The sequence below is a fragment of the Verrucosispora sp. WMMD573 genome, assembly GCF_027497175.1.
Lineage (GTDB): Bacteria > Actinomycetota > Actinomycetes > Mycobacteriales > Micromonosporaceae > Micromonospora.
The window spans coordinates 1,315,235-1,776,607 of the sequence record NZ_CP114901.1 but is presented as its reverse complement, the minus strand read 5'-3'; the positions used below and the strand labels follow the sequence as shown (position 1 = coordinate 1,776,607).

The 461,373-nt window shown below is 70.6% G+C and carries 419 protein-coding genes, 11 tRNA genes, 8 pseudogenes and 1 riboswitch (2 of these 439 only partly in view); of the genes and pseudogenes, 195 read left to right on the top strand and 243 right to left on the bottom strand.

Features of this window, described 5'->3' with window-relative positions; all coding sequences use genetic code 11:
- Window positions 1-1,249, bottom strand: the 5' portion of a protein-coding gene (locus O7601_RS08230) for an MFS transporter (RefSeq protein WP_281565599.1). It extends 125 nt beyond the left edge of the window; 1,249 of the gene's 1,374 nt are visible here — the first part of the coding sequence; the start codon lies at window positions 1,247-1,249; its stop codon lies beyond the left edge, outside the window.
- A 50-nt stretch (window positions 1,250-1,299) separates the two neighbouring features.
- On the opposite strand from O7601_RS08230, the gene O7601_RS08225 reads away from it, so the two are divergent.
- The 4 genes from O7601_RS08225 (at window position 1,300) to O7601_RS08210 (ending at window position 3,387) form a co-directional block, all read left to right on the top strand.
- Window positions 1,300-1,983, top strand: coding sequence for an FCD domain-containing protein (locus O7601_RS08225; RefSeq protein ID WP_281565598.1), 684 nt, complete (start codon window positions 1,300-1,302; stop codon window positions 1,981-1,983).
- A gap of 39 nt (window positions 1,984-2,022) precedes the next feature.
- The gene (mscL, locus tag O7601_RS08220) at window positions 2,023-2,484 is read left to right on the top strand and encodes a large conductance mechanosensitive channel protein MscL (RefSeq protein ID WP_281565597.1); all 462 of its coding nucleotides are present in this window, start codon (window positions 2,023-2,025) and stop codon (window positions 2,482-2,484) included.
- Between the two features lie 81 nt (window positions 2,485-2,565).
- Window positions 2,566-2,811: a hypothetical protein gene (locus tag O7601_RS08215; RefSeq protein WP_281565596.1), complete on the top strand. Its 246-nt coding sequence runs from the start codon at window positions 2,566-2,568 to the stop codon at window positions 2,809-2,811.
- Window positions 2,812-3,027: 216 nt separating this feature from the next.
- Window positions 3,028-3,387 (top strand): hypothetical protein, encoded by a 360-nt coding sequence (locus tag O7601_RS08210; protein WP_216592757.1) that lies wholly within the window; start codon window positions 3,028-3,030, stop codon window positions 3,385-3,387.
- A 47-nt stretch (window positions 3,388-3,434) separates the two neighbouring features.
- Here the strand turns inward: O7601_RS08210 and O7601_RS08205 are convergent, their stop codons facing one another.
- Window positions 3,435-4,613 carry a LuxR family transcriptional regulator gene (locus tag O7601_RS08205; RefSeq protein ID WP_281565595.1) on the bottom strand — a complete coding sequence of 393 codons (1,179 nt, stop codon included), beginning with the start codon at window positions 4,611-4,613 and terminating at the stop codon, window positions 3,435-3,437.
- Between the two features lie 62 nt (window positions 4,614-4,675).
- On the opposite strand from O7601_RS08205, the gene O7601_RS08200 reads away from it, so the two are divergent.
- From O7601_RS08200 to O7601_RS08180, 5 genes are all read left to right on the top strand, one after another.
- Complete coding sequence (locus O7601_RS08200; RefSeq protein WP_281565594.1) at window positions 4,676-5,395, top strand: PP2C family serine/threonine-protein phosphatase; 720 nt, start codon at window positions 4,676-4,678, stop codon at window positions 5,393-5,395.
- Between the two features lie 82 nt (window positions 5,396-5,477).
- A complete protein-coding gene (locus tag O7601_RS08195) occupies window positions 5,478-5,816 on the top strand; it encodes a PadR family transcriptional regulator (protein ID WP_093403911.1) in 339 nt (112 codons plus the stop codon).
- Entirely contained in the window at window positions 5,813-6,631 is an 819-nt protein-coding gene (locus O7601_RS08190) for an ATP-binding cassette domain-containing protein (RefSeq protein WP_281565593.1), read from the top strand. The genes O7601_RS08195 and O7601_RS08190 overlap by 4 nt, the downstream gene beginning before the upstream one ends.
- Complete coding sequence (locus O7601_RS08185; protein WP_281565592.1) at window positions 6,628-7,320, top strand: ABC transporter permease; 693 nt, start codon at window positions 6,628-6,630, stop codon at window positions 7,318-7,320. The genes O7601_RS08190 and O7601_RS08185 overlap by 4 nt, the downstream gene beginning before the upstream one ends.
- Before the next feature lie 54 nt (window positions 7,321-7,374).
- The gene (locus O7601_RS08180) at window positions 7,375-8,592 is read left to right on the top strand and encodes a hypothetical protein (RefSeq protein WP_281565591.1); all 1,218 of its coding nucleotides are present in this window, start codon (window positions 7,375-7,377) and stop codon (window positions 8,590-8,592) included.
- Window positions 8,593-8,688: 96 nt separating this feature from the next.
- On the opposite strand, the gene O7601_RS08175 is transcribed toward O7601_RS08180, so the two are convergent.
- The 11 genes from O7601_RS08175 to O7601_RS08125 form a co-directional block, all read right to left on the bottom strand.
- A complete protein-coding gene (locus tag O7601_RS08175) occupies window positions 8,689-9,738 on the bottom strand; it encodes an NAD-dependent epimerase/dehydratase family protein (RefSeq protein WP_281565590.1) in 1,050 nt (349 codons plus the stop codon).
- Between the two features lie 80 nt (window positions 9,739-9,818).
- A complete protein-coding gene (locus tag O7601_RS08170; protein ID WP_281565589.1) occupies window positions 9,819-10,304 on the bottom strand; it encodes an anthrone oxygenase family protein in 486 nt (161 codons plus the stop codon).
- 723 nt (window positions 10,305-11,027) lie between these two features.
- The gene (locus O7601_RS08165) at window positions 11,028-12,104 is read right to left on the bottom strand and encodes a caspase family protein (RefSeq protein WP_281565588.1); all 1,077 of its coding nucleotides are present in this window, start codon (window positions 12,102-12,104) and stop codon (window positions 11,028-11,030) included.
- A gap of 48 nt (window positions 12,105-12,152) precedes the next feature.
- On the bottom strand, window positions 12,153-14,639 hold the full coding sequence (locus O7601_RS08160) for an effector-associated domain EAD1-containing protein (protein ID WP_281565587.1): 2,487 nt from the start codon (window positions 14,637-14,639) through the stop codon (window positions 12,153-12,155).
- A gap of 22 nt (window positions 14,640-14,661) precedes the next feature.
- Window positions 14,662-15,489 carry a hypothetical protein gene (locus O7601_RS08155; RefSeq protein WP_281565586.1) on the bottom strand — a complete coding sequence of 276 codons (828 nt, stop codon included), beginning with the start codon at window positions 15,487-15,489 and terminating at the stop codon, window positions 14,662-14,664.
- A gap of 2 nt (window positions 15,490-15,491) precedes the next feature.
- Window positions 15,492-16,454 carry a hypothetical protein gene (locus tag O7601_RS08150; protein ID WP_281565585.1) on the bottom strand — a complete coding sequence of 321 codons (963 nt, stop codon included), beginning with the start codon at window positions 16,452-16,454 and terminating at the stop codon, window positions 15,492-15,494.
- Window positions 16,455-16,459: 5 nt separating this feature from the next.
- Window positions 16,460-17,800, bottom strand: coding sequence for a GTPase-associated system all-helical protein GASH (locus O7601_RS08145; RefSeq protein ID WP_281565584.1), 1,341 nt, complete (start codon window positions 17,798-17,800; stop codon window positions 16,460-16,462).
- Between the two features lie 528 nt (window positions 17,801-18,328).
- Window positions 18,329-19,720: a hypothetical protein gene (locus tag O7601_RS08140; protein WP_281565583.1), complete on the bottom strand. Its 1,392-nt coding sequence runs from the start codon at window positions 19,718-19,720 to the stop codon at window positions 18,329-18,331.
- Window positions 19,717-20,280 carry a hypothetical protein gene (locus tag O7601_RS08135; protein ID WP_281565582.1) on the bottom strand — a complete coding sequence of 188 codons (564 nt, stop codon included), beginning with the start codon at window positions 20,278-20,280 and terminating at the stop codon, window positions 19,717-19,719. The genes O7601_RS08140 and O7601_RS08135 overlap by 4 nt, the downstream gene beginning before the upstream one ends.
- Window positions 20,277-20,768 carry a hypothetical protein gene (locus O7601_RS08130; protein ID WP_281565581.1) on the bottom strand — a complete coding sequence of 164 codons (492 nt, stop codon included), beginning with the start codon at window positions 20,766-20,768 and terminating at the stop codon, window positions 20,277-20,279. Before O7601_RS08130 ends, O7601_RS08135 begins: the two co-directional genes overlap by 4 nt.
- Window positions 20,765-21,223 carry a hypothetical protein gene (locus tag O7601_RS08125; RefSeq protein ID WP_281565580.1) on the bottom strand — a complete coding sequence of 153 codons (459 nt, stop codon included), beginning with the start codon at window positions 21,221-21,223 and terminating at the stop codon, window positions 20,765-20,767. The genes O7601_RS08130 and O7601_RS08125 overlap by 4 nt, the downstream gene beginning before the upstream one ends.
- Window positions 21,224-21,500: 277 nt before the next feature.
- On the opposite strand from O7601_RS08125, the gene O7601_RS08120 reads away from it, so the two are divergent.
- Window positions 21,501-22,274, top strand: a complete 774-nt coding sequence (locus O7601_RS08120) for a hypothetical protein (RefSeq protein WP_281565579.1) — start codon at window positions 21,501-21,503, stop codon at window positions 22,272-22,274.
- Window positions 22,275-22,302: 28 nt separating this feature from the next.
- The gene (locus O7601_RS08115; RefSeq protein ID WP_281565578.1) at window positions 22,303-22,857 is read left to right on the top strand and encodes a hypothetical protein; all 555 of its coding nucleotides are present in this window, start codon (window positions 22,303-22,305) and stop codon (window positions 22,855-22,857) included.
- Window positions 22,858-23,180: 323 nt separating this feature from the next.
- On the opposite strand, the pseudogene O7601_RS08110 reads toward O7601_RS08115, so the two are convergent.
- Window positions 23,181-23,424 (bottom strand): annotated as a pseudogene (locus tag O7601_RS08110) (IS701 family transposase); the annotation flags it as partial.
- 374 nt (window positions 23,425-23,798) lie between these two features.
- Here O7601_RS08110 and O7601_RS08105 point away from each other — a divergent pair.
- The 4 genes from O7601_RS08105 (at window position 23,799) to O7601_RS08090 (ending at window position 27,821) form a co-directional block, all read left to right on the top strand.
- Entirely contained in the window at window positions 23,799-25,637 is a 1,839-nt protein-coding gene (locus O7601_RS08105; protein WP_281565577.1) for a site-specific integrase, read from the top strand.
- A 59-nt stretch (window positions 25,638-25,696) separates the two neighbouring features.
- A tRNA-Lys gene (locus O7601_RS08100) sits at window positions 25,697-25,771 on the top strand.
- A 275-nt stretch (window positions 25,772-26,046) separates the two neighbouring features.
- A complete protein-coding gene (locus O7601_RS08095) occupies window positions 26,047-27,360 on the top strand; it encodes a site-specific integrase (RefSeq protein ID WP_281565576.1) in 1,314 nt (437 codons plus the stop codon).
- 236 nt (window positions 27,361-27,596) lie between these two features.
- Entirely contained in the window at window positions 27,597-27,821 is a 225-nt protein-coding gene (locus O7601_RS08090; RefSeq protein ID WP_281565575.1) for a hypothetical protein, read from the top strand.
- A gap of 482 nt (window positions 27,822-28,303) precedes the next feature.
- Here the strand turns inward: O7601_RS08090 and O7601_RS08085 are convergent, their stop codons facing one another.
- On the bottom strand, window positions 28,304-28,741 hold the full coding sequence (locus tag O7601_RS08085) for a VOC family protein (RefSeq protein WP_348650258.1): 438 nt from the start codon (window positions 28,739-28,741) through the stop codon (window positions 28,304-28,306).
- Window positions 28,742-29,034: 293 nt separating this feature from the next.
- On the opposite strand from O7601_RS08085, the gene O7601_RS08080 reads away from it, so the two are divergent.
- Entirely contained in the window at window positions 29,035-29,916 is an 882-nt protein-coding gene (locus O7601_RS08080; RefSeq protein ID WP_281565573.1) for a LysR family transcriptional regulator, read from the top strand.
- A 10-nt stretch (window positions 29,917-29,926) separates the two neighbouring features.
- On the opposite strand, the gene O7601_RS08075 is transcribed toward O7601_RS08080, so the two are convergent.
- The 11 genes from O7601_RS08075 to O7601_RS08025 form a co-directional block, all read right to left on the bottom strand.
- On the bottom strand, window positions 29,927-31,495 hold the full coding sequence (locus O7601_RS08075) for an AMP-binding protein (RefSeq protein ID WP_281565572.1): 1,569 nt from the start codon (window positions 31,493-31,495) through the stop codon (window positions 29,927-29,929).
- A gap of 41 nt (window positions 31,496-31,536) precedes the next feature.
- Window positions 31,537-32,061 (bottom strand): flavin reductase family protein, encoded by a 525-nt coding sequence (locus O7601_RS08070; protein ID WP_281565571.1) that lies wholly within the window; start codon window positions 32,059-32,061, stop codon window positions 31,537-31,539.
- Window positions 32,058-32,933: a hypothetical protein gene (locus O7601_RS08065; RefSeq protein ID WP_281565570.1), complete on the bottom strand. Its 876-nt coding sequence runs from the start codon at window positions 32,931-32,933 to the stop codon at window positions 32,058-32,060. Before O7601_RS08065 ends, O7601_RS08070 begins: the two co-directional genes overlap by 4 nt.
- Entirely contained in the window at window positions 32,912-33,421 is a 510-nt protein-coding gene (locus tag O7601_RS08060; RefSeq protein ID WP_281565569.1) for a 4'-phosphopantetheinyl transferase superfamily protein, read from the bottom strand. Before O7601_RS08060 ends, O7601_RS08065 begins: the two co-directional genes overlap by 22 nt.
- 92 nt (window positions 33,422-33,513) lie before the next feature.
- Window positions 33,514-34,629, bottom strand: a complete 1,116-nt coding sequence (locus tag O7601_RS08055) for an acyl-CoA dehydrogenase (RefSeq protein ID WP_281565568.1) — start codon at window positions 34,627-34,629, stop codon at window positions 33,514-33,516.
- The gene (locus tag O7601_RS08050; protein ID WP_278178627.1) at window positions 34,629-34,886 is read right to left on the bottom strand and encodes a phosphopantetheine-binding protein; all 258 of its coding nucleotides are present in this window, start codon (window positions 34,884-34,886) and stop codon (window positions 34,629-34,631) included. Before O7601_RS08050 ends, O7601_RS08055 begins: the two co-directional genes overlap by 1 nt.
- On the bottom strand, window positions 34,883-35,743 hold the full coding sequence (locus O7601_RS08045; protein ID WP_281565567.1) for a hypothetical protein: 861 nt from the start codon (window positions 35,741-35,743) through the stop codon (window positions 34,883-34,885). The genes O7601_RS08050 and O7601_RS08045 overlap by 4 nt, the downstream gene beginning before the upstream one ends.
- Window positions 35,740-37,056, bottom strand: coding sequence for a TrpB-like pyridoxal phosphate-dependent enzyme (locus O7601_RS08040; RefSeq protein ID WP_281565566.1), 1,317 nt, complete (start codon window positions 37,054-37,056; stop codon window positions 35,740-35,742). The genes O7601_RS08045 and O7601_RS08040 overlap by 4 nt, the downstream gene beginning before the upstream one ends.
- Window positions 37,053-37,334, bottom strand: a complete 282-nt coding sequence (locus O7601_RS08035; RefSeq protein ID WP_278178624.1) for an acyl carrier protein — start codon at window positions 37,332-37,334, stop codon at window positions 37,053-37,055. Before O7601_RS08035 ends, O7601_RS08040 begins: the two co-directional genes overlap by 4 nt.
- A 37-nt stretch (window positions 37,335-37,371) precedes the next feature.
- Window positions 37,372-38,622, bottom strand: coding sequence for a glutamate-5-semialdehyde dehydrogenase (locus O7601_RS08030; RefSeq protein WP_281565565.1), 1,251 nt, complete (start codon window positions 38,620-38,622; stop codon window positions 37,372-37,374).
- Window positions 38,615-39,334 (bottom strand): alpha/beta fold hydrolase, encoded by a 720-nt coding sequence (locus O7601_RS08025; RefSeq protein WP_281565564.1) that lies wholly within the window; start codon window positions 39,332-39,334, stop codon window positions 38,615-38,617. Before O7601_RS08025 ends, O7601_RS08030 begins: the two co-directional genes overlap by 8 nt.
- 345 nt (window positions 39,335-39,679) lie before the next feature.
- On the opposite strand from O7601_RS08025, the gene O7601_RS08020 reads away from it, so the two are divergent.
- From O7601_RS08020 to O7601_RS07980, 9 genes are all read left to right on the top strand, one after another.
- The gene (locus tag O7601_RS08020) at window positions 39,680-40,996 is read left to right on the top strand and encodes a lysine 2,3-aminomutase (RefSeq protein ID WP_281565563.1); all 1,317 of its coding nucleotides are present in this window, start codon (window positions 39,680-39,682) and stop codon (window positions 40,994-40,996) included.
- Entirely contained in the window at window positions 40,993-42,243 is a 1,251-nt protein-coding gene (locus O7601_RS08015) for a pyridoxal phosphate-dependent aminotransferase (protein ID WP_281565562.1), read from the top strand. The genes O7601_RS08020 and O7601_RS08015 overlap by 4 nt, the downstream gene beginning before the upstream one ends.
- A gap of 23 nt (window positions 42,244-42,266) precedes the next feature.
- The gene (locus tag O7601_RS08010) at window positions 42,267-42,533 is read left to right on the top strand and encodes a phosphopantetheine-binding protein (RefSeq protein ID WP_281565561.1); all 267 of its coding nucleotides are present in this window, start codon (window positions 42,267-42,269) and stop codon (window positions 42,531-42,533) included.
- Window positions 42,530-43,705 (top strand): acyl-CoA dehydrogenase family protein, encoded by a 1,176-nt coding sequence (locus O7601_RS08005; protein WP_281565560.1) that lies wholly within the window; start codon window positions 42,530-42,532, stop codon window positions 43,703-43,705. Before O7601_RS08010 ends, O7601_RS08005 begins: the two co-directional genes overlap by 4 nt.
- Window positions 43,698-45,218 (top strand): amino acid adenylation domain-containing protein, encoded by a 1,521-nt coding sequence (locus tag O7601_RS08000; RefSeq protein WP_281565559.1) that lies wholly within the window; start codon window positions 43,698-43,700, stop codon window positions 45,216-45,218. The genes O7601_RS08005 and O7601_RS08000 overlap by 8 nt, the downstream gene beginning before the upstream one ends.
- On the top strand, window positions 45,212-46,492 hold the full coding sequence (locus tag O7601_RS07995) for an aminotransferase class III-fold pyridoxal phosphate-dependent enzyme (protein ID WP_281565558.1): 1,281 nt from the start codon (window positions 45,212-45,214) through the stop codon (window positions 46,490-46,492). Before O7601_RS08000 ends, O7601_RS07995 begins: the two co-directional genes overlap by 7 nt.
- The gene (locus tag O7601_RS07990; protein WP_281565557.1) at window positions 46,489-47,847 is read left to right on the top strand and encodes an ATP-grasp domain-containing protein; all 1,359 of its coding nucleotides are present in this window, start codon (window positions 46,489-46,491) and stop codon (window positions 47,845-47,847) included. Before O7601_RS07995 ends, O7601_RS07990 begins: the two co-directional genes overlap by 4 nt.
- A complete protein-coding gene (locus tag O7601_RS07985) occupies window positions 47,840-49,093 on the top strand; it encodes an ATP-grasp domain-containing protein (protein WP_281565556.1) in 1,254 nt (417 codons plus the stop codon). Before O7601_RS07990 ends, O7601_RS07985 begins: the two co-directional genes overlap by 8 nt.
- 71 nt (window positions 49,094-49,164) lie before the next feature.
- Window positions 49,165-50,418 (top strand): MFS transporter, encoded by a 1,254-nt coding sequence (locus tag O7601_RS07980; RefSeq protein ID WP_281565555.1) that lies wholly within the window; start codon window positions 49,165-49,167, stop codon window positions 50,416-50,418.
- A gap of 49 nt (window positions 50,419-50,467) precedes the next feature.
- Here O7601_RS07980 and O7601_RS07975 read toward each other — a convergent pair whose 3' ends face one another.
- Together O7601_RS07975 and O7601_RS07970 are read right to left on the bottom strand one after the other, a co-directional pair.
- Entirely contained in the window at window positions 50,468-51,703 is a 1,236-nt protein-coding gene (locus O7601_RS07975; RefSeq protein ID WP_281565554.1) for an ATP-grasp domain-containing protein, read from the bottom strand.
- Between the two features lie 350 nt (window positions 51,704-52,053).
- Window positions 52,054-53,157 (bottom strand): aldo/keto reductase, encoded by a 1,104-nt coding sequence (locus tag O7601_RS07970; RefSeq protein ID WP_281565553.1) that lies wholly within the window; start codon window positions 53,155-53,157, stop codon window positions 52,054-52,056.
- A gap of 132 nt (window positions 53,158-53,289) precedes the next feature.
- Between O7601_RS07970 and O7601_RS07965 the strand changes: the two genes are divergently transcribed.
- Window positions 53,290-53,910, top strand: coding sequence for a TetR/AcrR family transcriptional regulator (locus O7601_RS07965; RefSeq protein ID WP_281565552.1), 621 nt, complete (start codon window positions 53,290-53,292; stop codon window positions 53,908-53,910).
- Window positions 53,911-53,963: 53 nt separating this feature from the next.
- Here the strand turns inward: O7601_RS07965 and O7601_RS07960 are convergent, their stop codons facing one another.
- The 4 genes from O7601_RS07960 to O7601_RS07945 all read right to left on the bottom strand — a co-directional run bounded on the left by O7601_RS07960 (window position 53,964) and on the right by O7601_RS07945 (window position 55,577).
- A complete protein-coding gene (locus O7601_RS07960; protein ID WP_281565551.1) occupies window positions 53,964-54,338 on the bottom strand; it encodes a type II toxin-antitoxin system VapC family toxin in 375 nt (124 codons plus the stop codon).
- Window positions 54,335-54,586, bottom strand: coding sequence for a type II toxin-antitoxin system prevent-host-death family antitoxin (locus O7601_RS07955; protein ID WP_281565550.1), 252 nt, complete (start codon window positions 54,584-54,586; stop codon window positions 54,335-54,337). Before O7601_RS07955 ends, O7601_RS07960 begins: the two co-directional genes overlap by 4 nt.
- A gap of 305 nt (window positions 54,587-54,891) precedes the next feature.
- Complete coding sequence (locus O7601_RS07950) at window positions 54,892-55,302, bottom strand: type II toxin-antitoxin system VapC family toxin (protein WP_281565549.1); 411 nt, start codon at window positions 55,300-55,302, stop codon at window positions 54,892-54,894.
- Window positions 55,299-55,577 carry a type II toxin-antitoxin system prevent-host-death family antitoxin gene (locus O7601_RS07945; protein WP_210838669.1) on the bottom strand — a complete coding sequence of 93 codons (279 nt, stop codon included), beginning with the start codon at window positions 55,575-55,577 and terminating at the stop codon, window positions 55,299-55,301. Before O7601_RS07945 ends, O7601_RS07950 begins: the two co-directional genes overlap by 4 nt.
- A gap of 125 nt (window positions 55,578-55,702) precedes the next feature.
- Here O7601_RS07945 and O7601_RS07940 point away from each other — a divergent pair, with 125 nt between their 5' ends.
- The gene (locus O7601_RS07940) at window positions 55,703-55,906 is read left to right on the top strand and encodes a type II toxin-antitoxin system YoeB family toxin (RefSeq protein ID WP_281565548.1); all 204 of its coding nucleotides are present in this window, start codon (window positions 55,703-55,705) and stop codon (window positions 55,904-55,906) included.
- Between the two features lie 285 nt (window positions 55,907-56,191).
- Here the strand turns inward: O7601_RS07940 and O7601_RS07935 are convergent, their stop codons facing one another.
- The 3 genes from O7601_RS07935 to O7601_RS07925 all read right to left on the bottom strand — a co-directional run bounded on the left by O7601_RS07935 (window position 56,192) and on the right by O7601_RS07925 (window position 59,240).
- A complete protein-coding gene (locus O7601_RS07935) occupies window positions 56,192-57,217 on the bottom strand; it encodes a sodium:calcium symporter (RefSeq protein ID WP_281565547.1) in 1,026 nt (341 codons plus the stop codon).
- Between the two features lie 191 nt (window positions 57,218-57,408).
- Entirely contained in the window at window positions 57,409-58,467 is a 1,059-nt protein-coding gene (locus tag O7601_RS07930; RefSeq protein ID WP_281565546.1) for a DUF2332 domain-containing protein, read from the bottom strand.
- Between the two features lie 44 nt (window positions 58,468-58,511).
- On the bottom strand, window positions 58,512-59,240 hold the full coding sequence (locus O7601_RS07925) for a TetR/AcrR family transcriptional regulator C-terminal domain-containing protein (protein ID WP_281565545.1): 729 nt from the start codon (window positions 59,238-59,240) through the stop codon (window positions 58,512-58,514).
- 94 nt (window positions 59,241-59,334) lie between these two features.
- On the opposite strand from O7601_RS07925, the gene O7601_RS07920 reads away from it, so the two are divergent.
- Together O7601_RS07920 and O7601_RS07915 are read left to right on the top strand one after the other, a co-directional pair.
- Window positions 59,335-60,048 carry a DUF4386 domain-containing protein gene (locus O7601_RS07920; protein WP_281565544.1) on the top strand — a complete coding sequence of 238 codons (714 nt, stop codon included), beginning with the start codon at window positions 59,335-59,337 and terminating at the stop codon, window positions 60,046-60,048.
- A 144-nt stretch (window positions 60,049-60,192) separates the two neighbouring features.
- A complete protein-coding gene (locus O7601_RS07915) occupies window positions 60,193-60,678 on the top strand; it encodes a hypothetical protein (RefSeq protein ID WP_281565543.1) in 486 nt (161 codons plus the stop codon).
- 11 nt (window positions 60,679-60,689) lie between these two features.
- Here O7601_RS07915 and O7601_RS07910 read toward each other — a convergent pair whose 3' ends face one another.
- Both O7601_RS07910 and O7601_RS07905 read right to left on the bottom strand, forming a co-directional pair.
- Complete coding sequence (locus O7601_RS07910) at window positions 60,690-63,068, bottom strand: glycosyl hydrolase family 65 protein (protein WP_281565542.1); 2,379 nt, start codon at window positions 63,066-63,068, stop codon at window positions 60,690-60,692.
- A 57-nt stretch (window positions 63,069-63,125) separates the two neighbouring features.
- Complete coding sequence (locus O7601_RS07905) at window positions 63,126-63,827, bottom strand: A24 family peptidase (protein ID WP_281566843.1); 702 nt, start codon at window positions 63,825-63,827, stop codon at window positions 63,126-63,128.
- 679 nt (window positions 63,828-64,506) lie between these two features.
- On the opposite strand from O7601_RS07905, the gene O7601_RS07900 reads away from it, so the two are divergent.
- From O7601_RS07900 to O7601_RS07845, 12 genes are all read left to right on the top strand, one after another.
- Window positions 64,507-65,076, top strand: a complete 570-nt coding sequence (locus O7601_RS07900) for a hypothetical protein (protein WP_281565541.1) — start codon at window positions 64,507-64,509, stop codon at window positions 65,074-65,076.
- Between the two features lie 104 nt (window positions 65,077-65,180).
- Window positions 65,181-66,050 (top strand): hypothetical protein, encoded by an 870-nt coding sequence (locus tag O7601_RS07895; protein ID WP_281566842.1) that lies wholly within the window; start codon window positions 65,181-65,183, stop codon window positions 66,048-66,050.
- A gap of 58 nt (window positions 66,051-66,108) precedes the next feature.
- Window positions 66,109-66,771, top strand: a complete 663-nt coding sequence (locus tag O7601_RS07890; protein WP_281565540.1) for an SAF domain-containing protein — start codon at window positions 66,109-66,111, stop codon at window positions 66,769-66,771.
- A 2-nt stretch (window positions 66,772-66,773) separates the two neighbouring features.
- Complete coding sequence (locus O7601_RS07885; protein ID WP_281565539.1) at window positions 66,774-67,574, top strand: ParA family protein; 801 nt, start codon at window positions 66,774-66,776, stop codon at window positions 67,572-67,574.
- The gene (locus tag O7601_RS07880) at window positions 67,564-69,096 is read left to right on the top strand and encodes a CpaF/VirB11 family protein (protein ID WP_281565538.1); all 1,533 of its coding nucleotides are present in this window, start codon (window positions 67,564-67,566) and stop codon (window positions 69,094-69,096) included. The genes O7601_RS07885 and O7601_RS07880 overlap by 11 nt, the downstream gene beginning before the upstream one ends.
- A 31-nt stretch (window positions 69,097-69,127) precedes the next feature.
- Window positions 69,128-70,003 carry a type II secretion system F family protein gene (locus O7601_RS07875; protein ID WP_281566841.1) on the top strand — a complete coding sequence of 292 codons (876 nt, stop codon included), beginning with the start codon at window positions 69,128-69,130 and terminating at the stop codon, window positions 70,001-70,003.
- The gene (locus tag O7601_RS07870) at window positions 70,000-70,863 is read left to right on the top strand and encodes a type II secretion system F family protein (RefSeq protein ID WP_281565537.1); all 864 of its coding nucleotides are present in this window, start codon (window positions 70,000-70,002) and stop codon (window positions 70,861-70,863) included. The genes O7601_RS07875 and O7601_RS07870 overlap by 4 nt, the downstream gene beginning before the upstream one ends.
- Window positions 70,864-70,889: 26 nt before the next feature.
- Window positions 70,890-71,093, top strand: a complete 204-nt coding sequence (locus O7601_RS07865; protein ID WP_281565536.1) for a hypothetical protein — start codon at window positions 70,890-70,892, stop codon at window positions 71,091-71,093.
- A gap of 3 nt (window positions 71,094-71,096) precedes the next feature.
- Complete coding sequence (locus O7601_RS07860) at window positions 71,097-71,540, top strand: TadE family protein (RefSeq protein ID WP_281565535.1); 444 nt, start codon at window positions 71,097-71,099, stop codon at window positions 71,538-71,540.
- Window positions 71,525-71,989 carry a pilus assembly protein gene (locus O7601_RS07855; protein ID WP_281565534.1) on the top strand — a complete coding sequence of 155 codons (465 nt, stop codon included), beginning with the start codon at window positions 71,525-71,527 and terminating at the stop codon, window positions 71,987-71,989. Before O7601_RS07860 ends, O7601_RS07855 begins: the two co-directional genes overlap by 16 nt.
- Window positions 71,986-72,411: a pilus assembly protein TadG-related protein gene (locus tag O7601_RS07850; RefSeq protein ID WP_281565533.1), complete on the top strand. Its 426-nt coding sequence runs from the start codon at window positions 71,986-71,988 to the stop codon at window positions 72,409-72,411. The genes O7601_RS07855 and O7601_RS07850 overlap by 4 nt, the downstream gene beginning before the upstream one ends.
- Before the next feature lie 14 nt (window positions 72,412-72,425).
- Window positions 72,426-73,628 (top strand): LysM peptidoglycan-binding domain-containing protein, encoded by a 1,203-nt coding sequence (locus O7601_RS07845; protein ID WP_281565532.1) that lies wholly within the window; start codon window positions 72,426-72,428, stop codon window positions 73,626-73,628.
- 103 nt (window positions 73,629-73,731) lie between these two features.
- Here O7601_RS07845 and O7601_RS07840 read toward each other — a convergent pair whose 3' ends face one another.
- Window positions 73,732-74,583 (bottom strand): Rieske (2Fe-2S) protein, encoded by an 852-nt coding sequence (locus O7601_RS07840; RefSeq protein WP_281565531.1) that lies wholly within the window; start codon window positions 74,581-74,583, stop codon window positions 73,732-73,734.
- An 86-nt stretch (window positions 74,584-74,669) separates the two neighbouring features.
- On the opposite strand from O7601_RS07840, the gene O7601_RS07835 reads away from it, so the two are divergent.
- Window positions 74,670-75,434, top strand: coding sequence for a crotonase/enoyl-CoA hydratase family protein (locus O7601_RS07835; protein WP_281565530.1), 765 nt, complete (start codon window positions 74,670-74,672; stop codon window positions 75,432-75,434).
- A 156-nt stretch (window positions 75,435-75,590) separates the two neighbouring features.
- Here the strand turns inward: O7601_RS07835 and O7601_RS07830 are convergent, their stop codons facing one another.
- The 8 genes from O7601_RS07830 to O7601_RS07795 form a co-directional block, all read right to left on the bottom strand.
- Window positions 75,591-79,181 (bottom strand): discoidin domain-containing protein, encoded by a 3,591-nt coding sequence (locus O7601_RS07830; protein WP_281565529.1) that lies wholly within the window; start codon window positions 79,179-79,181, stop codon window positions 75,591-75,593.
- Between the two features lie 102 nt (window positions 79,182-79,283).
- Window positions 79,284-82,121 (bottom strand): discoidin domain-containing protein, encoded by a 2,838-nt coding sequence (locus O7601_RS07825; protein ID WP_281565528.1) that lies wholly within the window; start codon window positions 82,119-82,121, stop codon window positions 79,284-79,286.
- Window positions 82,122-82,268: 147 nt separating this feature from the next.
- The gene (locus O7601_RS07820; protein ID WP_281565527.1) at window positions 82,269-83,903 is read right to left on the bottom strand and encodes a glycoside hydrolase family 13 protein; all 1,635 of its coding nucleotides are present in this window, start codon (window positions 83,901-83,903) and stop codon (window positions 82,269-82,271) included.
- Window positions 83,904-83,929: 26 nt separating this feature from the next.
- Window positions 83,930-84,817, bottom strand: a complete 888-nt coding sequence (locus O7601_RS07815) for a carbohydrate ABC transporter permease (protein ID WP_281565526.1) — start codon at window positions 84,815-84,817, stop codon at window positions 83,930-83,932.
- 12 nt (window positions 84,818-84,829) lie between these two features.
- Complete coding sequence (locus tag O7601_RS07810; protein ID WP_281566840.1) at window positions 84,830-85,702, bottom strand: sugar ABC transporter permease; 873 nt, start codon at window positions 85,700-85,702, stop codon at window positions 84,830-84,832.
- 157 nt (window positions 85,703-85,859) lie between these two features.
- Window positions 85,860-87,239: an extracellular solute-binding protein gene (locus tag O7601_RS07805; RefSeq protein WP_281565525.1), complete on the bottom strand. Its 1,380-nt coding sequence runs from the start codon at window positions 87,237-87,239 to the stop codon at window positions 85,860-85,862.
- 373 nt (window positions 87,240-87,612) lie between these two features.
- Window positions 87,613-88,614, bottom strand: coding sequence for a LacI family DNA-binding transcriptional regulator (locus tag O7601_RS07800; protein WP_281565524.1), 1,002 nt, complete (start codon window positions 88,612-88,614; stop codon window positions 87,613-87,615).
- A 72-nt stretch (window positions 88,615-88,686) separates the two neighbouring features.
- Window positions 88,687-90,165 (bottom strand): FAD-dependent oxidoreductase, encoded by a 1,479-nt coding sequence (locus O7601_RS07795; RefSeq protein ID WP_281565523.1) that lies wholly within the window; start codon window positions 90,163-90,165, stop codon window positions 88,687-88,689.
- A gap of 154 nt (window positions 90,166-90,319) precedes the next feature.
- On the opposite strand from O7601_RS07795, the gene O7601_RS07790 reads away from it, so the two are divergent.
- Window positions 90,320-91,684, top strand: coding sequence for an Nramp family divalent metal transporter (locus O7601_RS07790; protein ID WP_281565522.1), 1,365 nt, complete (start codon window positions 90,320-90,322; stop codon window positions 91,682-91,684).
- On the opposite strand, the gene O7601_RS07785 is transcribed toward O7601_RS07790, so the two are convergent.
- Both O7601_RS07785 and O7601_RS07780 read right to left on the bottom strand, forming a co-directional pair.
- On the bottom strand, window positions 91,681-93,003 hold the full coding sequence (locus O7601_RS07785; RefSeq protein WP_281565521.1) for a deoxyribodipyrimidine photo-lyase: 1,323 nt from the start codon (window positions 93,001-93,003) through the stop codon (window positions 91,681-91,683). The two genes, O7601_RS07790 and O7601_RS07785, sit on opposite strands and share 4 nt — an antisense overlap.
- Window positions 93,000-93,911, bottom strand: coding sequence for a phytoene/squalene synthase family protein (locus O7601_RS07780; RefSeq protein WP_281565520.1), 912 nt, complete (start codon window positions 93,909-93,911; stop codon window positions 93,000-93,002). Before O7601_RS07780 ends, O7601_RS07785 begins: the two co-directional genes overlap by 4 nt.
- A 65-nt stretch (window positions 93,912-93,976) precedes the next feature.
- Between O7601_RS07780 and O7601_RS07775 the strand changes: the two genes are divergently transcribed.
- From O7601_RS07775 to O7601_RS07725, 11 genes are all read left to right on the top strand, one after another.
- Complete coding sequence (locus O7601_RS07775) at window positions 93,977-95,131, top strand: polyprenyl synthetase family protein (RefSeq protein WP_281565519.1); 1,155 nt, start codon at window positions 93,977-93,979, stop codon at window positions 95,129-95,131.
- Window positions 95,132-95,161: 30 nt separating this feature from the next.
- Window positions 95,162-96,643 (top strand): phytoene desaturase family protein, encoded by a 1,482-nt coding sequence (crtI, locus tag O7601_RS07770; protein ID WP_281565518.1) that lies wholly within the window; start codon window positions 95,162-95,164, stop codon window positions 96,641-96,643.
- A 52-nt stretch (window positions 96,644-96,695) separates the two neighbouring features.
- Window positions 96,696-97,274 (top strand): isopentenyl-diphosphate Delta-isomerase, encoded by a 579-nt coding sequence (gene idi, locus O7601_RS07765; RefSeq protein ID WP_281565517.1) that lies wholly within the window; start codon window positions 96,696-96,698, stop codon window positions 97,272-97,274.
- Window positions 97,264-98,205: a MerR family transcriptional regulator gene (locus O7601_RS07760; RefSeq protein ID WP_281565516.1), complete on the top strand. Its 942-nt coding sequence runs from the start codon at window positions 97,264-97,266 to the stop codon at window positions 98,203-98,205. The genes idi and O7601_RS07760 overlap by 11 nt, the downstream gene beginning before the upstream one ends.
- A gap of 79 nt (window positions 98,206-98,284) precedes the next feature.
- On the top strand, window positions 98,285-99,073 hold the full coding sequence (locus O7601_RS07755) for a polysaccharide deacetylase family protein (RefSeq protein WP_281565515.1): 789 nt from the start codon (window positions 98,285-98,287) through the stop codon (window positions 99,071-99,073).
- 154 nt (window positions 99,074-99,227) lie between these two features.
- A tRNA-Glu gene (locus O7601_RS07750) sits at window positions 99,228-99,300 on the top strand.
- A gap of 33 nt (window positions 99,301-99,333) precedes the next feature.
- Window positions 99,334-99,407: transfer RNA gene (locus O7601_RS07745), tRNA-Asp, on the top strand.
- A gap of 103 nt (window positions 99,408-99,510) precedes the next feature.
- A tRNA-Phe gene (locus O7601_RS07740) sits at window positions 99,511-99,584 on the top strand.
- A gap of 286 nt (window positions 99,585-99,870) precedes the next feature.
- Entirely contained in the window at window positions 99,871-100,227 is a 357-nt protein-coding gene (locus tag O7601_RS07735; protein WP_281565514.1) for a hypothetical protein, read from the top strand.
- Complete coding sequence (locus tag O7601_RS07730; RefSeq protein ID WP_281565513.1) at window positions 100,224-100,715, top strand: MerR family transcriptional regulator; 492 nt, start codon at window positions 100,224-100,226, stop codon at window positions 100,713-100,715. The genes O7601_RS07735 and O7601_RS07730 overlap by 4 nt, the downstream gene beginning before the upstream one ends.
- A complete protein-coding gene (locus O7601_RS07725) occupies window positions 100,712-101,407 on the top strand; it encodes a cation transporter (protein ID WP_281565512.1) in 696 nt (231 codons plus the stop codon). Before O7601_RS07730 ends, O7601_RS07725 begins: the two co-directional genes overlap by 4 nt.
- Before the next feature lie 40 nt (window positions 101,408-101,447).
- Here O7601_RS07725 and O7601_RS07720 read toward each other — a convergent pair whose 3' ends face one another.
- A complete protein-coding gene (locus O7601_RS07720; RefSeq protein WP_281565511.1) occupies window positions 101,448-102,380 on the bottom strand; it encodes a hypothetical protein in 933 nt (310 codons plus the stop codon).
- 196 nt (window positions 102,381-102,576) lie between these two features.
- On the opposite strand from O7601_RS07720, the gene O7601_RS07715 reads away from it, so the two are divergent.
- A complete protein-coding gene (locus O7601_RS07715) occupies window positions 102,577-103,089 on the top strand; it encodes an SRPBCC family protein (RefSeq protein ID WP_281565510.1) in 513 nt (170 codons plus the stop codon).
- A 34-nt stretch (window positions 103,090-103,123) separates the two neighbouring features.
- Here the strand turns inward: O7601_RS07715 and O7601_RS07710 are convergent, their stop codons facing one another.
- Window positions 103,124-103,513 (bottom strand): hypothetical protein, encoded by a 390-nt coding sequence (locus tag O7601_RS07710; RefSeq protein WP_281565509.1) that lies wholly within the window; start codon window positions 103,511-103,513, stop codon window positions 103,124-103,126.
- Between the two features lie 154 nt (window positions 103,514-103,667).
- Here O7601_RS07710 and O7601_RS07705 point away from each other — a divergent pair, with 154 nt between their 5' ends.
- Complete coding sequence (locus O7601_RS07705) at window positions 103,668-105,026, top strand: ABC transporter substrate-binding protein (RefSeq protein ID WP_281565508.1); 1,359 nt, start codon at window positions 103,668-103,670, stop codon at window positions 105,024-105,026.
- Between the two features lie 60 nt (window positions 105,027-105,086).
- On the opposite strand, the gene O7601_RS07700 is transcribed toward O7601_RS07705, so the two are convergent.
- Both O7601_RS07700 and O7601_RS07695 read right to left on the bottom strand, forming a co-directional pair.
- Entirely contained in the window at window positions 105,087-105,830 is a 744-nt protein-coding gene (locus O7601_RS07700) for an enoyl-CoA hydratase/isomerase family protein (RefSeq protein ID WP_281565507.1), read from the bottom strand.
- Window positions 105,827-106,768 (bottom strand): 3-hydroxyacyl-CoA dehydrogenase family protein, encoded by a 942-nt coding sequence (locus tag O7601_RS07695; protein ID WP_281565506.1) that lies wholly within the window; start codon window positions 106,766-106,768, stop codon window positions 105,827-105,829. The genes O7601_RS07700 and O7601_RS07695 overlap by 4 nt, the downstream gene beginning before the upstream one ends.
- A gap of 194 nt (window positions 106,769-106,962) precedes the next feature.
- On the opposite strand from O7601_RS07695, the gene O7601_RS07690 reads away from it, so the two are divergent.
- Window positions 106,963-107,259 (top strand): hypothetical protein, encoded by a 297-nt coding sequence (locus O7601_RS07690; protein WP_281565505.1) that lies wholly within the window; start codon window positions 106,963-106,965, stop codon window positions 107,257-107,259.
- A gap of 83 nt (window positions 107,260-107,342) precedes the next feature.
- On the opposite strand, the gene O7601_RS07685 is transcribed toward O7601_RS07690, so the two are convergent.
- Window positions 107,343-108,122, bottom strand: coding sequence for a methyltransferase domain-containing protein (locus O7601_RS07685; protein WP_281565504.1), 780 nt, complete (start codon window positions 108,120-108,122; stop codon window positions 107,343-107,345).
- A 54-nt stretch (window positions 108,123-108,176) separates the two neighbouring features.
- Here O7601_RS07685 and O7601_RS07680 point away from each other — a divergent pair, with 54 nt between their 5' ends.
- Window positions 108,177-108,557, top strand: coding sequence for a PPOX class F420-dependent oxidoreductase (locus O7601_RS07680; protein WP_203999126.1), 381 nt, complete (start codon window positions 108,177-108,179; stop codon window positions 108,555-108,557).
- A gap of 101 nt (window positions 108,558-108,658) precedes the next feature.
- On the opposite strand, the gene O7601_RS07675 is transcribed toward O7601_RS07680, so the two are convergent.
- Together O7601_RS07675 and O7601_RS07670 are read right to left on the bottom strand one after the other, a co-directional pair.
- Window positions 108,659-108,868 carry a BldC family transcriptional regulator gene (locus tag O7601_RS07675; protein ID WP_007073996.1) on the bottom strand — a complete coding sequence of 70 codons (210 nt, stop codon included), beginning with the start codon at window positions 108,866-108,868 and terminating at the stop codon, window positions 108,659-108,661.
- A 252-nt stretch (window positions 108,869-109,120) separates the two neighbouring features.
- Window positions 109,121-109,960, bottom strand: coding sequence for a hypothetical protein (locus O7601_RS07670; RefSeq protein ID WP_281565503.1), 840 nt, complete (start codon window positions 109,958-109,960; stop codon window positions 109,121-109,123).
- A 268-nt stretch (window positions 109,961-110,228) separates the two neighbouring features.
- Between O7601_RS07670 and O7601_RS07665 the strand changes: the two genes are divergently transcribed.
- Window positions 110,229-111,311: a Glu/Leu/Phe/Val dehydrogenase gene (locus tag O7601_RS07665; protein WP_281565502.1), complete on the top strand. Its 1,083-nt coding sequence runs from the start codon at window positions 110,229-110,231 to the stop codon at window positions 111,309-111,311.
- A 369-nt stretch (window positions 111,312-111,680) separates the two neighbouring features.
- Window positions 111,681-111,893 (top strand): DUF3073 domain-containing protein, encoded by a 213-nt coding sequence (locus O7601_RS07660; protein WP_093403828.1) that lies wholly within the window; start codon window positions 111,681-111,683, stop codon window positions 111,891-111,893.
- Window positions 111,894-112,039: 146 nt separating this feature from the next.
- Here O7601_RS07660 and amcA read toward each other — a convergent pair whose 3' ends face one another.
- The 5 genes from amcA to O7601_RS07635 form a co-directional block, all read right to left on the bottom strand.
- A complete protein-coding gene (gene amcA / locus O7601_RS07655; RefSeq protein ID WP_281565501.1) occupies window positions 112,040-112,276 on the bottom strand; it encodes a multiple cyclophane-containing RiPP AmcA in 237 nt (78 codons plus the stop codon).
- On the bottom strand, window positions 112,245-113,348 hold the full coding sequence (gene amcB, locus O7601_RS07650; protein WP_348650257.1) for a cyclophane-forming radical SAM peptide maturase AmcB: 1,104 nt from the start codon (window positions 113,346-113,348) through the stop codon (window positions 112,245-112,247). Before amcB ends, amcA begins: the two co-directional genes overlap by 32 nt.
- Before the next feature lie 176 nt (window positions 113,349-113,524).
- Complete coding sequence (gene purM / locus O7601_RS07645; RefSeq protein ID WP_210939082.1) at window positions 113,525-114,679, bottom strand: phosphoribosylformylglycinamidine cyclo-ligase; 1,155 nt, start codon at window positions 114,677-114,679, stop codon at window positions 113,525-113,527.
- A 64-nt stretch (window positions 114,680-114,743) separates the two neighbouring features.
- The gene (gene purF / locus O7601_RS07640; protein WP_281565499.1) at window positions 114,744-116,306 is read right to left on the bottom strand and encodes an amidophosphoribosyltransferase; all 1,563 of its coding nucleotides are present in this window, start codon (window positions 116,304-116,306) and stop codon (window positions 114,744-114,746) included.
- Between the two features lie 161 nt (window positions 116,307-116,467).
- Window positions 116,468-116,830, bottom strand: coding sequence for a sterol carrier family protein (locus O7601_RS07635; protein ID WP_281565498.1), 363 nt, complete (start codon window positions 116,828-116,830; stop codon window positions 116,468-116,470).
- A gap of 159 nt (window positions 116,831-116,989) precedes the next feature.
- Here O7601_RS07635 and O7601_RS07630 point away from each other — a divergent pair, with 159 nt between their 5' ends.
- Complete coding sequence (locus O7601_RS07630; protein WP_348650236.1) at window positions 116,990-119,191, top strand: carboxypeptidase regulatory-like domain-containing protein; 2,202 nt, start codon at window positions 116,990-116,992, stop codon at window positions 119,189-119,191.
- 66 nt (window positions 119,192-119,257) lie between these two features.
- Here O7601_RS07630 and O7601_RS07625 read toward each other — a convergent pair whose 3' ends face one another.
- The 4 genes from O7601_RS07625 to purS all read right to left on the bottom strand — a co-directional run bounded on the left by O7601_RS07625 (window position 119,258) and on the right by purS (window position 123,893).
- Window positions 119,258-120,013, bottom strand: a complete 756-nt coding sequence (locus O7601_RS07625) for a 2-phosphosulfolactate phosphatase (RefSeq protein ID WP_281566838.1) — start codon at window positions 120,011-120,013, stop codon at window positions 119,258-119,260.
- 4 nt (window positions 120,014-120,017) lie between these two features.
- The gene (gene purL / locus O7601_RS07620) at window positions 120,018-122,882 is read right to left on the bottom strand and encodes a phosphoribosylformylglycinamidine synthase subunit PurL (RefSeq protein ID WP_281565497.1); all 2,865 of its coding nucleotides are present in this window, start codon (window positions 122,880-122,882) and stop codon (window positions 120,018-120,020) included.
- 67 nt (window positions 122,883-122,949) lie between these two features.
- Window positions 122,950-123,633: a phosphoribosylformylglycinamidine synthase subunit PurQ gene (purQ, locus tag O7601_RS07615; RefSeq protein WP_281565496.1), complete on the bottom strand. Its 684-nt coding sequence runs from the start codon at window positions 123,631-123,633 to the stop codon at window positions 122,950-122,952.
- Window positions 123,630-123,893, bottom strand: coding sequence for a phosphoribosylformylglycinamidine synthase subunit PurS (gene purS / locus O7601_RS07610; RefSeq protein ID WP_210830351.1), 264 nt, complete (start codon window positions 123,891-123,893; stop codon window positions 123,630-123,632). The genes purQ and purS overlap by 4 nt, the downstream gene beginning before the upstream one ends.
- Before the next feature lie 450 nt (window positions 123,894-124,343).
- Between purS and O7601_RS07605 the strand changes: the two genes are divergently transcribed.
- Together O7601_RS07605 and O7601_RS07600 are read left to right on the top strand one after the other, a co-directional pair.
- Window positions 124,344-125,024, top strand: a complete 681-nt coding sequence (locus tag O7601_RS07605; RefSeq protein ID WP_281565495.1) for a DUF1986 domain-containing protein — start codon at window positions 124,344-124,346, stop codon at window positions 125,022-125,024.
- Window positions 125,025-125,048: 24 nt separating this feature from the next.
- The gene (locus O7601_RS07600; RefSeq protein ID WP_281565494.1) at window positions 125,049-125,612 is read left to right on the top strand and encodes a YbjQ family protein; all 564 of its coding nucleotides are present in this window, start codon (window positions 125,049-125,051) and stop codon (window positions 125,610-125,612) included.
- Between the two features lie 105 nt (window positions 125,613-125,717).
- On the opposite strand, the gene purB is transcribed toward O7601_RS07600, so the two are convergent.
- Together purB and O7601_RS07590 are read right to left on the bottom strand one after the other, a co-directional pair.
- Entirely contained in the window at window positions 125,718-127,142 is a 1,425-nt protein-coding gene (gene purB / locus O7601_RS07595; RefSeq protein WP_281565493.1) for an adenylosuccinate lyase, read from the bottom strand.
- A 162-nt stretch (window positions 127,143-127,304) separates the two neighbouring features.
- The gene (locus O7601_RS07590; protein WP_281565492.1) at window positions 127,305-128,597 is read right to left on the bottom strand and encodes an acetyl-CoA C-acetyltransferase; all 1,293 of its coding nucleotides are present in this window, start codon (window positions 128,595-128,597) and stop codon (window positions 127,305-127,307) included.
- A gap of 54 nt (window positions 128,598-128,651) precedes the next feature.
- Here O7601_RS07590 and O7601_RS07585 point away from each other — a divergent pair, with 54 nt between their 5' ends.
- From O7601_RS07585 to O7601_RS07555, 7 genes are all read left to right on the top strand, one after another.
- Complete coding sequence (locus O7601_RS07585) at window positions 128,652-130,025, top strand: 3-oxoacyl-ACP reductase (protein WP_281565491.1); 1,374 nt, start codon at window positions 128,652-128,654, stop codon at window positions 130,023-130,025.
- A gap of 302 nt (window positions 130,026-130,327) precedes the next feature.
- The gene (locus O7601_RS07580; protein ID WP_281566837.1) at window positions 130,328-131,173 is read left to right on the top strand and encodes a MaoC/PaaZ C-terminal domain-containing protein; all 846 of its coding nucleotides are present in this window, start codon (window positions 130,328-130,330) and stop codon (window positions 131,171-131,173) included.
- A gap of 84 nt (window positions 131,174-131,257) precedes the next feature.
- Window positions 131,258-132,010, top strand: a complete 753-nt coding sequence (locus tag O7601_RS07575) for an NUDIX domain-containing protein (protein ID WP_281565490.1) — start codon at window positions 131,258-131,260, stop codon at window positions 132,008-132,010.
- Window positions 132,007-132,981 carry a serine/threonine protein kinase gene (locus tag O7601_RS07570; RefSeq protein WP_281565489.1) on the top strand — a complete coding sequence of 325 codons (975 nt, stop codon included), beginning with the start codon at window positions 132,007-132,009 and terminating at the stop codon, window positions 132,979-132,981. Before O7601_RS07575 ends, O7601_RS07570 begins: the two co-directional genes overlap by 4 nt.
- A gap of 9 nt (window positions 132,982-132,990) precedes the next feature.
- The gene (locus tag O7601_RS07565) at window positions 132,991-133,950 is read left to right on the top strand and encodes a hypothetical protein (RefSeq protein WP_281565488.1); all 960 of its coding nucleotides are present in this window, start codon (window positions 132,991-132,993) and stop codon (window positions 133,948-133,950) included.
- A gap of 119 nt (window positions 133,951-134,069) precedes the next feature.
- Entirely contained in the window at window positions 134,070-135,359 is a 1,290-nt protein-coding gene (locus tag O7601_RS07560; protein ID WP_281566836.1) for an adenylosuccinate synthetase, read from the top strand.
- A gap of 54 nt (window positions 135,360-135,413) precedes the next feature.
- A complete protein-coding gene (locus O7601_RS07555; RefSeq protein ID WP_281565487.1) occupies window positions 135,414-136,028 on the top strand; it encodes a DedA family protein in 615 nt (204 codons plus the stop codon).
- A gap of 10 nt (window positions 136,029-136,038) precedes the next feature.
- Here the strand turns inward: O7601_RS07555 and O7601_RS07550 are convergent, their stop codons facing one another.
- Window positions 136,039-136,674: a TetR/AcrR family transcriptional regulator gene (locus O7601_RS07550; RefSeq protein ID WP_281565486.1), complete on the bottom strand. Its 636-nt coding sequence runs from the start codon at window positions 136,672-136,674 to the stop codon at window positions 136,039-136,041.
- Between the two features lie 66 nt (window positions 136,675-136,740).
- Here O7601_RS07550 and O7601_RS07545 point away from each other — a divergent pair, with 66 nt between their 5' ends.
- Genes O7601_RS07545 through O7601_RS07535 form a run of 3 tightly spaced genes read left to right on the top strand, consistent with a single transcriptional unit; the run spans window position 136,741 to window position 139,973 of the window.
- On the top strand, window positions 136,741-137,193 hold the full coding sequence (locus tag O7601_RS07545; protein ID WP_281565485.1) for an SCP2 sterol-binding domain-containing protein: 453 nt from the start codon (window positions 136,741-136,743) through the stop codon (window positions 137,191-137,193).
- Window position 137,194: 1 nt separating this feature from the next.
- Complete coding sequence (locus O7601_RS07540; RefSeq protein ID WP_281565484.1) at window positions 137,195-138,409, top strand: acyl-CoA dehydrogenase family protein; 1,215 nt, start codon at window positions 137,195-137,197, stop codon at window positions 138,407-138,409.
- A gap of 1 nt (window position 138,410) precedes the next feature.
- Window positions 138,411-139,973, top strand: coding sequence for an AMP-binding protein (locus O7601_RS07535; protein WP_281565483.1), 1,563 nt, complete (start codon window positions 138,411-138,413; stop codon window positions 139,971-139,973).
- Window positions 139,974-140,059: 86 nt separating this feature from the next.
- Here the strand turns inward: O7601_RS07535 and O7601_RS07530 are convergent, their stop codons facing one another.
- The 8 genes from O7601_RS07530 to O7601_RS07495 form a co-directional block, all read right to left on the bottom strand.
- Window positions 140,060-145,126 (bottom strand): DNA repair ATPase, encoded by a 5,067-nt coding sequence (locus O7601_RS07530; RefSeq protein WP_281565482.1) that lies wholly within the window; start codon window positions 145,124-145,126, stop codon window positions 140,060-140,062.
- Entirely contained in the window at window positions 145,119-147,140 is a 2,022-nt protein-coding gene (locus O7601_RS07525; RefSeq protein WP_281565481.1) for a flotillin family protein, read from the bottom strand. Before O7601_RS07525 ends, O7601_RS07530 begins: the two co-directional genes overlap by 8 nt.
- Before the next feature lie 138 nt (window positions 147,141-147,278).
- Window positions 147,279-147,971, bottom strand: a complete 693-nt coding sequence (locus O7601_RS07520; RefSeq protein ID WP_281565480.1) for a hypothetical protein — start codon at window positions 147,969-147,971, stop codon at window positions 147,279-147,281.
- 79 nt (window positions 147,972-148,050) lie between these two features.
- Window positions 148,051-148,647 (bottom strand): hypothetical protein, encoded by a 597-nt coding sequence (locus O7601_RS07515; protein ID WP_281565479.1) that lies wholly within the window; start codon window positions 148,645-148,647, stop codon window positions 148,051-148,053.
- Entirely contained in the window at window positions 148,644-149,129 is a 486-nt protein-coding gene (locus tag O7601_RS07510; protein WP_281565478.1) for a sigma-70 family RNA polymerase sigma factor, read from the bottom strand. The genes O7601_RS07515 and O7601_RS07510 overlap by 4 nt, the downstream gene beginning before the upstream one ends.
- Before the next feature lie 362 nt (window positions 149,130-149,491).
- Window positions 149,492-150,742, bottom strand: a complete 1,251-nt coding sequence (purD, locus tag O7601_RS07505) for a phosphoribosylamine--glycine ligase (RefSeq protein WP_281565477.1) — start codon at window positions 150,740-150,742, stop codon at window positions 149,492-149,494.
- Between the two features lie 100 nt (window positions 150,743-150,842).
- A complete protein-coding gene (locus O7601_RS07500) occupies window positions 150,843-151,754 on the bottom strand; it encodes a type IV toxin-antitoxin system AbiEi family antitoxin domain-containing protein (protein ID WP_281565476.1) in 912 nt (303 codons plus the stop codon).
- A gap of 246 nt (window positions 151,755-152,000) precedes the next feature.
- On the bottom strand, window positions 152,001-153,290 hold the full coding sequence (locus tag O7601_RS07495) for an adenylosuccinate synthase (protein WP_281565475.1): 1,290 nt from the start codon (window positions 153,288-153,290) through the stop codon (window positions 152,001-152,003).
- A gap of 125 nt (window positions 153,291-153,415) precedes the next feature.
- Here O7601_RS07495 and O7601_RS07490 point away from each other — a divergent pair, with 125 nt between their 5' ends.
- Both O7601_RS07490 and O7601_RS07485 read left to right on the top strand, forming a co-directional pair.
- Window positions 153,416-154,414 (top strand): hypothetical protein, encoded by a 999-nt coding sequence (locus O7601_RS07490; RefSeq protein ID WP_281565474.1) that lies wholly within the window; start codon window positions 153,416-153,418, stop codon window positions 154,412-154,414.
- A 76-nt stretch (window positions 154,415-154,490) separates the two neighbouring features.
- A complete protein-coding gene (locus tag O7601_RS07485; protein WP_281565473.1) occupies window positions 154,491-156,566 on the top strand; it encodes a chromosome partitioning protein in 2,076 nt (691 codons plus the stop codon).
- 59 nt (window positions 156,567-156,625) lie between these two features.
- On the opposite strand, the gene O7601_RS07480 is transcribed toward O7601_RS07485, so the two are convergent.
- Window positions 156,626-157,054, bottom strand: a complete 429-nt coding sequence (locus O7601_RS07480) for a DUF3151 domain-containing protein (protein ID WP_281565472.1) — start codon at window positions 157,052-157,054, stop codon at window positions 156,626-156,628.
- 252 nt (window positions 157,055-157,306) lie between these two features.
- Between O7601_RS07480 and O7601_RS07475 the strand changes: the two genes are divergently transcribed.
- Window positions 157,307-158,554, top strand: coding sequence for a hypothetical protein (locus O7601_RS07475; RefSeq protein WP_281565471.1), 1,248 nt, complete (start codon window positions 157,307-157,309; stop codon window positions 158,552-158,554).
- Window positions 158,555-158,627: 73 nt separating this feature from the next.
- On the opposite strand, the gene fbaA is transcribed toward O7601_RS07475, so the two are convergent.
- Window positions 158,628-159,653: a class II fructose-bisphosphate aldolase gene (fbaA, locus tag O7601_RS07470; RefSeq protein WP_281565470.1), complete on the bottom strand. Its 1,026-nt coding sequence runs from the start codon at window positions 159,651-159,653 to the stop codon at window positions 158,628-158,630.
- Window positions 159,654-159,874: 221 nt separating this feature from the next.
- Window positions 159,875-160,258, bottom strand: coding sequence for a phage holin family protein (locus tag O7601_RS07465; protein WP_281565469.1), 384 nt, complete (start codon window positions 160,256-160,258; stop codon window positions 159,875-159,877).
- 166 nt (window positions 160,259-160,424) lie between these two features.
- On the opposite strand from O7601_RS07465, the gene O7601_RS07460 reads away from it, so the two are divergent.
- From O7601_RS07460 to O7601_RS07445, 4 genes are all read left to right on the top strand, one after another.
- Window positions 160,425-160,637, top strand: coding sequence for a hypothetical protein (locus O7601_RS07460; RefSeq protein ID WP_281565468.1), 213 nt, complete (start codon window positions 160,425-160,427; stop codon window positions 160,635-160,637).
- Between the two features lie 259 nt (window positions 160,638-160,896).
- Entirely contained in the window at window positions 160,897-162,330 is a 1,434-nt protein-coding gene (locus tag O7601_RS07455) for a 3' terminal RNA ribose 2'-O-methyltransferase Hen1 (RefSeq protein WP_281565467.1), read from the top strand.
- On the top strand, window positions 162,327-164,852 hold the full coding sequence (locus O7601_RS07450; RefSeq protein ID WP_281565466.1) for a polynucleotide kinase-phosphatase: 2,526 nt from the start codon (window positions 162,327-162,329) through the stop codon (window positions 164,850-164,852). The genes O7601_RS07455 and O7601_RS07450 overlap by 4 nt, the downstream gene beginning before the upstream one ends.
- Before the next feature lie 97 nt (window positions 164,853-164,949).
- The gene (locus O7601_RS07445) at window positions 164,950-165,885 is read left to right on the top strand and encodes a DUF368 domain-containing protein (protein WP_281565465.1); all 936 of its coding nucleotides are present in this window, start codon (window positions 164,950-164,952) and stop codon (window positions 165,883-165,885) included.
- Between the two features lie 51 nt (window positions 165,886-165,936).
- Here O7601_RS07445 and O7601_RS07440 read toward each other — a convergent pair whose 3' ends face one another.
- The 9 genes from O7601_RS07440 to clpB all read right to left on the bottom strand — a co-directional run bounded on the left by O7601_RS07440 (window position 165,937) and on the right by clpB (window position 174,598).
- Entirely contained in the window at window positions 165,937-166,314 is a 378-nt protein-coding gene (locus O7601_RS07440; RefSeq protein WP_007073957.1) for a metalloregulator ArsR/SmtB family transcription factor, read from the bottom strand.
- Between the two features lie 57 nt (window positions 166,315-166,371).
- Complete coding sequence (pyrE, locus tag O7601_RS07435; RefSeq protein ID WP_210938365.1) at window positions 166,372-166,902, bottom strand: orotate phosphoribosyltransferase; 531 nt, start codon at window positions 166,900-166,902, stop codon at window positions 166,372-166,374.
- Window positions 166,903-167,069: 167 nt separating this feature from the next.
- On the bottom strand, window positions 167,070-167,876 hold the full coding sequence (locus tag O7601_RS07430) for an SDR family oxidoreductase (protein ID WP_281565464.1): 807 nt from the start codon (window positions 167,874-167,876) through the stop codon (window positions 167,070-167,072).
- Window positions 167,877-167,884: 8 nt separating this feature from the next.
- The gene (locus O7601_RS07425; RefSeq protein WP_281565463.1) at window positions 167,885-168,568 is read right to left on the bottom strand and encodes a hypothetical protein; all 684 of its coding nucleotides are present in this window, start codon (window positions 168,566-168,568) and stop codon (window positions 167,885-167,887) included.
- Window positions 168,569-168,723: 155 nt separating this feature from the next.
- Window positions 168,724-169,548: a hypothetical protein gene (locus O7601_RS07420; protein ID WP_281565462.1), complete on the bottom strand. Its 825-nt coding sequence runs from the start codon at window positions 169,546-169,548 to the stop codon at window positions 168,724-168,726.
- 131 nt (window positions 169,549-169,679) lie between these two features.
- Window positions 169,680-170,279 (bottom strand): DUF4178 domain-containing protein, encoded by a 600-nt coding sequence (locus O7601_RS07415; RefSeq protein WP_281565461.1) that lies wholly within the window; start codon window positions 170,277-170,279, stop codon window positions 169,680-169,682.
- A gap of 73 nt (window positions 170,280-170,352) precedes the next feature.
- Entirely contained in the window at window positions 170,353-171,492 is a 1,140-nt protein-coding gene (locus O7601_RS07410; RefSeq protein WP_281565460.1) for a hypothetical protein, read from the bottom strand.
- A 70-nt stretch (window positions 171,493-171,562) separates the two neighbouring features.
- Window positions 171,563-171,943, bottom strand: a complete 381-nt coding sequence (locus O7601_RS07405; protein WP_281565459.1) for a hypothetical protein — start codon at window positions 171,941-171,943, stop codon at window positions 171,563-171,565.
- A gap of 63 nt (window positions 171,944-172,006) precedes the next feature.
- Entirely contained in the window at window positions 172,007-174,598 is a 2,592-nt protein-coding gene (clpB, locus tag O7601_RS07400) for an ATP-dependent chaperone ClpB (RefSeq protein WP_281565458.1), read from the bottom strand.
- Window positions 174,599-174,957: 359 nt separating this feature from the next.
- On the opposite strand from clpB, the gene O7601_RS07395 reads away from it, so the two are divergent.
- From O7601_RS07395 to O7601_RS07375, 5 genes are all read left to right on the top strand, one after another.
- The gene (locus O7601_RS07395) at window positions 174,958-175,413 is read left to right on the top strand and encodes a hypothetical protein (RefSeq protein WP_281565457.1); all 456 of its coding nucleotides are present in this window, start codon (window positions 174,958-174,960) and stop codon (window positions 175,411-175,413) included.
- Window positions 175,370-175,942: a hypothetical protein gene (locus O7601_RS07390; protein WP_281565456.1), complete on the top strand. Its 573-nt coding sequence runs from the start codon at window positions 175,370-175,372 to the stop codon at window positions 175,940-175,942. Before O7601_RS07395 ends, O7601_RS07390 begins: the two co-directional genes overlap by 44 nt.
- 80 nt (window positions 175,943-176,022) lie before the next feature.
- A complete protein-coding gene (locus O7601_RS07385; protein ID WP_281565455.1) occupies window positions 176,023-176,523 on the top strand; it encodes a TrkA C-terminal domain-containing protein in 501 nt (166 codons plus the stop codon).
- A 7-nt stretch (window positions 176,524-176,530) separates the two neighbouring features.
- Window positions 176,531-177,736 (top strand): cation:proton antiporter, encoded by a 1,206-nt coding sequence (locus O7601_RS07380; RefSeq protein ID WP_281565454.1) that lies wholly within the window; start codon window positions 176,531-176,533, stop codon window positions 177,734-177,736.
- A 177-nt stretch (window positions 177,737-177,913) separates the two neighbouring features.
- Window positions 177,914-178,342 carry a hypothetical protein gene (locus O7601_RS07375; protein WP_281565453.1) on the top strand — a complete coding sequence of 143 codons (429 nt, stop codon included), beginning with the start codon at window positions 177,914-177,916 and terminating at the stop codon, window positions 178,340-178,342.
- Window positions 178,343-178,405: 63 nt separating this feature from the next.
- Here the strand turns inward: O7601_RS07375 and O7601_RS07370 are convergent, their stop codons facing one another.
- The 5 genes from O7601_RS07370 to dnaK form a co-directional block, all read right to left on the bottom strand.
- On the bottom strand, window positions 178,406-178,642 hold the full coding sequence (locus tag O7601_RS07370; protein ID WP_281565452.1) for a hypothetical protein: 237 nt from the start codon (window positions 178,640-178,642) through the stop codon (window positions 178,406-178,408).
- A gap of 179 nt (window positions 178,643-178,821) precedes the next feature.
- Complete coding sequence (locus O7601_RS07365; protein ID WP_164446726.1) at window positions 178,822-179,259, bottom strand: MerR family transcriptional regulator; 438 nt, start codon at window positions 179,257-179,259, stop codon at window positions 178,822-178,824.
- A gap of 28 nt (window positions 179,260-179,287) precedes the next feature.
- The gene (gene dnaJ / locus O7601_RS07360) at window positions 179,288-180,463 is read right to left on the bottom strand and encodes a molecular chaperone DnaJ (RefSeq protein WP_281565451.1); all 1,176 of its coding nucleotides are present in this window, start codon (window positions 180,461-180,463) and stop codon (window positions 179,288-179,290) included.
- Window positions 180,464-180,548: 85 nt separating this feature from the next.
- Window positions 180,549-181,310 carry a nucleotide exchange factor GrpE gene (gene grpE / locus O7601_RS07355; RefSeq protein ID WP_281565450.1) on the bottom strand — a complete coding sequence of 254 codons (762 nt, stop codon included), beginning with the start codon at window positions 181,308-181,310 and terminating at the stop codon, window positions 180,549-180,551.
- 46 nt (window positions 181,311-181,356) lie between these two features.
- The gene (gene dnaK / locus O7601_RS07350) at window positions 181,357-183,234 is read right to left on the bottom strand and encodes a molecular chaperone DnaK (RefSeq protein WP_281565449.1); all 1,878 of its coding nucleotides are present in this window, start codon (window positions 183,232-183,234) and stop codon (window positions 181,357-181,359) included.
- A 221-nt stretch (window positions 183,235-183,455) separates the two neighbouring features.
- Between dnaK and O7601_RS07345 the strand changes: the two genes are divergently transcribed.
- The 10 genes from O7601_RS07345 to O7601_RS07300 all read left to right on the top strand — a co-directional run bounded on the left by O7601_RS07345 (window position 183,456) and on the right by O7601_RS07300 (window position 198,593).
- The gene (locus O7601_RS07345; protein WP_281565448.1) at window positions 183,456-185,321 is read left to right on the top strand and encodes a GTPase domain-containing protein; all 1,866 of its coding nucleotides are present in this window, start codon (window positions 183,456-183,458) and stop codon (window positions 185,319-185,321) included.
- A gap of 5 nt (window positions 185,322-185,326) precedes the next feature.
- Window positions 185,327-187,003 carry a GTPase gene (locus tag O7601_RS07340; protein WP_281566835.1) on the top strand — a complete coding sequence of 559 codons (1,677 nt, stop codon included), beginning with the start codon at window positions 185,327-185,329 and terminating at the stop codon, window positions 187,001-187,003.
- 51 nt (window positions 187,004-187,054) lie between these two features.
- On the top strand, window positions 187,055-188,275 hold the full coding sequence (locus tag O7601_RS07335; protein ID WP_281565447.1) for a hypothetical protein: 1,221 nt from the start codon (window positions 187,055-187,057) through the stop codon (window positions 188,273-188,275).
- A 173-nt stretch (window positions 188,276-188,448) separates the two neighbouring features.
- A complete protein-coding gene (locus O7601_RS07330) occupies window positions 188,449-189,183 on the top strand; it encodes a hypothetical protein (protein WP_281565446.1) in 735 nt (244 codons plus the stop codon).
- A 633-nt stretch (window positions 189,184-189,816) separates the two neighbouring features.
- Complete coding sequence (gene pdhA, locus O7601_RS07325) at window positions 189,817-190,992, top strand: pyruvate dehydrogenase (acetyl-transferring) E1 component subunit alpha (protein WP_281565445.1); 1,176 nt, start codon at window positions 189,817-189,819, stop codon at window positions 190,990-190,992.
- Complete coding sequence (locus tag O7601_RS07320; RefSeq protein ID WP_281565444.1) at window positions 190,992-191,981, top strand: alpha-ketoacid dehydrogenase subunit beta; 990 nt, start codon at window positions 190,992-190,994, stop codon at window positions 191,979-191,981. Before pdhA ends, O7601_RS07320 begins: the two co-directional genes overlap by 1 nt.
- Window positions 191,982-191,986: 5 nt before the next feature.
- Window positions 191,987-193,450: a dihydrolipoamide acetyltransferase family protein gene (locus O7601_RS07315; protein ID WP_281566834.1), complete on the top strand. Its 1,464-nt coding sequence runs from the start codon at window positions 191,987-191,989 to the stop codon at window positions 193,448-193,450.
- Between the two features lie 219 nt (window positions 193,451-193,669).
- Window positions 193,670-193,807 carry a hypothetical protein gene (locus tag O7601_RS07310; RefSeq protein WP_165437957.1) on the top strand — a complete coding sequence of 46 codons (138 nt, stop codon included), beginning with the start codon at window positions 193,670-193,672 and terminating at the stop codon, window positions 193,805-193,807.
- A gap of 342 nt (window positions 193,808-194,149) precedes the next feature.
- The gene (locus tag O7601_RS07305) at window positions 194,150-196,624 is read left to right on the top strand and encodes a hypothetical protein (RefSeq protein WP_281565443.1); all 2,475 of its coding nucleotides are present in this window, start codon (window positions 194,150-194,152) and stop codon (window positions 196,622-196,624) included.
- Window positions 196,625-196,757: 133 nt separating this feature from the next.
- Complete coding sequence (locus tag O7601_RS07300; protein WP_281565442.1) at window positions 196,758-198,593, top strand: NHL domain-containing thioredoxin family protein; 1,836 nt, start codon at window positions 196,758-196,760, stop codon at window positions 198,591-198,593.
- 52 nt (window positions 198,594-198,645) lie between these two features.
- Here O7601_RS07300 and O7601_RS07295 read toward each other — a convergent pair whose 3' ends face one another.
- The 3 genes from O7601_RS07295 to O7601_RS07285 are packed head-to-tail and all read right to left on the bottom strand — an operon-like array spanning window position 198,646 to window position 200,916.
- Window positions 198,646-199,395, bottom strand: a complete 750-nt coding sequence (locus tag O7601_RS07295) for a 5-oxoprolinase subunit PxpA (RefSeq protein ID WP_281565441.1) — start codon at window positions 199,393-199,395, stop codon at window positions 198,646-198,648.
- Window positions 199,379-200,236, bottom strand: a complete 858-nt coding sequence (locus tag O7601_RS07290) for a biotin-dependent carboxyltransferase family protein (RefSeq protein WP_281565440.1) — start codon at window positions 200,234-200,236, stop codon at window positions 199,379-199,381. Before O7601_RS07290 ends, O7601_RS07295 begins: the two co-directional genes overlap by 17 nt.
- Window positions 200,233-200,916 carry an allophanate hydrolase subunit 1 gene (locus O7601_RS07285; RefSeq protein ID WP_281565439.1) on the bottom strand — a complete coding sequence of 228 codons (684 nt, stop codon included), beginning with the start codon at window positions 200,914-200,916 and terminating at the stop codon, window positions 200,233-200,235. Before O7601_RS07285 ends, O7601_RS07290 begins: the two co-directional genes overlap by 4 nt.
- Before the next feature lie 106 nt (window positions 200,917-201,022).
- On the opposite strand from O7601_RS07285, the gene O7601_RS07280 reads away from it, so the two are divergent.
- Complete coding sequence (locus O7601_RS07280; protein ID WP_281565438.1) at window positions 201,023-201,700, top strand: hemolysin III family protein; 678 nt, start codon at window positions 201,023-201,025, stop codon at window positions 201,698-201,700.
- Between the two features lie 67 nt (window positions 201,701-201,767).
- Here the strand turns inward: O7601_RS07280 and O7601_RS07275 are convergent, their stop codons facing one another.
- On the bottom strand, window positions 201,768-202,052 hold the full coding sequence (locus O7601_RS07275; RefSeq protein ID WP_281565437.1) for a DUF6458 family protein: 285 nt from the start codon (window positions 202,050-202,052) through the stop codon (window positions 201,768-201,770).
- A gap of 117 nt (window positions 202,053-202,169) precedes the next feature.
- On the opposite strand from O7601_RS07275, the gene O7601_RS07270 reads away from it, so the two are divergent.
- Window positions 202,170-202,709 carry a histidine phosphatase family protein gene (locus O7601_RS07270; protein ID WP_281565436.1) on the top strand — a complete coding sequence of 180 codons (540 nt, stop codon included), beginning with the start codon at window positions 202,170-202,172 and terminating at the stop codon, window positions 202,707-202,709.
- A gap of 31 nt (window positions 202,710-202,740) precedes the next feature.
- Here O7601_RS07270 and O7601_RS07265 read toward each other — a convergent pair whose 3' ends face one another.
- From O7601_RS07265 to O7601_RS07250, 4 genes are all read right to left on the bottom strand, one after another.
- Window positions 202,741-203,010: a DUF6458 family protein gene (locus O7601_RS07265; protein ID WP_043961115.1), complete on the bottom strand. Its 270-nt coding sequence runs from the start codon at window positions 203,008-203,010 to the stop codon at window positions 202,741-202,743.
- A gap of 232 nt (window positions 203,011-203,242) precedes the next feature.
- The gene (locus O7601_RS07260; RefSeq protein ID WP_281565435.1) at window positions 203,243-205,099 is read right to left on the bottom strand and encodes an acyl-CoA dehydrogenase; all 1,857 of its coding nucleotides are present in this window, start codon (window positions 205,097-205,099) and stop codon (window positions 203,243-203,245) included.
- Between the two features lie 142 nt (window positions 205,100-205,241).
- The gene (locus O7601_RS07255) at window positions 205,242-206,369 is read right to left on the bottom strand and encodes a PP2C family protein-serine/threonine phosphatase (protein WP_281565434.1); all 1,128 of its coding nucleotides are present in this window, start codon (window positions 206,367-206,369) and stop codon (window positions 205,242-205,244) included.
- 100 nt (window positions 206,370-206,469) lie between these two features.
- The gene (locus tag O7601_RS07250; RefSeq protein ID WP_281565433.1) at window positions 206,470-207,105 is read right to left on the bottom strand and encodes a septal ring lytic transglycosylase RlpA family protein; all 636 of its coding nucleotides are present in this window, start codon (window positions 207,103-207,105) and stop codon (window positions 206,470-206,472) included.
- 179 nt (window positions 207,106-207,284) lie between these two features.
- On the opposite strand from O7601_RS07250, the gene O7601_RS07245 reads away from it, so the two are divergent.
- Window positions 207,285-207,836 carry a phosphoribosyltransferase family protein gene (locus O7601_RS07245; RefSeq protein WP_281565432.1) on the top strand — a complete coding sequence of 184 codons (552 nt, stop codon included), beginning with the start codon at window positions 207,285-207,287 and terminating at the stop codon, window positions 207,834-207,836.
- Between the two features lie 156 nt (window positions 207,837-207,992).
- On the opposite strand, the gene O7601_RS07240 is transcribed toward O7601_RS07245, so the two are convergent.
- Window positions 207,993-208,508, bottom strand: coding sequence for an alpha/beta hydrolase (locus O7601_RS07240; protein ID WP_281565431.1), 516 nt, complete (start codon window positions 208,506-208,508; stop codon window positions 207,993-207,995).
- A gap of 108 nt (window positions 208,509-208,616) precedes the next feature.
- Here O7601_RS07240 and O7601_RS07235 point away from each other — a divergent pair, with 108 nt between their 5' ends.
- A complete protein-coding gene (locus tag O7601_RS07235) occupies window positions 208,617-209,048 on the top strand; it encodes an ASCH domain-containing protein (protein ID WP_281565430.1) in 432 nt (143 codons plus the stop codon).
- A gap of 42 nt (window positions 209,049-209,090) precedes the next feature.
- Here the strand turns inward: O7601_RS07235 and O7601_RS07230 are convergent, their stop codons facing one another.
- The 4 genes from O7601_RS07230 to O7601_RS07215 all read right to left on the bottom strand — a co-directional run bounded on the left by O7601_RS07230 (window position 209,091) and on the right by O7601_RS07215 (window position 212,096).
- A complete protein-coding gene (locus O7601_RS07230) occupies window positions 209,091-209,969 on the bottom strand; it encodes an LLM class flavin-dependent oxidoreductase (RefSeq protein ID WP_281565429.1) in 879 nt (292 codons plus the stop codon).
- Between the two features lie 104 nt (window positions 209,970-210,073).
- The gene (locus O7601_RS07225) at window positions 210,074-210,994 is read right to left on the bottom strand and encodes a hypothetical protein (protein ID WP_281565428.1); all 921 of its coding nucleotides are present in this window, start codon (window positions 210,992-210,994) and stop codon (window positions 210,074-210,076) included.
- Between the two features lie 358 nt (window positions 210,995-211,352).
- Window positions 211,353-211,889, bottom strand: coding sequence for a phosphoribosyltransferase family protein (locus O7601_RS07220; protein WP_281565427.1), 537 nt, complete (start codon window positions 211,887-211,889; stop codon window positions 211,353-211,355).
- 133 nt (window positions 211,890-212,022) lie between these two features.
- Window positions 212,023-212,096: transfer RNA gene (locus tag O7601_RS07215), tRNA-Gly, on the bottom strand.
- 332 nt (window positions 212,097-212,428) lie between these two features.
- Between O7601_RS07215 and O7601_RS07210 the strand changes: the two genes are divergently transcribed.
- The gene (locus tag O7601_RS07210) at window positions 212,429-213,433 is read left to right on the top strand and encodes a zinc metalloprotease (RefSeq protein WP_281565426.1); all 1,005 of its coding nucleotides are present in this window, start codon (window positions 212,429-212,431) and stop codon (window positions 213,431-213,433) included.
- A 68-nt stretch (window positions 213,434-213,501) separates the two neighbouring features.
- Here the strand turns inward: O7601_RS07210 and O7601_RS07205 are convergent, their stop codons facing one another.
- Window positions 213,502-214,038: a pyridoxamine 5'-phosphate oxidase family protein gene (locus O7601_RS07205; RefSeq protein WP_348650235.1), complete on the bottom strand. Its 537-nt coding sequence runs from the start codon at window positions 214,036-214,038 to the stop codon at window positions 213,502-213,504.
- 77 nt (window positions 214,039-214,115) lie between these two features.
- Between O7601_RS07205 and dcd the strand changes: the two genes are divergently transcribed.
- Window positions 214,116-214,694: a dCTP deaminase gene (gene dcd / locus O7601_RS07200; RefSeq protein WP_281565425.1), complete on the top strand. Its 579-nt coding sequence runs from the start codon at window positions 214,116-214,118 to the stop codon at window positions 214,692-214,694.
- Between the two features lie 91 nt (window positions 214,695-214,785).
- Here the strand turns inward: dcd and O7601_RS07195 are convergent, their stop codons facing one another.
- The 4 genes from O7601_RS07195 to O7601_RS07180 all read right to left on the bottom strand — a co-directional run bounded on the left by O7601_RS07195 (window position 214,786) and on the right by O7601_RS07180 (window position 220,149).
- Window positions 214,786-215,820, bottom strand: a complete 1,035-nt coding sequence (locus O7601_RS07195; RefSeq protein WP_281565424.1) for an NlpC/P60 family protein — start codon at window positions 215,818-215,820, stop codon at window positions 214,786-214,788.
- Between the two features lie 12 nt (window positions 215,821-215,832).
- Window positions 215,833-215,955, bottom strand: a riboswitch (cyclic di-AMP (ydaO/yuaA leader).
- A gap of 191 nt (window positions 215,956-216,146) precedes the next feature.
- Window positions 216,147-217,157 carry a C40 family peptidase gene (locus O7601_RS07190; RefSeq protein WP_281566833.1) on the bottom strand — a complete coding sequence of 337 codons (1,011 nt, stop codon included), beginning with the start codon at window positions 217,155-217,157 and terminating at the stop codon, window positions 216,147-216,149.
- A gap of 253 nt (window positions 217,158-217,410) precedes the next feature.
- Window positions 217,411-219,606: a (Fe-S)-binding protein gene (locus tag O7601_RS07185; protein WP_281565423.1), complete on the bottom strand. Its 2,196-nt coding sequence runs from the start codon at window positions 219,604-219,606 to the stop codon at window positions 217,411-217,413.
- 276 nt (window positions 219,607-219,882) lie between these two features.
- Window positions 219,883-220,149, bottom strand: coding sequence for a cell division protein CrgA (locus O7601_RS07180; protein ID WP_093409169.1), 267 nt, complete (start codon window positions 220,147-220,149; stop codon window positions 219,883-219,885).
- Window positions 220,150-220,372: 223 nt separating this feature from the next.
- Between O7601_RS07180 and O7601_RS07175 the strand changes: the two genes are divergently transcribed.
- Genes O7601_RS07175 through O7601_RS07160 form a run of 4 tightly spaced genes read left to right on the top strand, consistent with a single transcriptional unit; the run spans window position 220,373 to window position 224,904 of the window.
- A complete protein-coding gene (locus O7601_RS07175; RefSeq protein ID WP_281565422.1) occupies window positions 220,373-221,182 on the top strand; it encodes a DUF881 domain-containing protein in 810 nt (269 codons plus the stop codon).
- A 7-nt stretch (window positions 221,183-221,189) separates the two neighbouring features.
- Entirely contained in the window at window positions 221,190-223,943 is a 2,754-nt protein-coding gene (locus O7601_RS07170) for a class E sortase (protein WP_281565421.1), read from the top strand.
- 2 nt (window positions 223,944-223,945) lie between these two features.
- Window positions 223,946-224,248: a hypothetical protein gene (locus O7601_RS07165; protein WP_281565420.1), complete on the top strand. Its 303-nt coding sequence runs from the start codon at window positions 223,946-223,948 to the stop codon at window positions 224,246-224,248.
- 5 nt (window positions 224,249-224,253) lie between these two features.
- Entirely contained in the window at window positions 224,254-224,904 is a 651-nt protein-coding gene (locus O7601_RS07160; protein WP_281566832.1) for an aminodeoxychorismate/anthranilate synthase component II, read from the top strand.
- A 154-nt stretch (window positions 224,905-225,058) separates the two neighbouring features.
- On the opposite strand, the gene O7601_RS07155 is transcribed toward O7601_RS07160, so the two are convergent.
- From O7601_RS07155 to O7601_RS07120, 8 genes are read right to left on the bottom strand one after another with little or no spacing between them, the layout of a single operon-like run.
- Entirely contained in the window at window positions 225,059-225,727 is a 669-nt protein-coding gene (locus O7601_RS07155; RefSeq protein ID WP_281565419.1) for an ElyC/SanA/YdcF family protein, read from the bottom strand.
- 26 nt (window positions 225,728-225,753) lie between these two features.
- The gene (gene pknB / locus O7601_RS07150) at window positions 225,754-227,580 is read right to left on the bottom strand and encodes a Stk1 family PASTA domain-containing Ser/Thr kinase (protein WP_281565418.1); all 1,827 of its coding nucleotides are present in this window, start codon (window positions 227,578-227,580) and stop codon (window positions 225,754-225,756) included.
- Window positions 227,577-228,953, bottom strand: coding sequence for a serine/threonine-protein kinase (locus O7601_RS07145; protein ID WP_281565417.1), 1,377 nt, complete (start codon window positions 228,951-228,953; stop codon window positions 227,577-227,579). Before O7601_RS07145 ends, pknB begins: the two co-directional genes overlap by 4 nt.
- A gap of 1 nt (window position 228,954) precedes the next feature.
- Window positions 228,955-230,460, bottom strand: coding sequence for a penicillin-binding protein 2 (locus tag O7601_RS07140; RefSeq protein ID WP_281565416.1), 1,506 nt, complete (start codon window positions 230,458-230,460; stop codon window positions 228,955-228,957).
- Window positions 230,457-231,944: an FtsW/RodA/SpoVE family cell cycle protein gene (locus O7601_RS07135; protein ID WP_281565415.1), complete on the bottom strand. Its 1,488-nt coding sequence runs from the start codon at window positions 231,942-231,944 to the stop codon at window positions 230,457-230,459. Before O7601_RS07135 ends, O7601_RS07140 begins: the two co-directional genes overlap by 4 nt.
- A gap of 26 nt (window positions 231,945-231,970) precedes the next feature.
- Window positions 231,971-233,446, bottom strand: coding sequence for a protein phosphatase 2C domain-containing protein (locus O7601_RS07130; protein WP_281565414.1), 1,476 nt, complete (start codon window positions 233,444-233,446; stop codon window positions 231,971-231,973).
- Window positions 233,443-233,931, bottom strand: coding sequence for an FHA domain-containing protein (locus tag O7601_RS07125; protein WP_013730762.1), 489 nt, complete (start codon window positions 233,929-233,931; stop codon window positions 233,443-233,445). The genes O7601_RS07130 and O7601_RS07125 overlap by 4 nt, the downstream gene beginning before the upstream one ends.
- A gap of 6 nt (window positions 233,932-233,937) precedes the next feature.
- Window positions 233,938-234,747, bottom strand: a complete 810-nt coding sequence (locus tag O7601_RS07120; RefSeq protein ID WP_093409193.1) for a DUF3662 and FHA domain-containing protein — start codon at window positions 234,745-234,747, stop codon at window positions 233,938-233,940.
- 230 nt (window positions 234,748-234,977) lie between these two features.
- Here O7601_RS07120 and O7601_RS07115 point away from each other — a divergent pair.
- The 3 genes from O7601_RS07115 to O7601_RS07105 all read left to right on the top strand — a co-directional run bounded on the left by O7601_RS07115 (window position 234,978) and on the right by O7601_RS07105 (window position 237,038).
- A tRNA-Leu gene (locus O7601_RS07115) sits at window positions 234,978-235,063 on the top strand.
- A gap of 65 nt (window positions 235,064-235,128) precedes the next feature.
- Window positions 235,129-236,244 (top strand): NAD-dependent epimerase/dehydratase family protein, encoded by a 1,116-nt coding sequence (locus tag O7601_RS07110; protein WP_281565413.1) that lies wholly within the window; start codon window positions 235,129-235,131, stop codon window positions 236,242-236,244.
- A complete protein-coding gene (locus O7601_RS07105; protein WP_281565412.1) occupies window positions 236,241-237,038 on the top strand; it encodes a WecB/TagA/CpsF family glycosyltransferase in 798 nt (265 codons plus the stop codon). The genes O7601_RS07110 and O7601_RS07105 overlap by 4 nt, the downstream gene beginning before the upstream one ends.
- 58 nt (window positions 237,039-237,096) lie before the next feature.
- Here the strand turns inward: O7601_RS07105 and O7601_RS07100 are convergent, their stop codons facing one another.
- Window positions 237,097-238,971 (bottom strand): S8 family serine peptidase, encoded by a 1,875-nt coding sequence (locus O7601_RS07100; protein WP_281565411.1) that lies wholly within the window; start codon window positions 238,969-238,971, stop codon window positions 237,097-237,099.
- A gap of 221 nt (window positions 238,972-239,192) precedes the next feature.
- Between O7601_RS07100 and O7601_RS07095 the strand changes: the two genes are divergently transcribed.
- Window positions 239,193-239,795, top strand: coding sequence for a hypothetical protein (locus O7601_RS07095; RefSeq protein ID WP_281565410.1), 603 nt, complete (start codon window positions 239,193-239,195; stop codon window positions 239,793-239,795).
- Here O7601_RS07095 and O7601_RS07090 read toward each other — a convergent pair.
- The 3 genes from O7601_RS07090 to O7601_RS07080 form a co-directional block, all read right to left on the bottom strand.
- Window positions 239,760-240,164, bottom strand: a complete 405-nt coding sequence (locus O7601_RS07090; RefSeq protein ID WP_281565409.1) for a hypothetical protein — start codon at window positions 240,162-240,164, stop codon at window positions 239,760-239,762. The genes O7601_RS07095 and O7601_RS07090 overlap by 36 nt on opposite strands.
- Before the next feature lie 258 nt (window positions 240,165-240,422).
- Window positions 240,423-240,644, bottom strand: a complete 222-nt coding sequence (locus O7601_RS07085; RefSeq protein ID WP_099848313.1) for a DUF397 domain-containing protein — start codon at window positions 240,642-240,644, stop codon at window positions 240,423-240,425.
- On the bottom strand, window positions 240,620-241,495 hold the full coding sequence (locus O7601_RS07080) for a helix-turn-helix transcriptional regulator (RefSeq protein ID WP_281565408.1): 876 nt from the start codon (window positions 241,493-241,495) through the stop codon (window positions 240,620-240,622). Before O7601_RS07080 ends, O7601_RS07085 begins: the two co-directional genes overlap by 25 nt.
- 451 nt (window positions 241,496-241,946) lie before the next feature.
- Here O7601_RS07080 and O7601_RS07075 point away from each other — a divergent pair, with 451 nt between their 5' ends.
- Window positions 241,947-242,240 carry a hypothetical protein gene (locus tag O7601_RS07075; RefSeq protein WP_281565407.1) on the top strand — a complete coding sequence of 98 codons (294 nt, stop codon included), beginning with the start codon at window positions 241,947-241,949 and terminating at the stop codon, window positions 242,238-242,240.
- 116 nt (window positions 242,241-242,356) lie between these two features.
- Window positions 242,357-242,800, top strand: a complete 444-nt coding sequence (locus tag O7601_RS07070) for a hypothetical protein (RefSeq protein ID WP_281565406.1) — start codon at window positions 242,357-242,359, stop codon at window positions 242,798-242,800.
- Window positions 242,801-242,809: 9 nt separating this feature from the next.
- On the opposite strand, the gene O7601_RS07065 is transcribed toward O7601_RS07070, so the two are convergent.
- Together O7601_RS07065 and O7601_RS07060 are read right to left on the bottom strand one after the other, a co-directional pair.
- Window positions 242,810-243,691 (bottom strand): PASTA domain-containing protein, encoded by an 882-nt coding sequence (locus tag O7601_RS07065; protein ID WP_281565405.1) that lies wholly within the window; start codon window positions 243,689-243,691, stop codon window positions 242,810-242,812.
- Window positions 243,692-243,790: 99 nt separating this feature from the next.
- Window positions 243,791-244,480, bottom strand: a complete 690-nt coding sequence (locus O7601_RS07060; protein ID WP_281565404.1) for a PASTA domain-containing protein — start codon at window positions 244,478-244,480, stop codon at window positions 243,791-243,793.
- Window positions 244,481-244,601: 121 nt separating this feature from the next.
- Here O7601_RS07060 and O7601_RS07055 point away from each other — a divergent pair, with 121 nt between their 5' ends.
- Window positions 244,602-246,176 carry a hypothetical protein gene (locus O7601_RS07055; RefSeq protein WP_281565403.1) on the top strand — a complete coding sequence of 525 codons (1,575 nt, stop codon included), beginning with the start codon at window positions 244,602-244,604 and terminating at the stop codon, window positions 246,174-246,176.
- A 54-nt stretch (window positions 246,177-246,230) separates the two neighbouring features.
- On the opposite strand, the gene O7601_RS07050 is transcribed toward O7601_RS07055, so the two are convergent.
- The gene (locus O7601_RS07050) at window positions 246,231-247,709 is read right to left on the bottom strand and encodes a glutamate--cysteine ligase (RefSeq protein WP_281565402.1); all 1,479 of its coding nucleotides are present in this window, start codon (window positions 247,707-247,709) and stop codon (window positions 246,231-246,233) included.
- 306 nt (window positions 247,710-248,015) lie between these two features.
- On the bottom strand, window positions 248,016-248,597 hold the full coding sequence (locus tag O7601_RS07045; RefSeq protein ID WP_099848327.1) for a YceI family protein: 582 nt from the start codon (window positions 248,595-248,597) through the stop codon (window positions 248,016-248,018).
- Window positions 248,598-248,700: 103 nt separating this feature from the next.
- Between O7601_RS07045 and O7601_RS07040 the strand changes: the two genes are divergently transcribed.
- Window positions 248,701-249,252: a MarR family transcriptional regulator gene (locus O7601_RS07040; RefSeq protein WP_281565401.1), complete on the top strand. Its 552-nt coding sequence runs from the start codon at window positions 248,701-248,703 to the stop codon at window positions 249,250-249,252.
- A gap of 278 nt (window positions 249,253-249,530) precedes the next feature.
- Here O7601_RS07040 and O7601_RS07035 read toward each other — a convergent pair whose 3' ends face one another.
- From O7601_RS07035 to O7601_RS07005, 7 genes are all read right to left on the bottom strand, one after another.
- On the bottom strand, window positions 249,531-252,014 hold the full coding sequence (locus O7601_RS07035; protein ID WP_281565400.1) for a helix-turn-helix domain-containing protein: 2,484 nt from the start codon (window positions 252,012-252,014) through the stop codon (window positions 249,531-249,533).
- A gap of 169 nt (window positions 252,015-252,183) precedes the next feature.
- Window positions 252,184-253,338 carry an acyl-CoA dehydrogenase family protein gene (locus O7601_RS07030; RefSeq protein WP_281565399.1) on the bottom strand — a complete coding sequence of 385 codons (1,155 nt, stop codon included), beginning with the start codon at window positions 253,336-253,338 and terminating at the stop codon, window positions 252,184-252,186.
- 73 nt (window positions 253,339-253,411) lie between these two features.
- Window positions 253,412-254,944, bottom strand: a complete 1,533-nt coding sequence (locus O7601_RS07025; RefSeq protein ID WP_281566831.1) for an acyl-CoA carboxylase subunit beta — start codon at window positions 254,942-254,944, stop codon at window positions 253,412-253,414.
- A gap of 172 nt (window positions 254,945-255,116) precedes the next feature.
- Window positions 255,117-256,022: a hydroxymethylglutaryl-CoA lyase gene (locus O7601_RS07020; protein ID WP_281566830.1), complete on the bottom strand. Its 906-nt coding sequence runs from the start codon at window positions 256,020-256,022 to the stop codon at window positions 255,117-255,119.
- A 175-nt stretch (window positions 256,023-256,197) separates the two neighbouring features.
- Window positions 256,198-257,535: a biotin carboxylase N-terminal domain-containing protein gene (locus tag O7601_RS07015; RefSeq protein WP_281565398.1), complete on the bottom strand. Its 1,338-nt coding sequence runs from the start codon at window positions 257,533-257,535 to the stop codon at window positions 256,198-256,200.
- A 231-nt stretch (window positions 257,536-257,766) separates the two neighbouring features.
- A complete protein-coding gene (locus O7601_RS07010; protein ID WP_281565397.1) occupies window positions 257,767-258,393 on the bottom strand; it encodes a TetR/AcrR family transcriptional regulator in 627 nt (208 codons plus the stop codon).
- Window positions 258,394-258,468: 75 nt separating this feature from the next.
- A complete protein-coding gene (locus tag O7601_RS07005) occupies window positions 258,469-259,620 on the bottom strand; it encodes an FAD-dependent oxidoreductase (protein ID WP_281565396.1) in 1,152 nt (383 codons plus the stop codon).
- A gap of 107 nt (window positions 259,621-259,727) precedes the next feature.
- Here O7601_RS07005 and O7601_RS07000 point away from each other — a divergent pair, with 107 nt between their 5' ends.
- On the top strand, window positions 259,728-260,381 hold the full coding sequence (locus O7601_RS07000) for a TetR family transcriptional regulator (RefSeq protein WP_281565395.1): 654 nt from the start codon (window positions 259,728-259,730) through the stop codon (window positions 260,379-260,381).
- 108 nt (window positions 260,382-260,489) lie between these two features.
- On the opposite strand, the gene O7601_RS06995 is transcribed toward O7601_RS07000, so the two are convergent.
- On the bottom strand, window positions 260,490-261,380 hold the full coding sequence (locus O7601_RS06995) for a sulfurtransferase (RefSeq protein ID WP_281565394.1): 891 nt from the start codon (window positions 261,378-261,380) through the stop codon (window positions 260,490-260,492).
- Between the two features lie 106 nt (window positions 261,381-261,486).
- Here O7601_RS06995 and O7601_RS06990 point away from each other — a divergent pair.
- Window positions 261,487-261,775 (top strand): annotated as a pseudogene (locus O7601_RS06990) (sigma factor); the annotation flags it as partial.
- A gap of 337 nt (window positions 261,776-262,112) precedes the next feature.
- The gene (locus O7601_RS06985; RefSeq protein ID WP_281565393.1) at window positions 262,113-262,643 is read left to right on the top strand and encodes a hypothetical protein; all 531 of its coding nucleotides are present in this window, start codon (window positions 262,113-262,115) and stop codon (window positions 262,641-262,643) included.
- A 119-nt stretch (window positions 262,644-262,762) separates the two neighbouring features.
- On the opposite strand, the gene O7601_RS06980 is transcribed toward O7601_RS06985, so the two are convergent.
- Window positions 262,763-263,530, bottom strand: coding sequence for an SGNH/GDSL hydrolase family protein (locus O7601_RS06980; protein WP_281565392.1), 768 nt, complete (start codon window positions 263,528-263,530; stop codon window positions 262,763-262,765).
- A gap of 191 nt (window positions 263,531-263,721) precedes the next feature.
- The gene (locus O7601_RS06975) at window positions 263,722-264,072 is read right to left on the bottom strand and encodes a hypothetical protein (protein ID WP_281566829.1); all 351 of its coding nucleotides are present in this window, start codon (window positions 264,070-264,072) and stop codon (window positions 263,722-263,724) included.
- Window positions 264,073-264,445: 373 nt separating this feature from the next.
- Between O7601_RS06975 and O7601_RS06970 the strand changes: the two genes are divergently transcribed.
- Window positions 264,446-265,258 carry a helix-turn-helix transcriptional regulator gene (locus O7601_RS06970; protein WP_281565391.1) on the top strand — a complete coding sequence of 271 codons (813 nt, stop codon included), beginning with the start codon at window positions 264,446-264,448 and terminating at the stop codon, window positions 265,256-265,258.
- Window positions 265,243-265,431 (top strand): DUF397 domain-containing protein, encoded by a 189-nt coding sequence (locus O7601_RS06965; RefSeq protein WP_281565390.1) that lies wholly within the window; start codon window positions 265,243-265,245, stop codon window positions 265,429-265,431. Before O7601_RS06970 ends, O7601_RS06965 begins: the two co-directional genes overlap by 16 nt.
- A 56-nt stretch (window positions 265,432-265,487) precedes the next feature.
- Here O7601_RS06965 and O7601_RS06960 read toward each other — a convergent pair whose 3' ends face one another.
- Window positions 265,488-266,303, bottom strand: a complete 816-nt coding sequence (locus tag O7601_RS06960) for an alpha/beta hydrolase (protein ID WP_281565389.1) — start codon at window positions 266,301-266,303, stop codon at window positions 265,488-265,490.
- Between the two features lie 235 nt (window positions 266,304-266,538).
- Between O7601_RS06960 and O7601_RS06955 the strand changes: the two genes are divergently transcribed.
- From O7601_RS06955 to O7601_RS06940, 4 genes are all read left to right on the top strand, one after another.
- Window positions 266,539-268,281 carry a proline--tRNA ligase gene (locus O7601_RS06955; protein ID WP_281565388.1) on the top strand — a complete coding sequence of 581 codons (1,743 nt, stop codon included), beginning with the start codon at window positions 266,539-266,541 and terminating at the stop codon, window positions 268,279-268,281.
- Window positions 268,282-268,355: 74 nt separating this feature from the next.
- Entirely contained in the window at window positions 268,356-268,781 is a 426-nt protein-coding gene (locus O7601_RS06950; RefSeq protein WP_281565387.1) for a CBS domain-containing protein, read from the top strand.
- A 36-nt stretch (window positions 268,782-268,817) separates the two neighbouring features.
- On the top strand, window positions 268,818-269,246 hold the full coding sequence (locus tag O7601_RS06945; RefSeq protein ID WP_281565386.1) for a SufE family protein: 429 nt from the start codon (window positions 268,818-268,820) through the stop codon (window positions 269,244-269,246).
- Between the two features lie 51 nt (window positions 269,247-269,297).
- On the top strand, window positions 269,298-269,933 hold the full coding sequence (locus O7601_RS06940; RefSeq protein ID WP_281565385.1) for a DsbA family oxidoreductase: 636 nt from the start codon (window positions 269,298-269,300) through the stop codon (window positions 269,931-269,933).
- A gap of 54 nt (window positions 269,934-269,987) precedes the next feature.
- On the opposite strand, the gene O7601_RS06935 is transcribed toward O7601_RS06940, so the two are convergent.
- From O7601_RS06935 to O7601_RS06910, 6 genes are all read right to left on the bottom strand, one after another.
- Complete coding sequence (locus tag O7601_RS06935; protein ID WP_281566828.1) at window positions 269,988-270,536, bottom strand: YbaK/EbsC family protein; 549 nt, start codon at window positions 270,534-270,536, stop codon at window positions 269,988-269,990.
- A gap of 106 nt (window positions 270,537-270,642) precedes the next feature.
- The gene (locus O7601_RS06930; RefSeq protein ID WP_281565384.1) at window positions 270,643-270,840 is read right to left on the bottom strand and encodes a hypothetical protein; all 198 of its coding nucleotides are present in this window, start codon (window positions 270,838-270,840) and stop codon (window positions 270,643-270,645) included.
- Window positions 270,841-270,877: 37 nt separating this feature from the next.
- Window positions 270,878-271,657: an NAD(P)H-binding protein gene (locus O7601_RS06925; protein ID WP_281565383.1), complete on the bottom strand. Its 780-nt coding sequence runs from the start codon at window positions 271,655-271,657 to the stop codon at window positions 270,878-270,880.
- Between the two features lie 70 nt (window positions 271,658-271,727).
- A complete protein-coding gene (locus O7601_RS06920; RefSeq protein WP_281565382.1) occupies window positions 271,728-272,402 on the bottom strand; it encodes a GAP family protein in 675 nt (224 codons plus the stop codon).
- A 62-nt stretch (window positions 272,403-272,464) separates the two neighbouring features.
- A complete protein-coding gene (locus tag O7601_RS06915; RefSeq protein WP_281565381.1) occupies window positions 272,465-273,844 on the bottom strand; it encodes an MFS transporter in 1,380 nt (459 codons plus the stop codon).
- A gap of 54 nt (window positions 273,845-273,898) precedes the next feature.
- Window positions 273,899-274,216 (bottom strand): hypothetical protein, encoded by a 318-nt coding sequence (locus tag O7601_RS06910; RefSeq protein WP_281565380.1) that lies wholly within the window; start codon window positions 274,214-274,216, stop codon window positions 273,899-273,901.
- Window positions 274,217-274,311: 95 nt separating this feature from the next.
- Between O7601_RS06910 and O7601_RS06905 the strand changes: the two genes are divergently transcribed.
- Entirely contained in the window at window positions 274,312-278,853 is a 4,542-nt protein-coding gene (locus tag O7601_RS06905; RefSeq protein WP_281565379.1) for an HAD-IC family P-type ATPase, read from the top strand.
- 15 nt (window positions 278,854-278,868) lie between these two features.
- Here O7601_RS06905 and O7601_RS06900 read toward each other — a convergent pair whose 3' ends face one another.
- From O7601_RS06900 to gyrB, 7 genes are all read right to left on the bottom strand, one after another.
- On the bottom strand, window positions 278,869-279,837 hold the full coding sequence (locus O7601_RS06900; protein ID WP_281566827.1) for an L-threonylcarbamoyladenylate synthase: 969 nt from the start codon (window positions 279,835-279,837) through the stop codon (window positions 278,869-278,871).
- A 247-nt stretch (window positions 279,838-280,084) separates the two neighbouring features.
- Window positions 280,085-280,157 (bottom strand) — tRNA-Ala (locus tag O7601_RS06895).
- Window positions 280,158-280,194: 37 nt separating this feature from the next.
- The gene (locus O7601_RS06890; protein ID WP_281565378.1) at window positions 280,195-280,323 is read right to left on the bottom strand and encodes a DLW-39 family protein; all 129 of its coding nucleotides are present in this window, start codon (window positions 280,321-280,323) and stop codon (window positions 280,195-280,197) included.
- Window positions 280,324-280,367: 44 nt separating this feature from the next.
- A tRNA-Ile gene (locus tag O7601_RS06885) sits at window positions 280,368-280,441 on the bottom strand.
- Window positions 280,442-280,758: 317 nt separating this feature from the next.
- Entirely contained in the window at window positions 280,759-281,670 is a 912-nt protein-coding gene (locus O7601_RS06880; RefSeq protein ID WP_281565377.1) for a DUF3566 domain-containing protein, read from the bottom strand.
- Window positions 281,671-281,674: 4 nt separating this feature from the next.
- Window positions 281,675-285,451 carry an intein-containing DNA gyrase subunit A gene (gene gyrA, locus O7601_RS06875; protein ID WP_281565376.1) on the bottom strand — a complete coding sequence of 1,259 codons (3,777 nt, stop codon included), beginning with the start codon at window positions 285,449-285,451 and terminating at the stop codon, window positions 281,675-281,677.
- Window positions 285,452-285,577: 126 nt separating this feature from the next.
- The gene (gyrB, locus tag O7601_RS06870) at window positions 285,578-287,524 is read right to left on the bottom strand and encodes a DNA topoisomerase (ATP-hydrolyzing) subunit B (protein WP_281565375.1); all 1,947 of its coding nucleotides are present in this window, start codon (window positions 287,522-287,524) and stop codon (window positions 285,578-285,580) included.
- A 537-nt stretch (window positions 287,525-288,061) separates the two neighbouring features.
- Between gyrB and O7601_RS06865 the strand changes: the two genes are divergently transcribed.
- Entirely contained in the window at window positions 288,062-288,643 is a 582-nt protein-coding gene (locus tag O7601_RS06865) for a hypothetical protein (RefSeq protein ID WP_281565374.1), read from the top strand.
- 29 nt (window positions 288,644-288,672) lie between these two features.
- Here the strand turns inward: O7601_RS06865 and O7601_RS06860 are convergent, their stop codons facing one another.
- The 5 genes from O7601_RS06860 to dnaA form a co-directional block, all read right to left on the bottom strand.
- Window positions 288,673-289,197, bottom strand: coding sequence for a DciA family protein (locus tag O7601_RS06860; protein ID WP_281566826.1), 525 nt, complete (start codon window positions 289,195-289,197; stop codon window positions 288,673-288,675).
- A 172-nt stretch (window positions 289,198-289,369) separates the two neighbouring features.
- Window positions 289,370-290,503 (bottom strand): DNA replication/repair protein RecF, encoded by a 1,134-nt coding sequence (gene recF, locus O7601_RS06855; protein WP_281565373.1) that lies wholly within the window; start codon window positions 290,501-290,503, stop codon window positions 289,370-289,372.
- Between the two features lie 16 nt (window positions 290,504-290,519).
- Window positions 290,520-291,392 (bottom strand): phosphogluconate dehydrogenase (NAD(+)-dependent, decarboxylating), encoded by an 873-nt coding sequence (gene gnd / locus O7601_RS06850; RefSeq protein WP_281565372.1) that lies wholly within the window; start codon window positions 291,390-291,392, stop codon window positions 290,520-290,522.
- Window positions 291,393-291,430: 38 nt separating this feature from the next.
- Window positions 291,431-292,564, bottom strand: coding sequence for a DNA polymerase III subunit beta (gene dnaN / locus O7601_RS06845; RefSeq protein ID WP_281565371.1), 1,134 nt, complete (start codon window positions 292,562-292,564; stop codon window positions 291,431-291,433).
- A gap of 776 nt (window positions 292,565-293,340) precedes the next feature.
- Entirely contained in the window at window positions 293,341-295,149 is a 1,809-nt protein-coding gene (dnaA, locus tag O7601_RS06840; protein ID WP_281565370.1) for a chromosomal replication initiator protein DnaA, read from the bottom strand.
- 617 nt (window positions 295,150-295,766) lie between these two features.
- Here dnaA and rpmH point away from each other — a divergent pair.
- From rpmH to O7601_RS29460, 9 genes and pseudogenes are all read left to right on the top strand, one after another.
- On the top strand, window positions 295,767-295,904 hold the full coding sequence (gene rpmH / locus O7601_RS06835; protein WP_013736606.1) for a 50S ribosomal protein L34: 138 nt from the start codon (window positions 295,767-295,769) through the stop codon (window positions 295,902-295,904).
- A gap of 35 nt (window positions 295,905-295,939) precedes the next feature.
- On the top strand, window positions 295,940-296,353 hold the full coding sequence (gene rnpA / locus O7601_RS06830) for a ribonuclease P protein component (protein WP_281566825.1): 414 nt from the start codon (window positions 295,940-295,942) through the stop codon (window positions 296,351-296,353).
- Window positions 296,350-296,637, top strand: a complete 288-nt coding sequence (gene yidD, locus O7601_RS06825) for a membrane protein insertion efficiency factor YidD (protein ID WP_281565369.1) — start codon at window positions 296,350-296,352, stop codon at window positions 296,635-296,637. The genes rnpA and yidD overlap by 4 nt, the downstream gene beginning before the upstream one ends.
- A gap of 3 nt (window positions 296,638-296,640) precedes the next feature.
- Window positions 296,641-297,630: a membrane protein insertase YidC gene (yidC, locus tag O7601_RS06820; protein WP_281565368.1), complete on the top strand. Its 990-nt coding sequence runs from the start codon at window positions 296,641-296,643 to the stop codon at window positions 297,628-297,630.
- Between the two features lie 211 nt (window positions 297,631-297,841).
- Window positions 297,842-298,429 (top strand): R3H domain-containing nucleic acid-binding protein, encoded by a 588-nt coding sequence (locus O7601_RS06815; RefSeq protein WP_281565367.1) that lies wholly within the window; start codon window positions 297,842-297,844, stop codon window positions 298,427-298,429.
- Window positions 298,430-298,525: 96 nt separating this feature from the next.
- Window positions 298,526-299,215 carry a 16S rRNA (guanine(527)-N(7))-methyltransferase RsmG gene (gene rsmG, locus O7601_RS06810; protein ID WP_281566824.1) on the top strand — a complete coding sequence of 230 codons (690 nt, stop codon included), beginning with the start codon at window positions 298,526-298,528 and terminating at the stop codon, window positions 299,213-299,215.
- Window positions 299,216-299,507: 292 nt separating this feature from the next.
- The gene (locus tag O7601_RS06805) at window positions 299,508-300,800 is read left to right on the top strand and encodes an AAA family ATPase (RefSeq protein WP_281565366.1); all 1,293 of its coding nucleotides are present in this window, start codon (window positions 299,508-299,510) and stop codon (window positions 300,798-300,800) included.
- Between the two features lie 27 nt (window positions 300,801-300,827).
- A complete protein-coding gene (locus O7601_RS06800; protein WP_281565365.1) occupies window positions 300,828-301,838 on the top strand; it encodes a ParB/RepB/Spo0J family partition protein in 1,011 nt (336 codons plus the stop codon).
- 2,265 nt (window positions 301,839-304,103) lie between these two features.
- Window positions 304,104-304,673 (top strand): annotated as a pseudogene (locus O7601_RS29460) (hypothetical protein); the annotation flags it as partial.
- A gap of 1,126 nt (window positions 304,674-305,799) precedes the next feature.
- On the opposite strand, the gene O7601_RS06790 reads toward O7601_RS29460, so the two are convergent.
- Both O7601_RS06790 and O7601_RS06785 read right to left on the bottom strand, forming a co-directional pair.
- Window positions 305,800-306,789, bottom strand: coding sequence for a D-alanine--D-alanine ligase (locus tag O7601_RS06790; RefSeq protein WP_281565364.1), 990 nt, complete (start codon window positions 306,787-306,789; stop codon window positions 305,800-305,802).
- 8 nt (window positions 306,790-306,797) lie between these two features.
- Window positions 306,798-308,111, bottom strand: a complete 1,314-nt coding sequence (locus O7601_RS06785; protein ID WP_281565363.1) for a PLP-dependent aminotransferase family protein — start codon at window positions 308,109-308,111, stop codon at window positions 306,798-306,800.
- Between the two features lie 318 nt (window positions 308,112-308,429).
- On the opposite strand from O7601_RS06785, the gene O7601_RS06780 reads away from it, so the two are divergent.
- Window positions 308,430-309,095 (top strand): GNAT family N-acetyltransferase, encoded by a 666-nt coding sequence (locus O7601_RS06780; protein WP_281565362.1) that lies wholly within the window; start codon window positions 308,430-308,432, stop codon window positions 309,093-309,095.
- A gap of 46 nt (window positions 309,096-309,141) precedes the next feature.
- Here the strand turns inward: O7601_RS06780 and O7601_RS06775 are convergent, their stop codons facing one another.
- The 7 genes from O7601_RS06775 to murJ all read right to left on the bottom strand — a co-directional run bounded on the left by O7601_RS06775 (window position 309,142) and on the right by murJ (window position 317,639).
- Window positions 309,142-310,308, bottom strand: coding sequence for an N-acetylmuramoyl-L-alanine amidase (locus tag O7601_RS06775; RefSeq protein WP_281565361.1), 1,167 nt, complete (start codon window positions 310,306-310,308; stop codon window positions 309,142-309,144).
- Between the two features lie 210 nt (window positions 310,309-310,518).
- Window positions 310,519-310,842 (bottom strand): thioredoxin, encoded by a 324-nt coding sequence (gene trxA, locus O7601_RS06770; RefSeq protein ID WP_164448776.1) that lies wholly within the window; start codon window positions 310,840-310,842, stop codon window positions 310,519-310,521.
- 34 nt (window positions 310,843-310,876) lie between these two features.
- Complete coding sequence (gene trxB, locus O7601_RS06765) at window positions 310,877-311,827, bottom strand: thioredoxin-disulfide reductase (protein ID WP_281565360.1); 951 nt, start codon at window positions 311,825-311,827, stop codon at window positions 310,877-310,879.
- Between the two features lie 174 nt (window positions 311,828-312,001).
- Window positions 312,002-313,081, bottom strand: a complete 1,080-nt coding sequence (locus O7601_RS06760) for a hypothetical protein (protein ID WP_281565359.1) — start codon at window positions 313,079-313,081, stop codon at window positions 312,002-312,004.
- Window positions 313,078-313,818: an RNA polymerase sigma factor SigM gene (sigM, locus tag O7601_RS06755; protein ID WP_281565358.1), complete on the bottom strand. Its 741-nt coding sequence runs from the start codon at window positions 313,816-313,818 to the stop codon at window positions 313,078-313,080. Before sigM ends, O7601_RS06760 begins: the two co-directional genes overlap by 4 nt.
- Window positions 313,819-313,852: 34 nt before the next feature.
- The gene (locus tag O7601_RS06750; protein WP_281565357.1) at window positions 313,853-315,451 is read right to left on the bottom strand and encodes a protein kinase family protein; all 1,599 of its coding nucleotides are present in this window, start codon (window positions 315,449-315,451) and stop codon (window positions 313,853-313,855) included.
- Between the two features lie 442 nt (window positions 315,452-315,893).
- Complete coding sequence (gene murJ / locus O7601_RS06745; RefSeq protein WP_281565356.1) at window positions 315,894-317,639, bottom strand: murein biosynthesis integral membrane protein MurJ; 1,746 nt, start codon at window positions 317,637-317,639, stop codon at window positions 315,894-315,896.
- 125 nt (window positions 317,640-317,764) lie between these two features.
- On the opposite strand from murJ, the gene O7601_RS06740 reads away from it, so the two are divergent.
- From O7601_RS06740 to O7601_RS06730, 3 genes are all read left to right on the top strand, one after another.
- Complete coding sequence (locus O7601_RS06740) at window positions 317,765-319,225, top strand: CCA tRNA nucleotidyltransferase (RefSeq protein WP_281565355.1); 1,461 nt, start codon at window positions 317,765-317,767, stop codon at window positions 319,223-319,225.
- 90 nt (window positions 319,226-319,315) lie between these two features.
- Complete coding sequence (locus O7601_RS06735) at window positions 319,316-321,493, top strand: S8 family serine peptidase (protein ID WP_281565354.1); 2,178 nt, start codon at window positions 319,316-319,318, stop codon at window positions 321,491-321,493.
- A 103-nt stretch (window positions 321,494-321,596) separates the two neighbouring features.
- Window positions 321,597-322,076: a methylated-DNA--[protein]-cysteine S-methyltransferase gene (locus O7601_RS06730; RefSeq protein ID WP_281565353.1), complete on the top strand. Its 480-nt coding sequence runs from the start codon at window positions 321,597-321,599 to the stop codon at window positions 322,074-322,076.
- On the opposite strand, the gene O7601_RS06725 is transcribed toward O7601_RS06730, so the two are convergent.
- From O7601_RS06725 to O7601_RS06715, 3 genes are all read right to left on the bottom strand, one after another.
- Entirely contained in the window at window positions 322,077-322,742 is a 666-nt protein-coding gene (locus O7601_RS06725; protein WP_281565352.1) for a hypothetical protein, read from the bottom strand.
- Between the two features lie 127 nt (window positions 322,743-322,869).
- Window positions 322,870-323,949, bottom strand: a complete 1,080-nt coding sequence (locus O7601_RS06720; protein WP_281566822.1) for an inositol-3-phosphate synthase — start codon at window positions 323,947-323,949, stop codon at window positions 322,870-322,872.
- Between the two features lie 23 nt (window positions 323,950-323,972).
- The gene (locus O7601_RS06715; protein WP_281565351.1) at window positions 323,973-324,611 is read right to left on the bottom strand and encodes a PadR family transcriptional regulator; all 639 of its coding nucleotides are present in this window, start codon (window positions 324,609-324,611) and stop codon (window positions 323,973-323,975) included.
- 174 nt (window positions 324,612-324,785) lie between these two features.
- Between O7601_RS06715 and O7601_RS06710 the strand changes: the two genes are divergently transcribed.
- The 5 genes and pseudogenes from O7601_RS06710 (at window position 324,786) to O7601_RS06690 (ending at window position 332,307) form a co-directional block, all read left to right on the top strand.
- Entirely contained in the window at window positions 324,786-325,247 is a 462-nt protein-coding gene (locus tag O7601_RS06710) for a DUF5318 domain-containing protein (RefSeq protein ID WP_281565350.1), read from the top strand.
- Between the two features lie 196 nt (window positions 325,248-325,443).
- Window positions 325,444-328,353 (top strand): transglycosylase domain-containing protein, encoded by a 2,910-nt coding sequence (locus tag O7601_RS06705; protein ID WP_281565349.1) that lies wholly within the window; start codon window positions 325,444-325,446, stop codon window positions 328,351-328,353.
- Between the two features lie 216 nt (window positions 328,354-328,569).
- Window positions 328,570-329,393 (top strand): annotated as a pseudogene (locus tag O7601_RS06700) (IS5 family transposase).
- Between the two features lie 169 nt (window positions 329,394-329,562).
- A complete protein-coding gene (locus tag O7601_RS06695) occupies window positions 329,563-330,051 on the top strand; it encodes a peptidoglycan-binding domain-containing protein (protein ID WP_348650234.1) in 489 nt (162 codons plus the stop codon).
- A 726-nt stretch (window positions 330,052-330,777) separates the two neighbouring features.
- Window positions 330,778-332,307 (top strand): glycosyltransferase 87 family protein, encoded by a 1,530-nt coding sequence (locus O7601_RS06690; protein WP_281565348.1) that lies wholly within the window; start codon window positions 330,778-330,780, stop codon window positions 332,305-332,307.
- Window positions 332,308-332,333: 26 nt separating this feature from the next.
- On the opposite strand, the gene O7601_RS06685 is transcribed toward O7601_RS06690, so the two are convergent.
- Window positions 332,334-334,502: a hypothetical protein gene (locus O7601_RS06685; protein WP_281565347.1), complete on the bottom strand. Its 2,169-nt coding sequence runs from the start codon at window positions 334,500-334,502 to the stop codon at window positions 332,334-332,336.
- The gene (locus O7601_RS06680; protein ID WP_281565346.1) at window positions 334,499-335,290 is read right to left on the bottom strand and encodes a deoxyribonuclease IV; all 792 of its coding nucleotides are present in this window, start codon (window positions 335,288-335,290) and stop codon (window positions 334,499-334,501) included. The genes O7601_RS06685 and O7601_RS06680 overlap by 4 nt, the downstream gene beginning before the upstream one ends.
- A gap of 510 nt (window positions 335,291-335,800) precedes the next feature.
- On the opposite strand from O7601_RS06680, the gene rpsF reads away from it, so the two are divergent.
- The 4 genes from rpsF to rplI all read left to right on the top strand — a co-directional run bounded on the left by rpsF (window position 335,801) and on the right by rplI (window position 337,441).
- Entirely contained in the window at window positions 335,801-336,091 is a 291-nt protein-coding gene (gene rpsF / locus O7601_RS06675; protein ID WP_093409369.1) for a 30S ribosomal protein S6, read from the top strand.
- Window positions 336,092-336,190: 99 nt separating this feature from the next.
- Window positions 336,191-336,700 carry a single-stranded DNA-binding protein gene (locus tag O7601_RS06670; protein WP_164448791.1) on the top strand — a complete coding sequence of 170 codons (510 nt, stop codon included), beginning with the start codon at window positions 336,191-336,193 and terminating at the stop codon, window positions 336,698-336,700.
- 41 nt (window positions 336,701-336,741) lie between these two features.
- Window positions 336,742-336,981 (top strand): 30S ribosomal protein S18, encoded by a 240-nt coding sequence (rpsR, locus tag O7601_RS06665; protein ID WP_007073789.1) that lies wholly within the window; start codon window positions 336,742-336,744, stop codon window positions 336,979-336,981.
- A gap of 13 nt (window positions 336,982-336,994) precedes the next feature.
- Window positions 336,995-337,441 carry a 50S ribosomal protein L9 gene (gene rplI / locus O7601_RS06660; protein WP_281565345.1) on the top strand — a complete coding sequence of 149 codons (447 nt, stop codon included), beginning with the start codon at window positions 336,995-336,997 and terminating at the stop codon, window positions 337,439-337,441.
- 77 nt (window positions 337,442-337,518) lie between these two features.
- Here rplI and O7601_RS06655 read toward each other — a convergent pair whose 3' ends face one another.
- Entirely contained in the window at window positions 337,519-339,174 is a 1,656-nt protein-coding gene (locus tag O7601_RS06655) for a hypothetical protein (RefSeq protein ID WP_281565344.1), read from the bottom strand.
- A 376-nt stretch (window positions 339,175-339,550) separates the two neighbouring features.
- Here O7601_RS06655 and O7601_RS06650 point away from each other — a divergent pair, with 376 nt between their 5' ends.
- Complete coding sequence (locus tag O7601_RS06650; protein ID WP_348650233.1) at window positions 339,551-343,339, top strand: replicative DNA helicase; 3,789 nt, start codon at window positions 339,551-339,553, stop codon at window positions 343,337-343,339.
- Window positions 343,340-343,774: 435 nt separating this feature from the next.
- Here the strand turns inward: O7601_RS06650 and O7601_RS06645 are convergent, their stop codons facing one another.
- The 4 genes from O7601_RS06645 to O7601_RS06630 are packed head-to-tail and all read right to left on the bottom strand — an operon-like array spanning window position 343,775 to window position 348,623.
- The gene (locus O7601_RS06645; RefSeq protein WP_281565342.1) at window positions 343,775-344,173 is read right to left on the bottom strand and encodes a zf-TFIIB domain-containing protein; all 399 of its coding nucleotides are present in this window, start codon (window positions 344,171-344,173) and stop codon (window positions 343,775-343,777) included.
- Between the two features lie 19 nt (window positions 344,174-344,192).
- Window positions 344,193-344,825 (bottom strand): phosphoribosyltransferase family protein, encoded by a 633-nt coding sequence (locus tag O7601_RS06640; protein WP_281565341.1) that lies wholly within the window; start codon window positions 344,823-344,825, stop codon window positions 344,193-344,195.
- Complete coding sequence (locus O7601_RS06635; protein ID WP_281565340.1) at window positions 344,822-346,147, bottom strand: glycosyltransferase family 87 protein; 1,326 nt, start codon at window positions 346,145-346,147, stop codon at window positions 344,822-344,824. Before O7601_RS06635 ends, O7601_RS06640 begins: the two co-directional genes overlap by 4 nt.
- A gap of 13 nt (window positions 346,148-346,160) precedes the next feature.
- Entirely contained in the window at window positions 346,161-348,623 is a 2,463-nt protein-coding gene (locus O7601_RS06630) for a bifunctional diguanylate cyclase/phosphodiesterase (RefSeq protein WP_281566820.1), read from the bottom strand.
- Between the two features lie 467 nt (window positions 348,624-349,090).
- Here O7601_RS06630 and O7601_RS06625 point away from each other — a divergent pair, with 467 nt between their 5' ends.
- The 5 genes from O7601_RS06625 to O7601_RS06605 all read left to right on the top strand — a co-directional run bounded on the left by O7601_RS06625 (window position 349,091) and on the right by O7601_RS06605 (window position 355,070).
- Window positions 349,091-352,180, top strand: a complete 3,090-nt coding sequence (locus tag O7601_RS06625) for a BTAD domain-containing putative transcriptional regulator (protein WP_281565339.1) — start codon at window positions 349,091-349,093, stop codon at window positions 352,178-352,180.
- A gap of 240 nt (window positions 352,181-352,420) precedes the next feature.
- Window positions 352,421-352,912 (top strand): cyclic pyranopterin monophosphate synthase MoaC, encoded by a 492-nt coding sequence (gene moaC, locus O7601_RS06620; RefSeq protein ID WP_281565338.1) that lies wholly within the window; start codon window positions 352,421-352,423, stop codon window positions 352,910-352,912.
- Complete coding sequence (locus tag O7601_RS06615; RefSeq protein WP_281565337.1) at window positions 352,909-353,391, top strand: MogA/MoaB family molybdenum cofactor biosynthesis protein; 483 nt, start codon at window positions 352,909-352,911, stop codon at window positions 353,389-353,391. Before moaC ends, O7601_RS06615 begins: the two co-directional genes overlap by 4 nt.
- A 9-nt stretch (window positions 353,392-353,400) precedes the next feature.
- Window positions 353,401-354,657 carry a molybdopterin molybdotransferase MoeA gene (locus tag O7601_RS06610; protein WP_281565336.1) on the top strand — a complete coding sequence of 419 codons (1,257 nt, stop codon included), beginning with the start codon at window positions 353,401-353,403 and terminating at the stop codon, window positions 354,655-354,657.
- Window positions 354,651-355,070 carry a molybdenum cofactor biosynthesis protein MoaE gene (locus O7601_RS06605; RefSeq protein ID WP_281565335.1) on the top strand — a complete coding sequence of 140 codons (420 nt, stop codon included), beginning with the start codon at window positions 354,651-354,653 and terminating at the stop codon, window positions 355,068-355,070. The genes O7601_RS06610 and O7601_RS06605 overlap by 7 nt, the downstream gene beginning before the upstream one ends.
- A gap of 8 nt (window positions 355,071-355,078) precedes the next feature.
- On the opposite strand, the gene O7601_RS06600 is transcribed toward O7601_RS06605, so the two are convergent.
- Window positions 355,079-356,521 (bottom strand): glycosyltransferase 87 family protein, encoded by a 1,443-nt coding sequence (locus tag O7601_RS06600; RefSeq protein ID WP_281565334.1) that lies wholly within the window; start codon window positions 356,519-356,521, stop codon window positions 355,079-355,081.
- A gap of 234 nt (window positions 356,522-356,755) precedes the next feature.
- On the bottom strand, window positions 356,756-357,301 hold the full coding sequence (locus tag O7601_RS06595) for a DoxX family protein (protein ID WP_093409410.1): 546 nt from the start codon (window positions 357,299-357,301) through the stop codon (window positions 356,756-356,758).
- 138 nt (window positions 357,302-357,439) lie between these two features.
- Between O7601_RS06595 and O7601_RS06590 the strand changes: the two genes are divergently transcribed.
- The 3 genes from O7601_RS06590 (at window position 357,440) to O7601_RS06580 (ending at window position 361,101) form a co-directional block, all read left to right on the top strand.
- Window positions 357,440-357,985, top strand: a complete 546-nt coding sequence (locus O7601_RS06590; RefSeq protein ID WP_281565333.1) for an N-acetyltransferase — start codon at window positions 357,440-357,442, stop codon at window positions 357,983-357,985.
- A gap of 105 nt (window positions 357,986-358,090) precedes the next feature.
- Window positions 358,091-359,545 carry a polysaccharide pyruvyl transferase family protein gene (locus tag O7601_RS06585; protein ID WP_281565332.1) on the top strand — a complete coding sequence of 485 codons (1,455 nt, stop codon included), beginning with the start codon at window positions 358,091-358,093 and terminating at the stop codon, window positions 359,543-359,545.
- A gap of 101 nt (window positions 359,546-359,646) precedes the next feature.
- The gene (locus O7601_RS06580; protein ID WP_281565331.1) at window positions 359,647-361,101 is read left to right on the top strand and encodes a polysaccharide pyruvyl transferase family protein; all 1,455 of its coding nucleotides are present in this window, start codon (window positions 359,647-359,649) and stop codon (window positions 361,099-361,101) included.
- A 41-nt stretch (window positions 361,102-361,142) separates the two neighbouring features.
- On the opposite strand, the gene O7601_RS06575 is transcribed toward O7601_RS06580, so the two are convergent.
- Window positions 361,143-361,433 (bottom strand): hypothetical protein, encoded by a 291-nt coding sequence (locus O7601_RS06575; RefSeq protein WP_281565330.1) that lies wholly within the window; start codon window positions 361,431-361,433, stop codon window positions 361,143-361,145.
- Between the two features lie 246 nt (window positions 361,434-361,679).
- Between O7601_RS06575 and O7601_RS06570 the strand changes: the two genes are divergently transcribed.
- The gene (locus tag O7601_RS06570) at window positions 361,680-362,447 is read left to right on the top strand and encodes a helix-turn-helix transcriptional regulator (RefSeq protein ID WP_281565329.1); all 768 of its coding nucleotides are present in this window, start codon (window positions 361,680-361,682) and stop codon (window positions 362,445-362,447) included.
- Window positions 362,438-362,638 carry a DUF397 domain-containing protein gene (locus O7601_RS06565; RefSeq protein ID WP_281565328.1) on the top strand — a complete coding sequence of 67 codons (201 nt, stop codon included), beginning with the start codon at window positions 362,438-362,440 and terminating at the stop codon, window positions 362,636-362,638. Before O7601_RS06570 ends, O7601_RS06565 begins: the two co-directional genes overlap by 10 nt.
- A 176-nt stretch (window positions 362,639-362,814) precedes the next feature.
- Here O7601_RS06565 and O7601_RS06560 read toward each other — a convergent pair whose 3' ends face one another.
- From O7601_RS06560 to O7601_RS06530, 7 genes are all read right to left on the bottom strand, one after another.
- The gene (locus O7601_RS06560) at window positions 362,815-364,056 is read right to left on the bottom strand and encodes an ATP-binding protein (protein WP_281565327.1); all 1,242 of its coding nucleotides are present in this window, start codon (window positions 364,054-364,056) and stop codon (window positions 362,815-362,817) included.
- Window positions 364,057-364,190: 134 nt separating this feature from the next.
- Window positions 364,191-364,979, bottom strand: coding sequence for a flagellar basal body protein FliL (locus O7601_RS06555; protein WP_281565326.1), 789 nt, complete (start codon window positions 364,977-364,979; stop codon window positions 364,191-364,193).
- Window positions 364,980-365,123: 144 nt separating this feature from the next.
- Window positions 365,124-368,342 carry a UvrD-helicase domain-containing protein gene (locus O7601_RS06550; RefSeq protein ID WP_281565325.1) on the bottom strand — a complete coding sequence of 1,073 codons (3,219 nt, stop codon included), beginning with the start codon at window positions 368,340-368,342 and terminating at the stop codon, window positions 365,124-365,126.
- 61 nt (window positions 368,343-368,403) lie between these two features.
- Window positions 368,404-369,720, bottom strand: a complete 1,317-nt coding sequence (locus O7601_RS06545; protein WP_281565324.1) for a metallophosphoesterase — start codon at window positions 369,718-369,720, stop codon at window positions 368,404-368,406.
- A 12-nt stretch (window positions 369,721-369,732) separates the two neighbouring features.
- The gene (locus O7601_RS06540) at window positions 369,733-369,981 is read right to left on the bottom strand and encodes a MoaD/ThiS family protein (protein WP_281565323.1); all 249 of its coding nucleotides are present in this window, start codon (window positions 369,979-369,981) and stop codon (window positions 369,733-369,735) included.
- A gap of 2 nt (window positions 369,982-369,983) precedes the next feature.
- Window positions 369,984-370,991 carry a GTP 3',8-cyclase MoaA gene (gene moaA, locus O7601_RS06535; RefSeq protein WP_281565322.1) on the bottom strand — a complete coding sequence of 336 codons (1,008 nt, stop codon included), beginning with the start codon at window positions 370,989-370,991 and terminating at the stop codon, window positions 369,984-369,986.
- A complete protein-coding gene (locus tag O7601_RS06530; protein WP_281565321.1) occupies window positions 370,988-371,902 on the bottom strand; it encodes a fructosamine kinase family protein in 915 nt (304 codons plus the stop codon). The genes moaA and O7601_RS06530 overlap by 4 nt, the downstream gene beginning before the upstream one ends.
- Window positions 371,903-372,051: 149 nt before the next feature.
- On the opposite strand from O7601_RS06530, the gene O7601_RS06525 reads away from it, so the two are divergent.
- Window positions 372,052-373,089, top strand: coding sequence for a DUF4192 domain-containing protein (locus O7601_RS06525; RefSeq protein WP_281565320.1), 1,038 nt, complete (start codon window positions 372,052-372,054; stop codon window positions 373,087-373,089).
- A gap of 82 nt (window positions 373,090-373,171) precedes the next feature.
- The gene (locus tag O7601_RS06520) at window positions 373,172-373,882 is read left to right on the top strand and encodes a GAP family protein (RefSeq protein WP_281565319.1); all 711 of its coding nucleotides are present in this window, start codon (window positions 373,172-373,174) and stop codon (window positions 373,880-373,882) included.
- Window positions 373,883-373,897: 15 nt separating this feature from the next.
- On the opposite strand, the gene fdhD is transcribed toward O7601_RS06520, so the two are convergent.
- Window positions 373,898-374,752, bottom strand: coding sequence for a formate dehydrogenase accessory sulfurtransferase FdhD (gene fdhD / locus O7601_RS06515; protein ID WP_281565318.1), 855 nt, complete (start codon window positions 374,750-374,752; stop codon window positions 373,898-373,900).
- A 168-nt stretch (window positions 374,753-374,920) separates the two neighbouring features.
- Between fdhD and O7601_RS06510 the strand changes: the two genes are divergently transcribed.
- The 3 genes from O7601_RS06510 to O7601_RS06500 all read left to right on the top strand — a co-directional run bounded on the left by O7601_RS06510 (window position 374,921) and on the right by O7601_RS06500 (window position 377,055).
- Window positions 374,921-375,604, top strand: a complete 684-nt coding sequence (locus tag O7601_RS06510; protein WP_281565317.1) for an NTP transferase domain-containing protein — start codon at window positions 374,921-374,923, stop codon at window positions 375,602-375,604.
- A complete protein-coding gene (locus O7601_RS06505; RefSeq protein WP_281565316.1) occupies window positions 375,601-375,885 on the top strand; it encodes a DUF6457 domain-containing protein in 285 nt (94 codons plus the stop codon). Before O7601_RS06510 ends, O7601_RS06505 begins: the two co-directional genes overlap by 4 nt.
- Before the next feature lie 90 nt (window positions 375,886-375,975).
- On the top strand, window positions 375,976-377,055 hold the full coding sequence (locus O7601_RS06500) for a hypothetical protein (RefSeq protein ID WP_281565315.1): 1,080 nt from the start codon (window positions 375,976-375,978) through the stop codon (window positions 377,053-377,055).
- A gap of 6 nt (window positions 377,056-377,061) precedes the next feature.
- Here the strand turns inward: O7601_RS06500 and O7601_RS06495 are convergent, their stop codons facing one another.
- From O7601_RS06495 to O7601_RS06485, 3 genes are all read right to left on the bottom strand, one after another.
- Window positions 377,062-378,018: a zinc-binding dehydrogenase gene (locus O7601_RS06495; protein WP_281565314.1), complete on the bottom strand. Its 957-nt coding sequence runs from the start codon at window positions 378,016-378,018 to the stop codon at window positions 377,062-377,064.
- A gap of 117 nt (window positions 378,019-378,135) precedes the next feature.
- Window positions 378,136-380,052 (bottom strand): beta-propeller domain-containing protein, encoded by a 1,917-nt coding sequence (locus O7601_RS06490; protein WP_281565313.1) that lies wholly within the window; start codon window positions 380,050-380,052, stop codon window positions 378,136-378,138.
- Between the two features lie 57 nt (window positions 380,053-380,109).
- Window positions 380,110-380,568, bottom strand: coding sequence for an Lrp/AsnC family transcriptional regulator (locus O7601_RS06485; protein WP_281565312.1), 459 nt, complete (start codon window positions 380,566-380,568; stop codon window positions 380,110-380,112).
- 59 nt (window positions 380,569-380,627) lie between these two features.
- Here O7601_RS06485 and ddaH point away from each other — a divergent pair, with 59 nt between their 5' ends.
- Window positions 380,628-381,461: a dimethylargininase gene (gene ddaH / locus O7601_RS06480; protein WP_348650232.1), complete on the top strand. Its 834-nt coding sequence runs from the start codon at window positions 380,628-380,630 to the stop codon at window positions 381,459-381,461.
- Between the two features lie 51 nt (window positions 381,462-381,512).
- On the opposite strand, the gene O7601_RS06475 is transcribed toward ddaH, so the two are convergent.
- The gene (locus tag O7601_RS06475) at window positions 381,513-382,712 is read right to left on the bottom strand and encodes an ABC transporter substrate-binding protein (RefSeq protein WP_281565311.1); all 1,200 of its coding nucleotides are present in this window, start codon (window positions 382,710-382,712) and stop codon (window positions 381,513-381,515) included.
- A gap of 77 nt (window positions 382,713-382,789) precedes the next feature.
- Window positions 382,790-383,587 (bottom strand): prolyl oligopeptidase family serine peptidase, encoded by a 798-nt coding sequence (locus O7601_RS06470; RefSeq protein ID WP_281565310.1) that lies wholly within the window; start codon window positions 383,585-383,587, stop codon window positions 382,790-382,792.
- A gap of 98 nt (window positions 383,588-383,685) precedes the next feature.
- Here O7601_RS06470 and O7601_RS06465 point away from each other — a divergent pair, with 98 nt between their 5' ends.
- The gene (locus O7601_RS06465) at window positions 383,686-384,288 is read left to right on the top strand and encodes a bacterial proteasome activator family protein (RefSeq protein WP_281565309.1); all 603 of its coding nucleotides are present in this window, start codon (window positions 383,686-383,688) and stop codon (window positions 384,286-384,288) included.
- Window positions 384,289-384,334: 46 nt separating this feature from the next.
- Here the strand turns inward: O7601_RS06465 and O7601_RS06460 are convergent, their stop codons facing one another.
- The 3 genes from O7601_RS06460 to O7601_RS06450 all read right to left on the bottom strand — a co-directional run bounded on the left by O7601_RS06460 (window position 384,335) and on the right by O7601_RS06450 (window position 386,856).
- A complete protein-coding gene (locus O7601_RS06460) occupies window positions 384,335-385,147 on the bottom strand; it encodes an HAD family hydrolase (protein WP_281565308.1) in 813 nt (270 codons plus the stop codon).
- Complete coding sequence (locus O7601_RS06455; RefSeq protein WP_281565307.1) at window positions 385,147-385,968, bottom strand: HAD-IIB family hydrolase; 822 nt, start codon at window positions 385,966-385,968, stop codon at window positions 385,147-385,149. Before O7601_RS06455 ends, O7601_RS06460 begins: the two co-directional genes overlap by 1 nt.
- A gap of 174 nt (window positions 385,969-386,142) precedes the next feature.
- Entirely contained in the window at window positions 386,143-386,856 is a 714-nt protein-coding gene (locus O7601_RS06450) for a hypothetical protein (RefSeq protein ID WP_281565306.1), read from the bottom strand.
- A 152-nt stretch (window positions 386,857-387,008) separates the two neighbouring features.
- Here O7601_RS06450 and O7601_RS06445 point away from each other — a divergent pair, with 152 nt between their 5' ends.
- The 3 genes from O7601_RS06445 to O7601_RS06435 all read left to right on the top strand — a co-directional run bounded on the left by O7601_RS06445 (window position 387,009) and on the right by O7601_RS06435 (window position 388,698).
- On the top strand, window positions 387,009-387,440 hold the full coding sequence (locus O7601_RS06445; protein WP_281565305.1) for an OsmC family protein: 432 nt from the start codon (window positions 387,009-387,011) through the stop codon (window positions 387,438-387,440).
- Window positions 387,441-387,569: 129 nt separating this feature from the next.
- Complete coding sequence (locus tag O7601_RS06440) at window positions 387,570-387,914, top strand: metallopeptidase family protein (RefSeq protein WP_281566818.1); 345 nt, start codon at window positions 387,570-387,572, stop codon at window positions 387,912-387,914.
- 67 nt (window positions 387,915-387,981) lie between these two features.
- Entirely contained in the window at window positions 387,982-388,698 is a 717-nt protein-coding gene (locus tag O7601_RS06435) for an AIM24 family protein (protein WP_093410827.1), read from the top strand.
- Window positions 388,699-388,762: 64 nt separating this feature from the next.
- Here O7601_RS06435 and pheA read toward each other — a convergent pair whose 3' ends face one another.
- The 4 genes and pseudogenes from pheA to O7601_RS06415 all read right to left on the bottom strand — a co-directional run bounded on the left by pheA (window position 388,763) and on the right by O7601_RS06415 (window position 391,836).
- Window positions 388,763-389,719, bottom strand: a complete 957-nt coding sequence (gene pheA, locus O7601_RS06430; protein ID WP_281565304.1) for a prephenate dehydratase — start codon at window positions 389,717-389,719, stop codon at window positions 388,763-388,765.
- Between the two features lie 114 nt (window positions 389,720-389,833).
- Window positions 389,834-390,286 (bottom strand): annotated as a pseudogene (locus tag O7601_RS06425) (hypothetical protein); the annotation flags it as partial.
- A gap of 184 nt (window positions 390,287-390,470) precedes the next feature.
- Window positions 390,471-390,929 carry a PAS domain-containing protein gene (locus O7601_RS06420; protein WP_281565303.1) on the bottom strand — a complete coding sequence of 153 codons (459 nt, stop codon included), beginning with the start codon at window positions 390,927-390,929 and terminating at the stop codon, window positions 390,471-390,473.
- A gap of 166 nt (window positions 390,930-391,095) precedes the next feature.
- Window positions 391,096-391,836 carry a hypothetical protein gene (locus O7601_RS06415; protein WP_281565302.1) on the bottom strand — a complete coding sequence of 247 codons (741 nt, stop codon included), beginning with the start codon at window positions 391,834-391,836 and terminating at the stop codon, window positions 391,096-391,098.
- 163 nt (window positions 391,837-391,999) lie between these two features.
- On the opposite strand from O7601_RS06415, the gene O7601_RS06410 reads away from it, so the two are divergent.
- Window positions 392,000-393,217, top strand: a complete 1,218-nt coding sequence (locus O7601_RS06410; RefSeq protein ID WP_281565301.1) for an arginine deiminase — start codon at window positions 392,000-392,002, stop codon at window positions 393,215-393,217.
- 51 nt (window positions 393,218-393,268) lie between these two features.
- On the opposite strand, the gene O7601_RS06405 is transcribed toward O7601_RS06410, so the two are convergent.
- From O7601_RS06405 to O7601_RS06315, 19 genes are all read right to left on the bottom strand, one after another.
- On the bottom strand, window positions 393,269-394,153 hold the full coding sequence (locus O7601_RS06405; RefSeq protein ID WP_281565300.1) for a DUF5926 family protein: 885 nt from the start codon (window positions 394,151-394,153) through the stop codon (window positions 393,269-393,271).
- Window positions 394,154-394,238: 85 nt separating this feature from the next.
- The gene (locus O7601_RS06400; protein WP_281566817.1) at window positions 394,239-394,652 is read right to left on the bottom strand and encodes an ATP-binding protein; all 414 of its coding nucleotides are present in this window, start codon (window positions 394,650-394,652) and stop codon (window positions 394,239-394,241) included.
- Between the two features lie 66 nt (window positions 394,653-394,718).
- On the bottom strand, window positions 394,719-396,176 hold the full coding sequence (locus tag O7601_RS06395; RefSeq protein ID WP_281565299.1) for an ATP-binding protein: 1,458 nt from the start codon (window positions 396,174-396,176) through the stop codon (window positions 394,719-394,721).
- Between the two features lie 60 nt (window positions 396,177-396,236).
- Window positions 396,237-397,028: a glycerophosphodiester phosphodiesterase family protein gene (locus O7601_RS06390; RefSeq protein ID WP_281565298.1), complete on the bottom strand. Its 792-nt coding sequence runs from the start codon at window positions 397,026-397,028 to the stop codon at window positions 396,237-396,239.
- Window positions 397,029-397,038: 10 nt separating this feature from the next.
- Window positions 397,039-397,374, bottom strand: coding sequence for a rhodanese-like domain-containing protein (locus tag O7601_RS06385; RefSeq protein WP_210936186.1), 336 nt, complete (start codon window positions 397,372-397,374; stop codon window positions 397,039-397,041).
- 78 nt (window positions 397,375-397,452) lie between these two features.
- The gene (locus O7601_RS06380) at window positions 397,453-398,391 is read right to left on the bottom strand and encodes an LCP family protein (protein ID WP_281565297.1); all 939 of its coding nucleotides are present in this window, start codon (window positions 398,389-398,391) and stop codon (window positions 397,453-397,455) included.
- Between the two features lie 195 nt (window positions 398,392-398,586).
- Entirely contained in the window at window positions 398,587-399,774 is a 1,188-nt protein-coding gene (locus tag O7601_RS06375) for an LCP family protein (protein WP_281565296.1), read from the bottom strand.
- Between the two features lie 174 nt (window positions 399,775-399,948).
- The gene (locus tag O7601_RS06370) at window positions 399,949-401,172 is read right to left on the bottom strand and encodes an LCP family protein (RefSeq protein WP_281565295.1); all 1,224 of its coding nucleotides are present in this window, start codon (window positions 401,170-401,172) and stop codon (window positions 399,949-399,951) included.
- 65 nt (window positions 401,173-401,237) lie between these two features.
- A complete protein-coding gene (locus O7601_RS06365; protein WP_281565294.1) occupies window positions 401,238-402,212 on the bottom strand; it encodes an NAD-dependent epimerase/dehydratase family protein in 975 nt (324 codons plus the stop codon).
- A gap of 44 nt (window positions 402,213-402,256) precedes the next feature.
- Window positions 402,257-402,835 (bottom strand): flavin reductase family protein, encoded by a 579-nt coding sequence (locus tag O7601_RS06360; RefSeq protein ID WP_281566816.1) that lies wholly within the window; start codon window positions 402,833-402,835, stop codon window positions 402,257-402,259.
- Window positions 402,836-402,931: 96 nt separating this feature from the next.
- Window positions 402,932-404,623 (bottom strand): ABC transporter permease, encoded by a 1,692-nt coding sequence (locus tag O7601_RS06355; RefSeq protein WP_281565293.1) that lies wholly within the window; start codon window positions 404,621-404,623, stop codon window positions 402,932-402,934.
- Window positions 404,608-405,372, bottom strand: coding sequence for an ABC transporter ATP-binding protein (locus O7601_RS06350; protein WP_281565292.1), 765 nt, complete (start codon window positions 405,370-405,372; stop codon window positions 404,608-404,610). The genes O7601_RS06355 and O7601_RS06350 overlap by 16 nt, the downstream gene beginning before the upstream one ends.
- A gap of 108 nt (window positions 405,373-405,480) precedes the next feature.
- Window positions 405,481-407,121: a cation acetate symporter gene (locus O7601_RS06345; RefSeq protein ID WP_281565291.1), complete on the bottom strand. Its 1,641-nt coding sequence runs from the start codon at window positions 407,119-407,121 to the stop codon at window positions 405,481-405,483.
- Window position 407,122: 1 nt separating this feature from the next.
- On the bottom strand, window positions 407,123-407,569 hold the full coding sequence (locus O7601_RS06340) for a hypothetical protein (RefSeq protein WP_281565290.1): 447 nt from the start codon (window positions 407,567-407,569) through the stop codon (window positions 407,123-407,125).
- A gap of 119 nt (window positions 407,570-407,688) precedes the next feature.
- Window positions 407,689-409,767 carry a carboxypeptidase regulatory-like domain-containing protein gene (locus O7601_RS06335; RefSeq protein WP_281565289.1) on the bottom strand — a complete coding sequence of 693 codons (2,079 nt, stop codon included), beginning with the start codon at window positions 409,765-409,767 and terminating at the stop codon, window positions 407,689-407,691.
- Between the two features lie 141 nt (window positions 409,768-409,908).
- Window positions 409,909-410,688, bottom strand: coding sequence for a LytTR family DNA-binding domain-containing protein (locus O7601_RS06330; protein ID WP_281565288.1), 780 nt, complete (start codon window positions 410,686-410,688; stop codon window positions 409,909-409,911).
- Window positions 410,685-411,911: a histidine kinase gene (locus O7601_RS06325; protein WP_281565287.1), complete on the bottom strand. Its 1,227-nt coding sequence runs from the start codon at window positions 411,909-411,911 to the stop codon at window positions 410,685-410,687. The genes O7601_RS06330 and O7601_RS06325 overlap by 4 nt, the downstream gene beginning before the upstream one ends.
- A gap of 50 nt (window positions 411,912-411,961) precedes the next feature.
- Complete coding sequence (locus tag O7601_RS06320; RefSeq protein WP_281566815.1) at window positions 411,962-413,539, bottom strand: sugar transferase; 1,578 nt, start codon at window positions 413,537-413,539, stop codon at window positions 411,962-411,964.
- A gap of 265 nt (window positions 413,540-413,804) precedes the next feature.
- Complete coding sequence (locus O7601_RS06315; protein ID WP_281565286.1) at window positions 413,805-414,665, bottom strand: DNA-formamidopyrimidine glycosylase family protein; 861 nt, start codon at window positions 414,663-414,665, stop codon at window positions 413,805-413,807.
- A 24-nt stretch (window positions 414,666-414,689) separates the two neighbouring features.
- Here O7601_RS06315 and O7601_RS06310 point away from each other — a divergent pair, with 24 nt between their 5' ends.
- A complete protein-coding gene (locus O7601_RS06310; protein ID WP_281565285.1) occupies window positions 414,690-416,039 on the top strand; it encodes a glycosyltransferase family 4 protein in 1,350 nt (449 codons plus the stop codon).
- Window positions 416,040-416,130: 91 nt separating this feature from the next.
- Here O7601_RS06310 and O7601_RS06305 read toward each other — a convergent pair whose 3' ends face one another.
- The 5 genes from O7601_RS06305 to O7601_RS06285 all read right to left on the bottom strand — a co-directional run bounded on the left by O7601_RS06305 (window position 416,131) and on the right by O7601_RS06285 (window position 419,342).
- On the bottom strand, window positions 416,131-416,847 hold the full coding sequence (locus tag O7601_RS06305; RefSeq protein WP_281565284.1) for a CDP-alcohol phosphatidyltransferase family protein: 717 nt from the start codon (window positions 416,845-416,847) through the stop codon (window positions 416,131-416,133).
- Window positions 416,831-417,898 carry an iron-containing alcohol dehydrogenase family protein gene (locus tag O7601_RS06300; RefSeq protein ID WP_281565283.1) on the bottom strand — a complete coding sequence of 356 codons (1,068 nt, stop codon included), beginning with the start codon at window positions 417,896-417,898 and terminating at the stop codon, window positions 416,831-416,833. Before O7601_RS06300 ends, O7601_RS06305 begins: the two co-directional genes overlap by 17 nt.
- On the bottom strand, window positions 417,886-418,617 hold the full coding sequence (locus O7601_RS06295) for a phosphocholine cytidylyltransferase family protein (protein ID WP_281566814.1): 732 nt from the start codon (window positions 418,615-418,617) through the stop codon (window positions 417,886-417,888). The genes O7601_RS06300 and O7601_RS06295 overlap by 13 nt, the downstream gene beginning before the upstream one ends.
- 102 nt (window positions 418,618-418,719) lie before the next feature.
- Entirely contained in the window at window positions 418,720-418,896 is a 177-nt protein-coding gene (locus O7601_RS06290) for a hypothetical protein (RefSeq protein WP_281565282.1), read from the bottom strand.
- Window positions 418,893-419,342, bottom strand: a complete 450-nt coding sequence (locus O7601_RS06285; protein WP_281565281.1) for an NUDIX domain-containing protein — start codon at window positions 419,340-419,342, stop codon at window positions 418,893-418,895. Before O7601_RS06285 ends, O7601_RS06290 begins: the two co-directional genes overlap by 4 nt.
- 117 nt (window positions 419,343-419,459) lie before the next feature.
- Here O7601_RS06285 and O7601_RS06280 point away from each other — a divergent pair, with 117 nt between their 5' ends.
- The 4 genes from O7601_RS06280 (at window position 419,460) to corA (ending at window position 423,087) form a co-directional block, all read left to right on the top strand.
- Complete coding sequence (locus O7601_RS06280) at window positions 419,460-419,852, top strand: CBS domain-containing protein (RefSeq protein ID WP_221086736.1); 393 nt, start codon at window positions 419,460-419,462, stop codon at window positions 419,850-419,852.
- A gap of 111 nt (window positions 419,853-419,963) precedes the next feature.
- Window positions 419,964-420,422 (top strand): ester cyclase, encoded by a 459-nt coding sequence (locus O7601_RS06275; RefSeq protein WP_281565280.1) that lies wholly within the window; start codon window positions 419,964-419,966, stop codon window positions 420,420-420,422.
- 130 nt (window positions 420,423-420,552) lie between these two features.
- Window positions 420,553-421,647 carry a PLP-dependent aminotransferase family protein gene (locus O7601_RS06270; protein WP_281565279.1) on the top strand — a complete coding sequence of 365 codons (1,095 nt, stop codon included), beginning with the start codon at window positions 420,553-420,555 and terminating at the stop codon, window positions 421,645-421,647.
- A gap of 381 nt (window positions 421,648-422,028) precedes the next feature.
- The gene (gene corA, locus O7601_RS06265) at window positions 422,029-423,087 is read left to right on the top strand and encodes a magnesium/cobalt transporter CorA (RefSeq protein WP_281566813.1); all 1,059 of its coding nucleotides are present in this window, start codon (window positions 422,029-422,031) and stop codon (window positions 423,085-423,087) included.
- Window positions 423,088-423,284: 197 nt separating this feature from the next.
- On the opposite strand, the gene O7601_RS06260 is transcribed toward corA, so the two are convergent.
- Entirely contained in the window at window positions 423,285-424,076 is a 792-nt protein-coding gene (locus O7601_RS06260) for a hypothetical protein (RefSeq protein ID WP_281565278.1), read from the bottom strand.
- 59 nt (window positions 424,077-424,135) lie between these two features.
- Between O7601_RS06260 and O7601_RS06255 the strand changes: the two genes are divergently transcribed.
- Together O7601_RS06255 and O7601_RS06250 are read left to right on the top strand one after the other, a co-directional pair.
- Window positions 424,136-424,663 (top strand): peptidylprolyl isomerase, encoded by a 528-nt coding sequence (locus O7601_RS06255; protein WP_281565277.1) that lies wholly within the window; start codon window positions 424,136-424,138, stop codon window positions 424,661-424,663.
- 252 nt (window positions 424,664-424,915) lie between these two features.
- Window positions 424,916-425,827 carry a rhomboid family intramembrane serine protease gene (locus O7601_RS06250; protein WP_281565276.1) on the top strand — a complete coding sequence of 304 codons (912 nt, stop codon included), beginning with the start codon at window positions 424,916-424,918 and terminating at the stop codon, window positions 425,825-425,827.
- A 36-nt stretch (window positions 425,828-425,863) separates the two neighbouring features.
- Here the strand turns inward: O7601_RS06250 and O7601_RS06245 are convergent, their stop codons facing one another.
- Window positions 425,864-426,331 carry a PH domain-containing protein gene (locus O7601_RS06245; RefSeq protein ID WP_281565275.1) on the bottom strand — a complete coding sequence of 156 codons (468 nt, stop codon included), beginning with the start codon at window positions 426,329-426,331 and terminating at the stop codon, window positions 425,864-425,866.
- A gap of 135 nt (window positions 426,332-426,466) precedes the next feature.
- Here O7601_RS06245 and O7601_RS06240 point away from each other — a divergent pair, with 135 nt between their 5' ends.
- From O7601_RS06240 to O7601_RS06220, 5 genes and pseudogenes are all read left to right on the top strand, one after another.
- Window positions 426,467-427,639, top strand: coding sequence for an acetyl-CoA C-acyltransferase (locus tag O7601_RS06240; RefSeq protein WP_281565274.1), 1,173 nt, complete (start codon window positions 426,467-426,469; stop codon window positions 427,637-427,639).
- A 170-nt stretch (window positions 427,640-427,809) separates the two neighbouring features.
- A complete protein-coding gene (locus O7601_RS06235) occupies window positions 427,810-428,319 on the top strand; it encodes a hypothetical protein (RefSeq protein ID WP_281565273.1) in 510 nt (169 codons plus the stop codon).
- Window positions 428,320-428,389: 70 nt separating this feature from the next.
- Window positions 428,390-429,082, top strand: a complete 693-nt coding sequence (locus tag O7601_RS06230) for a response regulator transcription factor (protein WP_281565272.1) — start codon at window positions 428,390-428,392, stop codon at window positions 429,080-429,082.
- Window positions 429,075-430,462: pseudogene (locus O7601_RS06225) on the top strand (HAMP domain-containing sensor histidine kinase). The gene O7601_RS06230 and the pseudogene O7601_RS06225 overlap by 8 nt, the downstream one beginning before the upstream one ends.
- Window positions 430,463-430,664: 202 nt before the next feature.
- Window positions 430,665-431,153, top strand: coding sequence for a hypothetical protein (locus O7601_RS06220; RefSeq protein ID WP_281566812.1), 489 nt, complete (start codon window positions 430,665-430,667; stop codon window positions 431,151-431,153).
- 82 nt (window positions 431,154-431,235) lie between these two features.
- Here O7601_RS06220 and O7601_RS06215 read toward each other — a convergent pair whose 3' ends face one another.
- On the bottom strand, window positions 431,236-432,834 hold the full coding sequence (locus tag O7601_RS06215; RefSeq protein ID WP_281565271.1) for a ricin-type beta-trefoil lectin domain protein: 1,599 nt from the start codon (window positions 432,832-432,834) through the stop codon (window positions 431,236-431,238).
- Window positions 432,835-433,255: 421 nt separating this feature from the next.
- Here O7601_RS06215 and O7601_RS06210 point away from each other — a divergent pair, with 421 nt between their 5' ends.
- Window positions 433,256-433,960 carry a glycosyltransferase family 2 protein gene (locus O7601_RS06210; RefSeq protein ID WP_281565270.1) on the top strand — a complete coding sequence of 235 codons (705 nt, stop codon included), beginning with the start codon at window positions 433,256-433,258 and terminating at the stop codon, window positions 433,958-433,960.
- A gap of 40 nt (window positions 433,961-434,000) precedes the next feature.
- Here the strand turns inward: O7601_RS06210 and O7601_RS06205 are convergent, their stop codons facing one another.
- Window positions 434,001-434,888: a transketolase gene (locus O7601_RS06205; RefSeq protein WP_281565269.1), complete on the bottom strand. Its 888-nt coding sequence runs from the start codon at window positions 434,886-434,888 to the stop codon at window positions 434,001-434,003.
- 2 nt (window positions 434,889-434,890) lie between these two features.
- Complete coding sequence (locus O7601_RS06200) at window positions 434,891-435,616, bottom strand: transketolase (RefSeq protein WP_281565268.1); 726 nt, start codon at window positions 435,614-435,616, stop codon at window positions 434,891-434,893.
- A gap of 46 nt (window positions 435,617-435,662) precedes the next feature.
- On the opposite strand from O7601_RS06200, the gene soxR reads away from it, so the two are divergent.
- Complete coding sequence (gene soxR, locus O7601_RS06195; RefSeq protein ID WP_281565267.1) at window positions 435,663-436,100, top strand: redox-sensitive transcriptional activator SoxR; 438 nt, start codon at window positions 435,663-435,665, stop codon at window positions 436,098-436,100.
- 36 nt (window positions 436,101-436,136) lie between these two features.
- Here soxR and O7601_RS06190 read toward each other — a convergent pair whose 3' ends face one another.
- A complete protein-coding gene (locus tag O7601_RS06190; RefSeq protein ID WP_281565266.1) occupies window positions 436,137-437,114 on the bottom strand; it encodes an NAD(P)H-quinone oxidoreductase in 978 nt (325 codons plus the stop codon).
- 147 nt (window positions 437,115-437,261) lie between these two features.
- On the opposite strand from O7601_RS06190, the gene O7601_RS06185 reads away from it, so the two are divergent.
- A tRNA-Ser gene (locus O7601_RS06185) sits at window positions 437,262-437,348 on the top strand.
- Window positions 437,349-437,446: 98 nt separating this feature from the next.
- On the opposite strand, the gene O7601_RS06180 is transcribed toward O7601_RS06185, so the two are convergent.
- Window positions 437,447-437,677 (bottom strand): winged helix-turn-helix domain-containing protein, encoded by a 231-nt coding sequence (locus tag O7601_RS06180; RefSeq protein ID WP_204009039.1) that lies wholly within the window; start codon window positions 437,675-437,677, stop codon window positions 437,447-437,449.
- 387 nt (window positions 437,678-438,064) lie between these two features.
- Here O7601_RS06180 and O7601_RS06175 point away from each other — a divergent pair, with 387 nt between their 5' ends.
- Window positions 438,065-438,262, top strand: coding sequence for a hypothetical protein (locus tag O7601_RS06175; RefSeq protein WP_281565265.1), 198 nt, complete (start codon window positions 438,065-438,067; stop codon window positions 438,260-438,262).
- 12 nt (window positions 438,263-438,274) lie between these two features.
- Here O7601_RS06175 and O7601_RS06170 read toward each other — a convergent pair whose 3' ends face one another.
- On the bottom strand, window positions 438,275-438,433 hold the full coding sequence (locus O7601_RS06170) for a hypothetical protein (RefSeq protein ID WP_281565264.1): 159 nt from the start codon (window positions 438,431-438,433) through the stop codon (window positions 438,275-438,277).
- Between the two features lie 149 nt (window positions 438,434-438,582).
- On the opposite strand from O7601_RS06170, the gene O7601_RS06165 reads away from it, so the two are divergent.
- Entirely contained in the window at window positions 438,583-439,116 is a 534-nt protein-coding gene (locus O7601_RS06165; RefSeq protein WP_281565263.1) for a YbhB/YbcL family Raf kinase inhibitor-like protein, read from the top strand.
- Between the two features lie 122 nt (window positions 439,117-439,238).
- On the opposite strand, the gene O7601_RS06160 is transcribed toward O7601_RS06165, so the two are convergent.
- Window positions 439,239-439,949, bottom strand: coding sequence for a class I SAM-dependent methyltransferase (locus tag O7601_RS06160; RefSeq protein ID WP_281565262.1), 711 nt, complete (start codon window positions 439,947-439,949; stop codon window positions 439,239-439,241).
- A gap of 215 nt (window positions 439,950-440,164) precedes the next feature.
- Between O7601_RS06160 and O7601_RS06155 the strand changes: the two genes are divergently transcribed.
- The gene (locus tag O7601_RS06155; protein WP_281565261.1) at window positions 440,165-441,991 is read left to right on the top strand and encodes a hypothetical protein; all 1,827 of its coding nucleotides are present in this window, start codon (window positions 440,165-440,167) and stop codon (window positions 441,989-441,991) included.
- Window positions 441,992-442,004: 13 nt separating this feature from the next.
- Here the strand turns inward: O7601_RS06155 and O7601_RS06150 are convergent, their stop codons facing one another.
- Window positions 442,005-442,721, bottom strand: coding sequence for a hypothetical protein (locus tag O7601_RS06150; RefSeq protein ID WP_281566811.1), 717 nt, complete (start codon window positions 442,719-442,721; stop codon window positions 442,005-442,007).
- Window positions 442,722-443,078: 357 nt separating this feature from the next.
- Here O7601_RS06150 and O7601_RS06145 point away from each other — a divergent pair, with 357 nt between their 5' ends.
- Window positions 443,079-444,593 carry a peptide deformylase gene (locus O7601_RS06145; RefSeq protein ID WP_281565260.1) on the top strand — a complete coding sequence of 505 codons (1,515 nt, stop codon included), beginning with the start codon at window positions 443,079-443,081 and terminating at the stop codon, window positions 444,591-444,593.
- 170 nt (window positions 444,594-444,763) lie between these two features.
- Here the strand turns inward: O7601_RS06145 and O7601_RS06140 are convergent, their stop codons facing one another.
- Entirely contained in the window at window positions 444,764-445,885 is a 1,122-nt protein-coding gene (locus O7601_RS06140) for a globin domain-containing protein (RefSeq protein WP_281565259.1), read from the bottom strand.
- Window positions 445,886-446,040: 155 nt separating this feature from the next.
- Here O7601_RS06140 and O7601_RS06135 point away from each other — a divergent pair, with 155 nt between their 5' ends.
- Window positions 446,041-446,811, top strand: a complete 771-nt coding sequence (locus O7601_RS06135; RefSeq protein WP_281565258.1) for a CPBP family intramembrane glutamic endopeptidase — start codon at window positions 446,041-446,043, stop codon at window positions 446,809-446,811.
- Window positions 446,812-446,911: 100 nt separating this feature from the next.
- Here the strand turns inward: O7601_RS06135 and O7601_RS06130 are convergent, their stop codons facing one another.
- A complete protein-coding gene (locus O7601_RS06130; protein ID WP_281565257.1) occupies window positions 446,912-447,637 on the bottom strand; it encodes a hypothetical protein in 726 nt (241 codons plus the stop codon).
- Window positions 447,638-447,692: 55 nt separating this feature from the next.
- On the opposite strand from O7601_RS06130, the gene O7601_RS06125 reads away from it, so the two are divergent.
- The 3 genes from O7601_RS06125 to O7601_RS06115 all read left to right on the top strand — a co-directional run bounded on the left by O7601_RS06125 (window position 447,693) and on the right by O7601_RS06115 (window position 449,384).
- Window positions 447,693-448,862 carry a hypothetical protein gene (locus tag O7601_RS06125; protein ID WP_281565256.1) on the top strand — a complete coding sequence of 390 codons (1,170 nt, stop codon included), beginning with the start codon at window positions 447,693-447,695 and terminating at the stop codon, window positions 448,860-448,862.
- A gap of 320 nt (window positions 448,863-449,182) precedes the next feature.
- Window positions 449,183-449,273 (top strand) — tRNA-Ser (locus O7601_RS06120).
- Between the two features lie 35 nt (window positions 449,274-449,308).
- Window positions 449,309-449,384, top strand: a tRNA-Arg gene (locus O7601_RS06115).
- A 1,538-nt stretch (window positions 449,385-450,922) separates the two neighbouring features.
- On the opposite strand, the gene O7601_RS06110 is transcribed toward O7601_RS06115, so the two are convergent.
- Window positions 450,923-451,159: a hypothetical protein gene (locus O7601_RS06110; protein WP_281565255.1), complete on the bottom strand. Its 237-nt coding sequence runs from the start codon at window positions 451,157-451,159 to the stop codon at window positions 450,923-450,925.
- Window positions 451,160-451,952: 793 nt separating this feature from the next.
- Window positions 451,953-452,774: pseudogene (locus O7601_RS06105) on the bottom strand (IS5 family transposase); the annotation flags it as partial.
- 216 nt (window positions 452,775-452,990) lie between these two features.
- On the opposite strand from O7601_RS06105, the gene O7601_RS06100 reads away from it, so the two are divergent.
- Complete coding sequence (locus O7601_RS06100) at window positions 452,991-453,728, top strand: hypothetical protein (RefSeq protein WP_281565254.1); 738 nt, start codon at window positions 452,991-452,993, stop codon at window positions 453,726-453,728.
- A gap of 142 nt (window positions 453,729-453,870) precedes the next feature.
- On the opposite strand, the gene O7601_RS06095 is transcribed toward O7601_RS06100, so the two are convergent.
- The 3 genes from O7601_RS06095 to O7601_RS06085 form a co-directional block, all read right to left on the bottom strand.
- On the bottom strand, window positions 453,871-454,872 hold the full coding sequence (locus O7601_RS06095) for a serine/threonine protein phosphatase (protein WP_281565253.1): 1,002 nt from the start codon (window positions 454,870-454,872) through the stop codon (window positions 453,871-453,873).
- Entirely contained in the window at window positions 454,869-455,030 is a 162-nt protein-coding gene (locus O7601_RS06090) for a hypothetical protein (RefSeq protein WP_281565252.1), read from the bottom strand. Before O7601_RS06090 ends, O7601_RS06095 begins: the two co-directional genes overlap by 4 nt.
- Before the next feature lie 534 nt (window positions 455,031-455,564).
- A complete protein-coding gene (locus O7601_RS06085) occupies window positions 455,565-455,990 on the bottom strand; it encodes a hypothetical protein (RefSeq protein ID WP_281565251.1) in 426 nt (141 codons plus the stop codon).
- 149 nt (window positions 455,991-456,139) lie between these two features.
- Between O7601_RS06085 and O7601_RS06080 the strand changes: the two genes are divergently transcribed.
- From O7601_RS06080 to O7601_RS06070, 3 genes are read left to right on the top strand one after another with little or no spacing between them, the layout of a single operon-like run.
- A complete protein-coding gene (locus O7601_RS06080) occupies window positions 456,140-456,769 on the top strand; it encodes a DUF998 domain-containing protein (protein ID WP_281565250.1) in 630 nt (209 codons plus the stop codon).
- A 42-nt stretch (window positions 456,770-456,811) separates the two neighbouring features.
- Complete coding sequence (locus O7601_RS06075) at window positions 456,812-457,183, top strand: YciI family protein (RefSeq protein WP_281565249.1); 372 nt, start codon at window positions 456,812-456,814, stop codon at window positions 457,181-457,183.
- Entirely contained in the window at window positions 457,180-458,442 is a 1,263-nt protein-coding gene (locus O7601_RS06070; RefSeq protein WP_281565248.1) for a sigma-70 family RNA polymerase sigma factor, read from the top strand. The genes O7601_RS06075 and O7601_RS06070 overlap by 4 nt, the downstream gene beginning before the upstream one ends.
- A gap of 177 nt (window positions 458,443-458,619) precedes the next feature.
- Here O7601_RS06070 and O7601_RS06065 read toward each other — a convergent pair whose 3' ends face one another.
- From O7601_RS06065 to O7601_RS06045, 5 genes and pseudogenes are all read right to left on the bottom strand, one after another.
- A complete protein-coding gene (locus O7601_RS06065; protein ID WP_281565247.1) occupies window positions 458,620-459,291 on the bottom strand; it encodes a transposase in 672 nt (223 codons plus the stop codon).
- Window positions 459,292-459,747: 456 nt separating this feature from the next.
- Window positions 459,748-459,921 (bottom strand): annotated as a pseudogene (locus O7601_RS06060) (cation transporter); the annotation flags it as partial.
- 71 nt (window positions 459,922-459,992) lie between these two features.
- On the bottom strand, window positions 459,993-460,265 hold the full coding sequence (locus O7601_RS06055; RefSeq protein WP_164449697.1) for a GlsB/YeaQ/YmgE family stress response membrane protein: 273 nt from the start codon (window positions 460,263-460,265) through the stop codon (window positions 459,993-459,995).
- Window positions 460,266-460,439: 174 nt separating this feature from the next.
- On the bottom strand, window positions 460,440-460,661 hold the full coding sequence (locus O7601_RS06050; protein WP_120732857.1) for a hypothetical protein: 222 nt from the start codon (window positions 460,659-460,661) through the stop codon (window positions 460,440-460,442).
- Window positions 460,662-460,767: 106 nt separating this feature from the next.
- A protein-coding gene (locus tag O7601_RS06045) for a sporulation protein (RefSeq protein WP_281565246.1) crosses the window boundary here: on the bottom strand, window positions 460,768-461,373 show its 3' portion. 453 nt of this gene lie beyond the right edge of the window; the window shows 606 of its 1,059 coding nt (coding positions 454-1,059); its start codon lies off the right edge, out of view; it ends in the stop codon at window positions 460,768-460,770.

Here is a 461,373-nt window from a genome sequence, read left to right as displayed (position 1 = left end):
CGACCAGCAGCGGCCCCGACGCCGCGATGACGTAACCCGTGCTCTGTGCGAAGGCCGACAGCGCGACCGTGCCGTCGGCGGTGCGGGCCCGCAGCCCGATGGTGGCCAGGATGAGCGGAAACGCGCCCTGCCCGAAGGCCAGCAGCACCACCCACACCAGCGCCCCGCTGCGCGGCGCGAACGCCAGACCCAGGTACGCCAGGCTGGAGGCGGTGGTCAGCGCGAAGACCAACGGACGCAGGCTGCCCAGGCGGCCGGCGAGCGTCGGCATCAGCAGCGCGATCGGCACCCCGAGTGCGGTCACCCCAGCAAGCAGCAGCCCGGCGTCCTGTGGCCGGAAACCCGCGTCCCGGAACATCTGGGCCAACCAGCCCATGATCGCGTACCCGCTCAGCGACTGCGCCCCGAAGTAGACCGCCATCGCCCAGCCGAGCCGGGTACGTCCCGGCCGCACACCCGGGCGGTGGGCGGTGCCGCTCCGCCGTGCGGCGGTCCGGCCGCGCAGCGCCGCCGGCAGCCATGGGAGTACGGCCACCGCCGCCAGCCCGGCCCAGACGCCCAGACCGGCCCGCCAGCTGCCGAAGGCGTGCGCCACCGGCACCGCCGATGCGGCGGCCACCGTCGTGCCCACCGTCAGCGCCATCGTGTACGCCCCGGTGACCAGCCCGGTGCGATGCGGGAAGTGCTGCTTGACCAGCATCGGCAGGAGGATGTTCGCCACCGCGATCCCGGCCAGCGCGAGCGCGCTGGTGAGCAGGAACATCACGGCGGAACCGGTGACCGCCCGCAACACCTGCCCGACGGTGAGGGCCAGCATCGCCAGCACCAGCAGCCGGGCCGGGGAGAACCGGCGGACCAGCCACGGGGTGGCCGCCCCGAGCCCGGCGAACGCGATGGTGGGCAGGGTGGTGACGAACCCGGCCATCGTCCCGGAGAGGGCCAGTCCGACGCGTACCTCGTCGAGCAGCGGACCGAGGCTGGTGACGGCGGCCCGCAGGTTGAGCGCCACCAGCAGCATCCCGGCCAGCACCAACCATCCCGCATTTGCGCGGGACGTGGTCGAAGCCGCATCGCTGGCCGGGTCGACCGCGCCCGCTTCGACGGTCCGGACGCCCTGACCGGTGACCTCCTCCATCGGGATGGCCTCGCGGTCGACCGCCGTCGGGATGGCCTCGCGGTCGACCGCCTCGGTCGGGATGGCCTGGCGGTCGACCGTGTGCTTCGGGACGGCGGGGGGTGACGGGGGCATGACCTCGAACTTACAATCATGGGATGAATTCCGGCGAGAGGTTGTAACGAGTGCCACCCGCAGTCGATTCCACCCCGGTGCCGCCGCGCGGACGTCGGGTCCGGGAGACCATCGCCCAGCTCCGGCAGCGGATCATGCAGGGCGAATGGCCGGTGGGCGGACGGATCCCGACCGAGCCGCAACTGGTCGAGACACTCGGCGTGGGACGCAACACGGTGCGCGAGGCGGTCCGCGCCCTGGCCCACGCCGGGGTGCTGGAATGCCGCCAGGGCTCCGGCACCTACGTCCTCTCCACCGACGAACTCGCCCCGGTGGTGGCCCGCCGGCTCACCGACCACCGGATGACCGAGGTGATCGAGGTACGCCGGGCCTTCGAGGTGGAGGCCGCACGGCTCGCCGCTCGGCGGCGTACCCCTGAGGACCTGGCCGCCCTCGACGACGCGCTCGCCGCCCGCGAGGCGGCCTGGCGCGGCGGCCGGGTCGCCGATTTCGTGGCGGCCGACGCCGCGCTGCACACCGCCGTGGTCGCGGCGGCGCACAACACCATGCTCGCCGAGCTGTACGCCTCGGTCGGCACCGCGATGCGCAGCACGCTCACTCAGGCCATGGGCGATGCGCTGACGCCGGACCGGCACGTCGACCACGCCCGGCTGGTGGCCGCGATCAGGGCCGGCGATCCGGAGCTGGCCGCCCGGGAAGCCGGCACTTTTCTGGAGCCCTCGCCCGGGGCATAGGTTGTCCCCGACATAGACGGGACACCTCGGGAGTAATGGATGATCAAGGGATTCAAAGACTTCATCATGCGCGGCAACGTCGTCGACCTCGCGGTCGGCATCGTGATCGGCGCCGCGTTCACGGGGCTGGTCACGGCGTTCACCGACTCTTTCCTCAAGCCGATCATCAATCTGATCGGCCCAGGCCCCGCTGGCGACGGAGCCCAGTTCAGCCTGGGCACCGATAACCCCGTGACCTGGGGAGCGTTCGTCAACGCGTTGATCACTTTCGTGCTCACCGCCGCCGCATTGTACTTCCTGGTGGTGTTTCCGATGAACCGGCTGGCCGAGCGCCGCCAGCGGGGCGAGGAGCCGCCGCCGGCCGCGCCGAGTGAGGAGATCAAACTGCTCACCGAGATCCGGGACGCCCTCGTCGCCGCCGGCCGGACCACCCCGGCTCAGCAGCGCGGTGCCCTGGACGACGTGCTCGGCCGCCGGGACGAACCGCCCGCGGCGCGCTGAATCCGGCACCCGCACATCGGCCCCTGTGGGAATCCCGCAGGGGCCGACTTGTGTCGGACAAATGTTCGATAGAGTCCCGCCATGGAGCAGCGAAAGCACTGGTGGAACGGGAAATGGGGGCGACTGGCCCGGCGGGACGTCTTCCTCCGGGCGGATGCCGACCGATGGTTCGTCGAGCAACGTGCCGGCGGCGCCGAGGGCGTCTCCCGGTTCTACGAGTACGACACCGTCGACGAGGCCGAGGACACCATCCGCGCCCTGCTCCAAGGCACCGACACCTGGCGCGAACTAACTCCCCGCCCCCCCAACCCCCTAACTCGGAAGTAGACCTACTTCCTCCCGATTAGGGCCGCTTCGCGTAGCGGAGCGACAGGGACTAACCCGCCCCGCCCCGCTGCGATGATCAAAAAGTTTTGGTCAAGATTCGCCCCCGCTTTCCCCGACCAAAACTTCTTGATCAACACGGGCTCCGGGCAGGGCTGGGGTGGGGGTGGTTTAGGGGAAGGGGAGGCTGGGAACCGCGCGGGGATGGAGCAGCAGGGTATCGATCAACGGACCACCCTCTCGCGGGTCACCACCGGCATGCGGGTGGTCGACTCGGCCGGCGTCGACGTAGGCACCGTGGACCTCGTCCAGCGCGGCGACCCGAACGCGGTGACCGTGCAGGCACCGACCACCGACCCGGGCAGCAGTCTGGACGAGCTAATCGAATCCGCCACCGTGGAGGAACCGGACGTGCCAGCGGACCTCGCCGCCCGACTGCTGCGCACCGGCTACCTGAAGGTGTCGACCGAGCTGGTGCCCACCGGTGCCGTCTACGTCCTCGCCGACCAGATCTCCACCGTCACCCCCACCGAAGTAACCCTCAACACCCCCGCCACCACCCTCCCCCCAGAATCCTGACCCACCCCACCCACCCACCCACCCTCACCAGTCCGTCGATCATGAAGTTATTGCGATGGGTAAGCGCTTGCTGGGGCAACAACTTCATGATCGGCGCCGTGGTGCGGGGGGTGCGGGGGGTGCTGGGGGGTCGGGTGTTGGCGGACCGCCCAGAGGGCCACTTCGGTACGGGAGGCGGTGCCGGTTTTGCGGAGCAGGTTGGAGACGTGCACGGTGACCGTGCGTACCGAGATGCCCAGGGCGCGGGCCACCTGTTTGTTGGACATGCCGGCGACCAGGCAGTCGAGCACCTCCGCCTCCCGGCCGGTCAGGCAGACCGGACGCGGGGCCGCCGAAGGCGCGACACGGCTGCGCCTCGACCGTCCGGGACTAAACTCCGCCGGCACGGCAGCCCGGGAGGCGGGCACGGCCGGACGGGACGGGGAGAGCGCAGGATCGGACTCGGGCGGCACCGGCGGGCCGGCCGAGGCCAGCAGGGCGTCGGGATCCTGCCCGGCGTGTGCGGCGAGCAGTTCGGTGAGCGCGTACGGGTTGCCGTCGGTGCGTCGCCAGATCTCGTGCGCCAGCTCGGGAGGTGGGTCCGCGTACACCTGGGTCAGCACCTCGGCGACCTCGGCCGGACGCAGCGGGCCGAGGTGCTGGCGCACCACGCCGCGTACTCCGCAGAGCCGGGCCAGGGTGCGGCCGGCGAGTTCCGGGGAGACCGCGCGCGCGGCGGGCCTGGTCGCCACCACCAGCAAGGCCGGCAGCCCGTCGGCGGTGGCCAGTTCGCCGACCAGGTTGAGGCTGGCCGGGTCGAGGGCGTGCAGGTCCTCCACCACGAGCACCGCCGGACCGGCACCGACGAGCACCCGGACGGTACGCACGGCCAGCCGGAGCAGGGTGCCGGGGGCATAACGCTCACGCGGCGCGGTGGGCTGCTGGGCGAGCCAGGCCAGCGCGTCGGCCGGCAGGTCGAGCCGGGCGGTGTCACGTCCGCTCAACACCGCGGCCAACCAGTCGTACGGGGCGGGGCTGTGCACCCGGGCGGCACCGCTGAGCACCACCTCCGGTCGCGGGGTGAAGCCGTCCAGCGCGGCGGCGACCAGCAGACTCTTGCCCACGCCCGGTCCCCCGGTGACGACCGCTACGGCCGGGGAACGGCGGCGGCCCAGGACCACGCTGGACCAGGCCCGGGCCAGCTCAGCCAGCTCACCGGCACGCCCGACCATGGACACCGGCAACATTCCTCAACCCTACGCAGTAGTGCGTAGAGACGCGGGAAGGGTCTTCTTGGCAAGCTTGTCCCATGACGCTGATCCTCCGCTCGGCCATCCTCAACGACATCGGTCTGGTCCGGACCAACAACGAGGACTCCGCCCTCGCCGGCGAGCGCCTCGTCGCGGTGGCCGACGGCATGGGTGGGCTGCCCGCCGGTGAGGTGGCCAGTGAGATCGTCATCAGGATCCTCGACGAGTTGGTCCCGCCGACCGCACCGGACGACGCCACCGAGGCGCTGCGCGCCGTGGTGAGCACCGCCAACCAGCGCATCCACGCCGCGATCGCCGCCGACCCCGCCCGGGACGGCATGGGTACGACGCTGACCGCGGCCCTGCTGGCCGGAGAGACGCTGGTACTGGCGCAGGTCGGCGACTCCCGCTGCTACCTGCTCCGCGACGGCCACCTGCGCCAGCTGACCCGGGACGACACGTTCGTGCAGGCGCTTGTGGACCAGGGTGCCCTCTCCCCCGAGCAGGCCCGCCACCACCCGCAGCGCTCGCTGGTGACCCGGGCGGTGCAGGGTGCCGACGCGCCGCCGACGATGGGCGCGGTGACCGTCGCCGCCGGTGACCGGCTGCTGCTGTGCAGCGACGGGCTCTCCGACTACGTGGCCGACGACGCGATCGCCGCCACGCTGGGCATGCACGCCGACCGCCAGCAGTGCGGCGAGCAGTTGGTGAAGCTCGCCCACCAAGCCGGCGCACCGGACAACGTCACCGTGGTGATCTCCGACGTGGTGACCGGCTGAGGTACGCCGGCACCGGCCGGTCGGACTGCCGTCCCGCACTAGGTAGTTGTGCCATCTAGGTAGCGGCACTAGGGTTCGGCGGGTGGATTCCGACCGTCGGGGGCAGTGGCTGCGGGGAGTGCTCGACCTCTGCGTGCTCGCCCTGCTGCGCGACGGCGAGTCCTACGGCTATCAGCTTGCCCAGTCGCTCGACGCCGCAGGCGTCGGACCGATCCAGGGCGGCACGCTCTACCCGGTGCTGCTGCGCCTGCAACGCACCGGGCTGGTCACCGCACGGTGGCGGGAGGGCGATTCCGGTCCGGCCCGCAAGTACTACCAACTGACCGACGACGGGCGAGCGGCGCTGCGGCACGGCGGCAACGCCTGGTTGGCGTTCGTGGCCCCGGTGACCGGCATCGTCACGAAGGGGGTCGACGGGTGAACGCCGACGACTGGCTGCGCGCGTTCGCGGCCGAGCTGCACCAGCGCCGAGTGGGCGACAACGCCGTCCGGCACGTGGTCGCCGAGGCGGCCACCCACCTGCGCGAGGGCGGCGGTGATCCGTGGCTGGTCTTCGGCTCGCCGCAGGCGTACGCCGCCGCCATCGTGGAGAGCATCGGCACCGCGCCCGGCCCGCGCCCGGGCCCCGTCCGGCTGCACGCCCGGGGCCTCACCAAGCGGTACGGCCGGCAGGTGGTGCTCCGCGACTCGTCGCTCACCGTACGGGCCGGGCAGATCGCTGCCGTGGTCGGCGCGAACGGCTGCGGCAAGAGCACCTTCCTGCGGATCTGCGCCGGCCTGGTCTCGCCGGACGCCGGGGAGGTGACCGTCTCGGGCCGGCTGGCCTACTGCCCCCAGCAGGGCGGCACCGCCGACTTCCTGCTGCCCGACGAGCACTTCGTGCTGGTCGGCACCGGTCAGGGCGTGCCACGGGGACCCGCCCGCCAGGCCGGCCGGTCGGCGGCCCGGCGGCTCGGCTGGGATGCCGAGAACGCGGTGCTTGCCCGGCACCTCTCCGGCGGCACGCGGCAGAAACTGAACCTCACCATGTCCACGCTGGCGCAGCCGGACGTGCTGTTGCTCGACGAGCCGTACCAGGGCTTCGACCAGGGCAGCTACGTCAACCTCTGGGACCAGCTGACCCGGCTGCGCGACGAGGGACGGGCCATCGTCGTGGTGACCCACCTGCTCAACCAGCTCGACCGGGTCGACGTGGTACTCGACCTGACCCCCGCCCACCAGGGAGGCCGATCGTGAACCGGTTGGTCACCGTGGCCGAGATGACGCTGCGGGAGCTGGCGCGCCGCCGGGGCGTACTCCTGCTCCTGCTGTTGATGCCGTTGACCTTCTGGCTGATCCGGCGCGACTCCTACGTCGGGCAGTCGGTGCGCGCGCTGCTGCTCGGCATCAGTTGGGCGGTCAGCACCGCAGCCCTCTTCGCCACCAGCGCGGCTCGCGAACTGGAGCCCCGGCTCCGGCTCGCCGGCTACCGGCCGCACCACCTCTACCTCGGGCGGATGCTCGGCCTGTGGGCGCTGGGGCTGGCCATCGCGGTGCCGTTCTTCCTGATCACCGTCGTCGACGCGAACAACCTGCGGTATGGCGGCATCGCCGTGGCGATGCTCTGCTGCGTGGCGGTGGCCGCACCCTTCGGCATGCTGATCGGTGCCCTGCTGCCCCGCGAACTTGAGGGCACGCTGTTGCTGCTCACCGTGGTGGCGATGCAGATGCTGCTCGACCCGGCCGACGCGGGGGCGAAGTTGACGCCGTTCTGGTCCAGCCGGGAGATCGGCACCTGGGCGGTGGACCACACCGACGACGGTTACCTGATCCGGGGCGTCCTGCACGGGCTGGTGGTCACCGTCCTGCTGATCGTCACGGTGGCGGCCGTCTTCGCCGTCCGGCTGCGTCGACGGCGGCACCTGCACCACGTGCCGATCGCCTGACCCTTCCGCCCACGGCCGGGTCGGGTCCGTTGACACAGGACCTAGCATCACGGGGTGCGCCTCAGATCCTCCACCGCCACTGTCGCGTTCGGGCTAGCCGTCGCCGCCCTCGCCGCGTGCAGCCCGTCCGTACCGAGCGCCGACCCGCGCGACGCGCAGGCGCCGGCGAGTGGCGCCGCGCCCGCGCCGAGTGTGCCGGGGCAGACACCGGGCGCGCAGGCCACCCCGGCGGCTCAGGCCGGGCTGGGCAGCAGGCCGACTGCCAGTGCCAGCCCGACACCGACCCGTACGTCCCGGGGTGCCCCCAACAGCGGCAACCCGGGCGGGCGGGTGAGCGTTCCAGCGGCCGGGCAGGCGATCGACACGTCGAAGCCGACCCGCACCGTCGGTAACGGCACCGCCGACAGTTGCACCTCCGCCGCCGTCATCCGGGCGGTCGCGGCCGGCGGCATCATCACCTTCGACTGCGGCCCCGACCCGGTGACCATCCGGATGACCGCCACCGCCAAGGTACGCAACGCCAACGGCCCGCAGGTGGTCCTCGACGGCGGCGGCAAGGTCACGCTCAGCGGGCAGGGCAAGCGACGCATCCTCTACATGAACACCTGCGACGCGTTGCAGGGCTGGACCACGTCGCACTGCGACAACCAGGATCACCCGCGACTGACCGTGCAGAACCTCACCTTCACCGATGGCGATTCCACCGGCCAGCGCACCGACGGCGGCGGCGGTGGGGCGATCTTCGTCCGGGGTGGCCGGTTCAAGGTGGTCAACTCGCGCTTCGTCGACAACCGCTGCGACCGCTCCGGCCCGGATCTGGGCGGTGCCGCGATCCGGGTCCTCGACCAGCACGACGACCAGCCGGTGTACGTGGTCAACAGCACGTTCACCGGCGGCTCCTGCGCCAACGGCGGCGCGTTGAGCAGCATCGGGGTGTCCTGGGTCGTCCTCAACAGCGTGCTGCGGGACAACGAGGCGGTCGGCGAGGGCGCCAACCCTGCCCGCTCCGGCACGCCTGGCGGCGGCAGCGGCGGGGCGATCTACTGCGACGGCAACAAGTTCTCCGTACGTCTCGCGGGCACGGTCGTCGAGGACAACGACGCCCGGGAGGGCGGTGGGGCCGTCTTCTTCGTCAGCAACGACCGCACCGGAACCCTGCGCATCGAGAACTCGACCCTGCGCCGAAACCCCAGCCACGGCTTCGAAAACCACCCCGGCATCTTCTACCTGGGCTCCGGCAAGCCCACCTTCACCGCCTCCACCGTCCGCTGACCCGTCGATCATTCACGGTTGATCAAGAAGTTCGCGTCTGGATCCGCCGGCGGTTCTTCGACGCGAAGCTCCTGGTCAGTGGCGGCAAAAGGCGGTTCAGTAGGGGTTGCCCTGGCCGGCCGGGAGGCTGGGTGGAATGGCGAGGGGCGGGCTGTCTGTTCCGGCGCGCTCGGCCATGCCGGCGAAGAGTTCCCGCAGGGCGGTGACCGAGTCGATGCTCGGGCGCCAGCCAAGCTCGGTCTCGGCCCGCTCGCTGGACATCAGCGGCGCGTTGAGAGCCAGCTCGATCCAGCCGGCGTCGACCGGTTGCAGCCGTGCCCGCCAGGTGAGCGCCGCGGCGGCCCGCAGCACCGGGGCGGCCACCGGCACCGTCCAGCCGTGGAAGTGCCGGGCCACCAGCTCGGGAGTCAGCACCGGGTCCGCCGCGACGTTGAAGGCGCCGCGGGCGTCACCCATGATCGCCCGGGCGTACGCGTCAGCCACGTCGTCGGCGTGCACCACCTGCATCCGCAGCCGCCGGTTGGTCGGTACCAGCGGTAGCCGGCCGAACCGTAGCAGCCGCACCGGCGCCAGCGGGCCGAGGAAGTACCGGCTGATCTCGATGCCGGCATCCCGCTGGAAAATCAAGCCAGGACGCATCCGGACCAGCCGTAGCGCCGGATGGCTCCGCTCGATCCCGTCGAGCATCTCCTCCACCGTCGCCTTGTCCCGGCTGTACGACGACCCGGGCACCCCGGTGGCCGGCCAGCGCTCGCTGACCGGCACGTCCTTCGGGCCGGGTGCGTAGGTGCCGACCGACGAGGCGTACACCAGGGCCGGCACCCGCGCGCGCAGCACCGCGTCGACCACCGCCCGGCTGCCGCCGACATTCGTACGGCGCAACACGTGCTGGTCGTGACTGGGCTGGATCTGCCAGGCCAGGTGCACCACCGCAGCGGCACCGGCGAAGACATCGGTCAGCTCGTCCGCCGCCCCGGCCAGGCCGATGTCGCAGGAGTGCCACCGCACCGCGTCGTACGGCTCACCCGCCCCCGTCGGCGGCAACCGCCGCGCCACCCCGACGATCTCCACGTCGCGCTCGCGCCGCAACCGGCGCAGCACCGCCGAACCGACGTTCCCACTCGCTCCCACGACCACGATCCGCATGCCCGGTCCGTACCCGGTCAGCCGCTTTCCAAGCGCAGCCGTCCCCCACCCGCCAGCCGGCATCGCGTCGCGGTGGCTCTTCAGCGGGCGAGCAGTGCGCCGATCAGACAGGCGAAAGCGGCGACCGAGCTGACCGTGCGGACCAGGTTCCACCGCACCCAGGGCGTCTCGAACCATCGCCGTACCCCCGCCAGATCCTCGATCCCGTCGACCGGCCCGGCAGCTTCCAACCGGTTGTTGAGCGGCACGTTGCACCGGCCCGTGACACCGAACGTCACCAGGTGGCCTACCAACGCGGCGACGAGCCAGCCGAGCACCGCCCCGCCGGTGCCGACATACCCGACGACGGCCACCACCACGAGCAGCGGCCCACCGATAAACACCGACAGAAACCAGCCGTTGATGATCTTCCGATTGATCGACTGCATGGTGCCGACCAGGGTCCGACCGTCGGTCGCGGCCAGACCCGGCATCACCGAGCAGGCGTACGCGAAGAACAGTCCCGCCACCAACCCGGTGGTAAGTGTTGCCCCGGCCAGCACGGCGAGGCGGATCGGCTCCGACATGGCGGCACCTCCAAGACGCGGGGCAGCCCAGCAGGGCGCGGGGCAGCCTGACCAACGGCGAGTCCGGGCGTCGGCCCAGCCGATCCTGCCAGCCGACGTCCACCCGTAGGTGACGGGCGCCACCGCCACCACGCAGACGGCGGGGCCGGAAGCCGCGAGCCCGCTCCCGCCGGTGTCGGGTAACCTGAGCGACGCGGGCCGCTAGCTCAATGGCAGAGCTGTGGACTTTTAATTCTCACCAGCGCTTTCTGTCTCCGCTACTTACCGTAGCCTCTTTCAGTCCGAACTCTTGCGCCCGTTTCCAGGAAAGCGTCGCCGGATATCAGCAGGCCAGCGTGGTCGTTACCCATTGTGTTCGCCAGGTGCACGATTAATCATGTTCGAAATCCAGATTTTAGGTTGTAATCCCTCCGAGGCCGCTGGCATCCGATCACCCATGGAACACCCACGGCCCCCAGCCACCATGCTTGATGGCTGTACGCGCCAGCTACGTCAGACGTGGCCGATCTCTCGTCGGGTCGGACTTCTCCGTAGCCGCAAGCAAGCTTCTGCAGCCGAAACGCGACTGCGGGCTGCGCGGCTGCTTGGGATGGTGGCGCGCCGGTCCGGTTGGACGGCTGGTTGCGCCGTTTGAACGTTGCCAAGCCTGCACCCTACAGCCACACAGATCTGGACCCGCTCGGCCGCAACGCCGACCTGACGGACGCACCCCTTTCGGAACGGCTACCCAAGTTCATCTCTCAATGCCGCGAGTTCCGCATGGTGAGGAAAATCAGAGAGTACCGTGCCGAGCAGTGTCTGAACCTTAATGTTTTGCCCGCCTCCGCCAAGCCGAAGAGTACGCAAGGCAGCGAACCAGTTCGCCCTGCCAGTTCCGCTCAGCTTTAGGCGCGAAACGTCGCCTCCGGCTCGGGCCCAGATATCCTGATCGGTCGGGCCGGCTGGGTAAAGGTCTGACATGAGTTCCTCGATCTCGCGCCAACGCTCGGGGGCATCTGGCTGGACGACGGACGCTGCCTTCGCTCCGCCTCGATCGAGCGCGACTGGAAAGTTGTCTTCGAGGTCCGATGCCTTGAAGATTGGATGCTGTCGGCCAGGAACGGTTCGCCGGACCTGCTCACTGACGTAGTTGAAAACGTCGAAGACGCGGATGAGTCCGTCGCCCGTCGTTCGGGCCTTCCCCTTGAACGCCTCGAGTAGTCGCTCCGTGAAAACGCTATTACGTGCGTCCCGAAGCACGAGTGACGTCTCGTTCGCCCGGGAGGAGGCAATGATCACGCGGCCGGCGCCTTGCGCAAGTCTTCCGAGGGACTTCTCGTCAAACCCGAGCCGAACTTCCTCATGCTCGTTTCTCTTCAAGGTGCCCGCGCCGCCGGCCTGGCAGGCGTCAATAAGCACGAGCAGTCGCCTCGCCTTTATGCCAGCTAGGGCGGCCGAAAATTCCGGCTCCCCGAGCACGCTGTCCCGCATTTTGGTAGCCCGGCAATCGACCGGGACTAGCGCGCTCGTTTCGGTAGGTCCCGAGCCGATACGCGCACCGTGTCCCGAGAAAAAAATGACGACGCTGTCGTCCGGATCGACCGACGACGCCAGCTCTGCCAGCTCAGCGCGAATGGCGTCCAGCGTAGCCTGCCCGTCGAGAAGCTGCCGAATGTTACCAGGCAGGAAACCACAATAGTCGGTCGATTGAAGAACCGACGCGATGTCGCGGGCATCGTTTAGCACGGCCTCAGGGAGGCCGCTGATCTCGTTATAGTTGGCAATGCCAATTACCAGCGCGCGACCTTTGTCAAATGTCACGGTTTCACATCTCACTCTCTAAGCGCGCCGTCGCACTCAATCTGGCGCTCACAGGCGGCCTCCGAATTCCTTGTCGTCAGCCATGAAACGCAGCGAGGCATTTGAGGGAAATTCCGTCAGCATCTCACGCAGGAGCTTGTCCACCCGAGGGCCTTTACCCCCGCGACGGATCCTGCTGAGCGCGTCCCGCCACCTCGCGCGGCCGTTTCCAAATTGTTGAAGGTCGGCGTTGTGGCCGCCGGCTCGTGCCCACAGATTGTCATGGTCTGGGCCGGTTTCGAATAGTTCGGCTGCCAGAGTCTCTAGCGATTCCCATTTCTCCGCAGGGCTGATCGGGGACAGCTTGTGCCACCAGCGGTCCAGCGGACCAAGCATCGACACACAGGCGCGCAGGGCGGGCCGGATGTCTTCGCGCCTGTTCCGCAGCATTCGTAGGAGTTCGTCCGTAGCATGCCGCCACCGTCGCTCCTGCGTCAGACGCCCGATCGCCTCGGCGTCGGTAGGAGGGATGGGGCGGGAATGGTTCGCCACGAGGCGGAGCCAGGCGCAAAAACGGTGTTCGTCGAAGGCCGGCAGCGCCAGCATGATCTGGATGGCCGCACCGACTCGGCCGTCCGCGAACTGATCGAGTAGCGCGTCGAGCTTGTGATCGCTAAGGATCGCGGCTTGGATTTCTGGCTCCAGGCCGGGAGTGGCCCTATTGGCGGCGGCGTTGTCGAGCCATCCTCGCGCCGTCGCACGGATCAAGGCGTCCCGGGTTGTGCCCGTCAGCGTTGACCACAGCTCGGGGCGACGCGCGAATCCCGTCAGATCGGCGAGCGGTGTGCGCGATAGGCGCTCGACGAGTTGGGGCGGGGCTGGTCGACTGTCAAGCACGTCCACGAGGACGGCGTCGAAGGCTGAGCGCGGATCTGCCGGGCCACGCCAGGCGTCCATGTTGAGGTCCAAGGCGGTTGACCAAACCAGTCGGGCCGCTTCCCGAGACAGGTCCTCGTCCGCGAGCAGTGTTGGTGTCTGCGCGACCTGCTCGGCGGCAAGCTGAATTACCCTCGGATCGACCACCTTGGCTGCACATACTAAAACCTCGCGTGGTGTCGCCTTGCTGAGCGCTAGCCGGACGCCGTCCGCAGCGGCCGGCGGTGGCTCGACTGCGACCTGCAGGCGAACCGCCTCGGCAGGGTCGTAGGCAGCTGACGCCGTCGCACCGTGCAGTCGGTAGAGATGTTCCTGTCGGGCATGTTCAAGGATTGGTCGCGCGGCATCGCACTTCAACCTTTGCGGCGCGACGCTGACGAGTCGGTCCTCTAGTCCCGTGTCTGCCTCGACTACCTTCCAGAGCAGCTTCACGATTGCAGGGTCTGCCTCCGCCCACCGCCAGAATGCGGTGACGAACGCTGCACCTTGGGCGCGAGCGGAACGCGACAGGCCACCTAGCACCGCCGTTCGCCAGTCCTCCGTGCTCTCCGATGCCTCCATCGCGTCCGCGATGACCAGCATGAAGGCAGGGTCCTGAGCTGCTGGGAAGCTGTTCCTCGCGGCCCAGTTCTCCAGCTCAGCCCACACACGTTCGGCCTGATCAAAGCCTCGCAGAGCCAGGTTGCGAAGCGGCAGAACGTCGTCCGCCGTGGCATTTCCCAGATGTGACGTCAGACGGCCCATCAGGCTGGCCTTGTCGTCTGCACCGTGCGCAGTGGTTGGCGATAGACGTCCCACCAAGCGGACAGCAGCTACGGTGTTGGCGATCGTGTCCGGCTTCAGAACGGTAAGTCGGTACGCTTCCTCGAGTAACGAGAGATCGCTGAAGCTGGTGAGCTCGGCACCGATTCGGTCGGTGAAGGAGCGCAGGGCCTCGCCTTCGCTGGAGCCGCTGAGCATGGCGGCGGCCAGTGTGGGCACCTTGGGGTACTGCGCTTCGATCAGCCGCTGGCCCCGCCATCGCCCGATTAGGCTGGGAGGCGTGCAGACCAGCGCGGGTTGTGGCGTCTCGACGAGGTCGCCGGGGCCGAAGCTCAGCCGGAAGGCGAAGCGTCGGCGCATTGCGGGCAAGAGCCTTCCCCAGAGGGATATCACCAGCTCGTCGAAGCCGTGGTTCCCGAGGCGAACCACGGGCCCGGCTTCGCGGGTCGAGAGCGCTGCTGCCGCCGCCGGCAGATCGGCCGATGGCGGTGGAACTTCGTGACCAAGGTCGAGATTTAGGGCCGGGAGGTCCGACGGCGCGTTTGCCTCAACGATCAGTCGATCGAAGAGGGGGCGGAGATCGGGTGCGTGGACGACGTCCTCGATTGGCACGATGAGTGCGTGGGACAGCACCATGCCGGCCCTCGCTGCGCGCACGTCCATAAAGGTGCGTGCCACCACGAAGTGGTGCCGATGTGCGAAGCCTGATACAAACGGCGACCAGTCCACGCCGGGCGGCACCGTGTCCGGCAGGTCGAGGCGCGGCGCGAGCTCGGCCGCCAGCATTGGGTCGCCGCTCGCCGCCTTGACTGCATGGCCGCCTTTGACCTCACCGAATATTGCCTGCTCCACGATCACGCTTGGCCCTACCCGCCCGTCGCTATCGCAGGCCGTCGAGAAGCATCTGGATCGGCAGGGTGAGATCCGACGAATGCGATCCGTCCGGCTTCACCACGTAACCGAAATGCTCCGGTCCACGGCTGACATAGTCGCTGTCCCTATCGTGTGGGCTGAGTGGCCGTCCCAAGGCTGAGAGCCCCACGATGGACGGCGCGTACCAGGTGGACCGCACAAACGCTGCAAGCATCGGCAAACGTTCTTCTAGAGCCGCCGCCGGCGTTCCATCAAAGTCGAGTTCGTCCCAGCACGTGAGCAACACACCAAGCCTTGGACGATCAGCTTGCCGCCCAGTCGCTGCGCCGCCCACAAAAACCAGCATCTGCAGGAGTTCGATGAGCCGAGCCTGATCAGAGATTTGCAGCTCCCGGTTCTCAATCGCCGCCCCGCGTAGATCCCCAAGCGGGCGCGAGAAGATGTCTTCGCCGAACCGCGTCTGCTGAAGGCGGATCAACAGTAGCCAGGCGGGCGCCTGTCGCACACGCGACTGCCATGCGTTCGACACCCGGCGGGAGGAGATCATGCTCTTGATTTGCTCGCCGCCGTAGTCGGGCCAGACGAGCTCCGCTTGGTGTCCAGCTACATCGGCGACGGGCCAAATGCTGTCCATGTAGGTTGAGGTGGCGGTGTGTCCGGCTGCCTTTCCTTCGTTCAGACTTTCAAGGGCTGACTCGAAGGGCTCGAGGTTCGTTGCCTGTCCGCTCATGCGCAGGCGACCGTCACCCTTCATCAACCGCCTGAGAAGCTGTGCGCCGAAATGTGTCTTTCCGACCCCGCTTTCACCGAGCAGCAGAATCGAGTCGCGCGACATGGTCACGACGTTCTCGCGCCAAACATGAAAAGTGGATCGTTGCTAGTCGCTGACGGGGAAGGCAACTCCACGCGCGGACGTCGTATCGCCAAGATCCAGTCCAAGAGCTCAACCAAGCCGACACCAACCTCGTGCTTACCAGGACCACTGGAGACAACGCTGACCGAGAACTCTTCAGCGTCGGGCATGGTACCTCGCACCGCCTCCCGAACTGACTGCTCTATCTGGTTGGTGATCTCGATGTCGGACTTCGTCCAGACCAACGCGACTGGGCGTCCCCGCCGCTCTGCAGCCACTCGGCGGGCCAGGAGCTGCAGAGCCCCGCGGGCCGACCCCATGTTCTCGCCGGACAACGCCTCTCGATCGGCAACGATGAGCAGGACATCGGCGTGGGCCGAGACCCAGCGCGCTCCGGCGCCCTCGGCCGAATCGCGGTTGACCGACCATCTCTGAAACCATTCGCCGGGTGCGTCGGTCATTAGGTAGTCAGTGACCCGAGCCAGCCTCGCGTCCCAGAAGGACAGATGCAGCAGCCCCGGAGCACGCCCGCTCCGGCTCGTTGTGTGGGGCGGAAAGCTCGGCGGCTGCCCTGGATTCCAGCGCAGTGATCCCGCGACCGCCTCCCATCCTGTGAGCGAGAAGGATCCGGCGAACTGACGATCTTCGAGACCAACGGCGCCGCGACCGAGTAGTAGGTACCAGGCACCTAATAGCGTGGTCTTGCCCGCGTTTTGCTGGCCGGCAATTCCGACGACCATCGGGCGCGCGCGACCCGCGACGAAGCCGAGGTCCGCCAAACCCAGCGCACTTCCCGACCACGGCAGCAGCACCTCATCGGTCGGCTCGACGTCAATCGAGTCCGGCGTCGCGCGTCCCGCCCATTCAGAACACTTCGACAAGTTCAGATAGCCGAGATCGCAGCCGATCTCCGGGGCGAAGCAGGCCTGTCGCGTACATTTCTGCATGATGCCTAGCTCCTCCGCGACCGGCGTATGGCGTTCGAGCCACCCTTCGAAGCCCTAGCCGCCTGTAGCTCACGGAAAACCCAACTAGCCCAGCCCGGCAGCGTGAGCTGCGCGTCTGGCGGCACCCCGGTCAATCGCCGGAACTCCGCCTCGGCGCACGCCGCGGGCACGTCGGGATAGGCGATCAAAGCCAGAAGAGGACCTCGGCCCTCAGGCGGAGAAATCACGACGGCTCCGGCGGTGCGAAGCACAGCCAGCCCAGCCTCCGTTTGCGCTTCCGCCACCAACTCGCGCAGCGGGTAGGTCTTGTCCTGATCGATCGAGGGAAGACCTACCACGGCCTCAGACAAGAAGGCTGCCACGCTCGCTGGGGAGAACATCGGGACCTGCTGATGTAGGTCGAAGGCCATCAGCGTCGCCGCAGTGGCCGGCGGCAGATCCCGGTAACTGACCCGGGTAGTCGGGGAGAACAGGGTTTCCTTCCACCAGAGCAGGTTGGTCCGTCGCTGCAGACCGGCTGTGGCGGCGGTCACGGTATTGAGGGTATTTTCGACATAGCTGGAAACGCTCGCCGCCAACGCTTGGAGCGGGTCCGAAAGATCCGCTTGTTCGATCGTGGTCTTGCTGGCGACAGCATCGATGCCCTGAGCCACGGCATCGGCCATGCGGTCGCCGAACTCGGTTACCCACTCCCTCGGGTTGTTCTGTGGCCAGTGAGGGTTTCCGTTCGTAGCCACAACGCCCTGTTGGGGATCACTAAACTGCGGTCCGACGGCCGCCCGAAACTGCTTCTTGAGGTAATCGCGGCCAGCGCGTGCCGTCGTCACCGTCGGCGCTTTCAACTCCGGAACTTCGAACGCCATGGCCGGAACCGCAATCGAGGACGGTATTGCCCACTCGGTCTCGGCGCGCGCGTCGACTCGTTCCTCGATCTCTGTGATCACGTCGGCCCAGATTTCCCGCTCGTCCCCGGCCTCGATGAATGGGAGCGCGTTGCGTGCCGAGGCGACGACGGCCACGCCTATGCGATCGTCGTCCGCTGCGGCCTGCGCCAGGGCATCCAGGAGCATCGCCCGGACCACTGCGACCGGGGGGCCAGAGAAGGTGTTGACGTAGGTCGCCCAGCGCTTCTTGAGGGCGGCGAGAGCGTCAACAACGACCGGATCCTCGACGGGCGCCTGAGGGTCGAAGGCCACCAAGGCGTAGGCCAACGCCTTAGACGACGACTTCCTCAGGGATCCGGCAAGATCACTTGCGGTCAACCTGAGTTTCTCGAGCTTGGTGTCGTCTCCGCCGACATCGATCAGCCCGCTGCCGAGAAAGCGGAGCAGGACGTCCTCACTCACTTTGGCCCCCAATCACCCCGTCGGCGCTCCCTCTGCCTCGCCAACTAGTTCTTCGGCTAGCCCAGACGACGATCGAGTGCGACCGGGCTGGCTGAATCTACTTCCTCGATCTTGCCTCGCCTTAGCTAAAGGATCGAGGCCGTAGCATAGATGAAACATCAGGTGTCGCCGCGATTCGCTCCTCCGCCCGGCTGGCTCGGCCCACCCAGTCGACAGACCGGCCGAGCCGCAGGTGTAAGTCCTTGTAGATGACGAGACTTTCCGCCTGCCGAATCAGCGGACAGTCGGCGGTCCGCTTCGGCCAACACCCATGCTCTCCTATAGGCACGCCGCCCTCGGCACTAGACGCGGAGACGTACTGCCTCGCGATTCGCCGGGGCGGCGCGCGTTATTGGGTCCAAGCGCACGGCCGCCAAGACGTCGGGACCAGTCAACGTCCGACCCAACAGCGTCCGCCACGACGGCCGCGCAAGGCCAAGCACCGGCTGCGCCGCCGCCCTCGGCTGGGCGCCACCTCGCCACCCTGGCCTAACTCCCTTCACCCGCTGCCATCCCGGAGGTGGCCGGGCACCGGTCACTTACGGGCAAGAGGCGGCCCCCGAACACCTCGACCTCGCAGGTTGCCGGTGCGAGATCGACGTCGTCGGTCTCCAGGTGCAGGTTGATCACGTCGAAGCCGTCTCCCGATAGGGCGGCGCGGGCGCCTTGAGCGACTCCGAGGCATGCGGTGACGACGCCGACGAAGGCCGCGCCGACAGCGGTCCCGGCGACTTGTACCGATCCGCAGGGATCGCGTCGCTCAAGGTCGGCGAGGGCGGCCGTGGGAGCACGTCGTTGCTGCGAAACGCCATCCTTCCAGCTGGGTGTCTCGTCACTGGGGACCTGAGCGGGGAATCGGCGCAGGAGCAGGGCGTTGAAATCGGCCGGTCCGACGCCGAGTCCGGCGTCGATGGCGAGCCTCCAGCCGACTCCGGAAATGAGCCTGCGAGGATCGAGGCTGTCGACGCCGAGCAGCGCGACATGGTAGTCCCCGTCCAGCACACGGTTGGTATGATCGAGTCGCCGATCGAGGATGACGACGTCGTAACCGGCCCGCTCGAGGACCGCCGCGGCCAGACGGGTCTTGCGGACCGGGTCCGGGTTCGCCGGAGTGAGAAGCCCGGTGCTGTGGTTGGCGTCCACGACGCGCTGGGTGTCCTGCAGCACCACCTCGACCCGGGCCGGGTCGGCGTAGGTGAGCCAGGACATCACCCAGGCGTAGGCCTGGCCAAGGTGACCGAGGCCTACGATCCACCAGGCTGCCGGTGCGTGGGTCAGCTCGGGCCCGTCGGCGCTGGTCCCCGGCTGCCAGAGGTTGACGGTGATGGTGCGCCAGCCGGCGTCGCTGCCCGGGCGGTTCCGGATCGCGCCGAAGGCCTCGTGCACACCGAGGGCCCCGGCGGCGATCGCGGCCAGCACGTTGCCCTCGACGGCGTGGTCGGTCCCCGTGTCAGCCGGATGGACGTGAGCGGTCCAACCGCTCCACCTGACCCGGAGCCGGACGCCACCGGCGGGTGCCGGAAGCGCAGCATCGCCGAGGTACAGCACGGGCCAGTCCACCGGGACGCCGGTCAGGTCATCGGCGTGCCGGGCACCTTCCCGATCGATCATCTGCACGATGCTGTACCCGCGGTGCGGCCCGGCGGTCAGTGGCACCTTGCCGTCTGTGATCACCATGACCTGGCCGAACGCGCGGACCGCCGTCGCGACGGCCGTGCACAACGCGGCCTGGCCGCGCACGTCCGCGGCCACGCTGCCCGCGACGATGGCCATACCCGTCGCGACGTGCGCGTCGAGCGCGGCCTTGACGGTCGCCTGGGTTCCATCGTGCACTGCCAACAGGGCGGTGCGGTTGAAGGTATCGGTGATCGGGATGGTCATCGTCTCTCCTGAAGTTGCCGACGGCGCAGGCGGGACAGCAGCTGGCGCCACCACGGTCTGAGTTCAGCGGCCAAGTGCCGTTCGGTCACGAGCAGGAGCTCGGCGACTTGTTTTCCGTAAAAGGACGCCCAGTCGCCGTTCAGCCACAGGTGGACCCCGAGCGGGGACACGTCGGTGACGCCGGCCGCGAAGTGCGGGGCGATCAGCGCGACGTGGCCGTCCCGGGCGACCATGGGGTGCGCAGCGTCAACGCGGCTCTGCTGAACGCGGTGGGCCGGGTGGGTGTGGATGTCGCCGACCACGCGCCGCCCGTCACGGCGGCAGAGGTCCTGAAGCCTGGTGTAGCCGGCGGCGTGGAAGTCGATTCGCCCGGTGAGGCAGTCCGGATCGAGGTCGTCGTAGAACGCGATCGCGGTGACCGGCTGGGGCAACTCATTCTCGGGGTGGGACCGGTCAGTGAGCAGGAACGCGCCGCTCTCGCGGTGTCCCTGCCCCCGCTCGGCCAGCCCGGCGAGCAGGACGTCGAACAGGTGCGGTGCGATCGTCAGACGGGCGGTCACCGGGCAAACCCGCTCTGAGGCATCGTCGCGCAGGACAGCTCCCGGTGCAGTTCCCGCAGGTAGAAGCCGATCGTGCGGTTCGCGTTCCAGGACCGCTCCGGGCGTTCGGTGGCCCAGTTCGAATGACTCGTGATCCCGGCTCGGTCGCAGGCCAGGTACGGCGCGTTGTTGTTCGACGGCGACCACTCGGGGCGGAAGATCTCCGGGTTGCGTCCCGAGATCGGCCACTCGGCCATCGGGAGCGGTGCGTCCGCGCTGATGTTCCAGGGCTGCCCCGCCGGCGCTTGGAGCGGGTAGTCCTGGACGTTGAGTCGCATGCCCAGCTCCGTGTCCTCGCCGACCGCGATGGCCACCGTCAGGAACGGCCAGGTGAGATCGACGATGCGCCAGGACCCGGCGTCGACACCGGCCTCGACGTCGGCGGCCGACAGATGCCGGCGCAGACGTCGCAGGTTCGGGTCGACGCCGGGCTCGGACGCCGCTCTCATCCCTGCGGCCGGACCGTGTGGACCAGGTCGACCATGGCGCTGCAGGTGCGCCCCGGAACAATGGTGGTGACGGGCGCGTTCAGGTCCAGGTCCTCAGTCTCGCCGGGGAGCCGCAGGACCAGATCGGCCGCGGCAGCCTGGCTGATTCCGAACGCCGCGATCGCCCGCTTGCGGACCTGACGCAGCCGGATCGCCGGGTGGACCTTGACCACCTTGTCGGCGCCGCCGTACCCGACCGTGACCGCGATCTGGCGGCAGGCCGAAGTAGCCAGGTGACCCGGCCGCCCGGCCAGAGCCGCCTCGACCGTCGCGGTCACGTCGAGCTCGGCCTCGTCGTCGACCGCGAACGCCTTTTCGTCCTCCTCGAGGACGAGAAGGTCACCGAGCCGCACATCGGGCTCGACCTCGCAGGTCTGGGCGACGGCATCGCCGGTCGTAAACATGTGGATCCTCACGTCTGCTCCTCTGCTTCAGCGGGGCCGTGTCGACGGGCTCCGCGGTCTCGGAGGCCGCCGGTAGGGCACCAGCTAACTCCGAGATTCTCCGTTTCACTGAGACCAGTGAAACAGGTGGCCGTGTCCGGCGCAACCCCCGAAGCGGCCTCTGGTCCACTTCGGCGTCCCGAGGGCGTGCAGGCCCCGTTTTAGCTGTCATGCTTGGTGTGTGCGCATCGAGTTGGCCGGCCGGAACCCCCTCCGACGCCGAGAGCTGAGAGCTGACTTTCACGGCGACATGGGGAACCTGGTGCTCGACGCGCGAGGACTGCAGTGGGTCAGCCCGCTTGAGCTCGCCGCCATCGTCTCGATGGGGACCGTCGGCGCTGCCGACGGCCGTGGGGTCCACCTGCTCGTTCCTCACGATCCGAAGATCGCGTCATATCTCGTGCGGATGAACGTTGTGGAGTTACTCAAGCCCTTCGCCGAGATCGACGGGTCAGTCCCACCCCAGGGGCGGCGCGACCACTCCGACAAACTCCTCGAGGTTGCCAAGGTCACGCCTACCAACATCGACGACGTCAGCGCGACACTCGGCCAATTGGTAAAGGCGCAGCTTGGACCGGACGCGGGAAGGGCGGCCTTCCGCAGCCTCGCCGAGCTACTCAGCAACGCCACCACACACGGCCTCAGCAAGACCGGCGCATTCACCGCCGCCCAGCTCTACAGCGGCACCCTGAGCCGCACGCCTGGGTTCGAGTTCGCCGTCTGCGACTCCGGCGCCGGGATCCAAAAGGTCCTTTCCGACGCCACCAACCAGGATCTGGAAGGACCCCCGGCTCTCGAGCTAGCGCTGAACGGCGGCATTAGACGCGCCGAAGGGCGAGGCCACGGACTACCGAACCTGTGGCGGCAGGCCATCCTAGGCGGCAACAAGGGAGGTGAACTCATGCTCCGCAGCGGAGACGCCGTCGCCACCGCGAAGCTTCGCTCGGAACCCACCTCGATCTGCAGCCGCGTCGCCGAACCGGTGCACGGCACCTGGGCCTGGCTCCGCGTCCGAGTTCCGTAACGGGCCGTAACGTGTTTCAATCAGTCAGGTGAAACCGGATCCCGCTACGACCGTCACCTACGACGTCGGACAACACCGGGCGTTCCTGTCAACCAGGGAACGCGGCAGGAAAGTGCTTCACGACCTAGAAGACCACATCCCGCCTGGCACCAGCCTTCTCGTCATCGACTTCACCGACGTGGAGGCGATGACCGTCAGCTTCACCGACGAGTTCCTCCGCAAGTACTACTCCACCCTCGCCACGCAGGACGACGGGCCGACCTCCGTGCTCGTCACCGGACTCAACAACGACACCCGCGAAACTATCGTCATCGCCTTCGAACGCCGCGAACTTCTCGCACTGGAGCGACTCGGTGATGACCTTATGCTGCTCGCGGCGTCGGAAGTTCTCTCGGACACCTTCAAGCTCGCCAGGACGCTGGGAACTTTCACCGCGACGACGGTCGCTGAACAACTCGGCATCACCGCCCCCAACGCAAATAACCGACTCAAACGCCTCGTCGCGGCAAGAGCGCTCGTCCGGCGGCGCGGGGTAGCCGAACGCGGCGGCAAGGAATTCACGTACTCCGTACCCGAAGTTTGAGCCTCTGGCGTTACGTCTCCTTCGCGGCTCCGGCGCCCGCATGCGCGGCTCGTCAGCGCATCACCGGAGCGCCCCACGAATTGCCGGCAGGCAGGCAGACTGGGGCACCGAGCCCCTGATACTGCGACGGCAGTTCGTCAGTGGTAGCCGTGGCGTCGGTAGTGGCAGGTTCGGGCTTGGGGTTGGCGTCGTCGGCGCCATCGCGACCAGGCCCAGACATGCTCTGGTGGGTGGGTTGATCGCACTGCGAGTGCGGTGAGGAGTCTTCGGATTTTCGGTACGGTGTAGCTGATCATCATGTCGTCGTCGGTGCCGGTTCCCCTTTTTGCGGAAAGGGATCGGGCGACGGACAGCCAGGCGTGGGCGGCCATGGACAGGGTGTGTGGCGTACCAGGCTCGCCAGTCGCGGACCCGGCATTCGTCGAGGCCGGCTTCGTTCGTGGCCTGTTGGAAGCACTCCTCGATCGCCCACCGCGCCCCCGCCATGCGGGCCAGGTCGACCAGGCGGGTGCGGCGGGGTCCGTAGACGTAGTAGGCGATCTCCCCGGTGGTCATACTTCGCCGGGCATCCGCGGCGAGCGCCGCCCAGAGGCGGCAACAAGCTCACCGGACATCCACCGGGTTAGCGACATCGCTAGTCACCCCTTCGAGCAGTCAGTACTGTTCAGCTCCTCCTACCGTTGCTTGGTTCTACTATGTCAGCGTGAGTCGGGCATTCATTACAATCCGGGTTGTTACCCGCCGAAAGCGAGCCGTGGAGACGATGCGCGACGAAAGAGGGCGCGAACTTTACGTCCGCGCTGCAGTCGCTACCCCCTTCGCGAGCAAGGGGACGGGTAGACCTTGACCAACGGTTTCGAGACCCGTCCACATGAGGTCAGCCGACAGACCAGCGCCAGCGGACCCAATCGCAAGGCGTGGGCGCCTACTGGGAGTAACACATGTCACGGGGATCGCCGTTCAAGAGTTGCTCTTGTCGTGATGAGAACAAGAACAAGATCGGCGCCGCATGTCCGAGGCTGCGTCGTGCCTGTGGTGCGTGGAGCGCCACCCACGGGACGTGGGCCTACCGGATCGAGCTGCCGACGCAGCCCGATGGCAAACGGTGGCAGCTGCGACGTTTCGGTTTCGCTACCCGTGAAGCGGCCCTCGTTGACCGTGGCCGCGCACAGTCGCTACTCGAACTCGCTGGTGACGACACTACAGTCGGCAACGATATCGCGCGCATGCTCAAGGACACTAAGAGCGGTCGGCCGTTTCCCGATCGGGATTGTGTTGTCCGCCGCGTCCGCGCCGGGCTCGTGGCATCTGCGGCGATGCCCCTGGGTGACTACCTCTGGCAGTGGCACGCAAGTCGTCGCAAGATCCAACCCACCACGTTGGTCAGTTACGAAACCCATATCCGTGTTCATCTCGTTCCACACCTTGGTCACATCCCGATCGATCGGCTCCGAGTCGGCCATCTCCAGTCGATGTTCGACAGCATCAGCGACCGCAACCTCCAGATCGACATCGCCCGCTGCAGTGATGACGTCCAGGTCCGAGCGTCGGTCAGGGGGGTCCGAAGGACGGGCCCGGCAACGATGCAACGTATCCGCGCGACCCTGCGTAAGGCTCTCAACGATGCGGTACGCACCCATCGACTCATCGAGTTCAACCCCGCCGCGTACGTCGAGTTGCCGTCGGTTCAAGCACCGAGGGCGCGGGTATGGACCTCCGCCGCCACGCAGCAGTGGAAGGAGACGGGACTACGGCCCAGCAGCGTCATGGTGTGGACACCCGAGCAAGCCGGCGCGTTCCTCGATCACGTCGAGGACCATGACGTCTTTGTCTACCCCATCGTCGCTCTCATCCTGCACCGGGGCCTGCGTCGCGGCGAAGCACTCGGCCTGCGCGACGGCGACGTCGACCTGGAGGGGAGGACCGTGACGATTACCCAGCAGCTCACGACCGTCGGCTATCGACCAGTGATCAAGACCGTCAAGAGCTACGCCGGTGACCGCATCATCGCGCTCGACGCCTCCACGACCACGGCGTTACGCATCTACCAGGAGCGGCGGGAACGCCGGCGGGCCGACGCCGCCTGGCCGAAGACCGGGTTGTTCTTCGTGCGACCTGACGGTCGCCAGTGGCATCCTGAGCAGGTCAGCGATCGCTTCGAGCGACTCGTCGCAGGTTCCGGGCTGCCGCCGATCCGGCTGCACGACCTGCGGCACTGCGCCGCGACGTTCCTCAAGGCGTCCGGATCCGACCTCAAGGACATCCAGGAAGTACTCGGGCTGTCGAGTATCACCGTCGCTGCGAACACCTACACCTCGGTCGTGCACGAACTCGAGTCCGAACGCGCCAAGGCCGAAGCCGCCTCTGCCCTAGTACCACGCCGATCAGGTGCCGAAGTCGGCACATCTGCGAGGCATCCGCAGGAGGACGACACAGGTGGGCCGCCGGGGACTCGAACCCCGAACCTATGGATTAAAAGCCCTCAAGGTGCCATTGATTCAAACTTGAATCAACGCTCTCACCTGCGCAAACGGGGTCTTGGTTCGTCCACTGTGTACCGGAGGTGCCTCTTGGGTGTTCGCGTGTTGGCAACGTGTCGCTACGTTGAGCGAGAGAATCCTCAGTTTCGGTTACGCAGAGCGACGGCGCAGCTGGCCGAAACCCCAAGAGCGCGGGCGTACGGCGGGGCGCCATCTCGCGTATTACTACCGCGCGCCCGCTCCACCTGTCGTGCAAGAATGAGGTTTGAGCTGCAGAAACAGCGCGCGGCCTATGCCTAGTTGGCAAGGGCGCCCGGCGGACGGGTGACTCTGCTGAGGTCCGGTATCGTGTCTGATACGGGCCGCTAGCTCAATGGCAGAGCTGTGGACTTTTAATCCATAGGTTCAGGGTTCGAGTCCCTGGCGGCCCACCACTTCCCAACAGGGAATATAGCTGAGCATCAACCTCCCACGTGGAGGATGTGAGGCACATGTGGGGCACGGTCAAGCCCCATGCTGTTGGTCGTGGCGGATCGCCGGAAGCTCGGATTTCGGACGTAAGGATTGAAAGTTTTCAGGACTGGCCTTTGAGCTAGGAAGAGAAACTTTTGGTCTACCGAAGTAATGTTGAGTTTTACCTGTTCAAGGGCTTGAACAGAGCCGGCGGCGAGGGCGCCCTGCCGGTCCGCGCATGCGGCAGGTGGTCACGATGACCGCCGCCACCAGCAACGGCACGGTTTTCCCACGGTGTGCGTGCCGGTCGGCCGAGACCGGCCGGCAGGTGGGCGCCCAGTGCCCGCGGCGCGGCCAGCCGGGTCATGGTCGCTGGTACTACGACGCGCATGTGCCCGGCCCGGATGGCCGGCAGAAGCGGCTGCGGCGGGGAGGGTTCCTGACCCGGGCAGCGGCTGAGCAGGGCTTGGCCGAGGTCCTCGACTTGGACGGTCCGGACGCCATGGCCGAGACCTGGATGATGAAGCGGTGGTTGGAGTACTGGCTGTCGCTGTCGGAGGATCGGCTGCGTCCGTCGACGCTGCGGGCGTACCGGTCGGTGGCCCGCAGACATCTGATCCCCTGGCTGGGCCGGTTCCGGGTGGCGGACCTAGACGGCCAGCGCGGGGTCAAGACTGTGCAGCGGGCGGTCGACGCGATCAGCCGGCAGGAAGTAGCCGACGGTGATCTGATCGCGCCGGGCACGGTGCACCGGGTGGTCTCGGTGCTGCGCAGCGCGCTGAGCGAGGCCCGCCGGCAGGGCCTGGTCTCGACGAACGCGGCGTGGCGGCTGCGCCTGCCGCGAGGTGCCCGGCCGCTGGCGGTGGCCTGGACCCGGGAGCGCGAGAAGCTGTGGCGGGCCACCGGTGTCAAGCCGCCGGTCGCGATCTGGGAGGTTGAGCACGCCGCGAAGTTCCTTGACGGGGTGCGGGAGGATCCGTTGTTCCCGCTGTGGTGGCTGATCTCTCTACGTGGGCTGCGCCGAGGCGAGGCCGTCGCGGTACGCGGCACCGACCTGGACGTGCCCCACCGCGAGCTCAGCGTGCAACGGCAACTGCTGATCGTCGACGGCAAGACGCACCTCGGGCCGCCGAAGTCCGCCGCTGGCGTGCGAACGCTGGCGTTGGACGAGTTCACCAACCAGCTGCTGCGCAAGCAGCGCCAGTGGCAACGGGACCGGTTCGCCGGGACCGCACGCAACCCGCATGACTACCTGTTCACCCGCCCAGACGGCCGGCCCATACGGCCAGACTGGCTCACCCGCCGCTTCCACACTTTGGTCCGTAAGCTCGGGCTGCCGCCCGTCCGGCTACACGACCTGCGGCACGGCGCAGCCAGCCTGGCCGGCGCGGCCGGGGTCGAGCTCAAGGTGATCCAGCATGACCTGGGCCACTCCAGCGCGGTCACGACCGCGGACACGTATTGGACGGTGTTCCGGGAGTTGGCGCAGAAGGCGGTGACCGCGACGGCAGAGTTGCTCCGGTCCCACGCCCGTGTCAGGTTGAATTTGGGTGCAGCGTCCCAGGCTTAAATCGCCATTAATCGAGCAGCAGCTATGAACCGACGTTCAAATGGGAGACCGAGGTTAACCATCTGTTATCGTCCATTCAGGATAGTTGTGTTGCAACGACTGGTTGAAACCGTTCAAGCAGCCGAAGCACGCGCCAAGTCAGCCCGCGACGAACTGGCCAAGGCGGTACGCGCGGAGCGGAAACTGCGCGCCGAGGCCGAGCAGCGCGCCGCCGCTGCTGCGGAACTCGCCGCCCGATGCGCGCCGCCGCTGCCGCGCAGGTTGCCACGCCGCGCCCCAAGCACTGCCAGCTCGGCGGCACCCGAGGGTGTACCGCGTCGGCCGAGATCAAGATCGCCGACTCGTGGGGCGACTCCGCGTGGGGCTGCCCCGCCCACGTCGAGGAAGCCATCCTCAACGTGCGGTCGGTGTTCATCGCCAGCGAAGAACTCGGCGGCCTAGCCTCCTACCTCAACCGCTGACCACTGCTGCACCTGGCGCTGTTCTGCCACGGCGTCGAATCCGTCGACCTGGCCCATCGACCACTGGCGCGCCCTACTGAAGCGCGCCCGGACCGCCGGCACCTTCGCCGGCGTCGACCCCCACCGGTACCCCAGCGACCTCGCCCCCTTCTTCGAACACCGCAACTCGCTGCGAGCATTGCCCGACCACGAGCCGATGCCGGATCCCCTACCCCTGTTCGACATCGAGGAATTCCTCACGGCCCAGAGCCCGCGATACCCAGCCGTACGCCTCAAGAAAGACGTACGACCTGACTGTCGCCTGTCGGCGACAACTGTGACCGCTCGCGGGCGGCTGCGCTCGCACACTGGCCGCCTGGCTGGCAGCGTAAGGCGTGGGGAACAACGTCCAGGTGCGCGCCTCCTTCACCACCACTCAGTACGGCCTCGTTGCACGGACGGGGCCGCCCCGGTCGCTGGGGCGGCCCCGAATCCTCCTCAGCTCAGGCGACGAAGATGCAGAACGGATGTCCGGCCGGGTCCGCGTAGACCCGGAAGGGTTCGTCGGGGCCGTTCTTCTGGTCGGACAACAGCCGACCCCCGAGAGCTAACACCCGCTCGTGCTGCGCCTTTAGCTCCTCGATCGAAGTCACGCTGAGATCCAGATGCAGCTGCTGCGGCACCGAACCGTTCGGCCAGGTCGGTGCCGGCAACTGGTCCACCTGCTGGAAGGCCAGCTGGGGGGCGCCTTCGGCGGTCCTCAGCACGAGCCAGTCGCCGCCGCGCTCGTCGGCCCGCCCCGGCCCCGGCGGCTCGTCGCCGGGACCATACACCAAGCTCAATAGCGACCGATAGAACTCCGCGAGCGACCTGGCATCGGTGCAGTCGAGTACCACCTGACACAGCTTCAGGACGTTTTCCCGGTCAGCCACATCGATCACCTCCAACGCCCATTCTGCACCAAGATGGTCAAAGGAGCACGGCAGACACTCGTGGCCCCACATCAGCCGACGCGAGCGCACGTTACCCGATTCTTCGCCACTTAAACTTCAATCTGGCTCTTGCAGCGTCCGAATCGCAAGTGCTACGGTCGGTCATGAAATATTTACACATGGCAATTGCCGGGCGCGTTACACCATCGCCTTGAAAAAGCCACTTGCCAATTTCAGCAAAATATCGGTTTTCGGTCGACGCTCGGCACATCCGGGCATGGTTCGCGCTGCGGGAGAATGCTGTGGAAATTCGTCAACTACGGGCGCTCCTAACCACGGTGGACACCGGAAGTTTCACCGGGGCGGCGGTCCGGTTGGGAGTGAGCCAACCCACGATCACCCATCGGATCAAGACTCTGGAGCGGTCCCTCGATGCGGTCCTCTTGGAGCGGATGCCCGGCCGGGTCCGGCCCACCACGAGCGGTCGAACTCTCCTCCCCTATGCCCGCGAGATCGTCCGGTTGGCGGAGGAGGCACAACAGGCGGTCGCTGTCCCCAGTGAGCCCCACGGACGGGTGAGCGTGGGATCACCGGAGACTCTGACCAACCACCGACTGCTGCCGCTGATCGAATACCTATGCGTACGCTATCCGAAGATTGATTTTTCACTGCATTCTTTAGAGCCGCAGGACGCCCTGAGCCGCCTCTGCGACGGGCAGTTGGACTGCGCCTTTCTGATCGGGGTAGAGCAGTCCCACGAGGATCTCGAATTCAGCATTCTCCGGCCGGAACCTCTGGCATTGGTGGCAGCGCCGGAGAACGGTCCCGGCCAGCCCGCCGACACTGAGGACATCTTCAGCACGATGCTGGTCTGCTCCGACGTCGACTCCCGGCACTGCCTGACCTTCCCGCTCCAGGGCAAGCCCTTCCCGGCCCCACCCCGCCGAATGTTGAAACTGAATTCGTTGGAGGCGGTCAAGCGCAGCGTCGCGAACGGGGTGGGCGCCGGGCTGCTACCCGAGGTAGCAGTGTCCCGGGATATCGCAGCAGGCGTCCTGCGCAAGGTGCCCTGGAGACCGCCGATCCAGACGTTCACCCAGGCGGTGTGGCGGCGCGGTAGCATGCCCCACACCGCCTTGCAGGTCGTGCTCGCCGCCGCCGAACAGGTGATCCGGGAGGACTAAAGTTGCCCCGTCACTGCCCAATGAGCGCGGCGAGCAGCTTGCGCTGATCGGTCTTGCCGTGCTGGTTGACCGGCAGCGCATCGGCCACGCGCATCCGGCTCGGTGCCATGTACGACGGCATCGACCGCAGACAAAAGGCCATGATGTCGCTCTCCTCGACCGGCGGCGCGTCGGCGGCGAGAACCACGAACGCGGCGAGCTCCGGCTCCCGATCCGGCGGTGTCACCACGACTGCCACGGCCTCGGCCACACCCGGAAACTTGAGCAACCGCCGCTGCACCTCGGCCAACTCCACCCGGTTGCCGCGGATCTGCACCTGCGAATCAACCCGTCCGCAGAACCGCAGCTCGCCGTCCTCCCCCCGGTAGGCCAGGTCACCGGTGCGGAGCACCCGGTCGCCGGAGCGCGGTTCGACCGGGTCGGGCACGAGGGCGGCGGCGGTCGCCTCGGCGTCGCCCCAGTAGCCGGAGAATAGCGCCGGGCTGCGCAGGTACATCTCGCCGACGGCACCGACCTCCTTGATCGCTTCGCCTTCCCGTACGACAAGCAACTCGGCGCCGACGTGTCCAGAGCCGATCGACAGCCGGTCGAGCTCCTCGGGCAGCGGGTTCGGCACGTCGGCGAAGCTGGCCGCCATCGACTCGGTCGCGCCGTAGCAGTTGATTAGCCGGGCCGCCGGACGCAACTGCTGAAGCAGGCGCAACTCGTGCAGCGGGAAGTCCTCGCCGCAGAACAGCACGCCGCGCAGGTCGGTCAGCTCGGCGATCTGATCGGGAACGTGGCGCAGCGCCTGCCGCCAGATCGACGGAACGCCGTTGACCTGGGTGGCCCGGGTAGTACACAGGACCTTGAGGAAGCGGGTGGGCCAGCGCAGCAGCGTCCGCGGCACCGGTACGACCGCCGCGCCGCTGCCCAGGGCCAGGCCGATGTCGAGCAACGAGAAGTCGAACTGGAGCGGTGCAGTGGAGGCCACCCGGTCATCTACTGCGACGATGCGCTCGGCGAGCATGCCACGGTAGAAGGAAACCACCGCCCGGTGGCTCATCACTACGCCCTTCGGTCGACCGGTGGTTCCGGAGGTGAAGATCATGTAGGCCGGGTCGGTCGGCGTCACCGTCCGGCGCCGGCGTGGCCGGGGCTCCGGCGGGATCGGCACGTGGATACCGTCGGGTCCGAACCAGCCTTCTCGGGGACCGGTGTCGGCGGGCGGGGTGGCGAACAGGCACAGCGTGGGTTCGGCGAGGTCCGCGATCGCGGCCCGCCGCTCGGCCGGCGTCTCCGGGCTCACCGGCACGAACGGCAGCCCCCGCGACGAGCAGGCCAGCAGGAGCGCGATGGCCTCCGCCGAGGTGTCCGAGACCACCATCACCCGATCGCCGACGTCAAGGCCGTACCGGTCCAGTGCGGCGGCGTGGCGCTCGGTGGCGGCGGCCAGCTCGCCGAAGGTGGTGTGCCGGGTGCCGCCGTCGACGTACTCCACGACGGCCGGCTTCTCCGGCAGCGTACGCGCCGCGGCGAGGAGAAACTCGTCGAACCGTTCGTCGGGACGGTGCGTTACACGGGGTCGTTGCGGGGACATGGGGCCTCCTGCTCAGCGGTTGGCGGCGGGGATCGGCGCAATCAGCAGTTGCCGGCGGGGACCGGCGGTACGGGGGCCTCGGGCACGGCGCGGTGCGGTCGCCCACCGACGAGTACCAGCGGCTCGTCCGCGCCGGTGCGCAGCTCGCACACGGTGCCGACGACCAGTGTGTGGTCCACGGCCGTGAGGGACTCGCGTAGCTGGCAGACCATCGTCACGGCGACGCCCCGCAGTAGTGGCACGCCGTGGTGCAGGCGGTACTCCACCGCGTCGAAGCGGTCCCGGGCGCTGCCGGCGGCGAAGCGGGGGACCAGCGCGTCCTGGTCGCGGGAGAGCACGTTGACCGCGAAGCGGCCGGCCGCGAGCAGGTCGGCGAGGGTACGGCCACCGGTCCGAAAGGCCAGCAGCACACTCGGCGGCGCCACCGACAGCGACATGAGCGAGGTGGTGGTGCATCCCACCGGGCCGCCGGGACCGAGCGCGGTCGTGATCGCGACGCACTTGCCCAGCCGGGACATGGCGGTGCGAAAGGCCCGCTCGTCGACTGCCGTCTCAAGGCTGATCATCGGTACACCTCTGTCCTGGTCGTCAGCTCGATGAGCCGGTCGAACGCCTCGGTGAGCACTCCGTGCCGAGGGCGACCGCGCCGGGCGGAGTCGGCGGCGAACCGTAGCGCCTTGGGTAGCTGAGCCCAGGTGGCGGCCAGCGTGGGTTCGCCGCGCCGGGTCAGCCGGTGACCGTGGTGCCGGGCGGCCGCCCACAGGTCGTCGGCGTGCCGATCCAGGGCCTGCCCATCGGCGACAAACCGGTCACGCAGCCCGGCCAGCGCCGCCGCCGGCTCGCGCAGCCACTCGCCCGGCCACGTGACCTCTCCACCGCCGCCGGGGCGTAGCCACCGGTACTGGCTGGGGTCGCCCACCTCGGTGGGGACGCCCAATGCGTAGACGTCCCGGTTGTGCTGGTGCGTGTCACGCCGGCCGAGCGGCGTCAGCGCGGCCCGCAGCGTGTCGTCGTCGAGCCACCCCGTGAAGGGTCGCTGTTCACCGGCGGGCAGCAGCGCGGCGAACCGGTCACTCACCCGCCACCGACCGTCCCGGTGCTCTTTCAGGACAAACCAGTGGCTGACCGACTGTGATCGATGCTGCGGCGACCAGGGCAGGTGATAGGTGTTGCCCACGACGATCACCGAGCCGTGCTCGGCGAGCTGCCGGCCGAGTGCCGCACGAGCGGTGGCCCAGTCGCCGGTGGACGCGTACGCCAGCACCCCGTCGTCGACGCGGTCGTGGTGGGAGAAGGCCAGCGCGCCGTCCGGGGCGTCGAGGTGGACCCAGAGACGCACCGAGTCGGCGAGCCGGTCCGCGGCGGTCGGTCCGAGATGATCGACGAGGGCGGTCGTGTAGCAGGACAGTTCCGGCATCATCGGTGCCTGCCGTCCCACGCGCACGCCACGGGCGGGCCCGCAAGGTCGCGTATTTTGCGCCAACGCAGCCCGCGCCAGGCGCCCTCGTCCTGATCCGGTGGCACGTCGATACGCCATGGACGACCGCCGATGCCCGAGCCGTCGACCTTGACGCAGGCTTCCTGGACGGTCCAGATCTCGGTAAAGACCCGATTGCGCCGGTACGGCGACAGCGCGGCCAGCTCGTCCAGATAGGCGCGGGCGCACCGGCGCAGCATCGGCGACGGGACCGGGTCCGGCGGCGTCTGCACGTCGACACCGACCCGACGGCCGCTGGCCACGCCGACCGCCACGTCTTCCTCGTCGTGGGAGATGCTAACGCCCACGCCGGGCCAGCCGGCCAGCACCGGCTTGCCGTTCGGGCCGGGCACCAGGTCTGCTCCCGCGGCTGGCGGCACCACCTCGGCGAGCAGCGACCTCAGCAGGGCCCGCCCGCCGAGGAACTGCCGGGCCCGCCAGGGTGCCATCTCCCCGGCCGCGGCGCGGTCCGCCCGCGTCGTGCCGTCGGTCGTGACGCCGCCCGCTGCCGCCCAGACCCCAGGGCCGACTTCACACGCCCTCATCGGTCCAGCCCCGCGAGGATGTCGGTGGCGGCACCGCTCATCACCGACAGCACGACCTCGGTCGTGCCGCCGCCGATGCCGAATAGGGCGGCCTGGGCGCGCAGTTGCTGCGGCCCACCTGTCCGGAAGCCGTACGCGCCCTGGAGGTGGGCGCACTCGTCGAGAACCCGTTCGAGAGTGCCTGCGGCGCTGGCCTTGAGCATCGCTGCGGCGGGCGCGTCCCGGCCGGACGCCACGGTCCCGGCCAGGCTGTCGGTGAGCGCCCGGTGCTGTCGGGCGCACAGCAGGGCGGCTGCGTACCGCTGGCGGACGCCCTCCAGGTGCCAGAGGGTGCCGTCGCCGTACCGGCGGTCCTGGAGGTAGCGCAGGGTGTCCGCCAGGACCCGCCGGCAAAGCCCTACCGCCCACAGCGCCCCGGCGAGCCGTTCGACGGCGATGTGGGCGGCGAATCCGCTCATGCCCCGACCGATCCCGCCGACCACGTGGTCGCGACCGAGCCGGACCCGGTCGAAGGAGAGATGCCCGGCGCCCGAGCCGTCGAAGAGGTCGGTCTCGGCCGCCTCGGCGCGTACGCCGGGAGCGGTGGCGGGTACCAGCAGCCAGGTGAAGTTGGTGAAGTGCGGGCCGGGCCGGTGCCGGGCGAGGACCAGCAGCGCGTCGCACCGGGTGGCGTTGGTGATCCAGCGCTTGGTCCCGGTGAGCTCCACGTGGTCCTCGTGCAGCGTCACGGTCGTGCCCAGCGAGGCCAGGTCGCAACCGGCGACATCGTCGGTGGCGGCCAGGGCCACGACGGCGTCGCCGCGCAGCGCGTCCGCCAGCGTCCGGGCGGCCGGACCGGCCACGCCGGCCAGCAGCGGCAGGCAGGTGGCCAACGGCACGCAGACCGCGAGCGTGGTCCCCACCGGGCAGCGCTCGTCGACGGCGGTCAGCAGCGCGCCGAGCGCGGCCGGGTCCACCCCCTGCCGGGGATCACCGTCGCGGTACACCTGCGCGAGCAGGCCCGCGGCGCCCAGTGCCCGCCACGCGTCCGGCCCGGTCGCGCCGGGACCGAGGGCGTCGAGGACCCGGGGTGCGTCCGCCGCCGGATCGTCCAGCACCGTCGGGAGCGTCATCAGACGACCACCTTCGTGTGCTGGCCGGCACCGGCCCGCTCCACCGCGCGCCACAGGCTGCCGGCGGTCGCGAAGGTCGAGTCGTTGAGATCCTCGTCGGGCAGCGACACACCGAGTTCGTCCTCGATGGTGAAGAGCAGGTCGATGGCCTTCATCGAGTTGAGGCCGAGGTCGTGCAGGCGGCTCTCCTCGGTGACCGGTCGACCGTTGAGGTACGGCAGGTAGGGGACGAGCAGGTCCTGAAAGGTCTGGTTCACGGCTTCTCCAGGTGGTCGGGCCGGGTCGCGAAGACGTCCCGGTCGGCGGCGAGGGCTGCGGCCAGGTCGGTCAGCAGCGTGCCGGGTGCGGGCCGACCCCGCTCCACCCGGCGCAGGGCGATGAAGGCGGTGGCGGTGAGCTGGTCCCAGCGGCGCAGGTGCGCCTCCGCGTCCAGGCTCTCCCCCCGGTGCAGGCGGTACGCGGCGTGCAGCTTGCGGGCTCGGCTCATAAGCCACGTCTCGGCGGTGAGCCGCCGGGCCGCGGCGACCGGGTCACCGCACCGCGCGTACGCCTCCAGGTAGGCGGCCGGGTCGTCCAGGCGTACCGAGAGGGCGGGCGCTCGGTACTCGTCCGTGACGGTGTAGACCACGGCCAGATCGGTGACGGGCAGCCGCGCCCACGGCAGCGTCCAGCTGCCGGGGCGCGCGGGACCCCAGGCGGTCTCGTTGTCGTAGGCATCGCCGATCAGCGCCTCCTCGCCGTGCAGGGCGACGAGGTAGCTGTGCTCCATGTGGCTGTGGCCGGCGTACGGGAGCCACGGCATGTGGTAGCTGTCGCCGACGGCATACACCACTGCGGCCCGTTCCGCCATCACGCGCAGGCCGGCCGGGTCGAGGTGGCGGTGCTCTCGCTGGGCGACCAGGCCGACGTGCCCCGTCAGCTCGGCCAGGTGCTGGCGCACCGGCGGGTCGACGGTGGGTAGCCCGTCGGTACCGAGACGCGGCTGAAAGCGCAGAGTCGCGCCGAGGGCGAGGTGGCGCCCCGGTTCGCCCCACCGGTCGGCGAGGACGGCGAGGTTGGCCTGGATGCAGTCGAGCAGTTCGGTACGGACCCCGGTGGCGACGGCGGCGGTCACGACGGTGCTCCCACCGGCCGCAGATTGGCCACCGCGCGGGCCAGTGCCTCGTCGGGCGGGGACTGGTCCTCCACGCCGCCGGCGAGGAAGTGCTCGTACGCGGCTAGGTCCAGGTAGCCGTGCCCGCTCACGCAGACCAGCACGCCCTGGTGGGCCTCGCCGGAGGCGGCGATCCGCGCGGCCGCGGCCAGGGCGTGCCCGGACTCGGGCGCGGGTAGGAGGCTCTCGTGCCGGGTGAGCAGTCGTCCGGCGTCGAGGGCGTCGGCCTGGCTGACCGCCACCGCGTCCACGTCACCGGTGTGCCGCATCGCGGAGATGAGCTTCGCGGCCCCGTGGAAGCGCAGGCCGGCGGTGTGCGCGTCGGGGATCTGGTAGTCGCTGCCGATGGTGTACATCGCCTCCATCGGGCCGCTGCCCGTCGCGTCGGTCTTGTCGTACGCGTAGACGCCCCGGGTGAGTTTCGGGGTGCTGCTGGACTCGGCGGCCACCAGCCGGGGCCCCTCGGCTCCGGCGGCCCGGGCGGCGGCGTGGAACGGCAGCGCGATGCCGCCGAAGTTGGAACCGGCACCGACGCAGCCGACCACCGTGTCGATCCGCGCGTCGAGCTCGGCGAGCTGGTCGGCCGCCTCCAACCCGATCACCGACTGGTGCAGGATGCTGTAGGTCTCGCCACTGCCGATGCAGAACGCGACGCCGTCGTGGTCGGCGGCGTACTCGACCGCCTCGCCGATGGCGAGGGAGAGACTGTTGCCGGCGGCGAGTTCCTCGCTGGCGGAGACCTTGGTCAGGCCGCTGGGGCTGGCGTGCACCTCGGCGCCGAGCATCCGCATCAGCACCCCCCGATACGGCTTGCGACGCAGGCTGGACTCCACCATGAAGACCCGGCAGCGGAGCCCGAACAGGGCGCACGCGGCGGCCATCGCGGTGCCCCACTGGCCGGCGCCGGTGCCGGTGACCAGTTCCTCGACGCCGGCCTGACGGTAGTAGTGGGCCTGGGCGAGGGCGGTGTTGAGCTTGTGGCTGCCGGAGATGTTGACGCCCTCGTTCTTGACGTAGATCGGCACCCGCGCGCCGACGGCCTCCTCGAAGCCGCGGGCGCGCCACAGCGGGGTCGGCCGGTATTGCCGGTACCGCTGCACGACGGGGGCGGGGATGTCCCAGTACTCCCTTGTGGAGACGCTGTGCCGGACCAGCTCGACGGGAATATTGATCTTGACTTCGCCGCCCTCGCGTCGCGGCGTGACGTCCGGCGGCAGCGGCTCGGCCAGGTACGGCAGGACGCTGCGCCAGCGGGTGGGCACCTCGGTGGTCACGGCTGCACCTCCGCGGCGGTCACGACGTCGATCAGGTCGCCGACGGTGCGGAAGCTGCGGCCCACGAAGAGGTCGTCCGGCAGCGTCGCGTCCAACTCGTCCTCGATCCGCACGAGCATGCCGACGAAGCCGAGTGAGTTGACGTGCAACAGGTCGCCGACGAGCGGTTCGTCGTCGGCGATGGCGTCGGGCGGAACGGACAGGCGTGACTCGGCGACGACGATCTTCTTGACGACGGTGGCGACGGCCGACCGGTCGATTGACAGGTACGCAGGCATGATCTCCCTCTCCAGGGACGAACGGACAGGACACGGGTCAGCCGCGCAGCGCCCCCGAAGCGTCGGTGACATAGCTGTAGGTGACGAGCGCGGCGAGGGTCACCGGACCCCGGACGTGCAGCCGACCGGTGGCGATGGCGATCTCGGCGCCCAGGCCGAGGGTGGGACCGTCGTGCAGCCGCAGCGAGCCGTTGACGACCACCATGGCGGCGTCGACACCGCGCCGGAACGTGTCGGTGACCTCCGGATCGCGGGCGAGGACTCCTTCGGTGTGTCCGGAGCCGTGCGCACGGATGTGCTCCAGGGCCGTGGCCGGACCGTCGACGCCGACCAGTGCGACCACCGGTTCGAGGAATTCCCGGCCGATGTCGTACGGTCCTAGCGGTTCGGTCCGCAGCCCGGGTGCCACCGGGACGCCGACCCCGGGGTCCACCCGGAGGGTCAGCGTCGCCTCGACCTCCTTGAGCCGCCGGGCCAGCGCCTCCAGGTATGCCTCGGCGACGGCCCGGTCGACCAGCACCGTCTCCACCGAGGTACAGCCGGCGGGCTCGGGAAGCTTGCTGTCCAGCGTCACCCGGGCCGCCAGGTCGAGGTCGGCGCTGCGGTGCACGTACAGGTGGTTGACCCCGCCACCGCTGGCGATGAGCGGAATGGCGCTGGTCCGGCAGGCGTCGACCAGCGCCGGGCTGCCACGTGGGATCACCACGTCCACCTGGTCGGGCCGTTTCAGCAGGGCGCGCAGCAGCCGCCGGTGCGGGTCGTCGAGGACGGTGACCAGCCCGGTCGGCAGCCCGGCCTCGGCCAACGCGGCGTGTACGGTCCGCTCCAGCGCGGCGTTGGTGGCGGCATTCTCCCGCCCGCCGCGCAGCAGGACGGCGTTGCCCACCATGACCGGCAGCAGCGCCCCGTCGACGGTGACCGTCGGCCGGGCCTCGTAGACCATCAGCACGACGCCGAGCGGGCGGGGCACCCGGTGCACCGTCCGCGCCGCGCCGGTGACCGGGACCTCGACCTCGACCACCGTTTCGACTTCCCGCCGGGCCTGTCCGGTCAGCGCCACCATGCGGTCCCGGTGGTCGTCGGTCAGCCGGAGCCGGTTCACCAGGGTGGGGGCCATGCCGGCCCGTTCGGCCTCGGCGACGTCGTCGTCGTTGGCCGCCACGATCAGTGGCCAGTCGGCGACGAGCCGCCGGGCGAACGCCCGGCAGTAACGGTGGTAGGCGGAGTCGCCTACCGGCGGCGCGGCGGCGTACGCCGCCCGCGCGGTGGCCAGCAGTTCGTCAGGCACGGGTCACCTCCGTCGCGGTGAGGAACGCGTCGAGGTGACCGAGAAGCAGCGGCAGCCGTTCGCGGTCGAAGGCGGTGAAATGCCCACCGGGCAGCGGACACACCGTCAGCTGTGACGTCGCTGATCGCCACGCCGCAAGATGAGCGACATTCTCCTCCTGCGCACAGGGCAGCAGCAGGGTCGGGCAGTCGTGCCGGCCCGCCACCCGGTAGGCGGTGACCGCGTCCAGGTGGGCCTCGACCGTCTGGGCGACCCGGTCGGCGGGAAATCCGCCGTTCTCGGTAAGGGACGCGCGGACCCGCTCGCGCCAGCGCCGCGCGGCCGACGGGTCGCGGTCGATGCCGGCCGAGGGGCTGTCGACCATGACGACCCGGGGTCGCCGGCCCGACGAGGAACGCAGCCGCGACGCCAGTTCCCACGCCACGACGCCGCCCAGCGACCAACCGAACAGCAGGTCCGGCGGGTCGGGCAGGCTGTCCAGCAGGTTCAGGTACCGGTCGGTCATCGCGGCGACGGTGGTGTCCGGCGTCTCGCCCGGCGCGAGCCCGTGGCCGCGGATGCCGAACACCGGCCCACGGCGGCCCAGCTTCAGCACCACGCCCGCGTACGCACCGAGGCCGCCGCCGGCTGGGTGGATCAGGACGCTAGACATGCCGGACCGGGGCCGGCCCATCGGCAGCAGCATCGGCTGCGTGCCGTCCAGGCCGTTCACTGCTTCCACCCGCAACCAGTGGCGAGATTCATGGGCGACGCACTCCTTAGGGGTGTTGGACCTGACGTAGGTCTATTTCCGTGCTTACCGCAGCCATAAACAATGCCGCCCTTCTGATCGATTGAATATCTTGATGACCGACTCAGACAAAGTTATCGGCCCTGCTACCAGACGAGCCATCGAGACCTTTGATCGCGTCATGAGAGAGGTTGATCGGGAGATTCCGTCATACCGGTTAGCGCACTCGTGTAGGGGTAGTTGGCGGTGGACGCCGCGACCGCCACCCGACGCAATTGGTCAGCGTCAATTGGGCATTCCGCCAAAGTCCTGAACGAAGGAATTCGTATGACACTGATGCTCGATCATCCCGTGGCCGTCACCCGTTTCCGGGCCTTCGGTCCGCGCCAAATCGACGACATCGCCGGCCGGTACGGCTTGCGCCCCGACCTGCGCGAAGAAATCGCCCTGCTGGCGCACGTCTTTCCGTTCCGGGTCAACGAATACGTCCTCGACCACCTGATCGACTGGACGCGGCCCGAGGAGGACCCGATGTTCCGGTTGGTCTTCCCCCAGCGCGGCATGCTCTCCGCCGAAGACGAGCAGGCGCTGGCCGCCGTGGTGCACTCGGGATCCGCCGCCCGGGAGGTCGCCGCCGTGGTCGCCCGCATCCGCGCCGGCCTGAACCCGCACCCGTCCGGCCAGCGGGAGTACAACGTGCCGATGCACCGGGGCGAGCGTCTACCCGGCCTGCAGCACAAGTACCGGGAGACCGTGCTCTACTTCCCGACCCAGGGCCAGTCCTGCCACTCATACTGCACTTACTGCTTCCGCTGGGCACAGTTCGTCGGCGATCCCGCGCTGCGCTTCGCCACCCCCGGTCCCGACCGGCTGGTGGACTACCTGCGGGACCACCCCGAAGTCAGTGACGTGCTGGTCACCGGCGGCGACCCGATGATCATGAGCACCGAGCGGCTGCGCGGCCATCTCGAACCGCTGCTCGACGTGCCGACGGTCCAGACCGTCCGGATCGGCACCAAGTCGCTGGCCTACTGGCCGCAGCGGTACGTCAGCGACGCGGACAGCGACGAGTTGCTGCGCCTGTTCGGGCGGATCATCGCGGCCGGCAAGCAGGTCGCGGTGATGGCGCACTTCACCCATCCGTGTGAACTGCGCACGCCCCTGGTGGCGACCGCGCTGCGCCGGATCCGGTCCACCGGAGCGGTGATCTACTGCCAGGCCCCAATGGTCTCGCACGTGAACGACCAGGCCGACGTCTGGGCGGAGTTGTGGCGGGCCGAGCTGGCCGCCGGAGCGGTGCCGTACTACATGTTCGTCGAGCGCGACACCGGCCCATACGACTACTTCAAGGTGCCGCTGGCTCGGGCGGTGGAGATTTTCCACGCCGCGTACCGCACGCTGCCGGGACTCGCCCGGACCGTCCGCGGGCCGGTCATGTCGACCACCGCCGGCAAGGTGGTCGTGGACGGTGTCGAGAGCTACCCGGACGGCCGCTGCTTCCAGCTGCGGATGCTCCAGGCCCGCAACCCCGCGCTGGTCGGCCGCCCGTTCCGGGCCCACTACCACACCGGCGCGGCCTGGCTCAGCGAACTGGAACTCGCCCCCGACGTGCCCGATGACATCCGAACGGCGGTGCGGTCATGACCTCCATGTCACCGAATCTCGCCCTCAACGAGCGGGTCGCACGCCTGCGCGCCGAGGGCCGCTCCGTCATCCACCTGGGTTTCGGCGAGTCTCGCCTGCCCGCCTTCGGGCCGCTGGTGGAGCAGTTGTGCGCGGGCGCGTTCCGTAACGCGTACGGCCCGGTCGCCGGGGCACCGGACGCCCGGGCGGCGGTGGCCGGCTACTTCCGGCGGCGGCGCCTGCCCACCGGCCCGGAGCAGGTGATCCTCGGGCCCGGCAGCAAGCCGCTGCTGATGGCGCTGAACCTGGTCCTGCCCGGCGATGTGCTGTTGCCCCGCCCCTGCTGGAACTCCTACGCCCCCCAGGCGCGGATGGCCGGCAAGCGGGTCTGGGGCGTGCCGATCCCGGATAGCTGCGGCGGCGTCCCCGAGCCCACCGCACTGCGGGAGACGATCTCGGCGGCCCGCCGCGACGGCGGTGACCCGCGGATCGTCGTGCTCACCCTGCCGGACAACCCGACCGGTACGCTCGCCGGCGCGGAGCTGATCGGCGAGGTGTGCGCGATCGCCGAGGCCGAGGAGCTGACGATCGTCTCGGACGAGATCTACCGCGACGTGCTGCACCGGCCGGAGACGCCATTCGTGAGTCCCGCCGAGCTGGTCCCGCACCGGACCGTGGTGACGACCGGCCTGTCCAAGTCACTGGCGCTGGGTGGCTGGCGGATCGGCGCTCTGCGGGTGCCGCCGGACGCCGCCGGACGCCGGTTGAGGGACGGGCTGATCAGCGTGGCCAGTGACCTGTGGTCCACCCTGGCCGGTCCGACGCAGCAGGTGGCGGCGTACGCCTTCGACGAGCCGCCGGAGATCCGGCAGCGGCTGGCGGCCAGCGCCCGGCTGCACGGCGCGGTGGCCCGCGCGGTGCACCGCGCGGCCGTGGCGGCCGGGGCCACCTGCCGACCGCCGACCGGGGCCTTCTACGTCTACCCCGACTTCGCGCCGCTGCGGGAGACGTTGCACCTACGCGGCGTGACCGACTCGGCGTCGCTGGCCCGCCACCTGCTCGACGAACTCGGCCTGGCGGTACTCGCCGGCCACCTGCTCGGCGACGATCCGGACGCGCTGCGCTTCAAGGCCGCCACCAGCATGTTGTACGGCGACACCGACGAGGAGCAAGAGGCCGCCCTCGCCGCCGAGAATCCGCTGGCCCTACCGCACGTCGCCGACACCCTGACCCGCGTCGAAGAGAGCTTCGCCAAGCTCGGCGCCTGACCGCACCCCGGGGAGAAGACACCATGGACCGATCCACCGTCCGCACCACCGTCACCGAGGTCACCGCCGAGGTCCTCGGCGTCGACCCGGACATCCTGCACACCACCCCCACCCTGACCGCCCTGCCGACCTTCAACTCGTTCCGGATCGTGGAGGTTGTCGAACGCATCGAGGAACGCCTCGACGTCGAGGTCGACCCGGTCGAACTGACTCCAGACAACCTGACCCGAATGGACACCCTGACCGCCCTGTTCGAGCGGGCCGCGCTGGGAAGCGGGACTCCGGCATGACCGCCACCGTGACCCGCCCGACCTGGGGTGCCGCTGATCTCGACCGCGCGGTCGCCGAGGTCGTCGAGGTCGCCGCCCGACACGCCACCGAATGCGACCGCGACGCCCGGTTCCCGGTGGAGGCCTTGGCGGCCATGCGCGCCACCGGGCTGCTGGGCCTGATGGTGCCCGCCGAGCACGGCGGCGCCGGCGGCGACCTGGCCGACCTGGTCGCGGTCAGCGGCCGGCTTTCGCGTACCTGCATGTCGGTCGGGATGATCTTCACGATGCACTGCCAGCAGGTCGCCGCCATCGTCCGCGACGGCGGCCCGCTGCGGGAGAAGTTGCTGCCCCGGATCGCCCGCGGCGAGCTCTACCTGGCCTCGGTGACCACCGAGGCGGCCACCGGGGGACACCTGCTCTCCTCCGGCACCGCGCTGACCGGGAACGGAGCGGTGCTGCATGTGGACCGGTTCGCCCCGATCGTCACCGGCGGCCAGGACGCCGACGCGTTTCTCATCACTATGCAGGCCCCCGACGCCACCTCCCCCACCCAGCTGTCGCTGCTCTACGCCGAGCGGGACCAGATGCAAGTCAGCGTCAAGGGCGGCTGGAACCCGATGGGCATGCGAGCCACGGACAGCGGGCCGCTGCACCTGCGCGGCGACCTCCCGGTCGGGCAGGTGATCGGTGGGCATGGCGGGTTCCGGAACATCGCCGTACGGACGTTCGCCCCGATGGCGCACCTGGGTTGGGCCGCGTGTTGGCTGGGCACGGCCGACGGCGCCCTCAGCCGCGTGGTCACCCTGCTACGTGCCGAGCGCGGCCGCCGCAACCTCGACTCCGAGCTGCTGCTGCACCGGCTGTCCCGGGTCCGGCAGCGGTTGGACACCGTGCACGCCCTGGTGAGTCACACCGTCGCGGTCCTGAACACCACCGCCGACCCGACATCCGTCGGGGTGCAGCTGCTGACCAACGCGGTCAAGCTGACCGCCTCGGAACAGTGCCCGGCGGCGGTCGACGACCTCGTCGAGCTACTCGGCATGCGACACGGCTACCTGCGTGACTCGGATCTCGCGCTGGAGCGGGCCCTGCGGGACCTGCGATCGGCGCCGTTGAACTACAGCAACGACCGGTTGCACGCGGCCGACGGTGCCCTGGTGCTCATGGATCGCGAGGTACGTCATGTCTGACACCATGTACGACTGGTTCGCCGCGACGGTCCGCCGGCACCCGGGCCAGCCGGCACTGCTGGTCGGCGACGTCACCTTTACCTACCGCGAGCTGAACGCGCTCGTCGACAGCCTCGCTGCGGATCTCGGCCCGCTGCCGGCCGGGGCGCGGGTCGGGCTGCTCGCCGCCCGCAGCCCGCTCGCGTACGCCGGCTACCTGGCGATCCTGCGGGCTGGCGGGACGGTCGTACCGCTGAATCCGATCTTCCCTCCGAACCGCAATGCGACGATCGCGACCCGGGCCGGCCTCTGGACCGTTCTCGTGGACACCACGATGAGCGCGTCACTGGGGCCGGTGCGCGCCCCGCTGGTGCAGGCCGCACCGAGCGGGCAAGTGGTGGGCCGGCAGAGCCAGCCGGCCAGTACCAACGACGGGCCGGGACCGGCCGTCGACGCGACCGCCTACATTCTCTTCACCTCGGGATCGACGGGTGTGCCGAAGGGGTTGCCGATCCGCCACGACAACGTGCGGCCGTACGTCGAGCACCACGTCGCGCGCTACGACGTGGGCCCGGGTAGCCGGCTCAGCCAGACCTTCGACCTGACCTTCGACCCGTCGGTGTTCGACATGTTCGTCACCTGGACCGGTGGCGGCGCCCTGGTAGTGCCCCGCCGCGAGGAGCTGGCCGATCCGACGGCCTTCGTCAACCGGCACGGGGTTACCCACTGGTTCTCCGTACCGTCGGTGGTCTCCCTCGCCGGCCGGATGCGACGCCTGCCGGCCGGCTGCATGCCGGACCTGCGTTGGGGGTTGTTCGCCGGGGAGCAGCTCACCTACGACCAGGCAGCGGCTTGGCACCGGGCAGCGCCCGAGGCAGTGATCGAGAACCTGTACGGGCCCACCGAACTGACCGTGACCTGCACCGTGCACCGGCTGCCCGCCGACCCGGCGGACTGGCCGCAGACCCGTAACGGCACCGTCCCCATCGGCCACTGCCTGCCGCATCTGGAGTACGTGGTCCTGGACGAGCAGGGTCATCCAGCACGCGAGGGCGAGCTGTGCGTACGTGGACCGCAGCGCTTCGCCGGTTACCTCGACCCGGCCAATAACGCCGACCGCTTCGTGCGCTGGTCTCCGGGCCGGACCGCCACCGCCCATCCCGGATCCGATCCGCCGCCGGAGCATCTGTGGTACCGCACCGGTGATCGGGTCGTCGACGACGGCGGTGTGCTGACCCACCTGGGCCGGCTCGACTCGCAGGTCCAGGTGCACGGCTACCGCGTGGAGCTGGGCGAGATCGAGGCGGTGCTCCGCCGCCACCCCGAGGTCGAGGACGCGGCCGTCTTCTTCGACGGCGTCGACCTGCGCGCCCTGTACGTGGGCGATGCCCTGCCGGCCGAGCACCTGGCCCGCTGGGTGGCCACCCGCCTGCCCGGGTACATGGTGCCGGCCCGGATCGCGTCCGTAGAGCTGTTCCCCCGCAACGACAACGGCAAGCTCGACCGTAGGAAGCTGGAGGCCCTGGCGTGTTGAGAGATCCCCACGACGCCCTCTGGTACAACTCCGTCACCCGCCCGGCGATCGACGACGGCCGCATCGCACGCACCGCTGTCACCCAGGGCAAGGGATGCTGGGTGCAGGACGCCGCCGGCACCTGGTACCTGGACGCCCGAGCCGCGATGTGGAACACCACGCTCGGCTACCAGGCCGAACGGGTAGTGGAGGCGATGTGCGAGCAACTTCGCCGGCTGCCCGTGGCTCAGGTGATCCGATACGAGGAACCGCCGGAGGTGGCGCTGGAGTACGCCCGCCGCCTCGTCGGCACGCTGCCGGACCCGCTCAACCACGTCCGCTTCGGCAGCACGGGCTCGCAGATGACCAGCGCCGCCGTCCTGCTGTCGCGGTTCGTCCGCAAGGTTCGCGGTGAGACACACCGGACCAAGGTCATCGCCTTCACCAACGGCTACCACGGCACCGGGGGCATCGCCAGCGCGCTGACCGGCGAGCGGCAAATGCACGCCTTACAGGCGCCGCTGGCTCCAGACGTCCACCACGTCAAGCCGTGGAATCTCGACGCGCTGGCGCGGATGGTCGACCGGCACGGTCCGGAGCGGGTCACGGCGATCATCGTCGAACCCATCATGGGGACCGACGTGCTCGCCGCCCCGGAGAATACGTTGCGGCAGATCCGCGAGCTGTGCGACCGGCACGACATCCACCTGATCGCCGACGAGGTGACCACGGGCTTCGGCCGGACCGGGGTGATGTCGGCAATGATCGACCGGCAGGTGCTGCCCGACCTGCTGATCCTCGGCAAGGGCATCACCTCCGGCTACTTCCCGCTGGCGGCCCTGGTCAGCACCGACGCAATCTTCGACGAGGCGATTTTCCGACCCGAGTACGTCTTCCCGCACGGCTGCACGGCCGACGGCCATCCCGTCGGCATGGCCGCCGGGATGGCGGTGCTCGACGAGTTGGCCGACGGATCGCTCTTCGCACACGTGCGCCGGGTCGGCGAACGTCTCCGCGAGCGACTGCGGGACCAGGCGGCCAGCACCGGCCTGATCCACGACGTACGCGGGGCAGGCCTGATGATCGGCGTCGAGCTGCGCGACGGCGACGAGCGGCCGGGTGCGACCTTCATGACGGCGGTCCGCCGCGCCTGCCGAGAGGCGGGGCTGCTGCTCACCACCACGAACAACACCCTGGTCCTGATGCCGCCGCTGGTGCTCACCGAGGCCGAGGCGGACGAGATCGTGACCCGGCTGGTCCGGGCCCTCGGCACCGTCACCGCAGGCCGGCCATGAACGACCGGCGCACGAACAGCGCGCACGACCGACCAACCACCGCCGGGCACGACCGGCCCACGGTCGCCGTGACCGACCGGCCCACGGTCGCCGTGACCGACCGGCCCACGGTCGCCGTGGTCGACGGCTTCGGCTCGGCCAGCCGGCTGGCGCAGGGCTTCCGGGACGCCGGGCACGACTGCGTCCGGGTACAGAGCACCGTCGACATCCCCGAGCACTACCGCCGAGAGCTGGACCTGAGCCGCTACGCGGCGAACATCGTCCACCACGGTGATGTGTCGGCGACGGTCGGCCTGCTGGCGGCGTACCGGCCGCTGGCCGTGATCGCGGGCGCCGAGCAGGGAGTCGAGCTCGCCGACGCGCTCGGCGAGGCAGCCGGGCTGCCCGGCAACGGCACGGCGCTCAGCTACGCGCGGCGGACCAAAGACGCCCAGATCGCCGCGATCGCTGCGGCGGGCCTGCCAGCCACCCGCCAGCTGTCGGTACGGGACGTGGCCCAGCTGGCGACCTGGCATCGGAAGGTCGGCGGGCGGGTGGTGGTGAAGCCGATCCGCAGCGCCCGCAACGACGGCGTACACATCTGTGACACGCCGGCGGAGTCGGTCGCGGCGTACCACCGGATCCGGTCGGCGGTCAATGACTTCGGCCACCGCAACGAGGGTGTCGTCGCCCAGGAGTACCTGACCGGCACCGAGTTCGTGGTGAACACGGTCAGCTGGCGCGGCCGGCACCGGGTGACTGACACCTGGCACTACCACAAGATCGACATTAACGGGGTGCGCGACCGCATCAACGGCATCCGCTCCGTGCCGCCCACCGATTCACGCTGGACGACGCTGCGCCGGTACGCCTTCGCCGTGCTCGACGCGCTCGGCATCCGGTACGGGCCCGCCCACCTGGAAGTTATCATCACCGGCTCCGGTCCTCGGCTGGTCGAGGTAGGCGCGCGACTGTGCGGATCGGATGTCGCCCGGTACGCCGTGCTCGCTACCGGCGAGTCCCAGATCGACCGCACCGTGCAGGCCTATCTGGACGGCGAACGGTTCCTCGCCGAGATCGACGCGCCCTACCGGCGTGACGGACACGCCGCCATGGCCTTCCTCGTCTCACCCGTCGAGGGCCGGCTGAAGGGGTACCCCCTGCTCGACCAGGTCGGCCGCTTGGACAGCTACCAGGGCCGGTCGGTGCGGGTACAACCCGGTGAACTGCTGCGCCGCACCGTTGACGACAGTTCCGAACCGCTCGCAGTGGGGCTGGCCCACGCAGACGCCGCGACCGTGGAGAAGGACTTCCAGACCATCTGCTACCTCGACGGACACGGGTTCTACGAATTGGAGGAGACCAACCATGGGTAACCGGCGCACGATCGCTCTCGTCGACCCGTACGGCGCGGTCAACAAGCTGGCGGCGGCCTTCACTGACGCCGGGCTGGAGTGCGTACGGGTCCAGTCCACGCCGCAGCCGCCGCCCTCCTACGGCGAGGCCGACCTAAACGGCTACGCCGACAACGTCGTTCACGACGGCACATTTGACCACCTGGCGGCACGGCTGGCAGCCCTGCGACCAGTGGCCGTCGTGGTTGGCAGCGAGATCGGCGTGGAATTCACCGACCAGCTCAACGAGACACTCGGTCTGCCCGGCAACGGCACCGCGCTGAGCGAGGCCCGACGCGACAAGTTCGTCCAGATCGAGACGCTGCGGGCGGCAGGGCTGCCGACCACACGGCAGCTGCAAGTCGCCGGCCCGGATCAGTTGGCGGACTGGCACCGTCAGCTCGGCGGGCGGATCGTGGTCAAGCCGGTGCGCAGCGCCCGCAACGACGGGGTCGCCTTCTGCGACACGCCCGACCAGTCGCGAGCCGCCTACCACCACATCATGTCCCGCAACAGCGTCTTCGACGTGCCCAACGAAAGTGTGGTGGCCCAGGAATACCTGCAGGGCGTGGAGTTCGTGGTGAACACCGTCAGCTGCCGAGGCCACCACCGGATCACCGACATGTGGCGCTACCAGAAGATCACCGTCAACGGCATCCGGGACCGGATCAACGGCATGACCTCCACACCACCGACCGACCCCGACTGGGAGCCGATCGCCGAGTACTCCTACCAAGTGCTCAACGCGCTGGGGATCCAGTACGGTCCGGTGCATCTCGAGGTGATGCTGACCGTCGACGGACCACGATTGGTCGAGGCGGGCGCGCGACTGTGCGGCGCCGATGTCGCCCGCTACGCCGTGATGCTGACCGGCGAGTCGCAGATCGACCGCACCGCACAGGCATACGCCGACCCGGACCGCTTCATCGCCGAGCATCGCAAGCCGTACGCCCTGGACAACCACGGCGCCATGGCGTTCTTCGCCTCCCCGGTCGAGGGCCGGCTCCGCGGCTACCCGCACGTGCACCTGATCGAGGAGCTGACGAGCTGCCAGGGGGTCACCCTGCGGTTCAAGCCCGGCGAGCAGCTCGTCCGGACCGTCGACGACGAGAGCGAGCCGGTGACGGTGGGCCTGATCCACCCGGACCGGTCGGTCATGCTTCAGGATTTCGCCACTGTCTGCTACCTCGACGGGTTCGGTTTCTACGACATCGATCCTGGGCAGTGAGCGGTCACGTGCCGTGGCGGCACGGCCACGGTGGCGGCGGCCACGGTGGTCCGAACGATCGAGGGAGCAGCGTGGCGGAGGGTTGGCGCCGGGACTTTCGGTTCTTCTGGGCGGGCGAGAGCGCCTCCTTCTTCGGCACCCAAGTATTTCAGCTCGCCATGCCGCTCACCGCGGTGCTGACCCTGGACGCCACCCCCGGGCAACTCGGCCTGCTCGGCGCGGTAACCTTCGCCCCGTACCTAGTCTTCGGGATACCGGCTGGCGTGCTGGTCGACCGCTGGCAGCGACGGGGCGTACTGATCATGTCCAGCCTCGCCCAGGGGGCTGCCATCGGCGCCATCCCGCTGCTCGCGGCGCTGGACCGGCTGACCTTCTCGTGGCTGCTGACGATGGCTTGCCTCGCCGGCGTCGGCCGGGTCTTCTTCAACATCGCCTACCGGTCCTACCTGCCGGCAATCGTGCCGCCCGAGCACCTCACCGGCGCAAACTCCCGCCTGACCGCCAGCGAGTCGGTGGCGGAGATCGGCGGTCCCGGCCTCGGTGGCCTGCTGGTGCAGATCGTCGGCGCGCCGTTCGCGCTGCTCGTCAACGCTGTCACCTACCTGGCGTCGGCCGCCGGCGTCACCGCAGTACGCACCCGGGAGAAGCCGGTCGAGGTCGATCGGACGCCGCTGCGGTCGCAGATCGCCGAGGGTTTCCGGTTCACCTTCGGCAACCCGTACCTGCGGGCGTTCCTCGGCGAGGCGGCCAGCTACAACATCTGCTGGCAGATCGTGCAGACCGTATTGGTGATCTTCGCCGTCCGGGAGCTGGGCATGAGCCCCGGCACGCTGGGCTTCATGCTCTCCATCGGAGCGGTCGGTGCCCTGCTGGGCGCGGCCGTCACCGAACGCGTCGCGAATCGGGTCGGTCTCGGGCGTACGCTGCTAGCCGCCGCGGTCATCGGCGACCTCGCGCCACTGCTGCTGCCGGCGGCCCAGCGGGGCACCTGGGCGGCACCGATGTTCGCGATCGCGTTCTTCATCCAAGGCTTTGGGATCACCGCGTGCAACGTGCACACCATGAGCGTGCGGCAGGCCATCACGCCGCAGCGGCTGCTCGGCCGCACGAATGCCGCGTACCTCTTCGTGGCGCTCGGCGTCAAGCCAGTGGGTTCGTTGCTCGGTGGCTGGCTCGGCACGGTGGCCGGGCCCCGCAGCGCCCTGCTGATCGGCACGGTGGGGCTGCTGGGCACCAGCCTGTTCCTCATCCTCTCCCCGCTGCGCCGCGTCCGTACCCTGCGCAGCATTCTGCCCGAGGAGCGAACACCCGTGCCCGCCGCGTGAGCGGGGGATGTGCGTTGCGCGACGCCGGGCCGCCTGTCACACGGTCCGCTCAGGCGGTGTCTACCCGCAGCGCCTGCCCGGCTGCGTCCAACGCGGCGCGGCACCCGTCGATGTCAGCGCCCAGCGCGATCGCGTACGCGACCCGCCCGTCCATAAGCCCCTGCGGCGGCGGCGACTTCACCTCGCCCGGCTGCGCCAGCGGCCCGTGCTCGACGATCGCGGCGGGCAGCGAGGCCCGGTCGAAGGCGATCTCGGCGATCCGGCTGTCGTCGTGAGGTGGATAGTAGAAGCGGATGGCGGTAACCGCGCGACGCGGCGCGACGCGCACGGGCGGCCGGCGCCCGCAGGCCACGGCCGCCGCGGCCGAGCCCACGTCCGCACCGCCACCCAGTAGGTTGAGGTACGGGATCAGCCCGCCACCAATCCGGGCATTGACCTCGATCACCTTCGGCCCTCGCGGAGTCAGCCTCATCTCGGTGTGCGTCACTCCGTCTGAGAAGCCGAGGGCGGTGTGCGTCCGCTCGACCACCGCGCGAAGCGCCGCGTCCTGCCACAACGGATCCGCCGGATCGACCACGTGCCCGGTCTCCTCGAAGTACGGCGCGAAGCCGACCTCCTTACGGGCAATGCAGAGCGGAATTACCTCGCCCCGGTGCACCGCCGAGTCGACACTGATCTCCGGGCCGTCGGCATACTCCTCCACCAGGATGTTGCGCTCGTGCACGGGCAACTCCGGTGCCATCCGGCCGCTGCCGGCGGTAAACCCGACGAACCGGCGTACCGCCGACGGGTCGTCCGCCTTCACCACGCCGAAGCTGCCGGCCAGCGCCCGAGGCTTGAGCACCACCGGAAAACCGATCTCCCGGGCCACCGCCACCGCCTCGTCGCCGCCGCCCACCAAACACGATCGCGGCTGCGGCACTCGGTTAGCGTCGAGCGCAGCGCGGGTGCGGTGCTTGTCCCGGCACCGCTCGATCACCGCCGGATCCCCGGGCAGACCGAGCGCCGCCGCCATGTGCGCGGCCTGCAGGATCCACGTCTCGTCCCAGCAGACCACCCCGTCGACCGGATCCCGCTCGGCGGCAATCCCTTTCGCGACCCGGACCAGCTCCCCCACATCGGCGAGATCAGCAACGACCGTCCAGCCGTCGAGATATCCGCGTTCCCACGTCGGCGGCTCAGTCACCACCAGATGCACCCGGTATGCGCAACTGATCGACTGAAGCAGGTACTCCCGGTACTCGCGAATTCCGGGAGTCACGACGAGGAGATGCGGCGAGCTCATGCCTGCAACTTACCGACAACCCTCGATACCCGCCCATCGAACGATCCGATCGCGCACGAATTCCAGCCGGTGCACTTCCCGCTCATTGCTGTTCCTGACGGCTCCGGACGACGACGGCTCGTCGTGAGATGCCGGCTGTACGGGCCCAAGACCGCGACATCCGAGCAACAGCACCATCCCTGAAGAGCATCGGAGGGGCGTCCGGTGAGCGGCCCGGCGACTCGACGACCAGTGACCGGCCCAGTCAGCCTCCATGGTGAGCCCGTCGGGTCGTTGGCGAGCGCCTCCTCGGGCAGGAACACCGCGTACACGAACTAGAGTGTCGTTGCTCTGTGTCATGTCAGGATCCTTCACTTGGTGGGTTGGGCGACGCCGTTGAACACCGGCGGGGCGTAGCCGGCCGGCTTGTCGCCGACGCCGAGGCCGGGACTCACCACCCAGGACTGGTACTGCGGGGTGAACATGCCGTACGGCATTCCGAGGATCGGGGCGCTGGCCTCGTCGAGGCGGCGACGGGCGTCGGCGGGGATCTCGAAGTCGAGCGCCTCGAAGTTGCTGCCGACCTGCTCGGCGCTGCTCGCCCCGATGATCACCGAGGCGACGGCGGGCTGGGTGGCGACCCAGTTGATCGCGACCTGGGCCATGCTGCGACCCAGCTCGGCGGCCACGCTCTCCAGGGCCTCGATGACCTGCCATTCGCCGGGGCTGACCGCGCGACCTCCGGCCTCGGGATTGGTCAACCGGCCGGTCCCGCTCAGGCCGTCGCCGGTGCGTCGGTACTTGCCGCTGAGCAGGCCGCCGCCGATCGGGCTCCACGCGGTGAGCCCCATGCCGACGGTCTGGGCCATCGCCACGTACTCCGCCTCGATGCCCCGGCTGACCAGGGAGTAGGGGAGCTGCAGGTTGATCATCGGGGCCAGGCCGTGCGCCTCGGCGTAGCTTTGCGCCCGGGCCGCGTACCAGGCGGGCACGTCGGAGAGGCCGGCGTACCGGATCTTGCCGGCGCGCACCAGGTCGTCGAGGGTGTGCACGACCTCCTCGACCGGGGTGATCCGGTCCCAGGTGTGCAGCAGGTACAGATCGATGTAGTCGGTGCCGAGCCGACTCAGCGACGCCGCCACGGCCCGCATGATGTGCTTGCGGCCGTTGCCGCTGGCGTTCGGGTCGGTCGGGTCGACGGTGTTGGTGAACTTGCTGGTGAGCACGAGCCGTTCGCGGACGCCGGCCCGGTCGATCAGGCGGCCGAGGATCTTCTCGCTCTCCCCGGCGGTGTAGAAGTCCGCCGTGTCGATGAAATTCCCGCCCGCCTCCAGGTATCGCCGGAAGATCGGCTCCGACTCCTCTTCGGTCTTGCCGTACGCGGCATGGAAACCGTCGACGCCGAAGTTCATGGTGCCCAGCGCCAGCCGACTGACTCGCAGACCGGACCGCCCGAGCAGGTAGTAGTGGTTCATCGTTGCGTCCTCCCGATCATGGGTGTCGGCCCGGTGCGGGCCGCTGTCCCAGACCTTTGCTCGCTAAAAATGGACCTGCAAGTCCAAAACCCGAGCTAGGGTTGGACCCGCAGATGCAGACCAGGAGGTCCCATGACACGGGCGTTGACCCGCAAGGGCGAGGCGACCCGGGCGCGGATCGTCGCCGGCGCGGCAACCGAGATCCGCGAGCGCGGTGTCGATGAGGTACGCCTTGAGGATGTGATGGCCCACACCGGCACCAGCAAGGGTCAACTCTTCCACTACTTCCCTGGCGGCAAGGAGGAACTGCTGCTCGCGGTGGCCCAGCACGAGGCCGACCAGGTCCTCGTCGACCAGGAGCCGATGCTCAGCAACCTGACCTCCTGGCCCGCCTGGCTGGCGTGGCGCGACCGGCTCATCGAGCGCTACCTCGCGCAGGGCGTGAAGTGCCCGCTCAACGGTCTGCTCGGACAGACCGGCCGGCGCGCGCCGGGCGCGCAGGCGATCGTGACCGGACTCATGTGGCGCTGGCAGGCGGCGATCACCGAAGGCATCCGGCACATGCAGTCGACCGGGGACATCGCCCCCGAGGTGGACGCCGACCGCGCCGCAGCGGCGCTGCTGGCCGGCATTCAGGGCGGCGTACTGCTGCTGCTCTCCACCGGGAAGATCGATCACCTTGAGGCCGTTCTCGACCTCACCATCGAACGCCTGCGGGCTGGCGCCGCTCGGAATGGGAGGGGCGGCCAGTGAGCGAGTTGGGCCTGGGCCTCTCGCGGGTATCAGGCGTGGACCGAGCTGCCCGATCAGACCTTGAGGACGTCCACGTCGTACAGCGCTATCGACGCGTCGCGGGAGGCGAGGGTCAGCCCTTCGGTGATTGCCTGTGCCACCAGCATGCGGCCGAAGGGATCGCGGTGATGCGACGGCAGGCGGCCGGCGGCGATGGCGTGGGCGTGGGTCACCGGAAGTTCCCGGAAGCCCATGTCCCTTACCCGCTCTGCAAGGTCAGGGGGTCCGGCGAGTCTCCCGGTGCCCTGTTTTATGGTGATCTCCCACAGGGTGACCGGGGAGAGGAAGATGTCCGGCTCGTGGCGTAGTCGGTCGAGCAACTCGGTGCCGAGGGTCGAGTCGCCGGTGATGGCCCAGAGCGCGACGTGAGTGTCCAGCAGCAGGTTCATGCGCCGATGCCGAAGTCGGCGATCTCGGCGTTGGTCTGGGGGGAGTCCCAGTCACCGGAGAGGTCCAGTTGGCCGGCGAGGGAGCCGACTGCGGTGCGGTTGGCCCGCCGGACCAGCGGTACGACCTTCGCCACCGGGGTGCCCGCCCGGTCGATGATGATCTCCTCGCCGTGTTCCACCCGTTCGATGATGCGCGACAGATGGGTCTTGGCATCATGCATGTTGTAGTGCACGGCCTCAGCCGACATGGGCGCAACCTCCTCGCTTAGCTAAGGGGTTAGTTTAGCCTGCTTGGCCGCATGCGTCAGCGGCCTTTGGCTGCTCAGGGCCGGGGTTGCCAGACGCCGTCCGAGTCCGTGCCTGGGAGAAGTCAGGGTCAACGGATCACCAGGGATGGTGGCGGTGTGGTTCGGATGGTGGTGCCTCCGGCCCACCCGAAACGGATACCCGAACAGAGGGGTGCAAGGCGGCAGAAGCGCAGGCCATGGTCGATGCCGTGGCCGCACTGCCGGGCGACGGCCGGAACCTTGCACCCGGGTGGTGGATTCGTGGGTCAGTTCTGGCCAGGGCTTGCTACCGGTAATCCTGCTTCTTTCGCGCATTCGAGCAGCCGCCGGTCGTAGGTGACGAAGGCGGTCAGTGCCGTGCCGGACTCGTTGGTCAGAACCTGGGCGGTGGCCAGGTGGATGGCGTCGAGGCTGCGGAGCGTCGGCTCGGCGAACGCGGCTGCGGTCGCGCGGATCGTGCTGTCGATCTCCAGTCGGAAGAGCCGTCCGACGGCGGCCGGCACTCCGATCAACGCTTGCGGAGCTGATCGGCGCAGCGCTCTGGGCACTTCCACCTCGACAAGAGCGGAGCAGACCAGCGGCACGTCGTCGTGCTTGTTCAGCCAGGAGACAAGGTCGGTACTGCACATTTCCTGCCGAACCAGCTTGACGACGGCAGCTGAATCGAGATAGATCACCAGCGCTCCTCGTCACGCATCGCGGCGAGCGAGGCAGCCACGTCCACGTTCTCGTCACCGAGTTTTGGCGGAAGTGGCACAGAGCCACCGCCGGTGGGGGCGACGGCTCGTCCTGCCGCTACCAGCTTGGCCAGTATCGACCTGTCGTCGCCTACCGGAACAAGTCGGGCGATCGGGTGTCCACGGTCGGTGATCTCAACGGTCTCGCCGCCACTTACCCGAGCCAGAACCTGGCTCGTGTTCTGGTTCAGCTCCCGGACACCGATGCGTTCCATGAATACGAGTGTAGAACTAAATGTTCTACGTTCCTAGCTTCTGGCGCCATCTGGGCTGCCGGTTCGCCGACCAGCCCGGGTCAACGACGTCCAGGCCATGGCGCCTGGGTGCCGATCGTTCGAAGGTGTACCAGCGCCTGCGTCCAGGACTGGCCCAGGGTGGGTTCGTGGTCTGCGATGCCGTGTTCGACGGGGGGCCGCTGTCTGGTCAGCACGGCTCGTACAGCAGCGAAGTACAACATCGCGACCGCGAACACCGGCTGGTGTACCGGATCACCAAGGACGACATCGAGATCGTCGCCTGCCGCTACCACTACGGCGACCGATAGCAAGTCGGTGTGGCACAGCAGCGCCCGGTGGTCATCGGTCGAGACTGTCGACACGAAGTAATATGACGGCCGACCGCGCCAACCGAACTCGCTCACGCTACTTGGCATGAGTCCGCATCGCCCCGGCGGGGTTCGTCGTGCACCGGGTCGAATCGGCGGCGTGCCGTGAGGCGGCGGCTCGGTACCGCCGGTCGGATACTGGCCGGCGGAGGAACAGGGCACGGATCGACGCGGTGGACGATCCACGGTGAGCCGAGCCGTGGCCGGCGCGACCGATCCCGGCCCTCAGCCGGGCCGCAGAAGCAGCAGCGCGACGGTGGCCAGGTAGATGATCGGGATGGCGGCCCCTTCGAAGCCGATACCCCGGCGTTCCCTGATCAGCAGGCCGGCGGTCAGCGTGGCCGTCATCAGCGTGGTCATGCCGGTGAAGAGCAGCCCCGACAGGTTCGCCTCGGAATAGATCGACCCGGGCCGGTAGGAGGCGTCGGCGAGAAAGATCATCAGGGAGTCGAAGGCGTTGCCGCCGAGGATGTTGCCGATGCCGAGGGTCAACGCGCCGATGCGGACCGCCGCGATGAGGGTGATCAGCTCCGGCAGTGAGGTGATCGCCGTCGTGATGGTGAAACCCACGAAGCCGCTGGGCAGATCGGACGCGGCGACCACGCCGAGACCGCCCTGCCCGATCAGGTAGCCGGTGGCGGCCACCACAGCCGCCAGGGCGGCCAGCCGGAACCACAGCCGACGCAGGCTCAGCCCGGACGTCTCGGCAGCCGGCTCGTCCTGACGGGTCTCCGTGGTGCGGCGGGCGAACCACATCGGTTCCCGGCGCAGCCGGCGCAGCAGCACCAGCCCGTACAGGTAGATGACCGGGATCAGCAGGCTCGCCGGGTGCACCCAGAGCACGGTGAGTTCAGGGGTGGCGTACGCCACCACGGGCAGGCAGAGCAGCGCCACCAGCACGACCGCCTGCAAGACGTTCTCCAAGGACGCCGCCGCGTGCTCGATGTTCGAGCGGCGGTAGAGCAGGTCGGCGATGGCCAGCCACACGGTCTGCACCGCGATGCCACCGATCGGGTTGGCGAGGGCGAACTCGGCGTCCTGCCGAACCGACCCGATGACCGTGGTGGCGATGCCGGGCAGCGAGGTCACCGCGCCGAGCAGGAGGGCGCCGGCCACCGCCTCGCCCATCCCGGTCCGGTCCGCCAGTTCGTCGGCCGTCCGGACCAACGCCCGGCCGGCGGACAGGATCGCCGCGAGGGCGGCGACCAACGCGACCACGCTGGGTAGGAGCGGCCAGGTACCGGTGATCACGAGGGGTCGCCTGAGGGTTGTTCGAGAGCCATGCCTTCCCCCGTACCCATCTGGCGGGATTTTTGCGCAGCGGCGGACCAGCTGCCGGTCGACCCGTGGACGCATCGGTGACCGGGTGCCGGGGGTCTGTCAGACTCGCTCGGCGTGCGGCGTCAGCAGATTCTGGACAAGCTCCCGGACCGGGCGAGGGCCTAGAGCCAGGGCGTGCCGTTCATCGGGGGGAGCGGTTCCAGCCAGGCCAGGTGGCCGTCGGCGACCGCGATGGTCCGGCTTCCCCTCGCGTCGGTGGCGGACAGGCCGAAGCCCGACCGGCCGGACGGTGCGACGAGTTGATCATCCTCCAGGGCGAGGTGCAGCAGCGGTCCGTCCGCTCCGAAGGCCGCCACGGCGGCGTCGAACGCCGGACGATCCTTGGCAGGCACGTGGATCCGCGTCGCGGTGTGCACGACGAGTCGTGGCAGCCCCGGCGGAAGCGTCGCCGCGACCGGGTGGCCGATCTCGATGGCGTTCCCGGCCACCACCCGGGGCGTGTCGGCCGCCACCACGGCCATCGCCGCCTGCAACTGCGCCGCCTGATGCGAGTTCTCCGGCCATACGAGCGCGCGCAGCCACGCCCGGTCGTCGGTGTCGGTGAGGTCCGGCGGAGCCAGGTCGATGCCGACCGCGTCGGCGATCTCCGGTAGCCGGTCCAGGTCGGGTAGCAGGCTGGCGTCCGGCACCTCCACTTTGATCTGGACCGGAGAGCTGCGGTCGCCGACCGGTGCGCCGCCCACGGTGTAGGCGTACCGGTCGGCGCGGAGATTCAGCCCCGCGCTACAGCCCACCTCGACGACGCACACGGGTGCGGATGCAGCGCGACGCAGCAGCGCCAGGCCCAGCCGTAGCACCAGTGCGCGCTGTACGTGGTTGGTCTGCACCAGGCGCGTGCCGAGGAGGGACGCGATCGGGTCGGAGTATGCCGCGCAGAAGCGGGCGAAGGCCGGGCCGGTGCACCCGTCGACCGGACGAGCGGCGGCACCGGCCACGGACGGGTAGTACTCGGCCAGCGGATCGCGCGCCCCGGCCAGCAGCAGGTAGTGGACCGCGCCGAAGAGCGCGAACGTGGGCTGCTGGCCGGGACGGGTGCGGGCCGCGAGTTCGAGCAGCGACCGGTCCTCCGCGACGACCGCGAGCAGCCGGCTGTACAGCGGCGAGCTGCCGAAGCCACGGGCCGTACGGAACGCCTCCGCGACGTCACCGATGTCCTGCATGCGGCGACGGTAGCGGGGACCGGCGCGGTGAGCGATGTCAGCGGTCACAGTGGCGCCGCAGGTGTCTCCCGGTGCGCCGGGCCGGCTGCGCCGCGAGCCTGTTCCAGACCGTCGAAGAGCAGATCGAGGGTGAACTCGAACTCGGTCTGACTGTCACACCAGCCCAGGGTGGGGTCGGTGGCGTCGTGCAGTTCGGCGGCCACCATCGCGGCCAGGTGGGGCAGCTGTGCGGCCAGTTCGGCCATCTCCGCCTCCGCCGCGTCGGCGTCGACCTCCGCACCGGCGGTGGGCTGGAAGACCTCCTGCGCGAAGCCGAGGGCCAGGCTGCCGAACGCGTGCAGCGCCCGGTGGGCGATCCGGTACGAGAAGCCGCCGTCGATCATGATGGCGAGGATGCCTTCGTAGTAGCCGTACACCCCGGCGGGGATGGCCGGGCGGGAGCTGAGCAGGGCGGGCGCCCACGGGTGCCGCAGCATGACCGTACGTGCGGCAAGGAACCGCAGCCGTAGCCGGGTACGCCAGGTTCCGCCGTCCGCCTCCGTCTCGGCCTGGTCGGCGGCCGTGACGATCTCGGCGACCACGGCATCGACAAGTCCGTCGAGCAGCCCTTCCTTGCCGGGCAGGTGGTGGTAGAGAGACATCGCCTCGACGCCGAGGTCGGCGGCGAGCCGGCGCATCGTCAGCGCCGCCATCCCCTCCGCGTCCACAAGCGCGATCGCGGCGGCCAGCGCCCGGTCACGGCTCAGCGGCTCCCGGCGTCTTCTCGCTCCCATGAGGCTCCCATCTTCCCTTGACCTTACAACGTATGGTTGCCTTACGACGTAAGGCTGATCCGCCACCAGAGCTGCCGCAACCGAAGGAGCCACCATGCATCCACTGATCCGCACCGCCCGGACGACCGGGCTTTTCTACCTTGGGCTCGGCATCGCCGGCGCACTGGGCTTCCTCACCATCCGACCCATGATCTTCGAGTCCGGTGACGCCGACGCGACCCTCGCCAACCTGGTCGCCAACGAGTCGTTGGCCCGCCTCGGAGTGGCGTTCGAACTGCTCGTCGTCCTCACCCAGACGCTCGCCGCCGTCTGGTTCTACCGTCTGTTCCGTGCCGTCAACAGCACCGCCGCCGGCAGCGTCGCCGCCTTCGGCATCGTCAACGCCGTCGCCATCCTCGGCAGCGCCGCCATGCTCGGAACCGCTGTCGCGGTAGCCACCGGCGGGGCCGGCGGGGCCGCCGACACGGTCCAGTTGCTGTACCTCGTCAGCGAAAACCTGTGGGCGGTGGGCGGGCTCTTCTTCGGCCTCTGGCTGATGCCGATGGGCTGGTGCGTGCTGCGTTCGGGCTGGCTGCCGCAGGTCCTCGGCTGGATCCTCGTCGCCGGTGGAGTGGGCTATGTGCTCATGACGTTCGTCGGGTACCTCGCCCCCGGCGCCGGAATCGTCGGCGACCTGCTGGTGGTCCCCGCGACCGTTGGCGAACTCTGGATTCTCGGCTACCTGGTCGTCTTCGGCGTCCGGAAGCGGGCGCTCACCGAGACGCCGGGAACGACGCCGACCACGCCGCTCGCCGCGTCACCAGCCTGACCGCCTCGGCCGGCCCGGTTCGGGCGTGCTCCCATCCGGGTACGCCAGGACCGGGACCGGCCGTCCCGCCGTGTCGTTGATCCGGTTGTGCCCGCCACCCGCCGGTGACCACGGTGGGAGCGCCGAGAAGTCCGGAGGACGCCGATGACCAGCGAACGCGACACCGTCGAGGTCGACCCCGCCCTGTTCCAAGCCGTCTACGACTCGCCCGCCGCACTGCCCGGCCAGCACCGCTGGACCACTCCGGAGTCCGACGTACGGCGGATCGAGAAGCTGCTCAACATGCCGCCCCGGACCATTGGCGCGCCACTGTGGGTCAGCGGCGACCAGCCGGACTGCCCGAAGTGCGGTCGCCGGATCACCTGGTACGACATCGTCGCCTCGGCCCTGAAGGGTGTGCACGATCCGATGATGATCGCGACGGTGATCCTCGGCGACCGCCGCTACGTCAACACCGGTCTGCCCGCCGCCATCTCCGGCGTACGCTGCGCCGACTGCCGGTCGCCGATCGAGGGGCTGCGCAGCTTCAAGTGCCACAACTGGGCGTACGCCTTCGAGGATCTGGCGGCCGTGCGACAGCGGATGTCCGGTGGCCCGATCCACGGTGACCAGGGTGAGCCGGTCCACTGACACCCACCGGGTCAGCGGCGGGCCGGGCGACGGCCGGGCGGGGAGGGTGGTTCGGGGCCGAGGTCGGGTAGCGGGGGCAGGGGACGGGTGGCCGGCTGGCCGGCGGTCACCCGCAGGCGCTCACCGTGGTGCCACAGCTCGATCGCGGCGTCGGCGTCGGCGTCCGGCAGCTCGTAGCGGGCCTCGTCGGCGGTCAGCGTGACGTGCAGCCGGTGGCCGTGCCAGAGCAGGCTGAACGCGAGGCGGTCGATCCGGTCGGGCAACCGCGGGTCGAACGACAACAGCTCCCGATCGTCACGCAGGCCGCCGAAGCCCTGCACCAGGGTCAGCCAGGCCCCACCCAGCGAGGCCAGGTGCAGCCCGTCGCCCGTCTTGTCGCCGAGATCCTCCAGGTCCTGAAGTACCGACTCGGCGAACAGGTCGTACGCCAGGTCGAGGTGGCCCAGCTCGGCGGCGAGCACTCCCTGCGGTGCGGCGGAAAGCGACGAGTCCCGGACCGTCCGCGCCTCGTAGTAGGCGAAGTTGGCGGCCTTCTCCTCCGCGGTGAACTCGCCCGGGCAGCGCAGCATCGCCAGCACCAGGTCGGCCTGTTTGACCACCTGGTGCCGGTACAGCTCCAGGTAGGGGAAGTGCAGCAGCAGCGGATAGTCGTCGTCGCCGGTGTCGGCGAAGTTCCACTCCGGCCGGTCGGTGAACCCAGCGGACTGCTGGTGCACGCCCCGCTTAGCGTCGTACGGCATCGTCATCGCCTCGGCTGCGGCCCGCCAGCCGGCCACCTCGGCCGGGTCCACGCCCAGCCGGCCGGCCGCCTCCGGGTGCCGCTCGACGACGTCGGCCGCGCCGCGCAGGTTCCGCCGCGCCATCAGGTTGGTGAACAGGTTGTCGTCGACAAGTGCGGCGTACTCGTCCGGGCCGGTGACACCGGCGATGTGGAAGCTGCCGTCGTCGGTGAAGTGCCCGAAGCCGTGCCACAGCCGGGCAGTGGCCACCAGCAGGTCCAGCCCGGGTCCGGTGCGGAAGTCCTCGTCGTCGGTGGCGCCGACGTAGCGCAGGACCGCGTCGGCGATGTCGGCGTTGACGTGCAGCGCGGCAGTGCCCGCCGGCCAGTAGCCGGAGCACTCCCGGCCACTGATGGTCCGCCAGGGGAAGGTAGCGCCGGTGAGCCGCAGTTCCGCCGCACGGTCGAACGCCTGCGGCAGGTGCGCGTGCCGCCAGCGCAGCGCCGACCGGGCCACGGCCGGCGCGATGTAGGTCAGCACCGGCAGCACGTAACCTTCGGTGTCCCAGAGCACGTGCCCGTCGTAGCCGTTGCCGGTCAGCCCTTTGGCGGGGATGGTCCGGTCGCCGTCCGAACGGCCCGCCTGGATCAGGTGGAACATGGCGAACCGGATCGCCAGCTGCAATTCGTCGTCGCCGTCGAGCAGCACATCGGCGGTACGCCAGGCGTGGTCGAGGGCGGCACGCTGCTCGGCACGCAGCTCGTCGAAGCCGACCGTACGCGCCGCGTCCGCCTCGGCCGTCACCTGCGCCGCCAGTTCCTCGACGGAGGAGTCGGCGACGGGCGCCCACTCGTACGCCGCGAACTTGGTCAGCCGCACCCGCTCGCCGGGTCGCAGCGGCCCGGCGAGGGTCAACCGGATCCGATCCGGGGTGGCGTCGGCATCGGTGGTGACGTGTGCCGGTGCCGCCGATCGATGGGCGACCGAGACGGCGACCCGCTGCCCGCTGCGCTCGGTACGGTGCACCAACAGCGCGTCGGCGCCGTCGACGTGGTTCAGCTCGGCGGTCAGCGGATCCTGGATCAGCGAGGCGGCCCGAGGATCGTCGGCCCGCTCCGGCACATGCTCGTTGGCCAGCAGGTCCGCGCAGACACGCAGGTCAACCGGCCCGTCCAGGGGTTCCACCGTCCAGTCGACGGCGGCGACCCGGCGGCGGGGCAGCGACACCAGCCGGGTGCTGCGTACCCGCACCCCGTCGCCGTCCGGCGAGATCCATTCGGTGAGCCGTTCGATCACCCCGGCGCGCAGGTCGAGCACCTGCTCGTGGGCGAGCACCGTGCCGGTACGCAGGTCCAGCGGCTGGTCACCGACCCAGAGCCGTACCAGCGTGGCGTTCGGCGGACTGATCACGGTGTCGCTGAGCTGCGGGAAGGCGTAGCCGTTCTCCGGGTAGCTCAGCTCCCGGCGCTCGTGCAGACCGTTGAGGTAGCTGCCGGGCATGTCGACCGGCAGGCCCTCGTCGAGGGTGCCGCGCCAGCCCAGCCATCCGTTGCTCAACGCGAAGACCGACTCGGTCTCGCCGAGCCGGTCCAGGTCGTCCCAGGTCCGCCGGATCCGCCACCGCTCGTCGGGTTGCGGCTGGTCCAACCGTTGGTCAGGGGTGGGGTGCACAGTGCCTCCAGGACTCTCCGACGGTCCCTGCGGGCTGACAATTCCCCGCCGCCCGGTTCACCACACCAGTAGCAACGCGCCGAGCGTGCCGAGCACCAGGTACGGACCGAACGGCAGGTGACTCGACCAGCGAGCCCGGCGGCCGACCAGCAGGCCCAGGGCGACAAGTCCGGACAGGGTCAGCGCGAGCAACAGGCCGAGCACCGGCACACTCCAGCCGTACCAGCCCAGGAGGGCACCCGCGCTCAGCGCGAGCTTGGCGTCGCCGATGCCGAAGCCCCGCGTCCCGAGCAACAGGGTGGTGGTGGCGAAGAAGAGCGCCAGCCCGAGCCCGGCGACGACGGCACGCAGCCATGGCGTCGCACCGGTTCCGGTCAGCGCGGCCAGCCCGAGCAACAGCCAGGTACCGACGGCGGCCGGCCAGGTCAGTCGGTCCGGTAGCCGGTGCACCGCGCCGTCGATGAAGAGCAACGGCACCGCGAAGGCCAGCCACCACCCGGCGGCGGCCAACTCGACGGCTGGGGGCCGGGCCAGCAGCAGCACGGCCACGGCGGCCAGGGCGGCCAATTCGACGGTGGCCGGCGGGGCGCCGACCCGGGCGCCGCAACCGCCGCAACGGGCGGTCGGGCCGAGCGCCGGCCAGGGGCGGTGCAGGCCGATCGGCGCGCCGCAGGCGTCGCAGCCGGTCCGGCGGGCGGTTCCCGGGGGTACGGCGTGCCGGGCGACGGCGTACCGGAGCAGTGGGGTGATCGCCAGCAGAGCCGAGGCACGCGGCCACGACCGTGCGTTGTGCCCAGGTGATGGTTCGCCCGGCCCGGCCGTCGCGAGTGCCGGTGGAGCGGGTTGCCGGCTCACCTCTACCACCCCATCACGGAGGGTAGTGTGTCCGGTCGGTTCGGGTGGCGGTACGAACGTTCCGCGCCGCCCGCCGTGCTGCCGTTCGAGTGTCCGGCCGAAAGCCCGAAACGGACAGATGAAATTCCCACCGATCGCAAATGACCGCCAATTAGCACCGATTCTGCCGGGGACAGATCGGACCGATTGCCATTTGCCACCCCATTGCGACCAGCCGTTCGGGGACCCGCATGGCGGTGGGACCGTCCGCTTTGCCGCCCGCACCCGCCCGAGCCGAACCCCGGGTCGATCAACGCCGGCAACCTTCCGGTAACCATGCGGCTCCACCACCATTCATAACTCAGAGTGTTCGGATGAATTGCCTCTGTTGCATCGGCTGACGTCAGCCTATGCTCGCCCCTTGGATGTGACGCAACCCACGTCCGTCACCGACGAGCAGCCAGGCCAACGCATTAGCAGGAGATCCACAAGGGCAAATGCGGCTGGACGCGGAACAGGCCGGAGAGATCCGCCCGATCGCGCCACCGCACGCCCGGCGACGCTGGTTTCGGCGTTCGCCGGTCGGCACCGAGGAGGGCACGAGGTGCGAGCACGGCAGCTGAGCCGCTGGACGGCCGGCCTGGTCGCGGTGGCCACGGTCGGCGCGAGCACCGCCTGCGGCAGCACCCAGGAGGCGTCCACCGCCACGACACCCGAACGGGACAGGCCAGCCGGCACCGAACGGGCCGCCGAGGAGGCCGCTGCGGAGAAGGCGGCGCTGGCGGCCTACTCCGGCTACCTCGCGGCGTCCCGCACGGCGAGCCGGCGCAGCGACCCGCAGGAGCCGGCGCTCACCCGGTTCCTCGGCGACCCACTGCTGACCAGGGTCCGGTTCAGCCTGCGGCAGGCCCGGCAGAACGGCGCGGTAAGCGCCGGTACGCTGCGCTCCGAAGGGCCCACCGTCATCTCGATGGACCTGGACGCCACACCGCCCACAGTGGAGATCCAGGACTGCGTCGACGCCAGCAACTACCGGCTGATCTACGTCGCCGACGACAAGGTCGTACCGGGCACCCGAGGCTCCCGCCACCTGGCCACCGCCACCGCGACCCGTTATCCCGACGGCCGCTGGCGGATCAGCACCGGCGCGGCACACCAGGACCAGCCGTGCTGACCGGGCGGGCCGTGGGCGGCCATCAGCGGCAGATCGGCCGCCGACGCCGAGCGGCCGCGCGTACCGCCGTCTTCCGGCGGGTGCTGCTCGGCGGGGCGTTGGCGGTGCTGCTGGCGACCGGCGGCGCGGTTCCGGCGACCGCCGCCGACCCCGGTGCCGAATGTCCACCCGCCCAACCGAACTGCAACGTCTGGGACGACGACCCGGGCACCCCCGGTGGCGGCGGCGACGGTGGCGACAACGGCAGCGGCGGCGACAACGGTGGCGGCGGTGGCGGCGTCTGCCAGTGGGAGGGCCGCACCATCCCCTGCTACGACGGCGTGCTCGGCTGGTTCAACAGCGGCGACGGCTGCTACTACAAGCTGGCCGAGCCGCAGCCGGAGGCACCCGAGGGCCAGCAGTGGTACGTGATTACCTGCTACGGCGGGGCCGTCGGCGACCAGCGGACGGAGCTGCGGGACGCACCGCCGCCGGGCTTCGGCGCTCCGCCGGACCCGGAGGAACTGGCCCGTCGGGCGTTCGCCTCGATCACCCTGCTCGCGCCCCGGGCGGCGGTCGCGCCCCGCAAGTCCGTCGGCCCCGGACTGGTGGGACTCCCGGTCTGGATGTGGGCCGAACGCGGCGCCAGCCAGTTCGGCCCGTTGAGCGCCGAGGCCACGGACCGTGGCCTGACCGTGACGATCCAGGCCGAGGTCGACCGCGTGGTCTGGGACATGGGCAACGGCGACGACGTCACCTGCACCGGCCCCGGCACCCCGTACAACCGCCGAGGTTCGTACGCCGGGCGGCCCTCCCCCGACTGCGGCTACCACAGCGGCTACCCGGAGGCCGGGACGTACACGGTCCGGGCGACCACGCACTGGTCGGTGACGTGGACCAGCAACGGCGGCGACAGCGGAAGCATCGCCGGCGTCACCCGCACCACCGGCCCGGTCGGCATCGAGATCGACGAGCTTCAGGTGGTGACCCGGTGAGCGCGAGGCGTGAGCCACTCCTGCGAGCCCCGCAGTCGCGAACGAGAGGTGTTATCCGGTGAGCGTGACGACCCGCAACGGCAGCACTCCGGTGGACGCGCCGGTCGCCCCTCCCCGGGTGGTCCGTCAACGCCGGGTTCGGCCCGGCCTGCTCGGCCTCGCCGTCCTGCTGATCGCCCTCGGCGGACTGGGTTCGGCTTTCGCGGTGACATCGGTCCGGGCGACCGGCAGCTACCTGGCGGTGGCCCGGGCGGTCGAGGTGGGCAGCGTGGTACGCGCCGACGACCTGGTGTCGGTGCAGGTGGCCGGCGGTCAGGGGCTCGAACCGGTGCCTGCCTCCCGGATCGCCGACGTGATCGGTCTGCGCGCCGCCGTCTCGCTGGCTCCGGGAACCCTGCTGACGATGGCTCAGCTCACCGACGATCCACTGCTCGGCCCCGGGCAGCAGCAGCTCGCCCTCGGGCTGCGCGCGGCCCAGGTACCCGCGCCGAAGCTGCGCCCCGGGGACCAGATTCTGCTGGTCAGCACGCCGAGCAGCGACAGCGGCGGAGGTTCGTCGTCCGGTGCCACCCGGTTCACCGCGACCGTCACCGACGCCGTCTCCACCGACGGGCGGGACGAGGTCGTCGTCTACCTGGCGCTCGCTGTCCGGGACGTACCGGCCGTGGTGGCACTGGCCGCCCAGGATCGGATCGCGGTCGTCCTGACCAAGGCGGCCTGAGCATGGCGATCATCGCGCTGGTCTCGGCCAAGGGTTCGCCGGGGGTCACCACCACCGCGCTGGCCTGTGCGTTGAGCTGGCATCGGCGGCTGATTCTCGCCGAGTGTGACCCGGCCGGCGGCTCCGTGCTCGCCGGCTATCTCGGCGGTGCGCTCGACGGGCCGCGCGGCATCGGCGAGCTGGCCGTCGGCGAACTGCGGGACGGCAGCCTGGAGAGCGCATTCTGGTCGCAGTTGGTCGACCTGGACGCGCCGCGCCGGGAACGCCTCCTGTTGCCGGGAGTGGTCGACCCGGCCCAGGCCGGCAGCGTCACCCCGCTCTGGCAGCGGTTCGCGGACTTCTTCACCGGCTTGGAGCGCGGCGACCCACCGTACGACGTGCTTGTCGACTGTGGACGGCTGCATGTCCTCGGTCCGCCCTGGCCGCTGCTGCGCGCCGCCTCGGTGGTGCTGGTGGTGTCCCGGGCACAGCTGCCCGACCTGTCCGGCACCCGGGCCATGCTCCAGGCCATCGAGCGGGACTTCACCGAGCATCGGGTGCCGTCGGGCACCCTGCGTCTGCTGCTGATCGGCGGCGGCCACGGCAGAAGCGAGGTCAGCAAGGCCCTTCAGCTACCCGTGATCGCCCGGCTGCCGCACGACCCGCGTACCGCCGAGGTGTTGAGCCTGGGTGGGACCGTGCGGGCCAGTCGGCCGCTGTTGCGGGCGGCCCGCGAGTTGGAGGTGCCGATCGGCGCGCTGCTGGAGCGGCGGCGGGCCCGGCTGGCCTGGCCCGTCTCCCAGGGAGTGCCGGATGCGATTTGAACCGGTCTCGTCCGACCCGCGCCGGCAACCACCGGGCGCCACCTCCACCGCCCCGCCCCTGCCTCCGGTCAATGGTTGGCACCAACCGCCAAACGGGTCGGTGCCCGTGGCGGCCCCGCCAGCGGCGCCGCCACCCCGGCCCCGGGTGGATTTTCAGGTGGTGCGCGAGCTGCGCCGGCAGCTCAGCGAGCGGCTCACCCGGTGGCAGCGTGGCCGCGAGTTCAGCGTCGCCGAGGAGGACACCGAGCGCGCCCGGCTCGCGGTCGAGCTGGTCGCCGAGTACGCCGACGCGGTGCGCCGCGCCGGCACGCCGATGGCCGCGGGCGAGGAGCGGCTGCTGCTCGACCAGGTGACCGCCGAACTGGCCGGCCTCGGTCGACTCCAGACCCTGCTTGTCGACGACACCATCGAGGAGGTGCACATCCTCGGTTGCGACCAGGTGCGCATCACCCGCCACGGCGGTGGGGTCGACTGGGCCGACCCGATCGCCGACAGCGACGACGAGTTGGTGGAGATCCTCCAGGCGGCGGCCCGCCGAGCCGGCGCGACGGAACGTTCCCTGTCCACCTCGAAGCCCACCCTGGACCTGCAACTGCCCGACGGCAGCCGACTGGCTGCGGTGTTCCTGGTCAGCCACCGCCCGTACGCGGTGATCCGCAAGCACAACACCCTCGACGTGACCTTGGACGACCTGGCCGGTGGCCGGGGCGACCTGGACGAGATGATCGACCCGCTGCTGCGCGACTTCCTCCGGGCGTCGATGCGGGCCGGGTTGAACATCATGGTCGCCGGGCTGGCCGGTGCCGGTAAGACCACCGTGATCCGGGCGATGATGAGCGAGATCCCGCCGGACGAGCCGTACGTGCTGCTGGAGGAGAGTCGGGAGCTGCTACCGGCCCGCCGCAGCGACCGCCACCGGGCGGTGATGAGCTTCGAGGCCCGGGAGGGGCACGGCGAACGCGGGCCGGACGGTCGACCGGCCGGTGAGGTGAGCATCGCCGACCTGATCCCGGTCTCGCTGCGGATGGGCGTGCTGCGGATCATCGTCGGTGAGGTGCGGTCCCGGGAGATCGTGCCGATGCTCCAGGCGATGACCACCAGCCGGGGGTCGATGTGCACGATCCACGCGCGTACCCCGGCCGGGGTGAGCGAACGGATCATCGAGTTGGCGCTCGCCCACGGCCGGGAGATGACCGTCGACCAGGCCCGCCGGATGGCGGGCAACGCGCTCGACCTGATCGTCTACGTCACCGTCGACGACGAGACCGGCATCGGCGGGCGCAAGCACCGCTTCGTCTCGCACGTCGAGGAGGTGCTCGGCGTCGGCGAAAGCAGCCGGATCACCACCACGCAGGTCTTCGGCCCCGGCCCGGACGGCCGGGCGGTCCCCCGACACCTGCCGGAACGGGTCCGGGATCAGCTGCTGCGGGTGGGCTACGACGCCCGGTTGCTCAGCCGCTGGATCGAGGCCGGCCAGGGGGCCTGGCGGCGGCCCCGGCAGACCCGACTCGGTCGGCGGTGAGACGGTGCGAACGAACATCGAGCTCATCGCCATGGTGTCGGGGGCGGCCTGCGTGGCCGGCCTGGTGCTGGCGGTCGTCGCGCTCGTCGGCACCCGCCGGCCGCCGGGGCGGCCACCCGGAGCGGGGCCGGGGCTCGGGCGGCTCTGGCGCGGCTCCGGCAGCACCGCCCGCGAGCAGCGGGCGCACCAGGCACTGCTGATCGGCGCGGTGGTCGCCGGTGCGCTGGCCTTCCTGCTGACCGGCCTGCCCGTGGTGGGCCTGCTGGTGGCGGTGGCGGTGCCGGGCGCACCGTGGCTGTTCTCGGTCGGTCGGGCCGAGCAGCGGGCCATCGCCCGCATCGAGGCGGTCGGCGAGTGGACCCGCCGGCTCAAGGACGTCTCCGCCACCGGCCAAGGGCTTCAACAGGCGATCATCGGCACGGTCACCACCGCGCCGGAGGAGATCCAGGAGGAGGTACGTCTGCTCGCCGCCCGGCTCCAGGCCGGGTGGCTGGCCCGTTCCGCCCTGCTGGCCTTCGCCGACGAGATCGGCGACCCGGTCTGTGACCAGGTGGTCGCCGCGCTGATCCTGCACCTCACCGACCGGGGCGAGCGCCTCGGCGACGTGCTCGGCTCGATCGCCTCGGCCGCCGCCGCGGAGGTCGCGACCCGCCGGGAGATCGAGGCCAAGCGCACCCAGCCGCGGTTCGCGGTTCGCTTCCTCACCGGGATGACGCTGGCCACCATCGCGTACGGGCTACTCAACCGCGAGTACGTGCAGCCGTACGACACCCCGTTCGGGCAGCTGGTGATGGCGGTGCTCGGCGCGGCCTTCGTGGCGCTGCTGGCCTGGGTGCGGTCGATGAGCCAGCCGCCCCGACCGGCCCGTTTCCTGCCGGCACCCGACCCGAGCGAGGTGGTGGCGTGAACCTGCACCTCACTCTCGCGGTGGTGGCCGGTGCCACGCTCGGCCTGGGCGTGTTCCTGGTGGTCCGCGAGCTGGTGCCGGCGACTCCCGCGCTCGGCCCGGCGCTGCGCCGGCTGCACCAACCGCCGGGAAGCGCCCGCACCGGGCCCGCCGACCGGCGGCTGGACTGGCTCACCGGGATGGCCCGCTGGCTGCGACCCCCACACCGGCAACTGGCCCTGCTCGACCGCACCCCCGAGCAGTACGCCCTCTCCCTGCTGCTGTCCGCCCTGATCGGGCTCTCCGCTCCGGCTCTGCTCAGCGTCACCCTCTTCACCGTCGGCGTCTCACTGCCGCTGGCCGTGCCGGTCCTGGGCAGCCTCGGCCTGGCGCTGCTCTGCGCACTTGTGGCGCACCGGTCGGTGCTGACCAAGGCGGATGCCGCACGGGACGAGTTCCGTCAGGCGGTCTGCACCTACCTCGACCTGGTCGCGTTGCAGTTGTCCGCGGCGCACGGCCCGGTGCAGTCCCTGGAGCGGGCCGCCGCGATCTGCGAGGGCTGGGTCTTCGACCGGATCTCCGAGGCGCTGCGGATGGCGCAGATGCAGATGCACTCACCCTGGGACGAGCTACGCGATCTCGCCGACCGGATCGGCATCCCGGAGCTGGGCGATGTCGGCGCGATCATGCGCTCCTCCGGCAGTGAGGGCGCGCAGGTGCACGAGACCCTGCGCAGCCGGGCCGACTCGTTACGCGACCAGATCCGCACCGACAACCTGACCCGGGCCGAGGGGGTGACCAGCCGGCTCGACATTCCCGGCGCGCTGCTGGTCTTCGTCCTGCTCGGCTTCGCCATCTACCCGTTCCTGGCACGTCTCTAGGCCCGACCCCCAGTGAAGGAGCCCCGATGTCCGTAATCACCTACCTGCACGTCGCGCTACGGGCGCGGCTGGCCGAACTGCGCGGTGACCGTGGCGACAGCCCGGTGCCGACAGCTGTGATCATCTTTGGCCTGGTGGCCGTGGCGATGGCGGTGACCGCCGCCGCCCTCGGTGCGGCCAACGACTGGATGGACAACATCCCGACCCACCAGGATCCGACGGACACCTGATCGATGTTCCGTCGCCTCACCGCCGGCTGGTGCCGGGTGGTCGCCGCCACCCGGCACCGACTGCTGTCCGGCGACGCCGAGCGGGGCGGCAATCCGGTCGAGCTGGCGGTGGCCCTGCCGGCGATCCTGGTGATGCTGTTCGCCTCGATCCAGGTCGCCGTCGTGTTCGTCGCCCGGTCGACCGCGCTCAACGCCGCGCAGAGCGGCGTCAACGCGCAACGGCTCTACGACGCCCCGGCGGGCGCCGGAGAGCAGCGTGCGGCGGAGTTCCTCCACGCCGCCGGGGACTGGCTGGTCGACTGGGACGAGCCGGGGCCGAGCTGTGCCGCCACGGACACCGACGTGACCTGCACGGTGAATGGTAGGGCCCTGTCGGTGGTGCCGGGCGTCAGTTTCGCGGTCCGGCAGACGGCACACGGGACGGTGGAACGATGGACCGAGCCATGAGCCGGGGTTCCGTCTCGATCGAGGTGGCGGTGCTGGCGCCGGCCTTCGTGGCGATGATGGTGCTGGGCGGGGTCGCCGGGCGTACCGCGGTGGCCAGCGCGGCGCTGGAGGCCGCCGCGCACGACGCGGCCCGGGCGGCGTCGATCTCCCGAGACGCCACCACCGCACGGCGGGAGGCCCGTGCGGCGGCCCGGCGCCAGCTCGACTGGCGGGGGGTGTCCTGCTCGGGGGCACCGCAGGTGACCTTCCGCGGCTCGGTCGACGGGCGGTCGACACCCTTCAACCGCGCCTTCACCAGCAACGTCGGGCAGAACGCCACGGTCACCGTCGAGATCGCCTGCACCGTCTCCTACGCCGACATCAAGCTGCCGGCGCTGACCATGCCGAACGGACAACGGATCACCGCCTCGTTCACCTCGCCGCTGGACCGCTACCGGAGCCGGGGATGACGGCCGGGCACGGCGACGCCGGTCGGGTGAGCATCTTCCTCGCCGTGGCCCTGATCGGGGTGCTGGCCATCATCGGCATGGCGTTCGACGGCGCGGGTCAGCTCCGGACGCTGCAACGCGCCGAGAATCTGGCCGCCGAGGCGGCCCGCGCGGGCGGCCAGGCCATCGACCGCGCCACCGCCATCGAGGGTGGACCCAAGCGGATCAACCGACGTGAGGCTAACCGCGCCGTCCGCAGCTACCTCGCCGCCGCCGGGGCCAGCGACTTCACCGTGACCTTCCCGGTGGTCGACGGTGAAACCCTGATCCGGGTACGCGTCCAGGTCACCTACGACCGGGCGGCGCTCGGCCTGTTCGGCTTTCCCAACACCGTCACCGTCTCCGGTGAGGCGACCGCGCGGGCGCTGACCGGGGTTCCCTAGGAAGGAAGGTAGCCATGGCCGCATCGGGTGGCACCGCCGTACGGCGGGCCGGTCGGGTGCTCACCGGTCTCGGTGCGCTGGTCGTGCTGATCGGTCTGCTGGTCGGCGGGCCGATCGCGCTGCTGGCCTTCGCCGGCAACCCGCTCCCCGACCACGTACCCACGCTCGCGGAGATCGGCGCCACGCTGACCAGCCGCGACGACGGACAACTCTTCCTGCGGGCGCTGGCCATCGCCGGCTGGTTCGGCTGGGCCACCTTCGCCCTGTCGGTGCTCGTGGAGTTGGGCTCGCAGGCACTGGACCGGCCCGCTCCCCGGCTGCCCGGCATGGGCCGGCAGCAGCGCGCCGCCGCCGCCCTGGTCGGGTCGGTCGCGCTGATCCTCGCCGCCAGCCCCGCCGCCACGGCCGCCACCACGGCCTACGCCACCTCGGCATCCGGCACGACGGCGTACGGCGCGGGCCCGGCAGCCGCGGTCGCGTTCACTCCGACTCCCGCAATGGCGGCACCGGCGGCGACCGGACCGGATACCACGGACTCGCCAACCGGGTCGGCGGCCGGTGCCCGGTCGGACGCGGCCGACGCTCCCGTGTATCGGGTTGCCAAGGGCGACTACCTGGGTAGGGTCGCCGACCGGTACCTCGATGACTTCGACGACTACCACCGGTTGGCCGCGCTCAACAAGCTGCGTGACCCGGACCGGATCCGCCCCGGTCAGCTCATCAAACTTCCAGCTGAGGCGCACGACCAAGGCGCACGGTCACACGCCACCGGTCGGCTGGTCGCCCCGAAGCCCCGCCCCGTTCCCGGACCGGGGCGCACCGAGCCGACCCGTCCGACGCCGGCAAACCCGGGCGAGGCGGTGGAGCGGCCCGGCGAGGCGGTGGAACGGCCCGGCGACCCGACCGAGCGGCCGGGTTCGGCCACGACCGCACCGGCCGGCCCCGAAGGACGGCAGCCGGAGCCGCAGGAGCGTGAGACGCCGGAGGACCATTCGCCGGTGGTGACGGTGGGTGCGGCCCGGGCCGGCGAGCCCGACCGGGTGAACCGTCCGCTCGCCGTCTCTGCCGTGCTGGCCGTGGCCAGCATCGTCGGCGCGCAGATCGGTGCGGTGCTCGGCCTACGCCGGCGGCCGGCCATGTCCCGCGCCGGCACTCGCCACCAGCCGCCCGCCAGCGCCCCGGGCGAACTGCCCGTGGGCCGGCACCGCAAGGACTGACGCCGTGAGCTGTCGTGAGGTGTGGCGGTCGAAGTAGCCGACCCGCCGATCGCGGACTACCAGCGCTGCCACAGATCCAGCAGTTCGGGATCTTGATCCCGGGTCAGGGCAGGCGGGCCTCCAGGCGGCCGTCGACGATCCGGGTCGGCAGGATCTGCTGGTCGTTCGGGGACGGTCCGTGCACCACCTCGCCGCCGTTGAGCCGGAAGGTGCTGCCGTGCCACGGGCACACCACGCACGCGTGCCCATCGATCTCTTGTACCTCGCCCTCACCGAGCGGACCGCTCTGGTGCGGGCAACGCTCCAACATGACCGTCACGTCGTCGCCGTGCCGGTAGAGGATCACCGATACGTCGTCGACCTTGCGGGTGACGAGTTCCCGCTGCGGCAGGTTGGTCATCTCCGCGACCGGGTGCCATCCGTCGCTGATCAGATGCAGGTCGGAGACGCTCACGTTCACCTGGGCACCCTGCTTGTAGGCCAGGTGCCCGCCGAGATACGCCCCGGCGCCGGCGGCGCTCAGACCGAGCCAGCCCAGGGTGCGCCCGAGTCCGTGCCGTCCGGACAGCCTCGCGGCCAGCGAGGCGCCGTACAGGGCCAGCCCGACGGAGTTCGACGCGGCGTGCACCAGACCGACCCGACGCTGGTCACGGGAGAGTCCCGCCCAGTCGTTGAGACCGGCGGCCGCCGCCGGCAGGGCACTCAGCGTGCCGACCGCGGTCAGGGTGGTCGCTGCCCTGCGCTGACCGGGCATCAGGTCCAGTACGGCCGCGCTGATCCACGCGCCGACCGGCAACTGCACCATCGCCGGGTGCAACGGATGGCCCAGCCACACCCCGTGCAACAGGTCGCGGACCCGCTGCGGGCGCAGCACCCCCTGCACGGTCTGCTGCAACCGGTCGCCGAACCGGTCAAGGCCGGAGGCTTGTTCGATCTTCGTCAACAACGCTCGCACGAGTAACGACTTCCCGTCATACGCGACCGCAAACCGGTCGTCGGGGACGAATAGCCAGCCGGGCGACGCCGGGGCATGCTGACGGGATGACGGTACGGGTGGAACGGGACGGGCCGGTGACCACTGTGATCCTGGAGCGACCGGCGGTCCGCAACGCGGTCGACGGGCCGACCGCCCGGGCGCTCGCTGACGCGTTCCGGGCGTTCGACGCGGATCCGACGGCTGCGGTGGCGGTGCTCTGGGGAGCTGGGGGAACGTTCTGCTCCGGTGCCGACCTGACGGCGATCGGTACGCCGAGCGGCAACCGGGTCGAGCCGGACGGCGACGGTCCGATGGGTCCGACCCGGATGGTCATGGGCAAGCCGGTAATCGCCGCGATCTCCGGTTACGCGGTGGCCGGCGGGCTGGAACTGGCGCTCTGGTGCGATCTACGGGTCGCCGAGTCCGACGCGGTGTTGGGCGTCTTCTGTCGACGCTGGGGAGTGCCGCTGATCGACGGCGGAACGGTCCGGCTGCCCCGGCTCATCGGCGAGAGCCGTGCCATGGACCTGATCCTCACCGGGCGTGCGGTGCCGGCCGAGGAGGCGTACGCGATGGGATTGGTCAACCGCGTCGTCGGCCCGGGCGATTCCCGGGCGGCGGCCGAGCAGTTGGCCGCCGAGATTGCCCGCCATCCACAGACCTGCCTGCGCAACGACCGCGCCTCGGTCCTGGCCACCGCCGCCCAGCCCGAGCCCGACGCCCTGGCCACCGAACTGACCTACGGCCTGCATTCCCTCGCCACCGACGCGGCAGCCGGTGCCGCCCGCTTCACCGCCGGAGCCGGCCGCCACGGCCACCCCACCCCCTAACACCCGGCCCCCGACCCCCGACCCCCGACCCCCGACCCCCGACCCCCGACCCCCGACCCCCGACGATCATGCAGTTGTGGCACCGGAAATGCACTGTTTTGCGGCTCTTATGAGGGGCCACAACTGCATGATCCACGCCGGTTGGGGTGGGTGGTGTTAGTTGCGGGTGATGGTGAAGGTGGAGGTGGTGTTGCGGATGTCCTGGTGGTTGTTGGTGAGGCGGAGGTTGGTGAAGGTGACGGAGCCGACGGCGGGGCCCTGGCCTGGCTCGGGCATCTCGTTGGCCCAGATGGCGAAGCCGGACTTGGCGTCGAAGGCGTCACCGCTGCGGCGTGCGCCGCTGATGGACACGTTTGAGAAGACCGTGTCGGTGATCGGGTTCTCCGGCTGACCACCTGTGTACTTCGTCTGGAACATGATGCCCGAGTAGGTGGGGTCCACGATGTCCACGTCACTGACCCGGATGCCGCGGAACTCCTTCGACGCGGAGAACACCCAGATGGCCGGGAAGGTCTGCGCGCCCCAGAAGTGACCACCGGACCGGATCAGCGAGATGTTCTCGAAGCGGGTCGGTGGGCTGGCCCCGAACCCGACGAACGGGTAGCCGAAGTCAAGCGAACTGATCGTGATGCCGGCGTACGTCAGCTGATCCGCGATGTAGAGGTTGCGGAACACGTTGTCGTAACCGCCGTACACCGCGATCCCGGCCGCCCGCCAGGTCAGTGTGGCGGTCAGGTTCTCGAACACGTTGCCGTGGTTGCCGGTGGCGGCTCCCTGGTCGGTGGCGGAGAAGAGGGCGAACGCGTCGTCGCCGTTGGACCGGCCCTCCGAGTTGCTCACCAGGTTGTTGGTGCTGCCGTTGGTCAGATTCACCGCGTCGGCGAAGGTGTTCCGGAACCGGCTGTTGGTAATCTTCAACCCACTGACGCTCACCCCCCAGTACGCACACACGGTGTGCTCGACCCAGACGTTGTCCAGGGTCAGGTTGTCGACGTCCTTCAGCTCACCCCAGACCTTGCCCGGCCCGTCCTGCCGGACCGTGTAGTTGCCGAAGAAGGCCAGGTGTTCAAAGGACGACCCGCTGGCACTGGGCTCGACCCGGAAACCGGCGTCGGTGTTCTGCTGCGACGGCGGTGTCTGGAAGCGGGTGAACCACTTACCGGCGCCGACCACCTTCACCGCCTTGCCGTACACCTGGAACTTCTGGGCCGTCTCGTAGCTACCGGCGGGCAGGTAGACGCCGATCAGGTTGCCGGTGGTGTCCATCCGGACCGCGTCGAGCGCGCTCTGCACGTCGGCATGGGTGAACCCGTTCGGCACCCGGTACCGCGCCGGGTCCGGGTTCGCGCGGGGCGTGACCTGCTCCAGGTTGACGAAGTCGATGGCGTACGTGGTGGAGTTCGCCGGGTCCTTCTGCAACCGGATCCGACTACCCGCCGGGATGGTCGAGTTCAGCAGCACGTTCGCCTCGTCGTAGATGTGTCGGGGCGGCCCGGCACTCGGCGAGTCACTCGGACTGGCCTCCGCGCCGTAGAGCCAGATGTGCTTCGAGGTGAGGCTGATCGGCTTGTGCAGTACTCCGTTGACGTAGATGTTCAACGTCGAGCTGATCCCGCCGCCATTCGGGGCGTCGGGGATGGAGAAGCGGGTGACCAGGGCGTTGGCGGGCGCCTTGGTGGTCCACTCGACGTACGCGCCGGTGGTGTTCAGGGTGACCGCCCGCCGGCCGGACGCCTCACCGGCCAGGTCGCCGATGGTCCGGTTCGGTCCGACGACCTGCGCCCCGCCGCCGACTGAACCCTCCTCGGCCTCGTACATGTCGTACGGCAGGTTGGCGCCGCGACCCACGAACAGGGCTCGCTCGCTTGTGTTGTTGGCCCGCTTCACCGGCAGCTCGTTGGCGTCGGCGGCGATCACCACCCGGACGGTGTACCGACCGTTGGCCGCCGTCCAGGTGCCCAGGTTCACCGGACCGGCCGTGGCACCGGCCCCGATGGTGCCGGTGTACGCGCCGGTGAGCGTCCGTACGGTCGTGCCGGAGTCGTCGAGCACGGTGAGGGTGATGCCGTGCGCGCCGCCGGCCGAGGCGATGGTCCCCTGGTTGCGCAGGGTGACCGCGAAGCTGACGTTGGCTCCGGCGCTCGGGGTGCCGGGCGACCAGCTGACCGCCGAGGCGACCAGGTCGGCGCTGGCCACCGGGCTGACCACCAGTGGGCTCGCCGCCGTCCGGCCGTTGTTCGACTCATTCTGCTCGATGACCGTGTTCGCCGGGTCGACCGTGGCGCTGAGCTGGTAGCTGCCGGCGTCGCGGGCGGCGACGGTGGTCGACACGGTGGCTGAGGCGCCGGCCGCAAGGGCGCCGACGTTCGCCTGGCCCACCTTCGTACCGTCCAGGGCGAAGTCGACGGTCGTGGCTCCGGCACCCGACGTTCCGCCGTTGCGGAGCGAGGCGGTGAGTGTGAGCTGGTCGGTCTCCACCGGCGCGGTGGGGGCGAAGGTCAGGTTGGTGACGGTGAGGTCCGGGTTCGGGGCCGCAGTGCCGATCACCTGGAACTCGGCGACCTGCCCGTTGGGCGCACCGGAGTTGGCGGTGAACTGGAGCCGGACGTCGGCGGCGATCGCCGAGACGGGGATGGTCACCGTGTTGCTGCTCGACGGGCTGAACGAGTGGTTCGCCGAGCCGGCCAGCGTGCTGAACCCGGAGGCGGACTGCGCCCGCCCGAGGATCGAGAAGGTCTGGGTGCGCGGGCCCCAAGCCGGATCCGGGTTGAGCTTCACCACGACCGCGCTGATGTTCGCGTTGGCGCCGAGCGCCACGGTCAGGGTGCTCGGGTACGCGCCGGGCGCTCCCTCCCAGTAGGTGGTGACGTCGTCGTCGACGGCGTTGGCGGCGGCGAAGACGTGCACCATCGAGGAGGCGGTGGCCGGCTTGCCGGCGGCCAGGTTCGTGCCACCTGGGGTGCTGCCCACCCGGGTCACCGTGTTGCTGTTGGCCGAGACGTTGCCGGCCGCGTCCTTCGCCCGTACGTGGTACGACACTGTCGCGCTGGCCGGCTGGGTGTCCGTGTACGTCAGCGTCGTACCCGACACACTCGCCCGCAGGCTGCCGTTGGCGTACACGTCGTACCCGGTCACCCCGACGTTGTCCGTCAACGCCGACCAGGTCAACCGGATCTGCCCACTCCCCGGCTCGGTGAGCGACAGGCTTGTCGGCGCGGTCGGCGCCTGGGTGTCACCGGTGGCCGGGCCATACACCTCCAGTTCGGAGAGCTGCCCGGCCGGCCAGCCGGTGTTCCCGGTGATCAGCAGCCGGACGTGCCGGGTGGCGGCCGGAGCTACGGTCACGGCCACCGTGTTGTTGCCCGTCGGGGTGAAGGTGTACCCGGCGGAGGCGACAAGCGTGTTGAAGGTCGATCCGTTGGTGCTGCCCTGCACGGTCAGCGTCTGGGTACGCGCGCCCCAGCCGGCGGGGAGCTTCAGCACCAGCCGGTCGACGGTGACCGTGGCACCCAGGTCAACCTGGATCCACTGCGGGAAGGCGTGGTTGGGGCTCTCCCAGTAGCTGCCCTGGTTGCCGTCGTTGGCGTTGGCGGCGACGTAGACGTCGTTGTGACCGCTGGCGGACATGTAGCGGCCGGCGGCCAGGTTGGGCCCGTTGGCTGCGGCGGCGGGCGGTGCGGGGGCGGCGGTGAGGGCGAGGCCGACCGCAACAAACACGGCGATCAACCGGGTACGGAATCTGGACATGGGGAATCGACACCTTCTTCCGGGTTATGGAGAGGCGTTACGGGGCGGCGCTTCTTGCGGCATGGGTGGGCCCCGTCTCGGCGTACGGGGCCCATCCACGAATCAGGTGGTGTGGATCTCCAACTCGGCCAGTTGGGCGGCGGGCCAGCCGGTGTTGCCGGTGATGCTCAGCCGGAGGAACCGACGCTCATCGGCGGGCAGACTGATCGACACGGTGTTGCCGGTGGCCGGGTCGAAGGTGCGACCCGCCGAGCCGGCAAGGGTGGTCCAGGCGTTGCCGTCGGTCGAGCCGAGCACCGACAGCGTCTGGGTACGGGTCTGCCAGGCCGACGACGGCGGCAGCTTCAACACCACCCGACCTACCTGCCGGGCGGTGCCCAGGTCGACGGTGAGGGTCTGCGGGAAAGCGTTGTTGGCGCTCTCCCAGTAGGTGTTCGCGCTGCCGTCGACCGCGTTGCCGGCCGAGTAGACGTCGGTGTGGCTTGAGGCGACCGCCGGTCGGCCGATCGCGAGGTTTCCCGTTGGTGGCGGGGTGGTGGTCGGTGGCGAGGTGCCGCCGCCGAACACCTCGAACTCGCCGATCTGGGCTGCGGGCCAGCCGGTGTTGCCGGTGATGCTCAGCCGGAGGAACCGACGCTCACCGGCGGGCAGACTGATCGACACGGTGTTGCCGGTCGCCGGGTCGAAGGTGCGACCCGCCGACCCGGCGAGGGTGGTCCAGGCGTTGCCGTCGGTCGAGCCGAGCACCGACAGCGTCTGCGTCCGCGTCTCCCAACCGGCTGGCAGCTTGAGCACCGTCCGGTCGACGGAGCGGGCGCTGCCCAGATCGACGGTGAGGGTCTGGGGGAAGGAGTTGTTCGTGCTCTCCCAGTACGTGCTGGCGTTGCCGTCGACCGCACGGCTCGCTTGGTATGTCTGGTTGTGGCTGGATGCCACGATCGGTCTGCCCTGCGCCAGGTTTCCTCCCGTCGGCGGTGGGGTGGTGGGCGGTGGGGTGGTCGGCGGGGGCGAAGTCGGCGGCGGGGGCGAGGTCGGGCCGCTGCCCCACTGCGGCTCCGGCCAGGGACCGCAGTAGGGCGTCGAGGTGTACCAGCCGGAGTTGCCGGCACCCTGGGTGATCTGGAAGCCGCTGCCCACACAGTTGTGCATGGGGTTGGCCTGGGCGATACCGGTGGCCCGCACGTTGGTGAAGGTGACCTGACTGGGCGCCTGCACCTGTAGGGCGTACGTGCCCGCGCCATCGATGCGCACGTTCGTGAAGCTGATCCCGCTGGTCGCTCCCTCGATCCAGTGCAGCGCCGCGTAGGAGCTGTCCAGGATGTCGGTGTCGCTGACCACGATCGACGCGTTCTGGATCGGCTCGTTCAACGCGGAGAACCAGATCGCCCCGACACCGAAGCGCCAGTTGTAGTCGGAGTTGCCGTTGCGGATCAACGTGTTGCGGGCGACCGTGATGGTGCCGGCGACGGCGGTCGGGCCCTGCACGCCGGTGTACCGGTTGGCCACGTGGATGCCGCCGCCGTTGGTAACCGAGTCGGCGGTCACGTTGTCGGTGATCCGGATGTCCCGACCGCCGTAGGTGACCAGATGGTTGGCGAGGATCGTCACGCCGATGGTGTTACGGGTGAACGAGTTGCCCACGTTCGGCACGGTGTCCGCCCACATGGCGAGGGCGTCATCGCCGGTGTTGCGGACGAAGGTGTTCGTCACCGTGGAGTTGGTGACCCCCCAGTGGAAGTTCACCCCGTCGGCGGTCTGGTCGAGGATCCGGCTGTTCCGAATGGTGAAGTTGTTCATCGGGCCGTCCATCCAGGCGCCGACCTTTGTGTGTTGCATCCAGACGTTGTCCACCACGGAGTCGGACATCGCCCCACCGATGGCGTTTACCTGGTCGGAGTCGACCCGTTCCCGGATGTCGCCGATGATGGCGAAGTCCCGCAGCAGCACGTTGCGGCTGGGGCCGCCGGCCTCGTGCGGGCGGATCTCACCCCGGTAGCCGCCACCGTCGACGTACTTGCCGTAGATGCCGGCGGCCCGCTTGCGGTCGGTGGGGTGCTGGCCGCCGAGCACCGAGTACCACGGTCCGGCGCCGCGCAGGGTGACCCCGTCGACGACCACGTGATCCCAGAGGGTGAAGCTTCCCGGCGGGATCCACACCGTACGCCCCTGGGCCCGGCCGGCGTCGACGGCGGCCTGGAATCGGGCGGTGGAGTCGGTCGCACCGGTCGGGTCGGCACCGAAGTCGGTGACCACGTCGAGCACGTTCGCCGGTTTGGTGACCGGCGCGGCGACCAGCTCGAAGTCGGCCAGGTCGATGGTGAAGGTCGGCGACTGCGCGGTCGACGACACCTGGAGCCGGATCTTCGTACCCGCCGGATAGGTGCTGCCGAGCAGGGTCCGGGCCTCGTCGTAGAAATGGTGCGGGTTGCTGTCGCCTGGGTTGTTGTTGAACGGGTAGCCGCCGTAGTACCAGCCGTATCTCGATGTCACCGCAATCGCCTTGACCAGGGCTCCGTTGGCTCGCAGGTCGATGGTGGCGTCACGGCCGGTGCCGGCGGCGTTGTCCGGGATGCTGTAACGGAAGGTGACCGCGTTCGCAGGTGCGGTGAGGGTGAACTCGACGTACTCCCCGACCGCGTCGAGGGTGACCGCCTCTCGGCCGCTCGCCTCGGACGGCAGTGTTCCGTAGCGCCGGTCCGGCCCGATCCTGGCGCCGTTGTGCGCCGCGGTCTCGGCCTCGTGCTCGATGAATGGCACGGTGGCACCCCGGCCGGTGATGTCGAACGGAGAGAGTCCGGCGGCGTAGGCAGGGGTCGCGGTGCTGGTGAGGGTGACAGCCAGGATCGAGGTGGCGGCCAGTGCGGTGCCGGTGAGTACGGCAAGTGCCGTGCGGATCCGATGGTTGGGCGGGTGGTGGTGCGGGGCGGTGTGGTCGGCCATGAGCAGGCTCTCCCTATTCCTCAAGGTGGCCAAGTCCCCCGTGGTTACGGCTTGCCGGTTGTGCGGACACCTCCTCGGGCGGGTGGGATGGTCGATGGCGGCGGCTGGCGACGCCGGTGGCGGGTCGGGGTCACCGGCTTACGGGCCCTATCCGGGCTCTCCGGTACGCAGCCAGATGGCGGTGTCGGGGGGTAGCCGGTCATCGTCGAGCGGGCCGCTGGCCAGCAACTTCCGGGTGTGCGGTGGCAGTGACACCGACGCGGCGGAGAGATTGACCAGGCAGGTGAAGCCGGGCTCCCGGCGGAACGCCAGCACCCCGCCGGGCGCCGACAGCCAGGTGAGCGTCCCGTCGCCGAGCGCCGCCTCGGTGCGCCGCAACGCGATCGCCGTCCGGTACAACTCCAGCATCGAGTGCGGGTCGCCGGCCTGCGCCCGGGCCGTGCGGTCCTTCCAGTCGACGGGTTGGGGCAGCCACGGTGCACCGCTCGCGTCGTCGGGGCTGAAGCCGAAGGGTGGTACGTCACCCGACCACGGCAGCGGGACCCGGCAGCCGTCGCGGCCCGGGTCGACCCCGCCGGAGCGGACGAACATCGGATCCTGCCGCAGCGTCTGCGGGATGTCCTCGACCTCCCACAGGCCCAGTTCCTCACCCTGGTAGACGTAGGCGGCACCGGGCAGTGACAGCGACAGCAACGCGGCAGCCCGGGCGCGGCGGGTGCCCAACTCCAGGTCGGTAGGGATCCCCTCCCGCTTGGCCGCGAAGCTGAAAGTGGTGTCCGCCCGGCCGTAGCGGGTCACCTGCCGGGTGACGTCGTGGTTGGCGAGCACCCAGGTGGCGGGTGCCCCGACGGGCGCATGAGCGCCCAGCGTGCCGTCGATGCTCTCGCGCAGCGCCGTGGCGTCCCAGGCACAGCCGAGGAAGTCGAAGTTGAACGCGGCGTGCAGTTCGTCCGGCCGCAGGTAGCGGGCGAACCGCTGACGGTCCGGCAGCCACACCTCGCCGATCAGGGCCCGCTCACCCGGGTACGCGTCGGCTATCCGCCGCCAGTCCCGGTAGATCTCGTGCACCCCGTCGACGTCGTGGAACGGGTGCGGCCGGTCCGCCACGATCTCGGGCAGCGTGGAGTCCTTGACAAGTAGTCCGGCCGAGTCGATCCGGATGCCGTCCACGCCCCGGTCGAACCAGAACCGCAGGATGTCCTCGAACTCGGCGCGCACCCGGGGGTGGTCCCAGTTGAGGTCCGGTTGTTGGGGGGCGAACAGGTGCAGGTACCAGTCACCGGGCGTACCGTCCGGGTTGGTGGTCCGGGTCCAGGTCGGTCCGCCGAACTCGCCCACCCAGTCGGTCGGACGCTGGTCGCCGCCGGCGCCGCGCCCCGGCCGGAACCAGAACAGGTCCCGCTCCGGTGCTCCCGGGCCACCGGCCAGGGCCGCCTGGAACCAGGGGTGTGCGTCGGAGCAGTGGTTCGGCACCACGTCGACGATCGTCCGGATACCGAGCGCGTGCGCCTCCGCGATGAGTGCTTCCGCCTCGGCCAGGCTGCCGAAGACCGGGTCGATGTCGCGGTGGTCGGCGACGTCGTAGCCGGCGTCGGCCATCGGTGACGGGTACCAGGGGCTGAACCAGATGGCGTCGATGCCGAGTCCTGACAGGTAGCTCAGCCGGGCTCGGATGCCGGCGATGTCGCCGATCCCGTCGCCGTCGGCGTCGGCGAAGCTACGCGGGTACACCTGGTAGATCACCGCTTCCCGCCACCACGGGCAACTGTCTGCTGCGGACACGCGTACCTGCTTTCTGGGGTCGGGGGTCATCCCTTGAGACCGCCCGTGGTGAGGCCGGACATGATGTTCCGCTGGAAGATCAAGAAGATGATCACTGTCGGTATCGCGGCGATCACCGATGCGGCGATCACCACGTTCATCGGCGTGCCGCCGGCGAAGGCGTAGATCCCCACGCTGACCGTGCGGGTTTCCGGGGACGGCATGACCAGCTTCGGCCAGAGGAAGTCCTTCCAGACCGCGGTCACCGCGAAGATCGAGACGACGCCGAGGATCGGCCGTGACATCGGTAGGACGATCGACCAGAGCGTGCGCAGAGGCGTTGCCCCATCCATCAGGGCGGCCGCCATCAGGTCTTCCGGTATCGAGTCGAAGAACCGTTTCAGCAGGAAGATGTTGAACGCGTTGGCGACCAGGGGAAGCCAGATCGCGAACGGCGAGTCGAGCAGATTGATGTGCAGGATCGGCAGGTCGATCACGGTCACGTACTGGGGGACGATGAGGACCATCGCCGGGATCATCAGGGTCGCCAGCATCATGCCGAGGATCACGTTGCCGAAGACCGGGCGGAGCTTCGACAGGGCGTACGCCGCAGCGGTGTCGAAGACCAGTTGGAACAGCACCGCGCCGGTCGCGTAATAGAAGGTGTTGAACAGCAGCTTGGCCAGGTCCAGGTGATGCCAGGCGTCGGCGTAGTTCTGCCACTGCGGATTCTGCGGGAGGAGCGACGGTGGGGTCTGCGCGATCTCCTGGCCGGACTTGAGCGCTCCGGTCACCATCCAGTAGAGCGGCCCGAGGAAGACCAGCGTGAACCCGACGACCACGACGGCGAGCAGCATCCAGTAGACCGCCCGTCCACGTCCGCGTCGGAGCTGGGCCTGGGAGATGAGGGTCCGGGTGCCGGTGTCCTGCGCCATGGGTGGTCCCTCCTAGTCCTGTTTCGCGGTGAGCCGCAGGTAGACGGCGGAGAAGCCGGCCAGCACCAGGAGCATGATCACGCCGAGTGCGGCCGCGCCGTTGAGGTCGTTCTGGAAGAAGCCGTGCTGGTAGATGAGATACGCGACCGAGATCGCCGAGTCCTCCGCGCCCGCGCCGTTGGCGAGGATCAGCGGCTCGATGAAGAGCTGCATGGTGGCGACGATCTGGAGCATCGCCAGCAGCGCGAGAATCAGCCGGGTCTGCGGGATGGTGACGTGCATGATCCGCCGCCAGATCCCGGCGCCGTCCAGCTCGGCCGCCTCGTACAGCTCGCCCGGGATGTTCTGCAACGCGGCCAGGTAGATCAGCACCGCGCTGCCCATGTTCATCCAGGTCGACGCGATCACCATGGCCGGCATCGTCATCTCCGGCGACTGCATCCACTGCGACGTGGGTAGGCCGAGTGCCTTGAGGATCGCGTTGAACAGACCTGCGTCGCTGGGGTCGTACGCGTAGAACTTGAACAGGAACAGCGCCGAGGCGGGCGGCAGCATCACCGGCAGGTAGACCAGGATCCGGAGGTACCCGCGGGCGTGGCGGAACTCGTTGAGCAGGATCGCCACGAGAAACGGCACCGCGTACCCGAGGACGAGCGCGAGGGCGGTGAAGTAGAAGGTGTTCTGCCAGGCGGTCCAGAAGCTGGGGTCGTCGAGGATCCGGAGGTAGTTGTCCCAGCCGACCCAGCTGGTCTCGCCGCGACGGGTTCGCTGGAAGCTCATCACGACGCCGCGGACCATCGGGTACCAGGAGAAGACCGCGAAGCAGAGCACCGCGCCGATCAGGAACGCGTGCCCGGTGAGGTGGTCGCGTACCTTGCGGCCGATGCTGGTCCGCCGTGCCCCGGTCGGGGGCGACGTTCCGGGGCGGTCCGCTGTGCTGACAGCCCCGGAGGCGGTGGTGATCGTCAAGACGACTCCCGTGGGTGAATGACCGAACGACGGGCGCGGTCGGGGCGGGGGCCGGGAGCCCCCGCCCCGGCACTCAACTCTCGGCGGCGAGGAGCTTGTTGACCTTGTCCTCGGCGGTCTTGAGCAGCGCGTCGATGTTGGCGTTGGGGTTCGTCAGCACGCCGGACATCACCGCGTCCAGCACCGCGTAGATCGCCTGCGCGTTGCGCGGCTCACCCTTGATCGGGACCGGGTTGGCCTCGAAGTTCGCGAAGTTCGCGGTGTCGACGTTCGCGTTCGCCTTGCGTAGGTCCAGTTCCTGCTGCTGCGCCGCACTGCCGTTGGTGAACAGCAGCGGCTGCGGCAGACCGACCGGGTAGTTCTGTGGCTTGGCCCGGGCGTAGTCGAGCTGGCCCTTGCCGGGCGTGAGCTTCTGGTACGCGATCCACTTGAGACCGGCGCGGACCTGCTCCGGGGTGAGGTCCTTCTTGAAGAAGTAGCCCTCGCCGCCGCCGAGCGTGCCCTTGGCGGGACCGTCCTGGCCGGGCAGCGGTCCCATCGCCCAGTCCTCGAACTTGCCCTGGAACTGGCTGACGATGGCCTGGGTGGCGTCCGGTGCGCCGATGAACATGCCGACCTTGCCGGCGCCCGCGTTGGTCAACAGGTCGCCCCACTGGAGCAGCTGACGATCGCCCATGCTGTCGTCGCCGTAGCGCATGTCCCTGAGGTTCTGGAGTACCTGCCGGCCCAGGGCGTTGTTGAAGTCGGCCCTGCTGCCGTCGGCGGTCAACACCTGGCCGCCCTGCGAGTAGAGCAGGGCGGTGAAGTGCCAACCGCCGGTGTTGCCGGCGCTGTATTCGGCGTAGCCGGCGATGCCGTCGCCGAGCGCGGAGATCTTCTTCGCGGCGTCACGAACCTCGGCCCACGTCTTCGGCGGGCTGTTCACGTCGAGACCGGCCCGCTGGAACAGCACCTTGTTGTAGACCAGGCCCATCGAGTAGTTCTTCACCGGCACGGCGTAGAGCTTCCCGTCGTCGGTGAAGACCTCCTTCAGTGCCGGGTCGACGCTGTCCCAGGTGGGGATGGTGTCCGTGGTGGCGTACTCGGCGATGTCCATCGCCTGGCCCGAGTCGAGCACCTGTTGGAGATCGGTCATGTACCCGTAGAACACGTCGGTGACCGTGCCGCCGGCCAGCCGGGCGGTGAAGTCCGGCGGGTTGTTGCACTGCTCGCCGACGCTCACGCTCTTGACGACGATGTCGGGGTTCTGCCGCTGGAAGTCGACGACGTCGGCGTTCCAGTTCTCCAGCAGCTCTTTCTGGGCGCCGACCGGCTGGCAGTCGACGGTGATGGTGACCTTGCCGCTCGCGTCGCCACTGGCGTCGTCGCTCTTGGTGGAGCAGGCCGCGAGGCCGAGCCCCAGACCGGCCACGAGCGTCAACGCCGCAGCCTTCCGGTACTGCGGTACGGACATCTGTCCATCCCTTCGGGAACGGGGTGTCTAGGTGGAAGTCGGTTATCGGCGGTTGGTGTCCCTCGCCGCGAAGCCCTGCTGGTTCGGTGTCCGCGCTTCGCCCTGACCCTCCGTCACGTGCCGAAGGCCAGGTGTGAGTGGAGTCACTGTAGCTACGGCGACTTAATCCAGCAAGGTTTTGATTTTTGATTGCAACTATGCGACTGAGCACGGTCAGACCGGGACCATGGCGGCTTACCTGCACCGATGGACCAGATCAACGGCGCGCGCCGGAGCACGGCAACGCCGAAAACGGCCGCCGACAGCGGTTAGCGGTCGACGGCCGGGAACGGGCTTCAGCAGAATGGGGAGCGGCCGGCAGGGCCGGTGGAAGTCAGCGGCGGGGCGTGGGCGCGGTCGAGCCGCGCACCACCAGTTCGGGCTCGAAGAGCAACTCGTCGGTGAGCACACCGCCGCCCTCGATCTGGGTGACCAGCAGATCCACGGCCGCCTGCCCCATCGTCTCGATCGGCTGCCGGACGGTGGTCAGCGGCGGATCGGTGCAGGTCATGAAGGCCGAGTCGTCGTAGCCGACCACCGAGACGTCGTCGGGCACCGAGAGGCCGAGTCGGCGCACCGCGCGAATGGCGCCCAGGGCCAACACGTCGCTGGCGCAGATGATCCCGGTGACCTCCCGGTCGACCAGCTTGGTCGCCGCGACCCGGGCACCCTCCATCGAGAAGCTGGAGCGCTCGACCCACTCGGTCTCCTCGCGCCAACCCGTGACGTGGCGCATCGCGGTCAGCTTCCGCCGCGACGGCACGTGGTCGTCGGGGCCGAGCACGAGGCCGATCCGCTCGTGGCCCAGCGAGCGCAGGTGACCGTACGCCTGCTCGACCGCGACCGCGTCGTCGGTGGAGACCCGGGGAAAGCCGAGCTCGTCCACGCCCGCGTTCACCAGCACCACCGGCAGCCCCCGGTCGGTCAGCCGGCGATAGTGCTCGTGCGACGCGTCGGCCAGCGCGTACGACCCGCCGGCGAAGATGACGCCGGAGACCTGGTGGTCCAGCAGCATCTCGACGTACGCGGCCTCGGAGACGCCACCTATGGTGCGGGCGCACAGCGCCGGGGTGAAGCCGCGTTGGGCCAGCGAGCCGGTGACCACCTCGGCGAGCGCCGGGAAGATCGGATTCTGCAACTCGGGCAGCACCAGCCCGACCAGTCGGGCACGTTCACCACGCAGCTTGCTCGGTCGCTCGTAACCGAGCACGTCCAGGGCGGTGAGCACCGCCGTCCGGGTCGCCTCGGCCACGCCGTCACGGCCGTTGAGCACGCGACTCACGGTGGCTTCGCTGACGCCGGCCTTGCGAGCGACCTCGGTCAGTCGTTTCGTCACAGCCGCAATCGTACGCTGAAAACCTGCAAAAACAGAACAGCAGATCGTCGTCGACTGACGGGTTCTGTCGGATCACTGTCCAAGGTCGCGCAGCGCGTCGGAGATCGCCCGGTGGAAGGTCGGGTACGCGTAGATCATGTGCCGGAGCTGGCTCAGCGGGACGGCCGCGTGCACGGCCACGACCAGGCCGGAGAGCACCTCGCCGCCGGCCGGGCCGGCCGAGGTGGCCCCGATCAACACTCCCTGGTCGGCGTCGGCGACGAGCTTGATGAAGCCGTCCTCGTCGGTCTTGTGGATCCAGCCGCGGGCGGACGACGACAACCGGGTGAACCCGACCTGCACGTTGATTCCGCGTTCGCGGGCCTGCTGCTCGGTGAGGCCGACCGCACCGATCTCCGGGTCGGTGAAGGTGACCCGGGGCAGCGCCCGGTAGTCGGCGCGGGGTACCGATCCTGCCGAACCGCTCGACCCGGTGGCGGCCAGCGAGCTGGCGACGCCGACCGCGCCACCGACCACGCTCGCCGTACCACTCGGGTCCGCCCCGGCCTGCGACCGTCGCGTGTGGTCGAGCACGTCGGCGACCACGATGGACGCCTGATACATCGCGATGTGGGTGAAGGCACCCTCGCCGGTGACGTCGCCGACCGCCCAGATCCCCTCGGTCACGTGCAGCCGATCGTCCACCGGCAGGTATCGCCCACTCGCGTCGACGCCGACCGTGTCCAGCCCCAGCTCGTCCAGGTGGGCGCGGCGGCCGGTAACCACCAGGAGCCGCCCGGCGGTGAACTCCTCGCCCCCGGTGCCGTGCAGGGTGAACCCGCCGACGCCGTGCTCGACCCGAGCGGCCTTGACCCCGGTGTGGATCCTGACGCCGTCGGCGCGCAGCGCGGCGGCCGCCGCCTCGGACGACTCCGGCTCCTCGACGGCCAGGACCCGGTCGAGCGCCTCGACCACGGTGACCCGTACGCCGAAGCGGGCGAAGACCTGAGCCAGCTCCAGCCCGATCGCGCCGCCGCCCAGCACCAGCAGCGACCCGGGCAGTTCCTCGACCTCGATGGCCTCGCGGTTGGTCCAGTACGGGGTGTCCGCCAGCCCGTCCACCGGCGGCACCGACGGGCGGGTGCCGGTACCCAGCACGATTCCGTAGCGCGCCTGGAACACCTGGTCACCGACCCGCACCCGGCCCGGACCGTCGATCCGGCCGCTGCCGCGTACGAAGCGCCCGCCCTTGTCGGTGAACCGCTGCACCGCCACCCGGTCGTCCCAGTCGTCGGTAGCCTCCGTGCGGATCCGCTTGGCCACCGGCGCCCAGTCCGGGGTGACCTGGGCGGTGCCGCCCAGACCGTCGACCCGGCGGGCCTCGGCGAGCGCGTTCGCCGCCCGGATCATCATTTTGCTCGGGACGCACCCCCAGTACGGGCACTCCCCGCCGACCAGGTTGCGTTCGACGCCGACGACGGTGAGCCCGGCCTCCGCGAGTCGACCGGCCACCTCCTCGCCGCCGACGCCAAGCCCGAGCACCACCACGTCCACCTGTTCCGGCTCCGCCATGCCGCCAGCATCGCGCACCGATCAGCCCTCGGCCACCCGGTCACGCCATCGTCGGCCGGAAAGGACCGGACTAATCGGTCGCTGGCCGGTAGGACGCCGCGCCCCATGGGTAGGGCCAAGGGCAGCAGGAGCCGACGACCGAAGGGTAGGGGTGATGGAAGAGGCGCTGCTCAGCAGCCGCGAACGACGGGCGACGGTGCCGGAGCCGCCAACCGGCCGTGCCAAACTCGGCTATATCGGCCCCGGCGTGCTCTGGGCGCTGGCCGCCCTGGCCACCGGAGAGCTGCTGTTCACGCCCCGGGTCGGTGCCCAGTACGGGTACGCGTTGCTGTGGGCGCTGATCGCGGCCCTGCTGCTCAAGCTCTTCGTGACGCGGGAGATCGGGCGCTACAGCGTGGTGACCGGCCGGCGGTTGCTCAGCGGAATGGCCGAGTTGCCGGGCCCGCGCGGATGGGCGCTGTGGCTGATCCTGCTGCCGCAACTGGTGGTCGGCGTCGCCGCCATCGCCGGCATCGCAAGCGCCGCTGGCAGCGCCTTCACCCTGGCCGTACCCGGTCCGATCCAACTCTGGACGGCGGTGGTCATCGCGGCGGCGGCTGGCTTGGTGCTGTTCGGCCACTACACCGGGGTGGAGTGGGTGTCCCGGGTCATCGGGCTGCTGCTGGCGGTCGGGGTTGTCGTGGCCGCCATCCTCGTCGGCCCCGACCTCGGCGAGGCCGCATCCGGTGTGGTGCCCACCGTGCCCGAGGATCTCGTGGTCGCCGACATCCTGCCCTGGCTGGGTTTCCTGTCCAACGGCGCGGCCGGGCTCATGTGGTACTCGTACTGGATCGCGGCCAAGGGCGTGGGTGTCGGCGCGCTGGAGCAGCCGGCCCGCCTCGACCCGCGCAGCCTGGACGACGGTCAGGTGGCCCGGGTACGTCAATGGCTGCGGACCATGACGCTCGATTCGACGTTCGCCGTCGTGGGCGTCGGGATCATCACCGTCGCCTTCCTCGTGCTCGGTGCGGAACTGCTGCGTCCGGAGGGCATCGTGCCCGCCGAGTCCGACGTCGCCCGCGACCTGACCACGCTCTTCAGTGAGGTTTTCGGCAGTGTGGGGTTCTGGTTGATGGTGGTGGGTCTCATCTCGGCCTTCTGGACGGCCACCCTGACCAACATCGACGGCTGGAAGCGGCTGTACACCGACGGCATCCGCAAGGCCCTGCCGTCCCATCTCACGCAGCGGCCATGGGCCCGCCCGGCGGTCATCGGTCGGGTAGCCGTCGTCGGGTGGCTCGCGGTGCTGCCGTTCACGGTGTTCCTCATCTTCGGCGATCCGGTGGGACTGCTGACCGTCGCGGGGTCGATCGAGGCCCTGCACATTCCGCTCGTCGCGGCGCTCGTGCTCTGGCTCAACCGGCGTACGCTCCCGGCCGCGCTGCGCGCGGGTCGGGTGGCCACCGGGCTCGTGGTGATCGCGATCGTGTTCTTCACCAGTTTCGCGATGTACTACCTGTGGCAGCAGGTGCTCGGCTAGCGCAGCCAGACCGGGGTGTCACCGGGCGGCTCCAGCGGTGGCGGGTAGTCGAGCGTGCGGCGCAGCGCTTCGGGCAGCCGCCACGGCTGGTGCACCGCCTTGCCGGCCACCGACGTCAGTTCGGGCACCCACCGCCGCACGTACGCACCGTCGGGGTCGTACCGCTCGGCCTGCCGTATCGGATTGAACCCCCGGTACGGCCTGGTGTCGTTGCCGGTGCCGGCGACCCACTGCCAGTTGCCCGAGTTGTCGGCGATGTCGCCGTCGAGCAGCCACCGGTAGTAGACCGCCTGTCCGTCCCGCCAGTCCAGCCCGAGCGTCTTGGTGAGGTAGCCGGCGGTGATCAGCCGGGCCCGGTTGTGCAGCCATCCCTGCGCCCGTAGCTGACGCATGCCGGCATCCACGACCGGCAGGCCGGTGCGCCCCTCGGTCCAGGCGGCGAGGGCCTGCTCGTCGTAGCGCCAGGGCTCCGTCGCCCGGCGGCGGTACGCCTTGCGGGGCAGGTCGGGGAAGGCGGCGGTCACCTGGTGGTAGAAGTCGCGCCAGCAGAGTTGCCGGACGAACGGGGATTCCCGGTCGTCGATCGCGTTGGCCACGGTCAGCGGCGACAGGCAGCCGAACCGCAGGTAGGGACTGATTCGGGAGGTGGCGTCGCCGGCCATGTCGTCGTGGCGGTCGCCATAGCGCGTGACGTCGGGCAGCCACCGCGCCAAGCGACGCCGTGCCTCGTCCTCTCCGCCGGTCACCACGTCCGGTGACTCTCCCGACGGCAGCGCCGGGAGGCGTCCGACCGACAGGCCGGCCGGCAGCCTCACGGTCACCGGTGCGGACAGTTCCTCCCGCCACGATCGCGCGCTCCACGCCCGGTGGTAGGGGCTGAACACCCGGTAGTGGTCACCGCCGCCCGGGGTCAGGTCGGCCGGCTCGACCACCGTCAGGCCGGGGAAGAACCTCAGATGCAGTCGGTGCCGGTCGCACTCGGCGCGCAGGCGCTGCGCCCGACGGGCCGCGTACCGGGAGACGTCGGCGGAGAGGGCGACCGCCTCGGCGCCCACCTTGCCGGCCAGCCGGATGGTCTCGGCCACCGGATCGCCGAGCCGTAGCACCAGGTCACCGCCGAGCGTACGCAGCGCCTCGCGGAGCCCGGCGAAGCTCTGGTGCAGGAATCGGGTGCGGTTCGGCGACAACCGCGCGAGCGCGGGGTCCAGCACGTAGAGCGGCACCACCCGGTCGAAGGCGGCGCAGCTGGTCGCCAGCGCCGGGTGGTCGTGCACCCGCAGGTCGCGGGTGAACAACACGACTGCGGTACGCGCGCTCACCGCAGCGGCGGCCCGGGCACGGCGACCGGGCTGCCGGCCGGAGTCAACAGGGCGCGGCTGGCCACCCCCAGCCGGCGCCGCTGCGGCACCGTGGCGCGACGGGCGAAGACGTCGTAGTCCTGGGCGGCCACCTCGTCGAGGATCCCGCCATAGAGCAGGTAGGCGGTGCGGATGCAGGCCTGCGAGGCACCGTCGAGCAGCACCACGCCCGGCGCGGCGGCGAGGTAGTGCGCCTGCGCTCGGGTCACCTCGTGCCGGATCAGTTCGCGCACCGGCCCGCTGGTCCGCCCGGCGGCGTGACAGGCCAACAGGTCGTCCCGGGTCACACCGAAGGCGGCCAGGTCCTCGTCGGGCAGGTACGTCCGCCCCCGGGCCAGATCCTCGCCGACATCGCGGATGAAGTTGGTCAGTTGGAACGCGAAGCCGAGCTGCCGGGCGGGCTCGCGAGCCGCCGCCGGATCGGAGCTGCCCAGGATCGGCAGCATCATCGTGCCGATGACCGCGGCCGATCCCTCCATGTAGTCCAGCAGGTGCTCGTAGGTGCGGTAGGAGGTGACGGTCAGGTCCATCGCCATGCTCTTGAGGAACGAGGCGAAGTCCTCCCGGTCGAGATCGAACACGGCGATGGTGTGCAGCACCGCGGGAAGCAGCGGGTCGGTCACCCGGGCGCCGTGCAGCCCGGCGACGAACCGTCCACCCCAGTCGTCCAGCCGGGCCGCACGCTCGGCCGGTGGCAGGGCGTCGGTCTGATCGACTATCTCGTCGGCGTAGCGGGTGAACCCATATAGGGCGTGCACATGCCGCCGTTTCCATGCGGGGAGCAGCCGAGTGGCGAGATAGTAGGTGCGGCCGTGACGTCTGTGCAGCTCACGGCATCTGTCGTAGGCAGCGGCGAGATCCAGGTCCACCGGCCCCTCCTCTGATTCGACGCACCAATCGACGCAACTTGAAACCCTAGGGTACGCTCGGCGGCATGGCCAGCGACGGACCAACGGGTAACCTCCTTCGCGTGGTGCCTGAGCAGCCGGTCGGTGGAGACGACCCGATCGCTGCCGTACTGGCCGCCTACACGCGCGACATCGTCACGGCCGTCGACAACACGCTTGCCGAGTTTCTGACCGCCGAGGTCGACACGCTGGCCGCGATCGACCCGGCGATGGGCGGCTTCGCCGCCACCGCCCGGGACTGTGTCCTCTCCGGCGGCAAACGGGTCCGGCCCACGTTCGCCTACTGGGGCTGGCGTGGCGCGGTCGGCGCCGACACGCCGGTCACCCCGGTGCTGCCCGCACTGGCCACCTTGGAGCTGCTGCACACCTTCGCGCTGGTGCACGACGACGTGATGGACGCCTCCGCCACCCGGCGCGGGCGGCCGACCGCGCACGTGGCGGTGGCCACCCAGCACGCCGCCTCGGGTCGCAACGGCGACTCCGGGCGCTTCGGCGAGGCGGTCGCCGTGCTCATCGGCGATCTCTGCATGGTCTGGGCCGACCAGCTGCTGGCCCGCGCCGACCTGCCGGCCAACCGGCTGTTCCAGGTACGGCGCGGCTACGACCGGATGCGGGTGGAGACGGTCGCCGGGCAGTACCTCGACATCCTCGGCGAGACCGAGCCGCAGAGCTGGTCGGTGGATCGGGCGCTCCGGGTGGCCCGGTACAAGACCGCCAGCTACACCGTGCAACGACCGCTGCTCTTCGGTGCCAGCCTCGCCGATGTCGGCGGGGACAGTCCACTGGCCACCGCGTACACCCGTTACGGGCTTGCCGTCGGCGAGGCCTTCCAGCTCTGCGACGACCTGCTCGGTGTCTTCGGTGACCCGACCACCACCGGCAAGCCGGCCGGTGACGACCTGCGTACCGGCAAGCCGACGGCGCTGCTCGTCCTGGCCCGGGAACTGGCCACGCCGACGCAGCTGCGGGCACTCGACGATGCCGGCCGGCGCGCAGATGGGCCGGAGATCGCCCGGCTCGCCGAGGTGGTGGTCGACACCGGCGCCGTACGGCGGATCGAGCGGATGATCGACGAGCGGGTCGAGGACGCGCTGGCCGCGCTCGACGCGGTCGCCGTCGACGAGACCGCCCGTACCGCGCTGGTCGGCCTCGCGACCGCCGCCACGCACCGGAGGGCATGATGGGCTCACTGCACAGAGAGGTGGTTGCCGGTGCGGACCGTTGACGGGCGTACTGATCGGGTGGTGGTTGTCGGGGCCGGCCTCGGCGGGTTGGCCTGCGCGCTGCACCTGGCGGGCAGCGGACGCCAGGTGACAGTGCTCGAACGCGAGGCGGTGCCGGGCGGACGGGCCGGTCGGCTCAGCGTCGACGGCTACGAGTTCGACACCGGCCCCACGGTGCTCACCATGCCCGATCTGATCGCCGAGGCGCTCGGCGCGGTGGGCGAGGAGCTGACCGACTGGCTCGACCTGGTGCCGCTCGACCCCGCCTACCGGGCCTACTATCCGGACGGCTCCACGCTGGATGTGCTCACCGACACCACCGCGATGGCGGCGGAGATCTCCCGGGTCTGCGGGCCTCGGGAGGCCGACGGCTACCTACGGTTCGTCGACTTCGCGCGCAACCTGTGGCGCCTTGAGCGGGCCGACTTCATCGAACGCAATCTCGACGCACCGACCGACCTGCTCACCGGTAACCTGCTCAAACTCGTCGCCACCGGCGCCTTCCGGCGACTGCAAACCAAGATCAACCAGTTTTTCCGTGATCCGCGTACCCGACGAATCTTCTCCTTCCAGGCGATGTACGCGGGTCTCGCCCCGCACGACGCGCTGGCCATCTACGCGGTCATCGCGTACCTCGACTCGGTGGCCGGGGTCTTCTTCCCGCGCGGCGGCATCCACGCGGTCTCTCGGGGGTTGGCCGGCGCCGCCGAGAAGCACGGCGTACGCATCCGGTACGGCACCACCGTGACCCGGGTGGAGACCGCGAACGGGCGGGCCACCGGGGTGGTGACCGCCGATGGGGAGTTCGTCCCCGCCGACGCCGTGGTGCTCAACCCCGATCTTCCGGTGGCCTACCGCGACCTGCTGCCGTCGGCCCGGCAGCGCCGGCTCACCTACTCTCCCTCGTGTGTCGTACTGCACGTCGGCTCGACCCAGGGCTACCGCCGCATCGCCCACCACAACATCCACTTCGGCCGGGCCTGGCAGGGCACCTTCGACGAGGTCATCCGACGCGGACACCTGATGTCCGACCCGTCCCTGCTGGTCACCAACCCGAGCCGGACGGATCCGGCGGTGGCGCCAGCCGGCAAGCACACGTACTACGTGCTGGCTCCGGTGCCGAACCTCGACCGGGCGCCCTTCGACTGGCGCGGCGACCTCACCGCCCGCTACACCGACCAGCTCGTCACCACGTTGGAGGAGCGCGGCTACGTCGGCTTCGGCGCGGGCGTCGAGGTGCTGCGGGCGATCACCCCGGCCGAATGGGCCGAGCAGGGCATGGCGGCCGGTACCCCGTTCGCCTCCGCGCACACCCTGTTCCAGACGGGCCCGTTCCGGCCGTCGAACCTGCACCGCTCGCTGTCCAACGTGGTGTTCGTCGGCTCGGGCACCCAGCCCGGTGTCGGCGTGCCGATGGTGCTGATCTCCGGCAAGCTGGCCGCCGGCCGGATCACCGGGGAGCATCGATGAGCAGCAGCAGGGCAGTGACCGGCCCGGAGCGCGGGACCGGGGGGTGGCGCTGATGCCGGAGTCCCGGGAGGGCCACCTCGTCGAACTGGTCGACGACACCGGCCGCCCCGTCGGGGCGGCCACGGTGGCCGCCGCCCATCAGCCGCCCGGTCAGCTGCACAGGGCGTTCTCCGTACTGCTCGTGGCGCCGGACGGCCGGGTGCTGCTCCAGCGCCGCGCGGCGACGAAGACCCGCTTCCCGTTGCGCTGGGCCAACTCCTGCTGCGGCCACCCGAAGCCGGGCGAGGCCCTGACCGATGCCGCCAACCGGCGGCTGTCCGAGGAACTGGGTGCCGAGCCGGTGCCGCTGAGCGAGATCGGCGTCTACGTCTACCGCGCCGAGGATCCGACCACCGGGCGGGTCGAGGTCGAGTACGACCACGTCCTGCGCGGCGAGTTCGCCCCCGACGGGTCGATCAGCCCCGAGCCGACCGAGGTGGCGGAACTGCGCTGGGTCGAGCCGTCCCAGCTCGCCGCCGCGCTCCGCCAGGATCCCGACGCCTACGCGCCGTGGCTGGGTGGTGTCCTGGATCGGCTGCTGCAACCCACCCAGCCGGCCTACGACGCGCCGGAGCGGCCGGGTGGCCGATGAGGCGCTGAGCGCGGGCATGGTCGCCCAGCGCCTGGGGGTCGCGGTGACCACACTGCGTACCTGGCACCAGCGATACGGCCTCGGGCCCAGCCAGCACATTCCGGGCCACCACCGGCGCTACACGCCGGCAGATCTGGCTCGGCTGGAGGTGATGCGACGGCTCACCGCCGAAGGGGTGAGTCCTGCCGAGGCGGCCCGGTGGGCCCGTGAGGCACCCGACCCTCTCGCGCCTGTCGACATCTCCCGTGCCGTGCGCAGGCGACGGGACGGCGGTGGTACGACCATCCCGGTCGGCCGGGCCGGGCCGGCCGCCCGAGGGCTGGCCCGCGCCGCGATGCGCCTGGACGCCGCGTCGATCAGTGAGACGATCTCCCGCGCCATCGCCGCCGACGGCGTGGTCGCGACCTGGGACCGACTGCTCCGCCCGCTGCTCGTCGGCATCGGCGAGCGGCACGCCACCACCGGCCTGCTGATCGAGGTCGAGCATCTGGTGTCCCGCTGCGTCTCGGCGGCGTTGAGCATGGTGGCGTCCGCCGGCTCCGCCCCCGGGGCACCTCGAGTCCTGCTCTCCTGCGCCGACGAGGAGCAGCACAGCCTGCCGCTGGAGGCGCTCGCCGCAGCGTTGGCCGAGGCCGGGGTCGGCTACCGGATGCTCGGTGCCCGGGTGCCGGCGGCGGCACTGCTCGCCGCGATCGACCGGACCGGTCCGGCCGCCGTGGTGCTCTGGTCGCAGACTCGGGCCACCGCCGACCCGGCCCAACTCACCGCCCTGCTCACCGCGTCGAGCCGGCCGATGCTGGTGCTCGCGGCCGGGCCGGGCTGGCCGGCCCGGGCCCTGCCCGCCGGAGTGATCCGCCCGACCGACCTGACCGAGGCGGTCTCCCTCACCGTCGCCGTGCACGACGCACTGAACCGTCCGGCCGCCTCCTGACCCGTCGTGGTGCCACCCGAGCCGGGTGAACTAGCGTCGGGGCGTCCGCGTACCCCGAACCCCCTCTCGGGAGCGAACGATGCGTCACCGTGCCGTCCTGGCGTCCCTTGCCGGCCTGGTCGTCCTGCTCGCCGCCGGCTGCGGCGGCGGTAGCGGCGCCCCGGCGGTCACCGCCCCGTCCAGCCCGCCACCCTCAGCCGCCCTGCCGCCGGAGCCGGCCCCGTCGCCGGCTCGTACCGTGCCGCCGAAGCCCCGGCTACGGCCGCTGCCGGTGAAACTGCCGGCCGGGCTGATCCGCACCACGGGCACCAAGAAGGTGGCCCTCACCTTCGACGACGGCCCGGACCCGGCCTGGACGCCGAAGGTGCTCGACCGGCTGAAGGCTGCCAAGGTGACCGCCACCTTCTGTGTGGTGGGTGCCCAGGTCCGCAAGCATCCGGGTCTGCTGCGACGGATCGTCCGGGAGGGGCACCAGCTCTGCAACCACAGCTGGGACCACGACCTGGACCTGGCCCGGCGGCCGGTCTCCGAGATCCGCGCCGACCTGGTACGCACCAACCGGGAGATCCGGCGGGCCGTGCCGGACGCGAAGGTGCCGTTCTACCGGCAGCCCGGTGGCCGGTGGACCGCCGAGGTGGTGAAGGTCGCCAAGCAGCTCGACATGCGCTCCTTGCACTGGTCCGTCGACCCACAGGACTGGGCCAAGCCGACCGCGGCCACCATCGAGAAGCGGGTGAAGCGGTCGGCCCGTCCCGGAGCCGTGGTGCTGCTGCACGACGGGGGCGGCAACCGCTCGGCCACCCTCGCGGCCTGCACCAAGTTGATCGCCGGCCTGAAGCGCGAACACGGCGTCGCCAGGCTCACCTAGACCGGCTCCGAGCTGGCGTTTTTCGGGTCGTTGTGGCTGCCGCCATACCGGTTTGGTCGACCGGTACGCCATCACGTATGCTTTCGAAGCCTCCGGCGGGGCCGGATGGGAGCAAGTCCGCTAAACGTTGCGAGTGTGCAATGATGGCGGGGCCGCCCTCATCGTCTAGCGGCCCAGGACGCCGCCCTTTCAAGGCGGTAGCACGGGTTCGAATCCCGTTGGGGGCACGGTTCGGCTCAGGCCGGAGGCAACACCAGCAAGGTCCTGTGGAGCAGTTGGAGTGCTCGCCGCCCTGTCAAGGCGGAGGTCGCGGGTTCAAGTCCCGTCAGGACCGCAAGCGCTGACGCCGCGCACCTCGCGCGGCGTTCTGCGTATCGGGGCATGTGACCCGTCCCAGCGGCGATCCCGCAGGTTGGGTAGCATGAGCCGAGCACCACGGCCAGGTAGCTCAGTTGGTACGAGCGTCCGACTGAAAATCGGAAGGTCGGCGGTTCGACCCCGCCCCTGGCCACATAGCCTTTCGCCGGGCTATTGCAACGCCGATCAGCGGAAACGCCGGTCGGCGTTCTGCTTTGCGCCCCGTTGGTTGGAACCGATCGCCCTGGTGATCATCCTGCTCGCGGAGCCGGCGGCTCCACATCCGGCACAGATCTTGGACAGTTACCGTTCTGCGTTCTGCGTTAACGGGAACTGTCCAAGATTTTCCGTCGCACCACGGTCATACGACCAATCGGCCAGGTGGGGTGGTCGGCCCAGCGCTTGCATCCGGTACCCGGGTACAGGCTTACCGTCGAGGTATGAGTGACCAGGACATCACCACCGGATCGGCGTGGGTGCCGGATGCGTGCACCCTGCCGACGGCGCGACGGCCGTTGCGGCTCGCCGAGTTCGACAGGTTCTTCGGCATGGCAGTGCGCACGGCGGAGCGGGCGTCGGCGCGGCAGCTGCGGCTGCGACTCGACAGCGCGACGCAGGTGGAGGAGACGGCCCGCGAGCTGACCGCCCGCGAATCGTCGTGCTGCTCGTTCTTCACCTTCGACCTGTTCCGACCCGACCCGGCCTCGCTGACCTTGGACGTCCGCGTGCCGGTCGAGCACGTCGACGTGCTCGACGCTCTCGCCGACCGTGTCTCCGCCGTACGGCGGCGGCGATGACGTCGTACGGGCTGCGCAGTGGGGAGTTGGCCGACGCGGCCGGCGTCAACCGACAGACCCTGCGCTACTACGAGCGCCGCGGCCTGCTCGCCGACCCGCAGCGATCACCGGGTGGCCATCGGATCTATCCGGCCGAGACGGTCACCCTGCTCCGGATCATCAAGACGGCGCAGCATCTGGGCTTCACCCTCGATGAGGTCACCGAACTGCTCGACGCCGGTCGCCACCGGCACGGCCGTCGACCTGACAGCGGCCTGCAAGCTCGGGCCAGAAACAAGCTCGCCGAGGTCGAGCGGAAATTGGCGGACCTGAAGGTCATCCGCGACACCCTTCAGGCCGCCGTCTCCGCCGGCTGTGACGACCTGATCGCCTGCGCCGACAGCCCGAGCTGCCCGTTGCCCTTCGTCGAACTCACGGAAGGGGACAGCAACGGTCGACGGTTTCCGACCACCCGGTCTTCCGGCACCCCGAACGGGGCGCGGGCGTGAGCACGTCGGCACTGGCTCCCGAACGGCGGGCGGTGCTGTCCCGACGCAGCCTGCGGCTCGCCTACGCCACCGCCGGCTACAACCTGCTGGAGGGCCTGGTCGCGATCGCCGCCGGGACGGCGGCCTCATCCACCGCGCTGGTCGGCTTCGGCCTGGACTCGTTCGTCGAGGTCAGCAGCGCGGCGGTGGTCATCTGGCAGTTCCGCTCCCGGGTGCCCGAGGACCGGGAACGGCTCGCGCTGCGGCTGATCGGCCTCTCCTTCTTCGCCCTGGCCGCCTGGGTGACCTTCGACGCGCTCCGCTCGCTGCTGGCCGGCGGTGCAGCCGATGCCAGCCCGGTCGGGATCGGCCTGGCCGTGGCGTCGCTTATCGTCATGCCGTTGCTGGTCGCCGCCAAGCGACGCACCGGTCGTGAACTCGGCTCAGCCACGGTCATCGCCGACTCCACCCAGACGTTGCTGTGCACGTACCTGTCCGCGGTGCTGCTCGTCGGTCTGCTTCTCAACGCGCTGTGGGGCTGGTCCTGGGCCGACCCGATCGCCGCGCTCGTCATCGCCGGGGTCGCGGTGCGGGAAGGCGTGCAGGCGTGGCGCGGCGAGCACTGCGACGACTGCGCACCCGGGCCGGTCGCCGAGACCACCGGCCGGACCTCGGGCTGCACCGACCACTGCTGCACCCAGTCGGAGGAGTAACGGCACGACCATGCAGGCGTCGCGTCCGGTCACCGACCGGCTAGCCGTCCTGTTGCCGGCGCTGCGCCACACCGCCCTGGATCGCCTCCCAGACGCTGCGGCCGGCCTGTAGCAGTGTCTCTCCCGCCTGCTCGGCGAGCTGCCGCGGGCCGGACGTCTCGGGGTGGTCGGGCGGGCCCTGCTCCGGCGGCGGCGCCTCGGTCTCGGGCCGCTCGGTCCGACCGGGCCGCCCGGTCCGGTCGGCGACCGCACCGATGGAGCCCACCTGTTGACCCAGGTCGTCTGTTGCCACACCGGGCGGCCCGGCCACCGGCCCCGGTGCGCCGGCCGCCCGACTCGACGGGCCGACGACCTCGTCCGGCCCACCGACGGGTGACTGCCGGTCGGAGTTGGCCACCACCGCCGAGGGTGGGTTCCGATTGGGTCGCTCGGAAGGTCCACTCACCGGGCCGGCGGACCGGGAGGCGGCCGGTGCGGACACCGGTCCGGTCCGTCGGGTCGCGGGGTCGGTCCGCTCCACGACCGGATCGGTGACGGGTGCGGCAGTGGCGACCACCTGCTCGCCCGCGGCAGCGGCTCCTGCCACTGCCCGGTCCACGTCCGCCAACGCCGCACTCGCAGTTCTGGCCAACGCGTCGATGACCTGAGGGTTGCGGTCGATGGTGGCCAGCGCGCGGTCGAGGATCGTCACCAGCTTCTCCAGGCGCACCTTCAGCAGGGCCTGCGCCTCCACGCCCTCAATGTCGAGTTCGACGCCCTCGACGTGCACGCGGACACCGGCGTCGAGTTGAAGCAGACCGGCGAGCCGGGTCCGCAGGGACAGATCGGCGTCCAGCCGGTCCACGGAGAGCTGGATCGACTTGACCGAGACCGTCGGGACGTCGAGCAGCACGTCCGGCTCCGGCTCACCGCCACCGTTCGGACCGGTTGGCTGCCCGACACCGGACACCGAGGGCTCTGCGCTTTCTGTCATGTCCCGCTCCGCCTCACCGTCGCGGACCGTCCGGCGACGTCCCGCCGCGCATACCCGCTCTGCGGACGGCCATCCCGTTGGGAAGACGCATCGGGACCACAGGATCGATCGAGATCGGCGACTACGACGATCATCAGGCGGGACGGACATCGGGGGAAGCTGCGCACCGAGGCATGAGCCGGTATGGTCCGGGCCTATGGGACAGGGGATGGCCGATCCAACCGAGATCCAGCAGGACCTTGAGCGGTTCGCGCTCCGCAACACCCTGCGCGTACCCGCCTCCGCGGAGCGGGCGTACCAGGTCTTCACCGGTCGGCTCGCCGACTGGTGGGTGATGGAGTACACCTGGTCGGGTCCGGAAGTCCTGGCCGAGCTGGGCATGGAGCCCCGCCCCGGCGGGATGCTCTACGAGGTCGGGCCGTACGGCTTCCGCAACGACTGGGGGCGGGTGCTGACCTGGGATCCGCCCCGCCGTCTGGTCTTCACCTGGCAGATCGGTGCGGATCGCGCGCCGGTGCCCGACCCGGCGCGGGCCAGCGAGGTCGAGGTGCTCTTCACGCCCGCCGAATCCGGCACCCTCATCGAGGTGACGCACCGGCACTTCGACCGGCACGGCACGGCTGCGGAGGGCTACCGACAAGCCCTGACCGCCGGTTGGCACGAGCTGCTCTCCCGCTATGCGACGACACTGATCCACTCGCCGGCATGAGCGCCGCGCCGGGCGCGTCGACCGGCTCGAACGGTCAGGCGGCCCGATGCCGCAGCGTCGCCACGGTCGAGCCGGCCAGGGTGAGCAGGCAGTCCGGCAGCAGCCCGTCGGCCGCCGCCGCGCCGAACAGCGCCCGGGCGGTGTCGAGGTCGGCGTTGGCGTACGCGCTGACGAAGCGGGCCACCCACCGCGCGTCGTATCCGGCCTGGTCGATCCCGGGAAAGTCGAGCGCGCAGGCCCCGGGCGGCACCGGATCCCCGATCATCGTCGCGGCCAGGCACCACGCCACGTCGTACACCCCGGACAGGCCGGCCCGGTCGACCACCGCGTCGAAGGTCCCCACCACCGCCTCGGAGTCCCCGTCGAGGGCCGAGCTGAGGATGGCGGCGGCATCCTCGAACATCTGCTGTGGCGAGTCGGTCACGGACCGCACAGTACGGGTGCCGGTCAAGGAGCCCACCATGGTTACTCTCCGCACATGGCGGAGGCGACCTGCGGATAGACCTGCCTCCACGGTCCCGCCGCCGGTCACGGCACGCTAGTCTGCGCAGCGGACCTTCGCCCGAGGAAGGACGACCATGCACATGTCGCGCGGCTCGCGGACGGCCATCCTGGCTGTCTGCGCCACGGTCCTGCTCGCCACCAGTGCCTGCGGAGAAGACCAGCCCGAGGAGGCGACCACCCAACAGGTGCGCCTCTACGGCACGGACGGCAACATGCTCAACTCGTACCCGGAGGAGTTGAAGGATCGCGCCGGCCTGGTCGACGGGATGAAGGGCACCACCCCGCTCACGCCGCTGCCGGACGACTTCAAGAACCGGCTACGGTCCGTGGATCCCCGGTTGACCGACTACCTCTACGCCGCCGAGGCGTACGACGCGGTGCTGATCAGCGCGCTCGCGGCGCAGCTGGCCGGGTCGACCGACCCCGCGGACATCGCCAAGCAGATCGTGGGCGTCACGAACAACGGCACCAGCTGCACCACGGCGAGTCAGTGCCTGCGGCTGGCCCGCCAGGGCACCGACATCGAGTACCGCAGCGTGTCGATCACCCGGGCCGGCTTCACGGACGCGGGCGAGCCGGCCACCGCCAGTTACGCCACCCTGCACTTCGACGGTCAACAGCTCAACGACGCCAAGACGGAGTTCGTCGGCGCCGGGGACGAGTCGACCGCCAGCAAGAAGGCACCGCCGAAGGCAAAGCGGCAAACCGGCAACTTTCCCAACCCGGAGAGCGGTGCGCCGCTGGTCCTGGGTGGCCTGCTGCCCAAGACCGGTGACCTGGCGCTGGCCAACCCGCCGCTGGCGGCCGGTGCCGCGCTGGCGCTCAAGGAGATCAACGCGGCCGGTGGGGTGCTCGGCGAGGACGTGGTCTGGATCGACGGCGACGACGGCACCAGCCCGGCTGTGGCCAAGGCGACCGTGGCCGGTCACGTCGATGCCGGCGTACACGTGATCATCGGTGCCGGTGGCTCCGGGATCTCCGCGGCGGTCCTGCCCGACGTGGTGGACGCCGGTCTGATCCTCTTCTCCCCGTCGAACACGGCGGCGGACCTCACCAACGCCGACGACAAGGGCCTCTACTTCCGCACTGCCCCGCCGGACAGCCTTCAGGGGCGGGCGCTGGCCGACGTGATCCTCCGGGACGGCCCGCAGAAGATCGCTATCGTGGCGCGTGAGGATTCCTACGGCAAAGGGCTCCAGGAGGTCGTCCGGGCCGAGCTGGAGCGGGCCGGTTTCGGCGGCGACAAGGTGAAGCTGCTCGGCTACGAGCCAGGAGAGGACGCCGAGGCCGCCCCGATCAACTTCGGTGAGGGCGCCAAGCAGATCAAGCAGTTCGGGGCCGATGCGGTGCTGATCATCGGCTTCAGCGAGTCGGCTGCGGTGATCCGGGCGCTCGCCGACGCCGACGTACCGCTGGCCGCGCTGGCCTCCTGAGCCGGCCGACGCCGACGGCCGCACCGCGATCCGGTGCGGCCGTCGCTGCTTGCGGGGGTGTCAGCGTCCGCGCCGCCGTTCCAGGAACTCCGTCATCCTGCGCTGCTTCTCCTCGTCGGTGAAGAGCACCGCCTGGCTGACCAGGTCCAGCTGGGGATGCGCGGCGGCCGGGGCGTCGACGGCGAGCTTGGTCAACCGCAGCGCCAACGCCGAGCCCTTGGCCATCTCGTCGATCAGCGCGTGGGCCGCCGGCAGCAGCTCGTCCGGCGTGGCCACCACCCGGTTCACCAGGCCGATGCGCAGCGCCTCCGCCGCGTCCACCCGCCGGCCGGTGAACAACAGCTCCTTGGCCAGCGCCTCGCCCACCAGCGCCGGCAACCGGTGGGTGGCACCGGCACCGGCGAGAATGCCGAGCCGCACCTCCGGCTGGCCGAACACCGCCCGCTCGGAGCAGACCCGAAGATCGCAGGCGTACGCCAGCTCCGCGCCACCACCGAGGGCCGGGCCGTCGATCGCCGCCACGGTCGGCATCGGCAGCGCCCGGATCCGGGCGAAGGCCGCCGAGTTGATCGCGGCCAGCGCATCCAGCCGGCCCCGCTCCCGCAGCTGGGCGATGTCCGCCCCGCCGGCGAAGATCCCGTCGGTGCCGCCGGTCAGCAGCAGCATCCGAGGGCGTGCCTCCAACTCGGCGCAGACCTGGTGCAGGGCCGCGATCAGGGCGGCGTCGATGGCGTTGCGCTTCTCCGGCCGGTCCAGCGTGACCACCAGTCGGTCCGGCCGTTCCTCGACCCGCAGCCCGCTCATCGTGCCGCCTCCGGCGAGCCCGCACCGCCCGGGATCGATGCCGCCGGAGCGTCGCCGACAGCCTCGAAGGGTTCGCTGCCGGCCGAGCGCACCCCGTCGGTCCACCGGTAGAAGCCGTGCCCGGACTTCTTGCCCAACCGACCGGCGGCGACCAGCTCCGCCAGCAGCGGCGGCGGAGCGAACCGGTCGCCGTACGCCGCCTGCAACGTCCGCGCGATGTCCAGGCGCACGTCCAGACCGACCAGGTCGGTCAGTTCCAGCGGCCCGATCGGGTGTCGGTAGCCGAGCACCATCGCCTTGTCGATGTCGGCGGGGCTGGCCACCCCGTCGGCGACCATGCGGATCGCCTCCAGCCCGAGGGTCACGCCGAGGCGTGACGTGGCGAAGCCCGGCATGTCGCGTACCACGACCGGGTCCTTGCCCAGCCGCCCGGCGAGCCTGACGGCCGCGTCCGTGGTCTGCGGGGCGGTGGCCGGCCCGACCACGATCTCCAGCAGCGCCATCGCCCAGACCGGGTTGAAGAAGTGCAGCCCGCAGAAGCGCTCCGGCCGGGTCAGCTCCGCCGCAAGGTCGGCGATCGGAATGCTTGAGGTGTTGCTGCCCAGCAGCGCCGGGTGCAGCGCCTCCGCCTCGGCGAGCACGGCCCGCTTGAGTTCGGCCCGTTCCGGCACCGCCTCCACGATCACGTCCGGCACCGGTGCGACCTCGGCGAGTCCCGCCCGCAGGGTGATCCGTTCCCGGTCGGCAGCGGCCTGCTCGGCGCTGAGTCTGCCCCGCCGCACGGCCCGCTCCCCGAGTTCGGTGAGCCGCCGCACCGCAGCGGCACCGCGCTCCCGGTCCACCTCGACCAGTTCCACCGTGTGCCCGCTGCCCGCCGCCACGTACGCGATGCCGAGACCCATCGTGCCGGCACCCACCACCACGAACCGTTCCGTCATCGCGACACCACCGCACCGTGAGAATCGGTCCCCGGCTCACGCCTGCGGCGCGCGGGATCGCCGCCACGCCGGGGGTCAGCCCGTACGCTCCGCTCAGTCATGCTGCGACCCTATGCAGCGCCGGCATCGGTGGCATGCGTGGGGGCGGGCGGGATCGGGTACAGATCGCCGACAACCGAGGGAAGGACGAGCAGATGAGCCAGGCACCGGAGACCGTGGACGGCGCGGGCGCCGAGGGGATCGTCGAGACGCGCGGCGACGAGCGCGTCGAGCTGCTGCGTGCCGACACCAACAACGACGGCCGTACCGACGTGTGGGTGGTCGACACCGACGGGGACGGGAAAGCCGACCTGTTCCAGTTCGACACCGACGGGGACGGCAAGGTGGACGTCACGATGGTCGACATCGACGAGGACGGCCAGCCCGACGAGGTGGTCGACGGTGACGGCGGGCTCCCCCCGGAGCAGCTTCCGCCGACCGTTCAGGTTTGAGGTGTCGGGAAGGGCTCCCTGCTGACGCCTCCGGCGGAGCAGGGTGCCCTTCTCAACACTTCCGCGGTGCGCGGGTCGCCGGCTCAGCCGGTCAGTTGCAGGGTGGCGAGATAGTACGGGGCGTCGTGGTTGTCCACGTCGACCAACTTCCAAGGGGAGCCGTGCACCAGCTCGGCGAGTTCCTCCGGTGAACAGACCAGGTAGTCGAACCAGGGCGTACCCAGCTCGCGGTAGCGCAGGCGCAGCCGCAGCTGCCCGCCCAGGCGGCCCCGCCGCCGGTTGTGCTCGTGGTAGGTGGTGTGCACCGGATCGCGGGTGCCGTACGGGTCGGTGCCGTGGGCGATCAACCGCGCGCCGGGGCGGGCCAGAGCCGCCAGCGCGGCGAGGAACGCCGGCGCCCGTTCCCGCCCCTCGATCAGGCCGAGGTTGTTGCCGAGCAGCAGGAAGGTGTCGTACCGCCGCCCGCTCGCGGCGTGCTCGTCGACGGTGGCGTGCACCAGGTCGCGTACGCCCCGACGGCGGCACACCTGCAACGCGCCGGCCGAGGTGTCCAGCCCGGTGACCGGTACGCCCCGCTCCTGTAACAGCAGCGCGATCCGTCCGCCGCCGACACCGACGTCCAGCGTCGCGCCGCGTACCCGGTCGACCGCCCGGTGATCGTGCGGCTGCCAGTCCTGCGGTCCGTCGAGATAGTGCGCGGCCGGTGCGCCGTTGATCAGCCCGTCGTCCCGCTCGATGATCTCGATGACCGGGCGGGGCAGGCGCCCACCGGCCAGCGGCCGGGGACCGACCCCGGTCGCCACGGCCAGCGCGTCGCGCAGCAGTTCCCCGAAGACGTCACCGATCCGTGGCTCCCCCGTCACATGCTTCACGCTATCCGGCCGCTCAGTCGGCCGTAGCACCCGTATCCTGGCGGCGTGACCACGTTGGACCGCCTCTCGGCCGAGAAGTACATCCTCCTGACGACCTTCCGTAAGGACGGTCGTGCAGTGCCGACCCCGGTCTGGGCGGTCCGCGACGGCGACGCCCTGGCGGTCTGGTCGGCGGCCGACGCCGGCAAGGTGAAACGGATCCGCCGCAGTGGGAACGTCACGGTGGCCCCCTGCGACGTACGCGGTCGGCCGCACGGCGAGGCGGTACCCGCTCGGGCGAGCCTCTACGATCCCGGCGCGACCAACCGCATTCGTGGCCTGATCAAGCAGAAATACCGGGTGATCGGCCGGCTCACCCTGCTCGGCAGCCGGCTGCGCCGGGGGGAGGGCGGCACGGTGGGCATCCGGGTCGAGCTGACCGACTGACGGTCTCGCCCGGCGTTCCGGGACCTCGCCGGCCCGCCCATGGCGAAGGGCGGCGGAACGAGTCCGCCGCCCTTCGTGAAGCTTTGCTATCAACCGTGTGGTCAGTCCCCCTGGCGCTGCTGCGGAATCTGGCCCTGCAGCAGTGCCCTGACCTCAGACTCGCGGTATCGGCGGTGACCGCCAAGGGTCCGGATGGCGCTCAGCTTGCCAGCCTTCGCCCAACGGGTCACCGTCTTCGGGTCGACACGGAACATCGACGCCACCTCGGCCGGTGTGAGTAGCGGCTCTGGTTCGTGCGTTCGCGATGCCATCGGTCACTCCTCCACATGTATAGACATCGGCCGGGGTCCCGCCGGCCGACGCGTCTCCCATGGTCCGGCTAGTCCCCGATGTCCGACATGGGCCGAACGGCCGAACGTCCCTAGACGGACGGATGAACCATGCCCGATTTATACGACTTTTACACGCCAGAAAGTAACTTAATCGGACTCATGATCACGGTTCGTGATGCGTCAACTACGAAGTTGCCTCGCGTTATGGTCCCAAAAAGGGACATCAGTGACCTAATTGCAACGCTCCAGAAGTTGCACCGCGCGCCACCGGGTGACCAACTTGTCGTACGCCGCCGAGGCCTCCTCCGCCTCGCCCCGCGACAGCCCGGCCAGCCCGGCCGCGACCAGTTCCGGCGAGTCGTCCTCGGCCAGCGTCTCGTCGGACAGCAACTCGACCAGCCCGCCGTAGTCGAGTTCCACCACCGAACCTGGGTGGAACTCCTCCAGCCAGCGGGCCGCCTCCTCCACCGCCTCGGTGATCGGCGCGTCGCCGACCGACTTGCGGAGCACCGCCAGCGCCCGCGACGAGCGGCGGCGGGCCTTGGAGATCTCCGTCCGGAAGCGCAGCGAGCGCCGGTCCGGCACGGTGACGTGGTTACGCTCCTGCGCGTCGAAGAGCACGAACCAGCGCAGTGGTACGCCCCAGGTCGCGATCTGCTCGTGCACCCGGGGGACGCCGTGCTCCAACACCCGGGCACCGCTACGCCAGTCCTCCACCACGGCCTTGGCCTGCCCGGCCAGCACCGGCGGCACGAAGGCGTCGGCCAGCACGGGCGGTACGCCGTCCCGCGCGCTCAACGCCGCCTCAGCCACCCGGATACGCAGGTTCCACGGGCACACCAGCAGGGTCTCGTCGGTCTCCAGCACGTACGCCTCGTCCGGCAGATCCGGCAGCCGCGTCCAACCGGCACCGAGTGCCTCGATCACCGAGGTCCGCTGCCGGACGGGCCCCTCCACCGGCGCCACGGCCCGTCCCTGCTCGACGTAGCGTCGCCAGTAGGACTGGCGATCCCGGTCGAAGGCGGTCAGCGGCTCGTACACGCGCAGGTATGAAGCGAAGAGCGACGGCACGGCGCGATCCTCCCACGAACGGCAAGCCGAGCGTTGCTCGGCGTCATCGGGCGACCCGGCGCGGCGCAGGAGCAACCGGGCCAAAGCCCGACGCCACCCCTCACCTCGACGACGCGGCCGGGACGGACCGCCCGTAGGACGGGACGGCGGCCACCGGGGAGAGCGGCGAGACGCGCGCCGATACTAGGCTCGCAGCACCGGCAGCATCCCCGCCGACGTTGACCAGGTCCGCGCCTCACAAGGGCGCCCGCCGACACAGGAGCCAGTCATGGGCGTATTCGCCACCACGGACGACCCGGAGTCCACGGGCCACGAGCAGGTCGTGTTCTGCCAGGACAAGCAGACCGGCCTGAAGGCGATCATCGGCATCTACTCCACCGCGCTGGGTCCCGCGCTCGGCGGCACCCGGTTCTACCCGTACGACAGCGAGGAGGCCGCCCTCGCCGACGTGCTCGACCTCTCTCGCGGCATGGCGTACAAGAACGCCCTCGCCGGTCTGGACCTGGGCGGCGGCAAGGCGGTCATCTGGGGCGACCCGGAGCAGATCAAGAGCGAGGCGCTGCTGCGCGCCTACGGCCGCTTCGTGGAGTCCCTGGGTGGCCGGTACTACACCGCCTGCGACGTCGGCACCTACGTGCCGGACATGGACGTGATCGCCCGGGAGACCCGGTACGTCACCGGCCGCAGCGTCGAGCACGGCGGGGCGGGCGACTCCTCGATCCTCACCGCCTGGGGCGTGTTCCAGGGCATGCGGGCGGCGGCCGAGCACCTCTGGGGTGTACCGACGCTCAACGGTCGGCGGGTCGGTGTCGCCGGGCTGGGCAAGGTCGGCAAGTACCTCGTCGGCCACCTGTTGGAGGACGGTGCCGAGGTGGTCGCCACCGACGTCAGCGCGCGGGCGCTGGACTGGGCGCGCACCACACACCCACAGGTCCACCTCGTCGACGACGCCTCCGCGCTGGTCAGCGCCGACATCGACGTGTACGCCCCGTGCGCCCTCGGCGGCGCCCTCGACGACGACACGGTGGCGGCGCTGCGGGCCAAGGTGGTCGCCGGGGCGGCCAACAACCAGCTCGCCCACTCCGGAGTGGAGAAGCTGCTCGCCGACCGGGGCATCCTCTACGCGCCCGATTACGTGGTGAACGCCGGCGGTGTGATCCAGGTCGCGGACGAGATCGAGGGCTTCGACTTCGAGCGGGCCAAGCTGCGCGCCACCAGGATCTACGACACCACGCGGGAGATCCTCCGTCTCGCCGACACCGACGGCGTACCGCCGGCAGTGGCGGCGGACCGGCTGGCCGAACGGCGGATGGCCGAGATCGGGCGGCTGCGCACCATCTACCTCCGCTGACGACGCACCGTCGGGGGCGGGCCGGTGTCCGCCCCTCGACGGCCCGCTCCGACCGAGCGGAGCAGCGGACCGGGCGGTGGACGCGAGACGACACGCCGCAGCCCGGGCGAAATGATGACACTGGTCCCGCTAAGCTGAATTTACGACGCGTTCGCGGTGATTTGCCCTGTGTCACGACCGATCTCGGCACTGCTCCTTACCGGGTACAATGGGTGACGTCCTGACAACCGCAACGCGCGGTCGTGGTCGTGGGTAACCCGAGGTGCCGAACGGTGGCATCCCCATGTACCGTAAGAGCCACGAGAGATGCCTGACGTCATCGGGGCCCGCCTTCGGGCTGCCCCGCATTCTGTGCGAGGGGGTCGAGCCATGGGGCGCGGCCGTGCTAAGGCCAAGCAGACAAAGGTGGCCCGGGAGCTGAAGTACCACTCCCCGAACACCGACCTCGCCGCCTTGCAGCGAGAACTCGGCGGCAGCGGCAAGTCGGACCGCAACTTCGACGACGACTACAAAGAGTACGTCGACGACGACGAGGACCACTCCGACGACGACCCGGACAACTGGGTCCGTCCGACCCGCTGACCCCCGGTCACATCTGAGCACGCGGTGACTCCCCGCGTGCTCACGCATGTGCCCGCTACGCAGCGGCGTGCAGCACCCGACGAGTCGAGGGCCCACCACGGCCGGACGATGCTCCGGCGGCGTGGCGGGCCCTCGGCACCGATCGATCAGCGGGGACGATTGTTCCAGTTGTAGAACGTCGGGATGTTCTCGAAGTGGTTCCAGGCGCAGACCGCGCTGGCCCCGTCGCCACCCGCCACCTCCGCCCGTAGTTGACGCGCGACCTCGGCCTCGTGAAGCAGGGCGTTGAGTCCGACAGCGGCCTCCCGCACCCGGTCGGCGACCCGGTCGGGCTCGTCTCCCGTCACGGTCTCAGGCTCCCGGTGACTGGTGGTCTCGGGCATGCTCCAACACTCCCTCCAGTAGGCGGATCTTGCTGTTGCGGCAGTGCTCGGTCTCCGTACCGTCAAAACGCCCCAGCTCGAAGTAGCGGTTGGCCGCGTGGCCTCCGCCACAGAAACCGAAGTACGGGCAGGAGGCGCGACATGCCTCCACACCGTCGATGAACTCGCCGACCCAGGGGGTGCGCCCCGCGCCGGCCAGGATGGTGTGCAACGGGGTGGCGAGCACGCTTCCGCTGGAGAAGTCGCCGTAGCGGGCATCGGTGAAGCCGGCCAGCTCGGGTGAGAGCACCACGACCGACCCGTCGTACGCCACGGTCGGTATCGGGTCGAGCCGGCTGGGCAGCAGGTCGTCCGCCGTGCCGTCCAGCACCGCCGCGGCGTACCGCAACGACCACTCCACCTCCCGCAGGTGGATCCGGGGATCCCGCCGCCAGGCCGCGACCAACTCGGCCCAGAACCCGGTCACGGCCGGAGCGTCGTGGGCGTTGACCCGGGTGTTGACGCCCTCGGTCTCCTCGATGTTGACGCCGAGCACCTCGCAACCGAGGTCGAGAAAGTACTCGTACAGCTCGGTGGCCCGCCCGGGAGACGGGTCGTTGACCACCGCGAGCGCCGAGAACGGCAGCCCGTGTCTACGCAACGTGGCCACCCCACGGACGATCCGGTCGTACGCCGGTCGACCGGCCCGGGTGACCCGCTCACCGTTGCGTTCCGGCGGCCCGTCCACGCTCACGCTCACCCGCATCCGGTGCCGGGCGAAGAACTCGCACCAGGCATCGTCGATCAGAGTGGCGTTCGTCTGGACGTGGTGCTCCACCTCGGGCCCGAACGGCGCCATCAGCGCCGCCAGCCGCTCCCGGCCGGTGGCCAGCGGCTCCCCACCGTGCCAGACCACGGAGAACCGGTCGGTGGACGCCCACCGGTTCACCGAGGCGGCCACCGCCTCGGCCACCGCGACCGGCATCTGCCGGTCCGCCGCCCGAAACGGCAGATAGCAGTACGCGCAGTCGAGATTGCACAGGGTGGTTGGCTGCATCACGACGTACGACGGGACGGTGGCCAGGCCCCGCATCCCGCTCAATGACCGTCCCCGCGCAGCCATCGCCCTCCTCCGTAGCGGTCTTGGGCTGCCGGGCACGACCAGGCAAGGGCGCGCCCCGCAGCTCTCGAGGGTGCCCTTCAGGCTAGGCCGCGACGGCCACTCGGGTGAAGCCCTGATCAGGTGGTCGGACGATCAGCGCAAAGTGATCATCCTCGGGTGTGCTGCCCGACCATCCGCACCTCGCCGGTGCCCTCGATGATCTCGCCGACCTGCCAGGCGTCGACGCCCCGCCCGGTGAGCGTGGCCAACGCCCGGTCGGCGTCCTCCGCCGACACGATGGCGAACATGCCGACGCCCATGTTGAAGGTCGCCTCCATCTCCGGGTCCTCGATCCGGCCCTTGGACTGGACCAGGTCGAAGACCGGCTGCGGCTTCCACGTCGACCGGTTGACCACGGCGTCCACGTGCTCCGGCAGGATCCGCACCAGGTTGCCGGGGATGCCGCCGCCGGTGACGTGGGCCAGGGCCCGCACCTCGGCCTCCGCGATCAGCTTGAGGCAGTCCTGCGCGTAGATCTTGGTCGGGGTGAGCAACTCCTCACCGAGGGTGCGCTGGCGACCGAAGTCGTCGATCACCACGTCCAAGCGCATCCGGCCGGCGCCCAGCAGCACGTGCCGGACCAGGGAGTAACCGTTCGAGTGCAGGCCGGACGACCGCATCGCGATCACCACGTCGCCCACCTCGACCCGCTCGGAGCTGAGGATCTCGCTCTCCTCCACCACGCCGACACCGGTGGCGGAGATGTCGTACTCGTCGGGGCGCAGCACGCCCGGGTGCTCGGCGGTCTCGCCGCCCAGCAGCGCGCAACCCGCGTACCGGCAGCCGTCGGCGATGCCGGCGCCGATCTCGGCGACCTTGTCCGGTACCACCTCGCCGGTGGCGATGTAGTCCAGCAGGAACAGCGGCTCCGCGCCGCAGGCGACCAGATCGTCGACGACCATCGCGACCAGGTCGATGCCGACCGTGTCGTGGATGTCCATCTGCTGGGCGATCACCAGCTTGGTGCCGACGCCGTCGGTGGAGGAGGCCAGGATCGGGTGCTTGTACTTCGTGGTGTCCAGCCGGAACAGGCCGGCGAAGCCGCCGAGGTCACCCATCACCTCTGGCCGGCGGGTCTGCTTCACCTTCGACTTGAGCAGTTCCACGGCACGGTCACCCGCCTCGATGGACACGCCAGCGTCCGCGTACGAGACCGCGCGTTTGCGCGCCGGGCGGCCGGAACCGGCCGTCCAGGGCTGACGGTCCCCGCCAGCGCCGCTCGGGCTGCTTCCTGCGCCGCTGCGCTCGGACACGTGCGTCACGGTTCTCCCCTTTGTGGTTCTCGGCTGTCGCGTCGACGGTGACCGGCACGCCAGCCGGGCGGTGCTACGGGCGGTTTGTGGTCGCCGACGGTTTGAGTTCGCCGAAGCTGCTGTCGAGTGGCGGGACGAGTTGCTCGGCGGATCCGATCTCGTCGGCCGTGTGGTGGGCGACCCGGCGGCCGATCCCTTCGAGCACGTGCTTGCCGATCAGGTTGCCGACCGGCAGTTCGATCGGGTACTCGCCGTCGAAGCAGGCCCGGCAGAGCCGGGTCTTCGGCTGCTCGGTCGCGGCGATCAGGCCGGACAACGACACGTAACCCAGCGTGTCCGCGCCGATCGAGCGCCGGATGCCGTCGTTGTCGAGGCCGTTGGCGAGCAGTTCGGCGCGGGTGGCGAAGTCGATGCCGTAGAAGCACGGCCAGGAGACCGGCGGCGAGGAGATGCGTACGTGCACCTCCACCGCACCGGCCTCGCGCAGCATCCGCACGATCGCGCGCTGGGTGTTGCCGCGGACGATGGAATCGTCGACCACGACCAGGCGCTTGCCCCGCACGTTCTCCCGCAGCGGGTTGAGCTTGAGCCGGATGCCGAGCTGACGCAGCGTCTGCGACGGCTGGATGAAGGTACGTCCGACGTACGGGTTCTTCACCAGGCCGGCACCGTAGGTGATGCCGGACTGCTCGGCGTACCCGATCGCCGCCGGGGTGCCCGACTCGGGTACCGGGATCACCAGGTCGGCGTCGACCGGGTGCTCCTTGGCCAGTTGCCGCCCGATCTGCACCCGGGCGGCGTGCACGTTGCGACCGGCGATGGTGGCGTCCGGCCGGGCGATGTAGACGTACTCGAAGAGGCAACCCTTGGGCTCGGGAGCAGCGAACCTGGTGGACCGCAGCCCCTCCGCGTCGATCGCGATCAGCTCGCCCGGTTCGACCTCGCGGACCACGCTGGCACCGACGATGTCCAGCGCGGCGGTCTCGCTGGCCACCACCCAGCCGCGATCCAGTCGGCCCAGCACCAGCGGACGCACACCGTGCGGGTCGCGCGCGGCGTAGAGGGTCGACTCGTCCATGAAGACGAAGCTGAACGCGCCCCGCAGCTGCGGCAGAACCTCCAGCGCGGCGGCCTCGACGGACAGATCAGGCCGGCTGGCCAGCAGCATGGTGACCAGAGAGGTGTCGTTCGTCGAACCGTCGGCGCCCAGACCACGCTCGGCCACCTCACGCTGCAACTCGGCCGTGTTGACCAGGTTGCCGTTGTGCGCCAGCGCGATGGTGGTGCCCGAACTGGTCGCGCGGATGGTCGGCTGGGCGTTCTCCCAGGTCGACGCGCCGGTGGTGGAGTAACGCGCGTGCCCGATCGCGACATGACCGCGCAGGCTGGCCAGCGTCGGCTCGTCGAAGACCTGGGCCACCAGGCCGAGATCCTTGTAGACCACCACGCCGGAGCCGTCGCTGACCGCTATGCCGGCCGCCTCCTGACCTCGGTGCTGCAACGCGTACAGCCCGAAGTAGGTCAGGTTGGCGACCTCCTCCCCCGGGGCCCAGACGCCGAAGACACCACACGCGTCCTGGGGGCCGGGTCGCTGGGGATCAAGGTCGTGGCTCAGCCGGCCGTCGCCTCGGGGCACCTGCCGCTCCCTTTTGCTGTCTGGACTGGCCTGGCGGAACCACGGGGGTTGCTCCGCACCTCTCGGCCGGGACCACACTGTCGTCGCCTGACAGTGTACGCGAATCCATGTCGCCACATACAGTCACACTGTCGCCGCTATGCGTCATCCAGTACCAGCCGTCAGCCCAGTTCGAGCGGCAAATAGGCGGAGAGGTCCGCGCGAGCCCCGCTCGCCTTCACGCGACCCTCCGTAACCGCCCGCACCCATTCCAGTCGCCCCGTGGCCAACCCGAGCCAGGTTTCCGGATCCATCTCCACCGTGTTCGGGGGAGTACCGCGGGTGTGTCGCGGCCCTGGAACGCACTGAACTGCACCGTAAGGTGGGACTCGCACCTCCACCGATCGGCCGGGGGCGCGGTCCGCGAGGAGGGTCAACAGGGCCCTGACCGCCTCGCGGAGCACCGGTCGTTCGGGTACACGCCCCTCATCGAGCGCCGACAACGCCGCCGCTACCGAGGCGGACTTAATGTACGGAGAGGACACGACGGGACGATACGGCGTGATCGCGCCGACCGTCACGCTGGCCCTGGGTCGCGCCGATCCGGCCCGACAAGGCATAGTTGCCGACGGCGTATTCGTACCGTGATGTTCCCCCGCCCGGCACCCGCCGGTCAGGGGAGGTCAGTCCGGAAGGCGGTGGACGTGTCAACACACCGACGAGCCTGGCACAAGCGGGCCGGTGTGGTCGTGGCGCTGATGATCGGTGCCCTGCTCGCCATCCCAGCAACACCCGCCTTCGCCGACGACCCGGACGTCCAGATCACGGGCCTGTCGAACGGTACCCTTCAGCCGGGTCAGCAAACGTCGATGACGTTCACCGTCAAGAACAACAACGACGCTCCGACACCCTTCAGCATCACCGTCAGCACCTTCAACGGCCTGGGCTGCCAGGGCGACTGCAACATCCCGGCCCGGCTGATCCCGGCCGGCGAGGAAGCGCAGTTCAGGGCGACCTTGGCCGCGGGTGACGTGCCGGCCGGCCAGGAGCGGTCGGGCAAGGTGCGGGTCTCGGCTCGGGCCGGGGGCGACGAGGGCAGCGACGAGCGCGACATGACGGTGCGCGGACCCAACCCGCCGCCGACGACGCAGGCGCCGCAGACGGTGCGGTCGATCTCCGGCAAGGTCGTCGACCAGGGCGGCGACGCGGTGGCGGGCGCGTACGTGCTGCTGAAGGACAGTGCCGGCAAGCAGCGGGACACCACCACCAACGGCGACGGCAACTTCCGGTTCACCGGCAGCAGCGACAACCCGATCGCGCCCGGGCGGATCGACATCGGCGCGAGCGCCGAGAACAAGAACGCCGTGGCGAGCTTCACCGCCAACGCCGGGCAGAGCATCACCGGTCGGCGGATCACCCTCCCGATCGCGGCGGCCTCGGAGAGCCCGAGCGCCAGCCCGTCGGCCAGCGAGTCGGTGGTGCCGACCGAGGACCCGTTCGAGGAGGAACTCGGCGAGGAGGAGGAGACCCCCGCCGAGAGCGCTGCCGCGCAGGCCCCGGCCTCCAACGAGGACTCCGGTGGATTCGGCAACTGGCTGCTCATCCTGCTGGGTGGTCTCTTCGTGGCCGTCGGTGTCGGCACGATCGTGCTGCTCTGGATGAAGCGCAAGGAAAACGAGGACGTCGAGCCCGACGGTGACGTTCCCGCCGGCGCTCCGGCCGGCGCGGTCCCGGCAGCCCGCGGCTCGTTCGTCGGTGCGGACGACCAGACCCGGGTGGTGAACCGGGTCGGTGCCGCGCCGGACCCCACAATGGTCGGCGGTGCCGGGTTGGCGAACGCGCCGACGATGATGCACCAGCCGGTCGTAGACGACGTTCCGCCGGACCCCTACGGCGCACCGCCGCAGCCCTACGGCGCCGCGAGCGGGCCCGGTGGCTGGTCCGGTGGTGGCGGCTACGGCGACGAGCCGGGCGGCTACGGCGCTGCGGGCTACGGCAACGCCCCCTCGTCGGGCGGCGGCTACGGCAACGCCCCGTCCTCCGGCGGCGGCTACGGCAACAGTCCGTCGTCCGGCAGTGGCTACGGCAGCCGGGACTACGGTGCCGGCAACGCCGGCCCGGACTATCCGCCGGCAGGCGGCGGCTACGGCGAGCGGTACGACGAGCCGACCGGCCGCTACCAGGGCGAGGAAACGGCCTACCCGGCTCCCGCCGACCCGTACGCCACCGGGATGTACCAGCCGGAGGCCGGCCAGGGCTACGGCCAGTCCGAGCCGGGCAGCTACGGGCAGCGCGAGGCTGGAGGTTACGGGCGGGGCGAGGCCGGGGGCGACTACGGTCGCAACGGGCCTGCCGGTGGCTACGGCCAGAGCGACCCGACGCGCGGCTACGGCCAGGGCGAGCCCGGTGGCTACGGCCAGAGCGACCCGACCCGGGGCTACGGCGAAGGTGAGCCGGGCGGCGGATACGGCCAGAGCGATCCGAACCGTGGCTACCCTGCGGGACAGTCGGGCGGCGGTTACGGCGCGGCACCCGGTGGCGGGTACGACCAGCCGGCCGGAGGCTACGGCCAGGACGCCGGGCACCAGCGCGGTGGCTACGACAACACCAGCTACGACAGCGGCTACGAGCAGGGCGGCTACGGTGGTGGCCCGGCCGGCGGCGGATACGGTCAGGACTCGCCGCCGCGCGGCGGGTACGACCAGGGTGGCTACGGTGGTGGCCCGGCCGGCGGCGGGTACGGGCAGGAGCCCCCACGGCAGCGCGGCGGTTACGACAGCGGCTACGACCAGGGTGGCTACGACCAGGGCGGCGGCTACGGCGACCCGGCACAGGCCGGCCGCGGCCGACCCGACGGCGCGCCCCAGGACCGTGGCGGTCGCCGCCTGGACTGGCTGGACGACTAGATCCTGTCGCGCGGTCCCCGGTCGAGCCGGGGCTCGGTCCGGGCCGACCCTGGGCATCGCCGGCGGTCAGGCGGCCGAGAAGACGCCCTGGCGGAGCAGGGGGATGACGTCGGAGGCGTCGACGCGTACTGCGATCTCGACGTCCTCGGCGAAGCCGCCCTCGATCACCTCTCGACCGGAGACACAGCCGCGGATCGCCGCCGGTACGTCCGGAGTGCTGGCCAGCGCGGCCAGGGCCATGGCCGCCTCCACCGAGAGCCCGCCCGGCGCACCGGACAGGGCGTCCAGCACGCTGGCCGCGCCCAACTGATCCTCCACCGAAGGGCGCAACGATCCGTCCGGCCACCGTTCACCGGCGGCCACCACGCCGATCGGGGCGGCCGTCGAGCCGTACCCCTGGCTGCGAAGCCAACGCCCGACGGCGCGGGCGTTGCGCAGGTTGGCCGCGACCACCGGTAGCCCGGTGGCGCTGGCGGCGGCGCTGATGGCCGAACCGTTGGGCGACGGCAGCACCAGGTCGGGCACCACCGGAGCCCGACTCAGCGCGGCCGGCGACAGCGACCACGGATGTTCGCGGGTGACCTGTCGGCGGCCGGTCGCGGCGACCGCGCCGACCCGGCGCGCGTAGGCGGCGGCCTGCTCGCCCCAGGGGAACGGGTGCACACGCATCCCCCGCCCCACCGCCACCTCGACGGTGGTGGTGAACGACAGCACGTCCACCACCACCAGTACCGCGCAGACCCGGGCGAGTTCGACAGCACCCGCCAGCGCCCAGTCGAACCGGACCCCCGATCCGGGTTGGGCGACTACTGCCGCGGCCAGGGCCTCAGCGCTGGTCGGGTGGAGAGGGCTGCTCGGTGTCACCGTGCTGCGGAGCGTCCGCCCCGGGTTCCTCGTGGCCGCCCAGCGGGGCGGTCGGATCGGCGGCCTCGGCTGACGGTGGGGCCGCCGGGGCACGGCCGCCACGCACCGGCGGGGTGGCCCGCTCGGCCGGCCGGTCGGCCGACTCGCCTGTCGAATCCGACGCGCCCGAAGCCTGCTCGGCCGGCACCGGTGCGACTCCGGTCGATACCGGCACCGCTTCGGCCCGCGCCGGGGCGGTCCGCTCTGCGCCGGCCGACTCCGTCTCGGTCGCCTGCTGGCCGGTGGTCTGGCTCGGGTTCCGCTCTGGGCCGGTCGTCACGTCGGCCCGCGCGCCGTCGATGTCGGCAGCCGCATCGACCCCGGCGGCCGGCCGGTCGATGACCACCTCGGCGGTTGCCGGAGCGGTCACCTCGAATGGCTGCACGCCGCCGAACAGGGCCGGCAGGGTGCCGGTGTGCGCCTCGCGCAGCTCGTCCAGGCCGATCCGGAACTGGCCGTGCACCTCCAGCGCGCCGCCCGTCGGGTCGGTGACGCCGATCAGCTCCCACGGCACGTCGTGTTCGCCGCAGAGCGCGGTGAACGCCTTCTCGTGACCTCGCGGCACCGATACGAGCACCCGTCCGGCCGACTCGCTGAACAGGAAGACGAACGGCATCGAGTTGCCCTCGAACCGCTCCGGCACCGCGATCCGAGCCCCGACGCCATGACGCAGGCAGGACTCCACCAGGCTCTGCGCGAGACCGCCGTCGGAGAGGTCGTGCGCGGAGCTGAGGTGCCCCACCCGGGCCGCGTCGGCCAGCAGGCCGGCGAGCTGCTTCTCGCGCGCCAGGTCGACGTGCGGGGGTACGCCACCGAGATGCTGGTGGGTGACCCACGCCCACTCCGAGCCGGAGAGTTCCACGTGCGTCTCGCCGAGCAGGAAGAGCTGGTCGTGATCGGCGCCGGGGCGCGGGACGAAGCCCGACGCCACCCGGTCGGCCACGTTCTCCAGCACACCGAGCACGCCGACGACCGGCGTCGGGTGGATGGCCGCCGCCCCGGTCTGGTTGTAGAAGCTGACGTTGCCGCCGGTCACCGGGATGCCCAGCTCGGCGCAGCCGTCGGCCAGGCCGCGTACGGCCTCGGCGAACTGCCACATCACGCCCGGGTCCTCGGGCGAGCCGAAGTTCAGGCAGTCGGTGACCGCGATCGGCGTCGCGCCGGTCACCGACACGTTCCGGTACGCCTCGGCCAACGCCAGCTTGGCACCCTGGTACGGGTCGAGCCGGGCGTACCGGCCGTTGCCGTCCACGGAGAGTGCCACGCCCAGCCCGGTGCGCTCGTCGATGCGGATCACGCCCGAGTCCTCCGGCTGGGCGAGCACGGTGTTGCCCAGCACGTAGCGGTCGTACTGCTCGGTGACCCAGGTTTTGTCGCAGAGGTTGGGCGAGGCGATCATGCGCAGCACGGTCTCGCGCAGCGTGTCCGGGTCGCCCGGCCGGGGCAGCGTCTCCGCCCGGTCGGCCTGGAGCAGGATCAGGTCCGCCGGCTCGCGCATCGGCCGGGCGTAGACCGGTCCGTCGTCCACCAGCGAGCCCGGCGGTACGTCCACCACCAGGTGATCCCGCCAGGTGATGTGCAGCCGGCCCGGTGCACCGTCCGGCTCGGGTGCGGTGACCTCGCCGATCGCGGTGGCCCAGACGCCCCACTTCTCGGCGGTCTTGAGCACCGACTCCAGCTTCTCCGGCGTCACGACCAGCAGCATCCGCTCCTGGGACTCGCTGGCCAGGATCTCGTGCGGCTCCATCGAGGGCTCGCGCAGCGGCACCCGCTCCAGCCACACCCGCATGCCGGTGCCGGCGGAGGCGGCCGTCTCGGTCAGGGCGCAGGTCAGGCCGGCACCGCCGAGGTCCTGGATGCCGACGACCAGTTCGGCGTCGTACAGCTCCAGGCACGCCTCGATGAGCAGTTTCTCCATGAACGGGTCGCCCACCTGCACCGACGGGCGGCGCTGCTCGCTGCCCTCGGTGAACGTGGCGCTGGCCAGCACCGAGACGCCGCCGATGCCGTCCCGGCCGGTCTTGGCGCCCATCAGCACCACCACGTTGCCGGGGCCGTTGGCGTCCTTCTTCTGAAGCCGGTCGACCGGCAGCACGCCCAGGCAGAGCGCGTTGACCAGCGGGTTGCCCTGGTAGCAGGGGTCGAAGACCACCTCACCACCGATGTTGGGCAGGCCGAGGCAGTTGCCGTAGCCCCCGACACCGGCGACCACGCCGGGCAGTACCCGGGCGGTGTCCGGGTGGTCCGCGGCACCGAAGCGCAGCGGGTCCATCACCGCGACCGGGCGGGCGCCCATCGCCAGGATGTCGCGGACGATGCCGCCGACACCTGTCGCCGCGCCCTGGTACGGCTCGACGAAGCTCGGGTGGTTGTGCGACTCGACCTTGAAGGTCACCGCGAGTTCGTCGGAGATCCGGACGACCCCGGCGTTCTCTCCGATGCCGGCGAGCAGCCGGTCGCTCGGCGGGGCCTTCTCGCCGAACTGCCGCAGATGCACCTTGCTGGACTTGTAGGAGCAGTGCTCGCTCCACATGATCGAGTACATCGCCAGCTCGGACTGGGTCGGCCGGCGGCCCAGGATGTGCCGGATGCGGTCGTACTCGTCGTCGGCGAGCCCCAGCTCGGCGTACGGCTGAAGTTCCTCTGGAGTGCCGGCGGCGCGCGGCACGGTGTCCACCCCGTCGGTCCAGTCGGCGACCGCCGGGACGGCGGCGTGCCGGGCCGGAGCGGCCGGCTGCGCCGGGACCGCCTCCGGGTTCTCCCGCACCGGGTCCGGGTGCGTGGTCATGGCGTCTCCTTGTTGCGCTCGCCGCCCGACGGGCGGGTGAGCCGACCGATGATCCCGCCGCGCACGGTCACGCCGGCGCCCCCACCAGGTGCTTCAGCACGGAGGTGAAGAAGCCGAGACCGTCGAGGGAGGGGCCGGTGAGCGCCTCCACCGCGTGCTCGGGATGCGGCATGATGCCGACCACGTTGCCGGCCTGGTTGGTGATCGCGGCGATGTCCCGCTGTGATCCGTTGGGGTTGCCGCCGCCGTAGCGGGCGACGACCCGGCCCTGGGCCTCAAGCTCGTCCAGCGTTGCCGGGTCGGCGACGTAGCAGCCCTCGCCGTTCTTGACCGGAATCAGCACCTCCTGGCCCGGCTGGAAAGTGTTCGTCCAGGCGGTGCCGGTCGCCTCGATGCGCAGGATCTGGTCGCGGTTGCGGAAGTGCAGGTGCTGGTTGCGGGTGAGCGCCCCGGGCAGCAGGTGAGCCTCGCAGAGGATCTGGAAGCCGTTGCAGATGCCCAGCACGGGCAGGCCCCCACCGGCGGCGTCGACGATCTTCTCCATCACCGGGGCGAACCGGGCGATCGCGCCGCAGCGCAGGTAGTCGCCGTAGGAGAAGCCACCGGGCAGGACGACCGCGTCCACCCCATGCAGCTCCGCCTCGCCGTGCCAGAGACGGACCGGTTCGGCGCCGGCGATCCGTACGGCCCGGGCGGCGTCCCCGTCGTCGAGCGAACCGGGGAACGTCACCACACCGATCCGGGCGGTCACGGCCGGGCTTCCGCAGGCTCGTCGGTCTCGACCAGACGGACCGTGAAGTCCTCGATGACCGGGTTGGCGAGCAGCTTGTCGGCGATCTCCCGGGCCCGGTCCAGGTCCGGTTCACCGGTAAAGTCGATCTCGATCCGCCTGCCAATCCGTACCGAGGCGACGTCGTTGACGCCGAGCCGGGGCAGCGCGTTTGCGACGGCCTGGCCCTGAGGATCGAGGATCTCGGGCTTGAGCATGACGTCGACGACGACGCGAGGCACTGGGCACTCCTGACTGTGTACGCAGTTGGGTGCCGACCCACAACGGGCGAGCGCAGCCAGCCTACCTGGCAGATGCCGCGCCAGACGCACCGGCCGGACGCCGCCAGGGTGCCGCTCGACCCTACCCACACCTACCGATCGGGACCGATACAGGTTCGTTGCGATCCCGATACGGCTTCGTTGCCAGCCTCCTTGCCGATCACCCCCGGACGGACGAGCTCCTCGGTGACAGGGCAGCTGAGCGTCGCCGCCGGTCCGGAGCGGCCCGGCGACGGGAAATCCAACTGTTACATCACCTTGTTTCAATGAACCTCTTGTGAAACACCCCACCGGGCCCTACGGTACATCGTCAGACGTCGATATGAAGACGTCGCGGTGGCGGATCACCCCCGTCCGCCACCGCAGGCCGGCCCGGTGAACCCGGGTCCTGGGAACCCCGAAGGAGTCCCAATGCGCATCCGATCCCTGATCGCGGTCTTCGCCACCGCCATGGCCGCGGTGATGGGCGCCAGTTCCGGCGCCGTCGCCTCACCCGTCGGTCCCTACATCATCGGCGGCGGCACCGTCTCCTCGGCGCCGTGGGCCGCCGCGGTCTTCAGCAACGGCTCGTTCACCTGCTCCGGCACGATCATCGCCCCGCAGTGGGTGCTCACCGCGCGGCACTGCCTCGGCGGCTCGATGTCGGTCCGGGTGGGCAGCGTCTACCGCTCCTCCGGCGGTGTCACCCGCACGGTCAGCGCCACCTACGGCCAGTACGACGTGGCCCTGATGCGTCTGTCCAGCTCGGTGAGCACCAGCTACGTCACGCTGGCCTCCAGCAACCCGCCGGTCAACTCGACGAACTCGATCTACGGCTGGGGCATGACCTGCTACAGCGGTTGCTCGGCGTCGAGCCAGCTCAAGACCGCGAGCGTCCGGGTCACCAGCACGAACGTGAGTGACGCGTACGGCGGGCAGGCGATCCGGAGCAGCCGGATCAACGGCAACGCGTGGCGGGGCGACTCGGGCGGCCCACAGTTCTACAACGGCCAGCAGGTCGGCGTGGCCTCCACCGCCGACGGCCAGAGCATCCAGAACTACGGCAGCGTCGCGTACAACCGTGCCTGGATCCGGTCCGTTTCCGGCGTCTGACGGTTAGCGCCCGTGGCGGCGCGGATGGTGGGCCCTGCGCCCGCCGTCCGCGCCGCGCGGTTTTTCAGCATCCGATCAGGTGAACAGGGCTCACGATGTGCCGCACCCGGGCCTGCCAGCATCGGAAACGTGCTGGTCGTGACGACGGATCAACTTCCCGGCTACGAGATCCGCCAGATCCTCGGCGAGGTGGTCTCCTCCATGGCCAGAACCCGCAACCCGTACCGCGAGGGAGTGAAGAACCTGCGCGGCGGGGCGTACGACCCGATGGCGCCGGACAACCTGACCCGCTGGCGTACCGACTCGGTCGCCCGCCTCGGCGAGGAGGCCCGGCGGCTCGGCGCGAACGCCGTGGTGGGGATGCGGTTCGACAGCCGCGACTGCGGCGAGATGTGGATGGAGATCTGCGCCTACGGCACCGCCGTGATCGTGGTGCCCAAGGTCCCCGACGTCATGCCCCCCGACCAGCCCCTGGTGGCCGCCGAGACGGCCCAGGAACCAGCCTTCGCCGAGGAACTCGGCAAGATCGCCGAACCACCCAGCGCCCCCACCCTCGGCACCGCCCCCGAAACCCCCACCCGCGACTAACCGCACCCCCCACCTTCGGTCGCGTTGATCATGAAGTTGTTGCCACACCATCCGGCGTGGCGCGACAACAACTTCATGATCAACCAGAGATGTCCGGGGGCCGGGTTAGAGGATGGGGGGTGGGGAGTAGGTGGCGGCTTGGGGGTGGGATTGGACGATCTTGGTGATTCTGGCGGTCACCGACTGGATCTGGGTGGGGGTGGCGCCTACGAAGGCGGCGCGGTCGGCTACCAGGGCGTCGATCTCGGGGCGGGACAGGCCCAGGCGGGGGTCGGCGGCCAGGCGGTCGAAGAGGTCGTTGTCGGGCGTGCCCTTCTCCCGCATGGCCAGGGCGACCGCGACGGCGTGCTCCTTGATCGCCTCGTGGGCGGTCTCCCGGCCGACGCCCCGGCGGACGGCCGCCACCAGGATCTTGGTGGTGGCCAGGAACGGCAGGAACCGCTCCAGTTCCCGGTTGATCACCGCTGGGTACGCGCCGAACTCGTCCAGCACGGTGAGGAACGTCTGGAACAGCCCGTCGGCGGCGAAGAAGGCGTCCGGCAGGGCCACCCGGCGCACCACCGAGCAGGAGACGTCCCCCTCGTTCCACTGGTCACCGGCCAGCTCGCCGACCATCGACAGGTAACCCCGGATGATCACCGCGAAGCCGTTGACCCGCTCCGACGAGCGGGTGTTCATCTTGTGCGGCATCGCGCTGGAGCCGACCTGGCCGGGCTTGAAGCCCTCGGTAGCCAACTCCTGACCGACCATCAGCCGGATCGTGGTGGCCAACGACGACGGCGCCGCAGCCACCTGTGCCAGCGCGGAGAGCACGTCGAAGTCGAGCGAACGCGGGTAGACCTGGCCGACGCTGCCCAGCACCCGGCTGAAGCCCAGGTGCTCGGCGACCCGCCGCTCCAACTCGGCGACCTTCTCGGCGTCGCCGTCGAAGAGGTCCAACTGGTCGGCGGCGGTACCGACCGGCCCCTTGATCCCCCGCAGCGGGTACCGGGTGATCAGGTCCTCCAGCCGCTCGTACGCGATCAGCAGCTCCTCCGCGGCCGACGCGAAGCGCTTGCCCAGCGTGGTGGCCTGCGCCGCCACGTTGTGCGATCGGCCGGCCATCACCACGTCGGCGTACTCGTGGGCGTGCCAGGCGAGTCGGGCCAGCGTCGCCACCACCCGATCCCGGATCAGCTCCAGTGAGCGGCGCACCTGGAGCTGCTCGACGTTCTCGGTGAGGTCCCGGGAGGTCATCCCCTTGTGCACGTGCTCGTGCCCGGCGAGCGCGCTGAACTCCTCGATCCGGGCCTTCACGTCGTGCCGGGTGACCCGCTCCCGCGCCGCGATCGAGGCCAGGTCGACATCGTCCAGCACCCGCTCGTACGCCTCAACCACCCCGTCCGGCACCGAGACACCCAGATCCCGCTGCGCCCGCAGCACGGCCAGCCAGAGCCGCCGCTCCAGCCGGACCTTCTCCTCCGGCGACCAGAGGTTGACCAGCTCGGCCGAGGCGTACCGATTGGCAAGCACGTTCGGAATCATCGTCACCTCACCATTCTCCCGACCCCCCGCCGAGGTCACCCGAGCGGGTCCGGGTTGATCATGAGGTTAGCGGCGACTTGAAGATCAATAACTGCCGCTAACCTCATGATCAACGGGGCGAGGGCGGGGGCGGGGGCGGGGCGAGGGCGGGGCGGGGCGGGGCGGCGGTCAGCGGTCGAGGATGGCGGTGACGCCCTGGCCGCCGGCGGCGCAGATGGAGATCAGGCCGCGTCCGGTGCGCTTCTCGGCGAGCAGTTTGGCCAGGGTGGCGACGATCCGGCCGCCGGTGGCGGCGAACGGGTGACCGGCGGCCAGCGAGGAACCGTTGACGTTGAGCCTGTCGGTGTCGATGGGGCCGAGCGGGGCGTCCAGGCCGAGCCGGTCCTTGCAGAACTCCGGTGACTCCCAGGCCGCCAGGGTCGCCAGCACCTGCGAGGCGAACGCCTCGTGGATCTCGTAGTAGTCGAAGTCCTGAAGGGTGAGCCCGGCCCGGTCGAGCAGCCGGGGCACGGCGTACGCGGGTGCCATCAGCAGCCCCTCCTCGCCGTGCACGAAGTCCACCGCGCCCGTCTCCGACCAGGAGAACCAGGCCAGCACCGGCAGGTTGTGCTCGCGCGCCCACTCCTCGCTGGCCAGTAGCACGGTGGAGGCGCCGTCGGTAAGCGGCGACGAGTTGCCGGCGGTCATGGTGGCCCGTTCGGCGTCCGGCCCCTTGGCGCCGAAGACCGGCCGCAGCGTGCCCAGCTTCTCCAGCGTGGTGTCGGGGCGGAGGTTCTGGTCGCGGGTCAGCCCCAGGTAGGGGGTCATCAGGTCGTCGAAGAAGCCCTTGTCGTACGCGGCGGCGAGCCGCTGGTGCGACCGCAGGGCCAGCTCATCCTGCGCCTGTCGGTCGATGTTCCAGCGCAGCGCGGTCTGCGCGGCGTGCTCGCCCATCGACAGGCCGGTGCGTGGCTCGGCGTTGCGGGGGATCTCCGGCCTGAATGGCTGGGCCGGGCGTAGTTTGGCGGCGATCCGCAGCCGCTCGCCGAGGGTGCGGGCGGAGTTGAGCTTGAGCAGCGTGCGGCGCATGTCCTCGTTGACCGCGAGCGGAGCGTCGGAGGTGGTGTCGACCCCACCGGCGATGCCGACGTCGAGCTGACCGAGGGCGATCTTGTTGGCGACCAGGATGACGGCCTCCAGGCCGGTGCCGCACGCCTGCTGGATGTCGTACGCCGGGGTGCGCGGGTCGAGCTTCGAGCCGAGCACCACCTCGCGGGTGAGGTTGAAGTCCTTCGAGTGCTTGAGAACCGCCCCGGCGACGACCTCGCCGACCCGCTGCCCGGCCAGACCGAACCGGGCGACCAGCCCGTCCAGCGCGGCACCGAGCATGTCGGAGTTGCTGGCGCTGGCGTAGCGCGAGTTGGAGCGGGCGAAGGGGATCCGGTTGCCGCCGATGATCGCGACCCGTCGAACGTTCTGCACGATCCGCCTCCTCGAAAGTGTTGCCCACACCTTACTCACCAGTAGGCTACGCCTATGACCGACAGGTATGCGAGCTTCGTCCAGTCGGGCACCGGGCGGGCGCTGGTGAAGCGCCTCGGGCTGCCCGATCCGCCGCGACTGCGCCGGCACGCACCCGGCGAGCCGATTCTGCCCGGGCTGGTCCTGCTCGGTGCCGCCACCGGCGGGCGGCTCACCGAGCCGGTCGGCAAGGCCCTGGCCGCCGCCGGGCTCGCCCTACGCGATCCGGCCACCGCCGTCCCCGATCCGGCAACCGGTCGTACGCCGGAGAGCGCCGCCCTCGTCTTCGACGCTACCGGCATCACCGAGTCGTCCCAACTGCGCCAGCTCTACGACTTCTTCCACCCGCAGGCCCGGGCGGTCCAGCCCAGCGGACGGGTGATCGTGCTGGGCACTCCCCCGGCCGAGTGCGGCACGCCCCGCGAGGCGACCGCCCAGCGAGCCCTGGAGGGGCTGACCCGCAGCATCGGCAAGGAGTTCGGCCGGGGCATCACCGCGCAGCTGGTGTACGTCACGCGGGACGCCGACCCGGGCACCTGGACCAGCCTGGAGGCCACCCTGCGGTTCCTGCTGTCGGGCCGTTCCGCGTACGTCTCGGGGCAGGTGATCCGGGTCGGCGCCGGGCAGGCCACCGCACCGGCCGACTGGGACCGGCCGCTCGACGGGCAGGTGGTGCTGGTCACCGGCGCGGCCCGGGGCATCGGCGCGGCGTTGGCCCGGGTGCTGGCCCGCGACGGCGCGACAGTGGTGGCGCTGGACGTCCCGGCCGCCGGGGACGAGTTGGCCACCGTGGCCAACGAGATCGGCGGTAGTGCCGTGCAGCTCGACCTGACCGCCGCCGACGCGCCGGCCCGGCTCGCCGAGCACCTGGCCAACCGGCACGGGCGGGTGGACGTGGTGGTGCACAACGCCGGCATCACCCGGGACAAGACCCTCGGCCGGATGGACGCCGACCGGTGGGACCAGGTGATCGACGTCAACCTGTCCAGCCAGGAGCGGATCAACGACCTGCTGCTGGAGCGCGGGCTGATCCCGGCCGGCGGGCGAATCATCGGCGTCTCCTCGATCGCCGGGATCGCCGGCAACCGGGGCCAGACCAACTACGCCACAAGCAAGGCCGGCGTCGTCGGGCTTGTCGACTCGCTCGCCCCGGCACTGCGGGAGCGGCAGATCAGTGTCAACGCGGTCGCGCCCGGGTTCATCGAGACCCGGCTGACCGCCCGGATCCCGCTGGTGCTGCGGGAGGCGGGCCGTCGGATGAACAGCCTCTCGCAGGGCGGGCTGCCGGTGGACGTCGCGGAGACCATCGGCTGGCTGGCCTGGCCGGCGTCCGGCGCGGTCACCGGGAACGTGGTTCGGGTCTGCGGCCAGAGCCTGCTGGGGGCGTGATGGCCAGGCGCGGACGTGGCGAGGAGCCCGCAGACGACCTGTCGGTCGGTGAGCTGATCGACGGGCCGACCGAGGTGCTGACACCGGAGATCCGGGCCGCCGCGCTCGCCGGACCGACCGGCGGCGGGGACCTGGAGGCGACCCGTGACCTGTCCGGCCAGGCCTCGGCCGGCGGCGGCTCCAACGCGGCGGCCGACCCGTCCGCAGCGGATCCGGCGACGTCGGCGGCCGTCGGCGGGCACCGGACCGGCACCAGCGGTGACGTCCCGACGGCGAGCGGTTCGCCGGCGGCCCGGACCCGGGTGGAGTTGCCCCGGTTGCCGGCGGCCGGGCCGTTGTACCGGCGGGCGTTGCTCAACGCGGTGCCGGGGGTGAGCGGTCGGCGCGGAGAGACGGTGCCGGCGGTGGAACTGGCGGTGGGCGGCGTGCCGGTGGATCCGGAGCGGCTGGCCGACTACGACCGGGTCTGCGGGTTCCGCCTCGCCGACCGGCTGCCCGCGACATTTCCACACGTCATGGGTTTTCCGCTGGCGCTGCGCCTGATCACCGCGCCGGAGTTCCCGATCCCACTGACCGGGGTGGTGCACGTCGGAAACCGGATCACGGTGCGTCGACCGGTCACCATCGGCGAACGGCTGGACTTCATCACCTGGGCGGAAGACCTGCGTCCGCACGACCGGGGACGGCAGGTGGACGTCGTCCTCGTCGGGTCGGTCGACGGCGAGGAGGTGTGGCGCGGCGTCTCGACGTACCTCGGCCGGCAGCGCACCCCGGACGGCGGCGAGCGGCGCGACCACGGCGAGCGGCCACCGCCGCCGGCCGCTACCGCCCGCTGGCCTGTCACTCCCCGGGTGGGTACGGACTACGCGCGGGTCTCCGGCGATTACAACCCGATCCACACCTCGCGGCTGGGGGCGCGGCTGCTCGGTTTCCCCCGACCCATCGCACACGGCATGTGGAGCAAGGCCCGGTGTCTCGCGGCGGTGGAGAGCCGGCTGCCCGAGGCGTACACGGTGGACGTGGCGTTCAAGCTGCCGGTGCCGCTGCCCGGCACTGTCGCCTTCAGTGCCACGGCGCTCGATCCGGGCTGGGATTTCGCGCTGCACGACCGGCGTGGTCGCCCACATCTGCTGGGCACCATCCGCTGAGCGGGGCCGGGCACTTGCCCGGCCCTCTCTTTTCCGTTAGGTTGTTCTCAAGTAGAGATATTCTCTAAGTGAGAGTGATCGAGCGTGAACGAGCAGGACTTCCTCGCCGCCTACGACCCACGGGCCTATCCGGCGGTCGCGGTGACCGTCGACATCGTCGCCCTGACCATCCGCGACGACGCGCTGCACCTGCTGCTGATCCGTCGAGGCGAGCAGCCGTACGCCGGCCTCTGGGCCCTGCCGGGCGGCTTCGTCCGGCCGGACGAGAACCTGGCTGCCGCCGCCCGCCGGGAGCTGGCCGAGGAGACCGGTCTCGACGGCCAGCCGCTACGCCGCGTCCACGTCGAGCAGCTGGCCTCCTACGGCGCACCCGACCGCGATCCCCGGATGCGGATCGTCTCGATCGCCCACCTGGCCTTCGCCCCCGACCTGCCGGACGCGACGGCCGGCACCGACGCCGACGAGGCGGCCTGGGTGCCGGTCGCCGAGCTGGCCAACCGGCAGCTCGCCTTCGACCACGGCCAGATCGTCGCCGACGGGCTGGAACGGGCGCGCTCCAAACTGGAATACACCCCGCTGGCCACCCGCTTCCTCGCACCCGAGTTCACCATCGGCGAGCTGCGGGCTGTCTACGAGACGGTCTGGGGGCACCAACTGCACGCCGGCAACTTCCACCGCAAGGTGCTCTCGGTGCCCGGCTTCGTGGAGAGCACCGGCGAAAGCACCGAGCGCGGCGGCACCCGGGGCGGCCCGCGGGCCCGGCTCTACCGGGCCGGAGACGCCCGGCTGCTGCATCCGGCACTGCTGCGCCCCGCCCGCGAGGAGACGGTGCGATGACCACCGTCGAGGCGATCCGCCTGGTCACCGCCGCCCGCGACGACGACGAGCTGTTCGGCGGCGAGGCGCCGGAGCGGCGCTACCGGGAACTCGTCGGCGCCCTGCACCCGGACCGGCTCGGTTGGGCCGGTCCGGGGATCCGCGCCGCCGCCACCACCGCCTTCCTCCGGGTCACCAGCCGCTGGCGGGCCCGGCGGGCCACCGTGTTGCACGGATACCGGTGTGGCCGGCCCGCGTACTCCGGTGACCTCGCCGACCTGTACGACGTCGGCGCCGACCGGCTGCTCAAGCTGCCCCGCGACGCGGCCGACAACGATCTGATGGTCCGCGAGCAACGCGCCCTGCGCACGCTCGCCGAGCGGGGTGACCCGCGCTGGCTGCCGTACGTGCCCCGACTGGTGGACAGCTTCACTCACCGCGACGCCGGCACCGGTGCGGACCGCCGGATCACCGTGCTCGGCACCGCGCCCAACCTGCACAGCCTGGTCGAGGTGCGGCGGGCCTATCCGGACGGGCTGGACGCCCGCGACGTGGCGTGGATGTGGCGACGGCTGCTGGTCGCCCTCGGCCTGGCCCACCGGGCGGGCCTGGTGCACGGTGCGGTGCTGCCGTCGCACGTGCTCATCGACCCCGACGCGCACGGCCTGGTGCTTGTCGACTGGTGCTTCTCCACCGAGCCGGGCGGCACCGTGCCCGCGATGGTCCCCGAGCACGAGACCTGGTACCCGCCGGAGGTACCCCACCGTCAGCCGTGCGGGCCGGGCACCGACATCTTCATGGCCACCCGCTGCATGGCCTGGCTGCTGGACCGCCGGGCGCCGCGCCAGCTGCTCGACTTCGCCCGGGGCTGCCGGCAACGGCTCCTGCGCGCCCGTCCCGACGACGCCTGGCTGCTGCTGCGCGAACTTGACCAGGTGCTGCACCGCCTCTACGGGCCGCGCACCTTTCGCCCCTTCACCCTCAACCCCTAGGAGGCTGCCATGGGCAGCGGAGCATGGTCCACCGATGTGTACGACGCCGCCGACCGCTACCGCCGGGCCACCGGCACCAGCGCCTTCTCCTACAGCGACAGCGGGGCCCGGGTGGTGCACCCGGCGCTGGACCCGCGCGGCGCGGTCCGGGAGAGCCGGGACAGCGCGGAGCACCCCCGATCGACCCCGGTCGCGGTCCTGTTCGACGTGACCGGCTCGATGGGGCACGTGCCCCGCGTTCTCCAGGCCAAGCTGCCGCAGTTGCTGGGGCTGCTGCTGCGCCAGGGCTACGCCCACGACCCGCAGATCATGTTCGGTGCGATCGGGGACGCCACCTGTGACCGGGTGCCGTTGCAGGTGGGGCAGTTCGAGTCCGACAACCGGATGGACGACGACCTCGGCCGGATCGTGCTGGAGGGCGGCGGTGGCGGCCAGATGCGGGAGTCGTACGAGCTGGCGCTGTACTTCATGGCCCGGCGCACGATCACCGACAGCTGGGAGAAGCGAGGCCGGCGCGGCTACCTGTTCGTCATCGGCGACGAGTTGGCGTACCCGCAGGTGAAGGCCGGCGAGGTGAGCCGGCTGGTGGAGGACGACCTGCGCGAGGACGTGCCGTTGCGGCAGATCGTCGACGAGGTCAGCCGCCGCTGGGACACCTACTACCTGCTGCCCGCCGGCAGCCACTACTCGGGCAACCGCCGGGTGCTCGAATTCTGGCGCGACCTGCTCGGCCAGAACGCCCTGGAGTTGGACGATCTCGCTGCGGTCTGCGAGACCATCGCGCTCACTGTCGGCCTCGGTGAGCAGGCGATCGACCTCGACCAGGGCCTGCGGGACCTGGACCACGCCGGCTCGTCCGCCACCGGCACGGTGTCGAAGGCGCTCGCCCGGTTGGACGGGAGAGCCCGGGCCGAGGTGTCGGAGCTGCCGGCCGGCCGTACCACCGGCCGCGGAGTGGTCCGGCTGTGACCCAGCCGGCGGCGGGCGCGGTTCCGGGCGGCACGGTGACCGGCATGCCGGCCGATGCCGTTGCGGGCCGGCGATCGACGGGCTGGCCGGCGGCGAGGGGGCCGCACGGCCAGCACGTGATCGTGGTCGACCTCGGGTACGGCGACGCGGGGAAGGGCACCGTCGTGGACTGGCTCTGCGCGACCCGGCCGGTGCGGACGGTGGTGCGGTTCAACGGGGGTGCGCAGGCGGCACACAACGTCGTCCTGCGCGACGGCCGGCACCACACGTTCGCCCAGTTCGGGGCGGGCACCTTCCACCCCGGGGTGGGCACCCACCTGTCCCGCCACGTGGTGGTGGACCCGCTGGCGTTGGCCGCCGAGGCGGACCACCTCGCCGCCGTCGGGGTGCCCGACGCGCTCGACCGGCTGACCGTGGACGGGGAGGCGCTGCTGGCCACCCCGTACCACCGGGCCGCGAACCGGGCGCGGGAGCTGGCCCGTGGAGCCGACCGGCACGGTTCCTGCGGGCTGGGGGTGGGCGAGGCCGTCGCGTACGGTCTCGCCCACCCCGACCAGGCCCCCCGGGTGGCGGACTGCCGCAGCCCGGAGGTGCTGCGCCGCCGGCTGACCGCGCTGCGGGACCGGCTCAGCGCCGAACTCGGTCCGCTGGACGCCCCGCCGATCGCCGACTGCCTGCCGGCGTACCGGGCCTTCGCCGAGCGGGTGGGGATCGTGGACCGGGGCTGGCTCGCCGAAGCACTGCACGCCGGGACGTGCGTGTTCGAGGGTGCGCAGGGAGTGCTGCTGGACGAGTGGCACGGCTTCCACCCGTACACGACGTGGAGCACCACCACCGCCGCCAACGCCGAGGCGCTGCTGGCCGAGGCCGGGCTGGCCGGATCAGCGACCCGGCTCGGGGTAGTGCGGACGGTCACCACCAGACACGGGCCGGGTCCGCTGGTGACCGAGGATCCGGCGCTCGGGCTGACCGATCCGCACAACCCGACGAACCCGTGGCAGGGACACTTCCGGTTCGGCCACTTCGACGCCGTCGCCCACGCGTACGCCCTGGCGGTCGTCGGTGGGGTCGACGGCCTGGCGCTGACCCACCTGGATCTCGCCGGGCACGGTCTCGACCTGCGGATCTGTCACCGTTACGCGGACCTGGACGGGCTGCGGCCAGGTCCACCCGGAGACCTCGACCGGCAGGCGGCGCTCACCGCACGCCTGCTGCGAACCAGACCGGTGTACGACGACCCGGCGCCGGTCGACTGGCCTACGGCGGTGGAGCGGGCGCTGGGCGTGCCCGTCGTGCTCACCTCCCACGGGCCCACCGCCGAGGACAAGGCGGTTCGGCTCGACGCCAGCCATGCGGGACGCGGCACGGTCACCCGGTCGACGGTGGCAACGGGCGGAAGGCCCCATTAGCGGTGATCCGTCCGTCCCGCCCCGATGCCTCCGCCCGGCGGCGAGCATGTATCCATGGAGGCCGCGCTCGACCTGCTCCGGCACACGCTCACCTCACCGTGGGTGTACCTGCTGCTGTTCGGACTCACCGCGATCGACGCGGTCTTCCCGTTGGTGCCGGCCGAGGCGGCGGTCATCACGGTCACCGTCCTCGCCACCGGCGGCGAGCCGAATCTGGTGTTGGTGATCGTGGTAACCATGCTCGGTGCCGTGCTCGGCGACCACGTCTCCTACGCCGTCGGGCGTGGCGGCGGCTCAGGTCGGCTGGATCGTTCGCCCGAGGACAGCCGACGCCGGGCCGGATCGCGGTGGGCGCGGCGGGCGGTGTGCCGGCACGGCGGCGTCATCCTGACCTCCGCCCGGTACCTGCCCGGCGGACGGACAGCGGTCACCCTGACCATGGGTGCGGTGCGCTATCCGCTGCGCCCGTTCCTGCTCTACGACCTGATCGGTGCCGGCACCTGGGCACTCTACTGCGTGCTGCTCGGCCTCCTCGGCGGGCTAGCCTTCGAACGTGAGCCGATCTACGGGATCCTGGCCGGAATCGGTCTGTCGATCGCGGTCACCCTGCTGGTGCAGCTGGCACGCGGGCTGCGCCGCCGGGCCCATCGCCGGGCCGCCCGACGTTGAGGTGCGGGGGTCACCCCGGCGGGCGCCAGGTCACGCCGCGCAGCAGTTGCCCGGCGCCCAGCCAGGCGACGTTCATCATCTGGGTGGCGGTCTTCTCCGGGTCGGCTTCCGGATGGTCGGCCAGCCAGTCGGCCAGTGACTCGCTCGCGCCGACGAGCGCGTACGCGACCACCTCCAACTCGGTGTGGGCCACCTCTCGCCCCCCGGCGCGCAGCGCGTGGTCGAGCATTCCGGCGACCACCTCCAGCAGCCTCGCCCGCATCACGGCCAACTCGCGCGCGAAGGGCTGCTCGGCGCGGGCCTGCCGGTAGAGCACCGCCCAGCCGTCCCGGTGCGCGCCGACGAAGCCGAAGAACGCCCGCAACCCACGCCAGAGCCGCTCATCGGCGGGCAGATCGGGGACGGCGGCACCGGCGATGGCCTCCATCATCCGGGTGCCCTCGCGATGCAGGCAGGCGACGAAAAGTTCCTCCTTGGTGCCCAGGTACGCGTACACCATGGGCTTGGAGATGCCCGCCACCTCGGCGATCTCGTCCATGCTGGCGCCGTGGTACCCACGCCGCGAGAAGATTCGCACCGCGGAGTCGAGCATCTGCTGCTGCCGTACGGCGCGCGGGAGGCGCTTGAAGGCGGGACCGGTGGACACCTTGCGAGCATACCTACCCGTGCGTAAGGTTACGCACGAGTAGCCACTGTCCGAGAGGTGCCTTCCATGACTGACTTCGACCCGGCCAACTTCGCAAACGTCGGCCCGAAGGAGTTCGCCCAGCTCGTCAAGAACACCCCGGAGAACAAGCTGGCCGAGGTGATGTCCGGTGACCTGCGCGGCAAGATCCTCGGCGAGGTCTTCGGGCGGATGCCGCAGCTGTTCCGCGCCGACCGGGCCGGCTCCACCAACGCTGTCATCCACTGGAACATCACCGGCGCCCCCGACGGCGGCACCGACACCTACGAGGTGGTCATCGCCGACGGCGCGTGCACCGTCAACGAGACCCCGCAGCACGACCCCCGACTGAGCCTGACCATGGGCCCGGTCGAGTTCCTGAAGATCGTCTCCGGCAGCGCCAACCCGGTCATGATGTTCATGACCGGCAAGCTCAAGGCAAAGGGTGACCTGGGCCTGGCCGCCAACATCGCGAACCTCTTCGACATCCCCAAGGCCTGACATGGTCGAGTTCTCGCTCGACCTGAACGAGGAACAGCGGGATCTACGGGACTGGGTGCACGGCTTCGCCCGCGAGGTCGTGCGCCCAGCCGCGGCCGAATGGGACACCCGCGAGGAAACCCCCTGGCCGATCATCCAGGAAGCGGCGAAGGTCGGGCTCTACGGCTTCGAGTTCCTCGCCACCTGCTGGGCCGACCCCACCGGGCTGTCGCTGCCGATCGCCAGTGAGGAACTGTTCTGGGGCGATGCCGGCATCGGGCTGAGCATCTTCGGCACCTCGCTCGCGGTCGCCGCCATCTACGGCGCGGGCACCCCGGACCAGCTCGTGGAATGGGTGCCGCAGTGCTTCGGCGACGCCGACTCACCGGCCGTCGCCGCCTTCTGCAGCTCCGAGCCGGAGGCCGGTTCCGACGTCGCCGCCATGCGTACCCGGGCGACCTACGACGAGGCCACCGACGAGTGGGTGCTGCGCGGGCAGAAGGCGTACGCCACAAACGGCGGGATCGCCGGAGTGCACGTGGTGACCGCTTCCGTCGAACCGGAGCTGGGCTCGCGGGGCCAGGCCGCGTTCGTCGTCCCGCCGGGTACCGCCGGGCTCAGCGCCACCCGCAAGCTGCGCAAACTCGGCCTGCGCGCCTCGCACACGGCCGACGTCTTCCTGGACGACGTCCGGGTACCGGGTCGGTGTCTGCTGGGCGGCAGGGAGGCGCTGGAGGAGCGCCTGGCCCGCGCCCGCTCCGGGCAACGCGCCTCCGGCCAGGCCGCGATGCGTACGTTCGAACTGTCCCGACCCACCGTCGGCGCGCAGGCGCTCGGCGTGGCCCGGGCCGCCTACGAGTACGCCCTGGAATACGCGAAGGAGCGTGTCCAGTTCGGCCGACCGATCATCACCAACCAGGCGGTCGCGTTCACGCTCGCCGACATGCGGATGGAGATCGACGCCGCTCGACTGCTGGTCTGGCGGGCCTCCTGGATGGGGCGCAACAACCGGCCGTTCACCGCCGGTGAGGGCTCCATGTCCAAGCTCAAGGCCGGCGAGGTGGCCGTCTCGGTGACCGAGAAGGCGGTCCAGCTGCTCGGTGGTGCCGGTTTCCTGCGGGACCACCCGGTCGAGCGCTGGTACCGCGACGCCAAGATCTACACGATCTTCGAGGGCACCTCGGAGATCCAGCGGCTGGTCATCTCCCGGGCGATCTCCGGGATGCCGATCCGCTGACATGGACCTGCCGTTCATCGTCACCACGCTGACTCGGCGGGGCCTGCTCGCCCCGGGCCGTCCGATCCGCGTCGCATCCCAGCTCAGCACGCTGCGCAAGTGGGGTTGGAGCCTCGCCGGTGAACTGCGTCAGGCGGCGGCCCGGGACCCGGGCCGGGTCGCGGTCGTCGACGAGCAGGGCACCGAGCTGACGTACGCCGAACTGCTCGACCGGTCCATGCGGCTCGCCCGCGCGCTGCGTGCCGCACTCGGCGTCCAGGCCGGCGACCGGGTCGCCGTGCTCTGCCGCAACCACCCGGGTCTGATCGAGACCGTCGTCGCCGCCACGCTGCTGGGCGCCGACGCCGTGCTGGTGAACACCGGCCTCTCCCCGGCCCAGCTGGCCACCGTGGCGCAGGAGCAGCGACTGCGGGTCCTGGTCCATGACGACGAGTTCACCGAACGGACCCTCGGGCTGCCGGTGGACCTGCACCGCCTCGACGAGCAGGCCCGGCACGAACTGATCGACAACGCCCTGCCCGGTCAACTCCACCCGCCCGAACGGGACGGCCGGATCATCGTGCTCACCTCCGGCACCACAGGTGCGCCGAAGGGTGCCCGCCGACCCACCCCGAACGGCTTCGGCCCGCTGGTGTCCATCATCGACCGGATCCCGCTGCACGTCCGGGACCGGGTGCTGATCGCCGCCCCCATCTTTCACACCTGGGGGTACGCGGCCCTACAGGTCTGTTTCGCCCTGCGCGCCACCATCGTGCTGCACCGCCGCTTCGACCCGGCCGCCACCCTGGACGCCCTGGTGCGGCACCGCTGCCAGGCCCTGTTCGCGGTGCCGGTGATGCTGCAACGGCTGATGGAGATACCGCCGCCGGAGCACCGACCGCCGCTGAAGGTGGTCGCGGTGAGCGGCTCGGCGCTGCCCGGCGGCCTCCCGGCGGCGTTCATGGACACCTACGGCGACGTGCTCTACAACCTGTACGGCTCGACCGAGGCGTCCTGGGCCTCCATCGCCACCCCCGCCGACCTGCGCCGGGCACCCACCACCGCGGGCAGGCCGCCACACGGGACCCGACTGGAGATCGTCGACGACGACGGCCAGCCGGTGTCCGGTGGCCGGGTCGGACGGATCCTGGTCGGCAACGAGATGCTCTTCGAGGGCTACACCTCCGGCCCCGACCGGGATCGGCACGACGGCCTGCTGGACACCGGCGACCTGGGCCGGGTCAACGCCGACGGACTGCTCTTCGTGGACGGCCGCGCCGACGACATGATCGTCTCCGGCGGGGAGAACGTCTTCCCCGCCGAGGTGGAACAGCTGCTCGCCCAACTCCCCCAGGTACGCGAGGCCGCCGTCATCGGCGTACCCGACCCCGACTACGGCCAGCGGCTCGCCGCCTTCCTCGCCCTGTACCCCGGCGAAACCCTCGACGCCGAGGCGGTCCGCGAGTACGTCCGGCACTACCTGGCCCGTTTCTCGGTGCCCCGCGACGTCGTCTTCGTGAGGTACCTGCCCCGCAACGCCACCGGCAAGGTGCTCACCCGCGAACTACGCCGCTACTACGGCTGACGTCCGCAGCGACGCCGCGACTAGCGGCAACCAGGGCCATCGCCAAGCGAGAAGGCCACAATTGCCGCAAGTCGTGACGTCGAGGATCAGCGGTCGGTGGCGCGGCCGATGGCGGCGGCGACGCCGCCGACCCGGTCGGCGAGCAGGCCGAGCGCGCCGACCGCCCGGTCGACCGGGTCGTCGCCGGCGCCGCCGAGCGCCCGGGAGCGCTGGAATGCCTCCTTCACCTCGGCCCAGCGGGCGGCCTGTTCCGGGGTGAGCCGGCCGCGCAGCTCGGCGAGCTTCAGCAGGTTCGCCTCCGCGCCGGCCGCCAGGGTCTGTGCCTCACCCAGGTAGTGATCGTCGATCACCGCCTCCAACTCCTCGTCGGTGAGCACCGGGACGATCCGTTCGGCCAGCTTGTTCATGTTCCGGTACGACCCCTGGAGCTGGAACGGCGGTTCGGTGCGGGCGTCGTCGGACTGCGCCGCCGAGGCGATGTACGCCTGGTTGTTGGCCAGCACCACCTGCTGCACCCGCAGCAGCTTGCGCAGCACCGAAACGACCTGCTCCAGCTCCACCGGCTGGTACGGGTGGGACAGCTGGTCGGCGCGGACCGTGTCGTCGCCCCGGGCCATCCGCACCAGCAGCTCCAGGTCGGCCCGGTCCCGACCGGACAGCGGTGCCAGCACCGGGTTCGCGGTGAGCGCGTTCTCGACGTAGCTGAGCGCGAAGACCTCCTCCCGGCCGGAGAGCACGTCGCCGAGGTTCCACACGTCGGCCCGGTTGGCGAGCATGTCCGGCACCCGGAAGCGTCGGCCCGACTCGGTGTACGGGTTGCCCGCCATGCACACCGCGAACCGCTTGCCGCGCAGGTCATAGGTGCGGGTCCGGCCCGCCCAGACGCCCTCCATCCGGCGTTGTCCGTCGCAGAGCGAGATGAACTTCTGCAACAGCTCCGGGTTGGTGTGCTGGATGTCGTCGAGGTAGAGCAGCACGTTGTTGCCCAGCTCAAGGGCGAAGGAGATCTTCTCGACCTCCTGCCGGGCGGTGGCGTCGGGTGCCTCCGCCGGGTCCAGCGAGGTGACCTTCGAGCCCAGCGCCGGCCCGTTGACCTTGACGAAGACCAGGCCGAGCCGGCTGGCCACGTACTCCATCAGGGTGGTCTTGCCGTAGCCGGGCGGTGAGATCAGCAGCAGCAGGCCGGACTGGTCGACCCGCTTGCCGTCGCCTGTCGCGCCGAGCTGCCGGGCCAGGTTGTCGCCAATCAGCGGCAGATACACCTCGTCGAGCAGCCGGTTGCGGACGAAGGCGTTCATCACCTTCGGCCGGTACTCCTCCAGCCGCAGTCGCTCCCGCTCGACCTCCACCAGCGCGTTGCGTCGCCGCTGGTAGTCCCGGTACGCCGGGACCAGGTCGGTGCGGAACGTACGGGTCCGGGCCAGCGTCTCGTCCAGCCGCACGTCCAGAGTGGAGCCTTCGATGCGCGGATGCGCGCCGAGCAGGCCGCCGACCGTCTCCGTCATCGTCGCCGCGCTGTCCTCCCGGGCCAGGTCGGGGCCGCACAACTCGACGGCGACGGCCTCCGGCAGGTCGTACCCGGACAGGCCACCGTCGTCGGTGGCCAGGAAGGCGGTCAGCCATGCGTCGACCAGCTGGTACCTGCCGGCCAGATCGTCACCGAGCGCCCGCAGGTCGTCGTCGAACTCGCGGGCGGAACGGGACTGCGGGCCACCGAGCGCCCGGCGGAACCGGTCCAGCAGGGCACGCGCCCCGCCCCCGGTCACGAAGCGCACCGGAGGTGCGGCGAGTTCGGCGAACAGGTACTCCCCGGCGAGCGCGGTGCCACCGGGGGGCACCGGCAGTCCGGCCTCGTGCAGGAACACCTCGATCGCCTCGGCCAACTGGCCGCAGAGCAGGTCGGCGGCGTCCGCGCCGTCCGGGCGACCGAACCGTGCCCGGGCCCGGGCCAGCGAGGCGGCGCGCGCCGTCCAGGTCGACCGGGCCGACTCGTCGGTGGCGTACCGCCAGAAGAGCTGGGCGGCGGCGCGGTCGGCCGGCGGGTAGCGCAACAACCCCGCACCGGCGTGCAGGCGCAGCAGCACCCGCAGGATCTCGGCCCCGTCGTGGTCGTGCACGCCGCGCTCGTACCCCTCGTCGTAGCGGGTCTCGGCGATCCGCCGGACCAGGTCCCGCAGCCCGTCGGCGTCCACCGCCGCCGCGTGCAACTCGTCGAGACCGGGGCCGTCACGGCCGGCCTCGGCGGCGGCCAGGATCGAGGTGGCCAGATACTCGGCCCGATACACCTGCGCCGACTCGGAGACCAGCAGCTGGTCCCAGAACCGTCGGGTCTGCTGGAAATCCTCGTCGCGTACCGGGGCGCGGTAGTCGGTGCCGGTCACCGCCACCACCATCCGGCCCTCCGCCGGCACCACTGCCACGTCGATCGGTTGGGTGTTGACCGCGAACCGGTGCCGGCCCAACCGGATCGTCTCGCCGCCGTCGTCGTACAGGTCGAGCCGGTCGCGCAGGCCGCGCCCGGCCTCCTGGCGGGCGGCCCGGACCCGGCCGTCCAGCTCCTCGGCCCGCACCGCGTCGCCGAGCGTACGCAGCTCCTCGACCACCGCGCGCAGCTTGTCCACCATCGGATCGGCCGCGAAGTAGGTGTTGATGTCGTCGAGCGAGCCGAGGGTGCCGGCTCGCCGGTGCACGCTGACCAGGATCCGTTCGGCGGAGGCGACGAGCCGATCGGCCCGGCGGGCCCGCTCGTCCAGCAGCGCCTGCTTGCGCGAGGAGAACGCTTCGTAGATGTCCGTACGCCGGGTGGCCAGTTCGGTCAGGAAGTCGTCGAACTCACCGAACCGGGACTCCAGTTCCTCCACCCGCAGCAGCAGCCGGCCCAGCTGCTCGTCGCAGCGTTCGGCGGTGTCCGCCGCCGCCAGCGCCCCGGTGACCGCCTGCCCGAGCAGTGCGAACTCGGCGGCGAAGCCGGCCCGGCCCTCCGCCGCCGCCAGTGCCTGGCGACGCTTGTCCAGCACCGCGCGGGCCCGGTTGACCGCGCCCAGCACCTCGCCGACGCGGCCCAGGATGCCGGTGCGGACCGTCGCATCGGCGATGTCCAACCCGCCGACCACGTCGGTGATGGTCTGAAGTCCGTCGGTACGTGCGGCCAACTCGTCGCGGACGGTGCCCGCCTCGGCCACCGTGCCGATCGCTGCGGCCTTCGTGGCGAGCCGCTCCACCTCCTGCTGGTAACCGGCGAACGCCTCGTCCCGACGCAGGAACTCAACCGCCCGACGACCGGCCACCGCCAGTTCCTCGTCGAGTCGACCGGCCAGTTCGTCGATCCGGGCGTGGTCGACGTACCGCAACTCCCGCAGCGTCTCCAGGTGTCCCCTGGCGCGGCGCAGGCCGCCCAACTGGGTGACCCAGTCGTCGGCGGTCAGCGGCGCCTCACCCCGCGCCCGACGGGCCAGCGAGGCGATCTGCTCCGCGCTGTCATCCAGTTCGGCGCGGGCCTGCTCGGTGAGCGTACGGACCTTCTCGTGTTCCTCCAGCACGGCGGCGGCGGTGCGGCGCAGCCCGGCCAGCGGCGTGGCCAGGTCACCGAGTTCGTCCTCGCCGAGCCAGTGGTAGTGGTCGGCGATCCGGGCGCAGGCGGCGATCAGCGCCTCGTAGACCCCGGCGGTGGCGGTGCCGTCGACCATCCCGGCCGCCGAGAGGCAGTCCGAGATGCCGCGTACCAGATCGGCGTTGCCGACCCGCTCCAGCGGCCCGGTGCCGGCCGGCTGCGCCGCCGCGTACGCGTCCGAGACGTACGGTGTCTGCCACACCTGCATCGGGTGGACCCGGGTCGGTTCCTCGGACACCGCCCGGAACACCACGAGCGTGCCGTCGTCGAACAGCGAGAAGCCGTGGCACGGGATCGGCGCGGCCACCTCCTTGCGGATCGCGTTGTACGGCAGCAGCAGGCTCCGGCCGTCGGCGCGGGCATGGAAGACGTAGAGCACGTCCTCGCCGTTGGGCGAGCGCACCACCCGCTCGAACTCCAGGTCCGACACGTCGGTGTCGAACGTTCTGGTGACTCCGGTGACCAGGTGGTAGCCGCCGGGAAAGATGATGCCGTGGTCCTCCGGCAGCCGTTGGCAGGCGACGCCGATGCCGTCGAGCCGGACCACCTCCCGGGTGAGCGTGTTGAACACCAGGTGCCGCCACTGCGTCTCCTTGTACGGCCGCAGCCGCAGCAGGATCAGCGGCCCCACGCGGGCCCAGTGCACGTCGGCGTCGGCGAGACTCTGCAACGGCTCGTCCACCGGCTCGCTGTAGATGCCCTCGCCGATCTCGGTGTTGTTCTCCACCTTCACGGTCAGCGTGCCGCCGACCGTCTCCACGAAGACCTGGCCGTCGATGGAGATGTGCGGATGCCGGCCGAGGATGTGGTCCTCGCGGGTCGTCTCGGTCCACTCGAAGTCGTGTGACGGCGGGAAGACATGGTCCCGCTCGCCCCGGCTGTCCAGGTACTCGGGCACACCGTCGACGCCGACCCGCCACCGCAGCACCCGGATGTCCTCGGTGCGCGGCCCGGTCTGGAACACCGCCAGCAGCCGGCCGTCGACCCGGCGAAGTTGCAGCAGGCGGGCCTGCCGGTAGTAACGGTACAGCTCACCGAAGTCGCGGACGAACTGCGGGTCGCGGAGCAGGCCGGGCAGCTCGTCGTGGCCCGCCTCGTCGAACCGGAACCCGGCAACCTCCGGCCCGCCGGGTTTTCCGGACTCGCGACCGAACCGGTGCAGTGAGAAGACGTCGTCGACGGAGGTCTCCGGCTTCAACCCGATGAAGACGTTGTAGCCGAACAGCATCAGTCCGCCCACCGAGACGATGTCCCGGGGTACGCAGTTGTGCTCGGTGCGGATCCGCTCGGTGCTCAGCAGCCGCAACTCGGTGCTGCCGAAGACCTCCAGTCGGCGGGCGTTGAGCGTCTCCGCCCGCCGGGCCAGCTCGGTCGCCTGCGCGGCGAGCCGCCGACGGAGCACCTCGTAGCTGCCGTCGTCCAGTCCCGGCCGGTCAGCGGCGTCCGCCGCCCCCGGCCCGGTCGGTTCGGGTGCGGCCGGAGCCGGTCCGGCGTCGCCGGGCGTACGCCCGGCAGCGGCCGGACCGGCGGTCGGCTCACTCACCGGCGCGCTGCCGTGGCCCGGTCAGGGCGGCGACCGGGGTCTCCGCCACTCCGAGGCGTTGCGCGGCCTTCAACAGCTCCTGGAGCTTGCCCTTGTCCCCGCCGCCGGAACGCATCTGCTGCAGCAGGAACGCCGAGAGGGTGAGGTTCTGCACGTCGGCGCTGTCGATCGAGCCGACCATGCGGGCCAGGTCGTCGGTGAAGCTGGCGGTGCCGTCGAGCCACGGCTGGGCGAGGTTCTTCGCCACATCCGAGTGGGCCACGAAACCGTCCACGCTCTTGCCGTACGAGATGGAGCTGAGCAGCCGGTCGAAGAAGACGCTGTCCCCGCCGACGATGTCGATGTTCGCCTTCTCCAGGCCGGTGGCGACCAGCTTGGCCTGCGCCTCGGCGACCTGACGCTGGGTGTCCAGCCCGGCCAGCCGGACCTCCTTCTCCAGTTCCAGGCGCAGCCGGTACTCCTCGTGCTCCCGGGTCGCGTCGTCGAGGGCGGCCATCGCGGCGGCCTTCTCGGTGAGGCCCTCGGCCTCGCCCTTCAGCTTCTCGCGTACCGCCTCGGCGGCGGCCACGGCCTTCTCCCGCTCGACGGCGGCCTCGGCGCGCCCGACCTTCTCGATCGCCTCGGCGCTGCGCTCCTGCACCTGCACGTCGGCCAGGCCGGCCGCGGCCGCCTCGGCCTGGACGCCTTCGGCCAGCCGGATCTTCGCCCGGGTGTCCAACTCGGCGGCCTGCTGCCGGGCCTCGGCCAGCACCAGTTCCTCGCGGGCCCGGTGCTTCGCCGCCGCCTCGGCGGCCTCCGCCGCCTTGATGTCCTTGACCAGGTTCTCCTGCGCCTCGGCCTCCGCCTGGATCACCAGCGCCTGCCGGGTCCGCTCGGCCTCCTCGACCACCCGCAGCCGCTTGATGTTCTCCTCCTGCTCGGCCACGGTCTTCTCCACCGCGATCCGCTCCCGGATCACCTCGGCGATGGCCCGCTTCTCGGCCTCGACCTCCTTGTCCTTGGCGATCGTGCTCAGCTCGGTCTCCCGGTCCCGGCCGATGACCTCCAGCAGGCGGTCCTTCTCGATCCGCTCGGTCTCGATGGCGATGACCCGCTCGCGGTTCTTCTCGGCGACCGCGATCTCCCGGGCCCGGTTCTCGTGCTGGATGCCCAACTGCTCGTCGGTACGGATGTTCGCGGTCTCCGCCCGCAGTCGCTCCTCCGCGCGTACCCGGGTGACCTCGGCTTCCTCGCGGGCCCGTACCGTCTCGATCTCGCGGCGCTGCTTGGCCTCGGCGTCCGCCTGCCGGCGCTCCAGCTCCAGGATCGCCTCCCGGGCGTCGACGTTCTGCCGGGTGATCTCCTTCTCCTCGCTGCGGCGGAACTCGTTGGTCCGCACGTGCTCCAGCGCGGTCAGCTCGGTGATCTTCCGGATGCCCTGGGCGTCCAGGATGTTCTTCGGATCGAGCTGCGCCATCGGCGTCTGCTCCAGGAAGTCGATCGCCGCGTCCTCCAGGCTGTAGCCGTTGAGGTCGGTGCCGATCACCCGGATGATCTGGTCGCGGAACTCGTCGCGCTTGGTGTAGAGGTCGACGAAGTCGAGCTGCTTGCCGACCGTCTTGAGAGCCTCGGAGAACTTCGCGTTGAACAGCTCCTGGAGCGTCTCCCGGTCGCTGGCCCGCGCGGTGCCGATCGCCTGCGCCACCTTGATGACGTCCTCGACGGTCTTGTTGACCCGGACGAAGAAGGTGATCCGGATGTCGGCCCGGATGTTGTCGCGGCAGATCAGACCCTCGTTGCCGGTGCGTTCGATGTCGATCGTCTTGACCGAGATATCCATGATCTCGGCCTTGTGCAGGACGGGCAGCACGACCGCGCCGGTGAAGGTCACGTCGACCCGCCGGACCTTGGAGACGATCAGGGCCTTGCCCTGCTCGACCTTGCGGAACAGCCGGCTGACCATGAACACCACGCCGAGCGCGACGAGCAGGACGACGGCGAGGAGTACGCCTATACCGGTGGTGATGACATCCATGGCTGGGCGCGCGTGCGGTGGCGACCGGCCGACGGGCCGGGCGGGACGCCGCGCATCCTCCTTTCGGGGCGGCTCAGGGGCAGCGTGCGGCGGGCCGGCCGAAGGGGGTTGACCGGCCGCGCCCGACAGGTTGGTGGGCTATTCGGGGACGTGTCTCATCGGGTCGAAGGCTGGTCCGGCGGGCATCACCCAGAAGAACTCGCCGTCGGTGTCGTAGTCGTAGATCAACGCGGAGCTGCCCGCCGGCATCCGCTCGTCGCCCGGCTGCCGGATCTGCACCACCGCCGACGAACCGTCGGTCGCGGTCACCTCGGCCTGACCGAAGTCGGCGGTGACCGTACCGGTGCGCACGACGCAGAGGCGACCGACGAAGGCGTGCCGGGTGGCGTCCGTCTCGGTCGGGAAGAGCCGGCTCAACGGCGCCGCGACCAGGCGGGTCACCAGCCAGGCACAGGCCGCGGCGGCCAGCAGGACGCCGACCGAGACGGCGATCCGGGTGCCGGAGCCGAGTCCGAGACCGTCGAGCAGGGCGGTGCCGGCGAGGCTGACGAACCAGGCCACCGCCACGAGCAGGGAGAAGATGACGGCACTGGGCACGCCGCCCAGGCCGAGACCGGCCAGTACGGTGCCCGGCACGCCGTCGACGTCGAGGTCGTCGCCGAGATCCAGCACGCCGGTCAACACCAGCAGCCAGTAGCCGACGACCACCACCAGCAGGAAGCTGAACAGCACTGTGGGAAAGCTGAGCGCCGCGCCGAGAAAGCCGGTCACCGCGTCCTCCTCCCCGTACCGGTGGGTGCTGGCCAGCCACCGGCACGATGATCGTGACATGGGATGTCAATGCCCCACGGTGGCCGATCGGCTGATCCCGCCGGCCTGACCGGTCAGGGTCAGCGACCGGCGGCGGTGCTCAACCGAGATTGGCCTCGATCAGGGCGTCCACCGTCGACGACCGGATCTCGGCCTCGGCCGCCGTCACGGCGATGAACCAGCAGCGCCCGTCCGGCGCCCACGCCGACAGGTACGCCGTGGAGGTGACCGGATCATCCGTGGCCATCACCTCGGCGCGGGTCGGCACGGTCACCTCGCGTGGCGTGCCGGGCAGGCCGCGCGGCGCCTCGAAGTCGAACACGATCACCACCCGGGAGACCGGGCCGGCCCCCTCGTACGCCGACCGGGTGCCGCTCGGCACCACCTCCGGCCGAGCCATCCGCAACACCGCATCCGTGGCATCGACCGACCGCAGATAGGGCGGCAGCCCACGCAGCTCGGGAACGACCGGGCTGGCAGGCGGCCCGGTCACCGAGGGCGAAGGTTCGTCGTGTCGTGCGGTGGCGGCCATGAACACCGCCATCCCGACGACCGCGCACGAGGCGAGCGCGGCGGCAGCGGCCCGCAGCTTGCGGCGACGACGCAGGCGGGCTCGCACCGCCGGGAGCGGATCCCGGACGGGCGGCCCGGTATCGGCGTTCCAGACCTCGCGGAGCGCATCCCGGACATCGGTCATCCCGCCACCTCCCGCGCCGCGCGTACCCGGGCGATCGGCAGCCCTACCCGCAGCAGGGCGCGATGGCGCAGCGACCGGACGGTCGCCGGACGGCGGCCGATCGCCGCCGCGATGGACTCGTCGTCCAGGTCGTCGAGATAGGTCATGACCAGTACGACCCGCTGCACCGGAGAAAGCCCGGCGAGCAGCCGGCGCAGGCTGTCGACCTCTTCGGCAGCCGCCGACGGCGGAGCGGCCGGGGCCGATCGGGACCGCCGGACGATCGTCCGCAACCGACTCGCATGCAGCCGCACCATCACCAGCTTCGCGTACGTCAGTGGTCCGCCCTCGGCGTCGAGGCGATGCCATGTCGTGGCCATCCGCACGTACGTCTGCTGGAGGAGTTCCTCGGCCTGGTCCGGGTTGGCAGTGACGGCGCGTGCGTACCGACGTAGCGCCGGTGCGGTGTCGCGTACGAATGTCTCGAACTCGTCGGCGTCCATCCCACCTCCCTCACCGGTAAGAAACGCCACCACCGGTGCGTCGAGTTGCACCGTCGCCCGGCGGGTTTTCACCGACGGGCGGGACGCCTCACGACAGCGCGGGGACGAGCACCATCAGCACCGAGAAAGACGGAGCCGCAGTCTGCCTCCTCGAACTGGGCAGACAGTAACAACGACCGGGGTGGGTCGGTCGTCCCGAGAGGCATACAAGTCAATGTCGGCATGCGCCCCCTATGGCGCACAGCACGGCCACCAGGTCGATTGGTGGTGAAGCAGCCCCAAAGGGACGGCAGCAGCGCCGACGGTGACGTCTGGCCAGGACAGACGACAACGTCACGCAGAGACCCGACCAGGCGGGCGGGTCACCCTGGAAGGGCGATCCGTCCGTCGACCGCGGCGGCGGCAATGTCCCGACGGTAGTGCGAGCCGGGCAGCGTGATGGCGCGTACCACCTGGTAGGCGGCATCGCGGGCGGTGGCCAGGTCCGGGCCGGTGGCCGTACCACAAAGGACCCGGCCGCCCGCGGAGAGCAGGGCGCCGTCGACGGACCGGCGGGCGGTGCCCGCGTGGATCACGCCGGGCTGTTCGCCGCCGGTGATCACGTCGCCGGTACGCGGCCCCGCCGGATAGCCCTCGGCGGCGACCACCACCGTCACTGCGGCACCGGTACGCCAACGCAGCGGCGGATGGTCGGCCAGCGAATCGGTGGCGGCGGCGTGCAGCAGCCCACCCAGCGGCGTCTCCAGCAGCGCGAGCACCACCTGCGTCTCCGGGTCGCCGAAGCGGGCGTTGAACTCGATCACCCGGGGGCCGTCGGCGGTGATCGCCAAGCCTACATAGAGCAGGCCGGAGAAGGGCGTCCCCCGGCGGCGCATCTCGGTCAGAGTCGGGTGCACCACGTCCCGCATGACCTCGTCGACCAGATCGGCCGACGCCCACGGCAGCGGCGCGTACGCCCCCATGCCGCCGGTGTTCGGGCCGCTGTCGTCGTCACCGACCCGCTTGAAATCCTGTGCCGGCAGCAGCGGCACCGCGGTCTCGCCGTCCGTGACGACGAACAGCGACACCTCGGGACCGGCGAGGTACTCCTCGATCACCACCCGGCCGCACTCACGCGCGTGCGCCTCGGCGACGGTGCGGTCGTTGGTGACCACCACACCCTTACCGGCGGCGAGCCCGTCATCCTTGACCACGTACGGTGGGTCGAACCGGTCCAGGGCGGCGGCCGTGCTCGCCTCGTCCGTGCAGGTGTACGCCCGTGCGGTGGGGACACCGGCGGCGGTCATCACCTCTTTGGCGAAGGTCTTGGAGCCCTCCAGCCGGGCCGCCTCGGCCGACGGCCCGAAGACCGCGATGCCCTTGGCCCGGACCGCGTCAGCCACCCCGGCGACCAGTGGCGCCTCCGGCCCGATCACGACCAGGTCCGCGCTCACCTCGACGGCCAGCCCCGCCACCGCCACCGGGTCGACCGGATCGACGGCCCGCAACTCCGCCACCGCCGCGATCCCCGGGTTGCCGGGTGCCGCGAACAGCGCCTCGACGGACGGATCATCGGCCAACCTCAGCGCGAGCGCATGCTCCCGCCCACCGCCACCAAGAAGAAGAACCCGCACGCCGAGTCATCCTACCGACCCCACCACCGACCGACCCCACCACCGATCCCGTCGATCATGAAGTTATTGCTCCCGACGCGCCGCAGGTGAGGCAACAAGTTCATGATCGCTCACGCCGAACCGCTACCTGCATGGCTTGGCGCACGGTCCAGGGGATGTAATCGGCGTGAAGTGTGTCGGCCCAGGTGAAGCGAAGAACTGCCCAGCCCGCGTTGAGCAGTCGGTTCTGCCTGCGACGGTCGGCGAAAACAGCGTCGGGTCGGCTGTGCGACCCCTTCCCGTCAGCTTCCGCGAGGATCCGATGCCGCCGCCAACCCAGGTCACCGATGCCGAGCAGATAGCCGTCGTGGTCTCGCACCTCCAGTTGGAGGACGTCGGGCGGGACCTTCCCGTCAACACACCGTAACCGGGTCCGCGTCTCCAGCGGAGACTGCGCCCTGCAATCCGCCTCGGCGAGGTAGCCACGGGCCGCCACCGCCCCGCGCCGTCCCCGAATGAGGCGATGGATGTCGGGCAGATCTTCATCCCCGACCAATCCCTGATTGAGCGCGGAGTCGACGAGGCACACCGCCGGATAGCGGGGCAGCCTCAGAATGAGATCGGCGACCGTGCGTACCGGTTTCGTGGTGGCGATCCCGGCGACCGTAACGAACTCGGTCGGCTTGATCGAAAGTTGGTGCAGCGTCACCCGAGGATCCGTCGATCGCACCGGTCTCGCGGCGGTGCCCGGAACCGAAACATGGATCTCTTCCGACCTCTGGACGCCTGCGATGTCGTGCAGCTCGGCGGCGGTGGACAGCACCGCAGCGGCACATGGACCGAATGACGCGACTGCCGCCCTGATCCGCGCCCGTCGCGGCGTCCCGTCCTGCAGGTCGGCATCCACCAGATAGGCGCCTCTGGCCATCGCGCGCCACCGGCCGGCACGGCAGAGACGATGCACCTCGTGCACGGTCAGACCGGCGGCACGGGCCTGAGCCAAGGTGACCACTGAGTCCTGTGTGGCCGCCACCCGCCGGACCACCGTCAATGCATCCACCCAACCGACTGTCCCGGGCCATGGAGATCGACTAAACCCCTGTGGATAACCCAGCCCACAACTGTGGATAACTCCCGCCACCCGACCCGTTGATCATGAAGTTATTGCTCTGGACACGCCGCATTGGCGACAACAACTTCATGATCAACGCGGAGACGTGGAGACCTGGAGACGTGGAGACCTGGAGACGTGGAGGTCTGGAGGGGGTGGGTCGGGGGGTTAGGGGAGGAGGGGGTGGCGGGTTACGTTTTCTTCGCGGCCGGGGCCTACGCCTACGACGCTTACCCGGGTTCCGGTGAGTTCCTCGATGCGGGCGATGTAGTGGCGGGCGTTCTCGGGGAGGTCGTCCTCGGTGCGAGCCTTGGTGATGTCTTCCCACCAGCCGGGGTGCTCTTCGTAGATCGGGACGGCGTGGTGGAAGTCGGTCTGGGTCATCGGCATGTCGTCGACCCGCTTGCCGTTGATCTCGTAGCCGACGCAGATCGGGACCGTGGGCAGGCCGGTGAGCACGTCCAGCTTGGTGATCACCAGATCGGTGACGCCGTTGAGGCGGCAGGCGTACCGGGCGACGACCGCGTCGAACCAGCCGCACCGGCGTTCCCGACCGGTGGTGGTGCCGTACTCGTGGCCGACCTTGCGCAGGTGCTGACCGTTGTCGTCGAACAGCTCGGTCGGGAACGGTCCGGAACCGACCCGCGTGGTGTACGCCTTGCTCACCGCGATCACCTTCGTGATCGCGGTCGGCGGGATGCCGGCACCGACGCACGCTCCGCCGGCCGTCGGATTCGACGAGGTGACGAAGGGGTACGTGCCGTGGTCCATGTCGAGCATGGTGGCCTGGGCACCCTCCAGCAGGACGGTGTCCCCACGGTCCAGCGCGTCCCAGAGCATCGCCCGGGTCTCCGTGATGTACGGCCGCAGCCGCTCCGCGTACTCGAGGTATTCCTCGATGGTGGCGTCGACGTCGATCGCCTTGCGGTTGTAGACCTTGAACAGCACCTGGTTCTTCTCGCGCAACGCGAGTTCCAGCTTCTTGCGCAGGATGCCCGGGTCGAGCAGGTCCTGCACCCGGATGCCCATCCGGGCCACCTTGTCGCCGTACGCGGGACCGATGCCCCGGCCGGTGGTGCCGATCCGCGAGCTGCCCAGGTATCGCTCGACCACCCGGTCCAGCGCCCGGTGGTGCGGCATGATCAGGTGCGCGTCGCCGGAGATCCGCAGCCGGGACACGTCGACACCCCGCTCGGCCAGGCCGTCGATCTCGCTGAGCAGCACCTTGGGGTCGACCACCACGCCGTTGCCGATGACGATCACGGCATTCGGGGAGAGCGCACCCGACGGCATCAGGTGCAGGGCGTACTTCTGCCCGTCCGGGGTGATCACCGTGTGACCGGCGTTGTTGCCGCCCGAGAAGCGGACGACGTAGTCGACCCGCTCACCCAGCTGGTCGGTAACCTTGCCCTTGCCCTCGTCGCCCCACTGGGCGCCGAGGAGCACGATCGCTGGCATCTTTTCGCCTCCAGAAGGCTCGGGTGCCAGATGGCGACCGGTCAGCGAGCCCGGGGTGTCAGGTTAACAAGTAGTGACGGCACGGCCGGCAGGGGCCGCGTCGGGAACAGCAGGAGGAGCTACCCGTGTACGACGTGGTGCTGCTCACCCTCGGCTCCGAGCGGGATGCTCCAGGAGCCGGGTGTGGCAGCGGCGGAGCCTGCTGCGGTGGTGGCACCGACGCCGTCGAGAATCGCGAGGAACGCTGCGAGACGCCGCGCGTACCGGTGCTGGCCTGCGCCGATGCGTTGACAGCCCGAGGCGCCCGGGTCGAGACGGTGACCGCCCGCTCGGACGCGGAGATCGACGAGGTGCTGGTCCGGCTGGACGGGCCGCCGCGACCGGACGGCCTAACCTGGCCGGACGCCGATGCCAAGACCCGGCTGGTGGTCGCGGTGGCCGGTGACGCACAGTTGCGCGCCGTGCTCCGCCGCATGGTCCGGCGGTACGCGCCGCCGCCCAGTCGCCGCCCGACCGAGCTGGCCGACAACCGCACCGTGCCGGATCTGCCACCGGTCGGCGTACTGCCGCTCGATCCGGCGCGCAGCACGGCGCACCGCGACCTCGCCGCGCAGCTCGGGTTGGCCCGCGACCCGGCGGCGGTGGCCGCCGCGGTGCTGGACGGCACGCCACGCCGGCTCGACCTGCTGCGGCACGACGGTGGCTCGGTGACGCTGGACGGTGCGCTGCTCGGTGCCGCCGGTGAGGACGGTGCTCCACTGTCCTGGCGCGGCCGGGTCGAGGTGGACGACACCGTGCTGTCGAACGGCGACGAGCCGCTGCTCGCCTGCGCGGTCGGCAACGCGGGCGGGTACGCCCGGCTCGACGACGTGGCGCTGCTGGCTGGGCCCGACCCGACCGACGGGCTGGTCGAGGTGGCGGTGGCGGTACCGGTGGTCACCCGGTCGCGGTGGGGTCGCCGCCGGGTACGCCTGGAGGTCCGGCGGGCCCGGGGCCGGGCCGCGTCGGTGCTGCCCCGGGACGAGGCGGCGCTGCCGTACCTCGACGATGGCGTGGCGGGGCAGCTGACCCGCAAGCGGTCCTGGTGGACCGAGCCGGGTGCCTGGGCGGTCTGGACGGCCTGACCGGACCAGGCCGGCGCAGCGGAGGCCGGGGTCGGCCACTGGGCCTATCCTCGTCAGGAGGAATGGGGAGGACACCGTGGTGGACGACAACGCCGACCGGGTGCACGTGCCCGGCCAGCATGGCATGCCGGAACGGGACATCGAACCACTCTGGCCGCCGGAGCAGATCGACGGCTTCGGCGCGCCCGCGTGGGGTGCCCCGCCGCCGGTGCCGCCCACCGTGCCTGCCCCACCCGGGCAGCCGTCGCCCGCGCAACCGACCAACCGGCCCCCGGCCGCGCAGCCGACCGATTCGTCCCTGGTCGCGGGACCGTCCTATCCACCCCCGGACGCGGGACCAGCCTATCCACCCCCGGACGCGGGACCGGCCTATCCACCCCCGGACGCGGGACCGGCCTATCCACCCACGACGGCGGGGCCGCAGCATGTCCCCGGGCGGCCGAGGCACGCACCAGGTGCACCTCCGTCACCCGCGGACTATCCGTCGTTGACCAACGGCGCGCCGACCGCCACCGGCTGGGAGCCGGCACCGCAACCCGGGCCCGGCCAGGTCGACCTGGACCTGCCCTTCACCCTGGACCGGCCCACCGCCGTCGCACCCGCCCGCGAAGGTGGACCGACCGACCCCGGTCCGCAGGATCCGTCGTACGACGAGCTGACCGTCGCCGATACCCCTGACGACGATGTGGCTCCGCCAGTGGGGCGACCGCAGGCGGAGTCGCCGTGGGCGCATCCACCGCAGCGGTCCGGATCCGATTCGGTCGCGTCCGCCGAGACCTCGCCCGACGCGCCCCGCCCCACCTGGGCCGGGCCGGCCCAACCGCTGCCACCGATTCCACAGCCGCTGCCGCCGACGCCCCAGCAACCCGGCCCGTACCCCTTCGTCGCGCCGCCGACCGCCCAGCACGGCAGCACTCCGGTGCCGCAACCCGGTGCGCCCCTGCCGCCGGTGCCCGCCGATGCCGGGGTGCCGCCCGCGCCGCCGCCCTCCGATCCGCAACCGGTCGACGTGGCCCCCGACGCGCCGCCGCACGCCGAGCCACCCGCCCCGCAGTCGTACGCTCCGGCGCCACCCGGTCCGTTCCCGCCGCAGCCGGCCTGGAACCCCGCGCCCTGGCAGCAGGGTGGGACGCCGCCGGCACCCCAGCAGCCCTATCCGCAAGCGAACACCGCAGCTCGGGTGCCGTCGGCGTACCCGGAGCCGGCCTGGAACCCGGAGGCCGGTGCCGCGCCCACGGCCGAGGACTTCGCCCGCCGTCGGCAGGTGCGCCCCGCCGACCCGGTCGCGACGACCGGGCTGCGCGCCGTGGTCAACAAGACGGGCCTGGTGAAGCTCCCGCCAGGGCGGCACGAGCTGGAACGCAAGCGGGACATCGAGATGGTGCGCCGCAACTTCGGCGGGCTGCGGCAGGTCACCGTGGTCAACCCGAAGGGCGGAGCCGGCAAGACCGTCGCCATCCTGCTGCTCGCGATGACCTTCGGTCAGAATCGCGGTGGATACGTGCTGGCCTGGGACAACAACGAGACCCAGGGCACCCTCGGCATGCGTGCCCAGCAGGATTTCCATTCGCGTACGGTGCGGGACCTGCTCCGGGATCTCGGCCAGTTCCACGGCGCGCAGGGGCGGGTCGGCGACCTGTCCCAGTACGTCCGCTCGCAGGGCGAGGGGATGTTCGACGTGCTCGCCTCCGACGAGTCGGCCACCGGCGGTGAGATGCTCACCGCCGCCGCCTTCGGCGAGATCCGCGAGGTGGTCAGCCGGTTCTACAAGTTGATCTTCGTGGACACCGGGAACAATGTCCGGGCGCAGAACTGGCAGGCCGCCATGGACGCCACCGACCAACTGGTGGTCACCATGTCGGCCCGGAACGACTCGGCCGAGACAGCCGCCCGGATGCTCGACCACCTGGAACAGAGCGGACGGCAGCGGCTGGTCCGGCAGGCGGTCACCGTGGTCTCCATGCCGCCGTCCCGCAAGGAGATCGACCTGCCCGCCATCCAGGAACACTTCGCCGCCCGTACCCGGGCGGTGCTGCTGGCCCCGTACGAGCGGCTCATCGACACCGGCGAGCCGCTGCGTTACGCGCATCTCTCCACGGCCACCAGGGATGCCTGGCTCAAGATCGCCGCTTCGGTGGCCGAGGGCCTGTAGGCCACCTGCCGACACGCTGCCGACCCGGGCTCACCCCGGGCCGGCAACACCGCAGCAGGTCAGTTGCTGGCCAGCGCGTCGGCGGCGGCCGGATCGCAGTCACGGAGGAACTGGGCGCAGCGGGCCGCCTCGTCCGCCTCGGCGATCGCGTCCGCCGCCCGGGACAGCACGTAGAGGCAGCGCAGGAAGCCACGGTTCGGCTCGTGCGACCACGGCACCGGCCCGTGCCCCTTCCACCCGCTGCGTCGCAGCTGGTCCAGACCTCGGTGGTAGCCGGTACGGGCGTACGCGTACGCCGGCACGACCTGGCCCTGCGCGAACGACCGGGCGGCGAGTGCCGCCCACGCCGCGCTGTGCGTCGGGTACCGGGCCGCCGCCTCGGCGAACGCCTCGTCGCTACCGGCCTGCTCGGCTGCGGCCAGCGCGGAGTCGGCCTCGACGTGCGTGGGCAGGAGCGTGGCGGGCGGCTCAGGTAGGAGGTTCTGCATCGCCCCATTCAACCCGCTTCACACGGCGGCCCGCGAGGGGGTCCGGTCAGCCGGTCGGCTGAACGGCCGAGAGGTCGGTCACGCCTGCGGCCCATGCCGTCGTCGGGTCGTATCCACTACAACTATGGATCCGGAGCCTCCCCAGGAACCGGAAGTGCGGGAGCCCGGCCAGGCCGCCGGGCTCCCGTCTCATCACCGGGGCCGTCCCGGGGTCACGTCCACGGCGTTGCGCCGGCCCGGCAGGATGACCCGATGCCCACTCCACCTCCCGCGGACGTGATCGAGCCGCACACCTGGACAGACGAGATCCAGACCCGGGCGGAGTTCGACAGGCGACTGGCCACCGGCAGCCTGGTCGGACTCACCGTGCAGGGGCTCCGACTGGACCTGGAGCCGGTCCCCGACCTCACCGGGGTCGAGGTGGCTGGCACGCTCTTCGTCGGCTGCCGTTTCGCCTCCCGGCATGTCGGAGCCGACCTGGTCCGGCGGGGCGCCAACGTGGTGCCGCCGTTCTCCGGGCTGCCGTACCCGACCCAGCCGTCCCACCTCTACACCCCGGAGGAACTCGCCGCCGGCTTCGCCGAGGGCGGCTTCGCGGCGATGTACGACACCCGGGTGTACGCGCACTTCCGCGCGCACGGCGGCGCGTTACCCGATGTCCGGGAGGCGCTCGGCCAGCGGCTGCACGACCACGGGGTGGACAACGCGCTCGCCGACGCCACCCGTGCCTGGCTGACCACCCACGGGCCGCAATCGGTGGTCGGGGTGATGGGCGGGCACGCGGTCCGCCGCGGCAGTGAGCCGTACCGGATGGCCGCGGTGCTCGGCTGGGAGCTCGCGCGGGCGCACCGGCTGGTGGTCACCGGTGGTGGGCCGGGCGTGATGGAGGCGGCCAACCTGGGTGCGTACCTGTCGACCCGGTCGGCGGAGGACCTCAGCGCGGCAATCGACCTGCTCGCCACCGCGCCGGACTACACCGACCACGACCGCTACACGGCGGCGGCGCTGCGGGTACGGGAACTCTTCGGCCGGTCGGTCACGCCGCCGGTCAACGGCACCGAGCCGGTGACCGCCTATCGGGCCGACTCAGCCGCGCTGACCAGCGGTGCTCTGGACTGGGCGGGCTGCGGCGGCCTCGCCGTGCCCACCTGGCTGTACGGGCACGAGCCGGCGAACCTGTTCGCAGGCCGGATCGCCAAGTACTTCTCCAACGCCATCCGGGAGGACACCATCCTGCGGCTGGCCCGGGGTGGCATCGTCTTCGCCCCCGGCCGGGCGGGCACCGTGCAGGAGGTGTTCCAGGCGGCCACCAAGACCTACTACGGCACCGACGGGGCCAGCGGCGCGTACGTCTTCCTGGACCGCGCGTACTGGACGACGGAACTGCCGGTGGAGTCGCTGCTGCGCCCGCTGCTGGCCGCCTCCCCCTTCGGGGATCTGTCGGACACCGTGCACCTGACCGACGACGTCCACGAGGCGGCCCGTCTGCTGACGAGGTGAGGACGTATGGCTGCGACGGCACGGCGGCCGGCCCCGAGTCGGAGCCGGCCGCCGTCCGGGCGACGTCAGGTCGTCACTTGGTCATCGTGGTGCCGGTGGAACGCAGGTGCTCGCAGGCCTCCGCCACGCGGGTGGCCATGCCCGCCTCGGCGGCCTTGCCCCACACCCGCGGGTCGTACATCTTCTTGTTGCCGACCTCGCCGTCGACCTTGAGCACGCCGTCGTAGTTGCGGAGCATGTGGTCCGCCGCCGGACGGGTGAAGGCGTACTGGGTGTCGGTGTCGATGTTCATCTTCACCACACCGTAGTCGAGCGCTTCGCGGATCTCCGAGAGCAGCGAGCCGGAGCCGCCGTGGAAGACCAGGCTGAGCGGCTTGTCCTTGCCGTACTTGGCGCCGACCGCCTCCTGGATCTGGTTGAGGATCTCCGGACGGAGCTTGACGTTGCCCGGCTTGTAGACGCCGTGCACGTTGCCGAAGGTCAGCGCCGCCATGTAGCGGCCCTTCTCGCCCAGGCCGAGCGCCTCGACCATGGCCAGGCCGTCCTCGACCGTGGTGTAGAGCTTGTCGTTGATGGCGTTCTCGACGCCATCCTCCTCGCCGCCGACGACGCCGACCTCGATCTCCAGGACGATCTTGCCCTTGGCCGCCTCATCGAGCAGCTGGGCCGCGATCTCCAGGTTCTCCGCCACCGGCACGGCCGAACCGTCCCACATGTGCGACTGGTACAGCGGCTCCTCGCCCCGCTTGACCCGCTCCTGGGAGATGGCCATCAGCGGTCGGACGAACTTGTCCAGCTTGTCCTTCGGGCAGTGGTCGGTGTGCAGGGCGATGTTGACCGGGTACTTCTTGGCCACCTCGTGCGCGTACGCGGCGAAGGCCACCGCACCGGTGACCATGTCCTTGACCGAGGGGCCGGAAAGGTACTCAGCGCCACCGGTGGAGACCTGGATGATGCCGTCGCTCTCCGCGTCGGCGAAGCCCTTGAGCGCCGCGTTCAGCGTCTGCGAGGACGTCACGTTGATCGCCGGGTACGCGTACCGGCCGGCCTTGGCACGGTCCAGCATCTCGGCGTAAGCCTCGGGGGAAGCGATGGGCATGTCGAACGCTCCTTACTTGCCGCTGTCGGCCGTACGGCCGCTGTTCTCCGTAGGGGCCGGCCGTGCGGCCGCCTCTTCTACCCTGGGGGCCGGCCGTGCGGCCGCCTGTCTACCTTGAGGGCCGGCCGTGCGGCCGCCTGTTCTACGTTGCTGCGCCGGACCGCGCTGTCCTCCGCGGGCAGTATCCCGTAGCGACGCCGGACCGGCACAACCGGGCCGGTTCACCGCCGGTCCGCTGGATCCGGTACGACGACGCTGATCAGCCAGGTGACCACCGCCATCACGATGGCTCCCCAGAAGGCCGCCCAGAAGCCGTCCACCTGGAACGGCAGCTCGAGCGCCCGGGCGATCCGGTCGGTCAGCAGGAACAACAGGGCGTTGACCACCAGCGCGAACAGGCCGAGGGTCAGGAGGTAGAAGACGCAGCCCACCACCTTGATGACCGGCTTGAGCACCGCATTGACCAGGCCGAAGATCAACGCCACGATGAGCAGGGTGAACGCCGTCTCGTAGCCGGTGCGCCCGGTCACCTCGACACCGGGCACGATCAGCGTGGTGATCCACAGTGCGATGGCGGTCGCCGCCAGTCGGATGAGGAAGCCCACGGCACCATCCTGGCACCGGTGGCAGTCACCGGTGGGCCGATTCGGCCGACTCGGCCGCGGCGACGGCGTACGCTCGCCGGCTCGACACCGGCCGGTTGCCAGCGTGCCGCCGGCACACCCCGTACGGTGAGTGGGTACCCGACCGCCGACATCCCGGAGGCATCGCATGGGCCAGCCCGACGAGGACTTCGCCCCCGGCGACCACCTGAGCCCGGACGAGCGCGACCTGGAGGCCGAGCCGGCCGACGCCGTCGAGCAGGCCGCCGTGGTCGACCCGAGCCAGGTCGACGTCGAGCCGCATCGCGGCCTGGAGGTCGACGACTGGGACGCCATGGAACAGGCCCGCGTGGTCGGCGCCGACGAGGACGACTACCGCTGATCAACCTTCCGGTCGGACTTCACCCGGAACGGTCGGCACTTCGCCACCCGTTCCATCCCCGCCGCACAGACCGCCCACCAACCCCATGACAAACCGGTACCGCCGCTGCGAGCCGGACCCGACGGGTTTGCGGGGCAGCCCCACCCGCGCAGGGATCAAGCCTGACCGCCCGGAGCGGGTGGGGCTGCCCCGCAAACCCCACCGCAACCACCGGAAAAACAGGACGGCACAAGATCGGGAGAGCTGACACCATGGGCGGGTGCTGCTCACCCTCACCACGACGCACCAGCCGGCGACGGACCTCGGTCACCTGCTGATCAAGCACCCCGACCGGGTGCACTCCTTCGACGTGCCCGTCGGCACCGCGCACGTCTTCTACCCGGAAGCCAACGAGCAGCGCTGCACGGCCGCGCTGCTGCTCGACGTCGACCCGTTGAAGCTGGCCGCCACCCGGGGTCGCGGCCGCAAGTCGACCACCGCCCCGGAGAGCTTCACCCTCGGTCGGTACGTCAACGACCGGCCGTACGCCGCATCCAGCCTGCTCGCCTCGGCGCTGTCGAAGGTGTACCGCTCGGCGCTGCGCGGCGCCTCCAAGGAACGCCCCGAGCTGGCCGCCCGAGGCATCCCGCTGGAGGTGCGGGTGCCGGTGCTGCGCTGCCGTGGTGGGGCCGACGTGGCGGAGCGGGTGTTCGGTCCGCTCGGCTGGGAGGTCACCGCCACCGCCATTCCGCTTGACGAGCTGCACCCGCAGTGGGGCGACAGCCGCTACGTGGACCTGACCCTCACCGGCACGCTGCGGGTCGCCGACGCGCTCAACCACCTGTACGTGCTGCTACCCGTGCTGGACGACGCGAAGCACTACTGGGTGGCACCGGACGAGGTGGACAAGTTGCTGCGGGCCGGCACGGGCTGGCTGGCCGACCACCCCGAGCGCGGGCTGATCATCCGCCGCTACCTGGCGCACCGGCGGGCGCTGGCGGGCACCGCACTGGAACGGCTGGACGCCCAGCGCCCCACCGACGAGCCGACCACCGACGACGAGTTGGCAGACGCGGTGCCGGCCGAGCCGGCGCCCCGGGCGTCGCTTGCCGCCCACCGCCGGCAGGCGGTGCACACCGCCCTTGTCGACGCGGGCGCCCACCGGGTGCTGGACCTGGGCTGCGGCGGGGGTGCGCTGCTGGCCACGCTGATCGGTGACCGACGATTCACCGAGATCGTCGGCACCGACGTCTCCACCCAGGCCCTCACCCTGGCCGCGCGCCGGCTGCGACTGGACCGGCTGCCGGAACGCCAGCGCACCCGGGTCACGCTCCGGCAGTCCGCGTTGACCTACCGCGACGAGCGGCTGTGCGGGTACGACGCGGCGGTGCTGATGGAGGTCATCGAGCACGTCGACCCGCCCCGGCTGCCGGCGTTGGAGGATGCGGTCTTCGGCTACGCCCGACCGACAACGGTCGTGGTGACCACGCCCAACGTGGAGCACAACGTGCGTTACGAGGGATTGCCCGCCGGCGCGTTTCGGCATGCCGACCACCGGTTCGAGTGGACCCGCGCCGATTTCGCCGACTGGGTGCGGCGGGTCGGTGCCACGTACGGCTACCCGGCCGTGGTGCACGGCGTCGGCCCGGACGATCCGGAGGTCGGCGCACCCACCCAGCTGGCCGTGTTCACCCGTGCGGAGGCAGCCCGATGACCGTCCTCGACCTTCCCGAGCTGGCCCTGGTCGCGCTGGTCGGCATCTCCGGCTCCGGCAAGTCGACATTCGCCGGCCGGCATTTCGCGTCCAGCCAGGTGCTCTCCTCCGATGCCTTCCGGGCGATGGTCGCCGACGACGAGAACGACCAGTCCGCCTCGGCGGAGGCCTTCGACGCGCTGCACTACGTGGCCGGCAAGCGGCTGCGCGCTGGCCGGCTGACCGTGGTCGACGCGACGAATCTTCAGCCACACGCCCGAGCCGCCCTGGTCCGGGTGGCCCGGGAACACGACGTGCTGCCGGTGGCGATCGTGCTGGACGTGCCGGAGGCGCTGGCCTGGGAGCGTACCGAGGCCAGGTCCGACCGCACCTTCGGCCGGCAGGTGCTCGGCCGGATGTCCCGGGACCTGCGGCGCAGCTACGGCCAGCTGGCGCGGGAGGGCTTCCGCAAGGTGCACGTGCTGCGCGGCACCGAGGAGATCGAGGCCGTTGAGATCCGCTACGAGCGGCTGTTCAACGACCGGCGCGAGCTGACCGGGCCGTTCGACATCGTCGGTGACGTGCACGGCTGCCGGGTCGAGCTGGAGGCGCTGTTGACCCGGTTGGGCTGGCGGCTTCACCGCGACGACGCCGGCCGGGCGGTGGACGCGACAAATCCGTCGGGACGTACTGCCGTGTTCGTCGGTGACCTGGTGGACCGTGGCCCGGATTCGCCCGGGGTGCTCCGCCTGGTGATGGGCATGGTCGCCGCCGGGCACGCGCTCTGCGTGCCCGGCAACCACGAGCAGAAGCTGCTGCGCAAGCTGCGCGGTCGCAATGTCAAGGTGGCGCACGGTCTGGCCGAGACGATGGCGCAGCTGGACGCGGAGCCGGCGGAGTTCACCGCCGAGGTGGCCGCCTTCGTCGACGGACTGGTCAGCCACTACGTGCTCGACGGCGGCCGGCTGGTGGTGGCGCACGCCGGGCTGAAGGAGGAGTACCAGGGCCGGGCGTCCGGGCGGGTACGCGCGTTCGCGTTGTACGGCGAGACCACCGGCGAGACCGACGAGTACGGCCTGCCGGTGCGCTACCCGTGGGCCCGGGAGTACCGCGGTTCGGCGACCGTCGTCTACGGCCACACCCCCACCCCCGAGCCGGAGTGGGTCAACAACACCATCTGCGTCGACACCGGCTGCGTCTTCGGCGGCCGGCTGACCGCGCTGCGCTATCCGGAGCGGGAACTGGTCTCGGTGCCGGCGGAGCGCGAGTGGTACGCCCCGGTCCGGCCGCTGACCGCCGCGCCAGCCAGACCCGACGAAGTGCTTGAGTTGACCGACGTGACCGGTCGCCGACACGTGGAGCACGCGTACGGCTCGCTGACCGTGCCGGCGGAGAACGCCGCTGCCGCGTTGGAGGTGATGAGCCGCTTCGCGGTCGACCCGCGCCGGCTGGTGTGGTTGCCGCCGACCATGGCGCCCTGCTCGACGTCGCAGTTGGACGGCTACCTGGAACATCCGGCGGAGGCCTTCGCCGACTACCGGGCGGTCGGTGTGGACCGGGTCGTCTGCGAGGAGAAGCACATGGGCTCCCGCGCCGTGGTGCTGGTCTGCCGGGCCCCGGACGGTGGTCCGTTCGGTCCGGGCGACGGAGTCGTGCACACCCGCACGGGTCGACCGTTCTTCGGTGAGCCGCTGGACACGGAGCTGCTGGACCGGGTACGCGCGGCGGTGACCGGTGCCGGGCTGTGGGACGAGTTGGCGACCGACTGGCTACTGCTCGACTGCGAGCTGCTGCCGTGGTCGGCCAAGGCCGTCGGCCTGATTCGCGAGGAGTACGCGGGGGTCGGCGCGGCTGGCCGGGCCGGCCTGCCGGTGGCGGTGGCGACGCTGGACGCGGCGATCGGGCGGGGACTGGACGTGGCTGAGCTACGGGACCGGATGGCCCGCCGCCGCGACGACGTGTCGGCCTACACGGCGGCGTACCAGGCGTACGTGGGCCCGACCGACGGGCTGCGCGGGGTGCGGCTCGCGCCGTTCGCGGTGCTCGCCGGGGCGCAGGCCAGCTACACCGACCGGGATCACGGCTGGCATCTGGCGTTGGCCGATCGGCTCTGCGCGGCCGACCCGGAGTTCTTCACGCCCACCCGGCGTCGAATCGTCGACCTGTCCGACGACGGCTCGGTACGGGAGGCGACCGCCTGGTGGCTGGCGCTGACCGGGACCGGCGGCGAGGGCATGGTCGTCAAGCCGTACGCGGGTCCGGTCGCCCGCAGCGAGCGGGGCTCGCTGCTCCAGCCGGGCATCAAGTGCCGAGGCCGGGAGTATCTCCGGATCATCTACGGTCCCGAGTACACCGAGCCGGAGCAGCTGGCCGTGCTGCGGCGTCGGTCGTTGGGCCGCAAGCGGGGCCTGGCACTACGCGAGCACGCGCTCGGCCTGGCGGCCCTGGACGCCCTGGTCGACGGTGCCCCGTTGTGGCGCCGCCACGAGTTGGTCTTCGCGATCCTGGCCTGCGAGTCGGAGCCGGTCGACCCACGGCTGTGACCTGGCCGGGCGGGCGACCGAGCCCCCGGTAGCCTGATTGACCGTGGCGGACGCCACATGGGGCCAGTGATCGAGCGAATCACGGAACGGAATCTTCATGGCATTGGGCGAACGGGTAGGCCATGTCCTGCGCGGCGCGGCCATCGGTGTGGCCGAGGCCGTGCCAGGGGTCAGCGGCGGGACGATCGCACTGGTGACCGGCGTGTACGAGCGGGTCATCGCGTCCGCCGGGCATCTGGTGAACACGGTGCGGTACGCGGTGACCGACGTCCCGCGCGGGCGCGGGTGGACGCGGGCGGGGCACCAGCTACGGCAGGTGCACTGGGAGGTGGTGATCCCGCTGCTGATCGGCATGCTGCCCGGCCTGCTGATCGCGGCGAAGCTACTCGAACCGCTGCTGGTCGACCATCCGGAACAGACCAGAGGACTCTTCCTCGGGCTGGTCCTCGCCTCGGTGCTGGTGCCGATCTCGATGGTCGGCAAGCCGTGGCGCGGGCCGGAGGTGCTCGCTCTGATCGTCGCCGCGGTGGCGGCGTTCATTCTGACCGGCCTGCCGCAGGCCACCATCGAACCGCACCCGTTGGTCGTACTGGTCGCGGCGGCGGTCGCGGTCTGTGCCCTGGTGCTGCCCGGGGTCTCCGGGTCGTTCCTGCTGCTCACCGTCGGCCTGTATGAGCCGACCATCAGCGCCGTCAACGATCGCGACTTCGGCTACCTGGCGATCTTCGCCACGGGCATGGTCATCGGCCTGGCGCTCTTCGTCAAGCTGCTCCAGTGGCTGCTTGAGCAGCACCGCCGGATGACCCTGGCGGTGATGGCCGGCGTCATCCTGGGCAGCCTGCGCGCACTGTGGCCGTGGCAGTCCGAGGACCGTGCCCTGCACGCGCCGGGCGACCACGTACCGTCCATTGTGGCGCTTTTCCTGGTTGGTGTCGCCGTGGTCACGGCAATGATCATCGCCGAGCGTCGTCGGCTGCGCCGGGCCGCCCGGGATCTCACCGAGGAGACGTACGAGACGCCACGCGTCCACTGACGACCGCCGCTTGGTGGCTGCCCGACCGGGCCGCCACCAAGCGGTTCCGGTTCAGCGAGCCTTTTTGGTGGCCCGCTTACGCGGCGGGGTCAGCAGGTCGGCGATCGTGGCGATCGCGGTCGGGACCAACCGGTAGTAGGCCCACACACCGCGCTTCTCCCGCTCCAGCAAGCCGGCCTCGGTGAGGATTCGGAGGTGGTGGCTGACCGTCGGCTGGGAGAGGCCGAGCGGCGCGGTGAGGTCACACACGCACGCTTCTCCCTCGGGTGCCGACTGGATCAGGCTGAGCAGCCGCAGCCGAGCGGGGTCGGCAAGGGCCTTGAGGACCCCCGCCAGCCGCTCGGCGTCGGCGCGTTCGATCGGCTCGCCGGCAAGCGGCGAGATCTGAGGCATAGTCATTTCGGCCAACGCAGTTCCCACGTATTCCATCCTTCCACCAGCAGCATCGATCCGCCTGCATATCAGCAGATCCGAATCGGCAGACTTTTACGCCACAAGGCCGAGGTCAGCCAACGTATAGGCCGCCCGATAGGGCAATCCGGCGGCTCGCACCGCGTCGCCGGCACCACGATCAACAATAACCGCCACCCCCACGACCTCGGCCCCGGCCTCGCGAAGGGCCTCGACGGCGGTCAGCACACTTCCCCCGGTGGTAGAGGTGTCCTCCACCGCCAGAACCCGGCGACCCGCCACATCGGGCCCCTCGATGCGACGTTGCAGCCCGTGCGCCTTGCCCGCCTTGCGGACCACGAACGCGTCCAACGGACGCCCGGCAGCGTGCAGCATCGCGAAGGCGATCGGGTCGGCCCCCAGGGTCAGACCGCCCACCGCGTCGTACGACCAGTCGGCGGTCAGCTCCCGCATCACCCGTCCCACCAACGGTGCCGCCTGGTTATGCAGCGTGACGCGACGCAGGTCCACATACCAGTCGGCCTCCCGCCCGGAGGAGAGCACCACCCGGCCATGTACAACAGCCAGGTCGGAGATGAATTTACGCAGGTCGTCGTGGTCCCCCATGGGGATAGAGGGTACTGCGCAAGTCTGTGTGCCGCGTGTGCGGGCCACTCTGGTCAACCCTCCGGGGGACAGATGAGCGGCGATGTCCGGTTACGCTACGTCGATCATCAGGGGCGGGTCGAGTCAGGTCTTCCGCTCCGCCAGGCGATCGGCTGCTCGGCCGCCGGTCAGCCGCGGTCGCGGCCGATGCGCCCCCGGGTGTCCCTGGAGACCACGTCGAGCAGGCGACGCGGGGCGTGCCGCAGCCCCGCCACGGCCAGCTTGTACTTCCACGACGGGACGCTCACCAACTTGCCTTTGCGCAGGTCACGCAGGGCCTCATCGACCACATTGGCGGCTTCGAGCCACATCCATCCGGGAGTTTTCGACATGTCGATACCGGCTCGCTGGTGGAACTCCGTGCGGGTGTAACCCGGGCAGAGGGCCATCACGCGTACGCCGAAGGGGCGGGCGGACTGTCCGACGGACTCGCTGAAGTTGGTGACCCACGCCTTGCTGGCCGAGTACGTGGATCCGGGCATCACCGCGCCGAAACCCGCCACGGAAGAGACATTAATCACTGCCCCACTACGCCGCTCGGTCATCGTGGCCAGCGCGGCGAGGGTCAGCCGAAGCACCGCGTGGACGTTCAGCCGCAGCAGTCGGGTCTCATCCTGAACGGACGATCGGAGGAAGGGCTTGTTCAGACTGATGCCGGCGTTGTTGACCAGAAGCTCGACGGGCGGGCCGTCAGTCAAACGACGTTCGACCGCGGCGCAACCGTCGTCGGTGGACAGATCGGCGGCGAGGGTCTCGGTCTCCACGCCGTGCCGACCGGTCAACTCGGCGGCCTGGGCCGTTAGCCGGGTCGCGTCGCGGGCGACCAGCACCAGGTGCCATCCGTCGGAGGCGAGCCGGGTGGCGAAGGCCGCTCCGATGCCCGCCGTCGCCCCGGTGATCAACGCCCATCGTTCGGCAGTCCGGTCGGGCGTCACGGGCGTCATCACCTCGGCGGGTTCGGGGGCGACGTCGGCGCCCCGGGCGGCGGGTAAGGCTGGTACGGCGGTGCCGCCGGTGCCTGCCCGAACGGTGGCGTGGGTGGCTGGTCGGGGAACACCGGTCGTTGGGGTGCTGGCCGACGCCGGAACCAGGCGTTGGCCGCAGGCAGTGCCAGCAGCACGGCTACCACAAGGTAACCGAGCACCTGAGCGATCGAAAGGGTGGCGGTGAGCGGAATCCACCAGGACGGATAGGCGTCCGGCAGCCCGGCGAGCAACTCAGCGGTCGCCCGGTCGTCACCGAAATCCAGCGGCACGGCGCGCTGCACGATCAGGGTGGCGAGCCCACCACATCCGCAGCAGATGCCCAGCCCGGCGACCACCCAGGTCGCCACCCGGGCCGCCGGCCGGCGGGCGGCCAGCCCCACGGCCAGGCCGACCAGAAGCAGACCGGCGAGAATGCTCAGCACCGCCGACACCGCGACCGAGGCCCGCACCAGCGCCACCGCCGCGTCGACCTGACCGGGGTCGGCGTCGGCCGTCGCGCGGAACCGGTCCACCGTGCCGCTGAGCGACGCGAGCCCGATCACCGCGTACACGAGCGCGCCGAGCGCCATCACCGCCAGCGTCGACACGGCCAGCACGACCGTGGCCGGCCGGCGAGCCGGTGCCTGTTCGGGGTACGACACGACGAGTCCCTCCGGTAGGCGTTCGGAAGCAACCTACTCGGAGGGACCGTCGCGGACGTGCGTTACACGTGTGTCGAAGACCTGGGGCGAGCCGAGGCAGCGTTCAAGCACCCGCCGACCCAGGGACGTCGACACCCGCGTCAACTCACCGAAGGTCAGCCGGGGCGATCGGTGGGCGGCTGGGTGCCGGGCTGCTGCGGGCCATCCGACGGCGGAGTCTGCCCGCTCGGCTGGCCACCCTGGTCACCGGCCGGTGGCTGGCTGCCGGTGGCCGGGTAGCCGGGCTCGCCCGGCTGCTGCGGGGTGCCGGGGTAACCCGGCTCGGCCGGCGTGGTGCCCGGGTAACCGGGGGTCTGCGGGTAGCCGGGCTGGCTCGGGTAGGCGCCGCCGGGCGTGGGCGGCTCCCACTGCTGGGTCGGCTTACGGAAGAACTCGTTGGCCTTGGGCAGCGCCAGCAGGATCAGCGCCGCCAGCAGCGAGATCAGGCTGATCACGCCGAGCAGGATGCTGACCGGCGTGGTCCAGCTCGGCAACGCCTCCTCCAGCCGACGCTGGATCTCCTCGGCACTGGGCATGTCTCCACTGGTGTCGCCGGGCGCGCTGAAGGTGCCGACGAACCCGCTGAGCAGATTGAAGCCGGTGCAGCAGAAGAGGATGCCACCGACGATCCAGGTGGCGATCCGGGAGCCGTTCTTGCCGCGCAGGTTCATCAGCCCCAGGCCGAACAGCGCGAACGCGACCACGAGCAGGAAGATGGCGGTGCCGACGCCGATCACGACGGTGATGTCGGCGACGTTCTCCGCCCCCTCGACGGTGGAGTCGCGGTACGCCTCCTCCATCACATCGCGGACAGTGCCGATGGTGGCCAGCGAGATGATCACGCTGATCAGCTGACAGAGCGCGAACAGCAACAGCAGGTAGGTGGATATCGTCACCACGCCCGGCCGCGACCGGGCCGGCGTGTTCTGAGGATCGACCATCTTTCTCCCTTCCTGGAACGCGCTTCACCGTATCGGCAACAGGCCATTCCGGCACGGTGCGACGCCGAGCGGTGGGCGCATGACCGGCCACCCGGTCGATCGGGATCGATAGGACGGGCCGATCTCCCGTTTCAGGACCCGTTCTGCGGGTGGACGGTCACCCCGGCACCGTCCAGCCGTTCGCCACGGGCCATTGCCCAGCCCGCCTCTCCGTACGCCTCGAAGGTGAGCCGCGCTCCGCCCGGGGCGCGGTAGTCGTGGTAGCGCATGGTGCCGCTCGGCGTCAGGTCGGTGGCCCCGGAGGCGGTGTACCGGGCCTGGCCGGACTCGTGCCAGCTGTAGCGCCGCCCGCCGGACTCCACCTCGGGCGCGCCCGGCGTGACTGCGGCGTCGCGCGGCACCGACTCCCACAACACCAGTTCGAATGCGGGACTCTCCGCCACCGAGAGCCGGCGCCGGCCGCCGTGCTCATCGCGGTCGTCGAGGAGGTGCTCGGCCCACCTCCACTCGCCCTCCACCAGGCGAATCGAGCCCCGCACCGAGTAGGCGGCGTCGCCGATCTCGACGATGTCCCCGACCTCGATCCGACTCGGGTCACGTCGGTTCCCGCCGTACCGCTCCTGCTGCCGACGTGCCGCAGCCGACCTGTCGCGCCACCAGCGCAGCGTCAACCCGGCGACGACCACCCCGACCAGGCAACCGGCCGCCAGGTACGCCGTCGTCCCGTCCATCCGGTCACCTCCCGAGACAGTTCGGCGGGGACGTCGACCATGATCCGGGCAGCCGCCGCCCACCGCCAACCGGCTACCGGTCGGCGGGATCCGTTCCGCCGGGGGCGGCGGAACGCCCCGACTCACCATCGCCGCCGGCCGCAGTGACGTCGCCCGCGAAGGTCGGTCCATCCGACGCGGGTGGCGCGGCCGGCGCCGGAGGTGTCTCCGGAGCGGTCGACGAGGCCGCGTGGTGCGCGGGATACCCGGCCGGAGCCGGGCCGCCCTCGGCACCGGGTACGGCGTACCCGGGATGCCCGGGCACCACATACCCGGCACCGGGCAGCCCATACCCGGGCGGCGGCGGATACCAGGGCGACGACGGATAACCGGGCTGCGTCGGATAGCCCGGCGGATAACCGGGCGGCGGCGTCGGATAGCCCGGCGGATAACCGGGCGGCGGTGGATAGCTCGGTAACACGGGAACCCCGGGCGGCGCGGGATAGCCCATGGGCACGGTGTGGCCGACCAGGTAAGCGTTCGGGATGTCGCGCCCGGGCGGCCAGGCGGCTGCCGGTTCGGCGCGGGGCACGAACCAGCGGTGGGCCGGCGGCAGCGCCAACAGCAGCACCACCGCCGCCGTGAACAGGAAGACCAGCAGCACCCCGAGGCCCACCAGCGGGAAGAACATGTCGAACGAAGTCGGCTGGTCGTACAGCGCCTCGAAGAAGTCCGACTCCTGCCAGAATTCGTCGTCCGGCGGCGGCACGTCCTCCGGGTACGACTCATCGACGTACGGCCCCTCGGTCATCGCGACCGCCAGACCGAACGGAATCACGAGCGCGCCGGCACAGCCCTGGGCGACGCAGAGCAGCAGTTGCACGCCACCGGCGACGAAGACCATGACTCGGGCGGTGTTGCTGCCCGCGCGTACCCGGGGCGCGGTCAGGCCCAGCCAGAGCGCCAGCAGCAGGGCCGGCACACCGAACACCGCCGCCATCATCACGCTGTTGAAGCGCTCCGCGCGTACCTCGTGCGGGTCCGCGTTCGGCACCTGCCGCACCGCCTGGTCGACTGCGTGGTTCCAGTCGATCGCCGCCAACACCAGCAGCGTGACGAGGCCGAGCAGGATCACCACGGTGGCGAGTTGCAGCCAGAAAGCCACCGTGACGGTGCCGGGGCGCGGCGGGTGGGGCGGGGGTACGGCTGCCGGAGCTTCGGCGGTCGCGGTCATGTCGCGGACGGTACGGCCCGATCGCAAGCCTCGGCAGCACCGTTCGGGCGGACTCGTCCCGGCGTACGGATCATGCCCCGTCGAGTCGCTCGGCGGCGTACTTCCCGACGGTGGTGCTGCCCATCACGCAGCCGGTCATGGTGTTCAGCTCGGCCTCATCACCGCGCAGCGCCGTCCAGGCCGCCCGCCCGGCCGCCGGGTCGAGCCGTTCCAGCAGGGTGGCGGCGTACACGCGACCCGCGGCGGCACCGCCGGTGAGCAGCCGGTCGAGCAGGTCGCGTACCTCCTCCGGGTGATCGGTCAGGGCCGCCGCGACGCGCTGGTACGCCTCGGTCTCGGGCAGCAGTGTGCCCGCGATCCCGACCCCGCCGAACGCCAACGTGCTGGCGTGGCCGAGTTCCGCGACGGCCCTCGCCAGCTCCGATTCCTTCTTGCGCCGTATCCCGAACATGTTTCCATCCTCGCCCCGGTAGCCCGCCTCCGCCCGTCGGAGGCGGGCCCGGTGCGACGGGGTTCAGCTGGACGTGACCGACAGGCCGTCCTTGCTCTCCCGGAGGCCGACCCGCACCGCGTCGCCGTCGCGGACCTCGCCGGCGAGCAGGGCCCGGGCGAGTTGGTCCCCGATCGCCGACTGGACCAGGCGACGCAGCGGACGGGCACCGTAGATCGGGTCGTACCCGTGTTCGGCGAGCCAGCCACGGGCCTCCTCGGTGACGTCCAACGTCAACCGGCGGTCGGCGAGACGCCGCCCCAGCCGCCCCAGTTGGATGTCCACGATGGCCCGGAGGTCGTCACCGTGCAGGGCGGCGAAGACCACGATGTCGTCGAGCCGGTTGAGAAACTCCGGCTTGAAGTGCGAGCGGACCGTTGCCAGGACGCCCTCACGGCGCTGCTCCTCGGCCAGCGTCAGGTCGCTGATCACCGCCGAGCCGAGGTTTGAGGTGAGGATCAGGATGGCGTTGCGGAAGTCGACCGTACGCCCCTGGCCGTCGGTGAGCCGACCGTCGTCGAGCACCTGGAGCAGGATGTCGAAGACGTCCGGGTGGGCCTTCTCCACCTCGTCCAGCAGGATCACCGAGTACGGCCGGCGGCGCACCGCCTCGGTGAGCTGGCCGCCCTCCTCGTAGCCGACGTAGCCGGGCGGCGCGCCGACCAGACGGGCCACGGAGTGCTTCTCGCCGTACTCGCTCATGTCGATGCGGACCATGGCCCGTTCGTCGTCGAAGAGGAACTCGGCGAGCGCCTTGGCCAGCTCGGTCTTGCCGACACCTGTCGGGCCGAGGAAGAGGAAGCTGCCCGTCGGCCGGTCCGGGTCGGCGACTCCGGCCCGCGCGCGGCGGACGGCGTCGGAGACCGCGGCGACCGCCTCGGTCTGGCCGACCACCCGCCCGCGCAGCGACTCCTCCATCCGCAGCAGCTTGGCGGTTTCACCCTCCAGCAGCCGACCGGCGGGGATGCCGGTCCAGGAGGCGACCACGGCGGCTATGTCGTCCGCGCCGACCTCCTCCTTGAGCATCGCCCCGGCGGACTGGAGTCGCGCCAACTCCTCCTCGGCGGTGGCAAGTTCGGCCTGGAGGGCGGGGATCCGGCCGTACCGCAGCTCGGCGGCGCGCTCCAGCTCGCCGTCGCGCTCGGCCCGCTCGGCCTCGCCGCCGAGCCGCTCCAACTCCTCCTTGGCGGTGGAGAGCTTGGTGATGTGGCTCTTCTCCAGTTGCCACCGCTCGGACAGGGCGGTGAGCTGCTCGCGCTTGTCGGCCAACTCCTTGCGTAGCCGCTCCAGCCGTTCGGCGGACGCCGCGTCCGGCTCCTTGGCCAGCGCCATCTCCTCGATCTCCAGCCGGCGCACCGCCCGCTCGATCTCGTCCACCTCGACCGGGCGCGAGTCGATCTCCATCCGGAGCCGGGAGGCGGACTCGTCGACCAGGTCGATCGCCTTGTCCGGCAGGAACCGGTCGGTGATGTACCGGTCGGAGAGGGCAGCGGCGGCGACCAGGGCGGCGTCGGTGATGCGCACGCCGTGGTGCACCTCGTAGCGCTCCTTGAGCCCGCGCAGGATGCCGATGGTGTCCTCCACGGTGGGCTCACCGACCAACACCGGCTGGAAGCGGCGCTCCAGCGCCGGGTCCTTCTCGATGTGCTCGCGGTACTCGTCGAGCGTGGTCGCGCCGACCATGCGCAGCTCACCACGGGCCAGCATCGGCTTGAGCATGTTGCCGGCGTCCATCGAGCCCTCGCCCTTGCCGGCACCCACGACGGTGTGCAACTCGTCGAGGAAGGTGATTACCTGCCCGTCGGAGTTCTTGATCTCCTCCAGGACGGACTTCAACCGCTCTTCGAACTGACCCCGGTACGACGCACCGGCGACCATCGCGCCGAGGTCGAGCGAGACGAGCTTCTTGTCGCGCAGCGACTCCGGCACATCGCCGGCCACGATCCGCTGGGCCAGGCCCTCGACGATCGCGGTCTTGCCGACACCGGGCTCGCCGATCAGCACCGGGTTGTTCTTGGTACGCCGGGACAGCACCTGGATCACCCGGCGGATCTCGGAGTCCCGCCCGATCACCGGGTCGATCTTGCCGTCCCGGGCGCTCGCGGTCAGGTCCACGCCGTACTTGGTGAGCGCCTGGTAGGTCTGCTCCGGATCGGCGGTGGTCACCCGGCGGTCCCCGCCACGCACCGTCGGGAAGGCGGCCACCAGGCTCTCCTCGGTGGCACCGGCGGCCTTCAGCGCGGCGGACACGGCCCCGCCGACCCGGGCCAGCCCGGCCAGGAGGTGCTCGGTGGAGGTGTACTCGTCGCCCAGCGGGCGGGCGATCTGCTCGGCGGCACCGATGGCGTTGACGAACTCGCGGGCCAGGGTCGGCTCGGCGATGCTGGAGCCACGGGCGGCGGGCAGCGCGTCGACGGCGCGCTGGGTGGCGCGGCGCAGCTCGGCCGGGTCGGCCCCGACGGCGCGCAGCAGGCCGGCAGCGGTCGAGCCCTCGGTGTCCAGCAGCGACAACAGCAGGTGCCACGGTTCGACGGTGGCGTGCCCCCGCTGGTTCGCCAGGGCGACGGCGCCGGTGATGGTCTCGCGGCTCTTGGTGGTGAGGCGTTCGGTGTTCATGGGCTCCCCTGGATCGGTGTGTCCACTGGTACCGACAGAACCAGAGTTGAGTCTATTCCACTCAACCCAAGCGGTGTGAGCTGTGTCACTAGTTGCTGGACGCCAAGTACCAGGTCCGGGTCGGCCCCGCAACACGCTCGAAATACCTCACCGGCCCGAAACGGAGATCCACCATCACACCGCGTCAACATCATGGCGGCCCGCCCGCGCCGGGATAGAGCCAGAGCGACGGACCGACCGGCGGCACCCGCCAGAACGGCGACACCCCCTTCCTGTCCGACGCGCTGCGCACCGCTCCGCTGGAGCCGCCGGCACTGAGCCTCGTCGCCGGGGGACGACGAGAGCCACTACGGAGAATCATGGTGGACTGGTCGGCTCGTGGCGGTCCGCTCACCGGCCCGCCACGACACGTCGACTGGCCCGCGGCCCGGCTCACCGGGACGACCCGACGAGTGACCATGGAGTTCAGGACAGCGCAGTTGCCGTCCCGCGTGGTCCTCTACCGCTATCCCGGCACGGGAGCCGACGGGATTCCGGACGAGGACGCCGGCACCGAGACGATCTGCGGCTACTCGACCCCGGCCGCGTTCTGCTCGCGCACCGGTGGCGGTGACCGGCCGGCCCAGGTGGATGTGGCCCTCGACGTCGAAGCGGGCGGGTACTGGGTCGTGCACGCTGCCTGGCCCGTACTCGTAGGTCCCACTTCCACCGAGGAGGTGCCCGTCGTGTCGGCATCATGGGTGGTCAGAGTCGACCAGATGGAGGGACGGCATGCAGATCAACGTGACAAGGTGGCTGTCCCTGGTGACCCGTGACGCGGTGGCGTCGGCGACCGCGACCGTCGGCACGACCGGTCCGGACGGCACCGTCCAGCACCTGTCCGAACACCGGCTGGCCGCTCCCGGCCTGCTGCGCTGGTCGTACACCGTCAGGGACGCCGACGGCGAGGTGCACCGCCGCTGCGACGGCCGGCACCTGGTGCAGGTGAGCGGCGACGGCGAGCAGCTCAGCTCCCCGGTGCCGGAGGAGGACTCGCGGGACGACCCCCGGTACTTCTACTCGTGGCCGGCGGTCGTGGACGCCTGGTTGGTGGAGTTGCTCCGCCCGGTGGACCTGCTGTCCCGGGTCGTGGTGTCGGCGGTGACCGAGCCGGACGCCACCGGCCTGGTCCACATCGACGCCAGCCCGCTGGGTAACGAACCGTCACCGTACAACGGCTTCGCCCTGCCGGACCGTCGGACGCTGCGGATCGTCCTCGACCCCGAGCGGGGCTGCCTGGTCGCGGTGACCGTGAGCCGCGTTGACCGGCCCCCGCTGACCTGCCGGCTCACCGAGTTCGTCTGAGCCGTCAAGCGGCCGGCGCGCGTGTCGTACCCGCTGCGCCGGCTCCGTACGTCCGGCGGCGGGCCGGTAGCGTTGCCGGGGTGCGAGTACGTGTCGAACAGACTGCCTTACCGGGGATCGGTGTCCGCCACGAACTGGTGACGGAGTCCGGCCGTCGCCTGGGCGTGGTCTCCCATCGCAATGGCCGCCGGGACCTTGTCCTGTACGACCCGGACGACCCGGACGCCAGCGCGGCGGACATCCCGCTCACCGACGACGAGGCCGAGGCGCTGGCCGACATCCTCGGCGCCTCGCTCATGCTCGGCCAGCTCTCCGGGCTGCGGGAGCAGGCCGCCGGGCTGCTCACCGAACAGGTCGCGATTCCGGCCTCCTCGCCGTACGTCAACCGGCCGTTGGGCGACACCAAGGCCCGGACCCGTACCGGCGCTTCCATCGTGGCCGTCCTGCGCGAAGGCGAGGTGAACGTCTCTCCGGCTCCGTCGTTTCGGTTCGCCGCAGGCGACGTGGTGGTTGTCGTCGGGACCCGCCACGGCCTCGATGCTGTGACGGCGATCTTCGCCGACGGCGATCCGGACGGCTGAGGCACGGATGCACGAGACCACGACGCTGCTTGTCGAAGTCGGTGCGCTGCTGTTCCTGCTCGGTCTGCTCGGGCGGCTCAGCCGCCGGATCGGGCTGTCGCCGATCCCGCTGTACCTGCTCGCCGGGCTCGCCTTCGGCCACGGCGGCATCGTGGAACTCAACGCCAGCGAGGAGTTCTTCGCCGTCGGCGCGGAGATCGGCGTGATCCTGCTGCTGGTGATGCTCGGTCTGGAGTACTCGGCCGGCGAACTGGTCGGCAACCTGCGGGCGTCCGCGCCTGCCGGGCTGATCGACGCGCTGCTCAACGCGCTGCCCGGGGCGGCGTTCGCGCTGCTGCTGGGCTGGGGTTGGGTGTCGGCGGTGGTACTCGCCGGAATTACCTGGATCTCGTCCTCCGGCGTGATCGCCAAGCTCCTCGCCGACCTGGGCCGGCTCGGTAACCGCGAGACACCGGTGGTGCTCTCGGTGCTGGTGATCGAGGATCTGGCGATGGCGTTCTACCTCCCCCTGGTGACCGCCCTGCTGGCCGGCGTCGGCCTGGCCAAGGGCGGCGTCGGGCTGGCCGTCGCCGTGCTGACCGTCATCGCGGTGCTGGTGGTTGCCGTCCGCTACGGCAAGGTGATCTCCCGCTTCATGTCGGCCGACGACGCCGAGGCGCTGCTGCTCGGCGTGCTCGGCCTGACCCTGCTGGTGGCCGGGGTGGCGGCGAAACTCCAGGTCTCGGCGGCGGTCGGCGCGTTCCTGGTCGGCATCGCGCTCTCCGGTCCGGTCGCCCACCACGCCACGGAACTGCTGACGCCGCTGCGGGACCTGTTCGCCGCCGTCTTCTTCGTCTTCTTCGGCCTGGTCACCGACCCACGGGGCATTCCGCCGGTGCTGCTGCCGGCGCTGCTGCTCGCGTTCGTGACGATGGGCACGAAGACGTTGACCGGCTACCTGGCGGCTCGTCGGGCCGGAATCGCCGAGCCGGGACGCTGGCGGGCCGGGCTGGCACTCGTACCCCGAGGAGAGTTCTCCATCGTCATCGCGGGGCTGGCGGTGGCCGCTGGCGGCGTCGAGCCGCAGTTGGCGGCGCTCGCCACCGCGTACGTACTGATCACGGTGGTGACCGGGCCGATGCTCGCCCGGCTGCCGGATCTGCACTGGTTCAAGCAGTGGCTGCGAGCACGGGCCAGGGCCCAACGGACGCCACCGGCACCGGTGGTCGACTGAGCGGGGCCCCGCACCCCGCCCGGTCCGGCCGTCCGGACGGCCCCTGTCGACCAACAGATGCCGAATTGCTTCCCGAAGGGTCTACCGGTACTCGCCGGTACCGCGTTAACGTGTCGCCCCAGCAGCCAGGGTTCGCGGAGGCACACGCCGCCGCGGGCGAAAGCGGAAGGTTGGCCGGTGAGCGTGCAGGAGTCAGCGTTCCACGGCTTCGCCAACCCCGTCGACCCAACCCCGGCGGAGTTGCGAGCGTGGGCCTACCACCCCGATTCCGTCCCGTTGACGTCGATGCCGCCGGACTGGGACCTACTGGTCTCCGGTGACCGGTTGGTGATGACGCTGTTCGACCTCGCCATGGACACTCGCTGCCCGGCGCGCCGGTTCGCGCTGCACTGTCTCTACATCTACGCCGCCGACGGGATCCGGACGAACTTCCGGGCACACCCGAAGCGTCGCTTCCGGAAGCTGGTGGACCAGGCCGAGCGCAACGGCGACGAGATCATGCGCACCTGGGCGCACAACAGCCGGGTGCTGCTGACCCGACCGGAGCTTTTCGTATACCGCGAGTGGTGCGAGGGCGGGCTGGTGCGGGAGAACCGCCGGCTTTGAGAGACCTCGGGGAGATGCGGGCCGGGACCCCCCGTGGCTCCCGGCCCGCACGTCGGCGGATCGTCAGCGCGACCTGCCCCGCTCGCGACGGTGCTGGTCGCTGCGCACCTCTCCGGCACCACGGCCGACCTGGCCGCTGCCCACGGTGCCCCGATCGTCCCGGCCGCTGAACCTGCCGGTCTGGATCTGGTCCGAGAGCCGCCCCTTGGTGATCCGGTCGAACCGGTGCTGGACGCTCTCAGCCAGGTCGTCGAGGCGTTGCTCCGTCTCCTCGGCCACCTTCCTCGCCGCTTCCGTCATGGCTCCCCCCGCCAGATCGGAGTCCGGATTGAGATGGTTTCAACCTGATTTCTGAAGACTAGTCGAGACAACCCGTCGCGCGCTCGGGTTTGCGAGAACACGAGCAGCGCACCGCCCGCGGACATGCGAAAGGGTGTGGCTCCGCAGGTCGGAGCCACACCCTTTGCCAGAGCGGCGCGTCAGCGCCCGGGGCTGCGTCGGGGACGCCAGACCACCAGGGCGGTAGAGGTCTGGTTGGTGGGGACGAGATCCCGACCGGGGAAGCGGGCCAGCGACTCCAGCTCGGCCATCCGGCGGTACGCGGCGTCGAGCTCCGCCTCCAGCTGGGCGACCCGCTGCTGCGCCTGCTCCAGCAGTCGCTCCAGCCCGATGATCCGCTTGATCCCGGCGAGGTTGACGCCGTCGTCCTGGCTGAGCCGCTGCACCTCGCGCAGCAGCACCACGTCCCGGACGCTGTACCGCCGTCCGCCACCGGCCGCCCGGCCGGCCTGCACCAGGCCGAGCCGGTCGTATTGGCGCAGCGTCTGCGGATGCATGCCCGCCATCCGCGCCGCTACCGAGATCATCAGCACCTTGGCCTCGTATGCCGGGTCATCCGAGCCGACGAACCCGTCCATCCCGCTCACCTCCGCACCGCTTCACCGATCAACCGAACCGACGCACCCGCGCGTCGAGATGTTCCCGGGCCGCCGGCGGGGTCTGCTCGGCGAACGTCTCCAACGCGGCCCGTGCCTCGTCCGAGATCCGCGCCGGAACCACGACGTCCAGGGTGACCAGCAGATCGCCCTGCTGTCCGTCCCGGCGGCTGACCCCCTTGCCCCGGGCCCGCAGGACCCGGCCGCTCGGCGTGCCCGGCGGCACCCGCAGGGTCACCGGGCCGTCGAGCGTCGGCACCCGCAGGTCGGTGCCGAGGACGGCCTCCGCGAACGTGATCGGCACGGTCAGGGTGAGGTCGTCGCCGGTGCGCCCGAACACCTCGTCCGGGCGGACCTTCACGTGCACGAACAGATCACCCGCCGGACCGCCGCGCTCACCCGGCTCGCCTCGGCCGGCCAGCCGGATCCGTTGGCCGTCGGCCACCCCGGTGGGAAAGCGGACGTTGAGCGTGCGGGTCTTGGTGACCCCGCCGGTGCCCTGGCACTCCGGGCACTTCTCGTCCACCACCGTGCCCACGCCCTGGCAGTTGCGGCAGGGCTCGGAGAAGCTGAACGCGCCCTGGTTCCGGTTGGTGACCCCGGCACCGTGGCAGACCGGGCAGGTGCGCGGCACGGTGCCGGGCTTGGCACCGTTGCCGTGGCAGGTGTCGCAGACACCCGGTGCGCGCAGCGTCAGCGGCAGGGTCACGCCGCGTACCGCGTCGTCGAAGTCGAGCGCCACCTCGGTCTCGATGTCCCGGCCCCGGGCCGGACCCGGCGCGCCCGCACCCCCGCCACCGCCGGAGAAGATCGAACTGAACAGGTCGGAGATGTTGCCACCGGCGAACCGACCACCACCTGACTGCGCGCCACCGAACAGGTCGGAGACGTCGAACGGCACACCGCCCGGCTGGCCGCCCTGCCGGGCACCGCGCCGGAACGCGCCCGAGCCGAACAGCGAGCGCATCTCGTCGTACTCGCGGCGCTTCGCGTCGTCGCCGAGCACCGCGTACGCCTCGGACACCGCCTTGAAGCGTTCCTCGGCCTTGGCGTCGCCGGGGTTGTGGTCCGGGTGCGACTCGCGGGCCAGCTTGCGGTACGCCTTCTTGATCTCGTCAGCCGGTGCGGCTTTCGGCACGCCCAGGACCGCGTAGTAGTCCTTCTCGATCCAGTCCTTCGAACTCACCCGTACACCTCCTCCCCACCTCCGGGCCCGGTCCGCCCCGCCCGCCGGGTCTCGGCGAGCGGGGCGGCCGGATCACCGTCGCGCACTATTCCGGGTCGGCGACCGCGACCAGCGCCGGCCGCAACAGTCGCTCACCGACCTGGTAGCCCCGCCGCATCACCTGCACGCAGGTCGGCTCGGTGACGTCGGCCGAGGTCTGGTGGGCCACCGCCTCGTGCCGCGTCGGGTCGAACGGATCGCCCTGCTCACCGAACGGGGTCAGCCCGAACTTGCCCAGCGCGGTGATGAGCTGCTCGGCCACCGAACCGAACGGGCCGACCAGATCGCCGTGCTCCCGGGCCCGGTCGAGATCGTCCAGGATCGGCAGCAGCGCGGCGAGCACGGACCCGGTGGCCTGCTCGGTGACCAGGCCACGGTCGCGTTCGACCCGCTTGCGGTAGTTGGCGTACTCGGCCGACACCCGCTGCACGTCGCGGGTGCGTTCGTCCAGCTCGGCGCGGAGCGCCTCCAGCTCGGCACCCAGCCCGCCGGCGGTCGGCTCGGCCGGTTCCCCGACCGGCTGTGCCGGTGCGTCCACGACCGGCGGACCCTCGGTGGACGCGTCGCTGAGCGCGCTCGCCTCGACCTCGATCGAGTCGACCACGACCTCGGCCTCCTCGACCAGGCCCTCCGCTGGCACGTCAGGTCCCGCGTCCGCCGCCGTACCGTCGGGTTCGCGGATCTGACTGATCTTGCGGTTGTTGCGGATGACGACCCGCGGCGCGTCGCCGGTGGCCGGCTCGGACGCCGAGCCACCCGGCGCCGACCCGGTGTCACCCGGGTCGGCGGCTCGTGGCTTCTCCGTCATACGACTACCTCATCCCTCTGCCCGTGCGCTCGGGTGGCCAGGACCGTCACTTCTTGTCCTCGTCCACGATCTCCGCGTCGACCACGTCGTCCGCACCGGGCCGTGCGCCGCCGGCCTGTGCGCCGCCAGCCGCGTCGGCGCCACCGGCCGCGCCAGCGCCGGCCTCGCCGCCCGCCTGGGACTGCTCGGCCTGCTGGGCGTAGAGCAGCGAGCCCGCTTCCTGGGAGACCTGCGCGAGCCGCTCGTGCGCCGACTTGATCTTCTCGATGTCGCTGCCACCGAGAGCGCCGCGCAGCTCGCCGAGGGCCTCGTTGAGCTTCTCGCGGTTCTCGGCGGGGAGTTTCTCACCGTTCTCGGCGAGGAACTTCTCGGTCTGCCACTGCAGGGCCTCGGCCACGTTGCGGGTCTCGGCCTCCTCGCGGCGGCGCTTGTCCTCCTCCGCGTGCTCCTCGGCGTCCCGGCGCATCCGCTCGATGTCGTCCTTCGGCAGCGAGGAGCCGCCGGTGATCGTCATCTTCTGTTCCTTGCCGGTGCCCAGGTCCTTGGCGTGAACGTTGACGATGCCGTTGGCGTCGATGTCGAAGGTGACCTCGATCTGCGGCACGCCGCGCGGGGCCGGCGGAAGGCCGGTCAGCTCGAAGGTGCCGAGCTTCTTGTTGTACGCGGCGATCTCACGCTCGCCCTGGAAGACCTGGATCAGCACCGACGGCTGGTTGTCGTCGGCGGTGGTGAACACCTCGGAGCGCTTGGTCGGGATGGTGGTGTTGCGCTCGATGAGCTTGGTGAAGATGCCACCCTTGGTCTCGATGCCCAGGCTCAGCGGCGTCACGTCGAGCAGCAGGACGTCCTTGACCTCGCCCTTGAGCACGCCCGCCTGAAGGGCGGCGCCCACGGCGACGACCTCGTCCGGGTTGACGCCCTTGTTGGGCTCCTTGCCGGTGAGCTGCTTGACCAGGTCGGTCACGGCCGGCATCCGGGTCGAGCCACCGACGAGGATCACGTGGTCGACGTCGGAGACCTTGATCCCGGCGTCCTTCACGGCCTGCTCGAACGGGCCCTTGCAGCGGTCCAGCAGGTCCTGCGTCATCCGCTGGAACTCGGCCCGGCTGAGGGTCACGTCCAGGTGCAGCGGACCGGCGGCACCGGCGGTGATGTACGGCAGGTTGATGTTGGTGGTGGTGGCGGCGGACAGCTCGATCTTGGCCTTCTCGGCGGCCTCCTTGAGCCGCTGCATCGCCATCTTGTCCTGCGACAGGTCGATGCCGTGCTCGCCCCGGAAGGTCTTCACCAGGTGGTCCATGATCCGCTGGTCCCAGTCGTCGCCACCGAGCAGGTTGTCACCGCTTGTCGACTTGACCTCGATGACGCCCTCGGCCAGCTCCAGCAGCGACACGTCGAAGGTGCCGCCGCCGAGGTCGAAGACCAGGACGGTCTGCTCCTTGGAGCCCTTGTCCAGCCCGTACGCCAGGGCTGCCGCGGTCGGCTCGTTCACGATCCGCAGCACGTTGAAGCCGGCGATCTCGCCAGCCTCCTTGGTGGCCTGACGCTGGCCGTCGTTGAAGTAGGCCGGGACGGTGATCACCGCGTCGGTGATCTGCTCGCCCAGGTATGCCTCGGCGTCCCGCTTGAGCTTCATCAGCGTCCGGGCCGAGATCTCCTGCGGGGTGTACTTCTTGCCGTCGATGTCGACGGACCAGTTGGTGCCGATCTCCCGCTTGACCGAGCGGATCGTCCGGTCCGGGTTCGTCACCGCCTGGCGCTTGGCGACCTCACCGACGAGCACCTCGCCGTTACGGGCGAACGCGACGATCGACGGGGTCGTCCGCGAGCCCTCAGCGTTGGCGATGACGGTGGGCTCACCGCCCTCCAGAACGCTCACGCAGGAGTTCGTCGTGCCGAGGTCGATACCGACCGCACGTGCCATCTTCGCTTCCTCGCTTCGTTACGTTGAGCAGGTGACGGGGCCCTCCCGTCCCGCTGCGCGGCGCGTGCCGTGCGCAGCGACCCCACCTCAAGTTGAGTGAACTTGACTCAATAGTGCCACGCCTCCGGAAATCGTCAAGTCAGGGTTGAGTCGGATCGGCGCAACTCAGCAGTCCTACCGACCGGTTGTCTTACCTTGTGTCGGTCGGGCACGCTTTAGCGGTGACGACGCACGGCGATTCCGCCTCACCGTCCGGCGCGCCCGCCGTCGCAGCCCGCACCGGGTCCTCCGGCGCCGGCGAGGACCGGCCCGCGCCCACCGGGGACGACACCCTGCCAGACGCCCTGACCAGCCTGCGCGCCGCGATCGGGGCGGCCCGGTTCCCGCTGGCCCTGCCCTCGGCCGAGCTGGCCGCGCGCACCGTCGCCGCCCTCGCCGACCAGCTCGACGACTACCTGCTGCCCCGCCTGACCCGCCTCGACGCACCGCTGCTCGTGGTGGTCGGCGGATCCACCGGCGCCGGCAAGTCGACCCTGGTCAACAGCCTGGTGCAGGCCCGGGTCAGCGCAGCCGGGGTGCTGCGGCCGACCACCCGATCTCCGGTACTGGTCTGCAACCCGGCCGACTCGGCCTGGTTCCGCCGGGGAGAGCTGCTGCCGGGGCTCACCCGCACCAACCAACCCAGCGACGATCCCCGCACCCTGCATCTGGTCACCGCCCCGGCGCTCCCTCCGGGGCTGGCGTTCCTGGACGCCCCCGACATCGACTCGGTGGTCGACGCCAACCGGGCTTTGGCCAACCAACTGCTCGCCGCCGCCGACCTCTGGCTCTTCGTCACCACCGCCGCCCGGTACGCCGACGCCGTCCCCTGGGAGCTGCTGCACAACGCCCGGGCCAGGGGTGCGGTACTCGCCCTGGTGCTCAACCGGGTACCGGCGGAGGCTACCGACGAGGTGGCCGCCCATCTCGCCGAGATGCTCGCCGAGCAGGGTCTCGACGCCGCGCCGCTGTTCGTGCTTCCGGAGACCTGGGTCGACGGGCAGGGGCTGCTACCGGGCCGCAGCACCGCACCGCTGGCGGACTGGTTCGCCCGGCTCGCCGCCGATGCGGAGGCCCGTTCGGCGGTGGTCCGACAGACCCTTGGCGGCGCGCTTGCCCTGCTGCAACCCACAGTCGAGAGCCTCGCGCTCGCCGTCGACGAGCAGGCAGCCGCCGCCGACGCGCTTGACGACCGGGTACGTGCGGCGTACCGGGCCGCGAACCGGACCGTCGACCAGGGGCTGCGGGACGGGCGACTGCTCCGTGGCGAGGTGCTCGCCCGCTGGCAGGAGTTCATCGGCACCAGCGACCTCCTCCGCACCCTCGAAGCGAGGATCGGCCGGTTGCGGGACCGCGTCATGGCCGCCTTCTCCCGCCGTCCGGTGCCCGCCGTCGAGCTGCGGGACGCCATCGAGTCGCAATTGGTCACCCTGCTGCGGGGAGTGGCCGCGGAGGCCGCCGAGCACGCGTACACCGGATGGAAGGCGCACCCGGCCGGCGCTGCCCTGCTCGAACCCGACCTCGCCCACCATGCCGCCGACCTGCCGCAGCGCGCCGAGCGCCTGGTACGCGACTGGCAGCGCGGCGTGCTGGAACTGGTCCGGGCCGAAGGCGCCGACCGGCGCTTCGTGGCGCGGACAGCGGCGTACGCGGTCAACGCCACCGGGCTGGCCGTGATGATCGCTGTCTTCGCCTCCACCGCCTTCATCCCGACCGGGCTGGAGGTCGCCACCGGCGCCGGCACCACCCTCGCCGGTCAGGCGGTGCTACAGGCGATCTTCGGCGATCAGGCCGTGCGTACGCTGGCCAGAAAGGCCCGGGAGGACCTGCTGGAGCGGGTGACGGTGCTGTTGGACGACGAGGCCACCCGATATCTCGCGCGGACCCGGCAGGCCCGCCCGGCGGCCCGGACCGCGACAGATCTGCGTCAGGCGGCCGAACGGGTGGAGGCGGCCCGGGTACGCAGCGGCTTCGCCGACGCCGCACCCGTGCTCAGCGCCCAGACGACGGGCGTCGACGCCCCGGTGACCGATGGGGAGCGGCCGTGACCGGCATGGGCGGACGCCTCCGCGAGGCGTTGCGAATCGCCGACGGGCGGGTGGACGCCGACCAACTGGTCGCCCGACTGGAGGCGGTGCGGCGGTTCCTCGGCATCGTCGACGGTCACCTGCCGGACACTCCGCTGGTGCCGGCCCGCACCCTTGTCGAACGCGCCGGTACCCGGCTGGCGCTCTCCCGCGACCACACAGTGGTGGCGCTTGCCGGAGCCACCGGCAGCGGCAAGTCGAGCCTGTTCAACGCGATGGCCCGGATGGACCTCTCACCCGTCGGGGTACGCCGGCCCACCACCGGTGTCACGCACGCCTGCGTGTGGGGCCCGCTCGACGGGGGCACCCGGCTGCTCGACTGGCTCGGCGTGCTGCCCCGCCACCGGTTCGTTCGGGAGAGCCTGCTCGACGGCGACGACGAGTCCACTCTGCACGGGCTGATCCTGCTCGACCTGCCGGACTTCGACTCCGTCGAGCACTCGCACCGGCTGGAGGTGGACCGGCTGCTCGGCCTGGTGGACCTGGTGGTCTGGGTGGTCGACCCGCAGAAGTACGCCGACCGGGTGATGCACCGCAGCTACCTCCGCGAGTTCCACCGGCACCGGGACGTAACGGTGGTCGTGCTCAACCAGACCGACCGGCTGGCCCCCGCCGAGGTACCCCGGGTACTTGCCGACCTGCGCCGCCTGCTCGACGCGGACGGGCTGGACGGGGTACCGCTGCTGGCCACCACCGTCGCCGACCCGGAGGGCCTGGAGGGGTTACGGGCGGCGCTGGAGCGCACCGTCGCCGAACGACAGGCCGCGCTGCGTCGCCTCTCCGGTGACGTCGACGCCGTCGTCGACGCGCTGGACGGCATGGTCGGCGCGCCCCGCACCGCGCTCGCCGCCGACGATCCCGCGGTCACCGCGCTGGACCGTGCCCTGTGCAACGCGGCCGGCGTGCCGACGGTCGTGGCGGCGGTCGAGCAGGCTTACCGGCATCGCGCCGCGGCTGCCACCGGCTGGCCGTTGCTGCGGCTCTGGCGGCGACTGCGGGCCGACCCGCTGCGCCGGCTGCACCTGCCCGACCGGCGGGCCGGTGGTGACCCGGCGGGAAGCCTGGTGGCCGCCACCTCCGTACCCGAGCCCAACGCGGCCGACAAGTCCGCACTGGCACTGGCCCTGCGGACGGTGGCCGAGCGGGCCGGGGACGGGCTGCCGAACGCCTGGCCGGATGCGATGGCCGCAGCGGCCCGGTCCCGTCTCGGCGACCTGCCGGACGCCCTGGACGGCGCGCTCGCCAGCACCGATCTCGGCGTCGACCGTCCGCGTGCCTGGTGGCGGCTGGTGGGCGGGGTGCAGTGGCTGGTGACGTTCGCCGCGGTGGCCGGGCTGGGCTGGCTGGTCCTCGGCTACGCGGTACGGGCTCTCGGGTTGCCGGAGTTGCGGCATCCGATGGTCGGTGAGGTACCGGTGCCGACCCTGCTGCTGCTCGGCGGGCTGCTGACCGGGTTGCTCGTCGCGGCCCTGACCCGCCCGCTGGTGCGGTGGGCCGCCCGGCAGGCCCGGCACCGGGCGGAGGCACAGCTGACCCGGGCCATCGCCGGCGTCGGCGAGCAGCAGGTGCTGGCCCCGGTGCGGGGCGTGATCGCCGCACACGCCGACGCGCGCACCGTCCTCGAGGTCGCCCGACACCGCTGACCCGGCCGCTGAACATTCCTGGACGCCGCACGATCGGCGTAGGGTCGAGTCATGGCCACGCCACAGACCCCTTACGACGCGGTGCTGCACGCCGCACGCGACGTGACCAAGCTCGACTCGGCCCTCGATGCGGAGATGCTCGGTGCGGCCCTGCTCGGCAGCGTGTACGAGGTCGCCGAGACGGACCGGGAGGCGGCGGTACGCGACTTCGTGGGCGGCTTCCTGGCCGCCACATCGAGACGACGGGCGGTCGCGGCGACGACGGTCCGGGCCGTCTTCGCGGCCCTGGTGCCGGACGCGGCCGGCGCGGACCGGGTCCGTCCCGGTGCGACCGCACCGGCCTGGTCCGGGCAGCTCGGCAAGGTGCACCTCACCGGCACCTGGGCGTACGGCGACGTGTACGGCGACCAGACCTCCTACCTGGCCACGTTCGCCTACGACGACGCGACCGGAGGGCCGGAACACGCCCTGGTCGCGCTGATCGACCACAACATCGGCATCACCAAGGACGTGTTCGTCGGCGGTCCGGCGGGCCGCATCCTGGAGCAGGTCCGACAGTTGTGCGCCGAAGACGAGTTGACCTGGTTCCGGGAGGAGAGCCCGACCCGGATGCGGGACGAGGTGAGCCGACACCTGGCGGTCACCGACCACCTGGGTCAGCTGCCCGGCGCCGCCTCACTGGCCACCGACCGGGCCCTTGTCGGCGCCCGGCTGGCGGTCCTGCCGGCCACGACCGCACCACCGCCCCGGCAGGCCGACGAGCCGTTGCCCGACGCCGAGCGGGCCGCGGAGATCCGCCGGTTCCTAAGCTCGCCGGATGCCGCCCGGGCCGGACTGGACGCGGTCGACGACGCCGAACTGGCCTCGCTGCACTTCTGTCTGGGCCTGCTGCTCGATCACGCGGCCACCTTCCCCGACGCCGACCCGCTGCGGTGGAGCCCGACCGTCGCCGGTCTCTTCCTGCTCGACTGGGTGCACCGCCGGGCCGTACTGGACATGGACGACGCCGCGATGCTGCCCCGGGTGCTGCGCGCCTGGGCCGCCTACGCGGCCCACCGGCGTGGGCTGCCCGAGTCGGCAGCCGGCGCCACGGACGCGGCGATCGAGGAGATGGTGCCGGAGTTCGTCCGGCTCTACGCGACCGGCGAGCGGCGCAGCCCGGCCACCGCCGCGGTGGCCCAGTTGATGGCCGACGGCATCGACCCGGACGATCCGGCGGCCCTGGACGCCTGGATCGAGGCCAACCGACACCGCCTCGCCGACGACAGCTGACCTCACCGGCTCGCCTCACGCACGCTCACCGGCTCGCCTCACGCCCGGCACCGTCGGTAGGGCCGGCACCGTCGGTCCGGCCGGCAGCGGACCGGCACCGGTCCCGCAGGCGGATGCGTGCCCGGGATCGGGCGCTGCCACGGGGCTCGGGGGTGCCGGGCAACAGTGGTTCGATGACGATGTCGCTCGGTGGGGGCTCCGGTGCTGACCCGCCACCGCTCGGGGCGGCCGACGGACCTCCCGGCGCGGCGGACGCGGAAGGGCCACCTGACGCACTCGGGTCGGCCGTCGGCGACGGGTCGTTAGACGCGCTCGGCGCGGCGGATGCGGAAGGGCCGCCCGACGGGTCCGGATCGGCGGACGCGGAAGGATCAGTCGACGCGGTCGGGTCGGCCGAGGCGGAAGGACCGGTCGACGGGCTCGGGCCCGTGGTCGGCGGGTCGTCGGACGCGGTCGGGTCGGCCGAGGCGGTCGGCGGGTCCGGATCGGCGGTCGGCGTGGGCGAACCGCTCGTCGGGGCCGGCGAGGGGGAGCGGCTCGGGGTGGGTGCCGGGCGCGGGGCCGGGGTGCTGACGGGCGGCCGGGGAGCCGGCGCGGTCGCCGGCGCGTCGGGGCGACGGGCCGGCGGGTGGGCACCCGGAGTGCCGACGATGTGCAGTCGTGGCGTCGGCACCACGGGGTTGACCGGCGGTGCCGCCGGCTCGACCGATGGCACCGCGGTCACGGTGGACGTCGGCGAACCGGTGGGCGGCGGCGGGACCACCACCGGACCGATGGAGGGCGTCGGGATGAACGGCGTACTGCCGTCCGGCACTGCGGTGCTGCCGACCGTCGCGGAGCCGGTGCTGATCGCGGCGAGGACCGGCATCGAGGCCGTGCCGGCGAGCAGCGCCACCGTCAGCAGATAGCCCCGGGTGGGTCCCGCGGTACGCACGGCCCGGTGCGCACCCACCACGGGGCGGTAGGTGGACGCCCGGTGCCGGCCGAGGATCGGCGTCCCGGGGCCTTCACCTGGTTCGGACACCACGCACTCCTCGTCGTCGCCCCTGGTCAGGGCCGCCCGACGGGTACCCCGGCGAGCCGCCGAAGCTGGCGCCGGCCCACGCGATCAGCCTGGGGCAGTGACTTTGGGTCAGCCAACCCCTACCGCGTGTCGACATGCGTATCTTGGCCGAATGGTGACGAACCACCACCGGAACGGTCGCGCGTCGTTCGACCGGACACTCCGGCGCTTCGGGTAACGAAGCGGGCCGGCCGCCGGATGCGGGGCGGGCGGGGTGTGGGACGCCTCACCTCTGATGCGAAACTAAAGACACGGCGGCAGCGCAGCCGCGACCTCCGCGCACCCACGCGGTAGGCGCGACTGGGCACCGGCGCTCCCGAACCGGGTTCGGCCAGAACCCGGCTCATGCCGCGCGGCAGCCCCTACCGGGGTCAGGCGTGGCCGCCAGGAACCATCCCGGCACCAGCCGGGACGGGCGCACGAGTCGCGCGGCCGGGTGACCCCCCGGTGCCGACGCAGACACGACAGGGAGAAACGGATGGCAAAGGGCGACCCCGGGGCCCCGGCCCGCGGCCGGCGAGCCGCACCCCGATCCAGGAAGGCCACCACCGGCGATCCGGAGCTGGTGCAGTTGCTCACGCCCTCGGGCGAGCGGATCGAGAGCGTGACCGGCCCGGACGGCACCGAGTACCGCGTCGACTTCACCGACGAGGAGTACCGCGGCCTCTACCGCGACCTGGTGCTCGTTCGGAAGCTGGACGCCGAGGCGACCGCCCTGCAACGGCAGGGTGAGCTGGGCATCTGGGCGAGCCTGCTCGGCCAGGAGGCGGCGCAGGTCGGTTCCGGCCGGGCCCTGCGTACGCAGGACATGGCGTTCCCCACCTACCGCGAGCACGGCGTGCTCTACTGCCGTGGCATCGACCCGATCATGCCGCTGGGCCTGTTCCGCGGGGTCGACCAGGGTGGCTGGGACCCGAACGAGTTCAAGTTCAACATGTACACGATCGTGATCGGCGCGCAGACCCTGCACGCCACCGGCTACGCCATGGGCGTCGCGATGGACGGCAAGACCGGCACCGACGACGGCGAGGCGGTGATCGCCTACTTCGGTGACGGCGCCACCAGCCAGGGTGACGTCAACGAAGCGTTCGTCTGGGCCGGCGTGTTCAACTCCCCCCTGGTGTTCTTCTGCCAGAACAACCAGTACGCCATCTCCGAGCCGCTGGAGCGGCAGACCCGCATCCCCCTCTACCGGCGGGCCGCCGGCTTCGGGTTCCCCGGCGTCCGGGTCGACGGCAACGACGTGCTGGCCACCTACGCGGTGACGCGGCACGCACTGGACAACGCCCGGCACGGACAGGGCCCGAGCCTGATCGAGGCGTACACCTACCGGATGGGCGCGCACACCACCTCCGACGACCCGACCCGCTACCGGATCGCCAGCGAGGTCGAGGCGTGGCAGGCCAAGGACCCGATCGCCCGGATGAAGGCGTTCCTGGAGCGGGAGAAGATCGCCGAAGCCGGTTTCTTCACCGAGGTCGACGAGCAGGCCCGCCGGGAGGCGGTGGACCTTCGCGAGCGGGTGCTCGCCATGCCGAACCCGGAACCGGACACCATGTTCGACCACGTCTACCCCAACGGGTCGCCGCTGCTCGACGAGCAGCGCGCGCAGTTCAACCGGTACCTGGAGTCGTTCGAGGGGAGCGCGCACTGATGGCCACGGAGACGCTCACCCTCGGCAAGGCCCTCAACGCCGGCCTGCGCAAGGCACTGGAGAACGACCCGAAGGTCGTCATCATGGGCGAGGACGTCGGCAAGCTCGGCGGCGTCTTCCGAATCACCGACGGATTGCAGAAGGACTTCGGCGACCAGCGGGTGATCGACACCCCGCTCGCCGAGTCCGGCATCATCGGCACCGCCGTCGGCCTGGCCATCCGGGGCTACCGCCCGGTCTGCGAGATCCAGTTCGACGGTTTCGTCTACCCCGCGTACGACCAGATCGTGTCGCAGGTCGCGAAGATGCACTACCGCTCACGGGGCAAGCTCAACATCCCGATGGTGATCCGGATCCCGTTCGGCGGCGGCATCGGGGCGGTGGAGCACCACTCCGAGTCGCCCGAGGCGTACTTCGCGCACACCGCCGGGTTGAAGGTGGTCTCCTGCGCCAGCCCGCAGGACGCCTACGTGATGATCCAGCAGGCCATCGCCTCGGACGACCCGATCGTGTTCCTGGAGCCGAAGCGGCGTTACTGGGAGAAGGGACAGGTCGAGCTGGACGCTCCACTGTCCGAGGCGTACCCGCTGCACGCTTCCCGGATCGCGCGGGAGGGCACCGACGCCACCCTGCTCGCGTACGGCCCGATGGTGCGTACCTGCCTCGACGCGGCGACCGCCGCCGCCGAGGACGGGCGGAACCTGGAAGTCGTCGACCTGCGTACGCTCTCCCCGCTGGACCTCGGCGTGGTGTACGAGTCGGTGCGGCGTACCGGCCGCGCGGTGGTGGTGCACGAGGCACCATCCAACCTGGGCATGGGTGCGGAGGTCGCAGCCCGGATCACCGAGGAGTGCTTCTACTCGCTGGAGGCGCCGGTGCTACGGGTGGCCGGCTTCGACACCCCGTACCCGGCAGCCCGGGTGGAGGAGGAGTACCTTCCCGACCTCGACCGGGTGCTCGACGCCGTCGACCGCACCTTCGGCTGGTGAGCGGCATGTCACGGATCAAGGAATTCAACCTGCCCGACCTGGGTGAGGGCCTGACCGAGGGTGAGATCCTCGCCTGGCTGGTCAAGGTGGGCGACACGATCGAGCTGAACCAGCCGATCGTCGAGGTGGAGACGGCGAAGGCGGCCGTGGAGATTCCGGCGAAGTGGGCCGGCCAGGTCCAGGCGATCTTCCACCCGGAGGGCTCCACGGTCGAGGTCGGCACCCCCATCATCGCGATCGACACCGACCCGGGCGCCGGCCCCGTGGAGCAGTCCACCACCGGTGCGCCCACCACTGACCTGCCCACCCCGTCGGCGGCGTCGTTGGCCGCCGTCGAGGTCGCACCGACCGAGGGTGCGGTCGAGCCGGGCCTGATCGGCGGTCCCGCCCCGGGCGGCCGTACCGCCGTTCTCGTCGGGTACGGTCCGCGCACCACGGCGGCGAAGCGCCGTCCCCGCAAGGACACCACCCCGGCCGCGACCGCACCGGCGGCACCGGTGCAGGTCAGCCCGGCACGGGTCGCTCCGGCTCCGGTCCAGCCCGCGCCCGCGCCGATGGTCAACGGCAACGGTCGGAGCAGCGGACCGGTGCTGGCCAAGCCGCCGGTCCGCAAGCTCGCCAAGGACCTGGGGGTCGACCTCGGCACGCTGACCGGATCCGGACCGTCGGGCTCGATCACCCGGGAGGACGTACAGCGGGCGGCGGCCCCCGCAGCGGCCGAGCCACTGACGGTCACCAGCCCGGTCAGCTCGGCCGCGAGCTTCGGCGCGGACCGCGAGCAGCGCATTCCGGTCAAGGGCGTACGCAAGCTCACCGCCGAGAACATGTCCCGCTCGGCCTTCACGGCTCCGCACGTCACCGAGTTCCTGACCGTGGACGTGACCCGGGCGATGAAGGCGCTCGACCGGCTGCGTGGGCGGCGGGAGTGGCGTGAGGTTCGGGTCTCGCCGCTGCTGCTGGTCGCGAAGGCGGTGCTGCTGGCGGTCCGGCGGCATCCGATGGTCAACTCCAGTTGGGCCGGCGACGAGATCGTCGTCAAGGAGTACGTCAACCTCGGCATCGCGGCGGCCACCGAGCGCGGCCTGATCGTGCCGAACATCAAGGACGCCGGCCGGTTGACCCTGCGCGAGCTCGCCGACGCGATGACCGACCTGGTGCAGACCGCCAAGGCCGGCAAGACCTCGCCGGCCGACATGTCCGGCGGCACTCTGACGATCACCAACGTCGGGGTGTTCGGGGTGGACACCGGTACGCCGATCCTGCCCCCGGGTGAGTCGGCGATCCTGGCCTTCGGTGCGGTACGCGAACAGCCCTGGGTCCACAAGGGCAAGGTCAAGCCGCGCCTGGTCACCACGCTCAGCCTCTCCTTCGATCACCGGATCATCGATGGTGAGCTGGGTTCGAAGTTCCTCCGCGATGTGGGTGACTTCCTCGCCGACCCGGAGGCGGCCCTGCTCGCCTGGACCTGACGCGCGACGACGGCGACGGCCGGTGTGCCACGGGTTGACGCCCGGCACACCGGCCGTAGTCATTTGGCGAAGAACCAGTTGCCGTCAAGTGTCATACGCCTAAGATTCTTAGGCCGGTGGCCTAGCTCACCTAACAATCGCTGGCAAGCCGGGGGTGAGGTGCGCTTCAATAGAGGGGCCGACGGGACGACAACCGAATAGCCCAGGAGGAGAGACACCATGAGCATGATCGAGCGAATCCGCAACCGCCGCGACGCCAGCCGCCGCGCCCGCGCCATCGAGCGGGCCCTGCGCTCCGCTAGTTCGCCCGCGGTTCGCGACGAGATCCTCGCCATCGCCCAGCGTCACATGCACTGACGCCACACGACGTTATCCGCCTCCTCCAGATCGACGACCCGCCCGGGCCAACCGGGCGGGTCGTCGGCGTTACGACCGCCGCTGACACCGGGATACCGCCCCGACGCAGCGCCCGGTACGGTGGGGCTCGGTCGTCGTCCGCACCCGGGGGCAGGTCGAGGCGATAGAAGCACCTCGACACCGTCCGGCGACGGACAGTGATGACCGAAGCTCCCCGGAAGCCCACCGGCGGCGACCGGGATACGGTGCGGGGAGCCGGCACAGCCGGTACGCCGGCACCGCCGGCTGCCCTGCCGAGACCATCGGCGACGGCGGCCGACATGTGATGGAGGAGGCGCACGCATGACGTCCGAGGGCCCGCACCGCCCCGGCCAGGAGCCGGACGAGGTGCCGCCGGGCGGCGGCGGACCGGCGCCGTACGGCGACGGACCGGCTCAGCAGGACAACGGGTACGGCGCATCCGCCCCCGACCTCGGTTGGGCACCGCCACCACCCGCCCGCCCGGACACGTCCGCACCAGCCTGGGCCAACCAGCAGGGCAACGCGTGGGGCAGCGCCCAGGCGACCCGCCAGGCGGAAGCCACACCCGGCAGTTGGGACCAGCCCGCCGGCAGTCAGCCGGCCTGGGCGGCCCAGGCAGACCAGCCGCAGCAGCCCGCTCCCGGCTGGGCACCGGCCGCACCGCCCACATCGGATCAACCTGCCTGGGCGAACGGCGGCCAGGCCGGGCCCGCCTGGGCCACGGATCCCGCCACTGGGGACACCGCGCACCCCGCCGAATGGACGCCGAACCAACCAGCCACGAGTCAGCCCGACTGGGCCGCCAACCAACCGGCCACGAGTCAGCCCGACTGGGCCGGCGGTCAGCCCACCCCGGGCCAGGCCAACCCGGCAGCGGCCGGTGGGTGGGCCGGCGGCCAGCAGCCGGACTGGGCCGGCGCCCCGAGTGGCGACGACCAGACTCCCGGCTGGGCCTCGACCGCAGGTCAGTCCGAGCCGGCCTGGGCGCCTGCCGACCAGCCGCCGCCCGCCCGCGAGCCGGCAGCCCGGGCCAGCGCCCAGGTGCCGGCCCCGGACGCGGGCCAGCAGCGGCCCGCCGACGGGTCGGCACCCGCCGAGGCGTGGCCCGCGGAGCAGCCGGAGCAGTCCGGCTGGGCGACCGGCCAGCGACGGGAGCCCGCCGGGGGCGGCTGGGCCGAGCAGCCGGCCGAGGGATGGCACTCGGGCGGTGACCGGGCGGCACAGCCCGACTGGGCCACGCCCGCACGGGAGGAATCGACCGGCTGGGCCGCAGGCAACCCGGCTGCCGGCCCGCCGCCGTCCTGGAGCCCGTCCGCCGAGCCGCTGCCGTCCCGTACCGCCGCCGATCGGTCCGCCGTGCCGGACATCGAGCCGTGGGCACCCGGTGAGGCGTGGGGTCAGGCGGCGGAGCCCGCCGCACCCCGAACCACCTCCGAACCCGACGCAGGCCGCGCCGAGGACGCCGTCTACCAGCCCGCACCCGGCCCGGGCATCTCCCCGGCCAACATGGTGCCGTTGCCGCCACAGGAGCAGCGGGTGCCGGGTGCCAGCCTGGCCGCCACACCACCTGCGGACTTCGCCCAGCCCGCGCCGTTCACCGACGACCCAGCCGGGCCTCCTGGCCGCCCGGTCGCCGACCAGCCGGCGGGCGGCCCGGCCTGGGGTCACCCCGAGCCCCGACACGACGAGCCGCAGTCCCCGGTCATCCCGGCACCGCGCACCTCTCCGGAGGCCGAGGGCCGCGCCACGCCGCCGGCCGGCGGCGGTGTCGCGGCGAGCGCCTCCGTGCCGCTGTCCAGCCGGGTCATGCCCCCGGCCGACCACGCGGTTCGCCCGACCGGTTCGTCCGCGCCGCAACCACGGGTGTACGGCCGGCCGGCCCGCCCCGAGCACACCGAGGAGCCGGTCCAGGAGCACGGCGAGCAGCCCCTGGTGCCCCGCTTCGACCAGAGTCCGGGACGGTTCGACGTCGACCAGGCCGCGGCACGCGGCGATCAGGGCCCGGAGCGGTTCGAGCAGACCCCGGAGCCCCGCTTCGCCGACCGGGAGCCACCGATGGGCGGGCCGAACGCCTTCGCCGGTCCGGCCGCCCCGGCTTCGCCGGCTGCGCCACCCGCGTTCCCGCCGGGGATACCGTCCTTCATCGACGCACCTCCGGCCAACCGGCCGGTCAACGGCACACGGCCGCACGCCGAGCCGGAACGCCCGGCCGACCCCTTCGGCGGCGCACCGCGTGACCCGTACGGTGGGCCGGGCAACGACCCGTTCGGCGGGCCGCCCGAGCGCCCGGGCGTTGCCTACGGCTCGCCCGTCCGCTCCGAGCCGGGCGGCGAGCACAACTCGGCGTTCCCTCCTCCGCCGCAGTCCGCACCACCGTGGAGCCCGGGTCCGGGCAGCGGGTCGGGCGAGGTGGAGCAGGGTCGCTTCGACGCGTTCAAGCCCGTCGCTGAGCCGGCACCGGAAGCTCCGGCACCGAAGGTACGCAACGGGCGGGTACTCGCCGCGGTGCTGGTCGCCGCCGTGCTCATCCTGGCCATTCCGCTCGGGCTGCTGATGCTCCTCGGCATGGTCGGTGGTTCGGACGACGCGAACGCCTTCGACCCGCCGGTCGGCTCGTGCGTCAAGCGTTCCGGCGACACTCCCGTGGCGGTCGACTGCACCGATCCGGAAGCCTTCACCGTGGTGTCCAAGGTCGAGTCGAAGGACAAGTGCCCCGACCCGGCCATGCCGTACGTGGACCTCCGCGGCGCCACCGCCAACCCGGTGCTCTGCCTCAAGGAGGCAACCGGCGGCTGAGCTGTCGCACACTCGACGGCGGGGTCACGGGCAACCGTGGCCCCGCCTCGTTCCTGCCCGGCCGACCCCGGCCTTGCCCGGCTCGCCTCCCCTTCGAGCCGGCTGGCGTCGGCCGGTAGGGCACGATGGGGGCATGAGTGCACGTGTGCGGGCTCCCGAGCTTCGGGGTCGGGCCTGGTTGAACACCGGCGGGCGGCAGCTGACGCTCGCCGACCTGCGAGGCAAGATCGTCATCGCGGACTTCTGGACCTTCTGTTGCATCAACTGCCTGCACGTGTTGGACGAGTTGCGTCCCCTTGAGCAGAAGTACGCCGACGTCCTCGTGGTGATCGGGGTGCACTCGCCGAAGTTCGAGCACGAGAAGGACGCCGACGCGCTGGCCGCCGCCGTCGAGCGGTACGGCGTGCACCACCCCGTCCTTGACGATCCTGAGCTGGACATGTGGCAGCAGTACGCGGCCCGTGCCTGGCCGACCCTCGCGGTGATCGACCCGGAGGGATACGTGGTGGCCACCATGGCGGGTGAGGGCCACGCGGACGGGCTGGCCCGGCTGATCGACGACCTGATCGCCACCCACGAGGTCAAGGGCACGCTGCACCGGGGCGACGGCCCGTACGTCCCGGTCGCCGAGCCGGAGACCACCCTCCGCTTCCCGGGCAAGGCGGTGGCCCTGCCCGACGGTGGTCTGCTGGTCTCCGACTCGGCGCGGCACCGCCTGGTCGAACTGGCCGCCGACGCTGAGACCGTCGTCAGTACCATCGGCGCCGGCGAGCGGGGCCGGACCGACGGTGCCGCCGGTGCCGCGACCTTCTCCGAGCCGCAGGGGCTGTGTCTGCTGCCGCCTCAGGTGGCCGAGGTCGCCGGCTACGACCTGGTGGTCGCCGACACCGTCAACCACCTGCTGCGGGGCGTACGGCTGGCCACCGGCGAGGTGCTCACCGTGGCCGGTACCGGACGGCAGTGGCGGTCGACTGTCGACGACCACGCGCACGATGCCCGCTCGGTCGACCTTTCCTCACCCTGGGACCTCGCCTGGTACGACGACAGGCTCATCATCGCCATGGCCGGCATCCACCAGCTCTGGTGGTTCGACCCGATCAAGCGCACCGCCGGCATGTACGCCGGCACCACGGTGGAGGCGCTACGCGACGGGCCGCTGGCCGAAGCCTGGCTGGCCCAGCCGTCCGGGCTTGCCGTCTCCACCGACGGCGACCGGCTCTGGGTGGCCGACAGCGAGACCAGCGCCGTCCGCTACGTCGAGAACGGCGTCCTGGGTACCGCCGTGGGTCAGGGCCTGTTCGACTTCGGTCACGTGGACGGGCCGGCGGCACAGGCCCTGCTACAGCATCCGCTCGGCGTCTGCGCCCTGCCCGACGGATCGGTCCTGATCGCCGACACCTACAACGGCGCGGTACGCCGGTACGACCCGGCCAGTGATCAGGTCGCCACTGTCGCCACCGGCCTGGCCGAGCCCAGCGACCTGGTGCTCACCGCCGACGGCGCGGTGCTGGTGGTGGAGTCGGCGGCGCACCGGGTCACCCGGCTGGCTCCCGGTGCCCTCTCGGCGGCCGGCGCGGAGACCGTCGACGGCCCCCGGCACCGTACCGAGCGCCGGCCGACGGAACTGGCCTCGGGCGAGGTCGTACTGGATGTCGTCTTCACTCCGGCCCCCGGGCAGAAGCTGGACGACACCTTCGGACCGTCCACCCGACTCGTCGTCTCGGCGTCGCCGCCGGAATTGCTGGTCGAGGGGGCCGGCACCGGCACCGACCTGTCCCGCCGTCTGGTGATCGATGGCTCGGTGCCCGACGGGGTGCTTCAGGTGACCGCCCAGGCGGCCACCTGTGACGCCGATGTGGAGCACGCGGCCTGCCACCTGACCCGGCAGGACTGGGGCGTACCAGTGCGGGTGGTCGACGGCGGTGCCGGCCGGCTGCCGTTGGTGCTGCGCGGCATGGACGCCGGCTGAGGCCCGACCACGTCCGGAATGGCATCGGAAACAGGGTGTCCTTCGCGGCACGTCAGGCGAACGGGGCGGGAGTGACTCCGGCGTCGACGAGGGCGGCGCGGACGAGTTCCGCGGCGGCCACCGCGCCTGGGCTGTCGCCGTGCAGGCAGACCGACTCCACCACGCATGGGACCGTACCGCCGTCGATCGTCACCACGACCCGTTCGGTGGCCATCAGCACCGCCCGGCGGGCCACCTCCTGCGGGTCGGTGACCAACGCGTCCGGCGAGGTCCGTGGTACCAGGCGACCGTTGGGCAGGTAGTTCCGGTCGGCGAACCCCTCGGCCACCACCCGGATGCCGGCGCCCTGGGCGAGTTGGGCCAGCACCGACCCGGGTGGGCAGAGTACGGGCAGTTCCGGGTCGTAGTCGTCGAGCGCGGCCAGCAGGGCTGCCGCCGGCAGTTCCTCGCTGGCCGCCGCATGGTAGAGCGCCCCGTGCGGCTTGAGGTAGCGGACCTGGGTGCGGTACGCCCGGCAGAACGCGTTGAGCGCGCCGAGTTGGTAGAGCACCTCGTCGCGCAGCTCCGCGAACTCGTACTCGATGTGCCGCCGACCGAAGCCGGCGAGGTCCCGATAGCCGACCTGGGCTCCGACGGCGACTCCCCGCTCCGCAGCGGCGGCGCAGACCCGGCGCATCGTGGCCGGGTCCCCGGCGTGGAAGCCGCAGGCGACGTTGGCGGAGGTGACCAGGTTCAGCAGGGCCTGGTCGTCGCCGAGACGCCAGATGCCGAAGCCCTCGCCGAGGTCAGCGTTGAGGTCCATGAAATCTCACCGTAGTGCCTGGGCGGGCCTGCGCGAGCGGGGTCACGTCGTCCACCACCGCGATGACCGGGTATCCGCCGGTGGTGGGATGGTCGGCGAGGAAGACCAGTGGTTGGCCGTCCGCCGGCACCTGCACCGCGCCGAGGACGAGCCCTTCGCTGGGCAGTTCCCCGGCCACCGCGCGGGGCAGCGGCGCGCCGCTCAGGCGCGCGCCGACCCGGTTGCTCAACGGACTCACCTGGTACGCCGTGCCGAGCAGCTGGTCCACTGCCGCCGGGGTGAACCAGTCGTGCCGGGGGCCGAGCCGCACGGTCAGCCGCACCTCCGTCGGGGACGCCGCCGGCACGGTGACGTCGACCGGGGCGGGCGGGTTGGCGGGGATGCCCAGCGGCAGCAGGTCGCCGTCGCGCAGCGGTGCCGGTCCGAGCCCGGCGAGGGTGTCGGTGGACCGGCTGCCCAGGACCGGTGTGACGGCGATGCCACCGGCCACCGCGAGCCAGCAGCGCAGGCCCTGTCGGGCGGGGCCGATGCGCAGCACCGTCCCGCCTGGTACGGCCAGCGGGCGGCCGGTGTCACCGGGACGCTGGCCGACCCGAACGTCGACCTCGGCACCGACGATGGCGACGGTGGTGGCCCGGGTGGGTCGCAGCTCGCAGCCGGTCAGCGTGATCTCCAGCCCGGCCGCGTGCTCGGGATTGCCGACCAGGCGGTTGGCCAGGCGCAGCGCTGCCGGGTCGAGGGCGCCGGAGCGGGGTACGCCGAGGTGCGCCCAGCCGGGCCGACCGAGGTCCTGCACGGTGGTCAACGCACCGGCTCGGAGCACTTCGAGGAGGCCGCTCACCGGTCCACCAGCCGGACCCGGGTGCCGGGGCTGAGCAGGGCCGGCGGGTCCGCCGTCACGTCGAAGAGGGTCACCTCGGTCCGTCCGACCAGCAGCCAACCGCCGGGGGACGCGGTGGGATAGATGCCCGCGTACGGACCGGCAAGCGCGACCGAGCCGGCCGGCACCCGTTGCCGGGGCGTCGACAGCCGGGGCACCACCAGCTCGGCGGGCAGCCCGGTGAGGTACCCGAAGCCGGGGGCGAAACCGCAGAATGCCACCACGAACTCGGTTTCCCGCAGGCGACGCACCACACCGGGTAGGTCCGTGCGCCAGTGATCGGCGACCCGGGAGAGATCTTCGCCGTCGTAGCTGACGGGTACCTGGACGAGTCGGTCGGATGCGGCGGTGAGCGCCGCCGTCGGTATCCGGGCGGCAGACGCGGAGGCGGTCCAGGTGGCGATCAGGGCGGCGGTGGCCGGTGGATCGGGTACGCCGTCGAGCAGCACGGTGGCGGCGGCCGGCACGATCTCTACGGCGACCAGTTCGCCTCGCTCTCGGCGGCGCCACAGCTCCGCCCGCCACACCTCGACGGCGGCGGCCACCTCGGTGTCCCGGCTCGGCGGTGCCGCGGCGTCGGTGGCCTCCGGTGGCGCGAGGTCGAGCAGGAGAGCGTGCGTGCCGACCCGTCTGATCCGCATCCCGCCATCCTCCCGGAAAGCTGGCTGCTTTCGCGTCGGCCGCTGGTCGGACAGCGTGACCAGTTGCACTACCCGAAAGTAACCTACGCTGCCGTAACCTAAGGGCGTGACCACCTCAGCACGCCCCCGGCTCAAGCCGGTCGACATCGGGAAACCCCGGATGCGCGGCTGGCTGCACACGTACGCGTTCTTCGTCGCCCTGGTCTGCGGCATCGTGCTCTGTTCGATCGCCGCCGCCCGTCCGGGCTGGACCCCCTTGGTCAGCTCCGCCGTCTACAGCTTCACCGTCTGCGGTCTCTTCGGCACCAGCGCGTTGTACCACCGTCGGGTGTGGTCGACCCGCGGCTACGCGGTCATGCGCCGGATGGACCACTCGATGATCTTTTTGTTCATCGCCGGCACGTACACCCCGTTCTGCCTGTTGCTGCTGGAGACCCGGGCCGCCGTCATGATGCTGTCGATCGTCTGGGGCGGCGCCCTGGGCGGTGTGGCGCTCAAGCTGATCTGGCCGCACGCCAACCGGTGGATATCCGCGCCGCTGTATCTCGCCCTCGGCTGGGTGTCCGTGGCGATGCTGCCCGACATCCTCCATCAGGGCGGCGTCACCGCGCTGGTGCTGCTCGCCGTGGGGGGCGCGATCTACACCGTGGGCGCGGTCTTCTACGCGCTGCGTCGCCCCAATCCGTGGCCCACCGTCTTCGGCCACCACGAGTTCTTCCACGCCTGCACGTTGGTCGCCGCGGTCTGCCACCACATCGCCATCTACTTCGCACTGTTCGCCTGACGACAGTGGGGGTGGTGAGCCTCGTCGCTCACCACCCCCACTGGGTCCGTCGGGCTGCGCCCCGAGGTCAGATCGTGGGACCGGGCCGGCGCACCTCGCGGTACTCCTGGACCACCCGGTCGTCCCGGACCGGCACGGCACGCTCGGCCACCACCCGTTCCTCGCGCACCGGCTCGACGACCGTACGGCGACGCGAGTTCCAGTAGTAGAGGGTCACGATCAACCCGGCGACGCCCGCGAGCATCAGCACCCAGCCGACGACGCTCAGGTCGAGCCAGCCCAGTTCCGCCTCCACGGCGAACGCGAAGATCGCGCCCAGCGCGATCAGGAAAATACTGCCACCGATGCCCATCTCGTCGTCTCCTTGGCTATCGAAGCTGGCATTCCACCCCGCCGCGGCCACGGATGAGGTTGCGGCATCGACCGACTTACCCCGGCACGGAGATCGCCAATCGGGCAAGCTGGAGACATGACGGACAGCCCCCACCCTGAGCGGACACTTGTGCTGCTACGGCACGCCAAGGCCGAACCGCCCACCACGGACCGTCCCGACGTCGAGCGCCCATTGGCCGCTCGCGGCCGTGCGGACGCCGCGGCGGCCGGGGCGTGGCTGGCCCGGCACGGGCTGCTACCGGACGTGGTGCTCTGTTCGGCGGCCGTGCGTACCAGACAGACGTGGCACGCCGTCCAGTTGGGGATCACCGGCTCACCGCCGGAGAGCGGTCCCGCCGGCCCCGCTCCGGTGATCCGCTACGAGCCGGACGCCTATGAGGCGCATCCGGAGGATCTGCTGCACCTGATCCGGCAGGTGTCACCGACCGCGACCACGGTCCTGTTGATCGCCCACAACCCCGGCATGTCCCTGCTGTCCGAACTGCTCGATCCGGTCCGGGCGGACCCGGACGGGTTGCGTACCGGCGGTCTCGTGGTGCACCGGACGGTCCTGCCCTGGGCGGAACTGAGCCGTGGCGCGGCCCCAATCGAGACGCGGCACACCGCACGCGGCTAGGTTCGCGTGCGGTGTGGGCGGAGACGGTCGCTCAGCTCGGCGGCGCGGTCGGTGGTGGTGGATCAGGCGGTGGCGGCATCATCGCGGTCGGATGTGAGAGCCGGTTCTCCTCCACGATCAACGTACGGGCCCGCTTGCGGCGGTCCTGCCAGAACCAGAGCGTGGTGAGCAGCACGGCCAGCCCGGCCAGGATGAAGACCCAACCGACCGCCCGCAGGTCGACCCACCAGACGTTGGCCCGGATGGCGAAGGTCAGGATCGCGCCGATCGCGATCAGGAAGATCCCACTGCCTATGCCCATGTGCGCGGCACTCCCCCGTGCGGTTGCTCTGGGCGTACTCGGACTCGTCCGCCACGCATACCCACCCACCTCCCAGTTACCCCCACCCCACCCCAGCCCTCCCCACCCCCACCCCCGCGCAGACAAGGGGGTTGATCATGAGGTTAGCGGCAGTGTTGATCTCTTAAACCGCCGCTAACCTCATGATCAACGAGACCGGGTGGGGTGGGTGGGTGGGGTGGGTGGGGTGGGGTTAGAACGCCTCCTCGGGGAGGTCCATGATGTCTAGGTCGGTGGTCTCGATGATGCGGCGGTCGGCGCCGATGCGGGGCAGCACCTCGCGGGCGAAGAACCGGGCGGCGGCCACCTTTCCGGTGTAGAACGCCTGGTCCGTCGCCGTCAGCTCACCGGCGAGGGCCCTCAGCGCCACGTCGGCCTGCTTCTGGAGCAACCAGCCGACGACCAGGTCGCCGAGGGCCAGCAGGAACCGCCGGCTGCTCAGCCCGACCTTGTACAGCGCCCGGGTGTCGCCACCCTGCGCCTCACCCAACCAGCCGGTCATCACGCCGAGCATGTTCTGGATCTCGGCGAGTGCCTTGCCGAGCGCCTGGCGCTCCTCCTTGAGCTGGCCGTTGCCCGCCTCGGTGGCGATGAACTCCTGGATCTCGCCGGCCACGGCCATCAGTGCCTTGCCGTTGTCCCGGACGATCTTCCGGAAGATGAGGTCGAGGCTCTGGATCGCCGTGGTGCCCTCGTACAGCGTGTCGATCTTGGCGTCCCGGACGTACTGCTCCAGCGGGTAGTCCTGGAGGAAGCCGGAGCCACCGAAGGTCTGCAGCGACTCGTGCCCGAGCAGTTCGTACGCCCGCTCCGAGCCGACGCCCTTGACCAGCGGAAGAAGCAGGTCGTTGACCCGCTTGGCCAGCTTGATGGCCTTCTCGTCACCGGCCGCCTCCGCCATGGCGACCTTGTCCTGCCAGGTGGCGGTGTAGAGGACCAACGCCCGCAGGCCCTCGGCGTACGACTTCTGTAGCAGCAACGAGCGACGCACGTCGGGGTGCGCGGTGATGGCCACCCGCGGGGCCGTCTTGTCCGCCATCTGGGTCAGGTCCGCGCCCTGCACCCGGTTCTTGGCGTACTCCAACGCGTTGAGGTAACCGGTGGACAGGGTGGCGATGGCCTTCGTGCCGACCATCATCCGGGCGTATTCAATGATCATGAACATCTGCCGGATGCCTTCGTGCTTCTCGCCCAGCAACCAGCCCTTGGCCGGTACGCCGTGCTCGCCGAAGGTGATCTCGCAGGTGTTGGAGACCTTCAGGCCCATCTTGTGCTCGACGTTTGTGGCGAAGACGCCGTTGCGCTCGCCCAGCTCGCCGGTGTTCTCGTCGAAGTGGTACTTCGGGACGACAAACAGCGACAGACCCTTGGTGCCGGGGCCACCCACGCCCTCCACGCCCACTGGACGGGCGAGTACGTAGTGGACGATGTTGTCGCTCAGGTCGTGCTCACCAGAGGTGATGAAGCGCTTGACGCCCTCGATGTGCCACGAGCCGTCCGGCTGCGGGATCGCCCGCGCCCGACCGGCACCCACATCCGAGCCGGCGTCCGGCTCGGTGAGCACCATCGTGGAGCCCCACTGCTGGTCGATGAAGAGCTTGGCCCACCTCTTCTGCTGCTCGGTGCCCTCCACGTGCAGCACATGCGCGAAGGACGGGCCGGAGGCGTACATCCAGACCGGCGCGTTCGAGCCGAGCACCAGCTCGGCGAGCGCCCACCACAGCGCCCGGGGGGCGTTGGTGCCGTCCAGCTCCGAGGGCAGGTCCAGACGCCAGAACTCGGACTCCATGAAGGCCCGGTACGACTTCTTGAACGACTCCGGCAGCGGCGCGGTGTGGGTGGCCGGGTCGAAGACCGGCGGGTTGCGGTCGCTGTCCTGGTAACTGGCGGCCAGGTCCTGCCGAGCCAGCCGGTCGACCTCGGCGAGGAAGCTCCGCGCGGTGTCGACGTCGAGGTCGGAGTACGGCTCCTGGCCGAACGCCCGGTCCGCTCCGAACACCTCGAACAAATTGAATTCGAGGTCCCGAAGGTTGCTCTTGTAGTGGGTCATGTCGCTGGCCCCGCTTCCGGACAGGTGTTACCGATCAGTAACCCTGACTCTATTACTCGCGGGTAGGCAGCGACAAGCTGATCCTGACAGTGACAGGCATTACACACCTGCCGTTCGGGTTCATCAGCGGGCCTCAGGGTGATCACCCTTCCGCCGCACCGACCTCCCAGCTCGGCACCGCCGCCGTCGCCCTGCCCGGCGAGCCCGTGTACTCCATCAGGACCAGCGCGATGTCGTCGTCGAGCCGGCCGTGCACCCACTCGACCAGAGCGGTCTCCAGGGAGGCGAGGCCGTCGCCGACCGTACCGTGCCCGAGCAACCGCCAGGCCCGGTCCGCGGTGGGGAAGAATTCGCCGTCCCGCCGCGCCTCGCCCAGCCCGTCGGTGAACAGCAGCAACCGGTCACCCGGCTCCAACCGTTCCACCCTTGGCCGGACCACCGGCATGAAGCCCAGCGGGGGCGCCGGCGCCGGCGGCTCAAGCGAGATCACCGCGCCACGACGCAGCAGCAGCGGCGCGGGATGCCCACAGTTGACGATGGTGAGCGTGCCGCCGCGCTCCTCGACCAACGCGGCCGTGACGAAGTCCTCGTCACCGACGTTGCGCGCCACCGCCCGGTCCAGATCCGTCACCACGGCCCGCAGATCGGCCCGCTCGTACGCCACGTGCCGGTACGAGCCGAGGACGATGCTCGCCAGCCGGACCGCCTCCAGGCCCTTGCCGCGCACATCCCCGATGATCATGCGAACGCCGTACGGAGTTTCGATCGCCTCGTAGAGGTCGCCACCGATCTCGGCCGTGGCGGTCGACGATATGTACCGGCCGGCCACCGAAAGAGCGCCCACCCGAGGACCGAGCGGGCGCAGCACCGCCTGTTGAGCCACCATGGCCAGCTTCGACAGCTCGGCGATCTGCTCCGCCTGCCGCTGCCGGACCGCCGCCACCGCCGCCGCGATGCCCGTACCCAACGCGATGCCGGCCACGGCGACGGCCGTGGCGACCGACGTGGTCCGCTCGGACAGGGCGAAGGTCGCCCCGAGCACGGAGGCGGCGGCACCGACGCCGAGCACGATCCGCCAGGAGGCGAGCGCGGCGGCCAGGAACGGCGCGGCGACCATCAGCGCGATGTAGTTCGCCGTACGGCCATCCGCCAACTCGACAGCGGACACGATTGCGAGCAGGACGAGGGCCGCGCCGAGGCCGGCGCGGGATCCGGGGCTCAGCGGGCCGCGGCCCGGCTGGAGGAGTTGCGTGCGTACATCCGACAGCATGCCCGATGTACGTGAGCGAAAGAATGAGCCTGGCCCCTCGGACGAGACGGATCTGGCCGCGAGGATCCGGAGACGGAGCCAACCGCGACGCTCCACCGCCTCAGCCGAGCACCTCGTAGCGGACGTCGATGTGACCGAGGTCGAGTGACGCGATCTCGGCAAACGCGGCCCGCGCCAGATCCAGGCAACGCCCCTCGATGAACGGGCCGCGATCGTTGATCCGGACGATTACCGACTTGCCGTTGGCGGGGTTGGTCACCCGCACCTTCGTGTCGAAGGGCAGAGTCTTGTGGGCGGCGGTCATGCCCTCCGGGTCGAACGTCTCGCCGTTGGCGGTCAGCTGACCCTGCCAGTAGAAGGACGCGCCGCAGGAGCCGGTGTCGATCACCGGGCGGGCAGTCGTCTTCTTGGCCGTCGGCGTCGGCTTCGGGCTGGCCGTACGCTCCTTGCTCCGTGACGGCGCCTGGACGGTGCGGCTCGGCTTCGGGCTCGCCGTCGGGCTCGGGGAGGCGCTGGCGCTGACGGTCGGCGACGCGGTCGGCGAGCCGGTCGCAGGGGCGCTCGTTCCGACGGTGGGCGACAGGTCGATCGCGGCCGGTCGAGCCGGCTCCGCGCCAGCGGTCAGCCGGACGGCACCGACGGTGCCTCCCACGGCGAGCGCGACCGCCACCACGGCGCTGGCTGTGAGACCGGCCGGCGAGGTGAACCTGCGGGTACGGGAGTGCTTACCAGCCACCGGCCCGGTCCTTTCTCAGCGGGTCAAACCGGGTCGGACCATAACGAGAGAAGCACTTCCGAAGTCAACGTGATCATGATGCTATGACCGCAATTGCGGTGATACGTGAAGCCGATCATCCGAGTCGCGATGGGCCGGGTGGGCCGATGGTCGGCTGTCGGGTGACGCAGGATGGAGACATGCCCGTTGAGCTGAGCAGACGCCTCGTCGAGCTGTTCGGGTGGGTCGACCCCGGCCCGGGCGCGAGCCACCTGGTCAGCGACACCTCCGGGTGGTGGCGGGATCCGGCGACGCTCGCCGAGTTGGGGCCTGCGCTGGTCGCGCCGTTCCGGGCGGCTCGGCCCACGGTGGTCGTCTCCCCGGCGGTCACCGGGTTCCTGCTCGGGCCGCTGGCGGCCACCGCTCTCGGCGTGGGATTCGTGGCGGCGCACAAGCCGGCGGACGGACGGTTGCCCGCCGGCTCGCTGACCTGGGCGCAGAGTCCCCCCGACTTTCGGGGTCGGCAGGTGGACCTCGCGGTGCGGGACCGACACCTGGGTCCGGGCGACCGGGTGCTGGTGGTAGACGACTGGGTGGACACCGCCGCCCAGGTACGCGCCATCTACGAGATCTGCGCGGCCCGGGGAGCCGACCCGGTCGGCACCGCCGCCGTGGTCGCCACCTGCCCGCCGCCGGTGGCGGCCGAGCTGAGAGTCACCGCGCTCCTCACCACCCCCGACCTCCCCGCCTGACACCCACCTCATCCCGTTGATCATGAAGTTGTTGCCCCTCGCTCCGGCGTGGCGCGACAACAACCTCATGATCGATGCGGGCGGAGGGGGTGGGCGGAGGGGTGGGCGGAGGGGTGGGCGGAGGGGTGGGCGGAGGGGTGGGCGGAGGGGTGGGGTTTAGCGGACGAAGTCTTCGACCACGGTGCAGACCTGGCCGAGTGCCTCGGCGGAGCGGGCCAGCGGGCCGGGCACCATCAGCGCGTGGTCGGCGGCGGGGATCTCCAGCACGTGCGGGGTGAGCCGCCGGGCGACTCCGCCGTCCCAGGACGAGTCGGCGGTGCCACCGACCAGGATGAACGGCGCGGTGGCCCGGCGCAGCGCGTCGACCACGTCGCCCCGGTGCAGCAACGGGGTGAGCCAGACCGCGGGCAGCCCCCGACCGGCCGCGAGCGGCGCGGCGAGGGTGCCGAGCGACTTGCCGACCAACAGGTCCGTCCGCTCGTTCAGGGTCGGGGAGACCTGGTCACACACCCACCTGCCGATGGTGTCGATGTCGAAGTTCTCCGGCACCTGCCAGGAGATCCCGTGCAGCCCGAACCCGACCCGGCGCAGCGCCTCGCCCAGGTAGAGGAACAGGGGGTACCGGGTGTCGTACCCGCGTCCCGGGATGAGCACCGCACGTCGGTCCGCCATGGACATCTCCTTGTCGTCGGCCATCGACCGTACCCCCAATACGATCCCTCCGGGACGACTCACTGAGGCTCGGCCGGATGCCGATGATCGGGCAGTAGCCTCGACACGATGTGGCCACGGATCGGCGGACTCCGCGCACTAGCCCTCGGCACCCCCGGTGACCTACGGGCGCGCCTCAACACCCTCGTGCTGGCTGGCCTGAAGACCGCCACCGCCGGCCTGCTCAGCGAGTACGCCGAGGAAGGCGAGGAGCTTGAGCACGTCGGAGAGCGGCTGGCCCTGGTGGACGACGCCGACGCGTTGGTGGCCGTCGTCCAGGTGACCGGCATCGAGGTGACCCGGTTCGCCGAGGTGCCGTGGGACTTTGCCCACGCCGAGGGGGAGGGCGACCGCTCGATCGAGGAGTGGCGGGCCGGACACGCCGCCTACTGGACCCGCGTCGGCACCCCGGTCACCGACGACAGCGAGATCGTCTGCGTACGCTTCCGCCTGCTGTCCGCCGGAGCCGGCGGCATCGCCACCGGCGATCTCGGCACCTGAGCGGCCATCCGGCTCGCAGCCCGCGCCACCCTGCGCGCAGGTTCAGCGACGTAGCTCGGGCAGGAGGCGGGTGGCGACCTCCACCAGGACCGCCTCGTCACCGGCGTACCAGCTGCTCTCCCGCGGCCAGTGCGTGATCACATCGGTGAAGCCGAGCTTCGCCGCCCGCTCCACCTGGTCGGCGAAGAACTGCGCGCTACGTAACGAGAAGACCGGTGCCGAGTCCAGCGAAAGGTAGCGGTCCAGGCTGGCCGGGTCACGCCCCTGGGCTGCCAGGGTCGCGTCGAGCCGACTGGTCAACTCGGCCACCCCGGTCCACCAGTCGGCCAGGTCGTCGACGGCGGGCCCGGTGGTCACCCAGCCCTGCCCGAAGCGGGCCGCGATCCGCATCGACCGAGGCCCGTTGGCGGCCACCACGAACGGCGCCCGGGGTTCCTGCACGCAGCCCGGATTGCTCCGCGCGTCGACCGCCGCGAACCAGTCGCCCCGCCAGGTGGTGCCGTCCCGCCGCAGGATGGTGTCGAGCAACTCGGTGAACTCGGCGAACCGGTCCACCCGTTGCCGTGGGGGCAGCGTCTCACCGCCGAGGACGGCGGCGTCGAACCCGATACCGCCCGCGCCGAGGCCGAGCAGCGTCCGCCCGTCGGAGACATCGTCCAGCGCGGTCACCTGCCGGGCGAAGGCCGCCGGATGCCGGAAGTTCGGCGAGGCGACGAGTGTGCCGAGACGGATCCGCGTGGTCTCCGTCGCCGCGGCGGTCAACGTGGTCATCGAGTCGAACCAGGGCCCGTCCACCAGGTCGCGCCAGCCCAGATGGTCGTACGTCCAGGCATGGTCGAAGCCCCAGTCGTCGGCTCGTCGCCACCGGTGCCGCGCCACCGACCAGCGCTGGTCGGGCAGGATCACGATGCCTATCCGCATGATCACGATGGTACGGGTGCGGGTCGCGCCGCGCGCTCACGCGTAGGGGCCCGGCCCCAGGATCTTTCCTCGGACCGGGCCTCTCGTGCTGCCTCGACCAGCCCTTACATTGCAGCCTCGACGGCGGCCGGCGCCCGGGTCAGCGTCACCGTGGTCGGCGCGAGGTCGACCTGGACGGTCTCACCCTGGTAGTTCGGGTCGTTCGCCCAGGCGCTGCCGGTGACCTCGACCTTCCCCCGCTGGAACGGCGTGGTGCCGGTCGGGTCCGCCGTGGCGGACCACTGCGCCGTCGCACCCTGGACGCAGTCGACCTGGCCGCTGAACGGGCCGCGGATGATGACCTTGTTCTTGACCTGGGTGACCAGGCCGCTGAGTTGCACCGTCGCGTCCGCGTTGCAGACCACCGTGCCGTGCACCGTGGCCTTGCCGTTCAGCTTGCTGAAAACACCGTCCGCAGCCGGCGTGACGGTGAACTCCAGCGGAGCCGGCGGTGGCGGATTGCCGATCACGACCCGCCCGCGCAGGGCTGGCGTGCCGCCCTCGCAGTGCTGCTCGAAGGTGGCGTCGAGGCGCTCCACGTAGCCGTGCGGGCCGAAGGCCACGTCGGCGACCACGAACGAGCCCGTGATCGTGTTGCAGCCCCGGCCGTTGCCGCTGATGTCGATGCCGGCCCCCGCACCGCTGAACGGCGCGCGAGTGGCTTCGGGGTACTCACCGACGGCGAGCTGCTGCCCGGCCGGCGCCCTGAGCTCCATCGACCACCAGTCACCGTTGCGACCGTTGATCGACAGATAGACCCCGCGAAGCTGGTCGTCGGCGCGGATCGACAGCTGGTCTCCGGCACCGGCGTCGTAGCTGTAGGTGGCGCCGCCGGTGACCCAGTCGCCGGGATCACCGCTCATCGTGAAGGTGCCGGCCGTCACCGGCTCGGCCTGGGCCGCAGTCGCCCCCGTCAGCAGGCTGGCCGCGGTGACGGCACCCGCAAGGACCGTCGCCGCGATGGCCCGACTGGTGCGTGTGGTCATGAATGCCTCTTTCTCCACGGAGTGGGCGTTCCTCGCCGAGGAGAGCCTAGGAACGACGGCCCGGGGGCGTTGTCCCATCGGTCAAAGTGGACAGTTCGCACCCGCCCACGGTCGGGCACGCCCCGCGCCCCTACGCCCCGGACACGCCCGCGCGCGTCCTTTCCGCTGACGCACGGCAGTCAGGCCACGGGCACCCGCTTCCACGAACCCGGCTACACGGGTGCTCGAAGCCCGGAATGATCCGCCCCCGCCTGCATGGCGATTCGGTGCCAGCCGCCGGCACCGCAGCTCCGATCGGCGCCCGGAGACGAAGGCCTGCCCAACAGCAAGGCTGCGAGCAGGCGTTCCGCACGGAGGGCTAGCCGGTCCACACGGGCAACTCATCGGCCCGCACCAGGCTCATCACAGTGCCGAGCGCCGACCGTCGATCGTCACGGAGCTGATCGACCAGGACGCTGCACCCTACCCAGGTGCTACCGCACTGCTCGACCAACTGTCTGGCGGTGAGTGCCTGGTTGCCTGTCTCGATCCAGTCGTCCACGAGCAGAACCCGGTCGCGTGATCCAAGTGAGGATCGCTGCACGCGCAGAGTGTGCGACTGCTGACGGTAGTCGGGGTCGGCTGCCGCTGTGATCTTGTCGCCTGGAAACAGCCCCTCACGCTTGCGCACCGGTACGAACCCGACGCCCAGTTCCACGGCCGCAGCGCCCCCGAGAAGGAATCCCCGGGACTCGATCCCGCAGATGGCTGTGAGATCCGAGTTCCTGAACGGCTCGACCAGACCTGCGACGACATGGCGGAGCGCCGTGGCATCGCGGAATATCGCCCACACGTCAGCGTGGCCTTCGATCCATCGGAAGTGCTTCAGCAGCGCACCACGTGCGGAGTCGGACATGGTGGGATTATGGCTGCCGGCGTCGATGACTGCCGTGACCCCGCTCGCGACCCAGGACAGCGTGACCCCGCTCGCGACCCAGGACAGGTCGAAGGCCCTGTCGGGACTCGCATCCTGACCAGGGCCTTCGTGGTGGAGCGGGTGACGGGAATCGAACCCGCACTGTCAGCTTGGGAAGCTGATGTTCTGCCATTGAACTACACCCGCGAGCGGAATCACTCTACCCGAGCCCTCACCCGGATGCACCCAGGGCCCCACCCCTCACGCCGCGCAACGCGCGACGCGCGACGCGCGACGCGCGACGCGCCAGGGTCGGTCCGAGACAGCAGGATCCCCGAAGTTGCTGCGTCGTGGCGGGACGGAGGCAGCAACATCCCCGAAAGTGCGTGGATCTTGAGCTCCGGGTGGGTACAGCGAGAAGTTTCCTCACCGCAACATATGGCCATGTTCAAATCTGTCTATCGGTTGTAACGTCTGCCTCACGTTTTCCGCACGACGCGACACAACCCCCGGTCGCGTCGCCAGAAAGAGGTGGGCATATGGGACTGCGTCCCGTCCTGCTGAACCGGCGTACGGCCGGCATCGCATCGACGTCGCTCGCACTGGTGCTCGGCGTGGCCACGGTCGGCCTGCTGCCGGCCGCCACCACGACCGCGAGCCCGGCGGCGGCCGCCGTCACGGCCGACGAGGTGTGTGAGGATCCGACGGGCACCCTGGCCCGGGCCAAGGGTGGCAGCACCGTCAAGCACGATCCGAACCAGTTGACCCTCGCCCAGGTGCACCAGCGTGAGGCCGAGTTCGCCGACATCCTGCAAGAGCGCGCCAAGCGAGTTGGCCAACGCACGCTGAGCGCCCAGGCGGCTGCGGCCTCGGTCACCATCCCGGTGGTGGTGCACGTGATCCGCCGGGACACGACCCGGGCCGGCGGGAACATTCCCGACTCGATGATCCAGTCCCAGATGAACGTGCTGAACCAGTCGTTCAGTGGCGCGACCGGTGGTGCCGCGACCGCCTTCGCGTTCCAGTTGCAGAGCATCAACCGGGTGACCAACTCGTCGTGGTACCCGATCCGGCAGGGCTCGTCGGCCGAGCGGCAGATGAAGACCCAGCTGCGGCAGGGCAACAAGGCGACGCTCAACATCTACCTCGGCGCGCTCAGCAACAACCTGCTCGGCTGGGCGACCTTCCCGCAGAACAGCCTGAACGTTATGGACGGCGTGGTGGTGCTCAGCGAATCGCTGCCCGGCGGCACTGCCACCAACTACAACCAGGGCGACACCGGCACCCACGAGGTCGGCCACTGGCTGAACCTGTACCACACCTTCCAGGGCGGTTGCTCGGGCAGCGGCGACCAGGTGGCGGACACCCCGGCCGAGGCATCGCCGGCCAGCGGCTGCCCGACCGGCCGGGACACCTGCTCAAGCTCGGGCCGCGACCCGATCACCAACTTCATGGACTACTCGTACGACTCCTGCATGTACCAGTTCACCTCGGGCCAGGCCACCCGCATGATCAACGCCTGGAACGCGTACCGCGCGGCATAGCGCGTCCGCCGCACCGCGTACCGCAGGTGCCGGCTCCTTCGAAGGGGCCGGCACCTGCTGGGTGTGGGTCAGGCGGCGCGGCGGTGATGCCGCCCGGCGCGGGCCGGCACCGGGCGCGTGGCCTGGGGTGTGGCGCCGGCCGGGTCGAGCCAGACCTGGACGGCCGGACGGGAGGCCAGCTCACTCGGCCCAGCCACCGACTGCTCCCGTCGAGCCAGCATCGCCACGTCGACCGTGAACTCGAAGAGGCACCAGTCGGCGTGCGGGGCGGCCCGCGCGGCGAGCGCCAGCCGGGCGACGGTGGCGTCGTCCGTGACGGGCCGGGCGCGCCCGGCGACGTACGCCTCGTCGTCGCTCTCCTCCGGCGGAAACGAGTGCAGCGCGTAACGGCCGTCGCGCTCCAGGTCGCGCCGCTTCGGTGAGTCGATCACGAAGCAGTAGAGACCGTCTTCGGTGATCACCGGAGAGACCGGGTGTACCCGGGGCCCGCCGTCGGCGCGGACCGTGGCCAGGTAGCCGAAGCCCGGGCCGTACTGCTGCATGAGAAGGCGGATCCCGTCGGCGAGTCGGGGCTCGTCAGCGGCGAATTCGGACCAGGAAGCCATGCCGACATCCTATCGAACACACGTTCGAAGCGGGTAGTCCGACACGCGTGTCGCATACCGGCAGCTATGGTGTGTCGATGCTGCTCTCCGACCGTGACCTGGTCTCCGAGATCAAGGCGGGCACCCTGGCGCTCGAACCGTTCGAGCCCAGTTTGGTGCAGCCCTCCAGCATCGACGTACGACTGGACAAACTGTTCCGGGTCTTCAACAACCACCTCTACACCCACATCGACCCGGCGACCCGACAGGATGATCTCACCTCCGCGGTCGAGGTGCCCGACGGCCAGGCGTTCGTGCTGCACCCGGGCGAGTTCGTGCTCGCCTCGACGCTGGAGGTCATCTCACTGGGCGACCAGCTCGCCGGCCGCCTCGAAGGCAAGTCCAGCCTGGGACGACTCGGCCTGCTCACGCACTCCACCGCCGGCTTCATCGATCCCGGCTTCTCCGGCCACGTCACCCTGGAGCTGTCCAACGTGGCCAACCTGCCGATCACCCTCTGGCCGGGCATGAAGATCGGTCAGCTCTGCATCTTCCGGCTCTCCTCGCCGGCCGAGCACCCGTACGGGTCGGCCGTCTACGGCTCCCGCTACCAGGGCCAGCGCGGCCCGACACCGAGTCGCGCCTGGCAGAGCTGGCGCACCTGGCCCACCCGGTGACACCGCGGCCGTTGATCCACTGCGCGCACCAGTAGGGAGCCCGCCCCGCTCCGGGAGCGGGTCCTACGGCGGTACGCCGAGCCCGGCCATCTCAGCTTGGCCGACCGAAGCTGTGCACCGGGCTGCTGTCCAGCCGCTTCATCTGCACCGGCTGACCCGCCCGGGAGGCGTGCACCACCCAGCCACCACCGACGTACATGCCGACGTGGTGCAGGTCCCGGTAGTAGAAGACGAGGTCGCCGGGGCGCAGCGCACCGCGACTGACCGACGCGGTGACCTGACGCTGCCTGGCCGCGTTGTGCGGCAGTGCGACACCGGCCCGCGACCATGCGGCCAGCGTCAGACCGGAACAGTCGTACGCGTCCGGCCCCTCGGCGCCCCAGGAGTACGGCTTGCCGATCTGGGCGCAGGCGAAGGTGACCGCTTCCCCGGCCGCTCCGCCGGGGTAGCTGGCCGGACAGGGCGCCGGCCGCAGCGGCCCACCGCCGCCCTTCCCGTACGCCCGTAGCCGGAGCCGCTGCAACCTGTCGATCTCGGTGTCGATCTGTCGCCGCTTCGCCGCGAGATCGGCATCGGTGCGGGTCAGCTGATCGATGGTACGGTCCAGCCCGGCCTTGGCCGCGACGAGTTCGTCGCGCAGTTCACTCGCGTGCCGGACGTCCTGCTGCTGGACCCGGGCGTACCGGTCGAGCAGGCTGAGCTGCTCGACTACCTCACCCGGCGACCGGCTGCCGAGCAGCGCGTTGACGGCCCGTACCTGCTCACCCTTGTACGCGCGGGCAGCGAGCTTGCCAACCCGATCCATGGCCTCGTCCACCTGGCGTTGCAGCGGCGCGATCCGGGCAGCCAGGGCGTCCGCATCCCGTCGCTTGCCGGCCAGGTCCTGCCGGGTGGCGTTGTGCTGTTCGATGACGGGTTCGAGCCGGTTCCAGTCCTCGTCGATCCGGCGCTCGATGTCGGCGACCGTGGGGTCGGCCCAGGCGGCCGCCGCGCCGCCGGTCAACATCACAGCGGTCGCGGCCAGGGCGGCGGGGATGCAGCGGTACCAGCGAAAACGCGGCGCAGCCGTCGGTCGGCCGGACAATCCCGGACGTGGTGACGGCGGCCGCGGGGCACGGTCTGCCACCGGTCTCAGCACTCCTTCTTCCCATACCGCCAACCGGGTTCGGGCGGGAAGGGGCGCCCTACCGTGACGCGCACGGATTCACCCCGGATACCTGGTTCCCGGGCTCGCTCACGAGCGATTCGGCGGTGTCGGACCGTTACCACCCGGGGTGGGCGGACCTGCCAGCGGCCGACGATTGCCCAGCGTAGGGACGATCGGCGTCGATACGCAACACAACCGCGCCGTCACTGTGGGTGCTGACATCCGACAACGACGAGGGCCCCCGTCGACTTGACCGGGGGCCCTCGGGCGCTTCTGCGCGACCGCTCAGCGGACGCTGGGGCGACTCAGCCGGGTCGGCGGAAACCGGCGACCGGCATGGTCGTGATGGGCGAGACGTTCACCGGCTTGCCGGCCCGTGGCGAGTGGACCATCTGGTTGTTGCCCAGATACAGCCCCACGTGGCTGACATCGCTGCGGAAGAAGACGAGGTCGCCGGGACGGGCGTCGGAACGGGAGACGGCCTTGCCCTCGTTCCACTGGGCACCCGTGAAGTGGGTGAGGTAGATGCCGGCGGCCTTGTACGCGTACTGGGTCAGGCCGGAGCAGTCGAACGAGTTCGGGCCGGTCGCTCCCCACACGTACGGCTTGCCGACCTGGGCGCAGGCGGTACGGATGGCCGTGCGGGCGGCGTCGCTGACCACACCGTTGATGGTGGGGCAGTTGGTGGTCTTCACCGTGGTCACCGGCAGCGACTTCTCCAGTCGCTTGATCTCGGCGTCGATCTGCTTCTTCTTCGCCGCCAGCTGCTTCTGCTTCGCCTCCTGATCGGCGATCAGCGCGTCGAGCTTGGCCTTCTGGTCGTCGTACTTCTTGCGGATCTTCATGACGCCTTCGAGCTCGCGGCGCTCCTGTGACGCCAGCCGATCAAGGAAGGCCATCTGCTCGCCGAGCTCGTTCGGCTTGGAGTTGAGCAGCACGGCACCGATCTCCTTGGACGGGCCGGTGATGTAGTAGCGGGAGGCGAGATCGGCGACCCGGTTCATCGCCAGCTCGGTCTCCAGGGCCAACGGCTGGATCTTCTTTTCCAGGCTCTTCGACTTCTGCTTGTTGACCCGCAGCTGGGAGCGCACCTTGTTGTACTGCTCGATTGTGGGTTCCAGCTTCTGCCACTGCTTGTCGATCTGGGCCTCGATCTCGTCGACCGAGGGTTCGGCGTACGCGGGGGCGGCGAGCAGGCCGGCACCGACCGCGGCGGCGGCGACGAGGACGACGAGCCCACGGGCGGCCCTACGCAGGCCACCCGGACGAGATCGCCCTGGCGCACGACGATGAAGGGGCATGGTTGCCACCGGCAGCGTCTCCTTTGCAACCGACCACCGGGCGTCCCGCGAGCGGTAAGGGGCGGGGACAGACGACCCATGGCGGTCGGTGCCCCACATTAGGGAACGGTAGGTGGGGAATCAAGGCGACCAACGGCTCATTCACCTTTGCGCGACGGTACGCATACAAAGGGTGTCGGCCGATTCGTTATAGTTGCGTACGTCAATTCAAAACCGGGCGGGGCGGCACTGGATAGGGGTACCGCCCCGCCCGGTGTGTTCGGGCCGGTCAGCTCGCCGCCGGGGTGGCCTCTCCGGCACCGCCCACCTGCTCGGGCTTGACCGACCGGAGCAGGACGCTGGCCACGTCGACCACCTCGACCTGCTCGCCGGCACCCTTGCCGTTGACCCCGTCGCTGAGCATGGTCGAGCAGAACGGACAGCCGACGGCGACCGTCCTCGCCCCGGTGGACATGGCCTCCTCGACCCGGTCAACGTTGATCCGCTTGCCGATGCGCTCCTCCATCCACATCCGGGCACCACCGGCACCGCAGCAGAAGGAACGCTCGCTGTTACGCGGCATCTCGGTCAGTTCACCCGCGATCGCGTTGCCGAGCACCTCGCGTGGCGGGGTGAAGACCCGGTTGTGCCGCCCCAGGTAACACGGGTCGTGGTAGGTCACCCCGCCGTCGACCGGCTGCACCGGGGTGAGCCTGCCGGTGGCGACCAGGTGGGCCAGCAACTGGGTGTGGTGCACCACCTCGAACTCACCGCCCAGTTGGCCGTACTCGTTGCCAAGGGTGTTGAAACAGTGCGGGCAGGTTGCGACGATCTTGCGCTTGGCCTTCTCCCGGCCCTCGAACGCTTCGTTCAGGGTCTCGACATTCTGTTGCGCGAGCATCTGGAAGACGAACTCGTTGCCGATCCGCCGGGCCGGGTCGCCGGTGCAGGTCTCCCCCTCGCCGAGAATGGCGAAGGAGACCCCTGCCTCGTTGAGCAGGGTCGCGACGGCCCGGGTGGTCTTCTTCGCCCGGTCCTCGAACGCACCGGCGCAGCCCACCCAGAAGAGGTACTCGAAGTCCTCGATTTCACCGACCCGCGGCACCTCGAAGTCGAGCCCCTTGGTCCAGTCCTCACGGGTGTTCTGCGGCGCCCCCCACGGGTTGCCCTTGTTCTCCAGGTTGCGCAGCATCACGCCGGCCTCGGAGGGGAAGCTGGACTCGATGAGTACCTGGTAGCGACGCATGTCGACGATGTGGTCGACGTGCTCGATGTCCACCGGGCACTGCTCGACGCAGGCGCCGCAGGTGGTGCAGGACCAGAGCACGTCGGGGTCGATCACGCCCCCGGACTCGGCGTCGCCGATCAGCGGCTTCTCCGCCTCGGCGAGGGCCAGCACGTCGACGTGGGCGAGCTGCGCGGCGGTGGCCTTCTCCTCGCCGGTGAGGTCCTTGCCGCCGCCGGCCAGCAGGTAGGGCGCCTTGGCGTACGCGTGGTCGCGCAGACTGAGCACCAGCAGCTTGGGCGACAGTGGCTTACCGGTGTTCCAGGCCGGGCACTGCGACTGGCAGCGGCCACACTCGGTGCAGGTGCTGAAGTCCAGCAGACCCTTCCAGGTGAACTGCTCGACCTGGGCGACGCCGAACTGGTCGGACTCCGGGTCCGCATCCTCGAAGTCGAGTGGCTTGCCGTCGCTCATCATCGGCCGCAGCGCGCCGAGACCGGAGCCGGCGGCACCCGGCTTGCGCTTGAAGAAGATGTTGGGGAAGGCGAGGAAGCGGTGCCAGGCGACACCCATCGTCACATTCAACGAGATCACGATGACCCAGGCCATCGAGATCGAGATCTTGACGAGCGCGGCGACGCTGACGCCGGAGTCCCAGGCCGGCAGCAGGGCACCGACCGCGTGACTGAGCGGGGTGGCCCAGGTGGGGTACTCGAAGTGATCGGTGGCCACCTTGAAGCCGCGGATCAGAAAACCCATGACCAGTACGGCGAGGACGACCGCCTCGACAAAGTAGCCCTGCCACATGGTGGAACCGGTGAACCGGGACCGCCGTCCGGCCCGGTTCGGCCGGTTCGCCAGCCGGATCCCGATCAGGACGCCGATGCCGACCACGCCCAGAATGCCGATCCACTCGGTGACCAGCCCGTAGAGGGTCCAGCCACCGATCAGCGGCAGTCCACCGGTGGGCGAGACCACCTCGAAGTACGCCTCAAGCACCAGCAGCGACAGCACGATGAAGCCGACCATCACGAACCAGTGCGCCGCGCCCACCACGCTCCAGCGGAGCATCCGGGTGTGCCCGGCGGTCTCCGCCAGCATCGTCCTGGTGCGGCTGACCGTGTCGCCGGAGCGGGTCGGATCGGGCTTACCCAGCCGGATGACAGCCACCATCTTCGAGACCGCGCGTACCGCAAGCCACACCGCAACCGCGGTGATGGCGGCCGCGAGGATCGTGGTGACGATCTGGACGCTGCCCATCGAGTTGGCCTCCCGGTCTGCTGCCTGTCGAGCGGCTCGGCGACCGGGGGCGTCGGTGCGATCGTCGACCCACGCCGCCGCACCTCAACCTGATCGGTCGATGACCTCGCTCCGCTCGGTCATGCAGTGCAGCCTACGCGCAAGGTTACCCAGCAGTAACGTGAGTCATCTCGCACCCGGGGCCACGCTGCCCTGCGCACACCTTAGGAGGCCGACGGCAACGCCGCTCGGGCGGGCCGCCGGTGGCGCCGGAGAGTCAGGGCCTTGAGCTGCGGGTCAGCGCCAGCGGGAAAGCACGATCAGGGAGGCGACCATCGCGCCGAACCCGACCGCCAGGTTCCAGTACCCCAGCTCCATGACCGGGTACTCCTGCTCGGAGAGGTAGTAGACCACCAGCCAGCCGATGCCGAAGACGATCAGCGACACCGCCAGGACCGGCAGCCACACCGGGCTGGGCTTGTTGGTGGCCGCGGTCGTCGCCGTCGGGCGGACGTCCGTAGGCGGGGTGTACACCTTCTTCTTGCGGACCTGAGACTTGGGCACGGCGCTCTCCAGAGGGGTTACGACCTCGTCCGGCCTGACAACCGGGCGCGAGGGCGACGGTCCATGGCCAATAATGTTCGACAGCTAGCGTAGTCCGGAAGACCCGTCCGATCCACGAATGAGGTGAGACCGGTACCGGGCAGCACCGGAAAACTGGGCAGCACGGCTGGCGCCACGCCCGCACCGGGCGGCGTCGGAGCGCGATGACGAGGGGGACTGGCCCGTGGAGTACACGTCCGGCGCAGCGTCGTGGCAGAAGGCGCTGCGACGACTCGTCGCCGGGTTGCTGCCTCGGCGGCCACGTCAACGCCGGCCGTTCTGGTCGGTAGGGGTACCGCTTATCGCCCTGGCGGCCGGCCTGCTCTTCACCACGACGGCCACGACGGCGGACGGCACCGCCCTGCGCGAGGACCGCCGCCCCCAGCTGACCGAGCTGATCGAGGACCGCCGTGCGCAGGTGGCGGCGAACGAGAAGCGGGCCGCCACGCTGCGCGGGGAGTTGGAGGACCGGACGGCCGTCCTCGCCAACTCCGACGGCCCGATCAGGGAACAACAGCAGCGGGCCAACGCCAGTAGGGCCGCCGCCGGTTTCACCGCCCTCACCGGTACCGGTCTGACCGTGGAGCTCAACGACGCGCCGCAGCTCAGCAATCTGCCCGAAGGGGCCTCCAACGACGACCTGGTCGTCCATCAGGGCGATGTGCAGGCGGTGGTCAACGCGCTCTGGGCCGGTGGTGCCGAGGCGATGTCAATCATGAACGTGCGCGTGTTGGCGACCAGCGCGGTACGCTGCGTGGGTAACACCCTGCTGTTGCACGGCCGGGTGTACTCCCCACCTTTCAAGATCGTAGCAATTGGCGACCCCGCCGCACTCCGGCAGGCCCTCGCCGTTTCCGAGGGAGTCCGGTGGTTCAGGGACGCGGTCGACAACTACCAACTCGGCTACTCAGAGACCCCTGGCACGGTCACGGTGCCCGCCTTCGAGGACTCCACCACCTTGCGATCGGCGACGGTGCCGGCGGTGCCGCAGTGAGCGCGCGGTGAGCCCGCAGTCCGACGGTCGGCACCGCGACCAGACCGACGAGCCCACCGCCTTCATCCCCAAGGTCGAGCGGGGCGGGTCCACCGACGCCCGTACGACGGGATCCCGGCCCGACCCGGTGCTGCCCACCCGGTCCGGGCCGTCCCACGCACCGCACGATCCGCCGCCGACCGCAGCTCCGCGGCCGACCGATCAGGCTTCGGTCGGAGGCCGACCGCCGGACGGCCAGCGGCCGACCAACTCCGGCCGCTTCGACGGTGCCGCCGAGACCCCCTCGCCGCCCGGCGACCGGTGGGACGCGCCAGCGGACCCGCCTGCCCGGACCACGACCACGCCCGGCGCTCCGACCGGCTGGAGCGCGTCTGCGATGCCGGAGCGGGCCAGCGCGCCGACGGCCGACCGTCGGGGGGCCGGCCCGGGCCAGGAGCAACCGCCCGCGCCCGGACGTTGGGACACCGCCCCGGCCACGGACCGCCGGGCGAACCAGTGGGACGCTGCGACGACCACCGGGCGCAGCGCCAACCAGTGGGACCCGGCACCGAGCAGGCAGCGGGCGGTGGATCCCGACGGCACGGCGACGCAGTGGGACGCCGCGCCCGCTCCGGTTCGGGACGCCGCCGGCCGGCAACCGGACGCGGCAACCGACGACAAGTGGTACGGGGTACCCCTGCCATCGGGTCAGCCGGACATTCCGGTCGGGCCCACGCCGTGGCGCGGAGCCTTCCAGCCGGCTCGGAGCGCGGGCGACCCGGAGCAGCCGACCAGCACCCGCCCGGCCGGCGCGGACGCCGGTCCCGGCGGATCCGGTCACCCGAGTGTCGCCGGCACCGCCGGCCGACCGGGGTGGACGGGCCCGGCCGACACCCCGGCCCGACCGGGAGTCGGCGAGGCCGCCGGCACCCCGCCGCCCTGGCCCGGCGCCCAAGCCCAGGCGCCCGGCCCGAACCGGAACGGCGCCGGAACGGCGCCGCCCCGCAGCGGCCCGACCTGGCCGAACGGTGACCAGCCGAGACAGCCCGCCGGGGCCACGCAACCCGCCGCCGTGCGACCGGCCACGCCACCGTCCGGTCAGTCGCCCCAGCCCTCGCAACCGACGCCGGCACCGCAGCTCGGTGCACCCTACGGCGATCACGCCCCGCGCCCGGGAACCGGTCCGGCAGCGCCGACACCGCAGGCGGCGCGCTCCGGGAACGGCCCGGCAGCCCAGGCACCGCACGCGCCGCCTGCCGGTGCCGGGCAGCCTGCCGGCGCAACGCCGGCACCGCCCACGCCGTACTTCGGACCGGTGAGCACCAGCGGGGTGGCAAAGCCGCCGCACCCCGGGGGGCCGGGCCCGAACGGCTTGGCAACGCGGCCAGCGCAGGCTGGCCAGGACAGGTCGGCACCGCATGTGGCGCGTCCCGAGCCGGCTGGCCAGGACCAGCCCGGCGGCAGCGGTCCGACGTACTCGGCGGTACCAGCTCAGCCGCCGGCCACACCGTCCTGGTCGGCTGAGGGTCGGCGCACGCCCGGTGTCGAGCCGGCACGGCAGTCGCCGGACCACGCATCCGGCCAGGGTGACTGGTCCGGTGAGGGGCCGACCGCGCTGATGCCGAAGGTCGGCGACATCGCCGGCCCGGCGGTCGGCGGCCGGGGGACGGAGCCGACCCGGGCGACACAGGCGACGAACGGGCACCCCGGTGCCGCCACCAGCCCGGGCAGCCCGGCGGCCACTGAGCGGACGCTCGCCTCGACCAACTCCACCTCGGGTCAGCAGACCCGCCCCGCGCCCCCCGGTCAGCCCACGGCACCCGGGCAGACTCCCACGCCGAGCCGATCGGCCGACCCGGCCGCGACCGCCCTCATCCCGGCGATCACCGGGGCGCGGCCGAATGCTGGGCCCGCACTGGACTCGACCGCCCTGATGGGTGCCGTACCCCGGCCACCCAAGAGCGAGGAAGCGTCCGACGGGGCCGATCAGACCGCCGAGGCACCGACGCCGCGCCGCGGCGACCGGGTGGTGCAACTTCGCCCCCACCAGACGGGCGAGGGCTACAAGAGCGTCTACTCGGAGCTGACCCGCCCGTCGCTGTGGTCGCGGGTGCGCACCGGTCTGCGGTTCAGCGGCGAGTTGCTGATCACCTTCGGCCTGGTGGTGCTGCTCTTCGCCGGCTACGAGATCTGGGGCAAGTCAGCGATCGTCGACGCCCACCAGGGCGAGCTGAGCGAGCAGTTGGCCCAGGCGTGGGCACCCGAGCCGGTGACGGACCCGACGGTGTCCCCGTCGGCCAGTCCGTCCGCCAAGCCGAAACCGGCGGTGCAGGGCACACCGATCGCGGGCCTCTACATCCCGAAGTTCGACAAGGAATGGATCGTGGTCGAGGGGGTCGGCCAGCAGGACATCCGGTACGCGCCGGGGCACTACCCGGACAGCGCCATGCCGGGCCAGGTGGGCAACTTCTCCGTGGCCGGGCACCGGAACCGGGCCACCTTCTGGCGGCTGGACGAGCTGCGCGAGGGCGACCCGATCCTGGTCGAGGGCCGCAACGAGTGGTACGTGTATCAGGTGACCGAGAGCGTGGTCGTCAAACCGACGCAGGTCGAGGTGGTGGCACCGGTGCCGGGCCGGCCGGGCGAGAAGCCGACCAAGCGGATGCTGACCCTGACCACCTGCAACCCGAAGTTCGACAACTACGAACGGCTGATCATTCACGCCGAGTTGACGCGTACCCAGCCCAAGGCCGAGGGACGCCCGGCGGAGCTGGGGACCTGACCATGTACGCCTGGATCTGGCGCAAGCTGCCCTTCGGGCTGCCCGGCAAGCTCGTCGGCAGCCTGCTGCTCGCCACCACGATGGTGGCGTTGCTGTGGTATGTGGTGTTTCCCTGGGCGGAACCGCTGCTGCCCTTCGACGACGTGCAGGTCACCCAGGACGACTCCGGCGTACCGAGTGCACCGGAGGGTGACGTCGGGCCCGGGGACGACGGCGCGGTCGACGACGCGCCACCGGGCGACGAGCACGATCTGCCGTACGACACCGACCGGAACAACACCCCGCCGCCGGAAGAGGACGAGTGAGCCCGATGCGCGTCCTGGTGATCGACAACTACGACTCGTTCGTCTTCAACCTCGTGCAGTACCTCGGTCAGCTCGGCGTGGAGTGCGAGGTACGACGCAACGACGAGATCCCGGTGGCCGAGGTCGGCCGGGTCGGTGCGGCCGGCGTCCTGCTCTCACCGGGCCCGGGTACGCCCGACCGGGCCGGCATCTGCCTCGACGTGATCCGCGAGTACGCCGGCAAGCTGCCGATCTTCGGGGTGTGTCTGGGGCATCAGGCCATCGGCGAGGCGTTCGGCGCTACCGTCACCCGCGCCCCGGAGCTGCTGCACGGCAAGACCTCGGAGGTCCGGCACGACGACACCGGCGTCCTCGCCGGGCTGCCCGACCCGTTCACGGCGACCCGCTACCACTCCCTCGCCGTGCTGCGGGAAACCCTGCCGGCCGAGCTGGAGGTGACCGGCTGGACGGCCTCCGGGATCGTGATGGCGATGCGGCACCGCACCCTGCCGGTCGAGGGCGTCCAGTTCCATCCCGAGTCGGTGCTCACCGAGGGCGGCCACCTGATGCTTGCCAACTGGCTCGCCGCCTGCGGCCATCCCGAGGCACTGGAACGGGCCCCGGAACTCGCCGCCGAGGTCGACGCCCGCCGCCGCGCCGCCTTCGCCACCGCCTGAGAGTCAGGTTCGCCTTCGTCGTGCCGGCCTGGTCGACCACCTCCCCGGTGGTCGGCGGGTACCTCCGGACCGGGATCGGTCGAGACCTCGAAGCCCGAGCGTCACCACCAGAACACCCACCGACGTCATCGGATCGGACCGAGCCGCAGGGCGGTCAGCGGGCCAGGGCGTCGGAAATGGCGGGGTCGGCGGGTGAGGTGACGGCCGGTGGCCGGTCGCGGATGACGTCCCAGGCCGCCTTGCCGCTGGCCAGATAGTCCCGAGCCGCCTTGCGCACCAACAGGCCGGTGCCGCAGCCGGAGCAGCGGGCGGTCGCCCCGTCGGCGTCGATGCCGACGTGCCGGCACAGCGTCACCGCCCGGGACAGGTGATACGACTGGGTGACGATGAGGGCACGCTCGATCCCGTACACCTCGCGGGCCCGCAGGCAGCTGTCGTACGTATCCAGCCCGTGCGGGTCGGCGACGACGCGCTGCGGATCGACACCGAGTTGCTCGGTCAGGTGGGCGGCCATGATCGCCGGCTCGTCGCCGGACTCGCCCGCACCGTCGCCGGACACGAGGACCACCCGGGCCTTACCGCTGCGTACAAGCTCGGCTGCGGTCTCCAGGCGGCCGGCGAGCCGGACCCCCGGTTGTCGGCCGTCCTCCGTCACGGCGGTACCGAGGACGATCACCACGTCGGCGGTCGGAGCCTGCGCCGCCGGGTGGACGTGGCCGCGCGCACCGACTGTCGTCCACAGCCAGGGCAGGCTGACCGCCAGCAGCAGCGCGATCACGACCGGCACGGCCAGCCGGAGTAGCCGTCGCCGCTGGCGCTTCACCAGGTCGACCGGAGGGGCCGGCGGCGTCACTCCCCGAGACGGAACGGAGAGAAGGAGGGCAGGAGCCCGCCGCCACCACCCTCGTCGTCATCGTCCGGCGGGGGCGTGGTGGGAGCACCGGTGGTCGGCGGGCTCTGGGTCGGCGGGTCCGGGTCCTCCTCCGGCTCCGGCACCGACACGATGATCTTCACCGTGCTGCCCTTGGTGCGCTCGGCGTTGGCGTTCGGGCTCTGGTCGACCACCCGCCCGGCCTCATCCGCAGGGCGCTCCGGACCCAGCTCGGTGTCGACGTCGAAGCCGGCGCGTTCCAGGGTCCGCTCCGCCTCCGCCTTGGACAGGCCGACCACCGATGGCACCGTCGCCACGTTGCCCTTCGACACGGTGAGGGTGACCACGGTGCCCTCCGCGACCTTCTCACCCGAGGGCGGGTCGACCTTCAACACCTGCCCCTCGGACGCCGCGTTGTTCGCCTCCTCGATCTTCACCTCGAGTTTGAGGTTCTCAAGCTGCGTCTGGGCGGCCTCCTGCGTGCTGCCGACGAGGCCGCGCGGGATTTCCACCTCGGGCTTGCCGCCGCAGATGTTTACGGTCACCGTGCTGTTCGGTTCCGCCCGCTCGCCGGGGGGTGGGGACTGGCTGGTGACCGTCCCCTCCTTGCAGTCGGAGGTGAACTCCGGCTCGCCGAGCGCCGGCACGAAGCCGTCCCGGTCAATCTGGGCGAACGCGTCGTCCTTACTCAACCCGGTGACCGTCGGCACCGCGACGTCCTGGGGCTCGTCGTCGCGCTGGTTCAGCAGTAGGGCGGCGACCAGGGCGATCACCGCGAGCACGCCGAGCGCGGCGAACGTGGCGATCAGCCAGGACGACGCCTTGCGCTGACGCGGATCACCGACCCGGGCGGGGATCTGCCGGGTCTGCGTCGCGCCTGCCGTCGGGTAGCCGGGGTGGCCGGCCGCGGCCATCGCCACGGTCTCGTCCTCGCGCATCACCGGGGTCGCCAGCACCGGCCGACCGGCTGCCGCGCGGAGCAGATCCGCCCGCATCTCCCCGGCGCTCTGGTAGCGGTTCAACGGGTTCTTCGACAGTGCCTTGAGCACGATCGCGTCGACCGCCGGGTTGACGTCCGGGTTGAGATCGCTCGGGGTCGGCGGAGCCTCCCGCACGTGCTGGTACGCGACGCTCACCGGGCTGTCGCCGACGAACGGCGGATGCCCACAGAGCAGCTCGAAGAGCACGCAGCCGGCGGCGTACACATCGGAACGGGCGTCGACCGCCTCGCCGCGCGCCTGTTCCGGGGAGAGGTACTGTGCGGTGCCGATGACCGCGCTGGTCTGCGTCATCGTGGTGGCGCCGCTGGCCAACGCGCGGGCGATGCCGAAGTCCATCACCTTGACCTGGCCGGTCTGGGTGAGCATCACGTTGCCCGGCTTGATGTCGCGGTGGATGATGCCGTGCCGGTGGCTGAAGTCCAGCGCGGCGCAGATGTCGGCGGAGATCTCCAGCGCCCGCCGGGGCTGCAACCGGCCCTCGGCGCCGAGCACCTCCTTCAGCGTGCGCCCGTTCACGAACTCCATCACGATGAACGGCAGCGTCTCGCCGGTCGGCGCCTGCTCCTCGCCGGTGTCATAGACGGCGACGATGGCCGGATGGTTGAGCGAGGCGGCGTTCTGCGCCTCCCGCCGGAAACGCATCTGGAAGGTGGCGTCGCGGGCCAGGTCGGCGCGGAGCATCTTGATCGCGACGTCCCGACCGAGCCGCAGGTCACGGCCGCGATGCACCTCGGCCATGCCGCCGTACCCGAGCAGCTCGCCGACCTGGTACCTGCCACCGAGCAGGCGGGCCTGCGCTGTCATCGCGTCTGTCGTCCTTCGCTCGTCGTCGTCACGTCGCCGCCCATTCGGGGCTGATCCAGTCGACGGTACGCCGTATCGACCAGATCGTCTCGCCCGTCAGGCCGCAGCGCGTCGGACGTCACCGTTGGCACGGAAGCACCGCCCGGCGTGCCCGCGCCGAGGTTGTTCCGTAGTTGGTAGGAAATCACGCCGGAGCAGATGAGGACCAGTGCGCCCAACATGATGGCCAGGAAGACCATCCCGGATCGTGACCGTCGGGGCACCGGGCGTGGCGGTCCGGGCTGCGGAGCGTACCCGGGCGGAACCGTGGCCGCGCCACGCGGGTAGCCAGCGGCGGCCGGCGCCACCGCTGTGGGACGGTGCGGGGCCACCGGCGGACGGGCCTGCGGATGAGCCGGCGGCGGTCGGTGCCCGACGGCCGGCGGGTGCGCCGGAGCCGGGGAGTGCGGGGCCGCGACCGGACGCGGTGGCTGCGGAACCTGCGCGCGGCCCGGTGCCGGCGAGGCCGGCGCGGCAGAGATCGGCGCGGCCTGCCCACCGGCTCGGGCCTGCCGGGACAGCGCGGTCTTCAACTGCCGCGCCACACCGGCCAGTGCGGCGGCGCTCGGCCAACGATCCTTCGGGTCCTTCGCCAATGCCCGCTCGACAAGCGCGCGGACCTGGGGCGGAATGTCGGAGGGCAGTGGTCGGGGCGTCTCCCGGACGTGCCGCATCGCGATGTCGAGGGGGTTGTCACCCTCGAACGGCCGCCGTCCGGCGAGGCACTGGTAGGCGACCACGCCGAGCGCGTAGACGTCGGAGGCGGGGGTGGCGACCTGACCGGTGGCCTGCTCCGGGGAGATGTACGAGGCGGTGCCGAGCACCGAGCCGGCCGCGGTGAGCTGCCCGACCAGGTCCGACCGGGCGATGCCGAAGTCGGTGAGCACCAGCGTGCCGTTGGGGCGGACCAGCAGGTTGCCGGGCTTCACGTCCCGGTGCACGATGCCCTTCACGTGGGCGGCGTGCAGCGCGTCCGCCGCCTGGGCGACAAGCGCCATGGTCCGCGCCGGGGTGAGCCGGCCGACCCGGCTCAGCGTGGCCGAGAGGGGGTCACCCTCCACGTACTCCATCACCAGGAAGGCGATGTGCTGGTCGTTGCCGAAGTCGTAGACGTCGACCACGCCCGGGTGGTTGATCGTGGCCATGGTGCGGGCCTCGCCGCGGAACCGCTCGGCGAACCCAGCCTCGTCCAGCAACGCCGGGAGCAGGCTCTTCACCGCCACCGTACGACCGAGCACCTGGTCGGTGCCGCGCCAGACGTCACCCATGCCGCCGCTGGCGATCCGCTCGTCGAGGCGGTAACGGTTACCGAGCTGCACACCGGGACTGAGCATGTCAGCGCCCCCCGGGCTCGGCGATGGCGGCCCGCATGATCTGACCGGCGATCCGGGCGGCCTCGGCGCTGCCGCCGTTGCCGGCCTCCTCCAGGACGACGCAGACGGCGGAGATCGGCTTGCCCTCGGAGTCGAGGACGAAGCCGATGAACCAACCGTGGTCGGGGCGGTCCGGTGCGGACTGGGCGGTACCGGTCTTGCCGCCGACGGTGTAGCCGTTGATCCGGGAGTTCCGGCCGGTGCCGTTCTCCACCACGCTTACCATCATGTCCCGCAGGTCGGCGGCGACCTGACCGCTCACCGGCCGGCGCAGCTCGCGCGGGTTGGCGGTGTCGTAGACGGTGGTGCGGTCCGGTGCCAGCAGCTGACGCACCAGGTACGGCCGCATCTGGCTGCCGCCGTTGGCCACCGCCGCAGCGATCATGGCGCCCTGCAACGGGGTCATCCGCACGTCACGCTGCCCGATGGAGGACTGCGCGAGCGCCGCCGGGTCGGGACCGCCGTCCGGGTTCTCCATGCTGCCGGTCCGGCTGGCCGCCACGCTCAGGCCGCCCTCGCCGAGCCGGCCGACGGTCAGGTCCTCCTGCTCGAACCCGAACTGCCGGGCCTTCTCCTTGAGCACGTCGGGGCCGAGCTGGCCGCCGAGCTTGGCGAACCCGGTGTTGCACGATTCGGTGACCGCGTTCATCAGGGTCACCTGCGACTCGGGGCAGATCGACGGCGCGGCGTTGCGGATCGGCTCGCCGGAGGTGGGCGGGGTGTAGCTCGACCCGGCCGGGATCTCGGTCTCCTTCGTGATCCCGTTCTCCAGCGCGGCCGCGGCCACCACGATCTTGAAGGTGGAGCCCGGCGGCAGCACCTCGCCGAGCGCCCGGTTCCGCAGCGGCCGTCCCGCCTCCTGTTCGAGCCGGTTGTACGCGGCGGTCGCCTCGTCGGTGTCGTGGCTGGCCAGCGGGTTCGGGTCGAAGCTGGGAATGGAGACCAAAGCCTGCACCGCTCCGGTCGCCGGGTCGACGGCGATCGCCGCGCCCTTGGTCGCGCCGACGTTGTTGCCACGCAACTCGTCGTACGCGGTGTCCTGGGCCCGCTTCGACAGGGTCAGCAGCACGTTGCCGCCGGCGGTGGTGTCGCCGGTGACCATGTCCCGCAGCCGGTTGACGATGAGCTGGTCGCTGGTGCCGGCGAGGAAGTCGTTCTCGGCGCGCTCCAGACCGGTCGCGGAGCCGTTCACCGGCTCGTACCCGAGCACATGGGCGTACTTCGCCGCGCCCGGGTAGGTGCGCAGGTACTTCAGCTCGCCGTCGGTCTCCTTGCTGACCGCCAGGGCGGTGCCGCCGGCCTCGATGTTGCCCCGCTTGCGGTCGTACTTGGCGACCTGGACCCGACCGTTGTAGTCGCTGGTGCGGTACTCGTCGGCCTTGTACGCCTGAATCCAGTTGAGGTTGGCGAAGAGCAGGCCGAACAGGACGATGACGACGACACCGACCCGACGCAGGGGTGCGTTCACGGCTTGATCACCTCCGTGGGGGCACCGTGCAGCTGCTCGGGCGGGCCGGAGGGACGGGTCACCTTGCCACCGGCACCGTCGACCGGCCGGCGGCCGGCGTCGGAGACGCGCAGCAGCACCGCGATGAGCAGCCAGTTCGCCATCAGGGAGGAGCCGCCGGCGGAGAGGAACGGCGTGGTCTGGCCGGTGAGCGGGATGAGCTTGCTGATCCCGCCGACGATCACGAAGACCTGGAGCGCGAGGGTGAAGGCCAGGCCACCGGCGAGCAGCTTGCCGAACGAGTCCCGGACCGCCAGGGCGGCCCGCAGACCGCGCTCGACGATGAGCAGGTAGATCACCAGTAGCGCGGAGAGGCCGAAGAGACCGATCTCCTCACCGATACCGGCGAAGATGAAGTCGTTCCGTACCTCCGGCAGCAGCAGCGGCTGACCGCCGCCCGGACCGGCGCCGAACAACCCGCCGGAGCCGAGCGCGAGCAGCCCCTGCACCAGCTGGTAGCCGTCGTCGTACGGCTGGGCGAAGGGGTCGAGCCAGATCTGTGCCCGCAGGTAGAAGTTCGCGAACGGACCGCCCACCGCCTCGCCGAGCACGTACGCGACGTAGGCGCCGCCGAAGAAGAGGACCAGGCCGATGAGCAGCCAGCTGACCCGTTCGGTGGCGATGTAGACCGTGGCCACGAACATGCCGAAGTAGAGCAGCGAGGTGCCCAGGTCCTTCTCGAAGACGAGGACCAGCAGGCTGATCACCCAGACCACGAGCACCGGGCCGAGGTCGCGCCCGCGGGGGAAGTCGATGCCGAGGAACCGGTGACTCGCCAGCGACAACACCTCGCGCTTGCGCACCAGGTAGTAGGCGAAGAAGACCAGCAGGGCGAGCTTGGCGAACTCGCCGGGCTGGATCGAGAAGCTGCCGATGCGTACCCAGAGCTTCGCGCCGTTGATCTCGGAGATGCTGGCCGGCAGCACCGCCGGCAGCATGACCAGCACGATGCCGGCCAGACCCAGGGTGTACGCGTACCGGGAGATCGACCGATGGTCGCGCATCAACGCCAGCAGCCCGGCGGCCAGCATCACCGAGATCAGCGTCCAGGCGAGCTGCCGACCGCCGATGCCGGCGAAGATGGCCAGGTCGGCCCGTTCCTCAGGGGCCGCGTTCGCGAGGTCGAGCCGGCGGAGGAAGCCGACCCCCAGCCCGTTGAGCAGCGCGACCGCCGGTAGCAGCGCCGGATCGGCGAAGGGTGCCAAAAACCGGATCACCAGGTGCATGCCGAGAAACACCGCGGTGAGCGTGGCGGCCGGCACCCAGAAGCCTGGCGTGACCGTGTCGAGCACGTTCGCCTCGACCATCGCCGAATACGCGGCGACCAGCGCCATCGCCAGCAGCAGCAGCGACAGCTCGGCGTTGCGGCGGGACCGCGCCATGCGTACGCCGGGTCGCTCGCCCGCAGTCGCGGGCGAGGATGCCGGGGTGGCCGCTGCGGTCACGATCGTCCTCGGGTGGGAGCCGGTGCCTACTCGGGCGACCGGCAGGCCGCCGGATCGACCGTGGGCGTGAAGGTGTCGACGGGGGGCGCGTCGGGGGTGCTGTCCGGTGCAGCGGCGGAGGGGCCGGTCGGCGTGGCCGGGGCTCCCTCCGGCGGTGACGCCGAGATGCTGCCCACCTGGCTCGGTGAGCCGGCCGGAACGCTCGGCGATCCCGCCGGCGCGCTCGGCGTCGGGGACGGCGACCCCACCAGGGACGGCGTGGGGCTCGGGGTCGGCGGGCAGATCGGCTTCAGGTTCACGTTTGTCGGGCTGTCCATCGTCAGCTCCGCCAGCCGGCGTTCCGCGTCCGGCTCGCTCTTGGCCGGAATGCCCTGCTTGACCTGCTCCTGCGCGGCCAGGGTGAGGTCGTCCAGCTGCGCCTCGCTCTCGGAGTGCACGCTGGAGAGATCCATCCCGGCAATCTGACCCTGGATGCCACGGAACACGGCCACCTGGCCGTTCTCGGTCGCGCCCACGTAGTACTGGCGCTGCGTGTAGCTCCACCCGGCGAACACCCCGCCACCGACGATCACCAGCAGGGCGGTCGTCATCGCGAGCGCACGCAGTGGGCGTCGGCGTGCCTCGGGCTCGTCGTCGTTGTTCGCGGCGGATTCGTCGGGCGTCGCCGGCCGGGGCGCGGAGAGCGCCGAGGCGCGAGCCGCTGGAGTGGAGACGTCCGCCGAGGTGGCCATCCCTCGGTCCCGGGCCGCCGCACCGCCGACGATCGGCGCCGCCTCGACGATGTCCCGGTCGGTGGCGTCGGCGATGATCACGGTGATGTTGTCCGGGCCGCCACCGCGCAAAGCGAGCTGGACGAGCCGTTCGACGCACTGCTGCGGGTCGGCGTACTCCCGCATGGTCTCGGCGATGGTCTCCGCGCTGACCACACCGGAGAGCCCGTCGGAGCAGATCAGGTACCGGTCGCCGGGCAACACCTGCCGGACCGAGTACTCCGGGTCGATGTCCCGGCCGTCCAGGGCCCGGGTGAGCAACGAGCGCTGGGGGTGACTGCTCGCCTCCTCCGGGCTGATCCGGCCTTCGTCGACGAGCATCTGTACGTAGGTGTCGTCCTTGGTGATCTGCGCGAACTCTCCGTCGCGCAGTAGATAGGCCCGCGAGTCTCCGATGTGGACCATGCCCAGCTTGCTGCCGGAGAACAGGGTCGCGGTGAGCGTGGTGCCCATCCCCTCCAACTGGGGGTTGGCCTCCACCGTCTCGCGGAGTTGCTGGTTGGCGGTGCCCACCGCCGAGCGGAGCGCGTCGACCAGGGCGTCCCCGGGGACGTCCTCGTCAAGTGGCGCCATGGCACCGATGACGATGTTGCTGGCGACGTCACCGGCGGCCATACCGCCCATGCCGTCGGCAACGGCGAGTAGCCGCGGCCCGGCGTAGACGGAGTCTTGATTACCGTCTCGGATCAGACCGCGGTCGCTGTGGGCCGCATAGCGCAGGGTCAGAGTCATGGCCGTAATTCGAGAGAGGTGCGGCCGATTCGGATCGGCACGCCGAGGGGGACGGGGGTCGGTCCGGTGACCTTAGCGCGATCCAGGTACGTCCCGTTAGTCGAACCCAGGTCCTCGACGAACCACTGCCCGTCGCGCGGCACGAGCCGGGCGTGTCGCGCGGACGCATAGTCGTCGGTGATGACGAGGGTGGAGTCCTCGGCACGACCGATCGTTATCTGCGCCTCACCCAACGTGATCCGCGTACCGGCCAGCTGACCGGCGGTCACCACCAGCTGGTGCGCCGCCCGCCCCCGCTTCACCTTCGCCGGCTTCGCCGTCGCCTGCCCCGTCGACGCGCCCACCGTCCGGGGTGCGGCCACCAGTCGACCCGAGCGGGCCCCCGCGAAGAGGTCCCGGCGGATGACGCCGACCACCGTGAACACGAAGATCCACAGCAGCACGAGGAATCCGAACCGGGCAACGGTGATAACGAGTTCCGGCAAGGCGGATCAGCCGTCCACGCGGAAGGTCAGAGTGGTCGTACCGAGCTGGATCATGTCACCGGGGTTCAACGCCACGGCGGAGACCCGCTGGCCGTTGACCATGGTGCCGTTGGTCGAGCCGAGATCGGTCAGCACGACCTGCCCACCGTCGAAGTCCAGCCGGGCGTGTCGCCGGGAGATGCCGACGTCCGGCAGGCGCAGGTTGGCCTGGTCGCCACGACCGATCACGGTCGAGCCCATCTGTAGCGGGTAGGTGCGGCCGTCGCCGGAGACCAGCCGAATGTTGCGCCCACCGCCATGACCCGGCGGTGGGCCGTAGCCACCACCCTGGTCGTAGGACGGGTAGCCGGGCGGACCGGCGTCGTATCCGGGCGGACCGGCGTCATAGCCGGGCGCCGAAACCGGGGCCACCTCGCCACCGGTGTAGACCTCCGCGGTGACCCGGAACATGCCGGTGTCGAGTCCTTCACCGCGCTCGATCTCGACGATCACGTCCCCGTAGACCGTCCAGGCCTGCTCGCCGATGAACTCCGCCTGCGACTGGGCCAGCTCCTGGGCCAGCGCGGCGGCGTACGGCGCCAGCCGACTGTGGTCGTACGGGGAGAGATCGATCACGTAGCGGTTGGGCACCAACGTGCGCCCACCAGCCAGGATGGCCTTATGTGCCTCGGCCTCCCGCTGCATGGCGTTGAGGATCTCCACGGGGTGGACCACCCCTTTGAAGACCTTGGCGAAAGCCCCTTCGACCAGGCCTTCCAGACGCTTCTCGAAGCGTTGCAGCACGCTCACCGGCTCCTCCTCGGGTCCCGAGGACATGATGGTATCCGTCCAGAGCGCACGCAGCTCACACGCCGCTCGGCCGGCAGGCCGCGGCCCGTTCGGACGGCTTCTGATTGTCGTGCTACTCTTTCGTCCGCCACGAACGGTAACCGCTGCGAGCAGCGAAAGCCATTCGCGGCAGCAGACCAAGGTCACGTAGGATGGCCGAGGCCCGCCGATCACCGGCGGCGTCCGGCTCAGACCACGTTCGACCGAGGTCGGGCCACGGGGAAGTGGCGGAATGGCAGACGCGCACGGTTCAGGTCCGTGTGTCCGAAAGGACGTGGGGGTTCAACTCCCCCCTTCCCCACCACGGTTGAGGGCTCCGCGAGATGCGGGGCCCTCGCTCCATATCCGGGGCGTGCCGGACGTCACGCTATGCTCCGATGGTTTCTGCCTCCGACGCACCAGGAGTGGCGTGTGACTGTCGCATTCGTGACCGGGTCGGGCGGGCTGATCGGCTCCGAGGCGGTCCGGCACTTCGCCGGCCTCGGTCTCGACGTCGTCGGCATCGACAACGACATGCGGCAGGAATTCTTCGGCGAGGAGGCGTCCACCGCCTGGAATGTCCGCCGGTTGACCAACGAGCTCGGTGAGGCGTACTCCCACCACAGCATCGACATCCGGGACCGGGCGGCGCTCGGCGCGCTGTTCGGCCGGTACGCCCGGGACGTGGCCGTGGTGATCCACACTGCCGCGCAGCCCTCGCACGACTGGGCGGTGCGCGACCCGTTCACCGACTTCGACGTCAACGCCGCCGGCACGCTCAACGTTCTGCAGAACGTCCGGGAACACTGCATCGACGCCCCGGTCATCCACTGCTCCACGAACAAGGTGTACGGCGACCGGCCGAACAGCCTGCCCCTGATGGAGCTGGAGACCCGCTGGGAGATCGAGCAGGGCCACCCGTACGAGCAGGGCATCCGGGAGGACATGTCGATCGACGCCTGCCTGCACTCGATCTTCGGTGCGTCCAAGGTCGCGGCGGACGTCATGGTGCAGGAGTACGGCCGCTACTTCGGCATGAAGACGGCCTGCTTCCGAGGCGGGACGCTCACCGGGCCGGCGCACTCGGCGACCGAGTTGCACGGTTTCCTCGGATACGTGATGCGGGCGAACATGGAGCGCCGCACCTACAAGATCTTCGGCTACCAGGGCAAGCAGGTCCGCGACGCCATCCACAGCTCGGACGTGGTCTCCGCGTTCGAGGCGTTCTTCCGCAACCCCCGCTCGGCCGCCGTCTACAACCTCGGCGGCGGCCGACACTCGAACACCTCCAACCGGGAGGCGTTCACGCTGGCCGAGCAGATCACCGGCCAGGAGATGATCACCGAGTACGTCGAGGCCAACCGGATCGGCGACCACAAGTGGTGGATCGGCTCCAACGAGGCGTTCCAGGCCGACTACCCGGACTGGAAGCAGGTGTACGACGTACCAATGATCATGCGAGAGATCTACGAGGCCAACGTGGACAAGTGGGTGCCGGGAGCATGACCAAGAAGAATGTGCTCGGTGTCCTGGTCGATGCGACCGACTACGCCGAGGCCACCGAGCAGGTGGTGGCCGCCGCACAGGAACGCCAGCCGTTGGCGCTGACCGCGCTGGCCGTGCACGGCGTGATGACCGGCGTGCTGGACCGGGCGCACAACGCCCGGCTCAACTCCTTCGACGTGGTGACCCCGGACGGTCAGCCGGTGCGCTGGGCGCTGAATCTGCTGCACGGCGCCGGGCTCACCGATCGGGTCTACGGGCCGACGCTGACACTGCACGTGCTGTCCCGCTTCGCCGACGAAGGGCTGCCGGTCTACCTGTACGGCTCGACCGAGGAGACCCTCAACCGGCTGATCCCGGCGCTGGAGCGGATGTTCCCGGCACTCAAGATCGCCGGGGTCGAGGCATCGAAGTTCCGCGGCGTGCAGCCCGGCGAGGACGTCGAGATCGCCGACCGGATCAAGGCCAGCGGTGCCCGGTTGGTACTGGTCGGGCTCGGCTGCCCCCGTCAGGAGATTTTCGCGTACGCGATGCGCCCGCTGCTGGACATGCCGCTGATGGCGGTCGGCGCGGCCTTCGACTACCACGCTGGGTTGTTGCGCCAGCCGCCGCCGTGGATGCAGCGCGCCGGCCTGGAGTGGTTCTGGCGTCTCGGCCTGGAACCCAAGCGCCTGTGGCGGCGCTACGTGATCCTGAACCCCGCGTACCTGGGTCGCCTGTTCGCGCAGAAGACCGGGCTGTGGAAGGCCCGCCCGCCTGCGCCGGCCACCGAGCGGCCGACCACGTTCGCGGTCTGAACCAGGCACAGCAGACGGGCCCCGGCGTAGCGCCGGGGCCCGTTGCCGTAGCGGACTGTCAGAGGGTCAGCGTCCAGGTGTTGATGTAGCCGGTGTCACCGCCGTAGACGTCGCGGACCTGGAGCCGCCAGGTGCCGTTCGCCGCCTCGCTGGACAGGTTCACCGTGTAGGTGGTGTTCACGTTGTCCGTGCCGTCGAAGATGTTGCTGTTCTTCAGCCGGTAGGACGAACCGTCCGGAGCGAGCAGGTCGATGACCAGGTCGCCACGGTAGGTGTGCACGATGTTGACCGCGACGGTCGAGCTCGACGCGGCGTTCCGGTTGCAGCCGGAGATCGTGATCGAGCTGGTCACCGCCGAGCCCGAGTCCGGGATCGACACGTCCGTGCCGTTGGTCCCGGAGCAGCCACCGCCGCTGCCACCGGTCACCGTCAGCGAGTACGTCGCGCTCCTGGTGCCGGAGGCCGCGGTGCCGGTGACGGTCACGGTGTACGTGCCGGCCGGCGTGCTGGCCGAGGTGCTGATGGTGAGCGTGGACGAGCCGCCCGAGGTGACGGTGGCCGGGCTGAATGAGGCGGTCGCCCCGGACGGCAGGCCGCTGGCCGAGAGGCTGACGGACTGGGCGGAGCCGTTGGTGGTCGCGGTGGACACGGTGGCGGTCGCCGAGCTACCCGCCGTCACCGAGCCGGAGGTCGGCGACACCGAGACCGAGAAGTCGTTGGTCGGCGGTGGGGTGCTGCCGTTCACCACGTAGAGCAGCTGGTTCGGGGTTCCGGTGCCGACGTTCGAGATCACGTTCGGGGTGGAGTTGCTGACCAGGTAGTCCCGGACCTGCTGCGGCGTCCAGGACGGGTTGGCCGAGAGCACCAGTGCCGCGACACCGGCGACGTGCGGCGAGGCCATCGAGGTGCCGCTGATGGTGTTCGTCGCGCTGTCGCTGGTGTGCCAGGCGGAGGTGATGCTGACGCCGGGGGCGAGGATGTCCACACAGGTGCCGTAGTTGGAGAAGCTGGCGGCGGCGTCGTTGCTCTGGGTGGCGCCGACGGTGATCGCTGGCGCGGCCCGGGCCGGCGAGTAGTTGCAGGCGTTCTGCCGTTGACCCAGGGCGTTGCCGTTACCGGCGGCCACCGCGTACGTGACGCCGGAGTTGATGGAGTTGATGACCGCGTTGTCGACCGAGGTGTTGGCCCCGCCGCCGAGGCTCATGTTGGCCACGGCCGGTTTCACCGCGTTGGCGGTGACCCAGTCGATGCCGGCGATGACACCGGCGTTGGTGCCGCTGCCGGAGCAGTTGAGCACCTTGACCGCCACCAGGCGGGTCGCCTTGGCCACGCCGTACGCCGAGCCGCCGACCGTGCCGGCCACGTGGGTGCCGTGACCGTTGCAGTCGGTGTTGTTGGAGTCGACGGTGTTGGTGCCCCAGGTCGCCCGGCCGCCGAAGTCGGAGTGGGTGGTCCGGATGCCGGTGTCGATGACGTACGAGGTCACGTTCGTGGCCGTGTTGGGGTAGGTGTACGAGCTGTTCAGCGGCAGGTTCCGCTGGTCGATCCGGTCCAGGCCCCAGGACGGGGGGTTCGTCTGGGTGCCCGCGAGGGAGACGACGTGGTTCTGCTCGACGTACGCGACGGCCGGGTCCGCCGCGATCCGCGCCGCGGCCCGCGCGCTGACCCGCACCTCGGCGCCACGGACGGCCGCGCTGTAGGTCCGGGCCGTGGCACCGCCGTGCCGGCGCAGCAGCCGGTCCACCGAGGAGCCGACGGCCGTACGGCTGACCTCGCTGTCCTTGAACACGACGATGTAGCTGTCCTTGACGGCGGTCGCGCCGCCGGCGCTTCGGACGGTGCCGACCGGCTCGGCCGCCATGGCCGGCGTGGCCGCCGCCACCATGGCCAGTGCGGCTAGACCGACGAGCACGGATCTCTGTGGAAGAGCCATCTTCCTACCTCCCTCGGGTCGGCATCGGCCGTCCACCTGCTCGTGACAGGCTGATCGATGAACGCCGATCACGGTGAGGGTAGTTGGATGTGTGCGGACAGTTAAACATGTCGGATCCCTCATAACACTGGCGAGATGATTCCCCTACGGGGGACGGGTACGGGAGGAACGGGGGACGGACCCGGATTCGGCGGGCCGGAAATCGGGCAAGGCTGATGGACATGCAGAGCCACCTCGCCGTCCTGCTCCCGGTCGCCGCCGTCTGGTGGACCGCCGGCTACCTCGCGGACGGGCTACCCCGCCTGAGCCATGCGCGCGAGCTGCGCCAGCAAGCTGGCCGGCTGCTCGCGCTGACGCTGACCGGGCTCGCGCTGACGATGGCTCTGCCGATCGCCGGGCTGGTCTCCGTCGGACCGACCCTGGCGGATCGAGCCGCCGACGGGCTGATCCTCGCCGCTCTACCCGCCCTGCTGGTGGCCGGCTGCACGGTGCGCCGGTTGCGCCGGTTGTGGGCCGGGGCCGGCGCGCTGGCCGGCGCCGCCGGGACACCGGCCCCGCACGGACTGCGGGCCGCCGCCGCCCACCCGTTGATCGGACTGCCACTACAGGTGACCGGTCTGGCGTTGCTGCCGAGCGTCATCGTGGCGAGCGGTGCGGGCCAGTATCTCGGGCCCTCGGCAACCGGGCCGGCGATCACCATCGCCGCGCTGGCCGTCGCTGCGATCGGCGTACGCCACGCGTTGCGGCACAACCGCTTCGCCGAGCAGGCCATGCCCGAGCGGGTGTCGTCACCGCGCCCGGCCGCCGGCGCCCTGCACGTATAGCAGTTCCAGGATCGCCCTGGTCGCCTCGAACCAGCGGTCGAGCCAGCCGGGTGGCGGCACGCTGCCCTTCGGCGGCAACTCCATCAACAGGCCACGCAGCAGTGGATGGTCCACGAGAGACCCGTCGTCGGCCGTCGACCAGCCGCCGGCCGGAAAGGACGGCTCGGTCAGCGGATTCGGATCCAACGACGGCAGGGTGAGCGGCGACGGCGACTCCGTCGCCGTCGGGGTCTCCCGGCCCGCGTGCTCGGTCTCCGCCGACACCACCTCGGTCAGCACGGTGTCCCGCCGGGCCCCGCGATACTTGCCGCCGAACCGTTCCGGCTTTCCCGGTCCGTTGGTGAGGTTCTCCGACCCGATACTCGTCATCCGTCTCGCCTGCCTCGCTCGGTTACCCGCCCTGCCGGGGGGATGTCGACCAGCGCGTACCGGAAGGTACAACGACACGGGCAGGATGTGGCGACGGCAGCCGGCGGAGCACGCGTCCACGGGCCGCACCGCCGACACCCGATGCCCGACACCTGCGGCCCGCGTCGAGGTTCCCGCCGACACCGCCGAGGGTCACAAACAGCGGATCCCCGCTCGGCCGATGGCCGAGCGGGGATCCGTCGTCACCGTCCCCGGGCGTCAGGCCCGGGGGAACGCGCCGTCCCTGGTGCTGGCGACGAAAGCGTGCCAGTCGCCGGGCGCGAAGACCAGGGCCGGTCCGGCCTTGTCCTTCGAGTCCCGGACGCCGACCGCCCCGGTCACGTACGCCACCTCGACGCAGTTGTCACAGTTCGGTCCGCTCTTCGAGCTCTTGAACCATGTCGCCTGCGTCAGGTTCACGGAGAATCCTTGCGTCGCCACTTCCACAACGGCTCCTCTGCCAGTCTCGCGATGTACTCGACGGACTCCTCCGGGCGCCTGGCCGCTGCTCGAATGTGATCGAAGATGAAGCTGTACTTCTGTAGTTCGTCGCTCTTCTCCAGGAAGAGCCCACCCGTGGCGTTCTCCGCGTACACGACATCCGGATCACCGGGTTCGGGAAAGCTGAGGATGGTGAAGGTGCCGTCCATGCCGGCGTGCGCTCCCACCTCGAAAGGCAGGACCTGAAGCGTCACGTTCGGCAGCTGTGCCACCTCCACCAACCGGCTGATCTGGTCACGCATGACCGCATCCCCGCCCACCGGACGGCTCAACACCGCTTCATCGAGCACCACCCACAGATCGACCGGATCATCCTGGGTCAACAACGACTGACGACCGAGTCGGACACGCACCCGTTGTTGTACCTGCTCCGGGCTGAAATCGGGGCGGGCCGCGCGGATCATCGCGCTGGCGTAGTCCTCGGTCTCCAGCAGCCCCGGCACCACCTGCTGCTCGTACGCGCGAATCGAACTGGCCGCCGCCTCCAGGCCCACGTACGCCCCGACCAGCACCGTGCTGTAGGGGTGCCACCAGCCCTTCTGCCGAGCCTCGCGGGCGATCTGCACCAGCTCGTCGCTCTCGGCACCGACCACGCCGTAGATCCGGAGCATGTCCCGCACGTCCCGGGGAGTCGCGGTGGTGTGCCCCGTCTCGATACGCGAGATCTTGGAAGCCGAGCATTCCAACTGCTCGGCCACGGCCTCGATGGTGATCCCGGCGGCCTCGCGCTGGCGGCGCAGTTCTGCACCGAGCCGGCGCCGCCGGATGGTCGGGCTGCGCCGCTCGCTCACCGTGTCACCTCTCCGCTTCGACGCGCCGCGCTGACCGCCCGCCCACGGCGCGATCCTCCGGGCGAGCGTTCGCGGCGTGGGTTGTCCCGGTCGTCGGCCGGCCGCGGCGGGGCGAAACCGGCTCTCAGTGTGCCGCCCGGGTGGCGGCGCGTTCAAGCGCCGTTTCGCGCGAGCCGCTCACGTATCGGCAAAAGTCGACGTGCAACTTGCATGGAGCACACTCCTGATGCACTCTGTCCGTATGACCCGGGTTACTGACCGTCTCCGATCCGTTTCCACGAGTGATCAATGTCGTGGAGCGGCGGGTCGCCGGGCAGGAGCTTCGCCACCAGCAGCTCTTTATTGACGGACAAGGACACCGGCCCCGAGACACGACCTCGTCGCCGGAGCCAGCAAAAACCCCCATCCTTTAGCCGGCTCTTCCCCGCCGGCCGACCTTCCAGGAGCCCATGTGCTTCCCCGCTCCGGTGACGTACTGCACGTGACACGCGCGGCGAGTGTCCAATTCCTCAAACCCATCCTGTTCCGGGTGATCCGGGTGCTGGACCGGACCACCTACGACGGTTGGCTCTGGCTTGAGGGCTACGAGTTGAACGCGGCGGGGGACGCGGTCAACCGTCGGTCGATCTTCGTCCAACGGGCCGGGCTGCGGCAGGTCCAAGCCGCCCCGCAGCCGCAGCCGCGTCCGCACACCGTGCGCTCGGCCCGCCGGCCGTCCGTCCGGACGCCGGTTCGGGTGCACTGAGCTTCACCGACGTCAGGTGAAAGGGATTCGGTGGGCATGCCGCCGACATAGAATCGGTATGCCCACCCCGGCATGTTTCCACCCCGCGCCTCCCGGACCCCGAACCTGGGATGGCCATGGTCAACTTGTCCGCGCGGGAGCCACGCCGGTCCCGCATCGCCCACACCTTCGGACTCCTGGCGCTTCTCGGTGCCGTCACCATCCTGGTGGTGCTGGGCCGGGATCCGGCACTGTCGTCCACCCGGCTGGCCGAGCCCGTACCGGCCCCGGAGATAACCGTCGTGGAGAGCGAGCCGGTCGAGCCGGACGTCACCGCCGACGACGTCTGGGACGCCTTCGCCCGTGATGGCTTCTTCGACCAGACGATCGACGACCCGGCGGAGTCCGACGGCGACTCCGGAAGGCCCTCGTACCCGGCCGGCCAGCAGACGCCGGCCAGAGCCATGGGTGATCACAGCCGCGAGGAACTCAGCCGCTCGCTGTTCTGGTCCGGGGTGTTCGGGCTGGCGATCTCCCTCGCCGGCCTCGGACTGGTCGGCACCAGACGCCGGATGTGGTGAGTCGGGCGATCACTCCGTGGGGCTCGCCGAGGCGGTCGGCTCGGTGGTCGGCTCACCCGTGGTCGGCGAAGGACTTGGGCTGGCCGCAGCCACCACCAGCTGAACCTCGTCGCCCGCCGCCACCAACTCACCGGCCTCCGGGTCGGTGGCGATGACGGTCCCCTCCGGCTGGTCCGACGGGCGGTACTCCACCCGATAGTCGAGGTCGAGCCCGTCCAGCGCGGCCCGTGCCGCGGCCTCCGGCAGACCGACCAGCGGCGGTACCGGCACCTCGACCGGCGCGGCACTCGTCGTCGGTGCCGGTGTTGGGGACGCGGTGGTCGGCGACGGCGACGCCGTGGTCGGCGAGACCTGGGTGGTCGGCGAGGGCGACTCCGGTGCCGGGCCGTCGTCGTCCAGCCCCTGGCGGGCCAGCCAGAACCCACCTCCGATCAGGGCGAGCAGGAGCAGCAGCAGGACGCCCCAGAGGATCGGCAGCCACCACGGTCGGCCCGGCTGCTCGTCGGCGTACCAGTCACCGCCGGCCAGCTCGCGGTCCACCCCCGGCCGAACCGACGGCACCTCCGCGCGCCCCGACCAGGCCACCGATCCGGAGCGCTGACTCGGCGGCAGCTGCGCGGTCGCGTCCGCCGGCTCCGCGGCGGCCCGGTCCATCGGCGCGGTCTCGTCCGGCGTACGCCCGATCGGCGCCGTCTCGTCCGGCGCGCGCCCGATCGGTGCGGTCGCGTCGGCCGGCTTCCCCGGCTCACTGGCTGCCCGGTCCATCGACGCGGTCTCGTCGGGGGCGCGCTTCAGCGGCGCGGTCTCGTCCGGGCTGTCCCCGGCTGGCGGGATCGGACGGGTCCGGTCGTCCGGTTGCCCGTCGGTCGGCTGCTGGCGGTCGTCGCTCACGGCACGTCCTTTCCGCCGACCGGGCGGGCACCAGGCCCCTCGACGGTCAACCTAGCGGTTTCGCCGGTCATCGGCCGGCATCAGCGTGTCGGGTGCGCGTCACGCTGCCGGTGCGCTCGGGTCCGCACTCGGCGGTGTGCCACACCAGATCTGGATCACGTCGTTCCACCTGCCGACCGTGCCGCCGGGCGGGCGCTGCGACGTCACCGTGCCGGAGCGCCCGGTGGGATAGCGGGGGGAGAATCCGTCGTCTACCAGCTTGCCTCCCGCCTCGTTGCACGTCTCACCGGTCAATTCGGGCACCTCGTTCGGCGGGGCCGCCCCGGCTACGTTGATCTTGACGGTGACACCGCGCCGCACCGGCGTGCCCGGGGCCGGATCGGTGCTGCGCACGCTGGAACTGTCGCCGCTGCCGAAGACGAGTTGCCAGCCCAGGCCGAGGTCCCGCAGTTCCTCCCTGGCCTCCTCGAAGTCTGCGCCGATCAGGTCCGGGACGGTGAGTCCGGCCGGCCGCGACGGGCTGGGGCTGCTGCTCGGCCTGGTTGGGGTGGTCGGCGTCGGCCGATCCCGAGGCGGCGTGTTCGGTACGGCGGGGGTCGGGGTGCTGGTGCCGGTCGCGCCGGACGACACCGGGCCCGGCTCCACCTGGTCACCGGCGAGCACCCAGCCACCGGTCGCGCCGATGATCGCAAGCAGTACGGCGGCGGCCCCGCCGCCGATGATCAGCCTCGTCCGGTCCGGGCCGGTGTCATCGCGCCCCGGCCGCCCGCCCGTGGTCCCGTCCATCATCCCGCCCACCGCCTCATCACCCGCGACCGTAGCGACCGGGGCCAAGCACTGTCCGTAACCTTCGCCGGTAGGTACCGCGCACGACTCGCCGCACCGACCACAGGACGTTACGCTGCCCGGCATGGCCAGACAGGGCTGGGGAGGATCGATCGCCACCGCGGCCGGCGTGGCAGCCGGTGCCGGTGCCGCCCAACTGGGCTTCGGATACGGCCTGGGCATTCTCAACTGGGCGCCCCCTGAGGCGACCGCCGGCACGGCGGCCTGGGTGGCGAGCCTGATCTGGGCGACCTGGATCGCGGCCACGTCGACCATCTTCGGTGCGGTCTGCGCGCAACGCCTGCACGACCGTCGCCGGGCCGCATCCCCGTCCGACCCGGCGACGGTGCCCGACGGGCCGCCCGCCTCTGCTCCGCCGTCCGGGGTCGCAGCGCCACCCATCTCCGCAGCGGCAGGCAGCGGACCGACGACGTCCGGCAGCCCGGTTCGGTCCTCCGGTGAGCTGCCGTCCGTGACCGTCAAGCAGGCCGGTGGCGGACTGTGGGGAATTGCGCTGGCCCTGGCCGCCGGCCTGGGCGCGCTGATCACGGTGTTGCTGGTCGCCGTGCCGGCCCGGGTCGCGGTGGTGCCGGACACGCCGTCCCCCCGGGACATGGCCGCCGCATACGCGGCGGTCGGCGTACTGATCGGCCTGCTCGTGGCGATCTGGGCACTGCGTTGCCGCGCCGCCGCCACCAACGTCATCGCCACCGCCGGCTGGCTCTGGCTGCTCGCGGTCATCGCCGTGGTCGACTCGGTGCTCGCCGGTCGCGGGCTGACGACCGCGCAGCTCGGGATCTGGCAACTCAGCTCGGACAACGACCAGTTCTGGGTCCGGGACTACTTCTACTGGCCGGGCGCGGTCCTGTCGCTCGGTTCAGCACTGGTGATCGGCGCGCTGGCTGCCCGGCGCGGCGTCCGGGCGACCGAGCGGCGGGTCGGCGCGACCGCCTCCGGTGCCGCCGGGCCGCTGCTGGTGGCCATCGCGTACTTCCTGGCCGTACCGAGGCTCACCGCGATCAGCCCGGAACAGGTGTCCGCGCATCTCACCGCCCCGTACGCGGTGATCGTCGGCATCGGCGGGTCGGTCCTGGTGGCGGCGCTGGCTCAGCGGGCCGCTCGGCTGGCGGCCCTCCGGTCGAGCGGCCCCGACGCGGCCCCGGTGGTGCCCCGGCAGCGAGTCGGTGACTCCGACCGGCACACGCCCGGGGCCGAACCGGATGCCGCCACCCGGCCCACGCCGGACGCCGAGCGGTCCGGGGCGGGTGTCCCGCTGTCCCCGGCGGGTGCCTCGCGATCCCCGGCGGGTGCCTCGCGATCCCCGGCGGGTGCCTCGCGATCCTCGGCGAGTGCCACGCGGTCCGCGGCGGCCGCCGACCGGCTCGACCGGACGGTGGCCGGCGAGGTGACGGCGACCCGGGAGGAAGCCGGATCGGCGGAAACCACACCGCGACCGGCAGCGGTCAAACCAGCGGCGGTCAAGCCGGCAGCACCGAAACCGGCAGCACCGCCCTCGGCAGCGCAGCCGGAAAGGCCGGCGGAGGCGGGTGGGAAATCCGGGTCCTCGCCGTCCGAGGCGTCATTCGGCAGCGAGGAGACACCCGAGAGCGGCAACCGCCGCGGCCGTCCCCGGCAGCGCGGTCGCCAGTCTGGATCTTGACGCGAAACGACCCACTGAGAGGCGAACCAAGATCCGGTGAGGTTGCCGCTTCGCTCAGTCGAGCGGCCAGGTGTGCACCGGCTCGTTGGTGTACTGCAACTCCGCGTAGCGCTGGAGCATGTGATGCAGCGCGGCCCGGCGGTCCAGGCCCAGGTGGCGCTCGGCGGCCCAGACGGTGGCGGTCTGCCAGGCCGCCCCGTTGCGCCCGGTACGACAGCGTTGCTCGATGATGCCGAGCAACCGGTCCCGGTCGGCGGCGGCGACACCGAAGCCGTCGAGGCCGGCGGCGGCGAGCGGCAGCAGCGTGTCGAGCACCAGCGTGGTCACCGGCACCTCGCCCAGCCCTGGCCAGTGCAGGATCGCCTCCATGCCCCGGCGGGCGGCCGCGTGGAAGTTCTCCTCGGCGGAGCTGAAGGTGAGCTGGCTCCAGATCGGCCGGTCGGCCTCCGCCATGCCCCGGACCAGCCCGAAGTAGAAGGCGGCGTTGGCCAGCATGTCGACCACGGTCGGCCCGGCCGGTAGCACCCGGTTCTCCACCCGCAGGTGCGGACGGCCGTTCATGATGTCGTACACGGGCCGGTTCCACCGGTAGACGGTGCCGTTGTGCAGCCGCAGCTCGGCCAGCTCGGGAACGCCGCCGGCGTGCAGGACCTCCACCGGGTCCTCGCTCTCGCAGATCGGCAGCAGGGGCGGGAAGTAGCGGACGTTCTCCTCGAACAGGTCGAAGATCGAGGTTATCCACCGCTCACCGAACCAGACCCGGGGCCGTACGCCCTGGGCCTTCAGCTCGTCCGGCCGGGTGTCGGTGGCCTGCTCGAACAGGGCGATTCGAGTCTCCGCCCAGAGCTGCCGATCGTAGAGGAAGGGCGAGTTGGCACCCACTGCCACCTGGGCGGCGGCAATCGCCTGGGAGGCGTTCCAGTAGTCGGCGAAGCTGTCCGGCGCCACCTGTAGGTGGAACTGGAGGCTGGTGCAGGCCGCCTCCGGCGCGATGGAGTCGTTGTGCGTACGCAGTCGCTCGACGCCCCGGATGTCCAGCTCGATGTCCTCACCGCGGGCCCCGACGATCTGGTCGTTGAGCACGCGGTAACGCTCGTTCGTGGAGAGGTTGTCCGCCACCAGGTGTCGCTCGTTCAAGGTGGGCAGGATGCCGACCAGAACGATCCGGGTGTCCGACCGCGCGGCGCGTTCGTTGGCCCGGTTGAGGCTCGCGCAGAGGTCACGCTCGTAGTCGGCGAACCCGGTGCCGGAGATCAGCCGTGGGTTGGCGTTGAGTTCCAGGTTGAACTGCCCGAGCTCGGTCTGGAACGACGGGTCGGCGATCGCGGCGAGGATCTCCTCGTTGCGCATCGCCGGTTCGGCGGCCGGGTCGACCAGGTTGAGCTCGATCTCCAAGCCGGTCATCGGCCGGTCGGCGTCGAAGCCGAAGTCGTCAAGCATGAGCGCGAACACGTCGAGACAGCGCCGGACCTTCTGCCGGTACCGGACTCGATCCTCACGGGAGAAGGCGGCTCGATCGACGTCCCTGCCCATGTTTCCTCCCGGCGCGCGACGCCACGGAACGGTGCCGCTCCGCAGCGCACTGTGAACCATACTCGCTGGGAGCGCTGAGCCCCGCCGCCCCGAAGATCGGTCCATTGCCGCAGTCCACCCGCCGTGGCGGCCGATCGCCTCGCCCCTCACTCCCGCTGGAGCAGGTACCCAGTCACACCGTCGAGCCCCCGGCGCCCGGTGAAGAACAAGTTGTGACAATTCGCACCAGCGTCCGCGTACGGGTGGAGGCCCCGGACAGCCGACAGGCCCGCGCGGTGCGGGCGCGGGCCTGTCGGGGCGTACGGATCAGGACTGCCGGATGGCTTCGCCCTCGATCTCGATCTTGACCTTCTTGCCGACCAGAACGCCGCCGGACTCCAGAGCCACGTTCCAGGTCAGACCGAAGTCCTCACGGTCGATCTCGGTGCTCGCCGAGAAACCGAAGATGTCCTGGCCGAACGGGCTGCGGCCGACACCCTCGAACTCGACCTTGAGGTCGACCGGACGGGTCACGTCCTTGATGGTCAACTCGCCGGTCAGGACGAACTCGTTGCCCTCCTGCGACTTCACGCCGGTGCTGCGGTACTCCAGCGTGGCGAACTTCTCCGCGTCGAGGAACTCTGGGCTGCGCAGGTGCGCATCCCGGTCCGCCTGGGCGGTGTTGATGCTGGCGGCCTGGATGGTGGCGGAGACCGTGGACTCCAGCGGCTCCTCGGCGATGGTGATGGTGGCGCTCGCGTCCGCGAACTCGCCGCGAACCTTGCTCACCATCATGTGCCGGGCAACGAAGCCGACCCGCTTGTGCGCCGCATCCAGCAGGTAGGTACCGGCCGCCGGGATGGTGAGGCCGTTCCACTCGCGGGTAACCGGTTCGGTGCTGCTGGTCATGAGAGACTGCCCTCCGGGAGATATTGTTTAGTAGCCCAACGGCTGCGTCAGCAACTATATCCTCGGCAATATTCCTGCTGTCAAGCATTGGTACGATGGACTGGTGGAAGCGAACACGTTCGACGACCCTCGAATCACGGCTGTCGGCCTGCTCTTCGAGGTGCACGCCGGGCTGGCCGCCCGATTCGCCGCCCAACTGGATGAGCACGGCCTGTCATCGGTCGAGTTCGAGGTGCTGACCAGGCTCGCCCGGTCACCCGCCAACCAGCTGCGGATGACCGATCTTGCCGCCCAGACCTCACTGTCCACCAGCGGCGTGACCCGGGTGGTGGACCGGATGGAGCGCGACGGGTTGATCACCCGCCGCGCCTGCCCCTCCGACAGACGCAGCTCCTACGCGGTCGTCACACCGACCGGCCTGCGCCGGCTCGACGAGAGCCTGCCCGGGCACCTCCAGCTCATCGAGGACTGGTTCACCGGGCAACTCGACCCGGCTGCGCTGGCCGCACTGCTCGACGGCCTGCGGCGGGTACGCGACGCCGTACATCCCTGCGCCACCGCCGGCAGCCGCTCCGTCGCACCGGGCGAACTCCCGGCCGAGTGCGACGAGAAGGAGGGGAGGTCACCCGCACCAGGCGGCCAACCGGGCCACTGAGGCATCCCACGCCATCGGTTGCCGTCGCCCCCAACCGCTACTGCGGACCCTGGGTACGCACGGCAACAGCCGAGCGTCACGGCACCGGCAGAACCACCGGCAGAACCACCGACCCAATAGGTGATACCGCACCAAACCCGACAGACGGCCCGACTGTGCCTCGCTAGGCTCGCAGCGCGGGGGTAACGGGGGAAACCGGCGCGGGCGATGAGCGAGGGGTGGCAACAGGGGGCTTCCTCGCCCGCGCCGACCCCCGTCCCCGCCACCGGTGGGCCGCCTCACCGGTTCTGGGCTGTCGGGCCGTGCCGGGTCACCGACAGCACGTAGAGCAGTTCCTCCTCGTGCTCCAGCAGCCGGATGCCGCCCTCGCGGCAGGCCACTTCCAGCCGATCGAGCACACTCGCGTCCGAGGTGCTCGCCGCCAGCCCCACCAGAGCCTCCACGACCGTGCGTCGGTCCCGACCGGTCTCGTCCGGCTCCGCTGCGGCCGTGAACCACTCCGCCGCGACCTCCCGGGCCCCACGATGCAGAGCCAGATGACCCTCGATCAGTGCGCCGGTGCCGTCGAGTGGACGCAGCTCGGCGAGCACCTCGGCGGCCTCGGTCGCCCGACCGTCCTGGGCGAGGGCCAGACCCAGCGTCCCCAGCACCTGCCGCCGGCCACGCGGGGTGCCCAGATCGCCGAAGGCCGTCAACACCCGGCGAGCCTCGTCGGCCGCGTCGGCGTACCGGCCCTCCAGGCGGAACACCTCCGCGACGGTGCCCCGAGCCAGCACCCGCAGTCGCTGCTCCGCGCACTGACCACCGAGCCGGTCCACCACCGCCAGCCGGCGACGAGCCGTGATCAGGTCACCGAGCCTGATCTCGTGCCACGCCAGCTGATGCTGCGCGACCGCCATCTGGCGGGTCAGGCCATGCTCGGTGGCCAGGGCCAGTACCGCCTCCGCCTGCTCCCGTGCCTGGCCCGGCCGTCCGGTCGCGGCCAGCAGGACGCCGAGGACCGCCCGCGCCTCCAGTTCGCCCGGCACGTCACCGAGCCGACGGAACTCCGCCAACGCCGCGCGGGCCGTGGACAGCTCCGTTGCGCCTGCGCCGTGCTCGCCCGCGAGCATCGCCACACCGACTGCGGCCCACGCGCGCAGCGCCGGATCGGCATCGGCGGTACGCGGATCCGCCAGCAGGCGCAGCAGCCACTGCCGGCCGACGACGTCCCGCCCCCGTAACCGCCACCACCGGGGCAGGTTCACCGCGAGGCGTAACGCGGTCAAAGGGTCGTCGACCGCCGCGTACGCCAGCGCGGAGCTGATGTCGCCGGTGACCTCGTCGAGACGGTGCGCGGCGGCACCGGCACCGGCGCCCGTCAACCCCGACGCGGTTCGCTCCACCAGGCGGGTCACCACCCGAGCGTGCCGACGTCGGATCACCGTCGACTCACCGGCACCGGACGCCTGCTCGACGGCGTAGTCGCGGACGGCGTCGACGAGTCGGAACCGGAACGAGCCACCACCCCGTACGCTCAGCAGCCCGAGATCGAGGAAGCGGTTCAGCAGCGGCACCGGATCGACGCCGCTGCCGGCGAGCATCTCCTCGGCCAACTCCACCGACCACCGGTTGCCGAACGCGGCGAGCTGACGCAGCGCCGCCCGGTCCCCGGCGGCGAGCAGCCGGTAACTGGTGGCCACCGCGTCGCGCAGGGTCTCCGCCACCGCCGTGCGGGCATCGTCACCCCGTGGCCGTGCCTCCCAACCGCTGTGCGTGGCGGCCGAGGTGTCCAGATCCAACACCCGGTCGCCGTACCGGTCGAGCAGTTCGGTGAGATCGAGCAACCGGCCGCGCGCCGCCATCAGTTCGATCGCCAGCGGCAGCCCACCCAACCGGCGTACCAGGGCGGCCAGCGCGGGCAACTCGGCGTCGGCCGGCGGTTCCCGCCGCACCTGAGCCAGTCGCGAGGTGAACAGGGCGACCGCCGGATAGCCGGCGAGGGTGGCCGGGTCGGTGTCGCCCGGTGGCGGCACCTCCAATGGCGACACCGGGCGCACCCACTCGCTTGGTAGCCCGACCGGATGCCGGCCGGTGACCAGCACCCGCAGCGGCGGCACCGCACCGACGAGCCGCCGCAGGGTGCCGGCCACCGGATCGGGCGCCCGCTCCACCGCGTCCACCAGCAGCAGCGCCCGCCGGTCACCGAGCCGCGCGGCCAACTCGGTGTCCCGGGCCACGCCGAAGACCGTCATGACGGCGGCGTGCACGTCAGCCGCGTCCGACCCTGCGCCGATCAGCACCCCGGCGACACCGCCGGGGTGGGTGGGCGCGGCCGCGTGGACCGCCGCCAACGCCAGGGCGGTTTTACCGACGCCGGCCAACCCCACCAGGCTCACCACTCTGGGGCCGCGTGGATCGTTCAACAGGCTGGCCAGCTCGGTGATGTCGCGCTCCCGGCCGATCAGTTCCGGTGGCGGCGGCAGCCCCAGCGGCGGACCGACCTCGGGCTGGACGGTCGACGGGCTGGTGCCCCGGGCTGCGGCCAGAAACGCCGCACGGGCGGAGTCGGTCAGTCCGAGCGCCCCGGCGAGCAGCTCGATGGTGGTGCGTTGTGGCCGGGTGGAACGGCCACGTTCCAGGTCACGGACCGTCCGTACCCCGACGCCGGCACGGGCCGCCAGCTCAGCCTGGGTCGCGCCGGCCGCCAGCCGGTGCGCCCGCAGCAGCTCCGGCAGACCGGCGTGCGGCGGACCGGATCGACGATCATGACCGGGAGCCATGGGCACGGACAATACGGCCCAGGCCCGACACCGGACACGGGATCGTCGGCCACCCGACGATGCCGTGCCGAAACCTGACAACCGCCGATCGGTAGCCGGTCCACACCGAACCGACATCGAAGTGCGCCGGTCGGCTGGCCGCCCGCTGTGTCCGGGCGATCCGCTCGGTTCACATCCCCAGATCGCGGGCGATGATCATGCGCTGCACCTCGGAGGTGCCCTCGCCGATCTCCAGGATCTTGGAGTCCCGCCAGAACCGGGCCACCGGGTACTCGTTCATGAAGCCGTACCCGCCGTGGATCTGTGTCGCCTCGCGGGCGTTGTCCACCGCGATCGTGCTCGCGTGCAGCTTGGCGATCGCCGCCTGCCGCTTGAACGGCTCGCCGGCCAGCATCCGGGCAGCGGCGTCGTAGTAGGCGAGTCGGGCGGTGTACGCCTTCGCCTCCATGTCGGCGATCTTGAATTGGATCGCCTGGTAGTTGCCGATCGGTTGGCCGAAGGCGTGCCGCTCCTTCGCGTACTTGATCGACTCGTCGACACAGCCCTGGGCGAGGCCGACGGCCAGCGCGGCGATGGCGATCCGGCCCTCGTCGAGGATGCGCAGGAACTGGGCGAAGCCGCGACCACGCTCGCCGAGCAGGTTCTCCGCCGGCACCCGGCAGTCGTCGAAGTTCAGCTCGTGGGTGTCCGAGGCCGTCCAGCCGACCTTGGAGTAGCCGGGCGCGACGGTGAAGCCGGGCGTCCCGCTGGGCACGATGATCGAGGACAACTCCTTCGTGCCGTCCGGCTGCGTGCCGGTGACGGCGGTGACGGTGACCAGGGCGGTGATGTCGGTGCCGGAGTTCGTGATGAACGCCTTCGAGCCGTTGATGACCCATTCGCCGGTCGCCTCGTCCAGCACCGCCCGGGTCTCGGTGCCCCCCGCGTCCGAGCCGAAGCCCGGCTCGGTGAGCCCGAACCCGGCCAGCGCCTCGCCGCTGAGCAACCGGGGCAGCCACCGTGCCTTCTGCTCGTCGGTGCCGAACCGGTAGATCGGCATCGCGCCCAACGAGACCGCCGCCTCCAGGGTGATCGCCACGCTGGAGTCGACCCGGGCCAGTTCCTCCAGGGCCAGGCAGAGGGCGAAGTAGTCGCCGCCCATGCCGCCGTGCTCCTCGGCGAAGGGCAGGCCGAACAGGCCCATCTTGCCCATCTGACGGATGATCTCGTACGGGAAGGTGTGCTGCTCGTAGTGCTCGGCGATGACCGGCGCGACCACCTCGCGGGCGAAGTCCCGCACGCTGTCGCGTAGCGCCTCGTGCTCCTCGGTGAGCCGGAAGTCCATCGGGTTCCTCCTGTGTGGACGGCCCGCCGGGCGCTCGTGACGCCGGAGCGGGATCGTGCTGGTGCCGGACGGCTCAGACCGGGGTGACGCCGTGCCGTCGCCGGGAGAAGTGCCGTTGCTTACTCCGGGCGGCGGCGAACCGGCGCACCAGCTCGGCGCGTAGCTGCTGCGGCTCCACGATCGCGTCGATCACCAGCTCGCTGGCGAGCCGGACGATGTCGATGTCCCGCTCGTATTCCTCGCGTCGGGCGGCGACGAACGCCGCCCGCTCGGCCTCGTCCTCGATGGCCGCGATCTTGTTGGCGTACACGGCGTTCACCGCGGCCTCCGCACCCATCACCGCGATCTTGGCGGTGGGCAGCGCGATGGTGGCATCCGGCTCGAAGCCCGGCCCGGCCATGGCGTAGAGGCCGGCACCGTACGCCTTACGCACCACCACGCAGATCTTCGGTACGGTCGCCTCGGAGATCGCGGTGATCATCTTTGCGCCGTGCCGGATGATGCCCTGCTTCTCCACCGCGCTGCCGACCATGAAGCCGGGCACGTCGCTCAGGAACAGCAGGGGCACGTTGAACGCGTCGCAGAGCTGCACGAACCGGGTCGCCTTGTCCGCCGAGTCGACGAAGAGCACCCCGCCCTTGAACATCGAGTTGTTGCCGACCACGCCGACGACCTCGCCGTTGAGTCGGCCGAAGCCGATGGTCAACTCCTTGGCCCAGAGGGCCTGGATCTCGAAGAAGGAGTCCTCGTCGAGCAGGCCCTTGACGTACCGCCGCATGTCGAACGCCTGCCGCTCGCTCGCCGGCACCAGCGCGGCGAGGTCGGCCTTCGCCGGCGCCTCGACGGCGGGGGCGGCGGGCGGCTGCTGCGTCCAGTTCGCCGGCAGGTACGACAGGTAGCGCTTCACCACGTCGAGCGCCTCAGCCTCGGACTTGCAGAGGAAGTGCCCGACGCCGGACTCGGCACAGTGCACCCGCGCCCCGCCCATCGCTTCGAGGGTGGTCTTCTCGCCGGTGACCATCTCGACCATCCGATCCGACCCCAGGTACATGCTGGCGTTGCCCTCGACCATGGCGACCACGTCGCAGAACGCCGGGATGTACGCCCCGCCGGCCGCGCTGGGCCCGAACAGGGCGCAGACCTGGGGGATGGAGCCGGATGCGCGGACCTGGTTCCAGAAGATCTTCCCGGCGCCACGTCGCCCGGGAAACAGGTCGACCTGGTCGGTGATCCGGGCCCCCGCCGAGTCGACCAGGTAGACCATCGGGACGCCGGTGTCGTAGGCCCGCTCGATGATCCGGATGATCTTCTCGACGGTACGCGCACCCCAGCTACCGGCCTTGACGGTGGAGTCGTTGGCCATCAGGCATACCTGACGACCGTCGACGGTGGCGGTGCCGGTGACCACTCCGTCGGCCGGCAGCCCCTCGGCCACCGCGTTGGCGTAGAGCCCGTCCTCGACGAAGGAGCCCTCGTCGACCAACAGTGCGACCCGCTCCCGGGCGAACAGTTTGCCCTTGGCGGCATTCGCCGCGTGGTACTTCTCCGCGCCGCCGGCCCGGACCCGCTTGCGCAGCTGCTCCAGCGCCTCACCGTCAACCGTCACCACGGCCCCCCACCTCAAGCACCTGAACGATCGTTAGGCTACCCCACCTCCACCCACCCCGGAAACCCCAGCGTTGATCATGAGGTTAGCGGCAGTTGTAGAGATCAACTCTGCCGCCAACCTCATGATCAACGGGCGCTGAGCGGGGGTGGGGGTGGGTGGGGGTTGGAGGTTAGGAGGAGGTTAGGCGGGTGCGGGGGCCGGCGCGGAGGACGCCGGAAGGCAGAGTGCGGGCGGTCAGGTGCTCGGCCAGCTCGGCTACCTCGATCAGGGCGTCCAGGTCGATGCCGGTGTCGATACCCATGTCGTGCAGCATGTGCACCGCCTCCTCGGTGGCCAGGTTCCCGCTCGCCCCGGGCGCGTACGGGCAGCCGCCCAGCCCACCGACACTGGCGTCGAACTCGGTGACGCCGACTTCCAGGGCGGTCAGCAGATTGGCCAACGCGGTGCCGCGGGTGTTGTGGAAGTGCAGCAGCACCGGGACGTCGGCGTTGCGGTCGCGTACGGCGGTGAGCAGCTCACGGACCCGTCGGGGCGTACCCATGCCGGTGGTGTCGCCGAACGCGACGCGGTCGGCGCCGTCGCGGACCACCCGGTCCACGATGGCGGCCACCCGCGCCGGATCGATGTCGCCCTCGTAGGGGCAGCCGAAGCTGGTGGCGACGATGACCTCGGCGCGGGCACCGGCATCGTGCAGCAGGTCGATCAGCTCGGCGATGTCGTCAAGCGACTCGTCTGTGGAGCGGTTGACGTTGCGCCGGTTGTGCGTGTCGCTCGCCGAGACGACCACCTCGATCTCGGTGAAGCCGGCCGCCAGGGCGCGCTGCGCGCCGCGAGTGTTCGGCACCAGCGCCGAGTAACGCACCCCGTCGACCTGCTGCGCCCGTCGCCACACCTCGTCGGCGTCGGCCATCTGCGGAATCGCCCTGGGGTGCACGAACGACACCGCCTCGATCCGTCGTACCCCCGTGCGCGAGAGCGCGTCGAGCAGCCGCACCTTGGCGTCGGTCGGAATCGGCGCCTCGTTCTGCAACCCGTCGCGCGGCCCGACCTCACGAATGGACACGTACTCCGGCATCTCCGCCATCCGGCCACCTCGCTGTGACACGTCCTGCCCCTGACACCCCCAGCATGTCACGCCCCACCGCCCCTCACCCCACCCACTTGCCCTCGGCGATCATGAAGTTGTTGCCCACGACACGCCGGGCGGAGTGCAATAACTTCATGATCAACCGAGCGGACCGGTGCCGAGATCAGCGGAGGCGGGAGACGATTGTGGTGTCGTAGTTGCCGGAGAGGAATTCCTGGTTCTCCAGCAGATCGGCGAAGAAGGGGAGGTTGTGCTTGGGGCCGGAGAGGTCGAAGGCGGCCACTGCGGCGCGGGCACGGGCCAGGGCCTCGGTGCGGTCCTGGCCGTACACGATCAGCTTCGCCATCAGGCTGTCGTAGAACGGCGTGACAGTGTTTCCCTCGACGTAGCCGGAGTCGACGCGTACCCCCTCGCCGATCGGCTCCACCCAGGTCTTGATCGTTCCCGGGCCGGGCAGGAACCGTTTCGGGTCCTCGGCGTTGATCCGCAACTCGATGGCGTGCCCGCGCGAGGTCAGCGCGTCCGGGTCGAAGGTCGGCGGCAGGCCGGCGGCCACCCGCAGCTGCTCCTCCACCAGGTCGATGCCGTGCACCAGCTCGGTCACCGGGTGCTCCACCTGGAGCCGGGTGTTCATCTCCAGGAAGAAGAACTCCCCTGTCGCCGGATCGAGCAGGCATTCGACAGTGCCGGCGTTGCGGTAGTCAACCGCCTCGCCCGCCCGCACGGCCGCAGCCAGCAGGCGGGACCGTAGCTCCGGCGAGACCGTCGGGGAGGGCGACTCCTCCACCAGCTTCTGGTTGCGTCGCTGCACCGAGCACTCCCGCTCGCCCAACGCCAGCACCCGACCGTCGGCCAGGCCGAGGATCTGCACCTCGACGTGGCGCACCCGGGGAAAGTAGCGCTCCAGCAGCACCGAGCCGTCGCCGAACATCCGCTCCGCGAAGGCCCGCACCTTGTCGTACTCGGTGCGCAGCGCAGCCTCGTCGGCCGCCACACCCATGCCCATGCCGCCGCCACCGGCGGCGGCCTTCACCATCACCGGGTAGCCGATCTCCGCCGCCGCCGCGACCGCCGCCGTCAGGTCGGCCGCCGGCTCGGTGGTCCCGGCCGCCACGGGCACGCCGGCCGCCGCCATCAGGTTCCGCGCATTGATCTTGTCGCCCATCGCGCTTATCGCGTCCGCGCCGGGTCCGACCCAGATCAGCCCGCTGGCCTCGACGGTACGGGCGAAGTCGGCGTTCTCCGACAGGAAGCCGTAACCGGGGTGGATCGCCTGCGCGCCGGTCGACCGGGCGGCGGCGAGGATCGCCTCGGTGTTGCGGTAGCTCTGTGCCGGATTGGCCGGCCCGACGCAGACGGCCTCGTCGGCCTCGGCGACGAACGGCAGATCGGCGTCGGCCTCCGAGTGCACCGCGATCGCCCGTACCCCGAGCCGCCGGGCGGTACGGATGATCCGGCGGGCGATCTCGCCCCGGTTGGCGACCAGCAGCGACTCGATCATGATTCCTCCGAGCGTTCCATCTTGTGGGACGCGGGCTAGCGAACCACGCCGCCCCGGTTGCGAGGAAGGCCCCCCGCTCAACGCCTGCGGCAGAGAAGGGCCCAAGCGCGGTGCCCGAGCGACTGCGAGCGCGGGCGTACCGGGGTCGGCTCCTCGGCCGGTGGCGGCGAGCGGGTATGTGATGAAATGCACCGGCCTGGGCGGGTCAGCCAGGACGCCGGACGGCGACTGTCAGGCGGGGTCGGTGGGGGCGAGCAGCGCGGCCAGCGTGGCGGCGCGCAGCAATTCGGCCCGACGCCGGCGGTCGACCTCGCCGCCGAGGAACGGGGTGGAGTTCATCAGGCCGAACGCGGCGTGTGCCAACACCCGCGCCTCGCCGTCCGGCAGCCCCGGATGCAGGGCGGTCAGCACGGTGACCCACTCCTCGACGTAGAGCCGCTGAAGTCGGCGGATGCGCCGCCGGGGCTCCTCCGGCAGCCGGTCCAGCTCGTGCAGGTGCAGCGCGATGACGGCCGGGTTGGCGAGCGCGAAGTCCACGTGGAAGTCGATGAGCGACTCCAGCGAAGCGCGCGGGTCGCCGGAATGGGCGGCGGAGCGCTGCCGCCCGCCGTCGAGCAGTCCCTCACTCACCGGCGTCAGCGCGGCGACCAGCATCGCCTCCTTGCCGGCGAAGTGGTGGTAGAGCGCCGGGCCGGTCACACCGGCAGCCGCGCCGATGTCGTCCATCGACACACCGTGGTAACCCCGCGAGGCGAACAGACCCACCGCGATCTCAAGAATCTCGTCCTTGCGGGATCGGCGTCGTCCCGCCCCCGTGGCCCCGCCACTTGCGCCCCGGGCCTGCTGCTCCACCGTCACCGGGCCAGCGTAGACCCGACTGTCGACAGCGTGGGGCCGTGGTTACCCGCCAGTCCGATTACCGGGAACGTCGACTCACGTCGGGCGTTGGCTGAGGCCGGAGAGCCGGAGCGCGATCCGGTGCCGCACCGGCGGCAGCATCGAAATCAGGCGTAGCAGCAGGTCCCGGGCCGGCCGAGCGGCGGGTGGCACGGTAGCGAGGCGGGTCAGTCGGTCGGCGAATCCGGCCACCTCGTGTGCCAGCGGGCGACGTCTGGCCGCGTACTCGTCCAGCCGGGTCTCGGCCGCTCCGGCGAGCACGTCGGCCAGGGTCTCACCGAGGTCGACCGCGTCGCTGATGCCGAGGTTCATGCCCTGCCCGCCGGCCGGACTGTGCACATGCCCGGCGTCCCCGGCCAGCAGCACCGGCCCGGAGCGGAACGTCCCGGCGACCCGTCGGTGCAGCCGGAAACGCGATGACCAGAGCACCTCGCGCACCCGGTCCGGCCGCTGCCGGAGGCCGCGCTCGTCGAGCAGGCGTTGCAGATAGGCCGCGTCCGGCTCGGCGGGCGGATCGGTGACGGTGGCGACCAGGCGTACCCGCCCGTCGGGCAGCGGCGCCCAGACCAGCGGCCCGCCCCGGGCGAGGAAGATCGACGCGCCGTCGCGGGGCAGACCGCTGTCGACGCGTACGTCGGCGAGCACGAACGACTCCTCGGAGCCGGCCGGCCCGGTGAAGGCGATGCCGGCCAACTCGCGGACGCTGCTGTTGATCCCGTCGGCGCCGACCACCCACCGGGCGCGCACGATCGTGCCGTCGAGGTCGGCCACCGCGCCCTCGCCGTCGCGCCGCAGGCCGGTGAGCCGGTACGGGCGCAGCACCCGCACGCCGGCCTCGGCCAGCCGGTCGGTGAGCACCTCTTCGGTCACCGACTGGGACACCATCAGCGCGTACCGGTGCCGGCTGGGCAACCCGCCGAACGGCACGGTGACCAGCACCCGGTCGCGGTCGCGGACGCTGAACCGGGCCGACCGCAGCCCTCGGGTCACCAGCGCCTCGCCGGCTCCGATCCGGTCGAGCACCTCCAGGGTGTACGCGTGCACGACCGCCGCCCGCGAGGTCACCGCCGGCTTCTCCCGCTGGTCGACGACGGTCACCTCAACCCCTCGACGGGCCAGGGTGAGTGCGGCGGTGAGCCCGGTCGGACCCGCGCCGACGACCAGTACCTCAGTTCGTTCGGGCAGCATGACGACCTCCTCCGAGGTTATGCCAACAAGTGTTGGCCAACGCTTGTTGGCAACGGTAGGTCGCCCCGGGTTGGAAAGTCAACAACCGTTGGCATACCGTCGGTCACATGACGGAGGGCGTACCCGAACGGGTTCAGCAACCGGTCGCGGAGCCGGCGGCAGACGGCGGACGCCAGAGCGCGAAACTGGCGGCGTCGAGCGGCGGACGCCGCAGCTCGGAGGCGACCCGCGCGGCGATCCTGCGGGCTGCCCGGAACCGCTTCGCCGCCGACGGGTACGACCGGGCGACGATCCGGGCCATCGCTGCGGACGCGCGGATCGACCCGTCGATGGTGATGCGGTACTACGGCAGCAAGGAGAACCTGTTCGCCACGGCGGCCGAGTTCGATCTGCGGCTGCCCGACCTGAGCAACGTGCCGGTTGATCGCCTTGGCACGGCGCTGGTCAGCTACTTCTTCACTCGGTGGGAGGGCGATTCCACCCTGCCGGCGCTGCTGCGCACGGCGAGCACCAATCCGAGCGGAGCGCAGCGGGTACGCGACATCTTCGCCACCCAGCTCGGCGTGGCGGTCGGTCGGGTGGTCGCCAACCCCGCCGAGGCCCCACGGCGCGCCGGACTGGTCGCCAGCCAACTGCTCGGCGTCGCCCTGACCCGCTACGTCCTGCGCCTACCCCCGATGGTCGACATCTCCCCCGGCGAACTGATCGCCTGGCTGGCCCCCACCATCCAGCGCTACCTCACGGCCCCGGCCCCGCACTGACCCCCGCCTTCCCGATCCCCCTGCGCTACCGATCCCGCTGCGTTGATCATGAGGTTAGCGGCGTAGTTGATCACTGTTTTCGCCGCTAACCTCATGATCAACCTGGCGTTACCTCGGGTCGGGGCCCTTGACGACGGGGGCCCGGACGAGGTTGCCCCACTCGGTCCAGGAGCCGTCGTAGTTGCGCACCTTCGGGTAGCCGAGCAGGTGCCGCAGCACGAACCAGGTATGGCTGGAGCGTTCGCCGATCCGGCAGTACGCGATCACGTCGTCGGTCGGCGTCAGGCCGAGCTGGTCGGCGTAGATGCCCCGCAGCTCGTCGGCCGACTTGAAGGTGCCGTCGTCGTTGGCGGCGGACTTCCACGGCTTGCTCACCGCGCCGGGGATGTGACCGCCGCGCAGCGCACCCTCCTGCGGGTAGTCCGGCATGTGCAGCATCTCGCCGGTGTACTCGCCCGGCGACCGCACGTCGACAAGCGGCCGGCCGGCGTCGACGTGCGCCGACACCTCCTCGCGGAACGCCCGTACCGGCGCGTCGTCGCGCTGCGGCACCGGATAGTCCGCCCGGGGCCGATTCGGCTTGTCGCGGGTCAGCTCACGCCCCTCGGCGATCCACTTCTGCCGGCCGCCGTCGAGCAGCCGTACGTCCTGGTGACCGAAGAGGGTGAAGACCCAGAGGGCGTACGCGGCCCACCAGTTGAAGTTGTCGCCGTAGAAGACGACCGTGTCGTCACGGCCGATGCCCTTGGCGGCACAGAGTTCGGCGAACCGTTCGGCGTCCAGGTAGTCCCGGGTCACCTGGTCGTTCAGCTCCAGATGCCAGTCGACCTTGACGGCACCCGGGATGTGACCTCTGTCATAGAGCAGCACGTCCTCGTCGGACTCGACGACCACGAGACCGTCGTCGCCCAGATGCTCGGCCAGCCAGTCGGTGGTGACCAGTCGCTGCGGGTCCGCGTACGACTGAAGTCGGGGATCGGGATCGTTCGGCACAGACATGGTCCCCAAAGTACGCCGGGCTTCGCTCGGCCATCAGGATTCGGGTGCAGCGGATGTGGTCCGCCAGGCGTGACACTCCTGACTGCCGCCGAACACGAGGACCGCCATGACCGCAGCGCCACCAGGGGCCGATCCACCGCCGGTGGACTTCAGCGAGTTCTACCAGGCGCACGTCCAGCGGGTGGCGGTGCAGCTCTACGCGTACCTCGGTGATCACGCCGAGGCGCAGGACCTCACCCAGGAGGCGTTCTGCCGGACACTTGAGCTGGGACCGGATCAGCGCGTACGACGACCCGTCGGCGTTCGTCCGCCGGGTGGCCTGGAACCTGGCCACCAGCCGGCTCCGTCGGCTCCGTACCGCCGTCAGGCACCTGGCCCGGCAGCGGGAGGTGCACGTGCCCGGTCGATCGGCACGTTGGTGCCCGCGGCGGAACCGCTGCTCACGTTCAGCCACGATTCGTCGACGCCCGACACGGCTGGTCCTACAGCGACACCTGCTTCGGCCGGGATCTGACCGGAGACTGCGAGCGGGCCGTCATCCGGACCACGGACGGCGGTGCGACGTTCACCGAACACCCCAGTGAAGGGCCCCCCACGGCAGCCCTGCTCTTCGTTGCAACCAGCGGTGGGTTCCTGATCCACTGCCCTGGCGGCAACGGTCTGCAACCACCTGCCTGCCCCCGCCGGCAGCTCGCCCGAGTCACCGGGGGCGGCGGCGTCAGCCAACCACCGGTGGTCCTTGCCAAGAATTATCAGCTCACCGAGGGCGGTGACGGCCGCCTGTGGGTGGGCGTCAAGGAGGAGAACGCGCTGACCGTCGCGGTCAGCGAGGACGGGGCAAAGACCTGGCGGAAACTACCCCCGGTGACCGGAGCCGCCAGCCTGCTGGTCTCCCCGGACGGCGCGGACGTGTGGTTGGTCGACTCCCAGTCCGAAGACGTGGTACCGAACCCGACTCGGACGTGGCGGCTGGTCAGCGACGCCTGGCGGGAGGGTGCCCGACTGCCCGGCGACACGTACTCGGTCGAGGCCGGCGACGGCGGGCTGCTCTGGCTGACCAGTACGAACGGTGGGGGTGGATACGTCGTCGGCGGCCACTACACACCCGTATCCGAACTCGACGGCCTCTGGTCAGATCCCAAGGACGTCCCGTACTTTCGAACGCTGCCTGACGGCATTCTCGAGTTGTCCAGCCCGCCGGCCATCTACCTTGGCGTCGGCTCCGGCACCGACCGCACCTGGATCCGCTTCCGCACCAGGTAGCCCTGTTGACCATGAAGTTATTGCCCGATTCGGAGATCAACTAGGGCAATAACTTCATGATCGACCGGAGAGGGAGGGGGGAGGGTGGGAGGGGGGAGGGGAGGGAGGGAGGGGAGGGGTTAGTCGGTTAGGGGGGTGAGGGTGGGGCGTTTGGCGGTGCGGGTGTCGCCGGAGGAGCGGCCGGTGAGGCGGCGCTTGAGCCAGGGGGCCAGGTGTTGACCGGCCCAGCGGAGGTCGGCGGTGCGGGCGGACAGCCAGGGGGTGGGCTCCGGGTTCGGCGGGACCAGCAGCCACTCCTCGTCGCACCCGACACCGAGCGCGGTCAGCACCTGACCGGCCACGCGGCGGTGCCCGGCCGGAGACAGGTGCAGCCGGTCGGTGCTCCAGAGCATCGGGTTCAGGTACGTGTCGTCGGCGTACAGGTCGACCAGGATGGCGCCGTGCCGCTCGGCGGTCTCCCCGACCGCGCGGTTGAGCAGGGCGACCCGGGGCGCGATCAGCCGTTGGCCGGGCAGCCGCGCCATCACGTCGGCGAACCGGAACAGCAGCACATCTGCGCCCCGGCTGCGCAGCCGGCTGACCACCTCTTCGAAGCGGGAGACCAGGGTGTCCGGGTCGAAGCTGCGGCGCAGCACGTCGTTGCCGCCCGCCGCGAAGCTGATCAGGTCGGGCTTCATCGCCAGGGCCGCCGGCACCTGCTCGGCCACCACACTCGGAAAGGTCCGCCCCCGGATGGCCAGATTGGCGTACGCGAAGTCGGGGCCGGCCTCGGCGGCGAGCCGGGTGGCCACCAGATCCGCCCAACCCCGGAAACTGCCGTCCGGGTAGGCATCGTCCAGGCCCTCGGTGAAGCTGTCCCCGACCGCTACGTAACTGCGCCAGCGCACCTGCTCACTCCTCCGACATGCGAGTAGGAAGGAACTCCTGCCTACCACCGGAAGTTTTGCATCGGCCACCCTCCTGGTGGTGCCCCGTGCGGACGAACGTGGCGGACGTCATCGACACCCCTCGGAGTTGTGGCGTACCGGTACGCCCGCCGCAGCCACCCGACCTTCACCGTCGGCGTGGGCTTCCCGGGTCAGGCCGTGCGGCAGCGGCCGGTGCAGACCGGGGGCAGGCCGACGGCAGGGCGACGGTACGGGCCCCAGGCGACGAACCGCTGGAACAGCTCGCGCGGGGTGGGACCGCCCTCCGGGTCCAGCCGGAACAGGTCGTGGGTCGCCTCGTAGTAGAGCCCGGACAGGTAGACGGCCAGGTCGAGCCAGCGGTTGTCGTACTCGACCCGCAGCAGCAGCCGGGCCTCGGCGCACGGCCAGGACAGCCCGCAGGCGCGGCACAACCAGAGCGGGCGTAGCGGCAGATGCTGCGGGCCGTCCAGCGGGTGCCGCCGGGGCCGCTCGGCCGCCGGCCCGCGACGCGGCACGGGCATCCCGGCAGCCCGACCACGAGACGGTACGACCGGCGGCGCGACCGCGTCACGACGCTCGACGACCGGCGGCGCGACCGCGTCACGACGCTCGACGACCGGCGGCGCGACCGGGTCAGGGCGCGGCACGGCTTGCTGGTTCGGATCGGGCATGTCCACCTCCTGGCGTTCCCACGGGAGGGGCCGCCCCGGCACGGGGGAGAGCGGGGGCGGCCCCGGCGCAGCCCCACCCCGTCCCCGATGGATGGGAGCAGGACCGCCGAGTGACAGTCTGGTGACCGTACGACTACTGTCGAAAGGCATCGACTGTGGCCGTGGCGCGGCCGACGTCTGGCCGGGAAGACCGTTTGAGCAGCCGATCGATCGTGGAGGCAGTGTGGAATCCGAGCCGACCGCCGAACTGATCCGGGCACAGTTGCGCCGGCTGCGGCTGGCCGCCGAGCTGACCCAGGAGGACTTCGGCAAGCAGGTGCACTTTTCCGGCTCGCAGATCTCGGCGATCGAGCTGGGGCAGCGTCCGTTCGACCGGCTCTTCCTCAAGCGGGCCGACGAGGTGCTGAACAGCGACGGCCTGCTGCTGGGGCTGCTGCGCATCGCCGAGTTGCACGGCCAGCCACACTTCCTGCGGCCGTGGCTGGACGCCGAGCGCGGCGCCACCCAGTTGCGCTGCTACCACCCGACGTTGATCCCGGGGCTGCTCCAGACCGAGCACTACGCCCGCGCGGTGATCCGCGCCGACGACATGCTCACCGACGACGAGGTGGAGCGGCGGGTGGCGATCCGAATGGACCGGCAGGCGATCCTGACCCGGCCCGACAACCCACCGATCCTGATCGCGGTGATCGAGGAGGCCACGCTGCGCCGGGTCGACGAGAGCTTCCGGGGCATCATGACGCAGCAGATCGGGCACCTGCTCGACTGCGTGCAACGCGGTGGCGTGCTGATCCTCGTCATCCCGGCCGAGGTGAGCGTGCATGTGGGCCACGCCGGTCCGTTCTCCCTGGCTTGTGGAGCCGACGGCGACTGGGTCGGCCACCTGGAGAATCATCTTGGTGGCGCGACCATCGACAGGGCCGAGGAACTCGCTACCCTGCACGGCAGATGGGACGGCATTCGCAGCGTCGCCCTCCCCAAGGGACAGTCCGAGCTGCTTATGAAGGAAGTGATGGAGTCGTGGTCCACGATCTGACCGGCGCGACCTGGCGCAAGTCCACCCGCAGCGCGGGCGGAGAGTGCGTCGAGGTGGCCGACAACCTGCCCGACGTGGTCGGCGTACGCGACAGCAAGGACTCGACCGGCCCGGCGCTCACCTTCGAGCCGGCCGCCTGGCGTCGCTTCGTCGCCCACACCAAGCTCCGCTGACCCGCTGACCCGCTGGCGTCGCTTCGTCGCCCACACCGAGCGCGGCTGACGCCCGGTCAGCGGGAGGCGACCGCCAGCACCGCGTCGGCGAACGCCTGCGGCGCCTCCTGCGGCAGGTTGTGCCCCACCCCGCCGCCGACCGTGCGGTGCTCGTACGGGCCGGTGAACTGCTTCGCGTACGCCCCGGGTGGCAGGTGGGGAGCGCCGTTGGCGTCACCTTCCAGGCTGATCGTCGGCACGCTGATCGGCGGTTTGCCGGCCAGCCTCTCCTCCAGATCCGCGTACTGCGGTTCCCCGTCGGCGAGGCCCAGCCGCCAGCGGTAGTTGTGGATGACGATGTCGACGTGGTCCGGGTTGTCCAACGCCGCAGCGCTGCGGTCGAAGGTGGCCTCGTCGAAGTCCCATTTCGGCGAGGCGGTCTGCCAGATCAGTCTGGCGAAGTCACGGGTGTTGCGCGCGTAGCCCTCCCGGCCGCGTTCGGTGGCGAAGTAGTACTGGTACCACCAGGCGTGCTCGGCGGCCGGGGGCAGCGGCACCCGTCCCGACGCCTGACCGTCGATCAGGTAGCCGCTCACCGCGACCAGGCCCCGGCAGCGCTCCGGCCAGAGCGCGGCCACGATGCCGGCGCTGCGGGCACCCCAGTCGAACCCGGCGAGTGTCGCCCGCTCGATCTCCAGCGCGTCGAGGAACGCGACGGTGTCGACCGCAAGGGCGGCCGGCTCGGCGTTGCGCACCGCGTCGGCGGAGCGGAACCTGGTGCTGCCGTGGCCGCGCGCGTAGGGCAGCAGCACCCGGTGGCCGGCGCTGGTGAGCAGCGGCACGACCTCGGCGAAGCTGTGGATGTCGTACGGCCAGCCGTGCAGCAGCAGCACCACTGGACCGTCCGGAGGACCGGCATCAACAAAACCGACATCGAGTACGCCGGCCTCAACCCCCCGCACGTCAGTAAACAAGCCCCCACCCCCACCACAACCTAAACCGCCAACCCCCCACCAAAGCCGCTTCCACAGATCTTGGTATGCGGACCCCCTATAGGGGCGCTGCCGCATCAAGATTCACCGCATTAATGGGTCGGTGGGGTGGGGGGTGGGGTTTTAGGGTGCGGGGGTGATGTTGCGGATGTCGACGTCGTTGATTCGGACCCTGCGCGAGGATCCGGCGGACGCGGAGGTGCCGAGCCACCGGCTGCTGCTGCGGGCCGGGTACATCCGGCGGGCGGCACCGGGCGGCTACACCTGGTTGCCGCTGGGCCGGCTGGTGCTGGAGCGGGTCACCGAGATCGTGCGGGCCGAGATGACCGCGATCGGCAACCAGGAAGTCCACTTTCCGGCGCTGCTGCCCGCCGAGCCCTACCGCACCAGTGGACGGTGGACCGAGTACGGCGACGACATCTTCACCCTGGCCGACCGGCGCGGTGCCGAGCACCTGCTCGCACCGACCCACGAGGAGTTGGCCGCGCTGCTGGTCAAGGAGCTGTTCACCTCGTACCGCGATCTTCCGGTGACGCTGTTCCAGATCCAGACCAAGTATCGCGACGAGGCCCGCCCCCGCGCCGGTCTGCTGCGTGGGCGCGAGTTCCTGATGAAGGACGCGTACTCCTTCGACCTGGACGACGCGGGCCTGCGGGCGGCGTACGGTCGGCACCGCGCGGCGTACCAGCGGATTTTCGACCGGCTCGGCCTCGACTACACGGTGGTGCACGCGATGTCGGGCGCGATGGGCGGCTCCGCGTCCGAGGAATTCCTGGCTGCCACGCCGGTCGGCGAGGACACCTACGTGGGCTGCACCGACTGCCACTACGCGGCCAACACCGAGGCGGTGACCACGCCCGCGCCGGCGGCCGGCGACCCGCAGGCGCAGCCGGCGATCGAGATGCACGACACCCCCGAGACGCCGACAATCGCCAGCCTGGTCGCGCTCGCCAACGACCGCCGGCTGGCCGGGCGGGACGACTGGTCGGCCGCCGACACCCTGAAGAACGTGGTGCTGACCGTACGCCGGCCGGGTGCCGAAGCGCCGGAATTGCTGGTGGTCGGGTTGCCCGGGGACCGCGAGGTCGACCTGAAACGGCTGGCCGCCGCGCTGGCCCCGGCCACCGTTGATGTCTTCGACGCCTGGGACGAGCATCCCGAGCTGGTGCGGGGCTACCTCGGGCCGCAGGTGTTCGACAAGCTCGGCGTCCGCTACCTGGTCGACCCCCGGGTGGTGTCGGGTACCGCCTGGCTGACCGGGGCCAATGAGCCGGGCCGGCACGCCACGAACGTGGTGTGCGGCCGGGACTTCACCTCCGAGGGCACGGTCGAGGCCGCCGAGGTGCGGCCCGGTGACCCCTGTCCGGCCTGTGTCGCCGGCCGGTTGACCATGCGTCGGGGCATCGAGATCGGGCACATCTTCCAACTCGGTCGCCGCTACACCGACGCCTTCGCGGTGGACGTGCTCGGTCCACAGGGCAAGCCGGTCCGGCCCACCATGGGCTGCTACGGCATCGGGGTCTCCCGAGCGGTGGCGGCGATCGCCGAGCAGCACCACGACGATCGAGGGCTGGTGTGGCCGACGTCGGTCGCGCCGTGCGACGTACACCTGGTGGCGGCCGGCAAGGGCCCGCAGCTCGACGCGGCGCTCGACCTCGGCGCCCGGCTCGCCGACGCGGGCCTGCGGGTGCTGGTCGACGACCGGACCGCGGTCTCCGCCGGGGTGAAGTTCACCGACGCGGAGCTGATCGGCATCCCCCGCACCGTTGTGGTCGGACGCCGCCTGGCCGACGGGTACGTCGAGTTGCGCGACCGGGCCACCGGGGAGCGCACCGAACTACCCGTGGCGGACCTGCTGGAGAAACTGTTGAACGGGTAGGCGGAACGTGGTGTAGCCGTCAGGTGACGGGGTACCGCATCCCGATCGGCTCAACGTGCTCTGGAGGGGCTCTCATGACCGGTTACCGGGTCGCAGACGTGATGACCCGGCAGGTGATCTACCTGCCGGCGGAGACCACCCTCGACGAGGCGGCCAGGGTGATGAAGGAGGCCGACATCGGCGACGTCGTCGTCACCGACGGCGCGAATCTCGCCGGCATCCTGACCGACCGCGACATCGTGGTGCGCGCGGTGGCGGAGAACGCCGACGCCAACACCACCACCATCGGTTCGATCGTCACCCGCGAGGTCGTGATGATCGAGCAGTACTGCACCGCGGGTGAGGCCGCGTCGCTGATGCGTGAGCGTGGCATTCGGCGCGTCCTCGTCTGCGACAACGAGCGGAAACTGGTCGGCATCGTCTCCCTCGGCGACCTCGCCATGCAGCTCGACCCCACCTCGGCGCTCAGCGAGATCAGCGAGCAGTCGCCCACGGTGTGAGGAAGGACCGCCGGGCGGCGGCGGTAGCCTGGCGGGATGCCCGAGATGCCGAGCAAGCTGGCCGAGATCGTCGACGAGTTCGCCGATGCGCCACGCGACGTGGTGCTGGAGATGCTGCTGGAGTACTCCGACGCGGTGCCGCCGCTGCCCGCCGGGCACCCCGGCCACGAGGGCATGGAGCAGGTCGTGGAGTGCCAGACTCCGTTCTTCCTGCGCGCCGAGGTGACGCCCGAGGGCACCGTCGACACCCTGTTCGACTGCCCGCCGGAGTCACCCACCACCCGGGCGTTCGCCGGCATCCTCGCGGAAGGGTTGGCCGGTGCCACCCCGGAACAGGTCCTCGCCGTTCCGGACGACCTGTACCAGCGGATGGGCCTGGCGCAGGCGATCAGCCCGCTGCGGGTACGCGGCGGCACCGCCATCCTCGCCCGGCTCAAGCGGCAGGTCCGCGAACAGGCGGCGTGACCTGGGCAGCAGTCGGGAACAGACCTGCCGGCCAGTGAGTTGTCTCCGGGCATGGAGATCGACATCTACGCCGACGTGGTCTGCCCCTGGTGCTGGATCGGCCGCCGCCGATTGGCGCAGGCGCTCGCGTCGTACGACGGCAAGGTGACCGTCCGACACCGGCCCTTCCAGCTGGACCCGTCACCGGTTCCGTCCCCCCGCCCGATCCTCGACGCACTGGCCGAGAAGTTCGGCGGCCAGGAGCAGGCCCGGCAGATGGTCGCCCGGGTCGTCGAGGTGGGCGCGAGCGTCGGTCTGGAGCTGCGCTACGACCGGGCGATCGCGGCGAACACCTTCGACGCGCACCGGCTGACCAACTGGGCCGGCCGGCAGGACCGTGACGGGGAGATGGTCGAGGCTCTGCACCGGGCCCACTTCGTGGACGGCGTCGACCTCGGCTCCCGGGCGGCGCTGGCCGGGGTGGCCGCCACCGTCGGGCTGGACGGCGACGACGCCCGCCGCTTCCTCGACTCCGAGGATGGGGTGGCCGAGCTGCGGGCCGAGTTGGCCGCCGCTCGGCAGCTCGGGGTGACAAGCGTGCCCACCTTCGTGCTCGCCGGCAGGTACGGGGTCACCGGGGCGCAGGAACCAGCCACCCTGCTCGCCGCCCTCGCCGAGGTGGAGCAGCGCGAGGCCGCCGCACACTGACGGCATCGACGTCGTTGATGTTTCACGTGCAACAACATCGATGCCTGTCGACGATCAGGCCGGCCTGGCCAGGTCCTCCACCACTCGGGCGCCGGGCAGTGCGGCCAGCGCCGCGCCCGGCAGCGCGATCTTGCTGTGCCGTACGCCCGACCCGATCACCACGTACGGCGTGTCCACCACCCGCGTGTCGACCAGGATCGGCCACTGCAACGGCAACCCGATAGGCGTGATACCGCCGTACTCCATGCCGGTCAACTCCACCGCGTCGGCCATCGGCGCGAAGCTCGCCTTCCGTACGTCAAGCGCCCGGCGGGCCACCCCGTTGACGTCCGCCCGGGTGGTGGCGAGCACCAGGCAGGCCGCGTACCGGGTCACCCCCTCGCGTTTCCCGGCCACGACCACGCAGTTGGCCGACTCGTCCAACCCGACGTCGTACGCCGCGCAGAACGCCGCGGTGTCGGCGAGGTCGGCGTCGATCGGCGCGACCTGCACCGTGTCGACGTCCACCGGCGAGTCGGCCGGCCACTGGGCCAGCGCGGCGGCGACCGGCGCGGCCAACAGGTCGGTACGGGTGCGAGCGGGCTCGGTCTTCAGCGTTCCCATCACGCGCTCGATCGTCGCATCCGCAGTAGGCGACGCGGACCGGGACCGGCGTCCGGAGCGGTGCCCGAACCGACACCAGGCTGGGGGTGGGACCGGCGGCCCACGATCAGCCCTCGTTGGCCAGGAATCCGTGCCGCTCCAGCATCCCCCGGTCCCGGGAGGCGGCCATCTCCTCCGCCCGCGCGACCTGGACGCGGCGCACCTCGATGTCCTCCATGGCGTGCCGCACCGCGAGTCGGATCACTCCGTAGAGGAAGACGAACCCGCAGACGTACAGGAGGCTGGTGATGACGAATGTGAGCATGGCTCGACGGTAGGGCGATCGTGAACCCGAGCGGGTGTCATCGCTTCGCTGTTCGCCCGTACGTGTCGGACAGGTAGTCGGCCCAGGTCCGGCGGGCCGCCGGTCGGGCGTCGGTGACCAGGCCACCGCCGCGCAGCTCCCGGCCGAGGCGACCGGGAAAGCGGATCGGCAGCAGCGGGCGACGGGAGCCGCGCGCCTGCCGCCAGGCCCGCACCGCCTCGTCGAAGCGCTGCACCTCAGGGCCGCCGTACTCCACAATGCCGCCGCGCGCCCCGGCCCGGAGCAGCTCGACCAGCTTGTCGGCCACCTCGGCCGGGTCGACCGGTTGGGCCAGCACCGCCCGGTCACCGATGACCGGGCCGAGCTTGCTGGACAGGCGCAGCATCTCGTCGATGAACGGGAAGAACTGGGTGGCCCGCAGCACCGTCCACGGCACCTTCCCGTCGGCGATGACCTGCTCGGCTGCCAGCTTGTGCCGGTAGTACGAGTAGGGCACCCGGTCCACGCCAACGATCGACACGTACACCAGGTGCTGTACCCCGGCACCGGCGGCAGCGTCGACCAGGCGGCGGGTGCCGAGCACGTCGATCTGGTGGGTCTGCCGGGTCGGCGAGGACGCCAGGTGCAGCACCGCGTCCACGTCGGTCACCGCTGCGGCGACCCCCTCGCCGGTGGTCAGGTCCGCCACCACCCATCGGACCCCGGATCCGGTACGCGGCCGGCGGCTGGTGGCCCGCACCTCGAACCCCGCGTCGACCAGCCTGGGCAGCACCTCCCGGCCCAGCCTGCCACCCGCGCCGGTGACCAGTACACGCATGTCAACCTCCCTCGTCGCCTGCCCGCTCGACGGATCGAGCCGTCCCCCGCGTGACCAGCTGTGAGCGGTCTCACTTCAGCAGGTCGAGTGCGGTGATCACCACGAAAAGCACGATGACGGCCTCACTGACCAGCCAGGAGTGGCTGTTCGCCCAGTCCCGGATGCGCGGCAGCAGCACCGCCGCCCGGCGACCGAGCATCAGCAGCGCCAGCAGCGGGAGGGCGAGCAGAGCCAGGGTGAGCAGCACGAAGGGCAGCAGATGCCACCACGGCAGGTCGTGCCGTGCGGCACTGGCCCCGACCGTGGCCATGGTCAGGTCATCGGACGGCATGCCCAGGAACAGCAGCAGGCCCACCTTCGCGGCGTACCCGGGGCCGGCGTGTTGGAGTTCGCCCATCCACCGCGGCGGCCCCGAGTGCCGGCGCAGGAAGACGACCACCGCCAACACCGCGAGCAGCGCCAGCACGAACCAGTCGATCCACCGTTCGACAGTGCCGCGACCAGCACCGGAGAAGTTGATTTTGAACAGGCGGACCGCCAGCCAGGCCAGCGTCGTACCACCGAGGACGACGAGCGCCGCGCCGCCCAGATAGCCCAGCGAGGCGGCCCGTGGCCGGTCGGACGAGGCGAAGAAGACCGCCGCCACCAGTTGCGTGCCGGCGACCATCACCACGGCCAACGGCAGCAGCGTCAGGAAGGTCATCGCCAGCTCATCCTGCCGGCTGTCCCGACCGCGCACGGCCACTTCCGCAATCCACCCGCCACCCGGCCCGGTCAGTCAGGCCCCTCGACAGGCGGCCGGCACGCTCAGGCCGACGCCGTACGCGGCGTCGGCACGACCCGGCCGGCGAGCAGGGCACCAATCAGGGCGAGTCCGGCCGCCACGGCGAGAGTCACCCCGTAGTGGAAACGGCCCGGTGCCGCCCCGGCGGCGAGCACCGCGCCGGTCAGCGCCAACACCGTCGCCGACGCGAGCGAGTCGCACAGTTGCAGGGACGAGCTGTTACGCCCCTGCTCGCCGGGAGCCGACAACTCAAGGGTGAGCGCCGACAGCGACGGGAAGAGCAGTCCCATGCCGAGCCCCGCGACCGCCCAACCGAGAACGCCCACCCCCACCGGCACCGCCGGGACCACGCAGCTGCCCACCACCGCGGTGCCCACCGTGATGCAGGTGAGGCCGGCCCTCGGCAGGGTGCCCCGGGACCGGGGCGACCGGATCCGCGCCTGCACCCACGAGCCGAGCGACCAGGAGAGCGCACCGGTGGTCAGCACCAGCCCCGCCGCCGTCGGCGTGAAACCCCGCTCCCGCGACAGCATCAACGGGATCACCACCTCGGCGCCGACGAACGCGGCCGAGGCCAGCCCACGCAGCCCGACCACGGTGGGCAGGCCGCGACCGGCCCGCAGAAACCCGGCCGGCAGCAGTCGCGGAACGCAGCTCAGCATGCCGACCAGGGCGATCCCGACCAGCGACGCGGCGGCGACGCCACGCTGCTGACCCCCGATGTGCAACAGTGCGGCGCTCGCCCCCGCCCCGCAGGCCCAACCGATCCGCGCCAGCGCCCCGGCGGAGCGGCGGACCGGACCGGCCACGCCGATCGACCGCAGCCCCGGATGGATCAACAGCACCGCCGGCACGGCCACCGCCGGCACCGCCAGGAACACCCACCGCCAGCCGACGTGCTCCACGACCAACCCCGCCACCACCGGACCGACGAGCGACGGAACCACCCAGGCTGCGGCGAACGCGGCGAAAATGCGGCGGTGCAACTGCTCCGGGTACGCCTGCGCGACGATCACGTACAGCGCCACCGACAGCAGGCCCGAGCCGAAACCCTGCACGATCCGACCCAACACCAGCGTCGCCATGTCGGTGGCGGCACCGGCGAGCAGCAGCCCGGCGACGAACCCGGCGAGACCGGACCACATCGGCGCACGTGGACCCCGCGCGTCACACCAGATGCCGGATAGCACCATCGCCACCACGCCGGCCGCGAACGGGCCGCCGAAGGCGATCCCGTACAGCGCCAGGCCGTCCAGGGCGCGGGCGACAGTTGGCATGGCGGTGCCGACCGCCAGCGCCTCGAACGCCAGCAACGAGACCAGCGCCACGCTGCCCACCGTCATGGCCCGCAGTCGAGGGGCGAAAAGCGACCCGGCGGGTACCGGAGGCGGGGCGATCAGCATGCGGCAAGCCTCCGACCTCAACCTGCCTTCAGGTCAAGGGTGACGCGGCTTACCTCAGGCGGACTCCAGCGCCTCGCCTAGCCCTTTGGCCAGCCCGGACAGGTGCTGGTCGGCCAGCAGATGCCCGGCGGTGATCACCAGCGCCAAGGGCCACTCGATCACCTGGAGCACGGTCAGCACCCCGATGCCGGCGTAGTAGGTCAGCTTGTCCGGCGGCGGCACCGCCACCTCCCCCAGCCAGGGCACATTCACCCGGCGGGTGAACATCTGCAACGACTCCCGGGTCCCACTGAGCTGTCGTGTCAGCGCATTCATCTCGCCTCCCCGTAGCGACGACGGCCCACTGCGGATTCCTCCGCCGTAGCCTTCCATGCCCGGCCGAACCGGAAACTTTTCCCAGCTCGGCTGGGCATAAGGGACGTCCGGCCGGGAAGCCAGGCCGCCGGGCACGAACGGTAGGAGGCAAAATGCGGTTTGGCGCCGTCGGAGTACCTCCGGTGGTGGAAGCCGCCTCCCGCCGCGTCGGTGCCACCGCAACCCGGCTCGCCCGCGCGGCCGGGTTGACCAGCCGGCGGGTGTGGTCCCGCCCCGGCCGGCACCACATCGAGGTCCACGGCGTCTGCCAGGACGGCGGCGACACCCTCGCCCGCCAGGTCGAGTCGGCGCTGGAACGAATGCCGGGGGTCAGCTGGGCGCGGGTCAACGCGCCCTCCGGGCGGGTGGTCGTCGCGGTCGACACACCGGGACCGAAGGTACGCGAGCTGGTCGCCACCATCGCCCGGGTCGAACGCACCTGCCCACACGAACCGGATCCGGAGATCCCGCCGCCGCACCCACCCGAGGAAGGACCACGAACCCCGCGTACCCTCGGCGCCCTCGCCTCCGACGCGCTCGGCCTGACCATCTCCGCGGCTACCCGGATCCTGCCCGTCACCCCGGTTCCCGGTGAGGTCTCCGGGCTGCTCAGCGCCATCGACCTGCACCCGAAGCTGCACGCCCTCGCCGGTCTGGGACTACGCCGCGACCCGCGCGCCGAGGTTCTCTTCCCACTCGCCGAGGCGGTGGTGCAGGGCCTCACCGGCGGCTGGACGGGGATAGTGCTCGACGGCGCACAGCGGATCGTCCAGTGGGGCGAAGGGCTGGCCCAGCTGCGAGCCTGGGAGAAGGCCGAACCCCGGCTCACCGGCGAGCCGGATCGCGCCGTCGCCCGTACCCCCGCCTTCGAACGGCCCTGCCCGAAACCCGACGGCTCCGTCGAGCGGTACATCAACCGGATGCTCGCCGGTGGTGCGGCGGCCTTCGCCGCGGCGACACCCGTGGTCGGCCCGAAACGGGCCGCCGCCCTGGGCCTGTCCGCGCTGCCCAAGGCGCCGGGCAGCGGACGCGAGGGGTACGCGGCCCAACTCGGCCGGATCCTCGCCCGACGCGGCGTCATCGCCATGGACCGCAGCGTGCTCCGCGAACTCGACCGCATCGACACGCTGGTGCTGGACGCCCGGATCCTCGGTTCCGACCGGGGCGTCCTGGCCGATCTGGCCCCACTGCCCGGCGTCGACACGTCCCAGGTCGCCGCCCAGGCATTCGCCCTCTTCGAGCCGGCCGCACCGAACGACGTACATCAGCTCGACGGGTGGCGGCTCGGCCCGCTGGACCGGCTCGGCGTGCGGGAGCCCGGCGACACCGACGACAGCCGACGGCTACGCCAACGCGGCGGAACTCTGCTCGGTCTGGCCCAGGCCGACACTCTCGCGGCCGTACTGCGGGTCGAACCCGAGCCGGCACCCGGCGTCGAAGCCCTACCGGCCGTCGCCCGGCAGGCCGGCCTGCGGCTCGTCGTCGCCGGCGGCGACCCGCAGCGGCACGCCTCCGCCGACGCGCTGATGCCCGGCGACGACCAGCTCACCGAGTCGGTACGCACCCTGCAACGGGAGGGCGCGGTGGTGATGCTCGTCTCCGGCGAACGCTCGGCGCTGGCCGCTGCGGACTGCGGGCTGGGCCTCGCCGACGCCGACGACCCGCCCCCGTGGGGGGCGCACCTGCTGGTCGGCACCGATCTGCGGGTCGTCGCCCTGATCATCGAAGCGGCCGGGGTGGCGCGGCGGATGACCGCGCAGAACCTGCGCATCGGCCTGGCCGGCACCGGCCTCGGCGCGCTCGGTGCCTTCACCGCCGACCCGGCCCTGCTACCCGGCCGTACGCTCGCCTCGGTCAACGGCGCGGCGGCGCTGGCCTTCGCCCACGGCGTGTGGCGGGCCGGCCGGCTGACCGAACGAACCACCGCACCCGCACCCGCGATCACCGCCTGGCACCTGATGCCGGTGACCACAGTCATCGACCAGCTCGGCACGGGCCACGACGGGTTGACCGAGACCGAAGCCCAGCGACGACAGGCCAACCGCGCAGGTGAGACGGCTGGCCCGGGCGGGCTGCTCCGCGCCTTCGTCGACGAACTGGCCAACCCGCTCACCCCGGTGCTCGCCGCCGGAGCGGTGCTCTCCGCCAGCTTCGGCTCGCTCGTCGACGCCGCCCTGGTCGGTGGGGTCGTCGGAGCTTCGGCGCTGGTCGGCGCGGTACACCAGCGCAACACCGAGAAGTCGCTGGCGCAGCTGCTGTCCCGTTCGGCGGTGACCGCCCGGGTCCGCCGCGACGGCGTCGAACGGGTGGTACCCGCCGACGACCTCGTCCCCGGCGACGTGATCGTGCTCGAATCCGGCGACGCGGTACCCGCCGACTGCCGGGTGCTGACCTCCGTCGGCCTGGAAGCCGACGAGTCCTCCCTGACCGGCGAATCGCTGCCGGTCAGCAAGACCGACCAGCCGGTGGTCGCCGCCGCCGTGGCCGAGCGCTCCTCCATGGTCTACGAAGGCACCAGCATCGCCGCCGGCCGAGGCGACGCCGTGGTCGTGGCCACCGGCGCGGACACCGAGGCCGGACGCAGTCTCGCCCTGGCCGGGCAGGCAGCACCGGTCAGCGGAGTCGAGGCGCGGCTGGGCAAGCTGACGCGGACCGCGGTCCCACTGGCCGCCGGCTCGGCGGTCGCCGTGGCCGGCGCCGGGCTGCTGCGGGGCGTACCGCTGGCCCAGACCGCCGCGACCGCCGCGAACCTGGCCGTCGCCTCGGTGCCGGAGGGACTGCCGTTCCTGGTCAGCGCCGCCCAACTGGCCGCCGCCCGGCGACTCGCCGAGCACGGTGCGCTGGTCCGTAACCCGCGCACCATCGAGGCACTGGGCCGGGTCGACGTGCTCTGCTTCGACAAGACCGGCACCCTCACCGAGGGCCACCTGATGCTGGTCGGGGTGGGCGACGCCGACTCGTACGCCCCCGTGGAGCAGCTCGACGACCGGCTGCGACACACCCTGGCGGCGGCGCTACGCGCCACCCCGGCGGCCGACGACCCCGAGGAACTCTCCATGCAGACCGACCGGGCGGTGCTGCGAGGTGCCCGCGCCGCCGGCGTCACCGAACCGGACGGCGCGCCCGGTTGGCGGGCCGCCGGTGGTCTGCCGTTCGAACCGTCGCGCGGGTACCACGCCAGCGTCGGCGAAACCGACACCGGGTTGCTGCTCAGTGTGAAGGGCGCACCGGAGGCGGTCCTGCCGCGCTGCGCCGCGAACCGCGTCGCCGGACGCGACGAGCCGCTCGACGACGCGGGCCGGGCCGAACTCCACCGGCTGCTCGGCGAACGGGCCGGCGCGGGACACCGGATCCTCGCCGTCGCCGAGTGCACCGTCACCGACCCAGACATCACCGACGACGGCGTACGCGGCCTGGTCTTCACCGGCTTCCTGGCGATCGCCGACGGGGTACGCGCCAGCGCCGCGCCGGCCGTCCGCCGGATCCGCCAGGCGGGCGTGCACACCATCATGATCACTGGTGACCATCCGGCGACCGCCGAGGCGATCGCCGCCACCATCAGCGCCGGAGACGCTCAGCAGGTGGTCACCGCCACCGAACTCGACCAACTCGACGACACCGCCCTCGCCGAGCGGCTGGCCGCCACCGACGTGGTAGCCCGCTGCACCCCGGCCCACAAGGTCCGCATCATCCAGGCGCTACAGAAGTGCGGGCGTACCGTCGCGATGACCGGTGACGGCGCCAACGACGCCCCCGCCATCCGGCTGGCCGACGTGGGCATCGCCCTCGGTCAACGGGGCACCCCGGCGGCCCGCGCCGCGGCCGACCTGGTGGTCACCGACGACCGGCTGGAAACGATCATTGCCACCCTGGTCGAAGGTCGGGCGATGTGGTCCTCGGTCCGCCACGCGCTGAGCATCCTCGTCGGCGGCAACCTCGGCGAGATCGCGTTCAGCGTGCTTACCGCCGCCGCCACCGGCCGGGCCGCGCTCAACGGACGCCAACTGCTGCTGGTCAACCTGCTCACCGACATGGCACCGGCGCTGGCCATCGCCGTACGGCCACCCGGCGGCGACCACGCCGACGGACTGCTCCGCGAAGGCCCGGACAGCTCGCTCGGCCAGACCATGACCCGGGAGATCGGGCTGCGCGCCGCCGCCACCACCCTCGGTGCGACCACCGGCTGGACACTAGCCCGCTACACCGGCACCCAGCGACGCGCCGGCACCGTCGCCCTGGTCTCCCTGGTCGGTACCCAACTCGGCCAGACCGTGCTGGCCGGCGGCACCAGTCCGACCGTGCTCGCCTCCACCGCCGCGTCCTTCGGGGTGCTGGCCGCCGTGGTGCAGACCCCCGGGCTCAGCCAGTTCTTCGGCTGCACCCCGCTTGGCCCGGTCGGCTGGACCATCGCCACCGGATCCGCGCTCGGCGCCACCCTCGCCAACGGCGCTCTCACCCGGCTCGTCGCTCAATTTCCCCAGACCGACGGCGAGCAGGGCGATGCCGGGCAGCGCGACGCCGATGCCGCCGGGCAGCGCGACGCCGGGCAGGGCGAGCAGGCCGACGACCAGCGGGACCACGGCGATGGGGGCGATGGCGGGCGAGCGGACGGCCGGCCCCACTTCGGACAGGAAGCCTCAGCGCACCACGGGTGACCGTCGTCAGGTCTGTTACTCGAAGACGACGGGATCCCAGGTCGCGGCGGCGCGGCGCAGCCGGTCATTGACGGCCCGCCCCACACCGGTGTCCGGCACCGGCTCCGCGACGATCTCGGTCACCCGGGCGGCGTCCAGTCGATGCAACGCGTCGAAGAGGCGAGCCGCCGCCTCGGTCAGGTCCCCGGAGGCGGAGAGCACCTCAACCGCCGCCCAGCCGCCCGCCGGCCGGTCCCGGAACGCCAGATACCCGCGCCCCGCACCGCCGGCACCCGCCGACTCCGCGCCGGCAAGCAGCCGCAACGGCGTACGCGGCGCATAGTGCGCGGCCAAGGTGCCCGGTGCGACCGGCTGCCCCGAGCTACCCGGCCGGACCGTCACCGGCCCGGTCACCTTCTCCAACTCCTCCACCGGCAACGCACCGAGCCGCAGCACCACCGGCCGGTCCCCCCGGGCGTCCACGATCGTCGACTCAATCCCGCAGCGGGTCGGCCCGCCATCGAGCACCACGTCCACGGCCGCACCCAGCCCGCGCACCACGTGCTCCGCACGGGTGGGACTCAGCTGCCCGAACCGGTTCGCGCTCGGCGCGGCCACCGGAACCCCGGCAGCGGCAATCAACCGCCGAGCGTGCTCGTGATCCGGCACCCGCACCGCCATGCTGTCCAGCCCGGAGGTGACGATCGGCGGGATCCTCTCCGGTCGGTCCACGATCAGCGTCAACGGCCCCGGCCAGAACCGCGCGGCCAGCGCCGCCACGGCCGGCGACACCGGCCCCACCAGCGGTTCCAGGTCCGCCACGTCGGCGAGATGGGTGATCAGCGGATCGAAGCTCGGCCGCTGCTTCGCCTCGAAGATCCGGGCCGCCGCCCGCGCGTCCAACGCGTTCGCGCCCAGCCCGTAGACCGTCTCCGTCGGAAAGGCCACCAGGCTGCCCGTACGCAACAGGGCAGCCGCCTCGCCGACGTCACCGTCGGCAGGCAGCACACGAGGAAATCCGATACTCACCCCTCCGACGCTAGCCTGCCGCCGATGCCACCACCGTCGATGGTCACCCAGCTACCCGGCTTACGGCTGGCTGTACGGATGGGCAGCGACCCGTGGCCCTGCCTACATCTCCTCGGGAGCATGGGAAAGCAGATGAACGGTCTCGGTGCCTCGCCGATCAATGGTCCTGTCGACCACGGGCTATCGTCGTGCTCGTCCTCAGTGAGGTCGATCCGCAGTTGTGTGGAGCCCAGGGGACTCGAACCCCTAACCCCTGCCTTGCAAAGGCAGTGCTCTGCCAGTTGAGCTAGGGCCCCGTCACGGCGCTGAGGCCGCAGGTCGGAGCGGACGGTGTCAGCGCAGGTCCGTCGAGGTGGTCGCCTCGTGCCAGAGGGCGCGCTCGTCGTTGGCTTCCTTGACCTTCTTGGCCACCACCGCGGCCACGCCGACGACACCAACCAGGATCAACAGCTTCTTGAACATCGGGGCTGCCCCTCACGCTCGACGTGCCGTCGGACCATGTGCGGTGGGGCTAGCTGGAATCGAACCAGCGACCTCAGAGTTATCAGCTCTGCGCTCTAACCGACTGAGCTATAGCCCCGCGTAGCGACGAGCAAGGTTAACCCATCCGCCCAGCGCCCCCCAAATCGGGGCCGGGCCCACCAGCCACCCCACGCCGCCCCCTGAACCTACCCGAGCACCAGGACCCGGTACACCGGGTTAATCGTGCGCACGACCTCCGGCGGACCCTCCGCAGAATGCGGCATTCCGCGCGATCCCAGCCGCCGGAGACCCCCACATGCGGCATCCCGCGAGGACCTGGCCGCCGGGGACCCCCACAATGCGGCATCCTGCGCGAAACCGGAAAGCCGGCCCGCACCACCGCGAAGGGCGGCACGGACCGGCGTCGAAGAACTGTCAGTCCCGCTCGGCGAGGGTCAGCTCGATGCCGCCAACCAGGTCGGCGCAGACGTTGTAGACGAACGCACCGAGGGTGGCCAGCGCGGTGAACAGCACGACGTTGACCAGGCCGATCAACGCCGAACTGAAGATCACCCCGCGTGCGGTGATCTGGAAGCCGTCGGTGCTCTGCCCACCACCCGCGTTGACCAGGTCACCGAGGCTGTCGTTCACGCTGCTGAACACACCCATCGCGTCCAGCGCCAGATACAGCACCGAGGTCGCCACGACGATGACGATGAACAGCACCACCGACAACGCGAAGGCGAACTTCATCACCGACCACGGGTCGATCCGCTTGAGGTTCAGGCGGGCCCGGCGCGGCCCGCGTGAGGCAGCCGAGCTGACCGAGGTACGCGCGGCGCGTACCGCCTCACCGACCCGCGCGGCGCCCACCGCCGTGCTGACCCCCGGGGGCAGCCCACCACCGTTGGCCGGTCGGCCGAGCCCGAACGACCGGGTCGCGTCCGGCTTCGGACCCACCCCGGTCACCCGGGGCTGGGTACCGGTGGTGCTGGTGCTGGCCGCCGGCAGGATTCCGGTCGCACCCGGAGAGGGCTTGCCCCCAGAGGCAACGGTCGGCTGGACAGGGGACGGCTTACCGACCGAGGTCGTGGTGGCTTCCGTGGCGCTGCCGCCCTCCGTCGACTTCTCCTCCGCGACGTCGCCCTCCGATTCGTCTGTCGGCTTGTCGGGAGGTGGGGCCATTCCGGGAGCCCGGGTGAATTTCGGGGCAGGCGCGTCGGCAGGGACGGTGGCCCGGCCCACGGCCGCGCGGCCGGTCGCTGGCGTGCCGCTCTTCGCGGCGTCCTCGTCGACCGGGTTGGCCGAGGTCCCCGCGTTCCCCGACTTCGCCTGTGTCTCCGTCATTCAACTAGTCCTGTTCGTCAGGCTCGTCGGCATTGCGAGCAATCGCCACGATAGTCACGCCGTCCGGAAGGTCCATCAGCTTGACCCCCATTGTGTTCCGGTCACGCGTACGGCGTACAGGCTTCACCGGAGTCCGGATGACGCCACCGTTGCTGGTGATAGCGAACAGCTCATCGTCCGGGTCGATCACGACAGCGCCGACCAGACCACCGCGTCGCTCGGTGATCTTCGCAGTCAGCACACCCTTACCTCCCCGGCCCTGCACCGGGTATTCCTCGATCGGGGTACGTTTCGCGTATCCGCCGTTCGTGGCCACCAGGACGTCCAGACCCTCCCGGACGACCTCCATGGCCAGCAGTTCATCTTCCTCGCTGAAGCGCATGCCGATCACACCTGAGGTCGCCCGACCCATCGGGCGCAGGGCCTCGTCCGTGGCGTTGAACCGGATCGCCTGAGCGTTCTTCGAGACCAGCAGCAGGTCGTCGCTGGGAGCGACGAGCGCAGCACCGACCAGCTCGTCCTCATCGCGCAGGTTGATCGCGATGATGCCGCCGGACCGGTTGGAGTCGAACTCCTCAAGCCGCGTCTTCTTCACCAGGCCGTTCTTCGTCGCCAGGACCAGGTAGGGAGCCACCTGGTAATTCGGGATCTCGATGATCTGTGCGATCTGCTCGTCCGGTTGGAAGGCGAGCAGGTTGGCCACGTGCTGGCCCTTGGCCACCCTACTGGCCTCCGGAAGCTCGTACGCTTTGGCCCGGTACACCCGCCCCTTGTTCGTGAAGAACAGCATCCAGTCGTGCGTCGAGCAGACGAAGAAGTGGCTGACGATGTCGTCCTGCCGCAGCGTGGCACCACTGACGCCCTTACCGCCCCGCCGCTGCGAGCGGTAGAGATCAACCTTGGTCCGCTTGGCGTACCCGGTCCGGGTGATCGTGACGACCACGTCCTCCCGCGCGATGAGGTCCTCCATCGAGACCTCGCCGTCGAACGGAATGATTTTGGTGCGGCGGTCGTCGCCCCACTTGGCGACGATCTCCCCCAACTCCTCCGAGACGATCCGACGCTGCCGCTCCGGCTTGGCCAGGATGTCCTTGAGGTCGGCGATCTCCACCTCCAGCTTGGCCAGATCGTCGAGGATCCGCTGCCGCTCCAGCGCGGCGAGCCGACGCAGCTGCATGTCCAGGATCGCGGTGGCCTGGATCTCGTCGATCTCCAGCAACCGGATCAGACCCTGCCGGGCGTCCTCAACCGTCGGCGAGCGCCGGATCAGCGCGATCACCTCGTCCAGCGCGTCCAGCGCCTTGGCCAGACCGCGCAGGATGTGCGCGCGCTCCTCCGCCTTACGCAGCCGGAACGCGGTCCGCCGCCGGATCACCTCGATCTGGTGCTCGACGTAGTAGCGGATGAACTGCGCCAGGTTCAGCGTGCGCGGCACCCCGTCGACCAGCGCCAGCATGTTCGCGCCGAAGGTCTCCTGAAGCTGCGTGTGCTTGTAGAGGTTGTTCAGCACCACCTTCGCGACCGCGTCGCGCTTGAGCACCAGCACGATCCGCATACCGGTACGCCCGGAGGACTCGTCGCGGATGTCGGCGATCCCGCCGAGCTTGCCCTCCTTGATCAGCTCGGCGATCCGCTCGGCGAGATTGTCCGGGTTCACCTGGTACGGCAGCTCACTGACCACCAGCGCCGGCCGGCCCCGCTTGTCCTCCTCCACCTCCACCACGGCCCGCATCCGGATCGAGCCACGACCCGTGCGGTACGCGTCCTGAATGCCGGACTGACCGACGATCAGACCGTGGGTGGGGAAGTCCGGACCCTTGACGATCTCCAAGAGTGCTTCGAGGGTTTCGGCCTCGTCGGCCTCCGGATGCTCCAGACACCACTGCACCGCTGCGCCGATCTCGCGCAGGTTGTGCGGCGGGATCTTGGTGGCCATGCCGACCGCGATGCCCTCGGAGCCGTTGATCAGCAGGTTCGGGATCCGCGACGGCAGGATGGTGGGCTCCTTGGCCCGGCCGTCGTAGTTGTCCTGCAGGTCGACGGTGTCCTCGTCGATGTCCCGCAGCATCTCCATGGCGAGGGGGTCGAGCTTGCACTCGGTGTTGTGGCTGACGAAACCGTCGGAGACGAACGAGTGATCGTCGGTGTCGACCCGGATGCTGTAGACCGGCTGCACACCCGCGTCCGCGACCTCGGCCACCTCGGCGTAGTAGAAACGCCCGTCGACAAGCGGCTCGACCACGTCGAGCACCTCGGCGTTGGTGATCCGCGCCGCGATCTCGTCGCGGTCCCGCTCCCACCGCTCGACCCGGTCCACGTTGTGCCGGCGCAGCCAGTCCCGCTCGGTCCACCGGCTCGCGCCGTGCTCCCGGATGAAGTCACCGACCAGCGGCACGTGGTCGCTGGAGAGGGCGGTGCTGCTCGCCGGCACCAAGGCCAGTTCGGACTCCAGTTTGGCCTGCTTGCGGCCGAGGAAGCCGACCTGGGCGGCGAAGATTCGGGCGTCCCGGCGGTTGGTGACGACGACCTTGATCTCGCCGCTGTCGTACCGGCAATGCCGGCTGATCACGCCGAACTCCAGCAGCAACTGCTGCACCTCGCGGGCGAGCCGCTCGCTGCGGGTGGAGTACGAGATCTGGATGGTGTGGCGCGGCAGCAGCGAGGACGATCCGTCGCCCTCGAAGAGCGCCTGAAGGAAGGCCCGCTTGATGGCGGCCGGCCCCTGCCAGACGAACTCCGGCACGAACTTGTCAGCGCTGCGCGCGCCAACCAACTCACCGAGGATCGATCCCGAAAAGTCGGAAATCCAGCCGCGTAGCTTGTGCAGCGTCTTGCCGGTGATGGTCGTTTCGGTTCCGACCCAACGTCGACCACCCACGGCGAGGTCGTAAGCCGCCAGGACGCGGACAAAGAACTCCCGATCGCAGTTGTCGAAGCCGACGCGATCAGCAGATGTCCAGCCCTCACTGACATAAGCACCCGCGAGGACGGCAGCCTCGACATGCTCAAGCATCGGGTAGCCGATCTCGTCCGGCACGCTGCGCTGGAGGACCACCCGATCACCGGGGGCGATCTCGGCGAGCAGCTTCCAGAGCAGGGTCGGCACGCCGGCCACGTCCACCAGGCAGAGCACCGGGTGGTTGTGGGTGCCGGTCAGCTCGTACCCCTCGCGGGTGCGCAGCCGCAGCGTCGGGTGCTCGCCCGAGTGGAAGAACTTCGAGGCGTGGACCAGGTCGCCGTTGCGGTCGCGGACCTTGAGCTCGATGTCGGTCTCGCTGCTCGACGCGGCGCCCGGCACCACGTCGCCGATCCGCACGCTTCCCATTGCGGTACGAATACGGGAATCTGCCGTAACGCAATATCTCATGGCCGCAGCCGGATCATTTCCGGGCGAACCGAAGTTGCCGTTGCCGTCGACCAGGGGGTAGCGCAGCGACCAGGGCTGGGCCATCCGGACCAGGGCGTCGTAGATGGCCGAGTCGCCGTGCGGGTGGAACTGGCCCATCACGTCGCCGACGACCCGGGAGCACTTCACGTAGCCGCGGTCCGGCCGGTAGCCGGAGTCGAACATGGCGTACAGGATCTTGCGGTGGACCGGCTTGAGCCCGTCCCGGACGTCCGGCAGCGCCCGCCCGACGATGACGCTCATCGCGTAGTCGAGGTAGGAGCGCTGCATCTCCACCTCGAGCCCGACCGGCTCGATCCGGTCGTGCGAGACGACGGCGGCCAGCGCCTCGGGGACCTCGGGCTCGTTAGGTGTGGACTCGGGGGAATCGGTCACTGTTAACCCTTATCAGACTGAGTGTCGCTTTTGCGCTGTGGATAACGGCTGTGGATACCGGCCAAGCTGTGGATAACTCTGTGGACCCGTACCGGGCCGGAACGTTCCGACCCGGTGCGGCGTCCGTCAGATGTCCAGGAACCGAACGTCCTTGGCATTGCGCTGGATGAACGAGCGACGCGCCTCCACGTCCTCACCCATCAACACGCTGAACAGCTCGTCGGCGGTTGCCGCGTCGTCCAGGGTCACCTGGCGCAGCGTACGGGTGGCCGGGTTCATCGTGGTTTCCCACAACTCCGGGTAGTTCATCTCGCCGAGACCCTTGAACCGCTGGATGTCGTCCGGCTTGGCGTTCGGCTTCTTCTGCTGGCGCAGCGCGATCAGCCCGTCGCGCTCCCGGTCGGAGTACGCGTACTGCGCGTCGTCACCCTTCCGGTTCCACTTGATCTTGTAAAGCGGCGGGGCGGCCAGGTACACGTGACCGAGTTCCACAAGCGGGCGCATGAAGCGGAACAGCAGGGTGAGCAGCAGCGTCTGGATGTGCTGGCCGTCGACATCGGCGTCGGCCATCAGCACGATCTTGTGGTACCGCAGCTTCTCGATGTCGAAGTCGTCGTGGATGCCGGTGCCGAGCGCGGTGATCAGCGCCTGAACCTCGTTGTTCTTCAGCACCCGGTCGATCCGGGCCTTCTCCACGTTCAGGATCTTGCCGCGAATCGGCAGGATCGCCTGGGTACGCGGATCCCGTCCCTGCTTGGCCGAGCCGCCGGCCGAGTCACCCTCGACGATGAACACCTCGGACTCGCGCGGGTCGGTGGACTGGCAGTCGGCCAGCTTGCCCGGCATCGAGCCGGACTCCAGCAGCGACTTGCGCCGGGCCAGCTTGCGGGCCTGCTGGGCGGCGATCCGGGCGCGGGCGGCCTGGGACGCCTTGGTAATGATGATCTTCGCCTCGGCGGGGTTGCGGTCCAGCCAGTCGACCAGCCGGTCGTTGCAGACCCGCTGCACGAAGCTCTTCACCGGCGTGTTGCCGAGCTTGGTCTTGGTCTGACCCTCGAACTGCGGGTTGGTCAGCTTGACCGAGATGATCGCGGCCAGGCCCTCGCGGATGTCCTCACCGGAGAGCTTCTCGTCACCCTTGAGCAGCTTCTTGTCCGTGCCGTACCGGTTGACGACGCTTGTCAACGCGGCCCGGAAGCCCTCCTCGTGGGTGCCGCCCTCGTGCGTGTTGATGTTGTTGGCGAAGGTGTAGACCGACTCGCCGTACGACTCGTTCCACTGCATGGCGATCTCAAGCGACATGCCCTCTTCCTCGGCACCGTACTCGATCACCGTCTTGTGGATCGGGGTCTTCGAGGCGTTGAGGTGGCGGACGAAGTCGGCGATGCCACCGTCGTACTTGAAGGTGACCTCGCGGAGCTTGCCCTCCTCACCCTCCGCGACCCGCTCGTCGAGCAGGTGGATGGTGAGGCCCCGGGTCAGGAACGCCATCTCCTGGAGCCGCCGGTAGATCGTCTGAAGATCGAAGTCGACGGTCTCGAAAACGTCCGGGTCGGGCCAGAAGGAGACCGCCGAGCCGGTGCGGTCGGTCGGCTCGCCCTTCTCCAGGGCGGTCGGCTTGGAGTGGTGGTACTGCTGCCGCCAGACGAAGCCGTCCTTGTGGATCTCCACGGCCATCCTGGTGGAGAGGGCGTTGACGACGCTGACGCCGACGCCGTGCAGGCCGCCGGAGACCGCGTACGCCTTGCCGTCGAACTTGCCGCCCGCGTGCAGCACGGTCAGTGCCACCTCGACGCCGGGCTTCTTGAGCTTGGGATGCAGGTCGACCGGGAAGCCCCGGCCGTTGTCGGTGACCCGGACGCCGCCGTCGGCTTGCAGCACCACGTCGATGGTGTCGCAGTGGCCGGCCAGCGCCTCGTCCACCGCGTTGTCGACGACCTCCCACACGAGGTGATGCAGACCGCGTTCGCCGGTGGACCCGATGTACATGCCGGGCCGCTTGCGGACCGCCTCCAGCCCTTCGAGAACGGTGATCGACTCGGCGCCGTACTGCTGATTTTCCTGCGCTGCCACCCTCGGCCACTTTCTCGCGCCCGGCGCGCCGTGGGGCACGTCGAACGCGGGTTCGGCGGACAGGCGCGACGTCGGCACGCGGACCGGCACCGGGGACAATTCCGGAGTACGGGTCGAACGCGCCGGTCGCCGCGGTTGCCCGCGGATCGCGATCGGCTCGACCCGAGTCGGACGGATGATCGCGGGCCCGCACCGGACCCGCGACCCGTCACTCCGCACCGGGTCTTCGTCTCACGCCAATCTTACTGTGCGCGGGCGATAGAACCACCACTCGGCACCCCTTCGCAGCGGCTCAGATCTCCGTAGCGGGCCGAATCGCGCTGTCCGCGACTCCCCCTACACGCCAGGGCATGATCAACGAATCTGTCGCGTGACGGCGCTGCCGGGTCCGGCGGCGAAAGATGGGCGGTACCGGGCGGTACGACCCGCGACGGGCGATCCGTGACCCTCGGGTTGCCGCAGCGGCCTTGATCTTTCAACGTTGGAACCGGACGATCGACCCGATCCACTCGCCCGTGCCTTGAGAGGTGACACCCGATGGGGCTGGACAACGTCGCGGTTCAGTGGCCGCGGACCGGCCGCTTCTACGACCCGGTCGCACCTGCCGAGTTCGTCGATTTCGGCGACATCGTCGACGTGCCGGGAATCTCGGCGCCGACCGCCGCGCTCGCTGAGCTGATCGCGAAGACCGGCACGGTCCGGGCCACCGCGTACACCGAAGTGGTGGATCTGATCCTCGGACTCGATGGTGTGCTCTACGCCACAGACGCTGCCGCCGAGGACGAGGATCCGGTGATCGACCCGGACGGGTGCGGCTGGATCGCCGGCGGCATCGAACGTTTCGTCGCCACGCACCGTCCGCACGGTGAGGCGGTCACCTTCGATTCGGTGGCTACGGTGCTGCGGTCGCTGCTGGCCGACGGCCGCCTGGCTGAGCAGCAGCTACGGTGGCTCGACAGCCGCCTGGACGCGCTGCGTGACGACAGCGGCGCCGCGCCGCAGTGGACCTTCACCTGCGCGGAGCTGAGCGTGCTCGCCGCCTTCTACCGGCGCTGCGCCGACAACGGCTTCGCCGTCTATGCCGAGTCGGCGGCACCTCGCCGGGCGTCGCAGTCGTAGCGGTCGTCGGCACCGGGCGGGGCCGCCGGTCAGCCGTAGGTGTCGCGGGGGCCCCGGCCGCGCACCCGTCGTGGGCCGCGTGACCAGGACGGGGCGGCCGGGCCGTGGATGTGCAGTTTGCGGACCACGTTGTGGCCGACCTCGCGGGCGATCTGCTGCAACAGCGACCCGGCGAGCAGGCGCAGCTGCGTCGCCCAGGCCGTGGAGCGGGCCTCCACGGTCAGTTCACCGTTCTCCAGCTTCACCGGGCGGCTGTGCTGGGCCACCTCCGCGCCGACCACCCGTTCCCAGGCGCCGAAGACGGTGGCCTCGGCGGCCGGCTGTTGCCAACCGCGGGCCTTCATCAGCCGGTTGAGCACCGCGCCGAGGGGTTGCGGGTCGCGTGGGTCCGGGCCGGGCCCCGAGTAGCCGCGCAGCCGACGCTCACCGTCGCCGCCGGTCGCGGTGCGACGGCGGGGACGGCCGGCGGCCTCGCGCCGCGCCTTCGCCGCGTCCAGCACCGCGCGGGCCAGCTGCGGGCCGGAGACGCCCTCGCCGTCGCCGGTAACCGGCACGGTGCCGCCGTCCTCCGCCGTGGGCGCTGCGGCTGGCGGCTCCGCCGGGCGGCTGGCGGGCTTGTCGGTTCGGCCGCCGTCGCCAGTGCCATCCTTCCTGGCGGTACGCGCACCGCGTCCCGCAGCCGAGCCACCCGGCTGCCCCTGGGGCGCGCTGTCCGGCGGCTGTGGCTCAGTCGGCACGACGCACCGCCCCCTCCGTCACCTCGTACCGGGCGCCACGCAGGGCGGCTGGCACGTCGTCGGCGACCGCGCAGGTCACCAGCAGTTGGCTGGCCCCGCCGACCAGTTCGGCGAGCCGGTCCCGCCGGCCCGCGTCCAGTTCGGCGAAGACGTCGTCGAGCACCAGCACCGGCTCGATGCCGTCGTTGCGCAGCAGGTCGTAGCCGGCCAGCCGCAACGCGAGCGCGTACGACCACGATTCGCCGTGGCTGGCGTAGCCCTTGGCCGGCAGGGGGCCGAGGGTGAGGGTGAGGTCGTCGCGGTGCGGGCCGACCAGGGTGGTGCCGCGTTCGATCTCGGCGGAGCGGGAATCCTCCAGTGCGGTGGTGAGCACCGCCGCGAGGGCATCCCGGTCGGTGGTGGGTTCGGCGAGGTCTACCGAGGGCCGGTAGCTGATTCCCGCCGCACCGCGGCCGGCGGCCACCGCGTCGTATGCCTTGGTGACGTGCGGGGCCAGGGCGGCGACCAGTTCCAGCCGCCCGGCGAGCAGTTCGGCCCCGTGCCGGGCCAGGTGGGTGTCCCAGACGGCGAGGGTGGTCAGGTCACCGCCGCGCGATCCGCCGGTCTTGCGGGCGAGGTACGCGGTGCGCAGCAGCGCGTTGCGTTGTTTGACCACCCGCTCGTAGTCGGCGCGTACTCCGGCGTAGCGGGGTTGGCGCAGCACCAGCAGGTCGTCGAGGTAGCGGCGGCGTTCGGCCGGGTCACCCCGAACCAGTTCGAGGTCTTCCGGGGCGAAGAGCACCAGCCGCAGCGCGCCCAGCACGTCGCGCGCCCGGCGGGCTGGGGAGCGGCCGAGGCGGGCCCGGTTGGCCTTGCCTGGGACGATCTCCAGCTCCACCAGGAGTTCGCGGCCGTCGTGCACCACCGCGCAGCGGATCACCGCGGCGGTGGCACCCATCCGCACCAGCGGGGCATCGGTGGCGACCCGGTGGGAGTCGAGGGTCGCGACGTAACCCAGCGCCTCGACCAGGTTCGTCTTGCCGACGCCGTTGGCGCCGATCAGGACGTTCGGGCCCGGTTCGAGGTCGACGCCGATCCGCTCGTAGGAGCGGAAGTCGACAAGTTCGAGCCGGCGGACGTACACGGGGTCGCGGCGCCGGTCAGGGCTTGCGTACGGCGTGCCCGCCGAACTGTTGCCGCAGCGCGGAGACGGCCTTGAGCGCCGGCGAGTCCTCCTGCCGGGAGGAGAACCGGGCGAACAGCGAGGCGGTGATGACGTTGAGCGGCACGGCGAGCCGGACCGCCTCGTCCACCGTCCAGCGTCCCTCACCGGTGTCCTCGGTGTAGTCGCTGAGCTGGGTCAGCTCGGGGTCCTCGTCGAGGGCCCGGTCGAGCAGGTCCAGCAGCCAGGAGCGGACCACGGTGCCCTCGCGCCAGGACTTGATCACGCCGGGCACGTTCGTCACCAGCTCGGAGGCGGCCATCAGTTCGTAGCCCTCGGCGTAGGCGTGCATCAGGCCGTACTCGATGCCGTTGTGCACCATCTTGGCGTAGTGGCCGGCGCCGACCGGCCCGGCGTGCACGAAGCCGTACTCGCCGTCGGGCTTGAGCGCGTCGAAGATCGGCATCAGCCGGTCGACGTGTTCCTGCGCGCCGCCGACCATCAGGCCGTAGCCGTTCTGCCGGCCCCACACCCCGCCGGAGACGCCCACGTCGACGTAGCCGATGCCGCGTTCGTGCAGCCGCTCCGCCCGAGGGGCGTCCTCGCTGAACCGCGAGTTGCCGCCGTCGATGATGAGGTCGCCCTGGCCGAGCACGTCGGCCACCTCGTCGATGGTGGCGTCGGTGACGGCGGCGGGCACCATCACCCATACCGCGCGCGGCGCGTCCAGCTTCGCGGCCAGTTCAGCCATGCTGGCCACATCGCTGCGCTCCAGGTTGTGGTCGAGACCGACCACCTCGTGACCGGCGGTGCGCAACCGTTCGCGCATGTTGCCGCCCATCCGGCCGAGTCCTACCAGGCCGAGCTGCATCTCTGGTGACCTTTCGTGGGTGCGGTTGGCTCTGCCGGTCAGCGGGACACGCGGATCGGCATGATGAGGTACCGGTACCCACCGATAAGCTCGCCATCCTCGCCGGCGGGGGAAATGACCGCGGGCTTGAAGGCGTCGACGAAGTGCAGTACGGCGAACTGGGTGCCGAGGTTGGACAACCCGTCGATCAGGTACTGCGGGTTGAAACCGATGGTCAGCGGTTCGCCGGTGAAGGTGGCCTCCATGGCCTCGCTGGCCCGGGCCTCCTCGGTGCCTCCGGCCTCCACCACCAGGCCGTCGGCGCTGAAGCTGAGCAGCACGGGGGTGGCGCGTTCGGCCACCAGGGCGACCCGCTTGACCACCTCGATGAGGGTGCTGACCGGCACCTGGGCCTCGGCGTTGTGGCTGGCCGGGAAGAGGGAGCGGACCGGCGGGTAGTTGGCCCCGTCGAGCAGTCGGCTGGTGGTACGTCGGGTGCCACCGGAGAAACCGATCATGCCCTCGCCGGCGGTGCCCTGGGACAGGGCCAGCACGACCTGGCCGCCGAGGGGGCCGAGGGTCTTCGCGGTGTCGTTGAGCGTCCGGGCGGGGACCAGCGCGTTGAGGCTGATCTCCGAGTCGTCCGGGTTCCACTCCATCTCGCGAAGGGCCAGCCGGTAACGGTCGGTGGCGAGCATGGCCAGGTTTCCGCCGGAGATCTCGATGCGTACCCCGGTCATCATCGGCAGCGTCTCGTCCCGGCTGGCGGCGACCGCCACCTGTGCCACCGCCGCGGCGAACGCGGCGGCGTCCACGGTGCCGGCGCTGGCCGGCATCTCGGGCAGGGTGGGGTAGTCCTCCACCGGCATGGTGGGCAGGGTGAACCGGGCGCTGCCACAGACCAGTTCGAGGTGCGCGCCGACGGCGGCGATGTCGACGGGCTTGGCGGGCAACGCCTTGGTGATCTCGGCGAGGAGTCGCCCGGAGACCAGCGCGGCGCCGTCGGCGTCGCCCTGCACCTCCACGGTGACCTGGCTGCTGACCTCGTAGTCGAAGCCGGAGACCTGCAGGCTGCCGTCGGTGACCCGCAGCAGCACCCCGGCCAGCACCGGTACGGATGGCCGGTTGGGCAGGCTCTTGGCGGTCCAGGCCACGGCCTCGGCGAGCGCGTCGCGCTCCACTCGGAACTTCATAAATGCCTCCGCGTCGACGTCGACGTCGTCAACTCTCTCATGCCGGACGCTGCCCACCGACCCGCCTGGCGTGCGGGTACCCCTCGCACCTTAGGGCGCGAGGGTATCGGCTGTGTGCCCGACCCCGTGGATCGTGTCGCTGCTGACGGGTCTGTCCCGGCAGCGGTCGACCGATCCACAGGAAGTCCAACGGTGATGATTGGTTTTTGTTCTTTTAGAAGAGATAACTCATCGTCTTCATCGCACCTGTGCAAACTGTGGAGAACCCGAGTATGGGCAGGTCAAGTGGGTTATCCACAGGTGGTTTCGCTGTGGATGGTCGGGGGAAAAACCCGGTCGGCGATCCACAGGCGGTCTCCGTGCACACCGTCGTCCACCGTCGTCCACCGGTTGTCCACCGGTAATCCACCGACTTTCTCCCCAGACCTGTGGATCGTCGCGGGCGACTCGTCTGCCGTCATCCCCAGAACCTTCAACAGCTTCCCCACAGGCGACCGTCCGTCGGTGGACAACGCCGATGGTTGTCCCCAGGCGTCCACAGCGGTCCACAACGTTGTCCCCAGGGTTTCTCCACAGGCTGTGGGTAACTGCTTGTTGACGGCGTGTGTTCATCCACCGCCCGTGGATAACGAGCTGTGGACAACGAGTGGCAGGCGGTGTGGACACGCCTTCGATGGTGTGGCCTGAACCTCGTCGAGGGTCAACCCGGTGAGCGCGAAGAAGGCCGGGCCGGCATCGGCCGGGCCCTCGCCGTGCACGTACGACGGGCGTACCGCTCAGGTGTTCTGCTTGATCCGGTTGGTCAGCTCGGCGATCTGGTTGTAGAGCGAGCGCCGCTCGGCCATCTGCTGGCGGATCTTGCGGTCGGCGTGCATGACGGTGGTGTGGTCGCGCCCGCCGAATGCCTGGCCGATCCGGGGCAGTGACAGGTCGGTCAGCTCGCGACACAGGTACATGGCGACCTGACGGGCGTTCACCAGTACCCGCGACCGGGAGTGCCCGCGCAGGTCCTCCAGGCTGACCCCGAAGTAGTCAGCGGTGGAGACCATGATCTGGTCGGCGGTGATCTCCGGCCCGGCGCCGTCCGGGATGAAGTCCCGGAGCACCTCCTCGGCCAGCGACAGCTCCACGTTCGACCGGGTCAGGCTGGCGAACGCGGTGACCCGGATCAGGGCCCCCTCCAGTTCCCGGATCGAGTTGGACACCCGGGAGGCGATGAACTCCAGCACGTCCGGCGGCGCGTAGAGCCGTTCCTGCGCCGCCTTCTTCTGCAGAATCGCGATCCGGGTTTCCAGGTCCGGTGGCTGGATGTCGGCGAGCAGGCCCCACTCGAAGCGGGTCCGCAACCGGTCTTCCAGCGTCGCCAGCTGCTTGGGCGAGCGATCGGAGGTGATCACGATCTGCTTGTTGGCGTTGTGCAGCGTGTTGAAGGTGTGGAAGAACTCCTCCTGGGTCCGCTCGCGGTTCTCCAGGAACTGGATGTCGTCGATCAGCAGGATGTCGACGTCGCGGTAGCGGCGTTGGAAAGCGCTGGTCTTGTCGTCCCGCAGAGAGTTGATGAAGTCGTTGGTGAACTCCTCGGTCGAGACGTACCGGACCGAGCGGGCGTTGCCCAACGTCGTGGCGTAGTGGCCGATGGCGTGCAGCAGGTGGGTCTTGCCCAGCCCGGAGCTGCCGTAGATGAACAGCGGGTTGTACGCCTTCGCCGGCGACTCGGCCACCGCCACGGAGGCCGCGTGCGCGAAGCGGTTGGACGAGCCGATGACGAACGTCTCGAACATGTACTTTGGGTTGAGCCGGTTGCCGCCGCTGTCCGCGCCGGTGGGCAGCCGCCGATCGTCGCGACCGACCGGCCGCTGATCCGGGCCGCTGCGGCCGGGCCCGCTGTCGGTACCTCCGTCGGCCGGCATCGCCCGGATCACATGTTGGTCTCGGGGCGAGATGCCCGGCTCGTCGCCGTAGCGGGGGGCGAAGCCGCGCGGGCCGGTGCTCGTCCGGTCCAGGTGCCCGCCCTGTTCGGTGAAGCCCAACCGCTCCGGTGCCCGCCGTCCGGTGCTCTCCGCCGGCCGGATGGGTTCACCAAATGCGGCACCGAAGAGGGTCTCCTGGCCGTCGGGGGCCGCAGTGTGGGAATCGTCCTCGACGCGTGGCGCATCGGGCAGCGGCGGCCGGTCGAAACGGCCGGGGTGCGGCTGCTCGGGAATCAGCGGTAGCTGTCGCCCTCCGTCGAGACCGGCCGACCGATCGTCGACATCGCCGGGACCGTGGTCCACCTGGTCCGACTCGGGGGTGCTGCGGTAGATGGTGCCGGAGGTCCGCCCGTCCTCGGGTACCCGGACGGTGACGGCGACCTGGATCGGCCGGCCCAGCCGGCGGGTGAGCGCCTCGGTGATGGCCGGACGCAGCCGGGACTCGATCACGTCCCGGGTGAAGGCATCCGGCACGGACAGCAGGACGGTGTCCTCGACGATCGCCCGCAGCCGGGTCAGCCGCAGGTACGCCCGCTGCTGCGCGGAAATGATCTCGTCAGCGAGTTCGTCGGTCGTCGCCGTCCACACCGCGGCAAGGTCGGTCGTACCGGCCACCGTCGTGCCACCCCCTCGCCTCTGCTCCCGGACGCCGCCGTCTACCGGTGGCCCGTACCGGCGGGCGAGATCACGCCACCCACCCGGTTGCCGCACCCGGTCGTTCTCCACAAGTTATCCACAGCCTGTGTACCGACCGATTGTGGCCGCCCGCCGGGCTCGGGTCGGACCTGCCCCCTGCCGTGGCCGGGCACTGAAGCGGGGTTCACCGTGCCGAACGATTCACTACCGTGTCCGGTCTTGCCTGCCGGCGACATCGGCGCAACTCCGACGCTGACCGCAATCGGGCACGGTAACAGCGTTGTCGCCGGCTCTTCAACCGCCGACGCGGGTCACCCCTGTCGGCATTCGTGAAAACCACCGCTTCGGTCGTCTTCCGTCGCAGCTCACCGTCGGAGTGGCCAGGTTTGACGCTGATTGCCCCCCGACCTAGGCTGGAGGGGCTGCTCTCACGCCCTCTGCTAGGGTGATGGGTGCTCGCTGCCCGCGGTCGCTCACCGCACAACCGAGGTCACGCACCGCCGGGCAGCACCGATCGGGGCCACCACAGCGGCGGCCCGGACCACCACGACCCGGCGATCCACTCGCTCGGGGCGTCCGACAACGGAGAGCCTGACGTGAGCAAGCGCACCTACCAGCCGAACAACCGCCGGCGCGCGAAGACCCACGGCTTCCGGCTGCGCATGCGCACCCGGGCCGGCCGCGCCATCATCTCGACCCGTCGCGCCAAGGGTCGCGCCCGCCTGTCGGCCTGAGGCCGGTCAGGTCCGCTCCGGAGGACGTGGCAGTCGTGCTGGCGGCCGCCCAACGACTGCGGCGCAGTAGCGACTTCGCCGCAGCGGTTCGCGGTGGCCGGCGAGCCGGCCGCGGCGCTCTGGTCGTTCATCTGACCGTGCCGAACGCAGCCGGATCCGACAACGCAGCGCCGAAGCCGGCGCGGGACAACGCGGAGGCAGACTCCCCGCCGATGTCCCGCGCCGGCTTCGTGGTTTCCAAAGCGGTCGGGCCGGCAGTGGTCCGTAACCGGGTGCGCCGCCGGTTGCGGCATCTGACCCGGGAACGCCTTGTCGGCCTGCCGGCCGGAAGCACCCTCGTGGTACGCGCGCTGCCGGCCGCGGCTGACGCCACGTACCAGCGGCTCGGCACCGACCTGGATGCGGCGCTCGTCGCCGCCCGGTCAAGCCGGGGGCGGCGGCCTCGATGAGCGCCGAGCAGACGTCGTCACGCCCGGCTACCCCGGGTGCCCGGGTGCTGACCGCGCCCATCATCGCGTACCGTCGGTGGATAAGTCCGGCGTTGCCGGCCCGCTGTCGGTTCTACCCGTCGTGCAGCGCCTACGCCCTGGAGGCGGTGGCCCGGCACGGCGCGCTCCGGGGAGCCGGTCTGACGGTCCGGCGACTGTCGCGCTGCCACCCATTCCATCCTGGTGGATACGACCCGGTTCCGGAGCCGGGCGGCCGCCGACCTGCCGACGTGACTGGAGCCTGAGAATTGAGTCTCGACTGGATCTACTACGCGATCTCGTGGATCCTGCTGGCCTGGCACTCGGCCTGGGACGCCATCGGCATTCCGGACACTGCGGTCCTCGGCACGAACTGGGCGTGGATCCTCGCCATCATCTTCCTCGTGGTCACGGTCCGGGTGATCCTGTTCCCGGTCTTCGTCAAGCAGATCAAGTCGCAGCGGGCGATGCAGGCGCTCCAGCCGCAGGTGAAGGCCCTCCAGGAGAAGCACAAGGGTGACCGGGAGACGCTCCAGAAGGAGATGATGGAGCTCTACCGGAAGGAAAAGGCCAACCCGCTCATGGGCTGCCTTCCGATGTTCCTCCAGATCCCGGTCTTCCTCGGTCTCTTCCACGTCCTGCGCCGCCTCAACCCGGACCCGGCGAAGAACAACAAGGACATCTACGGCTGGACCGTCGACCAGTTCAACAGCGCCTCGGATGCCACCCTGTTCACCGCCCCGATCGCCAGCAAGTTCGGCTCGACCGCGGCGGAGCTGGCGCAACTCGGCGCCAACGGCACCGTCGTGAAGATCATGGCCGGTGTCCTGGTGCTGGTGATGATGGGCACCACGTACCTCACCAGCCGCCAGATGATCCTCAAGACGGGCTGGGCGGAGGACCCGCAGCAGCGCATGATCCAGCGCCTGATGCTCTACGGCATCCCGCTGTCCCTGCTGGTGTCGGGTGCCATCTTCCCGATCGGTGTGATCATCTACTGGGTCACCAACAACCTGTTCACCCTTGGGCAGCAACAGTGGGTGCTGCGCAAGTTCCCGCCGCCGGTGACCGCGACCAGCGGCAAGCCGGGCACCTCGGCGCGGAACGGGGCGCAGCCCGCGAAGACCGGTGGACTGTTCGGCCGGAGCAAGCCGGCTGCCGTGCCCCCGCCCCCGGCCGCGCCGAAGATCGCCGGTCCGAAGCCGGGCGCCAAGCCGGTCAACCCGAAGAAGGGCCGCCCCGCCAAGCGGCAGGGCTGAATCGTCCGGGCCGCCGCCGGGAGACCGGCGGCGGCCCGTTGCGCGCCGTGCTGCCGCCGTCCGGCCGGCGCCGGAACGCGAAGCGCCACACGCGCAGTGGCGGACGGGCGAGACTGCCCTACAGACGTGCCCGTGGATACCGGCGACCTCCCGCCGGCCGCGGGAAACCAGCGGACCCGAGGTCCGGCCGAGCGAGTACGGAGATGACACCGTGACCGACACCAGCATCCCCCGCGCCGAACAGCCCCTGGACGACGAGGAGCCGACCACGGCGGCTCCGGTCGAGGGCGAGCCGGAGGAGACCGACGCAGAAGCGGCGTCGAGTAAGGCCCCCGGCGAGAGCGACCTGTTTCGGCAGAGCGAGATCGCGGCCGACTACGTGGAGGGGCTGCTCGACATCCTCGATTACGACGGCGACATCGACGAGCTGGTGTCGGGTGGCCGCCCGGTGGTCGAGGTCGTCGGTGGTCGCCTGCAGAACCTTGTCGGCCAGCGCGGTGCGACCCTCGAAGCACTTCAGGAACTGGCCCGGCTCGCGGTGTTCCGGCAGACCGGCTCGCCGAGCCGCCTGTTGCTCGACGTCGGCGGATACCGGGCCAGCCGGCGTAAGGAACTTGCCGCGGTCGCCCGCAACGCGGTCGAGAAGGTCAAGGAGCACGGCGAGCCGGTGCGGCTGGAGCCGATGTCCGCCTTTGAACGTAAGTGCGTCCACGACGTGGTCAACGCGATCGACGGGGTGGAGAGCGAGTCCGAGGGCGTCGAGCCCAGCCGACGTATCGTCGTCCGTCCCGCGGACTGACGGGTGAGGCAAGACGACGCCAGCGGTGTTGCCGCGTCCGGCCCGGGTGGTGCGCCGCCCGGGCCGGCAGCTGTCCCGCCTCAGCCCACCACGGCGGTGCTGCCGGCCGAACTGGCCGAAGCGGCGAGCCGGCTCTTCGGTGTACGCCTCGACGTCGCCGCGGCCTACGCCGAACTGCTCGCGACCGACGGGGTGCTCCGAGGGCTGATCGGCCCACGTGAGGCCCCCCGGATCTGGGATCGTCACCTGCTGAACTGCGCGGCGGTGGCCGAGCTGATCCCACCGGGCGCCTCCGTGCTGGACGTCGGATCGGGTGCCGGCCTTCCCGGTCTGGTGCTCGCCATCGCCCGGCCCGACCTGGCGATGACACTCATCGAGCCGTTGGCCCGCCGCACCGTCTTCCTCAACGAGGCGGTGGAGGCGCTCGGCCTGACCGACTCCGTCCGGGTGTTCCGCGGTCGAGCCGAGGAGGCGGTCGCGGAGGTCGAGCCGGGGGATGTGGTCACCGCCCGGGCGGTGGCACCGCTGGACCGGCTGGCGGGCTGGTGTCTGCCGCTCACCGGGATCGGCGGCCGACTACTCGCGCTGAAGGGCGCCTCGGCGGCGGAGGAGATCTCCGAGCATGCCGAAGCGGTGCACCGTCTCGGCGGCGGTCGACCCGTGGTGCACCGGTGTGGTGAAGGCGTCGTGGATCCGCCGACCACGGTGGTCGAGATCGTCCGGGAGAGACCGGTCGGTCCGACGGCCCGGACGTCGTCCAAGAAGCCACGGTCGCGTCGTCGGTAGGCCGGAGCGCCCCACATCCGGGTCGTCGCCCGGCTAACCTGCGCACGTACGCCGCGAACAGCAGGGTTGCTCGTCCCGCTGCGCGCGTCGCGACCGGCGCGTTACGAACCCGACGTGGACCGGCCGCGCCCGTGCGCCGTAGGCTGGCCGCGCGTCGATAGTGTGGAGCGGGCGGCGATGGATCTCCCTCCGGGGCCCGGCCGCTCCCGCCGGGCGGTACCTCTGCGGAGAGCACGCGAGTGGCCCGGTTGACGGGTGCGGACCGACCATCCGAAGCGGGCAGGGATGACAGGTGCATGACGACGGCAGGTACGACGATCCGCGCGTGACCGGGGCAGCGGGTGACCCTGTTTCACGTGAAACCGAATATCCGAACTGGCGGCCCTCCGAGGTGCCGCAGAGCCCACCGGAGCCCGGTCGGAACGCGCCGACTTCGGGTGTTCCGTGGTCGGGGGCCGGCGACGGACGCGACGGTACGGACGCGAGTGGCCGCCCGGCGAACGCGTCCCCCGACGCGCGGGTGATCCCGATCCGCCGGAACACCTCCGCCTCCGCTCGGTTCGAGGCGGCGGCAGCGCACCCCCCGACATCCGCCGTGGTGCCGGATCCTCGACCGGCTTCCGACACGCCCGCACCCGCGGACGAGTCCTACGCGTCAGCCGCGACCGAGGCCGCGTACGTTTCACGTGAAACCCCGACGCGCGAAGAGGATGACCCACCGTTGGCAATGGAGGCGATGCGCGCCGTGCAGATCCTGAATCCCAGTGGCGAGGTGACCATGCCTCGGCCCGACCGGACCCGGGTCATGTGCGTCGCGAACCAGAAGGGCGGTGTGGGTAAGACCACGACCACGGTCAACCTCGCGGTGGCGCTGGCCCTGCACGGCAACCGGGTGCTCGTGGTCGACCTCGACCCGCAGGGCAACGCCTCGACCGGCCTCAACGTGCCACACCACACCGGCGTGCCGGACGTCTACGACTGTCTGATCAACAGTGTGCCGCTGGAGGACGTGACCCAGGCGGTGGAGGGCATCCCCAACCTCTGGTGTGTGCCGGCCACCATCGATCTTGCCGGAGCCGAGATCGAGCTGGTGTCAGTGGTGGCCCGCGAGTCGCGTCTGGACCGAGCCATCACCGCCTATCCGGGGCACTTCGACTACGTGTTCATCGACTGCCCGCCCTCGCTCGGCCTGTTGACCGTCAACGCGTTGGTGGCCGCGCAGGAGGTGCTCATTCCCATCCAGTGTGAGTACTACGCGCTTGAGGGGCTCAACCAGCTGATCAACAACATCAACCTGGTTCGTCAGCACCTCAACCCGCGGCTTGAGGTATCCACGATCCTGCTCACCATGTACGACCGTCGTACCCGGCTGGCCGACGCGGTCGAGCAGGACGTCCGGAACCACTTCGGCGACAAGGTGCTCCAGGCGGTGATTCCGCGTAACGTGCGGGTCTCCGAGGCACCCAGCTACGGCCAGTCGGTGATGACCTACGATCCCGGTTCGCGGGGCGCGACGAGCTACTTCGAAGCCGCGCAGGAGATCGCTGAGCGGGGCGTCAAGGAGCCGGTGAGCCGGAATGCGTAGTGCGGACGAGGCGCTGGGAGGCGTGGCATGAAGAACCGTCCACGGGGCGGTCTGGGGCGGGGCCTGGGGGCGTTGATCCCGACCGGGCCGGCACCCAACGCTGGCGCTGGGGTCGGCGCGCCGCCGCCGGGAGTGAGCGGGTCGACGGCCGTGGCGACTCCTGCCCCGATGCCGGTGCCCTCTCCGGCCATCGAGCCTGACGAGACCCTGAGCCCGGTGCCCGGCGCGCGTTTCGCGGAGATCCCGGTCGACTCGATCGTGCCCAACCCGAAGCAGCCTCGTCAGGTCTTCGACGAGGAGGCCCTGGAGGAGCTGAAGACCTCCATCCAGGAGGTCGGTTTTCTCCAGCCGATCGTGGTGCGGCAACTCGACGGCGAGAAGTTCGAACTCGTCATGGGCGAACGCCGGTGGCGAGCCGCCCAGGCGGTCGGTCGGGAGAACATCCCCGCGATCGTGCGCGACACCCGAGACGACGCCATGCTGCGGGACGCGCTGCTGGAGAACATCCACCGGGCGAACCTCAACCCGCTGGAAGAGGCGGCGGCCTATCAGCAGTTGCTGGAGGAGTTCGGAGCCACCCACGAGGAACTCGCCCGGCGCATCGGTCGCAGCCGGCCGCAGATCTCGAACACCATCCGGCTGATGAACCTGCCGGCACCGGTGCAGCGACGAGTGGCGGCCGGGGTCCTCTCCGCCGGGCACGCCCGGGCGCTGCTCAGCCTGGAGGATTCGGAGACCCAGGAGCAGTTGGCGCTGCGAATCGTTGCCGAAGGACTGTCGGTCCGGGCGACCGAGGAGATCGTCGCGCTCGCCCTCAACGACGGACCGGCCAAGAAGGAGTCGGCGAAGCGTCGGCCGAAGCCACACGCACCGGCGCTGACCGACCTCGCCGACCGTCTCTCCGACCGGTTCGACACCCGGGTGAAGGTCGACATCGGGCGGAGCAAGGGCAAGATCACGATCGAGTTCGCGACCGTCGACGACCTAGAGCGGATCGTGGGCATCATCGGAGTAGAGCCCAAAGACCCGGAGAACTGAGCAACCGAACCGACAAGGCCGCCTCGTCCCAATGCGACGAGGCGGCCTTGTCGTCATCCGGGTAGCCGCCGCTAGCAGCCTGCAAGGCAGGGGCTTACCGCACGCACCCAACGGCCGCATTGCCCGACGCGTGCGGTGCCAGATATCTGGTGCTTGGTGCTTGGTGCTTGGTGCTTGGTGCTTGGTGCTTGGTGCTTGGTGCTTGGTGCTTGGTGCTTGGTGCTTGGTCGCTGGTGCTGGCCGCTGGCGTTGCCGTGTCGTTGGCGCTTCCCGGTTCGGTAACGCCTTCAAGGCCGATGCCGACTGGTCGCCGGTAGCTCGTGCTGCCCCTCGCCGTCATGCCCCGCTGCTGTCGCTGTCGCTTCTACTGCGAGGCCGCCTCGCTGGTCCAGGTCGAGGCTCGACTCGGGGACTTCCGACTTGCGGCATGTCGGTCTCTCAGACCAGAGCTATGGCGCGACATACCGCAAGCCGTGACCTGACTGTCGAGTCGGCCCGGACAGGCGTGGTTTCGGCGGCCGCTGAGGTCGCGCTGACGTCGGACTGGGGTCGCGCTGGCGTCGGACTGGGGTCGTCCTGGCGTCAGATGGCGGCGGGGGCGTCGCTGGCGACACCGAGGGCTCCGACGCGTATTTCGCGTCGCCGATCTGATGCGTGCCGGACTTGTCGCGCCTAGCCTGTCGTGCCGGACCTGATCGCCCCAGACTCGTCGAGCAGCAACGAACCTGTCGTGCCAAGCAGTTTGCTGCTGGAAGGGATGCCCCTCCGAGCCGCAGGTTGTGCCGGAGGGCTTTCTGGTGCGCCGTCTCGGGCCGGCTCAGGTTCGAGAATGAGCTGGACGGCCAGCCCTGCGTGCGGCTTCAGTGTGGGGTAACGCTTGGCTCTTATGGTCGGCTAACGAACGGCTGACTCAGGTGCGCAAGACCGCCCAGACGGGAGCCGGCTCCCTCGGAGGCCGGCTCCCTCGGAGGCCGGCTCAAATGGAGGCCGGCTTCCTCGGAGGCCGGCTCCGCCCTGATGGCGCCCGCTGCAAGTGGAGGCCCGCCTAGACGGGGACCCGCTCATACGGGGACCCGCTCAGACGGAAACCTACGCCGGACGGCCGCGGCCGGATCAGCCACGACAGACACTCGCGAGACGGTCGTCGTCTGCGCGGTCGCCGGACGCGGCCTACACGGACACAAAGTGGCAACCCGACAGAGGTAGCGGACCGAGCGATTCAGGCGGGTGCCTTCAGGCGACGCGGGCGGCTTCAGGCGGTGGAGGCCATGCGGCCTTCGGGCAGGCGTCGTTGGAGTCGTGGCAGACGAGCATCGGGCGAGCCGGACTCGGGTAGGAGGACAGGGCGTGTTTCACGTGAAACAGGGGTTTGGATTGCAGCCGATGGTCTCCACCCCGCGGCGCCCCACCGACGACCGGGTCCGTAGGTGGCTGGTGTACAGCCCGGACTTGGAGGCGGAAACAATCACCGGACCGGTGGCGGACGGGGATGGAGGCGCGCCGAAGGCCGACCAATCAAGCGGTGATTGGCTCAACAGCCGAACTCGGAAGTGGCACCCGCTGGTGCGGTGTCCAGGAACGTTCACCGGGCCGCGCCGGGTCCAGGCAACGACCGGTGGTGTCGGAGTCGGGTCCGGATACCGGCGTCGCATCCGGACCCGACTCCGCCTTGCCGGATCGCCGCCTGGACCTCGCCGCGACACCGCCAACGTTCCTGGACACCGCACCAGCCCGCGCCGTCGAGCGCTCCGGGGCTGCCCTGCTCCGTGGCCTACAACTCTGGATGAGAACCCCGCCGCTCGACGGTCGGGTACTCGCCTTGTCCCGGTCACGCCGGTGGACGAGGCGGCAGGGTGGAGCCGGCCGATTGGGCCGCAGCTCTGATGGCTACGAGCGGCTCGTTGTTTCACGTGAAACGCGATGTTGAGTGAGTGTGGGCGAGGCGGCCGGTGAACGTCAGGTGTGCCTTGGTCGTGCCCCTCGTCGGACCGCGTGTCTGACGGGGGACGTGCCCGCTGATGTTATCCACATCGGTTGTCCACAGGCTCGCGCCGTTTCACGTGAAACATGGCCCGAAACCCCTTGTCGAAGCGCGACAGCGGGAAGAATCCAGCTACCCGGCGCCCTGTGGATAACTCTGGGGAGAACTTCTCGGCGCGGCCTGTCCCGACATTCGAGCGCTGCGGAGAGTCGAAGACGATTCGGGTAGGGACAGTGGTCCCGGACTCGGTTAGGGTCAGCGTCGTGCACGACACCCCTCCCTCAATTCCGGACTTCACCCAGTGGCCGTCGTTCCCCTTCGAGGGCGACCTCCGGGTCAAGCCACTCGCCGATCCGGTCCCTGTCGAGCCGCCCCGCAAGGGTGAGGCTCACCGAGAATGCACCGCCTGCCTAGCGCCCGACGAGGCCTACATCTGGGTCGGTGAACGATGGCGCGTACGGGCCATGGACCGGCCGACCGGCCTGCCCATGGTCCTCATCCTGGAGTCACGGTCGCACCTCGATCTCGGCGACTTGCCCAATCTGCTCGCCGCCGAGTTGGGCGTGATGACGGTACGGCTCGAACGGGCCATCCGATCGCTGGACGGGGTGGCGCGAGTGCACGTCAACCGCTGGGGAGACGGGTCCGCCCATCTCCACATGTGGTTCCTCGCCCGTCCGTACGGCCGGCTCCAGCTGCGTGGCACCTTCCTGTCGCTCTGGGACTCGATCCTGCCGCCGATCTCGGAGGAACAGTGGCGGGAGAATCTCGCCCTCGTTGCGGCCTGGCTGGCCGAGTTCGGCGGGCGGCCGCTAGCCGAACCACCCCGCATCCAGTGGCAGGCGCCGTCCAGTCTGGCCGCGCAGTCTGCCGCGCCCGCCGAGACGAAGCCGGCAGAAGGAGGGTCGCTGCTGGACGCCATCGGTGAGACGGCTGAGCCACCCGATGCTCCCGGCGCCGGTGTCGGTTCGGAGTCGTCAGACGCGGCGAGCTCGATGTCGGCGAGTGGCTCGGTTCCGGAGGAGGCTGTCGACGCGGCACCGCAGCGACAGACGGCAGCGAACGCGGTCGAGGCGGCTCGACCTGAGCCGACGAGGCAGCCGGTTTCCGGGTCAGCAGGAGCGAGTCCGAAGACCAGTACTGTCGATACGCATCGGCAAACCGAGTCCACCGATGCGGCCGGAGCCGCCAGGACCTGTGCCGCCGGCACCGACACCGACACCGGTACGGCCGCCGGCACCGACACCGACACCGGTACGGCCGCCGGCACCGGCACCGGCACCGACACGGCCGCCGGCACCGATACGCCCGACACCGACACCGGCACCGGTACGGCCGCGGGCACCGGTACGGCGGGCACCGGTACGGCCGGAACTGCCGGGACCGGAGCCGCCAGGACTGCCGGCCACGTCCGGAACCGGGAGTCGTAGCGAGGGGCAGGCGCAAGCGGAGAGCCATAACGGAGGTTCGACGGTGCTGTCCGGTGAACCGAGCCTGCCGGAGAGGGTCAGGTTCGTGCCGGTCGAGCCCCGAGAGCGGCCGACAGGAGGTTGCCGCCGCCCGTTCGGTTGGCTTGGACCTTGGCGCCGTGGCCAGCGGTGCTGACGGGCACGGCCACGGTAGGTCGTAGCCTCCGCAGCTCCGGATCGGCAGGAACGGGCCGTGGGTTGGTCACCGCACAACGTGTGCGACTGGGGGCGCTCTCGGGGACCTCGACCGGCGGCGTCTGCGGAATACACCGAGCTTGGTCGCCGTCCCATTCACGGCCAGGGCACGCCTCGGTGCTGCCGGTCGCGCGGACCGTCTGGTTCGGCGCGCCCGCCGATCCCCACCAGGGCGATCGGCGGGCGGCGGTCTGAACCAGGGCGAGGCCAGGCGCACCGGCGGGTGTGGCGCGTCAGACTGATCAGCGACAGCCTCCGGGCGGAGACGAGTCCGGTCAGCGGGTGACGGTGGGCTGCGAGATCAGCAGCGGCGAGATCAGCGGGCCGCGGCGCGGGCTACCAGGTCTCCGATCACGCGTCCGAAGTCGAGACCGGCGGCCTGTACGGCGAGCGGCAACAGCGACGTCTCGGTCATCCCCGGCGAGACGTTGACCTCGAGTACGTGCGGCTGACCGGTCGAGTCGACGATCAGATCGACCCGGCTGAGGTCACGCAGGCCGAGGGCGGTGTGGGCGGCCAGGGCGACCTGGGCCACCGATTCGGCGACGGCGGGTTCCAGGCGGGCCGGGGTGTGCCAGGTGGTGCGTCCCGCCGTGTAGCGGGCCGCGTAGTCGTACACGCCGTTGCGGGGCACGATCTCCACCGCCGGTAGCGCCTGCGGACCGTCTCCCAGGTCGACCACGGAGACCGCCACGTCCATGCCGGGAACGTACCGTTCGACGAGCGCCGTCGAGTCGTACGCGAAACAACCCACCATGGCGGCCGGAAGCGACGCCGCGTCCCGGACCACGGCGGCGCCCAGGCCGGAACCACCCTGGGCCGGCTTCACCATGAGCGGCAGTCCCAGGCGCTCGACGATGCGGTCCAGCACGGCCACCGCGCCGAGTTCGCTGAACCGGTCGTGCGGCAGGGCCACCCAGTCGGGGGTGGCGATGCCGGCCTCGCGCAGCACGGCCTTCGCCGACGGTTTGTCCCAGGCGAGGCGGGAAGCCCGGGCGTCACATCCGACGTACGGCACGCCGCACAGGTCCAGGACGCCGCGCAGCGACCCGTCCTCGCCGGTGGCACCGTGCAGGGCGATCACCACGGCGTCGGGTGGATCCGCCGTCAGAGCGGGCAGCAGGGCCACGTCGGCGTCGCGCAACTCGGCCTGCATCCCGACGGCGCGCAGCGCGTCAAGCACCCGGCGGCCGGAGCGCAACGACACATCACGCTCGTACGACAGACCACCGGCGAGCACGAGCACGTGGAGATCGGTGGTCTCGGGGCCCGACACGGCGGGTTCTTCGGCAGCGGTGACACCCATGCCGGGCATCATGCCAAGTCTGGTCCCGGCGCGTCCCAGCCGGTCCGGCCTCGCCGGGTACCGGGCTCGCCGACCGCGCCGAACACCCGCCGCATGGCGATGTCCTGTTCCATCACGCTGGCCAACCGGCGCACGCCCTCCCTGATCCGCTCCGGCGGCGGGAAGGAGAAGTTGAGCCGCATGTGACCGTTGCCGCTGCCGTCGGCGTAGAAACCGGTGCCGGGCACGTACGCCACCCGTGCGGCGATGGCCCGGGGCATCATCGCCTTCGAGTCCAGCCCGTCGGGCAGCGTGGCCCAGACGAAGAGCCCGCCGCCCGGCACCGTCCAGCGGGTCTCGGCGGGCATCAGGTCCTCCAGCGCGGTGAGCATCGCGTCCCGCCGCTCCCGGTAGACCTCGCGGTAGACCTTCAGCTGCTCGCGCCAGGGCATGGTGCCGAGGTAGGTGCTGACGGCGGCCTGCGCGTACGCGCTGGGGCAGAGGATCTGTGCCTCGCTGGCGATCACCAGCTTGTCGCGTACCGCGTGGGGGGCGAGGATCCAGCCGACCCGCAGCCCCGGCGCGAACGTCTTGGAGAAGGTGCTCAGGTAGAAGACGCCGTCCCGCCGCCGCGCCCGCAGCGGCGCGGGCGCTTCACTCTCGAAGCCCAGCTGGCCGTACGGATCGTCCTCGACCACCAGCAGCCCGGCGCGCTCGCAGATGTCGAGGACCTGTTCCCGCCGCTGCTCGGTCAGCGTCACGCCGGTCGGGTTCTGGAAGGTGGGGATGGTGTAGAGGAACTTCACCCGGCGTCCGGCCCGGGCCTGCTCCGCGATGGCGAGTTCCAGAGCCGCCGGGATCAGACCGTCGTCGTCCATGGGTACGTGCACGACCTGTGCCTGGGCGGCCTGGAACACGCCGAGCGCACCGACGTAGGTCGGCCCCTCGGCAAGCACCACGTCACCCGGGTCCAGGAAGAGGCGGGCCACCAGGTCGAGCGCCTGCTGCCCGCCCACCGTCACCACCACGTCCTCCGGGGAGGCCCCACAGGCGGCGTCGATGCCGGAGAGCGCCATCACCTCGCAGATCCGCTCCCGCAGCTCCAGGGTGCCCTGACCGATGCCGTACTGCAGGGTGGTGCTGCCGTGCTCGGCACCGAGCCGGCCGAGCATCTCGCCGACGGCGTCCAGCGGCAGCGCGGCGATGTAGGGCGCGCCACCGGCGAGGGAGACGACCTCCGGTCGACTGGCCACCGCGAACAGCGCCCTGATCTCCGAGGCGGTCATTCCCCGGACCCGCCGGGCGTACCGGTCGGTGTAGTCGTCGAGTGTCGTGCCGGTCATCACATCACCCCGATGGCTGCTCGGACGGCTCCGGTCCCGGATACCCAGGACGACGGCGACCATGGCGGTACGGCGCGCCGGATGTCGATCCTAGCCGCCCTGCACCGCCCGATGCGCCTCCGATTATTCGTGCGTCCACATGCCGGACCGGCGGCCGACACCCCTGAGGTGGAGGTTCATGCTTGGTCTCCCCTGCCGCCGATCGGCGGCGTACGATCGCTCGTCGGGGGCAGGAACACGGCGGTGCCGTCCGGGCCGCTGCGGCGGCGGTGCCGCCCGGGCCGGTCCCACCTCCGAGCCTAGTGTGGGGAAGCGCCAATGTCGCGACGTCTGGTCAGCCTGACCCTGGACACCCTGGAGGACCTGCCCCTTCCCTGCCGGCAGTGTGTCTACTGGGAGCTTGATCCGGTTTCCGCGGACCGTGCCTGCGCTGCGGGCGACCCTGGGCTGGAGAAGGAGGCGTGGGTGTCGCAGACCCTGCTCGAATGGGGTTCGTGCGGCAAGCTGATCTACGTCGACGGCATGCCGGCCGGGTTCGTGATGTACGCCCCGCCGGCGTACGTTCCCCGGTCGATGGCCTTTCCGACCTCTCCGGTCTCCGCCGACGCGGCGTTGCTGATGACCGCGAACGTGGTGCCCGCGTTCGCCGGCGGTGGCCTCGGCCGGATGCTGGTGCAGGGGGTCGCCCGCGATCTGACCAAGCGCGGAATCAAGGCGATCGAGGCGTTCGGCGACGCGAAGTTCGGTGACTCCGCCGATCCGGGCGGAGCATGCGTGGCACCCGCCGACTTCTTCCTCTCGGTGGGCTTCAAGACGGTTCGCCCGCATCCGCGGTTTCCCCGGCTGCGGCTCGAACTGCGGACGGCGTTGAGCTGGAAGTCCGACGTCGAGTACGCGCTGGAGAAGCTGCTCGGCTCGATGAGCCCGGAGTCGCTGCTACGCCCGGTCCGACCGACGCCTGCCACCCGGTCGACGGCCGGCTGACCGCCCGCGCCGCGCGGACGGTTTGACGTGACCGCGCCGGGGCGGCTCAGTCCACCACGGTGCCGGCGGCGACCGCCGCCCGCAGCTCGCTGACGTCGATCGAGCCGGTCGGGACGTCGCGTTCGATCGGCAGGTACATCCGCTGCACCCCCGCCACCATGGCCTCGACCAGCTTGTCGCGGAACCGGGGAGCGATCAGCCGCTCCCGGTCGGTCGGCGAGGTGAGGTAGCCGACCTCGACGCGCACGGCCGGCATGCGGGTGATCCGGAGCAGGTCCCACGCCTTGGCATGGGTGTGACAGTCCCGCAGCCCGGTACGCGCCACGATCTCCCGCTGGACCAGCCCGGCCAGCCGTTCACCGGTCGCCGAGCTCACCCCGTTGTCGGTGCCGTAGTGGTACGTGGCGACGCCCTCGGCCATCGGGTTGGCATGGCCGTCGGTGTGCAGCGAGATGAACACGTCGGCGCCGAGCGAGTTGGCCAGTTGCGCCCGGTCGATGTCGGGCAGGCAGGTCTCCGGCGAGGGTCCTCGGGTGAGTTGCACCCGTACCCCGGACGCGGCGAGGCGCCCTTCCAGCCGACTGGCCAGGTCGTGCATCAGATCCGCTTCGGTCCAGCGCAGCGGGCCGTCCGTCACCACCACGCCCGGGTCGGTGCCGCCGTGCCCCGGGTCGATCACCACGGTCCGGCCGACCAGGGTCGGGCCGGACTGTCGGATGGCGTCGGACTCACGCAACCACTGCGGCCGGCCACCAACGACCTTGCGGCCCAGCCGGCGCAGGGCACCCATGGTGTGCGGACCGCAGGTGCCGTCGGGGACGAGTCCCACCTCGCGCTGGAACTGCGCCACCGCCCGGGAGGTGCGGATGCCGTAGATGGCGTCGGCCCGGCCGCTGTCGTAGCCCATCTCCAGCAGCCGTTCCTGTAGCGAGCGGACATCCTCGCCGGTGAGGGGGACCGGCACCGCGTGGTAGAGGGTGCGGGCACCCAGCCGCCAGCGGGCGGCGTCCAGGGCCCGCCAGGTCTCGGCACCGACCCGGCCGTCGACGCTGAGGCCCCGCGACTGCTGGAACGCGCGGACCGCCCGCTCGGTCGCCGGGTCGAACTCGTCGCTGTGCGGGCCGGTCGCCTTCGACAGCAGGTCGAGGCCGGTCAACACCGCACGGATCTCGGTCACTGCGGGTCCCCGGTCACCGGGACGGATCGGACGCACGCACGACCCCCTCTGCACGGTCGGTGGCTGCCAGGCCCCGCCGCCGACGGGGTGGGTGCCGTTGGCGGGAACCAGGTGCTCACCGGCGTCCGGCGGCCCCGGTTCGAGGTTATGCGCTAGGCGATCCGCTGGGGTGGTGGGCGGCGAAAAACGCGTCGACCCCGTGCCGGCGAGCGCGGCACGGGGTCGACGGCGACGTCGTCGCTGGGGTCAGAGCGCCGATTCGATCAGCTTGACCAGTTCGCCCTTGGGCTTGGCACCGGCGATCGACTGCACCGGCTCACCGTTCTTGAACACGGTGAGGGTCGGCACCGACATCACCCGGTAGGTCCGGGCGGTCTCCGGGTTCTCGTCGATGTTGAGCTTGACGATGCTGACCTGGTCGCCCATCTCGCCGGCGATCTCCTCCAGCAGCGGCGACACCTTGCGGCACGGCCCGCACCACTCGGCCCAGAAATCCACCAGGACCGGCTTGTCGGACTTCAGCACGTCCGCGGCGAAACTCGCGTCGGTGACCGACTTGGTTGCTCCCACTGTTGACCCCTCCTCCTCCTGCGTTGTGTCTGGTTCAGCTCTTGGGCAGCGTGGCGATGAAGCGTTCCGCGTCCAGGGCGGCCGCACAGCCGGTTCCGGCGGCGGTGATCGCCTGCCGGTACGTGTGGTCGACCAGGTCCCCTGCGGCGAAGACGCCGGGGATGCTGGTCCGGGTGCTGGGGGCCTGCACCTTCACGTACCCCTCGTCGTCCATCTCCACCTGCCCGCGGAACAGCTCGCTGCGTGGGTCGTGGCCGATCGCCACGAACACGCCGGTGACATCGAGCACCTTGGCCTCGCCGGTGTGGACGTTGCGTACCCGTACGCCGGAGACCTTGCCGTCCGCGCCGAGCACCTCCTCCACCACCGTGTTCCACTCGACCTTGATCTTGTCGTTGCCGAGCGCCCGCTCGGCCATGATCTTGCTTGCCCGGAACGAGTCGCGGCGGTGCAGGATCGTCACCGAGTCGGCGAAGCGGGTCAGGAAGCTGGCCTCCTCCATCGCCGAGTCACCGCCACCGACGACCACGATGTGCTGGTTGCGGAAGAAGAAGCCGTCACAGGTGGCGCAGGAGGAGACACCGTGGCCGAGGTACTCCTGCTCGCCCGGTACGCCGAGCGGGCGCCAGGCGGAACCGGTGGCGAGGATCACGGCCCGGGCGCGGTACGCGGTCTCCCCGACCCAGACGGTGCTCACCGCGCCGGGGTGACCGGTGTCGGTCAGCTCGACCCGGGTGACGTCGTCGGTCAGGAACTCGGCACCGAACCGCTCGGCCTGCTTACGCATGTTGTCCATCAGCTCAGGGCCGAGGATGCCGTCGGCGAAACCGGGGAAGTTCTCCACCTCGGTGGTCGTCATCAACGCGCCGCCGGACTGCACACCCTCGATCACCAGTGGCTTGAGGTTGGCACGCGCCGCGTAGACCGCCGCCGTGTAGCCGGCCGGCCCGGAGCCGATGATGACCAGGTTGCGGACCTCGTCCACTGCCGTCTCCCAATCGTGTTGACTGTCGTCACCGGCGTGCGGGCCGATGCCGATCCGAGTGCCGACGCGGCGGCAACTGATGTGCAGAACGTCATCGTACGAAGCGGGAATTCCCGAGCCGGTCACCCGGTGGGTCAGGTCACGTGGACGGTCAAAAGTCCGGCGACCGCAGGCTCACCCTACCCGCGTACGGTAACGGGCGTCCGAGCCGGACCCGGGTACCCCGCACTCCGGGCCGCTGACCCACGCCCAGTTCGTGCCGGAGGCGTCGGTGAACTGAAGGATCAGCGCCGGCAGCCCCTGGAAGTGGGCGTAGTCGATGACCTCGAAGGTCAGCGGTCCTCCGCGCTGCTCCGCACTGATCTCCGCGAGGCAGGCGCTCAGTGCCGTCTGGGTGCCGAGCCGGGCCAGATCACCCGGGGCGGGCAGGCGTTCCTGGTTCTCCGCGCCGAGCCCCCGGTCACCGTCGGTGGAGAACTGCCTGACGCTCGGAGTCAGGCCGGCCAGTGCCTCCGGCGTGTAGTCGGTGTCGCTGCGCTGGGGAGGGCCGACGACGCGGTACGGAGCGCCGGATGCGGCCGCGGCACGTTCGGGCGCCGATTCGGTGCCGGGCTGCCCTGCGGAATCCTGCGGGTAGGCGTGCGGCACCGCAGGGCTGGCGGCCCGCTCGTTCAGTGCGGTGTCGGTGGCGACGTCGGCCCCTCCGCCCGGTCGGAACAACTGGAGCGCGCCCAACCCGACCACCGCGGCGGCGGCGAGGGCAACCGGCCCGGCCACGCGGGCCCAGCGGCGACGCCGCCGACCCGGCCGCGACGACGAGGACCGGCCCTGGCCCGGCCGTAACGGGCCGCCAGGCCGGCGGGGACCGGCTGTCGGCTGGGTTGGCACGACAGTCAGCTTTCCGCCGGTCGCCGCCGCTCCGGAGTCGTCGTCGGCCCCAATCCCGTCTCTGGTGGCCAATTCCTGCTCGGGAGCCGCCGGCGTGGGCGCGGTGAGCGGATCAGCCGAGGCGAGAACGGCGCTGATCCGGTCGCTGATCTCCGGCGGAAGCTCCAGCGTCGGCTCGCCCCAGCCGGCCAGCTCGGCGCGGACGTTGTCGACGGCCGGGCCCAGCAGAGCGTGGGCATCAGCCCACGCCGGGTCCTGCGCCACCAGCCGGGCGATCTCAGTGTGCTCGGGGGTGCCGTCCAGCGCGCCACCGAGGTAGTCGGCGAGCAGGTCGTGGTCGACCTCCCTGAACTCCCCGGTACTCACGCTTCCTCCTGCTGGTTGGCGGCCGGCCGGGACCGCCCCGACCCCGATCGGACGCCCGATGGCTGCTTCGGGTTCCCACCGGTGACCTCCGGCACGTCCGGCCGGGCATTGTTCGCCGGCCCGGCGCCGGGTCGCAGGTGGCCGAGCGTGACCGCGAGCCGGGCGCGGCCTCGGGCGCAGCGACTCTTCACCGTCCCCTCGGCGACGCCGAGAATCCGCGCGACCTCGGCGACCGGGTAACCCTGCACGTCCACCAGGACGAGGGCGGCCCGCTGCTCCACCGGTAAGGCGGCCAGGGCGTCCCGGACGACCATGGCGGTGTCGTGGTCTCGTACCGGTGCGGCCGGCTCCACGCCGCCGGTGGCCGGACCTTCCTCCGGGCCGTGCACCCCGTCGGGCAGCGGCACCGTGGGGTGTGCCCGCCGACGGCGGATCCGATCGAGGCAGGCGTTGACCACGATCCGGTGCAGCCAGGTGGTGACCGCCGAGTCACCCCGGAACCGGGCGGCGGCGCGATGGGCGGACAGCAGCGCGTCCTGGAGAGCGTCCGCGGCCTCCTCACGGTCGCCGAGCGTACGCAGGGCGACCGCCCAGAGCCGGTCCCGGTGCCGGCGGAACAACTCGCCGAAGGCGTCCCGGTCACCGGCGACGTGGGCGCGCAGCAGATCGAGGTCGCTCACCGTGTCGTCCAGGGAAGCGGTGACCGGGTGGTTGCCTCCGGCGTCGCGTACCTCCATCACCCGACCCGGTGGTTGACGCCGTGCCGACCGCTCATGACCCCTGGACCGTGATCTCCTGCACCCCGATCTTGAAGCCGCCTCCGTTCGGCGGCAGCTCGGTGATCCAGAACAGCAGGTAGCGGTACTTCTTGTCGGCGTCGAAGCCGTCAAAGGTCATCGTGGTGCCGTCGTGCTCCTCGAAGGGCTGCCCGATCTTGTTCTTCAGGTACGCCGTGAGGACCTCGTCGTCGCCCGAGCTGGACGAGGGAGCGTTTGTCGTGCCGGTGAGCAGCTCCGCCGAGGCACCCCGGTCGGAGAGGTTGACCTGTACCGACTTGACGGTCCGCTCGGCGCCGAGGTCGATCCAGACGCCCATGCCCCGCTTGAGGTTGCCGAAGTTGCTGCGGTTGTAGGTCTCCGTGGACCAGCCCTCGTCCTGATCGCCGTCGAAGACCTTCTCGGCGTCGCGCACCTCGGTCCGGTCGTTGCTGTCCGGGTCGATGATCCGGGCGTCGCTGATCTTCAGGTTCCGGACCGTGGGCGTTGCTGGCTCCTCGCTCACCGGCGAGCTCGATGTCGGTGCCGCAACCGGGTTGGTCTGCGGGTCACCGTCGCGGTCGCCGAGAGTGCTGATCCCGATCAGCAGCCCGATCAGGGCAACCGCAAGCAACCCGGCGATGCCCAGGGCGACCTTCCGCCCGCCGGCAGCGGCCAACGGTGACGGCTCCTCGCCGGTCTCGCCGGCGAACCGCAGCGGGCCGTTGTTGTCGAGGTAGTCGTCGTCGGGCACGTCGAGCCGGGCCAACTCCGCCGTCAGCACGTCCGACGGGGGTGGGGCGATCTCGGCGTCGAGCAGATCCATGGTCAGGTCGTCCAGGTAGGCCGGCACACCGGCCCGGACCTGACGGGGTGCCGCGACGGCCCCGTTCGCATCGCGTACCGCGTCGGGAATGGCCGCCCGACCATGCCCGGCGGTGGCGCCACGCAGCGGCGCCTCGGCGTGCGGCCAGTAGCCGGTCATCGCGAAGTAGAGGATGCCTCCGACGGCCCGGACGTCGCTCTCCTGGCTGTCGTCACCATCGGTGCGGGCGTCCGCGAGCACCACCCGGCCGTCATCACTGATCATCACCGTGCCCGGGTGCACGTTACCGTGCACCATGCCGGTGGCGTGGACGGCCGCCAGGGCGCTGGCGACGGAGTTGCCGACCGCTGTCGCGCGGGCGGCGTCCAACGGCCCGCTCGCGACCAGGTCCCGCAGGGACTGACCGTCGACCCACTCGCGTACCACGTAGGCCCGCTCGGCTTCGTCGATGGCGTCGTACACACCGACGAGGTTGGGGTGGACGACCCGGCTGGCGGCGACGGCGGCCTGGAGCATCTCGGTGGCGGAGTCGCCACCCGGGTAGCGCATGACGACCGCGACGGGTCGGCGGAGCACGACGTCGACCCCACGCCAGACCAGGCGGCCCGCGCTGTCGTTGTTGATGTGCTCGACCAGTTCGTAACGTTCGGCGAGGATCTCACCGGCCGTCGGAGCACCGAAGGTCATGACCGGCGGAGTGGTCTCGTCCGCGTCCTGACCCTCGCCGACCTGGGTCACCCGTCCTCCCTCGGTGATCGTGTCGATCGATGGACCCGCGCTGCTGGGCATCTGCTTCCCGCTCCGCCTTCGTCTGGTACCGGCCGGCCGGTCGCAGCAGGGTGCCGCGCGCCGGTTTCTGCCGTACCCGTCGAGTGCGACCTTACCCGGGATGGCCCGGTCCCCGACATGTCATCTTCCCGCCGTCCCGTGACGACGAAGTCAGCGGTCGGCGGACTCGTCCCGTTACCGCCGTTGTCGGCCACGTTGCTGGTACCTGTACCAGCCAATCTAGAGGTTGACCTCAATCGGCTCCGGCCGGGGCGGAACCTGTCGCACCGGTGGGTTCGGCAACGCCGGGTTCCCGTCGATCGGCCGGGCATGCTCGGCCGTCCGGTTGGTTATCCACAGGCCGATCCGTCAGGTGAGCGGCGGCGCGCGGAGTTATCCACAGGGACATCCCCAGCCTGGTGATCCGCAGTGACTCTGGGTGCGTGCCGCTTCGGGTGGCGGTTCAGCGGCCGAGGCGGCGGCGGACCATGCCGACCACCTCGGTGATCTCGGAGATCCGCAGCACGGTCGCCAGGCCGAGGTAGGTGCCGCCGATCACCGCGCCACCCACCACCAACTGCACCATCGCCGCCAGCCAGGTCGGCGTGTCGCCGCCGGGGAGCAGGGTCACCACCAGTAGGCCGACCAGCGCGGCACCGATGGCGGCGAGGGTCACCCGGCCGAGGGTCCGCAGGATCGCGCCCAGCCCGATCCGACCGACCCGGGGGCGCAGCAGCCAGGCCGACGCGATGGCGGCGGCCAGGTAGGAGACCGTGTTGCCGATCATCATCCCGGCTCCCGTGAAGCTCGGCGAGAAGACCAGGAAGAGCGCGATCTGCACCCCGACCCGCAGCGCCACCACCGGAATGTTGATCAGTGCCGGCATCCGGGTGTCCGGCAGCGCGTAGAAGGCGAAGGTGAACAACTGACTGATCGCGAACGGGACCAGCCCGATCGCGGCGACCAGCAGCACGGTCGACGTGGCCACCGCGTTGTCCGCGGTGAAGGCGCCGTAGCGGAAGACCACCACCGAGATCGGGGTGGCCAGCACCGCGTAGCAGACAGCGATCGGGGCGAGCACGGCGCTGACGGTTCGCGTACCCCGGCTCAGGTCGCTTGTGAAGTCGTGGAATCGGCCGTCGGCCGCGGTGGAACTCATCCGGGGCATCAGCGCCGTGATGATCGAGACAGCGATGATGCCGTGCGCCATCATCAACAGCAGGAAGACGTTGTTGTAGATCAGCAGGCCGGCGTTGTCGTCGCCGGCCGCTCGGGTGAGCAGGTTGACCACCACGAAGAGACCGAGCTGGTTGACCGCCACGTAGCAGAACATCCAGCCGCCGAGTCGAGCCAGCTCACGCAGCCCGAGTTCCCGGAAGTCGAACCGCAGCTTCCACCGGAAGCCGACCTTGCGTAGTGCCGGCAGCAGACCGGCGGCCTGCACCGCGACGCCGAGCAGTGTTCCCCCACCGATCAGGAGGACCTGGTTCAGTCCCACGTCGGCGGGCTGCCGGGCCTGGGCGCCGAAGACGACGATGTACGTGCCGAAGGTGGCGATGGCGACCAGATTGTTCAGGATGGGCGCCCACATCGGCGCCGCGAAGTGGCCCCGGGTGTTCAGAATGGCTGCGATGAGCGCGCTGATGCCGGTGAAGAAGAGCATTGGCAGCATCAGGTACGACAGCTTGGTGACCAGGCCGGTGTAGTTGGCGTCCTTGCCGCTTGCGTAAAGGCTGGTCAGTACCGGTGCCGCGATCACCGCGATGAGCACGGTCGCGGCGAGGGCGACGACCGCCAGGGTCAACAGCCGCTGTGCGTACGCCTGGCCCCGGTCGGAGTCCAGCTTGCTCCGGCGGACCAGCACCGGGATGAGCACGCTCGTCAGGATGCCGCCGAGCAGGAACTCGTACACCTGCTGCGGCAGGAACATGGCGGTGGTGAAGACGTTGCCGATCAGGTTGCCGAGGGCCGCGCCGATCATGAGGTTGCGGAGGAAGCCGGTACCCCGACTGACCAGGCTGCCGATCGCCATGATCGCGCTGTTGGCGGCGGCGCTGCTCTCCGCCATCTGCTCCTGGGGCGGCGCGACCGCCTCGGCCGCCGGCTGGTTGAGCGGCTCGGCGGAGATGAACGTGGCTCCGTCACCGGGCCGGCTGCCGGGCGCGCCGCCCTGCTGGGCGTTCGCGCTGCGGTAGAGCCCGCCGCTCATCTGTGCCTCCAAGGGGTACGCCGGAGCCGGCACCGGCCCGCACGTCACAGACCTTAGTCAACCCTCGACCGTTACCCGCGCCCGGCGGAGGCGATGCCGGTCAGGACCGATAGGCTGCGGATCCGATGTCCGAAACCGCCGCATCCCACGCCACCGACCGCCGCGATCTCACCGCCGCGCAGCGCAACGCCGTCGCCGAACTGCTCCGGGTCTCCCCGGTGGCCGACGAGTTGGGTCGCCGGTTCGCCGCCGCCGGTCACGAACTGCACCTCGTGGGCGGTTCGGTACGCGACGCCCTGCTCGGCCGGCTCGGTGAGGATCTCGACTTCTGCACCGACGCGCACCCGGATCAGACGCTTGACATCGTGCGGGGCTGGGCCGAGGCGATCTGGGAGACCGGCCGCGAGTTCGGCACCATCGGCTGCCAGCGTGGCGGGCTGCGACTGGAGATCACCACCTTCCGCGCCGAATCGTACGACCAGGTCAGTCGCAACCCGGTGGTCGCCTACGGCACCAGTCTCGTCGAGGACCTGCGACGGCGGGACTTCACCGTCAACGCGATGGCGGTGAGCGTTCCCGAGCACCGGTTCACCGACCCGTACGGCGGCCTGACCGACCTGGCCGCGAAGATCGTGCGTACTCCGGGCACGCCCGCCGAGTCTTTCGGCGACGACCCCCTGCGGATGCTGCGGGCCGCCCGCTTCGCCGCGCAGCTGCGCTTCGCGGTCCACCCGGACGTGCGGGCGGCGATGACCAGGATGGCGAGCGACCTGGACCGGATCACCGCCGAGCGGATCCGCGACGAGTTCACCAAGCTGCTCTGCGGCGCGGACCCGATCTCCGGCCTGCGGCTGCTTGTCGACACCGGGCTGGCCGAGCGGTTCCTGCCCGAGTTGACCGGGCTCAAGCTGGAGATCGACGAGCACGCCCAGCACAAGGACGTCTACGAGCACACGCTCACGGTGGTCAGCAACGCCGTGTCATACGAGGAGGACGGACCGGACTTCATCCTGCGGATGGCCGCGCTGATGCATGACGTGGGTAAGCCGGCGACGAAGGCGATCGGCCCGGACGGGCGGGTCAGCTTCCACCACCACGAGGTGGTCGGTGCCCGGCTGACGAAGGTGCGGATGAAGGCGCTGCGCTACCCCAAGGACGTCACGACGAAGGTGACCGAGTTGGTCGCGCTGCACCTGCGCTTCTACGGGTACGGCCGGGGCGAGTGGACGGATTCGGCGGTACGCCGGTACGTGACCGACGCCGGTGACCTGCTGCCCCGGCTGCACAAGCTGACCCGCTCGGACTGCACCACCCGCAACCGGCGGAAGGCGGCCCAGCTGGCGGCGGACTACGACGCGTTGGAGGAGCGGATCGCCCGGATCGCCGCCGAGGAGGATCTGGCCCGGGTCCGGCCCGACCTCGACGGCAACGCGATCATGGAGCTGCTGGGGGTGCCACCCGGGCCGGTGGTGGGGCGGGCCTGGAAGCACCTGAAGGACCTGCGGCTGGAGCGTGGACCGTTGGACCGCGACACGGCCGAGGCGGAGCTGCTGCGCTGGGCCCGCGACGAGGGCATCCGCGACTGACCAGCGACGCGAGCCGATCGCGTCCGATGTCCACTGTGCCTGTACCGAGGCGACGGCCGTACGTCGAAACGCTCACGTATCGACCGAACGGTGGACGCGGTGCCAGCGAGGTTCGTCCATGATGTGTTCACGTCCATCAGCCCGCTGCTTCGCAGCTGGAGGCGGGACGATCCAGTATCGATCCGACCGCCCATCGGGCCTGGTCGACGACCGACGGGGGCACATCCAGTGAATCGCCGTGGCGCATTGCGCCGCTCGGCGGCGGCGGGGCTCGCCCTTGCCACCGCTTCGTCCATGCTCACCGTCGCGACCGGCGGTGCCGCGATGGCCGCTCCGGCCGACCAGCCCCGCGCCGAGGTGCTCGGCACCAGGGGCGTCGGCGCCGTGCCGGACCGCTACATCGTCGTCCTCAAGGACCGGGGGGCGACCAACAGATCCGTCCGGGCCGCCGCCCCGGCGCTCACCGGCGCGAACGGCGGGTCGGTCCGCCGGGTGTTCGGCCACGCCCTCAACGGTTACTCGGCCACCATGAGCCAGCGGCAGGCGGACAAGTTGGCCAGCCACCCCGACGTGGCCTACGTGGAGCAGGTGCGGCGGCTGTCGGCCAACAGCGGCACGCAGAGCAGCCCGCCGTCCTGGGGCCTCGACCGCATCGATCAGGCGTCGCCGAAGTTGAACGGCAGCTACAAGTACCCCAACACCGGCAGCTCGGTGACCGCGTACATCCTGGACACCGGAATCAACATCGCCCACCAGGACTTCGGCGGTCGGGCGAGTCACGGCTACGACGCCATCGACTCCGACGAGGTCGCCCAGGACTGCAACGGCCACGGTACGCACGTCGCCGGGACCGTCGGCGGCACCAAGTACGGCGTGGCCAAGGGCGTGAAGCTGGTCGGCGTACGGGTGCTCGACTGCGACGGTTTCGGCACCACCGAACAGGTGATCGCCGGGGTCGACTGGGTGACCGAGCACGCGCAGAAGCCGGCCGTGGCCAACATGAGCCTCGGTGACGTCGTCGCCGTCCCGTCCCTCGACGAGGCGGTCAACCGATCGATCGCGTCCGGCATCACCTACTCGATCGCGGCCGGCAACAGCTGGATGGACGCCTGCAAGGCGTCACCGGCCCGGGTGCCGGACGCGATCACGGTGGGCGCGACGGACCGGATCAACATGCGGGCGTGGTTCTCGAACTACGGCAAGTGCCTCGACGTCTTCGCGCCCGGCGCGAGCATCGTGTCGGCGCGGCACAACAGCAACACCAGCAGCGCGGTGTTCAGTGGCACCTCGATGGCCGCTCCGCACGTGGCAGGGGCTGCGGCATTGCTGCTGAGCACCAACCCGGGCTGGACGCCGAAGCAGGTCCGGGACCGGATCGTCACCACCGGCCTCGCCGGCGGGGTGTACGACACGAAGGGTTCGATCGACCGGCTGCTGACCGTCGGATCGGTCACGCCGACCCGCTACTCGCACGGCTTCAAGGCCCGCTCCAACGGCAAGTTCGTCACCGCCGCCAGCAGCACCAAGCCGCTGGTGAACAACGCGACGAGCATGGGCACGGCGCAGCGGTTCGACTTCGTCGACGCCGGCAGCGGCCTGGTCGCGCTGCGCTCCAGGGCCAACGGACTGTACGTGGTGGCGCCGAGCAACGGCACCAAGCCGCTCATCGCCAGCCACAAGACGATCGTCACGTCGGCCAAGTACACGATCGTCAATCATACCGACGGCACGGTCAGCCTCAAGTCCAAGATCAACGGCAAGTACGTCACGGCATCCACGTCCGGCAGCTCGTCGATGATGGCGAGCAAGACCTCCATCGGCACCAACGAGAAGTTCACGATCGACGCAGCGCCGCCGATCGTCAGCCTCAGGTCGAAGGCCAGCGGCAAGTACGTGGTGGCCGCCAGCAGCACCAAGCCGCTGGTCGCCAGCAGCACGACCGTCACCAAGGCGGCGAGATTCGACGTCATCAACGCAGGTGACGGCTTCTTCGGTCTCCGGGCCCACGCCAACGGCAGGTACGTGACCGCGGCGAGCAAGGGCACCAAGCCGCTGGTCGCCAGCAGCACGGGACGGGGTCTCTACGAGACGTTCGACTTCGCCAACTACAACATCGACGGAACGATCTTCCTCAGGGCGGGCGACAACCAGGCGGTCTCCGCCGGGTCGTCCGGCACCAGCCAGCTGATCTCGAACAAGACGATCCAGTGGTCGGTTTCCGGCCTGGGGCTGGGCAACGGCGAAAGATTCTTCGTCTTCACCGCCTGATCCGTAGCGGCACGGCCGGCGCCCGCCGGAGCTCCCGAACACCCGGGACGCTCCGGCGGGCGCTCGCCTTTGCCGCCCCTGCTCATGAGGGGACAATGGCGGGATGCGTTGGACCGTGCTCGACTCACCGATCGGGGAGTTCTCCGTGGCCACCGACGGGGACGGCGTCTGCGGGGCGCATTTCGGCCCGGTCGGTGACGGGACGACCGAGCCGGCCGACGAAACCTCCCGACGGGCGGTGGCCGAACTGCGTGCGTACTTCGCCGGGGAGTTGACCGACTTCGGGGTGCCGGTGACCGTGCCGCGCGGCTCCGCTTTCGAGCGGGCGGTGTGGCGGGAGATGACCCGCATCCCGTACGGCGAGACGCTGACCTACGGCGAGGTGGCCCGGCGGGTCGGTGACGCCGGAGCGGCCCGGGCGGTCGGCGTGGCCTGCAACCGCAACCCCATCCCGGTGATCGTGCCGTGTCACCGCATCATCGGGGCGGGCGGGAAGCTTGTCGGTTTCGGCGGTGGCCTGGACCGCAAGGTCAAACTGCTGGAGTTGGAGGCCCGGGTGGCCCTGCAACGCGCCTGGTCCTGATCAGCCCGGCGCGGGCAGACAGCCACCGTCGGCGATCCGGGTACCGATCTCCACCACGATGTCGTCCTGGCGGACGCTGCCGAAGACGCACGCCCGGCCGGTCCACCCCGCGAAGATCAGCCCGTCGCCGGGGCCGAGATCGAGTCGCCCGGGCGGCCTGACGACCACTTCGGTGAGGCCGGTGGCGGTCACCGCCCGCCGTACCGCCTTCTCGTCGGGCTCGTCCCGGCCGCCGGCGGTCATCAGATTCAGGCCCTTGAGCACCTCGGTGGCACAGGCGCGAGCGCCGGCAGCCGTATCGGGTTCGAGCGTGCCGCGTTCCCGGAAGGCGTCGTTGGCGGCCTGCTGACGGCGGAGCATCTCCTCGCGTACCCGTTCGTCGGACATCGGATGTCCGGTGCCCAGCGGTGTCGGCGCGGTCGACGCGCCGGACGGGTCGGCGGGTCTCGTCACGACCTCCGGCGGTGCTGTCGCCGTGGCGGCACAGCGGGCCTCGACCACCGACGGCAGGGGGTTGGGCGGCACGGCCTCTCGGTCCGACTCGGCCGTCGGACGGCTGCCCGGGACGGCACAGGCGAACAGGCTGGTGGTCAGCAAAGTGCCCGCGAGAGCGGTGGCGACCCGGCGTACCGAACTGGCGGCGTGCGTAGCGTCGGCGAACGGCACGACGATCAGCGTAACGTTCCGCCGTCGACGACGCCGCCCCGTGCGCCTGGCGCGGGCCGAGCTGAGACGGCGAGGGCCAGGTCCGTGCGGACCCAGCCCTCGCCGTCAGTTGCTGGTGGTCGGCGCGTCAGCGCTCGACCTCGCCGGCGATGAACGCCTCGACGGCGGCGTGCGCGTCGTGGTCGGCGTACTGCACCGGCGGGGACTTCATGAAGTACGACGAGGCCGACAGGATCGGGCCGCCGATCTTCCGGTCCAGCGCGATCTTCGCGGCCCGGACGGCGTCGATGATGACACCTGCCGAGTTCGGCGAGTCCCACACCTCAAGCTTCAGCTCGGCGTTGAGTGGCGTGTCACCGAACGAGCGGCCCTCCAGGCGGATGTACGCCCACTTACGGTCGTCCAGCCACGGCACGTGGTCGGACGGGCCGATGTGCACGTCGCTCTTGGCCATCTCGTGCGGCACCTGGGAGGTCACCGACTGGGTCTTCGAGATCTTCTTCGAGACCAGGCGGTTGCGCTCCAGCATGTTCATGAAGTCCATGTTGCCGCCGAAGTTGAGCTGGTACGTACGCAGCAGCTCGACGCCCCGGTCCTCGAAGAGCTTCGCCAGGGCGCGGTGCACGATGGTGGCGCCGACCTGGCTCTTGATGTCGTCGCCGACGATCGGCAGGCCCGCGTCGGTGAACTTCTGCGCCCACTCGGGGTCGGAGGCGATGAACACCGGCAGGGCGTTGACGAACGCGCAGCCGGCGTTCATCGCGGCCTGGGCGTAGAACTTGTCGGCCTGCTCCGAGCCGACCGGCAGGTACGAGACGACCACGTCGACCTGCGCGTCGCGCAGCGCCTTGGCCACGTCGACAGGCGTGGCGTCGGACTCCTCGACGATCTCGCGGTAGTACTGGCCGAGGCCGTCGAAGGTCGGGCCGCGCTGCACGGTGACGCCGGTCGGCGGCACGTCGCAGAGCTTGATGGTGTTGTTCTCGCTGGCGACGATCGCTTCCGCGAGGTCCATGCCCACCTTCTTGGCGTCGACATCGAACGCCGCGACGAACTGCACGTCAGAGACGTGGTAGTCGCCGAAGGTGACGTGCATGAGACCCGGGACGCGGTCGTTGGGGTCGGCATTCCGGTAGTACTCGACGCCCTGTACCAGGGACGAGGCGCAGTTACCCACACCGACGATGGCGACGCGGACGGAGCCCATCGCGTGTGCCTCCTTCTTTTCTGTCACGGCCGCTCTGTCCTGGTCTCACCAGGCGGAGGCGGGTTGTTGTCTTGTCGTGGGCCGCCGGCCGTCCCGTCGTGCGGGACCGTCGGGGCACGGCCGGAGCGCTCGTTGGCGATGAGCTCCTCCAGCCAGCGGACCTCACGCTCACAGGCCTCCAGGCCGTGGCGCTGCAGCTCCAGGGTGTACGCGTCGAGGCGCTCGGCCGCCCGGCCCAGCATGTCGCGAAGGCCCTCGCGGCGTTCCTCGATCGTGCGGCGGCGACCTTCCAGAATTCGGAGTCGGGTCGCCTGGTCGGTTCGGGAAAAGAACGCGAAGTGCACACCGAAGCCGGTGTCGCCGTACGTCTCCGGCCCGGTCTGCGCGATGAGCTGGGCGAAGCGTTCCTTTCCTTCCGCGGTGATTTCGTAGACCACCCGACCTCGTCGGCTGGTCAGCGCGGGAACCTCCTCGGCGGTGGCGGGTGTCTCGTCGGCCTCGGTGATCCATCCCGCCGCCTGCAGCCGGCGCAGGGTCGGATAGAGCGAGCCGTAACTGATGGCGGCACGGATCGCCCCGAGCTTGGCGGTGAGCTCCTTGCGCAGCTCGTAGCCGTGCATCGGGGCCTCCTGCAACAGGCCGAGGATGGCGAGTTCGAGCACCGGCCATCCTCCCTTTACCCTGTGCGTGGAGCGGTAACCGCCACGATGTATCGGACCGATACATCGCACCGTAGCGGTTCGTTTCAGTCTGGGCAAACCCCCGTTCTGATGTCCTCCGGTCACGGATCGTCACGGTGGTCGCCTCGCCAGAAGAGACCGCGTACCCTTTCCCGCATGCGTACGCAGCGCCAGGTCGTCGACTACTCGCTCCGAAAGCGAGCGGCGCTGCGTGAGCTCCTCGCCGGCCGCGTCGGCACCTATGACCTGTGCGACGCGTCGCCCTACCTGAAGAACGCGGCTCGGTTCCACGGCGAAGCCACCGACGAGCGGTGCCCGATCTGCCGTAGCGAGAACCTGACCCTGGTCCACTACATTTACGGGGACGAACTCAAGCAGTCGGCCGGCCAAGCCCGTAATGTGGCTGAGCTGACCGTGCTGGCGATGACGCTGCGTGAGTTCCAGGTCTTCGTGGTGGAGGTGTGCCTCGGCTGTGACTGGAACCATCTCGTCGAGCAGTACCTGCTCGGGCGGGACGGTCTGACCGGCGTCGCCGACGGCGACCCGGAGCACGGTGAGGCGGGCGGCATGACCGCCGACGGAACGGGTGTGCGGCGAAGGCGAGAGGCGCAACGGTGATTCGAGCTCGATCGGCCGACCCCGGTCGCGTGCGACGCGGCTGGGGTGACCGACGGCTTGTAGGTCTGAATGGTCCGATTGATGCGGATCTGACGCCGGGACCACGGCACCCCCGTGCCGGGCTCGCAGGTGTCACAACTCACGGCAAACCGGTGGCGGTGCGACCGCGCCCCACCGCGACGGCAGGGTGTGAGGAATGAACTCGTACGGCGATCCCAGCTCCTCGCGCGGCCGGGCCTGGATTCCGGGCCAGGACGACTCGGGGCAGGCGGACGACGCGTACCGCCGCCCGGGTGGTGAACCGCGCGAAGTCAACTGGTCGACCGGGCCGGAGACATCCGGCCCGTCGGCCCGTGCCTCGGTCGGCGGACGTGCCTCGGTCGGCGGGTCGGCGAGCGTTCCGCCGCGCGGCGGTTCGGCCGGCGCGGCGTCGGTCGGCCGGGCCGGTCCCGGCCGCGCCTCCGTGCCGGTCTCGCCAGGCGTCCCCGGCCGTGCCTCGGTGCCGGTCTCGCCAGGCGTCCCCGGCCGTGCCTCGGTGCCGGTGTCGCCGGCCGGTCCCGGACGTGCCTCGGTGCCGGTCTCGCCCGCCCCGGGTCGCGCCGGTCGGGCTTCGGTGCCGGTGTCGCCGGCCGGTCCTGGCCGCGCCTCGGTCGGTGCCGCCGCTGTCGGCGCGGCGTCGGCCGGTCGAGCGAGCGTCGGATCGGCGTCCGTGGGTGGCGTCGGCGGTCGCGCCGCGGTGGCCCGGGCAAGCGTCGGCGGCCCCGGTGGGCCGGGTGGTCCCGGTGGACCGGGTGGACCGACCCGGCCCGGTCGCGGTGGCCGTGACCCGGGTGCGGTGGCCCGCGCCCGCAAGCGCAAGCGGATGAACATGCTGATCGCCGGTTTCGCGGTGTTCATCATGCTGGCCGGCATCGGCGTGGTCGGGTTCACCTACTACTCGACGAACGTGGTGCTGCCCAAGGAGATCCCGCTGCCGTTGTCCACCACCGTCTACGCCAAGGACGGCAAGACGCTTGTCGCCAAGCTCGGCAACGAGAACCGCACCTTCGTCACCATCGACAACATCCCCCAGCACGTGCGCGACGCCGTGGCCGCCGCGGAGGACCGGAACTTCTACCGGCACTCGGGCGTCGACTACAAGGGCATCGCCCGGGCCGCGTGGAACAACCTCTCCGGCGGCGACAAGCAGGGTGCCTCGACCATCACCCAGCAGTACGCCCGCAACGCCTACGAGAACCTCCAGGACGACAGCTACGCGCGGAAGGTGAAGGAGGCGATCCTCGCCTCCAAGCTGAACGACAACTACACCAAAGACCAGATCATGGAGAACTACCTCAACGTGATCTACTTCGGTCGTGGTGCGTACGGCATCGAGGCGGCGGCCCAGACGTACTTCAACACCAGTGCGAAGAAGTTGACGGTGGCTCAGGGCGCGGTGCTGGCCGCGCTGATCAAGCAGCCGGTCGCCAGCGCCACCCACAAGGGCTTCGACCCGGAGACCAACGAGGTCGACGCGAAGTCCCGGTGGGAGTACGTCGTCAACGGGATGGTCGAGGAGGGCTGGCTGGACGCGCCGGGCAAGGAGCAGCGGCCGACCGAATACCCGAAGGTCGAGAAGTCGAAGAAGAACAACGGCTTCGGGGTCGCCACTCCGCGCGGCAACGTCATCAACTACGTCCGCAAGGAGATGGAGGAGTGGGGCCTCTGCTCCAACTCCGGGGCCGAGGGCAAGCCCAGTTGCGTCGACGAGCTGCGCGAGGGCGGCTACCGGATCACCACCACCATCGACCCGAAGATGCAGAAGGCGCTGGAGGAGGCGGCCCAGCCGGACCGCAAGGGCTCGGTGCTCAAGGGACAGCCGAAGAACCTGATGGCGGCGGCGGTCTCCGTCGACCCGAAGACCGGCCGGGTGCTCGCCTACTACGGCGGTGACAACGGCACCGGGTTCGACTACGCCGGCCTGAACACCAACCAGAACGGCGATCTCGTCGGCGGCCACCCGCCGGGCTCGTCGTTCAAGGTCTACACCCTGGCCGCGGCGATCGACGCCGGCATCTCGGTGAAGTCGCACTGGGACGCGACCCCGTTCAAGCCCGAGGGCTACAAGGACGAAATCCAGAACGCGAACCGGAACGCGAGCTGCGCCAAGTGGTGCACCCTGCAGCACTCGACGGTGCAATCGTATAACGTGCCGTTCTTCCACCTCACCGAGGAGATCGGCGAGGCCAAGGTCATCGACATGGCCCGGCGCGCCGGCATCCGCACCATCTGGACCGTGGACCCGCCGAAGGCGTACGACCTGACCAAGCACAAGCCCGAGGACCTCGGGCGCTCGAAGTTCGACCGGGTCATCGGCTTCGGCCAGTACCCGATCACCGTGCTGGACCACGCCAACGGCCTGGCCACCCTCGCCAACAAGGGCAAGTACAACAAGGCGCACTTCGTCCGGACGGTGGAGAAGCAGAACAAGGCCACCGGCAAGTGGGACAAGGTGCCCGGCACCGGCGAGAAGCTCAAGCCGCAGCAGGTGATCCGACCGGAGGTCGCCGACGAGGTGACCGCAGTGCTCAAGGAGATCCCCGGCAAGAACAATGCCAGCCTGGTGAACCGCCAAGCCGCCGGCAAGACCGGCACCTGGGAGCACAACGGCACCCCGCGCAACGCCCACGCCTGGATGGTCGGCTACGACGAGAACGTGGCCACCGCCGTCTGGATCGGCAGCCGCGACCCGAAGAAGCCGACAATCGTCGACAAGAACGGCGACGATATCGGTGGTGGCAGCTTCCCGGCGGCGCTGTGGAAGCGGTACATGGACGACGCCCTGAAGGGCTACGACCCGTCCGACCTGCCCGACGTGACCGGCGTCGGCGATCAGGACGCCGGCAACGGCGAGGAGCCCGCCCCGCCACCGCCCCCGCCGGGCGGCGGTGACGGCAACGGCAACCAGCAGAACTGCAATCCAACGGATTTCCTCTGCCTGCTCGGCGGTGGCAACAACGGCGGTCCCGGCGGTGGCAACAACCCGGGCGGCCCACCCGACGGTGATCAGGAGCAGGGCGGTCGAGGTGGCGGCCTGCTACCACCCAGAACGACGAGCCGGAGGTAGCTCCCGCTGACGCCACGGGCGGCCGGAGAACGATACCGGCCGTCCGCAGCGCCGTATCGCGGCCGTTTCGATGGCGGTGATCGATAAACTGAGAGGTATCCGGTAAATGGTTCAGCGACCAAGCTAGAACTTCACACCGGAGACCTCGTGGCCACCCTAGCGGTGACGAGGCGGCTCGACCTCACCGACGTCCAGTGGCAGCGGCTCGCTGCGCGGCTGCCTGCCGCGTCGGGCAGCGGCCGGCCGCCGAAGTGGGACAGACGGCAGCTCATCGACGGAATCCAGTGGCGGATCCGGATTGGGTCCCCGTGGCGCGACGTCCCGGCCGAATATGAGCCCTGGCAGACGGTCTACGGCCTGTTCCGTCGCTGGCAGCGCGACGTAACTGGGACAAGATCCTGTCCGCGTCGCAGGCCGCGCAGATGCGGAAGGCCGGATTGCCTGGACGGTCAGCGTGGACTCGATAACCAGCCGCGCCCACCAAACACGCCGCCGGCGCCCGCAAAGACGGCCACCTGCAGAAAGAGCCACCCGGCGGGGTGCACGACGAACCCGCCGATCACGGGCTCGGACGACTTCGCGGCGGTCTGACCACCAAGACGCATCTGGTGTGTGAGCAGGGGCAGAAGGTCCTGTCGATGGTGGTGACCGCCGGGCACCGTGGTGATAGTCCACAGTTCATCCCGGTCCTGCGCCGCATCAAGGTGACCCGTCTCGGCGTGGGCCGGCCCCGCACCTGCCCCGACCTGGTCCTGGCCGACAAGGCATGCACCAGCCGCGGCAACCCCGCCTACCTACGCAAGCGTGGCATCAAGGCATGCATCCTGAGCAAGAAAGACCAGGACGCCCACCGCAAAGCCAAGGGCAGCCGCGGCGGACGCCCACCGAAGTTCGACCCAGACCTCTACCGGATGCGACACGCCGTCGAGAACGGCATCGCCCGGCTCAAACGCCACCGCGGCGTGGCCACCCGCTACGACAAGTTGGCCGTCCGATTCCAAGCCGTCCTGACCATCGTCATCATCTGCGAGTGGCTCTGACCGACTTATGAAACACGCCTTAGCTGCCCACCGAGGAAATCCCGGCATTTCCATCTAATCGGGCAGGGTGAGTCCACGCCTAATCGACCATCGACATCCTCTGATGGGAACTGTAAGGTGATGAGGTAGCACGTCCAGCCGGTATTCTGCGATCATCGGGGAGAAGCGTATGGCGCTAAAGTCACTTTTAACTGCGGCAACCTTGGCGACTGTCTTGGTTGGCGGTGCTTTAGCTTGTGCCCCGGCAGCTAGTGCCTCCGTTTCCCAGGGGTACATCTCCGGCTCGGGTACTGTTACCGACGACTGGGGCGACGAAGGGCCCCTAAGCATGAATTCTCACCGGTACAGCCGGGCAACGGCAGCATGGCAGCTCTTTCTCAAAAATGAGGGCTTCTACACTGGATCTGTCGATTGCGACTTTGGGCCTGCGACCAGGTCCGCCACCATCGCATTTCAGCAGCGATACGGACTGACTGTTGATGGCATCGCGGGACCTCAGACCTTGGGAAGGGCTGACAACTTCTTCGTTCTTTCCGGTGAGTACGTTTATGTCAGCGGTCTGCGCCTGTTCCGTCGCAGTGGTGGCGTGTACTATGTCTACGACACCCCTAACGATGCGTGGAGATCGACTTCCTACACTTCGGCAGCCTACTGCTAGTGCGTCGTCAGTTGGTACGGTTTATTGAGTATTGAGGTTGCCTGTGATGAGTGTCGACGGTGGCCATCCAGAACCTTCTGGATGGCCACCGAGGCCGATGGAATACAGTCGATTAGATCGACGTGGCATGCTGGGGATTGCTGGCATTGTGGCGGTCGGACCAATCTTTGTATGTCTTCTCTATTCGGCTGAGCGTCCTGTCTACTAGCAAGAGAACAGCCCGCTTATGATCACTGGGCATGGCCAAGGGCGAGCCGTCGACCACCGTGCGGACTGGAACACGGTGGAGAAGCTGCAGGCGATGATGAGCGCCCACCGGGGCAAGACCGCATGACGGCGAACAGCACCCGCCAACGCGACGGGCAGAGCATCATAAAGAAAGTCGGAAGCCACCCCGCGCCCGTGCGGTTTCCGCAGCGAGGGTTGTAGCGCGACTTCAGGGTGATCCGTTGTTCGCTGCGACCCGTCCGCACGTCGTCCGTACACGACTGCGGCCGGCCGCCGGCTCGGCCCCTGAACACCGGCTCGTCGGATGCGGCATGTCGTGGTTTCCGGCGCCAGGGATACCGCGACATGCCGCAGACCGCGAGCGCCGAGGGCCGATTGCCGAGCGCCGGACGCCGATGCCCAGGTGGCGGAGGTACCCACAAAACGGCGGCAGTGCCTCGGGGATTCGCCGTGGTTTCGGCTTCAACGGGGTCGCCGGATACGGCAGGATGCACGGTCATGAGCACGAAGTCGACGCCAGGCATCGATGGATCGGGTGCCCCCGATCACCCGTCCCGCTCCGACGGCTTCGTCCGGGGGCTCTCCGGGCTGATCGGCGGTCCGCTCGGCGACCACGCGGTCGCCCGCGACCGGCCCATCGGCGCGGAGAATCGGTTCTGGACGGCGGTGCGGATCGTCCTGGCGCTGACCTGCCTCACGCTGGCCCTGCACTGGGTGCAGAAGTCGCCCTGTCAGGACGGCGCGTGGGCGAACAACGAGCAGTACACCCGCTTCTGCTACACCGATGTGCTGGCGCTCTACTACGCCGAGCGCCTCAACGAGGGCGCAGTGCCCTACCGGGACCACCCGGTCGAGTATCCGGTGCTCACCGGGTACTTCATGGGGGCGCTCGGGCTGCCGGTCCACGCGGCCGGCGACGGCAATCCGGACATGAACCAGGGCCAGTGGTTCTACAACCTCAACGCCCTGGTGCTCGGTGCGCTGGCGGTGGTCACCGTGGCGGTGATCCTGGCGCTGCGCCGTCGCCGCCCGTGGGATGCCGCGCTCTTCGCGCTCGCCCCCGCGCTGTTGCTCACCGCCACCGTCAACTGGGACTTCCTCGCCATCGGGCTCGCCGCGTTGGGACTGCTGCTCTGGGCGCGCTCCGGGCCGGGCCCGAAGGGGACGATGCTTGTGGCGCTCTCGGGAGTGCTGCTCGGGCTCGGTGGCGCGGCGAAGATGTGGCCGCTGTTCATCCTCGGGCCGATCCTGGTACTCGCGTTACGTGCCAACCGGATCCGGGCCGCGCTGCTGTCCATCGGCACGGCCGCGGCGACGGTGGTGCTGGTGAACCTGCCGGCGGCGATACCGTACCGGGACAACTGGGATCGCTTCTTCGAGCTGAACACCACGCGTCCGATCGACTGGGGCACCTTCTGGTACATCGGTCGCTACCTGGACGGGAAGTTCGGCGACCCCGCCAACATCGGACCGTTCCAGTGGCTCGACGCCAACATCCCCACGCTCAACTACCTGTCGTACGCCCTGTTCGGACTGGCCTGCCTCGGCATCGGCGCGCTGGCGTTGCTGGCACCGCGACGTCCCCGACTTGCCCAGCTCGCCTTCCTGGTGGTCGCCGCCTTCCTGATCTTCAGCAAGGTCTGGTCGCAGCAGTTCGTGCTCTGGCTGCTGCCGCTGGTGGTGCTCGCCCGGCCCAAGTGGGGAGCGTTCCTCGTCTGGCAGGCCGCCGAGGTCTGCTACTTCATCGCCTTCTACGGCCAACTGCTCGGCACGGCGACCGGCACGCCGGTCTTCCCGGAGGGCGTCTTTGTGCTGGCCGCGACCCTGCGCCTGGCCGCCGTGGTGGCCCTGGTCGTGCTGGTCGTCCGAGAGATTCTGCACCCGGAGCAGGACGCGGTACGCCGTACCTACGCCGACGACCCGGACGGCGGCCTGCTCGACGGCACCCCCGACGCCCCCTGGCTGGATCGATGGCGAAGCCGCCGGGCCGCCGAGCCGACGCCGACCCCGGTGGCCGCAACCACCTGACCCGGTGGCGCGCTAGCGCTCGACGTTCAGAGGCGGAAGACGACGACGGCGTCGATCTCCTCGCGGGTGATGCCCAGCCCGTCGACCGGTGCGTCGACGCTCACCTCCCACGGGGTGCCGGCGATCTTGTCGCGCAGCACCAGCACGTTGTCCACGCCGAGCGTGCGCAGATAGTCGACGCTTGTCTGATCGGGAAAGGTCATGGTGACCCGGCGTACGTCGTCGAGTTGACGTGGGGTGAAACCGCTGCCGCCGTTGACGATGTCCTGGAATCGCGTGGTCGACCACAGCATCACCGGTTGGTCGTGGTTCTGCCCGCTGGGCAGCACGAGCAGCGGGCCGTCGACCGAACGCATCGCCGCCGGCTGCGCCGGCACCACCGGGTGAGGTGTGGTGTTGGTGCCCTCGGCGATGACCAGCAGCAGCGGCACCAGGGTCGCCAGGCGTAGCCAGGGGCTCGGCCAGGAGGGAATCCGCTCGGCGGAGATCTCTCGGACCCGTTCGGCGAACGCGCTGACCGCCCCCGCCGCGAGCAGCCCGAGCAGCAACGTCGCCCACAGCATCATCCGGCCCGGCGTCCGGATGCCGCTCCAGCCGGGCAGATGGTCGAAGAGCGGTACGTAGGTGAAGCGACCGCCGAACAGCTCGGTACCCATCGACAGGGCCATCGCGACCAGCACGCCGGCGAGCAGCAGGAGCCGTTGGCGGAGCTTCCAGATGGAGAAGAACAGCCCGCCGAGGGCCAGCGCGTACAGCACGAAGCCGGGCAGCAGGGTCATCTCCGGGTGCCACGGCAGTAGCGACCGGGCGCCTTCGTGCAGCCCGCCCCAGAGGCGGGACTCGGCCGGGGCGGTGACGAAACCGGTCGCGGGCGGCGAGAAGATGGCGATGTCGCCGATTGTCCGTTCGGCGTTGGGGTGCAGCTGGGTGACGGTGAAGTACGGGATGGCCATCAGGACGCCCACCCCGGCGAAGATCAGCCCGCCGATCAGGTCGGCGACGAACAACCGCTGACCGAAGGGGCGCTTGAGTCGCCAGAAGATCCGTTTCGCGTACCAGATGATGGCGGCGACCAGCACGGCGCCGGCGAGGACGTACGCGAACGGCAGGCCGATACCGAATCCGAGGCTGAGCTGCCAGGCGGCCACCAGCCAGCCGGCGTACACCCAGCCCTCGTGTCGGCGCTCCGGTCGGTAGCCGTGCCGCAGCGACCAGCCGTGGCCCCGGGCCAGCATGGCCAGCGCCAGCGGAATGCCGCCGTTGGAGACCACGTGCAGGTGGCCGGCCTGGGCCAGGAGCCACGGCGCGTAGGCGTACGCGGCACCGACCACCGCGGCGCCCGTCCGGCTGGCGCCGAGCTGCCGGGCCAGCACGTACGCGCCGAAGGCGGCGAGGGCGTGTGCCAGCACGAACATGATGTTGTAGCGAACGAGGGCGGCCTCGGGGCCACTGCCGATCATGCCGGCCGGCGCGTACCCGAGCAGGGTGTCCGAGAAGGCGAAACTCCACCGTTCCGGGAAGAACGCGTTGGCGTGCCAGAGCTGGGCCGGTTCGGTCAGCAGGATGTGCCCGGACCAGGCCATCTGCCAGGCCTGGAGGCTCGGGTCCCAGTAGTCCTGCGGCAGCGTGTGTGCCGGGTAACGAAGTGTCGGCCAGGTCATCAGCACGGCCAGCGCCAGCGACGCGACGGCGGCCAGCGTCCACTCGTGGATCAGCAGCCGGCCGACCCGCCGGCCCAGCCGCCCGTACCGGGTGGGCACCGGCTCCGGTGCGGGCCCGAAGGCGGCCCACGGGTCCGGCTTGCTCTCGCCCTCCGCCGGGGTGCCGTCGGGCTTGCTTCCGTCCGTTGCCGGTTTGCCATCGGGCGTGCCGCTGTCGCCCGCGCCGGCCCCGTCGCCGCCCGCCGTCTTGCCGGCCTCGTCCTTCTTCCCCGGCCCGTCCTGGTCGCCGGCTCTGCTCTTGGCGCCGACCTCGCTCTTGGCGTCGGCCGTGTCCACGGTGTTGGTCTTGCCCTGGTCGGCGGTCTTACCCAGGGCAGCCTCGTCCTGGTCGGCGTCGTTGAAGGCGCTCGCCGGGACACCGTTGGGGTCGCGCCGGCTCTGCGGGTCGGTGCCGCCGGGCGTCGGACCATCGGTGGCCCGGGCGTCGCGCGAGGTCGGCCTGGGGCCGCCGGAGGCGGACTGGTCCGTGGTCATCGTGCTCCGGTCTCCCCGTCGAGTTGCCGACGCAGGAAAGCGATGTCGTTGCCCTGCCCCTCGACGCCCCCGGGCGTCTCCACGATGACCGGCGCGTCCGCCGCGCGGATCACCGCGACCAGGAGCTCCGGGTCGATCGTCCCACCCGACAGGTTGTCGTGGCGATCCCGCCCCGACCCGAACCCGTCCTTGGAGTTGTTGGCGTGTACCAGGTCGATCCGGCCGGTGATCGCCTTCACCCGATCGACCAGACCGAGCAGTTCCTCCCCGCCGGCATGGGCGTGGCAGGTGTCCAGGCAGAACCCGACCTGCTGGTCACCGACGGCGTCCCAGAGCCGGGCGAGCGCATCGAGCCGGCGGGCGCAGGCGTTCTCGCCACCGGCGGTGTTCTCGATCAGCACGGGCAGCCCGAAGCCACCCGACTCGGCCGCGTACGACAGCGCCTTTCGCCAGTTGTCGAACCCGGTCGCCGGATCGTCACCCGCGTTCACGTGCCCGCCGTGCACCACCAGGCCCTTGGCGCCGATCGCCGCGGCCGCTCTGGCGTGCGCGAGCAGCAGCTTGCGGCTGGGGATCCGGATGCGGTTGTTGCCGGTGGCGACATTGATGACGTACGGCGCGTGCACGTACACGTCGACTTCGGCACCGATCAGCGCTGCCGCGTCGGAGCGGGGCTGCGGCGACTTCCAGCCCTGAGGGTCGGAGAGGAAGAACTGCACGGCGTCCGCTGCTCGGGCGATCGCCTCCGCCAGCGGGTCGGTCGGATCGACGTGGGCTCCGATACGCATGCAGGCGAGCCTACGTCCCGCCACCGACGGGTGGGCCGACCGCCCGCTACCTGGCCGCGTCACCGACACCGGCGGCAGTCGTTGATGCCAATGGATCCTCAGGTCAAGACGACACAGCAGCACTTGGGATAAAAATGTCGGTAATTCTAGGATTTGCCCCATGAAGCACCGGCTTCCGCGATAACGTCAGGTAACAACGTGATAAAGCTCCGCGGGGCGTCTCCGGTCCAACCTCATCGGTGTGGTCGTTCCTCCCCAGGTCCCACCCAAGGAATGCGGACCAGGCGCCCCGCGGCCCCGTGACCGGGGGTCCGTGCCGACAGCGACGTCGGCACGGACCCCCGGTTCGCTGTGCGTCGTCACCTCGGTGATGGTGATCGTCAAGGCCGGGTATCCTGGTCCGGTTGTCCCGTCCCGGCCGGGTTCCCCCGGCACCGGAACGGGCCACGACGCACGACCTCCTGCCACGGAAGGACCGTGGCCGCCTAGCCCACAGGAGGTGAGCACGTCTTGCGTCATTACGAGATCATGGTGATCCTCGACCCCAGCCTCGAGGAGCGCACCGTCGCCCCGTCGCTCGACACGTACCTGAACGTGATCAGGACCGCGGGTGGCTCGGTGGAGAAGACCGATGTGTGGGGCCGCCGACGCCTCGCCTACGAGATCAACAAGAAGGCCGAGGGCATCTACGCCGTCATCGACCTCCAGGCGACGCCGGAGGCGGTGGCCGAGCTGGACCGCCAGCTGCGGCTCAACGAGTCCGTGCTGCGTACGAAGGTCCTCCGGCCGGAGATGCGCTAGCAAACCCACCCCGGCCCCACCCGGATCAGCCTCACCGTCGCTGTCGGAGGGTTCTGAGAACCTGTACGGCGGAACGGATGAGCGCGCGAGGAGTTGGTCATGGCAGGAGACACCACCATCACGGTCATCGGCAACCTGACCGATGACCCCGAGTTGCGGTTCACCCCCTCCGGTGCCGCGGTCGCCAAGTTCCGGGTCGCCTCGACGCCCCGGTTCATGGACAAGGCATCCGGTGAGTGGAAGGACGGCGAGCCGCTGTTCCTTTCGTGCACCGTCTGGCGGCAGGCCGCGGAGCACGTCGCGGAGTCGCTTCAGCGCGGCGCCCGCGTCATCGTCTCGGGCCGGCTGCGTCAGCGGTCGTACGAGACCCGCGAGGGTGAGAAGCGCACCGTCATCGAGCTGGAGGTCGACGAGATCGGCCCGTCACTGCGCTACGCCACGGCGAAGGTGCAGAAGATGTCCCGGTCCGGCGGCGGTGGCGGCGGCTTCGGTAGTGGTGGCGGTGGTGGCCAGGGCGGCGGAGGCAACTTCGACGACCCCTGGGCTTCGGCCGCACCGGCTCCCGCACGTTCGGGTGGCGGCAACTTCGACGAGGAGCCTCCGTTCTAATGGCGCCGAGCGCCCGTGATCGTAAACCAGGAGCAAGAGCAATGGCGAAGGCTGCGGCACTGCGCAAGCCGAAGAAGAAGGTGAACCCGCTCGACAAGGACGGGATCACCTACATCGACTACAAGGACACCGCGCTGCTGCGCAAGTTCATCTCCGATCGCGGCAAGATCCGCGCTCGGCGGGTGACCGGCGTCACCTCGCAGCAGCAGCGGCAGATCGCCCGTGCGGTCAAGAACGCCCGTGAGATGGCGCTCCTGCCGTACACCGCGACGGCCCGCTGAGAGAGGCACCGACATGAAGATCATCCTGACTCAGGAGGTGTCCGGGCTCGGTGCCCCGGGCGACATCGTGGAGGTCAAGAACGGCTACGGCCGTAACTACCTGCTCCCGCAGGGCTTCGCGATCGCCTGGACCAAGGGCGCGGAAAAGCAGGTCACCCTCATCAAGCGGGCCCGCTCGGCCCGTGAGATCCGCGACCTGGATCACGCCAACGAGGTGAAGGCGCAGCTTGAGGCCCTCAAGGTGACCCTGAAGGCCCGTGCCGGTGAAGGCGGTCGGCTCTTCGGCTCGGTCACCCCGGCCGAGATCGTCGACGCCGTCAAGGCGGCCGGTGGTCCGGCTCTCGACCGGCGGCGGCTGGAGGTTTCCGGCCACATCAAGTCGATCGGGTCGCACCCGGTGCGGATCAAACTGCACCCCGAGGTGACCGCCACGTTCAATCTCAACGTCGTGCAGGGCTGAGTCCCGGCCGGCAACTGACGCAGGGCCCGCACCGTGCACCGGTGCGGGCCCTGCGTCGTTGTTCGTGAAGTACCGGATCATCCGATGGGTTGGCCGGTCACCGCGCTGATCATCACCGTCGAGAGGCCGCCACCCACCACGGCGGCGGCGAGCGCCACAGTGGTCGGACGCCAGGTCGTACCCACCCGACGCAGCAGTGTCGCGATCGCCAGGCTGCTGGCCAGGGCCAGGCCGAAGCGCGGCAGCCCGCCCACCATCGCCCCGAACGCCCGCGCCCGGGGTGACTCGCAACCACCGCCACTGATGTCCGTCACGCAGCCCACTGGCGGCGCCCCGTCCAGGGTCAGCAACCAGACGAAGACCACAACCGCCGGCAGGACGTAACAGGCTGCGGTGTAGAGCAGGGGCAGCCAGGGGCCGCCCGGATCGGGATCAAGCAGGTCGTCTTCCAGCCGGTGGTTCCAGCCGGCGTTGCCCACCGACTCGATGCGGCGTCGTACCGCCGCCATGCCTACCGGCCGAGCCTGCGGGACCGCAGCAGTACCCCGCCTGGCCACCGGGCGGGGGCGCGGTGCCGTGTAGCTCACCACCGGTGACCGGGGTGCCGAGGCCGGCGCGTCAACCCAACGCGGATCGTCACCGGCCAACCGGGTACCCGGCCAAAAGGTCGCCTGCGGCGGCTCCGGCTCGGATCGGCTGCTCCACGACCACTGCTGCGCACCGGGTGCGCCATCCGACCGGGGACGCTCCGTACGATCACGGTCCGGCTCGGAGTAGTCCTCCCACCTGTTGCGGTCCCGCTGCCGTTCCCGTCGATCAAGCTCGGGATCGCGGTCCCACTGGCCCGTGCTGTCCGGCTCCAGCCACTGCTCCGACGCCGACGACTGAAGCCACTGGCTCGTGCTGTCGGCGTCCCAGGGATCAACCAGGCCGGAATCGGCACGACGATCCAGACCGGTGGGCTGCTCCCAGGCGTGCATACCGGAGGCGTCCCACGGATCCACCGCAGGTCGGTGCGGTGCCGGCTCCGCCGTCCGCTCCCAGGGTTCCGCAGTCCGTTCCCAGGGGTCCACTGCCGGACCGGGTGCCGGCTCGATCGCTCGCCGCCGACGTCGAGGCGTCGGATCGACGGCCGGCTCCGAGTCGGAGGTCTGCTGGCCCTCGTCCTCCAGGCCGGACCAGGTCACCTGGCGTCGGCGGGACTGGGCGCGGCGAGGCCGACTCTGCGGCGCCACCCCCGAGACCGGATCGTCCTCCTCGGCCCGGCGGCTGCCGACGTACCCCTCCTCCTGCGGAGTGTCGAAGGTCCACTCACGGGTGTGGTCGGACTGCGGCACCACCGCTGGCGACGAGGCGATGGCGCGGGGCGGCGGATCACGCCAATCAGCCTCAGCGGAGCGCCGGCTCCGACTGGCCCGGGAAGCCCCCGACGCTCGCCAGCCGCCATCGCCGTAGTGCGGCCGGTCATCGTCGTCATCGTCGTCCGGCGCGGCATGCCGACCGCCACCGTCGACGCTGCTGACTCCCGATTCCAGGGCCCAGCGCGGCAGATACGGCTCGGCCGGCTCCTCCTGGCCGCGCTCGATCGCCCGCCGACGACTCGGGGTGCGGTAGCGCTCGGCTGCCGAGTCGTAACGGTCGGCCCGTGAATCCTCGACGGGCTCGGCCCACGAAGCGGTCGGTCGCCGCTCGCGCGGACCGTCCTCCCCGCGTGCCCAGTCCCGGTAACTCACGGCCGGAGCGTGACCCTTCTCAACCGAAAGTGCAATCCGCTGTGCAGGTGTAGCCGTTGGGTACCGATCTTACGGGAGGTTCAGGACAAAGCCCTACCCGGAAATTCCCTCCACAGGCTGGGGAAAAAGTTTCCGCAGGTCACTGGCATCCTGGCGAGAATTTCCCCATCCGTTATCCACACCCTGTGCACACGCTGCGCACATGGTTGTCCACCTGAGTCCACAGGTTGTCCCGAGGCTCGTCCACCGCCACGGTTGAGCGGCTGACCTCGCAGTCCGTATGGTTGCCACCGACCTGCTGATCCGATGGCCCCCGATCGAAGCGGCCGGTTGAGTTGTCGCACCCGGGCGGTAAGCCTGGAACCGATCCGACGCAGTGGAGGGGGGCCCGGTGTCGGTCACCGACGACAGGCGGACGGAGTCGTTCCCGGGCAGCGGGCAGCAGTCCGGCGACGGGCCGCGCGACGGTCAGTTCGACAAGACGCCGCCGCAGGATGTCGCCGCGGAGCAGTGCGTCCTGGGCGGCATGCTGCTCTCCAAGGACGCGATCGCCGACGTCGTCGAGATTCTCAAGACCAACGACTTCTACCGGCCGGTGCACGCCACCATCTTCGACACCATTTTGGAGATCTACGGCAGGGGCGAGCCGGCCGACGCCATCACCGTCGCGGCGGCACTTGCCGACTCCGGCGATCTGGCCCGTGTGGGCGGGGCGCCGTACCTGCACACGTTGATCGCGAGCGTGCCGACCGCGGCGAACGCCGCCTACTACGCGCGCATCGTCAGCGAACGCGCGGTGCTCCGGCGACTGGTCGAGGCCGGCACCCGGATCGTCCAACTCGGCTACGGCACCGCGAGCGGTGGCAGCCGGGACGTGGACGACATCGTCGACCTCGCCCAGCAGGCCGTCTACGACGTCACGGAACGACGGGTCAGCGAGGACTTCGCGGTCCTGGCCGACATGCTGCAACCGACGCTCGACGAGATCGAGGCGGTCGGCGCCCAGGGTGGCGTGATGACCGGCGTACCAACCGGCTTCACCGACCTGGATCGCCTGCTCAACGGGCTGCACGCCGGTCAGTTGATCATCGTGGCGGGGCGACCTGGCCTTGGCAAGGCGCTGGCACTCGACACACCCCTGCCGACCCCCACCGGCTGGACGACGATGGGTGAGGTGCAGGTAGGCGATCAGCTGATCGGTGCGGACGGCCGCCCCACCACCGTCACGCACGCCTACGAGGTGCGCCACGACCGCCCCTGCTACGAGGTCGAGTTCTCCGACGGATCAGTCATCGTCGCCGATGCCGAGCACCTGTGGACGACGACCACCCGGGCCGCCCGCCGCCGACAGAATGAGCTCCGGCCGCGCGACCAGTGGGATACCTCGGCACGCGCCAAGGCGGCAGCCGTACACCGGGCTGTCACCGCCATCCCCGACCGGCTTGTCACCCACCGGGAAGCCGTGGAGATGGGCATCGCCGTCACTACCGAACACATCGCCGCGACACTGCGGCATCCGGCTGACGGGCGCGCAAACCACGCGGTGACCAATGCTCAACCGCTGGCCCTTCCCGCCCGCGAGGACCTGCCGATCCCCCCGTACACGCTTGGCGTGTGGCTTGGCGACGGGCACTCGGCAGGCGCCCGGTTCACGTCGGCGGACCCGGAGATCGCACAGTACGTCGAAGCCGATGGCTTCGTCGTGGCCCCGGGAAGCTCGTTCACCGGGCTGCTTCGAGCCGCCGGTGTCCTGAACGACAAGCACATTCCGCAGCCTTACCTCCGAGCGTCGGAGGAGCAGCGACGGGAGCTGCTGGCGGGACTGCTCGACACCGACGGTACCGCTGCGGCAGCCGGACACGTTCAGTACACCACCACCTCGGAGCGGATAGCCGAGGATGTGTACGAGCTCGTCGTCAGCCTGGGCTACCGATGCTCGATCGACCGCAAGCGAGTCAACGGCCGTACCCCCGAAAGCTCGACGGCTTTCACATTGAGCTTCTCGACGGCGGACGAGGTATTCCGGTTGACCAGAAAGCGGGAGTCGCATGCTACGCGCCGACACACGGTCGGCCGGGCGGGTAGCCGATCCCGCTACATCGTGGATGTGCGACAGGTGCCGAGTGTCCCCGTGCGGTGCGTCACGGTCGACAACGAGGATCACCTTTACCTGGCCGGTCGATCAATGATTCCCACGCACAACAGCACCGCGAGCATGGACTTCGCGCGCAACGCCGCGATCCGTGCCAACCAGGCATCGGCGATCTTCTCGCTGGAAATGAGCAAGGTCGAGATCGTCATGCGGCTGCTCTCGGCCGAGGCCCGGGTGCCACTGCACGTGCTGCGAAGCGGGCAACTGTCCGATGACGACTGGACCAAGCTCGCCCGGTGCATGGGTGAGATCAGCGAGGCGCCACTGTTCGTCGATGACACACCCAGCATGAACCTGATGGAGATCCGGGCGAAGGCCCGTCGGCTCAAGCAGCGGCATGACCTCAAGTTGATCGTGGTCGACTATCTCCAGCTGATGACCTCGCCGAAGCGTACCGAGAGCCGGCAGCAGGAGGTCGCGGACCTGTCGCGTGGCCTGAAGCTGCTGGCCAAGGAAGTCGAGTGTCCGGTCATCGCGGTCAGCCAGCTGAACCGTGGCCCGGAGCAACGTACCGACAAGCGCCCACAACTGTCCGATCTACGTGAAAGTGGGTGCCTGACCTCGGATACGAGAGTCATTCGAGCGGACGACAACTCCGAGGTCACTCTTGGTCAACTTCTGGCCGAGGACGCGCGGGACATCCCGGTCTGGGCGTTGGACGAGAGTCTGCGGTACACGCCGCGAACAATGACGCACGTCTTCCCGAGTGGCCGTCGCGAGGTGTTCCGGATGACGTTGGCGTCGGGGAAGCAGATCGATGCGACGGCAAATCACCCGTTCCTCACCTTTGCTGGCTGGATCCCACTCGGCGAGTTGAACCCTGGGACACGTCTGGCGACGCCCCGCCATGTACCAGCGCCCTTGGACGTCCGAGCCCTGCCGGAGGCCGAGGTGGTGCTCATGGCTCACCTGCTGGGCGACGGATCGTTCGTACGGCGTCAGCCCATTCGCTACGCCAGCGTCGATGAGGCGAACCTGCAGGCGGTATCGGAAGCAGCCAGGCATTTCGGTGTCACCGCAGTCCGGGACGATTACCCGGCTGCCCGGGTCACCACTCTCCGGCTCCCGGCCCCGTACCGGCTTGCTCGAGGACGGCGGAATCCCATCGCCGAGTGGCTGGACGGCTTCGGGCTCTTCGGCCTCAGATCACACGAGAAGTTTGTGCCACCGACGTTGTTCGGCCTGCCCAAGGGCCAGATCACCCTGTTCCTACGACACATCTGGGCGACCGACGGGTCCGTGCATGTGAACAAGTCCGGGCGTGGCGGGCGCGTCTACTACTCGTCCACCAGCCGGCGACTGGTGGAGGACATCTCCCGGTTGCTGCTCCGGTACGGCATCACCGCTCGGTTGAAAACCGTGCCGGCGGCGCGATACCGCACCCAGTACACGCTCGACATCTCCGGACGTGATGACCAGTTGCGCTTCTTGCGCGAGATCGGAGTGCACGGTGAGAGGTCGGCCGAGTGCGAAGCACTACTCGCAGCCCTAACGTTGACGAGCAGCAACACCAACGTCGACACGGTTCCGCGTGAGGTCTGGGAACGCGTTCGCGAGATCCTCGTGGACAACGCCATGAGCCACCGCGAGTTTGCCAGTGCGATCGGTACCCAGTTCTGCGGAAGCACGCTCTTGAAGCATGCACCGAGCCGTTCCCGGCTGGCGAGTATCGCCCGGACTCTCGACGCCGCCGACCTCGATCTGCACGCCACGAATGACATCTTCTGGGATGAAATCGTGTCCATCGAGTCCATCGGTGACCGTGACGTCTTCGATGCCACCGTGCTCGGTACGCACAACTTCGTCGCCAACGGGATCGCCACGCACAACTCCATCGAGCAAGATGCTGACGTAGTCATACTTCTGCATCGGGACGACTACTACGACAAGGAGTCGCCGCGGGCCGGGGAGGCGGATTTCATAGTCGCTAAACACAGAAATGGCCCGACTGACACTGTGACGGTCGCCGCCCAGCTGCACCTGTCGCGCTTCGTGGACATGGCGATCGTCTGACCGCTCAGCCGAGCACCGGGAACCGGGCGGCCAATGCACCGAGATCGCCTCGCTCCGGTCCGGTGAGCGCAGCCGCCCGGTGGCCTTGAGCAGGTAGTCGTGGTCGTTCCACCCGGCCGACCGAGTGACGGTACCGCCGAGCAGGGCATCCACGGGGCCCTCCCGACCCGGGTCGCGGCCGCGTTGCCGGCAGCGCGTACGGCGGCCGGCGCGGTGTCCGCCCAGAGCCGGACCACCGCGGGCGGTCGAACGCGGCAGCCGAGCGACGGGCCCACCAGACGTGCCGGGCGCTCCCGTCGCCGTGCGGGAAAGAGTGCCAGTAGTTGACGGAGTCCACGGTGGCCGGTCCGTCGGCGGGGCTGGCCAGCGCGACGAGTGGTGCGGGGATGGAGGACCGGGCCGGTCGGGCGGCCCGGTCACCCAGGGTCGTGCTGCTCAGCCGAACATCTCGTCGAGGAAGCTCTTGCGCTTCTTCCGGCGGTAGTGCCCGTGATAGCCGTAGTGCTGCTGGCTGTGGCCGTAGGCAGGTGCCGGGGCCGGGTAGCCGTGCTGCGGAGGCGGCGGAGGCGGCGGAACGGCACCGTAGCCCGGCTGGTGTGGCGCAGGCGGCGGAGGTGGGGGCTGGTAGCCGCCGGGCTGCGGTGCGTGCCGGGCCGGCTGCGGGGCGGGGGGCGTCTGCTGCGCGCTCCAGTTGGCCTCCGCCTCGAACAGCTTCTCCAACTCACCGCGGTCGAGGAAGATCCCCCGGCACTCGCCGCACTGGTCGATGACCACGCCACTGCGCTCGTACTGACGCATTTCTCCGTGACACTTGGGACAGGTCAGGCTCATCACCCGACGGTACCTGGTCGACTCACGCGGTAGCGGTCAGCGCCTCCGTCACCTCGCCGTCGGACACCTCGTGGAAGTCGTCGTAGTACGCCCCGACGGCGGTGAAGTTGGGTGGCCGCTGAGCACAGATCACCTGGTCGGCTTCGGCGGCGAGCATCTCGTACGCCTGCTGGGCGCCGACCGGTACGGCGACCACCACCCGACGGGCACCGAGGTGCCGGGCCACCTGCACGGCGGCCCGGGCGGTAGCGCCGGTCGCCAGGCCGTCGTCGACAATGACGGCGATGCGCCCGGTCAACTCCAGCGGAGGTCGGCCGGCCCGGTAGAGCCGTTCGCGCCGATCCAGCTCCGCCTGCTCCCGGCGCTGCACGTCGGCGATGTCGTCGGGGCTCAGCTGCCCGGCCACCACCTCGTTGACCACGCGTACGCCGGCCGGACCGAGCGCGCCGAAGGCGACCTCGGGGGCCCACGGCATGCCGAGCTTGCGCACCACGAGTACGTCAAGTGGTGCGCCGAGGCGTTCGGCGACTACCTGGGCGACCGGCACGCCGCCGCGTACCAGGCCCAGCACGACGACGTCCGGTTCGCCGATCAGGGCGGTGAGTCGGTCGGCGAGCATCCGGCCCGCCTCGCTGCGGTCGCGGTAGGTGGTCATGCCCTCAGGTCTACGCCGTGCGAGCCGTCTTCGCTCGCCGGTTGCCGGATCCCGGGAACGTCGAGTGCTGATGCCCAGACGAGGAACGCCACCGGATAGAGCAGATAGCCGAACCGGGTGCTGGGCATCAGCAGGATCGCGACGAGCAACCCGTACCCGCAGACGAGCGCCGCGGTGCGGGCGGTGCGGGGCGGGCGGCGGACGAGCCGGACGGCGATTGCCGCCGCGGCGGCGACCAGCAGCGCCGCCGCCACGGCCCGTCCCGCCGGCAGCGCGTTCGCGATCAGGTAGCCGGGAAACGGGGACTGCGCCGGGCTGGAGACCAGGCCGTGCCCGAGGGGGAACCGCAGCACGTTCTCCACCAGGGCGTCCCGGTCCACCAGCAGGGTGGGCAGCAGTGCGGCGGCGGGTAGGCCGAGCGCGCCGGCGGCGACCCGCCGGCCGACCCGCCGGCAGACGCCCCAGATGATCAGGACGGCGGCGACCGGCCAGGCAAAGAGTTTGAGCGCACCGGCGAGCCCGACGGCGACGCCGGCCCAACCGGGTCGTGCGGTGGCGGCGAGCGCGAGGCCCAGCAGGCAGAGCGCGAGTACGGGTAGGTCGTCGCCGCCGGTGGCGAGGGTCAGCGCGCAGATCGGCAGGACCGTGGCGGCCTGTACCCCGCGCAGCACGGCTGCCTCATGCGCGGCTGGTGCGCCCGCACCCTCCGGTCGGCGCAGGATACGGACGGCGAGAAGGAGAGCTAGGGCGGTGCCGATCGCGAACCAGACCCGGGCGTCGCCCCACCACGCGTCGGTGGCCGCGCGGGGCAGCCCGAACAGGGCCATTGCCGGTTGATACGGCGTGTAGCCGAGCAGTTGTTCGCCCGGCGGCAGCGCGGCAATGGCGTCCGGTCCCAAGTAGGGCGTGCCGGTCTCCACCAGCCGCCGCCCGGACTCCTCGACCACGAGCACCTCCTCCTGTGCCCGGTCGGTGCGCCCGGCCGCGCGCTGCACGCTCTGCCGCAGCAGCGGTAGCAGGGCGACGGCGACCCAGGTGAGCAGGGTGACCAGCCAGCGTGCGGGCAGTCCGGCCAGCGCCGAGCCGGGCCGGTGTCGCCGCAGCAGGAGCTGACCGAGCGCGACGATCGCCGCGCCGAGGTAGCCGAGTGCGGCGATACCGCCCCAGGCGCGGTGCGGCAGGAGGGTGGAGGTGGCCGCGGTGACTGCGGCGAAGGCGGCGGAGACGGCGTAGAGGCCGAGGTCGAGAGCGAGACCTCCGGCGGTCGTGTCGATCCGGTGCCACCACCCGGGACGGCGGCTGGTCGGGGTGGTGGTGCTCACCCGGGCTAGTCTGTCAGGCCGGCTGGTGGCGGCCCCGTCCGCCCTGTCGGCGTCCCTGCGGTAGCCGGACCACCGCGCCGGTGTCGTGCAGGGCGACCGCCAGGCAGCCGGGCCGGTCGCCGGTGCCGCGCTGGAGTGCGGCGAGCAGTGTTCCGGCGGGCAGCGGACGGGCGAAGAGATGACCCTGGCCGGCGGTGCAGCCCAGTTCCCAGAGGGTGCGTCGCTGCGCCTCCCGCTCCACGCCCTCGGCCACCACGGAGAGGTCGAGGCTGCGACCGAGATCGAGGGTGGAGCGGATGATCGCGGCGGCCTCGGTGGAGGATTCCATGCCGGTGACGAAGCTTCGGTCGATCTTCAGCTGATGCACCGGGATCCGGGAGAGTAGCGAGAGTGAGGAGTAGCCGGTGCCGAAGTCGTCCAGGGCCAGCCGGACGCCGGCGTCGCGCAGTCGGGTGAGTACCCGGTCGACGACGTCGAGCTGACTGAGGGTGAGGGTCTCGGTCAGTTCCAGGATCAGCCGGTCGGGTGGCAGGTCGTGGGCGCGCAGGCGGGCCAGCACCAAACCGGGGAACCGGGCGTCGAGCAGGCTGCGCGGGGAGACGTTCACCGCCACGGGTACGTCGAATCCGGCGTCCCGCCAGGCGCCGGCGGCGATCAGGGCCTGGTCGAGGATGGCTTCGGCGAAGGCCGGAAGCAGGCCCGACCGTTCGACGGTCTCCAGGAAGCGCAGCGGGTCGATCATGCCGTGGGTGGGGTGACGCCATCGGGCCAGCGCTTCGGCGGCGATGACCTCACCGCTGCCGAGTTCGACGATCGGCTGGAACTTGACGGTGAACTCGTGGTCGGCCACGGCCCGGGTCAGGTCTCCGCCGAGCGTGAGGCGATCCAGGTCGGCGGTGTCCCGGGCGGACGCGTAGCTGGCCAGCCGCTGCCCGGCCCGCTTGGCCTGGTACATGGCGACGTCCGCGCGGCGCAGCAGTTCGACCATGCCGCCGGTGGCGGGAGCGGCGGCGATACCGCCGCTGGCCTCGACGTTGAGCCGCATGCCGTCGATATCGAAGGGTTCGTGCAGCGCGGCCAGCAGCGTTTCGGCGCGGTGTGCGGCGACCGCGGGCGCGGGCAGGGCGCGCAGGAGTACGGCGAACTCGTCGCCGCCGAGCCGGGCGACCAGGTCCTCGGCGTGGGCGGCAGCGCGCAGCCGTTCGGCGACGGCGGCCAGCATCTGGTCCCCGGCGGTGTGACCGAGGGTGTCGTTCACCTCTTTGAAGTGGTTCAGGTCGATCAACACCAGGGCGGTCACCCCGTCGGCGTGCCGTTGGTTCAGTTGGTCGTTGCCCGCGTCGAGCAGGTGACGCCGGTTGGGTAGACCGGTAAGCGCGTCGTGCGTCGCGTCGTGCGCGTGGGCCTGGGCCACCCGGGCGAGTTCGGCGTACGCCTGGGCGTTGCGGATGGCGGTGCACAGCGCCGAGGCGAAGGTGTAGAGGGTGTATTGCTCCCGCTCGGAGAGTTTCACCGGTCCGCGGAATCGCAGCCGCAGCATGCCCACGTCGACCGTCTTGTCGTGCCCTTCCAGGCGGGCAGGGACCACCGCGCCCTGGACGGTGGTGGGCTCGGCTGCCGGACCGTCGTACGTGACACCGTCGGTGCCGCCGCGTACCACCCGGTCGGCGTCGCGCAGCTCGACCTCCACCTCGTCGGCGGAGAAGAGTTCCGCCGCCCGGGTGACCGCGGTGGTGAGGACCTCGTCCAACTCGACCACGCTGAGCGCGTCGGTGGTCTGGGCGAGCCGCTGCCACACCTGCTGCTCGGTGCGGGAGCGGATTCGCGCCGAGTAGAGCAGGTGGAGGCTGAGCATCAACGGAGGCACCGCGAGGAGCAGCCGGAAGTCGACGTTGATGAGCAGCACCGTGCTGATGATGACGATGAGGCGGGCGACGGCCGCACTGATGCGGAGACCCCAGTCCTCACGGAACAAAGTGCGCAACGAGGTTCCGGTGGCCAAAGAGATGACCGGCAGGGTGACGAGTTCGTCGAGCAGCACCGCAGCGAGATAGGCGACGGCGAGGGGGAGCGCTGTGTCAGCGAGATCTGAGCTGCCGGCGGATCGCCCGAATACCTGAAGTACCAGGCCGGCGGCGGTGGCCACGAGCATGTTCTTGCCGATGCCGAAGGCTCTCTTGATCGGCGAGCTGCCGGTGAGGACCGTGGCGATCGCGATGCCGAACCCGGTGGCGAGGATGACCACCGAGGCGGGTGCCACCGCGAGCCCGATCACGATGGCCGTCTCGGTCCAGGCGATGTCGTGGTTGGTGGAGCGGATACGCACCCTGACCTTGACGATGAAACCGACCGCGACGAGGGAGATCAGGGTGGCCCAGGTGAGGGTCGCCGTGATGGCGCCGTAGCTGGGCAGGTGCGCGACGGAGACCGCACCGGCGAGGCCGGCCAGAATGACGACGAGACCGACGAGCAGCATCAGCCGCTGATCGGTCCCGGTCTGTCGGGCCTGCCGAGCCAAGCATTATCCCCAATCGTCACCGGGGCGTTGCGCTCCGCAAGCGTACTCCGGCTGCTCCTGATCGGGCAGGAGGTTCAGTTCCATTCGTGCGAGTTCATCTCGACCCCCAGCTGAATCTGACTGCACCGTGCTGCCAGACCCTAGGGTCGCTTGGGGGCGTTTAGCGATGATTCATGTCCTAATGCGCATAATAGGCCAATATGGAGATGTTGTATCACGGTCCGTCTTACCCTCTTGACTGGCTGTTCAATGGAGGGCAGGTTCCGCTCCTGGTGGGCTGAAATGCGGTCAATCAAGTGTCCACAGAGCCGCTATTGACTTCATCGCCGCTTCGGTTGAGCTTGTCGCTGATCGCTGCAACCTACCGGGTGGCGATGGCGTTAAGCTGCATACAGTGATCCTTTGAATGCGGTCAGAGGGGCCGGGTGCAGATTCAGGTTCTCGGCGGTCTGGCGGTACGCCTCGGCTCGCAGGCGCTACCGCCTGGAACGCCAAAGCAGCAGACCGTCCTGGCCATGCTCGCGTGCAACGCGGGAGAGTTGGTGTCGGTCGAACAACTCGTCGACGAACTGTGGTTCGAAGATCCACCTCCCTCAGCAATACCGAATGTCCGTACTTATGCGGCTAACTTGCGACGCGGTCTTGAGGCGATGCTTCCGGATCGAGAGGTGCTGATCCGCTCTCGGGACGGTTACCGACTCGATGTCGAGTGCTCGGACGTGGACCTTTGTGCCTTCCGCGAAGACGTGACCGAGGCGCGGCAACTCGTCGGAGCCGACGAGCGGGAGGCGGTGCGACTGGTATCCCGAGCTCTCGCCCGCTGGCGTGGGCCGATGCTCACTGGGATCGCCCTGGGGCCTCGGCTCTCCGCCCAGGTGGCCGCCGCGACCGAGGATCGGTTGCTGGCCACCGAGTTGTTCGCCGAGTTGCAGATCCGGCTCAATCAACATGACGAGGCGTTGCCGGTTCTGCGGGAGCTGCTTACCAGGCATCCGCTGCGCGAACCGGCCTACCTGTTGCTCATGCAGGCTCTCCACCTACGGGGAGACTCCGCCGGTGCCGTGGCGGCCTACACCACAGCTTGTCGAACCCTGCGTCAGCAACTGAACGTCGAGCCGGGGGAGGAACTGCAACGGTTGTATCGCCGCATCGCCCGGCACGACGGCCAGTCTCGCCGAGCCGACCCAGCCGGAGCACCGGGTAGGGAGGCCGTCGACCAGGAGCAACGACTGCTCTCGTACCTCCCGAGGACGGTTCCGGACTTCGTGGGCCGTGCGGACGCCGTTGAGTACCTGGTGTCCGCGACCCTGCGGGCTGAGGAGCACTGCACGGTGCACCTCGTTGACGGCATGGCCGGCAGCGGCAAGACGACACTTGCGGTCCACGTCGCCAACCGGCTTGCCGCCCGATTTCCGGACGCCCAACTGTTCATCGACCTCAAAGGCCACGACCCTGCCGAGAAGCTGGACCGCCCGACGGCTCTGACGACCTTGCTCCGGCAACTTGGCACGCCCGCCGGCCGGATACCGCCGGACCCCGGAGACCGGCTCGACCGGTGGCGCCGCGATCTGGCTGGTCGGAGGGTGATCATCGTGCTGGACAATGCGGCCGACGCCGCGCAGGTCCGGCCTCTGCTGCCCACGGCACCGGGAAACCTGGTAATCGTGACCTCGCGTCGGCGGATCAACGGGCTGGATGTCGATCCGCCGGTGTCCTTGCCGCTGCTCAAGCCGGCGGAGGGCGTCGCACTACTGGCCTCTACGGCAGGGGCGGAGCGGGTGGCTGCGGAGCCCGAGGCGGCAGCAGCGGTGGTGGAAAGCTGTGGTCGCCTGCCGTTGGCGATTCGGCTTGCCGGTTCACGACTCGCGCATCGTCCGAACTGGCAAGTGGCGGATCTGGCAAAGCTACTGGCAAGCAGGGCCCGCCGGCTGGATCACCTGACCTCAGGGGATCGGAGTGTGGCTGGTGCGTTCGCCGCCTCGTACGCCTTGCTGAACGAGCCCGCGCAGCGACTGTTCCGACTGCTCAGCGTGCATCCGGGAGACGAGTTCGGCCTGCTGGCCGCCAGCGCGCTGTCCGGCCTGTCACTTGACGACACCGCCGACGTGCTGGACGCACTGCTCGACTCCCACCTCATCGAGGAGTTGACGGCGGGACGTTATCGGATGCACGACCTCATTCGGCACTACGCTCACGATCTGTCGAACCGGACAGACCAGGTGCATGAGCGAAGGTCGGCGCTGGCAGACCTTCTTGATCTGATGCTGCATCTCTCGTTCTCTGTAGCTGACGACCTCGAATTGAGCCGTACCCGCCTTCATGTCACTCTCGATGCTCCGCGTCGACCCGACCTCGTCGAGATGAAGAGCGACTCCGCCGAGAAGTGGATGGAGCTCGAACGGAGCAACCTCGTGTTGCTTGTCGGTAGGGCGCATGAGTGGGAATTCTGCCAGAAGGCGTGGCAGTTGGCGCGGATCCTGTGGCGCTTTTTATACACTCGGGGATGCTATGACGATATTGTCGTGACCAGCCTTCAAGGGCTCGCAGCCGCAGAGAAGGTCGGCGACGAGCGAGCCATGGCCGTCATGCACAACTATCTCGCCTCGGCCTATCTGCGGACCGGCAACTATTCTGGCGCACTGGCTCATCTGAAGAGGGCCGTCGAGATCTGTGAGCGCTGCGGCGACCGAATAAACCTCGCGCGTTATCAGGCTAATCTGGTGGCAATCTACTGGATTCTCGGTGAGCCTGAAAAGGCAGTAGCCGTGGCGTTGGAAAGAAAGCGGAAGAGCATTATTTCGGACGCTCACGAGACCGCCACCCACCTGCCGAACCTCGGTCTCGCGATGGCGCTGCTCGGCAGATACGACGAGGCCCTGCGCGTGCACCGCCTCCACCTGTACCTCGGACGCCAGCTGGGCAGTCAGTTTCACATTCTCAACGCGCTCGGTCATATCGGTGCGGTGAAGCGCCGCATGGGGCAGTACGACGTGGCCGCGCGAGCGTTGCGGACCGCGCTCGTCCTGCGACGACGCACCGGACACCGTTACGCGGAACCTGAGGTCCGGAACGACCTCGGGGTCGCCCTACGTGGTCTCGGGCGCATCGATGAAGCGGTGCTTGAGCATGAGGAGGCCCGAAGAATGGCGGTCGATGCCGGCGAACCTCATGTGGAGGCAGCCGCTCTGAACGACCTCGCGTTGACTCTCGCCGGATCTGCGGAGACCGCGAGGTTGATCGAGCTGCACCGCGAGGCGCTGCGAGTGGCCACTCGGATAGCTCACCCCTATGAACAGGGGCGCGCCCTGGCTGGACTGGCCGAGCAAATGTGGACGATCGATCCGACGGAGGCGCGTCGACAGTGGGCGCGGGCGTTGGCGATTTTCCGACGAATGGGAGTGCCGGAGCGGGTGGACGTCGCCCGACGCTTGACCGAATCCGCAGCCCAGGAGCCTTCCATGCGCGGGTCGGCATCGGTCGCCGATGTGAGCTTTTCCCGGCCGTACGTAGGTTGACGATCAAAGCCGGCCGGTTGAGGTCAGGCTTCTTATCGGTTTCTTATCGCTGGGGTCGCTAGCCTGCCGGATGTTCGCCGACGGGGGGAGATCCGACAGTTGCCGGATCTCGTCGCGACCCCTGCCGCCGGGTATACCCAGCAGCCCGAGGCAGGCTGGTGAGGAAGGGGCGGCGTCCCCGCGCCGCTCCTTCCGAGCTACGGAACGGTCCTGTCACACCGCAGGGATAGGCTCGCGACCGTGACCGAACCCGCCCAGCTCACCCACGTCGACACCGCCGGCGCGGCACGCATGGTCGATGTCTCCGCGAAACAGGCCACCGGTCGGGTGGCGACGGCCGCCGGCCGGCTGCGGACCACCCGCGAGGTGATCGATCTGCTGCGTGGGGAGGGTCTGCCCAAGGGCGATGCCCTGGCGGTCGGCCGGCTGGCCGGGATCATGGGGGCGAAGCGTACTCCCGACCTGATCCCGCTGTGCCACCCGATCGCGCTGCACGGCGTCACCGTCGACCTGGCGCTGACCGCCGACACCGTCGAGATCACCGCCACCGCCCGCACCGCTGACCGCACGGGGGTGGAGATGGAGGCGCTGACCGCTGTCGCCGTCGCCGGGCTGGCACTTGTCGACATGGTCAAGGCCGTTGATCCGGCGGCCAGTGTCGACGCGGTCCGGGTGCTGCGCAAGGAGGGTGGCAAGACCGGTCTGTGGGAGCGCCCGGAGGACCGGTCGTGATCCGCGCCCGGGTGGTGGTGGCCTCCAACCGGGCCGCTGCCGGTGTCTATGCCGACACCAGTGGCCCGCTCCTCGTCGCCGGTCTACGTGAGTTGGGCTGCACGGTGGGCGAGCCGGTGGTCGTGCCGGACGGCGAGCCGGTCGGCCAGGCGGTCCGGGCGGCCGTGGCGGACGGCGTCGACGTGGTGCTGACAAGTGGCGGCACCGGGGTCACCCCCACCGATCGCACTCCCGATGTGACCCGGGTCCTGCTCGACTACGAGATTCCCGGCATCGCCGAGGCGATCCGCGCGCACAGCCGCGACAAGGTGCCCACCGCCGTGCTGTCCCGCGGGGTGGCCGGTGTGGCCGGCCGCACGCTTGTGGTCAACCTGCCCGGCTCGACCGGCGGAGCGCGGGACGGTCTCGCCGTGCTGGGTCCGATTCTGGCCCACACCATCGACCAGTTGCGTGGTGGCGACCACCTGTCGGCCGGTTAGGCTCGGCCGGTGAGAACGGAAACCGCCTCCATAGACGAGGTCTCCGCGCCACCACCGGCCGACTGGGCGCAGGCCCGATCCCTGGTGTACGCGGCCGGCCTGGCCGCCGCGCTGCCCGCCGTCGAGCGTCCCCTCGCCGAGACTGACGGGCACACCCTCGCCGAACCGCTCACGCCCCGGACCGACCTGCCGGCGTTTCCGACGTCGAGCGTGGACGGATGGGCGGTGCGTGGTGCCGGCCCGTGGCGGGTCGTCGGGCGCGTCCTGGCCGGTGGTGCGCCCGCCCCGTTGACCGAGGACGGGACGACTGTGGAGATCGCCACCGGGGCGATGGTGCCGGCGGGGGCCTCGGCGGTGCTGCGGGTGGAGGAGTCGACGCGTACCCCGGAGGGGATTGTCGACGGCGTGCCACGCGCCACGCCGGAGTGGCGGCAACCCGGCGAGGAGGCCACCGCCGGTGAGGAGCTGCTGCCGGCCGGGACACCTGTCGACCCGGCGGTGATCGGCCTGGCCGCCTCCTGCGGCCACGACACGCTGCGGGTACGCCGGCAGCCCCGGGCCGCGCTGCTGGTCTTCGGCGACGAGCTGCTCACGGCAGGCCCGCCGGGCGCCGGGCGGGTCCGCGACGCGTTGGGCCCGGCGGTGCCGGGCTGGCTGCGTCGGTACGGCTGCCAGGTGGCGCCGAACGCGGTGGTCGGCCCGGTCGCGGACACGCTGCCCGCCCACGTGGCGGCGTTGCGGGCCGCTCTGGACAGCACCGATCTGGTCTGCACCACCGGTGGCACCATGCACGGCCCGGTCGATCACCTGCACCCGGCGTTGGCGTCGTTGGACGCCGAGTACGTGGTCAACACGGTCGCGGTGCGTCCCGGCTTCCCGATGCTGCTGGCCCGGTTGGTCGGCGCCGACGGGCAGGTCCGGTTCGTGGCCGGGCTGCCGGGCAATCCGCAGTCCGCTGTCATCGCACTGGTGTCGCTGGTCGCCCCACTGTTGGCCGGGCTCGCGGGTCGGTCGTTGCCAACGCTTCCGCACGCCGTTCTCGCCGAGCCCGTCGCCGGTCGTGGCGACCACACCCATCTGGCGCTGGTCCGACTCGACCGGCTCGCCGGGACAGCCCACCCGGTCCGGCACGTCGGTTCGGCAATGCTGCGTGGGCTCGCCACCGCCGACGGGTTCGCGGTGATCGACCCCGGCACCACCGGCTCGGTGGGCGACCGGGTTCCGATCGTGCCGTTGCCGCTGCTACCCGGGGAGCGGGCATGGTGACCGTCATCAGCAGCGTCACCGACCAGCCACTGGATCTCGCCGCGCACGAGGCGGCGGTCGCCGACCGGCGGGCCGGCGCGGTGGTGTCGTTCGTCGGGGTGGTGCGCGATCACGACCACGGACGGTCGGTGGCCAACCTGGAGTACGAAGGCCACCCGAACGCCGAGAAGGTGCTCCAGGAGGTCGCCGACGAGGTCGCCGCCGACCCCGACGTGTACGCCGTGGCGGTCTCGCACCGGATCGGCCCGCTGGCCATCGGCGACGTGGCCCTGGCGGCGGCCGTCAGCACCGCCCACCGGGCCGCCGCGTTCGCTGCCTGCGCCCGGCTGGTGGACGAGGTGAAGGCCCGGCTGCCGATCTGGAAGCGGCAGGTTTTCACCGACGGCACCGAGGAATGGGTCAACTGCCCCTGACCGGTGGCCTACCGCCGTCCGTACAGCATCGAGGCGCGCGCCGCACGGTCGGTGTGGAACGCCGGTTCCGCGCCGGGCCGCCAGGGCAGCGCGGCGACCAGCAGGATCAGCGCCAGTGCCAGGGAGTTTTCCATCAACGCGCCGAACAGGCCGTCCTGGTAGTGGGAGACCTCCGGCAGTTGGTGTTCGTACGGCCAGATCGGGGAGATCAGGAAGAGCAGGTAGAGCCCGATGGCGGCGAAGCCGTGGCGGAACCCGGTCAACGTCGGGTACCAGATCGGTGGGCGGAGAGTGGAGACTCCCGGCGGGCCGCCGTACGGCGTCGACGCGGATCGCACGGCAGGACCCCGGCTGGCGTCGTGCCGACGGATCGCGGCGTCAGCCAGGACGATGATCGCCGGGATCACCCAGACGAGGTGGTGCGTCCAGGAGATCGGGCTGATCACGTTGGCGGTCAGGCCCACGAGCGTGAAGGCGGTCAGTTCGTCGCCGTCGGAGTGGGCGTTGGACGCCCGGGACAGGCCGAGCGCCAACACCAGCACGGAGAAGGCTAGCCAGAGCAGGCCGGGGGTCTCGATCGAGTCGTAGAGCCGGGCCAGTAGCCCGGCCAGCGACTGGTTGGGCGTCATGTCGGCGGCACCCACCCGCTCGGTCTGCCACAGCACGCCGCCGAAGTAGTCGCGGGATTCCGCGCCGACTATGCCGAAGCTGCCGATGGTCACCCCGACGGCGGTGCAGATGGCCGTGCCGGCCACCCGCCACTGTCGAGTGATCATCAGATAGAAGATGAACAGGGCCGGGGTCAGCTTGACGGCGGTGGCGAGACCGATGCCCACGCCGGCCCAGGCGCCGCCGTAGATGAACCGCAGCAGCGGGCCGTCGCCCTCGGCCTGGTGGGTGCCGCGCCGCGACCGCCAACGCAGGGCGACCAGGTCGGCCAGGATCAGGGCGAACAACAGCAGGTTGACCTGCCCGTAGCCGAGGGTCTCCCGGGTCGGTTCGATGGCGGCGGCCAGCGGCGTCGCGATGGCCACCGTGTACCACAGTGGCCAGCCCAGCCGGTCGACGATCGGGCGCAGCAGCGCGGCCAGCACCACGGCCAGGGCGGCGATGCTCACCGCGGCGTTGACCAGACCGGCCAGGGTGACCGGCAGGTGCGCCATTGGCAGCATGGCCAACCCGGCGAACGGTGGGTAGGTGAAACCCAGGGTTGTGTCGGGTGCGACGAACTCGTACAGCTCGTGACCGCTCGCCCACCAGACCACCGCGCCGTGGTAGATCTTCATGTCGAAGAAGTTGTACGGACGCCCGAAAGCGCCGATGGCGAGCCATGCGGCGTAGGCGACGGCGGCGACGATGCCCGCCCGTACGACTGTCCTACGATCGATCCCACGCGTTACGCGGCGGACTGTGGCGAGGCGGTCCAGCCCTCTACCGACGATCGTCGGCATGGCGTGGCCACCCCCGTACCAAGGTCGTCCTACCCGTCCAGGTCCAGTACGGAGCCTAGAACGGCGCCTCACGTCAGTGCCTCCTGCGTTATGCGACCGTGTCCGATCCCACACATTCTCTTGACATTTCCACCGCGTTAACGCCTACCGGGCGATTCAGGTGATTCGCGGCCTTAGCCGGGGTGGGGGTGGTTGGATCGCAGCTCAGCGGGGGTGAGGTGGGACGCGTACGGCTCAGCCGGGGAGCCGCCGGGCGGCGGAGGCCGATCGCACGGCGATTCGGGCCTCCCGACGGGCGGTCCGGACCGCGCGGCGTACCGACCGTCGCGAGTGGCCGATGCGGTGACCGGCCCGCCAGCGTAGCCCGGGCTTACCCTCCGTGTCCGCCGCGGCGAGCAACAACCCACCGAAGAGACCGAGGTTCTTCAGAAAGTGGATCTGGTTGTTGTTCTTCGCGATCGGGTCGTCGTTGCGCCAGAAGGGGTGCCCGGCGAGGGTGACCGGGATCAGCGTGCCGGCCAGCACCAGGGCCGCCGGCCGGGTGAACCGCCCGGTGGCCAGCATCAGCCCGGCGCCGAACTGCACGGCCGAGTTGGCGCGGATCAGGGTTTCAGTATCCGTGGGGAGCTGCGGATGCACCCGTTCCAGCAGCGGCGTCACCCGATCGGTGACCGGTTTCGCGGTGGGTGCCAGGCGGCCGGGGTTGGCGAAGTTGCGGGCGCCGCTGACCACGAAGATGCCGCTCAACATGGCGCGGGCGAGGGATCGTACGGGCGTCATGGAACAGTCATACCCTGTCCGGGGCGTTACTACGCCCCGCAACGGGGTATGTCGATCGATCGAGTGCGTAGGGTGCCGCCGCGCCCGGGTTCGACGACCGTCGCGGATGGACGTGTCTTCCGGGGTACCCTACGCCGCGTGACGACCCTGCGGCTGCGACCCGAGGACCCGGCCGACACCGGCGCGATCCGCCGGGTGCTGTCCGCAGCCTTCGCCCGGCCCGACGTGGCCGTCCCGCCCGAGGTACGCCTCGTCGACGAGCTGCGTGGCAGCGACGCGTGGCTGCCGGAGCTGGCGATGGTCGCCGAGTACGGCGGGGAGATCGTCGGTTGCGCCCTGCTCACCCGGGTGTTGGTCAACTCGGGCACGGCCAGCACGCCAGCGCTGGCGATGGGACCGGTTGCGGTGGCACCGCACCGGCAGCGGATCGGGCTCGGCACGTCGGTGGTACAGGCCGCCCTGGAGGCGGCGACCGAGCTCGGTGAGCGACTGGTGGTCGTCCTCGGCGATCCGGCCTACTACCGGCGCTTCGGCTTCAGCCGCGCGGACCAGTTGGGCCTGACCAGTCCCTGGTCCGGCCTCGGCGAGCCGTGGCAGGCGTTGATCCTTCCGCCGACCACCAGCGGTGAGCCGTCGCCACCCCGGGGTGAGGTCGTCTTCCCGCCGCCTTGGTCGAAGGTCTGACCCCGGCTGACCGACCGGCAGCAGGTGGCGGGCGACGACGGGGTTGGCTAGCATCGAGCAACTTTCGGCTACCCCTCGCATCCCGCACCCGGAGGCTCCGACCCGATGACCCGCGTCCTGCTGCGCTCTGCCAAGGACCCCTTCACCCCGGTCAGCCCGGAGCATTCCCTCGCGCTCTACAAGCAGGGCATTTTCGGGCGGAACGTGGGCAACCTCGTCTTCACCGAGGCGGTGCACAAGCTGATCAGCGTGCCGGGGACCGAGGTGGTGTCCAACTCGTTCCTGAGCGAACGGCCCGGCGTGGACCAGGCGTACGTGGACCGGATCAACGAGCAGTTCGACATGTTCGTGGTGCCCCTGGCAAATGCCTTCCGGCCGACCTTCCTGGAAAACCTCAAGCGTCTCACCTGGGTGATCGAGAACCTGCGGATTCCGGTAGTGGTGGTCGGCGTCGGCGTCGCGGGCGCTGGCGGGAGCCTCGACAACCCCTTCCCGCCGGACACCGACGAGATGAGCGGGGCGGTGCGCCGGTTCGTGCGCGCGGTGCTCGACAGGTCGGCGACGATCGGCGTACGCGGCGAGATCACCGCCGCCTACCTCGCCGAGCTGGGTTTCGGTGACGACGTGGTCGAGGTCGTCGGCTGTCCGTCGCTGTTCCGGGACGGCCCGAACCTGACGATCACCAAGCGGGTGGCCGAGCTGACGCCGGAAAGCCGCTTCACGATCAACATCTCGCCGTACGTGCTGCTGATGGACGAGGTCGCGACCCGGCACGCCGGGCGTTACCCGAACATGGTCTACGTCCCGCAGGACGACACCGACCTCAGGCTGCTGCTGTGGGGGGTCCAGCCGGACACCGTCCGACCGGGGATGCCGCACCACACCGGTCACCAGCTCTACCGGGAGGACCGCATCCGGTTCTTCGTCGACGCCTCGACCTGGATGCGGTACCTCGCCGAGCGCGAGTTCTCCTTCGGCACCCGGATCCACGGCAACATCGTGGCGCTGGCCGCCGGGACGCCGGCCCACGTCCTGGTGCACGACAGCCGGACCCTGGAGTTGGCCCGGTACCACGACATCCCGCACACCATGGTTCCCGGCCTGAGCCCGCAGGTCGACGCCGCGGATCTCTACGCCCAGTCCGACTACACCGCGTTCAATACCGGGCATGCGCGGCGCTGGGACCGCTTCGCCGGCTTCCTGGAGCGCAACGGCATCGAGCACATCTTCCAGCCGGGCAAGGCCAACCCCGCCTACGACAAGCGGCTGGACGCCGTGGGGCTGCCGCCGCCGGTGACCACCCTGATGACCACCGACCCCGAGGCCAGGGAGCGGATCACCGCCCGGGTGGCGGAACTCTACGCGCTGGGTGGCCTGCGCGCGCTGCGGAGGGCACACAAGCCGCATATTCCGTTCCCGCACACCGCTGCGCCGAAGGAGTCGGTGGCGACCGGCGAGCGGCGGCCCGTACCTGCCGCAGTGCGGCACCTGCCGGCACCTGTGCGGTCTGCGCTGCGTCGCAGTCGCGCGCTCGCCGGTCGGCTCCGCCGCCAGTCCTGACGGCAGGTCTGATCCCTCTCGCGCAACGGGCAGGGCGGCCGGTGCGTTGTTAGCATCGAAAATGTCGGCCGACCCACACCTACCGGCGTGGAGATGACCAGATGCCTCGCGTGCTGCTGCGTTCTGCCAAGGATCCCTTCAACCCGGTGAGCCCGGAACTCTCTCTCGCGCTCTACAAGCAGGGCATCTTCGGGCGCAACGTCGGCAACCTCGTCTTCGCCGACGCGGTGCACAAGCTGATCAGCGTGCCGGGAACCGAGGTGGTGTCCAACTCCTTCCTCAGCGAACGTCCCGGCCTGGACCGCGCGTACGTGGACCGGGTCAACGAGCAGTTCGACATGTTCGTGGTGCCGCTGGCAAATGCCTTCCGGCTGAGCTTTCTGGAGAATCTCAAGCGCCTCACCTGGGTGATCGAGCGGCTGCGGATTCCGGTAGTGGTGGTCGGCGTCGGCGTCGCGGGCGGCGCGGGCAGCCTCGACGACCCGTTTCCGCCGCCGACCGACGAGCTGCGGGTGGCGGTGCGCCGGTTCGTCAGCGCGGTGCTCGACAGGTCGGCGACGATCGGCGTACGCGGTGAGTTCACCCGCGCCTACCTCGCCGAGCTGGGCTTCGGTGACGATGTGGTCGATGTCGTGGGCTGCCCGTCGCTGTTCCGCGACGGCCCGAACCTCCGGATCGACAAGCGGGTGCCCGGGATCACCCCTGAGACCCGTTTCACGATCAACATCTCGCCGTACGTGAAGCTGATGGACCGGATCGCTACCCGGCATGCCAAGCGCTACCCGAACATGGTCTACGTGCCGCAGGGCGACGAGGTGCTCGAACTGCTGCTGTGGGGTTCAAACCCGGAAAACGTGCGCCGAGGGCTGCCGCATCACACCGGTCACCAGCTCTACCGGGAGGACCGCATCCGGTTCTTCGTCGACGCCTCGACCTGGATGCGGTACCTCGCCGAGCGCGAGTTCTCCTTCGGCACCCGGATCCACGGCAACATCGTGGCGCTGTCCGCCGGCACGCCCGCGTACGTGCTGGCGCACGACAGCCGGACCCTGGAGTTGGCCCGGTACCACGACATCCCGCACAGTCTGCTGCCCAACCTGAAGCCGGAGGTCGACGCCGCCGACCTCTACGACCGGGCCGACTACACCGCCTTCAACGACGGGCAGGCGCAGCGCTGGGACCGGTTTGCCGGCTTCCTTGAGCGCAACGGCGTCGAACACATCTTCCAGCCCGGCAAGGCCGACCCCGGATACGAGGCCCGGCTGGCCGCTGCGGGCCTGCCGCCGCCGGTGACCACCCTGATGACCACCGATCCGGAGGCCAGAGAGCGGATCATCGCCCGGGTGGCGGAGCTGTACTCGCTCGGCGGCGTCCAGGCGCTGCGCGAGGCGCACCAGCCGCAGATCCCCTTCCCGCACACCAGAGCGCTGCGCAAGGGGCTGGCACCCGGTGAACGGTTGCCCGGCCACGCCGCCGGGCGGCATCTGCCGGTCCCGGTGCGGTCCGCGCTGCACCGCAGCCGGGTGCTCGCCGATCGGCTTCGCCGCCGGCCCTGAGCGAGCGCGTACGCCGGTTCCGAGATGGGACTCCGGGCGGCTCACCGGGTTGATCTCGCCGGGGAGCGTCGGGAGGCGTACGGGACCGGTGGCACGTCGACCTGGCGCATCCCGGCCGGCATCACGAACAGTTGGCGCTTCTCGGTAGCGTCCCCGTGCCTGTCCAGCTGGTAGCAGTCGAGCCACGTCCAACCGTGCGGCGGGTGCCGGTCGGTCAGCTCGCGGATCACCCGGACCATGATCGGCGCGTGGAACTGCGGGGATGCTGCCCGGGTCAGCAGGTACACACCGGGCGGGACGGTCGGGGTGCCGTCCTCCCGCCGGCCGGTCACCGGCCATCGCGGTGGGGCTGTCGTGCGGGCACGCGTGCCTCCTCGTCACCAGGAGATCTGGGAGGGGCCGCCCCGGGAGGTGCTCGCCCGGCGGGGCGGCCCCGACAAGCACGTCCAGCGAGTTCGGGGGAGTCTCCACTGGCTCGTGCCGTCCTGATTTCCACCCTTCCGTCGTGTGTCTGCCGCATACACCGCGTATCGGAGTGGATGCTGAGTGTCCCCGAACGTCCAGGAAGGATCGTGCGAGTGAACCGTGCCGTCGTGACAGCAATGACCGAGGCGGGCGAGACCGCCGACACCCTCGCGGCGCGGGTCGGTGTCGACCCGAAGACCGCCGCGCGGTGGGCCAGCCATGGACGCATTCCCCGCCCGCAGACCCGTAGGCGGGTCGCCGAGGCGCTCGGCCGGGAGGTGACCGAACTGTGGCCGGACGTCCTCAAGCGGCGCGAGCCGGCGTGGTTCCGGCGGTGGGTCGACATCGAGCGCGAGGCGGTCGCGCTGCGCTGGTTCGAGTTGGCCTGGGTGCCGGGGCTGCTCCAGACCGAGGCGTACGCGCGGGCCACGCTGGCCGGGGAGACGCTTACCGCCGACGACATCGGGCGGCTGGTGGAGGCGCGCCTCCAGCGGCAGGCCATCCTGCGCCGGGACAACCCGCCGATGCTTGTCGTGGTGCTGGACGAGCTGGTGCTGCGCCGGTCCGCGTACGGCGACCGGGCGCTGATGCGGGAGCAGTGCGAGCACCTGGTGACGTGCGGCGCGCAGCCCACCACGGCGATCCATGTCGTGCCCGCGTCGGTCGGCATGTACGCCGGGCTGGGCGGGCCCTTCATCCTCGCCGAGCTGGACGACGGCAGCGTGCTCGGGCACGCGGACAGCCAGACCGAGGCGAAGATCGTCGATCAGTCCGCCGACATTGCTACCCTGGGCCGCAGGTGGGAACGCATCCGTGGCGAGGCGCTGCCACGGACGCAGTCCCTGACACTCCTCAGGGAAGCGGCAGCATCATGGACATGACCGGCGCGCAGTGGCGCAAGAGCAGCAAGAGCGGCAACAACGGCGGCGCTTGTGTCGAGGTCGCCGACAACCTTCCCGGCGTGGTCCTGGTCCGGGACACCAAAGACCGGGCCGGCGGCACGCTCAGCTTCCGACCAGTGGCGTGGCGCGGCTTCGTCGAGCTGGCGAAGGCCGCCCGCCCGACCGCCTGAGGCACCTCGGGAAGCCCCGGCCGCCCGGCCGAGGGCTTCCCGCTGTCTGCCGCCGACCCGCTGCCCGCCCTGCCAACCCTTCCTACCCCTGGCCCGGATCTGTGGCAGTGCCGGCGTTCGACACGCCGACGCCAGGGCAGCTCCGCTGCCACAGATCGGGCGGCTGTCGGGCTGGGTCAGGCGGGCTGGGTGCGCAGGTAGCGGCCGAAGTGCGGGACGGTGAAGGCGACCGTGCCGCGCTCCCCGGAGTAGATCAGCCCCTTCTTGATCAGCGCATCCCGGGCTGGGGAGAGGCTGGCCGGCTTGCGGCCGAGGGCGCGGGCGATCTCCGAGGTCGGCACCGCGGCGTCCATGTCGTCCCGGCCACCGCCGTCGGTCTCCGTCTCCACAAGTGAGAGATTCGCCATCGCCCGCATGTACTCCCGTTCGGCGGGGGTGGCCCGCTCGAAGCGGGAGCCGAAGAAGCCGACGGCCAACTCCGCCTCGGCCTCCGGCGCGGCGACGCGTACGTCGGCCGGGGTGATCGGTGACCGGGGGGCGTGGTCCCAGGTGGCCTTCCCGTACGCCTGCACGAAGTACGGATACCCGCCGGACTTCTCGTAGAGCAGGTCGAGGGCCTTCGCCTCGTACTCGACGTCCTCCCGCTCGGCCGGCGCGCAGAGCGCGTGGTCGGCGGCGATCCGGTCGAGACGGTCGATGCGTTGGTAGCGGAACAACCGCTCGGAGTACGACTTCGCCGCGCTGAGCACCGCCGGCAGGTGCGGCAGGCCGGCACCGACCACGATCAGGGGCGCGCCGAGCTGCGAGAGCTCGTGGCAGGCGGCGCAGAGCGCGGAGACATCCTCCGGCCCGAGGTCCTGCATCTCGTCGATGAAGACGGCGACGCCGGTGCCGACATCGCTGGCAACGGAGGCGGCGTCGGTGAGCAGCTCCACCAGGTCGATCTCGATGTCACCGGAGTCGGCCCGGCCGCTGGCCGCCGGTACGTCGATGCCGGGCTGCCAACGGTCGCGCAGTTTCGGAGCCGCCCCACCCCGGCCGGTCGGCGCGCCCCGTTGGGCGAATGCCTTGAGCACCCCGAGGAAGGCGTCGATCCGCTCCGGTGCCCGGTGTCTCGGCGCCAACTCCCGAACGGCCATGTGCAGCGCCGCGGCGATCGGTCGGCGCAGCGACTGATCCGGTCGTGCCTCGATCTTGCCGCTGCCCCAGAGCCGGTTGATCGCCTGGGAGCGCAACGTGTTCAGCAGGACGGTCTTGCCGACGCCGCGTAGCCCGGTGAGCATCAGGCTGCGCTCCGGTCGACCCCGGGCGATGCGTTCCAGCACGATGTCGAAGACATCCAGTTCGCGCCCCCGCCCGGCGAGTTCGGGCGGACGCTGGCCGGCGCCCGGCGCGTACGGGTTGCGGACCGGATCCACGTATCGCAGAGTATCGGGCCGTCTAGAGGAGAGGCTAGACATGGATAGACGGCGGTACCGGCGTGTTGCCCTCGACCAAAAACTAGTGCTGTCTAGCGTGGAGGCTAGACAGCACTAGTTTTGGTGATAGGTCGTCAGCCGCGCTGCTTGAGGCAGAGCACGAAGTCGAGCGAGTCCAACTCGCTGTCGTAGAAGTACCAGTTGGTGTAGCCGTCGACCGTGGCGCACTTGTCCTCGGCGTCACGCTCGCCGCTGGTCTTGCCGTCGAAACGCCGCAGCACCTCGTACGACCTCGGCGCGCACTCACTCAGCAGCAGCCTGGGCTTGCCGCCGGCTGCGGCGTCGTTGCGGACGCACTGCCCGGCCTGCACGAAACGGGGGTCGGCGGACGGTGCGGCGGCCGGATCGTCGGGCGGGGTCTCCCCGTCCTGCGGGTCCGCTGTGGACGCCACTTCCTCGGTCGGTGCGGCCACCGGGTTCGGTGGCTGGTCGTCCCGCCCGACCACATAGAACGCCGCCGCACCGCCCAGCACCAGCACCAGCACGGCCGCCAGCACGACGAGCATCCGGCCACGCCGACGCCGCGGCGGTGGTGTGGGTGCGCCGGCGTACCCGGTCTCCGCGTCGGGCTGGTAGGCGGACTGCGCCCAGGTATCCGGTCCCGTCGGGGGGTGTCCCGGACCGGTCGTGCCGTACGGGCCGCCGCCGTGCCCCCCGGCGTCGTAGGACTCGCCGGACCCGTAGCGCTGACCACTGCCGTGGTCCTGGCCGTACCCGTGATCCTGGCCGTACCCGTGATCCTGGCCGTACCCATGGTCTTGGCCGTACCACTGGCCGGGCTGCGGCTCGGGCCATGGCTGCTCGCCAGGATGCGGCTCGTGCCACGGCTGCGGGCCTGGGCCCGGTGGTCCGTAGTTCGCCATGCGCACGCCCTCCTGAGCCATCCCGTCAAGTCGATGGGTGATCGGTCGACCACCGGCACCGCCACCGTCACCGTCACCGTAGTGCCTACGGCAGGTCACCGGTGCCACACTGCCCGACCGGTCGGCAACCCGATCGCCTCCTCGTCAGATGAGACGTAGTTGCCGGTCCTTGGGTCGCCGAGGTCCCTCGCTGTCGCCGAGCCGCTCGAACAGGCCCGGATCCACCACGTCGAGGAACGGCGACGGGCGGCAGTCCCGCTCCGAACCGTGCCGGACCCGGCGGGCGGCATGGCTGACGTAGAGCCGGTCCTGAGCACGGGTCAACCCGACGAAGAAGAGTCGTCGTTCCTCGGCCACCGCGGCCTCGTCCGGCGTGGTACCGGGCCAGCGCAGCGGCAGCATCCCGTCCTCGGCACCGACCAGGAATACCACCGGAAACTCCAGCCCCTTCGCGGCGTGCAGGGTCAGCAGCGTGACCGCCTCGGCACGCGGGTCGAGCGCGTCCACCTCGGCGCCGGTGGCGAGCTGCGACAGGAACATCTCCAGATCGTCACCGCAGCGCCGGGCCAACGGCGTCAGCAGGTCGACGGCGGTCCGGACATCCTCCGGGCGTACCCCACCGGACCCGTCGAGGGTGGGGGCGGCGAACCGGTCCGCGAGCACCTGGCCGGCGAGGCGCACCCGCGCCGGCAGGGCACCCTCGACACCGGGGGCGTGCCGCAGCTCGCGAGCGATGGCGGCCACCCCGGGACGGTCCCGCAGCCGGTCGTGCGAGCGCTTCTGCACCGGAACGTTGGCCCGGGCCAAGGCGTCCACGATCGGCGCGGCCTGCGAGTCGGTGCGGTACAGCACCGCGATGTCCGAGAAGGACAGCGTGGTCGACCGTCCGTCGATCCGACCGGAGTCCAGCGACCGGTGGGACAGGCCACCGACCAGATCGTCCACCGTGCGTACCACGAAGTCGGCCTCGTCGGCGACGGAGGCCGCGGCGTACCGGCCGACGAGCGGTGCCTCCGGGTCGAGCCGGGCCGGATCCAACCGGCGACCCCGTACCAGCGACGACGGCGCGATGGCCTGCACCGCGGCGGCGAGGATCGGCGCGGAGGACCGGTAGTTACGGTTGAGCCGGACCAGGCGGGCGTCGATGAAGTCCTGCGAGAAGCGCAGGAAATACCCGACGTCGGCACCCCGGAACGAGTAGATCGCCTGGTCCGGGTCGCCGATCGCGCACAGGTTCCCGTCGGCCGGGCTGAGCAGCCGCAGCAGCTCGTACTGCACGGCGTCGACGTCCTGGTACTCGTCCACGAAGATCCACTGCCACCGTTGCCGGTACCTGTCGACCAGCTTCCGGTCCTCCCGTAGCAGCGTCACCGGCAGGGTGAGCAGCTCGTCCAGGTCCACCAGGCCCTGCTTGCGCAGCAGCGCGGCGTAGCGGGCCGGGTCGTCCCCGGCATCGCTCCGCGCGGCGGCCCGTTCCGCGTCGTCGGCGATCCGGAAGCCGTCGGGCAGGCCGGCGGCCTCGGCGTTCTCGCGCAGGATGGTGAGCCCGAGCGAGTGGAAGGTGCCGACGGTGACGTCCTCGGCGACCGGGCCGAGGAGGCCGTCGAGGCGGTGTCGCAGTTCCTCTGCGGCCCGTCGGGTGAACGTGATGGCCAGGCACCGCTCGGGGAAGACGTTCAACTCGGCGCAGAGATAGGCGATCCGGTGGGTGAGCGTCCGCGTCTTGCCGGTACCCGGACCGGCGACGATCAGCAGCGGGCCACCGGGCGCCGAGGCGGCCACCCGTTGCATCGCGTCGAGCCGGTCGAGCAGGCCGGTGCCGACCTCCTCCATGCCGGCGAGCATCGGTTCGAACGGCTCGTGCGGGGAGGGCGCCGGCGCGATCGGCGGCGGCGGGGACACCGGCTTGCGCTTCGGCTCGGGCTTCGCCGACGGACGCCTCACACCGGCCGCAGCCTTCGTCGCAGCGCCCATCCTCGTCGTGGTCTCCGGAGCCCGTCGTTGCGCGGGCACCGGCACGTCGAACAGCGTCTCCTGCCCGGCGGACACGCCGGCACCGCCGCTCAGCTCGACCGGGTCGAACAGGGTGATCACGCCGTACTCGCCGTCGTACCCCGGCACCCGGCGGACCTCGCCGCGACGCAGCCGGCCGATCGCCTCGGTGAGCAGTTCGCCACCGACCCGGCCGATCTCGTCCAGCGGAACGCGCGTCAGGATCTCCAGCTCGGGGCCGAGCGCGGCGACCAACTCGGTCAGCTTCCCCTCGACCCGCTTGGAGCGCGGACCGACCTTGTTGATCTCGCCGAGGATCTCGGCGAGCTGAATCAGGTGGGTCACCTCGGGGGCGTGCTGCGGCCGGTGACCCTCGGGCCGGTCGGCCAACTCCTCGACCCGGCTGAGTACGCCCACCGTCAGCGGTTTGCCACACTCCGGGCAGCGCCCACCGGCCTCCCGGGTCCGCTCCGGTGCCCAGTTCACCCCGCACAGCCGGTGGCCGTCGGCGTGGTACTTGCCCTCCTCCGGGAAGAACTCGATAGTCCCGGCCAGCCCGGCACCGGTACGCAGCGCCTCCCGGATGCCGAAGTAGTCCCGAGCCGAGGCGAAGACCGTGGCCTCGCGGGCGAGCGCGGGCGGCGAATGGGCATCGGAGTTGGAGACCAGCCGGTAGCGGTCAAGGCTGCCCACCCGCCAGTTCATCTCCGGGTCCGAGGAGAGCCCGGTCTCCACCGCGAAGATGTGGTCGGCCAGGTCGGCGTAGCAGTCGGCAATCGCGTCGAAGCCGGACTTCGAGCCCAGCGCCGAGAACCACGGGGTCCAGATGTGGGCCGGCACGAGATACCCGTCCGCGCTGGCCTCCAGCGTGATCTCCAGCAGATCGCGCGAGTCCAGACCGAGGATGGGTCGACCGTCCGAACCGAGGTTGCCGATCCGGCCGAGCGCGGCGTTGAACCGGCCCACCGCGTCCAGATCCGGCAGATAGATCAGGTGATGGACCTTCCGGGTCCGGTCGTCGCGCTTGTAGATGGTGGAGATCTCCACGCTGAGCATGAAGCGGACCGGATCGCCCTCCGCCTCGCTGGCCAACCGGGGCGGCAGCCGACGGGCGATGTCCCGCTCCGCCTCCGGCGACAGCCGGTACAGGCCCGGCTCGGCCGGGTGCAAGGTCTCCCGCAGGTGGTCGTACCACGCGGGATGGGTGAAGTCGCCGGTACCGAGTACGGCGATGCCCTTGCGTCGCGCCCACCAACCGAGGTTCGGCAGGGTCAGGTCACGGCTACAGGCCCGCGAGTACTTCGAGTGGATGTGCAGGTCCGCGACGAAGGGCGGAAGGCCACCGGGGGGTACGGGGCTGAACGGGGGCACGCCGCATCCTGCCACGACCGGCCGCGCTCCCGCGCGCCGCCACGCGTGGAGGTGAGCTGCGCTATGCCGAACGAAGCTCGACGAGGGTGACCTGAGGCTCCGCGCCGACCCGTACCGGCGGCCCCCAGAAGCCGGCCCCGTTGGTCACGTAGACCTTCGTCCCGTCCACCTCACCGAGCCCGGAGACGACCGGCTGTTCGAGCCGGACCAGCAGGTTGAAGGGGACGATCTGACCGCCGTGGGTGTGGCCGGACAGTTGCAGATCGACTCCGTACCGGGCCGCCTCCAGCGCCGCCACCGGCTGGTGCGCCAGCAGCACCACCGGTCGGGACGGGTCGCGGTCGCCCAACGCGGCGTCGTAGTCCGGCGGCGCGGAGACGCCGTCGCCGACGGCGGAGACGTCGTTGACGCCGGCCAGATCGAGGACCCCGCCACGGGTGGCGATCTCCAGTCGCCGATTCTGGAGCACTCGCAGCCCGAGCCGGTCGACCTCGGCCACCCACTCCTCCACTCCGGAGTAGTACTCGTGGTTGCCGGTGACGAAGTAGCTGCCGTGGCGTGCCTGCAGGCCGCGCAGCGGTGCGGCGTCGTCGCCCAACTCGGCGACCGTGCCGTCCACCAGGTCGCCGACCACGGCGACGATGTCGGCGTCCAGCCGATTGATCGCGGCCACGATCCGCTCGGTGTGCGCCCGGCCGGTCAGCGGGCCGATGTGGATGTCCGAGACGGTGGCGATGCGCAGGCCGTCCATGCTGCGGGGCAGCTTGGCCAGCGGGATCTGCACCCGGTCCAGCCGGGGCGGCCCCAGCGCGGTGCGTACGCCGTAGCTGACCAGGCCGGTGGCGGTGAGCCCGGCGAAGATCGCGGCGCCACGGGCGAGCAGCAGGCGGCGGCCCGGATCGTGGTCGGGGCCGACGGCGCCGGCGACCGGTCGATCCGTCGTGCCGTCGACGGTCGGCTGGGCCGGTGAAGCCGGCGCGTCCGGCTCATCGGCGGGGGCTGCCTGATCGCCCGACGGCGCAGCCATCGGCGCGACGGCCGGGCCGACCAGGACCGGCTCCGGGGTGACCAGGGCCGACCTGCGGCGCAGCACCAGCCGCGTCGCCAGCATCGGGACTTCCAGCACGACGAGCAGCACCAGCAGGTAGAACATCAGCGCGAGCCAGAGGTAGCCCGGCCAGGCGAGCCAGTACATGCCGGCCCGGGTGCCGACCATCGTCGCCGGCACCAGCAGGGCCAGCACCACCGCGGTGACCGTGCCGGCCCGCCGCCAGCGCCCGGCGGTGGTGGTGTCCTTCACCAGGCGTTTCCACAGGTAGAGATGGATCAACCCGGTGATCACGGCCAGCGTGGTGACGAAGCCGAGTACCGCGAACACGTTGGCTCCCCCTCAGCCGCCGGCGAAAGGAGGCAGGACGTCGATCGTCGCCCCGGCCGGCAGCGGCTTCCGCCGATCATGACAGGTCACGCCGTCGATCAGAAAACTCGACACCGCCAGTACCGACACCAGGCGTCCGCCGTGCCGCTCGGCCAGTTCGGCCACCAACTCGTCGAGCGACCGGCCCGCGGCGGTGGTCTCCTCGGCGCGGCCGGCCGCAGCGCGAGCGCCGGCGAAGTAACGGACGGTGACGCTGGCCATGGTCAGCCTCCGATGGCCGACATCGGCCGGGTCGGTTGCAGGAAGGACGGGTCGTCGATGCCGTGCCCGGCCCGCTTGGTCAGCGTCGCCGCCCGCCAGCGGCGGGCAAGCTCCTCGTCGTCGGCTCCGGCCCGCAACGCGCCGCGCAGGTCCGACTCCTCGGTGGCGAACAGGCAGTTGCGGATCTGCCCGTCGGCGGTGAGCCGGGTCCGGTCGCAGTCGCCGCAGAAGGGCCGGGTCACCGTGCCGATCACGCCGACCCGGGCCGGACCGCCGTCGACCAGCCAGGTCTCGGCGGGGGCGGTGCCGCGTTCGGTCGGGTCCGGGCTGAGGTCGTACGCGGCACGCAGCGTGGCCAGGATCTCGTCGGCGGTGACCATGGCCCCCCGGTCCCAGCCGTGCTGTGCGTCCAGCGGCATCTGCTCGATGAACCGCAACTCGTAGCCGTGGTCGAGGGCGAAGCGCAGCAGCGCCGGCGCCTCGTCGTCGTTGACGCCACGCATCAGCACAGCGTTGATCTTGACCGGAGTGAGCCCGGCGGCGGCTGCGCCGGCCAGGCCGGCCAGCACGTCGGCCAACCGGTCCCGGCGGGTGAGCCGGGTGAAGCGTTCCCGGTCAATCGTGTCGAGTGAGACGTTCACCCGGTCCAGGCCGGCGGTACGCAGCGCAGGGGCGAGCCGGTCCAGGCCGATGCCGTTCGTGGTCAGGGATATCCGGGGTCGCGGTTCGAGTGCCGCGACGGCTTCGACGATGCCGACCAGACCGGGGCGGATGAGCGGTTCACCACCGGTGAACCGCACCTCGTCGACCCCGAGCCGGCACACGGCGACCCGGATCAGCCGGACCACCTCGTCGTCGGTGAGCAGTTGCGGCCCGGCCAGCCAGGGCAGACCCTCGGCGGGCATGCAGTAGGTGCAGCGCAGGTTGCACTTGTCGGTCAACGACACCCGCAGGTCCCGGGCGACGCGGCCGTACCGGTCGACGAGGCCGGTGGGCGGGGGCAGGCTCACCGGTCGACGGTAGCGCGACCCGCCCCGCTGAGGGCGTCCCGGGCGCTCCTGGTTACCGAATCGCGGTATGCCGCACCGAAGAGCGCGGTGTGCACGAGCAGCAGATGCAGTTGATGCAGTGGCACCCGGGCCCGCCACCCGTCGGCCAGCGGCCAGCTCTCCTGGTACGCCGCCATCATCCGGTCGAGGTGCGGAGGGCCGCCGAAGAGGGCCAGCTGGGCCAGGTCGGTCTCCCGGTGCCCACCGTGCGCCGCCGGGTCGACCAGCCAGACCCGGTCGTCATCGCCCCAGAGCAGATTGCCCGGCCAGAGGTCACCGTGGATGCGGGCGGGCGGCTCGTCAGCACCGAACTCGCCGATCCGGGTGATGACCTGCTCGACCAGGGCGGCGTCGGCACTGGTCAGCGCACCCCCGTCGACCGATCGGCGCAGGTAGGGCAGCAGTCTGGTCCGGGCGAACCACTCCGTCCACGGGCCGTCGTGGGGCGTGTTGTCCGCCGGCAGGGCACCGATGAACCCCGGCCAACGCGCGCCGAACGCATCGGCGCCGGTCCGGTGCAACTCGGCCAGCTCCCGCCCGAAACGGTCGGCCGCCTCCGGAGTCGGCTCACCCGGGTCGACCCACTCCAACGCCAGCAGCTCCGGCAACGCGACCAGCACCTCCGGTACGGCGACGGCACCGGCCTCGCGCAGCCAGCGCAGCCCGGCCGCCTCGGTGGCGAAGAAGCCGGCCGGCACCGGCCGCTTCGCACCCTCCGGCCAGGTCTTGGCGAACACCGAGTGACCGTCGTCCAGGGTCAGCCGGGAGGCCGCGCAGATGTCGCCGCCGGACACCGGCGTCTCCCGGATCCGCTGATGGGTCAGGAAGGTGGGCAACTGCTCCGGATGCGCCCGCAGGTACGCCAGGTCCATCCCCGCAACGTATCGCTACCGAGGTGCTGCCGCTTCAGCACAGCCGCCAATTGCGGGTGAGCTGCAAGAACACTCTGTGTGACTGTGGATAACCGGCGTGTCGTCCACAGGGGCAGCGTCGCCCGATCCCTGGCTCGCAGGCTGCCTGCATGAACTCGACCGAGCTGCCCCGCCTGTCCGTACGCTCTCCCGCCGACCTCATCGCCGCCGTGCCGTACCTGCTGGGTTTCCATCCCGCCGACAGCATCGTGGTGGTGGCGCTGTCCGGTAGGCGGATCGTCTTCGTCGCGCGCGGCGACCTGCCCGGCGACGCCGACCCCTACGAGCCCGGTCAACACATCGCCGCGGTGACCGCCCGACAGGGTGCCGACTCGGCCACCGTTGTCGGGTACGGTCCGGCCGCCCGGGTGACCCCGGCGGTGGACGCGGTCCGGGCCGCGTTGGCCGAGGCGGGGCTGGCCGTGCTCGACGCGCTGCGGGTCACCGACGGGCGGTGGTGGTCCTACCTCTGCGAGGAGCCGGAGTGCTGTCCGCCGGAGGGCACCCGGTACGACCCGCAGGCCAGCGCGGTGCCGGCGGCGGCGGTCTTCGCCGGGCAGGTGGCCCTACCGGACCGGGCGGCACTCGCCGCGCAGGTGGCGCCGGCCGGCGGGGAGGCGATGCGGCACGCGGTCGAGCGGGCGGAGCAGCGGCTCACCGACCTGTTGGCCGCCGCGCCCCCCACCGACCTGCTCGGCGCTCGGGCGCTGCGGGCGGCCGGTACGGCGGCGTTGCGGGCCACGGTGCGGCGGCACCGTGCCGGCGAACGGCTGACCGACGACGAGCTGGCCTGGCTCTGCCTGCTGCTGACCCACCTGCCGGTACGCGACCACGCCTGGGAGCGCACCGACGGCCGGGACGAGGACGTCGCGTTCTGGGCCGAGGTGCTGCGCCGGGCCGACGAGGAGCTGATCGCCGCCCCGGGATCGCTGCTCGCGTTCGCCGCCTGGCGCGACGGGCAGGGCGCGTTGGCGGCGGTGGCACTGGAACGGGTACTGGCCGAGCATCCCGACTACTCACTCGCCGTGCTGCTTGACGATCTGCTCCGCCGGGGAGTGCCGCCGTCCCGGCTGGACGGCTGGCCGGCAACCGGTCTGCCGAGAGTGCGGCGTCGGGCGAGGCGGCGCGCACGACGGCGTCCTCGGTGACCGTCGCCGCGCCGGGGAGGCGCACCGCCCGGTCGGCGATGCCGGATAATCGCCGCATGTCCGAGCTTGCCGCCGGTACGGCATGAGCGTTGCCCTGCTGCTGTCCCTCGTCGGCCTGGCGCTGGTGGACAGCACCAGCATCGGCACCCTGTTCATCCCGGTGTGGCTGCTGCTCGCCCCGGGGCCGGTGAGCGTCCGGCGGGTGATGAGCTACCTCGGCACCATCGCCGGCTTCTACTTCGTGGTCGGGTTGCTGCTGTACTTCGGTGGCAGCGGTCTGGCCGAGCTGCTCGGCGGTGCGCTGGACAACCGGCCGGTGCTCTGGGGCCAACTGGTGCTCGGGGTCGGCCTGTTCGCGTTGAGCTTCCGTTACGACGGCAAGCGTGGTGCCGGTACGGGTCGGGTGCTGCGCTGGCGCGACCGGGTGACCGCCGGTGACTCGTCGTCCCGCTGGCTGGTGGGACTGGCGCTGTTCGCCGCGTTGGCCGAGGTGGCGACGATGCTGCCGTACCTCGGCGCGCTGGGCCTGCTCACCACCTCCGGCCTGGCCGTGCCCACCAGCGTGGCGCTGCTCGGCGGCTACTGCCTGGTCATGGTGTTGCCGGCGATGCTGTTGCTGGCTGCACGGGTGGCCTGGCCGAGTTGGGTGGAGCCGGTGCTGGCCCGGCTCAACGCCTGGATCGTCCGCACCTCGGGCAGCATGCTCGGCTGGGTTCTGGGCATCGCCGGCTTCCTGATCGCCCGCGACGCCGCGGCCCGGCTGGAGCTGTTCGAGCTGCTGGCCAACCGTTGACGGTGGCTCCGCACGTCAGGCGGTGACCCGGTGTCCGCCGGTGTAGACGTTCATCGTCCGTCCCCGTAGGAACCCGACCAGGGTCATGCCCGCCTCGGTGGCCACGTCGACCGCGAGCGTGCTCGGCGCCGAAACCGCGGCGAGCAGCGGCACACCCGCCATCCACGCCTTCTGGGTAAGCTCGAAACTGGCCCGACCCGAGACGAGCAGCACCTGACCGCTCAGCGGCAGCCGGTGTTCGCGTACCGCCCAGCCCACCACCTTGTCGACCGCGTTGTGCCGACCCACGTCCTCGCGCAGCACCACCAACTCGCCGTCCGTGGAGAACAGGCCCGCGGCGTGCAGTCCACCGGTGCGGTCGAACCCCCGCTGCCCGGTCCGCAGCCGCTGCGGCAACTCGGCCAACAGCTCCGCCGGCAGGCTCAGCGGGTCGTCGCTGACATCGAAGATCGATCGGGTACGCACCGCGTCGATGCTCGCCTTGCCGCACACCCCGCAGGCGCTTGTGGTGTGGAAGTGCCGGGTCGGGTCCGTGACCGGGTCCGGCACGCCGGGAGCCAGGGTCACGTCCACCACGTTGTAGGTGTTCGGGGTCTCGGTGCCGGCACACAACTGCGCGGTGGACACGTCGTCCGCGGAGCGGATCAGCCCTTCGTTGAACAGGAAACCGATGGCCAGGTCGAGGTCGGCTCCCGGGGTGCGCATGGTGACGGTCAGCGGCGGACGTCGGCCGGGTCCGGCGGGACCGACCCGGATCTCCAACGGCTCCTCGGCGGCGAGCGTGTCGGGTCGCCGCACCCGGCGTCGGCCGGTCTCGGCCGCGTCCAGATCCACCCGCACCACACCACGTCGATCCGAAGCCCGTCCCACGTCACCCATCCTGCCCCGGATCGCCGGACGACCTCCACGCCGCCCCGACCCGCGCCCGGCCGGATCCGCCCACCCGCGTGCTTCGTCGTGCGTTCAGCTCGACAGCGCCCGGCCACTCGGCTGCCACGGCGGGGACTCCGTCGCGACGATGCGCACTAGCGTGGTGGCATGACGGCGTACGCGGCGGTGGTGCTCGCGGGTGGTGCGGGGCGTCGGATGGGCGGGCTGGACAAGCCGGTGTTACCGGTCGGCGGGGTGCCGATGCGTGAGCGGGTGCTGGCTGCGGTGGCCGACGCGTCGCCCCGGATCCTGGTCGGCCCCGGACCGGCGATCACCGGAGTGCGGCTGACCCGGGAGGTGCCGGCGGGTGGCGGGCCGGTGGCCGCCGTGGCGGCCGGGCTGGCCCTGCTCGACACCGAGGTGCCCGCCGTCGCCCTGCTCGCCGCCGACCTGCCCCTGCTGACCCGGCCCGCCGTCGGAAGCCTGCTGAACCACCTGCACGACACCGGCGTCGACCGTCCCAGGTCCGATCGGCCGGCGAGCATGGCAGCGTCGAGCGCCGAATCGGCGCGCATCGGGACGCCGGGCTCGGTGACCTTCGACGGGGCCTGTTACCTGGACCGGTCGGGGCGGCGGCAGACGCTGTGCGGGGTGTGGCGGCCGGCCGCCCTGCGGGCGGCGCTGGATCGACTCACCGTCCGGCGCGGCGGTGACGTGACCGGCGCACCGCTGCGGGAACTGCTCGCCGGCCTGAAGGTGTGCGAGGTGACCTGGCCCGGTGCCGGCCCGGCGCCCTGGTTCGACTGCGACACTGAGCGTGACCTACGCCGGGCGGAGGAGTGGACGCGATGACGGTGCTGGACGACTGGGTCACGGCCGCCTGTGCGGAGCTGGGTCTCGATCCGACCCAGGTGCCGGTGCCGACCGTGCTGGATCTGGCCCGGGACGTGGCGCACCAGGTGCTGCGGCCCGGTGCGCCGGTCACCGCGTACCTGCTCGGTCTGGCCGTCGGGCGCGGTGCGGATCCGGCGGTGGCCGTGGCCCGGCTCTCCGAGTTGGTCGCGACCTGGCCGGTGGAACTCGGCGGCGACCCGCACTCCCGGGCCGACCCGGCCGGACCCGACCACCGCTGACGGCCCCCCGGAGCGTTGTCCGATCACGGTCCGCGCTGATCGGTGCCGGCAGCGTGCTGGGTAGGGTGACCGGAACGGACGGAGGCGATCATGACGGCTGACCACCCCTCGGCACCGCCCGGCACGCCGGTGCAGCACGAGTCGATCCTGCTCGACGAGCCGAGCACGGCCGACCTGCGGGCGAAGGTGACCCAGGCGTGGCGGGATTTCGCCCAGGCGCTGGCGGAGCGGTTGTCCACGCTGCCGTCGCGCGCCGAGGTGGCACTGACCCTCGACCCGACCGCCTCCGGCACCGATGACGCCGTCTACTCCGTCTATGTCGAGGTGCGCAGCGACGGCCGGTTCGCGGCTCGGGCGGTGGGCAACGCCACACTGCCACCCGGCTACCGGCTGGACCGTGGGGCGGTCGCCGACATGATCGCGTTGGGGTGGTCACCGCCGGGCGTGGTGGACGGTTCGGGGGACCAGTTCGGGTTGGATTCCGCGGCGGACGAGGCCACCCGGCTGGCCGCGCTGCTCTCCCGCACCCTGCGCGACATCTACGGCGCACCCCATCCGGCTTTCCTGGTCTACGCGATCGAGGACGGCGAGGGTGAGCCGATCTCCGGTGCGGCACTGGGTACCGCCCGCAGCGCGGCGAACCTGGCGCGGGAGATTGGCACCGAGCTGGAGAAGGCGCTGGCCGCAACCGACGAGGCCGATGCCGACACCGAGGTGCTGGATCTGGCCGAGCGGGTCCGCACGGTCGTGTCGACCATGCTCAAGTCGGACTCCGACCGGCTTCAGGTCGACTCCGACGGTGACATCAACATCCGGGCCGGCTCGGCGATGGTCTTCGTCCGGGTGCGGGACAATCCACCGCTTGTCGACGTCTTCTCTCCGGTGCTGACCGAGGTGGAACCGACCGAGCGGCTGTACGTCAAGCTCTCCGAGCTGACCAACCGGATGCCGATCGGCCGGCTCTACTGTGCCGACGACACCGTGTGGGCGTCGATCCCGGTCTTCGGCCGCAACTTCCAGCCGACCCACCTGATGCTGGCGGTGCAGGTGATGACCGGGCTCGCCGACGAGCTGGACGACCGCCTGCACGGCGAGTTCGGCGGCAAGCGGTTCTTCGGCGAGGGAGACAAGCCGGGACGCGGCGAGCATCGCACCGGCATGTACCTCTGAGCGCGGTCAGCGCACGTCGAGCAGGGTCTTGCCGACCGTCGAGCGGGCCTCGATCGCCGCGTGCGCCTCGGCTGCGCGGGCCAGCGGGAAGCGCTGGCCGATCACCGGGCGCAGCCGGCCGGCCGCACCCTCCGTCAGCGCCCGCTCGGTGTAGGCACGTAGTTGGGCGGGGCTCGGCGTCGGCCGGACCAGGGTCACGCCCCGCTCGGCGGCGGACTCCGAGCCGATGCCCGCCCACTCGCCACTGGCCAGCCCGAAGCTGAGCATCCGACCACCCCGGTCGAGCAGGTCGAACGCGTCCCGCCCGATCGCGCCACCGACCCCGTCGAAGACCACGTCGACGGCGCCGATCGCCGACCGTACCCGCCCGACCCAGTCCGGCTCCCGGTAGTCGACAGCGACCTCGGTGCCCATCGGCGGTAGCAGCTCGACCTTGCGTGTACCGCCGGCGAGGCCGACCACCCGCGCTCCGGCACCGGCCGCGAGCTGAACGAGCAGGCTGCCCACCCCACCGGCGGCGGCCTCGACCAGCACCCGGTCGCCCGGTTCGAGCTCGGCCGCCTCCGCCAGCAGCAAAGCCGTACGTCCGTCGGCGAGCAGTGCCACCGCCTGGTCGAGGGGCATCCCGTCCGGCACCGCCACCGGCAACGCCGCGTCGACGACGACCCGCTCGGCGTACGCGCCCGTGCCGCCGGTGCCGCTGACCACCCGTCGGCCGACCAGTCCCGGGTCGACGCCCGGCCCGACTCCGCTGATCAGACCGCCGACACCGTTGCCCGGGATCACCGGCAGCGTCGCGCCCGACGGCCCGAAGCCGGTCGCCCGGAACTGGGTCTCCACGAAGGTGATGTTCGCGTGCACCACGTCGATCAGCACCTGTCCCGGCGCGGGTACGGGATCGGGTGCGGTGCCGGGTACCAGGTGCTCCGGCCCGCCGAACTCGTGAATCCACACCGCGCGCATGTCTCCCCCTCACCGCCGCTTCCCACCGGAGTCGACCAGTTGAAGCGTGGTTGAGGTCAAGGCGGGTGGGGCCCGGAAACCCCGAGAAACCGGACCCCACCCGCGTGGGAGGAAGGCTCAGGTGGTGGCGATCCAGGCCAGGCTCCGGGCCGTGGCCGGGTCGGTGGCGCGCAGGCCCGCCTCGGAAACCGTCCAGAGCACGTCGCCGACCACAAGTGACCGCCGCACCGGCTGACCCCACTGCCGCCGGCTGCCGTCGCCGGCCGGGTGGGTCACGTCGCCGATCTCGCTGATGGTGTCGTCGCTGACGCGCAACAGCCGGACACCCGCGTCGACGGGCAGCGCGACCAGGCCGGTGTCCGGGCGGTACAGGAAGGCGTGCGGATCGTGCTCGGCGTGGGACCACCCGCCGGGCAGGTGCCACTGGTCGAGCCGGTCCGGCCGCCCGGGATCACGGACGTCGAAGAGCGACACCTGTACGCCCTTGGTCCGCCCCTGGCGGTCGGCCTCCTGACCGACACCGAGCAGGCGTTCCTCGGGCAGCGGATGCAGGTACGCGGAGTAGCCGGTGATCTTCAACTCGCCGGTCACCCTGGGCGCGGCCGGATCGGCGAGGTCGAGCGCGTAGAGCGGATCGGTCTGCCGGAAGGTCACGACGTACGCGACCGGGCCGAGGTAGCGCACCGAGTAGATGCGTTCACCCCGCCCGAGGCCGCCGACCATGCCGACAGGTACCAGCGCCCCGTCGTCGTGACGCAGCACGCGAACCGCCGACTCGGAGGCGGTGCCGTCATCCCGGAATTCGCCGGTGGTGGTCGCCACCCGCAGATGCCCCGCCCACTCGGAGAGCGCGTACTGGTTGATCAGCCAACCGGGCACCGAGCCGGCGGCCAGGAAGCGGGGACGCCCCGGCGCGGCGGTGTCGAACTGGTAGATGTCGGTGATCTGCTCGGCCGGCAGCGGCTCCCAGCGGGGCCGGCCGGTGATCGGTGTCGGACGCGGACCCGCCAGGTACAGGCTGGTCGCCGTGCCGTAGACGGTGTCGGCGTCGGCGGCCACCGCCACCGGGTCACCATCGCCCAGCCGGTCGCTGGTGAGGTCGAAGCTGAGCACGGTGAGGGTGGCCGCGCCGGTCATCCGGTCGGGCCGGCTGAGCCGGTCGCAGCCGACCCGGCCGGTGTGCCGCTCCGGCCCGGCGGTCCACTCGTACGCCGGCAGCCATGCCTCGACACCGGCCCGGGCGATCACCTTGCGATTCCGCTCGGTGCGCACCTGGTCGGTGCCCTCGGACGCCAGCGGAAACGCAAGCCGGGCCGGCGCCCGGACCGCGACCCGGGCCGTGTCACCTGTCAGCCGGGCGTCGACCGTGCTGCCCTGGATGCGGTACGTGCCCAGCACCGCAGGACGGCCGGCCAGGTCGACCAGCAGTAGGCGGGTCCCGCCGGGACGCCTGATCGAGCTCAGCGCGTCGGCCGGGCCCGGCGGGTCCTCGCCGAGTACCAGCGCGTGGTCGCCGAGCAGCAGCAGGCGGTGCTCCTGCCAGCGCAACTCCTCCCGGCCGTCGGCCAGGTCGAGCCGCCCGGTGACGCGGCGGGTCACCGGATCGACCACCCGCAGCACCCCGCCGGTGACGGTGACGATCCGTCGGCCGTCGGTCTTCACCAGGTCGGGTTCGTCCGCGCCGGCCTCGTGGTTGTTGGTCGTCGAGTAATCCGTCCCGGCGTCTTGGTCGGCGGCGTCGCCCGGCGCTCCGGCGAAGGTACGGGCCATCGACTCCGCGCCGCCGAGGGCCGCCGCCTTCAGCACCCCGTCCTCGGCGAGACCGTACGGGCCCACCGAGGCGGTCGCCGCCGCCCGCAACTCCGTGAGGGCGTCGGCGCAGGAGTCGAAGGAGACCAGGCCGACCGGCACCATCGGTGCTTCGTCGTTGCCGGGCCCGGTCGACGGCGGCCGTGACCCGGCCATGCTGCCGGCGAGCAGAGCGAGCGCGACAAGTGAACCGCAGGCCGTGGCGAGCTTGGTGCCCCGTTTCATGGCCGGTTCGACGCGCCGACTCCGTGTTCGGTTCCAGCCCGAGCCGGCTGTTACGGCTCAGGCGGTGGAGGGGCCGACGCCCGGGGACTCGACCAGCCGGGAGAGCACGATGGTGCTGCGGCTGGAGGTGACGAACGACTCGGCCCGCAGCCGCTCCAGCGCCTCCTCCAGGTGGGCGATGTCGGCGGCACGGAGGTGCACCAGCGCGTCCGCCTCACCGGAGACGGTGTACGCACCGACCACCTCGGGGTGACGGCGCACGGCGGCACCGATCTGGGCCGGAGTGGTCCGGCCGGCGCAGAACAACTCCACGAACGCCTCGGTGGTCCAGCCGACCGAGGCCGGGTCCACGACGGCCGTGAATCCCCGGATCACCCCGGCGGAACGCAGTCGATCGACCCGCCGCTTGACCGCCGGAGCGGAGAGCGACACGCGGGTGCCGATGTCGGCGTAGGAGGCCCGGGCGTCGGCAACAAGAAGCGCAATGATTCGCTGGTCAACGGCGTCGATCTGCAATGTTCCGCCTCTGGGAAGCAATGTTTGCGGCTGTTACCAAAGTTCTAGCGTACCTACCCTTGGTCACCGTGAACCAGCAGCGAGTGCCGCGAAAGCGGACATATCTCATGTGCTCCCCGGAGCACTTCGCGGTCGAGTACGCGATCAACCCGTGGATGGACGTGACCGCCCCGGTCGACGCCGAGCTGGCGGTCAAGCAGTGGGACCGCCTGCGCGAGACCCTGGTCGGCCTCGGCCACGAGGTGCACCTGCTGGTACCCGAACCCGGCCTGCCCGACATGGTCTACGCGGCCAACGGCGCGCTGATGGTCGACGGCACGGTCTACGGGGCCCAGTTCAAGCATCAGCAGCGGGCCGCCGAGGCGGCCTCGCACCGGGCCTTCTACGAGTCGCAGGGCTGGCGGTTCATCGCGCCGAACGCGACGAACGAGGGTGAGGGTGACTTCGCGTACCTGCCGGAGGCGCACGGCGGGCTGATCCTGGCCGGGCACGGCTTCCGTACCGAGCTGCCGGCGCACGCCGAGGCGCAGGAGGCGCTCGGTCGGCCGGTGGTCTCACTGCGGCTGGTCGACCCGCGCTTCTACCACCTGGACGTGGCGCTCGCCTCGATCGACGACGGCAACATCGTCTACTACCCCGGCGCCTTCTCCGCCGCCAGTCAGCGGGTGCTCGCCCAGCTCTTTCCGGACGCGGTGCTGGCGGACGACGAGGATGCCCTCGCCTTCGGGCTGAACCTGGTCAGCGACGGGGCCAACGTGGTACTCAACAGCGAGGCCACCCGGCTCGCCGGTCGGCTCAAGGCGGCCGGCTACGCCCCGGTGCCGGTGGAGTTGGCCGAGCTGAAGAAGGGCGGTGGCAGCGTGAAGTGCTGCATCGCCGAACTGCGGCACTGAGCACCGATCAGCCGTCGAGGCCGTTCCCGGGCCGGGGACGGCCTCGCGCTGTCAGCCGAGCGTGGCCAACTCGTTCACCAGCACGTTCGACACCACCTGGCCGTCACGTTGCACCTCGCGCAGGTACCACTTCTGCTGTGGCGTACGCGGCTGGTTGAACTGCCAGGCGCCGCGTGGGCTGTCGATCTGCCCGATCCGCCCGAGCGCGAGGTTGACCTGCTGCGGGGTGGGTGCCGCGCCGGCAAGCCGGATCGCCTGGTCGAGCACCTTGGCCGCGTCGTACGAGGCCATCGCGTACGTGGTCGGGGAGGTGTTGTGCTTCTTGCGGTACGCCGAGGCGAACCGGCGGTTGGCCGCGTTGTTCAGGTCGGCGGAGTAGTTCAACGCGGTACGGATGCCGAGCGCGTCGCTAGTCGGCCGGATGTTCTCCAGCACCGAACCCTCGGTGAGGAAGCCGGGGGCGTAGATCCGGCCCCGGAATCCGGCGTCGCGCAGCTGCATGATGAACTCCACGGCCGCCGTGCCGGAGTAGAAGCAGAAGACGACCGAGGGGTTGCCAGCCAGCGCGCGGTTGATGTCCGAGACGTAGGCGGTCCTGCTGGGGCTGCTGCTGCCGGAGGTCCAGACCACCTCGGAGGCGAGCCGCGGGTCTGACCCGCCGAACTCCTCGCGGAAGCCACGAAGCACATCCTCGACGCCGACCACCCCTTCCGGCAGGATCGTCGCGATCCGGTCGGAGGACGCGAGTTCGTCCTTCAGGTAGCGGCCGAGCGCCCGGCCCGCCTCGTCGAGCACGTACGACGTACGCCAGATGTAGACGACGCTCTGCAGGCTCGGCGGTGAGGCGTTGGAGCCGATCAACGGCACCCGGGCCTGCTCCACGATGTCCTTGATGCCGAACATGACCGCCGAGCTGGCGACCCCGGTCAGCGCGAGCACGCCCTGCTTGAGTAGTCCCTCGACGGCGGCCTGGCCGGACTTGACGTTGTCGCCCTCGTCGGCCGTGACCACGTCGACCGGGTGGCCACCGAGGCGCCTGTCGTTGAGGTCCAGGTACAGCTCGAAGCCATTGCTGAGTTCGTCGCCGATCGCCTTGCTCGGACCCGACTGCGGCGCGACAAGCCCGATCTTGATCGGGCTCCCTGTGCTGGTGAGCTCCGGCTCGGCGTCGGAGCCGCACGCGGCGACGAGTCCGCCCGTACCGAGCGCGGCCAGCAGCTGGAGTGCCCGCCTGCGGTTCATCTGCGACACCGAGTTCCCTTCGAATGTGTTGCCGGGCGCATCCGCCCCTTCGGCGTTCTACCTGCTCGGCGACGCTGCGTCAATGGCTAATGATCTTCGTGCAGAGACCGCAACGCGCCGGTAACCTCCGGCCATGCTGATGAACCGGGAGCGATAAGTCCGAAATGCTCGCTCTCTGGCAGCTCAATCAGGCGAATATCGGCACCCGCCGCGCGGGCGGCAGCCACGTAATTTCGAGAGAGATCGATGGGGACCTGTTGATCGAGCGTGCCGTGCATCACTACCGTGCGTGGTCGTAGGGGAACCAGCGACCGTGGATCGGTGGTCGCGTACCGCTCCGGCACGTCGGCTGGTCCCCCGCCGAGCAGCGCGGCCACGGCACCGGCGTCCAGATCCAGCCGGTACGCCTCGGCCAGGTCGGCGACCGGCGCGAGGGCCAGTACCCCGGCGACGGCACCGGGTGCGTGGGCCGCCGCGTACAGCGCGAGGTGCCCGCCGGCCGAGTGACCGACCAGCACCGGCGGCGCGGCGGTGACCCGCCCCGACAGTGCGACCTCGGCCAACGCGGGCAGCGCGGAGACGCCGGCCAGCACGTCGGTGAGGGTGCCGGGCCAGCCGCCGCCGAGCTGACCGGTCCGCCGGTACTCCAACTGGGCGACCGGGTATCCGAGCGCGGCCAGTGCGCTCGCCAGGGGGCCGGTGTGCCGCCGGTCGTACTCCGCGCGCCAGAAACCACCGTGCACCACCACCACCAGCGGACGGGGCGGCCCGGAGCCGGCCGGGCGACGCAGGTCGGCGATCTGGTCCGGATGTTCGCCGTAGGCGACGGTCGCGTCCGGTTCGGGCGCGGGGCTGGTCAGCACCGAACGGGGATCGGAGGGCATCGGGCGACGGTAGCGCGGCTCGCGGGCCACCGGGAGGTGGTGCGGCCCGGGTAACGAGCAGCGGGCCGCCGGACGCTGACGGGTACCGCTGGGTAAAGATGGAGGGCATGACCGAAGCGCGCTCCGCTGGACAGAACGACGAGCCCGACCGGGACGGTATCGGGCACTCCGGAACCGTGGTGGTGGTCGGACCGGACGGCCGGCCCGTCGGCACCGTGCAGACCGACGAAGGATCCGGTGAGGATCCGTCGCGCCTGGTCGAACAGCCGGCCAAGGTGATGCGGATCGGCAGCATGATCAAACAGCTGCTGGAGGAGGTCAAGGCCGCTCCGCTGGACGACGCCAGCCGGCACCGGATGCGGGAGATCCACCAACGGTCGATCGTCGAGCTGAAGGAAGGGCTGGCCCCCGAGTTGCGGGAGGAGCTGGAACGGATCTCGCTGCCGTTCTCCGAGGACCAGGCGCCGAGCGAGGGCGAGCTGCGCATCGCCCACGCCCAGCTGGTCGGCTGGCTGGAAGGGCTGTTCCACGGCATCCAGGCAGCTCTGGTCGCGCAACAGATGGCGGCCCGGGTGCAGCTGGAGCAGATGCGTTCCGGTCGGCAGGCGCTACCCAGCGGGCCGGCCGGGGCGATGCTGCCGGGGATGCCCGGCATGGGGCAGCCGGGCGGTGAGGGACACAGCACCGGCCAGTACCTCTGACCGGATCCGGCTGCGGCACGCTCGTCGCGCGCCGCAGCCGGGCGGCTCAGTCCGACCCGAAGATCTTCTCCAGGTACGCGGCCACCCCGTCGGACGAGTTCGCCGGGGCGACCTCGTCGGCGATCGCCAGCACCTCCGGATGCGCGTTGGCGACCGCCACCGCCCGCCCCGCCCAGGTGAGCATCGGCAGGTCGTTGGGCATGTCACCGAAGGCCAGCACGTCCGGCGCGGCGACGCCGATGCGGTGGCAGTACCAGGCCAGGCCGGCTGCCTTCGTCACCCCGGCCGCCGAGATCTCCACCAGCCCCGAGTGTGAGGAGTGGGTCGCCTCCGCGAGCCCGGTGAGGGCGGCGGCGACCAGTCGGGTGAACCGGTCGGGGTCCTGCTCACCGGCGCGTGCCAGCAGCTTCACCGCCGGTGCCGACAGCAGCTCCTCGGCGGTCTGCACCGCCCGGATCGCCTCCTCGTCGGCGTCCCACCGCAACGGGTAGTGCGCCTCGTGGCGCATCTGCCGACCGTCGACGATCTCCACGGCCAGGCTCACCCCGGGCACCTCGGCACGCAGGCGTCGCACCACCTCGGCGAGCAGCTCCGGTGCCAGCGGGTCGGCCCGCAGCACCTCGTCGGTGGTCGGGTCGTAGACCACCGCGCCGTTGGCGCAGACCGCCGGCAGCGGCTCGGCCAGCTGGTCGTACACCAGCCGGAGCCAGCGGATCGGCCGGCCGGTGACCAGGACGACCGGGGTGCCCTGGGCGGCGATCCGGGCCAGCACCGCGGCGGTGCGGGCGCTGAGGGTGCGGTCGTCGCGCAGCAGCGTCCCGTCGATGTCGCTGGCGACCAGGTGCGGCGTGGAATCCATCACCGGGACAGTAGCCGGTCGAGGTAGACCGCCACCCCGTCGTCGTCGTTGCGCAAGGTGATCTCGTCGGCGACCGCGCGCAGGCTGGGGTGGGCGTTGGCCACGGCCACCCGGCCCCAGCCGGCCCACTCGAACATCGGCAGGTCGTTCGGCATGTCACCGAAGACCAGCACGTCCGCCGGGTCCACGCCGAGGGTCTGGGCGATGACGCTGAGCCCGGATGCCTTGTCCACCCCGGGTGGGCAGATCTCGATGAAGCCCAGGCCCGCCTGGGTGAGGGTGGCGAGGTGCGGCGGGACGATCTCCCGGGCGACGGCCAGCAACTCGTCCACGTGGTGATCGGCGGTACGTGCGAACGCCTTGATCACATCACCGGCGAGGCACTCGGCGCGGCTGCGCACCTCGAACGCGTCCTGATAGGGCCACGCGGGGTGATAGTCGCCCCAGAGCGGCGCGTCGTGCTCGTCCGACGCCTCCACCATGACGGTCAGCGGGCCGACCGCGGCCTCCAGTTCGGCCAGCAGGGCGGCCAGCACCTCGCTGGAGAGGCGCTCGTCCCGCAAAACAACCGGCCCCTCCGGGTCGCTCTGGTCGACCACCCGGCCGCCGCCGGCCAGCACGAGGAAATCGGCGGCGCGGATGTCGTTGCGGGTCAGCTCGGTGAGCCGAGGGCCGCGACCGGTGGCGCCGACCACCGGAATACCGGCGGCGCGTACCCGGTCCAGCACCTCGTGAGTGAAGGCCGACACGGTGTCGTCGCTGCGGACGAGCGTCCCGTCGAGGTCGGTGGCGATCAGCTTGGGCAGTCCCGGGCGGGTCATCGTTCCTCCTTCGCCCGCCGCCGTCGCGACCAGCCGTTCACCTAGTCGATCGGCGACCCGGCGTGACGGCGGGCAGCAACCGTACCTCGCACAATCGGTCGCAACCATGGCTTCCAGGCGAATCGGGTGCCAACGGGCGACGCACCGGAGATGACCTCGTGACCGGGTCGGTAATCAGTCGGTCGGTGCCTCCCGAGCGAAGGGCACTGTCGGTGTGACGGTTATGTCCGCAGGTGGGCGGTCCTCCTCCGGCTCCGCATCCTCGACCGGTCTGCGGTTGCGCCGACGAGGCCCGTCCGACCCGGGCCGGGCTCCGGCCGGTCCGGGCGAGGTCCGGAGAAGCGCGGCGGCGAACAGCCCGACGGCGACGAAGGCGATGATCAGACCGCGCCCGTACTCGATGTCGAAGGTCAGCTCCGGGTTCAGGTACATCCCCCGACCCAGGGTCTCGTCGAGTGCCGTCGCGGTCGCCGCCAGCAGCGCGAGCACACCCGCGGCGAGAGCCAACCCGGCCACCCGGGCATTCGCCCGAACGGCGTCCGTACCGCGTACCGCGAGCGCCACCGTGGCACCGAGCGCGAGCAGCCCGACCAGGTACGCCGAGCCCAGCCCGAGGTCGGACACGCCGCTGGTCACCTGAAGCGGGGTGTCCGGAGCCGGTCCGCCGTTGGGGATGGTGATCGTCGACCATTCACCCAGCAGCGACAACAGGGCCGCCACCGCGCCGAGCCCGGCCAGCACCACCGGCACCCGGTGGTCCCCGCCGAGGCCACCGAAGGCCCGCCGGAACCGGCCGGTTGCCGGCGACCCGTCCTCCGCACCCCACTCGATGACGCTGGCACCGTCGGTGCGGTCGTCCTGACGGGGAATGGGGAGGTCGTGGGTCATCACTCACCCTCTCCTGATGGCCGGGTCGCTTGTCCGCCGCGCCGCGAGGTCCGGGTCGCATCATGACACAGCCGGGTCGCGTCGCCGAGGAACAACCACGCGGCCGGGGCGGTCGGTCGCCTGCCGGCCCGCGGTGGACTAGCGTCAGGTGCATGCCTATCCGTACCGCTTCCGCACGTTGGCAGGGCAACCTCACCGAGGGGTCCGGCACCATCCGCACCGGCAAGGGCGGGCTGGAGGGGAACTACTCCTTCAAGTCCCGTTTCGAAGAGGGTGAGGGCACCAACCCCGAGGAACTGATCGGTGCCGCCCACGCCGGCTGCTTCTCGATGGCCTTCTCCAAGGCGCTGGCCGACGCCGGCACGACGCCCACCTCCGTGGAGACCACCGCCAAGGTGCACCTCGACAAGACCGACGCCGGGATGACCGTGACCCGGATCGAGCTGGACACCGTCGGCGAGGTGCCCGGCATCGACCAGGCGCAGTTCGCCAAGCTGGCCGAGACCGCCAAGCAGAACTGCCCGATCTCCCGCCTGCTCTCCCCCGGCGCCGAGATCACCCTCACCACCCACCTCACCACCTGACCAACCCCGCGCCACTCCCACTCCGCGCCGATCTTGCACTTTTGGTCTCCGTTACGCGGCTTCTGTGCCGGTTCGGGGCGACCGGAAGTGCAAGATCGCGGATGGGGCGGGGAGAATGGAAGCGTGGCGGTGGAGATGGGGCGTGAGCGGTTCGAGGAGCTGGTGGGGGAGGCCCTCGATGAGGTTCCGGAGGAACTGCTGGCGCTGATGAGCAACGTGGTGATTCTGGTCGAGGACGACCCGCCACCCGGCGAGGATCTGCTCGGCCTGTACGAGGGACACGCGCTGACCGAGCGCGGCTGGGACTACGCGGGCGTACTGCCCGACCGGATCCTCATCTACCGCAACCCCATCCTGCGCATCTGCCACAGCGACGAGGACGTCGTCGACGAGGTGGCCGTGACCGTGGTGCACGAGATCGCCCACCACTTCGGCATCGACGACGCGCGCCTACACGAGCTGGGCTGGGGTTGACGCCTGCGTCCGGGGTTGCGGGCTGGCCCTACCGTCTCGGCCAGGTACGGCGAGTACGGGAGGAACCATGCGCAGCGAGCTGTTCTCGGCGGCGAATCTGGAGCAGGAGTCGACGCAACCCGGCATGCGGTTGCAGAACTCCAAGATGTTGAAGATCGAACTCGACGGTGAGGCGATGGCCCGGGTCGGTTCGATGGTGGCGTACCAGGGGCAGGTGCAGTTCCAGGCGCTCGGCTCCGGCGGGCTGGGCAACTTTCTCAAGCAGAAGCTCACCGGCGAGGGCGTGCCGCTGATGAAGCTCACCGGACGCGGCGACGTTTTCCTGGCCGACTTCGCCAAGGACGTGCACGTCATCGACCTGGAGCCGGGCGACGCCCTGTCCATCAACGGCTCCAGCGTGCTGGCGTTCGACGCCACCCTGCGCTACGACATCAAAATGGTCGGCGGGGCCGGCATGGCGTCGTCCGGCCTGTTCAACTGCGTCTTCACCGGGCACGGCAGAATCGCCGTCACCACCCGGGGGACGCCGGTCGTGCTCAACGTCGACGCGCCCACCTACGTGGACCCCCAGGCCGCCGTCTGCTGGTCGGCGAGCCTGCAGACCGGCTACCACCGGGCCGACCAGATCGGGCTCGGCACGCTGCTGGGCCGCACCACAGGTGAGGCGTACACGATGAGCTTCGCCGGCCACGGCTTCGTCGTCGTCCAGCCCTCCGAGGAGCCGCCCATCATGGGCAGCGGCCAGCAGGATCAGGGCGGCGTGCTCGGCGGCCTGTTCCGGTAGGCCGAGGCGCGCAGGGCTTGCCCGCAGCCGGCCCGGCTGCGTCGGCCGGCGGCATCCGGGTCGCTCAGGTCAGCTCACCGGCGCGCAGGCGGGCGAGCCAGGCGGCGGCATCGGTGTAGTCGGCGTCGGAGAGACCCGGAGGTGCGGTCACCGGCCGTTCCGGCGTCGATCCGTCCCATCGGTGCCGGGGGTACGAGCCGAGGAAGCGTACGTCGGCGCAGACCCGACGTAGCCCCTGCAACGCCTCACCCAGCCGGACGTCGGCGACGTGACCGGTGCAGTCGAGGAAGAAGACGTAACGGCCGAGGGCCTCGCCCGTCGGTCGGGACTCGATCCGGGTCAGGTTGACGCCCCGGACCGCCAGTTCCATCAGCACGGACAGCAGCGCGCCCACCCGGTCGTGCGCGATGTAGACGGCGAGCGACGTCACGTCGTCGCCGGTGGGCGGCGGAGGCGGACCGGGCCGCGACAGCAGCGCGAAGCGGGTCACCGCGTCGGGGTGATCGGCGATCTTGTCGGCCAGGACGGCGAGCCGGTGTCGGGTCGCGCCGATGGGTGCGCAGATGGCCGCGTCGTACTCACCGTCGGCCGCGCCGGCCGCCGCCGCGCCGTTGGACAGTACGTCCACCACTATCGCGTCGGGCACGTGGGTCCGCAGCCAGCCCCGGCACTGGGTGGACGCCTGGGGGTGTGCGGCGATGCTGCGCACCGACGGCAGCAGGGTCCCCGCCCGCGCCCCGAGCACGAACTCCACCGGCAGGATCACCTCCCGGGTGATGACCAGCGGCTCTCCCTCGGCCAACTCGTCGAGGGTGACCCCGACCGCGCCGCCGATCGAGTTCTCCAGCGGCACCAGAGCCGCGTCGGCCTCGGCGGCGCGGACGGCCTCCAGCGCCTCGCCGACACTGCGGGCCGGCGTGCGGCTGCCCCGCTCGGCGGCGGGCACGGTGCGTAGTGCCTGCTCGGCGAAGGTGCCCTCGGGCCCGAGGTAGACGAAACGGGTCGGCGGCGTTCCCGGCATGCGTTCAGCCTACGCACCCGGAGTCGGCGACGAGCCCGACGGCGTAGGTACAGGGCTCGACGCAGTTGGCGATGCCGTGGCCGGGGTGACCGGCACCGCAAGACCGCCACCGTCACTGCCACAGGCCAGGGTCTGGATGCCGGCCGGACTGGCGACCCGCACCTCGGCCGTGCACACGTCGGTGCCGGCGGTCACCAGGCGCAGGGATCCGGACCGGGCCCGGCTGACCACCTGTAGTGGTTCGTATCCGGCGACGTCGAGAGTGGTCAGGTGCCAGTCGGCGGCACACAACGGACCATTGCGGACGCTGACCCGAGCGCTACCGGGCAGCAGCCCACGACGGCCGCGCACCAGCTCGATGATCTGCTTCGCGGACGGCTCGCCGGTGCAGGCCACCGCGACCAGACCCGGATCGGCCGGCGGCGTGGTCGGAGGGGCAGCCGGAAGTGCGCCGAAAGATGGCGTGGCGGAGCTGGTGGGGCTGCTCGTCGCCCGGCTGGGCGCCGGGGTCGGCAGACCGCCGCTGTCGCGCACCTCCGGGGGCGTGCCACAGCCGACGGCCAACATGGTCAGCGTGGCAACACCGATCAGTCGACCGTGCCGCCGGCACGGTCGGAGGAAGGCCCCGGCAGGGGACCGGGGGCCGGCGGGCCGATCGGAATCGACGGGGAACGGCGAAGTGGGCGGCACGGGGTCGTCCTCAGGGCGGGAACTCTGGATGGCAGGTGGCCGAGCCCATGGTAGGAGGAAGTCAGACCTCGGAGAAGAAGGTGAGGGAGCCGGCCACCGCGCCGTCGGCGACCACCGGGGTGGAGATCGCGTCCACCGTCGCGTCGGCTGACTCCTCGGTCGCCGACTCGATCCGGAGCAGCCCCCGGGCCAGTCGGCCGGAGGTGAGCGCCAGCAGCGGCGGGATCTTGTCGATCTCGGGCTCGGCCAACTCGCCCCGGTAGGCGGTGAAGTCGAGCAGGCGCAACCCGCCGTCGAGCAGCGGTAGGCCGATCACATCCTCCGGCGCACCCAGTTGCAGCAGCTCGCAACCGGCGGTGGAGACGGCCAGCACCCGGGTCTCGGCGTCGATCAGCAGGCAGGGCTCCTCGGCGCTGGAGACCGTGGCCGACCAGCGGCCGATGTTGTCGAGCCCAGGCTCTGTCGGTGTCTCCCCGGAGGGCGCGAACACTTCCGAGAGCGAGAGTTCGACGTGGGCCACCGAGCCTCCTATGCACACCGACGGTACGTCCACGCTAGCCGGTCGCGGCAGCGACCGCCGACCGCGTTGGGCGTACGGTGCGTCGGTGTTGATCAGTGCCCGGTCGGCGACGGCGCGGGCCGGCGGGAGCTGAGCCGTGCCCGGCCGCGTGGCGTCGCCGCTGACGTTACCGGTGGCCGGTCGGCTTGTCAGCGGCCGTTCGGCCGTCCTCGTACCACCGGTAGTCCGCCGCCGGCGGGTAACCGCCGCTTCCCCAGGTGCCGGGGTGCTGCGCGACCCGGGACAGCTTCTCGGCGGTGGCCGGGCTGATCCGGTTACCGCCGGCCACCAGGAGTCGGTCGAGCTCCCGGTGGGTCGCCATGAGGCAGTCCTTCGGCAGACCGTAGACGCTGATCACGCCGGAGCCCACGAAGGTGAGCACCGGGGTCACCGGGATGGGGTGACCGACGGCCGCGGTCAGCGCCTTGCTCGCCCGTCGGGCGTCACGACGGGCCTCGGCCACGTAGGGCGGGCGCTTGCCGTTGATCTGCACCACGTCACCGGCGACCAGGACGCGGGCCCGGCCGTGGTCGGCGATGGTGACGGCGAAGAGCCCACTCGGGCCGATGGCCAGGAACCCGGCCCGATTGTCCGCCTCGTCGTCGAGGAGGACATCGGCCGCGTCGGTACGGGGCCAGTCGATGACGTGCCAGGCCGGCCCGAGATGGTCGAGCTGACCGAGGGCACGGGCACCGGCTGCCTCCAACCGTCGCGCGCCCCGCTCCGCCCGACGGCGGCGGGCCCACTCCAATGGCGACGGGCGAGGAGTCGCGACCACCCCGGGAGACTCGACCCGGGGGTGCGGTACCGCCACTGGCGGCAGCGCCCTGGCGGACGGTACGGCTCGACGTGCGGGGAAAACAGTCATCGCGACCTCCGGCAAAAGGTCCCTCGAAGTTACGTTCTCACTACCCTACGTTGCCAGTCCCGGTGGTCGGCAAGCCGGAGCGCCGGAATGACTGTGGATGAATGCCATATTCACCCACGGTTGTTTTACCGGATACCGCCAAACCCTGCCCTACGCTGCGAGGGTGAGTCACCACGTGGACAGTGAAGTCGGCCGGCTCGGCACCGTCCTGTTGCACCGGCCGGGGCCGGAACTCGCCAGGCTGACCCCACGCAACAACGACTCGCTGCTCTTCGACGCCATCCCGTGGGTGGGCCGGGCGCAGGAGGAGCACGACGCCTTCGCGGGAGCCCTGCGGGAACGCGGTGTAGAGGTGCTCTACCTGACCGACCTGCTCACCGAGACGCTGGCCGTGCCGGCCGCCCGAACGGAACTGACCGACGAGGTGCTCGACTCGCCCCGGCTCGGCGACACCCTGCGCGCCCGGGTCGCCGCACATCTGGCGTACCTCGACCCGGCCGCGTTGGCCGGCGTCCTCGTCGCCGGCCTGGCCCACGAGGAGTTGCGGCTCGGCCGGGACCGCCGGGGTGGGCTCGTATACACCCTGATGGACCGCCACGACTTCATCATCGACCCGCTGCCCAACCTGCTGTTCACCCGCGACTCGTCACTGTGGATCGGTGACCGGGTGGGTGTGACGAGTCTGGCGATGCCCGCCCGGCGGCGAGAAACCACATTGACCGACGCGATCTACCGCCACTATCCCCGGTTCGCCGGCACCGAGTTCGTCTACCGTCCGGGCCTGGAGCCCCTGGAAGGCGGGGACGTGCTGCTGCTGGCACCCGGCGTGCTGGCGGTCGGTGTCGGCGAACGGACGACACCCGCCGGTGCCGAGCGGCTCGCGCGGCGGGTCTTCGCGGCCGGGCTGGCGCACACCATCCTCGTCGTACCGATCGCCCAGGAACGGGCCACCATGCACCTGGACACGATCTGCACGATGGTCGACGTCGACGCGGTGCTGATGTACCCGAACGTGGCCAGCAGCCTGTCGGCGTACACCGTCATCGCCGGCGCCGACGGCGAGGATCCACGGGTCGACGGGCCGGCGCCGTTCCTGCGGGCCGCCGCCGACGCGATGGACCTGGACCGGCTACGGGTGATCGACACCGGGCTCGACCCGGTGACCGCCGAGCGGGAGCAGTGGGACGACGGGAACAACACCCTGGCGCTCGCGCCCCGACTCTGCGTCGGCTACGAGCGCAACGTCGAGACCAACGCCCAGTTGGAGCGGGCCGGCATCGAACTCATCCCGATCGCCGGCTCGGAGCTGGGCTCGGGGCGCGGTGGCCCCCGCTGCATGTCCTGCCCGCTCCTGCGGGAGCAGGGCGGGGCAGCTGCCTGACGGCTGGGCGGAGCAGGTGCCCGGCGGGCTCGATCAGTTGCCGGGCTGCGGTCAGCGCAGGGTGAGCTGGCGACCGAGCAGCCCCTGCCGGGACCGGCGGGCGTCGGCGTCGAGCGGGCCGGTCTCGGCCAGGGCTTCGGCGTACCGCTTGGCGAAGTCGGCGACCGGCTGCTCCCAGTCACCGGCCGGGATCTCCTCGGGCAGGTCCCACACCGGCACCAGCCGCCCGTGGGCCCGGAACATGCCGGCGAACCGGGTCGCCTCGCCGAGGATCAGCGAGCCGGCCGCGGCGAGCCGGGCCAGCGCGTCCAGGGCGGCCTCCTCGGCCTCGGGTAGCACCCAGCGGACGTGGGCCTTGTCCGTCACCTGGCACCAGTACGCGGCACGCGCGGCGGTCAGCCGCACCGTCGGATAGATCGCCGCGTTGGCCCGCTCCAGGGAGGCCCGTACGGTCGGGTCCTCGGCGGCCTCCGGGGCCAGCCAGAACTCGAACCCCTCGTGCAGGCTGATCTCCAACGGCCCGTCGACCAGGATGTCCTGCAACCGGGGACCGGGGCCGGGCAGCGGCGGCACCGCGACCTGGGCGCCGGGGGCGGTACGCAGTGCGCAGAGCAGCGACTCGGCCAGGTCGCGGGAGACGTCACCGGACTGGAGATGACGCTGGAGCCCGATGAGGATGTGGCCGTCGTCCCGGCTCATCGCGGGGGCGGCCATCGGCAGTACGGTGGCCAGCGTGACCTGGCGGTCGCCGTACTCGTCGGCGAGCGCCGGGGCGAGCCGCAGCGGCGCGGAAGCGGCTGGCACCAGCTCCCGCAGGGCGATCCACTCGGGCTCGTCGACCAGCCCCTCAAAGGGCCGGGGAACGAAGACGTCCCGGACCCGCTCCCGCTTGCCCGAGGCAGCGGCCGCCCGCTGGTTCTTTCGACGCTTGCTCACGGCGACACAGCCTAGCGGGTGACACCGGCGCCGGAGCCCTCCGGTGGCCGGCAGGGCCGGACCCGGCAACGGGCCGACCGACAGCTCAGCCGGAGGTCACCAGCGCCGACTGGTCAGCGACCGGTGCGAAGTCGGCCCAGACACTCTGACCGAGACCGTCGCGTTCCACGCCCCAACTGGTCGCCAGGCCGGAGACGATGTGCAGACCCCGGCCGTCGGCCGCGTCCGGGTCCGGCGGGCGGATCCGCGGGCCACCCGAAGCCCCGCCGTCGGTGACCCACAGCCGGAGCTGCGGCCCCTCGGCCGCGTGACGCAGCCGCCAGGCGACCCGGACCACGCTGCCCGGCAGCGGGTCGGCATGCCGGACCGCGTTACCCACCAGCTCGGCCAGGACCGCCACCAGATCCGCCAGCATCGCCGGGGAGACGCTGCCGGCCAGCTCGGCGGCGAGCCGGTGCCGGGCGATCCGCGCCCCACTGGCATCGTGCGGCACCACCACGCACCACGCCCGTTCGACAGCTGTCGTCGCCACCTCTGCCCCTCTTCCGCCCCGTGACCCCCACTGTCACCTGCGGGGCAGCCGCACCTCTGCGACCGTACCCCCACCACTTCTCGGGCGAAGGAATACCCACCCATTCTGTTGTTCAACGATTCGACGCACGAGATAGAGGCCGAGACCGGTGCCGGGATAGCGACGCCGGTCGCCGGAGTCGCCCTGCCAGAACCGGTCGAAGGCCCGTTCCACGTGCTCCGGGCGTACGCCGATGCCGCGGTCACTAATCCGGAAGCAGACGGTCTGGTCGTCGGCACCGGCGGCGACGTCGATCGGGGAGTCGGGTGGGGAGTACTTGCCGGCGTTTGTGACGAGTTCGGTGAGCACGGTGGCCAGGCTCTGCCGATGACCGATCGCCCTGGGCAGCTCGGCCGGCACCTTGAGGGCCGTCCGCCGACGCAGGTCCGTGGGCAGGTCGGCGATCGCGCCCCGGAGTGTCTCGGTGAGGTCGAAGGGGGCCGGCGGACCATCGCCCGGCCACGCCTCGGCCGCGGAGGCGAGCAGCCGGTCGAGCAGCCGGGCCAATTCGTTTGCCCGTTGGCCGATGACCCGGGCCGCCTGCCGCCGGTCGGTCTCGCTCAGCGACTCCCAGTGGTCGGTGAGGGTGTCCGCGTACCCCTTGATGACGGTGACCGGGGTACGCAGCTCGTGGCTGGTGACCGCCACGAAGAGATCCCGTTCGTGATCGTGCCGTTGCTGGTCGGTGGTGTCCCGGAAGGTAACCACCCGCAGGGCGCCGGGTCCCGGCAGCTCGCCCGAGGTGATCCGCAGCCAGCGCCCGCTCGGCAGACGGTGGTCGAGGACCTGCCCGGACGGTGGGAGCGGGAAGGGCAGCGGCTGGTTGATCGCCTCTGCGGTGGACCTACCGGTCACCTGCGCGGCGGCCGGATTCCAGAGGCGGACCTTGGCATCCCGGTCGACCACGGCCAGCCCGTCGGCGAGTGCCGCGACCACCGGACCGTCGCCGTGCACCGGCAGGCCGCTCTGGTCGCCGTACATGTGGGCGATGCAGGAGCCCAGGTAGCCGACCACGCCGCGTTGCTCGGCGGTGGGCTCGTCGTCGCCGCCGGGGTAGAGGGCGTGCAGGCTGCCGACGGTGTGGCCACCGATCTCGGCCCGGGAGACGACCATCCGCCGCAGGCCGCGCTGGGCCAGCTCGCTGGTGAGCGGGTTGGTGAGCTTGTCGGTTCGTACGCACTGCACCCGGGGGCCGGCGAGCAGGCAGCTGGTGACCGGATCGTTGGCCGGCAACGGCCGGCCGACGGTCCACTCGGCGGCGCCGGTGGCGGCTATCACCCGGCCGCCGCTGGGCGCGAACTCCACGAACGCCATCCCGGCGGCACCGAGTGCCGGCTGGGCCACCCGGAGCAGCTGGGTCAGCACCGGCAGACCCGCGTCACCGGAATTGATCATCTCGATGACGGCGGTGTGCCCGGCGATGAGAGCCGAGTAGTCGGTGCGGTCCGGCATGACCCCGAGTGTGCCTGCCGTCCGCGTTTCCGGGCACCCCCGAGTGGCCTTGGGCGCTGATTACCTGCGCAACCGGGCGAGAGCCTGCGCCGGACGGTCGGTGATCACGCCGTCCACCCCCGCCGCCAGCACGAGGTCGAGGTCGGCGGGCTCGTTCACGGTCCAGACATAGACCTGGTTGCCCGCTGCCCGCAGCGCCGGCACCAGGGCGGGGCGGGCGCGGACCAGCGCGATTCCCGGTCCGGCGATGTCGGCACCGAACGGCAGCCGCCCCATGGGCAGCCAGCGAGGCAGCACCTCCAGCAGGAGTACGGTCGGTAGCGCGGGGGCCAGTGCCCGGATCCGGCGTACCGCCAGCGGGGAGAACGACATCACGGACACCCGTACGGGTGCGTCCGGGCGCGGGTCGGCCAGACCGTACCGGCGCAGCAGGGCGACCAGCCGCCGTTCCACGTTGCCGCCGTAGCGGGACGGATGTTTGGTCTCCACCAGCAGATGGACGGGCCGACCGGCGGCCAGCACCGCCGCCAGCAGCCGTTCGAGGGTGAGCAGTCGGGTGTGTGAGTCCTCGAGCACCTCGTCGCCGTTGGCCGGAACGCCTCCGGGATGCCAGGAACCGAAATCCAGCTGCTCCAACTCGGCGAGCGTCCGGGCACTGACCAGACCTCGACCGTTGCTGGTCCGGTCCAGCCGCCGGTCGTGTACGCAGACCAGATGCCCGTCGCGGGTCAACCGGACGTCGCACTCCAGCCCGTCGGCACCCTCGTCGAGTGCGCGCAGATAGGCGGCGAGGGTGTGCTCGGGCAGGTCGTACGAGGCACCACGGTGAGCGAAGACGAGGGGGCCGGCCACGGCTCGCGTCCTACAGGACCCGGCCCGGCTGCCCGTCCGAGCCGACCACCGGGCGACCGGCCGCCGCCCAGTCGCCCATCCCGCCGGCGACGTTGCTCACCTGTTCCCAGCCGTTACGCAGCAGATAGGCGACGACCTGAGCGGAGCGACCGCCGGAGCGGCAGATGACGGCGACGTCCCGGTCGGTCGGCACCTCGGCCAGCCGGGCCGGTAGTTCCATCATCGGCAGGTGGTGGGCGCCCGGAGCGTGACCGGCGCTCCACTCGTCGTCCTCCCGGACGTCGAGCAGGTACGTCTGGTCGTTGATCTCGGGAACGGTCACGGTGGGTATCTGAGGTCCGAACACGGGTACCAAGCCTAGATCCTCGTCTTGCGGCTGCCCGCGACCGCACGGGTTGCCTCGCCGGGCCCGGCCGTCGGCGGGTCAGAGCCGGGTCACCCAGTGCGGATGCGCACCCGCCCACTCCGACATCCGGCTGCCCCGCACCGCCGCGAACAGCCCGTCACCTTCGTCGTCCAGCCGGACGTAGGACACCTGGTCGATCATCTGGGGGTAGGACGGCACCTGCACGCCCCGTAGCCCGTCGGTGGCCAGTCCGCGCAGCGCGAGCAGCAGTTCCTCCACCGGTACGCCGTTGGTGTCCAGGGTCAGCGAGCCGCCGACGGCCCCGATCAGCCGGTGCAGCCGTACCGGGTCGGTGCGGAGCCGGGTCTCACCGGCCTGCGCCAACATCGCCCCCAACAGCTGTTGCTGGTGGGTCTGCCGGTCGTAGTCGCCGCCGGGCAGGTCGTAGCGCTGACGCACGTAGTCCAGCGCCTGTTCACCGTCCATCCGCTGGCAGCCGGGACGGAAGACCCGGTCGGTGTGGATCGACTTCACCTCGGTGCGTACGCACAGGTCGACCCCGCCGAGCAGGTCGATCACGTTTCGGAGACCGGCGAAATCGACGAGGGCGGCACCGTCGAAGCGGAGACCGGTGAGTCGGGTCAGGGTGGCCGAGAGCAGGTGCGCCCCGGGCTCGCCGCCGCCACCGTACTCGTACGCTGTATTGATCTTGTCCTCGCCACCGGGATAGCCGCCGCCAGACGGGATGGTCACCAGCAGGTCGCGCGGCACGGAGACCAGATAGCCCTCCCGTAGCCCGGGCGGCACGTGCACGATCAGGATGGTGTCGGTGCGCTGCTCGGAGCCGGAGTCGCCGGGCCGACGGTCCGAGCCGACGAGCAGGTAGTTGAGGGGGCCGTCCAGATCGGTGCGGTCGGCGCGGGCGCTGGGGTCGAGCAACTCTGCGCGGGTCATGGTGCTCTCGTAACGGTCGGTGAGCATCCGGAGCCCGACCACCGCGACCGTGGCCAGCAGCATCGCCGCCAGCCCGATACCGAGCAGTACGCGAGGCCACCTCGGTCGCCGGGTACCCGCGTGCGGTGCCCGCTCTCGGCTCGTACGCCGCCGCCTGGCCGTGACGTCCCCCTAGCCTGATGTGAATCTGACTCACATTAGGCTAGGGGAGTGTCACGAAGAGTGACGGCGGTTTTCGGCTTTCGCGATGCCGGAGCGTCACTTCCGGGAGGAGATCACCTCGGGGTTGTAGAAGACGAATTCGGCGAGCTTGTCCTTCCGAACCGCCTGGAACATGTCCAGGGTCTGCTCGCTGAGCGCCTCGGTGCCGTTGCCCTTGGCGTTGTATGTGCCGCCGTTGGTCTTCAGCATGATCAGTTCGTTGCCGGTCACCCCGCGCATGGTGAAGACGAAATCCTCCACCGGCACGCCACCGGTGTCCAGGATGAACGCCTTGCCGGCCGCCTTGATCAGCCCGTTCAGCTTCACCGGGTTGGTCAGGCTCCCGTTCTGGGTGGCCTTCTTGGCCATCGCCTTGATCAACTGCTGCTGGTTCTGCTGGCGGTCGTAGTCGCTGTTCTTGAGGCCGTACCGCTGGCGGGAGAAGTCCAGCGCCGCCCAGCCCTCCATCTCCTGGCAGCCCTTCTTGTGCACCACCGGGGTACGCGGCTTGCCGGTCTTCTTGGCGTCCGCGTTCCACATCGGCTCGCCGTCGACGTACGACATGTGGATCGAGGTGACCTCCTGCTTCGGGCAGATGCGCACCGAACCCAGGGAGTCGATGACGTTCTTGAAGCCGCCGAAGTTGATGATCGCCGCACCGTCGAAGCTGACCCCGGTCATGCCCTTGATGGTCTGCGCCATCAACTGGGCGCCGCCCTCCCAGCCGCCGCCGTTCTGGGCGCCGGCCTGGAACGCACCGTTGATCTTGCCGATCCCGCCCGGGTAGCCGGTCTTCTCGAACGCCGGAATCCGTGCCTCGGTGTCCCGCGGGATCGAGATCAGGTACGCCTGGTCGTGGGTGGCCGGGATGTGCAGCACGATGATGCTGTCCGCCCGCACGTCGTCTGCCGACCACCGCTCCCGGGCGTCGACCCCCAGCAGCAGCATGTCGATCGGGCCCTTGAGATCGGCCCCACCCTCGGCGGAGGTCTTGCCGGCGCCGCCGAGCAGGTTGCGCTGGGAGATGCTGCCGGTGGCCTGACTGATCACCGCCTTGCTGCCGACGATCGCCACACCGCTGGTCATCATCAGCGCGGCGCCGAAGATCACGGTGAGCCGGGCCCACAGCGGGTCCTTGCGCCGGGTGCGCTTCTTGGCGGACTTGCCGGGACCCTCGTCCTTGAATCTGGGTGGCGCGGCGGACGCGCGCGGCGGCTCAAGCAGGGAGGGGCTGTGAACCGGCATGCGTGCTCCAGCTCGTGTACGCAGAAGGGGGCGGGAATACTTTACGTTCGCATTCCGGTGGTGGCGAGTTCGCGTGGTGTCCAGTTCACGTTCTCCACCGCGTCATCCTGCTGAAATGGCCGATCGTCCACAGTGAAGTGGACGATCGGCCGTTCCCGGTGTCCCCGGTCGCGGTCAGCCGTTGCCGGTGGTCGGCTGCTTGTTGGCCCGCATCCAGTCGGCCATCGTGTCCCCCGCCATCGCCCGGTACATGGTCAGCGCCTTCTCCCGGTCGGAGACGACCACCGACTCGCCGTTGATGGTCTGGCTGCCCAGGTGCGGGCTGGTGACGAAGGTCAGGTTCTCGCCGCGCAGATTGCGGAACTGCACCGCCATGTCGGTCAGCGAGAAGCCCTGGTCGACGGTTACCGCTTCGGTGACCGACTGGAGGAACGCGTTGAGCTTCTTCGGGTTGGTCAGCGTGCCCGTGCTGGCCGCCTTGTCCATCAGCGCCCGCAGGAAATCCTGCTGGTGGCGCATCCGGGCGAAGTCGCCGTCCGGGAACTGCTTGCGCTGGCGGATCCAGTCCAGGGCCTCGGTGCCGTTCATGTGGTTGGTGCCCTTGGTGAACTTCCGATAGGGCTTGTGGATCGAGGTGATGGTCCGCTCGACCTCCAGGTCCACCCCGCCGAGGGCGTCGGTGACCTGCTTGAACCCGGCGAAGTCGATGGCCATCACGTGATCGATGTGCACGTCGGTGAAGCACTCGACAGTGCGTACCGCCAGGGGCAGTCCACCGAACGCGAATGCGGCATTGATCTTGCGTCGCTGGCCCGTCTCACATCCGGCGCCGGCGCTCTCCGGGATCGGCACGTACAAATCCCGGGGGATGGAGACGAGGTACGCCTGCTTGTGGTCGGCGGGGATGTGCATGACGATGATCGTGTCGGCCCGCCACTGCCCGGCCCGGTCCATCGGCGCGTCCGGATCCCGCGAGTCGGTGCCCACCATCAGGATGTTCAGCGCGCCGTTGACCGCCTTCGGCGGCCGGTCACCGGTGATCTCCGAGAACGGGTCGGTCCGGGCCATGTTGTTGTCGAGGCTGCGGGCGTAGAACCAGGCACCCGCGCCGCCGACCAGGGCCAGCACCAGCACGACGACCCCGGCCACCAGCGCGATGCGGCGCCAGTGCGGTCGCCGCCGCGGCGACGGACCGCCACCGGGCCCACCCGGACCCAGCGGACCGCGTGGTCCTCCCGGGCCGGCAGGTGGGACCGGCTCGTCGTCGTACGCCGGGTGCCACCGGGTGTCGGCCGGCCCGTTGGCCCGGCTTCCGCGTCCCGGGCCCGGCACCGCTGCCCGGCCGGCGCTGCGGTGCAGGTGGAGGGCCGGTAGCGCGGCGGGAATGGTCGCTGACATGCAATTCAATGTACGCAGCACGAGCCAGTCTCGCCCCTACCGAGCGATGCGCCCGTCGGTGTCGGCTACCCCAGCCGCTGGCGGAAGTGCTCGATGGTGCGCCGCAAGCCCTCCTCGGGTGCGACGGCGGGCTCGTAGCCGAGCGCTTCGCGGGCGAGGGTGAGATCCGGGCGGCGCATCTCCGGGTCGTCAGCACTGCGCGTGACGTATGTCACCTCGGACCGGCTGCCGCAGAGCGACACGATCGTCTCGGCCAGCTCCCGCATGCTCATCTCATGCTCGGTGCCGCAGTTCACCGGCCCGCTCTCGGTCGAGTCCAGCAGCAGCAGGATGCCCCGGACCAGGTCGGCGACGTAACAGATGGAACGGGTCTGGTCGCCGGTGCCGTGCACGGTGATCGGCTCGTTGCGCAGCGCCTGGGAGATGAAGGTCGGTATGGCCCGCCCGTCGTCCGGCCGCATCCTCGGCCCGTAGGTGTTGAAGATGCGCACGATCGCGGTGTCCACGCCGCGACTGCGGCGGTACGCCATCGTCGCGGCCTCCGAGAACCGCTTCGCCTCGTCGTAGACGCTGCGAATGCCGATCGGGTTGACATTGCCCCAGTACGTTTCCCGCTGCGGGTGTTCCTTCGGGTCGCCGTACGCCTCGGAGGTGGAGGCCATCAGGAACCGGGCGCCGTCGGCGGCGGCCCGCTCCAGCAGGTGCAGGGTGGCCACCGAGCCGACCCGAAGGATCTCCACCGGCAGCTTCTCGAAGTCGGTCGGGCTGGCCGGTGAGGCCATGTGCAGGATCGCGTCGAATCGTTCCGCCAACGCCGGATGGCTGGGCAGGCCGTCGGCGATGTCTGCCTCCACCAGGGTGAAATTCGGCGTGTCGAGCAGGTGGGCGACGTTTTCCTTGGACCCGGTGACAAAATTGTCGAGGGCGACGACTGCGCAGCCGCGTTCGATCAGGGAATCCACCAGGTGTGACGGAACGAATCCGGCCCCGCCGGTGACCAGGATCCGATGACCGGGACCGAAGCGCTGCTCAACCCTCATGACTGGTCAGCCTAGAGGAGCGGGTGTTCGGGCCGGCGCAACGGTCAGGCCAGCTCCCGGTAACGGCCCCGGTGGTGCAGCAGCGGCTCGGAATCGTCGGCCAGTTCCACGCGCTCGATGGTCGCCTCCACCAGCAGACCCCAGCCGTACTCCCGGGCAACGTCGAGACGGCAACCGGCCCAGCCGCCCGCGTCGTCCGGCACCGGACCGAACGGCGTGTCGAGCCAGGTGCCGGTGGCGAAGAGCCCACCCGGCGAGGGGAAGAGCCCGGCGAACCGGTCGGCGAGCTGTCGGTGTGGTGGACCGAGCGGCGTGACGGTGAACCGGCCCGTCTCCTCGACCGCGGCCCACAGCTCCGACTCGGCGTCGACCAGCCCGAGCAGCCGGCCCGGCTCGCCCTCGGCGACCAGGGTCGACGACACCGTCAGCCCGGCCGGCCCGGGTGCCGTCCAGAGGGTCACCGGCGCGGCGAGCCGCCCCCGCAGCCGGCGTACCGGCGAACGGTTCTCGGCTGGCGCGGCGAACGGGTCGGTGTGGTGGATCCGGGCACCCGGCTCATGATTCACGTGAAACATTGTGACCCGTCTGCCCGGTTCACGGGCCTCGGCTACAGCTCGCGAGATGCGGCATGTCGGGGTATCTCCCGGTAGGGACACCCGCGACACGCCGCATCTGGTGCGACGGCCAGCGACGGCCAGCGGCGGTCCAGCGGCCGGCGGTCAGCGGCGGGGGGTGACCAGGGCGAGAAGTTCCGGTTGGCGGCGGTCCAGCACGTCGCCGGCCAGGTACGCGCCGAGTAGCGCCGCGCCGACGCCGTAGGCCACACCCAGCGGCAGGCCCAGCCAGAGCCAGGCGTCGCCGAGCAGTGCCGCGGCGATCACCATCGGTGCGGCGAGCGCGCTGGTGGCCGCCATGGCCAGCAGGGTCAGCATCCCCTTCGCCACCCCGGCCCCGCTGTTCATCGCGAACGGGTTGCTCGTCTCCGGCAGCGAGTACGCGCCCAGCACGGAGACGAGCGAGTTGACCGCCAGCCCGGCACCGTAGGTGGCGACCAGCGCACCCGACATGAATCCGATCCACGTCGGCTGACCGAGCACCAGCGCGATCACCACGGCGACCACCGCCAGCATCGGCAGTACGTAGAGCGAGAACGCGGTGATCCGGGCGCGCAGTTCCAGCCGACCCGGTACGCCGGCCACCACGTTCGCCGCGTACGCGCTGCCGTCGAAGCCGAACTGGTTGGCCAGCGTCACCGCGGCGAGCAGCCCGACGAAGAGCATGGAGAGGCTGACCAGCACCGGCGAGGACTCCCCGGCGGGGCTGAAGCCCTGGTCGCTGTCGAACGTGAAGCCCTGTCCACCGAAGTTGACCATCACCGGCACGAAGAGACCGACCACCGCGATGGTGATCAGGTTGGCGCGACGTCGGGCGTCCCGCCACCAGTAGCGGGCCTCCCGGGCGACCAGGGCACCGAAGCGCCCCCGGCGCAGCCAGCCGGCGGCCCGGGGAAAGAGCTGAGCCACCACACCGCCGGTCACCCCGGGCTTTGCCCGGCTGGGTCCGGCGCTCGCCGCGCCCACCATCGCCGACTCCAGCGAGCGTGACCACCAGGCCAGCAGCGCGACGATCGTCACCACGGTGATCAGCAGCTTCACGGGTGCGGCCCAGGCCCGGCCCTGCGCCACGTCGATACCCGCCGTCCACGGGGCACCGAACGGGGTCCAGCCGATCACCGTCGCCACCCCGGTCAGCCGGTCCCAGTCGGTGTCCTGGATCGCGGCCAAACCGGCGAGCTGCAACGGTCCCAGCGACGCGGCGAGCACCGTGAGCAGGACGGCGGCCAGGTCGCGTACCCGGCGGGAGCGCAGCATGGAGGCGAACGCGCTGGTCACCGCTCGGGCACCGGCGACGCAGAGAAGTAGGCCGCAGACCACCCCGACGGCGGTGACCAGGGCGGCCGACCAGCCGCCGAACACCCCGGCGGTGACCACCAGGCCGGAGAGGGCCAGCAGCACGGCGACCGTGGGTACGCTCACCAGCGCCGCCGCGAACAGCCCGGTCACCAGGGTGCGCCGGGACAGCGGCAGCAGCGCGAACCGGGCCGGGTCCAGTGTCTCGTCGACGCCGAAGAAGACCAGCGGCAGCAGCAGCCAACCGAGCACCGTCAACCCGCCGGCGAACGCCGCGACCAGCAGGGCGTACCGGTCGTCGCCGACCAGCCCGGGAGCCGCCAGGCCGAAGAAGGCACCGACCGCGAACCAGAGCCCGATCAGCGAGCCGACCAGGAACAGCGTCACCCGCCAGCCCTGACCACGGAAGTTGTTGCCCATCACCCGCAGCTTGAGCCGGACGAAGTGACGCGCCGCGACCGGCCGCACCCGGTCGGCCGGTGCGGTCACCGGGACAGCCACGCCAGCTCCTCACCGGTGGCGGTACGCCCGCCGACCACCTCGACGAAGACGTCTTCCAGCGAACGGTCGCCGCGTACCTGCTCCAGCGTGCCGACCCGCTTGATGGTGCCCTCGGCGAGGATCGCCACGTGTGAGCAGAGCCGTTGCACGACCTCCATGACGTGGCTGGAGAAGACCACCGTCCCGCCGCCGGCCACGTACCGCTTGAGGATGTCCCGGATCAGCGCTGCCGAGACCGGGTCGACCGCCTCGAACGGTTCGTCCAGTACGAGCAGCCGGGGCCCGTGCAGCAACGCACAGGCCAACCCGATCTTCTTCTTCATGCCGGCGGAGTAGTCGACCACCAGCGTTCGACCGGCGTCGGCGAGAGCCAGCACGTCGAGCAGCTCGGCCGCCCGCTGGTCGACCACGGCCGGGTCCATACCGCGCAGCAGACCGTGGTACGCGAGCAGCTCGGCCCCGCTGAGCCGGTCGAACAGGCGTACCCCGTCCGGCATGACGCCGAGCAGCTGCTTCGCGGTGACCGGGTCGGCCCACACGTCTTGGCCCAGCACCCAGGCGCCGCCGGCGTCGGGCCGCAGCAGCCCGACCGCCATGGACAGGGTGGTGGTCTTACCGGCGCCGTTCGGGCCGAGCAGCCCGTAGAACGAGCCGGCCGGTACGTCGAGATCCACGCCGGCCACCGCGACCTTGCCGTCGAAGCTCTTGGCCAGGCCGCGTAGCGCCAGCGCCGGGTGCTCACCAGTCATGCGCCCGACCGTATCCGGTGCCGACCAGCCTGCCGCCCGACCGGAGGAGGATCCGCAGCTCATCCACGAGTCGGACCGGCGCCGAGCCAATGCCGGAAAGGTGTCTCCTCACGAGCGGAGGGCGTCGGGGGCGTGCAGGCGGAGCATGGTGCGGCCGATGTCGGCCGGGGCACGACGACGGGTGGCCAGCGAGACCGCGATCATCACCGTGAAGGCCAGCGGCACCGTCCAGGCGGCCGGCTGGGCGATGAGGGTGGCCGGCCAGCCGGTCATGGCCGGGCCGAGAACGGTGATCAGGACCGACGTCACGGCGGCGCCGCCGCCGACGAGGATCCCGGCGGCGGCGCCCGCGTCGGTGAGACCCCGCCACCAGATGCCGAGCACCAGCAGCGGACAGAAGCTGGACGCGGCGACCGCGAACGCCAGGCCCACCACCTGCGAGACGTCCAGGCCGGAGACGTTGAGGGCGAGTACCGTCGGCACCACCCCGGCGATCACCGTGGCCAGTCGGAAGCCGCGCACCGAACCTCGACCGAGCACATCTGTGGAGATCACCCCGGCGACGCTGGTTAGCAGCCCGGACGAGGTGGACAGGAAGGCCGCGAACGCCCCGGCGGCGACCAGCGCCGCCAGCAGACGGCCGGTGGTCCCGGCACCGAGCGCCGCCTCGGGCAGCAGCACCACCACCGCGTCGGTCTGGCCGGTGATCAGGAGTTGCGGTGTGTAGATCCGGCCCAGCACGCCGTAGATGGTGGGTAGCAGGTAGAAGACCCCGACCAGGGCCAGCACCACCAGGGTGGTCCGGCGGGCGGCGGCCCCGTCGGGATTGGTGTAGAAGCGCACCAGGACGTGTGGCAGCCCCATGGTGCCCAGAAAAGTGGCCAGGATCAGCGAGTACGTGCCGAACAGTCCCCGGTCGTCGGAACCCGCGTCGCTGGGCAGCAGCCAGTCGGTGGCCCCGTTGGCCACCCCGGAGACCTCCGGCACCGGTTCGCCCTCGGCGAAGCTCAGCTCGTCGCCGGGGCGTACCTCAAGGGTCTGGCCGTCGGCGAGGGTGAGCACCGCCTGCTGCTCGACCACGACGGTGGTCGCCGTCCGGAACGTCGCTCCGTCCGGCGGGGTCACCGCCGGACGGCCGTCGGCCTGCCACTGAAGGGCCAGGAAGATCGCCGGTACCGCCAGCGCGGTCAGCTTGAGCCAGTACTGGAACGCCTGCACGAAGGTGACCGCCCGCATCCCACCCAGGGCCACGTTCGCGGTCACGACGGCGGCCACCACCAGTGCGCCGACCGGATACGGCGAGCCGGCCAGCGTGGCCAGCGTCAGGCCGGCGCCCTGGAGCTGCGGCACCAGGTAGAGCCAGCCGATGAAGATCACGAAGACGGTGGCCAGCGTCCGTAGCCGACGCGATCCGAGCCGCAGCTCGCAGAAGTCGGGCAGGGTGAACGCGCCGGACCGGCGCAGCGGCGCGGCCACGAACAACAGCAGGGCGAGGTATCCGGCGGCGAACCCGACCGGGTACCAGAGCACGTCCACGCCGTACTTGAGGATCAGCCCGGCGACGCCGAGGAAGCTCGCCGCCGACAGGTACTCGCCGCCGATCGCGGCAGCGTTCCAGGTGGGGCTGACCACCCGGGAGGCGACCAGGAAATCGGAGGTGGTGCGGGCCAGCCGCAGCCCGTAGAAGCCGATGGCGACGGTGATCAGGGTGACCGCCACGATCGCCGGTACGACGAGGTCGTTGCCCACGTCAGCGCTCCGGCCGCTGGACCAGGTCGGTGAAGTCCTGCTCGTTGCGCTCGGCCAGTCGGACGTACGTCCACCCGACGGCCACCAGGAACGGAAAGGAGAGCACCCCGAGCAGCAGCCACGGCAGGTTGACACCGAGCACGGTCATCCGGCCGACCGACGGCGCGATGGCGAACAGCCAGGGCAGGCCGCCCAATCCGACCAGCACCACCGCGGACAGTTGCAGGGCGAGGGCCAGTTGAGCACGGACCAGACCGCGAACGAGTGCCTCACCGACCCGGGTCTGCTGGGTCAGTTCGGTGTGGGTGCCGGCGGGCCAGTGCGGCCGGCGGGACACCTCGGCCAACACCACCCGGGTACGCGCCGGCGGCCCGGAGACGGGCCGGCCAGGCACGGCGGGGGACGACGCCGGCCGGCCGGACTCCGGCAGTGGATCCTCGGCGACCATGCCGGCAGTCTCGTCCGCCCGACAGGAATGTCAAGAGGGCTGTGGACAGCTTGTGGATAACGAGGTGGAGCTGTGGACAACCGCTGGTCCGGGGGCGACGAGCGCCCCCGGACCGTTCATCAGCTTGTCGGAATGACCAGATCGGCGGTCATCGAACCCGACGCGGGCACGGTGAACCGGGCCAGCCGTCGGGTGCCGTCCGGGTCGGTCACCTGGTACCGGCCCGAGTACATCTGCTCGTTGTCAAGGTAGACGTCGTAGCTGAAGAAGATCCGCTGACGTCCCGTCAGCCGCATGGTGAACTCCCCGTTGGACACCCAGCCGCTACCGGCGTAGTCACCGGTGTCCACGCTGTGGGCGAGCAGCCAACCGCTGCGCAGTGGCGTGCCGTCGGTGTTACGGAAGGTGCCGGTGAGCTGCACGCCCCGCCCGAGCGTCGCGTCGAGGGTGGCTGCGGCGCCGGCACCCACCTGCACCGGAGTGGCGGTGAACCGGCTCGCCGCACCGCCGGACCAGACGGTCGCGTACCCGCCACGGCTGAAGACCACCGGCCACTCGTACGGGCCGAGCCGGCTCAGGGTGTAGTCGCCCTGGTCGTCGGTGACCGCGTCCTGGGCGCCGACGCCAGGGTGGCCGGTGAGCACCGAGACGTTGACGCCCGTCAGGGCCGCGCCGGTCTCGGCATCGGTCACCCGGCCGGTGACCTGCCCCGCCCGGTCGAGCCGGATCACCGGCCCGGTGGCCACCTGGCCGACGGCGGCGGTGACGATCGCCGCCTCCCGCTCGTCGCCGGTGCCACCGTCGGGACCCACCCACTGCCGCCCGTAGGTCGAGTTCTGCGGGACGGCGAAGAGCTTGTAGTCACCGGCGGTGAGCGGACCGACGCGGATCTGACCGCTGCGGTTGCTGCAATTGCCGTAGCCGTCCCGCAGCGCGACCCGTTTGGGCGCGAAGGCGTCCAGGCAGACCCCGGAGACGGGCGAGCCGCTCTGCCGGTCCAGGACGGTGGTGGTGATGACCGCGCCCGGACGGAGCTTGATGGTCAACTCGGTGGTCTGGTCGGCACGCACCTGGATGCCGGTGCGATCCCGGGAGAAGTACCGGCCGTCGGGCACGTAGACGTGGATGTCGTGCCGTCCCTGCGCCAGGTCGCTGATGGTCACCCGGCCGCTGCCGTTGCTGCACCCGTCGTGGGCGCAGAAGTTGGCCACCGGCGCACCGGTCACCGAGTCCACCGCGCTGATCCGGATGGAGCCGGTGCCCAGCAGGCTGTCGGTGATGCTGGTTTCCTCGCCGCCGCGCACGGTCACAAGTTCTGCCTGAGCGGATTCGAGCTGCCCCGGGTAGTACTGGTGCCGCTCGTCGGCGTGCAGGCCAACCTTGTAGGAGCCGGCGATGAGCTGGACCTCGAACACGCCGTCGGCGTTGGTCTCGGTCCAGTGCACGCTGTACATGTTCGGGGCGTAGATGGTGACCTGCGCGTTCGCCAGGGGTGCCCCGGCGGCGGTGGTGAACCGGCCGGACAGCGTGCCCACGGGCAGTACGGTGTCGTCGGCCACGACCCGTGCACCATCGGTGACCTGGAAGACGCCAGCGCTCTCCTCGTCCACCTGCCCCGGCACGTACTGGCTCTGGTAGGAGCCCTCGATCGGCTCGAAGCTCACCCGGTACCGGCCCGAGACCACGTTCATCTCGTACCGGCCGGCGTCGTCGGTGCGTGCGCTGGCCATCTGGCCGGAGTCGGCCTCGGCGGCGACCACCCGCAGGTCGATCACGGGCTCGCCGGCGGTGTCCAGGAGCTGGCCGGAGATGGTGCCGGTGGCCAGCAACTGCTCGTCGACCGTGGTCGTGGCGCCCGCGGTCACGATGACCGGGTCCGCGTCCCAGGGCCACGCCTGTTGCCGGTAGTACTGCTCCGGACGGCTGTCGGGCAGGTAACCGACGGTGTAGGACCCCGGGTCCAGATGCGGCAGCGTGTAGGCCCCGTCGGCGTCGGTCATCGTGTTGGCCACGACGTCGTACTCGCCGCTGCGATAGACGACGACCGGGACGTCGGGTGCGGCGGCGCCGGCGGCGGTGGTCAACCGGCCGCTGATCGTGCCGGTCGAGTCGGCCAGCGCGGGTGTGGCGCCCGACAACAGCACGGCAGCCGCCGTGACGCAGGCCAGGGCGGCCCGGCGGATGAGAGGGATTTGCATTTGTGTCCAGACCTGAGGGGGCGGGGCGGCTCAGACAGGCGTCGCGCCCACGCCGGCCCCGCGCCCCGTGTTGAACCGACCACAGGAGAGTAGAACAACAACGATCTCTATGGGGTACGAGAATCGCTCGGCCCGGCCGGGTCAGCGGCTCCACTCCTGCTTGGCGGCCCGGACCAGCTTGTCCTTCAGCTCCCGGGTGTGCCGGCGGCTCACCGGCAGCTCGGTGCCGTCGATGACCACCACGTAGCCGGAGTTGACCAGGCGGAGTTCGGCGATCAGCCGCAGCTGCACCAGGTAAGACCGATGGATCCGGACGAACCCGGCGTCGGCCCACCGTTCGGCGAGCGTGGCCAGCGACACCCGTACCAGGTGCGACCCGTCTGCCGTGTGCAGCCGGGCGTAGTCGCCCTGTGCCTCGACCCACCGCACGGCGGACCGGGGCAGCATCCGGGTGGTGCCGGCAAGTTCGACCGGGATCGTGGGATCCTCCTCGGCCCGGGCCACCGCGGCGGGATGGGTGGGTACCACCCGCGAGCCGACCACCCGGCGCAGCGCCTCGGCCAGCCGCTCGGCGCGTACCGGCTTGCGCACGTAGTCGGTGGCCCCCACGTCGAAGGCGTCCGCGGCACCGTCGTCGTAGGCGGTGACGAAGACGATCGCCGGAGGCCGGGCGAAGCGGCGCAGCACCCGGGCCAGCTCCATGCCGTCCAGGCCGGGCATCCGGATGTCCAGGAAGACCACGTCCACGTCGTCGTCACGGAGCACCCGCAGCGCCTCGGTGGCGTCGCCGGCCGTGTACAGCCGGGCCACCCGGGGGTCGGCCCGCAGGTGGTACGCCAACTCGTCCAACGCCGGTGGCTCGTCGTCCACCGCCAGCACCCGCAGGAAGCCGGTGGCGGCGGGCGGGCCGGAGCCGGTCACGAACCCGCCCGTACGCCGGGGTGGAACTTCGGCACCCGCATGCTCACCCTCGTACCCGAGCCGACGCCGGTCTCGACGACCAGGCCGAAACCGTCGCCGAACACTGAGCGCAGCCGCTCGTCGACGTTCGACAACCCGACGTGCTGGCCCGGATCGTCCCCCGGGTCGCCGGTCGACCCGGCCAGCTCGGCGATTCCCGCGGTTAGCGTGGCCGGATCCATCCCCACTCCGTCGTCCTCCACCGTTATGTGGCATTCGGCGCCGGCATCCCGGGCCTCGATGCTCACCATGCCCGTGCCCGGCTTGCGCGACAACCCGTGGCGTACCGCGTTCTCGACAAGTGGCTGCAGGCACAGAAACGGCAGGGTCACCGGCAGCACCTCGGGGGCGATCTGGAGCCGAACCTGAAGCCGGTCTCCGAACCTGGCCCGCTCGATCGTCAGGTAGCGGTCGATCGAGCGCAGCTCCTCGGCCAGCGTGGTGAACTCGCCGTGCGCCCGGAACGAGTACCGGGTGAACTCGGCGAACTCCAGGATCAGCTCGCGGGCCCGCTCCGGATCGGTGCGGACGAAGGAACCGATCGCGGTCAGCGCGTTGTAGATGAAGTGCGGGCTGATCTGGGCGCGCAGGGCGCGTACCTCGGCCCGGGCCAGGCGCTCCCGGGACGAGTCCAGCTCCGCCAGGGCCAGTTGGCTGCCGGCCCAGTGGGCGGTCTCCAGGGTGGCCTGGACCAGGCCGGGCGCCGGTGCGCCGTCGGTGACGGCGACCAGCGCGCCGGTGATCCGGCCGGACGCCCCACCGAGCGGGGCCACCACCGCGCCCCGGACCGGGCAGTCGATCCGGTCGCAGGTCAGCTCCGCCTCGCCCAGCACCGTGGAACGCTCGGATGCGATCACCCGCCGGGCGGCGGTCCGCAGCTGCTCCCGGTGGTGCGCGCCGCGTCCGTCGAGTGCGAGCAGATCGTCGGTGTCGGTCAACGCCAGCCCTTCCGCGCCGACCAGGGTGCGCAGGTGGCGGGCGGCCTTTGCCGCGCCGGCCGGGTTCAGCCCGGCGCGCAGCGGTTCGGCCGCCAGGCCGGCGGTGTGCAGCACCTCGTAGGTGGCCCGTTGGCCGGGCGTGGCGATACCGCGCCGCCCACGCAGCCGACCGACCGCGAACAGCGCCCCGGCCAGCACGCTGACCAGGGAGAAGACGCCGATCACGGCGGAGACGTTGCCACCCACGTCGACGATCCTGCTGGTTGCGGACGCTGCGGGAAAGGGGTGGGCACCGGTCAGTACGCGCCCTTGCGCGCCACCACCACGCCCACGGTGCGCCACAGGATGCTCAGGTCGTACGCCAGCGACCAGTTGTCGACGTAGTACAGGTCCAACCGGACGGCCTCGTCCCAGGAGAGATCGGAGCGGCCAGACACCTGCCACAGGCCGGTCATACCCGGGCGGACCAGCAGCCGGCGCCGCACATCACCCAGGAAGTCGCCGTCGTCGGCGGGCAGCGGACGCGGCCCGACCAGGGACATCTCACCCTTGAGCACGTTTATCAGCTGCGGCAGCTCGTCCAGCGACGAGGCGCGCAGGAAGCGGCCCACCGGGAAGACCCGGGGATCCTGCTTCATCTTGAACAGCATGCCGTCGGTTTCGTTCTGGTCGACCAGGCTGGCCAGCCGGTCCTCCGCGTCGACGTACATGGTCCGGAACTTCCACACCCGGAACGTGCGCCCCTCGTGCCCCACCCGGGGCTGGCGGAAGAAGACCGGACCCGGATCGGAGATCCGGATGGCGATGGCGATCGCGACGAAGACCGGGATCAGGGCGAGCAGCCCGAGCCCGGCGGCGACCCGGTCCATCATGTTCTTGGCCAGCAGCGCCGGCCCGGTCAGGGTGGGTTCCTCGACGTGCAGCAGCGGCAGGCCCTCGATCGGGCGGATGTGCACTCGGGGACCGGCAATGTCGGTCAGTTGCGGTGCCACCACCAGGTCGACGCCGGAGCCCTCCAACTGCCAGGCCAGGCGGCGTAGCTCACCGGGCTCGGCGCTGGCCGAGCCGCAGACCGCGATGGTGTCCGCGCCCACCTCGCGCACCAGGGCCAGCACGTCGCGGCCCGCGTACACCGGAACCGGGGTCTGCACGCCCTTGGCCGCCGCGTACCCGTCGGTGATGTGGATGGCGACCGGAACCAGCCCGGCGGCCGGGGTGCGGGTGACCGCCGTGTACACCTCCAGGCACTCCGGCAGGGTGCCGACCAGCACCATCCGGTGCGCCGCCTGCTGGATGTTGCGCCGGACGGTGTGCAGCACGAAACGGGCCAGGATCCGGCCCAGCAGGATCAGCAGCAGCGCGAGCAGCAGGGCGGTGCCGACGGTGAACCGGGACAGGTCGGTCTTGGTGGCGAAGGCCAGGAACGACACCGCGGCGCAGACGGTCACCCCGGCCCGGATCACCCGCTTGAACTCGTCCGGCCCGAGCCCGAGACAGCGCCGGTCGTAGGCGCCGTTGAACCAGAGGATGACCAGCCAGCCGAGCGGCAGCAGCAGGAACGCGACAGTGTAGAACCAGGTCTGGTCGTTCTCGTTCTGGGCCTGGTGGAAACCCGCGGTGGCCTGGTCGAAGGTGCGGATCGCGGTGTAGCTGGCGAACGCCGCGGCGGCGAAGTCGAGCAGCAGCAGGATCGCCGTGTACGGCCGGTGCCAGCGCGACACGCGTCGCCGGGCCCGGGCCCACGCCGTCCGGGGTACGCCGTTCGGGGACGGCGGGTTCGGCGGCTGGATCTCGAAGCTGTCGACGTGCCGCACGAGTTTGCTCCGGCCTTCGTTGGTCACCGGGCGCTGGAGGCTAGTCGTCACCTCACCCATGTCCTCCCGCATGACCCGCCGCGTTCACTCGCCGTGACCGCCCGGGTCGCCCACCGTTCCAGTTTCCCACGCGAGTTCCGTTCCGTCGCCGACCCGAGGGACTTTGCGCGGCGGCCACCTACCGCCTGGGATCTGGCCGGCCCCACCCCATTTGTAGGCCGGGGACCGGGCCACTATACCGATGGATGACGGTCCGGGTAGAGCGCCGGAGCGGTGGTTGCGCACCGCACGTCCGATTCCGCTCCGTAATCAGCAGTGGTGCTACTCACCGTACAAGTCGGGACAACCGTCGGTCAGCGAGGGGCTTGCCGCCGGTCTGGCAGGTGGGGCAGTACTGGAGGCTGGAGTCGGCGAACGAGACCTCCCGGACGGTGTCTCCACAGACCGGACAGGGCAACCCGGTGCGGGCGTGCACCTTGAGGCCGGACCGCTTCTCGCCCTTCAACTCCGCGGCCCGCTGCCCCAGCGACCGGGTCACCGCGTCGCCGAGCACCCGGCGGGTCGCCGCGTGCAGGGTCGCCATCTGGTCGTCGGTCAGCCGGTCGGTCAACGCGAACGGCGACAGCTTCGCGGTGTGCAGAATCTCGTCGGAGTACGCGTTGCCGACCCCGCCGAGCACCGCCTGGTCGGTGAGCACCCCCTTGACCTGGCCCCGGCGGCCACGAAGCGCACCGGCGAAGGTGGCGAGGTCGGCCGAGAGGGCATCCGGCCCGAGCTTGGCGACCCCGGGCACCGCCAGCGGATCCGTCACCAGGTAGGCGGCGAGCTTCTTCTGCGTACCGGCCTCGGTCAGATCGAAGCCGGAGCCGTCGTCGAGGCGTACCCGGATCGCGATCGGTCCCTTGCCCGGCCGCAACGGGGCGGCCGAGGCGAACGCCTCCCGGTAGTGCAACCAGCCGGCGCGGGCCAGGTGGACCACCAGGTGCAGACCGCCGTCGAAGACCACGTCGAGGAACTTGCCGTACCGCCGGGCGTCGGTCACCGCCCGGCCCGCGACGGCGGTCGGCGCCGGATCGTACGTCTTCAGGGCGCTGATCGCGGCGACCTCCAGGCGGTCGACCCGCCGGCCCACCGCGCGCTGTCGCAGGTAACCGGCGAGCGCCTCCACCTCAGGTAGTTCGGGCATCGTCCAACGGTAGCCTTCTTTCCCGTGAGAATCGTGGTGGCGCACAACCGGTACCGGGAAGCTCAGCCCTCCGGTGAGAACACCATCGTCGACGCCGAGATCGCTCAGCTCACCGCCGCCGGGGTGGAGGTGCTGCCGTTCCTGCGCAGTTCCGACGAGATCCCGACGATGCCGAAGACGGCGAAGGCGCTGCTGCCGATCTCCCCGATCTACGCACCCCGCGCCCAGCAGGAGTTGTCCCGACTGCTCACCGAGCATCGTCCGGACGTGCTCCACCTGCACAACCCGTACCCGCTGCTGTCGCCCTGGGTGGTGCGGACCGCGCACCGGCACGGGGTTCCCGTGGTGCAGACGGTGCACAACTACCGCCAGGTCTGCTCCTCGGGGCTGTACTTCCGCGACGGCATCATCTGCCAGGACTGCCGGGGTCGGGCCCTGGGCGTACCGGCGGTGGTGCACCGCTGCTACCGGGGGTCACGGGCGCAGAGCGCGTTGATGGCCACCACCCTGGCCGTGCACCGGGGCACCTGGAAGTCGGTGGACCGGTTCATCGCCCTGACCACCGCGGTCGCCGATCACCTGCGCGACTACGGCATCCCCGATTCGCGGATCGTGGTGAAACCGAACGGGATCCCCGACCCGGGCACACCCGCACCGCTCGGCCAGGGTTTCCTTTTCCTCGGCCGGCTCTCTCCCGAGAAGGGTCTCGACCTGCTCGTGGAGGCCTGGCGGCGACACCCCGACGGCGCGCTGGGCCCACTTCGCGTCGCCGGAGACGGCGAACTGCGCCCGCTTGTCGAAGCGGTGGCGGCAGAGCGCTCCGACGTCACCTACCTCGGCCCGCTGGACCGGGCCGGCGTTCGGCAGGCGTTGGCCGACAGTGCCGTGGTGCTGGCGACATCCACCTGGCACGACGTGCTGCCGACCGTGATCATCGAGGCGCTGGCCAGCGGTCGGCCGGTGCTCGGCACCGCGCTGGGCGGCATTCCCTACCTGGTCGGCGCGGACACTCCCCGGGAACCCGCCGGCACCGGTCCGGCCGTGGCCGCCTCGGCGTCCGCCTCCGCCGTCTCCGGCGCTGTGCCCGGCCCCTCGGCCCCGGACTCCGGCGTCCGGCCTGACGCCGGGTCCGCGACAGCGGGTGCCGCTGCCGACCGGACCGGGCAGCAGTGGGCGGTGCCGGCCGGTGTGCTGACAGGTGAGGCGGGCTGGGTGGTGCCGCCGGAGCCGGCCGCCCTGGCCGCCGCCCTGCCGATGGCCGCCGCCGGTGCCTCGGCGCTGTCGGCCGCCGCCCGGCTGCGCTACGAGCGCAACTTCCACCCGGACACCGTCACCAAACGCCTGATCGACATCTACGCCGGCCTGCGCCGCTGACGGCGGACACCGGTTGCGGGATGTCGCGGTCTCCCGGCGACGGGAAGCCACGACATCCCGCGTCTCGCGGATCGGGCGCCGCGCCCCTCGGTCAGTGGAGGCTGGAGCGGGCGGAGAAGGCGATGCTGGTCAGGAGGAAGCCGCCGTTGACTGCGGTGAAGGCGAGCATCACCCAGAGCGTGAGAGCTGGGGCCAGCGCCAGGACCAGGGCGGCCACGAAGATGACCGCGCCGTAGTCGCGGACCAGCTTCACCAGGCGTACGGGCAGGCTGGTGCTGGTGACCATGCTCGCGGCGTTCGGGCCGGACTGCATCACCGAGGTGACCAGGTTGACCATCCAGGTGCCGGCGAACGCGGCCACCAGCCAGGTCGGCGTTGCCGGCTGTTGCGCCACGGCGGTGGCAGACAGGGCAGCGACCAGGGCGATCTGGGCGGCCACGTCACAGAGCACGTCGACTCGGGCACCGGCCGCGCTGCCCTGCCCGGTCACCCGGGCGAGTTGACCGTCGGCGCAGTCCAGGGCGTACGCGATCTGCCAGCCGAAGAGTGCGACCAACCCGACCACCGGAGCCGGCACGTCCCCGGCGGCGACCGGGCCGGCGAGGGCGACCACGGTGACCGAGGTGGCCAGCCCGAGCAGCAGGTTGGTGATGGTCAGCGCGGTCGGCCGGAGCCCGAGACGCTGGGCGACCAGCGCGAAGACCGCGCCGATCCACTGACTGACCGACTCGCTGAACAGGCCACCGCCCCGGTTCACCCGGTGGAAGTCGGCGGCCGTGGGGTGGGACGGCTCAGCCAAGGTGCTCACGGAGGGCGTCAACGTAGTCTCCCAGCCGGGTACGAAGGTCGTCGGCGGACAGCGCCAGGTGTTCGAGGATCGTGTAACGGTCGGGCCGGGTGTGCGGGGCGAAGGCAACCGCCTCGACGAACTGCTCGTCGGTGAGCCCGAGGTCGGCGGGTCGGGTGGACAGCCCGTGCCGGTGCAGGCAGCGGGCGAGCTGGCTGAACCGTTCCGGGTCGCCCCGGAGGAAGGTGCAGAACAACGCACCGAGGCCGGCCTGCTCGCCGTGCGAGGCGGTGCTCGGGAAGAGGTGGTCGATTGCGTGTGAGATCTCGTGGTCGCCGCCGCTGGCCGGCCGGCTCGAACCGCAGATCGACATCGAGATGCCGCCCAGGATCAGCGCCTCGGCCAGCGTGGTCAGGAACGCGTCATCGGTGATCTTGCCGGGGTGGTTGACCAGGGCCTCCGCCCCGGTGCGGGCCAGCGTCACGGCCAGCCCGTCGATCGGCTCGCCGCGCACCTCGTGGGCCAGCTCCCAGTCGGCGCAGGCGCTGAGATTGCTCACCGCGTCGCCGATGCCGGCCTGGGTCTGCCGGTCCGGTCCGTTCTCCACGAAGTCGAGATCGACAAGCACGGCGATCGGGATGTGCACCCCGTAGGAGCCCTTGCCGCCCTCATGGGCCAGCGACGCCACCGGAGAGGCGATCCCGTCGTTGGCGAGGCTTGTCGCCACGGTGACCATCGGAATGCCGTAGCGGGTGGCGGCGTACTTGGCGGTGTCGATGGTCTTCCCACCGCCGATGCCGACGACGGCGTCGTAGCTGCGGCGGCGCAGCTGGTCGCCGAGTTCGTTCGCGGAATCGACGCTGCCACCGGTGACGGTGAACACGTCGGCCGACCCGAGCGAGGGACGGCACAGCTCGACGATCTTCTCGCCCTGACCCGGGCCGACCACCACCGCGACGTCACCGCCGCTGGAGATCCGGCGGTCGGCCAGCAGCGAGCCGAGGTCGGCCACCGCGCCCCGGCGGACCTCGATCGACAGCGGCGTCGCGACGGTACGGGCTAGTAGCGGCACGCGATCTCCCGCGCCCGGGTCAGGTCGGCGTGGTTGTCGACCTCGACCCATGCCACGTCGCCGATCGGCGCGGCCCGGACCTCGCCGCCACGGTCGGCGAACTCCTGGTACCCGTCCTCGTAGTACAGGTTCGGGTCGCGCCGCCAGGTCGCCTCCAGGGCGTCGGCGAGCGCTTCGGCCACCTGCGGCTCGATGAGGGTGGCCCCGATGTACTCGCCGTACGCCTCGCCCGGGTCCATCAGCTTGGTGATCCGGGTGAGTTGGCCGGCGGCGTCGAAGGTGGTCTTCATCTCCTCCTCGGCCAGCGGCTTGAGGGTGTCGATCGCCAGCAGCACACCGGCCCCCCGCTCGGCCAGCAGGGTCTTCTCGATGCTCACCGGGTGCACGGTGTCGCCGTTGACCAGCAGGACCCCCCGGGAGAACCAGTCACGCGCCAGCCAGAGGGAGTAGGCGTTGTTCCACTCCTCGGCCTTGTCGTTGGGCACCAGGGTGATCGTGACGCCGTACCGGCGCTCCAGCTCGGCCTGGCGTTCGCGGACCGCGTCGGCGGCGTAGCCGACCACCACCACGACCTCGGTGAGCCCCACCTCGGCCAGGTTGCGCAACGCGATGTCGAGGATGGTGATCTCGCCATCCACCGGCACCAGCGCCTTGGGCAGCGTGTCGGTGTACGGGCGTAGCCGGCGACCTGCGCCAGCTGCCAGCACCATTCCGACCATGCCGGCATCGTTTCCTGTTCTCGCGGCGTTCACCGAAGGAGGATAGCGCCGCCCGTGGCGGCGCTGCCGCCGGTCAGCGGCCAGCGGCCGTGGGCACCCCGGTCAGCCGGGCAGAGCCGCCAGGTCGGCGAGCATGGTCAACCGTTCCTCGGCGGTCAGCACGGCGTACGGTCCGGCCGCTCGGCGGTCGGTCTTTAGCTCGATGGCCTGGCGCTGCGGACCGTCGGGCAGTTCCCGATGCTCACCGCGGTGTGCCCGGCGCTCGACCGTGTCGCTCACGAACCGATGGACCGCAGGACGGCGAAGGCCCGCTCGGCGATGTGCCGAATCAACCCGTCGTTGACGTCACGGTGCTCGTCGAGCAGGTCGAGGTCGTCGGGACCGAGCCAGCGGTACTCGGTGTGCTTGCCCGCCTCCAGCACGGGCGCGGTCAGCTCACCGTCGACCCGGACCAGCCAGTCGCTCTCGATCCGGGCCAGGCCGTCGTCCCCGACATAGCGGTACTCGCCGACCTCGGCGAGCACCTCGGACACCCGCCAGCCGGTCTCCTCGGTGACCTCCCGGCGCAGCGCGTCGTGCACGGACTCGTCCGGTTCGAGGTGCCCGCCGACGATGTCCCAGCAGTTGGGGAAGAGTCGCCGGTGCGGCGAGCGGCGTTGGAAGAACAGGCGTCCGTCGGGGGCGACGATAAGCGCTCCGGCGCAGCGCAGCGGCTCGGTGGACACGTCAAGAACAGTAGCCGTGACCGTCCCGCCGCGACGATGTCCGGTCTTGTCCTGGAAACCTACGGGGCTCACCATTGCGGGTAACCGGGTGCAGCCGTCCCAAAGGGGTGATGTGTCATGCAGGTTCGGGAAGCTATGTCCAGCGAGATCCTCGTGGTCGGTCCGGAGCACACGCTGCGGCAGGCGGCGCGGATGATGTCGGAGCGCGGCATCGGGTCGGCGGTCGTGATCGACCCGGATTCCGAGGGCATCGGGATCATGACCGAGCGGGATGTGCTCAACGCGATCGGGGCCGGTCTCGATTGCGACGTCGAACGGACCGGGGCCCACCTGACCTGGGACGTCGTCTACGCGGGGCCGGAATGGACGATCGAGGAAGCGGCGGCGGCGATGGCCCGGGGTGGCTTCCGGCACCTGGTCGTCCTCGACGGTCGTGAGGTCGCCGGCGTCATCTCCGTACGCGACATCATGCGGGTGTGGGCGGCCAGCCGGATGGTCGGCACCGGCTGACCAGGTTGCCGATCGGCGGTCGGTCGATCCGTTCCGGGTTGGGCGGGCCGGTCGGCGGGTAATGCCCCTGTTGCGGGCGCGGGCCGATCGTGCCCCGCGCGGGGAGGCGTGATGCGTGGCGCGGACCGGTTGATCCAGCAGCAGTACGAGATGCTCCTGCGGCGCGACGTGGCTCGCCTGCCGGAGCTGTACGCGACGGACGCGCGCTACGCCATGCCCGGCGTCACGGTGCGTCCGTCCGAGCTGCCGGCCCTGCTGCGTACCTGGACGGGCGCCTTCCCCGACCTGCGGGTCGAGCCGCTCGGTGCGGTACGCACGGCCGGTGGCGCGGCGGTCGAGCACCTGCTGACCGGCACGCACACCGGCGTGCTGCACACCCCTTTCGGGACCGTCGCGCCCACCGGGCGGGACGTCGCCTGGGAGGTGGTGGACGTGGTCCGGGTGCGTCGGGGCCGGATCGCCGCCTGGCGGTCCTACTTCGACTGGGGACAGCTGATGACTCTGCTGGGCCTGCGGGTCGCGGGGACGTCGCGACGCCCGCAGGACGAACCGGTCGGCCTTCCGGCCTGATCTGCCGCACAGGCGGCGGGGCGCGGGGTCGGCCACCGACCGCGACCGTTCACCCGACCCGGTGGCTCAGGATGCGGACATCGCCGTGCCTTCCGCGCACGTCCCACCTCCGCCCGTACGCTGAACAGCCATGACCGCCGAGCAGCTGATCTCCTTTGCCCGTGGCGCCCCCTCACTGGACATCGTCGATGTCGAGGGGCTCAAGGCCGCCGCCGTCCGCGCCTTCGACGCCGACCCCGCCGGGGTGACCGCGTACGGCACCTCCGTCGGTTACCTGCCGCTCCGGAAGTGGATCGCCGAGAAGCACGGTGTCGAGGCGGAGCAGGTGCTGGTCACCAACGGATCGTTGCAGGCCGACGCCTTTCTCTTCGATCACCTGGTCCGACCCGGCGACGCGGTGGTGGTGGAGCGTCCCACCTACGACCGCACCCTGCTGAACCTGCGGAACATGGGCAGTGAGCTGCACGCCGTCACCATCCAGCCGGACGGTCTGGACACCGCCGAGCTGCGCAAGCTGCTGGAGTCCGGGGTGCGCCCCCGGCTGGCGCACGTCATCCCGAACTACCAGAATCCGGCCGGCGTGACGCTGTCCCTGGAGAAGCGCCGTGAACTACTCGACCTGGCCGCCGAGTTCGGTTTCACGATCTTCGAGGACGACCCGTACGCGGACATCCGGTTCCGGGGCGAGGCACTGCCGTCGATGCTGTCGATGGACACCCGCAACGTGGTCGTGCACGCCTCCAGCTTCACCAAGACCGTCTGCCCGGGGGTGCGGGTGGGCTACCTGGTGGGCCCGGCGGACCTGATCGGCGACATCGCGAAGAAGGCGACAAGCCTCTACATCTCTCCCGGCATGGTCTCCCAGGCCATCGTGCACCAGTTCTGCGTGTCGGGGGACATCGGGCGTTCGATCGAGACGGTCCGGGCGGCTCTCGGTGAGCGCGCCACGGTGCTCGCCGAGTCGCTGCGTCGGCACATTCCGGAGGCCCGGTTCGTGGAGCCGGACGGTGGCTACTTCCTCTGGGTAGAACTGCCGGAGGACGTGGCGGTCGACCGGCTCGCCCCGGCGGCGGCCGAGCGTGGCGTCGCGGTGGTCAAGGGCAGCGACTTCGTCGTCGACGGTGGCCGGTCCGCTCTCCGGCTGGCCTATTCGGCGGTCACCGCGGATCGGATCGAGGAGGGGGTTCGGCGGCTGGCCGAGGCGATGAAGGCGGTACGCGGCTGAATTTCTGTCGGCTTTCTGACAGAAGGGCGGTACCGGGCGGTCTGGGGCTCCCGCTGAAGCGACTCGGAGCCCACAATGCTGCGAGCGTCACTCACGACGCGTATGCCCAACCCCCGCCCCCACGGCGCCGGGCGGGCCGGATCGCCCCTTCACCCCCCCAATGCGGTCCGGTCCGTCCGGCGCCACCCCTGCCACCCGGCCATGATCACTGTGGCGGCGTAACCTGCAAACCGCAGCCGGCGGGGGGAGGACGTGATGACGGAGCGGACGCGACGCGCGGGGACGACCTCGCCGGACGGCCCGGCCACCACCGGCAACCGGAACGCGAGCGCCAACGGGAGCCGCGCCCTGCGGCCCCGGAACTGGTCACCCGTGCGGGCCATGACGCGCCGGCTCAGCCCGGACGGATCTCAGTCCGATCAGACGTCGGTCGACCAGCGACGCAGCGCGGTGGTCGACTGCGCGCTCTATCTCGACGGTCAACGGCAGGCCGGCGACTGGGACTACGCCGACGCGCTGGCTGCGGCTCGCAGCGCCGAGGCAGGCTTCGTCTGGCTCGGCCTGCACGAGCCCGAGTTGGCCGAGATGACCGAGATCGCCACCACGTACGGGCTGCACGAGCTGGCCGTGGAGGACGCGGTGAAGGCCCAGCAGCGTCCGAAGCTCGAACGGTTCGGCGAGGTCAGCTTCCTGGTGCTGCGCACCGCCCGCTACTGCGAGCACACCGAGCTGACGGAGAACTCCGAGGTGGTGGAGACCGGACAGGTGATGCTCTTCATCGGCCCGCAGTTCGTGATCAGCGTCCGGCACGGCGACGCCTGCCGGCTCGCGCCCGTACGCGAGGAGCTGGAGGCACGCCGGGAGCTGTTGCTCAACGGTCCCTGGGCGGTCGCGTACGCGATCACGGACCGGGTCGTCGACCTCTACCTGGAGGTTGCCGACCAGCTTGAGGACGACATGGACGTGCTGGAGACGGAGGTCTTCGACCGCCAGACCAGCGGCCGGATCCAGCGGATCTACCAGATGAAGCGGGAACTGGTCGAGTTCAAGCGGGCGGTGATGCCGTTGCAACGGCCGCTGGTGACACTGACCTCGCAGATGAACCGGGACGTGCCCAAGGAGGTGCGCCGCTACTTCCGGGACGTGCAGGACCACCTCAGCCGCACCGTCGAGCAGGTCAACTCCTACGACGACCTGCTCAACTCGATCCTCCAGGCGCGGCTGGCCCAGGTGACGGTCGACCAGAACAACGACATGCGCAAGATCGCGGCCTGGGCGGCCATCGCCGCCGTGTGGACCGCGATCGCCGGCATCTACGGCATGAATTTCGACTTCATGCCGGAGCTGAGGATGACCTACGGCTACCCCGTGGTGCTGGCCCTGATGCTCAGCATCTCGCTGGCCCTCTACCGCTGGTTCCGCCGCAACGACTGGCTCTGACCCCACCCCCTACCCCCCACCCCCCCACCCCCGCACCCCCACCCACCCCTCCCCGCCCGCCTCGCGGTCTGCGTTGATCATGAAGTTGTTGTCGCGACACACCGATGTGCGCGGCAACAACTTCATGATCAACCTGGGCGGGGCGGGGGCGGGGGCGGGGGCGGGGGCGGGGGTGGGGGTGGGAGGAGGGGAGAGGGTCAGGCGCGGGTGTTTGACTTGTGGTTGGTGGTGGCCTTGGTCAGGTTGTCGGCGGGACGGCCGGTGCTGGTGTGGGCGCCCTCGGCGACCGAGGGGACCTTCCCGGTGGCGGCTACCCCGGACGGCGCGGTCGGGGTGGGGGTGGTGGAGGCGCTGTCGCCGCCGGCCACCGCCGAGCTGCCCGCTCCGGTCGAGACCTTGCCGGCGCCGGTGGTACGCACCTCGATGGTCTCCACCTCCTCGTGCATCGGCTCGAGCGCGGCACCCGCGTCGTACTCGGCCCACTCCTGCTGCTCGCGGTGCCGCCGCAGGGCCATCGCGCCGGCCAGCCCCGCGACCGTGCCGGCGGCCAGCAGGCCGATCATGGTCCCGCTCCGGCGGGACTTCTTCTTCGCCTTCATCTTCTTCGCCTTCCTACTGACCGCGGCCTGCTTGGCAACCGCGGCCTTTTTCCCCTTGGCGGCCCGATCGGCCGCGTCGGACTGCGCGTGACGTACGGCCAGAGCAAGCGGCGCGAGGGCGGCGGCCGTCGATGCCAGGCCGCTCGATGCCCGGTCCCGGACCACGACGGCGGTCGGTGCCACCGCACCGCGGGCCGCCTGGAATCGTGGGCCGACCGTGTCGCCGGCCCCCCTCGCGGCATGCGTGGCGGCCTGCCTCAGGTGACCGATGCTGCGGTTCAGTTCGGCCCGGGCCAACTGCGCCTGGGTCTTGCGCCGCCAGTTTCCAAACACGGTCCCACCTCCTGGGAGTTGCTCTGTCTCATCCTCCACCTTCGGATGCCTCCGCATGTCCAGATCGGGCACATGGGAGGATCCGCATGGAACTGACCAACGAATAAGGAGTACCCGTGGCCGAGGCTGTCTACGCCACCCTGCACACCAACGCCGGCCCGATCCGGCTGGAGCTCTTCGGCAACCACGCCCCGAAGACCGTCCGCAACTTCGTCGAGTTGGCCGAGGGCACCCGCGAGTACACCGACCCGCGGACCGGGCAGCCGGGCAGTGGTCCGTACTACGACGGCACCATCTCGCACCGGGTGATCAGCGGGTTCATGATTCAGATGGGTGACCCGACTGGCACCGGCCGGGGCGGGCCGGGCTACACCTTCGCCGACGAGTTCCACCCCGAGCTGCGGTTCGACCGGCCGTACCTGCTGGCGATGGCGAACGCCGGGCCCGGCACCAACGGCTCGCAGTTCTTCATCACCGTCTCGCCGACGCCGCACCTGAACAACCGGCACACCATCTTCGGGCAGGTCGCCGACGAGCAGTCCGAGAAGATCGTCGAGGCGATCGCCAACACCCCGACCGGCCCCAGTGACCGGCCGCTCCAGGACGTCGTCATCGAGCGCGTCGAGATCGAGCGCTCGGCCTGACCGGGCGTCTGCGGGCGGTGCCGCAAGGGCTGCCCGGCCTGCGGGTTCATGGCCCGGTCGACCAGCTCGGCGAGTGCCGGTTCGGGCACGCCGAGGACGACCGGCGGCTTGCGGACTGGTCCGGACACCCCACCGGTGTCCGGACCAGTGCCCGCTCTGGCCGACGGCCGCGGGTACGCGTCGACCCGCCTGAGTGATGGCTCGGGGTACCTTTGCTCGCATGACTGAGCGCTCGGGTGTCTGGGGCCAGCGATGAGCGAGTCCCCGCCGACCACGCCGGCCTGCTACCGCCACCCCGGCCGGGAAACGTATGTCCGCTGCACCCGCTGCGACCGTTCCATCTGCCCGGACTGCATGAACGAGGCGTCGGTCGGTTTCCAGTGCCCGGAGTGCGTGTCGGAGGGACGCCGCAGCGTGCGGCCGGCGCGTACCGCCTTCGGCGGCGGGGTGGTCGGCCGACACGGTTACGTGACCAAGACCCTGATCGCCCTCAACCTGCTGGTGATGCTGGTCTCGATCGCCTCCGACCGGGGCGGGGACGCGGCGGCCGGCGGAAACGGCTTCGGCGGGCTGATGGGCGGCGGCACCCCGTTGACCGAGTGGGGTGCGGTGCTGGGTCGGGCGATGTTCCTCGACGGCACCGTCGGCGGTGTCGCCGAGGGTCAGTGGTACCGACTGATCACCGCGATGTTCCTGCACTACGGCGTGGTGCACCTGCTGCTGAACATGTGGGCGCTCTGGGTGCTGGGTCGCTCGCTGGAGGCGGTGCTCGGGCCGCTGCGCTTCGCCGCGCTCTACTTGATCGCCGGTTTCGGCGGCAACGTCGCGGTATACGTGTTCAGCGCGCCCAACCAGATGTCGGCGGGAGCGTCGACCGCCATCTTCGGCCTCTTCGCGGCGATCTTTGTGATCATGCGACGGCTGGGTCGGGACACGTCGGCGATCCTCCCCATCCTCGTGATCAATCTGATCTTCACCTTCACCGTGCCGCAGATCTCCATCGCCGGTCACCTGGGCGGCCTGGTGTTCGGCGCGCTGATGGCGCTGGTGCTGGCCTATGCGCCGCGGTCGCGCCGGACGCTTGTGCAGTTCGGCGGTGGCGCGATCATCGTGGTGGTGCTGCTCGGGATGGCCCTGGTCCGCACGGCCGCGCTGCTGGGCTGACCGCTGCCCGAGACGGCACCGGCGATGCGGACCCGGTCACATCGCCTGCCCAGGGCGCGGATCAACCGCGCCGCCGGGGCTTCCCGCTCGGACGGTGCGTAACGCGTCGGCGACCTCGGCCGGATCGGCGCCGAGATCGAGCCGGCTGAACAGGTGCAGCGAGTCGCCCGTGTCGATCTCCAGCGTCGGTCCGGCCAGTCCGCGCCCGGACTGACGGTGCACCTGGATGGTCTCCACCGTCGGCCAGGGCAGATGCCGTCGCCCCCGCAGCCCGGCCGGTACGGTGATGCCGGTCGGGTCCACCGCCAACCGCACCGGCGCGACCAGATCCCGCAGGCCCCACCCGGTGAGAACCACTGCGGCCAGCCCGCCGAGCACCGGCCGGAGCGGGTCACCCGCGGCGAGCAGGATCCCCAGGGCGAGCACGCTGGCAGCGGCAGTCAGCTTGAGGACCGGTAGGGCCCGGGGCACCCGCCACTGCCGCGCGATGGTGTCGTACGCCACGGCACCAGCATGCCAGCGCCGCCGGCCACGGGCATCCGCCGACGAAGCCTTCGGCCGGCGCGGGTGGGCGGAGGCGTGGCGGTCTGCCCGGGTGGGCGTAGGATCGGGAGCAGCCCAAGTTACCGGGGAGTAGAGATGAGTGACGCGGTTGTCGTCGGTGCGGTGCGCACCCCGGTCGGGCGGCGCAAGGGCAGCCTGGCCACAGTGCACCCGGTGGATCTGTCCGCGCACGTGCTGCGTGCCCTCGCCGAACGCACCGGGATCGATCCGGCTCAGGTGGACGACGTGGTCTGGGGCTGCGTCTCCCAGGTCGGGGAGCAGTCGTGGAACGTCGCCCGGAACGCGGTGCTGGCCGCCGGCTGGCCCGAGTCGGTGCCCGGCACCACCCTGGACCGGCAGTGCGGTTCCAGCCAGCAGGCCCTGCACTTCGCCGCCGCCACCGTGCTCTCCGGCCAGGCGGACCTGGTCATCGCGGGCGGTGTCGAGTCGATGACGCGGGTGCCGATGGGCTCCAGCGTGGCCGGTGGAATGCCGTTCAGCGAGCAGATCCTGGCCCGCTACCGGGGGGTCGAGGGGGTCGCCGAGGACTCACCGCTCCCGTTCAACCAGGGCGTGGGGGCGGAGCTCATCGCCCAGCGGTGGCGCCTGTCCCGCACCCAGCTCGACGAGTTCGCGCTGACCAGCCACGAGAAGGCCGCCGCCGCGCAGGACGCGGGCGCGTTCGAGGTCGAAGTCGCCCCGGTGGCGCTCGCCGACGGCGGCAAGTTCACGGTGGACGAGGGCATCCGGCGCGACACCTCATTGGAGAAACTGGGCGAGCTGCCCACTCCGTTCCGTACCGACGGGGTGGTCACCGCCGGTTCGGCCTCGCAGATCTCCGACGGTGCCGCCGCGCTCGCAGTCACCACGAGCGAGTGGGCCAGCCGGCACGGGCTGCGCCCGCTGGCCCGGGTACACACCGCCGTGGTCGCGGCGGACGACCCGGTCGCCATGCTTACCGCGCCGATCCCGGCCACCGCGAAGGCGCTGCGCCGCGCGGGGCTGGGCATCGAGGAGATCGGGGTGTACGAGGTGAACGAGGCGTTCGCCCCCGTACCGCTGGCCTGGTTGGCGGAGACCGAGGCGGACCCGGAGCGGCTCAATCCACGCGGCGGCGCGATCGCCCTGGGTCATCCGCTCGGCGGCTCCGGTGCCCGCATCATGACCACGATGCTCGGGCACATGCGCGACAACAACATCCGCTACGGCCTGCAGACCATGTGCGAGGGCGGCGGAATGGCCAACGCCACCATCCTCGAACTCCTCTGACCCCCTCCCAGCCAAGTTGATTGAGAAGCTTTGGTCTCTGGCCGGCGCCCGGACGACCAAGACTTTTTGATCAACTAGCCGAGGTCGGGTGGGGTGGGCGGTGGTGTGGAAATTGCAGAAAGCATGTTCGTTGGCCATGTCACCGTGGGGGCAGGGTCGTTGGGCAGGTCATGGACGTCTTCTCCCGAACGTTCCTTCCGGCCGCCGCCGAGGCCGGTCTGGCGGTGCAGACCGCCAGTCGGCACATGCCGGTGTTCCGTCGCTGTGTGGGTTCCGGCGACGCCACCATCCTGGTCACCCGGTGCAGCCGGCCGGACCGACCGGTCGACGGGGATTACCTGCTGCTGCTCACCCACCGCAGGCTGGTGGTCACCCGACAGACGCGGGTGCTGCACCGGCTCCGCCTGCACCTCAACACGGAACTCCGCGAGCTGAGCCACGTCACCTGGAGCCCCGACCCGCGCCTGCACTGCGTGGAGTTGGCCGCTACCGCGATCGACGGCATCCGCGAGCGCTTCCTGATCCGTACTCAGCATCCGAAGCAGGTGTGGCAGCTGGACGCCCTGCTCAATCACGCCTTCCGCACCCGCGTACGCAGCGCGCAGCCGCGGATCGTGGCCACCGTCGCCGAGGCGGCTGCCGCCCGACCGGGCTCCTTCGCGCCCGTCGTGGCCCACTGACCGGGTCTTCTTACCGAATCCGAACACAGCCCGACGCTGCCGAGTCTCGTCGATCGGCAATCATGGCCCAGTGACCGCCGAGAACCCGCAACGCGGGCTGGTCCTCGTGGTGGAGGACGAACCGAGCATCGCCGACCTGGTCCGGCTCTACCTCAGCCGGGACGGCTTCGGCGTACACGTCGAGCGGGACGGCAGCGCCGGCCTCGCGGCGGCCCGCCGGTTGCGTCCGGTGGCCTGCGTGCTCGACATCGCCTTGCCGGGACTGGCGGGCACCGAGGTCTGTCGTCGGTTGCGTGAGGCCGGCGACTGGACGCCGGTCATCTTCCTCACCGCTCGCGACGACGAGGTGGACCGCGTCGTCGGCCTGGAACTGGGCGCCGACGACTACGTCACCAAACCGTTCAGCCCTCGCGAACTCGTCGCCCGACTGCGGGCGGTGCTGCGCCGGGCCGCCGGCCCACCAGGCGGCGTCGGGCAGCCCGTCGTGCTCGGCCGGGTCACCGTCGACCCCGACCGTAGGTCGGTCACTGCCGACGGCGCCCCGGTGCAGCTCACCTCCACCGAGTTCGATCTGCTGGCTCACCTGATGAGCCGGCCGGGTCGGGTCTTCTCACGCGAGGAGTTGCTGGCCGCGGTCTGGGGATACGCGGCGCACGCCGGCACCCGTACCGTCGACGTGCACGTGGCGCAGGTCCGGGCGAAGCTCGGCGCGGCGAGCGTCATCCGGACCCATCGCGGAGTCGGGTACGCCGCCGATGGCTGATCGTCCCGGCCGTACGCTCACCGCGCGCGCGGTGCTGGTGACCTGTGCGGTGGCTCTGGTGTCGGTCCTGGTCACCGCGGTGGTCGCGGTGCCGGTGGCGGTTCGTGCGGCCGAGCGACGGGACCGGCAGGCGCTCGCCGCGCAGGCCCAGGTCGCCGCCGAACTGCTGCGGGCGCGGCCCGCCCGGGTCCGGGAGCTGGCCGGTGAGCGGTTGATCCGCCAACTCGGCAACCAGGGCACCACCATCTACCTGATCTCGGGCGGTGCTGTCGACCGCGCCGGCCTGCCTCCCCAGGTGGTGAAGCGGGTGTCCAACGGGCGGAACTTCTCCGGCCGGCGGCTGGTCGACGGGGAACGGGCACTCGTCGAGGGCCGGGCGTTGCCCGGCGGCGACGGGGTGGTGCTGACCCGCCCGCTCGGGGCGGGAGTGTGGCGTCAGGTGCTGCGCGGTCTCTGGCTGCCGCTGCTGGCGGGGCTGGCCGCCGGTGCGGTCGCGGGCTCGCTGCTCGCCCGGCGGCTGGCCCGACCGATCCGTCGGGCGGCCCTCGTCGCGGCCCGGCTGCGAGCCGGCGACCGTACCGCCCGGGTGCCGGTCGAGTCGCCGGCCGAGGTGGCCGACCTGGCGTACGCGCTGAACGGGCTGGCCGCCGCGCTGGCCACGAGCGAGGGACGACAGCGGGAGTTCCTGCTCTCCGTCTCGCACGAACTGCGTACCCCGCTGACCGCGATCCGTGGCTACGCCGAGGCGCTGGCCGACGGGGTGGTCGAACCGTCGGCGGCGGCCGAGACCGGCCGGACCATGCTCGCCGAGGCCGAGCACCTGGACCGGTTGGTCACCGACCTGCTCGCCCTGGCCCGCCTGGAGGCGGTCGACTTTTCCCTCGAACCGGTGCCGGTGGAACTGGCCGGTCTGGCCGCTGACGCCGGTCGGACCTGGGCTGACCGGTGCTCCTCGGTAGGGGTGACGTTCCGGACGGAGCTGCCGGGGCAGCCGGTGCCGGCGTACACCGACCCGGGGCGGATCCGACAGGTGATCGACGGCCTCCTGGAGAACGCGTTGCGGGTGGCGCCCCCCGGTGCGCCGGTGGTGCTGGCGGTCCGGCCGGCCGGTGCCGACCCGGGCGCCGGTGGGGTGATCGAGGTCCGCGACGGCGGCCCCGGGCTGACCGACAACGACCTGACGGTGGCCTTCGAGCGCGGGGCGCTGCACCAACGCTACCGAGGGCTCCGCAAGGTCGGCAGCGGGCTCGGGCTCGCGCTCGCCGCCGGTCTGGTCCGCCGGCTCGGCGGTGAGATAAGCGCCGGGCACGCTCCCGAGGGCGGTGCTGCGTTCACCATCCGGCTGCCGGGATTCCTTACCTGACCCGAACGTCGGCCTGACGGTCGGCTCATCCGGCCGGTCCACGCTGACAGCACGGATCTCCGCCGGCCTTGGCACGGCGCGGCGAGATCCGGCAGACCAGCACCGACGAGAGGACGAGGAATGGCACGCAGGGGATCCTTCACCGCCACCGGCGCGCTGCTGGTGACGGTCGCGTTGGCCGCCGCCGGCTGCGGGGTGGGCCGGGCCGAGCGGGACGCGATGCAGGAGAGCGCCGTCGAGGTGGTCGCCGCGATGGGCGCGGAGGGGCAGGCGCTGGCCGCGCTCGGCCTCGACCCCGAGGAACTGGACGCCGACGCGAGCACGGCCGCGCAGGTGGAGCCGACCCCGAGCGCGGCCAACAAGCGCAGGGAGCGGGTCGAGGAGTGGCGCAAGCGTCGGGCGGCCCGGGTGCTGCTGCGCAAGAACACGCTGCACGGCGACGTCGTGGTGCAGACCAAGGACGGCGGTACGAAGACGGTCTCGGTGCAGCGCGGCGAGGTTACCGCCCTGACCGACGACAAGGTCACGGTCAAGTCGACCGACGGCTTCACCCGGACCTGGACCTTCACCGACGACCTGCGGGTGATCGAACGGCGCAGGTCGATCGCCGCCACGGACATCGAGGTCGGCACCAAGCTGGGCGTGGCCGGCACAGTGAACGGCGAGCAGGCGCAGGCCCGTCTCATCGTCGTGCCGTTCGACCAGTAGCGACAGCGGGCCCGCCGGGCCCGGCGCGGTGAGCGAACTCGATCACCCGGTGCCGGCCCGGCGGGCCCGTCTGCTCTCGGCGTCAGTAGACCCGGGAGCCGATGAAGTCGTCCCGCCCGTACCCGACGGGCTGGGCGAACGATCGCGACTCGAACGACCACTGCTGCCGGGAACTGCTGGAGCAGGTGGCCAGCCGCAGTCGGGGCGTACCGAGCAGCGGGTTGTCGAAGGCCAGGCAGAGGTTGGTGGCACCGGCGGCGCGGACCTGGTTGCCGGAGATGGTCCACTTCTGGTTGGTGCCGCCGTGGCAGTCGTGGATGTTCACCGCCGTGCCCGACCGCAGCGAACCACCGGCGACGTCCAGGCAGCGGTCGTGGGAGAGCTCGGAGTGCAGCGACTGCCGGGTCGGGTCGTACCAGAATCCCTGATTACGTCCGCCGTGGCAGCGGTACGACTGCTGGGCGGTGCCGTTGCGCGAGTTGTAGCCCTTGCCGTCCACGCAGGTGCCGGTGGCGGCGTTGCGCAGCTGCCGGAACTCCATCAGTCCCGGGTAGAGCTGGCCGTTGCCGGTGCTGGCCGGGTCGACGCAGGTGCCCTGCTGCTGGCCGGAGGCGTAGAACTGGGTGACGCACTGGGCGAACATGCCGTGTCCCCGATAGTTCGGGTGGAAGGACTGGCGGGCCGCGTTCTCGTCCCAGATCCCCACCTCGATGTAGAGCCCACGTACCGAGGTGTTGTCGGTGCACACCTCGTGGCCGTGGAAGAGGCGGCTGGCGTCGAGGTAGCGGGTGCCGGTGTTGGCCGCCGCCGCCCGCAGCGCCGACTCGAACAGCGGCACCGCCTTGTTCCGGGCGAACGCGGCATCGGCGAGGTACAGCAGGCAACCGCCGGAGTACCAGCCGGGGAAGTTCGGGTTGTCCTCGACGTCCGGGCTGGCCGGGCTGGAGTACGACATGAACACCAGTTCGTAGTCGGCGTCGAGATAGCCGGCGCCCGTCATGGTCCGGCGGATGTCGGTGAGCGCCTCCTCGACGGCCCGGCGGCTGCCGTCGGTGCGTACCGTCCACTGGTCGGTGTAGGTGGGCCAGCAGGGGCCCTGGAAGAAGACACGGCGGATGGCGCAGTCGGTGGCGACCGGGCCGAACTGGATCGTGCCGTCGCCGTTGGCGCCGGCCACCACCCAGATCAGCTTGATGTGCGTGTTGCGTGCCTTGATCGCCAGGTGGTCGCCCTGGTTCAGCTCGTTGTGCTGGGTGGGACCGCCGACGATCAGATTCCACGGCGTGGCGCCGGAGCAGGCGATGTTGTAACGCTCGTCGGCGGCGATGCCGGTGCGGAAGACCGCCTGGTCGTACGAGCGGTCGCACCAGTTGCCCGGCTGGTGGGTGCCGGGCACGTAGTTGCCGACCCCTTCGCCGGAGATCTGGCTGTCGCCCATGGTGATCAGTGCGGTGCGGCGCTGGTCGAGCGGGCGGATGCCGGGAGCGCCGTAGAGCGCGGTGGCCTCGGCGGCGCGGATGGTTTCGAGGTGGGCGGGGAGCGGCTGGACGGCGGGACGGTCGGCTGCGGCGGCGGGTGAGGCCGTGGCCAGCATCGGCAGGACGAGAGCGGTGGCGAGGACGGCGACCTCGGCAAGGCGCCGTCGAGGTGTCCGTTCACGCCTGGCGTGGGTACCAGACATCGACGCACTCCTTTCGGTCCGATCGCGGGACGTCGATCGGGTTACCGGACGGTAACGCGTGCGATGCAGGTATGTGAATACGTCTCGGGATACTTACGTGCTGCGCCGAACCGGGCCAATGACTTCTTTTCCGCCCGGACCGCTCGACGTGCTGGCGAGCAGCCGCTCTCCCCGGCTCGCCGTACCCCAGAAACCGCTGGCGGCGCTGCGCTAGCCCGGCAGCCAGCCGTCGGTCCGGTCCACAAGGTGTCGACGGCCTGTCCGGTCCCACGGTGACCGTGGCGACCCGTGCGCCCGGCGGCTCGGCCAGGACGCCCGCTGGTCCGGGCGGATGGGATAGGCCATCGGTGGTCGTCGCCACTCCGCTGACCTGCCGGGCTAGGCTATGGCCGACACGTTACCCGCCCTCGTGGAGATTCCCGTGAAGCTGTCGATCCTCATGCCGGTCTACAACGAGGAAGAACGCATCGCGGATGCCCTCAAGCAGGCGCTGGCCGTCGAGTACCCATGCGAGATCGAGCTGGTGGTGGTCGACGACGGCAGCCGTGACGGCACCGGGGAGATCCTCGGACGCGCCGATGACGCCCGGCTGCGGGTCATCACGCACCAGCGCAACGCGGGCAAGGGCGCGGCCATTCGCACGGCGGTGGCCAACGCCGAGGGCGAGTACATGGTCATCCTCGACGCCGACCTGGAGTACGACCCACAGGACATCCCCAAGCTGCTGGCCCCGGTGCTGGACGGGCGGGCGACGGTGGTCTACGGCAACCGCACCTTCGGCAGCCACAGCGCCTACAGCTTCTGGTACGTGATGGGCAACAAGGGCGTCACCATGGCGGCGAACGTGTTGTTCAACTCCTACATCGGGGACCTGGAAACCTGCTTCAAGCTGATGCCGGTCGCGCTCTACCGCTCGTTGGACGTCCGATCCCGAGGGTTCGGCATGGAGGCAGAGGTGACCGGCAAGCTGCTGCGTCGCCGCATCCGGCCGTACGAGGTGCCGATCAGCTACCGGGCCCGGGGCCGCGAGGAAGGCAAGAAGATCACCTGGCGGGACGGCGTCGAGGCGATCTGGATCCTCGGCCGGGAGCGGACCCGTCGTAACCGCGACGCCTCGGCCCGCTGACCGTCCGCCGGCCGCGCGAATGGCGGGCGCCGGCACGCGCTCAGTCCAGCACCGGCGACAGGAAGTCGGTGATCGAGCGGCGTAGTCCGGCTGCGTCCAGCCCGTGCCACCGCGCATGGTCCGCCGCCGAACCGTACCGGCGCAGTTCCTCGCGACGGACCCCGAGCGCCAACAGCCGGTGCGGCCGGTCGGTCAGCGCGTCCGAGAGCAGTCGGGCCGAGGTGCCGGCCAGGTAGGGCTCGACCAGGATCACCGCGCTGTCCGCGAGCGCCCGCAGGCCGGCGGTGTCGAACGGGCGCGGACGGTGGGTGTACGCCACGGTGACCGGCAGGTCGGAGGTCGCGTCGAGGGCCGCGTCCAACGTGGGACCGACCGCGACCAGCAGCGCCGCCCCCGGGCCGGCATCCCGGATCACCCGCAGGTCGCCCGCCTCCGGGTACGCCCGCACGTTGCTCTCGGTGGAGAGTCGCACGTATGCCGAGTCCCGGCCGCAGACCACGTCGCGCAGCAATCCGGGGACCTCGTTCCGATGGCCGGGCACGTGCACCGTCCAGGCGTGCAGGGTGTCGACAAGTGCGACGTCCGCCGGGCCGAGGTGTGTGCGGCCGGCTGCCGCACGGTCGTACGACGCCCCGACGCTGACCAGCACCGCTCCGACTCCCTGGTGGTCGAGGTCGAGCTTGATCTGCTCGTAGGTGCGCTCCACGAGGAACGGCGCGTAGCTGTGCACGATGGGGCGCAGCCCGGTCAGCGCCAGGCCCCCCGCCACCCCCAACATGAGCTGCTCCCGGATGCCGACGTTCACCACCCGGTCGGGGTGCCGGGCAGCGGCCGGAGCGAACGCCGCAGCGGAGATGTCGGCCAGCACGATGACGGTCCGCGGGTCGTCCAGGAAGGCGGTCGTGGTGGCCACGAAGGTGTCCCGCACGATCACTCACCGTCCCTGACGATCGCCACGACGGCGTGTGGCCGGTGACCGTGGTGTCCGGTCAGCGTCGGGTGGAGGGCGTCCCGGTCCCGACCGTCGACCGTCGCGGCGGTCCATCCGTTGACCGTGAACCGGGTGGCCACTCCGCCCGGCCAGCCGTGCGTGGCGGAGGCGTTGTCCACCACGATGGCGGTCAGGTTGCCCAGACCGACCGCCCCGGCGTACGCGATCGCCTCGTGGTTGGAGCCCTCGTCGAGTTCGGCGTCGCCGAGCAGCACGTACACCCGGGGTTCGAGCCGGCCCTGGGCGCGCAGCCCGAGGGCGGTACCGACGCCCAGCCCCAGGCCGTGTCCCAGCGAACCCGAGCCGATCTCCACGCCGGGGATCAGGGTGCGGTCGGGGTGATCGCCGAGCCGACTCGCCGGCCCGCCCTGGTCGTCCAGCCAGTCGGCCGGGATGAAGCCCTTCGCGGCGAGCAGCGCGTAGTAGCCGGCCACCGCGTGACCCTTGGAGAGCAGGAAACGGTCGCGATCGGGGTCGTCGACGGTCGCCGGGGTGATCCGCAGCACCCGGTCGTAGAGCACCTGGAGCACGTCGAGGGTCGACAGGACATTCGCACCGAACTGCCGGCCGGCGCGAACGCGCTCCAGCAGCGGTGCGACCGGATCGCGCCCGTCGAGGGGCGCGGCGGCCTCGGCGACCCGGGCCGTGGTGGCGAGTGTGGTCATACGGATAGCCTGCAAGTTGAAGCGAGGTTCAACTCAAGGCGACGTGATGCAGGAAGCATTGACCATCGGCCAACTCTCCGCCCGCAGCGGTGTGGCGCAGTCCGCCCTGCGCTACTACGAGCGGCTGGGGCTCATCCGGGCCGAACGGACCAGCGGCAACCAGCGCCGCTACCACCGCAGCGAGCTGCGTCGGGTGGCGTTCATCCGGATCGCCCAGCAGGTCGGCATCTCACTTGAGGAGATCCGCGCCGCGCTCGACTCGCTGCCCGCCGCCCGTACCCCCACCGCCGACGACTGGGCCGAGCTCTCCACGACCTGGCGGGCCAGACTGGACGAGAAGATCCGGCTGATGAGCCGCCTCCGCGACGACCTGGACGCCTGCATCGGTTGCGGCTGCCTGTCGCTGCGCCGCTGCACGCTCTACAACCCGGAGGACAATCTGGGTGGTGAGGGCCCGGGGGCCCGGCTCGTGCTACCCGGCTAGCGTCCCGGCCAGTGTCGGTGGCCGGCTTGAGCAGGTTCAGTCGACGGTGAGCAGCACCTTACCGACGTGCTCGTTGGACTCGACCATCCGGTGGGCCTGCGCCGCGTCGGTGATCGGCAGCCGTCGGTCGATCACGGGCCGCACCCGGTCCGCCTCGACCAGCGGCCAGACCTGCTCGCGTACCCCGCGTACGATCGCGGCCTTCTGCGCCAGCGGCCGGGAACGCAGCGCGGTGGCCGCGACCGTGCCGCGCTTGGCCAACAGCGCACCCAGATCCAACTCACCCTTGCGACCGCCCTGCATGCCGATCACCACCAGCCGCCCGTCGGCGGCCAGAGCGGCCACGTTCCGGCCCAGGTACGACGCGCCCATGATGTCCAGGACGACATCCGCGCCCCGGCCGCCGGTGACCCGCCGGACCTCCTCGACGAAGTCCTGCTCCCGGTAGTCGACAAGCAGATCGGCGCCCAGCTCACGCAGCCGCTCGTGCTTGGTGGCCCGGGCGGTCGCCACCACTGTCGCGCCGAGCGCGGCCCCGAGCTGGATCGCGAACGTGCCGATCCCGCTGCCCCCGCCGTGCACCAGCAACGTCTCTCCCGCCGTCAGACGGGCCACCTGCACCACGTTCGACCACACCGTGCAGGCCACCTCCGGCAACCCGGCCGCGTCGACCAGATCGACGCCGGCCGGCACCGGCAGCAGCTGACCGGCGGGTACGGCCACCCGTTCGGCGTACCCGCCGCCGGCCAGCAGCGCGCAGACCTGGTCACCCACCCGAACACCGGCCACGTCGGGACCGGTCGCGCTCACCACCCCCGAGCATTCCAACCCGGGGTACGCGGGCGCGCCCGGCGGAGGCGGATAGTGCCCCTGCCGCTGCAACAGGTCGGCCCGGTTCACCGCCGTGGCCCGCACGTCCACGACCACCTCACCCGGACCCGGCTGCGGGTCCGGCACCTCGCTCCAGCTCAGCACGTCAGGTCCGCCGGGCTCCGCAATGGTGATCGCTCGCATGGCCACAGTCTTACCCCATCCCGGGCCGACTCCACGCCGGCGAGCCGGGATGGGGTAAGACTGTGGCCACGACGCACCGGATAGCTCGGCCGCTCGCTGGCGTACGCGGCGTGGCAGACTAGGCACGGCCGCGCACCGCGTGGTCCGGGAGGGTTCGCCTAGTGGCCGATGGCGCTGGTCTTGAAAACCGGTAAGGCAGCAATGTCTTCGTGGGTTCGAATCCCACACCCTCCGCGCTTACTGGCAGCGCACCTGACCCGGTGGCTATGTCTGTCCGGGAGTCCGGCCGCTGTAGGGCGACCCTGTCGCTGGGAGCGGCAAGTTCGGCGTCCTCACTGCGGCGGAGACGCTACGAAGCTTCCCTTGCCCTGGTGGGTCTCGATCAGGCCGCGTTCGCCCAGGATTCGCAGAGCGAATTTGATCATCGTGTTGGAGATGCCGTACTGGACGGTGAGCTGGGCGATCGACGGCAGTTTGTCGCCGGGCTTGAGTGTCCCGGCCTGGATCGATGTGGTGATGTCGTCCACGACCTGTTCGTACAGCGGCTTGCGGCGGTGGTTCATGGCGGGCCACCTCTCGTCGGCCCTTTCAGGTTGCCAGCCCAACACGCGCACTATGACGCCTGTGTTGACTGAGGTTGCTAAGTAACCTAAGTTCGCTCCATCGGGGCTGCTCGTCGGCTAGCGAGGCCCCGGCCGGTGCGGAGGTGGTCCCCCTTCCACCTCCGCACCGGCACCCCCTCCTGCCGCTGCGGAGGCACCGATGCGAGACAAGCGCGGACCCGACGGTACGCATCCGATCTATGGTGGCCGGCCACCTATCCCGGACGGCGATCGCTACCCGATTCCGGCCTCACCTCAACCCGTCGCACGTAGCCAACTCGTTGCCGGCTGGATCGCCGCCGGCGTCGTTCTAGTCATGCTGGTGGCCGGAATCGCTGGGTGTATCCCGTGACGTCCATGTATGACGAGGTGGGGATGCGGGAGGTGGCACTGGCGGCGGGCGTCGTCCTGAGCCGCCATCGCGACGGTCAGTGCGAGGTATGCGAGCCGTCCGGCTGCCCGGATCGGGAGTGGGCGGGGCCGGTGATGGAGGCGTGGGAGCGGGAGTGGGCGACGGTAGCCGACGAGGCGGCGCAGTCGACGTGACTGTCACCCGCCTCAGGTGCTCTCCGGCGGGCGCTTCTGCTGTTCCTCCCGGATCTTCTCGTCGGCGAGCCGGTCCAGTGCCCGGCGGCGTTCGTCGCTGAGCGCCGCCTCGTCACGTCGGCGCACGGCATCGATGACGGCGGTGATGAAGTCGCGCCAGACCCCGGCCAAGAGACTCCTTCGCTAGTTGTTGCAGGGTGACAACCGCCGTGAGGCGCTCTCGGTTACGGCGGACTTGGGGCCGGTTCTGTCGAATGTCAGCGCGTCACAGGGTATGAAAGGGACGCAGAACACCACTTCCACCGGAAGGACCTGTGTCGATGACCCTGGAACGTCCCATCGCTCCGGACCCGTACGAGCTGCTGCCTACCGTCGCCGCCTTCACGCTGACCAGTGACGATGTGCGGAACGGTGAGCCGATGGACGCGGCTCACGCTCACGGCAGCACCGGCGGCGACAACGTCTCGCCGCATCTGGCCTGGTCGGGCTTTCCGGCGGAGACCAAGGGCTTCGTGGTGACCTGTTTCGACCCGGACGCGCCGACCGGCAGTGGTTTCTGGCACTGGGTGCTGGTCAACCTGCCTGCCGACGTGACGGAGCTGCCACGCGGCGCGGCCGAGAAGGACCTGAAGGGCGCGTTCACCGTACGCAACGACTACGGAGAGCACGGTTTCGGCGGTGCCGCGCCGCCGCCCGGTGACCGTCCGCACCGGTACGTCTTCGCGGTGCACGCCCTCGACGTCGAACGTCTCGATGTCACCCCGGAGGCGACCCCCGCCTACGTCGGCTTCAACCTGGCGTTCCACACTCTGGCCCGCGCCACCACCCGCCCCACCTACCAAATCACCGGCTGACTTCCCCCACCCCGTGTTGATCATGAGGTTAGCGGCACTTTCCGAGATCGAACTCGCCGCTAACCTCACGATCAACGGGACTCGACGTCGGGACGCAGCGTCGGGCCGGGCCCGGGGTGGGTTTAGGAGGGGGTGCGGGCTACGGCGAAGACGGACTGGCCGAAGGGTGGGCGGACCAGTTGCTCGGCGGCCTTGGTGGCGGGGAGGACCACGGTGTCGTAGACCTTCACCATCGGGCCCTCCTTCGGCATCAGGCGGAAGACCTTGGTGGCCATGAAGTAGCCGATCAGGCCGAGCGCGTTCGCGTAGTGGATCTTCTCCACCCGCAGGCCCGCCTCGGTCATCGCGTCGGCCAGGGTCTTCTTCGTGTACCGGCGGACGTGGCCGGTGGCGATGTCCGCGGGGCTCATCGCGAACTGGAACGCCGGCACGATGATGACGACGGCTCCGCCGGGCCGGACCAGTTGGCCCATGCTGCGCAACGCGCCGACGTGGTCCTCGATGTGCTCCAGCACGTTGTACGAGACCGCGGCGCTGTAGTCGCCCTGTTCGGAGTTGGGCAGCAGCATCTGGCGTACCTCGATCGAGGGACGGTCGGCCAGGCGCTCCTTGAGGGCCACCAGGCGGTCCGGGTCGGCCTCGGTGGCGGTGAACCGGGGGAAGTTCTCGCTCCACTCCAGGGCGTAGTCGCCGAGGCCGCTACCGATCTCGATGGGGTTGTCGCCCAGGTAGGGCACGGCCAGCTCGACGAACCAGCGCCGGTGATTGACCGCCGTGGCGAGGCCCTCCAGGACCTCGGACTGCACGCGCTGATCCCCAGTGATTTCTGCCATGCGTCGATTCCTCACGATACGACTCGACCCGTGCCGGGACCGACTGAGTGAACCATCCGCCCGGACGGCGGGGATATCGGGGCCCGTGATGGCCGAAATTAGCGGTCGGGGGTTGGGGTGCACGATCGGTGGTGGCCAGAGAACCTCACCGATACTACGCCAGTGCCCTGAACCCTGCACCCTGACCACATGTGCCGACTACGCTATGAATTGTTATGACTACTCCCGATTCGGGCCGACCTGACGCGCAGTCCGAGGCGGGGAGCGCTGCGGTCCGGCCGAGACGCCTGCGTGGCAAGGGCGGCTCGGGGTGGTGGAAGGACGCCGTCGCGGTGGCGAGTTTCGCCGCATTCGGCTTCTGGATCACCGGACGGATGTGGCTGAATCCGGGCGACGGCATTCGCGACAATCCGACCGACATGGCGCAATTCGAATGGATGCTCGCGCACGGTGCCCGGGTGGTCACGGAATTGGCCTATCCGTTCTCGTCGGACCGGATGAATGTGCCAGAATCGGTCAACCTGATGGCGAACACATCGGTTTTGTCCGTATCGCTACCAATGACGCCGATAACCCTGCTCTTCGGTACCCGGGCCGCGTTCCTGCTCTTTCTCACCCTCGGCATGATCGCCACCGCCACCGCCTGGTACTTCCTGCTCTCCCGCGTGGTGCTGCCCGGTGCGCGCGGGCCGGCCTGGCTGGGCGCCACGTTCTGCGCGTACGCGCCAGCCATGGTCTCGCACGCCAACGCGCATCCGAACATCGTGTCGCAGTACGTGGTGCCGCTGATCATCTGGCGTACCCTGCGGCTCGCCGACCCTGGGCGTTGGCTGCGCAACGGTCTGCTGCTGGCCCTGGTGATCGTCTGGCAGGCGTTCCTGAATCTGGAGATCCTGCTGATGACCGCGATCGGCCTCGCCGTGGTGATCGTCGCGATGGTGATCGGCCGGCCCGAGCTGCGGGCCCGGGTCCGGCCGTTCGTCGCCGGGCTCGCGACGGCCGCCGTGGTCTCCGCCGTGCTGCTGGCCTACCCGCTGTACATGCAGTTCTTCGGTCCCGCCGCCTACCACGGGCTGCCCTGGCTGATCCGGGGCTACTCCACGGACCTGGCCTCGTTCTTCGCCTACTCCCGCGAGTCGCTGGCCGGTGACGCCCGCAGCGCCGCCGGACTGGCCAAGAACCCGACCGAGGAGAACGCCTTCTTCGGCTGGCCGCTGGTGATCCTCGTGGTGGCGCTGGTGTGGTGGCTGCGGCACGGCACCGTGGTGCTCGGACTGGCCGTGCTCGGGCTGCTCTTCGCGGTGCTCTCGCTCGGCCGGGAGATCCGCTTCGACCGTCGCGGAACCGGGGTACCCGGGCCGTGGGCCCTGTTGGAGGATCTGCCGGTGCTGCACTCGGTGGTGCCGACCCGCTGGGCGCTGGCCATCACCCCGATCATCGGGCTGATTCTGGCGTACGGCGCGGCGAAGGTCCGCGAGTTGACGGCCCGGCATCCGGACCGCCGGTCGCAGCTCCGTTTCGCCGCGGCGACCGGACTGGCGATGGCGTTGGTGCCGGTGCTGCCCACCCCACTGCCGACGAAACGGCTCGAACCGGTGCCCGAGTTCGTCACCTCCGGTGCCTGGCGTCCCTACCTGACCGGTGGACGCAGCGTGGTGACCCTGCCGCTGCCCGACACCGAGTACGCCGAGCCGTTGCGCTGGTCCGCCCGTACCCGGCAGGAGATGCCTATCGCTCGTGGCTACTTCCTCGGCCCGGACACCCGGCCGGGCCGGGACCGGGTCGCCCTGTTCTCCGCGCCCCCGCGCCCCACCAGCAGCTTCTTCGGCACCATCCGACGCACCGGCGAGGTGCCGCCGATCAGCGAGCGGACCCGGCGGGAGGCCGTGGAGGACCTGCGGTACTGGCGGGCCGGCGTGGTCGTCCTCGGGCCGCACGAGCATGCCGACGCCCTGCGTACGGGGATGACCGAGCTGACCGGCGTCGAGCCCGAGTACACCGGTGGCGTCTGGATCTGGGATGCGCGCCCGCTGACGGGATGAGCGACGGGCCGACTCAGCTGCGGATGCAGCAGCCCTGGCAGACCTTCGGCTGGGGCAGAGTGAAGGCCAGGCAGCAGGTGCGGCGCTGCACGGTCGGCTCGCCGTTCGGGCCGGGCACCAGCTCCACCAGGTCGGCCAGGCCGAGCGCGTCGAGCAGCGTGTCGATCGCCTCGACCGCGGAACCGGGCAAGCCGTCGGCGGCCCGCAGCAGCCCGTGGGCGATGCCGGACGCCACCGAACCGAGGAGGGTGCGGGCGCCGATGCGGACCTCGCCCTGGATCGCGGAGACCACCGGCGACAGGTGCCCGTCCAGCAGCGTGGCGCGCAGTGCGGCGAGCAGCTCCCGTTCGTCGGCCACCACTCGGACCTGGGGCAGCCCGGCGAGCGCCAGCGGATCGTTGGGCAGCACCGCGACCGGGATCGACTCACGTAGGCCCACGGTCACCAGGGCACGCCGATCGGCGAAATGAATCAGCGCCTCGGTGTGGTCGAGCAGCGGCACTCGCCGAGCGGTGGCCCAGCCGAGCACCACCGGCAGCGACGCCCAGTAGCTGTACGCCTTCCAGGCGAGCGCGGCGGAGGCGTGTGGGGTGCCACCCCAGAGCCGGACCGCCGATTCGAGCAGCTCCGGCAGGCGCGTACCAGTCAGGGTGGTCGCCGGGGCCCAACCGGCCTCGTCGGCGACCAGCAGGCCCGGGGCCAGACCGGGAAGGTCGTCGGTGCCGAACATGGCCCGCAAGGTCGCGGTGACCGGAGCCAGGGGTGTGGTGGCCGGATCCCGGAGGGGCAGCACCGCTGTCACCTGATCCACCCCCGCGTCACCTGACCCACTCGATCCGAAGCGTCCATGGTCGTACTAAGGCTAGCCTAACCACACTTTCGGGCGCAGGGGAACCCGACGGTGGGGTGAGGGCGGGCGACCCGGGTCGTCGGCGGGGTGAAAACTACTCAACGTGTTGGCCTGGAGACTCGGGGCAGTATCGGTAGGAATCGCTCATCAGTCAAGGCTCCTGTCGACTAGGTGCCAGATGTGTGTGCGGCCGGCGACACAACGTGAAACTTGGTACTCCCGGCCACGAGGAAGCTGATGACGACCTCACCGCTCGATCGGGCTGCCGACTCCTTCGCCGCCGAACTCGCCCGGCACCGGACGGAGCGGGGGCTGTCCAAGAAACAGCTGGCGACCCTGATGGGCTTCGACCCCTCGTACGTCAGTCACGTCGAGGGACGCCGGCACCGACCGACGGAGGACTTCGCCCGTCGCGCCGAGGCCGTCCTGGAGGCCAGCGGCGCGATCTGGCAGCGCTTCCGGGAGTACGACGACCTTCGCCACGCCCGCAGCGACCGCAGCTACCGGGAAGCCGGCCTGCCCGGCCAGTGGATGCCTCCCGGCACGGGTCTGATCGTCGAACGTGAGACGGCCGTCCTCACCCACACCGACGACGCCTACCGCTGCGTCATCCGGCGTGAGCTGTACAACGCCGGTGTGGAGCCGGTCACCCGATACCTGATCCGCGTGGCCGTGGACCGCTACCCCAGCGACCCGGGCCGCTCCAACCGCCACCACCGGGAACACCCGCTCAGCTTCGCCGAGCTGCAACTGGTCGCGTGCCGCGAGGAGTTCGGCGAGCGGGAGACCATGCACTGGCGTGCCAAGCACGACCGGGACGCGTTCAAGGAGATCTGGCTGCTCTTCGAGAACGGCGAACGCCGCTTCCCGCTCTATCCCGGCCGCCGCGCCACCATCGAGTACGCGTACACCGTCGGGCGGGACAAGTGGGGGCCGTGGTTCCAGCGGGCTGTCCGCGTACCGACCCGGCATCTCGCCGTACGCCTGGACCTGCCGGTGGCCCTGGATCCGCAGGTCTGGGGCGCGGAGACCTCGCTCTCGGCGGAGGAGGGCCCGCTGCGGACGGCGGTGACCCGCCGCGACGAGGGCGACCGGGCGATTTTCGACTGGGCGACCGACGAGCCGCCGCTCAACGCCCGCTACCGGTTGCAGTGGCGATTCAGGGCCCAGCCGGAGCCCGAGGCGGACGGTGGGCGCGTCCGACCGTCGGACCGGATGCGTGGGCTCGGCATCGTGCAGCGCGGCGCTGATCTGCTGCGCCAGCCGGCCCGCCCGTTCGACCTGCCGCGCGAGGAACCGCTCGCCCGGGAGATCGTCGACCGGCTGATCACCGCACTGGCCCGGCTGGACGAACTGCACCCCTTCACCAAGGGGGTGGGAATCGCCGCCCCCCAGCTCGACATCGACCGAGCCGCCACGGTGGTCCGCCCGCCGGACCGCACCGCCGAGCCGGTCGTGCTGCTCAACCCCCGGGTGGTCGACGCCGCACCACACACCGACGAACAGTACGAAGGCTGCCTCTCCTTCTTCGACCATCGCGGACTGGTGCCGCGACCGCTGCGACTGGATGTCGAACACGCGCAGTTCGACGGAGGTCGGATCATCACGTCCTTCGAGTTCGGCATGGCCCGGCTCGTCGCGCACGAGATCGACCACCTGGAAGGCCGGCTCTACGTCGACCGGATGGCACCCGGAGTGCCGCTGGTGCCGATCGAGGAGTACCGCGAATCCGGCCACCCGTGGCGCTACTGAAACGAATAGCCGTACCGGCCGGGCAGGGTGCGCGACCCCGCCCGTCCGGGTGGGAAAGACGGCCGGACGGGCGAGGTGGCGCGGGGCGGTGCCGGTCCGCCCGATCGGGGGACCGGGGCGCGTGCCCCAGGGGGCAGGGGCACGCGCCCCGGTTCGGGGGGAGGAAAGCTCTACAGGTTGCCGAAGGTGTCGTACCGGGTCCGCTGCGGCGGTACGTCGTCGGCGGCCAGCACCCGGAGCGTGGCGCGCACCATCGGCGCCGATCCGGAGACGAAACAGTCGTGCGTCGTCCAGGGTCCGTATCGGGCCACCACGTCGGAGATGTCGCCCTGCTCGCCGTCGAAGTCCGGGTCGTCACTGCACGCCGGAGTCACCGACAGCCACGGGTGGGCGGCCACCAACTCCCGCAGCCGGTCCAGACCGTAGAGGTCCGCCTCCGTCCGGGCACCGTAGAAGACGTGCACCCAACGGGCCCGGTTGTAACCGGCCAACTCCTCGACGAGTGCCTTGATCGGGGCCAGTCCGACGCCACCGGCGACGCAGAGGATGTCCCGCTCCGACGAGCGGTCGACCGTCATCGACCCCATCGGCGCGGCCACCCGCAGCAGGTCGCCCGGCCCGGTCCGACGGACCAGCGCGCCGGATACCCAGCCAGCGGCGTCGGTCGGCGTACGCACGTGGAACTCCAGCACGTTGTCATCGTTCGGCGCATTGGCGATCGAGTACGTCCGCCACACCCGGGGATGGTGGCGCGGCGCCTCCACGCTGACGTACTGACCCGCCCGCCAGGTCAACGGGTGCTGCAATGCCCGGCAGGTGAGGACTGCGGTGTCCGGACCGTATCGCTTGTGGGTCAGCACCTCGGCATGCCAGAACGGCGGGTCGTCGTCCGCCGCCGCCCCGGCCAGCATCTTCTCGGCAATCGCCGCGTACGCATCCCGCCATGCCTGGTCGTACTCCAGGTTCCAGCCGTCGCCGGCGATGCTGCGCAACGCGTCCAGCAGCGCGACGCCCATCGTGTCGTAGTGGGCCGCCTCGACGTGGTACTTGCGGTGGTCCCGGCCGAGCGCGCGGAGGAACTCGTCGAAGCCCTCCGGGTCGTCCACCGTGTGGATCGCTGCGATTATCGCTTCGAGCAGCCGGTCGCCCTGACCGGTCATCTGCACTGGGAAGAGCTTGCGCAACTCGGGGTCGAGGAGGAAGAGCCGGGCGTAGAAGTGACCGCTCAGCCGGACCCGGTCCTCCTCGACCAGGGTCCAGCTCTCCTTCAGCAGCCGCGCGAAGTTGTCCACCGGGGGCGCTCCTTCTTCTGACGGCGGATCGGGCCCAGACAGAATGTCCACGGAGCGTGTATGAAGGTCGCACAGAATGTGCGATCGCATCGTGAGGGCTGCTCGCCGGTGGGCGGGTGTCACCAGCAGCGCTTTCGGTCGGGCAGAGTGGTTCGGTGACCGTTGAGCTCACCCGCCCGGTGTCCCGCCGCACGCTCGGCGTCGAGACGATGCTGGTACTCGGCCTCTCCCTCGGCCAGTCGGCCGTCTACGCCGTCGTGTCGATCATCGCGAAGTTGACCGCCGAGGGTGGCCTGTCGCGGCAGACCGCCGCGTTGAACACCTCCGCGTCGGCCCGCCCCTACCTGGACCTGACATACCAGCTGCTCGGCATCGTCTTCGCGCTGCTGCCGGTGCTGCTCGCCGTACACCTGCTGGCGAGGGACCCCGGCGATCCGGTACGGACCCTCGGCCTGGACGCCGGACGACCCGGCTCCGACCTGGCCCGGGGCGCCGGGCTCGCGGCGCTGATCGGACTCCCCGGGCTGGCGTTGTTCTGGGCGGCCGCCCAACTCGGCATCAACGCCACCCTGGTGCCGGCCGCCCTGCCCGACCTCTGGTGGACGGTGCCGGTGCTGATCCTCGCCGCGTTCCAGAACAGCATCCTGGAAGAGGTGATCGTGGTCGGCTACCTGATGACCCGGCTGCGCCAGCTCCACTGGCGGGTCGGCACGATCATCGCGACGAGTGCGCTGCTACGCGCCTCGTATCACCTCTACCAGGGGTTCGGGGCGTTCCTCGGCAACGCGGTGATGGGGGTGGTGTTCAGCCTCTTCTACCTGCGCACCCGCCGGGTGATGCCACTGATCGTGGCCCACGCCCTGCTCGACATCGTCGCCTTCCTCGGCTACGCCCTGCTTCCCCGCGACTGGTTCACCTGGCTCTGACCCGGTTCCCACACCCGCTCAGGACCGTCACGTCGATCAAGAGGTTTGCGTCTGTCAGACCGGTGTTTCGTGGCGCGAACTCCTTGGTCAACCGCTCCTGTCAGTGGGGCTGCTGGTTAGTCCGGGTGGGACGGCGGGGTGGGCGGTAGAGGGTGGCGGTGCGGGCGGCCAGGCGTTCGGCTCCCGCCGAGTTGCCGGCCGCCGCGGTCAACGCCGCCGTACCCGGCAGCAGCCGGGACACCAGCCGCAGCGCCAGCCAGCCACCCGCCTGCGCGGCCAGCGGGGCCGCCAGTCGCCAGGCCGCCTCGACCGCGCGGAGTCCGGGCTCCTCCTCCGGCCCCTGCGCCGCCCGCGCCGCCGCCACCGCCGCCCCCGCGCTCGCCAGGTCCGGGTGGACCTGGGTCAGCATCAGCAGCTCCGCCGCCCGATCCGGGTGAGCCGGATCATGGCCGTACGCCGCCGCCAGGTGCAACACCAGGTTCGCCTGCGACCAGAGCACCGCCGCCAGTTCGACCACCGGCGCGAAGACGCCGGTCAGCGCGGCCGTCGCCCCACCGGCACCGGCCTGCCGGACGAAGCGCCGGGTGGCCAGCCGGGCCAGCCCCTCCGCCCGCGCCCCCGGGTACAACTCCCGCAGCCGCCGGACCCACTCGGCCGCGCCGGGTCCGAGGACCTCCACCGCGGTCAGGGCCAGCAGCTCCGGAGCGAAGCCCGGGTGATCGACGACCCGCACCACGAGCACCCCCAGCTTCGATTCCGGCGTACGCCCAGAAATGTCGCGTCCGCTGCCGTCGCCGAACGCTGCGGCCCCGGCCGCCGACACCACGCCGGCACTGCCCGGCCCTCCGGACCTCGGCTCGTCAACCGCTCTGTCGGCGGTCGTGCCGCTGGTGGTTGTCTCGCCGGTGACCTGGCCGCTGGTGGTTGTCCCGCGGGTGACCGGTCCGCTCGTGGGCGCCGTCTCACCGCTGGTCGCTGTCGTCTCGTTGGTCGCTGTCGTCTCGTTGGTGGCTGTCGTCTCGTTGGTCGCTGTCGTCTCGTTGGTGGCTGTCGTCTCGCTGGTGGCTGTCGTCTCGCTGGTGGTCGGGTGGCCGCTGACCGCTTCGCTGGTGGCCGCCTTACGGGGAGTTCTTTTAGTGGCCTTCCGGGTTGCCTTGACCGGTGCTGCCTTGACCGGTGCTGCCTTGACCGGTGCTGCCTTGGTAGGGGCCGCCGTCTCGGTCGTCGGTGCCGTCGGAGCAGCCTCGCCCGGGACGGTGGCCGCGCCGGTTGCCGTCCGCCGCGTGGCCTTCCTCGTCGCCTTTGCGGCGTCGGTCGCCTCGCTGGTCGGCTCGGGTCCCCTCTCGTCGCGCGCCCGAACCCTCTTCTGCGCTGCCGTCGTCGTCCTGGCTGCTTTCCGTGCCGGTGCCCTTTCGGCACCGGCCGCTGCGGGGCCGGCCGCTGCGCCGCCCATCTGCTCGGCGGCCGGCTTGGCTCCCGGGCGGGGGGTCGCCGGTTCGGGTCCAGCCTCGAATGAGGGGGATCCGGTGTTCCGGGCGGTCGTTCCGCCGTCGGCAATCCCGCCGTCGGTGGTTTCGCTGTCCGTCTTCGTGGTGTCGCTGTCGGTGGTTACGCTGTCCGTCTTCGTGGTATCGCTGGCTGAGGCGTCGGTAGCCGGGCCTCCGATGCCGATACCGGGGTCGGCAGATCCAACCTGCTGTGGCGATGCCTCGCGCGCGGCCGACTTCCGCCGAGTGGGTCGGGCGTCAGGCGGAGTCATGTCCGTTCCAGTGGAGTCCGGACCTGCTGCCGCCGGCCGACCGGCGGCAGCACGGCGACGCGACGCGGGTACCGACGTCGTTTCCCCGACCTCCCCGGTGGAGCGCGAAGCCGTGCGCTCGCTCCGACCGGGTGAGGCCGTACGCTCACTCCGGCCGGGTGAAGTCGCGCGCTCACTCCGGCCCGCCGCCCCGGTTTCACCGCTGAACGGCGCCACCGGCATACCCGCAGTCCTGGACGCGGCCGGTGGGGACTGGCGCGGCAGCGGCTGCTCCGGCGTCGGTGGCGGCTGAAAGAGCACGCCAGGTGCCGCCTTCGACCGCCGAGGACGGGACCCGGCAGAGTCGTCCTGCTCCTCCGGAGACGGCGGTGCCGGGGCCGGGGGTGGCGTGAAGGTCGCCTTCGCGGAGCGTCGGCGGGCTCCCTCAGCAGGCTCACGGCGGTTCTGCTCGCTGGACGGCTGCTCCTGCATGTCGATGGAGCGTAGTCCTGATCACACCAACGCACAGCGGGAGCCGTCCGTGATCCCTGCGTGCAACTCGTTCCGGTAGTCGCTTTGCTCCGGGCCGGGCGCGGCCTGTATCCTCGGGCGCGGTGGTCTGCGGGCCACCTGGGAGACTTCGCCTAGTCTGGTCTATGGCGCCGCACTGCTAATGCGGTTGGGGTCTTAAAGCCCCTCCCGGGTTCGAATCCCGGAGTCTCCGCGCGAAGGCCGGGTGTGTAGACTGGCCGAGCACCAGCGCCCGTAGCTCAACGGATAGAGCATCTGACTACGGATCAGAAGGTTAGGGGTTCGAGTCCCTTCGGGCGCGCCACACGATCAAGGCCGTGACCAGCGGAAACGTTGGTTGCGGCCTTGACTCTTTCCCGCCATGTGCCGTGATCTTCCAGCATGTGGGAGCTTGGTGCTCCGTTGGTGCTCCAAAGTTCGCGTGCCGTCTGAGTGGCGGTTCGTGCTCGTGCGTGCTGACCAGTGCGTTCGCGTGTCGCCTGGTCTGGATCATGGTGGACGTGCGCGTCGGCGGGTCGTCGGGCTCCGTCCACTGTGGCCATTGCTGTGGATCTTCTTGGCGGTTGTCGCTGCGGGTGTGGTCGGTGGGCGTTGACCTGGGTTCACGGCTTGGCGGGTCGGGGGCTGCATCATGGGGTGGGGGTAGTGGCCAGTGGTGGCGGTGGTGTGGTGTGGCATCTGATTTCCGCCCGGTTGTCCTGTCCCGGGCGCCGGGTAGTGGAGGGCGCTTGACACGGTGCGGTTGAAGACCGTGCGGGTTGGGTTTGGGCCGGCACGAGCCGGGCTGCCGGCTCGTACCGGGGGTGTCCATCGGGTTTGGACCAGGTCGGTGCCGGCTACGCGATGAACCGCAGCGGCCGGTGTAGCAGCCGCCGGTGACCGGCGCGGCAGGGTGTTGGTCGAGCGGCTTCGCCCACGAACCGTTCACGTGCGGTGCCTGCACGACGCGGTTCGAGACTGCCATCACCGGCGCACGCTCATGCCGATGAGAGTGTGGCGACCGACGTTCGCGAGTCGTTACGATTGGTGCCGGTCGCACATGCAGAGCACACCGAAAAGGCTGACCCCGTGAACGAACTGCCGTATGAGTACGGTGCTTTCATGATCGAGGTCATGAGGCAACTCTACGGCGAAAGTCCATCGCTTATCATCGAGCCGAGCGGGAAGCCTGAGCGCCCTCAGTCGCCCCGTAGCACTGAGCGCGCAATAGTGGGAAGAATGGCTATACATGCCAGTCCGGCGTCACATTGACCTTCGGCGAAGGTGCGGTTATCGATTTTGAGTACGAACGCATCGGCACCGGACGAAGTCCGAAGATGATGGCTGAGGCTAAGATCAGCCCCGATCTAATCATCCATGAGCGGGGGAACCCTCGCGGCAACTTCCTCGCCATTGGAGTGAAGCGAGCCGGGCACCGAAAGCGTCGCGCGTGGCCCAGCGGCCCAGCGCTGGAGGACTTCCGGAAGCTACACTTCTTCACTCATCACCTCGAGGACGCAGCACCGCCTGGGATGGTCTCCTATAGGTGGGCGCTGTACTTGGAGATTGATTCCCACGGCGTCGACTCATGGTGGATCCCTCAGGGCAAAGCTGAGGTTGGATGCGACTTGGCGGCGTTCAACTGCGCATATGTGGGCGCCCCCAAGGCTCCCTACGTCGCCCTCTGGGAGCGATGGAACCTGCCCAATTCGGTATAATTCTTGATCTGCGGATCATTTACGTCTGGCTGCCATCGATGGCGTGGCTGTTCTGCCGCGAACCGCGCGTCGCGCAGCGTCGCGATCGCTTAAGTCAGGTGCCGTCCGGTCGCGCCGGTAACGGGCCGAAGGATCACCGGTTGCGCTACGGATTGGCGGTCTGCCGGATGAACGACAAGACCCTCGGCAGGACGTAACAGAACTCGCCGCCACCCCACGAGTCCACGAGGCCACCGGCTCGTTCCATCGCATCCCAAAAAGGCTCGGTCGAGCGGATGATGTCCTCCGCAGTAGCCGCATCGATGTCGATGGCAGCGCAGACAGCCGCCGTCAGCTCCGCGCGAGATTCGGCGGGCATGTCCTGCAACGGATCATGAGGCATCCGCAGAAGCTACCTCAGGCGGACGTCCACGCTCATGCCGCGGATCGAGCGCGGCGGTGGCGACAGCGGATGTCCGGGTTCGGGGTTCGAGGCTGCTGCTCCTGATTCTCAGTGTTAACGAGTCCGCCACGGTAAGTAGGCGGCAGTCGTCCCCGCGAGGCTGCCGACGGACAGGGCGAAGGCCAGCGGGAAGAACAAGTCCCACGGCGCCCGCAGTCCGCCTCCGGCAACGATGCCAACTACCAGGCAGGCCGTAGTCGTGACCAGAAAAAGGAGCGCCACTCGTAGCCGGTATCCCCGGCGGACTTGAGGTATCCCAGTAGCGGCCAGGGCGGCTACGCCCGCATGCTCTGCCCACCCGAAGCCGACAGCCGTCAGGCAGATCACCAGGCCGACGGTGGTGCCCACCAGCGAGTTGCCCACGGTGCCACGCAGCGCCCCGGGAAGCGGCGGATCCGGGATACCTGAATCCCCAGTGAAGATGAGGCGCCCACCTCGGCCATATGTCCAGCCCGGCACTGCCGAACCCACAGGTTGCGACTCACGGTGCTTGGCGGCATCTGCTTCCATCCGCACAGTGTCAGTCGACGATCAGCGTGGTGTCGACCATGCCGACGAAATGGGCCTCCCTCGTAGTCGACGAGTCGTCCGCACATGCTGCGAGCCGCGCGCTACGCAGCGTCCCGCTGAGAGGCTGTCGGGTAACTGAATGACTACGTCGTGATATTCGTTCGGCATTGATGCGTCGGGCGGCTTCGCGGTGGGTTGCGTTGCTCCACCTGATCTCTTGACCGGCCAGACGTATTGTCATGAGTCGAATCATCGCAACCTTGATCATGGCCTCCGAGTTGGCGGTCAGTCGTTCGTAGTCGCGGGCCAGGCGCCGGTTGCGGACCAGCCATCCGAGCGTCCTCTCCACCACCCATCGGCGCGGTAGGACCTTGAAGCCTTTGATGTCGTCGGTGCGTCTGACGATCTCCAGCAGGACGCCGAGTTGGGTCTTCGCCCAGCTCAAGAGGCTGGAGTCGATGCTGTTGGCGTAGCCGCCGTCGGCCCACACGAGGGCGATGGTGGAGAACGCCTCGGCCAGCCGCGCGAGGATCCGCCGGCCACCGGGACGGTCGTTGACGGAAGCGGAGGTGACCACCACGACCAGAATCAGCCCCATCGTGTCGACGACCAGGTGCCGCTTGCGACCGGTGGTCTTCTTACCCATGTCGAAACCACGAGACTCGCCGCCTTCACTCGACTTGATCGACTGGGCGTCCAGCACGGCGGCGGTCGGCTCCGGCTCCCGACCGGCTGCGACTCGTACCCGACGGCGAAGCTCATCGTGAACCCGGTCCCACGTCCCGTTCTTCCGCCACGTCGTAAACCAGCGATGCGCCGCATCCGCAGGCGCCAGATCACGCGGCATCATCCGCCACGGGCAACCCGACCGCAGCACGTAGAAGATCGAGTCCAGGACCAGTCGATCGTCGTAGACCCGAGGCCGGCCGCCTTTACGCAGATCACGCGCCGGCATCAGCGGCGCGAGGACCGCCCACATCGCATCGGTCAGACTCGACGGATAGCATGAGCGGGCGTCATCCCCGCCGCGATCTTTGTTGCACACACATCAAGATCATGGCGGGGATGATCTATTTGTCGAGCACCTCACATCGACGCGCCTCGCCATAACCCACCGGACCGTACCAGTTACCCGACAGCCTCTGAGCCGGCCCGGGTTCCGTCCGGACGTAGCCGAGATGATGATGCTTCCTTCGGTGCCGGGATGAACCGCGGCAATGCTGGATCTTGGTAACGTCGGCGCCCCTGGGAGGAGGTGGGCGTGACCGACGTTGCTGTTGGGGGATCCTGTCGTAGCCATGCGGCGATGGTCGCGGCTGCCGCTGTCGCGCTGGGCCTGCTCGCGTTCGCGGCCGACTCCGTTGCGGGCGGTGTGGGGCAGGTCTTGATCGCGCTGACCAGCAGCGGTTTCGCTTGGGGCTTGGCGGCGTTCCTGGCCGGCCGTTCTGCTGCCACGGCGAAACGAGCGGTTGGCGGTGCAACCGCGCTATTGGTGCTGGCCACGCTGCTCTATTACCTGCTTGTGCTGGTGGTCAGTCGTCGGTGGAGTGGGGGCACCCTGGAGGACGGCACGTCGGCCGACCTGCTGGGGCTGCGTTCGGTTGCCATGATGACGGTGCTGTGGCTGACCGGGTCCCTCGTCGGGGGACCGGTGCTCGGGCTGCTCGGCCATATCGTGCGAGTCGGCAACGTGTCGACCTCGGCGCTTGCTGCGGGGGCGGTATGCGGCCTTCTCTCTGGCGAGGGCTGGCAGGCCGTGATGCTGGCACCGCCCTGGCAGCTGTTGACAGTGTCCGACCCGTACCAAGCAGAATTCTTCCGCGGCGTTGTGGTCGGGGAACTCGTCAAGATCGTGCTTCCGATCGTCGTCCTGGCCTGGCTGGGCACGGCGCACCGCCTCTGGCGCGTGTGGCCGACGCTGCTTACCGCAGCCATCTCAAGCGGCGCCCTGAGTGCGGCGCTGTGGTACGTGCTCTACGCCGCAGCACACAGCATCTGAACGCGCCGGCCAGATCGCAGGCGCAGGGCGGTCAGGTGCGTCAGGCATCCTGATCTGCCGCAGGTGACGCGTTGTGTAGCGTGACCGTCGGTGTCCCGAGGGGCGTCCCGGATGTGCCGATGCGAGTGCGTAGTTGCCGTACTCAACCGGCCTGACCCGTGGTGATCTCGTTGCCGGGATACTGGGCGTTAAGGTCGCCGTTGAACAAGCGCGTGCAGAAGTCGTTCATCCGGGCGGCGGCGGGGGCATGTCTGGCGATGATCTCCCCAACGGGCGGCGGCAGGTCTGGTGGGATCTCACCGGCCGCGCACCGGCGTACGAACTGGTTGCGGGCGACGGGACGGCTGCCGGCCGGTACGGGCTTACCGCATACGGCGGTGACCAGCCAGTTCACCAGTCGCATGGAAGCGTAGTCGGCATCGTGATCGGCGTTGCGGGTAGCGAAGTCGTGCTCGGCGTCGGACAGGTCGAAGTGCGGTGAGGTGGCGAGGCCGAAGTCGACGAGGTAGAGCCGGGCGTCGTCGGCCCGGATGTTGCCGAAGTGCCCGTCCAGGTGCAGCAGCTTGCGGTTACGCAGGAACGCCACCATCTCGAATAGCTGCCGCTCGACCGTTGCGGCTCTGCCGACCGCGTCGCTCAGCCAGCGAGGCAGTCCGTCGGGGAGATGTTCGAGGAACAGCACCAGGCTCGCGGTGGCGTCCGCCAGCGCTTCGAGCCGGGCACGTACGGCCTGGTTGTCACCGAACTGTGCGACGACGGCGTCGATGTCGAGGTGCTCGGCCGCGGCCGGCGGGCGACCGGGCAGCACCCGCCAGTGGTGCAGCAACGGGAACGATTCCGTCTCGCCGGCGAGGACGCCCTCGGTGACGATCTGGTTTGCGGCCAGCTCGCGCCACGCGCCGAAGCCCGGTCCGGCCAGGCGGTACATGCCGTACTGCCATCGGGCGGGCAGGTCGAAAAGGTTCGCCGTGCTGTGCGGATGAGCCAGTTCCCGGTCGGTGATGGGGACCCGCTTGACGAACACGGGCACGCCATCGACGTCGGCGATCGAAGAGCCACCGCCCACACCTACGCCTGTGGGTGACGCGGCCTGCAACAATGCCGCCAGTTCACCATCCGTGCAGGTTTCCAACAGCGCCGTCACGCGGTCATGACGGGAACGCCGCGGGCACAGCACAGCTGCATCATGCCATCGAGCGACACGTCCAAACGCGTAATGCCGAGCGGTCTCCCTCCGACCAGCTCAGCGATGCGCCTGAACGCGATACCGGAAAGGCTTCGGACGATGCTGGTAAGCAGCACGACGACTCACTGTCACGCCGCCGACCGGGCGTCACAGAACGTGACCAAGGACGGCAGCATCCAGCGCGATCGTGCCGATGAGCGGGCACTCCGACTAGCGTGCACGCATGGCCGAGTCTTTGGACCTCTCGAGTCCGGCTTCGCGTCGGGAGGCGCTCCGGATGGCACCAGCCGGCCGGGAACCAGCCGAACCCTCGGCCTGCGGGCACCGCAACGGCACGCACTACGTGATTCCGATTCCCGCCTCCCCTGATATCCATCGGCTCGCGGAGTGACACCCCAGCCGTCCTGATCTGCCGCACCGGGCGTGTGGATGTGAGACAGAGCCGTTAGATCCACACGCCCCATCCGGTCACCGAGCTGCATGTGACGCTGCGTTGCGAGCGACTCGCGGCAGACATCCGGACGTCCGGGCCAGGTGCACCAGTGTTCGGGCCGTGAGGTCCGCAATGGTAGGACGACACGGCCGGAGCGCAGTGTCTCATCGATGAGACACTGCGCTCCGGCCGTTCGGGTCGATGTGGCTTTCCGTGCTCAGAGCCGAATCATGGTGGAGGCGTAGCCGCCTCCGCCGGGGTAGGTCCATTCGCCGGTGACCGTGGTGTCGTCGGTGCTGAATGTGCCCTCGTAGTAGGCGGGGCTGCCTTTCGCACCGGCCCAGATGGTCAGCTTGTCGCCGACGAGTTCGTAGACGTAGTCGAAGGTGTTGCCGGCCGTGTCGTAGAACCGCGACACCACGTCCGCGCCGACCGGTTCGCCGAACGGGTGCAGATTGCCGATGACCTCCAGACCGGTGACGGGTTGGCCGAACTGGCTCAGTTCGACGTGCTGGAGCAGGAAGAATCGGCCGGCCATCCACTCGTACCGCACGGTCCCCTCGGCGCCGCCGGTCACCGACCATGTGCCGACCAGACGGTCCAGAGCGGTCAGTTCGGCGCTCGGCTGGGTGTTCTCAGACATCGTGTCCTCCTCGGTAGGTGTTCGTCGGCACCTCGGAGGCGACGTCCGGGCCTTGACTTCGACGTTGCGTGATCCAGCTCACGCTGTAGAACGTCAAAGTTCGCGATGCGACCACGAGGTAGCGGCAAGTACCCACCAAGGAGGAAGTCATGGCCACCGTTCCCGCTGCCCGCCGCTCGTCCGACCGCCTGCTCCTCGCCGGCAGCCTCGCCGGACCGGTCTTCTTCGCCGCGGCCGTGACGCAGATGCTCACGCGGGAGGGCTACGACATCACGCGGCACCCGATCAGCCAGTTGGCCACCGGAAGTCTCGGCTGGATCCAGATCACCACGTTCGTGCTCGCCGGCCTCGGCGGGATCGCCCTCGCCGTCGGCGTCCGGCGTACGCTCACCGAGGGCACCGGCCGGCGTGTGCTGCCGATCTTCATCGGGATCTTCGGTGCCGGGCTCGTCGCGGCCGGGGTGTTCACGATGGATCCGGAGTACGGCTTCCCGGTAGGGACCCCTGACGGGCCCGTCGACGAGATGTCCTGGCACAGCATCGCGCACTCGGCGGCGGCGGCCATCGCCTTCACCGCGCTGGCCGTCGCCGCCATCGTGCTGACCATCCGGTACGTCCGCCGTCGGGCCGCCCTGCCGGCGGCGCTGAGCGGCCTCGCCGCGCTCATCCTGCTGACGCCGATGTCGCCGAGCCACGTGAGCATCCAGATCGCCGTGAACGGCCTGGTCGCCTTCACCTGGACGACGGTCGTCGCCCTCTCCCTGCGCCGTTCGAGCTGATCGGCGTAGCGTGACCCAAGCCCCGCGAACACAAGGATGATCATGAAGTATCTGCTGCTCAGCTACACGCCGGCCGCCGCCTGGGACGCCGCGACCGCCGACACCCCGTCCGAGGAGGCGCTGGCCGCGTTCGCCGCGTACCAGCGGTTCGAACAGGAGCTGATCGAGACCGGCGAGTTCGTCAGCAGCGAGGGACTCGGTCACCCGGCGGTCAGCACCACGGTCCGCAAGACCCCGACCGGCGTGGTGGCCACCGACGGCCCATTCGTCGAGCTCAAGGAGGTCCTGGCCAGCTTTGCGGTGATCGACGTGGACAACCAGGAGCGCGCCGTCGAGATCGTCTCGCGGATGGTCGAGGTTCTGGGCGAGCCGATGGAGATCCGGCCGATAATGGGCGCGGACTTCGCGGCATGACCCCGAACGGCAGTACCGGCGTGACGCCGGACGTCGAGCACCTGCTGCGCACCGAGGCGCCGCAGGTTCTCGGCGCGCTGGTGCGGCGCTTCGGCCGCTTCGATATCGCCGAGGACGCAGTACAGGAGGCACTGCTCGTCGCGAGCCGGGTGTGGCCGACGGACGGTGTGCCGGAGAACCCGCGCAGCTGGCTGATCCGGATCGGGTATCGGCGGATGGTCGACCTGCTCCGTACCGACCAGGCCCGACGCCGCCGTGAGCGGCGCGCCGGGATGAGCGAGCTGGCGATGCGGGACCCGACCCGCCAGGCGGGCCCTGCGCTGGAGACCGACGACAGTCTCACGCTTCTGCTGCTTTGCTGTCACCCCGCGCTGAGCCCCACCTCCCAGGTGGCGCTCACGCTGCGCGCGGTCGGCGGCCTGACAACGGCGGAGATCGCACACGCGCACGGGACGACCGAGAACACCATGGGTGCCCGGATCAGCCGCGCCAAGCAGCAACTGGCCCGCGCCGGCGCCCGGTTCACCCCGCCGACCGACGCCGACCGCGACAGCCGGATGAACGCTGTCATGCAGGTGCTCTACCTGATCTTCAACGAGGGCTACACCGCCTCCACCGGAGACGCACTCACCCGCGTGGACCTGACCCGCGAGGCGATCCGGCTGACCCGCGTGCTCCGCGCCTCCCTGCCGGACGACCCCGAGGTGACCGGGCTGCTCGCCCTGATGCTGCTCACCGAGTCGCGGCGCGCTGCCCGTACCGACGGCGACGAACTGGTGCCGCTGGACGAGCAGGACCGGACACGGTGGGATCCCGAGCTGATCCGCGAGGGCACGGAGCTTATCGACAGCGTCTGGCGGCGGCGCCAGGTCGGCGCGTACCAGCTGCAGGCGGCGATCGCGGCCGTGCATGCTGCGGCTGCGGCGCCGGACCGGACGGACTGGCCCCAGATCGCGGCGCTGTACCTGGGACTGGAACGGCTCAGTCCGACCGCGCCGGTACGGCTGAGCCGGGTGGTCGCAGTCGCGCACGCGTACGGGCCAGCCCGGGCGCTGGCCCTGCTCGACGACCTCAACCGGGGCTACCACCTGGACGAGGAACCGCTGACCCGGCAACGTGAACGCGCGATCCGCGCACATCTGCTTGAGATGACCGGTAACACGGCCGGCGCGGCGGCCTTGTACCGCGAAGCAGCCGCCCTAACCCACAATCAGGTCGAGCAGCGATACCTCCAACGCCGAGCCCACCGCCTCGGCTGACCGATCGTCGGCCGGCGCCCGCACATCGGCTACTTGTTTCATTGACCTGCGACCGCGGCCCGGCCAGGCTTCGGTCGAGGTGCCCGGCTTGTCGCTCTCATTTCGGCTGCCCACGCTGGTCGTGTGGCTCTCATTTGGCCTGCGTAGCCCGGTCGTCGCTCCAGGGCGGGGAGAGGCTCAAGAGCGCCTCTGTGTGTCAACCCCTGCCCGCGGTGAGGGCGAGTTGATCTTTGATGATGTGTCGGTAGAGGACGTTGGTGAGGCGTCGTTTGAGCGCGCGCGTCGGGCTTCGGCTGGCGTTTTCCCTTCGGCGAGTTTGCGCTGGTAGTAAGCGCGGCCGGGGCCTTCGTTGCGGGCTTGGACGAGCGCAATGGTGTGCAGAGCGGTGTTGAGTTGCCGGTTGCCTGTGGGGTTGAGCCGGTGGCGGCGGCGTTCGCCGCTGGAGGCCTCGAGTGGTGAGGTGCCGGCGTAGCTGGCGAAGTGATCGGCCGTCGGGAAACGGGTGACGTCACCGACGTGACCGAGGATCTTGGCGGCGATGATGTGCCCGACGCCGCGGATTTCGGTGATGGTGGAGTGCGTCTCGCTCAGGACCTGCCGGATCTGGGCCTGGTTGGCGTGCAGGCGTCGGTCCAGGTGGCGTAGGTCCGCAATCAGGTCACGGGCCAGGTCGCGGCGGCAGCTGTTGGTGGCGGTGAGCGGCCGGGTGTTGCGCAGCAGCCCGGCGGCCTTGTCTGCGGTAAGGTCCAGCGTCGCGCCACCGGGGATCAGATTACGTAGCAGCACGTGAAGCCGGTTGAGCAGGCGGACGCGTTCGCGAGCCAGGTCGTCGCGCCGTTCGGAGAGCAACCGCAGCCGGTGTGATGTTCCTCGGCCACGACGTGGCGCAACCGCTGGTGCCGCATGGCAGCGTGAGCGACGCTGGTGGCGTCTGCGGCGTCGGTTCAGCGGGTGCCGCCAGTGTCCAGCAGCCGAGCTCGAAGCGGCCAGGGTGGCTGGGACGTCGACGACGTGTTCGCCGGCGGCGGCCAGCAGTTGCGCGATACCCCGCCCCAGCCCGGCGGCGCCTTCGACATCGAAGCGGCGTTGCGGCCAGCCGGCGGCCCAGGGCGGTCAGCGTCTTGTATGCGGCGGCGTTGACGGTGATCCGCCTGGTCGCCAGCAGGTGACCGGTCTCGTCGAGGGCGACAGCGGTCAAGGAGGACTTGTGCGGGTCGATACCGATCGTGATCACGGAGAGCCGGGTTCCTTCCGCCAGCGAACGAGGATCACCGTGGCGGGCAGCCTGACTTGGGGAAATCGGTGAGCACGTCGAGCCCGTTTGCCGCCGACGAGCAGCAGCGCCTGGTTGGTGGAGTCCGCGACGGAGTGCACGCCCGCGGCGAGCATCGACGCCGATCCGGTGATGCCCGCGGCGACGAACTTGCTGACCGCGATACCCAGGTTCGCCACCAGCGCCGTCGCGGGCCGCTGCCGCAGGTGCTTCCCGTGCCGGCAGCACGCCGCCGGCCCGCCCCGAAGGGCTGGGCCGGCGGGATGGACGGTGGCGGTCAGTGAACGCGGCGGCGGCCGTAGGCGCCGGCGGCGATGGCGACGCCGATCGCGGCGAAGACGACCTGGATGGCCAGTTCGATCCAGTCGATGCCGGCGGTGTCATCGACGCCGAGGGCGCCGGCGACGAGGGTGCCGAGGATCGCGGCGACCACGCCGATGAGCAGGGTCAGCCAGATCGGGATGTTCTGCTTGCCCGGCACCACCAGGCGGCCGAGCGCGCCGATGACCAGACCGATGATGATCGCGGTGAAGAAGCCGGTAACTTCCACGAGAGCCGTCCCTCCAACAGGGGGTTTGTCTTCGGCTCCGATCATTGCCCCTGCCCCGCAACCGCCGAAACCAGCCCCGCGAGCCATCACGGACGGCAGCAGGGACGGAAGGCAGAACAAGCCGATGCCCGGCGGCCTGGAAGGTATCCGGTCCACCGGGCATCCGCGCGGGTGCTACTTGCCGCCGGTGAGGGCGACCAGGGCGTTGGCGGTGCGGAAGTACGGGTTTCGGCCGAGATCGCCGACGGTGGTGATGTTGAAGGCGTCCTTGAGTAGCTTGGCGTCGCCGTCGCTGACCCCGGCGAGGGCGGACACCGGAGCGTCGACGATCTCGGTGAGGGTCTTGTCCTGGTATGCCTTGTCGACCAGCTTGGTGAGGTCGGCGGTGACGGGCATGCACACTCCTTCGACGTGTCGGTCGGACATTCCGACCTGTTGCGGACGAACCTGGCGAATTAGATCATGGATCGGGTGCGTGCTTCCACTGTGGATCGGAGGCGATTCACTCCTCGTCGCCGCCGCCCTCGTCCTCGCCGAAGGAGTCGAAGACCTCGTCGGCGACCATGCCGCCGGCGAAGCCGAGCGCGGCGCCACCGACCACGCCGGCGGCGACGGCACCCATGCCGGGGCCACCGTGCCGCTCGTGGTGGTGCTCGTCCTTGTGGTGCCCTCCGGGGTTGCCGTACCCGGCGTGCCCGTAGCCGGGCGGCGGAGGCGGTGGCGGGTAGCCGGGTGTGCCGTAGCCCTGGGCGGGCGGGGCGTATCCGTGGCCGGCGTGGGTGCTCTGGTAGCTTTCGAGGGCCTGGCGGACCCAGCCGTCGACCTGCGCGGCCCAGTCGACGCGGTCGGCGTCGGCGTGTGCGGCGTGGTAGCGGCCGTAGGAGTCGTGGCCGCCGGTGAACAGGCCGCCGCGCTTGTCGAATTCGAGGACGACGTCGACGCCGTGCTCGTTGGCGACGAAGGTCAGCTCGACCTCGTTGACGGCGTGGGCGTACTGCGGGGCGGCGTAGTACTCGATCTCCTGGTAGAACGGCAGGCTTTGGTGCAGCCCGGCGATGTGCCCGTGTTCCAGGTCGGCGCCCTTGAACTGGAAGCCGAGCCGGCCGAA

Coding starts and splice junctions, on each gene's coding strand:
- mscL (WP_281565597.1), top strand. CDS start 2,023: ATGATCAAGGGATTCAAAGACTTCATCATGCGCGGCAACGTCGTCGAC.
- O7601_RS08215 (WP_281565596.1), top strand. CDS start 2,566: ATGGAGCAGCGAAAGCACTGGTGGAACGGGAAATGGGGGCGACTGGCC.
- O7601_RS08205 (WP_281565595.1), bottom strand. CDS start 4,613: ATGTTGCCGGTGTCCATGGTCGGGCGTGCCGGTGAGCTGGCTGAGCTG.
- O7601_RS08200 (WP_281565594.1), top strand. CDS start 4,676: ATGACGCTGATCCTCCGCTCGGCCATCCTCAACGACATCGGTCTGGTC.
- O7601_RS08175 (WP_281565590.1), bottom strand. CDS start 9,738: ATGCGGATCGTGGTCGTGGGAGCGAGTGGGAACGTCGGTTCGGCGGTG.
- O7601_RS08170 (WP_281565589.1), bottom strand. CDS start 10,304: ATGTCGGAGCCGATCCGCCTCGCCGTGCTGGCCGGGGCAACACTTACC.
- O7601_RS08155 (WP_281565586.1), bottom strand. CDS start 15,489: ATGTCGCGCGACTCGATTCTGCTGCTCGGTGAAAGCGGGGTCGGAAAG.
- O7601_RS08150 (WP_281565585.1), bottom strand. CDS start 16,454: ATGCAGAAATGTACGCGACAGGCCTGCTTCGCCCCGGAGATCGGCTGC.
- O7601_RS08140 (WP_281565583.1), bottom strand. CDS start 19,720: ATGACCATCCCGATCACCGATACCTTCAACCGCACCGCCCTGTTGGCA.
- O7601_RS08130 (WP_281565581.1), bottom strand. CDS start 20,768: ATGAGAGCGGCGTCCGAGCCCGGCGTCGACCCGAACCTGCGACGTCTG.
- O7601_RS08120 (WP_281565579.1), top strand. CDS start 21,501: ATGGGGAACCTGGTGCTCGACGCGCGAGGACTGCAGTGGGTCAGCCCG.
- O7601_RS08105 (WP_281565577.1), top strand. CDS start 23,799: ATGTCACGGGGATCGCCGTTCAAGAGTTGCTCTTGTCGTGATGAGAAC.
- O7601_RS08095 (WP_281565576.1), top strand. CDS start 26,047: ATGACCGCCGCCACCAGCAACGGCACGGTTTTCCCACGGTGTGCGTGC.
- O7601_RS08090 (WP_281565575.1), top strand. CDS start 27,597: ATGCGCGCCGCCGCTGCCGCGCAGGTTGCCACGCCGCGCCCCAAGCAC.
- O7601_RS08075 (WP_281565572.1), bottom strand. CDS start 31,495: ATGTCCCCGCAACGACCCCGTGTAACGCACCGTCCCGACGAACGGTTC.
- O7601_RS08070 (WP_281565571.1), bottom strand. CDS start 32,061: ATGATCAGCCTTGAGACGGCAGTCGACGAGCGGGCCTTTCGCACCGCC.
- O7601_RS08060 (WP_281565569.1), bottom strand. CDS start 33,421: ATGGCACCCTGGCGGGCCCGGCAGTTCCTCGGCGGGCGGGCCCTGCTG.
- O7601_RS08055 (WP_281565568.1), bottom strand. CDS start 34,629: ATGACGCTCCCGACGGTGCTGGACGATCCGGCGGCGGACGCACCCCGG.
- O7601_RS08035 (WP_278178624.1), bottom strand. CDS start 37,334: ATGCCTGCGTACCTGTCAATCGACCGGTCGGCCGTCGCCACCGTCGTC.
- O7601_RS08020 (WP_281565563.1), top strand. CDS start 39,680: ATGACACTGATGCTCGATCATCCCGTGGCCGTCACCCGTTTCCGGGCC.
- O7601_RS08015 (WP_281565562.1), top strand. CDS start 40,993: ATGACCTCCATGTCACCGAATCTCGCCCTCAACGAGCGGGTCGCACGC.
- O7601_RS08010 (WP_281565561.1), top strand. CDS start 42,267: ATGGACCGATCCACCGTCCGCACCACCGTCACCGAGGTCACCGCCGAG.
- O7601_RS08005 (WP_281565560.1), top strand. CDS start 42,530: ATGACCGCCACCGTGACCCGCCCGACCTGGGGTGCCGCTGATCTCGAC.
- O7601_RS08000 (WP_281565559.1), top strand. CDS start 43,698: ATGTCTGACACCATGTACGACTGGTTCGCCGCGACGGTCCGCCGGCAC.
- O7601_RS07990 (WP_281565557.1), top strand. CDS start 46,489: ATGAACGACCGGCGCACGAACAGCGCGCACGACCGACCAACCACCGCC.
- O7601_RS07985 (WP_281565556.1), top strand. CDS start 47,840: ATGGGTAACCGGCGCACGATCGCTCTCGTCGACCCGTACGGCGCGGTC.
- O7601_RS07975 (WP_281565554.1), bottom strand. CDS start 51,703: ATGAGCTCGCCGCATCTCCTCGTCGTGACTCCCGGAATTCGCGAGTAC.
- O7601_RS07970 (WP_281565553.1), bottom strand. CDS start 53,157: ATGAACCACTACTACCTGCTCGGGCGGTCCGGTCTGCGAGTCAGTCGG.
- O7601_RS07965 (WP_281565552.1), top strand. CDS start 53,290: ATGACACGGGCGTTGACCCGCAAGGGCGAGGCGACCCGGGCGCGGATC.
- O7601_RS07960 (WP_281565551.1), bottom strand. CDS start 54,338: ATGAACCTGCTGCTGGACACTCACGTCGCGCTCTGGGCCATCACCGGC.
- O7601_RS07955 (WP_281565550.1), bottom strand. CDS start 54,586: ATGTCGGCTGAGGCCGTGCACTACAACATGCATGATGCCAAGACCCAT.
- O7601_RS07945 (WP_210838669.1), bottom strand. CDS start 55,577: ATGGAACGCATCGGTGTCCGGGAGCTGAACCAGAACACGAGCCAGGTT.
- O7601_RS07930 (WP_281565546.1), bottom strand. CDS start 58,467: ATGCAGGACATCGGTGACGTCGCGGAGGCGTTCCGTACGGCCCGTGGC.
- O7601_RS07925 (WP_281565545.1), bottom strand. CDS start 59,240: ATGGGAGCGAGAAGACGCCGGGAGCCGCTGAGCCGTGACCGGGCGCTG.
- O7601_RS07920 (WP_281565544.1), top strand. CDS start 59,335: ATGCATCCACTGATCCGCACCGCCCGGACGACCGGGCTTTTCTACCTT.
- O7601_RS07915 (WP_281565543.1), top strand. CDS start 60,193: ATGACCAGCGAACGCGACACCGTCGAGGTCGACCCCGCCCTGTTCCAA.
- O7601_RS07885 (WP_281565539.1), top strand. CDS start 66,774: ATGGCGATCATCGCGCTGGTCTCGGCCAAGGGTTCGCCGGGGGTCACC.
- O7601_RS07880 (WP_281565538.1), top strand. CDS start 67,564: ATGCGATTTGAACCGGTCTCGTCCGACCCGCGCCGGCAACCACCGGGC.
- O7601_RS07875 (WP_281566841.1), top strand. CDS start 69,128: ATGGTGTCGGGGGCGGCCTGCGTGGCCGGCCTGGTGCTGGCGGTCGTC.
- O7601_RS07865 (WP_281565536.1), top strand. CDS start 70,890: ATGTCCGTAATCACCTACCTGCACGTCGCGCTACGGGCGCGGCTGGCC.
- O7601_RS07860 (WP_281565535.1), top strand. CDS start 71,097: ATGTTCCGTCGCCTCACCGCCGGCTGGTGCCGGGTGGTCGCCGCCACC.
- O7601_RS07855 (WP_281565534.1), top strand. CDS start 71,525: ATGGACCGAGCCATGAGCCGGGGTTCCGTCTCGATCGAGGTGGCGGTG.
- O7601_RS07850 (WP_281565533.1), top strand. CDS start 71,986: ATGACGGCCGGGCACGGCGACGCCGGTCGGGTGAGCATCTTCCTCGCC.
- O7601_RS07845 (WP_281565532.1), top strand. CDS start 72,426: ATGGCCGCATCGGGTGGCACCGCCGTACGGCGGGCCGGTCGGGTGCTC.
- O7601_RS07835 (WP_281565530.1), top strand. CDS start 74,670: ATGACGGTACGGGTGGAACGGGACGGGCCGGTGACCACTGTGATCCTG.
- O7601_RS07830 (WP_281565529.1), bottom strand. CDS start 79,181: ATGTCCAGATTCCGTACCCGGTTGATCGCCGTGTTTGTTGCGGTCGGC.
- O7601_RS07825 (WP_281565528.1), bottom strand. CDS start 82,121: ATGGCCGACCACACCGCCCCGCACCACCACCCGCCCAACCATCGGATC.
- O7601_RS07815 (WP_281565526.1), bottom strand. CDS start 84,817: ATGGCGCAGGACACCGGCACCCGGACCCTCATCTCCCAGGCCCAGCTC.
- O7601_RS07805 (WP_281565525.1), bottom strand. CDS start 87,239: ATGTCCGTACCGCAGTACCGGAAGGCTGCGGCGTTGACGCTCGTGGCC.
- O7601_RS07795 (WP_281565523.1), bottom strand. CDS start 90,165: ATGGCGGAGCCGGAACAGGTGGACGTGGTGGTGCTCGGGCTTGGCGTC.
- O7601_RS07790 (WP_281565522.1), top strand. CDS start 90,320: ATGGAAGAGGCGCTGCTCAGCAGCCGCGAACGACGGGCGACGGTGCCG.
- O7601_RS07775 (WP_281565519.1), top strand. CDS start 93,977: ATGGCCAGCGACGGACCAACGGGTAACCTCCTTCGCGTGGTGCCTGAG.
- idi (WP_281565517.1), top strand. CDS start 96,696: ATGCCGGAGTCCCGGGAGGGCCACCTCGTCGAACTGGTCGACGACACC.
- O7601_RS07755 (WP_281565515.1), top strand. CDS start 98,285: ATGCGTCACCGTGCCGTCCTGGCGTCCCTTGCCGGCCTGGTCGTCCTG.
- O7601_RS07735 (WP_281565514.1), top strand. CDS start 99,871: ATGAGTGACCAGGACATCACCACCGGATCGGCGTGGGTGCCGGATGCG.
- O7601_RS07730 (WP_281565513.1), top strand. CDS start 100,224: ATGACGTCGTACGGGCTGCGCAGTGGGGAGTTGGCCGACGCGGCCGGC.
- O7601_RS07720 (WP_281565511.1), bottom strand. CDS start 102,380: ATGACAGAAAGCGCAGAGCCCTCGGTGTCCGGTGTCGGGCAGCCAACC.
- O7601_RS07715 (WP_281565510.1), top strand. CDS start 102,577: ATGGGACAGGGGATGGCCGATCCAACCGAGATCCAGCAGGACCTTGAG.
- O7601_RS07705 (WP_281565508.1), top strand. CDS start 103,668: ATGCACATGTCGCGCGGCTCGCGGACGGCCATCCTGGCTGTCTGCGCC.
- O7601_RS07700 (WP_281565507.1), bottom strand. CDS start 105,830: ATGAGCGGGCTGCGGGTCGAGGAACGGCCGGACCGACTGGTGGTCACG.
- O7601_RS07695 (WP_281565506.1), bottom strand. CDS start 106,768: ATGACGGAACGGTTCGTGGTGGTGGGTGCCGGCACGATGGGTCTCGGC.
- O7601_RS07690 (WP_281565505.1), top strand. CDS start 106,963: ATGAGCCAGGCACCGGAGACCGTGGACGGCGCGGGCGCCGAGGGGATC.
- O7601_RS07675 (WP_007073996.1), bottom strand. CDS start 108,868: ATGGCATCGCGAACGCACGAACCAGAGCCGCTACTCACACCGGCCGAG.
- O7601_RS07665 (WP_281565502.1), top strand. CDS start 110,229: ATGGGCGTATTCGCCACCACGGACGACCCGGAGTCCACGGGCCACGAG.
- O7601_RS07660 (WP_093403828.1), top strand. CDS start 111,681: ATGGGGCGCGGCCGTGCTAAGGCCAAGCAGACAAAGGTGGCCCGGGAG.
- amcA (WP_281565501.1), bottom strand. CDS start 112,276: ATGCCCGAGACCACCAGTCACCGGGAGCCTGAGACCGTGACGGGAGAC.
- amcB (WP_348650257.1), bottom strand. CDS start 113,348: ATGCGGGGCCTGGCCACCGTCCCGTCGTACGTCGTGATGCAGCCAACC.
- purL (WP_281565497.1), bottom strand. CDS start 122,882: ATGACCACGCACCCGGACCCGGTGCGGGAGAACCCGGAGGCGGTCCCG.
- O7601_RS07605 (WP_281565495.1), top strand. CDS start 124,344: ATGCGCATCCGATCCCTGATCGCGGTCTTCGCCACCGCCATGGCCGCG.
- O7601_RS07600 (WP_281565494.1), top strand. CDS start 125,049: ATGGTGGGCCCTGCGCCCGCCGTCCGCGCCGCGCGGTTTTTCAGCATC.
- O7601_RS07585 (WP_281565491.1), top strand. CDS start 128,652: ATGACCGACAGGTATGCGAGCTTCGTCCAGTCGGGCACCGGGCGGGCG.
- O7601_RS07570 (WP_281565489.1), top strand. CDS start 132,007: ATGACCACCGTCGAGGCGATCCGCCTGGTCACCGCCGCCCGCGACGAC.
- O7601_RS07565 (WP_281565488.1), top strand. CDS start 132,991: ATGGGCAGCGGAGCATGGTCCACCGATGTGTACGACGCCGCCGACCGC.
- O7601_RS07555 (WP_281565487.1), top strand. CDS start 135,414: ATGGAGGCCGCGCTCGACCTGCTCCGGCACACGCTCACCTCACCGTGG.
- O7601_RS07545 (WP_281565485.1), top strand. CDS start 136,741: ATGACTGACTTCGACCCGGCCAACTTCGCAAACGTCGGCCCGAAGGAG.
- O7601_RS07540 (WP_281565484.1), top strand. CDS start 137,195: ATGGTCGAGTTCTCGCTCGACCTGAACGAGGAACAGCGGGATCTACGG.
- O7601_RS07535 (WP_281565483.1), top strand. CDS start 138,411: ATGGACCTGCCGTTCATCGTCACCACGCTGACTCGGCGGGGCCTGCTC.
- O7601_RS07525 (WP_281565481.1), bottom strand. CDS start 147,140: ATGGATGTCATCACCACCGGTATAGGCGTACTCCTCGCCGTCGTCCTG.
- O7601_RS07520 (WP_281565480.1), bottom strand. CDS start 147,971: ATGTCACGATCATCGTGCCGGTGGCTGGCCAGCACCCACCGGTACGGG.
- O7601_RS07515 (WP_281565479.1), bottom strand. CDS start 148,647: ATGACCGATGTCCGGGATGCGCTCCGCGAGGTCTGGAACGCCGATACC.
- O7601_RS07510 (WP_281565478.1), bottom strand. CDS start 149,129: ATGGACGCCGACGAGTTCGAGACATTCGTACGCGACACCGCACCGGCG.
- O7601_RS07495 (WP_281565475.1), bottom strand. CDS start 153,290: ATGCCAGCGATCGTGCTCCTCGGCGCCCAGTGGGGCGACGAGGGCAAG.
- O7601_RS07480 (WP_281565472.1), bottom strand. CDS start 157,054: ATGCAGAACCTCCTACCTGAGCCGCCCGCCACGCTCCTGCCCACGCAC.
- O7601_RS07475 (WP_281565471.1), top strand. CDS start 157,307: ATGCCCACTCCACCTCCCGCGGACGTGATCGAGCCGCACACCTGGACA.
- fbaA (WP_281565470.1), bottom strand. CDS start 159,653: ATGCCCATCGCTTCCCCCGAGGCTTACGCCGAGATGCTGGACCGTGCC.
- O7601_RS07460 (WP_281565468.1), top strand. CDS start 160,425: ATGGGCCAGCCCGACGAGGACTTCGCCCCCGGCGACCACCTGAGCCCG.
- O7601_RS07450 (WP_281565466.1), top strand. CDS start 162,327: ATGACCGTCCTCGACCTTCCCGAGCTGGCCCTGGTCGCGCTGGTCGGC.
- O7601_RS07445 (WP_281565465.1), top strand. CDS start 164,950: ATGGCATTGGGCGAACGGGTAGGCCATGTCCTGCGCGGCGCGGCCATC.
- O7601_RS07440 (WP_007073957.1), bottom strand. CDS start 166,314: ATGGAATACGTGGGAACTGCGTTGGCCGAAATGACTATGCCTCAGATC.
- pyrE (WP_210938365.1), bottom strand. CDS start 166,902: ATGGGGGACCACGACGACCTGCGTAAATTCATCTCCGACCTGGCTGTT.
- O7601_RS07420 (WP_281565462.1), bottom strand. CDS start 169,548: ATGGTCGATCCTCAGAACACGCCGGCCCGGTCGCGGCCGGGCGTGGTG.
- O7601_RS07415 (WP_281565461.1), bottom strand. CDS start 170,279: ATGGACGGGACGACGGCGTACCTGGCGGCCGGTTGCCTGGTCGGGGTG.
- O7601_RS07410 (WP_281565460.1), bottom strand. CDS start 171,492: ATGACCGCGACCGCCGAAGCTCCGGCAGCCGTACCCCCGCCCCACCCG.
- O7601_RS07405 (WP_281565459.1), bottom strand. CDS start 171,943: ATGTTCGGGATACGGCGCAAGAAGGAATCGGAGCTGGCGAGGGCCGTC.
- clpB (WP_281565458.1), bottom strand. CDS start 174,598: ATGAACACCGAACGCCTCACCACCAAGAGCCGCGAGACCATCACCGGC.
- O7601_RS07395 (WP_281565457.1), top strand. CDS start 174,958: ATGGTGGACTGGTCGGCTCGTGGCGGTCCGCTCACCGGCCCGCCACGA.
- O7601_RS07390 (WP_281565456.1), top strand. CDS start 175,370: ATGCAGATCAACGTGACAAGGTGGCTGTCCCTGGTGACCCGTGACGCG.
- O7601_RS07380 (WP_281565454.1), top strand. CDS start 176,531: ATGCACGAGACCACGACGCTGCTTGTCGAAGTCGGTGCGCTGCTGTTC.
- O7601_RS07370 (WP_281565452.1), bottom strand. CDS start 178,642: ATGACGGAAGCGGCGAGGAAGGTGGCCGAGGAGACGGAGCAACGCCTC.
- O7601_RS07365 (WP_164446726.1), bottom strand. CDS start 179,259: ATGGACGGGTTCGTCGGCTCGGATGACCCGGCATACGAGGCCAAGGTG.
- grpE (WP_281565450.1), bottom strand. CDS start 181,310: ATGACGGAGAAGCCACGAGCCGCCGACCCGGGTGACACCGGGTCGGCG.
- dnaK (WP_281565449.1), bottom strand. CDS start 183,234: ATGGCACGTGCGGTCGGTATCGACCTCGGCACGACGAACTCCTGCGTG.
- O7601_RS07340 (WP_281566835.1), top strand. CDS start 185,327: ATGGGCGGACGCCTCCGCGAGGCGTTGCGAATCGCCGACGGGCGGGTG.
- O7601_RS07335 (WP_281565447.1), top strand. CDS start 187,055: ATGGCCACGCCACAGACCCCTTACGACGCGGTGCTGCACGCCGCACGC.
- O7601_RS07330 (WP_281565446.1), top strand. CDS start 188,449: ATGACGATGTCGCTCGGTGGGGGCTCCGGTGCTGACCCGCCACCGCTC.
- pdhA (WP_281565445.1), top strand. CDS start 189,817: ATGGCAAAGGGCGACCCCGGGGCCCCGGCCCGCGGCCGGCGAGCCGCA.
- O7601_RS07320 (WP_281565444.1), top strand. CDS start 190,992: ATGGCCACGGAGACGCTCACCCTCGGCAAGGCCCTCAACGCCGGCCTG.
- O7601_RS07315 (WP_281566834.1), top strand. CDS start 191,987: ATGTCACGGATCAAGGAATTCAACCTGCCCGACCTGGGTGAGGGCCTG.
- O7601_RS07310 (WP_165437957.1), top strand. CDS start 193,670: ATGAGCATGATCGAGCGAATCCGCAACCGCCGCGACGCCAGCCGCCGC.
- O7601_RS07305 (WP_281565443.1), top strand. CDS start 194,150: ATGACGTCCGAGGGCCCGCACCGCCCCGGCCAGGAGCCGGACGAGGTG.
- O7601_RS07300 (WP_281565442.1), top strand. CDS start 196,758: ATGAGTGCACGTGTGCGGGCTCCCGAGCTTCGGGGTCGGGCCTGGTTG.
- O7601_RS07295 (WP_281565441.1), bottom strand. CDS start 199,395: ATGGACCTCAACGCTGACCTCGGCGAGGGCTTCGGCATCTGGCGTCTC.
- O7601_RS07285 (WP_281565439.1), bottom strand. CDS start 200,916: ATGCGGATCAGACGGGTCGGCACGCACGCTCTCCTGCTCGACCTCGCG.
- O7601_RS07275 (WP_281565437.1), bottom strand. CDS start 202,052: ATGGGCATCGGTGGCAGTATTTTCCTGATCGCGCTGGGCGCGATCTTC.
- O7601_RS07270 (WP_281565436.1), top strand. CDS start 202,170: ATGACGGACAGCCCCCACCCTGAGCGGACACTTGTGCTGCTACGGCAC.
- O7601_RS07265 (WP_043961115.1), bottom strand. CDS start 203,010: ATGGGCATAGGCAGTGGGATCTTCCTGATCGCGATCGGCGCGATCCTG.
- O7601_RS07260 (WP_281565435.1), bottom strand. CDS start 205,099: ATGACCCACTACAAGAGCAACCTTCGGGACCTCGAATTCAATTTGTTC.
- O7601_RS07255 (WP_281565434.1), bottom strand. CDS start 206,369: ATGCTGTCGGATGTACGCACGCAACTCCTCCAGCCGGGCCGCGGCCCG.
- O7601_RS07245 (WP_281565432.1), top strand. CDS start 207,285: ATGCCCGTTGAGCTGAGCAGACGCCTCGTCGAGCTGTTCGGGTGGGTC.
- O7601_RS07240 (WP_281565431.1), bottom strand. CDS start 208,508: ATGGCGGACCGACGTGCGGTGCTCATCCCGGGACGCGGGTACGACACC.
- O7601_RS07235 (WP_281565430.1), top strand. CDS start 208,617: ATGTGGCCACGGATCGGCGGACTCCGCGCACTAGCCCTCGGCACCCCC.
- O7601_RS07230 (WP_281565429.1), bottom strand. CDS start 209,969: ATGCGGATAGGCATCGTGATCCTGCCCGACCAGCGCTGGTCGGTGGCG.
- O7601_RS07225 (WP_281565428.1), bottom strand. CDS start 210,994: ATGACCACACGCACCAGTCGGGCCATCGCGGCGACGGTCCTTGCGGGT.
- O7601_RS07220 (WP_281565427.1), bottom strand. CDS start 211,889: ATGTCCGACTCCGCACGTGGTGCGCTGCTGAAGCACTTCCGATGGATC.
- O7601_RS07210 (WP_281565426.1), top strand. CDS start 212,429: ATGGGACTGCGTCCCGTCCTGCTGAACCGGCGTACGGCCGGCATCGCA.
- O7601_RS07205 (WP_348650235.1), bottom strand. CDS start 214,038: ATGGCTTCCTGGTCCGAATTCGCCGCTGACGAGCCCCGACTCGCCGAC.
- dcd (WP_281565425.1), top strand. CDS start 214,116: ATGCTGCTCTCCGACCGTGACCTGGTCTCCGAGATCAAGGCGGGCACC.
- O7601_RS07185 (WP_281565423.1), bottom strand. CDS start 219,606: ATGGGCAGCGTCCAGATCGTCACCACGATCCTCGCGGCCGCCATCACC.
- O7601_RS07165 (WP_281565420.1), top strand. CDS start 223,946: ATGTACGCCTGGATCTGGCGCAAGCTGCCCTTCGGGCTGCCCGGCAAG.
- O7601_RS07160 (WP_281566832.1), top strand. CDS start 224,254: ATGCGCGTCCTGGTGATCGACAACTACGACTCGTTCGTCTTCAACCTC.
- pknB (WP_281565418.1), bottom strand. CDS start 227,580: ATGACAGCGCAGGCCCGCCTGCTCGGTGGCAGGTACCAGGTCGGCGAG.
- O7601_RS07145 (WP_281565417.1), bottom strand. CDS start 228,953: ATGCTCAGTCCCGGTGTGCAGCTCGGTAACCGTTACCGCCTCGACGAG.
- O7601_RS07130 (WP_281565414.1), bottom strand. CDS start 233,446: ATGACTCTGACCCTGCGCTATGCGGCCCACAGCGACCGCGGTCTGATC.
- O7601_RS07120 (WP_093409193.1), bottom strand. CDS start 234,747: ATGTCCTCGGGACCCGAGGAGGAGCCGGTGAGCGTGCTGCAACGCTTC.
- O7601_RS07110 (WP_281565413.1), top strand. CDS start 235,129: ATGCTCCGATGGTTTCTGCCTCCGACGCACCAGGAGTGGCGTGTGACT.
- O7601_RS07105 (WP_281565412.1), top strand. CDS start 236,241: ATGACCAAGAAGAATGTGCTCGGTGTCCTGGTCGATGCGACCGACTAC.
- O7601_RS07100 (WP_281565411.1), bottom strand. CDS start 238,971: ATGGCTCTTCCACAGAGATCCGTGCTCGTCGGTCTAGCCGCACTGGCC.
- O7601_RS07095 (WP_281565410.1), top strand. CDS start 239,193: ATGCAGAGCCACCTCGCCGTCCTGCTCCCGGTCGCCGCCGTCTGGTGG.
- O7601_RS07090 (WP_281565409.1), bottom strand. CDS start 240,164: ATGACGAGTATCGGGTCGGAGAACCTCACCAACGGACCGGGAAAGCCG.
- O7601_RS07070 (WP_281565406.1), top strand. CDS start 242,357: ATGGTCAACTTGTCCGCGCGGGAGCCACGCCGGTCCCGCATCGCCCAC.
- O7601_RS07060 (WP_281565404.1), bottom strand. CDS start 244,480: ATGATGGACGGGACCACGGGCGGGCGGCCGGGGCGCGATGACACCGGC.
- O7601_RS07055 (WP_281565403.1), top strand. CDS start 244,602: ATGGCCAGACAGGGCTGGGGAGGATCGATCGCCACCGCGGCCGGCGTG.
- O7601_RS07050 (WP_281565402.1), bottom strand. CDS start 247,709: ATGGGCAGGGACGTCGATCGAGCCGCCTTCTCCCGTGAGGATCGAGTC.
- O7601_RS07045 (WP_099848327.1), bottom strand. CDS start 248,597: ATGACCAGCAGCACCGAACCGGTTACCCGCGAGTGGAACGGCCTCACC.
- O7601_RS07035 (WP_281565400.1), bottom strand. CDS start 252,014: ATGGCTCCCGGTCATGATCGTCGATCCGGTCCGCCGCACGCCGGTCTG.
- O7601_RS07030 (WP_281565399.1), bottom strand. CDS start 253,338: ATGGACTTCCGGCTCACCGAGGAGCACGAGGCGCTACGCGACAGCGTG.
- O7601_RS07020 (WP_281566830.1), bottom strand. CDS start 256,022: ATGCCGGAGTACGTGTCCATTCGTGAGGTCGGGCCGCGCGACGGGTTG.
- O7601_RS07015 (WP_281565398.1), bottom strand. CDS start 257,535: ATGATCGAGTCGCTGCTGGTCGCCAACCGGGGCGAGATCGCCCGCCGG.
- O7601_RS07005 (WP_281565396.1), bottom strand. CDS start 259,620: ATGCTGCCCGAACGAACTGAGGTACTGGTCGTCGGCGCGGGTCCGACC.
- O7601_RS07000 (WP_281565395.1), top strand. CDS start 259,728: ATGACGGAGGGCGTACCCGAACGGGTTCAGCAACCGGTCGCGGAGCCG.
- O7601_RS06995 (WP_281565394.1), bottom strand. CDS start 261,380: ATGTCTGTGCCGAACGATCCCGATCCCCGACTTCAGTCGTACGCGGAC.
- O7601_RS06975 (WP_281566829.1), bottom strand. CDS start 264,072: ATGCCCGTGCCGCGTCGCGGGCCGGCGGCCGAGCGGCCCCGGCGGCAC.
- O7601_RS06950 (WP_281565387.1), top strand. CDS start 268,356: ATGACCGGTTACCGGGTCGCAGACGTGATGACCCGGCAGGTGATCTAC.
- O7601_RS06945 (WP_281565386.1), top strand. CDS start 268,818: ATGCCCGAGATGCCGAGCAAGCTGGCCGAGATCGTCGACGAGTTCGCC.
- O7601_RS06940 (WP_281565385.1), top strand. CDS start 269,298: ATGGAGATCGACATCTACGCCGACGTGGTCTGCCCCTGGTGCTGGATC.
- O7601_RS06935 (WP_281566828.1), bottom strand. CDS start 270,536: ATGGGAACGCTGAAGACCGAGCCCGCTCGCACCCGTACCGACCTGTTG.
- O7601_RS06930 (WP_281565384.1), bottom strand. CDS start 270,840: ATGCTCACATTCGTCATCACCAGCCTCCTGTACGTCTGCGGGTTCGTC.
- O7601_RS06925 (WP_281565383.1), bottom strand. CDS start 271,657: ATGCGTGTACTGGTCACCGGCGCGGGTGGCAGGCTGGGCCGGGAGGTG.
- O7601_RS06915 (WP_281565381.1), bottom strand. CDS start 273,844: ATGCTGATCGCCCCGCCTCCGGTACCCGCCGGGTCGCTTTTCGCCCCT.
- O7601_RS06910 (WP_281565380.1), bottom strand. CDS start 274,216: ATGGAAGGCTACGGCGGAGGAATCCGCAGTGGGCCGTCGTCGCTACGG.
- O7601_RS06905 (WP_281565379.1), top strand. CDS start 274,312: ATGCGGTTTGGCGCCGTCGGAGTACCTCCGGTGGTGGAAGCCGCCTCC.
- O7601_RS06890 (WP_281565378.1), bottom strand. CDS start 280,323: ATGTTCAAGAAGCTGTTGATCCTGGTTGGTGTCGTCGGCGTGGCCGCG.
- O7601_RS06880 (WP_281565377.1), bottom strand. CDS start 281,670: ATGACGGAGACACAGGCGAAGTCGGGGAACGCGGGGACCTCGGCCAAC.
- O7601_RS06865 (WP_281565374.1), top strand. CDS start 288,062: ATGGGGCTGGACAACGTCGCGGTTCAGTGGCCGCGGACCGGCCGCTTC.
- gnd (WP_281565372.1), bottom strand. CDS start 291,392: ATGCAGCTCGGCCTGGTAGGACTCGGCCGGATGGGCGGCAACATGCGC.
- dnaN (WP_281565371.1), bottom strand. CDS start 292,564: ATGAAGTTCCGAGTGGAGCGCGACGCGCTCGCCGAGGCCGTGGCCTGG.
- yidD (WP_281565369.1), top strand. CDS start 296,350: ATGAGCGCCGAGCAGACGTCGTCACGCCCGGCTACCCCGGGTGCCCGG.
- O7601_RS06800 (WP_281565365.1), top strand. CDS start 300,828: ATGAAGAACCGTCCACGGGGCGGTCTGGGGCGGGGCCTGGGGGCGTTG.
- O7601_RS06790 (WP_281565364.1), bottom strand. CDS start 306,789: ATGGGTGTCACCGCTGCCGAAGAACCCGCCGTGTCGGGCCCCGAGACC.
- O7601_RS06785 (WP_281565363.1), bottom strand. CDS start 308,111: ATGACCGGCACGACACTCGACGACTACACCGACCGGTACGCCCGGCGG.
- O7601_RS06780 (WP_281565362.1), top strand. CDS start 308,430: ATGTCGCGACGTCTGGTCAGCCTGACCCTGGACACCCTGGAGGACCTG.
- sigM (WP_281565358.1), bottom strand. CDS start 313,818: ATGGAGGTACGCGACGCCGGAGGCAACCACCCGGTCACCGCTTCCCTG.
- O7601_RS06750 (WP_281565357.1), bottom strand. CDS start 315,451: ATGCCCAGCAGCGCGGGTCCATCGATCGACACGATCACCGAGGGAGGA.
- murJ (WP_281565356.1), bottom strand. CDS start 317,639: ATGAGCGGCGGGCTCTACCGCAGCGCGAACGCCCAGCAGGGCGGCGCG.
- O7601_RS06740 (WP_281565355.1), top strand. CDS start 317,765: ATGTCCGAAACCGCCGCATCCCACGCCACCGACCGCCGCGATCTCACC.
- O7601_RS06730 (WP_281565353.1), top strand. CDS start 321,597: ATGCGTTGGACCGTGCTCGACTCACCGATCGGGGAGTTCTCCGTGGCC.
- O7601_RS06720 (WP_281566822.1), bottom strand. CDS start 323,949: ATGGGCTCCGTCCGCGTCGCCATCGTCGGTGTGGGTAACTGCGCCTCG.
- O7601_RS06710 (WP_281565350.1), top strand. CDS start 324,786: ATGCGTACGCAGCGCCAGGTCGTCGACTACTCGCTCCGAAAGCGAGCG.
- O7601_RS06705 (WP_281565349.1), top strand. CDS start 325,444: ATGAACTCGTACGGCGATCCCAGCTCCTCGCGCGGCCGGGCCTGGATT.
- O7601_RS06695 (WP_348650234.1), top strand. CDS start 329,563: ATGGCGCTAAAGTCACTTTTAACTGCGGCAACCTTGGCGACTGTCTTG.
- O7601_RS06690 (WP_281565348.1), top strand. CDS start 330,778: ATGAGCACGAAGTCGACGCCAGGCATCGATGGATCGGGTGCCCCCGAT.
- O7601_RS06685 (WP_281565347.1), bottom strand. CDS start 334,502: ATGACCACGGACCAGTCCGCCTCCGGCGGCCCCAGGCCGACCTCGCGC.
- O7601_RS06680 (WP_281565346.1), bottom strand. CDS start 335,290: ATGCGTATCGGAGCCCACGTCGATCCGACCGACCCGCTGGCGGAGGCG.
- O7601_RS06670 (WP_164448791.1), top strand. CDS start 336,191: ATGGCAGGAGACACCACCATCACGGTCATCGGCAACCTGACCGATGAC.
- rpsR (WP_007073789.1), top strand. CDS start 336,742: ATGGCGAAGGCTGCGGCACTGCGCAAGCCGAAGAAGAAGGTGAACCCG.
- rplI (WP_281565345.1), top strand. CDS start 336,995: ATGAAGATCATCCTGACTCAGGAGGTGTCCGGGCTCGGTGCCCCGGGC.
- O7601_RS06640 (WP_281565341.1), bottom strand. CDS start 344,825: ATGACCACCTACCGCGACCGCAGCGAGGCGGGCCGGATGCTCGCCGAC.
- O7601_RS06630 (WP_281566820.1), bottom strand. CDS start 348,623: ATGCTGCTCGTCGGTCTCGTCGTCATTCTGGCCGGCCTCGCCGGTGCG.
- O7601_RS06605 (WP_281565335.1), top strand. CDS start 354,651: ATGGTGACCGTCATCAGCAGCGTCACCGACCAGCCACTGGATCTCGCC.
- O7601_RS06600 (WP_281565334.1), bottom strand. CDS start 356,521: ATGCCGACGATCGTCGGTAGAGGGCTGGACCGCCTCGCCACAGTCCGC.
- O7601_RS06595 (WP_093409410.1), bottom strand. CDS start 357,301: ATGACGCCCGTACGATCCCTCGCCCGCGCCATGTTGAGCGGCATCTTC.
- O7601_RS06585 (WP_281565332.1), top strand. CDS start 358,091: ATGACCCGCGTCCTGCTGCGCTCTGCCAAGGACCCCTTCACCCCGGTC.
- O7601_RS06580 (WP_281565331.1), top strand. CDS start 359,647: ATGCCTCGCGTGCTGCTGCGTTCTGCCAAGGATCCCTTCAACCCGGTG.
- O7601_RS06565 (WP_281565328.1), top strand. CDS start 362,438: ATGGACATGACCGGCGCGCAGTGGCGCAAGAGCAGCAAGAGCGGCAAC.
- O7601_RS06555 (WP_281565326.1), bottom strand. CDS start 364,979: ATGGCGAACTACGGACCACCGGGCCCAGGCCCGCAGCCGTGGCACGAG.
- O7601_RS06540 (WP_281565323.1), bottom strand. CDS start 369,981: ATGGCCAGCGTCACCGTCCGTTACTTCGCCGGCGCTCGCGCTGCGGCC.
- O7601_RS06530 (WP_281565321.1), bottom strand. CDS start 371,902: ATGGACCTGGCGTACCTGCGGGCGCATCCGGAGCAGTTGCCCACCTTC.
- O7601_RS06525 (WP_281565320.1), top strand. CDS start 372,052: ATGAACTCGACCGAGCTGCCCCGCCTGTCCGTACGCTCTCCCGCCGAC.
- O7601_RS06520 (WP_281565319.1), top strand. CDS start 373,172: ATGAGCGTTGCCCTGCTGCTGTCCCTCGTCGGCCTGGCGCTGGTGGAC.
- O7601_RS06510 (WP_281565317.1), top strand. CDS start 374,921: ATGACGGCGTACGCGGCGGTGGTGCTCGCGGGTGGTGCGGGGCGTCGG.
- O7601_RS06505 (WP_281565316.1), top strand. CDS start 375,601: ATGACGGTGCTGGACGACTGGGTCACGGCCGCCTGTGCGGAGCTGGGT.
- O7601_RS06500 (WP_281565315.1), top strand. CDS start 375,976: ATGACGGCTGACCACCCCTCGGCACCGCCCGGCACGCCGGTGCAGCAC.
- O7601_RS06495 (WP_281565314.1), bottom strand. CDS start 378,018: ATGCGCGCGGTGTGGATTCACGAGTTCGGCGGGCCGGAGCACCTGGTA.
- O7601_RS06490 (WP_281565313.1), bottom strand. CDS start 380,052: ATGAAACGGGGCACCAAGCTCGCCACGGCCTGCGGTTCACTTGTCGCG.
- O7601_RS06470 (WP_281565310.1), bottom strand. CDS start 383,587: ATGCCCTCCGATCCCCGTTCGGTGCTGACCAGCCCCGCGCCCGAACCG.
- O7601_RS06465 (WP_281565309.1), top strand. CDS start 383,686: ATGGAGGGCATGACCGAAGCGCGCTCCGCTGGACAGAACGACGAGCCC.
- O7601_RS06460 (WP_281565308.1), bottom strand. CDS start 385,147: ATGGATTCCACGCCGCACCTGGTCGCCAGCGACATCGACGGGACGCTG.
- O7601_RS06455 (WP_281565307.1), bottom strand. CDS start 385,968: ATGACCCGCCCGGGACTGCCCAAGCTGATCGCCACCGACCTCGACGGG.
- O7601_RS06450 (WP_281565306.1), bottom strand. CDS start 386,856: ATGACCCACGACCTCCCCATTCCCCGTCAGGACGACCGCACCGACGGT.
- O7601_RS06445 (WP_281565305.1), top strand. CDS start 387,009: ATGCCTATCCGTACCGCTTCCGCACGTTGGCAGGGCAACCTCACCGAG.
- O7601_RS06435 (WP_093410827.1), top strand. CDS start 387,982: ATGCGCAGCGAGCTGTTCTCGGCGGCGAATCTGGAGCAGGAGTCGACG.
- pheA (WP_281565304.1), bottom strand. CDS start 389,719: ATGCCGGGAACGCCGCCGACCCGTTTCGTCTACCTCGGGCCCGAGGGC.
- O7601_RS06415 (WP_281565302.1), bottom strand. CDS start 391,836: ATGACTGTTTTCCCCGCACGTCGAGCCGTACCGTCCGCCAGGGCGCTG.
- O7601_RS06395 (WP_281565299.1), bottom strand. CDS start 396,176: ATGCCGGACCGCACCGACTACTCGGCTCTCATCGCCGGGCACACCGCC.
- O7601_RS06380 (WP_281565297.1), bottom strand. CDS start 398,391: ATGCTGCTGGCCACGGTCGCGGTGGTCGGGCTCCGGATGCTCACCGAC.
- O7601_RS06375 (WP_281565296.1), bottom strand. CDS start 399,774: ATGCCGGTTCACAGCCCCTCCCTGCTTGAGCCGCCGCGCGCGTCCGCC.
- O7601_RS06370 (WP_281565295.1), bottom strand. CDS start 401,172: ATGTCAGCGACCATTCCCGCCGCGCTACCGGCCCTCCACCTGCACCGC.
- O7601_RS06365 (WP_281565294.1), bottom strand. CDS start 402,212: ATGAGGGTTGAGCAGCGCTTCGGTCCCGGTCATCGGATCCTGGTCACC.
- O7601_RS06350 (WP_281565292.1), bottom strand. CDS start 405,372: ATGACTGGTGAGCACCCGGCGCTGGCGCTACGCGGCCTGGCCAAGAGC.
- O7601_RS06340 (WP_281565290.1), bottom strand. CDS start 407,569: ATGGTCGCCGAGGATCCACTGCCGGAGTCCGGCCGGCCGGCGTCGTCC.
- O7601_RS06335 (WP_281565289.1), bottom strand. CDS start 409,767: ATGCAAATCCCTCTCATCCGCCGGGCCGCCCTGGCCTGCGTCACGGCG.
- O7601_RS06320 (WP_281566815.1), bottom strand. CDS start 413,539: ATGGGTGAGGTGACGACTAGCCTCCAGCGCCCGGTGACCAACGAAGGC.
- O7601_RS06315 (WP_281565286.1), bottom strand. CDS start 414,665: ATGCCCGAACTACCTGAGGTGGAGGCGCTCGCCGGTTACCTGCGACAG.
- O7601_RS06295 (WP_281566814.1), bottom strand. CDS start 418,617: ATGGTCGGAATGGTGCTGGCAGCTGGCGCAGGTCGCCGGCTACGCCCG.
- O7601_RS06280 (WP_221086736.1), top strand. CDS start 419,460: ATGCAGGTTCGGGAAGCTATGTCCAGCGAGATCCTCGTGGTCGGTCCG.
- O7601_RS06275 (WP_281565280.1), top strand. CDS start 419,964: ATGCGTGGCGCGGACCGGTTGATCCAGCAGCAGTACGAGATGCTCCTG.
- O7601_RS06270 (WP_281565279.1), top strand. CDS start 420,553: ATGACCGCCGAGCAGCTGATCTCCTTTGCCCGTGGCGCCCCCTCACTG.
- corA (WP_281566813.1), top strand. CDS start 422,029: ATGACGCGCCGGCTCAGCCCGGACGGATCTCAGTCCGATCAGACGTCG.
- O7601_RS06260 (WP_281565278.1), bottom strand. CDS start 424,076: ATGCGGAGGCATCCGAAGGTGGAGGATGAGACAGAGCAACTCCCAGGA.
- O7601_RS06250 (WP_281565276.1), top strand. CDS start 424,916: ATGAGCGAGTCCCCGCCGACCACGCCGGCCTGCTACCGCCACCCCGGC.
- O7601_RS06240 (WP_281565274.1), top strand. CDS start 426,467: ATGAGTGACGCGGTTGTCGTCGGTGCGGTGCGCACCCCGGTCGGGCGG.
- O7601_RS06235 (WP_281565273.1), top strand. CDS start 427,810: ATGGACGTCTTCTCCCGAACGTTCCTTCCGGCCGCCGCCGAGGCCGGT.
- O7601_RS06220 (WP_281566812.1), top strand. CDS start 430,665: ATGCAGGAGAGCGCCGTCGAGGTGGTCGCCGCGATGGGCGCGGAGGGG.
- O7601_RS06215 (WP_281565271.1), bottom strand. CDS start 432,834: ATGTCTGGTACCCACGCCAGGCGTGAACGGACACCTCGACGGCGCCTT.
- O7601_RS06200 (WP_281565268.1), bottom strand. CDS start 435,616: ATGACCACACTCGCCACCACGGCCCGGGTCGCCGAGGCCGCCGCGCCC.
- soxR (WP_281565267.1), top strand. CDS start 435,663: ATGCAGGAAGCATTGACCATCGGCCAACTCTCCGCCCGCAGCGGTGTG.
- O7601_RS06190 (WP_281565266.1), bottom strand. CDS start 437,114: ATGCGAGCGATCACCATTGCGGAGCCCGGCGGACCTGACGTGCTGAGC.
- O7601_RS06180 (WP_204009039.1), bottom strand. CDS start 437,677: ATGAACCACCGCCGCAAGCCGCTGTACGAACAGGTCGTGGACGACATC.
- O7601_RS06165 (WP_281565263.1), top strand. CDS start 438,583: ATGACCCTGGAACGTCCCATCGCTCCGGACCCGTACGAGCTGCTGCCT.
- O7601_RS06160 (WP_281565262.1), bottom strand. CDS start 439,949: ATGGCAGAAATCACTGGGGATCAGCGCGTGCAGTCCGAGGTCCTGGAG.
- O7601_RS06155 (WP_281565261.1), top strand. CDS start 440,165: ATGACTACTCCCGATTCGGGCCGACCTGACGCGCAGTCCGAGGCGGGG.
- O7601_RS06150 (WP_281566811.1), bottom strand. CDS start 442,721: ATGTTCGGCACCGACGACCTTCCCGGTCTGGCCCCGGGCCTGCTGGTC.
- O7601_RS06145 (WP_281565260.1), top strand. CDS start 443,079: ATGACGACCTCACCGCTCGATCGGGCTGCCGACTCCTTCGCCGCCGAA.
- O7601_RS06110 (WP_281565255.1), bottom strand. CDS start 451,159: ATGCCTCATGATCCGTTGCAGGACATGCCCGCCGAATCTCGCGCGGAG.
- O7601_RS06085 (WP_281565251.1), bottom strand. CDS start 455,990: ATGTCTGAGAACACCCAGCCGAGCGCCGAACTGACCGCTCTGGACCGT.
- O7601_RS06080 (WP_281565250.1), top strand. CDS start 456,140: ATGGCCACCGTTCCCGCTGCCCGCCGCTCGTCCGACCGCCTGCTCCTC.
- O7601_RS06075 (WP_281565249.1), top strand. CDS start 456,812: ATGAAGTATCTGCTGCTCAGCTACACGCCGGCCGCCGCCTGGGACGCC.
- O7601_RS06070 (WP_281565248.1), top strand. CDS start 457,180: ATGACCCCGAACGGCAGTACCGGCGTGACGCCGGACGTCGAGCACCTG.
- O7601_RS06050 (WP_120732857.1), bottom strand. CDS start 460,661: ATGCCCGTCACCGCCGACCTCACCAAGCTGGTCGACAAGGCATACCAG.